The sequence below is a fragment of the Amycolatopsis sp. Poz14 genome, from assembly GCF_006704225.1.
GTDB classification, from domain to species: domain Bacteria; phylum Actinomycetota; class Actinomycetes; order Mycobacteriales; family Pseudonocardiaceae; genus Amycolatopsis; species Amycolatopsis nivea.
The window spans coordinates 2030812-2480945 of sequence record NZ_JACLHD010000001.1; the positions used below are offsets into that span (position 1 = coordinate 2030812).

433 protein-coding genes, 4 pseudogenes and 3 riboswitches (1 of these 440 running past the window's edge) are annotated in these 450134 nt (G+C 69.6%); of the genes and pseudogenes, 223 read left to right on the plus strand and 214 right to left on the minus strand.

Annotated features, from left to right (window positions below):
* Positions 1–51 precede the first annotated feature (51 nt).
* Positions 52–966, minus strand: a complete 915-nt coding sequence (gene rmuC / locus FKO37_RS10020) for a DNA recombination protein RmuC (RefSeq protein ID WP_238604313.1) — start codon at positions 964–966, stop codon at positions 52–54.
* Between the two features lie 229 nt (positions 967–1195).
* Between rmuC and FKO37_RS10025 the strand changes: the two genes are divergently transcribed.
* Both FKO37_RS10025 and FKO37_RS10030 read left to right on the plus strand, forming a co-directional pair.
* Entirely contained in the window at positions 1196–2350 is a 1155-nt protein-coding gene (locus FKO37_RS10025; protein ID WP_238604314.1) for an exonuclease SbcCD subunit D, read from the plus strand.
* The gene (locus FKO37_RS10030) at positions 2347–5310 is read left to right on the plus strand and encodes an AAA family ATPase (protein WP_238604315.1); all 2964 of its coding nucleotides are present in this window, start codon (positions 2347–2349) and stop codon (positions 5308–5310) included. Before FKO37_RS10025 ends, FKO37_RS10030 begins: the two co-directional genes overlap by 4 nt.
* Positions 5311–5764: 454 nt before the next feature.
* On the opposite strand, the gene FKO37_RS10035 is transcribed toward FKO37_RS10030, so the two are convergent.
* Positions 5765–6268 (minus strand): methylated-DNA--[protein]-cysteine S-methyltransferase, encoded by a 504-nt coding sequence (locus FKO37_RS10035; RefSeq protein ID WP_238604316.1) that lies wholly within the window; start codon positions 6266–6268, stop codon positions 5765–5767.
* Between the two features lie 13 nt (positions 6269–6281).
* Positions 6282–7691, minus strand: a complete 1410-nt coding sequence (locus FKO37_RS10040) for a DNA-3-methyladenine glycosylase 2 family protein (protein WP_240014175.1) — start codon at positions 7689–7691, stop codon at positions 6282–6284.
* A gap of 102 nt (positions 7692–7793) precedes the next feature.
* Here FKO37_RS10040 and ychF point away from each other — a divergent pair, with 102 nt between their 5' ends.
* Together ychF and FKO37_RS10050 are read left to right on the plus strand one after the other, a co-directional pair.
* A complete protein-coding gene (gene ychF, locus FKO37_RS10045) occupies positions 7794–8876 on the plus strand; it encodes a redox-regulated ATPase YchF (protein WP_134733440.1) in 1083 nt (360 codons plus the stop codon).
* A gap of 59 nt (positions 8877–8935) precedes the next feature.
* Positions 8936–9508, plus strand: coding sequence for a hypothetical protein (locus FKO37_RS10050; protein ID WP_238604317.1), 573 nt, complete (start codon positions 8936–8938; stop codon positions 9506–9508).
* Between the two features lie 47 nt (positions 9509–9555).
* Here the strand turns inward: FKO37_RS10050 and FKO37_RS10055 are convergent, their stop codons facing one another.
* A complete protein-coding gene (locus tag FKO37_RS10055; RefSeq protein ID WP_238604318.1) occupies positions 9556–10146 on the minus strand; it encodes a cysteine hydrolase family protein in 591 nt (196 codons plus the stop codon).
* 103 nt (positions 10147–10249) lie between these two features.
* On the opposite strand from FKO37_RS10055, the gene FKO37_RS10060 reads away from it, so the two are divergent.
* The gene (locus FKO37_RS10060; protein WP_205673403.1) at positions 10250–11236 is read left to right on the plus strand and encodes a GlxA family transcriptional regulator; all 987 of its coding nucleotides are present in this window, start codon (positions 10250–10252) and stop codon (positions 11234–11236) included.
* 542 nt (positions 11237–11778) lie between these two features.
* Here FKO37_RS10060 and FKO37_RS10065 read toward each other — a convergent pair.
* The gene (locus FKO37_RS10065; RefSeq protein WP_037816653.1) at positions 11779–12069 is read right to left on the minus strand and encodes a 4a-hydroxytetrahydrobiopterin dehydratase; all 291 of its coding nucleotides are present in this window, start codon (positions 12067–12069) and stop codon (positions 11779–11781) included.
* A 24-nt stretch (positions 12070–12093) separates the two neighbouring features.
* Positions 12094–12205, plus strand: a riboswitch (TPP riboswitch).
* Between the two features lie 31 nt (positions 12206–12236).
* On the opposite strand from FKO37_RS10065, the gene FKO37_RS10070 reads away from it, so the two are divergent.
* The 3 genes from FKO37_RS10070 to FKO37_RS10080 are packed head-to-tail and all read left to right on the plus strand — an operon-like array spanning position 12237 to position 15924.
* Positions 12237–13304, plus strand: coding sequence for a thiamine ABC transporter substrate binding subunit (locus tag FKO37_RS10070; RefSeq protein ID WP_238608247.1), 1068 nt, complete (start codon positions 12237–12239; stop codon positions 13302–13304).
* Positions 13280–14917 carry an iron ABC transporter permease gene (locus tag FKO37_RS10075; protein WP_238604319.1) on the plus strand — a complete coding sequence of 546 codons (1638 nt, stop codon included), beginning with the start codon at positions 13280–13282 and terminating at the stop codon, positions 14915–14917. Before FKO37_RS10070 ends, FKO37_RS10075 begins: the two co-directional genes overlap by 25 nt.
* The gene (locus FKO37_RS10080; protein WP_238604320.1) at positions 14917–15924 is read left to right on the plus strand and encodes an ABC transporter ATP-binding protein; all 1008 of its coding nucleotides are present in this window, start codon (positions 14917–14919) and stop codon (positions 15922–15924) included. Before FKO37_RS10075 ends, FKO37_RS10080 begins: the two co-directional genes overlap by 1 nt.
* A 9-nt stretch (positions 15925–15933) precedes the next feature.
* Here FKO37_RS10080 and FKO37_RS10085 read toward each other — a convergent pair whose 3' ends face one another.
* The 3 genes from FKO37_RS10085 to FKO37_RS10095 are packed head-to-tail and all read right to left on the minus strand — an operon-like array spanning position 15934 to position 18898.
* Entirely contained in the window at positions 15934–16812 is an 879-nt protein-coding gene (locus FKO37_RS10085; RefSeq protein WP_134667009.1) for an ABC transporter permease, read from the minus strand.
* Complete coding sequence (locus FKO37_RS10090; RefSeq protein ID WP_134667007.1) at positions 16809–17813, minus strand: ABC transporter ATP-binding protein; 1005 nt, start codon at positions 17811–17813, stop codon at positions 16809–16811. Before FKO37_RS10090 ends, FKO37_RS10085 begins: the two co-directional genes overlap by 4 nt.
* A complete protein-coding gene (locus FKO37_RS10095; protein ID WP_238604321.1) occupies positions 17810–18898 on the minus strand; it encodes an outer membrane lipoprotein carrier protein LolA in 1089 nt (362 codons plus the stop codon). Before FKO37_RS10095 ends, FKO37_RS10090 begins: the two co-directional genes overlap by 4 nt.
* Positions 18899–19043: 145 nt before the next feature.
* Between FKO37_RS10095 and FKO37_RS10100 the strand changes: the two genes are divergently transcribed.
* The 3 genes from FKO37_RS10100 to FKO37_RS10110 are packed head-to-tail and all read left to right on the plus strand — an operon-like array spanning position 19044 to position 21501.
* The gene (locus FKO37_RS10100) at positions 19044–19754 is read left to right on the plus strand and encodes a response regulator transcription factor (protein WP_037816645.1); all 711 of its coding nucleotides are present in this window, start codon (positions 19044–19046) and stop codon (positions 19752–19754) included.
* Complete coding sequence (locus FKO37_RS10105) at positions 19751–21076, plus strand: HAMP domain-containing sensor histidine kinase (RefSeq protein ID WP_037816639.1); 1326 nt, start codon at positions 19751–19753, stop codon at positions 21074–21076. Before FKO37_RS10100 ends, FKO37_RS10105 begins: the two co-directional genes overlap by 4 nt.
* Before the next feature lie 23 nt (positions 21077–21099).
* Positions 21100–21501 (plus strand): (deoxy)nucleoside triphosphate pyrophosphohydrolase, encoded by a 402-nt coding sequence (locus tag FKO37_RS10110; RefSeq protein WP_037816638.1) that lies wholly within the window; start codon positions 21100–21102, stop codon positions 21499–21501.
* A gap of 21 nt (positions 21502–21522) precedes the next feature.
* On the opposite strand, the gene trpS is transcribed toward FKO37_RS10110, so the two are convergent.
* The gene (gene trpS / locus FKO37_RS10115; RefSeq protein WP_037816636.1) at positions 21523–22488 is read right to left on the minus strand and encodes a tryptophan--tRNA ligase; all 966 of its coding nucleotides are present in this window, start codon (positions 22486–22488) and stop codon (positions 21523–21525) included.
* 176 nt (positions 22489–22664) lie between these two features.
* Between trpS and FKO37_RS10120 the strand changes: the two genes are divergently transcribed.
* The gene (locus FKO37_RS10120) at positions 22665–22967 is read left to right on the plus strand and encodes a YciI family protein (protein WP_043828161.1); all 303 of its coding nucleotides are present in this window, start codon (positions 22665–22667) and stop codon (positions 22965–22967) included.
* A gap of 404 nt (positions 22968–23371) precedes the next feature.
* Here the strand turns inward: FKO37_RS10120 and FKO37_RS10125 are convergent, their stop codons facing one another.
* The gene (locus tag FKO37_RS10125; RefSeq protein WP_238604322.1) at positions 23372–23566 is read right to left on the minus strand and encodes a hypothetical protein; all 195 of its coding nucleotides are present in this window, start codon (positions 23564–23566) and stop codon (positions 23372–23374) included.
* Positions 23567–23753: 187 nt separating this feature from the next.
* Between FKO37_RS10125 and typA the strand changes: the two genes are divergently transcribed.
* Positions 23754–25685: a translational GTPase TypA gene (gene typA, locus FKO37_RS10130; RefSeq protein ID WP_037816632.1), complete on the plus strand. Its 1932-nt coding sequence runs from the start codon at positions 23754–23756 to the stop codon at positions 25683–25685.
* A gap of 216 nt (positions 25686–25901) precedes the next feature.
* Positions 25902–27632: an ABC transporter family substrate-binding protein gene (locus FKO37_RS10135; RefSeq protein WP_238604323.1), complete on the plus strand. Its 1731-nt coding sequence runs from the start codon at positions 25902–25904 to the stop codon at positions 27630–27632.
* Positions 27633–27964: 332 nt separating this feature from the next.
* Here FKO37_RS10135 and FKO37_RS10140 read toward each other — a convergent pair whose 3' ends face one another.
* The 5 genes from FKO37_RS10140 to FKO37_RS10160 form a co-directional block, all read right to left on the minus strand.
* On the minus strand, positions 27965–28996 hold the full coding sequence (locus tag FKO37_RS10140) for an ABC transporter ATP-binding protein (RefSeq protein ID WP_037816630.1): 1032 nt from the start codon (positions 28994–28996) through the stop codon (positions 27965–27967).
* Positions 28993–30090: an ABC transporter ATP-binding protein gene (locus FKO37_RS10145; protein WP_037816629.1), complete on the minus strand. Its 1098-nt coding sequence runs from the start codon at positions 30088–30090 to the stop codon at positions 28993–28995. The genes FKO37_RS10140 and FKO37_RS10145 overlap by 4 nt, the downstream gene beginning before the upstream one ends.
* Complete coding sequence (locus FKO37_RS10150) at positions 30087–31046, minus strand: ABC transporter permease (RefSeq protein ID WP_037816628.1); 960 nt, start codon at positions 31044–31046, stop codon at positions 30087–30089. The genes FKO37_RS10145 and FKO37_RS10150 overlap by 4 nt, the downstream gene beginning before the upstream one ends.
* Entirely contained in the window at positions 31039–32019 is a 981-nt protein-coding gene (locus FKO37_RS10155; RefSeq protein ID WP_037816627.1) for an ABC transporter permease, read from the minus strand. Before FKO37_RS10155 ends, FKO37_RS10150 begins: the two co-directional genes overlap by 8 nt.
* 186 nt (positions 32020–32205) lie before the next feature.
* On the minus strand, positions 32206–33954 hold the full coding sequence (locus FKO37_RS10160) for an ABC transporter family substrate-binding protein (protein WP_238604324.1): 1749 nt from the start codon (positions 33952–33954) through the stop codon (positions 32206–32208).
* A gap of 657 nt (positions 33955–34611) precedes the next feature.
* Here FKO37_RS10160 and mshB point away from each other — a divergent pair.
* Genes mshB through FKO37_RS10175 form a run of 3 tightly spaced genes read left to right on the plus strand, consistent with a single transcriptional unit; the run spans position 34612 to position 36621 of the window.
* Positions 34612–35439, plus strand: a complete 828-nt coding sequence (mshB, locus tag FKO37_RS10165) for an N-acetyl-1-D-myo-inositol-2-amino-2-deoxy-alpha-D-glucopyranoside deacetylase (protein WP_238604325.1) — start codon at positions 34612–34614, stop codon at positions 35437–35439.
* A complete protein-coding gene (locus tag FKO37_RS10170) occupies positions 35436–35837 on the plus strand; it encodes a hypothetical protein (protein ID WP_037816862.1) in 402 nt (133 codons plus the stop codon). The genes mshB and FKO37_RS10170 overlap by 4 nt, the downstream gene beginning before the upstream one ends.
* The gene (locus FKO37_RS10175) at positions 35830–36621 is read left to right on the plus strand and encodes a hypothetical protein (protein WP_037816624.1); all 792 of its coding nucleotides are present in this window, start codon (positions 35830–35832) and stop codon (positions 36619–36621) included. Before FKO37_RS10170 ends, FKO37_RS10175 begins: the two co-directional genes overlap by 8 nt.
* 4 nt (positions 36622–36625) lie before the next feature.
* Here FKO37_RS10175 and FKO37_RS10180 read toward each other — a convergent pair whose 3' ends face one another.
* Complete coding sequence (locus FKO37_RS10180) at positions 36626–37384, minus strand: site-2 protease family protein (RefSeq protein ID WP_037816623.1); 759 nt, start codon at positions 37382–37384, stop codon at positions 36626–36628.
* Positions 37385–37607: 223 nt separating this feature from the next.
* Here FKO37_RS10180 and FKO37_RS10185 point away from each other — a divergent pair, with 223 nt between their 5' ends.
* On the plus strand, positions 37608–37931 hold the full coding sequence (locus FKO37_RS10185) for a WhiB family transcriptional regulator (RefSeq protein ID WP_037355639.1): 324 nt from the start codon (positions 37608–37610) through the stop codon (positions 37929–37931).
* Positions 37932–38385: 454 nt separating this feature from the next.
* Positions 38386–41688, plus strand: a complete 3303-nt coding sequence (locus FKO37_RS10190; protein ID WP_238608248.1) for a glycosyltransferase family 2 protein — start codon at positions 38386–38388, stop codon at positions 41686–41688.
* 185 nt (positions 41689–41873) lie between these two features.
* Here the strand turns inward: FKO37_RS10190 and FKO37_RS10195 are convergent, their stop codons facing one another.
* Positions 41874–42338, minus strand: a complete 465-nt coding sequence (locus FKO37_RS10195; protein WP_037816621.1) for a metallopeptidase family protein — start codon at positions 42336–42338, stop codon at positions 41874–41876.
* A 79-nt stretch (positions 42339–42417) separates the two neighbouring features.
* On the opposite strand from FKO37_RS10195, the gene FKO37_RS10200 reads away from it, so the two are divergent.
* From FKO37_RS10200 to FKO37_RS10235, 8 genes are all read left to right on the plus strand, one after another.
* Positions 42418–42771, plus strand: a complete 354-nt coding sequence (locus FKO37_RS10200) for a DUF3499 domain-containing protein (RefSeq protein ID WP_037718335.1) — start codon at positions 42418–42420, stop codon at positions 42769–42771.
* Positions 42772–42846: 75 nt separating this feature from the next.
* Complete coding sequence (locus FKO37_RS10205; RefSeq protein WP_037816618.1) at positions 42847–44202, plus strand: phosphomannomutase/phosphoglucomutase; 1356 nt, start codon at positions 42847–42849, stop codon at positions 44200–44202.
* Positions 44203–44270: 68 nt separating this feature from the next.
* Entirely contained in the window at positions 44271–44489 is a 219-nt protein-coding gene (locus FKO37_RS10210; RefSeq protein ID WP_037816616.1) for a Trm112 family protein, read from the plus strand.
* Positions 44490–44491: 2 nt separating this feature from the next.
* Positions 44492–45577, plus strand: a complete 1086-nt coding sequence (locus tag FKO37_RS10215; protein WP_037816614.1) for a hypothetical protein — start codon at positions 44492–44494, stop codon at positions 45575–45577.
* 81 nt (positions 45578–45658) lie between these two features.
* Positions 45659–46891 (plus strand): mannose-6-phosphate isomerase, class I, encoded by a 1233-nt coding sequence (gene manA, locus FKO37_RS10220; RefSeq protein ID WP_238608249.1) that lies wholly within the window; start codon positions 45659–45661, stop codon positions 46889–46891.
* 94 nt (positions 46892–46985) lie between these two features.
* The gene (locus FKO37_RS10225) at positions 46986–47900 is read left to right on the plus strand and encodes a cation diffusion facilitator family transporter (protein WP_037816609.1); all 915 of its coding nucleotides are present in this window, start codon (positions 46986–46988) and stop codon (positions 47898–47900) included.
* 78 nt (positions 47901–47978) lie between these two features.
* Entirely contained in the window at positions 47979–49523 is a 1545-nt protein-coding gene (locus FKO37_RS10230) for an amino acid permease (RefSeq protein ID WP_037816607.1), read from the plus strand.
* Between the two features lie 279 nt (positions 49524–49802).
* Entirely contained in the window at positions 49803–50519 is a 717-nt protein-coding gene (locus FKO37_RS10235) for an LPXTG cell wall anchor domain-containing protein (protein ID WP_238604326.1), read from the plus strand.
* Between the two features lie 628 nt (positions 50520–51147).
* Here FKO37_RS10235 and FKO37_RS10240 read toward each other — a convergent pair.
* Entirely contained in the window at positions 51148–53385 is a 2238-nt protein-coding gene (locus FKO37_RS10240) for a hypothetical protein (protein ID WP_240014754.1), read from the minus strand.
* 128 nt (positions 53386–53513) lie between these two features.
* On the opposite strand from FKO37_RS10240, the gene ahcY reads away from it, so the two are divergent.
* The 3 genes from ahcY (at position 53514) to FKO37_RS10255 (ending at position 55815) form a co-directional block, all read left to right on the plus strand.
* Complete coding sequence (gene ahcY, locus FKO37_RS10245) at positions 53514–54986, plus strand: adenosylhomocysteinase (protein ID WP_037816606.1); 1473 nt, start codon at positions 53514–53516, stop codon at positions 54984–54986.
* 101 nt (positions 54987–55087) lie between these two features.
* Entirely contained in the window at positions 55088–55375 is a 288-nt protein-coding gene (locus tag FKO37_RS10250) for a toxin-antitoxin system HicB family antitoxin (RefSeq protein ID WP_037816605.1), read from the plus strand.
* Positions 55369–55815 carry a type II toxin-antitoxin system VapC family toxin gene (locus FKO37_RS10255; protein WP_238604328.1) on the plus strand — a complete coding sequence of 149 codons (447 nt, stop codon included), beginning with the start codon at positions 55369–55371 and terminating at the stop codon, positions 55813–55815. The genes FKO37_RS10250 and FKO37_RS10255 overlap by 7 nt, the downstream gene beginning before the upstream one ends.
* On the opposite strand, the gene FKO37_RS10260 is transcribed toward FKO37_RS10255, so the two are convergent.
* Positions 55812–56354 (minus strand): helix-turn-helix domain-containing protein, encoded by a 543-nt coding sequence (locus FKO37_RS10260; protein ID WP_238604329.1) that lies wholly within the window; start codon positions 56352–56354, stop codon positions 55812–55814. The genes FKO37_RS10255 and FKO37_RS10260 overlap by 4 nt on opposite strands.
* 47 nt (positions 56355–56401) lie before the next feature.
* Here FKO37_RS10260 and FKO37_RS10265 point away from each other — a divergent pair, with 47 nt between their 5' ends.
* On the plus strand, positions 56402–56866 hold the full coding sequence (locus tag FKO37_RS10265; protein ID WP_134666981.1) for a YbaK/EbsC family protein: 465 nt from the start codon (positions 56402–56404) through the stop codon (positions 56864–56866).
* A gap of 3 nt (positions 56867–56869) precedes the next feature.
* Here FKO37_RS10265 and FKO37_RS10270 read toward each other — a convergent pair whose 3' ends face one another.
* Positions 56870–57832 (minus strand): hypothetical protein, encoded by a 963-nt coding sequence (locus FKO37_RS10270; protein WP_240014178.1) that lies wholly within the window; start codon positions 57830–57832, stop codon positions 56870–56872.
* Positions 57833–58198: 366 nt separating this feature from the next.
* Between FKO37_RS10270 and FKO37_RS10275 the strand changes: the two genes are divergently transcribed.
* Positions 58199–58447 carry a hypothetical protein gene (locus tag FKO37_RS10275; protein ID WP_205670142.1) on the plus strand — a complete coding sequence of 83 codons (249 nt, stop codon included), beginning with the start codon at positions 58199–58201 and terminating at the stop codon, positions 58445–58447.
* Positions 58448–58473: 26 nt separating this feature from the next.
* Positions 58474–59115, plus strand: a complete 642-nt coding sequence (locus tag FKO37_RS10280; protein WP_037816588.1) for a dTMP kinase — start codon at positions 58474–58476, stop codon at positions 59113–59115.
* Here the strand turns inward: FKO37_RS10280 and FKO37_RS10285 are convergent.
* Positions 59112–59684 (minus strand): TetR/AcrR family transcriptional regulator, encoded by a 573-nt coding sequence (locus FKO37_RS10285; RefSeq protein ID WP_238604330.1) that lies wholly within the window; start codon positions 59682–59684, stop codon positions 59112–59114. The genes FKO37_RS10280 and FKO37_RS10285 overlap by 4 nt on opposite strands.
* 84 nt (positions 59685–59768) lie before the next feature.
* Between FKO37_RS10285 and FKO37_RS10290 the strand changes: the two genes are divergently transcribed.
* Positions 59769–60671, plus strand: a complete 903-nt coding sequence (locus FKO37_RS10290) for an SDR family oxidoreductase (protein ID WP_238604331.1) — start codon at positions 59769–59771, stop codon at positions 60669–60671.
* On the opposite strand, the gene solA is transcribed toward FKO37_RS10290, so the two are convergent.
* From solA to FKO37_RS10305, 3 genes are all read right to left on the minus strand, one after another.
* Positions 60661–61785 (minus strand): N-methyl-L-tryptophan oxidase, encoded by a 1125-nt coding sequence (solA, locus tag FKO37_RS10295; RefSeq protein WP_238604332.1) that lies wholly within the window; start codon positions 61783–61785, stop codon positions 60661–60663. The two genes, FKO37_RS10290 and solA, sit on opposite strands and share 11 nt — an antisense overlap.
* Positions 61782–64019, minus strand: a complete 2238-nt coding sequence (locus FKO37_RS10300) for an FAD-dependent oxidoreductase (protein ID WP_238604333.1) — start codon at positions 64017–64019, stop codon at positions 61782–61784. Before FKO37_RS10300 ends, solA begins: the two co-directional genes overlap by 4 nt.
* Positions 64020–64202: 183 nt before the next feature.
* Positions 64203–64988, minus strand: a complete 786-nt coding sequence (locus FKO37_RS10305; RefSeq protein WP_037816581.1) for an IclR family transcriptional regulator — start codon at positions 64986–64988, stop codon at positions 64203–64205.
* Positions 64989–65161: 173 nt separating this feature from the next.
* On the opposite strand from FKO37_RS10305, the gene mtrA reads away from it, so the two are divergent.
* The 6 genes from mtrA to secA all read left to right on the plus strand — a co-directional run bounded on the left by mtrA (position 65162) and on the right by secA (position 74758).
* Positions 65162–65839, plus strand: a complete 678-nt coding sequence (gene mtrA, locus FKO37_RS10310) for an MtrAB system response regulator MtrA (protein WP_037355684.1) — start codon at positions 65162–65164, stop codon at positions 65837–65839.
* A gap of 7 nt (positions 65840–65846) precedes the next feature.
* Positions 65847–67577 carry an MtrAB system histidine kinase MtrB gene (gene mtrB, locus FKO37_RS10315; RefSeq protein ID WP_037816580.1) on the plus strand — a complete coding sequence of 577 codons (1731 nt, stop codon included), beginning with the start codon at positions 65847–65849 and terminating at the stop codon, positions 67575–67577.
* Positions 67574–69331 carry an LpqB family beta-propeller domain-containing protein gene (locus FKO37_RS10320; protein WP_238604334.1) on the plus strand — a complete coding sequence of 586 codons (1758 nt, stop codon included), beginning with the start codon at positions 67574–67576 and terminating at the stop codon, positions 69329–69331. The genes mtrB and FKO37_RS10320 overlap by 4 nt, the downstream gene beginning before the upstream one ends.
* 191 nt (positions 69332–69522) lie before the next feature.
* Positions 69523–70038, plus strand: coding sequence for a ComF family protein (locus FKO37_RS10325; RefSeq protein WP_238604335.1), 516 nt, complete (start codon positions 69523–69525; stop codon positions 70036–70038).
* Between the two features lie 851 nt (positions 70039–70889).
* Positions 70890–71573, plus strand: coding sequence for a ribosome hibernation-promoting factor, HPF/YfiA family (gene hpf / locus FKO37_RS10330; RefSeq protein WP_037816576.1), 684 nt, complete (start codon positions 70890–70892; stop codon positions 71571–71573).
* Positions 71574–71836: 263 nt separating this feature from the next.
* Positions 71837–74758 carry a preprotein translocase subunit SecA gene (gene secA / locus FKO37_RS10335; RefSeq protein WP_238604336.1) on the plus strand — a complete coding sequence of 974 codons (2922 nt, stop codon included), beginning with the start codon at positions 71837–71839 and terminating at the stop codon, positions 74756–74758.
* 143 nt (positions 74759–74901) lie between these two features.
* On the opposite strand, the gene FKO37_RS10340 is transcribed toward secA, so the two are convergent.
* Positions 74902–75381 carry an Rv3235 family protein gene (locus FKO37_RS10340; protein ID WP_200864330.1) on the minus strand — a complete coding sequence of 160 codons (480 nt, stop codon included), beginning with the start codon at positions 75379–75381 and terminating at the stop codon, positions 74902–74904.
* 311 nt (positions 75382–75692) lie between these two features.
* Here FKO37_RS10340 and FKO37_RS10345 point away from each other — a divergent pair, with 311 nt between their 5' ends.
* A complete protein-coding gene (locus FKO37_RS10345) occupies positions 75693–76076 on the plus strand; it encodes an HAD-IA family hydrolase (protein ID WP_134666961.1) in 384 nt (127 codons plus the stop codon).
* Here the strand turns inward: FKO37_RS10345 and FKO37_RS10350 are convergent.
* Entirely contained in the window at positions 76069–76833 is a 765-nt protein-coding gene (locus FKO37_RS10350) for an RNA methyltransferase (protein WP_238604337.1), read from the minus strand. The two genes, FKO37_RS10345 and FKO37_RS10350, sit on opposite strands and share 8 nt — an antisense overlap.
* A gap of 34 nt (positions 76834–76867) precedes the next feature.
* On the opposite strand from FKO37_RS10350, the gene FKO37_RS10355 reads away from it, so the two are divergent.
* Entirely contained in the window at positions 76868–78265 is a 1398-nt protein-coding gene (locus FKO37_RS10355) for a wax ester/triacylglycerol synthase family O-acyltransferase (RefSeq protein WP_037816566.1), read from the plus strand.
* A complete protein-coding gene (locus FKO37_RS10360; protein ID WP_106961329.1) occupies positions 78262–78753 on the plus strand; it encodes a hypothetical protein in 492 nt (163 codons plus the stop codon). Before FKO37_RS10355 ends, FKO37_RS10360 begins: the two co-directional genes overlap by 4 nt.
* A gap of 59 nt (positions 78754–78812) precedes the next feature.
* Here the strand turns inward: FKO37_RS10360 and FKO37_RS10365 are convergent, their stop codons facing one another.
* From FKO37_RS10365 to rsgA, 4 genes are all read right to left on the minus strand, one after another.
* Positions 78813–79610: a lipoprotein gene (locus FKO37_RS10365; protein ID WP_037816564.1), complete on the minus strand. Its 798-nt coding sequence runs from the start codon at positions 79608–79610 to the stop codon at positions 78813–78815.
* Between the two features lie 152 nt (positions 79611–79762).
* Positions 79763–80659 (minus strand): hypothetical protein, encoded by an 897-nt coding sequence (locus tag FKO37_RS10370; RefSeq protein ID WP_037816559.1) that lies wholly within the window; start codon positions 80657–80659, stop codon positions 79763–79765.
* A gap of 166 nt (positions 80660–80825) precedes the next feature.
* Entirely contained in the window at positions 80826–81617 is a 792-nt protein-coding gene (locus FKO37_RS10375; protein ID WP_134666953.1) for a hypothetical protein, read from the minus strand.
* Between the two features lie 72 nt (positions 81618–81689).
* On the minus strand, positions 81690–82709 hold the full coding sequence (gene rsgA, locus FKO37_RS10380; protein WP_238608250.1) for a ribosome small subunit-dependent GTPase A: 1020 nt from the start codon (positions 82707–82709) through the stop codon (positions 81690–81692).
* Between the two features lie 112 nt (positions 82710–82821).
* Between rsgA and FKO37_RS10385 the strand changes: the two genes are divergently transcribed.
* The 4 genes from FKO37_RS10385 (at position 82822) to FKO37_RS10400 (ending at position 85682) form a co-directional block, all read left to right on the plus strand.
* On the plus strand, positions 82822–83577 hold the full coding sequence (locus FKO37_RS10385) for an SOS response-associated peptidase (protein ID WP_037816555.1): 756 nt from the start codon (positions 82822–82824) through the stop codon (positions 83575–83577).
* The gene (locus FKO37_RS10390) at positions 83574–84182 is read left to right on the plus strand and encodes an alpha/beta family hydrolase (protein WP_134728090.1); all 609 of its coding nucleotides are present in this window, start codon (positions 83574–83576) and stop codon (positions 84180–84182) included. The genes FKO37_RS10385 and FKO37_RS10390 overlap by 4 nt, the downstream gene beginning before the upstream one ends.
* Before the next feature lie 108 nt (positions 84183–84290).
* A complete protein-coding gene (locus FKO37_RS10395) occupies positions 84291–84623 on the plus strand; it encodes a hypothetical protein (protein WP_037816550.1) in 333 nt (110 codons plus the stop codon).
* Positions 84624–84632: 9 nt separating this feature from the next.
* Entirely contained in the window at positions 84633–85682 is a 1050-nt protein-coding gene (locus FKO37_RS10400) for a hypothetical protein (protein WP_037816548.1), read from the plus strand.
* On the opposite strand, the gene FKO37_RS10405 is transcribed toward FKO37_RS10400, so the two are convergent.
* Entirely contained in the window at positions 85683–88424 is a 2742-nt protein-coding gene (locus FKO37_RS10405; RefSeq protein WP_238604338.1) for a BTAD domain-containing putative transcriptional regulator, read from the minus strand.
* Between the two features lie 705 nt (positions 88425–89129).
* Here FKO37_RS10405 and FKO37_RS10410 point away from each other — a divergent pair.
* Positions 89130–89387, plus strand: a pseudogene (locus FKO37_RS10410) (alpha/beta family hydrolase); the annotation flags it as partial.
* A gap of 145 nt (positions 89388–89532) precedes the next feature.
* Here FKO37_RS10410 and FKO37_RS10415 read toward each other — a convergent pair.
* Together FKO37_RS10415 and FKO37_RS10420 are read right to left on the minus strand one after the other, a co-directional pair.
* Positions 89533–90948 (minus strand): carboxylesterase/lipase family protein, encoded by a 1416-nt coding sequence (locus FKO37_RS10415; protein ID WP_238604339.1) that lies wholly within the window; start codon positions 90946–90948, stop codon positions 89533–89535.
* Positions 90945–91841, minus strand: coding sequence for an MBL fold metallo-hydrolase (locus tag FKO37_RS10420; RefSeq protein WP_037816543.1), 897 nt, complete (start codon positions 91839–91841; stop codon positions 90945–90947). Before FKO37_RS10420 ends, FKO37_RS10415 begins: the two co-directional genes overlap by 4 nt.
* Positions 91842–92001: 160 nt before the next feature.
* Here FKO37_RS10420 and FKO37_RS10425 point away from each other — a divergent pair, with 160 nt between their 5' ends.
* On the plus strand, positions 92002–92976 hold the full coding sequence (locus FKO37_RS10425) for an Lrp/AsnC family transcriptional regulator (RefSeq protein ID WP_134666938.1): 975 nt from the start codon (positions 92002–92004) through the stop codon (positions 92974–92976).
* A gap of 26 nt (positions 92977–93002) precedes the next feature.
* Positions 93003–93707, plus strand: coding sequence for a class I SAM-dependent methyltransferase (locus FKO37_RS10430; protein ID WP_238604340.1), 705 nt, complete (start codon positions 93003–93005; stop codon positions 93705–93707).
* Here the strand turns inward: FKO37_RS10430 and ybaK are convergent.
* Positions 93704–94183 (minus strand): Cys-tRNA(Pro) deacylase, encoded by a 480-nt coding sequence (gene ybaK / locus FKO37_RS10435; protein ID WP_037816530.1) that lies wholly within the window; start codon positions 94181–94183, stop codon positions 93704–93706. The two genes, FKO37_RS10430 and ybaK, sit on opposite strands and share 4 nt — an antisense overlap.
* A 189-nt stretch (positions 94184–94372) precedes the next feature.
* Here ybaK and FKO37_RS10440 point away from each other — a divergent pair, with 189 nt between their 5' ends.
* Both FKO37_RS10440 and rsrA read left to right on the plus strand, forming a co-directional pair.
* Positions 94373–94999: a sigma-70 family RNA polymerase sigma factor gene (locus FKO37_RS10440; protein WP_037355674.1), complete on the plus strand. Its 627-nt coding sequence runs from the start codon at positions 94373–94375 to the stop codon at positions 94997–94999.
* Positions 94996–95319, plus strand: coding sequence for a mycothiol system anti-sigma-R factor (gene rsrA, locus FKO37_RS10445; protein ID WP_037816528.1), 324 nt, complete (start codon positions 94996–94998; stop codon positions 95317–95319). Before FKO37_RS10440 ends, rsrA begins: the two co-directional genes overlap by 4 nt.
* A 62-nt stretch (positions 95320–95381) precedes the next feature.
* Here rsrA and FKO37_RS47720 read toward each other — a convergent pair whose 3' ends face one another.
* The gene (locus FKO37_RS47720) at positions 95382–95456 is read right to left on the minus strand and encodes a 50S ribosomal protein bL37 (protein WP_098515123.1); all 75 of its coding nucleotides are present in this window, start codon (positions 95454–95456) and stop codon (positions 95382–95384) included.
* 192 nt (positions 95457–95648) lie between these two features.
* Between FKO37_RS47720 and FKO37_RS10450 the strand changes: the two genes are divergently transcribed.
* Both FKO37_RS10450 and FKO37_RS10455 read left to right on the plus strand, forming a co-directional pair.
* A complete protein-coding gene (locus FKO37_RS10450; protein ID WP_009082952.1) occupies positions 95649–97169 on the plus strand; it encodes a sensor histidine kinase in 1521 nt (506 codons plus the stop codon).
* A gap of 44 nt (positions 97170–97213) precedes the next feature.
* A complete protein-coding gene (locus tag FKO37_RS10455; RefSeq protein WP_238604341.1) occupies positions 97214–98173 on the plus strand; it encodes a GNAT family N-acetyltransferase in 960 nt (319 codons plus the stop codon).
* A gap of 261 nt (positions 98174–98434) precedes the next feature.
* On the opposite strand, the gene FKO37_RS10460 is transcribed toward FKO37_RS10455, so the two are convergent.
* Complete coding sequence (locus tag FKO37_RS10460; RefSeq protein ID WP_009082948.1) at positions 98435–98689, minus strand: WhiB family transcriptional regulator; 255 nt, start codon at positions 98687–98689, stop codon at positions 98435–98437.
* A gap of 271 nt (positions 98690–98960) precedes the next feature.
* Entirely contained in the window at positions 98961–99887 is a 927-nt protein-coding gene (locus tag FKO37_RS10465) for a diacylglycerol kinase family protein (RefSeq protein WP_238604342.1), read from the minus strand.
* Positions 99888–100242: 355 nt separating this feature from the next.
* On the opposite strand from FKO37_RS10465, the gene FKO37_RS10470 reads away from it, so the two are divergent.
* Both FKO37_RS10470 and FKO37_RS10475 read left to right on the plus strand, forming a co-directional pair.
* Positions 100243–100725 carry a hypothetical protein gene (locus FKO37_RS10470; protein ID WP_037816520.1) on the plus strand — a complete coding sequence of 161 codons (483 nt, stop codon included), beginning with the start codon at positions 100243–100245 and terminating at the stop codon, positions 100723–100725.
* A gap of 120 nt (positions 100726–100845) precedes the next feature.
* On the plus strand, positions 100846–102429 hold the full coding sequence (locus tag FKO37_RS10475) for an alpha/beta hydrolase (protein WP_238604343.1): 1584 nt from the start codon (positions 100846–100848) through the stop codon (positions 102427–102429).
* A 51-nt stretch (positions 102430–102480) separates the two neighbouring features.
* Here FKO37_RS10475 and FKO37_RS10480 read toward each other — a convergent pair whose 3' ends face one another.
* Entirely contained in the window at positions 102481–102963 is a 483-nt protein-coding gene (locus tag FKO37_RS10480) for a GNAT family N-acetyltransferase (protein ID WP_037816515.1), read from the minus strand.
* A 1-nt stretch (position 102964) separates the two neighbouring features.
* The gene (locus FKO37_RS10485; RefSeq protein ID WP_037816510.1) at positions 102965–103555 is read right to left on the minus strand and encodes an acid phosphatase; all 591 of its coding nucleotides are present in this window, start codon (positions 103553–103555) and stop codon (positions 102965–102967) included.
* Between the two features lie 86 nt (positions 103556–103641).
* On the opposite strand from FKO37_RS10485, the gene FKO37_RS10490 reads away from it, so the two are divergent.
* Entirely contained in the window at positions 103642–104118 is a 477-nt protein-coding gene (locus FKO37_RS10490) for a hotdog fold domain-containing protein (RefSeq protein ID WP_037816508.1), read from the plus strand.
* A gap of 124 nt (positions 104119–104242) precedes the next feature.
* A complete protein-coding gene (locus tag FKO37_RS10495) occupies positions 104243–105865 on the plus strand; it encodes a GMC oxidoreductase (protein WP_238604344.1) in 1623 nt (540 codons plus the stop codon).
* On the opposite strand, the gene FKO37_RS10500 is transcribed toward FKO37_RS10495, so the two are convergent.
* Positions 105862–106470, minus strand: coding sequence for a dTDP-4-dehydrorhamnose 3,5-epimerase family protein (locus tag FKO37_RS10500; protein ID WP_238604345.1), 609 nt, complete (start codon positions 106468–106470; stop codon positions 105862–105864). The two genes, FKO37_RS10495 and FKO37_RS10500, sit on opposite strands and share 4 nt — an antisense overlap.
* A gap of 373 nt (positions 106471–106843) precedes the next feature.
* On the opposite strand from FKO37_RS10500, the gene FKO37_RS10505 reads away from it, so the two are divergent.
* Both FKO37_RS10505 and FKO37_RS10510 read left to right on the plus strand, forming a co-directional pair.
* Positions 106844–108025, plus strand: a complete 1182-nt coding sequence (locus FKO37_RS10505) for an NADP-dependent malic enzyme (RefSeq protein ID WP_238604346.1) — start codon at positions 106844–106846, stop codon at positions 108023–108025.
* Between the two features lie 107 nt (positions 108026–108132).
* Positions 108133–109008 (plus strand): TIGR03620 family F420-dependent LLM class oxidoreductase, encoded by an 876-nt coding sequence (locus FKO37_RS10510; protein ID WP_051729242.1) that lies wholly within the window; start codon positions 108133–108135, stop codon positions 109006–109008.
* Positions 109009–109329: 321 nt separating this feature from the next.
* On the opposite strand, the gene FKO37_RS10515 is transcribed toward FKO37_RS10510, so the two are convergent.
* Complete coding sequence (locus FKO37_RS10515; protein ID WP_238603485.1) at positions 109330–110163, minus strand: transposase family protein; 834 nt, start codon at positions 110161–110163, stop codon at positions 109330–109332.
* A 571-nt stretch (positions 110164–110734) separates the two neighbouring features.
* Positions 110735–112159, minus strand: a complete 1425-nt coding sequence (locus FKO37_RS10520; protein WP_238604347.1) for a bis-aminopropyl spermidine synthase family protein — start codon at positions 112157–112159, stop codon at positions 110735–110737.
* 97 nt (positions 112160–112256) lie between these two features.
* Between FKO37_RS10520 and FKO37_RS10525 the strand changes: the two genes are divergently transcribed.
* Genes FKO37_RS10525 through FKO37_RS10540 form a run of 4 tightly spaced genes read left to right on the plus strand, consistent with a single transcriptional unit; the run spans position 112257 to position 115628 of the window.
* Positions 112257–113345 carry an ABC transporter ATP-binding protein gene (locus tag FKO37_RS10525; protein WP_037817227.1) on the plus strand — a complete coding sequence of 363 codons (1089 nt, stop codon included), beginning with the start codon at positions 112257–112259 and terminating at the stop codon, positions 113343–113345.
* A complete protein-coding gene (locus tag FKO37_RS10530) occupies positions 113345–114037 on the plus strand; it encodes an ABC transporter permease (RefSeq protein WP_134728109.1) in 693 nt (230 codons plus the stop codon). The genes FKO37_RS10525 and FKO37_RS10530 overlap by 1 nt, the downstream gene beginning before the upstream one ends.
* A complete protein-coding gene (locus tag FKO37_RS10535) occupies positions 114034–114738 on the plus strand; it encodes an ABC transporter permease (RefSeq protein WP_238604348.1) in 705 nt (234 codons plus the stop codon). The genes FKO37_RS10530 and FKO37_RS10535 overlap by 4 nt, the downstream gene beginning before the upstream one ends.
* Positions 114735–115628: an ABC transporter substrate-binding protein gene (locus FKO37_RS10540; protein ID WP_037817221.1), complete on the plus strand. Its 894-nt coding sequence runs from the start codon at positions 114735–114737 to the stop codon at positions 115626–115628. Before FKO37_RS10535 ends, FKO37_RS10540 begins: the two co-directional genes overlap by 4 nt.
* Before the next feature lie 49 nt (positions 115629–115677).
* Here FKO37_RS10540 and FKO37_RS10545 read toward each other — a convergent pair whose 3' ends face one another.
* Positions 115678–116205 (minus strand): GNAT family N-acetyltransferase, encoded by a 528-nt coding sequence (locus tag FKO37_RS10545; RefSeq protein ID WP_037817220.1) that lies wholly within the window; start codon positions 116203–116205, stop codon positions 115678–115680.
* Positions 116206–116275: 70 nt separating this feature from the next.
* Between FKO37_RS10545 and FKO37_RS10550 the strand changes: the two genes are divergently transcribed.
* Complete coding sequence (locus FKO37_RS10550) at positions 116276–116803, plus strand: hypothetical protein (RefSeq protein WP_238604349.1); 528 nt, start codon at positions 116276–116278, stop codon at positions 116801–116803.
* On the opposite strand, the gene FKO37_RS10555 is transcribed toward FKO37_RS10550, so the two are convergent.
* Together FKO37_RS10555 and FKO37_RS10560 are read right to left on the minus strand one after the other, a co-directional pair.
* Positions 116696–117895, minus strand: coding sequence for an MFS transporter (locus FKO37_RS10555; RefSeq protein WP_238604350.1), 1200 nt, complete (start codon positions 117893–117895; stop codon positions 116696–116698). The genes FKO37_RS10550 and FKO37_RS10555 overlap by 108 nt on opposite strands.
* 59 nt (positions 117896–117954) lie before the next feature.
* Positions 117955–119193, minus strand: coding sequence for an FAD-dependent oxidoreductase (locus FKO37_RS10560; protein ID WP_238604351.1), 1239 nt, complete (start codon positions 119191–119193; stop codon positions 117955–117957).
* A gap of 149 nt (positions 119194–119342) precedes the next feature.
* On the opposite strand from FKO37_RS10560, the gene FKO37_RS10565 reads away from it, so the two are divergent.
* On the plus strand, positions 119343–119792 hold the full coding sequence (locus tag FKO37_RS10565; protein ID WP_134728112.1) for a nitroreductase family deazaflavin-dependent oxidoreductase: 450 nt from the start codon (positions 119343–119345) through the stop codon (positions 119790–119792).
* A gap of 139 nt (positions 119793–119931) precedes the next feature.
* On the opposite strand, the gene FKO37_RS10570 is transcribed toward FKO37_RS10565, so the two are convergent.
* Together FKO37_RS10570 and FKO37_RS10575 are read right to left on the minus strand one after the other, a co-directional pair.
* Complete coding sequence (locus FKO37_RS10570; protein ID WP_078870629.1) at positions 119932–123615, minus strand: multifunctional oxoglutarate decarboxylase/oxoglutarate dehydrogenase thiamine pyrophosphate-binding subunit/dihydrolipoyllysine-residue succinyltransferase subunit; 3684 nt, start codon at positions 123613–123615, stop codon at positions 119932–119934.
* A gap of 229 nt (positions 123616–123844) precedes the next feature.
* Positions 123845–125344, minus strand: a complete 1500-nt coding sequence (locus FKO37_RS10575; RefSeq protein WP_238604352.1) for an FAD-dependent monooxygenase — start codon at positions 125342–125344, stop codon at positions 123845–123847.
* A 281-nt stretch (positions 125345–125625) separates the two neighbouring features.
* On the opposite strand from FKO37_RS10575, the gene FKO37_RS10580 reads away from it, so the two are divergent.
* The 8 genes from FKO37_RS10580 (at position 125626) to FKO37_RS10615 (ending at position 135777) form a co-directional block, all read left to right on the plus strand.
* The gene (locus FKO37_RS10580) at positions 125626–126648 is read left to right on the plus strand and encodes a methyltransferase (RefSeq protein ID WP_134728114.1); all 1023 of its coding nucleotides are present in this window, start codon (positions 125626–125628) and stop codon (positions 126646–126648) included.
* The gene (locus FKO37_RS10585; RefSeq protein ID WP_238604353.1) at positions 126645–128195 is read left to right on the plus strand and encodes an FAD-dependent oxidoreductase; all 1551 of its coding nucleotides are present in this window, start codon (positions 126645–126647) and stop codon (positions 128193–128195) included. Before FKO37_RS10580 ends, FKO37_RS10585 begins: the two co-directional genes overlap by 4 nt.
* A 34-nt stretch (positions 128196–128229) precedes the next feature.
* A complete protein-coding gene (locus tag FKO37_RS10590) occupies positions 128230–128985 on the plus strand; it encodes an SDR family NAD(P)-dependent oxidoreductase (RefSeq protein WP_238604354.1) in 756 nt (251 codons plus the stop codon).
* Between the two features lie 122 nt (positions 128986–129107).
* On the plus strand, positions 129108–131195 hold the full coding sequence (locus FKO37_RS10595) for an AfsR/SARP family transcriptional regulator (RefSeq protein ID WP_238604355.1): 2088 nt from the start codon (positions 129108–129110) through the stop codon (positions 131193–131195).
* A gap of 203 nt (positions 131196–131398) precedes the next feature.
* On the plus strand, positions 131399–132652 hold the full coding sequence (locus FKO37_RS10600) for a beta-ketoacyl synthase (RefSeq protein ID WP_037817211.1): 1254 nt from the start codon (positions 131399–131401) through the stop codon (positions 132650–132652).
* Positions 132649–133854 (plus strand): ketosynthase chain-length factor, encoded by a 1206-nt coding sequence (locus tag FKO37_RS10605; protein WP_238604356.1) that lies wholly within the window; start codon positions 132649–132651, stop codon positions 133852–133854. The genes FKO37_RS10600 and FKO37_RS10605 overlap by 4 nt, the downstream gene beginning before the upstream one ends.
* Before the next feature lie 100 nt (positions 133855–133954).
* On the plus strand, positions 133955–134212 hold the full coding sequence (locus tag FKO37_RS10610) for an acyl carrier protein (RefSeq protein WP_037817205.1): 258 nt from the start codon (positions 133955–133957) through the stop codon (positions 134210–134212).
* Between the two features lie 35 nt (positions 134213–134247).
* A complete protein-coding gene (locus FKO37_RS10615; RefSeq protein ID WP_238604357.1) occupies positions 134248–135777 on the plus strand; it encodes an MFS transporter in 1530 nt (509 codons plus the stop codon).
* Between the two features lie 21 nt (positions 135778–135798).
* Here FKO37_RS10615 and FKO37_RS10620 read toward each other — a convergent pair whose 3' ends face one another.
* A complete protein-coding gene (locus FKO37_RS10620; RefSeq protein WP_238604358.1) occupies positions 135799–136821 on the minus strand; it encodes an acetylserotonin O-methyltransferase in 1023 nt (340 codons plus the stop codon).
* Between the two features lie 167 nt (positions 136822–136988).
* Between FKO37_RS10620 and FKO37_RS10625 the strand changes: the two genes are divergently transcribed.
* Positions 136989–137747, plus strand: a complete 759-nt coding sequence (locus tag FKO37_RS10625; protein ID WP_037817202.1) for an SDR family NAD(P)-dependent oxidoreductase — start codon at positions 136989–136991, stop codon at positions 137745–137747.
* A 417-nt stretch (positions 137748–138164) separates the two neighbouring features.
* Here FKO37_RS10625 and FKO37_RS47725 read toward each other — a convergent pair whose 3' ends face one another.
* Positions 138165–138587 carry a nuclear transport factor 2 family protein gene (locus tag FKO37_RS47725; protein ID WP_374204247.1) on the minus strand — a complete coding sequence of 141 codons (423 nt, stop codon included), beginning with the start codon at positions 138585–138587 and terminating at the stop codon, positions 138165–138167.
* The gene (locus FKO37_RS10630) at positions 138584–139045 is read right to left on the minus strand and encodes a nuclear transport factor 2 family protein (RefSeq protein WP_037817196.1); all 462 of its coding nucleotides are present in this window, start codon (positions 139043–139045) and stop codon (positions 138584–138586) included. Before FKO37_RS10630 ends, FKO37_RS47725 begins: the two co-directional genes overlap by 4 nt.
* 159 nt (positions 139046–139204) lie before the next feature.
* On the opposite strand from FKO37_RS10630, the gene FKO37_RS10635 reads away from it, so the two are divergent.
* Genes FKO37_RS10635 through FKO37_RS10660 form a run of 6 tightly spaced genes read left to right on the plus strand, consistent with a single transcriptional unit; the run spans position 139205 to position 145577 of the window.
* Positions 139205–140440, plus strand: a complete 1236-nt coding sequence (locus tag FKO37_RS10635; protein WP_238604359.1) for an FAD-dependent monooxygenase — start codon at positions 139205–139207, stop codon at positions 140438–140440.
* Positions 140437–141222, plus strand: a complete 786-nt coding sequence (gene fabG / locus FKO37_RS10640; RefSeq protein WP_043832838.1) for a 3-oxoacyl-ACP reductase FabG — start codon at positions 140437–140439, stop codon at positions 141220–141222. Before FKO37_RS10635 ends, fabG begins: the two co-directional genes overlap by 4 nt.
* Before the next feature lie 13 nt (positions 141223–141235).
* Positions 141236–142195 carry an aromatase/cyclase gene (locus FKO37_RS10645; RefSeq protein ID WP_238604360.1) on the plus strand — a complete coding sequence of 320 codons (960 nt, stop codon included), beginning with the start codon at positions 141236–141238 and terminating at the stop codon, positions 142193–142195.
* On the plus strand, positions 142188–144041 hold the full coding sequence (locus FKO37_RS10650) for an AMP-binding protein (RefSeq protein WP_238604361.1): 1854 nt from the start codon (positions 142188–142190) through the stop codon (positions 144039–144041). The genes FKO37_RS10645 and FKO37_RS10650 overlap by 8 nt, the downstream gene beginning before the upstream one ends.
* Positions 144038–144787, plus strand: coding sequence for an SDR family oxidoreductase (locus FKO37_RS10655; protein ID WP_037817185.1), 750 nt, complete (start codon positions 144038–144040; stop codon positions 144785–144787). The genes FKO37_RS10650 and FKO37_RS10655 overlap by 4 nt, the downstream gene beginning before the upstream one ends.
* 16 nt (positions 144788–144803) lie before the next feature.
* A complete protein-coding gene (locus tag FKO37_RS10660) occupies positions 144804–145577 on the plus strand; it encodes a cyclase family protein (RefSeq protein WP_037817183.1) in 774 nt (257 codons plus the stop codon).
* Between the two features lie 57 nt (positions 145578–145634).
* On the opposite strand, the gene FKO37_RS10665 is transcribed toward FKO37_RS10660, so the two are convergent.
* Positions 145635–146669, minus strand: a complete 1035-nt coding sequence (locus FKO37_RS10665; RefSeq protein WP_238604362.1) for a ketoacyl-ACP synthase III family protein — start codon at positions 146667–146669, stop codon at positions 145635–145637.
* A gap of 151 nt (positions 146670–146820) precedes the next feature.
* On the opposite strand from FKO37_RS10665, the gene FKO37_RS10670 reads away from it, so the two are divergent.
* The 7 genes from FKO37_RS10670 to FKO37_RS10700 all read left to right on the plus strand — a co-directional run bounded on the left by FKO37_RS10670 (position 146821) and on the right by FKO37_RS10700 (position 151485).
* Entirely contained in the window at positions 146821–147816 is a 996-nt protein-coding gene (locus FKO37_RS10670; protein WP_037817178.1) for an acyltransferase domain-containing protein, read from the plus strand.
* A 328-nt stretch (positions 147817–148144) separates the two neighbouring features.
* Entirely contained in the window at positions 148145–148417 is a 273-nt protein-coding gene (locus FKO37_RS10675; RefSeq protein ID WP_037817176.1) for a hypothetical protein, read from the plus strand.
* A 162-nt stretch (positions 148418–148579) separates the two neighbouring features.
* Complete coding sequence (locus tag FKO37_RS10680) at positions 148580–149170, plus strand: hypothetical protein (RefSeq protein ID WP_134728124.1); 591 nt, start codon at positions 148580–148582, stop codon at positions 149168–149170.
* A 75-nt stretch (positions 149171–149245) separates the two neighbouring features.
* The gene (locus tag FKO37_RS10685) at positions 149246–149587 is read left to right on the plus strand and encodes a PadR family transcriptional regulator (RefSeq protein WP_037817171.1); all 342 of its coding nucleotides are present in this window, start codon (positions 149246–149248) and stop codon (positions 149585–149587) included.
* Complete coding sequence (locus FKO37_RS10690) at positions 149577–149960, plus strand: DUF1048 domain-containing protein (RefSeq protein ID WP_037817170.1); 384 nt, start codon at positions 149577–149579, stop codon at positions 149958–149960. The genes FKO37_RS10685 and FKO37_RS10690 overlap by 11 nt, the downstream gene beginning before the upstream one ends.
* Complete coding sequence (locus FKO37_RS10695) at positions 149957–150727, plus strand: ABC transporter ATP-binding protein (RefSeq protein WP_037817169.1); 771 nt, start codon at positions 149957–149959, stop codon at positions 150725–150727. Before FKO37_RS10690 ends, FKO37_RS10695 begins: the two co-directional genes overlap by 4 nt.
* Positions 150724–151485: an ABC transporter permease gene (locus FKO37_RS10700; protein WP_037817167.1), complete on the plus strand. Its 762-nt coding sequence runs from the start codon at positions 150724–150726 to the stop codon at positions 151483–151485. The genes FKO37_RS10695 and FKO37_RS10700 overlap by 4 nt, the downstream gene beginning before the upstream one ends.
* A gap of 213 nt (positions 151486–151698) precedes the next feature.
* Here the strand turns inward: FKO37_RS10700 and FKO37_RS10705 are convergent, their stop codons facing one another.
* Entirely contained in the window at positions 151699–155415 is a 3717-nt protein-coding gene (locus FKO37_RS10705; protein WP_238608251.1) for an ABC transporter ATP-binding protein, read from the minus strand.
* Between the two features lie 550 nt (positions 155416–155965).
* The gene (gene ald, locus FKO37_RS10710) at positions 155966–157081 is read right to left on the minus strand and encodes an alanine dehydrogenase (RefSeq protein ID WP_037817164.1); all 1116 of its coding nucleotides are present in this window, start codon (positions 157079–157081) and stop codon (positions 155966–155968) included.
* A gap of 191 nt (positions 157082–157272) precedes the next feature.
* Here ald and FKO37_RS10715 point away from each other — a divergent pair, with 191 nt between their 5' ends.
* Both FKO37_RS10715 and FKO37_RS10720 read left to right on the plus strand, forming a co-directional pair.
* Positions 157273–158214, plus strand: a complete 942-nt coding sequence (locus tag FKO37_RS10715) for a zinc-binding dehydrogenase (RefSeq protein WP_238604363.1) — start codon at positions 157273–157275, stop codon at positions 158212–158214.
* Positions 158211–158663: a pyridoxamine 5'-phosphate oxidase family protein gene (locus tag FKO37_RS10720; protein WP_238604364.1), complete on the plus strand. Its 453-nt coding sequence runs from the start codon at positions 158211–158213 to the stop codon at positions 158661–158663. Before FKO37_RS10715 ends, FKO37_RS10720 begins: the two co-directional genes overlap by 4 nt.
* On the opposite strand, the gene FKO37_RS10725 is transcribed toward FKO37_RS10720, so the two are convergent.
* Together FKO37_RS10725 and FKO37_RS10730 are read right to left on the minus strand one after the other, a co-directional pair.
* Positions 158632–160200 carry a CdaR family transcriptional regulator gene (locus FKO37_RS10725; RefSeq protein WP_134668685.1) on the minus strand — a complete coding sequence of 523 codons (1569 nt, stop codon included), beginning with the start codon at positions 160198–160200 and terminating at the stop codon, positions 158632–158634. The two genes, FKO37_RS10720 and FKO37_RS10725, sit on opposite strands and share 32 nt — an antisense overlap.
* Positions 160201–160271: 71 nt before the next feature.
* Entirely contained in the window at positions 160272–160760 is a 489-nt protein-coding gene (locus FKO37_RS10730) for a hypothetical protein (protein ID WP_238604365.1), read from the minus strand.
* A gap of 169 nt (positions 160761–160929) precedes the next feature.
* On the opposite strand from FKO37_RS10730, the gene FKO37_RS10735 reads away from it, so the two are divergent.
* Both FKO37_RS10735 and FKO37_RS10740 read left to right on the plus strand, forming a co-directional pair.
* Positions 160930–162237 (plus strand): bifunctional o-acetylhomoserine/o-acetylserine sulfhydrylase, encoded by a 1308-nt coding sequence (locus tag FKO37_RS10735; protein ID WP_043832817.1) that lies wholly within the window; start codon positions 160930–160932, stop codon positions 162235–162237.
* The gene (locus FKO37_RS10740; protein ID WP_238604366.1) at positions 162234–163361 is read left to right on the plus strand and encodes a homoserine O-acetyltransferase; all 1128 of its coding nucleotides are present in this window, start codon (positions 162234–162236) and stop codon (positions 163359–163361) included. Before FKO37_RS10735 ends, FKO37_RS10740 begins: the two co-directional genes overlap by 4 nt.
* A gap of 60 nt (positions 163362–163421) precedes the next feature.
* On the opposite strand, the gene FKO37_RS10745 is transcribed toward FKO37_RS10740, so the two are convergent.
* A complete protein-coding gene (locus FKO37_RS10745; RefSeq protein WP_134668679.1) occupies positions 163422–164192 on the minus strand; it encodes an SGNH/GDSL hydrolase family protein in 771 nt (256 codons plus the stop codon).
* Between the two features lie 195 nt (positions 164193–164387).
* Between FKO37_RS10745 and FKO37_RS10750 the strand changes: the two genes are divergently transcribed.
* From FKO37_RS10750 to FKO37_RS10785, 8 genes are all read left to right on the plus strand, one after another.
* On the plus strand, positions 164388–164978 hold the full coding sequence (locus FKO37_RS10750; protein ID WP_037817267.1) for a TetR/AcrR family transcriptional regulator: 591 nt from the start codon (positions 164388–164390) through the stop codon (positions 164976–164978).
* 52 nt (positions 164979–165030) lie between these two features.
* Entirely contained in the window at positions 165031–165528 is a 498-nt protein-coding gene (locus FKO37_RS10755) for a hypothetical protein (RefSeq protein WP_106961326.1), read from the plus strand.
* A 690-nt stretch (positions 165529–166218) separates the two neighbouring features.
* Positions 166219–167832 (plus strand): carboxyl transferase domain-containing protein, encoded by a 1614-nt coding sequence (locus tag FKO37_RS10760; protein ID WP_037817151.1) that lies wholly within the window; start codon positions 166219–166221, stop codon positions 167830–167832.
* A gap of 21 nt (positions 167833–167853) precedes the next feature.
* Entirely contained in the window at positions 167854–169839 is a 1986-nt protein-coding gene (locus FKO37_RS10765) for an acetyl-CoA carboxylase biotin carboxylase subunit (protein ID WP_238608252.1), read from the plus strand.
* Positions 169836–170993 carry an acyl-CoA dehydrogenase family protein gene (locus tag FKO37_RS10770; protein ID WP_238604367.1) on the plus strand — a complete coding sequence of 386 codons (1158 nt, stop codon included), beginning with the start codon at positions 169836–169838 and terminating at the stop codon, positions 170991–170993. The genes FKO37_RS10765 and FKO37_RS10770 overlap by 4 nt, the downstream gene beginning before the upstream one ends.
* A 70-nt stretch (positions 170994–171063) precedes the next feature.
* Positions 171064–171573, plus strand: coding sequence for a GNAT family N-acetyltransferase (locus FKO37_RS10775; RefSeq protein ID WP_238604368.1), 510 nt, complete (start codon positions 171064–171066; stop codon positions 171571–171573).
* 60 nt (positions 171574–171633) lie between these two features.
* Positions 171634–172500, plus strand: a complete 867-nt coding sequence (locus FKO37_RS10780) for an SDR family oxidoreductase (protein ID WP_238604369.1) — start codon at positions 171634–171636, stop codon at positions 172498–172500.
* Positions 172501–172603: 103 nt separating this feature from the next.
* Positions 172604–173659 carry an alpha/beta fold hydrolase gene (locus FKO37_RS10785; RefSeq protein ID WP_037817139.1) on the plus strand — a complete coding sequence of 352 codons (1056 nt, stop codon included), beginning with the start codon at positions 172604–172606 and terminating at the stop codon, positions 173657–173659.
* Here the strand turns inward: FKO37_RS10785 and FKO37_RS10790 are convergent.
* A complete protein-coding gene (locus FKO37_RS10790) occupies positions 173652–174047 on the minus strand; it encodes a hypothetical protein (RefSeq protein WP_037817136.1) in 396 nt (131 codons plus the stop codon). The two genes, FKO37_RS10785 and FKO37_RS10790, sit on opposite strands and share 8 nt — an antisense overlap.
* Positions 174048–174155: 108 nt before the next feature.
* Here FKO37_RS10790 and FKO37_RS10795 point away from each other — a divergent pair, with 108 nt between their 5' ends.
* Positions 174156–175103: an alcohol dehydrogenase catalytic domain-containing protein gene (locus tag FKO37_RS10795; protein WP_238604370.1), complete on the plus strand. Its 948-nt coding sequence runs from the start codon at positions 174156–174158 to the stop codon at positions 175101–175103.
* A 10-nt stretch (positions 175104–175113) separates the two neighbouring features.
* On the opposite strand, the gene FKO37_RS10800 is transcribed toward FKO37_RS10795, so the two are convergent.
* Positions 175114–176040, minus strand: coding sequence for an NADP-dependent oxidoreductase (locus FKO37_RS10800; protein WP_238604371.1), 927 nt, complete (start codon positions 176038–176040; stop codon positions 175114–175116).
* A gap of 75 nt (positions 176041–176115) precedes the next feature.
* Between FKO37_RS10800 and FKO37_RS10805 the strand changes: the two genes are divergently transcribed.
* A complete protein-coding gene (locus tag FKO37_RS10805; protein ID WP_037817131.1) occupies positions 176116–176478 on the plus strand; it encodes a helix-turn-helix domain-containing protein in 363 nt (120 codons plus the stop codon).
* Positions 176479–176541: 63 nt separating this feature from the next.
* Here FKO37_RS10805 and FKO37_RS10810 read toward each other — a convergent pair whose 3' ends face one another.
* From FKO37_RS10810 to FKO37_RS10825, 4 genes are all read right to left on the minus strand, one after another.
* On the minus strand, positions 176542–177753 hold the full coding sequence (locus FKO37_RS10810; RefSeq protein WP_238604372.1) for an acyl-CoA dehydrogenase family protein: 1212 nt from the start codon (positions 177751–177753) through the stop codon (positions 176542–176544).
* A gap of 28 nt (positions 177754–177781) precedes the next feature.
* Positions 177782–179077, minus strand: coding sequence for an acyl-CoA dehydrogenase family protein (locus tag FKO37_RS10815; protein ID WP_037817128.1), 1296 nt, complete (start codon positions 179075–179077; stop codon positions 177782–177784).
* A 101-nt stretch (positions 179078–179178) separates the two neighbouring features.
* Complete coding sequence (locus FKO37_RS10820; protein WP_238604373.1) at positions 179179–180357, minus strand: low temperature requirement protein A; 1179 nt, start codon at positions 180355–180357, stop codon at positions 179179–179181.
* Positions 180358–180531: 174 nt separating this feature from the next.
* Complete coding sequence (locus tag FKO37_RS10825) at positions 180532–181713, minus strand: TetR/AcrR family transcriptional regulator (RefSeq protein WP_037817124.1); 1182 nt, start codon at positions 181711–181713, stop codon at positions 180532–180534.
* A gap of 160 nt (positions 181714–181873) precedes the next feature.
* On the opposite strand from FKO37_RS10825, the gene FKO37_RS10830 reads away from it, so the two are divergent.
* Both FKO37_RS10830 and FKO37_RS10835 read left to right on the plus strand, forming a co-directional pair.
* Entirely contained in the window at positions 181874–183085 is a 1212-nt protein-coding gene (locus tag FKO37_RS10830) for an acetyl-CoA C-acetyltransferase (protein WP_037817122.1), read from the plus strand.
* A gap of 8 nt (positions 183086–183093) precedes the next feature.
* Positions 183094–185265, plus strand: coding sequence for a 3-hydroxyacyl-CoA dehydrogenase NAD-binding domain-containing protein (locus FKO37_RS10835; protein ID WP_037817120.1), 2172 nt, complete (start codon positions 183094–183096; stop codon positions 185263–185265).
* 52 nt (positions 185266–185317) lie between these two features.
* Here the strand turns inward: FKO37_RS10835 and FKO37_RS10840 are convergent, their stop codons facing one another.
* The gene (locus tag FKO37_RS10840) at positions 185318–186718 is read right to left on the minus strand and encodes a hypothetical protein (RefSeq protein ID WP_134728137.1); all 1401 of its coding nucleotides are present in this window, start codon (positions 186716–186718) and stop codon (positions 185318–185320) included.
* A gap of 345 nt (positions 186719–187063) precedes the next feature.
* Here FKO37_RS10840 and FKO37_RS10845 point away from each other — a divergent pair, with 345 nt between their 5' ends.
* The 4 genes and pseudogenes from FKO37_RS10845 (at position 187064) to FKO37_RS10860 (ending at position 192119) form a co-directional block, all read left to right on the plus strand.
* A complete protein-coding gene (locus FKO37_RS10845; protein ID WP_238604374.1) occupies positions 187064–189892 on the plus strand; it encodes a hypothetical protein in 2829 nt (942 codons plus the stop codon).
* A 38-nt stretch (positions 189893–189930) separates the two neighbouring features.
* Positions 189931–190383 carry a hypothetical protein gene (locus FKO37_RS10850; RefSeq protein WP_238604375.1) on the plus strand — a complete coding sequence of 151 codons (453 nt, stop codon included), beginning with the start codon at positions 189931–189933 and terminating at the stop codon, positions 190381–190383.
* A 90-nt stretch (positions 190384–190473) separates the two neighbouring features.
* Positions 190474–190584, plus strand: a pseudogene (locus tag FKO37_RS10855) (DUF3761 domain-containing protein); the annotation flags it as partial.
* Between the two features lie 56 nt (positions 190585–190640).
* A complete protein-coding gene (locus FKO37_RS10860; RefSeq protein ID WP_338081055.1) occupies positions 190641–192119 on the plus strand; it encodes an MFS transporter in 1479 nt (492 codons plus the stop codon).
* Here FKO37_RS10860 and FKO37_RS10865 read toward each other — a convergent pair.
* From FKO37_RS10865 to FKO37_RS10880, 4 genes are all read right to left on the minus strand, one after another.
* The gene (locus tag FKO37_RS10865) at positions 192116–193678 is read right to left on the minus strand and encodes an acetolactate synthase large subunit (RefSeq protein ID WP_037817115.1); all 1563 of its coding nucleotides are present in this window, start codon (positions 193676–193678) and stop codon (positions 192116–192118) included. The two genes, FKO37_RS10860 and FKO37_RS10865, sit on opposite strands and share 4 nt — an antisense overlap.
* 5 nt (positions 193679–193683) lie before the next feature.
* On the minus strand, positions 193684–195069 hold the full coding sequence (locus tag FKO37_RS10870) for an FAD-binding oxidoreductase (protein WP_134669775.1): 1386 nt from the start codon (positions 195067–195069) through the stop codon (positions 193684–193686).
* A 780-nt stretch (positions 195070–195849) separates the two neighbouring features.
* Positions 195850–196350 carry a DUF3830 family protein gene (locus tag FKO37_RS10875; protein ID WP_037817111.1) on the minus strand — a complete coding sequence of 167 codons (501 nt, stop codon included), beginning with the start codon at positions 196348–196350 and terminating at the stop codon, positions 195850–195852.
* A 3-nt stretch (positions 196351–196353) separates the two neighbouring features.
* Positions 196354–197610, minus strand: coding sequence for an aspartate aminotransferase family protein (locus FKO37_RS10880; protein WP_037817109.1), 1257 nt, complete (start codon positions 197608–197610; stop codon positions 196354–196356).
* Positions 197611–197703: 93 nt separating this feature from the next.
* Here FKO37_RS10880 and FKO37_RS10885 point away from each other — a divergent pair, with 93 nt between their 5' ends.
* From FKO37_RS10885 to FKO37_RS10900, 4 genes are all read left to right on the plus strand, one after another.
* Positions 197704–199167, plus strand: coding sequence for an NAD-dependent succinate-semialdehyde dehydrogenase (locus tag FKO37_RS10885; protein ID WP_238604376.1), 1464 nt, complete (start codon positions 197704–197706; stop codon positions 199165–199167).
* Positions 199164–200219, plus strand: coding sequence for a tartrate dehydrogenase (locus tag FKO37_RS10890; protein ID WP_238604377.1), 1056 nt, complete (start codon positions 199164–199166; stop codon positions 200217–200219). The genes FKO37_RS10885 and FKO37_RS10890 overlap by 4 nt, the downstream gene beginning before the upstream one ends.
* 70 nt (positions 200220–200289) lie before the next feature.
* The gene (locus FKO37_RS10895) at positions 200290–200757 is read left to right on the plus strand and encodes a DUF4262 domain-containing protein (protein WP_238604378.1); all 468 of its coding nucleotides are present in this window, start codon (positions 200290–200292) and stop codon (positions 200755–200757) included.
* A gap of 53 nt (positions 200758–200810) precedes the next feature.
* Positions 200811–201311 (plus strand): GNAT family N-acetyltransferase, encoded by a 501-nt coding sequence (locus FKO37_RS10900; RefSeq protein ID WP_238604379.1) that lies wholly within the window; start codon positions 200811–200813, stop codon positions 201309–201311.
* Between the two features lie 38 nt (positions 201312–201349).
* Here FKO37_RS10900 and FKO37_RS10905 read toward each other — a convergent pair whose 3' ends face one another.
* From FKO37_RS10905 to FKO37_RS10920, 4 genes are all read right to left on the minus strand, one after another.
* A complete protein-coding gene (locus FKO37_RS10905) occupies positions 201350–201526 on the minus strand; it encodes a hypothetical protein (RefSeq protein WP_238604380.1) in 177 nt (58 codons plus the stop codon).
* Positions 201527–201610: 84 nt separating this feature from the next.
* Positions 201611–202297 (minus strand): GntR family transcriptional regulator, encoded by a 687-nt coding sequence (locus FKO37_RS10910; protein ID WP_037817098.1) that lies wholly within the window; start codon positions 202295–202297, stop codon positions 201611–201613.
* Positions 202298–202300: 3 nt separating this feature from the next.
* A complete protein-coding gene (locus FKO37_RS10915; RefSeq protein WP_043832785.1) occupies positions 202301–203026 on the minus strand; it encodes an aspartate/glutamate racemase family protein in 726 nt (241 codons plus the stop codon).
* A 46-nt stretch (positions 203027–203072) separates the two neighbouring features.
* Positions 203073–203813, minus strand: a complete 741-nt coding sequence (locus FKO37_RS10920) for an Asp/Glu/hydantoin racemase (RefSeq protein ID WP_037817095.1) — start codon at positions 203811–203813, stop codon at positions 203073–203075.
* Positions 203814–203975: 162 nt separating this feature from the next.
* On the opposite strand from FKO37_RS10920, the gene FKO37_RS10925 reads away from it, so the two are divergent.
* The 3 genes from FKO37_RS10925 (at position 203976) to FKO37_RS10935 (ending at position 206834) form a co-directional block, all read left to right on the plus strand.
* A complete protein-coding gene (locus FKO37_RS10925; protein WP_240014781.1) occupies positions 203976–204923 on the plus strand; it encodes a D-2-hydroxyacid dehydrogenase in 948 nt (315 codons plus the stop codon).
* Entirely contained in the window at positions 204905–206287 is a 1383-nt protein-coding gene (locus tag FKO37_RS10930; protein ID WP_238604382.1) for an amidase, read from the plus strand. The genes FKO37_RS10925 and FKO37_RS10930 overlap by 19 nt, the downstream gene beginning before the upstream one ends.
* A 61-nt stretch (positions 206288–206348) precedes the next feature.
* The gene (locus tag FKO37_RS10935) at positions 206349–206834 is read left to right on the plus strand and encodes a MaoC family dehydratase (protein ID WP_037817090.1); all 486 of its coding nucleotides are present in this window, start codon (positions 206349–206351) and stop codon (positions 206832–206834) included.
* Here the strand turns inward: FKO37_RS10935 and FKO37_RS10940 are convergent.
* Positions 206791–208020: an MFS transporter gene (locus tag FKO37_RS10940; RefSeq protein WP_238604383.1), complete on the minus strand. Its 1230-nt coding sequence runs from the start codon at positions 208018–208020 to the stop codon at positions 206791–206793. The genes FKO37_RS10935 and FKO37_RS10940 overlap by 44 nt on opposite strands.
* Before the next feature lie 66 nt (positions 208021–208086).
* Positions 208087–209454: a wax ester/triacylglycerol synthase family O-acyltransferase gene (locus FKO37_RS10945; protein ID WP_037817087.1), complete on the minus strand. Its 1368-nt coding sequence runs from the start codon at positions 209452–209454 to the stop codon at positions 208087–208089.
* A 184-nt stretch (positions 209455–209638) separates the two neighbouring features.
* Between FKO37_RS10945 and FKO37_RS10950 the strand changes: the two genes are divergently transcribed.
* Positions 209639–211285 carry a thiamine pyrophosphate-binding protein gene (locus FKO37_RS10950; protein ID WP_167754036.1) on the plus strand — a complete coding sequence of 549 codons (1647 nt, stop codon included), beginning with the start codon at positions 209639–209641 and terminating at the stop codon, positions 211283–211285.
* Position 211286: 1 nt separating this feature from the next.
* Here the strand turns inward: FKO37_RS10950 and FKO37_RS10955 are convergent, their stop codons facing one another.
* The gene (locus FKO37_RS10955; RefSeq protein WP_134728146.1) at positions 211287–211736 is read right to left on the minus strand and encodes a MarR family winged helix-turn-helix transcriptional regulator; all 450 of its coding nucleotides are present in this window, start codon (positions 211734–211736) and stop codon (positions 211287–211289) included.
* 63 nt (positions 211737–211799) lie between these two features.
* Here FKO37_RS10955 and FKO37_RS10960 point away from each other — a divergent pair, with 63 nt between their 5' ends.
* From FKO37_RS10960 to FKO37_RS10970, 3 genes are read left to right on the plus strand one after another with little or no spacing between them, the layout of a single operon-like run.
* Positions 211800–212168 (plus strand): VOC family protein, encoded by a 369-nt coding sequence (locus tag FKO37_RS10960; protein WP_043832774.1) that lies wholly within the window; start codon positions 211800–211802, stop codon positions 212166–212168.
* Positions 212161–213012 carry an NAD(P)H-binding protein gene (locus FKO37_RS10965; RefSeq protein WP_238604384.1) on the plus strand — a complete coding sequence of 284 codons (852 nt, stop codon included), beginning with the start codon at positions 212161–212163 and terminating at the stop codon, positions 213010–213012. Before FKO37_RS10960 ends, FKO37_RS10965 begins: the two co-directional genes overlap by 8 nt.
* Positions 213009–213437, plus strand: a complete 429-nt coding sequence (locus FKO37_RS10970) for an EVE domain-containing protein (protein ID WP_238604385.1) — start codon at positions 213009–213011, stop codon at positions 213435–213437. The genes FKO37_RS10965 and FKO37_RS10970 overlap by 4 nt, the downstream gene beginning before the upstream one ends.
* Positions 213438–213439: 2 nt before the next feature.
* On the opposite strand, the gene FKO37_RS10975 is transcribed toward FKO37_RS10970, so the two are convergent.
* Entirely contained in the window at positions 213440–214117 is a 678-nt protein-coding gene (locus FKO37_RS10975) for a GntR family transcriptional regulator (protein ID WP_037817079.1), read from the minus strand.
* A gap of 247 nt (positions 214118–214364) precedes the next feature.
* Here FKO37_RS10975 and FKO37_RS10980 point away from each other — a divergent pair, with 247 nt between their 5' ends.
* The 3 genes from FKO37_RS10980 to FKO37_RS10990 all read left to right on the plus strand — a co-directional run bounded on the left by FKO37_RS10980 (position 214365) and on the right by FKO37_RS10990 (position 217332).
* Positions 214365–215693 carry an MFS transporter gene (locus FKO37_RS10980; RefSeq protein ID WP_238604386.1) on the plus strand — a complete coding sequence of 443 codons (1329 nt, stop codon included), beginning with the start codon at positions 214365–214367 and terminating at the stop codon, positions 215691–215693.
* Positions 215694–215706: 13 nt separating this feature from the next.
* Positions 215707–215991 carry a hypothetical protein gene (locus FKO37_RS10985; protein WP_037817077.1) on the plus strand — a complete coding sequence of 95 codons (285 nt, stop codon included), beginning with the start codon at positions 215707–215709 and terminating at the stop codon, positions 215989–215991.
* 69 nt (positions 215992–216060) lie between these two features.
* The gene (locus tag FKO37_RS10990; protein WP_238604387.1) at positions 216061–217332 is read left to right on the plus strand and encodes an aspartate aminotransferase family protein; all 1272 of its coding nucleotides are present in this window, start codon (positions 216061–216063) and stop codon (positions 217330–217332) included.
* A gap of 66 nt (positions 217333–217398) precedes the next feature.
* Here the strand turns inward: FKO37_RS10990 and FKO37_RS10995 are convergent, their stop codons facing one another.
* From FKO37_RS10995 to FKO37_RS11020, 6 genes are all read right to left on the minus strand, one after another.
* On the minus strand, positions 217399–218391 hold the full coding sequence (locus FKO37_RS10995) for a hypothetical protein (RefSeq protein ID WP_374204455.1): 993 nt from the start codon (positions 218389–218391) through the stop codon (positions 217399–217401).
* A gap of 933 nt (positions 218392–219324) precedes the next feature.
* Positions 219325–219522: a hypothetical protein gene (locus tag FKO37_RS11000; protein WP_037715481.1), complete on the minus strand. Its 198-nt coding sequence runs from the start codon at positions 219520–219522 to the stop codon at positions 219325–219327.
* 354 nt (positions 219523–219876) lie between these two features.
* The gene (locus tag FKO37_RS11005; RefSeq protein ID WP_238604389.1) at positions 219877–220395 is read right to left on the minus strand and encodes a GNAT family N-acetyltransferase; all 519 of its coding nucleotides are present in this window, start codon (positions 220393–220395) and stop codon (positions 219877–219879) included.
* 16 nt (positions 220396–220411) lie between these two features.
* A complete protein-coding gene (locus tag FKO37_RS11010) occupies positions 220412–221167 on the minus strand; it encodes an IclR family transcriptional regulator (RefSeq protein ID WP_051729280.1) in 756 nt (251 codons plus the stop codon).
* A gap of 62 nt (positions 221168–221229) precedes the next feature.
* Positions 221230–222675, minus strand: coding sequence for a PH domain-containing protein (locus FKO37_RS11015; protein WP_238604390.1), 1446 nt, complete (start codon positions 222673–222675; stop codon positions 221230–221232).
* Positions 222676–222749: 74 nt separating this feature from the next.
* Positions 222750–223262: a PH domain-containing protein gene (locus FKO37_RS11020; RefSeq protein WP_238604391.1), complete on the minus strand. Its 513-nt coding sequence runs from the start codon at positions 223260–223262 to the stop codon at positions 222750–222752.
* Between the two features lie 174 nt (positions 223263–223436).
* Here FKO37_RS11020 and FKO37_RS11025 point away from each other — a divergent pair, with 174 nt between their 5' ends.
* Entirely contained in the window at positions 223437–224351 is a 915-nt protein-coding gene (locus FKO37_RS11025) for a proteasome assembly chaperone family protein (protein WP_037817066.1), read from the plus strand.
* Positions 224352–224697: 346 nt separating this feature from the next.
* On the opposite strand, the gene FKO37_RS11030 is transcribed toward FKO37_RS11025, so the two are convergent.
* A complete protein-coding gene (locus FKO37_RS11030; RefSeq protein ID WP_238604392.1) occupies positions 224698–225117 on the minus strand; it encodes a MarR family winged helix-turn-helix transcriptional regulator in 420 nt (139 codons plus the stop codon).
* Positions 225118–225200: 83 nt separating this feature from the next.
* Between FKO37_RS11030 and FKO37_RS11035 the strand changes: the two genes are divergently transcribed.
* Both FKO37_RS11035 and FKO37_RS11040 read left to right on the plus strand, forming a co-directional pair.
* On the plus strand, positions 225201–225620 hold the full coding sequence (locus tag FKO37_RS11035) for a PaaI family thioesterase (protein ID WP_238604393.1): 420 nt from the start codon (positions 225201–225203) through the stop codon (positions 225618–225620).
* 46 nt (positions 225621–225666) lie between these two features.
* The gene (locus tag FKO37_RS11040) at positions 225667–226536 is read left to right on the plus strand and encodes a class I SAM-dependent methyltransferase (protein ID WP_238604394.1); all 870 of its coding nucleotides are present in this window, start codon (positions 225667–225669) and stop codon (positions 226534–226536) included.
* Here the strand turns inward: FKO37_RS11040 and FKO37_RS11045 are convergent.
* Entirely contained in the window at positions 226526–227464 is a 939-nt protein-coding gene (locus tag FKO37_RS11045; RefSeq protein WP_238608253.1) for an MCE family protein, read from the minus strand. The genes FKO37_RS11040 and FKO37_RS11045 overlap by 11 nt on opposite strands.
* Before the next feature lie 311 nt (positions 227465–227775).
* On the opposite strand from FKO37_RS11045, the gene FKO37_RS11050 reads away from it, so the two are divergent.
* Together FKO37_RS11050 and FKO37_RS11055 are read left to right on the plus strand one after the other, a co-directional pair.
* Positions 227776–227970 carry a hypothetical protein gene (locus FKO37_RS11050; RefSeq protein WP_037715467.1) on the plus strand — a complete coding sequence of 65 codons (195 nt, stop codon included), beginning with the start codon at positions 227776–227778 and terminating at the stop codon, positions 227968–227970.
* 1065 nt (positions 227971–229035) lie between these two features.
* The gene (locus tag FKO37_RS11055) at positions 229036–229491 is read left to right on the plus strand and encodes a hypothetical protein (protein WP_205670308.1); all 456 of its coding nucleotides are present in this window, start codon (positions 229036–229038) and stop codon (positions 229489–229491) included.
* 10 nt (positions 229492–229501) lie between these two features.
* Here FKO37_RS11055 and FKO37_RS11060 read toward each other — a convergent pair whose 3' ends face one another.
* Positions 229502–230554, minus strand: coding sequence for a reverse transcriptase family protein (locus FKO37_RS11060; RefSeq protein WP_134669818.1), 1053 nt, complete (start codon positions 230552–230554; stop codon positions 229502–229504).
* A 250-nt stretch (positions 230555–230804) separates the two neighbouring features.
* Here FKO37_RS11060 and FKO37_RS11065 point away from each other — a divergent pair, with 250 nt between their 5' ends.
* Positions 230805–231248, plus strand: coding sequence for a MarR family winged helix-turn-helix transcriptional regulator (locus FKO37_RS11065; RefSeq protein WP_235146747.1), 444 nt, complete (start codon positions 230805–230807; stop codon positions 231246–231248).
* A 50-nt stretch (positions 231249–231298) separates the two neighbouring features.
* Positions 231299–232843, plus strand: coding sequence for a chloride channel protein (locus FKO37_RS11070; RefSeq protein ID WP_134669820.1), 1545 nt, complete (start codon positions 231299–231301; stop codon positions 232841–232843).
* Here the strand turns inward: FKO37_RS11070 and FKO37_RS11075 are convergent.
* Complete coding sequence (locus FKO37_RS11075) at positions 232833–234161, minus strand: class I adenylate-forming enzyme family protein (RefSeq protein ID WP_238608254.1); 1329 nt, start codon at positions 234159–234161, stop codon at positions 232833–232835. The two genes, FKO37_RS11070 and FKO37_RS11075, sit on opposite strands and share 11 nt — an antisense overlap.
* Before the next feature lie 58 nt (positions 234162–234219).
* Here FKO37_RS11075 and FKO37_RS11080 point away from each other — a divergent pair, with 58 nt between their 5' ends.
* From FKO37_RS11080 to FKO37_RS11095, 4 genes are all read left to right on the plus strand, one after another.
* Positions 234220–235128: an ABC transporter permease gene (locus FKO37_RS11080; RefSeq protein ID WP_037817049.1), complete on the plus strand. Its 909-nt coding sequence runs from the start codon at positions 234220–234222 to the stop codon at positions 235126–235128.
* Between the two features lie 642 nt (positions 235129–235770).
* Positions 235771–236850 carry a glycoside hydrolase family 3 N-terminal domain-containing protein gene (locus tag FKO37_RS11085; protein WP_134728161.1) on the plus strand — a complete coding sequence of 360 codons (1080 nt, stop codon included), beginning with the start codon at positions 235771–235773 and terminating at the stop codon, positions 236848–236850.
* A 1004-nt stretch (positions 236851–237854) separates the two neighbouring features.
* Entirely contained in the window at positions 237855–238364 is a 510-nt protein-coding gene (locus FKO37_RS11090; RefSeq protein WP_238604395.1) for an isochorismatase family protein, read from the plus strand.
* 129 nt (positions 238365–238493) lie between these two features.
* Positions 238494–239393 (plus strand): hypothetical protein, encoded by a 900-nt coding sequence (locus tag FKO37_RS11095; RefSeq protein ID WP_238604396.1) that lies wholly within the window; start codon positions 238494–238496, stop codon positions 239391–239393.
* Here the strand turns inward: FKO37_RS11095 and FKO37_RS11100 are convergent.
* The 4 genes from FKO37_RS11100 to FKO37_RS11115 form a co-directional block, all read right to left on the minus strand.
* Complete coding sequence (locus FKO37_RS11100; protein ID WP_238604397.1) at positions 239347–240204, minus strand: LysR family transcriptional regulator; 858 nt, start codon at positions 240202–240204, stop codon at positions 239347–239349. The two genes, FKO37_RS11095 and FKO37_RS11100, sit on opposite strands and share 47 nt — an antisense overlap.
* A 568-nt stretch (positions 240205–240772) precedes the next feature.
* Complete coding sequence (locus tag FKO37_RS11105; RefSeq protein WP_238604398.1) at positions 240773–241525, minus strand: SDR family NAD(P)-dependent oxidoreductase; 753 nt, start codon at positions 241523–241525, stop codon at positions 240773–240775.
* Positions 241526–241585: 60 nt separating this feature from the next.
* Positions 241586–241870: a hypothetical protein gene (locus tag FKO37_RS11110; protein ID WP_037817040.1), complete on the minus strand. Its 285-nt coding sequence runs from the start codon at positions 241868–241870 to the stop codon at positions 241586–241588.
* Between the two features lie 201 nt (positions 241871–242071).
* On the minus strand, positions 242072–243313 hold the full coding sequence (locus tag FKO37_RS11115) for a CdaR family transcriptional regulator (protein WP_134728165.1): 1242 nt from the start codon (positions 243311–243313) through the stop codon (positions 242072–242074).
* Between the two features lie 188 nt (positions 243314–243501).
* Between FKO37_RS11115 and FKO37_RS11120 the strand changes: the two genes are divergently transcribed.
* From FKO37_RS11120 to FKO37_RS11130, 3 genes are all read left to right on the plus strand, one after another.
* Positions 243502–244944 (plus strand): class I adenylate-forming enzyme family protein, encoded by a 1443-nt coding sequence (locus FKO37_RS11120; protein WP_238604399.1) that lies wholly within the window; start codon positions 243502–243504, stop codon positions 244942–244944.
* Positions 244945–245018: 74 nt separating this feature from the next.
* Positions 245019–246803 carry a DUF3556 domain-containing protein gene (locus tag FKO37_RS11125; RefSeq protein ID WP_238604400.1) on the plus strand — a complete coding sequence of 595 codons (1785 nt, stop codon included), beginning with the start codon at positions 245019–245021 and terminating at the stop codon, positions 246801–246803.
* Positions 246800–248215, plus strand: coding sequence for an NAD(P)/FAD-dependent oxidoreductase (locus FKO37_RS11130; RefSeq protein WP_134728167.1), 1416 nt, complete (start codon positions 246800–246802; stop codon positions 248213–248215). Before FKO37_RS11125 ends, FKO37_RS11130 begins: the two co-directional genes overlap by 4 nt.
* 4 nt (positions 248216–248219) lie before the next feature.
* Here FKO37_RS11130 and FKO37_RS11135 read toward each other — a convergent pair whose 3' ends face one another.
* Positions 248220–249770 (minus strand): FAD-binding oxidoreductase, encoded by a 1551-nt coding sequence (locus tag FKO37_RS11135; protein WP_037817037.1) that lies wholly within the window; start codon positions 249768–249770, stop codon positions 248220–248222.
* A 68-nt stretch (positions 249771–249838) separates the two neighbouring features.
* Between FKO37_RS11135 and FKO37_RS11140 the strand changes: the two genes are divergently transcribed.
* On the plus strand, positions 249839–250909 hold the full coding sequence (locus tag FKO37_RS11140; RefSeq protein WP_238604401.1) for a DUF6670 family protein: 1071 nt from the start codon (positions 249839–249841) through the stop codon (positions 250907–250909).
* Here FKO37_RS11140 and FKO37_RS11145 read toward each other — a convergent pair.
* Complete coding sequence (locus tag FKO37_RS11145; RefSeq protein ID WP_238604402.1) at positions 250890–251483, minus strand: TetR/AcrR family transcriptional regulator; 594 nt, start codon at positions 251481–251483, stop codon at positions 250890–250892. The genes FKO37_RS11140 and FKO37_RS11145 overlap by 20 nt on opposite strands.
* 628 nt (positions 251484–252111) lie before the next feature.
* On the opposite strand from FKO37_RS11145, the gene FKO37_RS11150 reads away from it, so the two are divergent.
* Positions 252112–253542 carry an APC family permease gene (locus tag FKO37_RS11150; protein ID WP_134728169.1) on the plus strand — a complete coding sequence of 477 codons (1431 nt, stop codon included), beginning with the start codon at positions 252112–252114 and terminating at the stop codon, positions 253540–253542.
* A gap of 13 nt (positions 253543–253555) precedes the next feature.
* Here FKO37_RS11150 and FKO37_RS11155 read toward each other — a convergent pair whose 3' ends face one another.
* Positions 253556–253786: a hypothetical protein gene (locus tag FKO37_RS11155; RefSeq protein ID WP_238604403.1), complete on the minus strand. Its 231-nt coding sequence runs from the start codon at positions 253784–253786 to the stop codon at positions 253556–253558.
* Between the two features lie 171 nt (positions 253787–253957).
* Between FKO37_RS11155 and FKO37_RS11160 the strand changes: the two genes are divergently transcribed.
* The 3 genes from FKO37_RS11160 (at position 253958) to FKO37_RS11170 (ending at position 257452) form a co-directional block, all read left to right on the plus strand.
* Positions 253958–255136 (plus strand): sensor histidine kinase, encoded by a 1179-nt coding sequence (locus FKO37_RS11160; RefSeq protein WP_238604404.1) that lies wholly within the window; start codon positions 253958–253960, stop codon positions 255134–255136.
* Positions 255137–255802, plus strand: a complete 666-nt coding sequence (locus FKO37_RS11165; RefSeq protein WP_037817028.1) for a response regulator transcription factor — start codon at positions 255137–255139, stop codon at positions 255800–255802.
* 183 nt (positions 255803–255985) lie between these two features.
* A complete protein-coding gene (locus tag FKO37_RS11170) occupies positions 255986–257452 on the plus strand; it encodes a catalase (RefSeq protein ID WP_037817026.1) in 1467 nt (488 codons plus the stop codon).
* A 170-nt stretch (positions 257453–257622) separates the two neighbouring features.
* On the opposite strand, the gene FKO37_RS11175 is transcribed toward FKO37_RS11170, so the two are convergent.
* Together FKO37_RS11175 and FKO37_RS11180 are read right to left on the minus strand one after the other, a co-directional pair.
* Positions 257623–258978: an aspartate aminotransferase family protein gene (locus FKO37_RS11175; protein ID WP_037817024.1), complete on the minus strand. Its 1356-nt coding sequence runs from the start codon at positions 258976–258978 to the stop codon at positions 257623–257625.
* Positions 258979–258990: 12 nt separating this feature from the next.
* Positions 258991–260493 (minus strand): CoA-acylating methylmalonate-semialdehyde dehydrogenase, encoded by a 1503-nt coding sequence (locus FKO37_RS11180; protein ID WP_238604405.1) that lies wholly within the window; start codon positions 260491–260493, stop codon positions 258991–258993.
* 122 nt (positions 260494–260615) lie between these two features.
* Between FKO37_RS11180 and FKO37_RS47400 the strand changes: the two genes are divergently transcribed.
* Positions 260616–262169 carry a PucR family transcriptional regulator gene (locus FKO37_RS47400; RefSeq protein ID WP_275295238.1) on the plus strand — a complete coding sequence of 518 codons (1554 nt, stop codon included), beginning with the start codon at positions 260616–260618 and terminating at the stop codon, positions 262167–262169.
* Here the strand turns inward: FKO37_RS47400 and FKO37_RS11205 are convergent.
* The 4 genes from FKO37_RS11205 to FKO37_RS11220 all read right to left on the minus strand — a co-directional run bounded on the left by FKO37_RS11205 (position 262143) and on the right by FKO37_RS11220 (position 265464).
* Positions 262143–262877: a GntR family transcriptional regulator gene (locus tag FKO37_RS11205; protein ID WP_238604406.1), complete on the minus strand. Its 735-nt coding sequence runs from the start codon at positions 262875–262877 to the stop codon at positions 262143–262145. The genes FKO37_RS47400 and FKO37_RS11205 overlap by 27 nt on opposite strands.
* 41 nt (positions 262878–262918) lie before the next feature.
* The gene (gene trpA, locus FKO37_RS11210) at positions 262919–263632 is read right to left on the minus strand and encodes a tryptophan synthase subunit alpha (RefSeq protein ID WP_238604407.1); all 714 of its coding nucleotides are present in this window, start codon (positions 263630–263632) and stop codon (positions 262919–262921) included.
* Positions 263629–264786 carry a tryptophan synthase subunit beta gene (gene trpB / locus FKO37_RS11215; protein WP_238604408.1) on the minus strand — a complete coding sequence of 386 codons (1158 nt, stop codon included), beginning with the start codon at positions 264784–264786 and terminating at the stop codon, positions 263629–263631. Before trpB ends, trpA begins: the two co-directional genes overlap by 4 nt.
* A gap of 69 nt (positions 264787–264855) precedes the next feature.
* The gene (locus FKO37_RS11220; protein WP_238604409.1) at positions 264856–265464 is read right to left on the minus strand and encodes a maleylpyruvate isomerase family mycothiol-dependent enzyme; all 609 of its coding nucleotides are present in this window, start codon (positions 265462–265464) and stop codon (positions 264856–264858) included.
* Between the two features lie 62 nt (positions 265465–265526).
* Here FKO37_RS11220 and FKO37_RS11225 point away from each other — a divergent pair, with 62 nt between their 5' ends.
* Positions 265527–266483 carry a sigma-70 family RNA polymerase sigma factor gene (locus FKO37_RS11225; RefSeq protein ID WP_238604410.1) on the plus strand — a complete coding sequence of 319 codons (957 nt, stop codon included), beginning with the start codon at positions 265527–265529 and terminating at the stop codon, positions 266481–266483.
* Here FKO37_RS11225 and FKO37_RS11230 read toward each other — a convergent pair.
* Positions 266473–267051, minus strand: coding sequence for a helix-turn-helix domain-containing protein (locus FKO37_RS11230; protein WP_238604411.1), 579 nt, complete (start codon positions 267049–267051; stop codon positions 266473–266475). The genes FKO37_RS11225 and FKO37_RS11230 overlap by 11 nt on opposite strands.
* 90 nt (positions 267052–267141) lie before the next feature.
* Between FKO37_RS11230 and FKO37_RS11235 the strand changes: the two genes are divergently transcribed.
* Both FKO37_RS11235 and FKO37_RS47730 read left to right on the plus strand, forming a co-directional pair.
* Entirely contained in the window at positions 267142–267705 is a 564-nt protein-coding gene (locus tag FKO37_RS11235) for a class I SAM-dependent methyltransferase (protein WP_238604412.1), read from the plus strand.
* Positions 267706–267856: 151 nt separating this feature from the next.
* Positions 267857–268048, plus strand: a pseudogene (locus tag FKO37_RS47730) (class I SAM-dependent methyltransferase); the annotation flags it as partial.
* A 30-nt stretch (positions 268049–268078) separates the two neighbouring features.
* On the opposite strand, the gene FKO37_RS11240 reads toward FKO37_RS47730, so the two are convergent.
* Complete coding sequence (locus tag FKO37_RS11240) at positions 268079–269413, minus strand: MFS transporter (protein WP_238604413.1); 1335 nt, start codon at positions 269411–269413, stop codon at positions 268079–268081.
* A gap of 84 nt (positions 269414–269497) precedes the next feature.
* Between FKO37_RS11240 and FKO37_RS11245 the strand changes: the two genes are divergently transcribed.
* From FKO37_RS11245 to FKO37_RS11265, 5 genes are all read left to right on the plus strand, one after another.
* Positions 269498–270310 carry a helix-turn-helix transcriptional regulator gene (locus tag FKO37_RS11245; RefSeq protein ID WP_238604414.1) on the plus strand — a complete coding sequence of 271 codons (813 nt, stop codon included), beginning with the start codon at positions 269498–269500 and terminating at the stop codon, positions 270308–270310.
* A 160-nt stretch (positions 270311–270470) separates the two neighbouring features.
* A complete protein-coding gene (locus FKO37_RS11250; RefSeq protein ID WP_238604415.1) occupies positions 270471–272036 on the plus strand; it encodes an ABC-F family ATP-binding cassette domain-containing protein in 1566 nt (521 codons plus the stop codon).
* Positions 272037–272089: 53 nt separating this feature from the next.
* Positions 272090–272551 (plus strand): GNAT family N-acetyltransferase, encoded by a 462-nt coding sequence (locus tag FKO37_RS11255; protein WP_037817004.1) that lies wholly within the window; start codon positions 272090–272092, stop codon positions 272549–272551.
* Between the two features lie 65 nt (positions 272552–272616).
* Positions 272617–273645 (plus strand): NAD(P)/FAD-dependent oxidoreductase, encoded by a 1029-nt coding sequence (locus tag FKO37_RS11260; protein ID WP_238604416.1) that lies wholly within the window; start codon positions 272617–272619, stop codon positions 273643–273645.
* Between the two features lie 11 nt (positions 273646–273656).
* Positions 273657–274514, plus strand: coding sequence for a sigma factor (locus FKO37_RS11265; RefSeq protein ID WP_238604417.1), 858 nt, complete (start codon positions 273657–273659; stop codon positions 274512–274514).
* Here FKO37_RS11265 and FKO37_RS11270 read toward each other — a convergent pair.
* Positions 274501–275142, minus strand: a complete 642-nt coding sequence (locus tag FKO37_RS11270; RefSeq protein WP_037817003.1) for a TetR/AcrR family transcriptional regulator — start codon at positions 275140–275142, stop codon at positions 274501–274503. The genes FKO37_RS11265 and FKO37_RS11270 overlap by 14 nt on opposite strands.
* A gap of 80 nt (positions 275143–275222) precedes the next feature.
* Here FKO37_RS11270 and FKO37_RS11275 point away from each other — a divergent pair, with 80 nt between their 5' ends.
* The 3 genes from FKO37_RS11275 (at position 275223) to FKO37_RS11285 (ending at position 277858) form a co-directional block, all read left to right on the plus strand.
* Positions 275223–276698, plus strand: a complete 1476-nt coding sequence (locus tag FKO37_RS11275) for an NAD(P)/FAD-dependent oxidoreductase (protein ID WP_238604418.1) — start codon at positions 275223–275225, stop codon at positions 276696–276698.
* 249 nt (positions 276699–276947) lie between these two features.
* Complete coding sequence (locus FKO37_RS11280) at positions 276948–277292, plus strand: hypothetical protein (RefSeq protein WP_238604419.1); 345 nt, start codon at positions 276948–276950, stop codon at positions 277290–277292.
* Entirely contained in the window at positions 277289–277858 is a 570-nt protein-coding gene (locus FKO37_RS11285) for a hypothetical protein (protein ID WP_238604420.1), read from the plus strand. The genes FKO37_RS11280 and FKO37_RS11285 overlap by 4 nt, the downstream gene beginning before the upstream one ends.
* On the opposite strand, the gene FKO37_RS11290 is transcribed toward FKO37_RS11285, so the two are convergent.
* The 3 genes from FKO37_RS11290 to FKO37_RS11300 all read right to left on the minus strand — a co-directional run bounded on the left by FKO37_RS11290 (position 277855) and on the right by FKO37_RS11300 (position 279949).
* Positions 277855–278589 carry an ABC transporter permease gene (locus FKO37_RS11290; RefSeq protein ID WP_238604421.1) on the minus strand — a complete coding sequence of 245 codons (735 nt, stop codon included), beginning with the start codon at positions 278587–278589 and terminating at the stop codon, positions 277855–277857. The genes FKO37_RS11285 and FKO37_RS11290 overlap by 4 nt on opposite strands.
* On the minus strand, positions 278586–279299 hold the full coding sequence (locus FKO37_RS11295) for an ABC transporter ATP-binding protein (protein ID WP_238604422.1): 714 nt from the start codon (positions 279297–279299) through the stop codon (positions 278586–278588). Before FKO37_RS11295 ends, FKO37_RS11290 begins: the two co-directional genes overlap by 4 nt.
* A gap of 74 nt (positions 279300–279373) precedes the next feature.
* Positions 279374–279949: a TetR family transcriptional regulator gene (locus tag FKO37_RS11300; RefSeq protein ID WP_037816986.1), complete on the minus strand. Its 576-nt coding sequence runs from the start codon at positions 279947–279949 to the stop codon at positions 279374–279376.
* A 141-nt stretch (positions 279950–280090) separates the two neighbouring features.
* On the opposite strand from FKO37_RS11300, the gene FKO37_RS11305 reads away from it, so the two are divergent.
* On the plus strand, positions 280091–280714 hold the full coding sequence (locus FKO37_RS11305; RefSeq protein WP_238604423.1) for a response regulator transcription factor: 624 nt from the start codon (positions 280091–280093) through the stop codon (positions 280712–280714).
* 7 nt (positions 280715–280721) lie between these two features.
* Here the strand turns inward: FKO37_RS11305 and FKO37_RS11310 are convergent, their stop codons facing one another.
* From FKO37_RS11310 to FKO37_RS11330, 5 genes are all read right to left on the minus strand, one after another.
* Positions 280722–281360, minus strand: a complete 639-nt coding sequence (locus FKO37_RS11310) for a LuxR C-terminal-related transcriptional regulator (RefSeq protein WP_238604424.1) — start codon at positions 281358–281360, stop codon at positions 280722–280724.
* A gap of 258 nt (positions 281361–281618) precedes the next feature.
* A complete protein-coding gene (locus tag FKO37_RS11315) occupies positions 281619–282824 on the minus strand; it encodes an ABC transporter permease (protein ID WP_238604425.1) in 1206 nt (401 codons plus the stop codon).
* 469 nt (positions 282825–283293) lie between these two features.
* The gene (locus FKO37_RS11320) at positions 283294–283989 is read right to left on the minus strand and encodes an ABC transporter ATP-binding protein (protein WP_238604426.1); all 696 of its coding nucleotides are present in this window, start codon (positions 283987–283989) and stop codon (positions 283294–283296) included.
* Positions 283986–285035, minus strand: a complete 1050-nt coding sequence (locus FKO37_RS11325; protein WP_238604427.1) for a peptidoglycan-binding protein — start codon at positions 285033–285035, stop codon at positions 283986–283988. Before FKO37_RS11325 ends, FKO37_RS11320 begins: the two co-directional genes overlap by 4 nt.
* Positions 285032–285538: a hypothetical protein gene (locus FKO37_RS11330; RefSeq protein ID WP_037816974.1), complete on the minus strand. Its 507-nt coding sequence runs from the start codon at positions 285536–285538 to the stop codon at positions 285032–285034. Before FKO37_RS11330 ends, FKO37_RS11325 begins: the two co-directional genes overlap by 4 nt.
* Positions 285539–285685: 147 nt before the next feature.
* Here FKO37_RS11330 and FKO37_RS11335 point away from each other — a divergent pair, with 147 nt between their 5' ends.
* The 3 genes from FKO37_RS11335 to FKO37_RS11345 all read left to right on the plus strand — a co-directional run bounded on the left by FKO37_RS11335 (position 285686) and on the right by FKO37_RS11345 (position 288255).
* Positions 285686–286891 (plus strand): HAMP domain-containing sensor histidine kinase, encoded by a 1206-nt coding sequence (locus FKO37_RS11335; RefSeq protein WP_238604428.1) that lies wholly within the window; start codon positions 285686–285688, stop codon positions 286889–286891.
* A 42-nt stretch (positions 286892–286933) separates the two neighbouring features.
* Positions 286934–287602 (plus strand): response regulator transcription factor, encoded by a 669-nt coding sequence (locus FKO37_RS11340; RefSeq protein WP_238604429.1) that lies wholly within the window; start codon positions 286934–286936, stop codon positions 287600–287602.
* A 131-nt stretch (positions 287603–287733) separates the two neighbouring features.
* Positions 287734–288255: a hypothetical protein gene (locus FKO37_RS11345; RefSeq protein ID WP_238604430.1), complete on the plus strand. Its 522-nt coding sequence runs from the start codon at positions 287734–287736 to the stop codon at positions 288253–288255.
* On the opposite strand, the gene FKO37_RS11350 is transcribed toward FKO37_RS11345, so the two are convergent.
* Together FKO37_RS11350 and FKO37_RS11355 are read right to left on the minus strand one after the other, a co-directional pair.
* Positions 288252–289826 (minus strand): multicopper oxidase family protein, encoded by a 1575-nt coding sequence (locus FKO37_RS11350; RefSeq protein WP_134728182.1) that lies wholly within the window; start codon positions 289824–289826, stop codon positions 288252–288254. The genes FKO37_RS11345 and FKO37_RS11350 overlap by 4 nt on opposite strands.
* Positions 289823–290212: a hypothetical protein gene (locus tag FKO37_RS11355; protein ID WP_205670168.1), complete on the minus strand. Its 390-nt coding sequence runs from the start codon at positions 290210–290212 to the stop codon at positions 289823–289825. Before FKO37_RS11355 ends, FKO37_RS11350 begins: the two co-directional genes overlap by 4 nt.
* 107 nt (positions 290213–290319) lie before the next feature.
* Here FKO37_RS11355 and FKO37_RS11360 point away from each other — a divergent pair, with 107 nt between their 5' ends.
* Complete coding sequence (locus tag FKO37_RS11360) at positions 290320–291228, plus strand: LysR family transcriptional regulator (RefSeq protein ID WP_037816965.1); 909 nt, start codon at positions 290320–290322, stop codon at positions 291226–291228.
* Here the strand turns inward: FKO37_RS11360 and FKO37_RS11365 are convergent.
* On the minus strand, positions 291180–291713 hold the full coding sequence (locus tag FKO37_RS11365) for an NAD(P)H-dependent oxidoreductase (RefSeq protein WP_205673075.1): 534 nt from the start codon (positions 291711–291713) through the stop codon (positions 291180–291182). The genes FKO37_RS11360 and FKO37_RS11365 overlap by 49 nt on opposite strands.
* Positions 291710–292777 (minus strand): LLM class flavin-dependent oxidoreductase, encoded by a 1068-nt coding sequence (locus FKO37_RS11370; protein ID WP_238604431.1) that lies wholly within the window; start codon positions 292775–292777, stop codon positions 291710–291712. The genes FKO37_RS11365 and FKO37_RS11370 overlap by 4 nt, the downstream gene beginning before the upstream one ends.
* A 131-nt stretch (positions 292778–292908) precedes the next feature.
* Between FKO37_RS11370 and FKO37_RS11375 the strand changes: the two genes are divergently transcribed.
* Together FKO37_RS11375 and FKO37_RS11380 are read left to right on the plus strand one after the other, a co-directional pair.
* On the plus strand, positions 292909–293349 hold the full coding sequence (locus FKO37_RS11375; protein WP_238604432.1) for a MarR family winged helix-turn-helix transcriptional regulator: 441 nt from the start codon (positions 292909–292911) through the stop codon (positions 293347–293349).
* Between the two features lie 107 nt (positions 293350–293456).
* Positions 293457–294392, plus strand: a complete 936-nt coding sequence (locus tag FKO37_RS11380; protein WP_051729262.1) for a helix-turn-helix transcriptional regulator — start codon at positions 293457–293459, stop codon at positions 294390–294392.
* Here the strand turns inward: FKO37_RS11380 and FKO37_RS11385 are convergent.
* From FKO37_RS11385 to FKO37_RS11395, 3 genes are all read right to left on the minus strand, one after another.
* Positions 294379–295161 (minus strand): hypothetical protein, encoded by a 783-nt coding sequence (locus FKO37_RS11385; RefSeq protein WP_238604433.1) that lies wholly within the window; start codon positions 295159–295161, stop codon positions 294379–294381. The two genes, FKO37_RS11380 and FKO37_RS11385, sit on opposite strands and share 14 nt — an antisense overlap.
* A 9-nt stretch (positions 295162–295170) precedes the next feature.
* A complete protein-coding gene (locus FKO37_RS11390) occupies positions 295171–295854 on the minus strand; it encodes a papain-like cysteine protease family protein (RefSeq protein ID WP_238604434.1) in 684 nt (227 codons plus the stop codon).
* A gap of 251 nt (positions 295855–296105) precedes the next feature.
* The gene (locus FKO37_RS11395; protein WP_043832696.1) at positions 296106–296699 is read right to left on the minus strand and encodes a TetR/AcrR family transcriptional regulator; all 594 of its coding nucleotides are present in this window, start codon (positions 296697–296699) and stop codon (positions 296106–296108) included.
* A 78-nt stretch (positions 296700–296777) separates the two neighbouring features.
* Here FKO37_RS11395 and FKO37_RS11400 point away from each other — a divergent pair, with 78 nt between their 5' ends.
* A complete protein-coding gene (locus FKO37_RS11400; protein ID WP_238604435.1) occupies positions 296778–297269 on the plus strand; it encodes a DUF1453 domain-containing protein in 492 nt (163 codons plus the stop codon).
* 6 nt (positions 297270–297275) lie between these two features.
* Here the strand turns inward: FKO37_RS11400 and FKO37_RS11405 are convergent, their stop codons facing one another.
* Together FKO37_RS11405 and FKO37_RS11410 are read right to left on the minus strand one after the other, a co-directional pair.
* Positions 297276–298169 (minus strand): hypothetical protein, encoded by an 894-nt coding sequence (locus FKO37_RS11405; RefSeq protein ID WP_238604436.1) that lies wholly within the window; start codon positions 298167–298169, stop codon positions 297276–297278.
* A gap of 58 nt (positions 298170–298227) precedes the next feature.
* Positions 298228–299436, minus strand: coding sequence for a cytochrome P450 (locus FKO37_RS11410; RefSeq protein WP_238604437.1), 1209 nt, complete (start codon positions 299434–299436; stop codon positions 298228–298230).
* 93 nt (positions 299437–299529) lie between these two features.
* Between FKO37_RS11410 and FKO37_RS11415 the strand changes: the two genes are divergently transcribed.
* A complete protein-coding gene (locus FKO37_RS11415) occupies positions 299530–300327 on the plus strand; it encodes a thymidylate synthase (protein ID WP_238604438.1) in 798 nt (265 codons plus the stop codon).
* Positions 300327–300788, plus strand: coding sequence for a dihydrofolate reductase (locus FKO37_RS11420; protein ID WP_238604439.1), 462 nt, complete (start codon positions 300327–300329; stop codon positions 300786–300788). The genes FKO37_RS11415 and FKO37_RS11420 overlap by 1 nt, the downstream gene beginning before the upstream one ends.
* Here the strand turns inward: FKO37_RS11420 and FKO37_RS11425 are convergent.
* Positions 300785–301687, minus strand: a complete 903-nt coding sequence (locus tag FKO37_RS11425; RefSeq protein ID WP_238604440.1) for an LD-carboxypeptidase — start codon at positions 301685–301687, stop codon at positions 300785–300787. The genes FKO37_RS11420 and FKO37_RS11425 overlap by 4 nt on opposite strands.
* A 91-nt stretch (positions 301688–301778) precedes the next feature.
* Here FKO37_RS11425 and FKO37_RS11430 point away from each other — a divergent pair.
* Positions 301779–302785: pseudogene (locus tag FKO37_RS11430) on the plus strand (aldo/keto reductase).
* Here FKO37_RS11430 and FKO37_RS11435 read toward each other — a convergent pair.
* Positions 302754–303935: a winged helix DNA-binding domain-containing protein gene (locus FKO37_RS11435; RefSeq protein ID WP_238604441.1), complete on the minus strand. Its 1182-nt coding sequence runs from the start codon at positions 303933–303935 to the stop codon at positions 302754–302756. The pseudogene FKO37_RS11430 and the gene FKO37_RS11435 sit on opposite strands and share 32 nt — an antisense overlap.
* 106 nt (positions 303936–304041) lie before the next feature.
* Here FKO37_RS11435 and FKO37_RS11440 point away from each other — a divergent pair, with 106 nt between their 5' ends.
* Positions 304042–304485 carry a VOC family protein gene (locus FKO37_RS11440; RefSeq protein ID WP_238604442.1) on the plus strand — a complete coding sequence of 148 codons (444 nt, stop codon included), beginning with the start codon at positions 304042–304044 and terminating at the stop codon, positions 304483–304485.
* 46 nt (positions 304486–304531) lie between these two features.
* Here the strand turns inward: FKO37_RS11440 and FKO37_RS11445 are convergent, their stop codons facing one another.
* Positions 304532–305962 (minus strand): FAD-binding oxidoreductase, encoded by a 1431-nt coding sequence (locus FKO37_RS11445; protein ID WP_238604443.1) that lies wholly within the window; start codon positions 305960–305962, stop codon positions 304532–304534.
* A gap of 211 nt (positions 305963–306173) precedes the next feature.
* On the opposite strand from FKO37_RS11445, the gene FKO37_RS11450 reads away from it, so the two are divergent.
* Together FKO37_RS11450 and FKO37_RS11455 are read left to right on the plus strand one after the other, a co-directional pair.
* Positions 306174–307511, plus strand: coding sequence for an MFS transporter (locus tag FKO37_RS11450; RefSeq protein WP_238604444.1), 1338 nt, complete (start codon positions 306174–306176; stop codon positions 307509–307511).
* Positions 307508–309088, plus strand: a complete 1581-nt coding sequence (locus FKO37_RS11455; RefSeq protein WP_238604445.1) for a carboxypeptidase-like regulatory domain-containing protein — start codon at positions 307508–307510, stop codon at positions 309086–309088. Before FKO37_RS11450 ends, FKO37_RS11455 begins: the two co-directional genes overlap by 4 nt.
* On the opposite strand, the gene FKO37_RS11460 is transcribed toward FKO37_RS11455, so the two are convergent.
* Genes FKO37_RS11460 through FKO37_RS11475 form a run of 4 tightly spaced genes read right to left on the minus strand, consistent with a single transcriptional unit; the run spans position 309072 to position 312688 of the window.
* Positions 309072–310184 (minus strand): enolase C-terminal domain-like protein, encoded by a 1113-nt coding sequence (locus FKO37_RS11460; RefSeq protein ID WP_308196522.1) that lies wholly within the window; start codon positions 310182–310184, stop codon positions 309072–309074. The genes FKO37_RS11455 and FKO37_RS11460 overlap by 17 nt on opposite strands.
* Complete coding sequence (locus FKO37_RS11465) at positions 310181–311083, minus strand: dihydrodipicolinate synthase family protein (RefSeq protein ID WP_238604447.1); 903 nt, start codon at positions 311081–311083, stop codon at positions 310181–310183. The genes FKO37_RS11460 and FKO37_RS11465 overlap by 4 nt, the downstream gene beginning before the upstream one ends.
* A complete protein-coding gene (locus FKO37_RS11470) occupies positions 311080–311958 on the minus strand; it encodes an amidohydrolase family protein (protein WP_238604448.1) in 879 nt (292 codons plus the stop codon). Before FKO37_RS11470 ends, FKO37_RS11465 begins: the two co-directional genes overlap by 4 nt.
* Positions 311959–311962: 4 nt before the next feature.
* On the minus strand, positions 311963–312688 hold the full coding sequence (locus FKO37_RS11475) for a creatininase family protein (RefSeq protein WP_238604449.1): 726 nt from the start codon (positions 312686–312688) through the stop codon (positions 311963–311965).
* Between the two features lie 1071 nt (positions 312689–313759).
* On the opposite strand from FKO37_RS11475, the gene FKO37_RS11480 reads away from it, so the two are divergent.
* The gene (locus FKO37_RS11480; RefSeq protein WP_238604450.1) at positions 313760–314197 is read left to right on the plus strand and encodes an SUKH-3 domain-containing protein; all 438 of its coding nucleotides are present in this window, start codon (positions 313760–313762) and stop codon (positions 314195–314197) included.
* A gap of 56 nt (positions 314198–314253) precedes the next feature.
* Here the strand turns inward: FKO37_RS11480 and FKO37_RS11485 are convergent, their stop codons facing one another.
* Both FKO37_RS11485 and FKO37_RS11490 read right to left on the minus strand, forming a co-directional pair.
* The gene (locus FKO37_RS11485; RefSeq protein WP_238604451.1) at positions 314254–315036 is read right to left on the minus strand and encodes an IclR family transcriptional regulator; all 783 of its coding nucleotides are present in this window, start codon (positions 315034–315036) and stop codon (positions 314254–314256) included.
* A gap of 55 nt (positions 315037–315091) precedes the next feature.
* Positions 315092–315535 carry a MarR family winged helix-turn-helix transcriptional regulator gene (locus FKO37_RS11490; protein ID WP_238604452.1) on the minus strand — a complete coding sequence of 148 codons (444 nt, stop codon included), beginning with the start codon at positions 315533–315535 and terminating at the stop codon, positions 315092–315094.
* Positions 315536–315614: 79 nt separating this feature from the next.
* Between FKO37_RS11490 and FKO37_RS11495 the strand changes: the two genes are divergently transcribed.
* From FKO37_RS11495 to FKO37_RS11510, 4 genes are all read left to right on the plus strand, one after another.
* Entirely contained in the window at positions 315615–316850 is a 1236-nt protein-coding gene (locus FKO37_RS11495; RefSeq protein ID WP_238604453.1) for an amidohydrolase family protein, read from the plus strand.
* Positions 316847–317404 (plus strand): GNAT family N-acetyltransferase, encoded by a 558-nt coding sequence (locus FKO37_RS11500; protein WP_037816924.1) that lies wholly within the window; start codon positions 316847–316849, stop codon positions 317402–317404. The genes FKO37_RS11495 and FKO37_RS11500 overlap by 4 nt, the downstream gene beginning before the upstream one ends.
* Before the next feature lie 90 nt (positions 317405–317494).
* Positions 317495–318580: a sensor histidine kinase gene (locus FKO37_RS11505; RefSeq protein WP_134667309.1), complete on the plus strand. Its 1086-nt coding sequence runs from the start codon at positions 317495–317497 to the stop codon at positions 318578–318580.
* Entirely contained in the window at positions 318577–319236 is a 660-nt protein-coding gene (locus FKO37_RS11510) for a response regulator transcription factor (protein WP_238604454.1), read from the plus strand. The genes FKO37_RS11505 and FKO37_RS11510 overlap by 4 nt, the downstream gene beginning before the upstream one ends.
* Here FKO37_RS11510 and FKO37_RS11515 read toward each other — a convergent pair.
* Positions 319233–320123 carry an alpha/beta fold hydrolase gene (locus tag FKO37_RS11515; RefSeq protein ID WP_238604455.1) on the minus strand — a complete coding sequence of 297 codons (891 nt, stop codon included), beginning with the start codon at positions 320121–320123 and terminating at the stop codon, positions 319233–319235. The genes FKO37_RS11510 and FKO37_RS11515 overlap by 4 nt on opposite strands.
* A 105-nt stretch (positions 320124–320228) precedes the next feature.
* Here FKO37_RS11515 and FKO37_RS11520 point away from each other — a divergent pair, with 105 nt between their 5' ends.
* The gene (locus tag FKO37_RS11520) at positions 320229–323063 is read left to right on the plus strand and encodes a BTAD domain-containing putative transcriptional regulator (protein WP_238604456.1); all 2835 of its coding nucleotides are present in this window, start codon (positions 320229–320231) and stop codon (positions 323061–323063) included.
* Between the two features lie 46 nt (positions 323064–323109).
* On the opposite strand, the gene FKO37_RS11525 is transcribed toward FKO37_RS11520, so the two are convergent.
* Both FKO37_RS11525 and FKO37_RS11530 read right to left on the minus strand, forming a co-directional pair.
* Positions 323110–323676 (minus strand): YceI family protein, encoded by a 567-nt coding sequence (locus tag FKO37_RS11525; RefSeq protein ID WP_238604457.1) that lies wholly within the window; start codon positions 323674–323676, stop codon positions 323110–323112.
* A 20-nt stretch (positions 323677–323696) separates the two neighbouring features.
* Positions 323697–324026 (minus strand): rhodanese-like domain-containing protein, encoded by a 330-nt coding sequence (locus FKO37_RS11530; protein WP_238604458.1) that lies wholly within the window; start codon positions 324024–324026, stop codon positions 323697–323699.
* Between the two features lie 83 nt (positions 324027–324109).
* Between FKO37_RS11530 and FKO37_RS11535 the strand changes: the two genes are divergently transcribed.
* The 3 genes from FKO37_RS11535 to FKO37_RS11545 all read left to right on the plus strand — a co-directional run bounded on the left by FKO37_RS11535 (position 324110) and on the right by FKO37_RS11545 (position 326673).
* On the plus strand, positions 324110–324565 hold the full coding sequence (locus tag FKO37_RS11535) for a MarR family winged helix-turn-helix transcriptional regulator (protein WP_238604459.1): 456 nt from the start codon (positions 324110–324112) through the stop codon (positions 324563–324565).
* Between the two features lie 212 nt (positions 324566–324777).
* Positions 324778–325521 (plus strand): hypothetical protein, encoded by a 744-nt coding sequence (locus tag FKO37_RS11540; protein WP_081655249.1) that lies wholly within the window; start codon positions 324778–324780, stop codon positions 325519–325521.
* A 228-nt stretch (positions 325522–325749) separates the two neighbouring features.
* Positions 325750–326673 (plus strand): sensor histidine kinase, encoded by a 924-nt coding sequence (locus FKO37_RS11545; protein ID WP_037365766.1) that lies wholly within the window; start codon positions 325750–325752, stop codon positions 326671–326673.
* A gap of 449 nt (positions 326674–327122) precedes the next feature.
* Here FKO37_RS11545 and FKO37_RS11550 read toward each other — a convergent pair whose 3' ends face one another.
* Complete coding sequence (locus tag FKO37_RS11550) at positions 327123–328880, minus strand: CocE/NonD family hydrolase (protein WP_235079424.1); 1758 nt, start codon at positions 328878–328880, stop codon at positions 327123–327125.
* 201 nt (positions 328881–329081) lie between these two features.
* Here FKO37_RS11550 and FKO37_RS11555 point away from each other — a divergent pair, with 201 nt between their 5' ends.
* Positions 329082–330428: a hypothetical protein gene (locus FKO37_RS11555; protein WP_037365768.1), complete on the plus strand. Its 1347-nt coding sequence runs from the start codon at positions 329082–329084 to the stop codon at positions 330426–330428.
* 151 nt (positions 330429–330579) lie between these two features.
* On the opposite strand, the gene FKO37_RS11560 is transcribed toward FKO37_RS11555, so the two are convergent.
* The gene (locus FKO37_RS11560) at positions 330580–332997 is read right to left on the minus strand and encodes a transglycosylase domain-containing protein (RefSeq protein ID WP_143271427.1); all 2418 of its coding nucleotides are present in this window, start codon (positions 332995–332997) and stop codon (positions 330580–330582) included.
* A gap of 220 nt (positions 332998–333217) precedes the next feature.
* On the opposite strand from FKO37_RS11560, the gene FKO37_RS11565 reads away from it, so the two are divergent.
* The 4 genes from FKO37_RS11565 (at position 333218) to FKO37_RS11580 (ending at position 336296) form a co-directional block, all read left to right on the plus strand.
* Positions 333218–334114 carry an alkaline phosphatase family protein gene (locus tag FKO37_RS11565; RefSeq protein ID WP_101437981.1) on the plus strand — a complete coding sequence of 299 codons (897 nt, stop codon included), beginning with the start codon at positions 333218–333220 and terminating at the stop codon, positions 334112–334114.
* 175 nt (positions 334115–334289) lie between these two features.
* Complete coding sequence (locus FKO37_RS11570) at positions 334290–334685, plus strand: BlaI/MecI/CopY family transcriptional regulator (protein ID WP_037365772.1); 396 nt, start codon at positions 334290–334292, stop codon at positions 334683–334685.
* Entirely contained in the window at positions 334682–335581 is a 900-nt protein-coding gene (locus FKO37_RS47530; protein ID WP_037365774.1) for a M48 family metalloprotease, read from the plus strand. The genes FKO37_RS11570 and FKO37_RS47530 overlap by 4 nt, the downstream gene beginning before the upstream one ends.
* 97 nt (positions 335582–335678) lie before the next feature.
* Entirely contained in the window at positions 335679–336296 is a 618-nt protein-coding gene (locus FKO37_RS11580) for a phosphatase PAP2 family protein (protein ID WP_037365777.1), read from the plus strand.
* A gap of 9 nt (positions 336297–336305) precedes the next feature.
* On the opposite strand, the gene cei is transcribed toward FKO37_RS11580, so the two are convergent.
* Entirely contained in the window at positions 336306–336962 is a 657-nt protein-coding gene (gene cei / locus FKO37_RS11585; RefSeq protein WP_051166272.1) for an envelope integrity protein Cei, read from the minus strand.
* Between the two features lie 180 nt (positions 336963–337142).
* Between cei and FKO37_RS11590 the strand changes: the two genes are divergently transcribed.
* The 3 genes from FKO37_RS11590 (at position 337143) to FKO37_RS11600 (ending at position 337979) form a co-directional block, all read left to right on the plus strand.
* Positions 337143–337541, plus strand: coding sequence for a hypothetical protein (locus tag FKO37_RS11590; protein WP_101437982.1), 399 nt, complete (start codon positions 337143–337145; stop codon positions 337539–337541).
* 223 nt (positions 337542–337764) lie between these two features.
* Positions 337765–337884 (plus strand): hypothetical protein, encoded by a 120-nt coding sequence (locus FKO37_RS11595; protein ID WP_235079431.1) that lies wholly within the window; start codon positions 337765–337767, stop codon positions 337882–337884.
* Positions 337836–337979, plus strand: coding sequence for a hypothetical protein (locus FKO37_RS11600; RefSeq protein WP_235079432.1), 144 nt, complete (start codon positions 337836–337838; stop codon positions 337977–337979). The genes FKO37_RS11595 and FKO37_RS11600 overlap by 49 nt, the downstream gene beginning before the upstream one ends.
* Here FKO37_RS11600 and lgt read toward each other — a convergent pair.
* Both lgt and FKO37_RS11610 read right to left on the minus strand, forming a co-directional pair.
* On the minus strand, positions 337976–338818 hold the full coding sequence (gene lgt / locus FKO37_RS11605) for a prolipoprotein diacylglyceryl transferase (protein ID WP_051166273.1): 843 nt from the start codon (positions 338816–338818) through the stop codon (positions 337976–337978). The two genes, FKO37_RS11600 and lgt, sit on opposite strands and share 4 nt — an antisense overlap.
* Positions 338819–339092: 274 nt before the next feature.
* Positions 339093–340205 (minus strand): phosphodiester glycosidase family protein, encoded by a 1113-nt coding sequence (locus tag FKO37_RS11610; protein ID WP_051166274.1) that lies wholly within the window; start codon positions 340203–340205, stop codon positions 339093–339095.
* Positions 340206–340407: 202 nt separating this feature from the next.
* Between FKO37_RS11610 and FKO37_RS11615 the strand changes: the two genes are divergently transcribed.
* From FKO37_RS11615 to FKO37_RS11625, 3 genes are all read left to right on the plus strand, one after another.
* Positions 340408–341835 carry an ATP-binding protein gene (locus FKO37_RS11615; protein WP_051166275.1) on the plus strand — a complete coding sequence of 476 codons (1428 nt, stop codon included), beginning with the start codon at positions 340408–340410 and terminating at the stop codon, positions 341833–341835.
* 16 nt (positions 341836–341851) lie between these two features.
* Entirely contained in the window at positions 341852–342532 is a 681-nt protein-coding gene (locus tag FKO37_RS11620) for a response regulator transcription factor (RefSeq protein ID WP_037365780.1), read from the plus strand.
* Between the two features lie 112 nt (positions 342533–342644).
* Complete coding sequence (locus tag FKO37_RS11625; protein WP_143271428.1) at positions 342645–342935, plus strand: hypothetical protein; 291 nt, start codon at positions 342645–342647, stop codon at positions 342933–342935.
* Positions 342936–343069: 134 nt separating this feature from the next.
* Here FKO37_RS11625 and FKO37_RS11630 read toward each other — a convergent pair whose 3' ends face one another.
* Both FKO37_RS11630 and FKO37_RS11635 read right to left on the minus strand, forming a co-directional pair.
* Entirely contained in the window at positions 343070–343789 is a 720-nt protein-coding gene (locus tag FKO37_RS11630; protein WP_037365785.1) for a type 1 glutamine amidotransferase, read from the minus strand.
* Positions 343779–345044 carry a MurT ligase domain-containing protein gene (locus FKO37_RS11635; RefSeq protein WP_238604460.1) on the minus strand — a complete coding sequence of 422 codons (1266 nt, stop codon included), beginning with the start codon at positions 345042–345044 and terminating at the stop codon, positions 343779–343781. Before FKO37_RS11635 ends, FKO37_RS11630 begins: the two co-directional genes overlap by 11 nt.
* A gap of 135 nt (positions 345045–345179) precedes the next feature.
* Here FKO37_RS11635 and FKO37_RS11640 point away from each other — a divergent pair, with 135 nt between their 5' ends.
* On the plus strand, positions 345180–345893 hold the full coding sequence (locus tag FKO37_RS11640; protein ID WP_037365789.1) for a response regulator transcription factor: 714 nt from the start codon (positions 345180–345182) through the stop codon (positions 345891–345893).
* A 23-nt stretch (positions 345894–345916) separates the two neighbouring features.
* Here the strand turns inward: FKO37_RS11640 and FKO37_RS11645 are convergent, their stop codons facing one another.
* The 5 genes from FKO37_RS11645 to FKO37_RS11665 form a co-directional block, all read right to left on the minus strand.
* Positions 345917–346666: a membrane protein gene (locus FKO37_RS11645; protein ID WP_037365790.1), complete on the minus strand. Its 750-nt coding sequence runs from the start codon at positions 346664–346666 to the stop codon at positions 345917–345919.
* 130 nt (positions 346667–346796) lie between these two features.
* On the minus strand, positions 346797–349457 hold the full coding sequence (locus FKO37_RS11650) for an FtsX-like permease family protein (RefSeq protein ID WP_037365791.1): 2661 nt from the start codon (positions 349455–349457) through the stop codon (positions 346797–346799).
* Positions 349454–350188, minus strand: coding sequence for an ABC transporter ATP-binding protein (locus FKO37_RS11655; RefSeq protein ID WP_051166276.1), 735 nt, complete (start codon positions 350186–350188; stop codon positions 349454–349456). The genes FKO37_RS11650 and FKO37_RS11655 overlap by 4 nt, the downstream gene beginning before the upstream one ends.
* A complete protein-coding gene (locus tag FKO37_RS11660) occupies positions 350185–350847 on the minus strand; it encodes an ABC transporter ATP-binding protein (protein WP_037365793.1) in 663 nt (220 codons plus the stop codon). The genes FKO37_RS11655 and FKO37_RS11660 overlap by 4 nt, the downstream gene beginning before the upstream one ends.
* Entirely contained in the window at positions 350847–351446 is a 600-nt protein-coding gene (locus FKO37_RS11665) for a hypothetical protein (protein ID WP_101437983.1), read from the minus strand. The genes FKO37_RS11660 and FKO37_RS11665 overlap by 1 nt, the downstream gene beginning before the upstream one ends.
* A gap of 235 nt (positions 351447–351681) precedes the next feature.
* Between FKO37_RS11665 and FKO37_RS11670 the strand changes: the two genes are divergently transcribed.
* Positions 351682–353025, plus strand: a complete 1344-nt coding sequence (locus FKO37_RS11670) for a HAMP domain-containing sensor histidine kinase (RefSeq protein ID WP_081655250.1) — start codon at positions 351682–351684, stop codon at positions 353023–353025.
* A gap of 169 nt (positions 353026–353194) precedes the next feature.
* Here FKO37_RS11670 and FKO37_RS11675 read toward each other — a convergent pair whose 3' ends face one another.
* Positions 353195–353545, minus strand: a complete 351-nt coding sequence (locus tag FKO37_RS11675; RefSeq protein ID WP_037365795.1) for a helix-turn-helix transcriptional regulator — start codon at positions 353543–353545, stop codon at positions 353195–353197.
* Positions 353546–353596: 51 nt separating this feature from the next.
* Here FKO37_RS11675 and FKO37_RS11680 point away from each other — a divergent pair, with 51 nt between their 5' ends.
* Positions 353597–354958 carry an MFS transporter gene (locus FKO37_RS11680; protein WP_037365796.1) on the plus strand — a complete coding sequence of 454 codons (1362 nt, stop codon included), beginning with the start codon at positions 353597–353599 and terminating at the stop codon, positions 354956–354958.
* Positions 354959–355078: 120 nt separating this feature from the next.
* Here FKO37_RS11680 and FKO37_RS11685 read toward each other — a convergent pair whose 3' ends face one another.
* The 4 genes from FKO37_RS11685 to FKO37_RS11700 all read right to left on the minus strand — a co-directional run bounded on the left by FKO37_RS11685 (position 355079) and on the right by FKO37_RS11700 (position 359699).
* Complete coding sequence (locus FKO37_RS11685) at positions 355079–356476, minus strand: ABC transporter substrate-binding protein (protein ID WP_037365829.1); 1398 nt, start codon at positions 356474–356476, stop codon at positions 355079–355081.
* A gap of 35 nt (positions 356477–356511) precedes the next feature.
* Entirely contained in the window at positions 356512–357402 is an 891-nt protein-coding gene (locus FKO37_RS11690; RefSeq protein WP_037365799.1) for a carbohydrate ABC transporter permease, read from the minus strand.
* Positions 357399–358247: a carbohydrate ABC transporter permease gene (locus FKO37_RS11695; RefSeq protein ID WP_235079427.1), complete on the minus strand. Its 849-nt coding sequence runs from the start codon at positions 358245–358247 to the stop codon at positions 357399–357401. The genes FKO37_RS11690 and FKO37_RS11695 overlap by 4 nt, the downstream gene beginning before the upstream one ends.
* Before the next feature lie 243 nt (positions 358248–358490).
* Positions 358491–359699: an Ig-like domain-containing protein gene (locus FKO37_RS11700; protein WP_051166278.1), complete on the minus strand. Its 1209-nt coding sequence runs from the start codon at positions 359697–359699 to the stop codon at positions 358491–358493.
* 544 nt (positions 359700–360243) lie between these two features.
* Here FKO37_RS11700 and FKO37_RS11705 point away from each other — a divergent pair.
* Complete coding sequence (locus FKO37_RS11705) at positions 360244–361344, plus strand: prolipoprotein diacylglyceryl transferase (RefSeq protein WP_051166279.1); 1101 nt, start codon at positions 360244–360246, stop codon at positions 361342–361344.
* 13 nt (positions 361345–361357) lie between these two features.
* Here the strand turns inward: FKO37_RS11705 and ctaD are convergent, their stop codons facing one another.
* Both ctaD and FKO37_RS11715 read right to left on the minus strand, forming a co-directional pair.
* Complete coding sequence (ctaD, locus tag FKO37_RS11710) at positions 361358–363121, minus strand: cytochrome c oxidase subunit I (RefSeq protein WP_101437985.1); 1764 nt, start codon at positions 363119–363121, stop codon at positions 361358–361360.
* A gap of 249 nt (positions 363122–363370) precedes the next feature.
* A complete protein-coding gene (locus FKO37_RS11715) occupies positions 363371–364234 on the minus strand; it encodes a class I SAM-dependent methyltransferase (protein WP_037359710.1) in 864 nt (287 codons plus the stop codon).
* 310 nt (positions 364235–364544) lie between these two features.
* Here FKO37_RS11715 and FKO37_RS11720 point away from each other — a divergent pair, with 310 nt between their 5' ends.
* Positions 364545–364748: a heavy-metal-associated domain-containing protein gene (locus FKO37_RS11720; protein ID WP_037359712.1), complete on the plus strand. Its 204-nt coding sequence runs from the start codon at positions 364545–364547 to the stop codon at positions 364746–364748.
* Between the two features lie 194 nt (positions 364749–364942).
* On the opposite strand, the gene FKO37_RS11725 is transcribed toward FKO37_RS11720, so the two are convergent.
* The 5 genes from FKO37_RS11725 to FKO37_RS11745 form a co-directional block, all read right to left on the minus strand.
* The gene (locus FKO37_RS11725; protein ID WP_101437986.1) at positions 364943–365632 is read right to left on the minus strand and encodes a hypothetical protein; all 690 of its coding nucleotides are present in this window, start codon (positions 365630–365632) and stop codon (positions 364943–364945) included.
* Between the two features lie 14 nt (positions 365633–365646).
* Entirely contained in the window at positions 365647–366426 is a 780-nt protein-coding gene (locus FKO37_RS11730) for a cytochrome c biogenesis CcdA family protein (protein WP_037359713.1), read from the minus strand.
* Entirely contained in the window at positions 366423–367037 is a 615-nt protein-coding gene (locus FKO37_RS11735; protein WP_101437987.1) for a TlpA disulfide reductase family protein, read from the minus strand. Before FKO37_RS11735 ends, FKO37_RS11730 begins: the two co-directional genes overlap by 4 nt.
* Before the next feature lie 48 nt (positions 367038–367085).
* Positions 367086–367409: a DUF1707 domain-containing protein gene (locus FKO37_RS11740; protein WP_037359719.1), complete on the minus strand. Its 324-nt coding sequence runs from the start codon at positions 367407–367409 to the stop codon at positions 367086–367088.
* A gap of 106 nt (positions 367410–367515) precedes the next feature.
* Complete coding sequence (locus FKO37_RS11745) at positions 367516–367692, minus strand: hypothetical protein (RefSeq protein ID WP_167442019.1); 177 nt, start codon at positions 367690–367692, stop codon at positions 367516–367518.
* Positions 367693–367812: 120 nt separating this feature from the next.
* On the opposite strand from FKO37_RS11745, the gene FKO37_RS11750 reads away from it, so the two are divergent.
* Positions 367813–368253, plus strand: coding sequence for a DUF2752 domain-containing protein (locus FKO37_RS11750; protein ID WP_158242501.1), 441 nt, complete (start codon positions 367813–367815; stop codon positions 368251–368253).
* On the opposite strand, the gene FKO37_RS11755 is transcribed toward FKO37_RS11750, so the two are convergent.
* A complete protein-coding gene (locus FKO37_RS11755; RefSeq protein ID WP_037359724.1) occupies positions 368246–369205 on the minus strand; it encodes a M56 family metallopeptidase in 960 nt (319 codons plus the stop codon). The two genes, FKO37_RS11750 and FKO37_RS11755, sit on opposite strands and share 8 nt — an antisense overlap.
* Positions 369202–369573, minus strand: coding sequence for a BlaI/MecI/CopY family transcriptional regulator (locus FKO37_RS11760; RefSeq protein WP_081655048.1), 372 nt, complete (start codon positions 369571–369573; stop codon positions 369202–369204). The genes FKO37_RS11755 and FKO37_RS11760 overlap by 4 nt, the downstream gene beginning before the upstream one ends.
* A 210-nt stretch (positions 369574–369783) precedes the next feature.
* Between FKO37_RS11760 and FKO37_RS11765 the strand changes: the two genes are divergently transcribed.
* From FKO37_RS11765 to FKO37_RS11780, 4 genes are read left to right on the plus strand one after another with little or no spacing between them, the layout of a single operon-like run.
* Positions 369784–370668 carry a cytochrome c biogenesis CcdA family protein gene (locus FKO37_RS11765; protein ID WP_037359733.1) on the plus strand — a complete coding sequence of 295 codons (885 nt, stop codon included), beginning with the start codon at positions 369784–369786 and terminating at the stop codon, positions 370666–370668.
* Positions 370652–371284: a peroxiredoxin gene (locus FKO37_RS11770; RefSeq protein ID WP_051165921.1), complete on the plus strand. Its 633-nt coding sequence runs from the start codon at positions 370652–370654 to the stop codon at positions 371282–371284. The genes FKO37_RS11765 and FKO37_RS11770 overlap by 17 nt, the downstream gene beginning before the upstream one ends.
* Positions 371281–371550: a glutaredoxin gene (locus FKO37_RS11775; protein ID WP_037359736.1), complete on the plus strand. Its 270-nt coding sequence runs from the start codon at positions 371281–371283 to the stop codon at positions 371548–371550. The genes FKO37_RS11770 and FKO37_RS11775 overlap by 4 nt, the downstream gene beginning before the upstream one ends.
* Positions 371547–373463, plus strand: a complete 1917-nt coding sequence (locus FKO37_RS11780) for a copper resistance CopC/CopD family protein (RefSeq protein ID WP_081655050.1) — start codon at positions 371547–371549, stop codon at positions 373461–373463. Before FKO37_RS11775 ends, FKO37_RS11780 begins: the two co-directional genes overlap by 4 nt.
* Here the strand turns inward: FKO37_RS11780 and FKO37_RS11785 are convergent.
* Entirely contained in the window at positions 373451–374044 is a 594-nt protein-coding gene (locus FKO37_RS11785) for a TetR/AcrR family transcriptional regulator (protein ID WP_037359738.1), read from the minus strand. The genes FKO37_RS11780 and FKO37_RS11785 overlap by 13 nt on opposite strands.
* Before the next feature lie 97 nt (positions 374045–374141).
* Between FKO37_RS11785 and FKO37_RS11790 the strand changes: the two genes are divergently transcribed.
* Complete coding sequence (locus FKO37_RS11790) at positions 374142–374759, plus strand: class I SAM-dependent methyltransferase (RefSeq protein ID WP_037359740.1); 618 nt, start codon at positions 374142–374144, stop codon at positions 374757–374759.
* A gap of 3 nt (positions 374760–374762) precedes the next feature.
* Positions 374763–375410 carry a DUF2218 domain-containing protein gene (locus FKO37_RS11795; protein ID WP_051165922.1) on the plus strand — a complete coding sequence of 216 codons (648 nt, stop codon included), beginning with the start codon at positions 374763–374765 and terminating at the stop codon, positions 375408–375410.
* On the opposite strand, the gene FKO37_RS11800 is transcribed toward FKO37_RS11795, so the two are convergent.
* From FKO37_RS11800 to FKO37_RS11810, 3 genes are all read right to left on the minus strand, one after another.
* Entirely contained in the window at positions 375339–376295 is a 957-nt protein-coding gene (locus tag FKO37_RS11800; RefSeq protein ID WP_037359743.1) for a M56 family metallopeptidase, read from the minus strand. The two genes, FKO37_RS11795 and FKO37_RS11800, sit on opposite strands and share 72 nt — an antisense overlap.
* Positions 376292–376645: a BlaI/MecI/CopY family transcriptional regulator gene (locus FKO37_RS11805; RefSeq protein ID WP_037359746.1), complete on the minus strand. Its 354-nt coding sequence runs from the start codon at positions 376643–376645 to the stop codon at positions 376292–376294. The genes FKO37_RS11800 and FKO37_RS11805 overlap by 4 nt, the downstream gene beginning before the upstream one ends.
* Before the next feature lie 560 nt (positions 376646–377205).
* Positions 377206–377760, minus strand: a complete 555-nt coding sequence (locus FKO37_RS11810) for a carboxymuconolactone decarboxylase family protein (RefSeq protein WP_037359749.1) — start codon at positions 377758–377760, stop codon at positions 377206–377208.
* Between the two features lie 58 nt (positions 377761–377818).
* On the opposite strand from FKO37_RS11810, the gene FKO37_RS11815 reads away from it, so the two are divergent.
* From FKO37_RS11815 to FKO37_RS11830, 4 genes are read left to right on the plus strand one after another with little or no spacing between them, the layout of a single operon-like run.
* Positions 377819–378127 carry a metal-sensitive transcriptional regulator gene (locus FKO37_RS11815; protein WP_037359752.1) on the plus strand — a complete coding sequence of 103 codons (309 nt, stop codon included), beginning with the start codon at positions 377819–377821 and terminating at the stop codon, positions 378125–378127.
* A gap of 27 nt (positions 378128–378154) precedes the next feature.
* A complete protein-coding gene (locus tag FKO37_RS11820) occupies positions 378155–378361 on the plus strand; it encodes a heavy-metal-associated domain-containing protein (RefSeq protein WP_037359755.1) in 207 nt (68 codons plus the stop codon).
* Positions 378362–378410: 49 nt separating this feature from the next.
* Positions 378411–379319, plus strand: a complete 909-nt coding sequence (locus FKO37_RS11825) for a hypothetical protein (protein ID WP_037359758.1) — start codon at positions 378411–378413, stop codon at positions 379317–379319.
* Positions 379316–381568 carry a cation-translocating P-type ATPase gene (locus tag FKO37_RS11830; RefSeq protein WP_037359760.1) on the plus strand — a complete coding sequence of 751 codons (2253 nt, stop codon included), beginning with the start codon at positions 379316–379318 and terminating at the stop codon, positions 381566–381568. Before FKO37_RS11825 ends, FKO37_RS11830 begins: the two co-directional genes overlap by 4 nt.
* Positions 381569–381684: 116 nt before the next feature.
* On the opposite strand, the gene FKO37_RS11835 is transcribed toward FKO37_RS11830, so the two are convergent.
* The 11 genes from FKO37_RS11835 to FKO37_RS11885 all read right to left on the minus strand — a co-directional run bounded on the left by FKO37_RS11835 (position 381685) and on the right by FKO37_RS11885 (position 390479).
* Positions 381685–381954, minus strand: a complete 270-nt coding sequence (locus tag FKO37_RS11835) for a metal-sensitive transcriptional regulator (RefSeq protein WP_037359763.1) — start codon at positions 381952–381954, stop codon at positions 381685–381687.
* 228 nt (positions 381955–382182) lie between these two features.
* The gene (locus tag FKO37_RS11840; RefSeq protein WP_037359766.1) at positions 382183–382776 is read right to left on the minus strand and encodes a hypothetical protein; all 594 of its coding nucleotides are present in this window, start codon (positions 382774–382776) and stop codon (positions 382183–382185) included.
* Entirely contained in the window at positions 382773–383177 is a 405-nt protein-coding gene (locus FKO37_RS11845) for a DUF302 domain-containing protein (protein ID WP_037359769.1), read from the minus strand. Before FKO37_RS11845 ends, FKO37_RS11840 begins: the two co-directional genes overlap by 4 nt.
* A 587-nt stretch (positions 383178–383764) precedes the next feature.
* Entirely contained in the window at positions 383765–384709 is a 945-nt protein-coding gene (locus FKO37_RS11850; protein ID WP_037359772.1) for a M56 family metallopeptidase, read from the minus strand.
* Positions 384706–385068 (minus strand): BlaI/MecI/CopY family transcriptional regulator, encoded by a 363-nt coding sequence (locus FKO37_RS11855; protein WP_037359775.1) that lies wholly within the window; start codon positions 385066–385068, stop codon positions 384706–384708. Before FKO37_RS11855 ends, FKO37_RS11850 begins: the two co-directional genes overlap by 4 nt.
* Positions 385069–385105: 37 nt before the next feature.
* The gene (locus FKO37_RS11860) at positions 385106–386164 is read right to left on the minus strand and encodes a C40 family peptidase (protein WP_037359777.1); all 1059 of its coding nucleotides are present in this window, start codon (positions 386162–386164) and stop codon (positions 385106–385108) included.
* Between the two features lie 244 nt (positions 386165–386408).
* On the minus strand, positions 386409–387083 hold the full coding sequence (locus FKO37_RS11865; protein ID WP_037359780.1) for a DUF305 domain-containing protein: 675 nt from the start codon (positions 387081–387083) through the stop codon (positions 386409–386411).
* Between the two features lie 65 nt (positions 387084–387148).
* Entirely contained in the window at positions 387149–387562 is a 414-nt protein-coding gene (locus FKO37_RS11870) for a hypothetical protein (protein ID WP_037359783.1), read from the minus strand.
* A gap of 96 nt (positions 387563–387658) precedes the next feature.
* On the minus strand, positions 387659–388903 hold the full coding sequence (locus FKO37_RS11875) for an MFS transporter (protein WP_037359786.1): 1245 nt from the start codon (positions 388901–388903) through the stop codon (positions 387659–387661).
* On the minus strand, positions 388900–390012 hold the full coding sequence (locus FKO37_RS11880; protein WP_037359789.1) for a PLP-dependent cysteine synthase family protein: 1113 nt from the start codon (positions 390010–390012) through the stop codon (positions 388900–388902). The genes FKO37_RS11875 and FKO37_RS11880 overlap by 4 nt, the downstream gene beginning before the upstream one ends.
* 68 nt (positions 390013–390080) lie before the next feature.
* Positions 390081–390479, minus strand: a complete 399-nt coding sequence (locus FKO37_RS11885) for a hypothetical protein (RefSeq protein ID WP_037359793.1) — start codon at positions 390477–390479, stop codon at positions 390081–390083.
* Between the two features lie 330 nt (positions 390480–390809).
* Between FKO37_RS11885 and FKO37_RS11890 the strand changes: the two genes are divergently transcribed.
* On the plus strand, positions 390810–391475 hold the full coding sequence (locus FKO37_RS11890) for a hypothetical protein (RefSeq protein WP_051165923.1): 666 nt from the start codon (positions 390810–390812) through the stop codon (positions 391473–391475).
* A gap of 65 nt (positions 391476–391540) precedes the next feature.
* Positions 391541–391996, plus strand: coding sequence for a hypothetical protein (locus tag FKO37_RS11895; protein ID WP_101437989.1), 456 nt, complete (start codon positions 391541–391543; stop codon positions 391994–391996).
* On the opposite strand, the gene FKO37_RS11900 is transcribed toward FKO37_RS11895, so the two are convergent.
* Together FKO37_RS11900 and FKO37_RS11905 are read right to left on the minus strand one after the other, a co-directional pair.
* On the minus strand, positions 391993–392406 hold the full coding sequence (locus FKO37_RS11900) for a hypothetical protein (RefSeq protein ID WP_037359798.1): 414 nt from the start codon (positions 392404–392406) through the stop codon (positions 391993–391995). The two genes, FKO37_RS11895 and FKO37_RS11900, sit on opposite strands and share 4 nt — an antisense overlap.
* Entirely contained in the window at positions 392400–393071 is a 672-nt protein-coding gene (locus tag FKO37_RS11905) for a hypothetical protein (protein ID WP_037359801.1), read from the minus strand. The genes FKO37_RS11900 and FKO37_RS11905 overlap by 7 nt, the downstream gene beginning before the upstream one ends.
* A gap of 538 nt (positions 393072–393609) precedes the next feature.
* On the opposite strand from FKO37_RS11905, the gene FKO37_RS11910 reads away from it, so the two are divergent.
* Entirely contained in the window at positions 393610–393927 is a 318-nt protein-coding gene (locus FKO37_RS11910) for a hypothetical protein (protein ID WP_200862801.1), read from the plus strand.
* On the opposite strand, the gene FKO37_RS11915 is transcribed toward FKO37_RS11910, so the two are convergent.
* On the minus strand, positions 393887–394432 hold the full coding sequence (locus tag FKO37_RS11915; RefSeq protein ID WP_037359803.1) for a VanZ family protein: 546 nt from the start codon (positions 394430–394432) through the stop codon (positions 393887–393889). The two genes, FKO37_RS11910 and FKO37_RS11915, sit on opposite strands and share 41 nt — an antisense overlap.
* Before the next feature lie 142 nt (positions 394433–394574).
* On the opposite strand from FKO37_RS11915, the gene FKO37_RS11920 reads away from it, so the two are divergent.
* Positions 394575–395051 (plus strand): DUF2231 domain-containing protein, encoded by a 477-nt coding sequence (locus FKO37_RS11920; RefSeq protein WP_158242502.1) that lies wholly within the window; start codon positions 394575–394577, stop codon positions 395049–395051.
* Between the two features lie 866 nt (positions 395052–395917).
* Here FKO37_RS11920 and lspA read toward each other — a convergent pair.
* Genes lspA through FKO37_RS11935 form a run of 3 tightly spaced genes read right to left on the minus strand, consistent with a single transcriptional unit; the run spans position 395918 to position 398798 of the window.
* On the minus strand, positions 395918–396391 hold the full coding sequence (gene lspA / locus FKO37_RS11925) for a signal peptidase II (RefSeq protein WP_101437990.1): 474 nt from the start codon (positions 396389–396391) through the stop codon (positions 395918–395920).
* Positions 396392–396420: 29 nt separating this feature from the next.
* Complete coding sequence (locus FKO37_RS11930) at positions 396421–398385, minus strand: cation-translocating P-type ATPase (protein WP_037359806.1); 1965 nt, start codon at positions 398383–398385, stop codon at positions 396421–396423.
* The gene (locus tag FKO37_RS11935; RefSeq protein WP_037359808.1) at positions 398382–398798 is read right to left on the minus strand and encodes a helix-turn-helix transcriptional regulator; all 417 of its coding nucleotides are present in this window, start codon (positions 398796–398798) and stop codon (positions 398382–398384) included. Before FKO37_RS11935 ends, FKO37_RS11930 begins: the two co-directional genes overlap by 4 nt.
* A 161-nt stretch (positions 398799–398959) precedes the next feature.
* Here FKO37_RS11935 and FKO37_RS11940 point away from each other — a divergent pair, with 161 nt between their 5' ends.
* The 4 genes from FKO37_RS11940 to FKO37_RS11955 all read left to right on the plus strand — a co-directional run bounded on the left by FKO37_RS11940 (position 398960) and on the right by FKO37_RS11955 (position 401778).
* The gene (locus FKO37_RS11940; protein WP_081655065.1) at positions 398960–399328 is read left to right on the plus strand and encodes a zf-TFIIB domain-containing protein; all 369 of its coding nucleotides are present in this window, start codon (positions 398960–398962) and stop codon (positions 399326–399328) included.
* Positions 399315–400301, plus strand: a complete 987-nt coding sequence (locus tag FKO37_RS11945) for a cation diffusion facilitator family transporter (RefSeq protein ID WP_235079083.1) — start codon at positions 399315–399317, stop codon at positions 400299–400301. Before FKO37_RS11940 ends, FKO37_RS11945 begins: the two co-directional genes overlap by 14 nt.
* Before the next feature lie 71 nt (positions 400302–400372).
* A complete protein-coding gene (locus FKO37_RS11950; protein WP_037359811.1) occupies positions 400373–400678 on the plus strand; it encodes a hypothetical protein in 306 nt (101 codons plus the stop codon).
* Positions 400679–400758: 80 nt separating this feature from the next.
* On the plus strand, positions 400759–401778 hold the full coding sequence (locus FKO37_RS11955; protein ID WP_051165925.1) for a cytochrome c oxidase assembly protein: 1020 nt from the start codon (positions 400759–400761) through the stop codon (positions 401776–401778).
* 416 nt (positions 401779–402194) lie between these two features.
* Here the strand turns inward: FKO37_RS11955 and FKO37_RS11960 are convergent, their stop codons facing one another.
* The 8 genes from FKO37_RS11960 to FKO37_RS11995 form a co-directional block, all read right to left on the minus strand.
* On the minus strand, positions 402195–402821 hold the full coding sequence (locus FKO37_RS11960; RefSeq protein WP_037359813.1) for a redoxin family protein: 627 nt from the start codon (positions 402819–402821) through the stop codon (positions 402195–402197).
* Positions 402818–403360, minus strand: coding sequence for a hypothetical protein (locus FKO37_RS11965; protein WP_051165926.1), 543 nt, complete (start codon positions 403358–403360; stop codon positions 402818–402820). Before FKO37_RS11965 ends, FKO37_RS11960 begins: the two co-directional genes overlap by 4 nt.
* The gene (locus FKO37_RS11970) at positions 403357–403824 is read right to left on the minus strand and encodes a cytochrome c-type biogenesis protein (RefSeq protein ID WP_037359815.1); all 468 of its coding nucleotides are present in this window, start codon (positions 403822–403824) and stop codon (positions 403357–403359) included. Before FKO37_RS11970 ends, FKO37_RS11965 begins: the two co-directional genes overlap by 4 nt.
* Entirely contained in the window at positions 403817–405790 is a 1974-nt protein-coding gene (locus FKO37_RS11975) for a heme lyase CcmF/NrfE family subunit (RefSeq protein ID WP_037359816.1), read from the minus strand. Before FKO37_RS11975 ends, FKO37_RS11970 begins: the two co-directional genes overlap by 8 nt.
* Positions 405787–406221: a cytochrome c maturation protein CcmE gene (locus tag FKO37_RS11980; RefSeq protein ID WP_037359818.1), complete on the minus strand. Its 435-nt coding sequence runs from the start codon at positions 406219–406221 to the stop codon at positions 405787–405789. Before FKO37_RS11980 ends, FKO37_RS11975 begins: the two co-directional genes overlap by 4 nt.
* 108 nt (positions 406222–406329) lie before the next feature.
* Entirely contained in the window at positions 406330–407061 is a 732-nt protein-coding gene (gene ccsA, locus FKO37_RS11985; RefSeq protein WP_037359819.1) for a cytochrome c biogenesis protein CcsA, read from the minus strand.
* On the minus strand, positions 407058–407738 hold the full coding sequence (locus FKO37_RS11990; protein ID WP_037359982.1) for a heme exporter protein CcmB: 681 nt from the start codon (positions 407736–407738) through the stop codon (positions 407058–407060). The genes ccsA and FKO37_RS11990 overlap by 4 nt, the downstream gene beginning before the upstream one ends.
* Complete coding sequence (locus tag FKO37_RS11995) at positions 407735–408424, minus strand: ATP-binding cassette domain-containing protein (protein ID WP_051165927.1); 690 nt, start codon at positions 408422–408424, stop codon at positions 407735–407737. The genes FKO37_RS11990 and FKO37_RS11995 overlap by 4 nt, the downstream gene beginning before the upstream one ends.
* 65 nt (positions 408425–408489) lie before the next feature.
* On the opposite strand from FKO37_RS11995, the gene FKO37_RS12000 reads away from it, so the two are divergent.
* Positions 408490–409227 (plus strand): cytochrome c biogenesis CcdA family protein, encoded by a 738-nt coding sequence (locus FKO37_RS12000; RefSeq protein WP_037359821.1) that lies wholly within the window; start codon positions 408490–408492, stop codon positions 409225–409227.
* Here FKO37_RS12000 and FKO37_RS12005 read toward each other — a convergent pair.
* The 12 genes from FKO37_RS12005 to FKO37_RS12060 form a co-directional block, all read right to left on the minus strand.
* Positions 409154–409660 (minus strand): hypothetical protein, encoded by a 507-nt coding sequence (locus tag FKO37_RS12005; RefSeq protein ID WP_051165928.1) that lies wholly within the window; start codon positions 409658–409660, stop codon positions 409154–409156. The genes FKO37_RS12000 and FKO37_RS12005 overlap by 74 nt on opposite strands.
* On the minus strand, positions 409650–411236 hold the full coding sequence (locus FKO37_RS12010; RefSeq protein WP_051165929.1) for a multicopper oxidase family protein: 1587 nt from the start codon (positions 411234–411236) through the stop codon (positions 409650–409652). The genes FKO37_RS12005 and FKO37_RS12010 overlap by 11 nt, the downstream gene beginning before the upstream one ends.
* 152 nt (positions 411237–411388) lie before the next feature.
* Positions 411389–413224 carry a VanW family protein gene (locus FKO37_RS12015; protein ID WP_081655053.1) on the minus strand — a complete coding sequence of 612 codons (1836 nt, stop codon included), beginning with the start codon at positions 413222–413224 and terminating at the stop codon, positions 411389–411391.
* Between the two features lie 41 nt (positions 413225–413265).
* Positions 413266–414675: an NADH-quinone oxidoreductase subunit N gene (locus FKO37_RS12020; protein ID WP_037359823.1), complete on the minus strand. Its 1410-nt coding sequence runs from the start codon at positions 414673–414675 to the stop codon at positions 413266–413268.
* 16 nt (positions 414676–414691) lie between these two features.
* Positions 414692–416170, minus strand: a complete 1479-nt coding sequence (locus FKO37_RS12025) for a NuoM family protein (protein ID WP_101437991.1) — start codon at positions 416168–416170, stop codon at positions 414692–414694.
* A gap of 17 nt (positions 416171–416187) precedes the next feature.
* Entirely contained in the window at positions 416188–418011 is a 1824-nt protein-coding gene (locus tag FKO37_RS12030) for an NADH-quinone oxidoreductase subunit L (RefSeq protein WP_101437992.1), read from the minus strand.
* Between the two features lie 4 nt (positions 418012–418015).
* Complete coding sequence (gene nuoK, locus FKO37_RS12035) at positions 418016–418321, minus strand: NADH-quinone oxidoreductase subunit NuoK (RefSeq protein WP_101437993.1); 306 nt, start codon at positions 418319–418321, stop codon at positions 418016–418018.
* On the minus strand, positions 418318–418881 hold the full coding sequence (locus tag FKO37_RS12040; RefSeq protein ID WP_101437994.1) for an NADH-quinone oxidoreductase subunit J: 564 nt from the start codon (positions 418879–418881) through the stop codon (positions 418318–418320). Before FKO37_RS12040 ends, nuoK begins: the two co-directional genes overlap by 4 nt.
* A gap of 16 nt (positions 418882–418897) precedes the next feature.
* A complete protein-coding gene (locus FKO37_RS12045; RefSeq protein WP_101437995.1) occupies positions 418898–419824 on the minus strand; it encodes a complex I subunit 1 family protein in 927 nt (308 codons plus the stop codon).
* On the minus strand, positions 419817–421028 hold the full coding sequence (locus tag FKO37_RS12050; protein ID WP_101437996.1) for a hypothetical protein: 1212 nt from the start codon (positions 421026–421028) through the stop codon (positions 419817–419819). The genes FKO37_RS12045 and FKO37_RS12050 overlap by 8 nt, the downstream gene beginning before the upstream one ends.
* Positions 421019–421360, minus strand: a complete 342-nt coding sequence (locus FKO37_RS12055) for an NADH-quinone oxidoreductase subunit A (RefSeq protein ID WP_037359835.1) — start codon at positions 421358–421360, stop codon at positions 421019–421021. Before FKO37_RS12055 ends, FKO37_RS12050 begins: the two co-directional genes overlap by 10 nt.
* A 468-nt stretch (positions 421361–421828) precedes the next feature.
* Positions 421829–423763, minus strand: a complete 1935-nt coding sequence (locus FKO37_RS12060; RefSeq protein WP_101441100.1) for a heavy metal translocating P-type ATPase — start codon at positions 423761–423763, stop codon at positions 421829–421831.
* A gap of 193 nt (positions 423764–423956) precedes the next feature.
* Here FKO37_RS12060 and FKO37_RS12065 point away from each other — a divergent pair, with 193 nt between their 5' ends.
* Together FKO37_RS12065 and FKO37_RS12070 are read left to right on the plus strand one after the other, a co-directional pair.
* Complete coding sequence (locus FKO37_RS12065) at positions 423957–424319, plus strand: metalloregulator ArsR/SmtB family transcription factor (RefSeq protein ID WP_101441101.1); 363 nt, start codon at positions 423957–423959, stop codon at positions 424317–424319.
* Between the two features lie 1049 nt (positions 424320–425368).
* The gene (locus tag FKO37_RS12070) at positions 425369–426226 is read left to right on the plus strand and encodes an alpha/beta fold hydrolase (RefSeq protein ID WP_101437997.1); all 858 of its coding nucleotides are present in this window, start codon (positions 425369–425371) and stop codon (positions 426224–426226) included.
* 50 nt (positions 426227–426276) lie between these two features.
* On the opposite strand, the gene FKO37_RS12075 is transcribed toward FKO37_RS12070, so the two are convergent.
* Genes FKO37_RS12075 through FKO37_RS12090 form a run of 4 tightly spaced genes read right to left on the minus strand, consistent with a single transcriptional unit; the run spans position 426277 to position 429755 of the window.
* Positions 426277–427455, minus strand: coding sequence for an aminotransferase class V-fold PLP-dependent enzyme (locus FKO37_RS12075; RefSeq protein ID WP_101437998.1), 1179 nt, complete (start codon positions 427453–427455; stop codon positions 426277–426279).
* Entirely contained in the window at positions 427452–428261 is an 810-nt protein-coding gene (locus FKO37_RS12080) for an amino acid ABC transporter ATP-binding protein (protein ID WP_051165932.1), read from the minus strand. Before FKO37_RS12080 ends, FKO37_RS12075 begins: the two co-directional genes overlap by 4 nt.
* A 2-nt stretch (positions 428262–428263) precedes the next feature.
* Positions 428264–428908: an amino acid ABC transporter permease gene (locus FKO37_RS12085; protein WP_037359837.1), complete on the minus strand. Its 645-nt coding sequence runs from the start codon at positions 428906–428908 to the stop codon at positions 428264–428266.
* Positions 428909–428918: 10 nt separating this feature from the next.
* A complete protein-coding gene (locus tag FKO37_RS12090; protein ID WP_235079085.1) occupies positions 428919–429755 on the minus strand; it encodes a transporter substrate-binding domain-containing protein in 837 nt (278 codons plus the stop codon).
* A 316-nt stretch (positions 429756–430071) separates the two neighbouring features.
* Between FKO37_RS12090 and FKO37_RS12095 the strand changes: the two genes are divergently transcribed.
* From FKO37_RS12095 to FKO37_RS12105, 3 genes are all read left to right on the plus strand, one after another.
* Positions 430072–431301 (plus strand): hypothetical protein, encoded by a 1230-nt coding sequence (locus tag FKO37_RS12095; protein ID WP_051165933.1) that lies wholly within the window; start codon positions 430072–430074, stop codon positions 431299–431301.
* Positions 431302–431464: 163 nt separating this feature from the next.
* Positions 431465–431776, plus strand: a complete 312-nt coding sequence (locus FKO37_RS12100) for a hypothetical protein (RefSeq protein WP_051165934.1) — start codon at positions 431465–431467, stop codon at positions 431774–431776.
* A 404-nt stretch (positions 431777–432180) separates the two neighbouring features.
* The gene (locus FKO37_RS12105) at positions 432181–433314 is read left to right on the plus strand and encodes a site-2 protease family protein (RefSeq protein ID WP_081655054.1); all 1134 of its coding nucleotides are present in this window, start codon (positions 432181–432183) and stop codon (positions 433312–433314) included.
* 45 nt (positions 433315–433359) lie between these two features.
* Here the strand turns inward: FKO37_RS12105 and FKO37_RS12110 are convergent, their stop codons facing one another.
* From FKO37_RS12110 to FKO37_RS12155, 10 genes are all read right to left on the minus strand, one after another.
* Entirely contained in the window at positions 433360–434004 is a 645-nt protein-coding gene (locus FKO37_RS12110) for a PhoU domain-containing protein (RefSeq protein WP_037359841.1), read from the minus strand.
* A gap of 370 nt (positions 434005–434374) precedes the next feature.
* Positions 434375–434656: a hypothetical protein gene (locus tag FKO37_RS12115; RefSeq protein ID WP_037359843.1), complete on the minus strand. Its 282-nt coding sequence runs from the start codon at positions 434654–434656 to the stop codon at positions 434375–434377.
* Entirely contained in the window at positions 434653–435978 is a 1326-nt protein-coding gene (locus FKO37_RS12120) for a hypothetical protein (RefSeq protein ID WP_037359845.1), read from the minus strand. Before FKO37_RS12120 ends, FKO37_RS12115 begins: the two co-directional genes overlap by 4 nt.
* Positions 435975–436415 carry a hypothetical protein gene (locus FKO37_RS12125; protein WP_037359848.1) on the minus strand — a complete coding sequence of 147 codons (441 nt, stop codon included), beginning with the start codon at positions 436413–436415 and terminating at the stop codon, positions 435975–435977. Before FKO37_RS12125 ends, FKO37_RS12120 begins: the two co-directional genes overlap by 4 nt.
* A 3-nt stretch (positions 436416–436418) precedes the next feature.
* On the minus strand, positions 436419–437711 hold the full coding sequence (gene eno, locus FKO37_RS12130) for a phosphopyruvate hydratase (protein WP_200862802.1): 1293 nt from the start codon (positions 437709–437711) through the stop codon (positions 436419–436421).
* Positions 437712–437742: 31 nt separating this feature from the next.
* Complete coding sequence (locus tag FKO37_RS12135) at positions 437743–438213, minus strand: hypothetical protein (RefSeq protein WP_143271430.1); 471 nt, start codon at positions 438211–438213, stop codon at positions 437743–437745.
* Positions 438210–439448 (minus strand): DUF58 domain-containing protein, encoded by a 1239-nt coding sequence (locus tag FKO37_RS12140; protein ID WP_051165935.1) that lies wholly within the window; start codon positions 439446–439448, stop codon positions 438210–438212. Before FKO37_RS12140 ends, FKO37_RS12135 begins: the two co-directional genes overlap by 4 nt.
* Positions 439445–440413: a MoxR family ATPase gene (locus FKO37_RS12145; RefSeq protein WP_037359852.1), complete on the minus strand. Its 969-nt coding sequence runs from the start codon at positions 440411–440413 to the stop codon at positions 439445–439447. Before FKO37_RS12145 ends, FKO37_RS12140 begins: the two co-directional genes overlap by 4 nt.
* Positions 440410–440844 (minus strand): hypothetical protein, encoded by a 435-nt coding sequence (locus FKO37_RS12150; RefSeq protein ID WP_037359854.1) that lies wholly within the window; start codon positions 440842–440844, stop codon positions 440410–440412. The genes FKO37_RS12145 and FKO37_RS12150 overlap by 4 nt, the downstream gene beginning before the upstream one ends.
* Positions 440841–441692, minus strand: a complete 852-nt coding sequence (locus FKO37_RS12155; RefSeq protein WP_037359856.1) for a DUF4129 domain-containing protein — start codon at positions 441690–441692, stop codon at positions 440841–440843. Before FKO37_RS12155 ends, FKO37_RS12150 begins: the two co-directional genes overlap by 4 nt.
* A gap of 136 nt (positions 441693–441828) precedes the next feature.
* Positions 441829–441890: riboswitch (Fluoride riboswitch) on the plus strand.
* A 29-nt stretch (positions 441891–441919) separates the two neighbouring features.
* On the opposite strand from FKO37_RS12155, the gene FKO37_RS12160 reads away from it, so the two are divergent.
* The 6 genes from FKO37_RS12160 to FKO37_RS12185 all read left to right on the plus strand — a co-directional run bounded on the left by FKO37_RS12160 (position 441920) and on the right by FKO37_RS12185 (position 448610).
* The gene (locus FKO37_RS12160) at positions 441920–443446 is read left to right on the plus strand and encodes a DNA mismatch repair protein MutS (protein WP_037359858.1); all 1527 of its coding nucleotides are present in this window, start codon (positions 441920–441922) and stop codon (positions 443444–443446) included.
* Positions 443443–444921, plus strand: coding sequence for a hypothetical protein (locus FKO37_RS12165; RefSeq protein ID WP_037359860.1), 1479 nt, complete (start codon positions 443443–443445; stop codon positions 444919–444921). The genes FKO37_RS12160 and FKO37_RS12165 overlap by 4 nt, the downstream gene beginning before the upstream one ends.
* Positions 444922–444970: 49 nt before the next feature.
* A riboswitch (Fluoride riboswitch) is annotated at positions 444971–445035 on the plus strand.
* A 47-nt stretch (positions 445036–445082) separates the two neighbouring features.
* Positions 445083–445553 carry an NUDIX hydrolase gene (locus FKO37_RS12170; protein ID WP_037359862.1) on the plus strand — a complete coding sequence of 157 codons (471 nt, stop codon included), beginning with the start codon at positions 445083–445085 and terminating at the stop codon, positions 445551–445553.
* Complete coding sequence (locus FKO37_RS12175) at positions 445550–447226, plus strand: dynamin family protein (RefSeq protein WP_158242504.1); 1677 nt, start codon at positions 445550–445552, stop codon at positions 447224–447226. Before FKO37_RS12170 ends, FKO37_RS12175 begins: the two co-directional genes overlap by 4 nt.
* A 99-nt stretch (positions 447227–447325) precedes the next feature.
* A complete protein-coding gene (locus FKO37_RS12180) occupies positions 447326–447745 on the plus strand; it encodes a phosphatase PAP2 family protein (protein WP_158242505.1) in 420 nt (139 codons plus the stop codon).
* Entirely contained in the window at positions 447732–448610 is an 879-nt protein-coding gene (locus tag FKO37_RS12185) for an ABC transporter ATP-binding protein (RefSeq protein ID WP_101438000.1), read from the plus strand. The genes FKO37_RS12180 and FKO37_RS12185 overlap by 14 nt, the downstream gene beginning before the upstream one ends.
* Positions 448611–448628: 18 nt before the next feature.
* Here the strand turns inward: FKO37_RS12185 and FKO37_RS12190 are convergent, their stop codons facing one another.
* The 3 genes from FKO37_RS12190 to FKO37_RS12200 form a co-directional block, all read right to left on the minus strand.
* The gene (locus FKO37_RS12190; protein WP_101438001.1) at positions 448629–449252 is read right to left on the minus strand and encodes a phosphatase PAP2 family protein; all 624 of its coding nucleotides are present in this window, start codon (positions 449250–449252) and stop codon (positions 448629–448631) included.
* Positions 449253–449595: 343 nt separating this feature from the next.
* Positions 449596–449889 (minus strand): DUF3040 domain-containing protein, encoded by a 294-nt coding sequence (locus tag FKO37_RS12195; protein ID WP_101438002.1) that lies wholly within the window; start codon positions 449887–449889, stop codon positions 449596–449598.
* 182 nt (positions 449890–450071) lie between these two features.
* Positions 450072–450134 carry the 3' portion of a hypothetical protein gene (locus FKO37_RS12200; protein WP_101438003.1) on the minus strand. Its footprint extends 156 nt past the window's final position, so only the last 63 of its 219 coding nucleotides appear in the window; its start codon lies off the right edge, out of view — the gene reads right to left on this strand; it ends in the stop codon at positions 450072–450074.

The following is a 450134-nucleotide window of genomic DNA, read 5'->3' on the forward strand; positions in this document are numbered from 1 at the left end:
CGTCGATCATCCGATCGCGAATGTCGAGCCCGCGGCCATCGCGCCGTGACCTCAACCAGCTGCCACCTCGTCTCCCTTCCGAAGCTGCGGCACCGGCGACGGACTGCCCGACGCGTCGGTGAGCGGCGCGACGGTCGCGCGGAACGACTCCAGTGCCTCGAGTTCCCGGCGGCGGGCCGAGACGAAGCGCTGCAGATGCGTGGAGGACAGATTCAGCGCCTCCACCGCATTGCCCGCGGCTCGGTGTGCGGCGGCGGCGCCCGCGCGCACTTGCTCGACGTCCTCGACGAGCGCCCGGTCGCTGGCGGCGAACAGCGCTGCCGACGCGAGCACCCCGAATCCCGTGGGGCCGCACAGGAAGACGCGGCGGTCGATCAGCCAGCGCAGCAGTTCGGGATCGGTGTCGAGCGCGGCGACGACGGCCGCGTCGGATGGGACGAACATGATGGTGCCGTAAATCGCGTCCGCCCAGCGCTGGTAGCCCTTGCCCGCCAGCTCCGCCGCGCGGGAGCGCAGCTGCCGGACGTGGACGCGCAGCGCGTCGAGTCGTTCTTCCGGGTCGTCGGTCTCGACTGCCTCCGCCCAGAGGGCCATGCTCGCTTTCGCGTCGACCGGTACCGCCCGGCCGCCGCCGACATTCAGCACCAGGTCGGGCTTCGCGCTTCCACCGCCGCCCAAATCGGTCTGCAGGGTGAAGTGCAGTCCCTCCCGCAGTCCGAGTGCGCGCGCGGTTTCCACGAGCACCTGTTCGCCGAGTTCGCCGCGGCCGTGGATCGACGCGAACGCCACCTCGTACCGGCGCAGCGCGAGCTGCTGCTGGTCGCCTTTCGCACGCTCCGCCGCCACTAGCCGCGCGGCCGCGTCGGCGCGGCGCATTCCGTCGTTGTACAGCCGCCACAGCGCGACTACCGCGACGCACAGGAGCAGCGCGAGCACGACGGCCGCGGTGGTGATCACCGTCTCCACCCGGTCCTCCTCTCCGTCGGGTCCGGCGGGTGTCCGGACGCGAGACATCATGGCGGACCCCACCGACAAAAACCGGCACCCGCGGTCGCGCTGCGTAGCTGACCTGCGACTTTCCAGATTCGAGGCTGGGCGTGTCCGCGGCGGACCTGATCGGCTTCGTACACACGTTCGAGTGGGGTACCGGCGTGCCTCCCCGATTTCGTCGGGGTCTGCTCCTAACGTGGTCGCCGTGAGAGTCCTCCATACCTCTGATTGGCACGTCGGCCGCACGTTCCACGGTGCCGATCTGCTTACCGAACAGGAGGCCGCCCTCACGCACATCGCCGAACTCGTCGACCGCGAGTCGGTCGACGTCGTGGTGGTGGCCGGTGACATCTACGACCGAGCGGTGCCGTCCGCCGAAGCTGTCCGCGTCGCCACGGCCGCGATGACCCGCATCCGCCGGGCAGGCGCGGAACTCGTGGTCACGCCTGGCAACCACGATTCGGCCGCGCGGCTGGGCGCGTTCGCCGAATTCGCGGCGGCGGGCGGGCTGCACGTCCGCGCGACCGTCGAAGGCATCGCGGAACCCGTTGTTCTGCATGACGAACACGGCGCGGTCGCGTTCTACGGCATCCCGTATCTCGAACCCGAGCCGTCGCGGCACGCGCTGGGCGTGCCGGAGGCGCGCGGCCACACCGGCGTGCTCGGCGAGGCGATGCGGCGTGTGCGGGACGACCTGGCCAGTCGTCCGGAAACACGATCCGTAGTGCTGGCACACGCTTTCGTCACCGGCGGCGAGGCCAGTGAATCGGAACGCACCATCGCGGTGGGCGGAGTCGAGCAGGTTCCCGGCTCGGTGTTCGACGGCGTGGACTACGTCGCGCTAGGGCACCTGCACGGGCCGCAGACGCTCGCGGAACATCTCCGATACTCCGGAAGTCCGCTGGCGTACTCGTTTTCCGAAGCGCGGCAACGGAAATCGGTGTGGTTCGTGGATCTCGACGCCACCGGCCTGGCCGAGGTCCGCAGGCATGAGCTGCCAGTGCCGCGCCCGCTCGCGACGCTCTCCGGCGAGCTCGCCGCGTTGCTCGAGGACCCGGAACACGAGCAATGGCGCGAGCATTTCCTCTCGATCATGGTCACCGACCGAGTGCGCCCGATCGATGCGATGCGGTTGCTGCAGGACCGTTTTCCCTATGCGGTGCACATGGATTGGCGGCCCGACGGCGGGGTCGCCGGCACCGAACTGAAGTACGCCGAGGCGGTGCGCGGGCGCAGCGACATCGAGATCGCGCGCAGCTTCCTCGACGATTGCCGGGGTGCTCCGCCGACCGAACGCGAGGAGCGGCTCGTGCACCTGGCGCTCGAAGCAGCGAACCGGGCGGCGGTGGAGAAGCTGTGAGACTGCATCTGCTGGAGGTGGAAGCCTTCGGCCCCTATTCGGGGCGGGAGGTGGTGGACTTCGACGCCCTTGGCGCCGACGGTCTCTTCCTTCTCCACGGCGACACCGGAGCGGGCAAAACCACGCTGCTCGACGCGATCGCGTTCGCGTTGTTCGGCGTGGTGCCGGGCGCGCGCGGCGACGTCAAGCGGTTGCGGTGCGATCTCGCCGAACCGGATCGGCAAACCGAGGTCGTGCTGGAGCTGACCGTGCAGGGTCAGCGGTTGCGGATCGTGCGCAGCCCGGAGTATCAGCGGCCGAAGAAACGCGGCGACGGATTCACCACGCAGCAGGCCCGGGTTTCGCTGACCTGGGTCGGCGAACCGCCCGCCGGGCTGCCGCCGGACGGCAGCATCCGCATCGATGAGGTGGCGCGCACCGTCGAGCGGCTGCTGGGCATGACCGCAGCGCAGTTCTTCCAGGTTGTGCTGCTGCCGCAAGGAGAATTCGCGAAGTTCCTCCGCAGTGACACCACGGAGCGCGAGAAGCTGCTGGAGCGGCTTTTCGGCACCGAGCGGTTCTCCGACGTCGAACGCTGGTTCGCGGACCTTCGCGCGGAACGCGGCCGTGCGCTGGAAAAGCGGCAGCAGGAGGTCCGTGAGCTGCTCGCCCGCTACGCCCAGGAAGCGCAGCAGGAACCGCCGGAGGAAAAGCAGCCGGAGTGGGTCGAGGCGGTGCTGACCGAGATCGCTGCCCGGGCCGAGGCGGCGGAAACCGAGGCAGCACAAGCACGTTCGGCAGCGAAGTCCGCTGAGGTCGCGCTGCGCGAGGCCGAAGAGGACGCGGAAAAGATCCGCCGGGTGCGCACCGCGCACACCCGGCTGACGCAGATCGCCGAGCAGGCGACCGAACGTGGTGAGTGGACGGAAGAAATCGCGGCGGCTCGGCGCGCTGCCGCGGTGGTTCCGGAGGCCGAGCTGATGGACCGGCGCACGGCCGAGCTCGGTGATGCACAGGTGCTCGTGGCCGATCGGATCCGAGATCTCGCCGACCTCGGTTTCGATGCGGTCGGGCTCGCCGTCACGGACCTGCGCGAGCGCGCGGGCTCGGTTCGCGAGGAGGCGGGTGCTCTCGCTGAGTTGGCTGCGGAAGCCAACCAGCAGAAGAGCGACGAGCAACGTCGTGCGGAGCGACAGAAAGCCGCGGAGAAAGCCGCCGAGCAAGTTGCAGGGCTTGCGGAGCGGTTGGCCGAGTTACCCGGTCGGATTGCTGCTGCGCGTACTGAAGCGACGGTAGCCGGGGAAGCGGCGGCGAAGCTGGATGGCGCGAAATCCCGCGTCGAAGAGCTGACGGTACTCACTCGCGCGGCAGAGGAGTTACCGCCAGCTGAAGCCAGAGTCGAGCGCGGCGAAGCGAAACTGCGCGAAGTGGTCGACGAGCATCAGGCGGCTCGGCAACGTCGGCTGGATCTCCGCGAACGGCGTCTCGACGGCATGGCGGCAGAGCTGGCTGCCGGCTTGGCTGAGGGAACGGCGTGTCCGGTGTGCGGGTCGGCCGACCATCCGGCGCCGGCGAACCACGACGCGCCATTGGTGGACGCGGCCGAAGAACGTGCCGCGGAAGAAGCCGAGCAGAAGGCGTCGGCGTTGCGCCAGCGAGTGGTGTCCGCGTTGGAAGAGGCCAAGGCACGAGTCGTCTTCCTGCGCGAACGGCTGGACGGACGCACTGCGGAGGAGATCGCGACCGCGCTGACCGAAGCCAGGACGGTCGTCGCGGAACTCTCCGGAAAGGCGCAGCGCAAGGATCGGTTGAACGCGAAGGTCGCTGAACTCGAGCGCGGTGCCGAGCAACTGGCCGAACAGCGGCGTCTCGCCGAGCAGACGGTCACCGAGGCGAACGGCGAGATCCGGGCGTTGGACGAACGGATGGCCGAACGCGAGCAGCGGCTGGTCGCGGGCCGGGGAGAGTTCCCGGACGTTCCCGCCCGGCGGCAGCACCTGCTCACGTTCGCCGGCGCGCTCGACTTGGCGGCGGAGGCGCACACCGCGGTGTCGGGAGCGGAGGCCCGGCTCGCGGAGCAACGGGATCTGGTGGAGATCTCGTTGCATGCCAAGGGGTTCTCGACCCTGGAGGAAATGCGCGCCGCCGTCCGGACCGACGAGCAGATCACGAAGCTCGAACAGGGTCTCGCCGAGGCGGAGGCGACTGCTGCCGGTGCGCGGGAGATGCTCGCGCAGCCGGAACTGTTCGGGATCTCGCCGGACGACGCGGTGGAAGTTGCGCCGCTGGCGGAGCGGGCGAAGGAGACGCGGGCTCGGGCGGATACCGCTTTTGCCGCGCAGCAAGCGGTTTCGGCGCAGCATCGCGAACTGGTGAAGCTGGCCGGAAGGTTGAGCAAGGCGCTGTCGGAGCTGGAGCCGTTGGACGAGGAATACGCCGAACTCCGGGCACTGTCCGAAGTGGTCAACGGACGAGGCCAGAACGCGCGGAAGATGTCGCTGCGCTCGTATGTCCTGGCGGCTCGGCTGGAAGAGGTCGCGCTCGCGGCGACCGCGCGGTTGCGGACCATGAGCCAGGGCCGCTACTCGTTCGTGCACTCCGACGCGGCCGGCGCGCGCGGCACGAGGGGCGGCCTCGGCCTCGACGTGCTGGACGACTACTCCGGCGCCGTGCGCCCAGCGAAAACCCTGTCGGGCGGCGAGTCGTTCCTCGCGTCGTTGTCGCTCGCGCTGGGGCTGGCCGATGTGGTGGCAGGCGAAACCGGCGGTGCGCTGCTCGACACCCTCTTCGTGGACGAGGGTTTCGGCACCCTGGACGCCGAAACGCTGGACGTGGTGATGAACATCCTCGACGAACTCCGCGCCGGCGGCCGCGTGGTGGGCCTGGTGTCGCACGTCGAGGAACTCCGCCAGCGCATCCCCACGCGGCTGCGGGTGCGGAAGTCCCGCGCCGGGTCGAGAGTGGAGTTGCAGATGGCTTGACGAGAGCAGGCTCGGTGCCTTGACCACGCTCGCCGCGTCGGCTAACCCGGCCGAGCGGCCTGGCCCGGCGAACCCGGCCGGGCGAACCTGGCCCGGCCGACCAGCGGGCCTGGTCCGGCGCGCACCCGGCCCAGTTGACCGGCGAACTCGATCCGACCGAGCCGATCCAGCCCGGCCGGCGAGCGAGCGCGGCCCGGTCGACCGGCGAACCCGGCCGGGCGAACCGGGCCCGGCCGACCAGCGGGCCTGGCCCGGCGCACACCCGGCCAAATTGACCGGAGAATTCGATCCAACCGCGCCAATCCAGTCCGGCTGAGCAGCGAACCCAGCCGAGCGGCCGACCCAGCCAACCCGGCTCAGCTGGCCACCGAACTCGGCCCGGCGAACTGGGTTCAGCCGACCAGCGAACGCGGCTCAGCGAACTCGACCCGACCGAGCCAACCCGCGCGGGCCGTCAGGCGGCCTCTTCGTGGTGCAACAGCCACCGCTTAGCGGACACTCCCCAGCGGAAGTTGCCGATCGCTCCGCCGGTCCGCACGACGCGGTGGCAAGGCACGAACAGGGCCGCCGCGTTGCGGGCGCACGCGGTTGCTGCGGCGCGGACCGCGGAGGGGTTGCCGGATAGGGCGGCGTACTCCGCGTAGCTCACTGGGCTGCCTGCTGGGACCTTGCGCAGCATCTCCCACGCGTGCTCGCGGAACGGGCCGGAGCGTTGGCGTACTTCGATGTCGGCGACGGCGTCGAGGTCGCCGCCGTGGTAGCTGCGGATTGCGGTCGTCACCGGGCCAAGGTCGCGGCGTTCGGTCAGGGTCGTCGGAGTCAGGGACGGCGAGATGAGGGGCGTCAGCTCGGCGACGTCGGCGGTCCAGCCGGAGGCCAGTACGGCGCCGTCGCCGGTCACTACTGCGGTGAACGGGCCGATGCGGGTGTCCAAAGTGGACCAGAAGGCGGTGGGCACGAGGAAAGTCTCCTTAAACGGTCACGGAACTGAGATACCGGCTGGCGTACGAGCTCCACGGCTGCCAGCCGCGTGCGGACGTCGCCAGGTCGATGCCCAGCTCGGCCGCGCCGCGGCGGACGGCTGGGTCGGCGGTCAACAGGACGTCGGGGGCGCCGAGCAGGCGCATCACGACGTAGTCGGCGGTGGCGGGATCGACGCCGGTCGCGAGCATTTCGGCGCGGAGTCCGTCGGCGTCCCGGCCTACGTGCAGGTCCAGTTCACCGGCGGCGATTGCCGCGGCGACCTTCTTGACCAGCGGTTTCACGTCGGCTTCGGCGATGGCGGACGGGGTCGGGAAAAGGGTCGTCAGGGTGTCCATGGGCGGGTCGGCAGGCGGGACGGGCTCGCCGAGGGCAACGACGTCGGCCACGTCCTCGCCGAGCAGGGTGCGGAGCAGGACTTCTGGGCCGTCGACGGCGCCTGGCACGCGGATGCCTGGCGTGGCGGCGACCAGCGGGGCCAGCGCCTCGTCGGCGGAGAGCACGCGCGAGACGGCTTCCGGGTCGGCGTCCAGGTCCAGCAGGCGTCGTACGCGGCTGACGGCGCTGCTCAGGTCGCGCAGGTCCGAGAGCGCTAGGTCGCACTGCACATAGCCAGCGCGCGGGCTGACCCACACTGACGCCGGGCCGTGCGGGAGGCGCAAGGTGCGGCCGTAACCGTCCTCGGAGACGGCTTCGATGCCTGGCAGCGCCCGCGAGGCGTGGTAGCCCAGCACGCCCGCGGCGTCGAACGGGGCCCGGAACGGCAGGCGAAGGCTGAGCCGCGTCGCACCGCTGGGTTCGTTGCGGTTTCCGCGGCGGAGCGAAGCCGCGCGCAGCTGCGACGGCGTCGTCGCGAACACCTCGCGGATCGTTTCGTTGAACTGCCGGATGCTGGAGAACCCGGCCGCGAACGCGACGTCGGTGAGCGGCAGCTGCGACATCTCGATCAGCAAGCGCGCCGAGTGGGCGCGATGGGCTCGGGCGAGGCGGATCGGGCCCGCGCCCAGTTCGGCGGTCAGCACCCGTCCGAGCTGGCGTTCCGAGTAGCCGAGTTGACGGGCCAAGCCGGGCACGCCTTCGCGCTCGACCAGGCCGTCCGAGATCAGCCGCATCGCGCGGGCGGCCAGGTCGGCGCGTACGTTCCAGTCCGGCGAACCGGGGACCGCGTCCGGCAGGCAGCGGCGGCAAGCGCGGAAACCACCGGCTTGTGCGGCGGCCGAAGTCGGGTAAAAGCGGACGTTTTGCGCCTTCGGCGTGAGCGCCGGGCAGGACGGGCGGCAGTAGATGCCCGTGGTGCGCACCGCCATGATGAACTGGCCATCGAACCGCTGGTCGCGGGCGGTCACCGCGCGGTAGCAGCGCTCGGTGTCGCGCCAGATCGGAATGGTCGAGGTAGCCATGCGGTCGATGATGCCAGCAGGTGAGAGCCCTGACTGGCGGAAAACCGACACGACGTTACCGGGTCGGCGACGGTCCGCGCGCAGCACGTAGACTTACCGGCCGTGAGTCTCACCCTCGGTATCGTCGGCCTGCCCAACGTCGGCAAGTCCACCCTGTTCAACGCGCTGACGCGCAACGACGTGCTCGCCGCGAACTACCCGTTCGCCACGATCGAGCCCAACGTCGGCGTCGTGCCGCTGCCGGACCCGCGGCTGGACAAGCTGGCCGGGATCTTCTCGTCGGAGAAGATCGTGCCCGCCGTGGTGTCCTTTGTAGACATCGCGGGCATCGTGAAGGGCGCGTCCGAGGGCGCGGGGCTCGGCAACAAGTTCCTCGCGAACATCCGCGAGGCCAACGCGATCTGCCAGGTCATCCGCGTGTTCGACGACCCGGACGTGGTGCACGTCGACGGCCGGATCGACCCGATGTCCGACATCGAGACGATCAACACCGAGCTGATCCTCGCCGACCTGCAGACGCTCGAGAAGGCGCTGCCGCGGCTGGAGAAGGAAGCGCGCACCAAGAAGGAAGCGCGGCCGGCGCTCGAAAACGCCCAGAAGGCCAAGGAAATCCTCGATTCCGGGCGCACGCTGTTCCAGGCGCAGAAGGACGTCGACGGCGAGGCGCTGCGCGAGCTGAGCCTGCTCACCACGAAGCCATTCCTGTACGTCTTCAACGCCGACGAAGCCGTGCTCACCGACGAGGCGCGCCGCGAGGAGCTGGCGAAGCTCGTCGCCCCGGCGGACGCGGTGTTCCTGGACGCGAAGGTCGAGGCCGAGCTGCTGGAGCTGGACGACGAGGAGTCCGTGCGCGAGCTGCTGGAGTCCGTCGGCCAGCTGGAGCCAGGCCTGAACGCGCTCGCTCGCGCGGGCTTCCACACGCTCGGCCTGCAGACGTACCTCACGGCCGGTCCGAAGGAATCCCGCGCCTGGACGATCCCGCAGGGCGCGACCGCCCCGCAGGCCGCCGGCGTCATCCACACGGACTTCGAGCGCGGCTTCATCAAGGCGGAGGTCGTGTCGTTCGAGGACCTCGTCGAAGCGGGCTCGATGGCGGCCGCGCGTTCGGCGGGCAAGGTCCGCATGGAGGGCAAGGATTACGTGATGGCGGACGGCGACGTCGTGGAGTTCCGCTTCAACGTCTGACCTGGTTCGTGGCTGAGCACGGGCGCGAAATTGTCGGTCCTGGTTCGTAGGATCGGCCTATGCCCGTGCTCTTCACCCCGTCCTTGCCGGATCGCGCAGACGGAGGCCGTCTTGGTGGTGCGCCGCCCGTTGCGATCGAGGCGCATCCGCTCCTCGCGACCCACCGCTATTTGCTGACCGTCCCGGCAGCTCCCTGGGCGCAGGGCTACGAGGTTTCCGTGGTGCTGCGCAACGGATTCGACATCGGCGACAGCGACGTCCAGTACCCGGACATGGCGATGCGTGCGCTGGTGCACCCGCCCTCGCCGCGCGGGGAGCGGGCCGACCTGGGGTGGCCCGGGCTTCGCTCGGCGGCGCTCTCCGAGATGCCTGACGAGGAAGACTCGATCGCGCTCGTCCAGTTCGGGGACGAGCCGGTGCTGATTCAAGACGAGCCGAGCTACGCCGACGCCGTACGTGCCGACGGGCATCAGTTTCTCTTTCAGGTCAACGAAGAGGGCTGGCCGACCGAGGGCGAGCTCGAGGATGTGATCGAGGAGTATCTCTGGGGCTACGGGTCGGTCTACTTCTACGGCACTCCGGGATCCGACGGAGTGGTGCGGGAGGTGGTCGCGGGGTTCATCGACTTCTGACGGACCGGTCTCGGCAGGATAAGACCCGCCGAGACCGAGGCCGAGGTTCAGTTCAGCTCGGCAACACTCGGCACGACAACGCCGTAAAGATCCCCGATGGTTGCCAGAGCGCTGCTGTGCAGTTGATCCGCGCTGACTTCCCCAGCAGGAGTCGGCAACGGACGGGTGGCGCAGGCGTCGGCGACGACGGTCGGGTGGTTGCCGCGCAGGAACGCGCCTTCGGTGGTGAACGTGACGCACATGTTGGTCATGAACCCGGCGATCACCACGTTCTTGTGCCCGGCTTCGTCAACCCGTGAGCCCAGGTCGGTGTTCACGAAGGAGTTCGGCGCGCCCTTCACGACGACCGGTTCGCCTTCGACCGGGGCGACGTCCGAGTGGATGCTGCCGATCTCGGCTCGGACGTCGTACGGCGTGCCCTCGCCGCTGTCGTGGACGACGTGGATCACCTTCGCGCCGGCGGCGCGGGCTTTGGCGAGCAACTGCCGAGCCGCGGTCAGCGCCGGACGCCAGCCTTCCAGCTCCATCACGCCGCGGGTGTAGGTGTTCTGGTAGTCGACCAGGATCAGTGTCGCGTCGGCCAGCGTTGCCGGGGTCTGGTCGAGACCGTTCAGCTCCCGCAGCGTTTTCCTTGCCATGGTGGGGTTTCCTCTCGTTTCCGTTCCGCACGACCGACGCTAGACTCGGCTACGGATGTCGGCAATGACATGCAAAGCGCAGAAACCGACATGAGGGGCACGAATGAAGAGACTGGTGGTCGTGGTCCTGTTCGACCGGATCGACCTGCTCGACGTGACCGGTCCCGCTGAGGTGTTTTCCTTGCTGCAGCGGGAAATGGACCGTCCGACGGGCTACGAAGTGGTGCTCGCCGCCGAGACGCTGGACCCGGTGACCACCTCGGCGGGGGTGCGCGTCTTGCCCGATGTGACGTTCGCTGAGCTGGGGAGGAAGGCGATCGACACGTTGATCGTGCCCGGGGCCGTGACGACGGGCGGCAAAGGCGAGGTCGTCGCTCAATGCGACCCGGCCGTGGTCGAGCAGGTGCGCAGGCTGGCTGGGCGGACGCGCCGGGTGGCGTCCGTCTGCGTCGGCGCGCACATCCTGGCGGCGGCGGGGCTGCTCGACGGCAAACGCGCCACTACGCACTGGTCGACGGCCCGGCAGCTGGCCGCGGAGCATCCCGAGGTGACGGTCGACGCGGATCCGATCTTCATCCGCGACGGGTCCGTGTGGACGGGCGCCGGGCTGAGCGCCTGCCTCGATCTCGCGCTGGCGCTGGTAGCCGACGATTTCGGTCCGGAATCAGCCTCGCGGGTGGCTCGTCAGCTGGTGATGTTCCTGCGGCGGCCCGGCGGGCAGAGCCAGTTCAGCGTGTCGCTGGAGCCCGCGTCCGCGACCCGGCGGGTCGACGAGCTGCGGCAGTACATCGCGGCCCACCTCGCGGATCCGCTGACGGTGTCCGACCTCGCTGCGCACGCGCATGTGACGGACCGCCAGATCACGCGCGTGTTCAAGGCGGAGCTGGGGATGACCCCTGCCGCCTACGTCGAGCACGCCAGGGTCGAGGCCGCGCGGCATCGCCTGGAGACGACCGACGAGACGTTGTCGCGGATCGCCGGGACGTGCGGGTTCGGCACGGTGTCGACCTTGAACCGGTCTTTCCGGCGGACGCTGAACACGACGCCCAGCGAGTACCGGGAGCGCTTCCGGATCGTCTCGACCGCCTGACCCGCGCCGGGGCAATTTCGGCGAAACGTCCTACTCGCCCCGGTCATCCGGCAAAGAGGCCCCGGTGCGGATCGTTCTCTACGCCGTCTGGGGCGCTTCGGTCGTGCTCGGGCTCATCGGAATCGCCATGTTCTGGGTCATCCGGATGTTCCCGCTGCCGTGAACCGGCCGGGGCTCAGCCGAGCAGGCCGAGCACCACCATCGACAGGAGGACGACAGCGGTCGAGAACACCGCGACCCACGTGCGCTGTGCGGCGGTGAGCTGGGCGGATGTGCTGTTCATGGCGAGTCCTAGCGGGGCGAGTGCCGATGATTCCGCTGGGATAGCGCCTTGATCTAGCTCACTGTTACCGCTTGTGATCAAGGTCACGTCGGTTGCGCGCGGTGTGCCACAGCACGCCTCCCGCGGCGGCCACCATCAGGCCGAACGAACCCATTCCCACTACGAGTGCCTGGACCATGAGGCCTCCTTCCGTCGCGTCTGTCCGGAAGACGCGCGAAGGGGCCGTTCATGTTGCCAGGGTTGCCGACATCACACCTGGTCAGCGGGCCGCCAGTACCTCGTCGATCTGGCGGGCCAGCGCGAAATCGCGTTCGGTCAGGCCGCCGAGGTAGTGGGTGCTGAGGCGGAAGGTCAGGGTGCGCCAGCGGATGTCGATGTCCGGATGGTGGTCGGCTTCCTCGGCCAGTTCGGCCACCCGGTCCACCACCTCGATCGCCGCCGGGAAGGACGGGAGTTCGACCGTCCGCACGATGACGGCGTCCTCGCGTTGCCACTCCGGGACGGTGCCTAGGGCCTCTTCCACCGCTGAGTCGTTCAATAGCTGCGTCATCACTCCATGGTGTCGGCTACGCTGCGGCATTGCCACGGGAGTCCGGTACGCCGGGCTGAGAGGCGGGCCGTCAACCCGCGACCGTTCGCACCTGGATCCGGATCATGCCGGCGTAGGGAGGCCGTATCGCTCTCCCTCATCCGGCGCAGTGCAGGAGGGGAAGAATGATGTCGCGGACCGTCCGCACGGTGGCAGGCCTCGCCGGGGTCTCGATGCTCGCCAGCGCCTGCTCGCTGTCCAGCGGCGACTCGGGCGGGTCGTCCGCGAGCCAGGACCAGCAGACGCCGACCGTCACGCTGGTCACGCACGATTCGTTCGCCGCCCCGCAGGACGTGCTCGACGCCTTCCAGCGCCAGTCCGGGATCAAGCTCAAGATCCTCAAGTCCGGCGACGCCGGCGCGCTCACCAACAAGCTCGTGCTCACCAAGGGCAACCCGATCGGCGACGTCGCGTACGGCGTCGACAACACCTTCGCCTCCCGTGCGCTCAGCGAGGGCGTCTTCCAGCCCTACACCAGCCCGGAGGCCGACCGCGGCCCGCAGCGCTACTCCGTCGACCCGCAGCACCGGCTGGCGGCGGTCGACCTCGGCGACGTCTGCGTGAACATCGACCCGGCGTACTTCGCGAGCAAGGGTCTCCCGGAGCCGAAGAGCTACGACGACCTCGCCGACCCCAAGTACAAGGACCTGACCGTCGCGGAGAGCCCGGCCACCGCGTCGCCGGGGCTGGCCTTCCTGCTCGGCACGGTCGCGAAGTACGGCGAGAACGGCTGGCAGAGCTACTGGCAGAAGCTGAAGGACAACGGCCTCAAGACCGTCAGCGGCTGGGAGGAGGCCTACACCAAGGACTTCTCCGGCTCGTCGGGCAAGGGCCCGCGGCCGATCGTCGTGTCCTACGCCTCGTCGCCCGCCGCCGAGCTCGGCGAGGACGGCAAGCCGCGCACCAAGGCGCTGCTCGACACCTGCTTCCGCCAGGTCGAGTACGCGGGCGTGCTCACCAACGGCAAGCAGATCCCGCAGGCGCAGAAGGTCGTCGACTTCCTCTTGTCGCAGCAGTTCCAGACGACGGTCGCGGCGAACATGTACGTCTACCCGGCGCGCCAGGGCGTCGAACTGCCGGCGGGCTGGGCCACCGCGGCTCCGCTGCCGCAGGCACCGGCCACGATGCCCGCGGACAAGGTGCAGGCTGGCCGGGAGAAGTGGATCGGGGAATGGCGCTCGCTCATGGGCGCGTGATCCCCGCGCGCACTGTCGGGCTCACGCTGCTCGGTCTGCTGCCGGTCGCGTTCCTGGTGGTGTTCTTCGCCTGGCCGGTCGTGGCGATCGTCGGCCGGGGGTTTTCCGCGGGCGGCGTCGACACCGTGCTCGGCGACCCGCAGACGTGGCGGCTCGCCGGGTTCACGCTGGCCAGCGCGGCCGCGTCGACCGTGGTCGCGGTGCTCGCCGGACTGCCGGTGGCGTACCTGCTGGCGCGGGTGCGGCTGCCCGGGGTCGGGCTCGCGCGGACGATCGTGCTGGTCCCGTTCGTGCTGCCGACGGTCGTCGTCGGCTTGGCTTTCCGGGCGATCTGGCCGGACGGCGGCGTGCTGCCGCTTATCCTGGCCAACGCCTTCTTCAACGTCGCCGTCGTCGCGCGCACGGTCGCCGGGCTGTGGGCGCACCTCGATCCGCGAGCGACCGAAGCCGCGCGGGCGCTCGGAGCCTCGCCGTGGCGGGCATTCCGGTCGGTGACGCTGCCCGCGCTCGGCCCGGCCGTCGCGTCCGCCGCTGCGGTGGTGTTTCTGTTCTGCGCCACCAGTTTCGGCGTGGTGCTGATCCTCGGCGGCGGGAGTTACCGGACGCTGGAGACCGAGATCTACCTCCGGACGGTCGATCTGCTCGACCTCTCCGGCGCGGCAGCGTTGTCACTGATCCAGTTCGCCGCCGTGGTCGCCGCGCTGGTGCTCGGGGCGATGGCGCGCCGGAAGCGGGAGAACGCGGTGAAGCTGCGATCCGCGCAGGTCACCGCACGTCGGCCGCGCGGCGGGGAGTGGTGGACGGTCGGTGCCGCTGTGGTGGTGCTCGGCCTGCTGCTGACGCCGATCGTCTCGCTGCTCGTCGAGTCGGTGTCCGGCTCAGACGGATGGAGCCTCGCCGGATACCGGGCGCTGAACACCGTCGGGCAGAACGACGCCTTGCAGGTCTCCGGCTGGATCGCGGCGCAGAATTCGCTCGCCGCGGCCACCGACGCGACGCTGTTGGCGATGGCCGTCGGGCTGGTCGCCAGCGTCGTGCTGGTGGCGCTTCGGCGTTCGCCCGGCGGGCTCGCGCGCGGGATGGGCGAGACCATGGACGTCGCGTTGATGCTCCCGTTGGGCGTGTCCGCGGTGACTGTCGGCTTCGGCTATCTCGTGACGCTCGACGCGCTGCCCGGCGACCTCCGCACGTCGCCGCTGCTCGTGCCGTTCGCGCAAGCGCTGGTGATCATGCCGCTGGTGGTGCGGATGATCCTGCCGGTGCTGCGCGCGGTCGACGTCCGGTTGCGCCAAGCCGCCGCGACGCTCGGCGCGAGTCCGGCGCGGGTGTGGCGGGAGATCGACTTTCCGCTGGTCGCGCGGTCGGTGGTGGCCGCGGCGGGCTTCGGGTACGTCGTCGCGCTCGGCGAGTTCGGCGCGACCAGCTTCCTCGCCCGGCCGGACGCGCCGACGCTCCCGGTGGCCGTCGCGACGCTGATCAGCAGGCCGGGGGAGCTGAACAACCAGATGGCGTACGCCTCGTGCGCCCTGCTCATGGTGGTGACTGTGGTGGCGGTGGCGTTGATCGACCGGTTCGGCTCGGTCCGCGGCCGCAGCACAGTCGGGGAGTTCTGATGGCGTTAACGGTACGGGACCTGACTGTCCACTATGGATCGTTCGCCGCGGTCCGCGACGCGCGGCTGGACATCGCCGACGGCGAGGTGCTCGCGTTGCTCGGACCGTCCGGTTCGGGCAAGTCGACGCTGCTGCGCGCGATCACCGGGTTGGAGCCGGTGTCGTCCGGTTCGGTTTCGTGGGACGGTACCGATCTCGCCGCGGTGCCGGTGCACAAGCGCGAATTCGGTCTGGTGTTCCAGGACGGACAGCTGTTTCCGCACCGCGACGTCGCCGCGAACATCGCGTTCGGCCTGCGGATGCACGGCGTGCCCCGTGAACGGCACGCGGTACGCGTCGAGGAACTGCTCAAGCTCGTCGGCTTGGAAGGTTACGAACGGCGACGGGTGACCGAGTTGTCCGGCGGGCAGGCGCAGCGGGTCGCGTTGGCTCGTGCGTTGGCTCCGGAACCGCGCTTGCTGCTGCTGGACGAGCCACTATCCGGATTGGACGCCGGACTCCGCGAGCAGCTGGCGATCGACCTGGCGGATCTGTTGCGGCGCAGCAAGATCACCGCGCTGCTGGTGACGCACGATCAGGAGGAAGCGTTCACGCTCGCCGATCGCGTGGCGGTGCTCGACGCCGGGGAAATCCGGCAGGAGGGCGCGGTCCGGTCGGTGTGGAACAAGCCGGTGGACGACGACGTGGCGCGCTTTCTCGGCGTCACGACGTTTCTGGACGGCGAAGCGGCCGACGGCGTGGTGCGGACCGCGCTGGGCGCCGTCGAACTCTCCGGGGTGGACGACGGTCCGGTGAGGCTCGGACTGCGCCCGCACGGCTTGAAAGTGTCCGCCGAAGGGGTGCCCGGCGAAGTGACCGCCGCGGTGCACCGACGCGAGCATCTGCGGCTGGTCGTCCGGTGCGGAGAGTCCACTGTGGACGCGATCGCGCCGGCCGGGGCGGACTTCCGGGCGGGCGATCCCGTCCGGCTCGAACCGGATCCGGACGGGATCGCCGTGGTGGGCTGAACCCCCAGGTCAGCCGTCTCGGGTGACGAGGCGTCCGTAGGCCAGCGACAGGCCGACCACGATGTAGCAGGCCGCGCGGACCGCGCCCTCGCCGAACGTCGTCAGCATCATCGGGTCCTGGAGCACCGCCGCCGGGGCGATCGTCCAGTCCTTGGTGAGCAGGAACGGGTGCAGCCACTTCAACGAGCTGAGGAAGCCGAGGATGGTGAAGACGATGTTCATGGCCAGCACCGAGGCGACCACGAGCATCGGGTGCTCGGTCCAGCTCGACACCGCCAGCGCGACCGCGCCGACCGCCCACAGCTGCAGCACGATCCAGCCGCCGACGAGCAGGATCCGCAGCAGCGCTTCGCCGAGCGACAACGTGGTGCCCGACAGCGTGAACAGTGAATCCGTGCCGTTGATGATCAACCCGGTGATCACGCCGGTCACGCACATCGAGAGCACCGCGACCACGGACACCGTCGCCACGCCGAACGCCTTGACCGCCAGCAGCCGTCCCCGGCTCACCGGCGCGATGAGCCAGCCGCGCAGCGTGCCGTGCGCGGCCTCGCCGGCGATCGCGTCCGCACCGGCCATCGCGGAGGCGAGCGGCAGCAGCAGGGTGAGCGTCAGGACCATCGCGGCGATCGGCAGCACGAACGCGTTGTTCACCGCGGACGCCAGCAGCGCGCCGCCGCTGTCGTCCGGCGCGTCGCTCCCGGAGCTCTCGCCGACCAGCGTGAGGCCGATCCCGACCACGATCGGCACCAGCGCCAGCAGCCCCAGCACGGCGAGCGTGCGCGGCCTGCGGAAGATCCAGCGCAGTTCCGCGGCGAACAGCCGGAACAACGGCACCGTGTCGTGCCCGGTCCGGCTCACCGGAACGGCGACCGCAGCGGTAGTCATGCGTCCCCCTCGGATTCGTCGCCAGCCGCCGATTCCCCTTCGGTCAGCCGCGCGAACAGGTCTTCCAGCCCGGTCCGCGCCCGGGTCGCCTCGTGCACCTCGACCCCCGCTTGCACGAGCACCTGCAGCACTCGCGGCGCGGGCGTCGCGGTGAGGTCGACGCGGACGCCGTCCGGGGTCAGCCGGGCCCCGATCCGGTTCTCCCGCAACGTTTCCACCGCGTGCTCGGCGTCCGGGGTGCGCACCAGCAGCGCGGCGTTCCCGGATTCCAGCAGATCGGCCAGTTCGCCCTGGGCGACCACCGTGCCGGACTGCAGCACCGCCACGTGCGTACAGGTCGCTTCGACCTCGGCCAGCAGATGCGAGGACACCACCACGGTCACGCCGTCGGCGTGCAGATCGGCGATGATACGGCGGATCTCCCTGGTACCCGCCGGATCCAGCCCGTTGGTGGGTTCGTCGAGCACGACCATCCGGCGCGGCACCAGCAACGCGCTCGCCAACCCGAGACGCTGTTTCATGCCGAGCGAATAGCCCTTGTAGCGGCGGCGCGCGGCGGCGGAGAGCCCGACCCGGTCCAGCGCGGCGTCGACCGCGCCGGGGATCGCGGACGACGCCAGCCGCGGTTCGGCCGCGGCGAACCGCAGCAGGTTGTCGCGTCCGGACAGGAACGGGTGGAAGCCCGGCCCCTCGACCAGCGCGCCGACGTCCGGCAGCGCGTGTGCGGATTCCTCCGGCATCTTCCGGCCGAGCAGTTCGACCTCGCCCGCGGTCGGGCGGACGAGCCCGAGCAGCATCCGGATCGTGGTCGTCTTGCCCGAACCGTTGGGCCCGAGCATGCCGAGCACGGCGCCCTCGGGAACGTCCAGGTCCACGTGGTCCACCGCGACTGTGCCGCGGTAGACCTTGCGCACCCCTCGGGTGCGCGCGGCCAGCGGGACCGCCGGGGCGGGCGCCTCCTCGGAGACGCCCGCCCCGGTTTCGACCGCGGTGCTGGTCACTTGGCGCCCAGCGCTTCGTAGAGGACCTGCTCCGGGACCGCGCCGGCGGCGAACCGGCCGTCGTCGGTCAGGACCGCGCCGCCCACCTTCGTGGTGAAGAGGTAGCCGCTGCCCCACGGGCCGTTGACCCGCTTGGCGAACCGGCTCAGCATCTTCTGCACGTCAGGACCCTTTTCCTGGCCCTGCGCCTGCTGCTTCGCCTGCATCAGGTCCGCGGGCACCTTGCCGGTGACGACGGTGTCCCAGCCGTCGCCGACGAGCTTGGTGTCCTGCTTGGCCTCGTTCGCCAGCGCCTTGTCGCGCTCGTCGATCTTGGCCTGCTTCTCGGTCACCTTCGCGCCCTTGGGCGGGGTGAAGGCGAACAGGTCGGCCGACTGGCCGGCGAACTCGATCTTGCTGAACGCCAGCTCCAGCGCCGGGGCGGTGGTTCCGTTGCTCAGCACCGAAAGCCGCAGCGGCATCCGGGTCTGCGAGTCGACCGCGACGCGGATCTCGCGCAGCAGCGTGCGTTCGGTCGGCTTCGGCGTGAGGACCAGCTCGTACGCCGGCCGGTCGGCGACCGTGGCCGTGCCGTCGACCGCGACGTTGCTGCTCTCGCGCACCTTGGCCAGCAGCTGCTTGGCCGCGGTGGCCGGGTCGGGGGACTGGCCCTCGACCGGCTGGTGCTTGGTCGCGACGTCCGCCGGGATGGTGGTCTTGGTCGCGCTGTTGGTCTTGGAGTCGTAGTCCCACACGGTGTTGCCGTTGTGGACGATCGTCTCCTGCGTCTGCCCCTTGGTCAGCGACACCTTCGTCTTGCCCGCGCCGTCGCTGAACACCTGCGCCGAGTCGATGCCGAGCGCGCTCGCCCCCGGGACCGCGCCGGTCGCCATTTTCGGCAGGCCGAGGTCGTTGCTCACCGTCACCGTGCCGTCGAACGGCGCGGGCTTCGCGGCGACCACCGACTGGACCAGTTCCTCCGCGCTGACCTGAGGCAGCTTCGGCGCGTCCCCCGCCGAGGCAGGCATCGCCACCACGACCAGTCCGCCCACGCCGAGCGCGGTGCCGACGACGGCCGCGGTGATGGCCTTCTTCTTCGGATCCATCTCGTCTCTCCCTGTGTTCCCGGGCTTTGGCGGGCCCGGCTCCCGGTGCAGACGTTCCCCTGCCGAGGCTGAGATACCCCTGAATGTTCGGCCCGTTCAGCTGAGATGGCACTGAGAGTACGCGCGTCAACTGCGCAGACCGGCCATGATGAGGATCGTGAAACCTCGGGTGCTGGTGGTCGACGACGAACCTGGTGTGCGCAAGGCGCTGCAGCGCGGCCTGCGCGCGGAGGACATGGACGTGGTCACCGCCGCGGACGGGCCGACCGGGCTGCAGCTCGCGCGCACCGGTTCGTTCGACGTCGTGCTGCTGGACATCATGCTGCCCGGCTTGTCCGGCTACCGCGTGCTGGAACGGCTGCGCGCGGAGAACGTGACCACGCCGGTGCTGCTCGTGTCCGCGAAAGACGGCGAGATCGACCAGGCCGACGGCCTCGACCTCGGCGCGGACGGTTACCTCGTGAAGCCGTTCTCGTTCGTCGTGCTGGTCGCGCAGGTGCGGGCGGTGCTGCGTCGTGCCGGGCCGGACGCGTCGCGCGGCGCGCTGAAACTCGGTGCGCTGGAGGTCGACCGGGCGCTGCGGCAGGTGCACTGGAACGGGCAGGACGTGCCGTTGAGCCCGCGCGAATTCGGCTTGCTGGAGGTGCTCGTCGGGCGCGCGGGGACGGTCGTGACGAAGGACGAGCTGCTGCGCGCGGTGTGGGGCGAGGAGCAGGCCGTCACGCGGAATCTCGTTGAGGTGTATGTGGGTTACGTGCGGCGCAAGCTCGACGCGGTCGGCGCGGGTTCGATCCTGCGGACGGTGCGCGGGCACGGCTATCTCGCCTCCGACGACCAGCTTGACGAGGTCAGGTGACCGGCTCGCCGTCGTCGTGGTGGGGCCGCCGGTCGCTGCAGGTCCGGATCACCGTGCTCGCCGCGGCGATCACCCTCGGCTGCCTGCTGGGCCTCGCCGCGCTGGCGGCGAACAAGCTCGACCCGCTGCTCACGGATTCGGTCGACGAGGAGCTGTCGGCCGCGCTCGTTCCGGCGACCAGTGCGGTTTCCGCCGGGACGCCGCTCGCCGCGGCGGACCCGGTGACGGTGCGGGTGCTGGACATCGCCGGGAATCCGGTGGACGGCCAGGCGCGGCCGAAGCTGACCGGCCAGGAGGTCTCGCAGCTCAAGGCGGGGTTGCCGGTGCAGTCGGACGGATCGCGCTGGCGCGGTCAGGTGGTCAGCGCGCCGAACGGCAGCCAGCGGCTGGTCGTCGCCGGGGCCGGGTTGGTCGGGTTCGCCGCCGCGGTGCATTACGGCGGGTTGTGGCTGGTCGTGGTCGCGCTGGTCGGTGCGCTGGTGGCCGCACTGGCGACCTGGCTGGTCGTGCGGCTCGCGCTGCGGCCGGTGGCGCGGATGCGCGGTCTGGTGCGCGCGCTGCCGCCGGGTTCGCGGCTGCCGCTGCCGACGTCGCACGACGAAATGCGCGCGCTGGCCGAGGAATTCAACGCGCTGCTCGAACGCCAGGAGGAGGTCAGCCAGCGGCTGCGCCGGTTCACCGGCGACGCGGCGCACGAGCTGCGGTCACCGGTCGCGTCGATCCGGGTGCAGGCCGAGGTGGCGGTGACGAACCCCGATCCGGAACTGTCGCAGGAGACGCTCTCGGACATCCTCGAGGAGTCGGAACGGCTGTCCGGCCTGCTCGACGGCCTGCTCGCACTCGCTCGTTCCGACGCTGGTGAAGTGCCGCCCGCGGAACCGGTCGAGGTGGTGTCCGAGGTTCGCGCGGCGGTGCGGCGGTTGCCCTCCGGGGCGCCCGACACGCGGGTGAGCAGCGCGGTGGCGCAGGCCTGGGCGTCGGCGGCGCACCAGGAGGTCGAGCTGGTGCTGGACAACCTGCTGCGCAACGCCTGCCGGTACGCGTCCGGGCAGATCGTGGTGTCCGTGCTGGCCTCGCGCTCGAAGGTGCGGGTCGTGGTGGACGACGACGGCCCCGGCATCGCGCCCGAGCACCGGAGCAAGGTGTTCGACCGGTTCTACCGGGTGTCGGACGACCGGGCGCGCTCGTCCGGCGGAACCGGCTTGGGCCTGGCGATGGTTGCCGAAACTGTGCGCCGTCGCGGCGGCAACGTACGGGTCGGCGAATCGCCGGACGGCGGCGCGCGGTTCGAGGTCACCTGGCGGGCGGGCGCGGACCGGTGAATCCGGTGGGGGAGACTGAGCGCATGGACGCGGTCATCGTCGGGGCGGCACTGGTGCGCGACGGCAAGCTTCTTGCCCAGCAACGGGCTTGGCCGCCGCATCACGCCGGCCAGTGGGAACTGCCGGGCGGACGCGTCGAGGAGGGCGAGACCGAGGCCTTCGCGCTGGCCAGGGAATGCCACGAGGAATTGGACGTGGTGGTCACCGTCGGCGACCGGGTCGGCCCGGAAATCCCGCTGCCAGGCGGAAAAGTCCTGCGCGTGTACTCCGCCGCGCTGCTGTCCCCGGGCGACGAGCCGCGCGCGGTCGAACACACCGCACTGCGCTGGGTCGGACACGACGAACTGAACGAACTGGACTGGCTCCCCGCGGACCGGGACCTGCTGCCCGCGCTGAGCGCTCTCGTGAGTGCTGGCTCTCAGTAGAACCAGCACTCACGAGGCCCTTCAAGCAGCCCCGACCATCCGCAGCGCCGCCGACACCCGGTGCGAACTGCGATCGATCGCCCGCTCCGCCCCCGCCTTGCGCACCCGCTCCAGCTCGGCGACGTCGTCCAGCAACGCGCGCGTGCCCTCCCGCACCGGACGCAACTCCTCGATCACCGCGTCCGCGACCGCGTCCTTGAGCACGCCGTACGACGGATACTTCTCGGCCAGCTCGGCCGGATCACCGCCCCCGCACGCAGCCAGGATCTCGAGCAGGTTCGAGATCCCCGGCCGATTCTCCGGGTCGTAAACGGGCACCGAATCACCGTCGGTGCGCGCCTTACGAATCTTGCGCCGCACCTGATCCGGCTCGTCCAGCACGAACACGACCCCGGCGGAATCCTGCGCGGATTTGGACATCTTCCGCGTCGGCTCAGCGAGGTCCTTCACCCGAGCCCCGGCAGGCGGCAACGTCGCCTCCGGAATGACGAACACCTCGCCGTAGGTGGAGTTGAACCGCCGGGCAAGCGTGCGAGCCAACTCGACATGCTGCCGCTGATCCTCGCCGACCGGCACTTCATCCGCCCCCTGCAACAGGATGTCGGCCGCCATCAGCACCGGATAAGTCAGCAAACTGAGCCGCACCCCGGCCTGCCCCTTGGATTTCTCCTTGAACTGGATCATCCGCGCCGCCTCGCCGTACGAGCAAGTGCACTCCAGCACCCACGTCAGCGCCCCGAGCTCGCGGGCAAGATCGGACTGCACGAACACCCGCTCCGGCGCGATCCCGGCGGCCACCAGCACGGCAAGCTGCTCCGTCGCCAACGACCGCAACTTCGCCGGATTGTGCGCGGTAGTCATCGCATGCAGGTCAGAGACGAAATACAGATCGTCCGGCCCGCCTTCCGCAGCCCACCGCCGCAACGCGCCGAGGTGGTTGCCGAGCTGAACGTGACCGGACGGAGTGATGCCGGACAACTGGACCATTGGATTTCCCTCTCCCTTGGATGTTCGCCCCCGGGAGCAGGCACAAAAAAAGCCGCCCACCGGGGCGGCCTTCGCTGGTTTTTCAGCGCAGAGCTTCAGGGCCGCCAACGGGCGGCCACCACTGAGTGCTCTGGAAACGCATGCGACGAGCCTAGCACCGGACTACGGTTCGAACCATGTTCGTCGTCGTGCTCACGTACATCGTTCCGCTAGAGGAAATCGACCGCGCCCTGCCAGCGCACAACGAGTGGCTCACGAAGCAGTACGAAGACGGCCACTTCCTGGCCTCCGGAGGCCAACGCCCCCGCACCGGCGGCGTGCTGATCACCCGCCCCATGGAACGCGCACAGCTGGACGCGATCCTGGCCACCGACCCCTTCGCGATCGGCCAGCTGGCCACCTACGAAATCATCCACTTCCAGCCCACCAGGACGGCCCCCGAGCTGAACCTGGTGAACGAACTCTTGGACAAGAACTAGCGAATTCCGTGAGGGCCACCCTGAGGGAATCTGATTCCGTGAGGGTTCCCCTCACGACCCGCTCGCCCGCCCCGCGCCCGCTCAGGATGCCGCCCCAATGCGGCATTGGGTGCGTCCCACGCACCGAACGCCACATTGGGTGCGTCGCATGCACCCAATGCCACATTGGGGCGCTAGCCCCGCCGCGAAAGAAACCGCCACCGATGCACTCAACTGTCGGTGCACCCACACCACCCCCGCACCCCGATACGAAGCTCTCCTGCGGTCTGGGGTGGCTTGTCAAGGCATCTTTCCCGCCTTGACAAGCCACCCCAGACCGTCAGCACAATCAAGCTTCGGGGTGCCCCACCGCACTCCCCAAAAGCAATGTCGCCGCCAGGCGACGAGCCGAAGACGAACGGGGATCAAGCAGCCTTAGCCACCTGCTTCTTAGCCTTCTTCAACGCCAAAACCGGACACTTCTTACACCGATCCTTAGACCGGCAGCACTTCTTCTTGACCTTCCCGGCCTTCATCAACTTCCGCACCACAGCCCGAGGATCGTCCGCGCCTTTTTTCCCCACCGCGCACTCCTCAAACCGGTCGTCAAGAACACCCATCAGATTAGGTGAGCCTAACCGATCATAGGGCGTGGCGCTCCTCACACCAACCCAACAGGTATCCTGGTTGAAGTCCGCGTGTGGCCAAAGCCGGTCAGCGAGAGCCGGTCGCTGTGTCCGGTGCCCGTCATCCCGTCCGCCGCGCGGTGCCACCCGCCTTTATTCTTCGAAGTTCAGGAGTCTTCGCGTGCCCGCAGCCAGCGCCACCGCGGTCGAAACCGGCCGCGCGTCCGGCAAGACCCGGCCCGACCTGCGCAACGTCGCGATCGTCGCCCACGTCGACCACGGCAAGACGACCCTGGTCGACGCCATGCTCCGCCAGTCCGGCGCCTTCGCCGAACGCGCCGAGCTGGTCGACCGCGTGATGGACTCCGGTGAGCTCGAGCGGGAAAAGGGCATCACCATTCTCGCGAAGAACACCTCGATCCACCGCCAGACCCCCGAGGGCACGGTCACCATCAACGTGATCGACACCCCGGGCCACGCCGACTTCGGCGGCGAGGTCGAGCGCGGCCTCTCCATGGTCGACGGCGTCGTGCTGCTGGTCGACGCGAGCGAGGGCCCGCTCCCGCAGACCCGCTTCGTGCTGCGCAAGACGCTCGAGGCGAAGCTGCCGGTGATCCTGCTGGTCAACAAGGTCGACCGGCCGGACGCGCGGATCTCCGAGGTCGTCGAGGAGACCCACGACCTGCTGCTCGACCTGGCCGGCGACATCGAGGACGCCGACCTCGACGCGATCCTCGACCTCCCGGTCGTCTACGCCTCCGCGCGCGCCGGCAAGGCGTCGCTCGAACAGCCCGAGGACGGCGGCCTCCCCGACAGCGAAAACCTCGACCCGCTGTTCGAGACCCTGCTCCAGCACGTCCCGGCCCCGGCCGCGGACCTGGACGCCCCGCTGCAGGCGCTGGTCACCAACCTCGACGCGTCGAACTTCCTCGGCCGCATCGCGCTGATCCGCATCCACGCCGGCAAGCTCCGCAAGGGCCAGACCGTGGCCTGGATGCGCGAGGACGGCACCGTGCAGAACGTCCGGATCTCCGAGCTGCTCGTCACCGAGGCGCTCACCCGCGTCCCGGCGTCCGAGGCCAGCGCCGGCGAACTGGTCGCGATCGCGGGCATCCCGGACATCACCATCGGCGACACCCTCGCCGACGCGGAGAACCCCGTCGCGCTGCCCCGGATCACCGTCGACGAGCCCGCCATCTCGATGACCATCGGCGTCAACACCTCGCCGCTGGCCGGGCGCAACGGCGGCGACAAGGTCACCGCGCGGCTGGTCAAGGCCCGTCTCGACCAGGAACTGATCGGCAACGTCTCGATCCGCGTCCTGCCGACCGAGCGCCCGGACACCTGGGAGGTGCAGGGCCGCGGCGAGCTGGCGCTGGCCATCCTGGTCGAGCAGATGCGCCGCGAGGGCTTCGAGCTCACCGTCGGCAAGCCGCAGGTGGTCCTGCGCACGATCGACGGCAAGCTGCACGAGCCGTTCGAGCGCCTGTACATCGACTCGCCCGAGGAGCACCTCGGCGCGATCACGCAGCTGCTCGCGTCCCGCAAGGGCCGCATGGAGGACATGAGCGGCAACGGCACCGGCCGGATCAAGCTGGTCTACGTGCTCCCGTCGCGCGGCCTCATCGGCTTCCGCACCGACTTCCTCACCGAAACCCGCGGCACCGGCATCGCGAACCACGTGTTCGAGGGCTACTTCCCGTGGGCGGGCGAGATCCGCACCCGGCACAGCGGCTCCTTGGTCGCCGACCGGTCCGGCCCGATCACCGCGTACGCGATGATCCAGCTCGCCGACCGCGGCACGTTCTTCGTCGAGCCCGGCGCGGAGGTGTACGAGGGCATGGTCGTGGGCGAGAACCCGCGCTTCGAGGACCTCGACATCAACATCACCAAGGAAAAGAAGCTCACCAACATGCGGCAGTCCTCGGCCGACGTGATGGAGACGCTGGCCCGCCCGCGCAAGCTCAGCCTCGAAGAGGCGCTGGAGTTCTGCGCGAGCGACGAATGCGTCGAGGTCGCGCCGGAGGTCGTGCGGGTCCGCAAGGTCACGCTCGACATCAACACCCGCGCCAAGGAGCGCTCGCGGGCCAAGAGCCGCGACAACAACAGCTGAACCTCTCGCAGGTGAAAAAGGGCGCCTCCCGTTCCCGGGAGGCGCCCTTTCGCGTGAACCCCGGCAGCGGTTCGTGCGTCCACTCTTATGGCGGTATCCACTCCGGTGTCACGGAGAGGCGGCCGATGTGGGAATCTCGATGCCGGCCCCCGCCCTGGCGTGGCAGCATGTCCGCTCGGACCACGGAGCGCGGCGGGAACTTTCAGGAGGACGAGCGTGCGATTCGGACGCCGGCTTGCGCCGGTCTTGGCGCTGGCGGGAGTACTGCTCGCCGCGTGTTCGAACACCCCGCCGCCCCCGGTGGTCACGTCGGCCCCGCCGTCGAGCACGACCAGCGCGGCGTCGTTGTCGCAGATCGTGGTCGGCGTGGACGACGTGGTCGGCGGCTACAACCCGCACAGCATCGCGGACTCGTCGACGATCACCACCGCGCTGTCGCAGCTGCTGCTGCCCTCGGTGTTCCGCCAGTCCGACGACGGCACGCGCACGCTCGACAAGACGCTGATGGTCTCCGCCGAGGTCGTCTCGCAGGTGCCGTTCACGGTCAAGTACGTGATCCGCCCGGACGCCTCGTGGTCCGACGGCGCCCCGATCGCCACCGAGGACTTCATCTATCTCGCCAACGCGATGAAGACGAACCCCGGCGTGATCGACCCGGCCGGGTACCGGCTGATCTCGGACATCGAATCCCGCGACGGCGGCAAGGGCGTCGAGGTCACCTTCAGCAAGCCGTATCCGGCCTGGCAGACGCTGTTCGACAACCTGCTGCCGCAACACCTGCTCAAGGACTCTCCCGGCGGCTGGACGAACGCCCTCGCGACGAGCTTCCCCGCGGTAGCCGGACCGTTCGCGATCAAAACGATCGACACCGCTCGCGGCGAAGCGACCCTCCAGCGCAACGACCGGTACTGGGAAAAGCCGGCCGCGGTCGACACGCTGATCCTGCGCCGCTCCGACGCGTCCGGCATCGCGACCGCGCTGCGCAGCGGCAACGACCAGTTCTCCTTGACTCGCACCGATTCCACCGGCCTGCAGCTGCTGAACGACCTGGGCTCGGCGGTCAAACTGCACACGGTGCCGCGTCCGCTGACCGCGTCGGTGCTGCTGCGCCCGGTGAGCGCGACGCTGTCCGACCCCCAAGTCCGCGCGGGCATCGCCGCGCTGCTGGACCGCGGAAAGCTGATCACGACCGGCGCGAAGGGCGGCCCGTCCGCGACGCTCAAAGCGGACGCCCAGGTACTCCCGCCTTCAGCGAAGGGATACGCCCCCACCATTCCGGCCGGCCCGCCCGCCGCACCGGACGCGACCAAGGCCGAGCAGTACTTCACCGCCGCCGGGTACAAGAAGGAAGCCGGCGTGTGGCGCAAGGGAAACAAGACGCTGTCGATCGTCCTGGCGTCGCCCGGCGAACAGGAACCGTACGCGTCGATCGCGAAGGAACTGGCGTCGGAGCTGGTCGCGGGCGGCATCGAGGTCAACCAGATCAAACCGCAGCCGCGTGATCTGTATTCGTCGCTGCTGGCAATGCCGGTGGTGAACGGGAAACAGCAGGCGAGCCCGGACTCGAACAGCACCGTCGGCGTCGACATCGCCGTCGTGGGCCAACCCGTCGGCGGCGACCCGGCGACGGTACTGGCCTCCAGCTACGGCTGCGCCCCCGAACCCGCGCCGGTGGACAAGACGAAGCCCGTGATCCCGGCGAATCCCGCGGGAATGTGCGACCAGAGCTTGCAGGCGACGATCGACTCCGCTCTGACTGGTTCGGCGACGCTCGCCGACTCGCTCAAGACGCTGGAACCGCAGCTGTGGTCCCAAAACGTCGTGATCCCGCTGTTCCAGGAAGCCGAGACTTTGGCGGTGGGCAAGGGGATTTCCGGACTGACACCTGGTCCGCCGATGCAGGGGCCCTTCGGCTCGGCGGTGAACTGGACCCGCGGGGCGACCTGATCCGGTACGCGCTGCTTCGCCTCTCCTCCTGACGTCCTTCACGGACCTCGTCATCGCACGCCAGCCCGCAGCGGCGGGCGGAACCCTCGCGCGAAGTCGCTGCTTGAGGACCGCGCTCGGCCCGGTGCGAACGTCCGTGAGGGCCACCCTGAGGGAATCAGATTCCCTCAGGGTGGCCCTCACGGACGTCAGCGGGAGCGAGGAAGCCATACCGCGCGGCCGACGCTGCGCATCGCCCTAACGAGGTCGCGCGCCACACCCCCCCGGGCTCGGCCGGTCATGCAAAAGGGGCCCCGCACCGTTAAGTGCGAGGCCCCTTCCCACATGCTGCGTCAGATCAACTGCAGACTCTCCGCGAAGTGGCAAGCCACCGGGTGCGCGTGCCCCCGGTCCACCAAAGCGGGCTCCTCCGTCTTGCACTTCTCGCGTCCGGCGTCGTCCAGCTGGTTCGCGAACTTCGGGCACCGGGTGCGGAACCGGCAGCCCGACGGCGGGTTGGCCGGGCTGGGCACGTCGCCGGTGATCACGATCCGCTGCCGGGTCCGCTCCTTGCGCGGGTCCGGCACCGGGATCGCCGAGATCAGCGCCTGCGTGTACGGGTGCGCCGGGGTCTGGAACAGCTCCTCCGACGGCGCGGTCTCGACGATCTTGCCGAGGTACATCACCGCGATCCGGTCCGCCACGTGCCGCACCACCGAGAGGTCGTGGGACACGAACAGGTACGACAAGCCGAGTTCCGCCTGCAGGTCCTTCAGCAGGTTCAGCACGCCGGCCTGGATCGAGACGTCCAGTGCGGACACCGGCTCGTCCAGCACCAGCACCTTCGGCTTCAACGCGAGCGCGCGGGCGATGCCGATGCGCTGCCGCTGGCCGCCGGAGAACTCGTGCGGGAACCGGTTGCCGTGCTCCGGGCGCAGGCCGACGGTCTTCATCAGGTCGCGGACCTGCTGCTTGCCGCCCTTTTCGTACAGCCCGTGGATGCGCAGCGGTTCGGCGATGATCTCGTTCACCGGCAGCCGCGGGTCGACCGAGGCGTACGGGTCCTGGAACACGATCTGCATGCTGCGCCGCAGCCGCTGCAGTTCGCGCTTGCCCATCGTCGCGAGGTCTTTGCCCTCGTAGGTCACCTTGCCGCTGGTGAGCGGCTGCAGTGCCAGCGCCACCCGGGCGGTGGTCGACTTGCCGCAGCCGGATTCGCCGACGAGCGCGAGCGTCTCGTGCGGGTAGATGTCGAACGACACGTCCGACACCGCCTGCACGGCCCCCGAGACGCGGCGGATCAGGCCGCCGCCGCGGATGGGGAAGTGCTTGACCAGGTTCTGCGCGGAGAGGACGGGCGCCTGCCCAGTCGTGGCCTCGCTCATCGGTTCGTCTCCGTGTCGGTCGCGGCGGCCTCCACGGCGACCGGGACGGCTGCCGCGTCGGCCGAGGTGGCGCTGAACAGCTCGGCCGGGTCCTTCCCGACGACCTGCTCGGTGAAGTGGCAGGCCGCGTGCTGGCCGTTGGGTCCCGCCACGAGCGCGGGCTCCTCCTCGTCGCAAATCGGCTGCGACAGCGGGCAGCGCGGGCTGAACGGGCAGCCCGGCGGCATGTTCTGCGTGGCGGGCGGCGAACCGGTGATCGGCGTGAGCCGGTCGGTCTTCACGTCCAGCCGCGGCAGGCTGCCGAGCAGGCCCAGCGTGTACGGCATCCGCGGGTTGTAGAAAATGTCGTCGACCGTGCCGGACTCGACGACCTTGCCCGCGTACATCACGTGCACCCGGTCCGCCTGCCCCGCGATCACGCCGAGGTCGTGCGTGATCAGCACCATCGCCGCGCCGGTTTCCTTCTGCGCGGCCTGCAGCGCCTCGAGGATCTGCGCCTGCACCGTCACGTCGAGCGCGGTGGTCGGCTCGTCCGCGATGATCACGTCCGGGTTGTTGGCCATCGCGATCGCGATCACCACGCGCTGGCGCATGCCGCCGGACAGCTGGTGCGGGTACTCGTCCGCGCGCTGCGCCGGGTTCGGGATGCGGACCAGGTCGAGCAGTTCGATCGCCTGCTTCTTCGCGACGTCCTTGCGCACGTCGTGGTGCGCGGTGATCGCCTCGGCGATCTGGTCGCCCACGGTGTACACCGGGTTCAGCGAGGTCATCGGGTCCTGGAAGACCATCGCGATGCCCTTGCCGCGGACCCGGTTCAGTTCCTTCTCGTTCGACTTCAGCAGGTCCTGCCCGCCGAACCGGATCGAGCCGGACACCTTCGCGGTCTTCGGCAGCAGGCCCATCACCGCGAGCGAGGTGACCGACTTGCCGGAACCCGATTCGCCGACGATGCCGAGCACTTCGCCGCGGCGAAGCTGGTAGTTCACGCCGCGCACGGCGCTGACCACGCCCTCGCTGGTCGGGAACTGCACGGTCAGGTCCTCAACGACGAGGACGGGATCGCCGCCGCGTCCTTGCGAGCCGTTCTCGGTCATGCGCGCACCTTCGTCTGCTGGGGGTCGAACGCGTCCCGCAGGCCGTCCCCGATGAAGTTGATCGTCAGCGCGATCAGGATGATGAAAATGCCCGGGAAGTAGAACAGCCACGGCCGCGTGTCGATCGCGGTCTGCGCGCTGCTCACGAGGAGCCCGAGCGAGGTGTCCGGCGGCTGCACGCCGAAGCCGAGGAACGACAGCGCCGTCTCGAGCAGGATGGCGATCGACACGAGGATCGTCAGGTTGACGATGATCGCGCCGAGCGCGTTGGGCACCAGGTGCCGGAAGATGATCCGGCTGTCGCTCGCGCCGAGCGCCTTCGACGCCTCGACGAACTCCTTCTCGCGCAAGGAAAGCACGACACCGCGCGCCACCCGGGACACATACGCCCAGTAAAGCCCGCCGATGACGACCGCGATCAGCCACCACGTGCCGCCGGACTGGTGGCCGAGCACCGCGGCCACCGCGAGCAGCGGCAGCGTGAGCACGAGGTCGGCGATGCGCATCAGGACCGTGTCGAGCCAGCCGCGGTAATAACCGGCGACCGCGCCCCACACGGTGCCCACGACGGTCGCGAAGATCGCGACGAGGATCGAGATCTGCAGCGAGATCTGCGTCCCGCGCATGACCTGCGCGAGGGTGTCGTGGCCGACCGCGTCGGTGCCGAACGGGTGGTCGCCCGAGGGCGGCGCCGAGTTCTGGTCGGTGATGTCGGCCGCGTTGTACTTCCAGATCGCGGCTCCGACATAGGCGAACAGGATGATCAGCACGAACACGACGAGGCTGATCATCGCGAGCCGGTGCTGCAGGAACCGCCGGAAAACCAGCTGCGCCTGGCTGCGCTCCTTGACCGTGAACTCGCGTTCCGGCGCGCCCTGCGGGGTCTGCGGGTCGTCCGGAGCGAACCGAGCACCGCCCAGGGTGGTGGGCGGGGTGTCGAATACGTCGTTAGGCATAGCGGATCCTCGGGTCGAGCAGGCCGTAGAGCAGATCGGCGACCAAGTTGAGCAGGATGATGAACGTGGCCGCGATGAGAAGCCACGCTTCCACCGCGTACACGTCGCTTCGCTTGATCGCGTCCAGCAGGAAAGCGCCCGCGCCTTGCCATTGGAACACGGTCTCGGTCACCACGGCACCGCCGAGGATCGAGCCGATGTCGAGAGCGGTCACCGTGGTCAGCGGGATCAGCGCGTTGCGCAGCGCGTGCTTGCGCGTGACCGTCCAGCGCGGCAGGCCCTTGGCCCGGGCGAGACGGACGTAATCGCTGTTGAGCACCTCGAGCATGGACGCGCGCTGGTAGCGGCTCCAGGCCGCGTAACTGGTCAGCGCGAGCGAGATCGTCGGCAGGATCAGGTGGCCGAGCACGTCGCCGAACTGGGACCAGAACCCGCCCGCGGCGACCACCGACGAGGAACCGATGGTGTAGAAGACCTGGTCGCCGACCGTCGTGTTGATCGAGATGCCGATCTGCTTCAGCACGAGGGCGAACCAGAACGACGGCATCGACAGGAAGAGGAAGCCGAAGAAGGTCGCGGTGTAGTCGAACTTGGAGTACTGCCGCGACGCGCTGATCACGCCGATCAGCACGGCGAGGATCAGCGCCACCACCATGGCGAGCACGATCAGCCGCAGCGTCACGCCGAACCGGCCGAACACCTCGCTGCCGATGTTCATGGTGGACTGGACCGAGGGCCCGAAATCACCGTGCAGCACGCCGGTGATCCAGTGCCAGTATCGCTCGAGAATCGGCTGGTCGAGATGCAGCCGGATGCGTTCGAGCTCGATGGTGCGAGGGGGCGGCGGCGGGTTTCTCGCGATCAGCGGGGTCAACGGGTTGGCCGAAAGCGACACCATCACGAAGACGACGAACGTCGACACGATGAGGATCGGCACCGAGACGAAAAGCCGGCGCAGTGCGAAGGCAAGCATGGAGGTCTTCCTGCTCTGGACGGTGTTCTGCCGGCGCCCGCCGCTCGTGGTGGCAGGCCTTGGCGACGTAACGGGGCAATCGTGGTGTTCGGGAACTAAAAGGGCAATTGTTCGCGGATACGGTGAAGGGCCGGCTTTGCGGCCGGCCCTTCACCGGTTGTCCTGCGGGAATCTACCGGTCGTTGATCACTTCCGGATGCCCCACTCCGCCATGTTGTACACCGGCCCGTCGAGGGTCGAGTTGTTGCGGATGTTCGCGATCTTGTCCGACGAGGCGATGAAGGTCGGCTTCTGGTACAGCGGAAGCACGTAAGCGTCCTCGGACATGATCTGGTCGGCCTGGTTGAGCAGGTCCGCCGCCTTGGTCTGGTCGGTCTCGGCGTTGGCCTGCGCCATCAGGCTGTCGACCTGCGGGCTGCTGTACTTGCCGTAGTTGTTGCCCTGCCCGGTGCCCCAGTTCTGGATCGCGCCGCCGAACGGGAACGGCGAAGCGACCCACGCGAACACGATGACGTCGTAGTCGCCGCTGGTGGTGGTCTGGCCGAGGTCGTCGGTGGACTGGACCTTCACCTTGACGCCCAGCTGAGCCGCGGTCTGCGCGAACAGCTCGCACTCGTTCTGCCGGATCTGGTTGCCGACGGTGTAGCGGATGCGCAGCTCGGGGATCGGCTTGCCGCTCGGGTCGGACAGCTGGTTGTTGGCCAGCTTGTAGCCCGCGTCGGTCAGGATCTTCTTGGCCTTCTCGATGTCACCGGAGCCCTGGCCGGTCGCGCTCACCGTGTCCTTGTAGCCGGTCTGCTGCGGCACGAAGTTGTGGTTGTTGAGCGGCTCGACCTTGTTGGTGAACTGGCCGACGGTCTTGGCGATCATGTCCTTGCGGTTGACCGCGGTGAACAGCGCCTGGCGCAGCGGCTTCTGGGCCAGCGCCGGGTTCTTCAGGTTGAAGTCGAAGTGCTCCCAGGTCAGGCCGAGGCCGATGAACGAGGAGATGTTCGGCATGTTCTTGACCTGGTTGATCAGGTCGACCTGCGGCTGCGGGTAGATGACCTGCACTTCGTTGTTCTGCAGTGCGGTCGGCTCCTGCGTCGCGTCGGTGATGACGCGGAAGATGACGCTGTTCAGCTTCGGCTTCGCGCCCCAGTACTTGTCGTTCGGGACCTCGGTGACCGACTGGTTGTTGACGAACTTCGAGATCTTCCACGGGCCGCCCGACCAGGTCGGGACAGTCGTGCCGAACCACTTGAAGGACGACGCGAGGCCGGCCGGGGTGTTGGTGTCGCCGTGCTGCTTGGCCAGGTGCGCCGGGTACATCGCGCCGCCGGAGCTCCAGAGCAGCTTCCAGTCGGTGAACGGCTTGTCGAACACGACCGTCACGGTCTTGCCGTTGTCGGAGCCGGTGACGGACTTGACCTGGTCGTAGCCCGCGGTGCTGGCCGCGGCGCAGTCGGGGCAGTCCTTGCCGTTCTGGACCTTGTAGTTGTAGATGAAGTCGTCGGCGGAGAACGCCGTGCCGTCCGACCAGACGGCCTTCGGGTTCAGCTTGTAGACGACCGTCTGCGGGCTGGTGCTGGTGACCTCGGCCGACTCGACGAAGTCCTTGTTCAGGACCGGCTTGAGGTCGGGGGTCGCGTAGAAGGTGTAGGGCAGCAGGCCCTTCGTGACCTCGCCGGTTTCGAAGACGTTGCCCTCGGCCGAGATGACGTTCCAGTTCGGGACGTTCTTCTCGATCGCGTAGGTGACGTCGCCGCCCTGCTGGAGCTGATCGGCCTGTGCCGCGTTGCAGGTGTTCGGGTTCTTGTCGCAGTCGGCGAATGCCTGCCCGGTCTGCACCGCGCTGTTGCCGCCTCCGCCACCACCGCATGCGGAGAGCAGAAGGGCCGCGCCCGCGACGAACGCGCCGAGTTTCGCGGCGCGCGACCTAGTCGTCACTAACATTCATTCTCCTTGCTCGACGCCGTCGCGGGTTTGCGAGGCGGCTCTTCCTGACGCGCAAGCACCGATCGGTATCGCGTTGCTCACCGTAGCCGTGAAACTTAGGCATTGGACAGACGGCAAACCTATCGATCCGGACACTCTCAGTGAGATCGTTGCGGAACAGATATCTCGTGCCCCCTGGTTGCACCGTGGTTTCCGCACTTGATCGACTACGGTCAGTAGTTGATCACGGAAATTCGGAACCGGTTCGAGTGGCAGTTCAGTCCAGCGGACCGATAGGTCCGGCGGACAATAACCGCCCCGTTCCGTACGCGGTACCCCAGCTAATGGAGTAGTCACGCGGCCGCGACGAACCCGAAGTGACAAGAAATTGGTCCGATCTCGTGAAGCGAAAGAACGCGCCCGTCGCCGAACGCGGACACGGCGGCCCGGACGGCGAAAGGTGCTCGTTGGGTGTTCCGAGCATCTTGCGTCCTTGCCCGCGCATTCCGAACCGCGGAACGTTCCGCGGAAGGGAACGCCCACGGTCCGGGACGCTGGTCCGACGTGGTGGGATGCGGATGCATTTTCCCGTGCACGCCGCCGATTTCCGGTCTCGAGCGCCGCGCCGGGGGTCGGCCTCCCGGGCGCGGACGCGACGGTCATTAACCTGAGGGCGTGAAGCGGAAGCTGCTGCTGGTCCACGCGCACCCGGACGACGAAAGCATCGCCACCGGCGGCGTCATCGCCCGCTACGGCGCGGAAGGCGCCGAGGTGTGCGTCGTGACCTGCACGCTCGGCGAAGAGGGCGAAATCGTCCCGCCGCGGCTGGCGCGGCTCGTCGCGGCGGAGGCCGACCAGCTCGGCGGGTACCGGTCCGGGGAGATGGCCGCCGCGGCCGCCGCGCTCGGTCTCGCCCGGCACGAGTACCTCGGCGGCATCGGCCGGTGGCGCGATTCGGGCATGGCGGGCACGCCCGCCGCCGAGCACCCGCGGGCGTTCACCGGCGGGTCGGCGGCGGAGCAGACCGCTCAGCTGCGCGAGCTCATCGACGATTTCGCCCCGCAGGTAGTCGTCACCTACGACTCCTTCGGCGGCTACGGCCATCCCGACCACATCCGGGCGCACGAGATCACCATGGCGGCGGCCCCGGACGCCCCGTCGGTCCAGCGGGTCTTCCACGTGGTCCAGTCCGAGGCCGCGCTCGCCGCCGGGCTCGCCGAACTGCGCGCCGACGGAACATCACCGTTCCGGGTGGCTGCCGACGGTGAGCTTCCGTCCACTCCGGACGGCAAGATCACCACCGTGGTCGACATCTCCGCGCACCGGCAGACCAAGCTGGCGGCACTGCGCGCACATGAAACCCAGCTGACCGTGGTCGACGGCGCGGTCAGCCACTTCGCGCTGACCAACAGCATCGCGCAGCCGATCCCGTCCGCCGAATACTTCGTGCTCGCCCACGGCGACGCGGCCGGCGCCGAGACCGATCTGTTCGGCGGGTGGTGACGGTGTCCGCCCCGCTCACTCGCGACCAGCGGCTGATGCTGGCGCTCCTGGCGTTCGACGCGGTCGTGCTGGCGCTGCTCGAACTGTTCTTCCTCCCGCTGCGAGTCGGCCCGCTCGGCGAGGTGCCGTTGCCGGTCACCGCGGTGGTCGGCGCGGTCACCACGCCGTGGCTCGTGCTGACCGCGGCGAAGCTCGTCCGCCCGGGGCTGTCGTTCGTGCCGCTGCTGGTGTGGGTACTCGTCGTGTTCGGGGTCGGCCTGTTCGGTCCGGGCGGCGACGTCGTGCTCGTCCAGGACTGGCGCGCGCTGCTGCTGCTCGGCGCGAGCGCCCTGCCCGCCGCGTTGGTCCTCGGCGGCGGGCTCGGCCGGGCCGCGGCGAAGGGAGGCGTCCGTGTCTGAGGCCATTTCGGACCGTCAGGTCGTGGCGATCCTGCGTCCGTTCGTCCGGGCCTGCGCGCCGATGATCGACGCGCTGCGCGAGGCCGACCCGTTCGGCATGCAGGCACGCGCCCGGCGCGGCGAGGGCGAATTCGTCGACGCCGGGTTGAAGAAGAAAATGCTCCGCGCCCTGACCTCGGTGAAGGTGCCGGGCACCGCGGGATGGGCGGCGATGGACATCGACCAGCGCGCGAGCTGGTGGGTCAACCGCGTCGGCAGGCTCACCTCGTTGCTGACCTCGATCCCCGGGCTCGGCGGCGCGCTCGCCGACCGGCTGCCGGTGCAGGACACCCTCGGCGCGGCGTCGCAGGGACTGGTGCTGTGCGCGATCGCGGGGGAGTACGGCGTGACCGACGTCGGCAGCCGCGTCCGGCTGATCGCCTCGGTGCTGTTCGAACGCGACATCGACGCCGACCTCGCGTCGGGTGCCAAACACGACAAGTCCGCGAAGTCCGCTGAGGACAGTGAGACCGCGCGGCTCACCGAGGAACTCGACGAATCCCACCGCAAACACGGCAAGGTGACCGCGAAAGCCGTCGCCGGCACGCTCTGGCACCTGGGCAAGTCGCTGTGGGGGATCACCGGCGAACTCGAGAAGCGCCCGCGCGGCCGATGGTTCCACCGGGCGCTCGGGATGCTGCCGGTGGTCGGCGCGGCGGGCGACTACCTCGGCGAGCGCTCCGGACTGAAAAAGGTCTGGAAGCGCGCGCACGCGTGGCTCATGGCCCACCGGGAGTGGGCCTGAGCGGTCAGTGCCAGAAGAGGAACGCCCTCTGCCCGATGTAGGCCGCGGCCGCGTTCCCGCCGAGAGGTTCGTAGATGTGCCCGGCGATCGTCCAGAGCAGATCCGACACCGGCCGGAAAAGGAAGAACAGCGCGAAGAGCACCAGCGGCGCCCACGGCCGCACCCGCGCGCCGAACGCCCGCGCCTGCGGCGAGAGGTACGGCTCCAGCGCACCCCAGCCGTCCAGCCCCGGCACCGGCAGGATGTTGATCAGGAAGGTCATCATCTGCAGCAGCGCGAGGTACGACATCGCGTAGAAGAGGCCGGTCGCCATCGGGATCAGCATCGTCGCCAGGCACAGCGCGGCGCCGACGGCGAGGTTGCTGAGCGGACCGGCCAGCGAGGTCCACGAGGCCGTCGCGCGATTGCGCAGCGCGCCGCGGTTGATCCACACCGCGCCGCCGGGCAGCGGGATGCCGCCGATCAGCAAGAAGATGAGCGGAAGCACGAAGGACAGGACGGGGTCGGCGTAGCGCCGGACGTCCAGCGAGAGGTACCCCTTGTGAGCGATCTCGTGATCACCGCCGCGGAAGGCGACGAAGGCGTGCCCGAACTCGTGGAGCGTCAGCGACGCCATCCAGCCGCCCAGGACGAGCAGCACGACGCCCGCGATGAACATCGGGTCGCGGGAACCGAGAAGAGTCGTGGAATCACCGTATGCAGCCAGGAAACCACCGGCGACGGCGACGGCGAGGATGCCGAGGAAGATCGGGCTCGGACGCACTGCTGATCTCTGCACCCCACCAGTCTTCCGTATGCCCGGTGTGAAGTCTTCGGCGTGTCCCCTTGCGCACCCGGGCACAGAGATCCCCCGAACTCGCTACTCGGCTTGACCTGGCCGCACTACACAGGTGTAATCACAGTGATGTCATTCGCTGTCGGAGGGGGCAGCGGGTGTCGTTTCACCACCGCCAGCCTGGGGAGTGCGTAGGAGCGAGGAGGCGGACGTGCGGTTGGAAGCGGACAACAGGGAATGGGGGCACGTCGTGGGTTGGGGAGAGAACCCGGAGCAGCAGCTCGGGGATCTGACCGACCTTTTCGACGTCCCCGAGGAGCAGGACTGGCAGGAGCGCGCCCTGTGCGCGCAGACCGACCCGGAGGCGTTCTTCCCCGAGAAGGGCGGCTCGACCCGCGAGGCCAAGCGGATTTGCCTTGGCTGCGAGGTCAAGGACGACTGTCTCGAGTATGCGCTGGCGCACGACGAGCGCTTCGGCATCTGGGGCGGACTGTCCGAACGGGAACGTCGCAAGCTGAAGAAACGGGCTGTCTAAACGGGTTTCGGTTCCCCCGGTCCACGCGGACCGGGGGTGCGCCCCGCCGTCGGCACGGCGGTGAGCGAGTGCTGCGGCCGGCGCGCCCGCGGCGGGATGGGAGTCCTCGCCGAGGTGGCTCCGGGCACATTCGCCGGATTCGTGCGGCCGCCTCCAGCGGCGGGCCTGAGGGCAGAAGTACCGTCACGGCGGCCGGAAAATCGGTGCTGTGCCGTGGTTCTCTTTGTGATCTTCGTCTTCCGCCGCGGAAACCCCGGTGTGCCGCGGATCTCGCGGCTGGATCGGGTGCCGGTTCCTCGCTTGAGCGCGCCGGTTCGGCGTTCGCGGACTTTTCTCGTGCTCGGTTCGTCCACGCGGTGGGATCCGCCGGACGCGCGGCGTGGGCCGGTGCCTGCGGGTCCGCGCAGGCCGTAGGGTGACCGCACCCATCGTCCCGTCCGAGCAGGAGCCGTTCTTGCCTCGCACCGTCGTTCCGCCCGCTGTGCGGACGTTGCCCGTTCTGGCCATTGTGGTCTGTCACGACGGCGAAGAGTGGCTGCCGCTGGCGCTTTCCGCGTTGCGGCGCAGCACAGTCCGTCCGCGGCACGTGCTCGCCGTGGACACCGGATCCACCGACCGTACCCCGAAACTGCTCGCCGACGCAGCGCAACCGGGCGCGGCCGCCGAGGAGCCGGTGCTGTCCGGAGTTGTCACTCTGACGAGTGAAACCGGGTTCGCGGAGGCGGTCGCCGCGGGCGTCGCGCACGCGGTGGAACGGTGGGGCGACCCAGGAACGTGGCTGTGGGTGCTGCACGACGACTGCGCCCCCGAACCCGACTGCCTCGACCAGCTCGTGCGCGCCGCGGAGGAAAACCCGTCCGCGAAAGTGCTCGGGCCGCTCGGCACCGACTGGACCGATCCGCGGCTGATCGTCGAGGCGGGGCTGTCCACCGACGCCTCCGGGCACCGCCAGCAGATGGCCGCGCCGGACGGCGAACCCAGCGAGGTCCTCGCCGTCCCGAGCGCCGGATCGTTGGTGCAGCGGGAACTCTGGGACGCGCTCGGCGGCTACGACGAGGACTTCCCGTTGCTGCGCGAGGATCTCGACTTCGGCTGGCGCGCCAACGCGGCGGGCTCGCTCGTGCTGTCGGTGCCCTCCGCGCGCGTCCGGCACGCTCGCGCCGTGTCCACCGGGCAGCGCACCCCGGACGCCGCCGGTCGTCCGCTGGCCGCGCTGAACCGTTCGCACGGCGTACGCGTCTTTCTCGTGAACTGCTCGACCCCGTCGTTCTGGTTCGGGCTCGTCCGGCTGCCGGTCCTGTTGGTGCTGCGCGCGTTCGTGTTCTTCGTGCTGCGGCGCACCACCGAAGCGGGCGCGGAACTGGCCGCGCTCGGATACTTGTGCGGGGGCAAGGGAAATCTCCGCGCGGCCCGGGCGCGGCGGCGCGAGCAGCCGCGACCCGGCACTGTCCGCGGGCTCTTCACGAGCCGGATCGCGAGGCTGCGCAACGCGATCAGCGCCGGCGTGGTTGGACTCGTCCGGCGCGGGGTACAGAGCGATGTAGCACTCGGGACGGTGCCGGAAAGCGTCGAGCAGGAGTCGGCGTGGATTCCGCCGGAGGCGCTCGCCGCGTCCGGCGCGCGTCCGGTCGGTCCGGACGCCTTGCCCGCCGGTGCGCTGCGCGGGCTGAGCACTCGCGGCCGGGGACTGCGCCGGCCGGGCACGGTCGTCGCGGTCACGCTGCCGGAAGCGCCGGTGTCCGAAGAGGACACTGAACCGGCCGAGGAGACCGCGGCTCAGCCGTCGCCTTCGCCCCGTCCGGAACCCGCCGCGCCGGAACCGGATCTGGTGTTCGTGGAGGTCAACCGGCGACGCGTGCTCGCCGCGACCGTCTTCGCGCCGCCGGTGGTGTTGGTCGTTCTGCTCACCGCGCTGGCTTTGGTGCTCAACCGCGGCCGGCTCGGTCTCGACCTGTGGGGCGGCCAACTGCTTCCGGTCGGCGGGCTCGGCGAGATCTGGTCGACGTACCTGTCGCCGTGGCATTCGGTCGCGGGCGGCACCGGTGCGCCCGCTCCCGCGACGCTGCCGGTGCTCGGCACGATCGGCGCGATCTTCGCTCCGATCGGCGGTCCGGCCGCGCTCGTGGCGATCCTGCTCATCGGCGACATCCCGCTTGCCGCGCTGAGTGCGTACGTCGCCACTCGCAAGCTCGCCGTGCGCCGCTGGGTGCGTGCTGCCGTTGCCGCGACGTACGCGTTGCTGCCTGCCGCGACCGCGTCGGTCGCGCAGGGGCGGCTCGATGTGGTTGTGGTGCATCTCGTGCTGCCGCTTGTGGTCGCAGGGATCGTGCGGTTGCTGACCCGGCCGGGCACGCGGTGGTTGCACGTCTCGGCGCTGTCGGCGTTCGGGGTCGCGTTGCTGGGGGCGTTCTCGCCGCTCGCGCACGGGCTGGCGCTGGTGGGTCTGCTGGTCGGGTTCGTGGTGCTGCCCGCGCCGTCCGGGCTGGCTCGGCGGGTGGCGTCGGTCGGGATCGTGGTGCTGTTGCCGCTGGTGCTGCTGCTGCCTTGGCCGACTGTGCTGCTGCGGCATCCGGAACTGCTGCTGCAAGGTCTTGGCGGTCCGGCCGCGCCCGCGTCCGCTACGGATCTTGCCGGGCTTACGCCGGGTGGGCCGGGAGCGTGGCCGATCGGGGTGGTGGTGCTCGCGGCGACGCTGGTCGCGCTCGTGGTGCGGCCGCGGAAGCAGGTCGTTGGCGGGTTGGCGCTGGCGGTGCTGGGGCTGATCGGCGTCGTGCTGGTGCGGCAGGTGCAGTTGACGCCGATGCAGGGCGGGGCGCCCGCGTCCGGGTACGCCGGGGTGCCGTTGCTGGTGGTCGGGGCCGGGTTGTTGTGGGCGGTGCTGGCTACTTGGCAGCGGGGCGGTGCGGCGGTGCCTGCGGTTTGGTTGCCGAAGGTGCTCGCGGTCGCCGGGGTTGTGGTGGTGGCTGCGTTGGGTGTCGGGGCGGTCGCGACCGGGTCCGAGGGGCCGTTGACGTCGGCGGCGCGTCCGCAGCTTGCGCCTGAGGTGGCCGCGGATGTCGCGGCTACGGGGCGTTCGGTGCTGGATGTCAGCGCGGGGCAGGTGCGGCAGACCGGTGGTCGGCTGGCGCTCTTCGGGGACGATGAGCTCGCGCCGGTCAAGGGGACGCCGGAGCGGCTGGCCGACTGGCGGCGGGGGCTGGGGCAGGGGGATGTCGCGGCGCTGAAGCGGGTGTTCGCGGCTGCTGCGGCTTCTGGGGTGCAGTACGTGGTGTTGCCGGTGGGGACGGACGCTCGGGCGTTTGCTGCGGCGGCCAGTGATCTTGCTGCGGTGGCTGCGCCTATGTCGGATGGGCGGCCTACGTTGCGGTTGCTGCCTAAGTCCGGGGAGGTGGCGCTGATCTCGCCGGAGTTGGCCAAGCAGGCCGTGACCGGTGGGGGTGCGCCGGGGACTAATCCCGGGATTTCGCCGGTGGCTGCTCGGTTGCCGGACGTGCGGGTGCGGGCTTCTGAGGGGCCCACTGGGCGGTTGCTCGTGCTGGCGGCTGAGCAGGAGGCTGGGTGGCAGGCGAGTGTCGACGGGAAAGCGGTGCCGATCGTGCCTGCTTGGGGGCATCAGGTCGCCGTGTCGGTGCCTGCGAAGTCTTCGGAGGTGTCGGTGACGTTTCCTGGGACTGAGCGGGGGTTGTTGCTGCTGGTGCAACTGGCGGCGGTGTTGTTTACGGCGTTGACGGCTATTCCGTCTCGGGGGCGGGACTGAGCGGCTCGTCGCCTGGCGGCGACATTGCGCTCGCTATGGGGGCCCGCCACCCCGAAGTTTTATTGTGCTGACGGTTCGGGGGTGCTTGTCAAGGCGGGAAAGATGCCTTGACAAGCACCCCCGAACCGCAGGGAGGCTTCGGATCGGGGTTGGGGGCGGTGTGGGTGGCCTCGATGCGGGGTGCGTTAGTCGCCTTCGATGACGTCTGGTTCTACGCCTAGGTAGCCTGCGACCTGCTCTACCAGGACGTCGTGGACCAGGTCCGCCAGTTCTGACGGGTCTTTGGCGCGTGCTTCCAAAGGACGCCTGTACAGGACGATGCGGGCGCGGGTGGGCAGGCCTGCTCGGTCGACCCCGGCTGGGACCAGCCTTGACAGGGGCACTGCGCCGTCGTGCAGCACTCCGTCTGCGGGGGCTCGGCCGTCCATGCGGACTTCGGGGACGTCGTCTACCGCTACGTCCAGTTTCGTCAGCTCGTGTCGCCAGCGGGCCTCGATGGGCTCCAGGGCGTCCAGCACCAGCGCGTCGAAGCGTTCCGCGCGGCTCGCGGCCGCTGGCAGGGTCGCCGGATAGAGCGTTCCGCGCAGGCCCCGGCCGTGCCGGTCCCGTCGCAGCCGCTGCCGTTGTCGGTAGTCACGAGCCGTCGCCACCGGCCAAGTCTATGCGGTCGCCAGGGGAACGCGCGTGTCGCCGGTACTCGCTTGCGGCGACGCGCTATCGTTTCGGATCGTGCGGAGCGTACGGAAATGTTCGCGAACGGGTTGCCTCGAACCCGCTGTCGCCACGCTCACGTATGCCTACCAGGACTCGACCGCGGTCGTCGGACCGCTGGCCACCGCTTCCGAACCGCACTCCTACGACCTCTGCGAGGCCCACGCGCTGCGGCTGACCGTCCCGAAGGGCTGGGAAGTCGTCCGCCACGAGGGGGCCTTCGCCGCTCCGGAGCAGTCCGCCGACGAGCTGACCGCGCTGGCCGAGGCGGTGCGCGAGGCCGGTCGCTCCGACGTCCCGCCCGCGCAGCCCGAGCCCGAAGGGCCCTCCGGCAGGCGCGGCCATCTGCGCGTCCTCCCGGGGCGCGCCTGAGCCATCCTCCCGACCGGTAGGCTTTCGCCCGCGGCGCGAGTGGCGTCGCCACGGAACTAGCGGCGGGGAGAAGGCGTGCCAGACCTTTCGGGCATCGTGAAGGCCTACGACATTCGCGGCGTGGTCGGCGAACAGCTCGACGCTGCCCTCGTCCGGGACTTCGGGGCCGCGTTCGCGCTGCTCATCAAACCCGAGGCGCCGGCCGTGGTGATCGGCCACGACATGCGCGATTCGTCGCCGGAACTGTCCGCGGCGTTCGCCGACGGGGTGACCTCCCAGGGCCTCGACGTGGTGACGATCGGCCTGGCCAGCACCGACCAGCTCTACTTCGCCTCCGGTTCGCTCAACCTGCCGGGCGCGATGTTCACCGCCAGCCACAACCCCGCGAAGTACAACGGCATCAAGATGTGCCGCGCCGGAGCCTCGCCGGTCGGGCAGGACACCGGCCTCGCGGAGATCCGCGACACCGTCGAGCAGGGAGTTCCCGCCTTCGACGGCCAGCGCGGCACCGTCTCCGAGCGCGACGTCCTCAGCGACTACGCCGCCTACCTGCGCAACCTCGTCGACCTCTCCGGCTCGCGGCCGCTCAAGATCGTGGTCGACGCGGGCAACGGCATGGGCGGGCACACCGTCCCGACGGTCTTCGAGGGGCTGCCGATCGAGGTCGTGCCGATGTACTTCGAGCTCGACGGCACCTTCCCGAACCACGAGGCCAACCCGCTCGACCCGGCCAACATCGTCGACCTGCAGGCCAAGGTGCGCGAGGTCGGCGCGGACGCCGGGCTGGCGTTCGACGGCGACGCGGACCGCTGCTTCGTCGTGGACGAGCGCGGCGAGCCGGTGTCCCCGAGCGCGATCACCGCGCTGGTCGCGGTGCGCGAGCTGGCCAAGGAGCCGGGCGGAACGGTCATCCACAACCTGATCACGTCGAAGGGCGTGCCGGAGATCGTGTCCGAGCACGGCGGCAAGCCGGTGCGGACGCGGGTCGGGCACTCCTTCATCAAGGCCGAGATGGCCCGCACCGGTGCGATTTTTGGCGGCGAGCACTCCGCGCACTACTACTTCCGCGACTTCTGGCGCGCCGACACCGGCATGCTGGCCGCGTTGCACGTGCTGGCCGCGCTCGGCGAGCAGAACGGCCCGCTGTCCGCGCTCACCCAGGACTTCTCGCGCTACGCGGCGTCCGGCGAGATCAACTCGACGGTCAGCGACCAGGTCGCGCGGATGCTCGCGGTGAAGGACGCGTACGCGGGCAAGTCCGGCGTCCAGATCGACGAGCTGGACGGCCTCACCGTGCAGCTGCCCGGCGGCGCGTGGTTCAACCTGCGCCCCTCCAACACCGAACCGCTGCTGCGGCTCAACGTGGAGGCCGCCGACCGGGCCGCGGTCGAGGCGCTCACCGCCGAGGTGCTGGCCATTGTCCGGGCCTGACCGGCTGGCGCCGGATTGTGTCCGGAAGGCGCCCTCAACACCCCAACGACGCGTGGTATGGAGGAACTATGGCCATCACGCTTGACGCACAGCTGCTGGAGATCCTCGCGTGCCCGTCGCCGGATCACGCCCCGCTGCGTCCCGGTACGCCGGACGACGCCGAGGCCGACGCGCTGACCTGCACCGAATGCGGCCGGGTGTACCCGGTCCGCGACGGCATCCCGGTGCTGCTGCTCGACGAGGCGACGCTGCCCGGTTCGGCCGCTGACCACGGCGACAGTGCTTGACCATGCTTGACGATTCCCTGCTCGACGACTCCGCGCGGCTGGCCGATGCCGACCGCGCGGGGTTGCTGCGCGCCGCCGCGATGGCCGGTGCGCAGGTGCGGGCCACCGCCGAGGCGGCGGCCGAACTGGAGCTGAGCGAACGGCTGGACGTCGGGCGTCCGCGTTCGCTGGTGCTCATCGACCGGCCAGGGGTGAGCCGCACGCTCACCCGGCTGCTGGCCGCGTTGCTCACGCCGTCGTGCCCGGTGCCGGTCGTGGTGGCCGAATCTGTGCCGGCCTGGATCGGCGCGCTCGACGTGGTGTTCGCGCACACGGACGACGCGGGCGACCGCGAGCTGGCCGCTTCGCTGGAGCGTGCCGCCCGGTTCGGCGCGTCGGTGGTGCTGTCCGCGCCGGCGGAGGGGCCGGTCGCGGCGTCGGTGGCGGGCAAGGGCGTGCTGCTCGCGCCGCGCGTGCCGGTGCCGCCGGAGCTGGCCTTCCCGCGCGGGCTGGCCGCCGGGCTGCTCACCGCGAACGCGCTCGGCCTGCTGGTCGCGGACGTGCAGGCGCTCGCCGACCAGCTCGACCTCGAAGCGGAGAAGGACTACCTGGCACGCGAGTCGTTCGCCAATCCGGCGAAGGCGCTCGCGCTGCGGGTCGCGGACCGGGTGCCGCTGCTGTGGGGGCTCGACCCGGTCGCGGTGGCGGTCGGCGAGCACGCGGCGCACGCGTTCGCCGCGCACGCCGCGCTGGTGTGCGACGTGGAGGACTACCGGCAGGCGCTGGCCCGCCCGGCGTTGCGCCGGGTCGCGCAGTCCGGCGGGGCGGAGCGGGACATTTTCGCCGACCCGGACGACTCTCCCGGCGGAGTCGCGACCCGGGTGCTGCTGCTGTCGGTGCGGACCGGTCCGGCCACCGAGGCGGCCCGGTACCAGGCCGAGGAGTTCCTGCCGGGCGCGGACCTGATCGCGCCCGCCGAGGAGATCGAGGCGGACGAGATCGTCCGCGCCGCGGTGCTGGCGCTGCGGTTCGAGCTGGCCGCGGTGTACCTGGGGCTGGCGGCGGGCAGCATCGGCGGGGCCGGGAGATACGAACCGGCCTCCGCCTGAGGGAGCAGGGGGAACGCGGGCAGGCGGTTCCGCCGCCGCGTGCGTCGGCCCAGTGCCGACGGGAAGGATTGGGAGTTGACAGTGGAGCTGTTGCGCAACGCCGTACGGCCCTACGCCTGGGGATCGCGAACGGCCATCCCGCAGCTGCAGGGACGTCCGGTGCCGGCGCCGCACCCCGAGGCAGAGCTGTGGATGGGAGCGCACCCAGGGGACCCGTCGCACGTGCTCGGCCCGGACGGCGCCGAGGTGAGCCTGCTCGAACTCGTCGACGCCGATCCGGTCGGCCAGCTCGGCGAGGACTGCGCGCGGCGCTGGGGCAACCGGCTGCCGTTCCTGCTGAAGATCCTCGCCGCGGAAGAACCGCTGTCGATGCAGGCGCACCCGTCGGCCGCGCAGGCCGCGGAGGGGCACGCCCGCGAGGAGAAGCTGGGCATCCCGCGCGACGCCGCGAACCGGAACTACCCGGACCCCACGGCGAAGCCGGAGCTGGTCTGCGCGCTGACGGAGTTCCACGCGCTCGCCGGGTTCCGCGACCCGCACCGCACGGTCAAGCTGCTGAAGGCGATCGAGACGCCCGGACTGGGCAAGTACACCGGCCTGCTGGAAGCCCAGCCGGACCCGGCCGGGCTGCGCGCGCTGTTCACCACCTGGATCACGCTGCCGCAGTCCGCGCTGGACGAATTGCTGCCGGAGGTGCTCGACGCGTGCGTCCGGCACGTCCAGGACCACGGCGAGTTCGCGACCGAATGCCGCACGATCCTGGAACTGGGCGAAACCCACCCGCGCGACGCAGGCGTGCTGGCCGCGCTGCTGCTCAACCGCCTGACCCTGCGTGCGGGCGAGGCGATCTACCTGCCTGCCGGCAACCTGCACCTGTACCTGCACGGCATCGCGGTGGAGATCCTGGCGAACTCGGACAACATCCTGCGCTGCGGCCTCACCCCGAAGCACGTGGACGTGCCGGAGCTGCTGCGCGTGGTCGACTTCGCGTGCGGGGAAATGCCGGTGCAGCACGGAGAATGCGCCGGCCAGCGGATGGCGGTGTACCACACGGACGCCCCGGAATTCGAACTGTCCCGAATGGAATGGGCGGCCGGGGACGACACCGAGATCGAGGTCGATTCGGCCGGGCCGCAGATCCTGCTGTGCACCGAAGGGGACCTCCTAGTGCTCGCCTCGGACGGGGAACAGGCGGAATTGCGGAGGGGGCAGTCGGTCTGGCTGCCCGCCGCGGATCCGGCGGTGCGAGTACGCCCGCTGGGCGGGGAACGGTCGCAGCTGTTCCGGGCTACCGCCGGGGCTTGCGAGCTGTGATCCGACCAGCTGATTGTCAGGCCCAGCGCTTCCCTTCGCCGAGGTTCCTCTAGGCTCCCACCGGGCAATTCGGGCGCGGAGCAGGGAGCGGGAAGTGTCAGCTGGCGGGGGAACCAAGGCGATCATCGCGGCGCTCGCCGCCAACGCCGGGATCGCGGTGGCCAAGTTCGTCGGCTTCCTGGTCACCGGGTCGTCGTCGATGCTGGCGGAGGCGGTGCACTCGCTGGCCGACACGTCGAACCAGGGGTTGCTGCTGCTCGGGCAGAAGACCTCGAAGCGGCGCGCCACCAAGGAACATCCGTTCGGGTTCGGCCGCGATCGGTACTTCTACTCGTTCATCGTCGCGCTCATGCTCTTCACGCTCGGCGCGGCGTTCGCGCTCTACGAGGGCATCCACAAGATCATCGAGCCGCAGCCGCTGGAGACACCGGTCGTCGCGGTGATCATCCTGCTCGTCGCGATCTGCCTCGAGGGCTACAGCTTCTACACCGCGATGGGCGAGTCGCGCAAGATCAAGGGCAATGCGAGCTGGTGGCGGTTCATCCGCCAGGCCAAGGAGCCGGAACTCCCGGTCGTGCTGCTGGAGGACTCCGGCGCGTTGCTCGGTCTGGTGTTCGCGTTGCTCGGCGTCGGGCTTTCGGTGCTGACCGGCAATCCGGTGTTCGACGGCATCGGCACCGTCTTCATCGGGGTGCTGCTCGGCGTCATCGCGGTCATCCTGATCATCGAGATGAAGAGCCTGCTGATCGGCGAGGGCGCGACCGAAACCGATCTCGCGACCATTGTGGACGAACTGGCCGCGGGCAAGGTCGAGCGCGTCATCCACATCCGCACCCAGTACCTCGGCCCGGACGAACTGCTCGTCGCCGCGAAGCTCGCGCTCGTGCCCGGTCTCGACACCGCCGCGATCGCCGGTGCGATCGACGACGCCGAGGCCCGCGTGCGCGCGAAGGTCCCCGTCGCGACGCTGATTTACCTGGAGCCCGACCTCGACCGCGAGACGCGCTGACTGTCCGGGCAGCTGGCGCCCAACTGACAGGCTAGGGTGGCGCCCGGTCCCCACGAAGGTCACCGCAGGAGGTCAACGTTGCCCGGCACTGGGTTGTGGCGCACTAAGTCAATCGAGCAGTCCATTTCGGACACCGATGAACCGGAGACAAAACTCCGCAGGAACCTGAGCGCTTGGGACCTCACGGTCTTCGGCGTCGCGGTGGTCATCGGTGCCGGCATCTTCACGCTCACCGCGCGCACGGCAGGGGACTTCGCTGGTCCCTCGGTGTCCGTCGCGTTCGTGATCGCGGCGATCGCCTGTGCGCTCGCCGCGTTGTGCTACGCCGAATTCGCTTCCACCGTCCCGGTCGCGGGCAGTGCGTACACGTTCTCCTACGCCACCTTCGGCGAGTTCATGGCGTGGATCATCGGCTGGGACCTGATCCTGGAGCTGGCCGTCGGCGCCGCCGCGGTCGCCAAGGGCTGGTCGTCGTACCTGCAGACGGTGCTGGAGTACATCTTCGGCAAGGGCACCAAGACGTCGATCGATCTCGGCGGCGGTTTCGGCATCGACTGGGGCGCGTTCATCGTCGTGGCCGCGCTGGTGACGCTGCTGGTGCTCGGCACGAAGCTGTCGTCGCGGTTCTCGATGGTGATCACCGGCATCAAGGTCGCCGTCGTGCTGTTCGTGGTCATCCTCGGCTTCTTCTACATCAAGTCCAGCAACTACACGCCGTTCGTGCCCGAGGGCAAGCCCGCCGGGTCCGGGTCGAGCGGCGTCGACCAGTCGCTGTTCTCGCTCCTCGCCGGCGGCGGCAGCAGCTCGTTCGGCATCTTCGGCCTGCTGGCCGGCGCGTCGATCGTGTTCTTCGCGTTCATCGGGTTCGACATCGTCGCGACCACCGCGGAGGAGACCCGCAACCCGCAGAAGGCCGTGCCGCGCGGCATTTTCGGCTCGCTGGCGATCGTGACCGTCCTGTACGTCGCGGTGTCGCTGGTGGTCGTCGGCATGGTGCCCTATACCGATCTGTCGACCTCGGCGGGCGACGGCAGCCACAAGACGCTCGCCACCGCGTTCTCCGCGAACGGCGTCGACTGGGCCGCGAACGTCATCTCCGTCGGCGCGCTGGCCGGTCTGACCACCGTCGTCATGGTCCTGATGCTCGGCCAGGTGCGGATCATCTTCGCGATGTCCCGCGACGGCCTCATGCCGCGTTCGCTGGCCAAGACGAGCGACCGCGGGACGCCGAAGCGCGCGACGCTCGTGGTCGGTGCGCTGGTCGCGGCGGGCGCGACGTTCTTCCCGGCGGACAAGCTCGAGGAAATGGTCAACGTCGGCACGCTGTTCGCGTTCATCCTCGTGTCCGCGGGCGTGCTGGTGCTGCGCAAGAGCCGCCCGGACCTGCCGCGCGCGTTCCGCGTGCCGGGCGTGTGGGTCATCGCGCCGCTGGCGATCCTGGCCTGCCTGTGGCTGATGCTGAACCTGACCGTGCTGACCTGGCTGCGGTTCGTCGCCTGGATGGTGATCGGCGTCGTGATCTACTTCGCCTACAGCCGCCGGCATTCGCTGCTGGGGAAGCGGCAGTCGGGCGTCGACCAGGGCGGTGCGGTTTCCGAGCCCGCGCCGCCGGTCGCCGACTGACCTGTTTTCGCTGACGAGCGGCCCGTCGCCCCCTGTGGGCGGCGGGCCGTTTCGCATGGTCGGTCACGGATGCGCAACTCGCGGATCTCGGTTCGGGTGGCTACTCGGGCCCACCAGGGAAGGGGTGCTGAGCGTGCGATACCCTCCGCGTCGTCTTCCCTCTGGCGGGTTAATCACTCTCGGGTAATTCGCACGAACAGTGGTCGGGGTTCCTACGGAGGGTCGCAGTTCTCCGCGTGTGTTATCCCCCGTTCGGATTTTTCCCTGAGGAGTAACTCCATGCCCATCAGCACCAGACTGCGTGCCGGTTTCACGGTCGCCGCGGTGGCCGGACTCGCCCTGCTCGGCACCGCGACCTCGGCGCTCGCCTGCACCACGGACGACGGCCGGGCGAAGCCGGTCGAGGGCAACGCGACCACCTGTGCCCAGGCGAAGGTGCCCGGCGACCTGCTCGGCGCTGGCGACCTCACCGTCACCGGCGGCACGCAGAAGGACAAGTACCTGAACGTCACCGCGGTGGGCGAGGGCGTCACCGTCACCGCGATCGTGGTCAAGGGCGGCCCCGGGTTCAACGTGTACGTGCCGGGTGAGCGCGGCATGTCGGCCACGCCGCCGTGGGAGAAGCTGCGCTCGCCGTACAACCGCGGCGACCAGCTGCCGACGATCAGCCACTGGTTCGCCTGCGGGACCAAGACCACGCCGACCAAGCCGCCGGTCTCGGAGACTCCGACCACGGCTCCGTCGCAGCCTACTTCGGAGGCTCCTAGCACTACGCCTGCGCCGACTACGTCGTCGGTGCCGGGCGGGGTGACTTCTGCTCCTGCTACGACCAGTGCTCCGGCTGTGGTTCCGGCTGGGAACCAGAATGGGACTGGGGGCGGGTTGGCTAACACTGGGTTCGACAATGCCTGGCTGTTTTGGGTTGCTGGGGTGTTGATTGTTGGCGGTGGTGCGTTGCTGGTGCTGCTTAAGGTTCGGCGGCGCGGGACTAACTGAGTCCGTTCGGGGTTTCGGCTCGTCGCCTGGCGGCGACATTGCGCACGGTTGGTGCGGCGGGGCACCCCGAAGCTGATTGTGCTGACGGGCGGCGGGTGTTTGTCAAGGCGGGAAAGATGCCTTGACAAACACCCGCCGCCCGCATTTTTGGCTTCGTATCGGGGTGCGGGAGTGGTGTGGGTGCCTCGATGGGTGGGTGCATCGGTTGCGGGTTGGGGCTGGGTGCCTCGATGGCGGGTGCATCGGCGGCGGTTTGGGGCTGGGTGCGTCGATGGCGGGTGCATCGGCGGGCGGTTTCGTTCGTGGCGGGGCTAGCGCCCCAATGTGGCATTGGGTGCATCTGACGCACCCAATGTGGCGTTCGGTGCGTGGGACGCAACCAATGTGGCATTGGGGTCAGCACCCCGGCGGCCGCGGCTGGCGGGGGTGGGCCGTGAAGGGCTCATTGAGGGAATCCAGGTCCGTGAAGGGGTCCCTCACGGAACTCGCTTGGGTCGTGAGCGGGTCGTGAGGGGAACCCTCAGGGAATCAGGTTCCCTCAGGGTGGCCCTCACGTACGCGAAAAGGTCGTGAGGGGAACCCTGGGGGAATCAGCGGCTGTGAGGGTGGCCTCAGGACAACGGGGGGATTAGCGGGGGCGGGGCAGGTCGCCGAAGAGGGAGCCTTGTTCGCCTAGTGTGCGGGCGCGGCCGTTGGGGCGGCCTAGGCCTGCGGCCATCGCTACGGCGTTGTCCCACTCTGGGTCGGCCAGGTACTCGGTGTGTTTCAGGACTCCGGGGGCCCATCGGCTGCGGCCGTCGGGGGCTCGCAGGGGGTCGGGGACCCAATGGTCGCCGCCGAGGATGAGGACTCCTGCGTCGTCTGGGGTGGTTTCCAGGGCGCCCCATTTGCCGTCCGGGAGGTAGCCCTCGCCCAGCAGGTGGCCGTTGCTTGTTTGGTGGCGCCAGGTCGTTACGCCGCCGCCGAAGATGTCGGTGCCTCGGCACAGTGCGCGCCAGCGGCCGTCCAGTGACGAGAACAAGTCGGCCAGCGAATCTTGCGGCAGGACGGCGGGGAAGGCGCGCTGGTAGCCCCACTGCAAGGGGGAGCCTGCGGTGAGGAGGCCGACTCGGTCGCGTTCGTTCGGGGAGAGTTCGGCGCTGAGTTGAGCTGCCGTGAGCACGGTGAGGATGCTGCCCAGGTTCAGGCCGGACAGGACGACTCGCGTGCCTGGCTCGGTGAGGTGTTCCTTGACTCGTGCCGCCAGTTCGGGGACGACCTTCAGCGCGTAGCAAGGGGGTACGCCGGGGTGGGCGGCGCGCGGCCAGAACGAGACCAGGTCCGCCAGGGCGCCCAGGTGGCGGCTTCGCTGGGGGGAGCGAGCGGCGGAGTAGACCACTCGCAGCAGGCCGGCGGCCAGCGCGCCTAGAGCGAATACGCCGATCGCCGACACGGTGGTGAACCAGCCTGGCTGCAGGTTGAAACCGAACCGCACGACCAGCAGTGCGATCGCGCCGACGCAGAGGCCCAGCGCGACGATCACGGCCAGGTGGTGCAGGTGGCGGCGTTCCCAGGCCGAGCGGGCCCAGGCTCGGGCGGCGTCTTGTTCTTGTTGTTCGTCGTGTTCCATCAGTTCGACGATGGGCGGGATGCCGCGTCGGCGGCGGCGCAGCGGGACGGCGATGGCGTACCCGGCGATGGCGAGCAGAGCCATCAGGCCTAGACCGCCGCCCCACAGGACGGTGACCAGGTCGTACGTCGTCGGCAGGGCCAGTTTCTCCGCGCGGAGAAGTTTTCGGATGGCGATCGCCAGTCCGGCACCGAAACCGCCGCCGAGGAGGCCGGCGAGTGCGAGTACCGGGGCTGCTGCCCAGCCGCCGAGCCACGGGCGGAGCCGGCGTGGGCGGTCGCGCCAGGCGGAGCGGGCCAGCAGTGCCGACGGGATCAGCGCGAGTGCGAACAGCAGGGTGACAACGAGCAGGGCGCCGCCGAGTCCTTCGACGGTGTTGTCGACGCCGGGCAACCGGTTGTCGACGGGGGCGGCCAGCACGGTCGCGAAGATGACCAGCAGCGTCGCGAAGGTGATCAAGCTTCGGCGCGCGATGGTGCCGGTGTCGCTGCCGATCGCGCCTCCGAGCAGAACCGCGAGGACCAGCGCGAGGGTGCAGATCCACGCGATCAACTGCGGGATTTTCGTGGGCACGTGGAACGGTCCGCCCAGCAGAAGCAAGGAGATGCAGGCTAGTGCGGCGACCGCGTGTGTCGCGGACATTCCGGGCGCTTCCGGATCGGCGCGCAACCGCATCGGGACGCCCTGGCGGACGGGAGGACCGGGCGGGCGGACTCGCCAGTTCGTCGACGAGATCCGGTGCAGGGCGTAGACCAGTGCGAGGAGCACGGCGACCCCGACGCCGATCCGCAGCGGTCCCTTGCGCAGTTCGGGGGTCACCCAGGTGAGGCAGGCGCGTCCGGGCGCGAGGCATTGCGTCGCGACGAGGTCCAGCACCGCCGCCGCGACCTGGCTGACCAGCAGCATGGTGAGCAGCACCGCGGCGATGCGCAGCAGCCCGCGGCACAGGCCGCCGAGCCAGCGGCCGCGGTGGACCGGCGGCAGCATCCAGAACGCGACGTTCGCCAGCGAGAACGGGAACAGCAGCGCCCAGGCGGCCTTCGCGACGCCGCCGGACGTCATGCCGCTCCACAGGTAGCCTTCGACGGTGCGCGGGATCGACCGGCCGAGCGCGGGCACCACCGGACCGGGAGCCGGGCGCCGCAGCCGGTCGGCCGGGCGCACCACGCGGCCGAGTTCGTCGCCGGCGACGTCGACGGTCTGGACCGTGTCGAGGAGCGTCTCGCCGCTCGTGCCCACGAGTCCGGACACCCTCATTTCGACGATGCGGGTGTCAGGGCCGGGGAGCGGGGCGGGCACGGTGGTTCTCTCCTCATCCGTTCGAGTCAGGGTCGAGCCGACAACGGTACTGTTCAGGTGCCATCAAACCTTGGAGGAACCGCACTATGACCCCCGAAAGCGTTGTCAAGCGGCACGACACCCGGGGCGGCCTCGAATTCGCCGTCGCCGATCTCGAGGCCGCGGAGTTCGGCCGGAAGGAGATCCGGCTCGCCGAGCACGAGATGCCCGGCCTGATGGCGCTGCGTCGCGAATACGCTGAGGTCTACCCGCTGCGCGGGGCGCGAATCGCCGGGTCGCTGCACATGACCGTGCAGACCGCGGTGCTGATCGAGACGCTGGTGGCGCTCGGCGCGGAGGTGCGCTGGGCCTCGTGCAACATTTTCTCCACCCAGGACCACGCCGCGGCCGCGGTCGTCGTCGGACCGCACGGCACGCCCGAGGAGCCCAAGGGCGTCCCGGTGTTCGCGTGGAAGGGCGAAACGCTCGAGGAATACTGGTGGTGCACTGAGCGGATGCTCACGTGGGAGGGCGAAGGCCCGAACATGATCCTCGACGACGGCGGCGACGCCACCATGCTGGTCCACAAGGGCACCGAGTACGAGAAGGCAGGCGTGGTCCCGCCCGCCGACGACGAGGACCCCGAGGAGTGGAAGGTCTTCCTCGAGCTGCTGCGCGCGTCGGTCGCGGCGGACAAGGGCAAGTGGACCGCCATCGGGCAGAGCGTCAAGGGCGTCACCGAGGAGACCACCACCGGCGTGCTGCGGCTGTACCAGCTGGCGGCCGCGGGCGAACTGCTGTTCCCGGCGATCAACGTCAACGACTCGGTGACGAAGTCGAAGTTCGACAACCGCTACGGCATCCGCCACTCGCTGATCGACGGCATCAACCGCGGCACCGACGTCCTGATCGGCGGCAAGGTCGCGGTGGTCTGCGGTTACGGCGACGTCGGCAAGGGCGCGGCGGAATCGCTGCGCGGCCAGGGCGCCCGCGTGATCATCACCGAGATCGACCCGATCTGCGCACTGCAGGCGATGATGGACGGCTACGAGGTCAAGCGCCTGGAGACGGTGCTGGACGAGGGTGACATTTACGTCACCACCACGGGCAACAAGAACGTGGTGATGGTCGAGCACATGGCGCGGATGAAGCACCAGGCGATCGTCGGCAACATCGGCCACTTCGACAACGAACTCGACATGGCGGGCCTCGCCCGCTACCCGGGCGTGCGGCGCGTGAACATCAAGCCGCAGGTCGACGAGTGGGTGTTCCCGGACGGCAAGAGCATCCTGGTGCTGTCCGAGGGCCGGCTGCTGAACCTGGGCAACGCGACCGGGCACCCGAGCTTCGTGATGTCGAACAGCTTCGCGAACCAGGTCATCGCGCAGGTCGAACTCTTCACCAAGACCGAGGAGTACGACAAGGAGGTCTACCGCCTCCCGAAGAAGCTGGACGAAAAGGTCGCCCGGATTCACCTCGAAGCGCTCGGCGGTGAGCTGACGAAGCTGTCGAAGGAACAGGCGGAATACATCGACGTGGATGTCGAGGGTCCGTTCAAGTCTGAGCACTATCGTTACTGATTGCTGACGCTAAAGCCGCCCTGGAATGCGTTTCGGGGCGGCTTTTGTCTGCATCTGAAAACACGTGATAACTCTAATGGGTTATGTGTTATCATGGTGTGGTGAAGCAATTGATCACTCGCGTCGACGACGAGCTGCACGCTCGGCTGAAGGCCAGGGCCGAGGCTGAGGGGCGCAGCATGAACGACCTGGTCACCGAAGTGCTCAGCAACGCGCTCAACAGGGAAGAGACGCCGGAGGCGTGGAAAGCCCGGCTGCTCGCGGAGGGCAAGCTGATCGCTTTCGAGTCTGAGCGGGAGCCGGTTGGCCTCGACGAACTGGAGCGGCGTTCGGCTGGATGGGGTGCGTCGGTCAGCGAGGCGCTCGACTGGTCGCGGGGTGAATGGTGACTGTCTATTACGCCGATACGAGCGCGGTCGTACGGGTGTTCTTCGCTGATGAGCCCGAGCACGCCGAGTTGCGCGACCTGCTTGCGAGCGGCCGGAACCGGGTTCTCACCAGTGAGCTGACCCGGGTCGAGTTCGCGAGCGCGATGGCGGCGGCCAAGCGGTCCGGGCGCATCCCGGATGCGCGGGAGTTTCTCGATCAGTTCGACGCGATGAGTCGTTCTTCGACGTTGGGCGTGATTCCGTTCCGGCCTGCGCGTGTTTTTCCCGCCGCGCAGCGATTGGTCGTCGAGAACTATTCCCTTCGCACGCTTGATGCGCTTCATCTCGCGGTCGTGATGCGGGAAACCGCCGACCTCACTGGCGGTGAACCCGTCACTGTGGTTACTTGTGACGCGCGGCAGGCTGATGCGGCAAAGGCCAATGGCCTCCTCGTCCGCTAACGCGGATACCGCATCGTCAGCACCGCAGTAGCCGGTCCGCCGATTCCTCGATAAACATGGTCCGTCTCCGCGATAAACGTATGCGTCCCCGCCGCGGAAACCGTCACCGGCGCGTCAACCGGCCCCACTTCAGCCGTCCCGGTCAATACCGTCAAAACCTCCCGCACCCCAGGGCTGTGCGGATGCGACACCTGAACCCGCTCGTGGATCGTCAGCCGGTACACCTCGGTCACGCCGTCCGGATCCTCCCATCGGCCAAGCAGCGTCGCCGCGACGCTGTCGCCATGTGCCTCGGCCACCCCGTCGTCGCCGAAGAGCAAGTCGCTCAACGGGATCGACAGTGCGGTGGCGATGGCGAACAGCGTGTCCAGCGTCGGGTTTCGGCGGCCGTTCTCCAGCTCCGACAGCGTTCCCTTGCCAAGGCCGCTGTCGGCGGCGAGCGTGGTCAGGCCGACGCCCGCGCGGGTGCGGAGCGTTCGGATGCGGGTACCGACCGCCGCGGCGAGGGCGCGGCCGTCCGGGGCGGGTGACGTCGACATTGGGCCTAGTCTAGTGTTCTGTTTACAGAACAGCTGGAGGTGTGCAGATGTCGGCAGTGCAAAACGTGCAGGACGCGCTCGACGAGGCGGGCGTCGAAGGCCGGGCGCGGACTCTCCCGCAGTCCACGCGGACGGCGGCCGAGGCGGCGGACGCGCTGGGCTGTCCGGTCGGCGCGATCGCGAACAGCCTGGTCTTCATGGCCGACGACGCCCCGCTGCTGGTCCTGACCAGTGGCGCGCACCGCGTGGACACCGAGGCGCTCGCCGCGCGGCTCGAGCGCGGCCGGATCCGCCGGGCCAAGCCGGACGAGGTGCGCGCGGCTACCGGGCAGGTGATCGGCGGGGTGTCACCGGTCGGGCATCCGGCTCCGTTGGAGACCGTGGTCGACGAGGCGTTGCGGCAGTACACCGAGGTGTGGGCAGCGGCCGGTACGCCGAACGCTGTCTTCCCGACGACGTTCGACGAACTGGTGCGGATCACTAAGGGCACGCCGCAGCGCGTGGACGGATAAGGCTCAGTTCCATTCCACCGCGATGCCGGCCAGCCCTGGCCCGGTGTCGCGGAAATACCCGCTCGTCACGCCGCCGGTGTCGCACGGCAATTCCTCCGCCTCGACCGGTAGCGCGTCGTCGCGGGCGCGGACCTCCCGGGTGATCCGGGCGGGCATCGCGGTGGGCGCGAACTGCAGTTGCAGCAGATAGCTCGCGCATTGGTCGCGCAGCATCCGGTAGTACCCGGGGAACGTCACGGCGGAATTGTCGTGGATTTCGAAGCAGAAAACGTGGATCTCGCCCTCGGCGAGCTTCCGGTCGAAAAGCAGCTCCGTCGCCATCGTCTCGCGCGCCGGATGCCTGCGGATCCGCCCGACGCGGCAGCCTTCCGCGGTGATCAGCTCGACGTCGTCGATCCGGCAGCCGGGGTCGCCGTTGTAGACCGCCACGTACCGGTCCGGTCCGTGCCGCCGCGCGCGGGTGACCAGCCGGGTCCGGAATTTCACCTGATGTTTCTGTTCGTCGATGGTGATCTGGTCGTGCACCGACAGCATCTCCAGGTCGGAGTTCGACTGCCGGGACGCTGGCGCCGCGCCGAGGTCGCTCATCAGCTGCTCGACGATCGCGCCCATCTCGCCCGAGCGCAGGTCGTGGAACGACGCCGCGGCCTGGTGCCCGCGCGGGCGCGCCGTGCGCGGGCCGATCAGCACCACGAGCGAGTCCGCGGGCAACTGCAGCACCGACTCCAGCGCGCGGACCGCGGGCAGCGCCTTCGGCACCTCGGGCTGGCGCAGCCCGCGCTGCCAGTAGCTCAGCGTCGACTGTCCGATGTGGACGCCGCGGAGCGCGAGATGCGCCCGCAGCCGGGCGAGCGACAGGCCGCGATGCGCGATCGCGAGCCGCAGCGCCTGGTGGAATTCACCGGATCGCAGTGCTTCGCCGAGCTCGGGCGGCAGTTCACCCGCGCCGCGCCGGCCAGGTTCCATGATCAGTGGGCCATCCCCGTCTCGTGCCACCGCTGTCCCTTCAACGCCGCCCGTGCGCTGGGCGTGAATGCCGCGGAACGTTCACGTTAGCAGCGCGCGGTAACGGGTCCGGCCCCCGTTTGGTGTGCTTGGCCACGGAAGGGTAACCGTTCCGTGTTCCACCGCGGACCCGGAACACCCTCGTCGCCGGACAGGCATCTTGCTCGGAGTGATCGACCGGTTCACCGTTGTGACCACCACTGGCCACGTCTAGGCGGGAGGTGCGTCATGGGTCTGGGGAAACCGAATCACGTGGGGAGCACTGCCGGGCGGGTCCGGCGGTCCTCGACCACTTGCCGAAGGCACGTCGGACGCTTGCTGCTCCTCGTGGCGTTCACGGGCCTGGCGTTGCCGGTGTCGGCTCCGGGCGCGGGCGCGGCGCAGCCCGCTGACACCGGCAACGCCCACCTTACGGCCGCACCGCGCAGCGAGGTGGTGCAGCGGGACGGCGGCCAGAGCACGCCGGCGCAGCCGCACGGCGACGACTGGATCCCGCTGCTCTGCCTCGCCGGGCTGCTGGTCGCGGTGCCGGTCGGCTACCTCGGCTACGCCCGCGCCCGCCGAGAGACGGCCTGAGCACGCCACCAAGTATCTTCGACGGCGTGGGGCGACTGGTCGTGATCGAAGGTCTGGACGGCGCGGGAAAGCGGACGCTGTCCGAGGGGCTGACTGCTGCGCTGCAAGAGGCGGGCGCGAGCGTCGGCAGTCTCGCCTTCCCGCGTTACGGCCGCAGCGTGCACGCCGATCTGGTGCGGGAAGCGCTGCACCGCGGGCACGGCGACCTCGCCGACTCGGTGTACGGAATGGCGTTGCTCTACGCCCTCGACCGCAGCGGTGCGGCCGACGAGATCCGCGCGCTGCTCGCGGCCAACGACGTGGTCCTGCTGGATCGTTACGTCGCCTCGAACGCCGCGTACGCCGCCGCGCGCCTGCGCGAGCACGCGGATGGCGCTGTGGTGCAGTGGGTTTGGGACCTCGAGGTCACGCGGTTCGGGCTGCCCCGGCCGGACGCGCACCTGCTGCTGCGGGTGAGCCCGGAGGTCGCCGCCGAGCGGGCAGTCCGCCGGGCGGAGTCGGACGCGGCGCGTGCGCGGGACGCGTTCGAGTCGGACGATTCGCTGCAGCAGCGTTGCGCCGCGGTGTACGACGAACTGGCCGCGGCTTCGTGGCTCGCGCCGTGGCATGTGCTGGACGGCGTGGCGGGCGTTGATCTGCCGATGCTGGCGAAGTCTCTGCTCGCTTAACCGAGCGCCGCGGTCGCTTTGCGCAATTCGCTGAGCACTTCGTCGGCCAGCGCCCCGAACTCCCGCCGGTTCCCTGCCTCGACCCAGCGGTGGAAAGCCGTCCCGAATGCCAGGCAGCCCAGTTCCGCGGCGACGCGTGCGGTCGGCTCGCTGATTCCGCGTGCCGCGAGTGCGTCGTGCATGGCCTGGACCATCTTGGTGCGCTTGAGCAATTCGCGTTCGAGCAGCTCGCTGTTCGCCGCCACGACCGGCTGCCTCGCCCGGGCCTGAGTCAGCCGCTCGCCGGTGAAAACCGCCGCCGCGGCATCCAATGCCCCGCCGACCGCTTCGAACGGCGTCGCGCCCGCTGGCGTCCCGGCAATGCCCTCGGAGAACAGCCGGGTCAGCTCCTCCTGCCCGCCGAACAGCACCTCGCGCTTGTCGGCGAAATGGCGGAAGAAGGTCCGTTTCGTGAGCCCGGCGCGTTCGGCGATTTCGGCGACCGTGGTCTGGTCGTATCCGCGTTCGGTGAACAAGTCGAGCGCGGCCCGCTCCAGGCGTTGGCGTGCGTTCGGTTCCCAGCGGCCCATGCCGTCCAGTCTAGGTGATGACACCGGATGACATCAGGCGTACGGTGATGGCACTAGGTGTCATCAACTGTGGAAGGACAGCCCATGCGGGTTTTCGTCACCGGGGCCAGCGGCCACGTCGGCTCGGCCCTCGTTCCCGAACTGCTCTCCGCCGGACACGAGGTGGTCGGGCTCGCCCGGTCGGACGCCTCCGCCGCGGCGCTCGCCGAACGCGGTGCGCAGGTGCGGCGCGGCGACCTCGACGATCTGGACGGCCTGCGCGAAGCGGTGGCCGAGGCGGACGGCGTCGTGCACTTGGCGTTCAAGCACGACTTGATGGCCAGCGGCGAGTTCGGCGCGGCGGTCGAGGCGGATCTGTCCGCGCTGAAAGCGCTCGGCGAGGCTCTCGCCGGCACCGGCAAGCCACTGGTATCGACCTCCGGAACCCTGATGTTCGCCGGGCTCGGCCGCGCTGGCACCGAGGACGACCGGCTCCCCGGCGGCCCGCGCGTGGACGCGGAGAACTACGTGCTCGGGCTCGCTGACCGCGGTGTCCGGTCGTCAGTCGTGCGGCTGCCGCCGTCGGTGCACAGTTCGCTCGACAAGCACGGCTTCGTCCCGACCATGATCCGCTTCGCTCGCGCGGCCGGGGTTTCGCCGTACGTCGGCGAGGGCGCCAATCGCTGGTCCGCCGGGCACACCCTCGACGCGGCCCGGCTGTACCGGCTGGCCCTGGAGAAGGCTCCTGCCGGCACGATGCTGCACGCCGTCGGCGACGAAGCCATCTCGCTCCGGCAGATCGCCGAGACGATCGGTGCGCGGCTCGGGGTTCCGGTGAAGTCCATCGCGCCGGAGGAAGCCGCGGCGCACTTCTCGTTCCTGGCGCCGATGGTGCAGTCGGATGCGCCGACGTCCGCCGCGCGCACCCGTGAACTCCTCGACTGGAAGCCGGAACACCCTGGCCTGCTTGAAGATCTCGCCGAAGAGCACTACTTCGCTACGGCGTGAACCTCGCCGGATCGAACAGCGCGATCGGGTGCCGCGTCTCGCCGTCCACCACCAGGTCGGCGAGGATTTCCCCGACCACCGGCACGAATTTGAAGCCGTGCCCGGAAAACCCGGACGCCACGACCACACGCGGATGCCGCGGGTGCGGGGCGATCACGAAGTGCTCGTCCGGGGTGTTCGTGTAGAGGCAGGTCGCCGCGCGGCGGAAGGTCGCCGGGAGCGTCGGGATCCGGGAGCCGACGACGTCCGCGACCGCGCGCACCTCGTCGTCGTGGATCCGCCGGTCGATCGTGTCGGCGGTGCACGGCGTGCCGCCAAGGTGCACGGCGACTTTGACGCCTTGCGTGGTGTGCGCGGGAAAACCGTAGAACTGGCCGCCTTCAGCGGTTTCCCAAAGATAGACGGGATGATCGGTGAACGGCCGCACGTCGGCCGGTTCGAACCAGTACTGGACCTGGCGGCGCACCTCGAAATCGACGCCTAGGTCCGCGAGCAGCACGGGTGCCCAAGCGCCGGGGCACAGCACGAGCTGCTCGGCGGTGTAGTAGCTCGAAGCGGTGCCGACGCGCACCCCGGTTTCCGTGGTGGTCCACGTGAATACCTGCTCCTCGTGGTGCAATTCGGCACCGTGGCGCGCGGCGAGTTGCAGGTGTGCGGCGACGCTTCCTTCGGGCGATACGAAACCGGCACCCGGTTCCCACAGCGCCACCTCGTCGTCGGCCGGGGTGATGGTGGGGAACCGGTGCCGGATCTCGGCCGCGTCCAGGATTTCGTGCGGGATGTCGAACTTCTCCGCGGAAAGCGTGCTGCCCGCGATCGTGCGCGACTCTGGCGGTCCGCCCATCACCGCGCCGCAGCGGGTGAACAGCGACCGTCCGGAGTCGCGTTCGAGTTCGTCCCACATCTCGTGCGCGCGCAGCAGCAGCGGTACGTAATCCGGACCTTCGAGGTACGCCTGCCGCGTGATCCGCGAGCCGCCGTGGCTCGAACCGAGGTTGTGCACTGGCGCGAACTGGTCGATCCCGAGCACCTTCTGGCCCCGCTGCGCCAGTCGGTAGGCGGCAGCGCTGCCCATTCCGCCGAGGCCGATCACGATCACGTCGTAGTGCGTCATTCACTGCTCCTCAACGGTTCCGCGGCCACCTTCGCCGCGAGCCGTTTCCCGAAGTACTCGATTTCCACCGGCGTCCGCGGCCTGGCGTCCTCGACGGGAAGCCAGGCGTAGGCGAGGTTTTTGTCGACGGTGTAGCCGTACGCGCCGCTCGTGACGTATCCCGCCGGACGGCCGTCGACGTACACCGGCTCCCGGCCTTGCATCACCGAGCGCGGGTCGTCGACGGTCAAACACGCCAGTTTCCGCCGCACCGTCGAGGGAGAACGGTGGAGAAGCCTGTCCCGGCCGAGGAAGTAGCCCTTGTCCATCCGCACCGCGAACCCGAGCCCCGCCTCGTACGGATCGTGCTCGGTGGTCACGTCGACGCCGCAGTTCCGGTGGCCCTCCTCCATCCGGAGGCTGCGCAGCGCGTCCTCTCCGGCCGCGACGATCCCGTACGGCTGCCCGGCCGACCAGACCGCGTCCCACAGCGCGCGCCCGAGATCCGCGCCGGTGTGCAGCTCCCAGCCGGGTTCGCCCACGTCAGACCCGCGCAGCACGGTCACCGGCACGTCGCCGACGTACGTCTTCCACGCGCGCGAGTCCGATGTGGACAGTTCGGGCAGCACCTGTTCGGCGAGCGGTCCCCACAAGCCGAGGCAACAGGTACCGCCGGTGGTTTCGCGCAGCTGGACCGAGCCGTCGCCGGGCAGATGACGGCGCAGCCAGGCGACGTCCCGATGATGGTGCGCGGCGACGTGAAAACGCTCCGCGCCAAGCCGGGCGACCGTCAGATCGCTGCGGATCCCGCCGTCTTCGCCGAGCAGCAACGTGCTGGTGACCGAACCGGGCGGCCGGTCGAGCTGGTTCGTGGTCATCGTCTGCAGGAACGGCAGCGCGCCGCGGCCGGTGATCTCCAGCCGCCGCCGCGGGGTCAGGTCGAACAACGCCACCCGGCTCCGGGCCGCGACTGCTTCCGCGCTGCTGCCGGACGAGTACCGCTGCGGCCGCGCCCAGCCGTCCACCTCGCGGAACTCCGCGCCCAGCGCGACTTCGCGCTCGTAACAGGGCGTGGTCCGCACCAGTTCCGTCGCCGGTCGCTGATGACCCGCCGCCCTCAGGCTCCGCTCCCGCACCCGGCCGGGCGCGAGCTGCAGCCGATCGAACCGGGCGAGGTCGACGGAGTGCAGGTCAAGGTGCGCTTGCCCCTCGATCAGCCAGCGCGTCAGCTCCCGCGCGACCCCGGCGGTCCACGCGCAGTCCACCGCTTCGGCGACCCAGAACCCGTCGAGCTCCGGATGTTCGCCCAGCAGCGGCAACCCGTCCGGGGTACCCGGGACCAGCTGCCGGACGCCCTCCTCGACCTTCGTGTCGGCGAGCGCGGGCACTAGTCCGAGCGCGGCCGTCCACGATTCCTCAAAGCCCGCCGGAGCGAACTCTGCGTCGGCTTCGACCGGACCGAGCGCGCTGATGCCCAGCCGGTCGACGTGCTCGCGCAGCGACAGCCCAGCTCCGCGCAGGATCGGTTTGTCCGCCTCGGTGAAGTGGTCGTTGTCCCCGGCGAGCTGCGCCAACGGCGTGGTGCGCGCGTGCTCGACGGCGATCGGCACCACCGGCACGGCGAGGTCGACCAGCCGGCCGAACTGCGGTGCGCGTACTCCGGCGCAGGAGATGACCACGTCGGCGCGGAACCGATCGGTCGCGGTCGCCACGGCGGTCACCCGGCCCGCCGTGCGCACGATCTCGACAATCTCTTGCCCAGTAAGGAATTTCGCGCCCCGCTCCTTCGCGCGGCGGGCCTGGGCGAGCGCCGCGCGGATCGGTTTGACCAGCCCGTCGCCGGGAATGTGCAGGCCGCCGAACACTTTCGCGGAGTCGAGCAGCGGGTGCAGTTGCGCGCATTCGCCCGGTTCGCGCAGGTAGCCGCGCACGCCGGACGACGTCGCCCAGCCAAGCCGTTGCCGCAACCGGGAAAGCTGCTCGGGCGTGGTCGCGAGCTCCAGGCTCCCGACCGGCTGGAAACACCAGCCGCCGTCGACGGTCAGCCCGCTGTACTTCTCCGCGGTGTACTTGGCGAACTCGGACGCCGTGCGGTCGGCGTGCGTGCGGAAGAGCAGCCCCGGTCCGGCCGAGGCGAGCGCCGGTTCCGGTTCGAGGACGGTGACGTCGGTCCAGCCGCGTCCGGTCAGCTCGTCGGCGACCGCGCAGCCGAGGAGCCCGGCGCCGAGCACAACCACCCGCGGTCGCACTGCCATCGCGAGGTACCTCCTGCCTGCCGGCCGTCGCGGACGGCCCGGCTCGGGACGAGACAGGCATGCCGGAACGCCCCCGCCGGGGAACGGACGCGTTGCGGATGGAGATCGATGTTCCGTCTGCTGCAACTCACAAATTGCGGGATCGCGGGCGTGCTGTCAAGAGAGCCGCCGCGGCCGCCGGGGTCACGCGGAAAAGTAGCCGAGCTGAGCGGAAAGCTCCCGTGCCGCTTCCGCCATCGGCGCGACGATCTGCCGGATCCGCTGTTTGGACAGCCGGTAGGACGGACCGGACGCGCTCATCGCCGCGACGACCTCGCCGCCGGGGCCGCGCACCGGCACCGCGACCGCGTGCATGCCCAGTTCCAGCTCCTCGAACGAGGCCGCGTAGCCGTCCTCCGCGACGCGGTCCAGTTCGGCCGCCAGCTCGTCCCGGTCGACCGTGGTCCGCGGTGTGTACTGCTCTAATTCGTGCGCGAGCATCCGCTTGCGCTCGGCGTCGTCCATCGCGGCGAGCAGGACCTTGCCGCTGGACGTGGCGTGCAGCGGCGTGCGCTGCCCGGTCCAGTTCTGCGTGGTGATCGCCGCCGACCCGCGCGCCTGGCTGATGTTGATCGCGACGCCGTCGTCGGCGATCGCGATGTTGACCGTCTCGCCTAGTTCCTCGGCGAGCGACTGGCAGGTCTGCCTGCCGAGCTTCGCCAGGTCCATCCGGCCGGTCGCGGCGCCCGCCAGCCGGACGACGCCGAACCCGATCGCGTACTTGCCGCGTTCGCCCAGCTGCTCGACCAGCCCGTGCGCCTCCAGCACGCTCAGCAGCCGGGACGCGGTGGACTTGTGCACGCCCAGCTCGCCCGCGATCTCGGTGATGCCGGTTTCGCCGTTGCGGGCCAGCAGCTCCAGGACCGTGATCGCCCGGTCGACGGACTGCACCGCGCTTCCCGTTGCGTTTCCCGAGTCCTGGTTCCGCATAGCGCAACAGTAACCGTTCGGCTGCGATCTGTTCGGCTGAGCGGGCGAATCCGGCCGCGGCCGGGCGCCCGAGGCGTCCGGATGGCCCAACCGGGTCGGTGATCTTGATCTTTCCGGTGGTCAAACGCGCGGGTCGTGCGCACGGGTGCGGGAGGTAGTGCGAACATGTGGTCATGAAGGCACGTGTCTTGGTGGTCGACGACGACCCGGCGCTGGCGGAGATGCTCACCATCGTCCTGCGCGGCGAAGGGTTCGACACCGCGGTGGTCGCGGACGGTTCGCGCGCGCTTCCCGCGCTGCGGGAGCTGAAACCGGACCTGGTCCTGCTCGACCTCATGCTGCCCGGCATGAACGGCATCGACGTGTGCAAAGCGATCCGCGCCGAGTCCGGCGTGCCGATCGTCATGCTCACCGCGAAGAGCGACACCGTGGACATCGTGCTCGGGCTCGAATCCGGCGCCGACGACTACGTGGTCAAGCCGTTCAAGCCGAAGGAACTCGTCGCCCGCGTGCGCGCCCGGATGCGCCGCACCGAGGCCGAGCCCGCCGAATCGCTCACCATCGGCGATCTCGCGATCGACGTTCCCGGACACGAGGTCACCCGCGACGGCAAGGCGATCCCGCTGACGCCGCTCGAGTTCGACCTGCTCGTGGCGCTGGCCCGCAAGCCGCGCCAGGTGTTCACCCGCGAGGTGCTGCTCGAACAGGTGTGGGGCTACCGGCACGCGGCCGACACCCGGCTGGTGAACGTGCACGTCCAGCGCCTTCGCTCGAAGGTGGAGAAGGATCCGGAGCACCCTGAGGTGGTGCTGACGGTGCGCGGGGTCGGGTACAAGGCCGGCCCGCCGTGATTGTGCGATGACCGGTTTCGCGGGGCGGCTTCGCGCCGCCGCCCGCGCCACGGCTCGGCTTTCGGCCCGGGTCGTGGTTTTCGCACGCCGCCGCGCGGTGGCGTTCAACGAGCTGTGGAAGCACTCGCTGCAGTTCCGCGTCACGATCTCGACGCTGGCGCTGTCCTCGGCGGTGGTGTTCGTGCTGGGCATGGTCCTGCAGAACCAGATCACCGAACGGCTGCTGGACACCAAACGCCGTGCCGCGATCGAGCAGACCCAGGCGCTGGCCGACACCGCCACGCGCGAACTGGTCGGGATCGGCGGCGAGTCCCCGGAGGCGCTGCACACGCGCCTGCAGAACGCGCTCAAGAAGATCTCGACCACGTCCTCGTCGCGCGCGGGTTCCACCGCGGGCACCTTCGAGCCGGTGCTGGCCAGCGTCGGCCGCGGCCAGTCGGACGCCGACCCGGTGTACGTCGGGCCGTTCCCCGCGGTGCCGGAGCGGCTGCGCCAGTTCGTCGAGGCCGACCATCTCGCCCGGCTTGAGCACACCGTCGACGAGAACGGCGTCCGGACCACTTACCTGATCGTCGGCACTCCGCTGTCGACCGCGGCCAGTCCGCTGCAGCTGTACTTGCTGTTCCCGCTCACCAGCGAGCAGACCACCGTGTCGACAGTGCAGAACACGTTGTTCGTCGCCGGGATCGTGCTGCTGCTGTTGCTCGCCGGCATCACGAACCTGGTGGTCCGGCAGGTGGTGCGGCCGGTCCGGCAAGCCGTCGCGGCGGCCGAGCAGTTCGCCGGCGGCGACCTCGACCAGCGGCTCGCCGTCGTGGGCGAGGACGACCTCGCCAAACTCGCGGTGTCCTACAACAGCATGGCGGCCAGCATCCAGAACCAGATCCGCCAGCTCGAGGAATTCGGCGGCCTGCAGCGCCGGTTCACCTCCGACGTGTCGCACGAGCTGCGCACCCCGCTGACCACCGTGCGGATGGCCGCCGACGTGCTGCACGCCTCCCGCGAGCAGTTCCCGCCCGGCCTCGCCCGCTCGACCGAACTGCTGGTCGACGAGCTCGACCGGTTCGAGGCGCTGCTCGGCGACCTGCTGGAGATCAGCAGGCTCGACGCGGGCGTCGAGGAGCTGTCGGCGGAGTACATCGACGTGCGGCCGATCGCGACGCGCGCGGTCGAGCAGGTGCGGGTGCTCGCCGGAACCGCGGGCAGCGCGGTCGAACTGGTGCTGCCGGACGAGGACACCTCCGCCGAGGTGGACGCGCGCCGCATCGAACGGATCCTGCGCAATCTGCTCGCCAACGCCGTCGACCACAGCGAGGGCAAACCCGTGGTGCTCACGGTCGCGGTGAACGAGACCGCGGTCGCGATCACCGTCCGGGACTACGGCGTCGGCCTGCGGGCGGGGGAGGCCGACCTGGTGTTCAACCGGTTCTGGCGCGCCGACCCGTCGCGCAACCGGCGCACCGGCGGCACCGGGCTCGGCCTCGCGATCAGCCAGGAGGACGCGCGGCTGCACGGCGGCGTCCTCGACGCGTGGGGCGAGCCGGGACACGGCGCGTGCTTCCGGCTCGTGGTGCCGCGCAGGCAAGGCGTGCCGATCGCGGACAGCCCGCTGGTGCTGCCGCCGCCGGACGCCGTTTCGGAGATCACGCTGTCGCCGTCGTCGGTCGCCGAACTGCATCCCGCGCCGGAGGCGATCCTCGCCGATCCGGCGCCGGACCGGGAGGAGGTCGGTCAGTGAGGCGAGTGCTCGTCCTTCTCGCCTGCGCACTGGTGCTCGTGAGCTGCGCGAACGTTCCGCAGGAATCGCTGCCGGTCGTGGTGTCGGTCGAAAAGGCGCCCCAGCAGGCCAACAACGCGCCGGAACCGCCGGCCAACGCCGAACCGCTCGACATCGTGCGGCTGTTCATCAAGGCCAACGCCGATCCGCGGTCGGGCAACGCGGCCTCGCGGGCGTTCCTCGACGACAAACAGCGCGGCGCGTGGCGGCCGAACCGCTCGTTCACGATCATCGACAAGACCTTCAGCACGGTCTACGACCCGACGGCCAGCACCGGCACCACCACGACGCCCACGCCGTCGTCGACGGCGCCGGACCCGAACGTCCGCACGGTCACCGTGCGCGGTTCGGTGCTCGGCACGCTGAGCGCGGATTCCGCGTTCATCCCCGGCAGCGGTCCGGCCGAACAGACCTTCCAGGTGCGCAAGCAGGCCGACGGGCAATGGCGGATCTCCAGCCCGCCCCCGCCGGTGCTGCTGGTGACCGACGACGAGTTCGACGGCAACTACAACCCGGTCGTGGTGAGCTTCTACTCGCCCGACTCCGGATCCTTCGCGCCGGACCTGCGCTACGTCCCGGCGAAACCGCAGTCGGGCATGCCGGGCCGGGTGATGGACCTGATCCTCCAGGGCCCGTCCGCCGGGCTCACCGGCGCGGTGAAAAACCTGTTCGGCGACGGGGTGTCGCTCGAAAACAACGTGAAGAACAACGACGACGGCTCGCTGACCGTGCAGTTGAGCGGGCTCACCGGCGTCGGCGCGGACACGCGGTCGCTGATCGCCGCGCAGATCGTGCTGTCGATGCAGACGGTCACGTCCACGCGGATCCGGCTGCTCGCCGACGGCGCGCCGCTCGTGGCGGGCCACGAGTATTGGCGCAGCACCGATTTGCCGTCATACAACGCTTCCTCGTCGCCGAACGGGCTGATGACGGTCGGCGGCCGGGTCCGGTCGCTCAGCGACGGCGCGCCGATCCCGGGCGCGGTGGGCAACGGCGCGTACCCGGTGGTGAGCGCGGCCGAGTCGATCGACGGCAAACGCCTCGCGGTGGTCGAGCAGGACGGCGACCGCGTGCGGCTGCGCATCGGCGATCTCGGCCGCGACCTGCCGACGGTCGACCTCGGCGGCGGTTCGCTGAGCCGCCCGACCTGGCGTCCGGCACAGGCCGGGGCCGGGCCGTCGAACGAGGTGTGGACGGTCGTCGACCATTCGATCATCGCGCGGATGGTCCTCGACCCGAACGGCCACTGGCTGCGCCAGAGCGTCAACGCGAACGACCTGCTGGCGCTGGGGTCGATCGGTGTCCTGCGGCTTTCCCGGGACGGCACCCGCGTGGCCGCGACGGTGAACGGCCAATTGGTCGTGGCGTCGGTGGTGCGCAGCGGCGACACGGTCACCTTGCGCGAGCCGCGGGTGCTGCAGCCCGGCGTGCTCACCGACGTGCTGGACGTGGACTGGGGCTCGACGCCGGACACCCTGGTGGCCGCGACGTCCTCGCCCTCGCAGCCGGTCCAGCGACTGTCGATCGACGGACGGCGGATGGACGCTTACAACAGTTCCAACCTGACCGCGCCGGTGCGGGCGGTCGCGTCCGCCCCGAGCCAGCCGATCGTGGTCGCGGACGCCGGGGGCCTGTGGACGGCGACCGAGCTCGGCGAGGTGTGGCGGCCGCAGGCGCACTCGATGCAGAACGCGGATCCGTTCTATCCGGGGTGATTTCCGGGCTCCGGTGCTCGCGCGGCCGAAAACTGTCGGTGGTCGGGTGCACACTCGGAGTCATGTTGCTGAGACTGCTTTTGAACCTGCTCCTGCCGACCTACTGCGCAGGCTGTGAAACCCGCGGCGCGCCCGTGTGCGCCGGATGCTCCACGACGTGGGGGTCCCCCACTGCGGTATTCCGCGCGCCTTTGGCAGCGCTGGTCCCGGCTTACGCCTTGGCTCGCTACACGGGTGCCGCCAGGCGGATCTTGATCGCCTGCAAGGAACGCCGCCGTCGGGACGTTGCCCCGTTTTTGGGCCGGGTACTGGCGGCTGGGCTGACGGCGTTGCCTTCCGGCGGTCCTCGCGCCAGTCCGTGGTGCCTGGTTCCAGCGCCGAGCCGCCGGATCGCTTCGCGGGTGCGCGGCGGTCCGCACGTCCAGCGAATCGCTACGGAAGCCGCTCGGCTGACGGGAGCGTATGTCGCGCCTGCCCTGGTGCTGAAGGGCGGGCGCGACGCGGTCGGGCTGAGCAGGGCGGAACGGACGGCCAATCTGGAGGGACGGCTGCGATTCGCCGCGGCAGGGCGTCCACCGCCGGGCACGCGGGTCGTGGTGGTGGACGACGTGATCACCACAGGCGTCACGTCCGCCGCATGCGTCACGGCGTTGAAAAACGCGGGCGTGCCGGTGGTGGCGGTGCTGGCCCTGCTGGCGACAGTCTGAAAGGGAGCTTGTCCCACGTTGAAAGGCGGTCTGCCCCACTTCCGGAACCCGGATGTGCCTTGGCCGTGGGCGAATCCGGCACCCGGATGCGCCTTGGCCGTGCGCGGATCGGGAACCCGAGCACCCCTGGCCGCCCGCGAATCCGCCGCGCGCCCTAGTTCGGCGAGCTCGGAAACCGAAATCCGGTGACGCGGAAACCGATCCTCCACTCCGTGTCCGGCCAAAACGGAACGATTCCAAAAACCGTCCGCCCGAAAACGTCCGTCCGCTTTCTCGCCGGGGAGGCAACTCGCGTTCGCATGCCCACTACCGCCAGGTGTCACCTACACGAGTGATGTCAAGAGGGAACCTCCTGTCCTCGTCGCCCGTTGTCGGGGCATGAGGGTCGAGGCCGGAATCACCCCCGCGACGGGGCAGTCCACCGAGGTGGCGGCTGTGCTGCAGGGGCCGGTCACCCTCGGCGTCCGAGGTGCCGCTCTGTTGAGCCGTCCGCGTGAAACTTGGGCACGCGCGCTCGGCCTTCCGAGCGGCGGTTCCGGGCTGCGCACGCATGATTCACTGCGCCCCGTGACGAGTTCCCGGATCGTGACATCCCCCGGCTCGGGGGCTGTTGCGGACGGCGTGATGAAGCTAACGTGCTCCGCTATCAGCAATACCCGCAGGCAGGGAGGTGTGCAGCCCATGTCCCTGGCGCCGGCGGCCCGCTGAGTCCGCGTTCGCGCTACCGCCACGAGACGTCGTGATCCGGTCGCGAATTCTTTATCAGCCCGCCGAACCCGTGCAGTAGCCGTTCAGTACCGGTGCCGTGAGAACACAACAGCTCGCAGTTTCCTCAGCGAGGGAGGTCGTGTATGGACATCGTCGTTAAGGGCCGCAACGTGGAGGTGCCCGAGCATTACCGGGCGCTTGTCAGCGAAAAGCTGGCCCGCCTTGAGCGCTACGACAAGAAGGTCATCCGCTACGACGTGGAGCTCTTCCACGAGCCCAACCGCAGGCAGGCCAAGAGCTGCCAGCGCGTCGAGATCACCGGGAAAGGCCGCGGTCCGGCTGTTCGCGCAGAAGCGAGCGCAGCCGACTTCTACGCAGCGCTCGACTCCGCCGTCACCAAGCTGGAAAACCGGCTCCGGCGGACACACGACCGCAGGCGCGTGCATTACGGACGCAGCCGTCCGGAGTCGGTCGCCGAGGCGACCTCGATGGTCGGCGGATCCGATGCCGTCGCCGGGCCCGCCATGGGCACGGCCGTCCTGGACGCACCCGACGCGACCGAACCCATGGTGAACGGTTTCGCGGCGACGAGTGCGGGCGACATTCCCCGGCAGGGGCGCTGGGAAGACGAGGACCTGGGCCATCAGCCCGGCCGCGTCGTCCGCGAGAAGCAACACGACGCGGATCCCATGACGGTGGACCAGGCTCTCTACGAGATGGAGCTGGTCGGCCACGACTTCTACCTGTTCAACGACTCCGAGGCCGGCCGGCCGAGTGTCGTCTACCGGCGAAAGGGCTTCGACTACGGCGTGATCCGGCTGGGCTGACCCAGCCAGGGGCAAACCGCACCGGCGGCCCGCACGCGAACGCGTGCGGGCCGTCCGCGTGCCCGGAGCGCGACCCGCGGCACGACCTTCGTCGGGACCTGTGCAAACCTTCCGTGACCTTCTGCGACGACGTGCGTGCGCGGACCAGGCCGCGTTCCCTACGATGGGGGAGACGGCGGCGGCGCACACGGGCGCCAGCCGTGGCGATTTACTGCCCGGGAACGGCCTGGGCGCGATCATGATCAGCTAGTGAGGTCGACCGGATGGTGCTGAACCGCCTGCTCCGCGCGGGCGAGGGCAAGATGGTGAAGCGGCTGCGCAACATCGCCGATCACATCAACACCCTCGAAGACGACGTGAAGGACCTGTCGGACGCCGAACTGCGGGCCAAGACCGACGAGTTCCGCGAGCGGTACGGCAAGGGCGAATCCCTGGACGAACTGCTGCCGGAGGCCTTCGCCGTCGCGCGGGAAGCCGCGCACCGGGTGCTCGGCCAGCGGCCGTACGACGTCCAGCTCATGGGCGGGGCCGCGCTGCACCTCGGCCAGGTCGCCGAGATGAAGACCGGCGAGGGCAAGACGCTGACCTGTGTCCTCGCGGCCTACCTGAACGCCATCCCCGGGGACGGCGTGCACGTCGTCACCACCAACGACTACCTCGCCAAGCGCGACGCCGAGTGGATGGGCCGCATCCACCGCTTCCTCGGTCTCGAGGTCGGCGTCATCGTCGCCGAGCAGGACCCGCAGGAACGGCGCAAGCACTACAACGCCGACGTCACCTACGGCACGAACAACGAGTTCGGCTTCGACTACCTGCGCGACAACATGACCTGGTCGCTCGACGAATGCGTGCAGCGCGGGCACAACTTCGCGATCGTCGACGAGGTCGACTCGATCCTCATCGACGAGGCGCGCACCCCGCTGATCATTTCCGGCCCGGCGGACCAGTCGTCGCGGTGGTACGTCGAGTTCGCCCGGCTCGCGCCGCTGATGCAGGGCATCGACACCACCACGATGGGCACGCGCGAGCGGGTCGAGAAGGCCAACCTGATCAACTCGAAGTACCACTACGAGACCGACGTCCGGAAGCGCACCGTCGCGGTCACCGAGAAGGGCGTCCGGTTCGTCGAGGACCAGCTCGGCATCGAGAACCTGTACGAGGCGGCGAACACCCCGCTGGTCGGCTACTTGAACAACGCGTTGAAGGTCAAGGAGCTCTACCACAAGGACAAGGACTACATCGTCCGCGACGGCGAGGTCATGATCGTCGACGAGTTCACCGGGCGCATCCTGGTGGGCCGCCGTTACAACGAGGGCATGCACCAGGCGATCGAGGCCAAGGAAGGCGTCGAGATCAAGGCGGAGAACCAGACGCTCGCCACGATCACGCTGCAGAACTACTTCCGGCTCTACAAGAAGCTGTCCGGCATGACCGGTACCGCCGAGACCGAGGCGGCCGAGTTTCACCAGACCTACAAGCTCGGCGTGGTGCCGATCCCGACGAACCGGCCGATGGTCCGCGCGGACCGCGCCGACCTGATCTACAAGAACGAGCAGGCCAAGTTCGAGGCCGTCGCCGAGGACATCGCCGAACGGCACGAAAAGGGCCAGCCGGTGCTGGTCGGCACCACGAGCGTGGAGAAGTCCGAGCACCTGTCGAAGCTGCTGCTCAAGCTGGGCGTGCCGCACGAGGTGCTGAACGCGAAGTACCACAACAAGGAAGCGCTGATCGTCGCGCGCGCCGGCCGGAAGGGCGCGGTCACCGTCGCCACGAACATGGCGGGCCGCGGTACCGACATCGTGCTCGGCGGCAACCCGGACATCATCGCCGACGAGGTGCTGCGCGAGCGCGGGCTCGACCCGGTCGAGAACTCCGAGGAGTACGAGGCCGCGTGGCCGAAGGTGCTCGAGGAGATCAAGGAAGAGGCGCGCGCCGAGGCCGACGAGGTCCGCGAGGCGGGCGGGCTCTATGTGCTCGGCACCGAACGCCACGAGTCCCGGCGCATCGACAACCAGCTGCGCGGTCGTTCCGGCCGGCAGGGTGACCCCGGCGAATCGCGGTTCTACCTGTCGCTGGGCGACGACCTGATGCGCCGGTTCAACGCGGTGCTGGTCGAGCGCATCATGACGACGATGCGGCTGCCGGACGACGTGCCGATCGAGCACAAGATGGTCTCCAAGGCGATCAAGAGCGCGCAGACCCAGGTCGAGCAGCTCAACATGGAGACCCGCAAGAACGTCCTCAAGTACGACGAGGTCATGAACGAGCAGCGCAAGGTGATCTACGCCGAGCGCCACCGCGTGCTCGAGGGCGAGGACCTGCGCGAGCAGATCGAGCACATGATCGTCGACGTGGTGAAGGCGTACGTCTCGGGCGCGACCTCCCAGGGCTACGCCGAGGACTGGGACCACGAGCAGCTGTGGACCGCGCTGAAGACGCTGTACCCGGTGAGCCTCGACTGGGACGACCTGATCGAGGACGGCGACCTCGACGCGGAATCGCTCAGCCAGGCGCTGGTCGACGACGCGCTCGACGCGTACGCCAAGCGCGAGGCCGAGATCGACGAACTGGTCGGCGAGGAAGGCTCGATGCGCCGCCTCGAGCGCCAGGTCATGCTCACCGTGCTGGACCGCAAGTGGCGCGAGCACCTCTACGAGATGGACTATCTCAAGGAGGGCATCGGCATGCGGGCGCTCGCGCAGCGCGACCCGCTGATCGAGTACCAGCGCGAGGGCTTCGACATGTTCCGCGCGATGCTCGACTCGCTGAAGGAGGAGGCCGTCGGCTTCCTGTTCAACCTTCAGGTCGAGCGCGCCGAGCCGGAAACCGTGCAGCAGCCGGAACCGTCGGCGCTCCCGGGCGGAGTCACGTCCGCGACCGCCGCGGCGGCGGGCGCCTTCGGCAACCAGGGCGAGGACGAGGGCAAGCACGCCCGCCCCGCCCCGCCGCAGCCCCCGGCCACCGACTCCGATTCGGTCCCGTCCGCCTTGCGCGGCAAGGGCCTCGGCGGCGGCGGTGTCCAATCCGGACTGACCATGTCCGGCCCCTCCGAGGGCGGCGGCGTCGAGTCCCATTCGGACAGCGCGAACGACTCGGACGCCGGAGCCGCGGGCGGCACCCGCCGCGAACGCCGGGCCGCCGAGCGGGCGCAGGCGAAGAAGGGCAAGAAGGGCCCGCGTCGCTGACGCGTGCCTAACTCCGTCCACTGTGGACGGTACTGGCTGAGAACGGCAGCACGAGAACCCTCGTGCTGCCGTTCTTTTTTGTCTCCACAGTGGACTCGCTCTAGGCTGTATGTCCTAATCTTCAGGACACGTGTCCCACTGGGTCAGGCCACTGAGGGCCGACCAGCCTGCGCGATCTCGGCGCGCGGTGCGAGCACGTGAAACCGCGTGCACACCCATCCCGTCCGCGTGCGCTCGAACCGGGCCGCCAACGCCAGCACCCGGGGTCCGGAGTGGATGATCGTGCTGGTCTCCAACGCGGTCTCGGCCGGACGGCAGACGCGCAACTCCCCGGCGACGTGATGGCGGATGCCCGGCATCAGCCCTTGACTGCTGAGCCGGGAAAACAACGCCTCGTCCACGAGCGGACGGATCTGCCCGGCCGCCCGCCGCCCGGCGAGGACTTCGAGGATGGCGTTGAGCCGCTGGCTCAGCCGCTGTCCGGTAGGCGGATCGGCAAGCCGCACCAGCCGATGCCCAGCAGGCGGCAGTTCGTGCGGCGACGGCCACCGACCGCGCCGATGCCTGCGCCGCCCCTTGACCTCCGGGACCGCAGCCAGCGGCCGGAGGCTGTGGTTCGTCATTGAGTTCCCTCCCCGAAACATGGACGTCCACCCGCGGATTAGTGCGTCGAGGGGTCGGGGGATGGGACGTTGAGCGCCTGATCCGGCGAAAAGGGCAGATTGGCGCAGACGGGATGAGCCTGATGCGCTAAGGGGGCGCACCGACCGGCACCGACCCGCGACCGGCCGAACGTCCGTGAGGGGAACCCTCACGGAATCTGATTCCCCCAGGGCTCCCCTCACGGACGTTCGCGGGAGCGAAACGCGGGCATGGTTCGAGGACTCGCTGCTGAGAAACCCGACCGCCCGAACAAAACAGTTAGGCTGGCGAAGTGCTGAAAGGCTTGCTCGTCGACTACGCCGGAGTCCTAACCGACCCGGACGCCGCGCTTCTCTACGAATACCTCCGCGACGCCCGCGAGAACGGAACCCGCACCGCGCTCGTCTCGAACGCACCCGGAGCCGCCCCTGGGGTGAAAACCGAGCTGGCCCAATACTTTGACGCGCTCGTCTTCTCCGGCGAGGTCGGTGTCGCCAAGCCGAACCGCGAGATTTATCTTGTCGCGGCTGAGCGGATCGGGCTGGCCGCGCCGCGGTGTGTGTTCGTGGACGACGCCGAGCGGAACGTGCGTGGGGCGGTCGCCGCGGGCATGGTCGGCGTTCATCACCGCAGCATCGCCGAGACTCTCGACGAGCTGGCCGCGTTGTTCAGTTGACCCCGCGTCGCACCAGTTCGAACGACAGCACGGCAGCGGCGGCGGAGACGTTCAGTGATTCGACGTCGCCAGGCATCGGGATGGACAACCACTCAGTCACCAGTTCGGCAACTGCCTCGCCGACGCCTTCGGTTTCGCCGCCCAGCACGAAGGCCGAACGCTGCGGCAGCTCCGCCTCGAACACCGAAGTCGACGCTGAGGCACCGAGTGCGAACAGGCTGTATCCGGCTTCCACCAGCATTTCCGCCGCCTCGCGCGCCGATCCGCAGCGCAATACCGGTGCCCGGAAGGCAACGCCTGCCGAGGATTTCACCACCATCGGATCCAGTGCGGCGACGCCTCGGCGCGGCACGATTACGCCCGACAGCCCGGCGGCCGTCGCGGTGCGCAGGATCATTCCGACGTTGGCCGGTGTGGTGATGCCGTCCAGGAGCAGCAGCCGGGCCGGTGGGCGGCGGTCGTCGAGGGCCGCGGCGAGGGCTCGCATTCGCGGCGCGACGACGTCGGCCAGTACGCCCTGGTCTTGCTTTCCGTTGCCGGCCAGCACTTTCACCCGGTGTGCGCTCGCCCGCTGCACGGGCACCCCGGCGGCTTTCGCGGCGCGCTGGATTTCCGCGGCGGCGGGGCCGCGCGCGGTGTCGGCGAGGATCACCTTGTCCACGCGCAGATCCGGATCGCCCAGCGCCTCCAGCACGGGTTTGCGCCCGTAGACGGTCAGGAAGCGGTCTTTCGGCGAACCCGCCAGCTCATCACCCACACCGGCCAGTCTCGCATTGTGTAAGGATCGGCTCATGCCCGACCGCCTGTCCGCGCTGGACGCCTCGTTCCTGTACGTCGAGGACCAGACGACGCCGATGCACGTCGGGGGTGTGGCGATCTTCGAACGGCCGTCGTCCGGGTTCACCTACGAGCAGGTCCTCGACCTCGTCGCCGCGCGGCTGGCGTTCCTGCCCCGCTACCGCCAGCGCGTGCTCGGCGTGCCGGGGCACCTCGCGCGCCCGGTGTGGGTGGACGACGTCGACTTCGACCTGAACTACCACGTCCGCCGCTCCGCGCTGCCCCAGCCGGGCAGCGACGACCAGCTGTTCGACCTGGTCGCGCGGCTGATGTCGCGCCGGCTCGCGCCGGAACGCCCGCTGTGGGAGGCGTATTTCGTCGAGGGGCTGGCCGGCGACCGGGTCGCGATGGTGACGAAAACGCACCAGTCCGTTGTGGACGGTGTCGGCACGATCGACCTCGGCCAGCTCATCCTCGACGAGACTCCCGAACCGCCCGAGCCGTTCGAGGACATGTGGGCGCCGCGGCGCGAGCCCAGCCGTGCGCAGCTGGTGCTCGACGCGATGAGCGAGACCGTGCAACGGCCCGGCGAGCTGATCGAAAACGTGCGCTCGATCGCCGGTGACGCGGTGACCACGGTGAGCAAGGCCGTCGAGACGCTCGGTGGCGTCGCGGCGACGATCACGCGACCCGCGCCGCCCGGGCCGTTGAACGTCCGGGTCTCCGGCGGCCGGGTGTTCTCGGTCGTGCGCACGCGGCTGGAGGATTTCCGCAAGATCCGCGCGGACCACGGGGGCACGGTCAACGACGTCATCCTCGCCGCGATCACCGGTGCGCTGCGGGAATGGCTGCTGTCGCGCGGGGAGCACCTCACGCCGACCGAGACCGTGCGCGCGCTCGTGCCGATGGCGGTCACCGACGCCGAAACGGCCGAGTTCGCGACGCCCGCGCTGGTCGGCAACGAGGTCGCGGCCTACCTGATCGACCTGCCGGTCGGCGAGCCGAGCGCGGTGCTGCGGCTGCAGCACATCGGCCACGCGATGGCCGAGCACCTGAATTCGGGAAGATCGGTGGCCGCGCGCGGGTTGCTGAAGGTGAGCGGGTTCGCACCGGCGACGCTGCATTCGCTCGGCGCTCGGGCAGGCGGATCGCTGTCCGGGCGGATTTTCAACCTGATGATCACGAATTCGCCGGGGCCGCAGGTGCCGATGTATGCCGGAGAGGCGAGACTGGTGGAGATGTTCCCGGTGATGCCGCTGATGCGCACGCAGGCGCTGGCGATCGGGGTCACCTCCTACCACGGCGGTGTCTACTTCGGACTCAACGGCGACCGCAAGGCCGCGTTCGACGTCGGGCTGCTCGGCGGGATGATCGAAGAAGCACTGGAAGAGCTGAAGGGTGCGCACTGGTGAGGGTTTATCTGCCTGCGACGATCGCGATGCTGCGCGACCTGGAGGCCAATGGCGAGTTCCGCGCTCGCAGCGGCACCGGTTTCGCGCTGACGCCCGCCCTGCGCGAGGCGTACGCGAGCGGTTCCGACGAGGAACTGGAATACGCGGCGTTGCTGGACGCGGCCCGTGCCTCGCTGCGCCTGATCGCCGCTGAGGAAAAGGCCGAACCGCGGCGGGCCGTGGTCTCGGTCGACGTCGACGACGCGACGCTGCGGCCGGACCTGGACGCGGCCGTCGTGCGCCTCGCCGGCCCGGTGCCGAAGTCCCAGATCGCGGCGATCCACGTGGACTCGGCCGAGGCCGAGGAAGCGGTGGCCGCCGCGGCGGCGGTGATCGACGCCGCTGACCTTGGCGACGAGGACGCCGAGTTCACCCTCGGCGACGCCGAAGACCACGAGCTGGCCTGGTACGCGCTGCAGGAGCTGCCCTTCCTGCTTGAACTGCTTTAGCGGTCCGTGAAGGGCTCCTTCCGGGAATCAGATTCCCGGAAGGAGCCCTTCACGGCACGTCAGCCGCCGGTGAGGACGCCGATCTCCGCCGGGGCGGGGGCGTGCACGGTGACCGGGGAGTTCCAGTCCGTGTAGTGAGCCTTGACCGTGGCGACGCCGGTCTGCCCGGTGGCCTGCATGACCGGCGTCAGGTCCAGGACCAGCTGCATTGGCCGGTGCTGCGGGTCCAGCCAGAGGTCGAACGGGACGGTCTTGCCGCGGTCGCCGAGCCGGGTCAGCGCTTCGGCGGGGAGGCCGCCGGGCAGTTCCGAGCCGAGTTTCCCCAGGTCGACGGTCAGGTGATAGTGCTCGGCCGAGGCTCCGTCGAGGGTGGTCTGCTCGCTGGACGCCACGGTTCCCGCCGTGCGGACCTGCGCCAGGGTGCGCGCCGGGTCGTTCTGCTCGGCCAGTTGCGCCAGGCTGCCGCCCAGCACCTGCGAGAGCGGATCGGTGCCGTCCGGCGACACCTTCACCCACGCTTTGTGGTCGCTGACCTGGTCTCGCGCGCTTTCCGGCACCTTCGCGTACAGAGTCTTGTCCACCAGGCGCAGTTCGATCGGCTCGCCGACGTAGTCCGTCGTCATCGAGAGCGACGTTCCGGCGGGGTCGAATTTCGCCTGGCCCTGGCCGTGGGACACGAGGGTGCCGGTGGTGACGTCAGCGGTGAACTTCGCGGTGTGCCCGGCCAAGGTCGCGGCCGAAGCGGCGTCCGCGAGCGCGCGGGCGTCGGTGAAGCGCTGCGGTTCCGGGGTGCTGGAACAACCCGCCGAGGCGATCGCCAGCAGCGCGGCGACACCCGCCACGGCCGTCCTGCGCATCCGAAAACCCTCTCTGACCGGCCGTAAGGTGTCTCAAGCCAAGCACAACGGGCGGGTCCGCCCCGTTCGGGGGAACGCGTGCTACCGGCAGTAGCGCACAAAAAACGGGCCCCGAGCCGGAGCGGCTCGGGGCCCGCGAAGAGCGGCGGGGGTCAGCGCCCCATCTTCTTCATGAGCTCGCCGAAGTCGGTGACCTGGTCGGCGGGCGGCGCGGTCACGTCGACCGGCTTGCCCCAGTCGCTGTACTTGACGTCGATCTTGCCGCCGGCCGCGGCCGCGGCGGGCGAGCCGGTCGAGGCGCCGAGCTGCTTCATCATTTCCGTCTGGTCCATGGTGATCTGCACCGGAAGCTGGTCCTTGTCGATCCAGATTTCGGCCGGGATCTGGATGCTCTTGCCCTCGAGCATCTTCTTCATCTGGGTCTTCACTTCTTCGGGCATGCCCTTGGCGTAGGTCTCCATGGACTTGCTGACGTCCAGCTCCACCTTGTAGTGGTTGACCTTCTCGCCGTTCAGGTCGACCTGGTCGGCCGAGACGATCCGGCCCGCCTTCGAGACCTGGTCGAGGATCTGGGTCGGGTCGCTCTGCTGGGTCGACTGCGACATCATCTTGCTGAACGACTGCGACATCGGGTCGGTGGCGTCCGGCGAGATCTTCAGCCACGGCTTGTCGCTGCCGAACTGCTTGGACTGCGAGGCCGGGACCTTCATGTAGAGGGTCTTGTCGACGTAGCGCATTTCGGTGGGGCCCTGCGGGCTGTCCATCGTCATGGCCATGGCCGAGTTCTCGCCGTCGAAGCGCATCGAGCCTTCGGCCTTCTGGCCCATCATTTCCATCGTCATCTTCGCCGACTTGGCCTTCTCCGTGCCCTGCTTGGCCGCGTCGGCCAGCTTCAGCGCGTCGCTGAACGGCGACGCCAGGCCGGACCCGCCGTCCTTGGACTGCCCGGCCGGGGACGCGGTGCCGTTCTCGGCGCTCGAGCCGCAGCCCGTCAGCACCAGCGCCAGCGCCGCACCGGCGGCGACAGCGAACGTCGTGGTCTTGCGCATGGTTCTCCCCCTAGGAAGGAATCGGTCTTTCACCTGCGTTGCCGCCGGCTGCCTTCGCGGCCGCGTCCTTGCGGTCCGGCGCGCGGGGCGGCTCCGCGAGGTTGCTTCTGAGACGCCGTCCGGCGGGTAAAGGTTCCCTCCGCCGGAGAGGTTCTTCCGGTTTACCTTATCCGCCCAGGTTGTCCACCAGATCCGCGGCCGGGGCCGCGACCTCGACCGGAGTGCCCCAGCGGCGGTACTGGACGGTCAGCACCGAGCCGGTCAGATCGGGGTCGAACCGGGCCATGGGCCGTTCGTCCAGGACGACCTTGACCGGCCGCTGGTAGTCGTCGAGCCACAGATCGAGCGGGATCCGCACCCCCTTCCCGGACAAACGCGTCCGGATCCGGTACTGCGATTCGTCGGAGATGAAGCCGATCAGATGGTCCGCGACGCGCTCGAAATCCAGCCGCACGCGGTAGTGCGTGAGCTTGCGGCCGTCGAGTTCGGCTGGTTCGGACCCGGTCAGTTCTCCGCCTCGGATGAGCTGGTCGACGGTGCGCAGCGGGTCGGTCTGCTCGGCGGTTTGCTCCGCGAGCTTCCAGAACGCCCTGGAGTACAGGTCGGCGGCGAGCGGGAAGACCCGGATCCACCGGCCGCCGGAGTCGGCCTGCGCGGTGGGCGGTTTGACGAACACCGTCTCGCCGGACATGCGCAGTTCGGCCCCGTTGGTCATGCGCAGGTCGACCGCGGTGTGCGGGCCGTTGTAGAGAAGGCCGACCTCGACGTCGGCCGTTCCTTTGCCGCTCTCCTCGGACATGGTCAGCCGCACCGTGCCGGTCTTCCCGAGGCTCTGGCGGACAGCCGCGGCGAGCGACCCGAGATCGGTGAACGGGCCCGCCGTCGATGGCGCGGGCGCGCCGCACCCAGCCAGCGCGAGCGCGGCGCAAACGGCCGCGGCACCAACGCGGAGCCGCATGGATTTCCCCCTGGACTTGGAAGCTGTCGCACTCCGTATCGGCGGCCGACGCCAGGGGTTACGCCGTTCAGGTCACGATTCGGTGCGGATGTCCCCGCCGCCCGAACGCGACACCAGGAGCCTGCGCAGCGACGCCAGCCGTTCCGCTCCGGCGTTTCCGTCGGCGACCACGTCGTCCAGCGCGCAGTCCGGGTCCTCGGGCGGGCCGAGGTGGCCGCAGTTCGGCGGGCATTCCTCGGCGGCCGCGGCGAACTCCTCGAAGGCGTTCACGATGTCGTCCGCGGTCACGTGCGCGAGCCCGAACGACCGGACGCCGGGGGTGTCGACCACCCAGCCGCCGCCCGCCAGCGGCAGCGCCACCGCGGCGACCGAGGTGTGCCGTCCCTTGCCGACCGAGCTGACGTCGCCGGTCGCCAGTTCGGCGGCGGGCACCAGGCGGTTGACCAATGTCGACTTGCCGACTCCGGAGTGCCCGACGAGGGCGGTGATCCGGCCGGCGAGGCGTTCGCGCAGGCCCTCGGGTTCCTCGTCGTGCCGGGTGACGATGGCCGGGACGTCGAGGCCCGCGTAGCCGGCGAGCAGCGAATCCGGGCTGGCGAGGTCGGCTTTCGTCAGGCACAGCACGGGTTCCAGGCCGCCCGCGTAGCACGCGACGAGGCAGCGGTCGATGAATCCGGGCCGGGGAAGGGGATCGGCCAGCGAGGTGACTATCAGCAGCTGCGCGGCGTTGGCGACGACCACGCGTTCGTACGGGTCGGTGTCGTCGGCGGTCCGGCGCAGCACGCTGGTGCGCTCGTCGACGCGGACGATCCGGGCGAGCGTGTCCGGCTTGCCCGACACGTCGCCGACCAGTGCGACCACGTCCCCGACGACCACCGAGACGCGGCCCATTTCGCGGGCCCGCATGGCCATCACGACGCGACCCGGATCGGCGTCGACCGCGCACGTCCAGCGGCCGCGGTCCTTGCCGATCACCATCGCGGTGACCGCGTCGGCGTGCTCGGGCCTGCGCTTGCTGCGTGGCCTGGTGCCCTTGCCGGGACGCACCCGCACGTCGGATTCGTCCAGCCGCCTCCAGTCGCCTCGCCCCAAGCCGCCCACGTCCTCCCGGTCGCCCTTTGCCTGGTCGAATGATCCCATGCCGGTCGCGCCGGGCCCGGTTTGCGTGCGACGATGGCGTTCGAGGCACCCCGAGGAGGTTGGCATGTGCGGCCGTTACGCCGCGACGAAAGACCCGGCGAAGCTGGTCGAGGAGTTCGCCGCGGTCGACCTGACCGAGGGCCGGGCGCGAGTGGACCACAACGTCGCGCCGACCAAGAACGTCGTGACCGTGGTGCAGCGGCACCCCCGCGACGCCGAGGGGCTCGTTCTCGAGGACGAACCGGCGGAGCGCTCGCTGCGGATCATGCGGTGGGGCCTGGTTCCGTTCTGGGCCAAGGATCCTTCGGCGGGTTCGCGGATGATCAACACGCGTGCGGAAACCGCGAAGGAGAAGCCCGCGTTCAAGCGCGCGCTGGCGTCGCGGCGCTGCCTGGTTCCCGCCGACGGCTGGTTCGAGTGGCGGCGCACGGGCAAGGAGAAGGAGCCGTTCTACATGACGGATCCCTCCGGGAAATCGCTCGCCTTCGGCGGAATCTGGGAAAGCTGGCGGCCCAAGGACGACGCGGACGCCGAACCGCTGATCACCTTCTCGATCCTGACGACCGACGCCGCGGGCCAGCTCACCGACGTCCACCACCGGATGCCGCTGATCGTGCCGCACGAGAACTGGGCGGGCTGGCTCGACCCGGACCGGTCCGAAGTGGACGAACTGATGGTGCCGACGCCGCCCTCGGTCGTCGAATCGCTGGAGCTGCGGCCGGTGTCGAGCCTGGTGAACAACGTCCGCAACAACGGCCCGGAACTCTTGCGGCGCACGGAAACCGAACAGTCCGTCGACTCGCTGTTCGACCTGTCATGACCACGCTCGAGATCGACACCGAGCACGGGGTCGCGCGAGCCGAGCTGCATTGCGCGCCCGACGGCGACGCGGTGCTCCTGCTCGGCCACGGCGCGGGCGGCGGCATCGGGGCGAAGGACCTCGTCGCGGTAGCTCGCGCGGCCACCAAGGTCGGAGTGCACGTGGCGCTGGTGGAACAGCCGTACCGCGTGGCAGGGCGGCGCGCGCCCGCTCCGGCGAAGCAACTGGACACGGCGTGGCTCACGGTGGCGGACGAGGTGTCCGCCCGTTTCGACGATTTGCCGCTGATCTTCGGCGGCCGCTCGTCGGGTGCGCGAGTGGCCTGCCGGACGGCTTCGGCCGGGCAGGCGGTCGCGGTGCTGTGCTTGGCGTTCCCGGAGCATCCGCCGGGGAAGCCGGAGAAGTCGCGGCAAGCGGAACTGGACGCGGTCGAGGTGCCCGCGCTGGTGATACAGGGGGAGCGCGATCCGTTCGGCCGTCCGGAACCCGCGCCGCACCACGAGATCGTCGTAGTGGCGGGAGACCACGCCCTGTCGAGCGACCTGGACGCGCTCGCCCGCGCGGCGGCGGAGTGGCTGGTAAGGATCGTCCGGCCGCATTCGTGACGGCGGCGCTCCTTCAGACAGCGATCTGTCAGCGTTCCGAAAGCGGTGTGGTTTTCGCTGTCCGTACGGCCGCACGCGGGGGCGGCCGACGGACGAAGGGGGCAGGTCGTGCCGGACGGGTATTCGGTGGACCTCGAAGGGTTCAAACAATCGCTGACTGATCATCTGGACCCGGCGGTCGAGCATTTCGCCGCCGGCGCCGACGCGGTGCGCCCGCTCCGCGACCTCGACATGGCCGGCCTGCTCGGTGCCGACCAGGCTGGTCTCAACGTGGCCTTCGCGGTGCGGGCGACCGGCGTGCACAAGCTGATCTCGCAGTCCCAGGACCAGCTGCGGGATTCGCTGCGCGGACTGGACGACGCATTGTGGGAGGCGTACCGCGTCTATTCGAGCACCGAGCAGGCGCACACCGACCGGCTGCACGGAATCGGCAAGGGCTGAGGGGGAGCGATGGCCAACGTCGATCCGAGCGTCTTCGCCGGCCTGGCACCGGAATTCCTGGCAGACCGGAAGCTGCTGGCAGACGTCGCCAACTGGGCGGACCTGTGCACCGCGCCACGGGGAGCGCCGGTTCAGCATCCGGAATCCGGAATCAACAACCACGTCCTGGACGATTCGCGGCAGTGGCCAGACCGTTCCAAGATCATGCAGGACAACCGGCCGGCCAACCTGCCGATGCCGGACACGACGATCAACCATTTCTTCTACCACGCCCGGGTGCTGTCACAGCCCCAGCTGGACAAATTCGAGGATCCGCACCGGCTGCTCGGCGATCTGCTGGTGAACCTCACCGTGAACCTGACCAACCAGCCGGGCGACGTGCACGATCCGCAGAGTCCGGCCCGGCAGGCGAGCGGCGGGCAGATGGGCCTGCACGACGCGCTGGACCATCTCTTCGACAACTGGTCGGGGGCGGCAAAGGACAAGTGCCTTGACTACGCCGGGTCGATCTACGATTTCCTGCAGCACGAGCAGGTGATCGTCGCGGAGGCGGCCGATGCGCTGCTGGCGTACTGCAGCGTGCTCGTCGGAGCGCGGAAGAAGCTGGTCAACCTCATGCGCGGGTTCGTCTCGGCGATGCAGAAGCGGGAAGCAGAGGATGTTTCCGAGGACCAGGCCTTCCCGTGGGGGATCGTCGCGGCCGCGGTCGTCGCGGTGGCGAGCGGCGGCTTCGGGCTGGCCGCGCTGCCGGCGGCGGCCGCGACGGCGGAGATCGTCAACGCGGTCGCCCAGCCGGTTTTGGGGTTGGCCGGGAACGTCGCGGACAAGATGCTGAGCAGCGGGGGCACCAACAGCGTGACCTCGGCCGATTACGAGGCCGCCGCCCGGCAGTACTTCCACGACGCCGACGCGATCATCGAGGATGTCCGGAAGGGGATCACGCAGATCGCGCAGTCGTACGGAGACATGGAATCCCGATATCTCCCGCCGCCGGCTCCGCCGCTGACGAAAGCCGAGTTCGACGCGAATCACCGCGAATTGGAGCCGGAAGCGCGCTGATCACCGCGCCGCCGACCCGGCCCGCACGTCGGCCAGCTCCCGGAAATGGCGCCGGTAGTCGACTGCGATGGTCGGGTTGGCGGCGACCAGTCCGTCGAGTTCCCGTTGCAAGGCACGGGCTCGATCGTGCTGACCCAGCAGGTAGCAGGCGCGGGTCAGGTCGCAGAGCACGCCGCCTTCCAGCGCGGTCGAGCCGAGTTCCCTGGCGATCCGCAGGGCTGCCCCGAGGCTGTGTTCGGCCTCGGGGCACCGGCCCATCCCGAGCAGCGCACGGCCGTGTCCGTGCCGGGCTTCGCCGGTTTCCCAACCCGCCCCCACTTCCTCGCAGATCGCCAGCGCTTGTTCGGCGTGCGTCAGCGCTTCCGCCGGCCGGTCCAGGATGAGCAGGATGTCGCTGAGCACTCCGTTCGCGGCCGCGACGTTGATCGGATTGCCGGAGCGAGGCGCCAACTCCAGAGCGCGGTAGCCGGCATCGAGCGCTTCCTCGTTGCGGTCCAGCACGGTGTACGCCGAAGCGAGGTTGAACAAGCACATCATCTCGCCGTCCACTGAGGACAATGCGCGCCAGGCCGAAAGCGCCTGCTCGTATTCCGCGACGGCTCGGTCCGCTTCGCCCATGCCGAGCAGAGCCAGCCCCAGGCCGTTGCGCATCCACGCTTCGCCGACGCGATCGTCCGAGCGCAGGGCTGCGGCGAGGCCGGTTCGATGCGTTCGGACGAACAGGGTGCACTCTCCGCACATCAGGAACACGTGCGCCATCGTCCGGGCGATCTGCCAGGACTGGCGGTCCAGCCCCGTTTCGTACGCCTGCTGGACGGCCCAGATCAGGTTGGTTTGCTGGGACAGCACCCAGTCGGCGGACGCGTCGGCGCTCGAAAACCGTTCGACCGCCGGGCCGTCCGCGCCTTCCGCTTCGGTGTAGGGCCGGGACGCGTCGAAGGCGTTGACCGCGGACGCGGCGTACCAGTCCACCAGGCGGGCGGTCGCGGTTTCGTCTTTCTCGGCGGTCAGGCTGACCGCGTAGTCGCGCAGGAGGTCGTGCAGATCCCAGCGGTCTGGGTGGCGTTGCTCGGCGAGGTGCGCGGCGGTGAGCTGGTGGAGGAGGCGGCGGGCTTCGTGGACGTCCACCGCGGCGAGCGCGGCGGCCGAGCGCGCCGATACGCCGCCGACCGGATGCAGCCCGAGCAGCCGGAACAGCCGGGCGACCGGTGCAGGGAGCGCAGCGTAGGAATAGGCGAAGAGAGCGGCGAGGTTGCTGTCGTCGCCGTCGTCGAGATCGAAACCGCGCAGGACGGCGTCTTCGTCGAATTCCGCGACGACTGCTTCGAGGGAGCGGCCGGCCTGCCGGTTGACCCGCTCGCCGAGGATCCGGATGGCCAGCGGCAGCCCGGCGCACAGTTCGAGCGCGCGCACCCACGCCGCGGATTCGGGCTGGATGTCCGCGAGCGAGGTTCTGAGCAGTTCGCCGCCGTCGCTCGGGGCGAAGCGCTGGACGGTGATCGGGCGCGCTCCGTGCCGGGTGATCAGGCCGCCGAGCCGGCGTCGGCTGGTGACCAGCGTCAGGCAGCCGGCACCGGGCAGCAACGGCTGTACCTGCGCGGTGTCCCACGCGTCGTCGAGCACGAGCAGATACCGGCGGTCGGCGGTGCGGGACCGCCACAGGGCGGCACGTTCCGCCGGGCCTGCCGGGACTTCCTCGCCGGAGACTCCGATCGCCCAGAGCAACCGGGCCAGCAGCGCGTCCGGGCTCGCCGGCCCGCCCGGCGAGAACCCGGCCAGTTCCAGGAAGAGCTGGCCGTCCGGGAAATCGGCGGCGACCTGGTGGGCGAAGCGGACCGCGAGCGCGGACTTGCCGACGCCCGCGGTGCCTTCGAGCAGCACCACGCCGGACGGCACCCCGTGCAGCTCGGCCAATTCGCTGGTACGCGCGGTGAACCCGGCGACGTCAGCGGGCAGCTGCCGAGGCACCGGCGACGGCGTGGCATGCGGCCGGTGGTCGAGCGCCGGGTCGGCGGTGATGATCGCCTGGCGCACCTCGCGCAGGCCGGGGCCGGGCCGCAGCCCCAGTTCCTCGTCGAGGACAGCGCGGATGCGGTCGAACGCTGCCAGCGCGTCCGCCTGGCGTCCGGCGCGGTACAAGGCGATCATCAGCTGCTCGTGCACGCGTTCGCGCAAGGGGTGTTCGGCGGCTGATTCAGTCAGGACCGGGATCAGCTGCCGGTGCTGGCCCAGTGCCAACATTGCGTCCGCGCGGGCTTCCCGCACTGCTTGCGCTTCTTCGCGCAATGCGGGCACCACGTCCCGGCGCAGTACTTCGGATTCCACATTGGACAGTGGCTCGCCGGACCATTCGGCGAGCGCGGTTTCAAACGCGGCGACGGCCTCGGCGTGCGCACCGCGCTCGGCAGCTGCCCGGCCGCGAGCGGCAGCCGAACGAAACCGGGTCAGGTCGACGGCGTTCTCGGGAACGTCCAGGCGGTAGCCGCCCAGCCCGGTCCGCAGCACATCTGCGGTGCTGAGCATGCGGCGCAGGCGGGAGACGTAGGTATGGACGGACGCGCGGGCGTTGCGCGGCCCGTCGCCGTCCCAGAGCCAGCGCGTCAGCTGTGCGACGCCGACTTCCTGCCCGGGATGAGTCAGCAGCCCGGCAAGCACTACCAGCGGACGCTCGCCCTCGGTGGGCAGCGTGATGCCGTCCTCGACCGCCCGCACCGGTCCCAGCACCTGAAACGTCAGTTCCATGCTCTGCAGTATCGCCGGGGAACAGAGCGAAAACAGCCCCTTGGCGATACTCGCGGCAATCCGGATTTCCTTCGTGAACACCCGGCAAGACTGTTGGCCGTGGATGGCTGCAATTCGGACGTTGTCCCAGCTCAGAGCGAGATCTTTCGGGTTGTCCACAGCTGGGCGGGTCGGTGGGCAACTGTGCGGGTTCTGTGTCGCCAGACCGCTTCACCGTCGAGGTCGCCGGTAATGTCGGTCGCGGGAGCACTGGAAGACGATAAGCAGATCAGCGCGGTCGTCGGCGTCGAACGTCCGGCAGGGTGCGCCGAACATACCGAGGTTCGCGACAGCGGCCACGGCCGCCGGAGCGCGAAGCCGTCCGCTCCGGCGGCCGGCGGCAGCTCGATGGCGCGACGGTCATCGCGTGGGCGGCGTCCATCCGGTCGTGCGTGCGTGGTGACGATGGCGGAGGTCGCTTCGCCTGGATTCGGGTGGCTCCGAACACGGCCGAGCTGATGGCCAGGACGTGCTCGGCGTCGAAGAATCAAGTCGCGCGGCCATGATCGACGGCACAGCCGGGCGGTCGCGCTTTCCCGCACCTCGTCGAAGCTGGTGCGGAGCTGCTCGCCCGGTTCCGTGAACAGGTGCGAGAGGCGATCGAGCACCTCGCTTCGCGACTGGCCGGCACTGGTGCGGCGCGCGGAAACCGAGCCGCCCGTCAGGCAGGCGGTCGCCGTGCTGTGCCTGGCTTTTCCGGAGCATCCGCCGGGGAAGCCGAAGTTCCGGCAAGCCGAACTGGACGCGGTCGAGGTGCCCGCGCTGGTGATCCAGGGGAGCGGGACCCGTTCGGGAGGCCTTCGGCGGCTCCGCATCACGAGGTCGTCATGGTGGCGGAGGACCACACGCTGGCGAGCGATTTGGACGCGGTGGCGCGGGCTGCCGGAGGAGCGGCTGAGGCGGGTTGTCCGGCCGCATCTGTGACGACGCTGGCTGTGGATAGTTTGAGAGCTCGTTTCCGCTGTTCAGGGCTCTTTCTGTGGAGTTGTCCACAACCCGGCCAGCCTGTGGGCAACTGGTGCGGAGACCGGTTCCGGGGCGCTTGTGCCGGGTAGGGTGGGCAGCGACGTCAGGTTGTGAGGTGCCAATCTTCGGCGATGCGCATGATCGCGGGCGCGTCCGGGCAGTGGGGCGACCAGCCCGGGGCGCCGTTCGTGACGTAGGCGACCCACGCCGCGTGGGTGCGCGCAGCCAGCGCGGGATCCGGTCGTGCTGTGCCGAGCAGTCCGGATGGTCCGTAGAGGCTGGGCAGCGCGGCGTGGTCGAACACGAACGGCAGTTCGGCGCAATGGCACGCACCCAGCGGGTGGTCCGGGCTGGGCGGGGGCCAGGCGAACTCGTAGACGTGGGTGGGGTTTCCGGCCCTGCTGTGCGCGTCCGCGAGGAGTCGGTTGCTCGCTTGGTACGCCTCGGTCATCAGGCGCGCGGCCAGGTCGCCGGGGGACGCGCCGGGGTGCCGTGCCCGGGCGCGGGCGATCGCTGCGGCGGGGTCTGGGAACCGGCGGGCCGCCGCGGCCTGGAGTCCGGTGTCGTCGAGGTTCGCGGTGTAGAGGTTCGCCTCGTTGGCGTTGGTGCCGATCAGGAGGCTGACCGGGGCCGTGTTCCCGGACGCGGGTTGGGTCGGCAGGGTCTCCTCGTCCAGGACTGGTTTGTACGGGCTGTTGCCCAGTGACGTATCGCGGAATTCGGCGATCGCCGCCCCGGGCATCGCGGCGGGTGCGGCGACCAGTCGCTCGTCGGGAAGCTCGCTCAGCGCGGCTGCGGTGGGTGCCACGCCAAGCGCGTCGGCTGTGGCGCGCGTGATCAGGTCGGCTTTCTCGACCGGGAAAGCGCATTCGCCGCTGCCGCTCTGGCTGATCGCCCGGCGGAACAAGCCCGCAGCCCCGGGGGTGACGAGCAGGGCGGAGACCAGCATGGCCCCGGCAGACTGTCCGGCCACCGTGACGTTGCCCGGGTCGCCGCCGAACGTCGCGATGTTCTCGGCGACCCAGCGCAGTGCCGCGAGCGCGTCGAGCAGGCCGCGGTTGGCTGGGGCGTCCGGGAGCCGCAACCATCCGGCGACCCCGAGGCGGTACTGCACCGTGACCAGGACGACGCCGTCGCGGGCGAAGGTGTCGCCGTCGTAGAGCTCGGTCTGCCCGGTGCCTGCGGTGAACCCGCCGCCGTGGAAGAAGACCAGCACGGGCAGGCCCGCGTTGGCCGGGTCGGGGGTGTGGACCGTGACCGACAGGTAGTCCGCGCCAGGAATCCAGCCGGAACCCAGTACTGGCGTCAGGTCGACCCCGCCGAAATCACGCCGGGCAGCCGGTGCGGTCGGGCCCGGACGGGTGGCGTCGCGCACGCCGTCCCAACGTGGTGCGGGGGCGGGTGCCTGGAACCGCGCGGCACCGGACATCGGTGCGGCGTAAGGAATCGCGCGAAACGTGTGCACCCCGTTCCGCACGGTGCCGCGGACTCGCCCGGCGGCAATGGAAACCACGGTCATGCGTCGGACCCCCATCGATTGACCGCGAACTTCGCACCGTCCCGGACGATTTCCACGGCCGGTCCGGCACCGACGTGCGCCGGGAAAACCAGGGCACGGTCGTCGGCGGCCTGGCCGAGCAACCGGTGCCGGGTGGCCGCGGCGCGCGCCGGGTCCTCGCAGAAGCAACTGCTGAGGCCGGGTTCGGCGAATTGCAGCGGGTGGTGCAGCAGGTCGCCGACGAACAGTGCCCGTTCGGTGCCCGAGCGCACGGTCAGCACGCACGACCCAGGCGTGTGCCCGGGCGCCGGTTCGAGCCGGAGGGCGCCGTCGATGTCGTAGCCGTCCTCCCATAACCGCGCCTGTCCACTGTGGACCACCGGGGCGACGCTGTCGGCGAAGACGTTTTCGTTCGCCCGCGCCAGTTTCGGCCGGTGCGGCCCGGACGGGTCCCAGAAGTCGTGATCGGCGCGCGGCAGCAAGTAGGTCGCGTTCGGGAACGTCGGACGCCATTCGCCGTTGTCGAGCCGGGTGTTCCAGCCGACGTGGTCGGCGTGCAGATGCGTGTTCACGACGAAGTCGACCTCTTCGGGCGCGACGCCCGCCGCGGCCAGCCGGTCGAGGAACCCGGTGTGCAACTGGTGGAACGCCGGGGTGCCGGGCCGGTCCTTGCCGTCGCCGGCCCCGGTGTCGACCAGGATCGTGGTGCCCCCGCTGCGCAGCACCCACGTCTGCACGCAGGTGCGCAGCAGCCCGGACTCGCGGTCCCAGGAGCCCGGCGGAAGCCCGGATTCGTGCGTTCGCCACGTGTCCTGCGCGAGGCCGGGGAACATCGCTTCGGGCGGCCGGGTGGTTCCTTCGTACTCGACGACGCGCGTCGCGGCCACCGAGCCCAAGGCGATCGTGTCGGTCATGCGGTCACTTTCTCCGTCTGAAACAAGCTCGTTAGGCCGTTTTCCTGCACAAGGATTCCATGAAGTGCCGTATTTCGGCAATCGGTAGTGATATTCGCCTGATCCGGTCATAGTCTGGCTTGGGTAGGCTGCGCCTGCCCGAACCTGAAGGAGGCGCCCGGTGGCCGACGACGGCGTGCTGGACGACATCGATCTCGATCTGGTCGCCGCGCTGCAGCACGCGCCCCGCGCGCCCTTTGACGTGCTGGCTCGTGTCCTGGACAGCTCGGCGCGCACGGTCGGGCGGCGCTACGGCCGGATGCTGGACGACGGCCTGCTGCGCGTCATCTGCGAGGTCGACTGGTCGCTGCTCGCCGAGGGGCCGCCCGCGCACGTGTGGCTTGGTGCCGAGCCTGGCCGGGCTCGCGAGGTGGCGGAGGCGCTGGCGCGGCGCGACGACACCACGCATGTCGCGCTCGCCTCGGGTCGCGGTGAGGTTTACGCCGTCGTCCACGGGATGACCCGCGGCGCCACGGCCCGCGCGCTGGTCGACGAGATCCCCGCCGTGCCCGGCATCCGCTCGGTGCGCGCGGAGTCGGTGTTGCGCAGGCTCACCAGTTCCGCGGCGTGGCGGTTGCGCAGGCTGACGAGCGAGCAAGAGGAGGCGCTCGCAACGCACGCCGGGGCGGCGGCGGAGGAATCCGGCACCGAACTCGGCGCGCTCGAACGCGAAGTCGCGGCAGTCCTGCGCGACGACGCGCGGACGCCGTATTCGGATGTCGCTCGCGTGCTCGACATCTCCGAGTCCCGCGCTCGCCGCGTCGCGACCGCGATGTTCGGCTCCGGGCTGCTGCGGCCTCGCGTCGAGATCGAACCAGGCAAGCTCGGCTACCGGGTCGAGGCTGTCCTCGGCATCTCGTGCCCGCCGGCCGTAACGACCCGGGTCGGCGCCGCGATCGCCGCGCACCCGGCGACCCGGTTCCTCGCACTCACCGCGGCATCGTCCACCTTCGTCTGCGACGGCGTCTTCCGCGGCGAAGACGAGCTGGCCGACTTCGTCAGCGGCGGTTTCGTCGGCAGCGAGGATGTCACCGCGGTCGAGTGCACCCTGCAACTGGAGGTCCTGAAGCGCTATTGGCGAGCGCCAGCCGCGTGACCGGAGGCCGTGCCAGGGTGGAGTCCATGACTGCCAACGACTACGACACGTTCGGCGAGGCCTACGCGATCGAAACCGAGCACAGTCTCATCAACGCTTACTACACCCGCCCCGCGATTCTCGACCTCGCCGGTGACGTGGCAGGCCGGAAGATCCTCGACGCGGGCTGCGGGGCCGGACCGCTGGCAGCCTCGCTGCGGGAACGCGGCGCGCAGGTGAGCGGCTTCGATTTCAGCGCCACCATGGTCGAGCTCGCCCGGAAAAGACTCGGCGCGGACGCGGACCTCCGGGTCGCCGACATCAGCCAGCCGCTGCCGTACGCCGACCAGCAGTTCGACGACGTCATCGCGGCCTTGGTGCTGCATTACCTGGAGGACTGGACCGCCCCGCTGGCCGAGCTGCGGCGGATCATCCGGCCCGGCGGACGGTTGATCCTGGCCGTCAACCACCCGGTTCTCTACAAATTCGTCCACCCCGAGGGCAATTACTTCGCCGTCGAACGATGGTCCGAGGAGTACACCTTCAGCGGGCAAAAGGGCGTCCTCGAGTACTGGCACCGTCCGCTGCACGCGATGACCGACGACTTCGCCAAAGCCGGGTTCCGCATCTCAGTGGTCAGCGAGCCGCACCCGGCCGAGGGGGCGAAGGAGAAATTCCCCGAGGAAATGCAGGGCAAGGAAGCTTTCCTCTGCTTCCTGTTCTTCGTCCTCGAAGTACCCGAAGCCGCTTAGCCCGCCGCGATCCCGGCCACGACCGCGCCGGTCAGCCGGACCAGTTCGGCGGGATCCAGTTCCACCTCGAGACCGCGCCGGCCGCCGGAGCAGAACATCGTCGGGTGGTCCAGTGCCGAGCCGTCCAGGACCACGGGCAGGCGGCTCCGGTGGCCGAGCGGCGAGATCCCGCCGAGCACGTATCCGGTGGCCCGCTGGGCCGCGGCCGGGTCGGCCATTTTCGCCTTTTTGCCCCCGGCCGCCGCGGCGAGCGCCTTCAGGTCCAGCTGGCCGGTGACCGGCACCACGCCGACGACCAGTTTCCCGTCCACGTCCGCGACCAGCGTTTTGAACACCCGGCCGGGCTCGAGGCCCAGCGCTTCCACCGCCTCCAGCCCGAACGACTCGGCCCGGGGATCGTGGTCGTAGGTGTGCACGGTGTGCGCCACCTTCTGCTTCTGCAGCAGCGCCGTCGCCGGAGTGCCCTTGCCCGCCATGGCGGCGAGTCTACGAAACAGCTCGGGAATGCCTGGTCGGCACACTCTGTTGAAGAGAGCGTGACCACCACGCTCGCCACCCCCCGCCCCGCAAGGAGCCGTCCCGGGACCGGCTTTCCGAATCCCCGCGTAAACTCGGTGCTGCCGTATGCGCAGACGCGCATCGACGCCGAACGGGAAGGGAACGGTTTGCCGAGCACCCCCAACTCCGCGCCGGAGACGGCGGCCGACGAACTGGAGCTCGCCGAGCGCTTCGAGCGCGACGCGATGCCCCTGCTCGACCAGCTATACGCGGCCGCGATGCGGATGACCCGCAACCCGTCCGACGCCGAGGACCTGGTCCAGGAAACCTACCTGAAGGCGTACGCGGCGTTCGCGTCCTTCAAGGCGGGCACGAACCTCAAGGCGTGGATGTACCGCATCCTCACCAACACCTACATCAACGGCTACCGCAAGCGTCAGCGGCAGCCGGTGCAGCAGCCGACGGACGAGATCAGCGACTGGCAGATCGCCCGTGCGGAAAGCCACACCTCGAGCGGCCTTCGCTCGGCCGAGGTCGAGGCGATGGACAACCTGCCGGACACCGACGTCAAGGCCGCCTTGCAGAAGCTGCCCGAGGAGTTTCGGCTCGCGGTCTACCTCGCCGACGTCGAGGGCTTCGCGTACAAGGAGATCGCCGAGATCATGGACACTCCGATCGGCACCGTGATGTCCAGGCTGCACCGCGGCCGCGCCCAGCTGCGCGACCTGCTGGCCGACGTCGCGCGCGAGCGCGGCTTCATCCGGGGCAACCGCGAGGAGGTGGCGAAACGATGAGCTCGGAAGACGTGCCCGCGGAGAAGATGCCCTGCGAGGACGCGCTCGCGGAGATCTACCTGCTGCTGGACCGCGAGTGCAGTCCGGAGCGGGACGCGGAACTGCGCAGGCACATCGAGGACTGCCCGCCGTGCCTCGAGGAGTACGGCATCGACGAGCAGATCAAGCACCTGCTGGCCCGCAAATGCGGCGGCGACCTCGCCCCGGCGGAGCTGAAGAGCAGGTTGCGCGCCTCCATCCGGCAGACCGTCGCCACGCAGGGCGGCGTCACCGTGGAGCGCACCGAGATCACCGTGGAGCAGCGCACCAGCCGCGACTGACCACACGACAACGGCCCCCGTACCGATCCGGTGCGGGGGCCGTGTCACGTCCGGGCGCGGACTCAGGCGTTGGGCTTCTTGCCGTGGTTGGCGCCGTTCTTCTTGCGGTCGCGACGCTTGCGGGCGCGCTTCGACATGTTCTCTCCTCGGGTGTCCGCTGCATGTCCCGGGGCGGGGTTCGACACACCGGCCGGAACGGGTCAACCGTTCCAGTGTGTCATGCGGCCGCTGAGCTCCTCGGCGGCACCCGCGCCTACGCTCTGGTTGGATGAACTCAGGAGGTGCGCAGGCATGAACGAACACACCGCATTCGAGGGCGGCCGGTAGCCGTGTCGACCCTTTCCGACCTGCTCGCCGAGAACACCGGCCTCCCCGGCGAAGCGGCCGACCACCTGCAGACCGTCGTCGCGGAGTGGCAGCTGCTCGCCGACCTTTCGTTCGCCGACTTCCTGCTCTGGGTCCCGGTTTCCGCCGAGCACCAGCCCGACGGCGGCGATTTCGTGTGCGTCGCGCACGCCCGGCCGACCACCGCGCCCACCGCGCATCCCGAGGACGTCGTCGGCACCCGGTTCACCGTGGACGAGCACCCGCAGCTGGCCAAGGCCATGCGCGAGGTCAAGATCTGCCGCGAGGAAGACCCGCATTGGTACCGCGACCTGCCGATGCGCCGCGAGGCGGTGCCGGTGAGCTTCGGCGGCGAGGTGATCGCCGTGCTGAGCCGCGAGACCAACCTCGCCGCGCCGCGCGTGCCGAGCCCGCTGGAGATCGCGTACCTCGGCAGCGCTGGCGACCTGTGCCAGATGATCGTGGACGGCACCTTCCCGCCCGCCGGCGGCAACCAGACCGACACGCACACCAGCCCGCGCGTCGGCGACGGTCTCGTCCGGCTCGACCAGGCCGGCACGGTCGTGTTCGCCAGCCCCAACGGCCTGTCCGCCTACCACCGGATGGGCCACGAATCCGACCTCGTCGGGCAGCGGCTGGCCCCGCTCACCCGGTCGCTGATCCGCGACCCGTTCGACGCCACCGAGGTGTCGCACCGGATCATCGAGGCCCTCGACGGCAAGCCGTCCACCCGCACCGAGGCCGACTCGAAGCGCGGCGCGGTCGTGCTGTTCCGTGCGCTGCCGCTGCGCCCGGCCGGACAGCCCGCGGGCGCGTTGGTGCTGGTCCGCGACGTCACCGAGGTCAAGCGCCGCGACCGCGCGCTGATGTCGAAGGACGCCACGATCCGCGAGATCCACCACCGGGTGAAGAACAACCTGCAGACCGTCGCCGCGCTGCTGCGGCTGCAGTCGCGGCGCACCACGAGCGAGGAGGCCCGGCTGGCGCTGGGCGAATCGGTGCGGCGGGTGTCGTCGATCGCGATGGTGCACGAGGCGCTGTCGATCTCCGTCGACGAACGCGTGGACCTGGACAAACTGCTCGACAACGTGCTCCCGATGGTCGGCGAGGTCGCCACCGCGGAATCGAAGGTCGGGATGACCCGCAAGGGCTCGTTCGGCGTGGTCGTGGCCGAGATCGCGACGCCGCTGGTGATGGTGCTCGCCGAACTCGTGCAGAACGCGATCGAGCACGCGTTCCCGCAGGGCAGGCCAGGCAAGGTCGAGCTGATCGTGGAGCGGTCGGCGCGCTGGCTGGACATCCTGATCCGCGACAACGGCCGCGGCCTGCCGTCCGGGTTCTCGCTGGAGCGCAGCGACGGGCTCGGGCTGCAGATCGTGCGGACGCTGGTGGAATCGGAGCTGCGCGGGTCGCTTTCGCTGCGCCAGGTCCGCACCGACGAGGCGGGCAACCGGGTGCCGGGCACCGAAGCGGCGCTGCGGATTCCGTTGTCGCGGCGGCTCTAGAAAATCCGGCGACAGCCCGCAGGCGCCGGATTACTGTCCGGCGCATGCCTGCCCTCGAGTGGCGTCCGCTCACGAAAGCGGACGCCCAGTCCTCGGCCGATCTGCTCAACGCCATCGAAACGGCCGACCGGATCGGCGAGAACTACACCGCCGCCGACACGCTCCAGGAGCTGATCGACCCGTTTTCCGATCTCGAACGCGCGAGCCTCGCCGCGTTCGACGGCGACCGGATGGTCGGCTACGTGAAGACCCGGTACAAGCAGCATCCCGAGGAAATCCACCGGGTCTTCCTCGACGGCGGGGTCCATCCGGACTATCGCCGCCAGGGGATCGGCACCCGGCTGGTGGAAGCCGGGATCGCCGGGGCGAAGGCGGTGCACGAGCTGCACCATCCGACGCTGAAGCTCGCCGTCGACATCCACAAGGCCGAGCACATCGCCGGAACGAAAGAACTCTTTGCCGCGCAAGGTTTTTCGCCCGCTCGCTGGTTCCAGCGCATGGAACATCCACTCGGGACGGTCGGCGAAGCGCCGCTCCCGGACGGATTCCAAGCGGAACAGTGGACCCGGGACCTCGACGAGGAGTTCCGGCTCGTCCGCAACGAGTCCTTTGCGGACCACTGGGGCGTGACCCCGGTGAACACGGACGCGTGGCAGAACAAGTTCACCAACCACACTCTCCAGCCCGAGATCAGTTTTCTGCTGCGGGACAAGGCAACCGGCGCTCCGGTGAGTCTCGTGCTGACTCTGTCCTGGGCAGCCGACACCGAAGCGACCGGAATTCGCGACGCGCACTTCATGGTGATCGGCACCATTCCCGGCTACCGGAACCGAGGACTGGCGAGCGCGGGCATCGCGCACGCGTTGCGGGCCGCCGCGGAGCACGGGTACGACCAAGCCAGCCTCACCGTGGACACGGCGAGCGCGGCCGGGGCTCCCGGAGTTTTCGAGCGCGCCGGGTTCACGCCGAAGATGCGTTACGTGCGCTGGGCACGCGAAGCCTGAGTGTCCACATCGGACCCCAGACGCGGTGAAGGGCCGGTACCAGTGAAGCTCGGCGGTACCGGCCCGTTCAACGTTCCGCGGGAGGACTTGGATAGTCCTTGGCGAGGCGGCACCCGGATGCGGGGTGGCCGACCTCGGTTGTTACGCTCGAACCGGGTATATGTCGCCATGTGCGGCACGGGCACGCGAATGCCCGCCGGGCGAAAGTCCGGTCCGAGGTGGTGCTTGCGATTCTGGGTGCTGCAGCTGAGTCGAAAAGACTCAGGCGGTGGTACGCGTGCCGATGTGCGTACGGCGGCGCTTGAGCGCGCGTCGCTCGTCTTCGCTCATTCCGCCCCAGACGCCTGCGTCCTGGCCGCTGGCCAGAGCCCAGGCCAGGCAGTCGGAAGCCGCGGGGCAGCGGTGGCACACGGCCTTCGCCTCGGAGACCTGCAACAGAGCCGGACCGCTGGTTCCCACCGGGAAGAACAGCTCGGGGTCCTCGTCTCGGCAGGCCGCGTCGTGGCGCCAGTCCATGTTCGTGAGCTCCTTCACAGTGACGCGGGAGGGCCGCGCCACAGTAGTGGCGGTCGTGTTTTTGGGTGCTTGTGAATGCTTTCACGAAGCACCGCGTTCGACAAGGGTTTCGACAAGATCGGTGAGTCAGCTCACCCGGCCGAGCTATGCCTCTGACCTGCGGTTTCGTTCTGAAAAGCTCCGCTCGCCGGAAGGCCGGTGCGGTGAACGGAGGGTTTGCGTCGCCGAGCGGCAGAACGCACTTTGCCGCGGGCGATCAGTGGTCGCTCGGCTACCCGACTACGGTGAGTGCATCCGGAACGCTCTGAAACTCGACCCGGGTGCGTTGTCCGACGAGGTCCCCGTCGACCTGGAAGTTGACCGGTTCAGCTGCGTCGATGCGGATCAGAGGCACATCGTCGCGACGGAGCAGACGGCGGCCGTGCTGATCGCTCTCCGTGAGCAGAGCTTGCCGTACATGCGTGAACACGGTGGGCAATCGCAGACCGTTCAACGCGAACAGGCCCAATCCGGTCTCGAACGAGCAGCCGGAGTTGAGGTGGACCGGACGTTCCCCGAGGTAAGTCCACGGATCGGTGTTGGACACGAACGCGGTCACCGCCGCGGCCGGTTCCTCACCGGGGATCCGGACGGTGAGCGCCGGCCGCCCGAGCGGCGGGCGGAAGTAGGAGCGCACCGCGGCCCGCAGATAGAGGCTCGCGCTGGTTTGCTTGCCGCGCCGTTTCGCGACGCGGCCGACGACGTCGGCGTCCCAGCCGAGGCCCGCGTTGAAGGTGAACCAGTGCCCGTCGGCCAGTCCGAGGCCGATCCGCCGGGTCCGTTCGGTCTCCAGTGCGTTGAGCAACTGGTGGGTCGCCTCGACCGGATCGGCGGGAAGGCCGACCGCGCGGGCGAACACGTTGGCCGAGCCGCCCGGCACGACGCCGAGCATCGGGACGGACCCGGAGCGTCCGGGAGCGCCCGCGGTATCGGCGAGGAGACCGTTGACGACCTCATTGACCGTGCCGTCGCCGCCGTGGGCCACGACCAGGTCGAAACCGTCGCGGGCCGCCGAACGGGCCACCGCGAGCGCGTGCCCGCGGTAGTCGGTTTCGACGACGTCGAGCTTCACCTGGCTGGCCAGCGCGTGCGCCAGCACGTCCCGGCCACCCGCGGTGGTCGAGGTGGCCTGGGGGTTCACGACGAGGATGGCGCGCACTACCGCAGGGTAAGTGCTTTCCGCCCGGCGGACGTACCTCCAGCGCCACATGGTGACGCGAAGCTCAGCCGCTCGCGCGCGCCGTCCCGGCTCGGTGACCTGTGGCGACCCTGTGGCGGGCGGTCCTCCTCTGCAGACGGCGAAAACTCCGCGCGTCGTGACAAGTGCACCCGGGCCGACCGCCCGCTCATCGACGACTACCCCGATTTTCTCCGCGGCCGCCGCCCCGGAAAACGGCCGACCGGGTGGCATACGATCAGTAGTGCTCACGCACGGTGACCCGCGCTGGTCGGGTGGCTGTGCCCGGCGAAGCTTCCCGCAAAGTCCCGCCCCAGCAGCTGAAAGGGCCGCGCCCGTGTCGCATCCCGAGAACCCGCCGCCCACCCCGTTCGAGGTCCGCCTCGCGGGCGTCCTGACCGGAGTGCCCGGGATCGGCCTGCTGGTCTTCGGCGTGGTGCTGCTGGTGCACGGGCTGCAGAACCCGCCGATCCCGGGCAACAACGTGTGGGCCGAGTTCGGCACGTACGCGGTGCTGGCGGTGGTCTTCCTCGCCGCCTCGGTCGGACTGCTGCTGGGCCAGACGTGGGCGCGTTCGCCCGGCGTCGTCGTGGCGCTGCTGCTGATCGGGGTCGGCTGGTACCTGCTCGGACCGTCCGGGCAGCCGCTGTGGGGCGTCCCGATCGGCCTGTGCGGGCTGGCGGCGCTGGTGCTGCTGTTCCGCCGCCCGTCGCGGGCGTGGGCGCTCGGAATGCACGACGACGAGACCGAGGAAGAAGCCGCCGAGCGCGGCGGTCTCGCGGGGCGGCGGGCCGAGCGGGAGCGGCACGAACAGGACTGAACGACAGTGACGTCACGTCATGGCGGACAGGTGACGCGGCGGCACTGGTAGCGGCACCCCTCAGCCGATGGAATCGGGACTGCGCAACCGAATTCATCCGAATTCCGAAGAGGGGAACCCATGAGGAGACTGCGTCTCGTCGTGACCAGCACCGCGGTGGCGGGCGGGCTGCTTGCCGGGGCATTGCCCGCGGCCGCGGACGCCGCCGCGATCCCGGCCCGCTACGCCGGGCAGGCGCTGGACTGGCACGCCTGCGCGCCGGGCGAGCTGGCCGACCTGCCACCGGGCACCGACATCTCGGGCCTCGAATGCTCCGCCTACCGCACGCCCCGGGACTGGGACCGTCCGGCCGACGGGCAGTACCTGACCATCGCGATCAGCAGGCTCAAATCCACCGGGGCCACGACGGCGTCGGTGCTCACCAACCCGGGCGGTCCCGGCGGCGCCGGCCGCTGGTTCCCGGCGATGCTGCGCGGCCAGGGCAAACTGCGCGAGCACCAGGAGATCATCGGCATCGACACCCGCGGCACCGGCCGCAGCACCAACGTCACCTGCGGCGGCGCGGCCGACACCGGAGCCGATCTCGACCCGCGCGATCGCGATCCGCGCAATCTGAACCAGATCGTCGACGCGGTCCGGTATGTCGCGACCGCCTGCCATCGGGCCTCGGGCGAGCTGGGGTCGCTGATCAGCACCTTCCAGAACGTCCGGGACCTCGACCTGCTGCGCACCCTGCTCGGCCGCGACCGGATCAACTGGATCGGGTACTCGGCGGGCACCTGGCTCGGCGCGCACTACGCCCAGCAGTTCCCGCAGCACACCGGCCGGTTCGTGCTCGATTCCTCGACCCAGTTCACCGGCTCCTGGCAGCAGTCGTTCGACTTCCAGCCGGCCGGTTACGAACGCCGCTGGCGGCAGGACTTCCTGCCGTGGCTGGCCCGCTACGACGCCAAGTACCACTTCGGCACGACCGGCGAGGCGGCCCGGCAAACCTATGAAAGCGTCCGGTACGCGCTGACCCGCGAGCCGGTCGAGGTGAACGGCACGAAGCTCGGCGCGGTCGCGCTGGACTCCTTCATCGTCGGCGCGCTCAAGGCCAAGAGCCAGTTCCCGACGATCGCGACCGTGCTGGTCCGGGTCAAAACACTGACCGACGCGCGGTCTTCGGCGCAGGTCAAGGACGACGCTCGCGCGGCGCTCGGGAAGACGTTGTCGGAGGCGAAGAACACGAGTCCGATGGGCGGTGCGGTTCAGACCGGTGCGGACGACGCGATGGTGTCGACGTTGATCACGACGCTGTGCAACGACGGGCCGTGGAAGGGCAACCGGCAGTCGCTGATCCGCCGGTCGCAGGAGTACCTCGACCAGGGCGTGACTGTGCACAGTTCGTTGTGGATGGGGCTCCAGGTCTGTGCCTTCTGGCCCGGGCAGCCGCGGCCGATGCCGGTGCTGAACGGGAAAGGCGTGCCGCCGGTGGTGATCGTGCAGTCCGAGCACGACCCGGCCACGCCGATCGAAGGTGCCCGGAAGGCGCACGCCGCGTTCCAGAACTCGCGAATGCTGACCGTCACCGGGGAAGGCGACCACGGGATCTACGGAATTGGCGGGAACAAGGCGGTGGACAAGGTGGTCGACGACTACCTGGTCGACGGGGTGGTGCCGCAGGATCAGAGCCTGCCGGGGCTGCCGTTGCCCACGCCGTAAAAGCTCGTGCGCGCCTAAGCCGGTTCTCACCGGCCTGGGCGCGCACGAGTCTCACGCCTCTTTGGCCAGCACCTGCAACGGTTCGTCAGTCAGCCGGTACACCGACCATTCGTCCTGCGGCAGCGCACCCAGCGCCCGGTAGAACCCGACCGCCGGGTTCCAGTTCAGCACCGACCACTCCAGCCGGTGGTAGCCCTTGTCCACGCATTCCGCGGCCAGCGTCGCCAGCAGCACCTTGCCGAGGCCCGAACCGCGTTGTTCTTCGCGCACATACAGGTCTTCCAGGTAGATCCCGTGCGTGCCGCGCCAGGTCGAGAAGTTCAAGAACCACAAGGTGAATCCGGCGATCTCGCCGTCCACTTCGGCCACGTGGCCGAACAGCGCCGGGGCCTCGCCGAACAGCGCGCCGTGCAACTGCTCGGCGGTGAGATGGCATTCCTGCGGGGCGCGTTCGTACTCGGCCAGTGCGTAGACGAGCTCCACGACGGCGTCGACGTCTTCCGGCCGGATCCGCCGTACGCGGGGGTCGGTCACTTCATCCCTCCAACGCGGGCAGCAGGTTCAGGTGTTCGATCTGCGGTTCGCCGCGCTCGTCGCCGAGCACCGCGAGACCGGCCGGGTCCAGTCCGAAGTGGACACCCGAGGTGCCAGGCAGGCCGAGCCAGCGCGCGACGAGCACGCGGCTGAAGTGCCCGTGCCCGACCAGGACGACGTCGCCGTTCTCGATTTCGCGCCGGGCGCGGTCGAGCACCTTGTCCGCGCGCGCCTGCACGTCGTCCGCGCTTTCGCCGCCGGGGACGGGATGGGTCCAGACGGTCCAGTCCGGAACCGTCTCGCGGATCGTCGGCGTGGTGACGCCTTCGTAGTCGCCGTAGTCCCATTCGGCCAGGTCTTCGGTGACCTCGTCCACGCGCAGGCCGGCGAGTTCCGCCGTGCGCAGCGCGCGGCCGCGCGGGCTGGAAAGCACCAGCCCGGGTCCGCCGAGCAGGGTCCGCAGGGTGCCGCCCGCCGCGCGCGCCTGGTCCTCGCCCGCCGGGGTCAGCGGGATGTCGGTGCGCCCGGTGTGCTTGCCGTTCGACGACCATTCGGTCTGGCCGTGCCGGAGAAGAAAGAGCCGATGTGCCACGCGGCCGAATATAGCCGGGGCGGGTTTGCCCGGCAGGTTCGTCGTGTGTAAGGCTACTGGTGAGTAACTTCACCTGGGAGGTGCCGATGGGTACGCCGTCGACGTACGGGCTGTGGCGCAAACTGGCCGCGAAACCGGGCGGCAAGCAGCTGTTTTCCGCCGCGATGTGCCTCCGGGTGCCCTACTTCGGCACCGTGCTGCCCAGCATCCGGGAGATCCGTCCCGGCCACTGTTCGGTGACCGCGCCGAAGTGGTGGGGTGTCCACAACCACATCCGGACCTTCCACGCGATCGCCGCCTGCAACCTCGCCGAGATCGCGATGGGCATGCTGGCCGAGGCCACCGTCCCGGCCACGCACCGGTGGCTGCCCAAGGGCATGGAAGTGAGGTACGTCGCGAAGGCCGAAACCGGGTTGCGGGCGATCGCCGAATTGCCGGAGATCCCCGAGTTCGGCGACAAGGGATTCGATCTTCCCGTTCCGGTGCGGATCGTGGACGCGCGCGGGACCGAGGTCGTCACCGCGACGATCACGGTGTGGGTCACGCCCCGGAAAGCCGCCTGACCGGCGAAAGCTGGACCTCCCGTTACCCCGGCCGAGTGAAACTTAACACCGTTTACTGGGCAAATGCGAATAGCGTTCGTTTTAGCCTTGCCAGGGTGCTCCGGGCCGCGTCAGCATGCCGGGCATGGCCTCCCTCAACCGTCGCCGATTTCTCGGCCTCGCCGCGCTGAACTCCGCCGCGGCCCTTGGACTGACCAGCATTTCGGCGACGACCGCGCGTGCCGCGACGCCTCCGCCGCTGCCGGACTACTCGCCCGCGGTGGTGATCGGCACCGGGTACGGCGCGGCGGTCACCGCGCTGCGGCTCGGCGAGGCGGGCGTGCCCACGGTGATGCTCGAAATGGGCCAGCTGTGGAACGAACCGGGCCCGGACGGCAAGGTCTTCTGCGACATGCTGAAGCCGGACCGGCGGTCGATGTGGTTCAAGAAGCGCACTGAAGCGCCGCTCGCGTCCTTCCTGTGGCTGGACATCGCGAACCACGACATCGATCCGTACGCCGGGGTGCTGGACCGGGTGAACTACGGCGGGATGTCGGTGTACGTCGGGCGCGGCGTCGGCGGCGGGTCGCTGGTGAACGGCGCGATGGCGGTGCAGCCGAAGCGTTCGTACTTCGAGGAAATCCTGCCGCGGGTGAACGCCGACGAGATGTACGGCAAGTACTACCCGCGCGCCAACGCGGGCCTCGGCGTGAACCACATCGACGAGGACTGGTTCGAGACCTGCAAGTCGTACCAGTTCGCGCGCGTTTCCCGGAAAGCCGCGCAGAAAACCGGGTTGAAGACGACGTTCGTGCCGAGCGTCTACGACTTCGAGTACATGAAGAAGGAAGAGGCGGGCACGGTCGAACGCTCGGCGCTCGCGTCCGAGGTCATCTACGGCAACAACCACGGCAAACGCTCGCTGGACAAGACGTATCTCGCCGCCGCGCTCGGCACCGGGCACGTGACCATCCAGACGCTGCACGAGGTCCGCGAGATCATCCAGCAGCAGGACGGCACGTACACGCTGGTGGTGCGCGAGTCCGACGCGCTCGGCAATGTGCTCGCCACCAAGCACCTCTCCACGAAGTACCTGTTCCTCGGCGCGGGCAGCCTCGGCTCGACCGAACTGCTGGTGCGCGCCCGCGACACCGGACGGCTGCCGCGGCTGTCCGAGGCGGTCGGCCAGGGCTGGGGCACCAACGGCAACGTGATGCTCGGCCGCGCCAACCACGTGTGGGACACGACCGGCAGCCTCGAAGCCGGGATGCCCGCGCTCGGCATCGACGACTGGGACAACCCGACGCATCCGGTGTTCGCCGAGATCGCGCCGGTGCCCGCCGGGCTCGAAACGTGGGCGAGCCTGTACCTGGCGATCACCAAGAACCCCGAACGCGGCCATTTCGCCTACGACGCCGCCAGCGATTCGGCGAAACTGCAGTGGTCGCCGGACCAGGGGCAGCCGTCGATCGACGCGGCGAAATCGTTGTTCGACCGGATCAACAAGGCGAACTCCACGATCTACCGCTACGACCTCTTCGGCGACACGCGGGCGTTCGAGAACCGCTTCACCTACCACCCGCTCGGCGGATTGGTGCTCGGCGAAGCGACCGACGACTACGGCCGGGTGAAGGGGTACCGGAACCTGTATGTGACGGACGGTTCGCTGATTCCGGGCAGCACCGGCGTGAACCCGTTCGTGACGATCACCGCGCTGGCCGAGCGCAATATCGAACGGGTCATCGCCGAGGACGGCGTGCGCGCTTAGCGGTGCGCTGACCGCAGCTTTTCGTAGTACGCCACGCAATCGGCGTACGACGGCAGCAGGCCCTGGTCGAGCGCTTCGGCCAGGGTTGGCGCTGCTTTGTCCTTTTCGGACACAATGGGGGCCAGTCCGGTCGGCCACGGCAGGTCCAGAGCCGGGTCGAGCGGGTTGATGCCGTGCTCGCCCGCCGGGTTGTACGGCTCAGAGCAGAGATAGGCCATCACGGTGTTGTCTTCCAGCGCGATGAAGGCGTGCCCGATGCCTTCCGCCACGTAGACCGCGCGGAACTCGGCCGCATCGAGCCGCACCGCGTCCCATTCGCCGAACGTCGGCGAGCCGACGCGCAGGTCCACCACCACGTCCAGCAGCGACCCGCCCGGGCAGTAGACGTACTTCGCCTGGCCCGGCGGAGTGTCGGCGAAATGCACGCCGCGGATCGAGCCCGCGCGCGAAACGCTGTGGTTCGTCTGCGCGACCCGCAGCGGATGCCCGGTCGCGCGGACCATCGCCTCTTCCTGGAACGGTGCGACGAAGAGTCCGCGTTCGTCGGGGAACACGCGCGGGACGAACTCGAACGCGCCGGAGACCTTGAGCGGGCGGAAGTCCATGGCGGCCACCCTATCGAGTGCGTTTCCCGGACCCGGAACGGAACTGCTTCCGAAACCGGACGGACGTCTTGGGAATCGCGAATCTGTGACATGAGCCGCACCGAGGGGTCGGGGCCGACCGGGGGCCTGTCATGATTGACGGACCGCAGCGTCGGCGGCCATCGCCACACCCCACGGATCGGATGGCCGCGCAGACGCCTCGCCGACAGGCCGGCGCTACCGCGCTGGGCTGCCGTCCGGAGGACGAGTTCCCACTCTCGACGGGCGCTTGCTCGCCCGTCGACCAGGTGGTCCCCCGCTCGCAGTCCCAGGAGTACGTTCGATGACCCAGACCCATCCGCCCGCTTCCCTCGATCCCACGACAGGTTCTCCGATGACCGACCAGGCCAGCAGCGTCGCGGCCGTGACCGACGCCGAGATCTTCACCGGGCACGAGGGCGGCAAGCTCTCCGTGGCGGCGACCCGGCCGATCTCCGACCCGCGCGACCTCTCGATCGCCTACACGCCCGGCGTGGCGAAGGTGAGCCGCGCGATCGCCGAGGACGCGGCCAAGGCGAAGCGGTACACCTGGGCGGACCGGCTCGTGGCAGTGGTCAGCGACGGCACCGCGGTGCTCGGCCTCGGGGACATCGGCGCGAGCGCCTCGCTGCCGGTCATGGAGGGCAAGTCGGTCCTCTTCAAGACCTTCGGCGGGCTGGACTCGATCCCGCTGGTGCTCGACACCACCGACGTCGACGAGATCGTCGAGACCCTGGTGCGGCTGCGCCCGTCGTTCGGCGCGGTCAACCTCGAGGACATTTCCGCGCCGCGCTGCTTCGAGCTGGAGGACAAGCTCAAGGAGGCGCTGGACTGCCCGGTCATGCACGACGACCAGCACGGCACCGCGATCGTCACCCTCGCCGCCCTGCGCGGCGCGAACCTGGTGCTCGACCGCGACATCGCCGGCGAGCGGGTCGTGGTCTCCGGTGCGGGCGCGGCTGGGGTGGCCTGCGCGAAGATCCTGCTCGCGGCAGGCGTCGCGGACGTGACGGTGCTCGACTCGCGCGGCATCGTGCACGCCGGGCGCGACGACCTGAACCCGATCAAGCGGCAGCTGGTCGAGACCACGAACAAGGCCGGGCTCACCGGCGGCCTCGCCGAGGCGCTGCGCGGAGCGGAGGTGTTCCTCGGCCTGTCCGGTGCGACGATCGACCCGTCCCTGCTGTCGACGATGGCGGACGACTCGATCGTGTTCGCGCTGTCCAATCCGGACCCCGAGGTGCACCCGGCGGTCGCCGCACAGCACGCGGCGATCGTCGCGACCGGGCGGAGCGACTTCCCGAACCAGATCAACAACGTGCTGGCGTTCCCCGGCGTGTTCCGCGGCGCCCTCGACGCAGGCGCGCGGTCGATCACGGAGAACATGAAGCTGGCGGCCGCGGAGGCGATCGTGGCGGTGGCTTCGGACGACCTCGGGCCGGATCGGATCGTGCCCAGCCCGCTGGACCCGCGGGTCGCGCCTGAGGTGGCGGCCGCGGTGGTCAAGGCGGCTGAGCAGGACGGCGTGACTGGCTGAGTTTTTTCTTGGGGAAGGGCTCTCCGGCTTTCTGGTGCCGGGGAGCCCTTCTTTGTGGGCTGGTTTTGGACTTGCCAGTCCATTTTTTCGTCGCCACGGTGGTCTTCATGGAGATCGGATTGCGTGGGTACGGCGTGTGGCAGGTCGGGGCGTTGACTACTCCGGCGATGGCTGCCGAGATCGAGCAGTTGGGGTATTCGGCGTTGTGGCTTGGCGGGCCTGGGGTGGATCTGGCCGGGATTGACGAGCTGCTGGCGGCTACCGAGTCGTTGGTGGTGGGGTCGAGCATCGTCAACGTGTGGTCGGGGGATCCGGCAGTGTTGGCTGAGTCGTATCAGCGGGTGGCTTCGCGGTTTCCCGGGCGGTTTGTGCTCGGGATCGGGGCTGGGCATCGGGAGCAGTCGGCGGGGTATGAGCGGCCGATGGACGCGGTTCGGCGGTTTCTTGATGTGCTGGACGCGGGTGGGGTGCCGGTTTCCGGGCGGGTGCTGGCTGCGTTGGGGCCGAGGATGTTGGAGTTGGCTGCGGAGCGGGCTGGCGGGGTGGTGCCTTATTTGGTTCCGCCTCGGCATACTCGGGCGGCTCGGACGGCGTTGGGTGCTGGTGGGTTTTTGGCGCCGGAGCAGAAGGTTGTGGTGGGTTCGGATCTGGTTCGGGCTCGGCGCGTGGCTCGGGGGCGGGTGGAGAATCCTTATTTGGGGTTGGGTAATTACACTCGCAATTTGCGACGGTTGGGGTATTCGGATGAGGATTTGGCTGGGTCTGGGTCTGATCGGTTGATTGACGATCTGGTGGCTTTGGGGGATGTTTCCGCGGTTGCTGCTCGGTTGGGGGAGCATCGGGCGGCTGGGGCGGATCATGTTGTGGTGCAGGTGGTTACGGAGAAGTATCAGCTGCATCCTGGGTTGCCGGGGGTGCGGTTGCAGGTTTATGACGATGAGGTGGTGGGGGTTTATCGGGGGTTGGCTGGGGAGTTGTTTTAGTCGGCTCGTCGCCTGGCGGCGACATTGCGTTCTGGCGTGCGTGGGGCACCCCGAAGCTTGATTGTGCTGACGGTCTGGGGTGGCTTGTCAAGGCGGGAAAGATGCCTTGACAAGCCACCCCAGACCGCAGGAGAGCTTCGTATCGGGGTGCGGGGGTGGTGTGGGTGCACTTCGAGTTGGGTGCATCGGTGGCGGTTTGCTTGAGGTGGGGGCTTGCGCCCCAATGTGGCGTTCGGTGCGTGGGACGCACCCAATGCCACATTGGGGATTTTTCATCCTGGTTTGTGCTGGTCATGGTGGGTTGGCGGGGTGTGGTAGTTGTCAGGCCGGGGTGGGCTGGGCGGTGTCGCGGGTGTGTTGTTCGTGCTGGGTGAGGACGAGCAGGGCGCGGACGAGGGTGGTGGCGTGGCGTGGTGCGATGCGGAGTTTGTCGAGGACGCGCCAGGTTTTGAGGGCGGCGAAGCCGCCCTCGACCGCGCAGCGCATGGCGTTGAACACGGAGTTGGCGGTTTTCTGGGCGTGGGTGAGCGGCCGGTTCGTTTCGGCTTTGTAGGGGGTGAGCACGACCTGTTCGCACGGCCCGTCGCACTGGTCGCAGCGGCGGGTGTCGCGGACGTCTTTGCGCCAGCCCTGGTAGCCCTTGTCCGCGGCGGGGGTCAGGCCGCGGGCGTGGATGCGGTCGCGCAGCCGGTGGCGGCGGGCGGCGGTGATGTCGGCGGTCCTGCCCGGCAGCACGGCCGAGACCCACAGCAGCCGTCCGTGTTCGTCGGTGAGGCCTTGGACGTTGAGGCCGTGGTGTTTGTGCTTGCCGCTGTAATTGCGGCGATTGTCTGTGCCGGTGCGGCGGCGGGTGCGGATCAGGGTCCCGTCGGCCAGCACCACCGCCGCGCCGCGGGCGGCCAGCCGCCGCAGCACCCGGTCCAGCCGCGGCGCCCGGGCCGCGAGCAGGTCGATGGCTTCCAGCAGCCAGCGGCGGATCGTGGCGGCCGACACCGCGTTGGCGCGGGACAGGTCCAGCAGCCGCTGGTCGTGGCGCAGCATCGCCAGCACCAGCACCGCCTGCTCGGCCGGGGACGCCTTGCGCCACCGCGACCCGATCGCCCGGCGGCGGCGGCCGATCAACCCGGCCAGCATCGCGATCGTGGGCGGCGACACCGGCAACACGCTGCGATACGAGGCCAGAACCTGCTGTGAGACAGTGGGACCGGAGCCCCCGGACGTTCTTTCTTGAGTCACGACTTGATCAACATCCGGGGGCTCCGCCACGTTCCGGCCACGGGCAGGCAACCGGCAGGCCCGTTGCCGCACAACCACTCCCGCCACCGTCAACCCCGCCTGACCAGCACCAACAGGATGAAAAATCCCCATTGGGGCGCATCCCGGGGCGGCGGGCGGGGCGGTGTGGTGTGGTCCGTGAAGGGCTCCTCGAGGGAATCTGGGTCTCTGAAGGAGCCCCTCACGGCCCGCCGACGGTCGTGAGGGGAACCCTGAGGGAGTCATAGTCAATGAGGGTGGCCCTCACGACCTATTGCCGGAAGCAGTGATCGCGCGCGAGCCCGGGGCGGCGAGCGAGAAGCGATTGCGCTGGTCAGCGGGCGGATAGCGCAGTCTGGCCGCTGCATTGCCGTCAATCTGGCCGCTAGGTTGACGGCAATCTGGCCGCTACTGGGTCTTCAATCTGGCCGCTCCAGCTGCTTCAACCTGGCCGCCCAGTAGCGGCTGGTGGTCAGCCGGGGAGCAGCTCCGCTAGGCGGTGTCGGGGGACGTCCACCAGGCGTAGGTCTGCCAAATCCTCTGGGACGTTCAGTGCGGCATTTGCCAGCCTCGCGTGGGCGCGGGTCAGCAGTTCGGACGGGTGGTCGACCAGGTCTGCGGCGACGATCGCGTGGCGGTTGTCGGGGGTGCTGCGGAGCAGGCGTAGGCGGTACTTGTCCGCGACCAGTGCGGTCAGGGCTGCTTGCGCGGCTGCGTCCGCGAGGTCGGGGTGGTTGTTCGGCAGCAGCAGCGCCAGGCGTCGGGCGTTCGTGCCCAGCAGGGTGCGCAGTAGCCAGGGGCCGGGGTCGGCGGTGAGGTCCATGGCGACGGCGTCGCCTTCGGGGCCCGAAGTGGCCCAGCCGACGGGGCGCGTTTCCAGGGCTAGGCCGCCTTCGGAGGCGATTTCTCGGGCGGCCGCCAGGAGGCCCGGCTTGGTGCCGGCTGATTCGACTGATTGCGGGCCGTGCGTGTAGATGGCGGAGCTTCCCTTGCGGGCGAACGATTTCTTCGCCTTCGCGGTCGGCTGGCAGACATACAAGTCAGCCGCGCTGCCGATCGCTTGGGCGCCGGTGTAGCGGTTGAAGTCCGGGAGGATCGCCTCGTAGGTCAGGCCCAGGGTGGCGAGGGAGCGCTGCACTTGCGCGCCTAGCGCGGGGTGACGCGGGCTATAGCCGTAGGCCAGGAGGATTCGGCCTTCGGTGGGCTCGCGCAAGGCTTGCACCGCGCGGGCGGCGAAGAGGCCCATGCCTTCCGGCGTGTAGGGCGGGTCGCTGAAGACCAGGTCGGCTTTGCCGGTCAGGGCCGGGGGCAGGCCGACGCGCAGGTCGGCGTGGGCGGTGAAGATGGTGCGTTCGCCGGTGGTGTCCAGGTAGGACAGGACGCGTTCGTCCAGGTCCACTACGGACAGTTCGGCTTCCGGGCACACCGCGCGCACGGCTAGCGACGTCAGATCGTGGTCGCCGAGGAAGAGCACCTTGCTGCGGCGGAGGTCGTAGCGGGAGTTCAGCCACAACGCGCGGCGCAGCACGGTCTCCGGGGTCGCTTGCACGTGGTCCAAGGCCGCGAGCGGGGGCGGGACGGCGGCGATTCGTTCGGCCAGCATGGTGAGCAGGGCCGGTTGGGCGGCGACCGCGGCGTCGAGGGGGTCGGGCAGGGGCGGCAGGGAGTACGACGCGTAGGTGGAGCGTGCGGCCGGGGCGATGCGGATGCCTGCGGGGGAGCGTTCCAGGTCCGGTTCCAGTGCTGCGAGAAGGTCTTCGACGCTTCGGCGCGGGGCGGCGGTGAGCCGCACTAGGTCGGCCAGTTCGTACGAGCCGCTGCGGAGCAGGGTGAGCACTTCGTAGAGCGGGCGGACGGCGGCGCCATGTGCGGCGAGGACGTCGTCTAGGGCGGTCACGGGGTCCGAGGGTAGTCGGCCACGCTGCGGGACAGGCTGCCAAGGCCGCGCGAGTGGGCTACCGTCGGACTCTGCACCAGGACGTGGGGAGAAGTCTGTGACCATCGAATTCCGAGACGTCGTCAAGCGCTATCCGGACGGCACGGTCGCGGTCGACGGCCTCTCGCTCACCGTGGAAGACGGCACGATCACGGTGTTCGTCGGTCCGTCCGGGTGCGGCAAGACGACCTCGCTGCGGATGATCAACCGGATGGTCGAACCCACCTCCGGCGCGGTGCTGCTGGACGGCAAGGACGTCAGCGAAGGCGACCCGGCGGTGCTGCGCCGCGGCATCGGCTACGTGATCCAGCACGCCGGGCTCTTTCCACACCGGACAGTGCTCGACAACATCGCGACCGTGCCGCTGCTGTCCGGATGGGACAAACGCAAGGCGCGCGCCAGGGCGGCCGAGTTGCTCGAGACGGTCGGCCTGCCGACGGAACTCGGGAAGCGGTATCCGGCGCAGCTGTCCGGCGGGCAGCAGCAGCGCGTCGGCGTGGCTCGTGCGCTTGCCGCCGATTCGCCGGTGTTGCTGATGGACGAGCCGTTTTCCGCGGTCGACCCGGTGGTCCGCGAAGGGCTGCAGGACGAGCTGCTGCGGCTGCAATCCCAGCTGGGCAAGACAATCGTGTTCGTCACGCACGACATCGACGAGGCGGTGCGGCTCGGGGACAAGGTCGCGGTGATGCGCGTCGGCGGGAAGCTCGCGCAGTACGGCACGCCGGCCGAGGTGCTGCGGCATCCGGTGGACGACTTCGTCGCGTCGTTCGTCGGCCGGGACCGCGGGTATCGCGGGCTTTCGTTCCTGCCGGCGAGCGGCGTCGAGGTTTCGCCGGCTCGGACGATCGAGCTCGGCAGCAAGATCGACGGCCCGTCGGAGGGCTGGCTGCTCGCGGTGAACGACGAGAAGCAGCCGCGCGGCTGGCTTCCGCCAGGCTCCACAGTGGACGGCCCGTTGGCGGAAACCGACCTCGTGGCAGGCGGATCGCTGTACGTGCAGGGCACGCCGATCCGCGGGGCGCTCGACGCGGCGCTGTCGTCGCCGGCCAGTCTCGGCGTCGTGGTGGACGACGAGAACCGCGTGCTCGGGACGGTGGTCGCGCACCAGGTCTTGGATGTAATCGAGGCCTCCCCGCAGGCGTCCTGATGGGCGACTTCTTCGGCGAACTCGGCCGGTACCTGTCGAGCTCCAACAACCGCGGCGAAATCCTCGCCAATCTGCTCGAGAACATCTATCTCGCGCTGGTGCCGCTGGTCGCGGGCATCGTGCTGGCGATCCTGCTCGGCTGGCTCGGGCATCGCTGGCGGCCCGCGCGCAGTGTGCTGCTGGTGGTGGGGAATCTGCTGTACACGATTCCGTCGCTGGCTCTTTTCGTGGTGATTCCCGGCATTATCGGGACGAAGATTCTCGACAGCGTCAACGTGATCGTCGCGCTGACTATCTACACCACCGCGCTGCTGGTACGTCCGGTGCTCGACGCGCTGGAAGCCGTGCCGCCGCACATCGTCGCGGCTGCCACGGCGATCGGGTATCGCGGGCCGCGCCGGTTCTTCAGCGTCGAACTGCCGCTCGCGGTGCCGGTGCTCGCGGCGGGGGTGCGGGTGGCGTCGGTGAGCAATATCAGCCTGGTGAGCGTCGGTGCGCTGATCGGGACCGGGGCGCTCGGCGTGCTGTTCACCGACGGGTTCCAGCGGGAGTACTTCTCGCCGATCGTGGTCGGGATCGTGCTGACGATGCTGCTCGCGTTGATCGTCGACCTGCTGCTGGTGTTGCTGCGCAATCTGTTGACGCCCTGGGAGAGAGCGGGTCGCGCGCCGGCCGCGGAGGTGGCGGGATGATCGGCGACGTCTTCACCTGGTTCACCACCGCCGCGAACTGGCAGGGCACGGGCGGCATTCTCGCCCGGCTCGCCCAGCACGTCGGCTACATCGCACTGGCCCTGGTCATTGCGTTGGTGATCGCGATCCCGATTGGACTGTTCGTCGGCCACACCGGCCGCGGCGGCGTCGTACTGGTCGGGGTGGGCAACGCGATCCGCGCGCTGCCGACGCTCGGGCTCGTGACGTTCCTGTTCCTGCTCTTCACCGAAAGCACCACCGCGACCATCATCGGCCTGGTGGTGCTGGCGATCCCGCCGGTGCTGGCGGGCACGTACGCCGGCCTGCAGGCGGCCGAGCACGATGTCGTCGACGCCGCGCAAGGCATCGGGATGACTGGCTGGCAACGACTGTGGAAAGTCGAGGTGCCGATCGCGCTTCCGTTGGTACTGGGCGGAATCCGCAACGCGGTCCTGCAGCTGATCGCGACGGCCGCGGTAGCCGCGTACGTCGGTCTCGGCGGCCTCGGCCGGTTCCTGCTCGACGGACTGGCCATTTTGGACTACACCGAGGTCGTCGCGGGCGCGATTCTCACCGCGTTGCTGGCGATCGTGGTCGACCTGCTGCTCGCCGCCGCACAGCGGGCCTTGGTGCCCAAGGGAGTCCGGCTGGCCGCGCAAGCAGCGTCCGGCCGGGCAGCGGCCGCGGGAGGAGCAGCGTGAAACGGTGGGGGATCCTGGTGGCCGGGCTGGCGCTGCTGGCGTCGGCGTGCGGAAACCCGCTGTCCGGCGGCGGTGAGGGCGGCAGTACCGGCGACATCATCATCGGCGCGTCGGATGTCGGGGAAAGTTCCTTGCTGGCCCAGATTTATGCCGGGGCCTTGCGGAATGTCGGCGCGCACAACGTGACGGTGCGACCGCCGGTCGGCAGCCGCGAGGTCGTGGTGAAAGCGTTGCAGGACAAGTCTTTGTCCGTGGTGCCGGATTACTCCGGGAACCTGCTGCGGTATTTCGACAAGAACACTCCGGCGACGACGTCGGAAGATGTTTACGCACAGCTGAAGCAGAAAATCCCGGGCGGGTTCGAGGTTCTCGACCAGTCGCCCGCGCAGGACAAGGATTTGCTCGTGGTGGGCAAGGAACTCGCGGCCACCGGGGTGAAGACCTTTTCTGATCTGGGACCGCGCTGCAAGGACCTGGTGATGGGCGGGCCGGGGCAGTGGAGCAGCCGGTGGAAGGACCGGATCAAGCAGCTGTACGGGTGCGAGTTCAAGGAAATCCGCACGACGGATACCGGCGGGCCGGTGACGGTGGCGGCGTTGAAGTCGGGTGAGGTGCAAGTGGCGGACTTGTTCAGCACGTCGGCGACTATCGCGTCCAATGGGTTCGTGCCGCTGGAGGACGACAAGCACATGTTCCCGGCGCAGAACATCGTGCCGCTGGTGTCGCGGGGGACGTTGAATGCCGCTGAAACGGCTGCGCTGAACCGGGTTTCGGCGGCGTTGACTACGGAGCAGTTGACTGAGCTGAACGTGCAGTACACGGATGAGAAGCGGAACGCTAAGGATATCGCTGAGGAGTTCTTGCGGCGGAACGGGTTGGCGGCCTCGTGAGTGGCGTTGCCGGTTCTAACCGGATTCGCCACTCACGAGCGCTACCGCCTCAGAGCCGGTCGAAAGCCGCCGCGTAGCGGAACGCGCCGCGGTTTTCCGGGGTGTACGCGGCCAGCGGCAGCGCCTGAAAATGCGGGGCCCATTCCGGTACCGGCGGGGTCACGCCGAGCTTTTCGGCCATGACGAAGCCGAAGCGGGAGTAATAGCCTGGGTCGCCCAACAGCACGATCAGGCGGTAGCCGAGTGCGTTGGCGGCGCCGATCGTTGCGTGGACCAAAGCGGAGCCTGCGCCGCCGCGGTGGCGGTCCGGGTGGACGCCTAGCGGGCCGAAGCCGATGGCGGAGTTTGGGTCGTCGCCTAGGCGACCTGGGCTGGAGCAGGCGTGGCCGATGACTTCTCCGTCGCGGACGGCGACTAGCGAGAGGGCGGGGAGCAGATCGCCGTCGGCGGTGAGTTCGGTGACTAGTTTCGCTTCCGGCATTTCGCCGGTGACATCGGGATTGTGGACGCGGAACGCGGCGGTGTGCACAGCATGGATCGCTGGTGCGTCGGCGGCGGTCGACTGGCGGATCTGCATGCGCCCAGTTTCCCTGAGCGGCGGCTGGAGAGGAAATTCATTTTGGCGGGCCGCATTAGAGTGGGGGGTGATGAGCGAGGTGGCGATAGGGGCGGCGCACGGCGATCGGCTGGTGATCGACGTGCTGGGGCGGATGCATGCGGGGGCGGTCGATTTCTGGGACGGCAACTGGCTTTTCAGCCCGGTTGACCTGGTGGTCGGCGGGTTTTCCGCGCGGGTGCCCGCTGGGTTGCGGGCCGAGGAGTTGCGGAGTTTCCGGGAGCAGCTGGCGAAGGCGTATGCCGACTTCGGCGGGGTCGCTCGGCTGACGTCGATGGAGGAGTGGCTCGATCTGACGGTCACCGTCGCCAAATCCGGGAGGGTTGAGGTCGAGGGAACCGCGACCGACGGGCGGGGGAACCGGCTGTCGTTTCGGATCGGCGAGCTTGATCAGTCTGATCTGCCGGCGATCATCGACGGGTTAGCGTCGATCGAGGCGGAGTTTCCGGTGCTAGGCCGTGACGGTTTGGGGAGCGACCCGGGCCGGGCGGTCGTCTCGCATGAAGAGGAGGACCGCGGCTCCCACGAGCGGTCCGGCGGCCAGGGTAAGGAACGCTGAATAAAACGAGCCGGTCGCGTGGAAGACCGGGCCTACGACGGCGGGCACGATGACGCTGCCCAGTTGCCAGAAGGCGTTCACCGCGCCTGCGGCGGAACCGGCTAGGCGGACACCGGTCAACGCGGGGATCATGGCGGCGGTCAGCGGGCTGTAAGCGTACGCGCCGATGCCGAGAATCGGGGCTACCACTAGAAAAGCGCTGTAGCTGCTCAGGGAACCGAAGACCAGCAGAGCGCCGCCGAAGAGGATGAGGACGGCGATGATGGGGATTCGCCTGCCCAGGCCGACTTTGTCGGTGAGCCAGCCGATCAGCGGTTTGATCACCACCGCTGTGCCGGAGAAGATGACCAGGACTACACCAGCCCGTACGGGGTCGATGTGTTCGCCGCGGATCATCAGCGTGTTGGACCACGTGACGAAACCGTAGGTGCCCCACAGGCCGCCGAAACCGGCTAAGCCCAGCAGCAGCAGGTCGCGGTTGCGGAAGAGCGGGCGGGGGTCCGGCAAACCGCGGCGGGTGGACGTGGAGACGTTGCCGTTGCGGATGAAGACCAGGCACAGCAGGCCGAGTACGACGGTGACGCCGCCGAAGAGATGGTACGACACGGGCCAGCCGCTGGTTTTCACGAGCGTGGGCACGACGGCGTTGGCTACGACCGTGCCCAGTGACGTCGCGGTCATGAAGATGCCGCTCGCGAGTCCGTGCTCCTCCGGGCGGAACCAGGTGGTGATCAGCTTGAGTCCGGCGGAGAAGTCGACGCCCGCGAACAGGCCCAGCAGAGCTTGCAGGACCAGGCCCCAGGCGATGGACGTGGTCGAGCCGAACCCCACCATCAGCGCGCCCGCGACAAAGGAGCTGATGCCCAGGATCGCGCGGCTGCCGAGCCAGTCGGAGAGGAAGCCGCCGGCGGTGTTGGAGATGACGTAGCCGATGTAGTAGCAGGTGGCGAAGATCCCGAGCGCGGCCAGCGGGACGCCGAGCGAATCGCTGACCGCCGAGGACGCCGGGCCCCAGGTCGACCGGTCCACCGAGGTCATCGTGAACACAGCCCAGCAGAGCAGCAGGACGACCCAGCGATAGCGGCTCGGCATGGGGGCTCCTTCGACCTGACGGATGATCAGGGAAGGTTCCCGTTACCGGCGGTCGCGGGTCAAGCCAAGGCATCCTGACGGTGCAACTCGGCCCGGATCGCGCGGACGTCGTGGGCTCGGCCGCCGACGTACTGTGCGGCGGCGATGCCCGCGGCGTGGCCGGTCGCGAAGGCGGTGCCCATGACGCGGACGGAGGCGTACGCGTCGTCGTCGGAGCTGGTCAGGCGGCCGGCTGCCCAGAGGTTCGCGGTGTCGGCGGAGCAGATCGCGCCGTAGGGGAGGTCGTACCAGCCTCGGTCGGCGATCGGTTCGTAGCGGGTGACGCCGGGGCCCGCGTGGTCTTCGATCGGCCAGCCGCAGCGGCCGATGGACACGTCGGGGCGTTTGCGGGCGGTCAGGACGTCGCGGCCGGTGAGCTGTTCGCGGCCGACTAGGTGGCGGCCTTCGCGGATGCCTAGTTGGGGACCGGTTTCCTCGAGGCGCGCCGACGACCAGCCGGCGAGGTGTTTGCGCAGGGCGTCCAGGTATTGCCATGCCTGGCGTCGCGCGTCGGCTTCGTCGCGGCTCAGCGAGGCGGCGTCCAGGACGTCGGTTTGTTCGTCCACCAGGAGGGCGATTACGTTGCGGGTCAACGGAAGGTGCACGGCGATGCCGTAATCGCGGGGCAACTGGACGCCGGTTTCCCGTTGGTACGCGGCGACGGCGGCGCGCAAGCCCTCGCGCGAGAGGTCCGCGTCTTCGGACACACCGGAGAACCGGCAGACGAGCGTGCTGGTTTGCCGGTCGCGCAGCGGGGCGACGCGGACGGCGGCTCCGGCGGCGGCCAGGAGCGCGCCGTCGCCGCTGGCGTCGACGAACGCGCCGGCGGTGACCCGCTCCCGGCCGCCGCGGTGGTGCAGTTCGACCTCGGTGACGATGCCGTGCGTCCGCCGCGCGCCGATGAGCTTGGTGTGCAGGAGGACGTCCACGCCGGCGTCGGCGGCCAGCTCGTCGTACACCAGTTTGGTGGTTTCCAGGTCGAGCAAGACGATCTTGTTGCCGGTCCAGCCCATCGTCTTCTCTTCGTAGGCGCCCCGGTGCCGCAGCCGCCGCAGCACCTCCTCGCCGACGCCCGCGACGACCTGCTGGCCGGTCTGGTCGAAGAAACCGCAGAGGGTCAGCACGGAACTGATCGTCGCCGCGCCGCCAAGGTACGGGTACTGCTCGACCAGCAGCACCCGCGCCCCGGTGCGCGCCGCCCCGGCAGCGGAGGCGATACCCCCAGCACCGCCTCCGACTACGACGACGTCGTAGTGCACTCCAGCCCTCCTCGGGTGTTTGGCACCCAGTGAACTGGGTCCGGCCGGGACGTCGCCACTGCCTATCCGGCACCCCGGGCATACCCGGAAGGTATATCTATGAAGATCAGAAAGTATGAAACTCATACAAGTTGGCGTACGCTCGGGGCATGGACACGAAGGCAGCCGGATACCGGCGCAAGGTCAACACGATCAACCGGGTCATCACCGCCCTGCAGCGCGCGGGGCTCGCGTTCGGGCCGATGGAACTGCTCACCGTCCCCGGGCGGCGCAGCGGCGAGCCGCGGACGTTTCCGTTGGCGGTATTGAAAGTCCAGGGCGGGGAGTACCTGATCCAGGCGTTCCCGAAGGCGGCGTGGGTGGCGAACGTCCGCGCGGCGGGGGAGGGCACGCTGTCGCGGGGACGGCGATCGCGACGGGTGCGGTTCGCGGAACTGCCGGTCGCGGAGCGGGGGCCGGTGCTGCGAGAGGTGGTCGCGGACGGGCCGCCGAGCGTGGGGCGGCGCTATGTCACGACGGGACTGGCGGAGTCGCCGACGCCGGACGGGGTGGCGGCTGCTGCGGGGAGGATCGCGGTCTTTCGGGTGGAAACGATCTGAGAACGGCGAAGGCCGGGTGGGCGGAGGCAGTCGGGTCGCAGTCGTGAGTGGCGATGCCGGTTAGAACTCGCCAGGCCCAGGAAACGGCGAAGGCCGCCGCGGGAACGAGTCCCGCGGCGGCCTTCTGCGTAACTGAGGATCAGTCGAACGCCTTGGCGATCAGCGCCTTCTGCTCGACGTCGTGCACCTTCGACGAACCCGCCGACGGGGCGGCCATCGGGCGGCGCGCCACCACGTCGAGGCCGGTGAAGAACTCCGGGAACTTCCGGGGCAGGTTGAGGCCGAAGAACGGCCACGCGCCCTGGTTTTCCGGCTCCTCCTGGACCCACGCGATCTGGCTGGCGTTCGAGTAGCGCTCCACCGCGGCCAGCAGCTTCTTCTTCGGCAGCGGGTAGTACTGCTCGATCCGCACGATCGCGACGTCGTCGGCGCCGCGCTTCTCGCGCTCGGCCACCAGCTCCCAGTAGAGCTTGCCCGAGGTGAGCAGCACCTTGCGGACCTTCGCCGGGTCCTGCGTGGCGTCGTCGATCACCGACATGAAGCGGCTCTGGCCGGTGAAGTCCTCGACCGTCGACGTCGCCGCCTTGTTGCGCAGCATCGACTTCGGAGTGAAGACGATCAGCGGACGCTGGATGCCGTCGAGGGCGTGCCGGCGCAGCAGGTGGAAGTAGTTCGCCGGGGTGGACGGCACCGCGACGGTCATCGACGCTTCCGCGCACAGCGACAGGAACCGCTCGATCCGGCCGGACGTGTGGTCCGGGCCCTGGCCCTCGTGGCCGTGCGGCAGCAGCAGCACGACGTCCGAGCGCTGGCCCCACTTGGCCTCGCCGGAGGAGATGTACTCGTCGATCACGGTCTGCGCGCCGTTGACGAAGTCGCCGAACTGCGCTTCCCACATCACGAGCGCCTCGGAGTTCGCCACCGAGTAGCCGTACTCGAAGCCGACGGCCGCGTACTCCGACAGCGCCGAGTCGTAGATCATCACGCGGCCCTGGCCGTCGGCCAGGTGCTGCAGCGGCGAGTACTCCTGGCCGTTCTTGCGGTCGATGAACACCGAGTGCCGCTGGGTGAACGTGCCGCGCCGGGAGTCCTGGCCGGACAGCCGCACGAGACGGCCTTCCAGCGCCAGCGACCCGAACGCCAGCAGTTCGCCGAACGCCCAGTCGACGCCGCCCTCGCGCGACATCTTGTGCCTGCGCTCCATGACCGGCTTGACCCGCGGGTGCGGGGTGAAGCCCTCGGGCAGGTTGACGAACGCGTCGCCGATCTTCTCGACGACCTCGCGCGACACGGCGGTGGTGACCTTCGCCGGGATCTGCTGCTCGCCCTCGACCGAAGGGCTCGCCTTCGCCGGGTGCTTCTCCAGTTCGCGCACCTCGTTGAAGACGTGCTCGAGCTGGCTGGAGAAGTCGCGCAGCGCGGCCTCGGCCTCTTCGACGGAGATGTCGCCCCGGCCGATCAGCGATTCGGTGTAGATCTTCCGGACCGAACGCTTCGTGTCGATGATGTCGTACATCGCCGGCTGCGTCATCGAGGGGTCGTCGCCCTCGTTGTGGCCGCGGCGGCGGTAGCAGATCAGGTCGATCACGACGTCCTTGTGGAACGCCTGGCGGTAGTCGACCGCCAGCTTCGCGACCCAGTGCGCGGCCTCGGGGTCGTCGCCGTTCACGTGGAAGACCGGCGCGCCGATCATCTTCGCGACGTCCGTGGCGTACTGGCTCGACCGCGAGTGCTCCGGCGCGGTGGTGAAGCCGACCTGGTTGTTGACGACCACGTGCACGGTGCCGCCGGTGCGGTAGCCGCGCAGCAGCGCCAGGTTCAGGGTCTCGGCCACGACGCCCTGGCCCGCGAAGGCCGCGTCGCCGTGCATCAGGACCGGCAGCACGGTGTAGCCCTCGCCGCCCTTGTCGAGGACGTCCTGCTTGGCGCGGACGATGCCCTCGAGGACCGGGTCGACGGTCTCCAGGTGCGACGGGTTGGACGCCAGCGACACCCGGGTCTCCCCGTCGCCGAACATCCGGAAGTACTTGCCCTCGGCGCCGAGGTGGTACTTCACGTCGCCGGAGCCGTGCGCCTGGCCCGGGTCGAGGTTGCCCTCGAACTCCTGGAAGATCTGGCTGATCGGCTTGCCGACGATGTTCGCCAGCACGTTCAGCCGGCCGCGGTGCGGCATGCCGATGACGACCTCGTCGAGCTCGGCCTCGGCGGCCTTGTCGAGCACCGTGTCCAGCAGCGGGACCAGGGTCTCGCCGCCTTCCAGCGAGAACCGCCGCTGGCCGACGTACTTGGTCTGCAGGAAGGTCTCGAACGCCTCGGCGGCGTTGAGCTTCGACAGGATGTACTTCTGCGCGGACGGCTCCGGCTTGCTGTGCCGGACCTCGACGCGCTCCTGGATCCAGCGCCGCTCCTCGGGGTCGAGGATGTGCGTGTACTCCACGCCGACCGTGCGGCAGTAGGAGTCGCGCAGCACGCCGAGGATGTCGCGCAGCTTCATCCGCTCGCGGCTGGAGAAGTCGCCGACGGCGAACTCGCGGTCCAGGTCCCACAGGGTCAGGCCGTGGCTGAGCACGTCGAGGTCGTGGTGGCTGCGCTGGCGGTAGTTCAGCGGGTCGGTGTCGGCCATCAGGTGGCCGCGCATCCGGAACGCCTCGATCAGCTCCATGACGCGCGCGGTCTTGTCGACCGGGCCGTCCGGGATGTCGGCGACCCAGCGGATCGGCTCGTACGGCAGCCGCAGGCTGGTGAAGACGTCGTCGTAGAAGCCGTCCTCGCCGAGCAGCAGTTCGTGAATGCGCTTCAGGAACTCGCCGGACTCCGCGCCCTGGATGATGCGGTGGTCGTACGTCGAGGTCAGCGTCATGATCTTGCTGACCGCGAGGTCGACGAGGGTCTTCTCGCTGGTGCCCTCGAACGACGCCGGGTACTGCATCGCGCCGACGCCGATGATCGCGCCCTGGCCCGCCTGCAGCCGCGGCACCGAGTGGTTCGTGCCGATGCCGCCCGGGTTGGTGAGCGAGATGGTGGTGCCCGCGAAGTCGTCCGCGGTGAGCTTGTTCGTGCGGGCCTTCTTGACGATCTCCTCGTAGGCCTGCCAGAACTGCATGAAGGTCATGTTCTCGGTGGCCTTGATGGAGGCCACGACGAGAGTGCGGGAGTCGTCCTTGCCCTTCATGTCGATGGCAAGCCCGAAGTTGACGTGCTCCGGCGTGATCGCGAACGGCTTCCCGTCGATCAGCTTGTAGTGCCGGTTCATGTTCGGGAAGTCCTTCAGCGCCCGCACCATGGCGTAGCCGATGAGGTGCGTGAAGGAGATCTTGCCGCCGCGGGTGCGCTTGAGGTGGTTGTTGATGACGATGCGGTTGTCCGCCATCAGCTTCGCCGGGACCGCGCGCACGCTGGTCGCGGTGGGCACGGAAAGCGAGGCGTCCATGTTCTTGGCGATCGCCGCCGCGGCGCCGCGCAGCTGCTTGGACTCCGGCTCGGCGTCCTTCGCCGGAGCGGACTTGGCGGGCGCGGAAGCCGCGGGCTTCGCGGCCGGGGCGGGCTTGGCCGGGGCCTTGGCCGCCGGGGCGGGCGCTGCCTTGGCGGCCGGAGCCGCCGGGGCCTTCGCGGCGGGGGCGGCGGGCTTGGCGGCGGGGGCCGCCTTGGCTTCCCCGTTCCCTTCCGCCTGGGTGCCGTTGCCGCCCGGAGTGGGCTTGTAGTCGGCGAAGAAATCGTGCCAGGCGGCGTCTACCGACTGGGGGTCCGCGAGAAACCGCTCGTACATTTCTTCGACGAGCCACTCATTGGCACCGAACTGCGATGCGGGACTGCTGCTGGCCACGGCTGGCTCTCGCCTCTATCCATTCTCGATCCGATATCACAAGCATCTGCTGACCGCCAGGCTAGTCCCCTGCCGGTGGCCCGAAACACGCCACCTGGACGCTCGTGAGACAGGTCATTGTCTGGATCGGTTGAGAGGCCCAGCCTGACAGACAGCAGGGCCCACCGTACGCGTCGCAAGGGCCGAATGCCGTCACCTCGGCCGGTTTGGGGTGATCCCGGACACAGCGTCAGCTCGCCGCGGCGGGCAGCGAACGCACCGGTGCTGGTCCGAACCACGCGCGCAGGGCTTCGCGCAGATCGGCGGGATCGGTGTCCGGGCTTTCGGCGAGCCAGGCGACGTGCCCGTCCGGGCGGAGCAGGAAGGCGGCGGGGACGTCGCTGGTGCACGGGGTGCCGGACACGAGGTCGAGCCGGTCGAGCCACGGCGCGGCGGTGCGGGCGACGGCGGGGCCGTCGGTGAGGTCGACGAGCACGCCGCGGCCGGAGTGCAGGAGCTTCATCGTGGTCGTCGCGGCGCCGTCCGCGACGATCGACCACTCCGGCACTCGTGTCCCGGCCAGCGGGTGGTCCGAGGCGGGGAAGGTCGGGTAGCGCACGTCGAGCGCGGTGATCATCTCCGCGAGGTAGCGGTTGACCTCGTCGAACTCCATCAGCGTCCCGAACAGCTCGCGCAGCGGGCCGATCTCCGGGCGCGGGTCCATCAGGGCGAGCTGGGCCTGGGTGTTGAAGCAGACGCGCGCGCCGACCGGGTGGCGTTCGTCGTGGTAGGTGTCGAGCAGCTCGTCCGGGCTGCCGTTGACGACCGCGGCGAGCTTCCAGCCGAGGTTCACCACGTCCTGGATGCCGGTGTTGAGGCCCTGTCCGCCCGCCGGGAAGTGCACGTGCGCCGCGTCGCCTGCGAGCATGACCCGGCCCTTGCGGTACTGCGCGGCCTGCCGGGTCGCGTCGCCGAAGCGCGAGAGCCACACCGGGTCGCGCATCGGGAGTTCCTGGTCGGTGACCCGCTTGACCGAGGCGGCGAGTTCCTCCAGCTCGACCGGGTCGTCGCGGTGCGCGGTCGGCGGCCGGAACTCGACCGACACGACGCGGTAGAGGTCGCCGCCGAGCGGGACCGTGCCGAACACGCCGCCCTTGCAGCGGGCCAGGTGCGGGCCGTCGGGCACCTGGTCGAGGTGGACGTCGGCGAGCATCGCGTCGATGTTGGAGGCGGTGCCGGGGAAGTCGATGCCGGCCAGTTTGCGGACCAGGCTGCTGCCGCCGTCGCAGCCGACGAGGTAGCGGGAGCGGATCCGGTACTCGCCGTCCGGGCCGGTCACGGTGGCGACCACCGCGTCGGGCCCGTTCTCCAGTTCGGTGAGCCGGTGCCCGCGGCGGATCTCGACGTCCAGTTCCCGCGCGCGCTCTTCGAGGATCGCCTCGGTGCGCGACTGCGGGACCATCAGCGCGTACGTGTGGCGCCCGTTGAGCTTGCTGAGGTCGAGCAGCCGCATGCCGGCGAAGTGCCCCTTCGGCCACACCGGCGCGCCCTCGCTGAAGCGGGGCAGCAGGCCGCGCTGGTCGAACACCTCGACGGTGCGCGAGTGCAGGCCGAGCGCACGCGACTGCCCGCTCGGCTCGGCGAGCCGCTCGAGCACGAGCACCCGGCCGGGCCGCAGCCCGAGTTCGCTCGCGAGCATCAGCCCGACCGGGCCGCCGCCCACGATCACCACGTCGTACTCGACATCCATCCCGGTGCTCCCCATGTGTCCGTGCCTGTGCTCACTCTGTTGTCAGCACGGACAAGCCTGGAGCACCGCGCGGGTCCGCGGCTATACGCGCTGTGCTGGGGATTCAGCGCTAGCCGAGCGGTCTTGGACGGTCTCCGGGACGGCCTGAGCGGGGCGTCGGCGGAGGTCGAGAGCGTGTTGAGGGGCCTTCGAGACCCGGCCGGAAGCATCGCCGCACACGAAGGTTTCCGCGGCTGTCGTGCGCGCGGACCACCAGATAAGGAAGGCAGGTACGACCCGGGATGACTGCCCACACCACCGTGGACGCGCAGGCGATCGGCCGCCTCAACATGCTGTTCACCCAGTCGAAGATCCTGCACAGCGCGGTCGAGCTGGGAGTGTTCGAGTTGCTGGCGGACGCGCCGAGGACGATCGACGAGATCCGCCGGGAACTCGGTCTGCACCAGCGGTTCACCGGCGATTTCGTCCAGGCGCTGGCCGCGCTCGGCCTGCTGGAGCGCGACGGCGAGAAGTTCAGCAACGCGCCGGCGGCCGCGGAGGTGCTGGTGCCGGGCGCGTCCGGCGGCGGCTACCTCGGCGCGCGGGTCCGCACGACGTCGCAGCGGCACTACGCGATGTGGGGCAAGCTGTCCGAGGCGCTGCGCGACGGCGAGCCGAAGGCGGACATCGGCGGGCACGGCGCGTTCGCCAAGCTGTACGAGGATCCGGTGCGCGCCAAGGCTTTCCTGGTGCACATGGACGCGAACAACGCGTTGGTCGCGCCGCAGCTGGCCGAGCACGTGGACTGGTCGGAGTACAAGAGCTTCGTCGACGTCGGCGGCGCGCGCGGCAACGTCGCGGCGCAGTTGTGCCTCGCGCACCCGCATCTGCAGGGCGGCGTGTTCGAGCTGCCGCCGATCGAACCGCACTTCGACGAGCTGATGGCGGAGCTGGGCGTCGCGGACCGGGTCACGTTCCACCCCGGCGACTTCTTCGAGACGCCGCTGCCGGAGACCGACGTCGTCGTGTTCGGCCACGTGCTGCACGACTGGGACCCGCAGCGGCGCGTGGAACTGTTGGTGCGGGCCAAAAACGCGGTGCCGAGCGGGGGCGCGGTCGTGGTGTACGACCAGATCCTCGACGCCGAGAACCCGGATCTGCGCAGCCTGGTCGGCAGCATCAACGTCGGACTGATCACCGACGGCGGTTCCGAGTACACCGTGCCCCAGCTGCGCGAGTGGCTGGCCGAGGCCGGGTTGGAATTCCGCGCCGCCACCACTCTGCCGAAGGGCAACGACACCGTTGTGGTCGCGGTGAAACCGTGAGTGCGCAAGCGCTGGTGGTCGGGGCCGGGCCGGTCGGGCTGACCGCGGCGCACGAACTGGCCCGGCGCGGCGTGCGGGTGCGGATCGTAGACCGGGCCGCCGGTCCGGCGGTGACCAGCCGGGCGCTGGCGACGCATCCGCGTTCGCTGGAGATTTACGACCAGATGGGCGTGCTCGACGACCTGCTGCCGCGCGGGCAGCAGGTGCGCGCGTTCACGATTCACATGCGCGGCAAGCGAATGGTCGGTCTCCGGGCGGACTACTCGCGGCTGCCGACGCGGCTGCCGTTCACGTTGATGGTCGACCAGGTCATCACCGAGGAGGTGCTGCGGACGGCGCTGGCCAAGCAGGGCGTCGAGGTCGAATGGGGCGTTGCGCTGGCCGACTTCACCGACACCGGAGACGGCGTCCAGGTCCGGCTTGAACGCGACGGCGAGATCGAGGAGACCTCGGCGGACTGGCTGGTCGGCTGCGACGGCGGGCACAGCGTGGTGCGCAAGAAGCTGGGGCTGAAGCTCGAAGGCGACTCGTCGGAGACCTGGCTGATCGCCGACGCGCAGGCGGACACCGCGTTGCCGCGCGACAGTATTCATCTCATCCGGACCCCGGGCGGTTCGGTGATGATGGTGCCGTTCCCGGACGAGGGCAAATGGCGGCTGCTCGATACCCGGGACGTCGAGTACTCCGGCTCGGGCGACGACGCGGCGGTCGCGCGGCGGTTCTCGGAGAAGGTGTCCGCGGCGACCGGCGTGCCGACCGTGGTTTCCCCGCCGACGTGGGTTTCGGTGTTCTCCATCCAGCAGCGGATGGTGCCGTCGATGCGGTCCGGCCGCTGTTTGGTGGCCGGCGACGCCGCGCACGTGCACAGCCCGGCGTCCGGTCAGGGCATGAACACCGGTGTGCAGGACGCGTACAACCTCGCGTGGAAGCTGGCGATGGTGATCGACGGGCACGCCGACGAGCAACTGCTCGACAGCTACTCGCGCGAGCGCGTGCCGGTGGGCGCGGAGCTGTTGCGCACCACGAAGAAGGCGACTTTTCTGGTACAGCTGAAAAACCCGTACGTCGCCGCGGTGCTGCCGGTGGCGTTCGGCGTGATGCGCAACGTTTCGGCGCTGCGCGGCAAGCTGGAACGCAAGATCATGGGCGGAATGTCCGCACTGGGCCTTTCGTATGGCGACGGCCCCGCGGCGGCCGGGCCTGGACCGCGACCGGGCGAGCGGCTGTCGGTCGTCGCCGGCGCGGACGCGGAAACCCCGGCGTGGCAGGCGTTGCTGGCGCAGTTGCGCGAACCGGGCTGGACGCTGGTGCTCGGCCCGGACGCGGAGCGAGCCGAACTGCCGTCCGTGGGCGGCTGGCTGGTGCCGCAGGTGGCCGGCCCTGGCGGGGACCTGCCGGACGCCGACGGCGCGTTGCGGCGGTCGCTCGGCCTTTCGGCGACGGGCTGGATCCTGACGCGCCCGGACGGCTACGTGGCCGACCGCGGCGACCGGATGTCCGCCGCTGTCGTGCGCGCCGTGCTGCGGCACGCGCACATTTCTGTCTGACGGCCCCGCGGGGCCGCGAATTCGAGGAGCGAAGGTGGATCTGGGGCTGACCGGCAAGGTCGTGCTGGTGACCGGCGGCAGCGGCGGGATCGGGGCCGAACTCGCGCGCACGTTCGCCGCGGAAGGGGCTCGGGTCGCGGTGACCTACCGGGCCAACCGCGAGGCGGCCGAGGAGGTCGCGCGCGAGTGCGGGCCGGACCGCGGGCTCGCCGTGCACTACGACCTGACCGAACTGGCCAGCGTGGACGCGGCGGTCGAGACCGTGGAGCGGCACTGGGGCCCGGTGGACGTGCTGGTCGCGAATGCGATCAGTCCCGGCGCGCTGCGCAAGCCGGGAAAATTGTTCGAAGAACTACCTACGGAGGATTGCGCTTCGTTCATCAATGTGAATATCGCGCCGGTGTTCCACACAGTGGCGAAGGTGCTGCCCGGTATGCGCGCGAAAAAATGGGGACGGATCGCATTTATTTCGTCGCGCGCGGCGACCGCGGGCAAGCCGGGCCGCGAGGCTTATGGGGCGGTGAAGTCCGCATTGCACGGTTTCGCCACGAGCCTCGCCTGGGACGTCGGCCGCGACGGAGTGCTGGTCAACACCATTCTTCCTGGCCTGACCGTCACTCCCCGTGTTGCGCAACAGGTTCCGGCCGAGATGCTGGAGCGCGAGCGAGCCATCACGCCCAGTGGCCGATTGAGCTGTCCGGGTGATGTCGCACAACTCGCAGTGTTCCTGTGTTCGGCCGCCAACGGCAATACGAACGGACAGTTCGCAGAAGTATCAGGCGGACGTTAAGTTTTTCCCGCCCGGGATCAGGAAGCCGTTTCTCTGCTAGCGTCGCTGGCGTCTCACTGGGGGAAAGCGAAGCTCGCGGGCAGCTGCCTGGCGTGCTCTTTCGGCAGGTATCTGGGGGTCGGATGCAGATCGCAATATTGGGACCGCTGGCCGTACGCGCGGACGGAGTGGGCAAGACGCCGTCCGCGCCGAAGCTCCGCACGGTGCTGGCCATGCTTGCACTGAACGCCAACCGGGCAGTGCACTTCGAGCAGTTCGTCGAGGAGCTGTGGGAGAACAACCCTCCGGCGAGCGCGGCCACGACGTTGCAGACCTACGTCTACCAGCTGCGCAAATCGCTGCGCCTGGCCGGTTCGGCCGAGGAGGGAGCGACAGTACTGCTGACGCGCCCGCACGGTTATGAACTGCAGGTGCCGCGGGCGGACGTGGTCGACGCGGTGCGCTTCTCGGCGCTGCTCGACCAGGCTCGGGACCGGCACGACGCCGGTGATCTCGAAGCCTGTGCCGAGCTGTCCAGACAGGCGCTCGCACTGTGGCGCGGGGCCGCGCTCTCCGATCTCCCGCTCGGCCCGACCCTCGCCGCGCGGGCGACTCAGCTGGAGGAGAGCCGCAAGGCGGCGCTTGACCTGCGGTTCGAGGCCGAACTGGCGCTGGGCAGGCACCGGCGCGTGGTCGACGAGCTCGCCGGGGTGGTCAAGGCGAATCCGACGCACGAGGCGTACTCGGCGAAGCTGATGGTCGCGCTCTACCGCTGCGGCCGCCGGGTCGAGGCGCTCGACGTCTACCATCGGGTGCGCAGCGATTTCATCGCACAGCTGGGCATCGAGCCGTCGGCGACCCTGCGTTCGGTGCACCAGCAGATCCTGGTGGACGATCCCGCGCTCACCCTTCCGGCCCCGCGCGGCGCCAGTGTGAGTGAAGCCACAACTGGTCTAGACAACGGGCAAACCGGGCGGACCACGCAAAACGAGCGCACTGCGGAAGTAGCCGTCCGGAGTATCGACGACAACGACACCGTGACTGAGAGCAGTGTCGTCGAAGTGGTTTCCGTCGTGCGTTCCGATGCGGAGGGTGATCTGGTCCCGCTGCGGCCCGCGGCGCCGGAGGTGCTGGGGCCGAATCACCTTCCCTCCGACGTGCCCGACTTCGTCGGCCGGGACGAGGAGATCCGCGAGCTGGTGCGGCGGTGTTCCGCCGCGCGCACCAAGCTCACCGGCGGCAGCACGGTCGTGGAGATCACCGGCGGGCCGGGGGCGGGCAAGACCGCGCTGCTCGTGCACGTCGCGCACCGGGTCCGCGCGACGTTCCCGGACGGGCAGATCTTCGTGTCGCTGACGCCGGTGCACCGCGGCGAGGAGACGATGGCCGACGTGCTCGCCGGCTGCCTGCGCGCGTGCGGCGTTCCGCTGTCGCCGTCGCCCTCGATGTCCGAACTGGTCAACGTCTACCGCGACTACACCGCCACCCGGCGGCTGCTGGTCGTCGTGGACGACGCCGCCCGGTCTTCCGAAGTGGATCTGTTGCGCCCCAGCGGTTCCGGCAGTTTGCTGCTGGTCGCGAGCAGGCGGCGGCTGTACCTGCGCGGCGTGGTCGCGCCGGTCAACCTGCCGCCGCTGACGGTCAACGAATCGCTGGAGCTGCTCGGCCAGTTCATCGGGCGGCGGCGGATGCTGGAGGACCTCGACTGCGCCAGCGCGCTGGTGCGGATGTGCGGCAGGCTGCCGCTGGCCGTCGCGGCGGTCGGCGGGTACCTGGCCTACCGGCCGGCCTGGTCGTTGCGCCGGATGCACGACCGGCTGTCCCGCGATCCCGGTGCGGTGCTTCGGTTGCCGTGCGGGGAAGGCACGGTCGACGCGAGCGTCCGGGCGAGTTACCGGACGCTGTGTGGTCCGGCGCAGGAAGCGTTCCGGCAGCTGGCGAGCATCGACGAGTTCACCGTGCCGGACGCGGTCAAGCTCCTCGGCCGCCCTGGAGAACTGGTGCGCGAAGTGCTCGAGGACCTCGAATCCGCCGGGCTGGCCGAGGAAATCGGCGAACGCGGCGGTTCGGGACCGCACCGGTACCACGACGCGGAGTCCAATGTAGACGTTCTGCGGCCGTCCACGGCGGACGCGGTCTACTGCGTTCCCCGGCTCCCGTCGTTCGCGGGCCGTTGGCTCGCAAGGGAAGCCGAGCCCGCGGCGCGCGAGGCCGCGGTCGCCACCGGCTGAGAACGAGGCGGGGTCGAATCCGGCTGGAGCGCGTTCGACCCCGCTTCGATCCGTCTTGGACACCCCGGGCCCAGACTCGACATCAGCGACGTCGGGCGCTCGGAGCGCGAAGGGCAGGTGCAGACGGAGTGAGTACGAGTGCGGGGCACCCCGGGGCAGCGGGAGTGCCGGCGCGGCACGGCAGCGGAGGTCCGCGGCGGGCGGTGATCACCGGGATAGGTGTTGTCGCGCCGGGGAAACCGGGGCGCGAACCGTTCTGGGACATGGTGTCGGGCGGGCGGACCGCCACCCGGCCGGTGTCGTTCTTCGACGCCTCCCAGTTCCGCTCGCGGATCGCCGCCGAATGCGATTTCGATCCGGAGGCGGCGGGGCTCGGTCCGCAGCAGGTGCGGCGGATGGACCGGGTGGCCCAGTTCGCGGTGGCGTGCACGCGGGAGGCGCTGGCCGACGCGGGGCTCGCACCGTCCGATGTGGACCCGTACCGGACCGGGGTTTCGATCGGCAGCGCGGTCGGAGCCACGATGAGCCTCGAACGCGAGTACGTCGTGGTGAGCGACGGCGGCCGGAAGTGGGAGGTCGACGCGGACTACGCGGTACCGCATCTGTTCGACCAGTTCGTGCCGAGTTCGATGGCCAAGGAAGTGGCCTGGGAAGCGGGCGCGGAAGGGTCGGTGCAGGTCATCTCGACCGGGTGCACGTCCGGATTGGACTCGGTGGGCCACGCGCGGGACCTGATCGCCGAGGGCAGCGCGGACGTCGTCCTCGCGGGCGGTTCGGACGCGCCGATCTCGCCGATCACCGTGGCGTGCTTCGACGCGATCAAGGCGACCTCGCCGCGCAACGACGAGGCGGCGACGGCGTCGCGTCCGTTCGACAACACCCGCAACGGGTTCGTGCTCGGCGAGGGCGCGGCGGTGTTCGTGGTGGAGGAACTGGGCCGGGCGCTCGCCCGCGGGGCTCGGATCTACGGCGAGATCGCCGGGTTCGCGACACGGTGCAACGCCTACCACATGACAGGTTTGCGGGCGGACGGCGTCGAAATGACCGAGGCGATCCGGCAGGCGATGGGCCAGGCGCGGGTGACGCCGGAAGCGATCGGCTACGTCAACGCGCACGGTTCGGGCACGAAGCAGAACGACCGGCACGAGACGCAGGCGTTCAAGAATTCGCTGGGAGAACACGCTTATCGCGTCCCGGTGAGCTCGATCAAGTCGATGGTCGGGCATTCGCTCGGCGCGATCGGCTCGATCGAAATCGCCGCCAGCCTGCTCGCCATGCGCGACGGGCTGCTGCCGCCGACGGCCAACCTCAACGAACCCGACCCGGAGCTCGACTTGGACTACATTCCTTTGGTGGCACGAGAAGCCGCGGTGGACACGGTGCTGACGGTCGGCAGCGGGTTCGGCGGGTTCCAGAGCGCCATGGTGCTCACCAGCAACGTCGGCGGTCCGGCATGAACGCGGTGATCACCGGGCTCGGCGTGCTCGCGCCGACCGGAAGCGGGGTCAAGCAGTTCTGGGAAGCCACCCTCGAAGGGGCCAGCGGAATCGGCCCGGTGACCCGGTTCGACGCTTCGAGCTACCCCAGCACGCTCGCCGGCGAGGTCGCCGGGTTCAGCGCCAAGGGCATCCTGCCCAGCCGGTTGCTGCCGCAGACCGACCACTCCACGCGGATGTCGCTCGTGGGCGCGGAATGGGCGCTGGCCGACGCCGGGGTCGACCCGGAGGCGCACGACGGGTTCGACCTCGCGGTGATCACCGCCAGTTCGGCGGGCGGCTACGAGTTCGGGCAGCGCGAACTGCAGAACATGTGGAGCAAAGGCGGCAAGTACGTCAGCGCGTACCAGTCGTTCGCGTGGTTCTACGCGGTCAACACCGGGCAGATCTCCATCCGGCACGGCATGCGCGGGCCGGGCGCGGTGGTGGTGTCCGAACAAGCAGGCGGGCTGGACGCGATCGGAAAGGCCCGGCGCGCGGTGCGTTCCGGGACCGCGGTCGCGCTGACCGGCGGCATCGACAGCGCACTGTGCCCGTGGGGCTGGGCGGCGATGCTGACCTCCGGACGGCTCAGCACGAGCAGCGAACCGGCGAAGGCTTATCTGCCGTTCGACCGGTCCGCCGCCGGGTACGTGCCCGGCGAGGGCGGCGCGGTGCTCGTGCTCGAACCGGCGGACTCGGCGCGGGACCGGCAGCCGCCGTACGCCGAGATTGCCGGATACGCGTCCACTTTCGACCCGAAACCGGGCAGCGGGCGTCCGCCGGGACTTCGGCGGGCGATCGAACTCGCCCTGGCGGACGCGGGCATTTCCGCCGCCGAGGTTGACGTCGTTTTTGCCGACGCGGCCGGGGATCTCGTGCTCGACCGTGAAGAAGCCGAGGCGATCAGCGCGGTGTTCGGCGAACGCGGTGTCCCGGTCACCGCGCCAAAAGCCGGGGTCGGCCGGTTGGCCGCGGGCGGTGCCGGGCTGGACGTCGCGTGCGCGGCGCTGGCGATCCGGCACGGCGTGGTTCCGCCGACGCCGAACGTCTCGGATCCGGTGCCGGAGCACGGGATCGACCTGGTCACCGGTGCGGCGAGGGAAACGCCGGTGCGGGCCGCGGTCGTCCTCGCCCGCGGCATCGGCGGGCACAACGCCGCGCTCGTGTTGCGCGGAGTGTGAGGGAAGACTTTTCAAGATCACCCGAACGGCCGAATCGCAAAGCCTTGTCCAGCAAGAAGAACCCACTGACAGCCGCATTCGCGCGGCAGGAGGAGCGATCATGCGCGAGCTGACCTACGAGGATCTGATGGAGATCATCCGCCGTTGCGCCGGAGAGAGCGACGAAATGGCACAAACCACCGACGCGCGCGACATTCCCTTCGCCGAATTGGGCTATGACTCGCTCGCGCTGATGGAGACCGCGAGTATGCTCCAGCGCGACTACGGAGTCGAGCTGCCGGACGAAACGGTGGTCGACATCGACACGCCGCGCGCTCTGGTCGAACTGGTGAACAGCAGGCTCGGTTCCGCGGTGTAAGGGGAATTCCGCCAAAGCCTTCCGAAGGAGGACAGGTGTCCGAGCCTGCCCTGAACCCGCGCCGCTGGGCGATCCTCGCGGTGCTGCTGACGTCCTTTCTGCTCACCGTGCTGGACGCGACGATCGTGACGATCGCCTTCCGCGCGCTCGCCGATCCGGTCGACGGGCTCGGCGCGTCCGCGGACCAGCTGCAGTGGGTGGTCAACGGGTTCACGCTCGTGTACGCCGGCTTGCTGCTGGCATGGGGCGTGCTGGGGGACCGGCTCGGGCACCGGAAGGTGCTCCTGATCGGGCTCGTGGTGTTCGGCGTTTCCAGCGTGCTGGCGGCGTTCGCGCACTCGCCCGGCGAACTGGTGCTGTGGCGCGTCGTGATGGGCGCGGGCGGCGCGGCGATCCCGCCGACCACGCTCGCGACCATCTCGCACGTGTTCGGCGACAAGGAACGCCCGCGCGCCATCGGGTACTGGGTGTCCGCCGCGGGCATCGCGGCCGTGGTGGCCCCGGTGCTCGGCGGCTTCCTCATCCAGTTCGCTTGGTGGGGCTCGATTTTCCTGGTGAACGGCCCGATCGTGCTCGCCGCGATCGTGCTGACCGTGCTGATGGTCCCGGAGTCCACTTCGACCGCGCGCAAGCTCGACGTGCCCGGCGTGGTGCTGTCGGTCGCGTGGAGCACCGCGCTCGTCTACGGGATCATCCAGGCGGGCAACCTGGCCACGATCGCCGATCCGCGGGTGTACGTCCCGCTGGTGCTCGGCGTGGTGCTGCTGGTCGTGTTCGTCCTGGTGGAACTGCGGTCCGCGGCTCCAGCGCTGGATCTGCGGCTCGTGTCGGATCGCCGGGTCGCGGGTGCGACCAGCGCGGTGTCGCTCGCGTTCTTCGTGAACTTCGGCGTGCCGTTCTTCCTGATCTTCTACCTGCAGAGCGTGCTCGGCGTGAGCCCGCTGATGACCGGCTTGGCGATTCTCCCGCTGGCGCTGGCCCTGGCCGTGTTCTCGCCGCGCTCGGCGACGCTGTCGGCGAAGTTCGGCACCAAGAACGTGCTGGTCGGCGGCTTGCTGCTGCTGGCTGTCGGCGTGGCGATTTTCGCGCTGCTGGACCAGAACAGCCCGCTGTGGCCGGTGTTCGTCGCCGACTTCCTGGTCGGTTTGGCGATGGCCAACGTGATGCCGTCCGCGACCACCACGATCATGTCGGCGGTTCCGCGTGAGCGCGCCGGGGTCGGTTCGGCGCTGACGAACATGGGCCGCAGCATCGGCGGCGCGATCGGCATCGCGGTGCTGGGGTCGCTGCTGACTGTCGTGTACCGCAACGGGGTTGAGCCCGCGTTGTCGGTGCTGCCGGAGCAGTCTCGCGCGGCCGCCGGTGATTCGATCGAAGCGACGAAGGCCGCCGCGGCGGGCCTGGGCGGCAACCAGGGCACGGACCTGTTCGCCGCGGGCGCGGACGCGTTCTCGGTCGCGATGCGCACGACGGCCCTCGCTGCCGCCGGTGCCGCGGTGCTGGCGGCGATCGTGGTTCTCGTGGTCGTGCCGGCCCGGGAACGGCGGACGGCTGAGGTTTCCTGACGCGTTCCCGGGCCTGAGCTCTCAGCTTCGGCGGGTGGCGGAGATCAGCGAGAACTCCTGCGGCAGCGGAGTGATCGCGTCCAGCGCGAACCCGGCTTCCTCGAGCAGCCGGGTCACTTCCGCGGTGGAACGGATCCCGCCCCCGCCGAAGAGCACGTACATCAGGGTGTCGTGGGACAGCAGCAGTGCGTTGTCCACGCCCGGTCCGGACACCCGTTCCACCAGCAGCAACCGAGCCCCCGGAGCCGCTGCCGCCGCGCAGTTCGCCAGGATCCGCGCACAGTCCTCGTCCGGCCAGTTCACCAGCACTCGAGCGAGCAGATAGAGGTCGCCGCCTTCGGGAACGGACTCCAGGAAATTCCCGGACGCCACCTCGCAGCGTTCCGTGAGGCCCGCGTCCGCGATGGCCTTTTTCGCGGCCTCAGCGGACTGTTCGGCGTCGTAGACCGTGCCGTGGAGTTGTTCGTGCGCGGCGAGCAGCCGGAGCGCCAGTTCGCCGCTGCCGCCGCCGACGTCGACGAATCGCTGGTGCGCACCGAAGTCGTAGGCGCCAGGCAGCGCGTCGAACAACGCCGTGTTGCCCGCCATCGCGCGGTCGAAAAGCTTTCCGCGTTCGGGGTTTGCGGAGAGGTACTCGAAGAAGCTAGACTGAAATGCGCCTTCAAACGCATTTTGTCCGGTTCGTACGGCGGAGGCGATGTCGGTCCAGGCGCGATGGAATTCGGAGCCCGCGATGAGCGTGTACGGCCGCAGGGAGTCTTCCCGGTCGCTGCGCAACAGCTCGCCGAGTTCGGTGAGGGAGAACGAGCCGTCCTTCTCGTGGAACACGCCCAGCGCGGTCAGGTACTGCAGGAACCGTTGGGTGGCAACAGGATCAGTGCCCGAGTCGGCCGCCACCTGGGCGGCGGTACGAGGCCCGTCGGCGAGCCGGTCGGGCCAGCCGAGCTCGGCGGCCGTGTAGACGGCGCGGGCTTTCCAGTCGCCGATGATGAGATTCATCAGCTCGAGCTGCGGCGTTTTCGCGCGCGCGGAATCGTCGGACATCCGGGTCGTCTCCTCAGCCGTTTCGGGTAGTCGACCGATGCTCGCTGCCGCCGTTCAAAAGGTTCTCGAAGATCTCTGAAGGCGGTGTCGCGGCAACGGTTTCAGCCGATACATTGGCAGAAACGGCTCGCGGAGAAGCCCGGGAGCCCGAAACCGAGGAGCAGCGGGTGGAAGACCAGGTACGCCGCGTCGCGGTGGTAACCGGCGCGGCACGCGGAATCGGCCGCGGCATCGCGGAACGGCTGGCCGCACGAGGCGACCGGGTGGTGATCAACTACCTGACGTCCAAAGAGGCCGCCGAAGAAGCGGTAGAAGCCATCACCGCGGCCGGCGGCGAAGCGATCGCAGTAGGAGCCGACGTCCGCAACGAGGAGGGCGCGCAAGCACTGGTGACCGCGACGGTCGAAGCCTACGGCCGCGTAGACGCACTGGTCTGCAACGCGAACGTCGGACTGGCCCAGGGCTCGGTCGCGGAAATCCCGTGGGAAACGTTCTCCACCAAGGTGAACGACGAGCTGGCAGCAGCCTTCCACCCCACCCGCGCGGTGTGGCAACTGATGAAGGACCAGGGCTACGGCCGCATCGTCTACCTGGCCGCAGAAGCGAGCAAGGGCCCAGTAGGCGCGGACGTGGTAGCGCACGCAGCGGCAAAGTCGGCCCTGATCTCATACGCGAAGTTCGCCGCCCGAGAAGGCGCCCCCAACGGCGTAGTGGCGAACGTAGTCTCCCCAGGCCTGACCCGAACCGACGCCGTAGGCGAGGCCCCGCCAGACTGGTTCTCCGCCTTCGAAAAGCGAATCCCAGCAGGCCGCGCAGCAGAACCAGAAGACGTAGCCGCCCTAGTAGCCTTCTTCACCAGCAAGGACGCAGGCTACATCGCAGGCACAGTAGTTTCCGTAAACGGCGGCTCAGACATGACCCGCTAGCTCCCACTGCCGAGAAGTCCGTGAGGGCCACCTTCATTGACTCTGATTCCCTCAGGGTTCCCCTCACGACCAGCCCGCTAGCCGCCTCCGGCGTGCCCCAATGTGGCATTGGTTGCGTCGGACGCACCGAACGCCACATTGGGTGCATCGCATGCACCCAATGCCACATTGGGGCGCTCGCCTGGCACCCGCGACAAGCACGATCAGCCGAGCCAAGGCAGCCACCCACCAAACCGCACCAACCCACACAACAGCCGGGGGCACCCACACCCCCCGCACCCCGATACGAAGCCAAAAACACGCGCGGAGAGGCTTGTCAAGGTACTCTTTCCAGCCTTGACAAGCCTCTCCGCGCGTAGTCACACTCGGGCTTCGGGGTGCCCCAACGCAACTCTCTTTTCGGCCGAAGGCCGCCCTCTAACGAATATCATCCCGAGAAACCGAACGATATTTAACGAACCAAGCCCCATCAGCCCGAACCAGCTGATCCTCACACAACGTACTGCAGTGAATCCGAGGCTCCCCACCCTTACGCGTAGCAATAATCAACGCATAACACCGAGTACGCAGCTCATCCTCCGAGTCCCCAGGGGAAACCGTCAACATCCCCAGCCAATGCCGCCGCAGCTCATGCACCTCAGCCAGCTGCCGATGCGTAGCCGCCGAAGCCGCCGCAATAGCCGCCCGCCCCTTAACCGGCTCCGGTGCGGCATTAGCCGCGAAAACCCCGTCCTCAGTAAAAGTCTCCGCCCACTCATCAGTACGAGCCTGGTCAAGCAACTGCATCTGCCACGCGTAGTACTGCTGAATCTCCTGATACAACTCGCCCGACACAGTCACGCCTGCTCCTCCGCTCGAGAATCCTGAATATCGTCATGAGTCACCACACGCCGGGCGACCTGCCACCCGTCAGCCCCGCGAACCAGCGTGTCCCGGCAAAACGTCGAACGCCACAACCGGGCTTCGCCCCCGGCGGGAATCTCGGCGACCATCGCGTACAACTGCGTCCGCACCTGATCCGCACTGTCCTCGGTCACCACCAGCATCCCAGTCCAATGCCGATGCTGAACCCCTCGCGAAACAACGTCGGCGGCTAGCTTCCGAGCCACCTTCAGGATCAACTCCCGCCCGGTAGCCGGTGCGGGATTCGCGTTGTTCGCGATCGTGGCGTCCGCGGTGAACGTTTCCGCCCACGGTTCCACGTCGCCGTCGTCCATCAGCTGCATCTGCTTGGCGTAAAAGGCCTGCACCTGGTGGTACAGCTCCATTCCCACCCGCGGGTGCGCGGTTGTCGCCACCGTTTCCTCCTCGTCGGCCGCGTGTCGTCCGACAGTCGCGCGGCCGGCTCAAAGTCCCCTCGTGGACCACTCGCGGGGGACGGCCGACTGTGCGTCGAGCCGTTTTGGACCGGACCGCTGGAGGGTGGCCCGAGGCGGTGCGACAGCGGGAGGGATCGAGTGCGCGAGATCGAAGTGGACGTGTGCGTGTCCGGCGGCGGACCGGCGGGTCTGGTGCTGGCGCTGCTGCTCGCCCGGTCGGGAGTGGACGTCGTCGTCGCGGAGCGCAGCGCGTCGCTGGACCGCGAGTACCGCGGCGAGATCATCCAGCCCGGTGCGCTGCGCACGCTTGACCAGCTCGGCGTCCTCGACGGCATCGGCGGTTACCCGATGCGCAGTTTCCAGCTGGTGCAAGGGGAACGCACGCTGCTGGACATCGACTACACGACGCTTCCCGCGCCGTACGACCATTTGCTCAGCCTGCCGCAGCGGCTCCTGCTGGAGCGGCTGCTCGACGAATGCAAGGCGACGCCGGGCTTCCGTCTGCTCAGCGGCTGCTCGACCCGGGCGTTGCTGGAGGAGAACGGCGCGGTGACCGGGATCCGCTGCGGTTCCGGCGAAGGCGAGACGGAGGTACGCGCTCGCTGGGTGGTCGCCGCGGACGGCCGGTACTCGAAGACCCGTTCGCTCGCCGGGATCGGCTACGACAAGTTCGAGAAGTTCGAGCACGACGTCGTGTGGTTCAAACTGGTCGCCCCGGAACGGCGCACCAGCGCGGTCCGCATCCACCGCACCGCCGCCGATCCGGTGCTGGTGCACGATTCCTACCCGGATCGCGTCCAGATCGGCTGGACGCTGGCGAAGGGCAGCTACAAAACGGTGACCGCCAAGGGCATCGAGCACATCCGGGAGCAGCTGGTCGCCGCGGTCCCGCAGCACGCGGACCTGATCCGCGAGCAAGTGACCGCGCTGTCCGAACTGTCGCCGCTGGACGTGTTTTCCGGCCGTGCGCGGGAATGGGTCCGGCCGGGACTCGTGCTCATCGGCGACGCGGCGCACACGCACAGCCCGATCGGCGCGCAGGGCATCAACCTGGCCATCGCGGACGCCGTCGCGCTGCACCCCGAACTCGTCGCCGCCGTAGCCGCGAAAGACAACCGGCCCGCCGCGCTCGCCGGCTTCGAGGCCGAGCGACGCGCGGCGGTGGACACCGTCTTCACGCTCCAGTCGAGGCAGAACAAGGGAATGCTGTCCTCCGGCCGGATCGTCGACGCGGTGCGGCCGGTGCTCGCGAAGCTGCTGCCGCACACCCCGATCTTCCGCAAGATCCTCAATCTCGTCGCGTTCGGAGCTCGCCCGCGCGACGTGCGCGCGGACCTGTTCCGCACGCCGAGCAACCCAGGAGGGACACGATGACCGAACAGAGCCGGGGCGTAGCGCTGGTCACCGGCGGCACCAGCGGGATCGGGCTCGCGGTGACCCGATCGCTGGCGCAGCAGGGCTACCAGGTGTACTTCTGCGCCCGCACCCAGGGATCCGTCGACGACACGGTGCGCGACCTGCGTGCCGAGGGACTGGACGTGGACGGCAGCACCTGCGACGTCCGGGAGAAGGACGACATCCAGGCGCTGGTCGCGGCCGCGGTCGACCGCTACGGCCCGATCGACGTCCTGGTCAACAACGCCGGCCGAAGCGGCGGCGGGCAGACCGCGGAGATCCCGGACGAGCTGTGGTTCGACGTGATCAACACGAACCTCAACAGCGTGTTCCTGATGACCCGCGAGGTGCTCACCAAGGGCGGCATGCTGGCCAAGGACAAGGGCCGGGTCATCAACATCGCGTCCACCGCCGGCAAACAGGGCGTGGTGCTCGGCGCGCCGTATTCGGCGTCCAAGCACGGCGTCGTCGGCTTCACGAAGGCGCTCGGGTTCGAACTGGGCAAGACCGGCGTCACGGTCAACGCGGTGTGCCCCGGTTACGTGGAAACCCCGATGGCACAGGCGATCCGCGGCCGGTACGCGGCGGCGTGGAACACCACCGAGGAAGCCGTGCTGGAGAAGTTCACCGCGAAGATCCCGCTCGGCCGGTACTCCACTCCGGAGGAGGTGGCGGGCCTCGTCGGCTACCTCGTCACCGACACCGCGGCGTCCATGACCGGGCAGGCGATCAACGTCTGCGGCGGGCTTGGCAACTACTGAGAGGACCGAGCACGTGGCTGCACCACTCCGGATCTACGAGACCGAACACAAGATCGACGTCGCCGCGCCAGCCTCGGCCGTGTACGCGCTGCTCGCCGACGTGACCCGCTGGCCGGTCTGCTTCGGGCCGACGGTCCACGCGCGCCAGCTTGAACGCGACGGCACCACCGAGCGAATCCGGTTGTGGGCCACCGCGAACGACGAGCCCAAGACCTGGACCTCGCGGCGCGACCTCGACGAGGACGGCCTGCGCATCGACTTCCGCCAGGAGGTTTCGCAGCATCCGGTCGCGTCGATGACCGGGGCGTGGAACATCCAGCCCGGCGGACCGGACTCGTGCACCGTCGTCCTGGAGCACGCGTTCAGCGCGGTGCGGGACCTGCCGGAGAACGTCGAGTGGGTGAGCAAGGCGGTCGACCGCAACAGCGAGCACGAGCTGGAGAACCTCCGCGGCATCGCGGAAGGCCTCGCCGAGACCGAAGAACTCACCACGGTTTTCGCGGACAGCGTCGACATCGACGCGGACGCGGCGGCGGTCTACGAGTTCCTCTACCGGTCGGACCTGTGGCCGGAGCGGCTGCCGCACGTCCAGCGGCTCGACCTGACCGAGGAAACCCCGGGTCTGCAGGTCATGGAGATGGACACCAAGACCGCGACCGGCGCCGTGCACACCACGAAGTCGGTGCGCGTGTGCTTCGACGACGAGCACGCCATCGCGTACAAGCAGCAGGTGCTGCCCGCGCTGATGACCGTCCACAACGGACTGTGGACCATCGTGCCGCAACCTGGCGGCGGGGTGCGGGCGACGTCCGAGCACACCGTGGTGATCAAGCGCGACGCGGTGGAGAAGATCCTCGGCGAAGGCAAGACAGTCGAGGACGCCAAGGCGTTCGTGCGCAACGCGCTGGGCACCAACAGCACCGCGACGCTGAACCTCGCCAAGGCCTGGGCGGAGGAACGCGCCGATGGCTGACGGTGTCCTCCCGGTCGCGTCGCTGCTCGACACGCCGCTGCTGCCGGACGCGCTGCACACCCTCGCGGAGAACAGCCCGAACCAGATCGCGGTCCGGCTCGGCGAGACGGCCCTGACGTTCGCTGAGCTCGACCGTGCCGCGTCCGGGTTCGCTGTCTCGCTGGCGGAACGGATCGGGTCGGCTGGTTCGGTCGTCGCGCTGTCCTCGGTGCTGCACCCGGAGTTCGCGATCGCCTACTACGGCACGTTGCGCAGCGGAAACGTCGTGCTGCCGTTGAGCCCGTTGCTGCGGGAAGGCGACCTCGGCCGGGTGCTGACCGAGTCTTCCGCCGCGGCCGCGGTGCTGAACGATTCGATGACCGCGGCGGTCGGTCGTGCTTCCGCGACGCCGGAACACCTGCTGTGCTTCGGGAATGCGGACCGCGCTAATTCGATCGCCGCGCTGGCGGCTGGTCCGGTCGGCGCTTTAACGGAACTGGAGCCGGACGCAGTCGCCTGCATCCACTTCACGAGCGGCACCACCGGGCAGTCGAAGGGCGTGCGGCTCACCCACCGAAACATCGCGGTCAACGCGGTGCAGGTCGCCGAGGCGCACGGGGTGACCGGAACGTCGGTGACGTTCAACCACCTGCCCAGCTATCACCCGATGCACCTGAACTCCGCGCTGATCGCCGGAGCCACCCAGGTGCTCTGCCTGGCACCGGATCCGGTGGCCACGATCGGTCTCGCGGCGGGGGTGACGCACTACTACTCGATGCCGTTCCGCCTGGCCCGGCTCGCCACCGACCCGCGGCTGGCGGGCCTGAAGCTGCCCGGCTGCGAGGTCATCCTGTCCGGTGGTTCGGCGTTGTCCCCGGTGCACGCGGAAACCCTCCGGGTGCAGTTCGGCATCCCGGTCGTGCAGGGCTACGGCCTCGCCGAAACCGCGCCGCTGGTCCTTTCCGACGGCCCGGCGGCACCGCGTCCGGGTTCGGTCGGCCAGGTCGTGCGCGACACCGAGGTGCGCGTTGTCGACTTGACGACCCGGGAGCCGCTGCCGGTCGGCGAGCGCGGTGAAGTCGAGGTGCGCGGCCCGCAGGTGATGCGCGGCTACCTCGGCCGCCCGGACGGCGACGGCGTCGGCGCGGACGGCTGGCTGCCGACCGGCGACGTCGGCTGCCTCGACGAGGACGGATACCTGTTCCTGGTCGACCGCATCAAGGACGTCTTCAAACGCGACAACTGGCTGGTCTCGCCCACCGAAATCGAGGCCGAGCTGCTGCGCCACCCCGGCGTGGCGGACTGCGCGGTGGTCGACCAGCCCGACGAGTTCGCCGGAGCGGTGGCGGCCGCGCTGATCGTCCCGGCCGGCGACGAATGGGTGCCGCGCGCGGGCGAGATCGCCGCGGAGTTCAACGCCGCCCAGCCGTATTACAAGCACCTCGAGCACGTCGAGCTGACCAGGGCGATCCCGCGTTCGCCCAACGGCAAGCTCGTCCGCCGCGAGCTGCGCGAGGCGCTGTCCTCCGTGCGCGGCAGCCAGAATCCCGGAACCGCACTGCTAGGAGCCGATACCGTGGTCACGTTCATCAGCAAGTTCACCGTCAAGGGCGAGCCGGAAGAGTTCGAGAAGGTCTTCACCGAGCACGCGCAGTACATGGCCGAGCAGCCCGGGTTCGTCGCCTACCAGATGGTGCGGTCGCTGCGCGATCCCAAGGTGTATCTGAACATCGGCCAGTGGGTCGACGCGAACGCCCACAAGGCCGTCGTGACCAGCCCGGAATTCCAGGCGCACGTGAAGAAGTTCGTCGAGCTGGTCGACGTCGAGGCGGACCTGTACTCGACGGTCTCCGAGGCGTCGGCGTGAGCGATCTCGGTCTGGCCGGCCGCAGCGTCCTGGTGGTCGGCGCCACCAAGGGGCTGGGGCTGGCCATCGCCCGCAAGTTCTGCGCGAGCGGCGCGCATGTGCTGCTCGACTACGCACACGACGACGAAGCCGCCAAAGCCGCCCTCGCGAGCCTCGAAGGGCTGCCCGGTTCGGCTTCCCTGATCCGCGCCGATCCGTCCACTGAGGACGGTGCGGCACAGCTCGCCGCAGCTGTCTCGGCGGCTGGTCGCGGGCTGGATGTCCTGGTGCACAACGCCGCGTCGTGGCATCCGATGCCCGCTGCCGGAGCGTCGGTTGCCGACCTGCATACCGATGTCGCCACCGCACTGGATCCGTTGCTGCGCCTGGTTCCCGCGCTGCTCGAACACCTTGCGCCAGGCGGTCGAGTGCTCGCGGTCTCCAGCTCCGGTGCGCAGCGGGTCATCCCGCGTTACGTAGCGCTGGGCGTCGCGAAGGCCGCGCTCGAATCGCTGGTGCGCTACCTGGCGGTCGAGCTGGCTCCGCGCGGCATCACGGTCAACGCCGTCACCACCGCGAAGCTGGACAAGGGCGACGAGACCACCCAGCCGGAGATGGTGCAGGTGCTGGCGGCCCGCACGCCCGCCGGGCGGCTGAGCACGCCCGCCGACGTCGCCGATGTCGTCGCGCTGCTGAGCGCGCCGGAAGCGAGCTGGATCCACGGCCAGGTGATCACCGCCGACGGCGGGCTCAGCCTGCGGTCTTGACGTAAGGAGAACTCCGTTGCAGCTGATTGACCTGTCCTCCCCGATCGATCCGGAAGGCTGGGAGCCCGAGCCGCTGTCGCTGGTCACCATGTCTGCCCAGGACGGGGCCAAGCACCTGGTGTCGGAAATGCGCGAGCACTTCGGCATGGACCTCGACCCGGAAGTGCTGCGGGACGCCGAATTCCTCACCAACGACACGGTGTCGCTGACCACGCACACCGGCACGCACATCGACGCGCCGGCGCACTACGGCGACGCCACGTCGTACGGTTCGGCCCCGCGCACGATCGACCAGATGCCGGTCGACTGGTTCCACCGTCCCGCCGTGGTCCTGGACTTCACCGGCCGCGCGCCGGGCGTCATCACCGCGGACGACGTGCGGGCCGAACTGTCCCGAGTGGACTACCAGCCGAAGGAACTGGACATCGTCCTGCTCCACACCGGAGCCGACCAGCACGCGGGCACGCCGAAGTACTTCACCGAGTTCGTCGGCCTCGACCAGTCCGGGCTGGACCTGCTGCTGGACTTCGGGGTCCGCGTGATCGGCACGGACGCGTTCAGCCTCGACGCGCCGTTCACGCACATCATCGAGACCTACCAGCGGACCGGCGACAAGTCGGTGCTGTGGCCGGCGCACATGCGCGGCCGCGACCGGGAGTACTGCCAGATCGAACGCCTGGCGAACCTGGCCGAACTGCCGCGGGCGCACGGTTTCACGCTGTCGTGCTTCCCGGTGAAACTGGCCGGCGCCGGTGCCGGATGGGCTCGCGCGGTCGCTATCGTCGAGTAGCTTCCGCACGAGAAAAGGCCCCGCGACTCCTCCTCTCGCGGGGCCTTTCCTTGTGCCTCAGTCAGCCCATTCGGGTTTCTCCAGCAGTTCGATCACCGCGCTGCTCCAGGAGAATCCCGCGCCGACGCCCATCAGCAGGCAGGTCTGTCCCGGCTGCAAGCCACCGGTGCGCACGAGGTTTTCCAGGCTGACGATGTGGTCGCCCGCGCCGAGGTGGCCGATCTTGCTGTCGAAGTCCCACGTGGTTCGTTCGAGGGGAACGTCCATGTGGCGCAGGTAGTTCGACACCAGCCGCCGCCGCCCGAAGTGCGGCAGCACGAGACGGTCCACATCGGACAGTTCCAGTTCGGCGTCGCTCAGTGCGCGTTTCAACGCCTCGCGCTGTCCGTCGAGAATGGCCGCGAGGGTCTGTGACATTCCGGCCTCGGACACGTATGATCGTTTGTGCGCGTCCAGATCGACCAGTTGCCGATTGCTCATCTCGACCTCACCGAACGCCGCTCCCGCACGGTGCATGCCTTCCAGTTCCGGCCCGCTCACCACCGCCAGGCTGCGCAACCGCGCGAATCCGCCCACGCTGGACAGCACCAGCGCCGTCCCGCCGTCGGCGTACGCCGTGCCCGGATCGCTGTGCCAGCGGTCGAAATCGGGCCCGTCAAAGCGATCCGCCGCGGTGATCAACGCTGCCTGTCGCGCCGGGTCCGCGAAAAGGTAACTGGCCGCGAGGTCGAGTGCGGCCATGCCGCCGTTGGAAACCTGCCGCACCTCGATCGCCGGACAGGTCCCGCCGACCGCTGCCCGCTGCACGTATGCGGCAGGCGACCACAAGTCGTAGCCCTGATGGAACAACGTCGCGTGCAGCAACACCGCGATGTCGCCGCGCGCCACCCCCGATCGCGCCAAGGCGACTCGCGCGGCCCGGGCCGCCATCTCCGGCGGCGCGATCCCTTCGGGCGCGACGAGGACCGATTCCATCTCGCTTTTGCGCGCCGTCTCGGCCGAGCATTGCCCGCTCCGCACCGCTTCGGCGGTCGTCGTCGCCGGTGGCAGCCAGCTCCCGAGCCCGGCGAGGTACAGCCCGTCGAATCTCATGCCGCCACCCTTCCCGCGGGCTCTCGACAGCCTGTGGGAACGGACTCGACCTGGCGGTCCAGCAGGGGTCGAGCAGCCGTCGACCGCCGTGCCGCACGATCCGGTTTGTTTCCGGTGCCACCGGGGTTTCGGGCGGAAGGAGTTTCGGGTGATGACCGAGGTCGCACTGCTGTTCCCGGGCCAAGGCTCGCAGCACGTCCGGATGGCCGCCGGCCTGTACGGGCACGACGACGCCTTCACCGACGCAGTGGACGAAGTCTTCGCCGCGCTGGGCCCCGACGGCCCCGCCATCCGCGCCGACTGGCTGACCGACTCGCCCGCTGTTCCCCTCGACCACGTCACCCGCTCGCAAATCCTGCTGTTCACCGTCGGCCATGCCCTGGGCCGGATGATCCTTTCCTGGGGCGTGCAACCGGCCGCGCTGCTGGGCCACAGCGTCGGCGAGGTAGCCGCCGCGACCCTTGCCGGTGTTTTCGAACTCCCCGCCGCTGCCGAGCTGATGTGGCAGCGGGTGCAGGAACTGGCGTCTGCTCCCGCGGGCGGGATGCTCGCCGTAGCCGCGACCGTCGAGGACGTCGCCCCGGTCCTGACTGATGACGTCGTGATCGGTGCGATCAACGCTCCCCGCCAGCTGATCCTCTCCGGCCCGGAAGCGCCCTTGGCGGAGGCGGCGGAGAAGCTGCGCGCCGATGGGCGGATGTGCCTGCCGGTCCCCGCGACGTCCGCCTTCCACAGCCCCTCCTTGGCGGAAGCCGCCGCCCGATGCCTCCCGTCGGTCGCGGCCGCGCAGCCCTCGCCGCCGAAGATCCCGATGGTGTCGGGCTATACCGGCCGCGTGCTCACCGATGCGGAGGCGACGGACCCTGCTTACTGGGCCTCCCACCCGGTAGAACCGGTGCGGTTCTGGCCCGCCGTCGGCACGCTGCTGGGGCCGGACTCGCCGCTCCGGGTAGAGGGACGACGGGTGCTGGTGGAGACGGGACCGTCGCAGTTGCTGGCCAAGGCGGCGCGTCTCCATCCGACGGTGCGGGCGAAGGAGGCTTCGGTGCTGGCGATGCTGCCCGCGCGAGCTGTCGGCCCGGACGCGGACCTCGCCGCGGTGGCGGCTTGCCGAGAGGCGCTGGAGGCGGCGGGGAGCTGCGGGTGATGGTGGCCGTCGAGCGAAGCGGACGGCTGCGGATCGCGTGACGGTGCCGCTCCGCCCCCGCCCGTGATCGCCCTCGGCGGGCCAGCCCCTTCGTCGGCTCCGGCCACAGTTCGCCGGATGAGCCGCAGCGGGTTTGCGGGCGGCTGGGCAGTCGGTCTCGCACGGCTGCACCACTCACCTGGGCGAGACAGTGCAAGGACGTCCGCCCGTGTTACGGCTGAGTTGAGATTTGCGTAGCGACTCGTTCACTGACCGGTGTTGTGCTGTCGAAAGGCTGCGGCCTCACCCGGCCGCAGCGATTTCCGAGGCGCGAGGCGGTGGTGACGCGATGTGGCTGGTCGAATGTCCGTCGTTCTGGGACCAGGGTTTGATCCGCCCGCTTGTCACCGAACACGGCAAAGTCGTGCTGATGTGCGACTCCTGCACCGCGGTGTGGCGAACCCCGTCCGGCATCGAGGAGTTCGAGCACGTCGAACCGGAAGCGCCGGAGTGGTCCATCGGCTCGGACACGCACGTCCGCCCCGGGACGACCCGCTGGGCTGAGCTCGCCGACGTCACCTCCGCCGGTTGGGGCGACCTCCGCTGGCGCGAACTGCCCTGAAGCTGGGCAGCTGCACGGATTTCCCGCGGCGGCCAGGCTGCCGAGACCACCGCGCGCGCGGATCACTCGCCGCTGAAAGCGCGACCCTGCCGGACACGTCCGCTGTTCGCATGAGCAAATAGCTCCGTGTCGTTTCGGCGGATCCGGGCTTAGGTTCGGGCAGTGGCGAACGAATTGACCATTCCGCTCCTGCCCTGTCCGTCCATCGACGAGATCGCGTCGTTCTACGAGATGCTCGGCTTCGAGATCACCTATCGGCAGACGCGGCCGAACCCGCACGTCGCGCTGCGGCGGGAAGACATCAATCTGCACTTCTTCGGCATGGACGGCTACGACCCGGCCCAGTCGTACAGCACGTGCCTGGTCATCGTCCCGGACATCGGCGAGCTGTTCGAGTCCTTCGCGGCGGGAATGCGTTCCGTGCACGGAAAACTGCTCGTCTCCGGCATCCCGCGGATGACCCGGCCGCGGCTGCGCAACGACCGGTACACCGGGTTCACCGTCGTCGATCCGGGCGGCAATTGGATCCGGATCCACAAGGCGGGCAAAGAACCCGAAGCGCGGACCAAGCTAGCAAAAGCACTGGAAAACGCCGCGCGGCAGGCGGATGCGCGCGGCGACGCTCGCCAGGGTCTGAAGATCCTGGAAGGCGCGTTGAAGCGGGCGACCGGCGACGAGCCGGAGTTCGAGGCGGTGCGGGAGTACCGCGACGAGCTGGTCGAACGGATCAAGGGGGCGGAGCCAAGCGGTTGAGCCCCTCCCCGCCGCCGCTAGTCAGTGTTACTATCTACCGGTACTCAGCAACACTGACTAGCTGAAGGGCGTTCGATGGGCAAGCAGGCGACGGAGATGCTCAAGGGGACCTTGGAGGGCATCGTCCTCGCGATTCTTGCCGGGCGGCCCGCTTACGGGTACGAGATCACCTCGTGGCTGCGCGAGCGGGGATTCACCGATATCGCCGAGGGCACCGTTTACGCGTTGCTCGTGCGGATCGAGCAGCGCGGGCTCGTCGACGTCGAGAAAGTGCCGTCCGAGAAGGGACCGCCGCGCAAGGTTTACACGCTGAACGCTCCGGGGCGGGCGAGCCTCGACGAGTTCTGGCGGAACTGGCGGTTTCTCTCGGACCGGCTCGAACAGCTGCGCAAGGAGGGGATCGATCATGGGGAATGACGGAAAAAGCAGGTATCTGCATTATCTGGAAGTGGTCACCGGTCCGCTGGAGGACAAGAAGCGGTACCGGCGGTACAAGGCGCGCGTCGAGGAGTTGCCGCCGGATTACCGGGCGGCGATCAAGGCGTTGCACCGGTATCTGCAGTACTTCGGGCCGGGGACGGCGGAGAGTCATCTCCGGATGCTGGACGATCTCATCGACCTGTTCGAGCAGAGTGCGGCGAACGGGACGACGGTCCGGGGCATTGTCGGTGACGAGCCGGTCGAGTTCGCGGAGGAGTTTCTCCGGAGTTATCCCGAGGGGAACTGGATTTCCCGCGAACGGACGCGTCTGACCGAATCCATCGACCGCGCGGTCGGCGGTGCGGTATGACGGCGCCGGCGATACGAGTGCGGGGGTTGCGGAAGGCGTACGGAAAGCTGGAAGTGTTGCGCGGCGTCGATTTCGAGGTGGCGCGCGGCAGTATTTTCGCGCTGCTCGGGTCGAACGGCGCGGGCAAGACGACGGTCGTGCGGATTCTGTCGACCTTGCTCAAGGCGGACGCGGGGGAGGCGGAGGTCAACGGGTTCGCGGTGGCGAGCCAGGGTGAGGATGTCCGCGAGTCGATCAGTCTTACCGGGCAGTTCGCGGCCGTCGACGAAATCCTTACTGGACGCGAGAATCTGGTCCTGGTGGCGAAGCTGCGGCACCTCAAGAACGCGGGCGAGATCGCGGACGGGTTGTTGCGGAGATTCGCGTTGACTGAGGCCGGGTCGCGGAAGGTGTCGACGTACTCCGGTGGCATGCGCCGCCGTCTTGACATCGCGATGAGCCTGATCGGGGACCCGCAGGTGATCTTTTTGGACGAGCCGACGACGGGCCTCGATCCGCAGGCGCGCAACGACGTCTGGCGCGCGGTCGAAGAACTCGCGGAGCAGGGCGCGACGGTGCTGCTCACCACGCAGTACCTGGAAGAGGCCGAACACCTCGCCGACCGGATCGCGATCCTGCACGAGGGGCGGGTGCTCGTGAACGGCACGCTGGAAGAGCTCAAGCGGCTGCTTCCGCCGGCGAAGGTCGAGTACGTCGAGAAGCAGCCGACGCTGGAAGACGTCTTCTTTTCCTTGGTCGGCACCGGAAACAAGGGGGACGGGCAATGAGCGGCCACTTCATCGCCGACAGCTCGGTCCTGTTAGGACGGTCGCTGCGGCACATCACCCGCAGCCTGGACACGATCATCACGACGACGATCACGCCGATCGCGATGCTGCTGCTCTTCACCTACGTCCTCGGCGGCGCGATCAACGCCGGCTCGGAGTCGTACGTGACCTACCTGCTGCCCGGCATCCTCCTGATCACCATCGCTTCCGGGATCGCCTACACCGCGTTCCGGCTTTTCCTGGACCTGAAGGGCGGCATCTTCGAACGCTTCCAGTCCATGCCGATCGCGCGCTCGGCGGTGCTGTGGGCGCACGTGCTCACCTCGGTGATCGCGAACCTGATCTCCGTCGCCGTCGTGGTGCTCGTGGCGTTCGCGATGGGATTCCGCACCAGCGCGGGACCACTGGCATGGCTCGCGGTGCTCGGGATTCTGGTGCTGTTCACCCTGGCCCTGACCTGGATCGCGGTGATCCCCGGCCTGACCGCCAAATCCGCGGACGGCGCGAGCGCGTTCTCGTACCCGCTCATCTTCCTGCCGTTCGTCAGCTCGGCCTTCGTACCAACCGCCACCATGCCCGGCCCGGTACGCGCGTTCGCCGAACACCAGCCGGTGACGTCGATCGTCAACACGATCCGCGACTTGTTCGCCGAACGCCCGGTGGGCGGCGGGATCTGGATCGCGCTGGCGTGGTGTGTGGGGATTTTGGTGGTGGCGTATTTCGTTGCCAACGTGATTTATCGGCGCAAGATTTCTTGATCACGCTGGCACGCGTGGTTGCCACCGCGCGGGCGTGGACGGTTCGGCGCGCATTGCCTGGTGCCGGACGGTGGCCGGGTCGCGAGGGTTTTCGGTAAGTGGCGGGTGCGCGGCGCTGCGGCTGTCCATCGTTGCGGGCGGCTCGCTGTGGCGACGCGCAGCACCGGCCACCCGGCCGAGCCTCGGTGCTTTATCGCTGCAAGACCTCCCTGCTCACCCCAAAGCCCACAGTCGTGCGTAGTGGCCTCCTGCGGCGACCAGTTCGGGGTGGGTGCCCTGCTCGACGATGCGGCCGTGGTCGAGCACCACGATCCGGTCGGCCTTCGCGGCGGTTGCCAGGCGGTGCGCGACCACGAAGGTGGTGCGGCGACGGGCCAGGTGTTCGGTGGCGCGGAGGACCGTGGCTTCGGTGGCTGGGTCCAGGGCGGCGGTGGCTTCGTCCAGCAGGAGCACGTCCGGGTTGACCAGTTCGGCTCGGGCCAGTGCGACGAGTTGCCGCTGTCCGGCGGACAGGGAGCGGCCGCGTTCGCCTACTGGTTGCCGGAAACCGGCGGGGAGTGCGGCTACTCCGTCCAAGGCACCGACCGCTCGCACGGCGGCCTCGACTTCCGCGTCAGTGGCTTCGGGGCGGCCGTACCGCACGTTGTCCGCGACGGTGCCGGAGAACAGGTGTGCCTCCTGCGGCACCACGCCCATCCGGGCGCGCAGTGCGGGCAGGTCGTACTCGCGGACGTCGACACCGTCGATCAACACCGCGCCGCCGGTGGCGTCGTAGTAGCGCGCGACGAGCTTCACCGCGGTGGACTTGCCCGCGCCGGTCGCGCCGACCAGTGCGACGGTTTCGCCTGCTGCGACGTCCAGCGTCAGGTTCTCCAGCGCGGGCTTTTCCGCGCCGGTGTACGAGAAATCGACGTCCTTGAACCGCACTTCGCCGGACAGGTGTGCGGGCAGTTCGACCGGGTTCTCGGCAGGCGGCACCGACGTGGGGGTGCGCAGCAGGTCGCCGATGCGGCTCAGGCCGACGCGGGCCTGCTGGTAGCCGTCGAACACCGACGACAGTTGCTGGATCGGCGAGAAGAATTGCTGCAGGTACAGCAAGAATCCGAGCAGCACACCGGCTTCGAGCGTGCCGCCTGCGACGCGGTGGGCGCCGACGACCAGCACCGTGGTGGTTGCCAGATCCGACATCAGCGAAACGAGCGGGAAGTACGTCGCGATGTACCGCTGCGCCCGCAGCCGCGACCGGCGGTAGTCGTCACTGCGCGATGCGAACACCTCCGCCGAACGCTCTTCGCGCGTGTACGCCTGGGCGACGCGCAGACCGCTGACGTTCTCCTGCATGTCCGCGTTGACGACGCTCACCTTCTCGCGCGCCTCGCTGTACGCACGCGAAGCGACCCGCCGGAAGATCAGCGTGGCTACGAGCAGGATCGGCAGCATGGCCAGCGCATAGACGGCGAGCGCGGCATCGGTGACCAGCAGCGCGACTGTGATGCCCACCAAGGTGAGCGCGCTGACGACCGCGGTGGCGAGGCCGGTTTGCAGGAACGTCGACAACGCGTCGACGTCCGTGGTCATCCGGGTCATGATCTTCCCGGACAGCTCGCGCTCGTAGTAGTCCAGCCCGAGCCGTTGCAGGTGTGCGTAGCTCCGCACGCGCAGCGAGTAGAGCACCGTCTCGCCGACGCGGGCGGTGAGCCGGGTTTGCCAGCGCACCACGAACCAGTCGGCTGCCACCACGAGCGCGCCGATCCCGGCCAGCAGCCACACGACGCTCGCCACGCCGGGCAGGACGCCGTGGTCGACCCCGCGCTGATACAGCGCGGGCAGTGCGAGCGAGGCCAGCGCGTCGGCCGCGACCAGCCCGATCACGCCGATGAGCGGCCACCGCACCGGACGCAGGATCCGGGACAGCTTGAAGCCGGGATCCGGGGCCGTGACGTCCACATCGGACAGTCGCGGCCGGTCGGTGGCCGGAGGCAGCCTGCGGACGCCTTCCAGCAGCTCGGGGGTCGGCGGTACGTCGGCACCGCCGCTGCCCGCGAATCCGGTGCCGCCGCCGGGCACGCCGCCGCGGGACTGCGCGGCCTCGGCGAGAGCATCGACCTCGTCGCGCTCGTCCTCCGGCCACAGCACTGCCGTGGTGCCGTCCGAGCCTGGCTCGAGGTTGTCGCAACGGTGCGGTTTTTCAACGTCGTCGCCCGGCCCGGCGACCAGTTCGCGGAACAGCGCGCACCGCGCCAGCAGCTCCTCCTCGGTGCCGACGTCGACCACCCGGCCCTGATCCATCACCGCGATCCGGTCCGCCAACTGCAGCGTCGACCGCCGGTGCGCGATGAGCAACGTGGTGCGTTCGGCGGTGACCGCGCGCAGCGTGTCGTGAATCGCGGCTTCGGTGACGGTGTCGATCGCCGACGTCGCGTCGTCCAGGATCAGCACTCGCGGGTCAGTGAGCAGAGCGCGCGCCAGCCCGAGCCGTTGCCGCTGCCCGCCGGACAGCGTGAGCCCGCGCTCGCCGACCTCGGTGGCATAGCCGTCCGGCAGCGCGCGGATGAACTCGTCCGCCTCCGCCGCGCGGGCGGCCGCGAAGACCTCCTCGTCGCTCGCGTCCGGGCGGCCGTACGCGATGTTGTCCCGCACCGAGGTGGAGAACAGGAACGCTTCCTCGAAGACCACGCCGATCGCCTGCCGCAGGTCCTTCAACGGCACGTCGCGCACATCCAGCCCGCCGACCCGCACCGAACCCGAGTGCACGTCGTAAAACCGGGGCAGCAGCATGGAAATCGTGGACTTGCCGGACCCCGCCGTGCCCACCAGCGCGAGCGTTTCGCCGGGCCGCGCTTCGAGCGTGAGCCCGTCGAGCACCGGGTCGCTGCGGGTGTAACCGAACTTCACGTCGTTCAGCTCGACGCCCAGCGTGCCGGGCGGCAACGGCCGCGCGTCGGGGCTGTCGGCGACCTCCGGCTGCGCGTCGATCAGCTCGTACACCCGCTCCGCGCCCGCCCGCGTGAGCTGCGCCTGCACGACCAGCCCGGACAGGAACCGCGCCGGGCCGATCAACGCCGCGAGATACGTGGCGAACGCGAGGAACGTGCCGAGACTGATCTGCCCGTTCAACGCCAGCACGCCGCCGATCGCCAGCACCGCGACCTGACCCGCGGCAGGCAGTGCCGACGTGGTCGCCGTCGGCAACGCGGACAGCTTCGCCGCACGCAACCGCTCCGCGAACAGCTTCCGTGCCGTGCGCTCCAGTCGCGCGACCTCGCGCGCCTCCTGCCCGAACCCCTTCACCACGCGCACGCCGGTGACGGTTTCCTCGACGTGCTGCGCGACATCCGCCGCGCGCTGCTGCGCCGACCAGGTCGCCGGGAACAACCGCCGCCTGCTCAACGCCACGACGATCCCGACCGCGGGCGCGACCACCAGCGCGATGAGCGTGAGCAGCGGCGACATCCACAACATCGCGCCCAGCGACAGCACCGCGAAAATCACCGACCCCGCCGACAGCGGAACCTGCATCAGCAACCCGGTGACCAGCTGCAGATCCGAAATCGCGCGCGACACCACTTGCCCGGTGCGCAACGCGTCCTGCTTCCCGCCGTCCAGCCGCGAGACCGCGCCGAACACCCGGTTCCGCAGATCGTGCTGCACGTCCAGCGCCAGCCGCCCGCCCACGTACCGGCGCAGGAACGCCGACCCGAACGCGACGACCTGCAACGCCACCAGCCCCACCGCGAGCCCGGCCAGCTGCGCCGTATGCCCGGCCACCGCGTCGTCCACCGCCGACCGCACCAGCAACGGACTCGCCGCCTGCACCCCGACGCTCAGCACCGCCGCCGTCATCGCGAGCACGACAACGCCGCGGTGCTCCCAGCAGGCAGCGGACAACCGGCGCACCCAGCCGACCGGTCGGGGCGCCGTCTCAACGATCGGACGGTCTTGACGCGCAGGCGTCGCAGTGGTGGTCACATCACAAGGTTAGGGAGCGGCACCGACAATTTATTCCCGAGCAAGCCGCCGGCCCGGACCAAACGGGCACAACCGAGGCTCCGCCGGACAGAGGTGACGAACGGCACGCCAGCGGGTTCCGCCGGACCCTGGAAGCCCTGCGGAGCAGGGAAACCCTGGTCCGGGCGGCACAGGTGAAAGGTTGAACGTTCACCTGGTCACGGGGAAGAACCCCGGCCAAATCCACCCCCGAACGAGCGCTCCCGCCCAATGTTCTTTAAGCTAGTACCCGGCGACCCGCTCCCAGTGACCCCCAGGCTGGTTGAGCGGGTCGCCCCTTCTTCCCTTCCTCTGCTCGCGCCTGGCGGCGCTTCGCCCAGGAAGGGGCGTCGTATTACCCGGGGGGCCGAGCCCCCCGGACCCCCACGGTGCGTTCGGTGGCGGTTGGGTGGGGGGTTGGGTGGAACAAAAAAGCGTTGGGGCATAACAAAGCGGCGAGGGCCTTTGGCCCTCGCCGCTTTGTGGTGGCTGGTTACGCCAGGGCGGTTTCCACGGGGGTGTGGGGGAGGCCGTGGGCGGTGGCTACTGGGGCGTTCGTCAGGGCGCCGGCGTGGGTGTTGAGGCCCAGGGCCAGGGCCGGGTCGGCGGAGAGGGCGGCTTTCCAGCCCTTGTCTGCCAGTTGCACGGCGTACGGGAGGGTGACGTTGGTCAGGCCGTAGGTGCTCGTGCGCGGGACCGCGCCTGGCATGTTCGCCACGCAGTAGAAGACCGAGTTGTGGACCGTGTAGGTCGGGTCGTCGTGCGTGGTCGGGCGCGAGTCGGCGAAGCAGCCGCCCTGGTCGATGGCGATGTCCACCAGGACGCTGCCCGGCTTCATGCGGGAGACCAGGTCGTTGGAGACCAGCTTCGGGGCCTTCGCGCCCGGGACCAGGACCGCGCCGATGACCATGTCCGCTTCCAGGACCGACTCTTCCACCGACAGGCGGTTCGAGGTGACGGTGCGGATGCGGCCGCCGAAGTCGTTGTCGATCTGGCGGAGGCGGTCGACGTTCGTGTCCAGGATCTCCACATCGGAACCGAGGCCAAGGGCGACCCGGGCGGCGTTCAGACCCGCCACGCCGCCGCCGATGACGACCACGCGGGCCGGGTGCACGCCGGGGATGCCGCCGGGCAGGACGCCGCGGCCGCCGCTCGGCTTCATCAGGGCGTAGGCGCCGACCTGCGGGGCCAGCCGGCCCGCGACCTCGGACATCGGGGCCAGCAGCGGCAGCGCGCCGTTCGGCTTCTGCACCGTCTCGTAAGCGATCGCGGTGGTGCCCGCGGCCAGCAGCGCGTCGGTCAGCGGACGGTCCGCGGCGATGTGCAGGTAGGTGAACAGCACCAGATCCTTGCGCAGGCGCGGGTACTCCTCGGCGATCGGCTCCTTGACCTTCAGCACGAGTTCGCCCTCGGCCCACGTCTCGTCCGCGGTGGCGAGCACCTTCGCGCCCGCGGCGACGTACTCCTCGTCCGTGATGGACGACCCGGTCCCGGCACCCGTCTCGACGAAGACGTCGTGCCCGCGACCGACCAGTTCGTGCACGCCTGCCGGGGTCAACGCGACCCGGTACTCGTGCTTCTTGATCTCACGGGGAACGGCGATGCGCACTGTCTTGCCTCCTGGCGGCGGTTCTGTCGAAGGTGTTGCCACTCACGGTGATCTACCCGGACGGCGGTGTCATCATCCCGCCGCCACAGTCTTGCGCCGGGTCAGTAGTGCTCCCAGGACAACGCACTTGACCTCGACCGCACTCGAGGTAGTTGGCTGGCACCCGGCGGAGACCTCGAGGAAGGGCTTACATGCGAGCGGTGTGGCTGCGGGAGTTCGGCGGGCCGGCGGTGCTGCAGGCGGGGGAGGCCCCCGATCCGGCTCCCGGGCCGGGACAGGTGCTGATCGAGGTGGCGTTCGCCAACGTCACCTTCGTGGAAACGCAGTTCCGGGCGACGGGGACGGGGCCGTTCGGCAGCACGCTCCCGATGGTGCCCGGCAACGGCGTCGGGGGTGTGATCAGCCGGGCCGGGGAGGGCGTCGACCCGGCTCTGGTCGGAAAACGCGTGGTGACGTCGACCGGCGGCAGCGGCGGTTACGCGCAGCGCGTGGTCGTGGACGCGGCGTTGGTGTTCCCAGTGCCGCACGCGCTAAGCCTCGATGCGGCCGTCGCGCTGCTGGCAGACGGCCGCACGGCGACTGGGCTAGTCCACGCGACCGCGGTGGCGCCGGGGGAACGGGTGCTCGTCGAGGCTGCCGCCGGAGGGGTCGGCAGTCTCTTGGTGCAGCTGGCGAAGGCCGCGGGCGCGGAGGTCGTGGCGGCGGCGCGCGGTGCGGAAAAGCTTGCCCGGGCCCGGGAATTGGGCGCGGACCTGGCGGTCGACTACACCGATCCGCAGTGGACCGCGGAGGCCGGGGAGGTGGACGTGGTGTTCGACGGCGTGGGAGGCGCGGTCGGCACCGCGGCGTTCGGACTGGTGCGGCCCGGCGGGCGGATGGCGATCTACGGTCTGGCAAGCGGTTCCTGGACCGAAGTGTCCGAAGAGGACGCTGCCGCGCGAGGCGTGAAGCTGATCCGGTCGATCGGCGACGCGGCGGAGATGCGCGGCTACACCGAATCGGCACTGGCGGCCGCCGCGTCCGGACAGCTCACGCCGGTGATCGGACAGCGGTTCCCGCTGGAGCGGGCGGCCGACGCGCACGCGGCGATCGAATCGCGGGGCACGATCGGGAAGACGCTGCTGGTCGCGTGACCGGTTTCGACGTCGACAGTTTCCTCGCGCAGCCGCTGACCGCACGGGTCGCCACCGCTGGTCCGACCGTCAGGCCCACCTGGTATCTCTGGGAGGACAGGGCGTTCTGGATCCTCAGCGGCCCGTGGTCGCGGCTGCCCGCTCGGGTGCGCGAGGAGCCGCGGATCGCGGTGACGGTGGACGTCTGCGACCTCGCGACCGGCTTGGTGCGTCAGGTGATCGCGCGCGGACCAGCCGCCCTCGAACCGTTCGACGTGCCGCGCGGACGCCGGAAACTGGTGCGCTACCTGGGCCCGGACGAGTCCGCGTGGGATCCGCGGTTCCGCGCGTACCTGCTGGACGATCCGGCGGAACGCGGCACGGTGTGGGTCCGGATGGAGCCGGAATCGTTGCGCGCCAACGACCTCAGCTACCGGGTCAGCTCCAGCGAAGGGCGATCAGCTGGGTAAGCAAAGCGAGCCGTACGTCAGGATCATCAAGGTTCAGCGGAACAAGCTCCAACAGCCGCTTCATCCGGTACCGCAACGTATTCGGGTGAATGCGCAACCGTTCCGCTGCAGCGCGGGGGTCGCCGGGGTGTCGGAGCCATTCGTAGAGAGTGTCGACGTACCCGGCATTGCTCGCGTCGTCGTGTGCGCGCAGCACGCCGAGCGGGCCGAGTTCCGACACCTGCGCCGCCGCTGCTCCGGCGGCGGCGCGGTGCAGGACCAGGGCGGTCCAGGCCTCGTCGTAAGCCACGACGCGGCCCTCGACCAGCCCGGCTCGCAGCAGGCCCAGTGCCTCGTCCGCCTGGGCGCGTGACGCGGCCAGCGCAGTCGGGTCGCCCGGCGCGCCCGCAGCCGCGCGCGGTAGGCCGCCCCGGCGAGACGCGGGTTGGGCGAGCAGCGCCTCCCGCAGTTCCGGCCAGCCGCCCTCGCCGGGGCGGTCCGGAACCACGACGTACAGCAATCCGCCGAGCTCAGCCGCGACCGGGCGGCGTCCGAAACCCTGTGAGATCCGTTCCAGCAACGCCAGCAACAGCCCTTCGGCGTCCCGGCTGTCGCCACCGCTGACGTCCACGACGACGACCCGGTGCGGCTCGTCGGACAGGTCCAGTTCGGCGACCACTCGACGCGGCGGGACCTGTCCTTCCAAGACCGCGCGCAGCAATTCGGCGGAAGCGCGGCGTTGGGCGTCCGTATGCGCGCGCCGTCGCAGCAGGTGCAGCGCGACCACCGGCGCCGCGTCCGCGAAAGCCGCCGCGCGCTCCTCGGAAACCGGGCCGGGGACGACCGCCCACATCGAGCCCAGCAGTTCGCCGCCCATCCGGATCGGCACAATCAGCCGCGGCAGGGTGCCGTCGCGCTGGGCCGGGACGAAGATCGTCTGCCTGCCGCGGGAAAGCTCGCGGAACACGCCGCGCGAGCGGAACCGGGCGAGTACGTCGTCCGGGATGCGGCGGCCCATGATCGTCGCGACGCGCGCCGGGTCGGTGAGGTCCTGGCGCGCGGAGTACGCGAGCACGCGCGAGTTGGTGTCCTCGATCGTCACCGACGCGTCGACCACCGCGGCCACCGCGTCGGCGAGCCGGAAGAGGTCGCCGGAACCGGGGTCGCCCCCTTCTTCGAGTGCTTCGGATTCGTCGGCGAGCGCGTCCAGCACCGTGCGCAACAGCCAGACCAGCTGAGCCCAGGACGTCGCCGCGTGCACCTGGATCAACGCGATCCCGGCCGACTTCGCCGCGCGCCGCACTGACTGTTTCGCCGCCAGCGGCGGTTTCAACAGCACCGCTGCCGCACCCCGTCCGGCGCTCACCCGGACGAGTGCCGCGGCGTCGGCTTGTTCGATCGTGGCGACGCCCAGCACCAGGTCGCCGGCGGCGATGGCGGACTCCGCGCCCGGTTCGGCGATCACCACGTCGCCGACCGCCGGACAGCCTTCGGGCACGAGAAGCGCGTGGAGCAGCGTGGGACCGACCCGGTCCACGACGCTGCGCACCGAAACCACAGCTACCTCCAGCGCTCCTGACGTTCTTGCTGGAACGGTAGAAGACTGCACCGGTTTCGCCACCCGCGGCACTAGTTAGCGCGAAACACCTTCGGCCACGGCTTGAAGTACGACACCAGCGTCGCGCCGAGCAGCAACGTCAGCCCGACGCTCATCGCCCCGGTGCCCGACACCGCGCTCGCCCCGACGATCTCCCCGCGCGAAGCCTGCTCGCCGTGCTCGACAAAAGACGGGACCACCAGCAGGTTGCCGCCGGCGAAGAGGGCCAGCGTCGCCACCAGTTTCCACAGCACCCAGTGGTAGCGCACCAGCTTCCACTTCGTGCCGAGGCCGAGCACCACACCGGTGGCCAGTGCGAGCAGGCTGGCCGGGAAGTAGAGCGCGCCGGCGAGGATCCCGGCGATGACGTTCGCGCTGCGCGTGGTCACCGGATCGAAGCCGGCGATCGCGAGAACGCTGCAGATCAGCACCGCGAGCTCGGCTCCGATCCAGCCGACCGACGTGACGACGTGGCCGAACAGGAACCACTTCCGGGTCGACGGCCGCATTCTCCAGTCCATGCCCCTGAGCGTGCGCGCTACCGCATCGTCGCGTCGTCCGTCAGCGCTCGGCACTTGTTCCTACGTCCGGGTGCGTAGGACTCTCATCCCGTGAGAGCTGTTGGGCGTTTCGTCCGGCCTGGTTAGCGTCGCGCCAGCCGACCCGATCCCGACCGCTAGGAGCGAGCAGATGCCGGAAGACACCACGAGCTGGTCCTTCGAGACCAAGCAGATCCACGCGGGGGCGGCACCCGATCCGGCCACCGGAGCCCGCGCGACGCCGATCTACCAGACCACGTCGTATGTCTTCCGCGACACGCAGCACGGGGCGGATCTGTTCAGCCTCGCCGAGCCCGGTCACATCTACACGCGCATCAACAACCCGACCCAGGACGTCCTGGAGCAGCGCGTCGCCACCCTCGAAGGCGGCGTCGCCGGTCTCGCGTTCGCCTCCGGTTCGGCGGCGGTCACCGCGGCGATCCTGACCCTGGCCAACGCGGGCGATCACTTCGTCACCAGCCCGTCGCTGTACGGCGGCACCTACAACCTGTTCCACTACACGCTGCCGAAGCTCGGCATCGAGGTCACCTTCATCGACGACCAGGACGACGCCGAGCAGTGGCGGGCCGCGGTCCGGCCGAACACCAAGCTGTTCTTCGCCGAGACGCTGGCGAACCCGAGCAGCGCCGTCCTCGACATCCGCAAGGTCGCCGACGTCGCGCACGAGGCCGGGGTCCCGCTGGTCGTGGACAACACCGTGCCGACGCCGTACCTGGTCCGCCCGATCGAACACGGCGCCGACATCGTCGTGCACTCGGCGACGAAGTACCTCGGCGGCCACGGCACGACCGTCGCCGGCGTGCTGGTCGACGGCGGCACGTTCGACTTCGGCAAGGATCCGGGCCGGTTCCCCGGCTTCAACGAGCCTGACCCGAGCTACCACGGCCTCAAGTACTGGGAGGCGCTCGGCCCGGGCGCGTTCGCGGCCAAGGCGCGCGTGCAGATCCTGCGCGACACCGGCGCGGCGATCGCCCCGCTGAACAGCTTCCTCATCCTGCAGGGCATCGAGACGCTGTCGCTGCGCGTCGAGCGGCATTCCACGAACGCGCAGGCACTCGCCGAATGGCTGGAAGAGCGCGACGAGGTCGAGAAGGTCTACTACGCCGGCCTGCCGTCGAGCCCGTACCACGCGGCGGCGCAGAAGTACCTGCCGCGCGGCGTCGGCGCGGTGCTGTCGTTCGAGCTGCGCGGCGGGGTCGAGGCGGGCCGGAAGTTCGTCGACGGCACCGAACTGCACAGCCAGCTGGTGAACCTCGGCGACGTGCGCAGCCTGATCGTGCACCCGGCTTCGACCACGCACAGCCAGCTCGGCCCCGAGGAGCAGGTCGCCGCGGGCGTCACGCCGGGTCTCGTGCGGCTCGCCGTCGGACTGGAAGGAATCGAGGACCTGAAGGCCGACCTCGAGGCGGGCTTCCGGGCCGCCAAGGCGGCGCTGTGACGGATCCCGGCGCGAGTCTTCCGCCCGTCACCGGCGCGTGGCGGGCGGGCGACCCACCCGGCAGGCGGCAGTGGTTCACCGGTCCCGGCGCGCTCGCGCTGGAGGCCGGTGCGACCCTGCCCGGCTACACCCTCGCGTACGAAACGTGGGGAACGCTCAACTCCGACGCGTCCAACGCGGTCCTCGTCGAGCACGCTCTCACCGGCGACAGCCACGTCGCCGGGCCCGTCGAACCCGGACATCCGAGTCCCGGATGGTGGGACGGACTGATCGGTCCCGGCAAGGCTTTCGACACCGACGAGCTGTTCGTCGTCGCCCCCAACGTGCTCGGCGGCTGCCAGGGGTCGACCGGTCCGTCCTCGCCCGCTCCGGACGGCAAGGCGTGGGGCAGCCGATTCCCGGTTTTGACCGTCCGAGACCAGGTCAAGGCCGAAGCGGAACTCTCGGACGCGCTCGGCATCGAACGCTGGGCCGCCGTCGCGGGCGGTTCGATGGGCGGGATGCGCGCACTCGAATGGGCCGTAAGTCAACCCGATCGGGTCGCCTCCGCGCTCGTTCTCGCCTCGACCGCTCGCGCGTCCGCCGAGCAAATCGCCTGGGCCGCCCCTCAGCTGCACGCGATCCGAGGCGACCGCGCGTGGCACGGCGGCGACTACTACACCGCGGCCGAAGGCCCGTATCGCGGACTGGGCGTGGCCCGGCGGATCGCGCACGTCACCTACCGCTGCGAACCCGAGCTGGAGACGCGTTTCGGGAACCGTCCGCAGCGGGACGAGGATCCGCTGGCCGGCGGCCGGTTCGCGGTCGAGTCCTATCTGGACCATCACGCGGACAAGCTCGCCCACCGGTTCGACGCGGGTTCCTACGTGGTGCTCACCGAATCAATGAACACCCACGACGTCGGCCGTGATCGAGGCGGGGTGGCCGCTGCGCTGGGCCGGGTCACCGCGCGCACCGTGGTCGCTGCGGTGGACAGCGACCGGCTCTACCCGCCGTACCAGTCGCACGAGATCGCGGCGGGAGTCGGCGGCGAGGCCACGGTGCTGACTTCGCCGTACGGCCACGACTCGTTCCTGATCGAGACCGAGCAGATCGCCGCGCTGGTCAAGACTCTGCTGGGCTGAGACGCGGTGAAGGCCGCCTCGAGCGAACCCGAGGCGGCCTTCACCCAGTCTTGCGAACCGTCAGCCGATCGCCGAGGTCAGCGGCGAGTAGTAGCCGCCCCGCTGCCCAGCGGCAGTCGGGTGGTACGACTCGTCCACCGGCCACGTCAAGCTGTGCAGGTAGTCGCTGGCCGCCGAGCAGATGTTGTGCCCGACGAACGCCGACCGGACGTCCACGAACTTCCCGCCCGCGGCGGAAACCCGCGACGACAGCACCGAGGCCAGCGTGTCCGCCCCGGAGTTGATCGCCGACCGCTTCGTGTCGCTCAGCCCGACGTTGCACGAACCCGGCACGGTGTAGAAGCGCGGATACGAGAGCACGACCAGGCTCGCCCCAGGGGCCTTGCTCTTGGCCGCCGAGTACACCTTGTCCAGCAGCCCCGGCAGGGTGTTCTGGACGTAGGTCTTGGCGGTGTTGACCCGGTCCACGCAGGTCTGGTCGCTGCCGAGCGTGCACGTCTTGATCACGTCGGTGAACCCGGCGTCGTTGCCGCCCACGGTGAGCGTGATCAAGGTGGCGTTGGACGGCATCGAGCTGATCTGGTTCAGCACGTCGCCGGTCTTCGCGCCCGAGCAGGCGAGGAAGGTGAAATTGGTGCCGGAGTGGGCGTTGGCCCACAACTGGCCGTACGCGTTGGCACTGCGTTTGCAGCTGCCGGAATCTCCGTAGCTCCCGGCGCCCACTCCGGAGGAGTAGGAGTCGCCGAGCGCGACGTAGTTTTGCGACGCAGCGCTCGCACCGGTGGCGAAGCCGAGCGAGGCAGCGAGAGCGACCCCCAGGGCCGCGCACATCCGAAGGATGCGTCGTGATGGTTGACGGGTGTTTGCAGCCATAGGTCACTCCTGTCGTGACAGCTTGACGCGGTAAAGCTTTACCAGGTGCAATCCCCACGAGACACCCCTGAAATCCGGGTGCGTCCACTTGGCTCAAGCAGGAAGTAGGACCGGAAGTTAGCGCTCGCTAACCACGGGACCTACTATGTGCGGATGCCGGCGAATTCCCTCCCACTGGTGAACGGCGCGAAGCCGAACAGGCGGGAACAGATCCTCTCCGCCGCCGCCGAGCTGTTCGCCCACCACGGTTTCCACGGCGTCGGCATCGACGACATCGGCGCGGCCGTCGGCATCTCCGGTCCCGCGCTGTACCGGCATTTCCGCAGCAAGGACGCGATCCTCGGGGAAATGCTGAACTCGATCAGCCACTTCCTGCTCGAAGGCGGCACCGCGCGCGCCGCGGCGGGCGGCACGCCGGACGAGCTGCTGGCCGCGCTCGTCCGGTTCCACGTCGACTTCGCGCTCGACCATCCGGCGCTCATCACCGTGCAGGAGCGCAATCTCGCGAATCTCACCGACGGTGACCGCAAACAGGTGCGCGCGCTCCAGCGGCAGTACGTCGAGGTGTGGGTGCGGGCGATTCGCGAAGCTGTGCCCGGCCTCGGCGAACGCCAGGCGCGCTCGGCGGCACACGCCGTGTTCGGCTTGATCAACTCGACGCCCTACAACCGCCATCTCGGTGACGGGGCACTCGCCGATCTGCTGTGCCGGCTCGCGCTGGGCGCCCTTTCCGCGGCGGGCTGAGCCCGCGATCCGGGGTATCCCGCCGACCGCCGGTCTGGTGTTTGATAGGCACGTGACCGCGGACCGGAGCGAAGGCGAGCAGCGGCTCGTCGAGAAGGCGCAGCGCGCGCTCGTCGCCATCAGCCTTGGCGAGGACACGGAGGCGCTGGAAGAGGTCACGCCCACGTCGCAGGAGCCGGGCGAACGCGACGAGGAAACCAAAGAGCTCATGCTGCTGCTCTTCGGCGAGTGCAGCGCCATGGTGTCGACCCTCGGCGACGGCGGCACCGCCCCGGTCAAGGTGCAGGTGTTCGACGAAGCGGGCGAAGAGGTTTCGATCGACCAGGCCGACCCGCCGGTCCGCACCGCCGTCCGCACGCTGCTGGCCGAGGTGCACGGCAACACCGCCGCCGCGCGCGAACAGGTCGAGATCGCGCTGGCGAGCGCCGCGCCGAACGAGGTGGACAGCCTCCTGCTGCAGGCACTGCGCTGGACGATCCGGCTGTCGGTCGAATGCCTCGAACGGGATCTGCCGGTGGCGGGCTGGATCTCGGACGCCGTCGCGGGCTGACTGTCTCGTCTCGCCCGTCCGTGTCCGCTGCAACGCCACAGTGGGTTTCCCGAGTGCGGCGTCGTTACGGCGCTGCGCAGGCTCAGGTCGACGGTGCCGCCTGGCCTGGGTCGCGGGTGTGCTGGCCGTGAGGGGAACCCTGAGGGAATCTGATTCCCTCAGGGTGGCCCTCACGGACCTCAAGACGCGGTCATGTCGGGACGAATCGGGCATTCCGGTGGTGGTGGTGTCTCTTGTGGACGGTCCGCGACTGAGGCCGCGCGGCTTGTAATAAGTCCCTGGCAACTGAATCAAATGCCGTGAGGGTTCCCCTCGCGGCATCCACGCCAGCACAACCGCGCTCATCGACCGAGGGCGGCTTCGCGCACCGCGTTCGTGGAGGGTTTTGTTCCTTCGGCAGCGGGTGGGCGTGGTGGCGAGGTCCGTGAAGGGCTCCTTGAGGGAATCTGATTCCCTCAAGGAGCCCTTCACGGACCTCGGAGGGAGGAGTCGCCCAGCGCGCCGCAGCACCCTCGCAAGCACCGCTACCCCGAACCCGCCGCACACCCGCGCTACCGAGAAAGCCTCACTGGGTATCCCACCCGCACCCAATGTCACACCGTGGTGCGGAGGGCTGGGCTGGACAGGGCGGTTAACGAGCACTAACATCTCCGGCGGAGTTAACGACCGCTAACGTCTCGACGGAGAGCCATGGACACGCCGGTACTGCGCAGTTCCGCGGATCCGAACAGCGACACCTTCACCCGCAGCGTCACTTCGCACGGAGAATTGGTCGAGGATCTGCACAAGCGGCTCGCCGCCGCTCGGCTCGGCGGGCCGGAGAAGTCGCGCGCCCGCCATGTGGAACGCGGCAAGCTGCTGCCCCGCGACCGGGTGGACGCGCTGCTGGACCCGGGATCCCCGTTCCTCGAGCTGTCCCCGCTCGCGGCCACCGGGCTGTACGACGACGAGGCCCCGTCGGCGGGCATCATCACCGGGATCGGGCGGGTGTCCGGCCGCGAATGCGTGATCGTCGCCAACGACGCCACGGTCAAGGGCGGCACGTACTACCCGATGACGGTGAAGAAGCACCTGCGGGCGCAGGAAGTCGCCCTGCACAACAACTTGCCGTGCATTTACCTGGTCGACTCGGGCGGCGCGTTCCTCCCGCGCCAGGACGAGGTCTTCCCGGACCGCGAGCACTTCGGCCGGATCTTCTACAACCAGGCCACCATGTCCGCGCGCGGCATCCCGCAGATCGCCGCCGTGCTCGGCTCGTGCACCGCCGGCGGCGCGTACGTCCCGGCGATGAGCGACGAAGCGGTCATCGTGCGCAATCAGGGCACCATTTTCCTCGGCGGCCCGCCGCTGGTGAAGGCCGCGACCGGCGAGGTCGTCACGGCCGAGGAGTTGGGCGGCGGCGACGTGCACTCGCGGCAGTCCGGCGTCACCGACCACCTCGCGGACGACGACGCGCACGCGCTGCGCATCGTCCGCGACATCGTTTCCACGCTCGGCCCGCGCACGCCGCGGCCGTGGGACGTCAAGGCGATCGAGCCGCCCGCCGCGGACGAACGCGAGCTGTACGGCGTGGTGCCGACCGATTCGCGCACCCCGTACGACGTGCGCGAGGTCATCGCCCGCGTCGTCGACGGCAGCCGGTTCGCGGAGTTCAAGAAGGAATACGGCTCGACGCTCGTCACCGGCTTCGCACACATCCACGGCCACCCGGTCGGCATCATCGCGAACAACGGCGTGCTGTTCGCCGAGTCCGCGATGAAGGGCGCGCACTTCATCGAACTGTGCGACCGGCGCTCGATCCCGTTGGTGTTCCTGCAGAACATCACCGGCTTCATGGTCGGCCGCGCGTACGAGGCGGGCGGCATCGCCAAGCACGGCGCGAAAATGGTCACCGCGGTGGCGTGCGCGCGGGTGCCGAAGTTCACCGTGATCATCGGCGGCTCCTTCGGAGCGGGCAACTACTCCATGTGCGGCCGGGCGTATTCGCCGCGGTTCCTGTGGATGTGGCCGAACGCGCGGATTTCCGTGATGGGCGGCGAGCAGGCGGCCTCGGTGCTGTCGACGGTGCGGCGCGACGCGATCGAGGGCCGCGGCGGCGAATGGTCCACAGAGGACGAAGAAACCTTCAAGGACCCGATCCGCGAACAGTACGAGGAACAGGGCAGCCCGTACTACTCCACGGCGCGGTTGTGGGACGACGGCGTGATCGACCCGGCGGACACCCGCACGGTGCTCGGCCTCGCGCTTTCGGCCGCGGCCAACGCGCCCTTGCCCGAGGTCAACTACGGCGTTTTCCGGATGTGATAGGGCATGTTCGAGGGTTCTATATTTAACACTGTTCTGGTCGCCAACCGCGGAGAGATCGCGGTTCGCGTAATCCGGTCGCTGCGTGCGCTCGGGATCCGTTCGGTCGCGGTGTACAGCGACGCGGACGCCGACGCCCGGCACGTCCGCGAGGCCGACACCGCGGTGCGCCTCGGTCCGGCCGAAGCGGCGAAGAGCTACCTGTCGATCCCGGCGATCGTCGCCGCGGCAAAGGAAACCGGCGCGCAGGCGGTGCACCCGGGGTACGGCTTCCTCGCCGAGAACACCGCGTTCGCGCGGGCTTGCGCGGAGGCCGGGCTGGTGTTCATCGGCCCGCCGCCGGAAGCGATCGACAAGATGGGCGACAAGATCCGGGCGAAGGCCACGGTCTCCGCGGCCGGGGTTCCGGTCGTGCCCGGTGCGTCCGATATGGACATTCCGGAGGGCGGGTTCGCCGAAGCCGCCGCCAAAGTCGGCTATCCGCTGCTGCTGAAGCCGTCCGCGGGCGGCGGCGGCAAGGGCATGCGCCTGGTGCACCAAGAGTCCGAATTGGATGCTGCGGTCGAGTCCGCGCGCCGGGAAGCGAAGAGTTCCTTCGGCGACGACACACTGCTGATGGAGCGGTTCGTCACCACGCCGCGGCACATCGAGATCCAGGTGCTGGCCGACACCCACGGCACCGTGCTGCACCTCGGCGAACGCGAGTGCAGCCTGCAGCGGCGGCACCAGAAGATCATCGAGGAAGCGCCGTCGGTGCTGCTCGACGAGGCCACCCGGGCGAAAATGGGCGCGGCGGCCGCGGAAGCCGCGCGGTCGGTCGGCTACGTCGGCGCGGGCACGGTCGAGTTCATCATGTCCGCGCACAATCCGGACGAGTTCTTCTTCATGGAGATGAACACCCGGCTGCAGGTCGAGCACCCGGTGACGGAAATGGTGACCGGCCTCGACCTGGTGTCCTGGCAGGTGCGGGTGGCGGCAGGGGAGCCACTCGGGCTGACGCAGGACGACGTGCGCCTCGACGGGCACGCGGTCGAGGCCCGCGTCTACGCCGAGGATCCCGCGCGCGGGTTCATCCCGACCGGCGGCACGGTGCTCGCCGTGCACGAGCCCTCCGGCGACGGCGTGCGGGTGGACTCGTGGATGTCGGTCGGCGCGGTGGTCGGGTCGAACTACGACCCGATGCTGGCGAAGATCATCGCGCACGGCCCGGACCGTGCGTCGGCGCTGCAGAAACTGGACCGCGCGCTCGCGGACACCGCGTTGCTCGGCCTCGGCACGAACATCGCGTTCCTGCGCGGCCTGCTCGCCGACGAGGACGTCCGCGCCGGACGGCTGGACACCGAACTGGTGGACCGGCGACTGTCCGATTTGGTCTCCTCGGAAGTCCCGGCCGGCTTTTTCGTCGCCGCGGCCATGGACCGGCTGATCTCGCTGCAGCCGAACGGTGCGGTCGTGGACCCGTGGGACATCCCGAGCGGATGGCGGCTCAGCGGCCCCGGCGGGATCACTTTCCGCTTGCGTACCGGGGAAAACCAGGCCGTGGTGCGGGTCGAGGGCACGCCGTCGGACGCTTCGGTGCGGGTGGACGACGCCGAGCCGGTCCGCGTTTCCGCCCGTCGCGAGGGCGATCTGCTCGAGGTGCGCCGGGCGAACGGCGTGGAGCGGTACCGCTGTGCTGACGGTCCACAACGGACAGTTTGGCTGGCGAGGGAAGGCCGTTCGTTCGCCTTCGCCGACCAGGAATTCACGTTGTCCTCGCGCGGCGAGGCGGCGGGCGCCGGTCCGGTGAAGAGCCCGATGCCGGGAACGGTGCTGGTGGTGAAGGCCGCCGAAGGCGACGCGGTGAGTGCGGGGACGCCGCTGCTGGTCGTCGAGGCGATGAAGATGGAGCACACCGTGACCGCGCCGATCGACGGTGTGGTGACTGAGCTTTCGGTGCGGGTCGGCCAGCAGGTCGCGCTCGACGAGACGCTGGCCGTGGTGAGCGCGGCGGAGGAGAAGCAGTGATCGACTTCCGGCTGGACGACGAGTACGAGGCGCTTCGCAAGACGGTCGAGGACTTCGCGCAGGCGGAGGTCGCGCCGGTGATCGGGCCGCTGTACGAGAAGGAAGAATTCCCGTACGAGCTGGTCGCCAAGATGGGCGAGATGGGCCTGTTCGGCCTGCCGTTCCCGGAGGAATTCGGCGGCATGGGCGGGGATTACTTCGCGCTGTGCCTCGCGCTGGAGGAACTGGCGCGGGTCGATTCCTCGGTCGCGATCACGCTGGAGGCCGGGGTTTCGCTCGGCGCGATGCCGATTTACCGCTTCGGCACCCAGGAGCAGAAAGAAACCTGGCTGCCCATGCTGACCACGGCCGAGGCGCTCGGCGGATTCGGCCTCACCGAACCCGGCGGCGGCTCGGACGCCGGGGCCACCCGCACGCGCGCCCGGCTCGACGGCGACGAGTGGGTCATCAACGGCAGCAAGGCGTTCATCACCAACTCCGGCACCGACATCACGAAACTGGTCACCGTCACCGCGGTCACCGACGTGATGGAGAACGGCCGCAAGGAGATCTCGGCGATCATCGTCCCGTCCGGCACGCCGGGCTTCTCGGTGGCCCCGAAGTACTCGAAGGTCGGCTGGAACTGCTCGGACACCCACGAACTGTCCTTTTCGGACGTCCGGGTGCCCGCGGATAACCTGGTCGGCAAGCGCGGGCGCGGCTACGCGCAGTTCCTGTCCATTTTGGACGAGGGGCGGGTGGCGATCGCCGCGCTGAGCGTCGGTCTCGCGCAGGGCTGCGTGGACGAATGCCTGAAGTACGCGAAGGACCGCGTCGCGTTCGGCCACCGGATCGGCGAGTACCAGGCGATCCAGTTCAAGATCGCGGACATGGAGGTCCGTGCGCACACCGCCCGGCTGGCGTACTACCAGGCGGCGTCGAAGATGCTGCGCGGCGAACCGTTCAAGAAGGAAGCGTCGATCGCGAAGCTGGTGGCGTCGAACGCGGCGATGGACAACGCCCGCGACGCGACGCAGATCTTCGGCGGATACGGCTTCATGAACGAATTCCCGGTCAGCCGCTTCTACCGCGACGCGAAGATCCTGGAGATCGGCGAGGGCACCAGCGAGGTCCAGAAGATGCTGATCGCGCGCCACCTCGGGGTCGGCGCCTGAGACCCAGCGCCGCCGGGGCGTCCGGGCGGAGTCCCGGCGGCGCTGCTTCACCTGTCCCTATGGTGGGGATATGGAGTTCACCATCCGGCCTGGGGCCGCCGGAGACGCAGACGTTTTGCTGGGGTTTTTCGACGACGCCGTCGCATGGCTGGTCGCGTGGGGCAGCGCGGGCCAATGGGGCACTCAGCCGTGGAGCACGAACCCAAAACGCGTCGAACGCGTGCACGAGTTCGCAGCCGAGCCCGGGTTCCGGATGGCGGAGATCGACGGACAGCCCGCGGGCGCGTTGATCCTCGGGCAAGCGATGCCGTACACCCCGCGGGTCGACGAGCCTGAACTGTACGTGCGGCTGCTCATCACGTCTCGCCGGTTCACCGGGCACCGGGTCGGCTCGCGGCTGCTGGCGCACGCGATGGACGAGGCGAAACGGCGCGAGATCGACCTCGTGCGCGTCGACTGCTGGGCGGGCGGCGACGGCGATCTGCCGCGCTACTACGAGAGCCAGGGCTTCAAGCCGACCGAGCAGTTCACTGTCGACGGCTGGCTCGGCCAGGTCCTTGAGCAACGGGTTGGGGGATAGCGGCCCGGGCTGATCCGGAGGACGATATTGGCACAGTGTCAATAGACTGAGGAGTCCGCCATGGCGAGGCAGTCGCTCTCCGGAAAGGTCGTTGTCGTCACGGGCGGCGCGCAGGGCATCGGGGCGGCCACCGCCGCCGCGCTGCACCGGCGCGGCTCCCGGCTGGTGCTCGGCGACCTCGATCGGATCCGCGCCGAGAAAACCGCCGGCGAGCTGGGCCCGGACGTGGTCGCGTCGCCGCTGGACGTCACCGACACGGCCGCCTTCACCGCGTTCCTGGACGACGTCGAACGCACCATCGGGCCGATCGACGTGCTGATCAACAACGCCGGCATCATGCCGCTTTCGCCGCTGGACGAGGAGGACGACGCGGCCACGCGGCGGCTGCTGGAGATCAACGTGCACGCGGTCGTGCACGGCACGCGCGAGGCGGTCAAGCGGATGAAGCCGCGCGGTCGCGGGCACATCGTGAACGTGGCGTCGATGGCCGGAAAGTCCGGATTCTCCGGAGCGGCCACGTACTGCGCTACGAAACACGCCGTGGTCGGATTGTCCGAGTCGGTGCGGCTGGAGCTGCGCGGCACCGGTGTCGAGGTGTCGTGCGTGATGCCCGCGGTGGTGCGCACCGAACTCGCGTCCGGGCTGGGCGAGGCGCGGTTCATCAAGTCGGTGGGGCCCGAGGACGTCGCGGCGGCGATCGTCGACGCGCTGGAGCGGCCGAAGTTCGACGTCTTCGTCCCGAAATCGCTCGATCTGACCGGCCGGATCACCCGGCTGTTCCCGCGTGCGTTCGGCGAATGGCTGGTGCGCGCGCTCGGCGGCGACCAGCTGCTCGCGTCGGCCGCGCATTCGCCCGAGCGTGCCGAGTACGAGGGCAGGGCCACCCGGAGCGCGCCGTCGGCCGTCCCGCCTGGTGGGAGCAGCTGAGGCGGACGTGCGCTTGCCGGGTGCTTGCGGGAGTGGCGTGTTGATGCCGTGCCCGCGCGCACGGCAAGATGCCCGGCAGACGACGAGTTCCAGGAGGCGCAGCATGGTTTCCCCACCGGCCCGGTTGGCTGCCGCGGCGGCCAATGTCGTGGGCAAGGTTTTCCAGGGTGGGGTCGCCGATCTGCGGCCGATGCCGCGGGTGCTGATCGACCAGGGGCCCAACCGGTCGGTGTACCGGATGACGCACGGCGCGGCCACGACCTCGGGCCCGCCGGTGCTGCTGGTGCCGCCGCTGGCCGCGCCCGCGCTGTGCTTCGACCTGCGCCGCGGCTGCAGCCTCATCGAGCACCTGGTCGAGGGCGGACGGCCGACCTACCTGGTCGACTACGGCATGGTCGCGTTCTCCGACCGCAGGCTCGGCATCGAGCACTGGATCGACGAGGTGCTGCCGAGGGCGATCCGGAAGGTCAGCGAGGACGCCGGCGGACAGGGCGTGCACCTGGTGTCGTGGTCGCTCGGCGGGATCTTCTCGATGCTGGTCAGCGCGGACCAGCCGGGCCTGCCGATCGAATCGATCACCGCGGTCGGCTCGCCGGTCGATTTCACCGCGATCCCGATCGTCGCGCCGTTCCGCCCGCTCGTGGATCTCACCGGCGGCCATCTGCTCACCCCGGTGTACCGGGTGTTCGGCGGCGCACCGTCCTATTTGGTCACCCGGGTGTTCCGCGCCACCGGGATCTCCAAGGAGATCACGAAACCGCTGGCCATCCTGAAAAACCTCGACGACCGCGACTACCTCGCGCAGATCGAGGCTGTGGACCACTTCATGGACAACATGTACGCCTATCCCGGGCGCACGTTCGGCCAGCTGTACCACCGCCTGTTCCGCACCAACGACCTCGCCGAGGGCACCGTCGACCTGAACGGGCGCAAGATCAGCCTGTCCGACGTGAAGACGCCGATGCTGGTGGTGGCGGGCGAAAACGACACCATCGCGCCGCGGGCGTCAGTGGAACGCGTGGTGCAGCTGCTGGAGAACGCGCCGGAGGTCCGGTTCCGCACCGCGCCCGGCGGGCACCTCGGCGTGCTCACCGGACGTCGCGCCCGCGGCACGACCTGGCGGTACCTGGACGAGTTCCTGGACGACCGGGTCAGCTAGCCGAGGGCTGCGCCGGGAAGAACCACGTCCGCACGTCGCGGGTGAGCAGCGCCCGCAGCGCGAGCCCGGAGAAAATCAGCGGCAGCAGACCGGGCAAGCCCTTGCTGAGCAGCGTGACGACGCTGTTCAGCACCAGGAGGCTTTCGATGACCGCGGCGGTCACGTAGGCCCATTGCTGGCGCTTGGGCAATACGACCGCGCACACCGCGAGCGCGATGGCGGTCGCGTAGGTGATCGCGATGTAGAGCTGGGTGAGGCTGATCAGCTCGATGAGCGAAACCCCGGCCATCCCGGCCAGCAGCAGCGGGCCGATCGCGCTGAGCGCGACCTGGATCCACATGAAGATGCGGGCCTGTTTGAGGTCGGCCGGCGCCACCGGAGCGGTCATGCCGGGCAGATTAGGGCATTTCCGCGGCTTTCCGGGTGAATTGCGGGCGGCGGAGATCAATCCGATATCCACGCGAAGTCGGTGAAAAACCGGCGGTACCGTGAAGCGGTGATCGCTGCATACGTGACGTCGCTCGGCGACAGTTCCGAGATCAAGGTCGGGCAACTCCCGGACCCCGAGCCGGGGCCGCGCGAGGTGCTGGTGAAAGTCTCCGCGGTGACGGTGAACCACGTCGACACCTTCATCCGCTCCGGCGCTTATCCCACCGCTCTTTCGTATCCGTTCGTCATCGGCCGGGACCTGGTGGGCACTGTTGTCTCGTCGCCAGTAGACCGTTTCGCTCCCGGCGACCGAGTGTGGTGCAACAGCCTCGGCCACGACGGTCGGCAAGGGTCCTTCGCCGAGTACTGCGCGGTGCCCGAGGAACGGCTTTATCGCTTGCCGGACGGGGTTTCCGACGACGCCGTCGCGGTCCTGCACACCGCCGCCACCGCGTATCTGGGCCTCTTCGAACACGCCGGCGCCGGGTACGGCGAGACGATCGCGGTCCTCGGCGCGGCGGGCGGCGTCGGCAGCGCGGTCGTCCAACTCGCTTCGACCGCCGGCCTGCGCGTCGTCGCGACCGCCCGCGCCGAGGACGCGGAATGGTGCCGGGAATGCGGTGCCGAAGAGGTTTTCGACTATTCCGATCCTGACCTCTACCGCAAACTCCCCGTGGTGGATCTGCTGTGGGACAACGCCGGAAAACACGACCTGGTCTCGGCGGTGCCACTCCTGTCCCGCGGCGGCCGCATCGTGGCGATGGCCGGAATGGAATCGAAACCGACGCTGCCGATCGGCGAGCTGTACACCCGCGACGCCAGCATCCGCGGTTTCGCCATCAGCAACGCCGGCGTCACCGCGCTGGGTTCCGCTGCCCGCGTCATCAACCGGGGCCTGTCCACCGGAATCCTCCGGCCCCGGATCGGCACTCGCCTGCCCCTGGCGTCGGCCGCGGAAGCACACCGGTTGCAGGAGTCAGGCGAGGCGCGAGGCCGGATCGTGCTGGAGGTCTGATCCCGCGACGTCACACGGTGAGGACGACCTTGCCCCGCAGATGACCGCCTTCGAGCAGCCGATGCGCGTCGGCGATGCGCTCGAACGGGAACGTCTCCTGCACGTGGACCCGCAGCTTGCCCTGCTCGACGAGCGCGACCAGCTCCCGCAGCGCGATCGGATCCGGCTCGACCGCGATGCCGCTGAACCGCATCCCGGCCGCCTCGAACTTCGCGATGAGCGCGGTGTCCTCCTCCGCGACTGCCGTCACCAGGTGCCCGCCTGGCCGGAGCACTCCCAGCGAACGCTCAGCGGCGTCGCCGCCAAGCGTGTCGAGCACAACGTCGATATCTTTCGCAGCTTCAGCGAAATCGACCTTCGTGTAGTCGATGACTTCGTCGGCCCCGAGCCCCTCGACGAACTCCCGCTTGCTCTCGCTGGCAGTGGTAATCACATGCGCGCCAAGGGCTTTAGCGAGCTGGATCGCAACATGCCCGACCCCGCCGCCACCGCCGTGAATCAGAACGCGATCGCCCGCCGTCACGCCGCCAAGGTCGACCAACCCTTGCCACGCCGTCAACCCGACGACCGGCAACGCCGCGGCCTCGACGTGCGAAAGCTCCTTCGGCTTCTTGACGAGATGCAAGGCCGGAGCAGCCACCATCTCGGCGTACGCGTTGGCCGCGCGGGGAAACAACGGCATCCCGAACACTTCGTCGCCAGGCCGGAACCGCCAGCTCAACGCCTCTTCGACCACGCCGCTGACGTCCCACCCGAGCACGAACGGCGGTTCGCCGAGCAACGGAAACTCGCCCTCGCGCAACCGCGCCTCCAACGGATTGAGCCCGATCGCCTTGGCGCGCACGAGGACTTCGGTCGGCAAGGCCCGGGGCTCCGGCGCGTCCACGATCGTGAGCACTTCGGGACCGCCGAGCTTCTGCTGGGTGATGATTCGCATGACTCTCCTGGTTTCTGGAGGGGTACGAAAACCAGGCTAGGAATCCGATAGGTACCTGCGGGTACCTTGGACTCCATGAGCGGTACCCGCGGCATCTTCCTCGCCGATTGCCCAGCGCGCTTGGCCGTCGACTTGATCGCCGACAAGTGGACCGTGGTCGTGCTCGCGGGCCTCAGCGAGGGCCCGGTTCGGCATGGTGACCTGGTCGAGCTGATCGGCGGCATCTCGAGGAAGGTGCTCACCCAGACGCTGCGCCGGCTGGAAGCACACGGGCTCGTTCGCCGCCAGGCGTATGCGGAGGCACCGCCGCGGGTCGAGTACGAGTTGACGTCGCTGGGAGCTACGTTGATCGAGCCGATCCATACGTTGACGGAGTGGGCTCGGGCTAATGGGGACGCGGTTTTGGATGCGCTGGATTCGGCTCAACAGAACAGTTGAGTGACGGCATCGACTGAGAAGACCGCTCGGCCCGCTCCCGGCGAGCGGGCCGAGCGGTCTCGATCACTTCAACTCAGCCGACGACTTCCCCAGCACCCGCCGAGCCACGATCAGCTGTTGAATCTGTTGCGTCCCCTCGAAAATGTCCAGGATCTTCGCATCCCGGGACCATTTCTCCAGCAGCGATTCCTCCGTGTACCCGTACGACCCAGCCAGCTCGACGCACTTCAGCGTCACATCGACCACCGTCCGCCCAGCCTTCGCCTTGGCCATCGAAGCCTGCAGCGAGTTCGGTTGACGGTTATCCGCCATCCACGCCGATTCCAGCGTCAGCAGGTACGCGGCCTCGTAATCCGCCTCCAGTTGCAGGAAAGTCGCGGCCGCGGCGTGCTGGGTCAGGGCCGGGCGGTCGTAGTCGATGAGCACGCCTGCTTCGGTGAGGATGCGGCGGGTTTCGTCGAGTGCCGCACGGGCGACGCCGATTGCCATCGCGGCTACCAGCGGGCGGGTGTTGTCGAAGGTCTGCATGACCCCGGCGAAACCCTTGGCCGTGTCGATTTCCGGCGTGCCCAGGAGGTTTTCCTTCGGCACGCGGCAGTTCTCGAAGCGCAGCACGGCGGTGTCGGACGCACGGATGCCCAGTTTGTGTTCCACGCGCACGACCTCGAAGCCGGGCGTGCCCTTCTCCACCACGAACGACTTGATCGCGGCGCGGCCCTTCGTGCGGTCGAGCGTCGCCCAGACCACGACGGCGTCGGCGCGCTGGCCGGACGTCACGAAGATCTTTTCGCCGTTCAGGACGTAGTCGTCGCCGTCCTCGGTGGCTGTCGTGGTGATGGCGGCCGAGTCCGAACCGCAGCCGGGTTCGGTGATCGCCATCGCGGCCCACAGGCCCTTGAACCGCTCGAGCTGCTCATCGGTCGCCACCGAGCCGATCGCGGCGTTGCCGAGGCCCTGGCGCGGCATGGACAGCAGCAGGCCGACGTCGCCCCAGCACATTTCGATCGTGCCGAGCACCACGTTCAGGTTGGCGCCGTTGCGGTTTCCCTTGGGGCCGTCGTCCTTTTCGGACCGGCGCACGCCCGCCGCGCCCGCGCCGCCCTCGCCGGAGGAATTGAGTCCGTCCAGCAGCGCGGCGAACATGTCCAATTCGGACGGATAGGTGTGCTCGGCGCGGTCGTACTTGCGCGAGATCGGCCGGAACACCTCGGCCGCGGCCTGGTACGCCTGGTTGATCAGCGCGCCGGCCTTCTTCGGAGCTTCCAGGTTGATCATGAGTTGCCTTTCGGAGCAAGAAAAAGGATCAGAGGAGGACGGCGCCTTCCATCACGCCGATCGCCCGCAGGTCGCGGTACCAGCGCTCCACCGGATGCTCCTTCACGAACCCGTGCCCGCCGAGCAGCTGCACGCCGGCGTTGCCGATCTGCATGCCCTTGTCCGTCGCGAGCTTGCGGGCGAGCGCCGCTTCCCGCGCGTATTCCTTGCCCTGCTCGGCCCGGGCGGCCGCGCGCAGCGTGACCAGGCGCAGGCCCTCCAGCTCGATCGCGATGTCCGCCACCGAGAACGCGACCGCCTGCCGGTGGCTGATCGGTTCGCCGAACGCGGTGCGCTCGTTCACGTAAGGCACCACGTAGTCCAGCACGGCCTTGCCGACGCCGGCGGCGAGCGCCGCCCAGCCGAGCCGGGAAAGCCGGACCACCTCGGTGAACACGTCCGCCTTGCCGCCGCCGAGCAGTGCGCCCGCGGGCAGCGAAACCTTCTCCAGGTGCAGCTTCCCGGTGGCGGCGCCGCGCAGGCCCATCGCGGGTTCGGACTCGATCGTCACGCCCGCGTTGGACGATTCCACCAGGAACAGCGCCGGTCCGCGGCCTTCCAGATCGGCCGAGACGATGAACAGTTCGGCCTCCGCCGCACGCGGGACGAGCGACTTCACGCCGTCGAGCTGGTAGCCCTTCGGGGTGCGCTTCGCCTTGGTGGCGGGCTTGAACGGGTCGAACAACGGCGTCCGCTCCAGCAGCGCGAGCGCCGCGGCGGGCACCTGCTCGCCGGTGAACGCGGGCACGTAATCGGCCTGCTGCTGCTCGTCGCCCCACGCGACCAGCGCGGTGCTCACCGCGGACGGAGCCAGCACGGCCACCGCCAGTCCGAGGTCGCCGTGCGCGAGCGCCTCCGCGACCAGCGCGTTCGTCACGACCGAACGCTCAGTGCCCGCGCCGCCCAGCTCTTCCGGAATCCCGACGAGGCTGACGCCCAGCTCGGCCGCGCGGCTCAGCAGGCCCTCCGGCGCGGCGAGCTTCTCGTCGGCGTCCGCGGCGGCCGGACGCAGCTGTTCGGCGGCGAACTCGCTGACCGTCTCGACGATGAGCTTCTGGTCCTCGTCCGGCGTCAGGTCGAACAGCCCGCGGTCGTCCGGCTTCGCCAGCCGCGCCGGTTTGCCCAGCCGCTGGACCGAGGTGAACGACCTGGTCGCCGCCCCCGCCGCGCGGAACCCGCTGCGGGTCCCCGTCTTGACCAGGTTCTGCACCGGCCCGCGCAGCCCGACCCGGTCGATCGCCTTGCTCCCGGCCAACCGGGTGAGCGCGGCCAGGCCGAGGCCCATCGCGTCTCGTTTCCTTGGCGCAGCCATGCAGCATCTCCCTCGCGTTACCTACTCACGAGTAGGTTAGCGCGGCGATGCGGAATCCGCCAGTGCGGCCCGGCTCACCCGACGACCGGCCGCCGGGCCAGCGACGTGCGTTCGAAGGCGATGAGCAGCAGGACCGAGGCCGTGACGATCAGCAGCAGCAAGGTCGCGGGCACGTGTCCCAGCAGCGGGGTGAGGGCGAGCAGCAGCGCCGCGAGCACGAGCCGCTGCCGGTTCCAGCTGCCGAGGTTGCGCCGCCGCAGCGAGCTGAGCGCGACCAGATAAAGCGCGAGCCCGCCGGTCAGCGCCCACAGCGCGACGCCGTGCAGTGCGTCTGCCGGACTGTGGTCCAGGGTCAGGAACGTCTTCTTCAACCCGAGCGCGACGAGCACGATGCCGGCGATGAGCGGCAGGTGCAGGTAGGTGTAGGAGTCGGTGGCGATCTTGGTCCGCGCGAGGCCTTCGGCTTGGGCGAGCCTGCGTTCGGCGACGTTCGCGACCAGATCGAAGTACGTCCACCACATCCCGGCGGCGAGCGCGATCCCGCAGATCGCCGACCCGGCGACGAGCCCGGTGATCGGCACATGCCCGATCCCGATGCCGATCGCCACGACCGATTCGCCCAGTGCGATGATCACGATCAGCCCGAACCGCTCGGCGAAGTGCGCGGGCGAGTGCAGCCGCCAGCCCGCGGGACCGGTCAGATAGACGTTGAGATAGTCCACCGCCAGCGCGACCACCCACAGTGCGGGCTGCCACGGCCCGCCCACGACATCGGCGACGGCCAGCAAAGCCAGGCTCGGGAGCAGTCCGCGCAGCATCTTCAGCAGCACCAGGCGCAGTTCGGCGTCGTGCCGCGCGGCCCCGACGTACGCGACGATGTGCAGCAGCCGCACGACGCCGTAACAGGCGACGAACAGCAACGGCCCGTCGAGTCCGCCCGGTTGGTTGGTGAGCGCCTGCGGCACAGTGAGCGCGACGAGGAACATCACCGCCATCGCGCCGAACATCGCCAGCCGGGCGATGCCGTGGTCGACGTGGATGGTCGTGCCGAGCCACGCGTAGCTGCACCAGCACCACCACAGCACCATCAGCACCAGCAGTCCCTCGCCGACGCCGAGGAGGCTCAGGTGGCCGGCCATCAGTTCGGTCGTCTGCGTGATGGCGTAGACGAAGACCAGATCGAAGAAAAGCTCAAGGGTTGTGACGCGGTGGTCTTCGTCCGCGCGAACCAGATGCAGCAGTCTCGTGGGCACGGCCGATGCTGACACGGATGGGCGACCGATCGGGGCGGTTTCGCTGACAGCGTGCGACCGACCTCGCGAGGTTCTCTTCTCTCAGAAGTTGTGACTTCACCTCTGAAGTACTTCACTAGTGAAGTTGCAACAACTTTTGAGAGAGAACCACTTGCGAAGTGGTCTGCCCGCCCGTCAGTCGAGCCCGAGAACCGCGTGCAGCACCGCCGTCAGCTCCGTCTGCAGATGCGGCCTGTTCTTGATCCGCCCGGTACGGCTGAGGTCGTTCGCGATGGTCAGCGCGGCATGCACCCGGATCTTCGCCTCGCGCGCCGGAAGCTCCGGAAACACCGCGCACAGCAAGGAAACCCACTGGTCGACGTAGTCCCGCTGGACGCGGCGCAGATCGGCCTTGTCCCGCTGCGGCATGGTCGCGCGGTCCGCGGTGAAGGACACCAGCAGTTCCGGCGTGCGCAGCAGAATGTGCACGTACGACGCGGCGAGCCGGCCCAGTGCGGATCGTTCGTCCGGGGCCTGCAGTGCCTGTTCGGCGGCCAGCGCGAGCCGGTCGGCGGCGCGGTGTCCGATCGCGACCATCAGCGCGGCCTTGCTGGGGAAGTGCCGGTACACGCTGGGCCCGGCGATGCCCGCCGCCGCGCCGATGTCCTCCATGCTCACCGTGTGGAAGCCGCGTTCGGCGAAGAGCCCGGTCGCGGCGGTCAGCACCTGCTCGCGGCGGGACGGCGTGCCGAGGCTGCTCGCGACCGGCGGCGCGGGTTCGTCCGGGACCGGCAGTGAGGCGTTGAGCACAGTCTGCGCCAGCTCGACCAGCAGCGGCACGAAGCGTTTGCGCGCCACCGACGTGTGGTGCACCGCGACGCTCCCGAACACCGACAGCGCGGCCCAGCACAGCAGTTCGGCCTCGTCCGCGGACAGCTCGGGACGCAGGGTGAGCAGGGCTTTCGTCCACGCGTCGAGCACGGCGCCGGACCGGCGGCGGATCTCCCGGCGCTGCTCGCGCGGCAGATGCGGACCCTCCCAGCGCCACAGCGCGGCGATCTCCCGGCGCTCGACCGCCTGCGTCGCGAGGCCGGTGAGCAGGGCGTCCAGCTGGGCGAGCGGCGGCGCGGAATCGGCGAGCGCGGCCGCGGTGGCCGACTCCATGTCGTCGATCCCGGCGAGCACGACGTAGGCGAGGATCGCCTGCTTGTCGGCGAAATGCCGGTACAGCGCGGGGCCGGTGACCCCCGCCGCGGCCGCGATGTCGTTGATCCCGACACCGTGGAACCCCCTCGCGCGGAACAGCTCGGCCGCGACGGCAGCGAGCTGGGCCTTGCGGTCGCGAGGGCGCGTGCCGCGGGCGGGATGCGTACTCATGGTGAACTGACCATAGCGCTAATCGAAACTACGGCAACCCATTGACACCATGGGGTTCATCGGGCTTATGTTAATGGCCATTAGCACCTACCGGCCGGTATAGTCGGCCGCGAGATACACCGCAGTGTCCATCCATGCCGCTTCGCGGAGGAGTTGTTCAGTGAGTAGCGAGGCCTACATCTACGAGGCGTTGCGCACGCCCCGGGGCAAGAACAAGGGCGGTGCCCTGCACGGCACCAAGCCGGTCGACCTGGTGGTCGGCCTCATCCAGGAGCTGAAGGTCCGCCACCCGAACCTCGATCCGCAGGCGATCGACGACATCGTGCTCGGCGTCGTGTCCCCGGTGGGCGAGCAGGGCGCGGACATCGCGCGCACCGCCGCGCTTGTCGCGGGCCTGCCGCAGACCGTCGCGGGCGTGCAGCTCAACCGGTTCTGCGCGTCCGGGCTCGAGGCCACGAACGTCGCCGCGCAGAAGGTCCGCTCCGGCTGGGACCAGCTGGTCATCGCGGGCGGCGTGGAGTCGATGTCGCGCGTGCCGATGGGTTCCGACGGCGGCGCGCTGTTCATGGACCCGGCCACCGCGTACGACCACTACATCGCCCCGCAGGGCATCGGCGCGGACCTGATCGCGACGATGGAGGGCTTCTCCCGCGAGGACGTCGACGCCTTCGCGGTCCGCTCGCAGGAGAAGGCCGAGGCGGCCTGGTCCGGCGGCTACTTCGCGAAGTCCGTGGTGCCGGTCAAGGACATGAACGGCGTCACGATCCTCGACCACGACGAGCACCGCCGTCCGGGGTCCACTGTGGAGGGTCTGGCGAAGCTCAAGCCCGCGTTCACCACGATCGGCGAGATGGGCGGCTTCGACGCCGTCGCGCTCCAGAAGTACCACCAGGTCGAGAAGATCGACCACGTGCACACCGGCGGCAACTCGTCCGGCATCGTCGACGGGTCGGCCATCGTGCTGGTCGGTTCCGAGCAGGCGGGCAAGACCTTCGGCCTCACGCCGCGGGCGCGCATCGTCGCCACCGCCTCGATCGGCTCCGAGCCCACGATCATGCTGACCGGTCCGACGCCGGCCACCGAGAAGGTGCTGAAGACCGCGGGCCTGACCCCGGACGACATCGACCTGTGGGAGCTCAACGAGGCGTTCGCGTCCGTCGTGCTCAAGTGGCAGAAGGACCTGAACCTTCCGGACGAGAAGATCAACGTCAACGGCGGCGCGATCGCCATGGGCCACCCGCTCGGCGCCACCGGCGCGATGCTGGTCGGCACCGTGGTCGACGAGCTGGAGCGCCGCGAGGCGCGCCGGGCGCTGGTGACGCTGTGCATCGGCGGCGGCATGGGTGTCGCGACCATCATCGAGCGGGTGTGAGGACCGAGATGACCGAGAGCAAGACCATCCGCTGGGACAAGGATTCCGACGGCATCGTCACGCTGACCCTGGACGACCCGGACCAGTCGGCCAACACGATGAACCAGGCCTTCCGCGAGTCGCTCGCCGCGACCGTGGACCGGCTCGAGGCGGAGAAGGACGACATCACCGGTGTCGTGCTCACCTCGGCGAAGAAGACCTTCTTCGCCGGCGGCGACCTGCGCGACCTGATCCAGGCGAAGCCGGAGCACGCGGCGGAGATCACCGCGTCCAGCGGCGCGATGAAGAGCCAGATGCGCCGGCTCGAGCAGCTCGGCAAGCCGGTCGTCGCGGCCATCAACGGCGCGGCGCTCGGCGGCGGCCTCGAGATCGCGCTCGCGACGCACCACCGCATCGCGGCCGACGTCAAGGGCAGCCAGATCGGCCTGCCCGAGGTCACCCTCGGCCTGCTGCCCGGCGGCGGCGGCGTGGTCCGCACCGTGCGGCTGCTCGGCATCCAGAGCGCGCTGCTGAACGTCCTGCTGCAGGGCCAGCGGATGAAGCCGCGCAAGGCGCTGGAGATCGGCCTGGTGCACGAGGTCGTGGACACCGTCGACGAGCTGGTGCCCGCCGCGAAGGCGTGGATCAAGGCCAACCCCGAGGGCGGCGTGCAGCCGTGGGACGTCAAGGGCTACAAGATCCCGGGCGGCACCCCGTCGAACCCGAGCTTCGCGGCGAACCTGCCCGCGTTCCCGGCGAACCTGCGCAAGCAGCTCAAGGGCGCGCCGATGCCCGCGCCGCGCGCGATCCTCGCCGCCGCGATCGAGGGTTCGCAGGTCGACTTCGACACCGCGATCCAGGTCGAGACGCGCTACTTCGTGAGCCTGGCCATCGGGCAGGTCTCGAAGAACATGACCAAGGCGTTCTTCTTCGACCTGCAGACGATCAACTCCGGCGGTTCGCGTCCGGACGGGTTCGAGAAGTTCACCGCCAAGAAGGTCGGCGTGCTCGGCGCCGGGATGATGGGCGCCGCGATCGCCTACGTGTCCGCGAAGGCGGGCATCGACGTGGTCCTCAAGGACGTCTCGCAGGAGGCGGCTGACAAGGGCAAGGGCTACGCGGTCAAGCTCGAGGAGAAGGCGCTCTCGCGCGGCAAGACCACGCAGGAGAAGTCGGACGCGCTGCTGGCGCGGATCAAGCCGACCGCCGACCCGGCCGACTTCGCCGGCGTCGACTTCGTCATCGAGGCCGTGTTCGAGAGCGTCGAGCTGAAGCACAAGGTGTTCGGCGAGATCGAGAGCATCGTCAACGCGGACGCGGTGCTGGGTTCCAACACCTCGACGCTGCCGATCACCACCCTCGCCGAGGGCGTGCAGCGCACCGAGGACTTCATCGGGATCCACTTCTTCTCGCCGGTGGACAAGATGCCGCTGGTCGAGATCATCTGCGGCGAGAAGACGTCGCCCGCCACGCTGGCGAAGGTCTTCGACTACACGCTGCAGATCCGCAAGACCCCGATCGTCGTCAACGACAGCCGCGGCTTCTTCACCTCGCGGGTCATCGGCACCTTCATCAACGAGGCCGTGGCCGCGCTGGGCGAGGGCGTCGAGCCGGCGTCGATCGAGCAGGCGGGTTCGCAGGCCGGTTACCCGGCGCCGCCGCTGCAGCTGATGGACGAGCTGACCCTGACGCTGCCGCGCAAGATCCGCGCGGAAACCCGTGCCGCGATCGAGGCCGCGGGCGGCACCTGGAACGCGCACGCGTCCGAGGCCGTCATCGACACGATGCTCGACAAGTACGACCGCAAGGGCCGTTCCACCGGAGCGGGCTTCTACGAGTACGACGAGAACGGCAAGCGCACCGGTCTGTGGCCGGGCCTGCGCGAGGCGTTCAACTCGGGTTCGGCGGACGTGCCGTTCGAGGACCTCAAGGAGCGCATGCTCTTCGCCGAGGCGCTGGAAACGGTGAAGTGCTTCGACGAGGGCGTCCTGACCTCGATCGCGGACGCGAACATCGGGTCCATCTTCGGCATCGGTTTCCCGCCCTGGACCGGTGGCGTGATCCAGTACATCAACCAGTACGAGGGCGGCCTGCAGGGCTTCGTGGACCGGGCCCGCGAGCTGGCGGCGCGGTACGGCAGCCACTTCGAGCCGCCGCAGTCGCTGGTGGAGAAGGCCGCCAAGGGCGAGATTTACGAGTAAAATTTTGTGGCTGGCGGGGCTGCTCCAGGGTTTCCCGGAGCAGCCCCGTCGTTTATGCGGTGATGGGCTTGAGCTGGACGGAGTTTTCATCGCTGAGGGCGCGCAAGCCCATGACAGCACCGTCCTCGTCCATTGTCATGATTCCCTGCCAAGCGTCCCGAGCGTTGCCTTCATTCCAGTGCGCGCGGACGTCCCGTACGGTGGCTTCGTAGTCCGGGGCACCGGCACCGTTGCGCAGCACTTCGTAGAGCGGCTTGGGGAGTCCGGAGAACACCTCGACGCGCTTGCCGCGAAAGCGAAAGACATGATCGGTGCCGACGAGCTCCAGCCCGCCCAGACGCGCCTCGACGTCGCAGCGGGCCGGGGGCATGTGGTCTTCGTTGTCCTGCTTGCCCACACGGATGCCTTGCCGCTTGGTGAGCTGTCTTGCCGCGCTGGTCCGGTCTCCGGCGAAAGCCAGCAGCATCGCTGCTGAGGCTCGGACCAAAACCCTGGAAAACCATTCGTACCGGTCCTCCGCGAGATGGAAACCGAGTCGGCTTTCCTTTTCGCCGTTATCGTTCACGGTTTCAATGAACGGGGTGTACAACTCTTCCCGCTGCGGACCGGTGAGATGGGGCAGTGGATGGTTTGGGACGGCAAGGCTTAAATCAGCTTGATGACCGAGGAGGTATACCTCGACTCCGTGCGTGCCGGAGAGCGTGGTCGACGCCGCGATGCTCGGCATGCGCTGGGCTTCGCGTCCGAACGCCAGCCGATGGAACCTCGTCGCCGACCGGTACAACTGCTTGCGTTGGTGGACGGCCGTGTTGTGCAGTCCGCGGAAGTCGGCAGCAACGACCCGAAGCGGAGCGTCGGCTTTCCGGCCGACCAGAAAATAACCTGGTCGATCGGACGCAGGCTTCTGGGTTTGTTCTTTGGGGCGTGGCGCGCGCAGCGCCCAACCGGCGTCCAGAACGAGATCGGCGTCGACCGCTTGGAACCGATAACCTGGGTGCTGCTTGGACAGCGACTCCTGCGCGGCGAGCAACCCGATTGCCACCCCGACATCGGCCGATTGCGCGGTCTTTACGTGCCACCTGGCATCGTTTCCGTCCTCCGACCGCGTCAACTGGCCGTTTTCCGAACGCAGCGTGGCGAGGTAGCGAAGGCAGTTCCAGTGGTGGGCAAGGCCGCGCGAAGGGCTCTGACTGGACAGCGCGGTCGCCCGGCCGTACGCCTGCAGTATCGCCCACGGCGTAGCGCGGAAGCCGTGCGGATGGAGCTGGACCTCTTCCAGCATGGGCACTTTTTCGAAGTCTTTCTCTTCTTCGTTGGCCTTCTTCTCGTCGTCCGCCTGAAGCTGCTTGACCTCCGCTGCCATCGCACGACTAGACGAGACCGCGATCGAAGGCTGCTTGGTCAGCTCGTCGTAGGCAGCCTGGAATTGTGCGCTCTGGTTGTCGTTCTTCATGCCCACCCCTCATCGGCGACCAGGTTCCAGCTCCACCACACATGAACCAGCCTGCTCTGTCTTCCTCCGATCATGGTGATCATGAGATATTGCGAAAGGCGACGATTTGCTAGGAGTTCAGGCGTTGGATCAGTTCGATTGCCTAGTTGCGATGAGCAAATTCTACGTTTTTCGTAGCGATGATAGCGAATTGATCGATCTGTGAACAAGAGCCGGTAGCTCAGTGCAACCTCCCGTCCAGCGAACGGCTGAACCCTGGCCACCCGAACGGCCGCAAGTCGCCCGGAGCAAATCGCAAAACCCTTGGCATGGCGGCATAATTCCGGGACCCCTCCCCTGAGCCGCGTGGTTTACTTCGGCATGGACCAGACGGTGGCAGTCGCGGGGGAGCAGCTCGCGTTCGCTGGTGCGGATCGGCTCGTCAAGCTCATCGGGGCGCTTTACCAACGACCTCGAAGCGGCGACCGGCCGCGGGAATTGCTGGACGACGGGGAATGGCGTCCCGGTTATCACCGGGAGCGCGCCGGGCGGCGCGGGCTGCCCATGGTGTGCCTCGTCGGCGACGCGCGTGCGGGCGTGCTCAAGGAGCTGGCGTCCCGGCTGCAGAACGCGGAACCGGCGGGGACCGTGCGTTCGGTCTATCTGCCCCTCGCCGATCGGCCGGACACCGATTCCGCCGCCGAGGCGACCAAGGAGAGCGTCGACGCCGTGCGCGACCTGCTGTGGCATGTCCGCAACAGCCTTGTCCGCAGCGGCCGCACCCGGGAAAGCCGGTTGCGGTTCCGGCTGTTCACGCTGGTCGATCAGCTCATGGCGAAGCAGTTTCCGGACGGCGACACCGATCCCGAACGCACCCTGTTGCGCGAGCTGCAGGAGAACGGCCTGCTGGTCCGCTTCCGCTCGGCCATCGACAGCGTCAGCCGCGAGCTGGTGCCGCAGCATCCGGCGTGGCGGTTTCCGTTGCTGCTGCTGCGGTTGCTGACGTTCGGCACCTTCCGGCTCGCGGTCACCGGGCGCGTGCCCGGGCTGTCCGGGCGGTACCGGTGGTTCCTGCGCCAGCCGCATCTCGCGCCGGAGATGTCCGGCAGTTTCGTGCGCTTCGCGCTGCGGCTCACCGACGGCGAATGGCAGAAGGAATCGCCCGAGTACGTCGCGCGGCTGCTGGTCAACGCGTTCCTGGAAGACTTGCGCCGCGAGTACCGGCTGCGGCCGTGGCAGTTCTGGCGGCGGCGCCGGATGACCTATCCGGTGCTGCTGCTCGACGAGGTCGGTCCCGCCAACGGCGGTTACCGGCTGCTCCGGCTGATGAACGACGTCCGCAACCAGGTCGGGCTTTTCGACCCGCTGCTGGTGGTGAGCGCGAGCCAGGCTCCGCCGCCGGACGCCGCGCCGAGCGAGGACCGGCCGAAGTACCACGCGACCGATGCCGCCGGCGCGTACCGGGTGTGGCAGAACCGGCTCAGCGCGGACCGGCGCGCCCGCCGCCCGACCGCGTGGTACCTGCCGATCGGGCTCGACGTGCCGCAGACGGAGGCCGAGGAAACCGAGGTGCGCAAGCGAATGCTGGCGCTCGGCGAGCACTACGACCTGTCCGGCGGACGCGGGCGGGCGGCGTGGTGGACGACGCGCTGGATCCGCGCCGGGGTGCCCGCGGTGGTGCTCGCGCTGGTCGCCGCGTTCGCCGTGGTGCGTTATCAGTCCTTTCTGGACAGTCACTGCGGCACGTCGAGCGAGTGGCTGAGCCGGGTGGACGACCAGTGCGTCGGAGTGTCCGACGGCACCTTCACGCTGTTCTCCCCGGTCGACAAGGAGGGGACGATCCAGCAGGTCGAAGCCGTGGTCGCGGACCAGAACCGGCGGGCCGAGGAACTGCACCAGCAGCATCCGGAACGGCCGTACATCACGCTGGTCGACCTGGAGGCGCTGACGTCGTCGAACGGCACCGCCGAGGGACTCACCGCGGAACGCGAATCGCTGGAGGGCTTCGCGGTCGCGCAGTCGCGGCAGCTCGACGCGACCGCGGCGGCCGAACCGATCGTGCGCATGCTGATCGCCAACGGCGGCAAGGGAATGCTCCAGGGCGCGCAGGTCGCGCGCACCCTGCTGGAGATGGCGAAACAGGATCCCAGCATCGTCGGCGTGGTCGGACTCGACATGAGCAGCGAGCCGACCGCCACCACGATCCGCGCACTCGGCGACGCGGGCATCCCGGTGGTCGCGGCGACTCTCACCGCCGATCAGCTCGCGGACCAGAACCCGATCTACTTCCAGGTCGCACCGCAAAACCGCCGGGAAGCCGCGGTGGCCGCGGCCTTTGCCGCCCAGCGCCCTGGTCCGCGCTCGCTTCGCATCTATTACTCCGACGACGACACTGACTTCTACAGTCCCAATCTTCGCGACAATCTGCTGAAAGAGTTCAAGGACAAGGGTTTCGCGGTCGAAGCACGCGCTTTCGTCCCGGACGAAGGGCAAAAAGCGAGGTCCGCGCATCTCCGCTACGGCGACCGGCTAGTAGGCAACGCGGGTGCCGCCGGGCGCGACAGCTGCTCCTACGACGGGTACGCGTTCTTCGCCGGCCGAGGCGTCCCCGATTTCGGAGCGTTCTTGGCTGGTGCCGCGCAATGCGGCAGCACCGCGACGATCATCGGCGACGACGACGTCGCGCGTTTCGTCGCCGACTCCGTTGCGCGAGAAGATCATCGCGCGCTGCCGTACTACTATTTCGCGCTCGCGAACGCGCCGGCCACACCCGCGAAAGGTCTCGCGCGCGACTTCTACTCCACGCTCAACGCCAAGTTCTCCTTTGAACACACCGAAAAAGGCCGCTCGTTCGACGGTCACGCCGCGCTGTCCTACGACGCCGCGCTGGTGATGATCACCGCGACCGCGTACCTGCGGGAGACGTCGTCGAAAATCCCGGTCACCCCAGGTGCGGTGTGGCGGGAGATCGCCGCGATCCACACCTCGCGGCCGGACGCGAACCAGATCAACAAATACATCGAGGGGGTGAGCGGAACCATCGACTACGGCGGCGACATCGGCAGGCACGTCCCGCAGGACAAACCGCTCGCGGTACTGCAGGTCCAAGGCGGAGAAGTCGACCCGGCGCTACAGGGCTTCTGCGGCAAGTCGGTCCTGCGAGCCCCGGACCCGTGGTGTCCCGCGGACGGCTGAGCCCGTGGGCGCGTGAGACGATGCCCGCGGAGGAGCCGATGACTGCCGAAGAGCAATTGCCCGTCCTGGACGAACATCGCGTCACCGTGTCCGCCGACGCCGAGGCCACCTGGCGCGCGGTCAATCAGGTCGCCGAACGCTTCTCCGGCAGGTTGGCCACCGCGTACGCCTGGGCGGTCCGCTGCGCCGATTGGAAGGCAACCGGTCCGCGTCCGCTCGCGGAAGGATCCACCGTGCCCGGCTTCCGAGTCGTGGTCGCCGAACCACCGCACCAGCTCGCACTTGCCGGACGGCACCAGTTTTCCGAGTACCGTCTCACGTTCCGGCTCGAATCCGTCTCCGCCGCAGAGACCGTGGTCCGCGCCGAAAGCCGGGCCCGGTTCCCCGGGATGGCCGGAGCGGGCTACCGCTTGCTCGTGGTCGGAAGCGGCGGACATGTCTTCGGCGTGCGGAGAATGCTGGCGACGATTTCCCGGCTCGCGAAGGATTGACTCGACGGTTGCGTTTCGCGTTCTCCTCGCCGCCGCCGGGCGGCGCGACCGCGCGACCGCCCAGTCCGCGCCGCGAGTGACCGCGCCCAAAGCTGCCTCGCCGCCCGCGCGACAACCCTCTGCAACGACCGCACCTACAGCGACAGCCAGCACCGTTCCGGCACCTGCTCCGGTCACGGCGGCGTCGAACAGTGGCTGTGAATCCCGCAACCCAAGCAGGTATTGGGCCAAACGGACCAGTCCGGTAAGTCGGATCGATCACGAACCGCCCGTTCCGCGCGCCGCGCCCGGTAGCGTGCGAATCCGGTACGGCATACGGAACGGGGGACGTGGTGGCGCGGGCGGGTTCGGGGCCGATCATCGTGGTGCTCGCCTCGTGCGGGCTGGTCGCTTCGTTCATGCAGACGCTGGTCATCCCGTTGATCCCGGCGTTCCCGAGACTGCTCGACACCACGCCGACGGACGCGTCGTGGGTCGTCACCGTCACGCTGCTCGCGGCGGCGGTCTGCACGCCGGTCGCGGGGCGGCTCGGCGATCTCTACGGCAAACGCCGCGTGCTGCTCGTGAGTCTGGCCGTGCTGATCGCCGGATCCGTGGTCTCGGCGCTCACCAGTTCGCTCGCGCTGATGATCGTCGGCCGCGGGTTGCAGGGCTGCGCGATGGGCGTCATTCCGCTCGGCATCAGCATCATGCGCGACGAACTGCCGCCGGAACGCGTGAGCGGCGCGATTTCGCTGATGAGCGCGACGCTCGGCGTCGGCGGCGCGATCGGGTTGCCGGTCGCGGCGATCGTGGCCGAGCACGCCGACTGGCACGTCCTGTTCTGGGGCGCGGCCGGGCTCGGGCTGGGGTGTGCGCTGCTGATCCTGCGGTTCGTTCCGGAATCGCCGGTCCGCACGCCCGCGCCGTTCGATTTCCTCGGCACACTCGGGTTGATCGTCGGTCTCACCAGCCTGTTGCTGCCGATCGTGAAGGGCGGCGAATGGGGCTGGGGGAGTCCGGCGACGCTCGGGTTCGCCGCGACCGCCGTGGTCGTTCTCGCGGCCTGGGGCTGGTACCAGCTGCGCCGGCGTGACCCGCTGGTCGATCTGCGCGTTTCGGCGCGGCGGCCGGTGTTGTTCACGAACCTCGCGTCGGTGCTCGTCGGCTTCGCGATGTACGCGATGTCGTTGTCGTTCCCGCAGTTGCTGCAGGCACCGTCGGCGACCGGCTACGGACTCGGGCTCAGCATGGTCGAAGCCGGTCTGTGCCTCGCGCCGAACGGCCTGGTCATGATGGCGCTGTCCCCGGTCTCCGCGCGGCTGACCAACCGCTACGGCGCGCGCGTCACGCTCATGACCGGTGCGACCGTGATCGCGGTCGGCTACGTCTTCGCGATTTTCCTGATGGCCAACGCGGTCGAGCTGATCATCGCGTCGGTGATCATCGGGGCGGGCGTCGGCATCGCTTACGCCGCGATGCCCGCGCTGATCATGAGCGCGGTACCGGTCACCGAAACCGCGTCCGCGAACGGGCTCAACTCGCTCATGCGGTCTGTCGGCACGTCGACGTCCAGCGCCGTGATGGCCACGATGCTCGCCCATCTGACGATCACCGTCGGCTCGTTCACCGTGCCCTCGCTCGCGGGTTTCCGCGCCACGTTCGCGGTCGCCGCGGTGGCGGCGGTGGCCGGGCTGGCGTTGACCGCGGTGGTGCCGCGGTTCCGTGCCGCCAGCCCGGAACTCGCCGGGGTCTAGAGCAGCGGCGGAACGGCCGCGTCGATCAGGTGCGGGCCCGGTTCGGCGACCGCGCGCCGGAACTGCTCGGCCAGCTCCTCCGCGGTCGTCGCCCGGGTCGCCGGAACGCCCATGCCTTCGGCGATCTTCACGAAATCCAGGTCCGGACGGCCGATGTCCAGCAGGTCCTTCGCGCGCGGTCCGTCGCCGGACGCGCCGACGCGCTGCAGCTCCATCCGCAGGATCGCGTACGCGTTGTTGTTGAGCACCACCGTGGTGACGTCAAGGTTCTCGCGCGCCTGCGTCCACAGCGCGGAGATCGTGTACATCGCGCTGCCGTCGGATTCGAGGTTGATCACCGGCCGTCGCGGAGCCGCGATGGCCGCGCCGACGGCCACCGGCATGCCGTACCCGATCGCGCCGCCGGTCAGGGTCAGCACGTCGTGCCGCGGCGCGCCCGCGGTCGCGGCGGGGAGCATGAGACCGGACGTGTTCGCCTCGTCCACGATGATCGCGTTCTCCGGCAGCAGCGCGCCGATCACGTCGACCCAGTTCTGCACGGTGAGCGGACCGCTCGGCAGCTCCGGCCGACCGGCCTCCTGCAAAACCGGCTCGGTGTCCGCGGCGACCAAGGCGGCGACCGCCTCCAGCGCGGCCGGGACGTCCTGCCCGACGTTCGCGAGGACGTGGACGTCCGCGCCTTCCGGGGTCAGCTCGCTCGGCATGCCGGGGTAGGCGAAGAACGACACCGGCGCCTTCGTGCCGGCGATGATCAGGTGCTTGATCCCGTCCAGCTGGTACTTCGCCTGCTCGGCGAGGTAGCCCAGCCGTTCGATGTTCGGCAAGCCGGCGCCGCGCTCCAGCCGCGCCGGGAACGTCTCGGCGAGCACCTTCACCCCGGTCGCGGCCGCGATCCGGCTGGCCGCGCGCAAACCGGCTTCGCGGCAGGCGGACCCGCCGATCAGCAATGCCACCGGCTCACCGCTGCCGAGCACGTCCGCGATCTTCTGCACGGTCGTCGAGTCGACCGTCTGCGGGACGCGCGGCGGGATCGGCTCGCACGTTTCGCCGCCCTCGCCCCACGACGCGTCGGCGGGAAGGATCAGCGTCGCGACCCGGCCCGGGGCGTCCTGTGCCGCCGCGACCGCCGCCGCGGCGTCCGCGCCGACGTCCTTCGTGTGCCCGGACCGGCGCACCCAGCCCTCGAGCGAGCCCGCGATGGCGTCGATGTCCGACTCCAGCGGGGCGTCGTACTGCTTGTGATAGGTGGCGTGGTCGCCGATCACGTTGACCACCGGCGTGTGCGCGCGCCGCGCGTTGTGCAGGTTCGCCAGGCCGTTCCCGAGCCCGGGACCGAGGTGCAGCAGCGTCGCGGCGGGCTTGCCGGCGACCCGCGCGTACCCGTCCGCGGCACCGGTCACGACGCCCTCGAACAACGCGAGCACCCCGCGCATCTCCGGTACCGAATCGAGCGCGGCGACGAAATGCATTTCCGACGTGCCGGGGTTGGAAAAGCACACGTCGACCCCGCTGTCGACGAGCGTGCGGATAAGGGACTGGGCGCCGTTGAGCGTGCTCACTGTGCTCACTTTCCGGTTTGCGCGAACAGAACGCCGGGGTTCAGGATCCCGGCCGGGTCGAAGCTTTCCTTGACCCGGCGCAGCAGATCGAGCTTCGCCGGGTCTTCGAGTTTGGCGTAGTACTTGGTCTTGGTGCGGCCGAGGCCGTGCTCGCCGGAGATCGCGCCGCCGAGTTCGTACGCGTAACCGAAGATGTCGGTCAGCAGCTGCGAGCGGGTGTCCGGGTCCTTGCAGAAGATCGCCAGGTGGACGTTGCCGTCGCCGGCGTGCCCGCAGCCGATCGCGCCGCCGCCGGCCGCCATCGCCAGCTCGCGGGCTTTGGCCAGGAACTGCGGCATCGCGGTCCGCGGCACCACCACGTCGATCACGTCGTCCGCGCCCGCGGCTTTGGCGTTCCAGAAGGCTTTTTCGCGGGCTTCGATGAGCTTGCGGGCGGCTCCGCCTTCGAGCACGTACGCGTCGATCGCGCCGAGTTCGGTGAGCAGCTCGCCGAGCGCTTCGACGTCCTCGCCGAGCCGGTCGGCCACCCGGTTCTCCAGCGCCACGGCCAGATACGCCTGGGTCCGGTCGCGGATTTCCGCCGGGACGCCCAGTTCGAGCTTGTCGTTGTAGACCATCGCGGCCATCGTCATGTTGTCGATGTACTCGAGGATCTGCGGGGCGAGACCGCTCGCGGCGATCTTCGGCACGGCCGCCATCACCTGCTCGAAATCGTCGAACGGGGCCAGCACCGTCGCGCCGTGCGGCAGCCGGGGCTGCAGCTTCACGATCACCTCGGTCACCAGCGCGAGCGTGCCCTCCGAGCCGATGATCAGCTGGGTGAGGTCGTAGCCGCTGGAGATCTTCGACATCCGGCCGCCGACGCGGATGATCTCGCCCGTCGCGAGCACCGCCTGCAAACCGGAGACGTTGCCGCGGGTGATGCCGTAGCGGATCGCGCGCATCCCGCCGGCGTTGGTGCCGACGGTGCCGCCGACGCTCGCGCTCAGCTCGCCGGGATAAACGGGGTAGGTGAGGCCGTGTTCGGCGGTCTTCGCGTCGAGTTCGGCCAGCGTGACGCCCGGCTGGACGACGGCGACGTGGTTGCCGGTGTCGATCTCGAGCACCGAGTTCATCCGCTCGAACGAGACGAGCAGCCCGCCTTCGACCGGCCGCGCCGCGGCGGACAGCCCGCTGCCGGACCCGCGCGCGGTCACCGGGACGCCCTCGGCGGCGGCGATCTTCACCAGCGCGGAGACCTCTTCGGCGGTGGCGGGTTTCGCGACGTACGCCGGTTTCTGCCCCGGCGTGCTGAGCGCCTCGTCGTGCGCGTAGTCGTCGGAAATCGCGTCACCGGTCAGCAGGTTCCCCGCTCCGACGGCCCCCGCCAGCTGTGCAGCGATCTCGCTCATGCCACTCCCTCGTGCGCGCGTGCTTCGTGGCCGCAGCCTAGCCGTTCTGGTCCGAGGCTGGCCATGAATAGTTTTCACGTTAGCCGACGCGGGCACGAAAAAGGCCACGCCGCGCGCGTGGCCAGGAAGGGGGGAGAACCCAAGCAGGGACCGGCCCGCGCCAACAGGCCGGCCCCTGGGTTAATCCTCGGTGCCGGTCAGACGAGCCAGCCGAGCACGTGCGCCAGGTGCGCGAGCAGACCCGAGATCAGGTCGTGGCCGTGGTGCACGTGCTGGGTGAACATCTGCATTGAGGGGCTCCTTGTTCGGATTGTTCTTCCTTGGTGCTCTCGCGAGGAGCCATCGCAGATTTCCACCGGCCCGCTCGCGGTGTCAAAACGCGGATTTCCCTGTGCTGGCAAGGGATCGGCGGCCGGGGAATCTTCCCATGTTAAACATGTAAGGCTTTCGGGTTTGCCGCCGGGGGTGCACTGTGGACTCTTCGCCACGGTTCGTAGCGAACCTCGGCGTCGATCACCCTGGGTAGCAGACGCGCACTGCGGCAACCGGGCGGCGCGGCCCCTCGAAACGGTGAATGCGAAGCCACGATTGGTGAGTTGCCGAGGTTCACACCGCCGGGTGATCATCAGGGCTGAATCCCTTGTCCGGCCGCGAATCTTGGGCCGCGCTCATGATCGCGGAGGGTTAACCCGGCTTCACTCCGGAGGGACAATCCGGCCCGATCCGGGCAAGCGAAAGGCCGGTCCCTCCGCAGCGGAGGAACCGGCCCTGGAGCGACTGTCAGTCAGCGCGAGCGAACGACAGCGTCTCGCCTTCCACGCCGCGCAGCCACAGATCCTGCGCGGCTTCGGCCATCTCGGACAGGCCCTCCTCGATCGTCGCGAACACGTTGCCGGGCACCCAGCCCGCGTCGCCGTTGATCAGCAGGTTGTTGCGGCCGTAGAAAATCGCGAGATCCGTGGCACCCTGGTCGCTGTGCGCCTCGCTGCCCTCGTCGTAGCCGTACGCCGGATTGCCGATTTCCCACGCCTCGAATCCGAAGTAGACGACGTCGCCCGGAATCGGGGTGATGGTCGGGTTCTCGCGGCCCGGCTTGGGCTCGGCGAAGGGCGGCACGAGCGTGTAGACCTCGTTGCGCGCGTACTTCGCGTGGTAGGCCGAACCGCTCTGCGGCAGCGCGTCCCACACCGCCTTGCAGGTGCGCGGTGCTTCGTCGTCGAGCAGCCGGGCGCGGCAGGTGACGCCGCGCTTGTCGAGGCTGATGGTGATGTAGCGCGCCATGCTTCAGCTCCCCGTGACCGACGTGACGACCTCGCCCCAGATGCGCAGCGCGTCGTCGACTTGTTCCGCGTTGACGACGAGCGGCGGCACCATGCGCACGACGTTCGAGTACGCGCCACAGGTGAGCAACAGCAGTCCGCTCTTGGCAGCTGCCTGCTGCGCGGCCTGCGCGGTGGCCGTGTCCGGTTCGCCGTCCGCTGTCGTGAACTCAGTGCCCACGAGGAGCCCGAGACCGCGTACGTCGCCGATAGCCGGCGTCTTGTCCGCGATGACGCGCGCGCCCTCGAGAAGCTGACGGCCACGCTCCGCGGCGTTCTCGACCAAGCCTTCGTCCTGAATGACGTCGAGCGTCGCGATCGCCGCCGCGCACGACACCGCGTTGCCGCCGTACGTGCCGCCCTGCGACCCCGGGTACGCCTTCGCCATCAACTCTTCCGAAGCGGCAATGCCCGAAAGCGGGAAGCCGCTCGCGAGGCCCTTCGCGATCAGCACGACGTCCGGGTGGACGTCGAAGTGGTCGTGGCCCCAGAACTTGCCGGTGCGGCCGAATCCGGCCTGCACCTCGTCGAGCACCAGCAGGATCCCGTGCCGGTCGGCGCGTTCGCGCAGCCCGGCCATGAACTCGGTGTTGGCCGGGACGTAGCCGCCCTCGCCGAGCACCGGCTCGATGAAGAACGCTGCCGTCTCGTTCGGCGCGGAGACGGTCTGGAAGAGGTAGTCCAGCTCGCGCAAGGCGAACTTCGTCGCGGTCTCCTCGTCCCAGCCGTAGTGGTAGGCGTACGGGAACGGCGCGACGTGCACGCCGGACATCAGCGGCGAGATGCCCGCGCTGAACCGCGTGCCGGAGGTGGTCATGGTCGCGGCGGCGACCGTGCGGCCGTGGAAACCGCCCTGGAACACGATGACGTTCGGCCGCTTCGTCGCCTGCCGGGCCAGCCGCAGCGCGGCCTCCACGGCCTCGCTGCCGGAGTTCGCGTAGAAGAGCGAATCGAGCCCGGACGGCAGCACGTCGCCGAGCTTGCGGGTCAGTTCGAGCAGCGGTTTGTGCATGACTGTCGTGTACTGGCCGTGCACGAGCTTGCCGATCTGCTCGCGCGCGGCTTCGACCACGCGCGGGTGGCAGTGGCCGGTGCTGGTCACCCCGATGCCCGCGGTGAAGTCGAGATGACGTTTCCCGTCCACGTCGTAGAGGTAAACCCCTTCACCGTGGTCGACGACGACGGGCGTTGCCTGCTTGAGCAGCGGGGAAAGCTGGGCCATGCGGCGCCCTCCTGGGTGCGGGTGGAGACGGTTGTCGATTGTTGACAATATCCATAGCATGAGTTCGGGACAACAGGAACAGGAGCGAGCTGGATGAGCGGGATCACCGAGAACGGCGTCGTGAGCGCGGTCGGCAAGGAACTCTTCATCGGCGGCAAGTGGGTCTCCGCGCGCAGCGGCAAGACCTTCGACGTGCAGGACCCCTCCACCGGCGAGGTGCTGTGCCAGGTCGCGGACGCCGGGCCGGAGGACGGCCTCGCGGCGCTCGACGCGGCCGTCGCGGCACAAGCCGACTGGGCCGCGGTCGCCCCTCGGGAGCGCGGCGAGATCCTGCGCCGGGCGTACGACAAGCTCATCGAGCGCCGCGACGAGCTGGCGCTGCTGATGACGCTGGAAATGGGCAAGCCGCTGGCCGAGGCCGCCGGGGAGATCACTTACGCCGCCGAGTTCTTCCGCTGGTTCGCCGAGGAAGCGGTGCGGATCGACGGCGGCTACGCGGTGGCCCCGAACGGCAACGGGCGGTTCCTGATCGCGCGCCAGCCGGTCGGCCCGACGCTGCTCATCACGCCGTGGAACTTCCCGATGGCGATGGGCACGCGCAAGATCGGCCCGGCCGTCGCCGCGGGCTGCACGATGGTCATCAAGCCCGCCGCGCAGACGCCGCTGTCGATGCTCGCGCTCACCCAGATCCTCGCCGACGCCGGACTGCCCGAAGGCGTGCTGAACGTCGTCACCACCAAGGACGCGGGCGGCGTGATGGAGCCGCTGATCCGCGACGGACGCGCGCGCAAGCTGTCCTTCACCGGCTCGACCGGGGTCGGGCGCAAGCTGCTGGAACAGTGCGCGGAGAAGGTGCTGCGCACGTCGATGGAACTGGGCGGCAACGCGCCGTTCGTCGTGTTCGACGACGCGGACCTGAACGCCGCGGTCGAGGGCGCGATGCAGGCGAAGATGCGCAACATCGGCGAGGCGTGCACCGCGGCCAACCGGTTCTACGTGCAGCGCGGCGTGGCCGAGGAGTTCTCCCGCCGGCTCACCGAGCGGATGCAGGCGCTGCCGATGGGCCGCGGCACCGACGAAGGCGTCGTGGTCGGCCCGCTCATCGACGAGGCCGCGGTGAAGAAGGTGACCGAACTGGTCAAGGACGCCACGGACAAGGGCGCGCGGGTGCTCACCGGCGGCTCGCGGGTCGACGGTCCCGGGCACTTCTACCCGGCCACCGTGCTCACGGACGTTCCGGTGGACGCCCGGCTGGCCAGCGAGGAAATCTTCGGCCCGGTCGCGCCGATCACCCCGTTCGACACCGAGGACGAGGCGGTCGAGAAGGCCAACGACACCGAATTCGGCCTGGTGTCCTACCTGTTCACCAGCGACCTGAAGCGCGCGCTGCGGGTGTCGGAACGCCTCGAGGCCGGGATGATCGGCCTCAACCAGGGCATCGTGTCCAACCCGGCGGCCCCGTTCGGCGGCGTCAAGCAGTCCGGTCTCGGCCGCGAGGGCGGCACGGTCGGCATCGAGGAATTCCTGGAGACCAAGTACATCGCGGTGAACCTGTGACCCATCGGATTGCGAGCATCCCCGGCGACGGGATCGGGGTCGACGTCACGATCGAGGCGCGCCGGGTCCTCGACGCCGCCGCGGACAAGTACGGATTCTCCTTGGAATGGACCGAATTCGACTGGAGCTGCGAGCGGTACGCGAAGACCGGCGCGATGATGCCGGAGGACGGGGTCGAGCAGCTGTCGGGGTTCGACGGCATCCTGCTCGGCGCGGTCGGCTTCCCCGGCGTCGCGGACCACGTTTCGTTGTGGGGCCTGCTGATCCCGTTGCGGCGGGCGTTCCAGCAGTACGTCAACCTGCGCCCGGTGCGGCTGCTGCCGGGGACGTCCTCGGTGCTGGCCGGGCGGAAGGTCGACGAGCTGGAAATGGTGATCGTCCGGGAGAACTCCGAGGGCGAGTACTCGGAGATCGGCGGACGGCACAACGCCGGGCGGCCGGACGAGTTCGTGCTGCAGGAATCGGTGTTCACGCGGGTCGGGGTGGAACGGATCATCCGGTACGCCTTCGAACTCGCGCGGACGCGTTCCCAGCACGTCACGTCGGCGACCAAGTCCAACGGGCTGATCCACTCGATGCCGTACTGGGACGAGATTTTCGCGGAAGTCGCGGGCCAGTACCCGGACGTCCGCGCGGAACAGTGCCATGTGGACGCTCTCGCCGCGCGGATGGTGCAGGCTCCCGACCGGCTCGACGTGGTGGTGGCGTCGAACCTGTTCGGCGACATCCTGAGCGACCTCGCGGCCGCGATCACCGGCGGACTGGGCATGGCCCCGTCCGGAAACATCAACCCATCAGGTGAGTTTCCGTCGATGTTCGAGGCGGTCCACGGGAGTGCTCCGGACATCGCCGGACAGGGCATCGCGAACCCGGTCGCACAGATCCTCGCCGCCGCGATGCTGCTCGAGCACCTCGGGGAAACCGTTGCCGCACAAGCGATCCGCGCCTCGGTCGACGAGGTGCTGACCGCGGGCGAAACGCTCACCCCCGACCTCGGCGGAACCGCTACCACAACCGCGCTCGGCACCGCGGTGGCCGCTTCGCTCCGCTGATTTTTCGTCGGTGCCGCGCGGTTGACTCTTCCCTGACCCGCCGACGGGTCCCCGAGGGGAGGAGGAGCCGATGTGCCAGAGGTGCGAGGAACCGGAAAGACCGGAGGAGCAGTACCTGATCGAGGTGCTCGACGAGATCAGGGAGCACGGCTGGTGCGTCCAGGGCGTGCTGGGAACAGGTTCCCGGCCGCCCTGGGCGTACACCGCGGGCCTGACCGTGCAGGGCCTGCCCGAGCTGGTTGTCACGGGATTGCTGCCACACCAGGCGGTACGGCTGCTGAACGCCGCGGCCGAACACTCGCTGCACACCGGCCCGCCGGTGCCCGGGCAGCAGTGGCTGCTGCCCCGGTTGCCGCGAGTGGAAATCGTCCAGCTCAGTGCTCCGGCGGCGCACCTGGACATCGCGGTGTGCTGCTATGGCACGGGAATCGAAGCCAGACAGCTGGTGTACGCCGACTCGGCAGGCTGGTTCCCGTGGTCTCCGCAGTACAACTCCGGCCGCGGCGGACAGCCCGTTCTGGGGGTGCGTCGTGCGTGAGTTTTTCTTGCTGTTGCAGGGTTTTCCGCGCCGGCGGCCGGTAGTGTCGAAGCATGCCGGAACTGCTGGCCCCCACTGTCCGCCTGCACCGCTCGTGGCTGGAAGTACATCGCGAATGGGGCCCCGGCTTGCACGAGGACGGCTTCGGCCTGTCCGCGTCGGATCAGGTCGATTCTCCGGCTGGCTTCGCCGCCTGGGTCGGTTCCTTGGCCGCGGACCGCGCTGTGTACCGCTGGCTGGTCGAGGACGGACAGGTGCTCGGCGGAATCGCCCTGCGCGCTGGACCGGCCTCGTACGTTCGGTGGGCTGGGCACCTCGGCCTCGGCCTCCGTCCGACCGCGCGCGGCCGTGGTCTCGCTTCTTGGGCACTGCGCCAGATGCTGCCCGAAGCCCGGCGGCTGGACCTGCGTTGTGTGCTCTTGGTGTGCGAGGGGGAGAACCTGGCGTCCGCCAAGACGATCGAACGCGCGGGCGGTGTGCTGGAGGAAATCCGTCAGACCGACCACGGACCGGTGCGGCGGTACTGGATCACGCTGGAGTCGTCGGCGAGCTGAGCCGCATCTCCTGGTCGCCACGGCGGAGCGGTGCGGACTCAGCCATTCCGTTGCTGCTGCTCGTGTTGCCCGGCGGCGCTTCCGGCTTCGTGCTGCACCGGTTCGCCCGCGAGGAACGGACCGCCGCGCGGTTCGCCGCCACGGGGGCAAGCGGTCCGGTCAGGTGCGGAGACGACCGCGTCGCCATCCGCCGAGCGCGGATTGCGTGTGCTCATGCGGTAATCGGGCAGCGCGGGGTGAGTGGCGTGCTCCCTGCGGTGCAGGGGAGGAGAAGCGGCCGTCCGGAAAACCCGCCCGCCTCACTCCGGAACCGCGACCCCGCCCTTCAGGGTCCGCCCCGGAAGCAACCGGCTGATCGCGTCCTCCATGTGCGCGTCCAGCAGGTGCAGCGCCGTCTCCTCGTCGTCCGACCGAAGGGCTTCGATGATCCTCGTGTGCTCCTCCAGCCGGTCCTCCACGCCCTGATACGTGCTCTGCAGCAGGGTCAGGCACATCCGCGTCTCGATCAGCAGCGTCCGGGCCATCCGCGCCAGTCGTTTGCTGCCGGAGGCGTTGATCAGCGCCTCGTGGAAGCGCAGGTCAGCCTCCGACAGCGCGGCCGGATCGTCCGCGGCCGCCGCCATGTCGGCCACGTTCTGTTCCAGCATCGCCGCCACTGCCTCGCGGTCCCCGCGGAACGCGCACAGCAGGGCGGCCCGTTCGACCGCCGAGCGGGCGAGGTAGATGTCGAAGACATCCTCCGGTTCGAGGTCGATCACGAACAGGCCCCGGTGGCGTTCGCTGCGCAGCAAACCCTCGGACACGAGGTGCTGCATCGCCTCGCGCAGCGGGCCGCGCGAGACCTGGAAGCGGGCGGCCAGGTCGGTTTCGCCGAGCTGGGTGCCCGGCGGCAGCGCGCCGGTCATGATCGCGTCGCGCAGCTGGCGCGCGATCACGGCGGCGGTCGATTCCCGGCTGACCGGCTCTATGTCCGGCAGTGCGACCACGGGTCAGCCCCTCGTCCGGAACAACGCGCCCAGCGAACGCACCAGCCGGGTCGTGCCGGTCAGGCGCAGGCCTTCCCACACGGTCACCTGGTTGGCGGTCAGCACCGGCTTGCCGAGCTTCGCCTCGATGTCGGTGATCTCGCCGAGCGTGCGCATCGCGGTGTCGGGCACCAGGACCGCGTCGGCGTCCGGGTGGTCGTGGCTCACCGCGAGGTCCACCACGGCCTCGGGGGCGAGCTGGCCTACCTCGGCGGCGGTGTCGATGTCGGCGCTCGACATCGAAAGCACCTCGACGCCTCCCGCGGCGAGGAAGTCCACGAACAGCCGCGCGACGTCGTCGGGGTAGCTCGCGGCCACCGCGACTCGTTGCACGCCAAGGGCTTTCGCCGCGTGCACGAAGGCGAACGACGTGCTCGAGGCCGGCACTCCGGCGGCCTTGGCGAGCTGGTCGGCCTGGTTGCGCGCGCCGTCCCAGCCGTACACGAAGCTGCCGGACGTGCACGCCCACACCACCGCTTCCGGCTGGTGTTTCGCGAGCAGCCGCGCGCCTTCGGCGAGCCGGGCTTCGCTGCCGAGGTCGAGCAGTTCCGGCACGGCGTGCAGGTCGGTGCCGTAGATGTGCGCGACCGGCAGGCTGATGTCGCCGTCGGAGCCGCCGAGAAGCTGTTCCGCGAGCGGGTAGTCGTCCTCGGCCGCGTGGTCGGGGTAGATGAAGCCGATCGTGGTCACGAAACCTCCGGGATGCGCAAATTGTCGACAATATTAGCGGGACCGGTCAAGACACCTCCCGCAGCCACTGGCCGGGTCCCACGATGGGCAGCTGCATCCGGCGCAGGCACGCCCACATCGTCAGCTGGTTGGCGGTCAGCACGGGTTTGCCGAGCGCCTTTTCCAGCGGTTCGATCAGGTCGAACGTCGGGAGGTTGGTGCAGCTGACGAAGATCGCCTCGGCGTCGCGGTGGTCGGCGGCCAGGATCCGCTCGGCGATGGTGCGGTAGCTGACCTTCCAGATGCCGCCGCCCAGCCCGAGGTGGTCGCTGGACACCGTGGTCACGCCGACCTCGCCGAGGAAATCGTGGAGTTTGCCGGTGAGGTCGGCGTCGTAGGGCGTGAGCACCGAGACCCGGTGCAGGTCGAGCTGGTGCAGCACCTCGACCAGCGCCCCGGACGTGGTGACCGCGTCCGGCGCGCCCGCGTCGCAGATCGCCTTGGTGAGGGAGCGTTCGTAGTCGATGCCGTTCACGAAGCTGCCCGAGGTGCACAGGTACGCGACCACCTCCGGCTCCACGTGCAGCACGTCGCGCGTGGCCGCGGCGAGGTGCCTGCTGTCGCTCACCAGCTGCGCCATCTCCATGCTCACCGGAACCGGTTCGTAGGGGGTGCGGGCGAGATGCAGCGACACCTCCATCGGCACCCAGCGCCACAGCTCACGCTCGAGCGCGAGGTCGAACGGCGCGATCACGCCGATGCCGCGCTGGGCGAGCGGGCCCTCGAACGCGAGGAAGTCCAGATCCAAGGTTCAGCCTCCGGAATACGCCTGTGCCGATGCCCGTCCGGTGCTCCGGGGGTGGTCCTCGGATTGTTGACAATCATACGAGCCACTTTTACCGTGTCAATCGTGACCGCTCCGGAAAACCCCGTACTGGCAGTGCTCTGCGGGGCAGACCATCCACCGGACATGGCCGCTATCGAAGACGCGGCGGTAGTTCGTTACACCGACGAGCGCGGCCTTGCCGGTGCGCTGGCCGGGGCCGACGCGCTTTTCGTCTACGACTTCCTGTCCGGGGCCGTCCCCGGCGCCTGGCCCGCCGCGGACCGGTTGCAGTGGCTGCACATCGCGAGCGCCGGCGTCGACCCGGTGCTGTTCCCGGGGCTGCGCGAGAGCGACGTCGTGCTCACGAACTCGCGCGGGGTGTTCGACGACGCCATCGCCGAGTACGTGCTCGGCGTCGTGCTGTCGTTCGCCAAGGACTTCGCGCGTTCGCTCGACCTGCAGCGTTCCGGCACGTGGAAGCACCGCGAGACCGAGCGGATCGCCGGGCGGGAGGTGCTGGTGGTCGGCACCGGACCGATCGGAAGGGCCATCGCGCGGATGCTGCGCGCGGCCGGGATGCGGGTGTCCGGGGCGGGGCGGCGGGCCCGGGTCGGGGATCCGGATTTCGGCGTCGTGCGCGAATCCGCGGGGCTGACGGGGTATCTGCCCGAGTTCGACTACGTCGTCGCGGTCGCGCCGCTCACCGACCAGACCAAGGGCATGTTCGACGCCGCCGCGTTCGCCGCGATGAAACCGTCTGCGCGGTTCGTCAACGTGGGGCGCGGCGAACTGGTGGTCACGTCCGATCTGATCGCGGCGCTGCAGGCGGGGGAGATCGCCGGCGCCGCGCTCGACGTCTTCGAAACCGAGCCGCTGCCCGCCGAGAGTCCACTGTGGACCATGCCGGACGTTCTGCTGTCCCCGCACATGTCGGGGGACTTCCTCGGCTGGCGGCGGACGCTGGTAGAGGTGTTCGCCGGGAACTTCCGGCGCTGGCTCGCCGGGGAACCGCTCTGGAACGTCGTGGACAAACGGCTCGGCTACGTGCCGTCCGAATCGCAGGGAGGCGCCGGATGGGCGACCGGGAATTGACCGCCAGCGAACTCGTCGCCGCCTACGCCACCGGCGAACTGTCGCCGGTCGAGGCGACCAAGAGCGCCCTGCAGAACATCGAGGACCGCGACGGCGAGGTCAACGCCTACTGCCTCGTCGACGCCGAGCGCGCGCTGGAGCAGGCGAAAGCGGCCGAGGCGCGCTGGCGCGACGGGAATCCGATCGGCGCGCTCGACGGCGTCCCGGCGTCGATCAAGGACATCTTCCTCACTCAGGGCTGGCCGACGCTGCGCGGTTCCACCAGCATCCCGGCCGACCAGCCGTGGGAGGTCGACAGCCCGGTGATGGCGCGGATGCGCGAGGCGGGCCTGGTCGTGCTGGGCAAGACCACCACGCCGGAGATCGCCTGGAAGGGCGTCACCGACAGCGCGCTCGCGGGCATCACGCGCAATCCGGTGAACCCGCGGATGACGGCGGGCGGGTCCAGCGGCGGCAGCGCGGCCGCGGTCGCGGCGGCGATGGGCGAATTGTCCGTCGGCACCGACGGCGGCGGCTCGATCCGGATTCCCGCGTCGTTCTGCGGAATCGTCGGCATGAAGCCGACGCACGGCCGGGTCCCGCTGTTCCCGGCGAGCCCGTTCGGGCCGCTCGCGCACGCCGGGCCGATGGCGCGCTGCGTGGACGACACGGCGTTGCTGCTGGACGTCCTCGCGCTGCCGGACCACCGCGATCCGACCGGGCTCGCGCCGCCGATCAGCGCGTACCGCGAGGCAGTGCGGCGCGACGTGCGCGGGCTCATCGCCGCGTACTCGCCGACGCTCGGTTTCGCCGACGTGGACCCGGAAGTCGCGGCGATCGTCCAGTCGGCGGTGCAGTCCCTCGCCGACGCCGGACTGCAGGTGGAGCAGGCCGACCCCGGATTCGCCGACCCGAAGGACGCCTTCGACGTGCTGTGGTCCGCGGGCGCGGCGAAGTCCCTCGAAGCGTTCCCGCCGGGCAGCGAGTCGCGGATCGACCCGGGCCTGCTCCGCGTGTGGGAACAGGGCCGCACCTATTCCGCGGGCGACTACCTCGACGCCACCGCGGAACGCGCCGCGCTCGGCATCCTGATGGGCGAGTTCCACACCCGCTACGACGTGCTGCTCACGCCGACCGTCCCGATCCCGCCGTTCGAGGCCGGCCATGACGTGCCGCCGCGCAGCGGGATGACCGAATGGCCGGAGTGGACGCCGTTCACGTATCCGTTCAACATGACGCAGCAGCCCGCGATCAGCGTCCCGGCCGGGCGCACCGAATCGGGCCTTCCGGTGGGCCTGCAGATCGTCGGTCCCCGGCATTCGGACGACCTGGTGCTGGCGGTGGCGAAGCTGCTCGAGGAGGTCCGGCCCTGGGCCGCGCCGTGACGCCCACTGGGGAGACTCTCGGCACGTTTCGCCGGTGACAAGCTGTGGCAGGCTGTCCCGCATGACCGAGTTCACCGCGCCCATCGACGACCGCTGGTTCGAGGACTACCCCGAGGGATCGGTGTACGAGTTCGGCGACACGACCGTCACCGAGGCGGAGATCATCGAGTTCGCCGAAAAGTACGACCCGCAGAGCTTCCACGTCGATCCGGTGGCGGCGAAGGAGGGCCCGTTCGGCGGGCTGATCGCGAGCGGCTGGCACACGTCGAGCCTGATGATGCGGATGTTCGCCGACCACTACCTGTCGTCGGTCGCGAGCCTCGGCAGCCCCGGCGTCGACGAACTGCGCTGGCCGCGTCCGGTGCGGCCGGGGGACCGGCTGCGGATGCGGGCGACCGTCACCGAGGCGCGGCTGTCGAAGTCGAAGCCCGACCGCGGCCTCGTGCGCACCAAGATGGAACTGTTCAACGGCGACGACGAGCTGGTGTTCAGCGCGAGCGCGGTCAACTTCCTGTCGGTGCGACCGGTGCCGCCTGCCGGTTCGTGAGCTGCCGGATCTCCCGGCTGCACAGCGCGAGCCCGGTGGCGACGACCACTAGCACCCCGCACGTGACGAGCACCGTTTCGCGGCCGAAGTGCTGCACGAGGGGACCCGCCGCGATCTGCCCGAGCGGCATCGCGGCGATCGACCCCAGCATGTCGTAGGAATACACGCGGGCGAGCCGGTCCGGCGGGACGTGTTCCTGCAGCGAAACGTCCCAGGCGACGCTGAACTGCTCCATCGCCAGCCCGGCCACCAGCATCGCGATCAGCGCCGGGACGAGCGACGGCCACCAGCCGAGCGTCAGTGCCGGCAGCGCGTCCATCGTCACCAGAGCCACCCCGATGAACAAGGCGTGCCGCGGTTGCCAATGCGCGGCGACGAGCCCGCCGAGCAGCGCGCCCGCGGTCTGCATCGCCAGCGCCAGTCCCCAGCCGGACCGTCCGAATGTCTCGTCCGCCACCACCGGCCCGATGACCGTGAGCGCGCCGAATCCGGCGGCGTTGACGACGGCGAACTGCGCCACCACCGCCCACACCCAGGTGCGGGACCGGAATTCGTGCCATCCGGCGATCAGGTCGGCGATCGGCCTGCTGCCCGGCGCTCGTTCGGCGCGCGGCAGCCGGACCGCGTGGTAGGCGAGCGCGGCGGCGAAGAACAGCAGCGCGTTGACCGCCAGCGCCCAGCCGGATCCGACCGCCGCCACCGCGACCCCGGCGACTCCCGCCCCGGCGATGCGACCGCCGTTGACCAGCAGCCGCAGCAGCGCGTTCGACGGCGCCAGCAGGTCGCGCGGCACGGTCTGCGGGGTGATCGCCGCCGCGGCGGGCAGCGACATCGCCGAGACCGCGCCGTTGACCACGCTCAGCGAGATCAGGAACGGGACCGAGGAGAATCCACAAAGGACACTCGCGGCGATCAGCGCCTGGCTGAGCCCCGCCGCGATCTCGGTGCCCTGGAGGATCATCGCGCGCGGCAGCCGGTCCGCGAGCACGCCGCCGAAAAGCAGGAGCAGCACGTTCGCGAGCGACCGCGCCCCGACGACCAGCCCGAGATCGACCGCCGACCCGGTGCGGTCGAGCACCGCGAACGCGAGCGCGACCGGAGCGACCGAATTGCCGAAGGTGCCGAGCGTCCGCCCGGCGGCGAGGGCACGGAAACTGCGGTGCCGCAACGGCTCCAGGAGGCTCACCGGCCGAGCCTCCCGCGGCTGTCAATCGAATAACCACGCCGTCTCCGGTGCCATCCAGTGCCCGGGCTACCCCCGCGTCGCGAACTCCAGTTCGGCGAGCGCGGTGTCCAGATGCGTCAGGATCCGCTGCAGATGCGGGACACTGCGCCTGCACCCGGTGACGCCGAAGTCGAGATTGTCCCCGTTGCTGGTCAGCGTGATGTTCAGGGCTTGCCCGTCGAGCAGCACCGACGCCGGGTAGATGCCGTCGAGCGCCGCGCCGTTCCAGTACATCTGCTTGCGCGGGCCGGGCACGTTCGAGATGACCAGGTTGAACGGCGGCCGCGTGTTGCCGACGACCCCGGGGATCGGCGACGCGCCCAGCTGGGCCACGTTGATCCCGGACAACAGCAGCGTCTGCAACGGCGACAGCTGCGAAAACAGCTTCTTGCCGTTCGACATCGACTCCGAGATCGCGGCCAGCCGCTGCGCCGGATCGGTCAGGTCGGTGGCGAGGTTGCACAGCAGTGCGCCGATGTTGTTGCCGGTCGCGTCGCCGGAGTCGCGGCGGCGCAGCGACACCGGGACCATCGCGACCAGCGGCGCGTCCGGCAGCGCGCTCTGTTCGATCAGGTAGTCGCGCAGCGCGCCGGCACACATCGCGAGCACCACGTCGTTGCGGGACACGCCCGCGGCCGTCGCGACCTCGCGCACCCGGTCGAGCGGCCAGGACTGCGCGGCGAACCGGCGCGCGCCGCCGATCGGCACGTTCAGCATCGTCTTCGGCGCCTGCATCGGCAGCGTGAGCCGGTGCTCGCGGAACGCCTCGCGCGCCACCTTCGCCGCGGCCGGCGCGATGCCCGCGACCTGCTCGAACGTCTTGCCCACGAGGGCGAACGGCGACGCGGAGGCACGGCCGTTGCGGTTCGCGGCCGGCTTGTCGCGCGAACCCCACGGAGGCGGGCAGTCCAGGTCAGCGGGGTCGTCCGACAGCGTGCCCTGCAGATGCCGCAGCGCCGAAACGCCGTCCATCAGCGCGTGGTGGATCTTGGAGTACACCGCGAACCGGCCGTCGCGCAGTCCTTCGATGAGGTGCGTTTCCCACAGCGGCCGGTGCCGGTCGAGCAGCGTGCTGTGCCAGCGCGAGGTGAGTTCGAGCAGTTCGCGGATCCGGCCCGGCTGCGGCAGCGCGGAGTGCCGGAAGTGGTAGTCGAGTTCCAGATCGGTGTCGCGCGACCAGCGCACGTGCCCGACGGTGTTCACCGGACGGCTCGGCCGCATCCGGAACACGCCGCGCATGTTGTCCGATTCGAGCAGGGAGCGGCGGAGGTCGCGCAGATAGTCGTCGCCCGCGCCGTCGGGTTTGCGGAACAGCTGGAGCCCGCCTACGTGCATCGGGTGCTCGCGGGTCTCGACCATCAGGAACATCGAGTCGGTCACCGGCATCAACGGCATTCGGCCACCCCTTTCCGCTGCCGCGGGGACCTCGGCGTCCCCGGCACCCGGAGTGTACGCACGAAAAAGGCGGCGCCTCAGATCTCGCGGCCGGACGGGGGACAGCGGGGCCGCGCGGCGATGACAACCCCTGTCCGGTGACGTTGTCTGCAGCTGCTTACGCGAGGCGGATACCATCGCTGGCGTGGCAGGACGGACTGGAGCTCAGCAGCTGGGGGACGCGCTCACGGCTCTCGGGACCGAGGTGGTGTTCGGCCTGCCGGGAGTCCACAACCTGCCGCTGTGGGAGGCGTTGGCGGACACCGGGATCCGGCTCGTCAACGTCCGGCACGAACAGACCGCGGGGTACGCCGCCGACGGTTATGCGCGCAGGACGGGAAAACTCGGCGTCGCGCTCGTGACCACCGGACCCGGCGCGGCGAACACGCTCGGCGCGGTCGGCGAAGCGATGGCGTCCGCGGCTCCGGTGCTGGTGATCGCCACGGACATTCCGTCGACGCTGCGCCGTCCGGGTGTCGTGCGCGGAGTGCTGCACGAAACCTCCGATCAGCAGGCGATGTTCGCCCCGGTGACGAAAGCCGGTTTCACGGTGCACCGCGCGGACCAGATCGCCGCGACGTTGCACCGCGCCGCCCGGCTCGCGCTGATGCCGCAAAGCGGTCCGGTGTATTTGGGCATTCCGACCGATTTCCTCCGCGAGACCACGCCGCCGCGCGAACCGCCCGCGCCGCCCGCCGAACGCGTGCTCGACCTGCCGGATCTGCCGCGCGCGGCGGAGCTGCTGGCGTCCGCGCGCCGTCCGCTGATCTGGGCGGGCGGCGGCGCGTTGCGCTCCGAAGCGGGCGAAGCGATCGGGCATCTCGCTGAACGGCTGGCCGCGCCGGTGGTCACCACCTTCGGCGCGCGCGGCCTGCTTCCGCCCGAACATCCTTGCCTGGCCCCGAATCCGGTGCACGCGCCGGAGGTCGGGCAGCTGTGGGACGAGGCCGACGTGGTGCTCGCGATCGGCACCGATTTCGACGGCCTGATGACGCAGAACTGGCAGATGCCCGCGCCGCCGAAGCTGATCGCGGTCAACGTCGACGCGGGCGACGCGGCGAAGAACTACCGGCCGGACGTCACCCTGGTCGGCGACGCCCGCCGCGTCGTCGAATCCCTGCATCCGGATACGCGGCCCGGCCTGGACGAACTGACCGCGCGGCTGGCCGGGATCGGCCGCCGGGTGCGCAGGCGCATCCGCGACGAGGAACCGCAGGCCGCCGATTTTCTGTCCACTTTGGAGGAAGTGCTCCCGGCGGACGGGACGATCGTCACGGACATGTGCGTCGCCGGATACTGGATCGGCGGCTTCCACCGGGTCCGCGCGCCGCGGCGGCTGGCGTACCCGATGGGCTGGGGCACGCTCGGCTACGGCTTCCCGGCGTCGCTCGGCGCGGGCGCGGCGGCCGAGGCGGCGGGCGGCGGGCGCGTCCTGTGCGTCACCGGCGACGGCGGTTTCCTATACGCGGTAGGGGATTTGGCGACGCTCGCCGAGGAACAGCTGCCGGTGACGGTCGTGGTCGTCGACGACGGCGGTTACGGCATGCTGCGCTTCGACCAGGACCAGGAAGGACTGCCGCACCGCGGGGTCGACTGGGACAGCCCGGATTTCGTCGGACTGGCCCGTTCGTTCGGCGTGCACGCGGACCGGGTGTCCGGCTTCGGCCGCGCGTTCCGCCGTCTGCTGAGCGAATTCGTCGAGTCGGACGAGCCGAACGTGCTGGTGGTGCGTGCGAAACTGAAGCCGCCGCTGAACACTTCGCCGCGCTGGTACCGCAAACCGCGCGGCTGAGCTATCCGCCGTCCCGCAGGGAACTGGCCATGCTCCGCAGGATCCGGAACGCGTCCGACTGCTCGGCCTCGGTCAGCCCGGACAGCATCCTGACCTCGACGGCCCGGACCGCGGCGCTCGCCTTCTCCAGGCTCCGCCGTCCGCGCGGCGTGAGCCGGGCGGGAAGGGCCTTCCCGACGGGCGCTTCCGCGGGCCTGGTCACGTAACCGTCCCGCTCCAGGGCCTGGAGCAGCACGTTCATCGACTGCCGGGTCACGAACGTGCCGCGCGCGAGTTCGGAATTCGACAGGCCCGGCCGCTGCGCCAGCAGTTCGAGGCAGGAGTAGTGCGTCACCGTCATCCCGAGCGGACGCAGCACCTCCTCCATGGCCGCCCGCAACGCGCTCGACGTCTCTTTCAGCAGGTAGCCCAGCGACTTGTCCAGGTCGACCCCGGCCCCGTCTTGACTCATGTCAGGATTCTGACATACAGTGGCTCGTGTCAGGAACCTGACACGAAGAAAAGGAGCAGCACCGTGCCCGCCATCGGCCCCGATTTCCTCTCCCTCCAGGCGCGTGACCTGGACGCTTCCCAGGCGTTCTACGAGCGCTACCTCGGCCTCGTCCGCTCGCCGGCCGGACCGCCGCACGCCGTCGTCTTCGAGACGAAGCCGATCGCGTTCGCCCTCCGCGAGGTCGTTCCCGGCACCGACCTCGCCTCCGTCGCGCAGCCCGGCATCGGCACCGCGATCTGGCTGCTCGCCACCGACGTCCAGGCCATTCACGACGCGCTCGTCGCCGACGGGCACCCCATCGTCTCCGCGCCGATCGACGGTCCCTTCGGCCGCACGTTCACCTTCGCCGACCCCGACGGCTACCACGTCACCCTCCACGACCGTGGCTGAGGCGAGCACCCTCGTTTTCGGGGCTACCGGAGCACTCGGCCAGCACGTCTTGGACGCGCTGGTCGAGCGGGGCAAGAGTCCCGAGACGATCACCGCGGCCGGACGCAACCCGGCTCGTCTCGCGGAACTCGCGTCCGCCGGGTTCCGTGCCGCGTCCGTCGACCTGTCGGATGAGGCTGGCGTCGCGGACCTGGTCGCGCGGCATGCGGACCTCGTGCTGATCTCGGGCCGCGACGAGAATCGCCTCGCGCAGCACGAGTCGGTCATCGAAGCCGCGAAGAACGTCCGGCATCTCTACTACACCAGCGGAGTCCGAGCCGACGACGACCGGCTCGAGATCAACGCGGACCACCGGGCGACCGAGAAGGTCCTGGTCGATTCCGGCGTGCCGTACACGATCCTGCGGAACACTTGGTACATCGAGAACTACGTCCAGTCGCTGGCTGGCCCCCGCTTCACCGGCGTTCTCGCCGCGGCGACCGGTGACGCCGTTGTCGCGGCGGCCAGCCGGAAGGATCTGGCCGAGGCGTTGGCCGTCGTGGTCACCACCGAAGGGCACGACAACGTCACGTACAACCTCTCCGGCGACACGGACTTCACCTACGCCGACATTGCCGACGCGATGTCGGTGGTGCTGGAGCGGGAAGTCGCCTATCAGCCGGTCACTCCCGGGGAATTGCGGGCGCTGCTCCGCAAAACGGGGATGGCCGACGAGTTGGCCGATTTCCTGGTCAGCCTCGACGAAACCATTGCTGCCGGGGTTTTCGCGCGGGTCGGTGACGATCTTTCCCGGCTCCTCGGCAGGCCGACGACCGGTCTGGTCGAAGGGCTGACCGCGAAATGAACGCCTTTGCCCCGCGCTTCTGGATCAACACCGTCAGCCTTGACCACGTGGAAGCCGCCGTCGAGGGCGGCTTCACCCAGGCGGATCACGGTGCGGGCAAACGTCTTCGCCAGCCGCGCCCGGGCGACGAGATGATTTTCTACTCGCCGCGCACGAGCTTGCAGGGCGGCTCGCCGGTCCGGCAGTTCACCGCGTGGGCCACCATCACCGGCGAAAAGCCTTACCAGGCCTACGTCAGCGACGACTTCCGGCCGTGGCGGCTCGCGGCTTCCTTCCACGCTTGCGCGCGGGTGGACGCGAAGCCGCTGGTCGGCCAGTTGTCGTTCGTCACCGACCCCGCGCATTGGGGCCTGCCGTTTCGCCGCGGTCTGTTTCCCGTGCCACAGCAGGATTTCGCGACGATCCTCGCGCAGATGACCGCGTGAAGTCAGCTGTGGTGCGCGTCCGCGTCCCAGCTGAGGAACGCGTCCAGTGTCGCTGACCGGTGCGCCCGCGCGCAGTGCTCGATCCATTCGGCCCCGGAACCGGAGCGGATCAGGTCCAGCAGCTGGTCGTGTTCGGCGACGGAGGCGAGCGCGCGGGCGGGCACGAACGAGAAGGTCGAATCGCGGATCGTGGCGAGCTGCGCCCAGCCCTTTTTGACGAGGTCGACCAGGCTCGGATTGGGGCAGCGGGTGTAGAGCACCTCGTGGAACTCGTGGTTGAGCCGGGTGAACTCGACCGGTTCGAGCTGGCCGAGACCGGCGCGCATCCGGTCGTTGAGCTCGCCCGCCTCGGCGAGGTCGTCGGCCGTCAGATGGGGCGCGGCGAGCGCGGTCGCCGCGCTTTCCACGATCGCGAGCATCTGCATCGTGTGCTCGTAGCCGACCGGATCGATCGCCGCGACGGTCGCGCCGACGTTGCGTTCGAAGTGCACGAGCCCCTCGGCCTGCAACAGCCGCACCGCTTCCCGCACCGGAACCGTGCTCACGTCGAACTCCTTGGCCAGCGAACCCAGGACGAGCCGGTGCCCGGCCGGGTATTCGCCCGCGGTGATCCGGGACTTCAGCACTTGGTACGTGTGCTGGCTCTTGCTCAGCCCCGCCTGCTCGTGCGTGGTGGACATCCCTGTCGCCTCCCCTTCGCCACCCGCCGCGGCGGGGTGTCCAGGCAACCGTAACCGGTCCGTTCGCTCTGCTAAATAATATACCATCTGCCCGCTGTGGCCACTGGCTGGAATCGGCGGGCACGCTGCCAGTTTCGACCACTGTAGACAAAAGGCCTGCTCAGTTACCTGATTGAAGCTTGTCGGGGTGGCGGCTGATTATATACGATCTGGCACGGCCTGAAGCACTGTCAGCAGGGGAGGCGCGATGCCGCGCACGTCCGGGATCAGCAGAGAGCACCGCCGCGTCGTCCTGGCGGCGATGGTCGGCACGACTATCGAATGGTTCGACTTCTTCATCTACGCGATCTGCGCCGGATTGGTGTTCGCGACGCAGTATTTCGCGGTCCTCGGCAAGGACGCGCTGATCGTGTCGTTCGCGACGGTCGGCATCAGCTTCTTCTTCCGCCCGATCGGAGCGGTGATCGCCGGACATCTCGGCGACCGCCTCGGCAGGCGCGCGATGCTGATCCTGACCCTGCTGCTGATGGGGATTTCGACGGTGTTGATCGGCCTGGTGCCGAACACCGCGTCGATCGGGGTGTGGGCACCGATCATCCTGGTGCTGCTGCGCATCGTGCAGGGGCTCTCGGCCGGCGGCGAATGGGGCGGGGCGGCTTTGCTCGCGGTCGAGCACGCGCCTGCCGAGCGGCGCGGGCTGTACGGCGCGTTCCCGCAGATCGGCGTGCCGATCGGGCTGCTGCTGGCCAACGGCGTCCTCGCGCTGGTCACGGCGCTGACCTCGCCGGAGCAGTTCCTGGCGTGGGGCTGGCGGATCCCGTTCCTGCTGAGCGTGGTGCTGATCGTCGCCGGACTGATGATCCGGTCGCGGGTCGCGGAAAGCCCGGTGTTCGAGGAGGTCCGCGAGAAGAAGGCGCGGTCGAGCATGCCGCTGGTGCAGTTGTTCCGGCACCACTGGAAGCTGGTCGTCGCGGGCGCGCTGCTGTTCGCGGCCAACAACGCCGTCGGGTACATGACCACCGGCGGATACGTGCAGTCGTACGCGACGAAGACCCTGCACCTCGGCCGTTCTACCGTGCTGATCGCGGTGATGCTGTCCGCGGTCGCCTGGCTGGTGAGCACGCTGGTCGGCGGCTGGCTCGCGGACCGGATCGGCCGCGTCCGCACTTACCGGATCGGGTTCGTCATCCAGCTGGCGTGGATGTTCCCGTTCTTCGCGCTGATCAACACGGCCAACGTCGGACTGCTCCTGGTGGCGCTGTTCCTGTTCTCGGTCGGGCTCGGGTTCACCTACGGCCCGCAGTCGGCGCTGTACGCGGAGATGTACCCGACGACAGTCCGCTACAGCGGCGCGGCGATCTCGTACGCGATCGGCGCGGTGCTCGGCGGGGCGTTCGCGCCGACCATCGCCGAAAGCCTGCAGACCAGCACCGGCACGGTCTACGCGGTCGGCGGCTACCTCGCCGTGATGACGCTGATCGGCCTGGTCACCAGCTTCTTCGTCAAGGACCGGAAGGGTGCGTCGCTGAGTTCCGCGCCTTCGAACGCACAGGCAACCACCGTCGAAAACGTCTGAGCGGGGGCGCGCGATGCGGACCCAGACCCGAAGCGACTACTGCGCGTGGCTCGACGCGGCCGCCCGGGAAGCGCACGACGCGATCAACCGGATCCACGTCGAGGCTTACGCCGATCTGGTCCGCGCCGCCGAGCTGTACAAGGGCGAGCTGGCCTGCCGGCGTCCGGCGCGGCGGCAGGCGCCTGGTCTGCCCGGCCGGGGGCAGCGCCATCGGAGCCATCGGGCCCACGGGCTGCGGGGTTCCGCGATGGCGCGCGTCGAGGGGTCGCGGTTCGCCGATCCCCGGCCGGGCGGGTAGAAAGGGCGGCGGCGGCCGGTCGCCGCTCCCCGCGGCGCCGGCCGGTTGAGCCGACCCCGAGGAGGAGCAATGCCGGACCAGCAGCCGAACCCGCTGTGGCACCCGTTCGCGGACATGGGCGCGGTCGACGGAAACCGGTTCGTGGTGACCCGCGGCGAGGGGTCCTATGTCTGGGACGACGCGGGCCGCCGCTACTTCGACGCCTCCGCGTCGCTGTGGTACTCGAACCTCGGGCACGGCCGTCCCGAGATCACCCGCGCGGTGACCGAGCAGCTGGAGAAGCTCGACGCGTACAACCTCTTCGGCGGCGTCGCGAACGAACCCGCGCTGAAGCTGGCTTCGCGGCTGTCCGAGCTGGCTCCGGTGCCGGGGTCGAAGGTGTTCCTCGGCTCGGGCGGCGGCGACATGGTGGACACCGCGGTGAAGATCGCGCGGTCCTACTTCGTCCACACCGGACGCCCGGACAAGACCCACGTCATCAGCCGGACCCAGGGCTACCACGGCACGCACGGATTCGGCACCGCCGCGGCCGGGATTCCGGCGAACGCGGAGGGCTGGGGCCCGCCCGCCGCAGATTTCTCGCAGGTGCCGTATGACAACGCGGCGGCGCTGGAGGAGGAGATCCTCCGCGTGGGGCCGGAACGGGTGGCCGCGTTCTTCTGCGAACCGGTCATCGGCGCGGGCGGCGTGCTGCTGCCGCCGGACGGCTACATCGAGGAAGTGGCGGCGATCTGCCGCAAGCACGAGGTGCTGTTCGTCGCGGACTGCGTGATCTGCGCGTGGGGCAGGCTCGGCACCTGGTACGGCATCGACCGCTGGTCGGTGCAGCCGGACCTGGTGACCACGGCGAAGGGCGTGACGAGCGGGACGATCCCGCTCGGCGTGCTGCTGGTCGCGCCGCACGTGGCGGAGCCGTTCTTCACCGGCCGTCCGGGCGCGCCGATCCTGCGCCACGGCGCGACGTACGCCGGGCACCCGGTCGCCTGCGCCGCGGCGAACGCGACGCTGGACATCTACGAGCGCGACGACATCATCCCGCGCGGCAAGGCGCTGGAGAAGCCGCTCGCGGACGCGCTGTCCGGTGCGGTCGGGCACCCGGCGGTGGCGGAGGTGCGGGCCGGGCTGGGATTCCTGGCCGCGGTGGAACTCGCGCCGGACCTGCTGGCCGCGGACCCGGGCGCGCCCGGGAGGCTGCACAAGTTCCTGCTCGAGGAGGGCGTGATCGTGCGCTCGCTCGGCAAGGGGATGGCGGTGTCGCCGCCGCTGGTCGCCGAAGAGGCGGAGCTCGACCTGCTGGCCACGGCCGTCCCGCGGGCCTTGGACCGGTTGCTGAAGGCCTGACGCTCTTACGACACTGCGGCGGCCCCGGGTTTCCCGGTGCCGCCGCAGTTGTCTGTCTATAAAGGACTACTTACAGGAGAGCGTCCCGGTGCGCAGCGCGTGGTTGCCGTCGTTGCCGTCGTCGGACCACACGACCTGCTTGCTTCCGTTCGCGCAGGTCGGCGAGATGGCGAAGCCCTCGTTGTTGTAGTTCGACATCCCGGACGGGCGGTCGTACTGCGCGGTGGCAGCGAACGCGCCCTTGGAGTTGACGTCGAGCGTGCTGGTGCGACCCTTGCAGGTGTTGTCGCATTCGGCCCACAGGTGGCCGGTCGACGGTTCGTACTCGAGATCCATGATCGCCGGGAACCCGCTGTCGATGGTGGCGACGCGCGTGTACTTGCCCCCGGACTGGTCGAGCGCGTACGCGTAGACCTTCCCGTTGTCCTCGAGCCCGACGAAGTACAGGCCGGTCCCGTGGTTCGGATAGCTCGCCGGGTTGTAGGCGGCTTTCGTGTGCTCGTCCCGGAATTTGTGCGCGGTGAGCGCCGAGTCCGGGACCCAGGAGATGGCCTCGAGCCCCTTGTTGGGCTCGACCGACGGCAGGTCCGACGTGAGGTCCCATTCCCCGGTCGCGTTGAGCGACTTGCCCGATCCCGAGGTCGCGTACCGAAGCACGGCGGGCTTGCTCGTGTCGCCGTCGTCGTTGTCGCGCTCGGTGGCGGTGAAGACGCCGTCCGGGGTGAAGACGACCCCTTCGGCGTCCGGGTCGCCGCTGCCGTCGGAGTAGTGCATGGACTTGCCCTCGGACCAGCCGTTGGCCGTGTCGGGCCGCCACTTGGCGCCGTCCTGGACGAGCCGGTACAGGGTGCTGGGGCCGTTCTTCACCGCCCACAACACGGTGGGCGATTCGTACGACACGCCGCTGAGGTTGCTGCCGAAAACCCCGGAGTCGTCGGCGATGGCCACCTTCGACCCGCCAGGCCACGCCGTAGCCTTCGGGGCAGCCGCCGGCGCCGCGTGAGCCGCACCGGCCCCGACCGCGAGCGCGAGGACCGCCAATGCGACGGTGCCCCGGATTTTTCCACGCCGACTGTTTCCACGCAGATGTGTTCCACGCTGGTGCGCAAGCAAGGAGCCGCTCCTTCTGTCCGTCGGGCACGGATCGCAGGACCGTGCCGAGGTGGTCGCTGCTGACAAGCGGCGGTCCCGCAGACGCGGGACTTACAGCAGTGGGTGATCGACAGTGGAGCACACAGCGTGGCCGGTAAGCAACAAACAGCAGGTGACGTTGTCCCGCTGACCGGCACGACGGTGGTGTGTCGGCGGATTACCGTGCTGTCGACGGGCAAACGGCCTCTCGGGGCGGTTTCCGGGCGACGGTTGAGTGGTGATCGGGCGACGGCCGCTTGGCGACGGTCACCGGACAGTTCGGTGACCTTTGCGCGGGGTCGCCGGGACGGCAATTGCCGGGCGTCACCGGGAAGTGCCGCCAGTCGCCGGGAAGTGCCGCCAGTCGCCGGACGGGAATCGCCGAGAGCCGCCGGTGCCAGCCGCCCATCGCTGGGCTGCGATCGCGCGGAGCCGCCGGACGGTGCCGCCGGTCGCTGGACGCCGATCACGGGATGCCAGCGGGGAGGATCGCCGATGGCCGGGCGACGATCGCCGGGGAGCCGTCGGGGAGTGGCACCGGTCGCGGGGCGGCAATCACCGGGAGCCACCGGTGACAGCCGCCCGTTGCCGGGCCGCGATCACCGGAAGCCACCGAGCCTTCGGCGACAGCCGCGCGCTGCCGGGTCGCACTCACCGGGGGTCGTCGAGCCTTCGGCGACAGCCGTCCACTGCCGGGCCGCACTCACCGGGGGCCGTCGAGCTGCCGGTGACAGCCGCCCGCTGCCAGGCCGCAATCCCCGGAAGCCACCGAGCCCTCTGCGAAAGCCGCCCGCTGCCGGGCCGCAACCACCGGGAGCCCACCGAGCCACCGCCGAAAGCCGCCCATCGCCGGGGCCGCAATCACCGAGCCACAGTCCGCCACACCGGCACGTTGACGACCGCCGCGGGCATCCCCGGAGCCCCGCTGTCGCCGGGGACGATCGTGAACCGCCACTTGTCCACTCCGCCGCCCATGATTTCGGCATACCGGCGGGCGCCGTCCGCGTTCGCGAAGCGGACCTGCTGACCACTGGCGAGGTGGGTGATCTTGACCGCCACACTGCCTCCTGGGGATCGATCGACGGACACGTTCTGCCTGGGTGCCGGCCCACGGAGCTTCCCCCTCCGGGGCCGGCCCATCCAGTAGAACACGTGTTCGATTCCCGCGGCAATCCAGGTCCCCCTCCCGAGCGACCCACGCGCGGCTGACGCGAAAAGACCGCCAGCCCGGCAAGAAAAACCCGCGAGACATCGTCGGGTTGGCCGACGAGGCGAGCGGCGGCGAGTGAAGTTCCGGCAGCGGCCGGAGCGAGTCGGAAGCGTCGCGAGCTCGCTTGCTCCAACGCGGGACTGTCCGACTGATCCGGGCGCGGGCGACCCCAACGGAATCAGCCCGAACAGCGCCGAAACCGCTTATCCCACACCAGAAACGCGGGCAGACCGCATCATCGCCACCCGAGGCCACCGGTCCAGCCCCCGTGCGATCTCTGCCCGCCGGATCTCCCGCAGTGCCGGACCCTGCTCCTCGTCGGCCAGCACGCGGAACCCGAGCCGCTCGTAGTAGGGCGCGTTCCACGGCACCTCGGCGAACGTCGTTAGCGTCAGCCCGGACAGCCCGCGCTCCGCGGCCCACGCCCCGACCGTCTCGATCAGCGCCCGCCCCAATCCGCGGCGCGCGTGGCCCGGCAGCAGCGAAACCTGTTCCACATGACCGAAACCGTCGACCTCATCGGCGAGCACGTACGCCGCGATCGTCCCGCCGTCGTCCCAAACCCAGCAGCGGCCCGCGGACTGGAACACCGAGAGCTCGTCGACCGAAGGCGGTGCGTCATCGGCGATCTCGGCCATGCCGACGGCCCGGAACGGTTCTCCCGCAGCACGTTCGAGGTCAGGCAGCGCAGGAAGATCGGCAGGGACAGCGAGACGGATCACCGGCCCGACTTTACGGCTACACGGAGTACTCGGAAATCGCTTTTGCGATCTGCCCGGCGTAACCGCGCAACGCCATGATCGCCCGTTCGCGCTCCGCGTCGCCGATGCGGGTGGCCGGTCCGACGAACGTCAGCACGCTCGGCCGGTGCCGGTCGACGTCGACCGGCACCGAGCAGCACCACACGCCGTCCTCGATCTCGCCCCAGCTCTGCACGTAGCGGTTGGCCAGCGCGTCCTTGAGGTCGTCGCGCACCTCGGCGCCGCGTTCCGCGGAGATCCGGGCGACCTGGCGTTCGCGTTCGCCGTCGGGAAGGAGGGCGAGCAGCATCTTCCCGGTCGCGCCGACGCCGAGCGGGGTCGAATGCCCCGGCTGAAATGTGAACCGCATCGGGCGGTCGCATTCCACCCGGTCGCTGCACACCGCGACGTCGCCGAAGTGCTGGAAAAGCAGCACAGTCTCGCCGAGTTCGCGCACCGCCTCCTCCATGAGCGGCCGCGCCACCCTGGCCAGGTCGTTCGCGAGCCGGGCAGCGCGCGCGAGCGGCATGACGCGGCTGGTGAGGTGGTACCGCCCGGACCGCGACTCCTCGAGCAGCTGCAGCTCTTTCAGCAACTGCACGTAGCGGTAGGTGGTGGCGACCGGGCTGCCGACCACCTCGGCGAGTTCCGCCACGCTGGCCTCCCAGCGCTGTTCGGTGAACGACAACAGCAACTGGAGCACTTTCCGGGAACTGTTGGCGCCGGCCGTGCGACGGAGTCCGGGTTCAGACATCCTGAAACCTCTCCGTAGGAGCACCGAATTCAGTCACGAACGCGTCGGTAAATTACCACAGGTCACGGTTTTTCTGACACAGCAAGAAACGGCGTGAGCAATCCGGGAACGGCGGCGTCGGCGAGCGCGAGCCCGGCGCCCTGCTCCACGTCGAGCACGCGGTAGTGCCCGCGACCGGCGGCGACCGGGGCGATGACGGTGACCAGCCCGGCCCGCCGCTGGAACAGCGACTGCTGCACGACGATCCCGGTGAGCCGGTCACGCCGGACCGCGACCGTGGCCAGCGACCCGGAACGGGTCACCAGATACCGGCCGGTGATCGCGTGGCCGAGCGAGCGGTACCGGTCGAAGCCGGCCAGCACCGCGAACGGCAGCAGCACAAGCGCGGCCTGCCACGGCCATTCCGGCAGGATATCGAGCCGGGCCAGCGCGAACAGCGCGGCCGAAAGCGCCAGCACAGCGAACACAGCGCGGGTGATGCGGCGGGTCAGTGCGCGTCGCGAATGCCGCACGAGGGGGACATTGGCGAAGTCCTCGCCGAGCACCTCGCTCGCGATCTCCCGGGCTTTCCCGGCAGGAGCCGGCGGCAGCAACAGGCCGCCGCCGCGGTCCGCGCCCTTGCCCTCGCGCAGTCCGGCCGCGACCGCGACGCACTTCGCGCCGCCGACCATCCGCAGCGGCAACGGTTCCTTGATCTCGACGCCGCGCAACCGGTCCTCCTCGATCGACACCGACCGCGTCGTGATCAGCCCGCGCCGGATGTGCAGCGTGCCGCCGGGTTCGCGGGTGAGCCGGAAGTTCCAGAACGACAACACGTATCCGCCGACCGACAGCACCGACACCAGCACGAGCAGCCCGGCCGCGGCCAGCACCACGGTGAGCCACACCGGTTGTTCAAGCGCGCGTGCGGTGAGGTCGCGGAGCGGCCCGAAACTCGTCGGATCGAAGTGCAGTTCATGCGCGAAGTGATAGACCGTGCCGAGGATCGCGGCGACCACCGCGAGTCCGGACAACGTGAACGGTGCGTAGCGCACCCAGCGCTTGTCGACCTCGGCGACGAGCGACTCGGGCGGTTGCGCCGCTTCGGTTTCCGCCGGTTTCCGGTGCAGCAACAGGGTCCGCAGCCGCTGCGCTTCGGCGCGGGTGACCGCGTCGAGCACCAGCTGGTCCTTGCCCGGACCTTTTCCGTGATCATGGCGTCCGGTACCGATTCGTACCGCAGACAGCGAGAAAAGCCGATGTTTCGGTTCCGAAAGCACGTCTACGGTACGGATTCGATCGAGCGGAATCGCGCGTTGCTTGCGCAGCAGCAATCCGGTGTGCCATTCGATCTGGGTCGCGGTGACGCGATAGCGCGAGGTGAGGCAGTGCGAAATGCCGACCCCGATCGTCACCGCGGTGGCGACGAGACCGATCCACTGCCAGTAGTTCCCGTGGCCGAGCACCAGCGCGCCGACGAGCACCGGCAGCGACTTCACCAGGTCGAGAACCGGGCGGATCAACAACATTCGGCGATCGAGACGATGCCAGGGCGCGTCGCCGGCGCCTTCGGCCGAGACGGGCGCGGAGGGTGCGGTCGCGTTCACGTCGCGTCCCCGCGCACGGCCTGGGTGGTGCGGGTCAGCTCGTCGGCGAGCGCGACCGCGACGTCGCGGTCGAGTCCGGAGATGCGCAGCGGCCCGGCGGCGGACGCGGTCGTGACGGTGAGCCGGGCCAGCCCGAACAGCTGCTCCAGCGGGCCGCGTTCGACGTCGACCGTCTGGATCCGCGAGATCGGCGCGATCCGCCACTCCTGCTTCAGCCAGCCGGACTGGGTGTAGACGGCCTCGCCGGTGACTTCCCAGCGGTGCACGCGGTACCGCCACTGCGGCATGACGAGCAGATGCAGCGGGGCCAGCACGCAGGAGAGCAGCAGCGTCACCGTGAGCCACGACGGCGGGTCGTCCGCGGTCGCGACCACCACCGCCTGCACCGCGAGCACGAGCAGCCAGCCCGCCCCCGCGGACGCCGCCCAGTGGCCGATCGCCCGGCGGCTCACCCGGTGTTCGGGCGGGCGCAGCCGCAGTTCAAGCGTGGTGGATTCCTCGATGTTCACGTGCTCAGAGTGCCTGAGCGCGGGGGTCGATGCCCACGACAAGTGTCACGATGCCCCGATCCGGGGTGGCTGGTGAGTGCGGGGCGTTACTATTTCGGCCGCGCGCGGGATGGATTCGCAGCCGGGCCGCGTTGTATCGCGTACGTCCGTGCAAGCGAGCAGCAGGAGGATCCGGTGGGACTCGATCCCGAGGAACTGTACGAGGTGGACTCGGACGTCCCCGACCTGGACGGAGCGGTGCTTCTGCACTTCTTCGAGGGCTTCATGGACGCGGGGTCGGCCGGGCGGCTGGTCACTGACCACCTGGCCGGTGAGGTGGAGAACCGGGTCATCGCGCGGTTCGACGTCGACCGGCTCATCGACTACCGGTCGCGCCGCCCGTCGATGATCTACGCGGTCGACCACTGGGAGGAATACGAGGCCCCCGAGCTGGTCGTGCGGCTGCTGCACGACGACGACGGCATCCCGTTCCTGCTGCTGTCCGGCCCCGAGCCGGACCGCGAATGGGAGCTGTTCGCGGCCGCCGTGCGGCAGCTGGTGGAACGCTGGGGCGTGCGGCTCACCGTCGGGTACCACGGGATCCCGATGGGCGCCCCGCACACGCGCCCGCTCGGCGTCACCGCGCACGCGACCCGCGAGCACCTGGTCGGCGAGCACCAGCCGCTGCCGAACCGCATGCAGGTCCCGGGCAGCGCCGCCGCGATGCTCGAGTACCGCTTCGGCGAATGGGGCCACGACGCGATGGGCTTCGCCGCGCACGTGCCGCACTACCTGGCGCAGTCGACCTACCCGGCCGCCGCGCTGACGATCCTCGACTCGATCGGCAAGGCCACCGGCCTGCGCCTGCCCGACGGCGAACTTCGCACCGCCGCCGAGGTGGCCAAGGCGGAAATCGACCGTCAGGTCGCCGAATCCGAGGAATCCGCCGACGTGGTGCGCGCGCTGGAACGTCAGTACGACACGTTCACCGAAGCGTCCGGGCACAGCCTGCTCGCCGAATCGCAGGAACACATGCCGACCGCGGACGAACTGGGCTCGCAGTTCGAACGATTCCTCGCCGAACAGGGCGGGGACGGCTCCGAACGCTGAGCCGCGAGGTAAGCAACGCCTGCGGACCGGACCGTCTGCCAGGCCCACCAGAGCCGGGCCGCCATGATCGTCACACCGGACATGGTGCGGCCCGCACGTTGCCGCGAGGCAGCGGGGGCGCGTGTGGCGGGTGACATCTGGTGAAGCTAGCCGGTGCGTTGGGCGGCCTGGCACCCGGACCGGCCCCTAACGCTGCCCGGCGCGCTTCCGCGACTGTGCGTGAGGGGGCCCCTCAGGGAATCTGATTCCGTCAGGGTTCCCCTCACGCACAGTCGCATCCCGCAGAAGGCGCATCGGCTAGCGGGTTCACCCAGCGTGCGCAGTATGGACGTGGCTTGGGGTCGCGTCAGCCCGGCCAGCCAGCGAGATACCGCAACGCCTCGCTGGTCGGCCCGAACACGTCCCCGAGCAGCGCGTGCAACTCGCGGTTGAACGACTCGATCACCGGCCGCAACCGGGCGATCGTCGCGTTCCCCTCCGCCGTCAGGTCCAGGACCAGCGCCCGGTGCTGTTCCGGATGCGGTTGCCGGACGATCAGCCCCGCGTCGACCAGCCGTCCGGTCATCGCGGTGATCGCCGATTCGCGCTGGCCCAGCTCAGTGGCCAGTTCCCGCTGGGTGAGGCCGGGCTGGTCGTGCACCGCGAGCAGCGCGCCGAGCTGCGCGGTCGTCACGCCGCCCGCGGCGAGGCAGCGGCGGTCGCCCTCGACGCGCAGCCGGTGCGCCGCGCTCTGCAGCAGGAAGAAAAGACGTTCGTCGGCGGCCATGCGGGGATCTTGACAGTGTTCTCTCCGCGCCGCCATCCTCACTTCACTACTGAAGTACTTCACTACTGAAGTGAGGACTGAAAATGGACATAGACTTCGCGCGCGCCGGGCTGGCCGCGCAACCGTTCAGCGTTCTGCTCGGCGCGCGGCTCGAGGAATTCGGCGACGGACGGGCGGTGCTGGAACTGGACGTCCGCGACGAGCTCCGGCAGCAGAACGGCTATCTGCACGGCGGCGTCCTCGCCTACGCCGCCGACAACGCGCTCACCTTCGCCGCCGGAACCGTGCTCGGTCCGCAATTGCTGACGAGCGGCTTTTCCATCGACTACCTCGTTCCCGCGGACGGCGTGCTGCTGCGGGCGGAAGCGACGGTCGTCCAAGAAAGCCGTTCGCGGGCAACGTGCCGCTGTGATCTGTACACAGTGGACGGAGAAGGAAACGCGACGTTATGCGCGGCGGCACAAGGATCCGCGGTGGTCAGGCGGTCGGCGGCTTCCGGGTAGACCGGGCAGTTCGGACGGGTTTCCGGTTGTCCGCTATCGTCCCGGGATGAACCAGGAAAGCCAAGATCGGCTGACGACAAGGACTTTGGGCCCTGCGCTGCGCCGGAAGGCCGGCCTGGTGCTGCGCCGGGCCGCGGCCCGCCTGCACGATCCGCACGCCGAGCAGATCACCGAACTGCGGGCGGAACTGGAACGGACGCGCGAGGACCTGCGGTCGGAGGTCGTCCGGCAGGGCGATCGCCTGCTGGACCGCGTGGTCGAGTTCGAGATCCGCAGCCGTCGTGACATCGTGTACGCCGGCGATCAGGACGCGGCGTTGGAGAGCAACGTCTTCGCGCGCGAAAGCCTGATCGGGGCACAGCATTTCGGCAGCCCGAAGGAAACACTGGAATATGCGCTTTCCCTCGCGCCCACCGGCGGGATGGCGCTGGAGTTCGGCGTCGCGTCCGGAAACACGTTGCGCACCATCGCCGCCGCGCGCGAGGCGACCGAGGTGTACGGCTTCGATTCGTTCGACGGCCTGCCCGAGGCGTGGCTCAACGGCATGCCCGCCGGAGCCTTCGCCCGCGACGATCTGCCCGACGTGCCGGGAGCCGAACTCGTCGTCGGACTGTTCTCCGACAGCCTGCCCGGATTCCTCGAGAAGCACTCCGGTCCGGTCGATTTCGTGCACGTCGACGGCGATCTCTACAGCTCGGCGAAGACGGTGCTGGACAACGTCGGCCCGCGGCTGCGCGTCGGCAGCATTGTGCACTTCGACGAGTTCTTCAACTTCCCCGGCTGGAAACGGCACGAGTACCGGGCGTGGACCGAGCACGTCGAGAAGACCGGCGTCGAGTTCTCTTACGAGGCCTACACGTACAACGACAACCAGGTCACCGTGCGGATCACCGGCGGGCCGGGGCTCATGGACTGAAGCAGCCGTGCTCGTTGACCGGTCCGATCGCGGGAAGGATCAGGCCGCACAGGTAACCGTCGATCCATCGGCCGTTGCCGGTGAGATTCGCGGCGAAGCGGACGAGCGGGGCCAGTTCGCGGATTCCGTCCGCGAGCGAGACGCGGTTTCGTTCGAGCAACGCGGTGAGCTGGTCGAGCTGGGCGAGCACCGGGCCCAGTTCGCGGTCGTTGTCGGCGACGAGTCCGGACACCTCGCTGCTCAACCGGCGGGCTCCGTCGAGCAGTGACTGAATAACCGATTCGCGTTTCTGTACCTCGTCCAGCAGCTGGTTGCCGTCGGTGAGAAGCCGGGTCAGCTGGGTGTCGCGGTCGGCGAGAGTGGCGGAAACCGTGCGTGCCTGAGCCAAAAGGTGAGCCAGTTTCGTATCGCGGGCGGAGAGGGAATCGGACAGCCGCGACAGTCCGGTCAGCGTGGCGCGGACGTCGGCCGGGGTGTGCGCGAACGTGTCGGAAATGGCGCGGAAGCTCTGTGAGAGCTGAGTGGTGTCGATGGCGTCGACGGTCGTGGCCAGCTGCCGGAACGCGGGCAGGACGTCATACGGAACCGTGGTCCGGTCGCGCGGAATCGGAGTGTCCGGATCCAGCGACCCGACGCCGACCGGATCGAGCGCGAGATACTTCTGCCCGAGCAACGTTTTGATCCGGATCGACGCGGATGTCCGGTCCCCGAGCCACGCCCCCGACACCCGGAACGACACCCGGACGGACGCGCCGTCGAGCGAAACCTCCGACACCCGGCCGACTTTCACCCCCGCGACCCGCACGTCGTTGCCGGTCTGGAGCCCCGCGGCCTCGCTGAACTCGGCGGCATACGCGGTGCCGTCGCCGATGATCGGCAGATTCGGCGCCTGGAGCGCGGTGAGGACGCCGAGGACGAGCACAGTCATCCCGACGAGAGCGGTGCGCACGGGGCGCCGGTCGGGATGCACAGCGTGGATAGTGGCTCGCCCGGCCGGGTGAGGCCACTCATGCCACCCGAATGGGCGCTTTCCCGCTGTGTCCACTTAGGACTCTCGGACTTCCCCCCAGCGCACGGCCCGTTTCCGGCACCGCGCCCGGCGGCTCCTGTCGTGTGCCATTCTGGCCTGACTGGCTGACGTGACCGGAGTCATCGGAACATCCGGTGCGGGTCGGCCGTTGAAGGGGTGTGCAGGGAGCGCGGACAACCCGCGCCCACGCCGATCGGGGAGGAGCCACCATGCGAGACCTGACCACCGGATTGCACCCGGCGCCAGACCTCGTGGACGACACGGACGCGGCCCGGCAGGAGGAACGCCGCCGCAAGGCAGCGCTGGCCGTCGCGTCGCGGGCCAAGGACGCGCAGGAATGCGCCCTGCTGCTGGACATGCTGGGGCTGCACGCCCCCGGCGGCAGCCGCACCGAGGTCGCCTGAGGCGCTCCGGTTCCGCCGGGTTGTCCCGAGGTTCCGGGGGAAGACGCCGCTGCCGGTGCGGGCCGGTTGCGGGATGGTTTGATGCGCCAGCCTGGCCCTGGGGAGGGCCGGGCTGGCTGCGGCCGGGTTGTGAGGGGCTGGACGGCCCGGCGTTCGATGCGGGGGTTTCGACACTGGCGGGTGGGGTAACCCCGCCGGGAGTTCGGTCAGCGACGGGCTGACCGGGCGGTTGAGTGTGCCTGGCGACCTTGCGGGGCTGCAGCTTGGCTGAACGAACCTCGGTGCCCGGTGCCCGGTGCCCGGTGCCCGGTGCCCGGTGCCCGGTGCCCGGTGCCCGGTGGGGGTCGCGTCCTTGCCCGAGCAACTCAGTTCTCCGCGGGATCTGGCGGGGGTTGGATCGTGCCTGAGCAAACTCAGGCTTGGCACCGCAAACTTCTTCACGTTGCCAAGCCGCCAATTGCCCCGCCCTAGATTCCCCCGCTCCGCGTGCCGTCCGGCCGCCGTGTGCCGAGCTCCTTCCGCGCGCAAGCCTTCCCTCCCAACGCTTCATCGCTCGCCTGAGAGCAGCCCACCCCGATCCTGCGCCCCCGACTGCGCCAAACGGGTGAAATCGAGCCCGTAAATCAAACCCGAAAACCACGCCGCCCAAGGCAGCCAAGACGCGAACCGCCCGGAGGCCCGCTCCGCTTGCAGGCAACAAGCCCTTGCTGTGAAAGCGTTTCGCAACTACCGCCCCCGCTCGCACACGGGTGTCCACTAAGGCCGGTCGTCCAAAGAATGCGGATTCCGCAGCAACCGACCCCATCTGCACCGGCAACCCAACCCAGGCGGCGAGTCCGATGCGGAAACCGGCCCGCTTCCCGAACTCCCGTCAACCACCCAGAGTCGCCCGATTCCTGAGGCGCAACAAGGATTCCCGGACTTGCGCGGTCGGGTACTGTCGATGCCCCTGGGTGATATTTTGCTCCGAACGGCTGAGTGTCGCCGACGTATCTGTCACCCTGGTGGAGCATCCTGTACCGGGAAGCGGCCTGGGTCGGGACCGGGCGCAGGGGAGGAAACGCTGTGCAGAACCTGTGGGAAGACGAATATCTCATTCGGCAGCAGCGAGCTCTGGCGGAAATGGTGCGCCTGGGGCGGCGGAAGCGCAGTTTTCAGCTGGCGGAACATCTGGCGGCGGAGGGCGGGGTGCATCGGTCGGACGTCCTGGCCGTGACGGCGCTTTTCCTTGCCTGCCAGGCGGTTCGGCGGGGTGACGCGGCGGCCGTGCAAAGGTTTTCGAGCGCGTTTCGCAGTTGTGAGCGAAGCAGCATGGATCTTGCTCGGCAGCTCATGCGTTTGGAAGCGGGCCGGGAACAGGGATGGCTTCCCCGGGTGCATTATGACGAGCTTTTTTCCTACGCTTGGCGAGAAAACCGGCCCGACATTCTGGTCAAAGCCTCGATGATTCAGCCGCGGGATGTTCCGGCGGCCGGATGGTGGGCCGAGATGGAGCGGAATCTCAGCCTGTTATCGGTCTGAACCGGCGTGTTCACGACCAGTCGATCCGGTCGAACAGGCCGCGCAATTTCGTGCCGCGGGTCGCGTTCGTGGCGCTGATCCACGCGATCCGGCCCAGCAGGTGCGCGCGGAAGTCCGGGTGCTCCGCGCGGTTCTGCGGCGCCGGGCCGGTGCGGGCGCAGTTGTGCAGCACGGCCCGCAACTCGTCGTACTCGGCGCGGGCGACAGCCGGCGCGGCGTTCACCACCAACCCGGCGACGCGCTGCTGCCGGTAAGCCGGTTTCACTGACGTCTTATCGTCACGCAGGCGGAAGCCTTCGTCGGTCACGATCCGCCGGACGCCCGGCAGCAGCCGGTGCAGCGGCAGGCTCGCGTCGCCGGAGAAGGCCAGATCGTCGGCGTAGCGGGTGTAGTTCGCGCCCAGCACGGCGGCGAGGCCGGAAAGCCGGCGATCCAGGTGATGGGTGACCGCGTTGGCGACCGAGGGCGACGACGGTGCGCCTTGCGGGAGATGTGTGCCGGCGAGATGGCCCAGCATGGCCGATCGGGCGGGCGCGGAGCGCAGGACGTCGACCGGCGTGCGCGTCGTAAGGATCCCGGCGATGGCGGCCGCGACGGCAGGCGGGTAACCGGCCAGGTCGAGCAGCGACCGCACCCGCGTGGCGGTCACGGTCGGGAAGAAGCCGGCCAGATCCAGCCGCACCACCATGTCCTGTCCGGCGTGCGGACGGGCGCAGGTGTGGATCGAGCGGCCGCGGCGGAAACCGTGCGCGGCCTCGTGGACCGGCAGCGCGTCGAGGACGTGCCTGCGGACCCGGCGCTGCACCTCGGCCAGCCGGGGTTTCGGCTGCTCGATGAGCCGCGCGCCGCCGGTGGACGTGGGGATCCAGCGGTAGCGGTAGTGCCGCAGCACCGGCCTGGACCGCCGGTGCCAGCCGCGTTCGTCGGCGAACCAGGACAGTTCGCCCGGCGTGAGGTCGAGGGCGGCGGCGCATTCGTCGAACGTGGTCCACCGGGCGACCGGCCATCGCCACACCGGCATCGGTTCGAGCAGCGACGCGGAGGCGACTCGTTCTCCGTTCATCCGCGCTGTCTCGCACGCGGAGCGTGCCGCCGCTGCGCGGGGCGCTGTGGGTACGTGTCGTGCTGCTCCCCGGGGTTGCCCCGGAGTGGGTGGTGCTCCACCGGCTCACCTCCGCGTCGCCGAACCCCACCCTAGCCAAGATCACCGACAAAACCGGCGCCCGGGGAGGAACCCCTGGTGACCGAACACACCCTTGACCTGAAGCCTTGTCTATAGCAACTTTTGCACTATGCAAGGTTTGTCGGATGACGTGGCCGATCTCGAGCGGCTGACTCGCGTGCTCGTGGCCGTGGCCTGGGACAGCGCGCACGCCGCCCCGCGTGGCGTGACCTTCCCGCAGGTGCGATTGCTGGTGGTGCTCGACAGCCTGGGACGCGTGCCGTGTTCCCGGCTCGCCGAGGCGATGGGCGTGAACGCGTCGTCGGTCACCCGGCTGGCCGACAAGCTCGAGGCGCACGGGTACGTCGTGCGCGGCGAGGACGAGCACCGTCGCACGGTGGTGACCATGGAGGTCACCGCTGCCGGGCGTGAGGTCGTCGCCGGAGTTGTCGGCCGACGCCAGCGCGCGCTGTCCGAGCTGCTGACGGAAATCCCGGCCGCGCGGAACGAAGCGGTCTCGACCGCGGTCCGCGACCTGGTCCTGGCGGCGGAATCGGCACCGGGCGTGCCCACAGCGGGACCGGGCCGGCTGTGAAGGTTCCAGCGCGGGCCGCGCACCTCGGCGACTTCGCAGTCAATCCTCGAATGCTGTTGATCACCGCGATCGCGCTGCCGGTGGGCGGCGCGGCGGCGGTGGCGGCGTTCGCCCTGCTCAAGCTCATCGGCTTGATCACCAACCTGGTCTTCTACCAACGCGTCGCCACGGATCTCGTCGCGCCGGGCGCGCAGCACCACCCGTGGTGGCTCGTGCTGCTAGCCCCGGTCGTCGGCGGGCTCGTGATCGGCTTGATGGCGCGCTACGGCTCGGAGAAGATCCGCGGGCACGGCATGCCGGAGGCGATCGAGGCGATCCTCACCGGAGGCAGCCGGGTGGCCCCGCGCGTCGCGGTGCTGAAGCCGGTGTCGGCGGCGGTCAGCATCGGCACCGGTGGTCCGTTCGGGGCCGAGGGGCCGATCATCATGACCGGCGGCGCGGTCGGTTCGATCCTCGCGCAGCTGCTGAAGCTGTCCGCGGACGAACGCAAGACGCTGCTGGTCGCCGGTGCCGCGGGCGGGATGGCGGCGACGTTCAACGCGCCGCTCGCGTCCGTCCTGCTGGCGGTGGAGTTGCTGCTCTTCGAGTGGCGGCCGCGCAGTCTGGTTCCGGTGGCTGCCGCGGTGTGCGTCGCGACGGTGTGCCGCGGGTTCCTGCTCGGGACCGGACCGGTCTTCGGGGTCCCGTTCACCGGGGCCAACCCCGGCCCGGCCGCCGACGGTCTCGCGCTCGTCCCCGGCCTGACCGGCGGGTTGCTGGCGATCGGCGCGACCGCGCTCGTCTACTTCGCCGAGGATCTCTTCGGGCGGCTGCCCGTGCACTGGATGTGGTGGCCCGCGATCGGCGGCCTGGTGATCGGCATCGGCGGCCTGATCGAACCGCACGCGCTCGGCGTCGGCTACGACGTGATCGACACGCTGCTCACCGGGCACGCGACCGCGTCGCTGATCGTCGGGATCCTGGTCGTGAAAACGCTGATCTGGGCGCTTTCCCTGGGATCAGGGACTTCCGGCGGCGTGCTGGCTCCGGTGTTCATGATCGGCGCCGCGCTGGGCGCCGCGGAAGGCGGCTTGCTGCCGCATGTCGCGCCCGGGTTCTGGGCGACGTGCGGGCTGGCCGCGGTCGTCGGCGGCGTGATGCGGTCGCCGTTCACCGGCATTGTGTTCACTTTGGAGCTGACCCACGCGTGGAGCTATCTGCTGCCGCTCGTCGTCGCGTCGTTCTCGGCGTATGCACTTTCGGTGTTGCTGCTCAAGCGTTCTGTGCTCACGGAGAAAATCGCGCGGCGTCGGTTGCACCTCACTCGCGAGTACACGACTGATCCACTTGAGACGTTCTTCGTGCATGAAGTGATGACGCACCAACCGGACGTGCAGATGTCGGCTGATGTCGTCGTGTTCGGGGACGACACTCTGCGCGATGTCGCGAACGAGCTGGCGCTCGGGCACACGACGCAGGCGCTGGTGGTCGACCGGCACGATCCGTCGCGGGTACTCGGCAAGGTGACGTTGGCGCAGCTGCTGCATGCCCGGCGACGGGACCTGCACGAGGAACATCACCGGGAACGGTTGCTGGGCCGGTCGGTCAGCGCTTGAGCCGCTGTTTGTCCACTTTGCCCACTGGGGTCAGCGGCAGCTCGCCGCTGAACTCCACAGTGGACGGTACGAAGTGCTCGCCGCCGAGTTCGGCGCGGACCTGGTCGCGCAGTTCGTCAACGGTCGTGTTTTCGGCGACCACCACGGCGTGCAGCAGGGTTCCGTCCGGGCCCGGTGCGGGGACGACCGCGGCGGCTTTCACCTTGGGGTGGCTGAGAAGTGCGTGCTCCACTGTGGTCGAGGAGACCTTCGTGCCGTGCTCGCCGGTGACGATGACGTCGTCGATCCGGTCCTCGAGGTAGAGGTAGCCGTCCTCGTCGAAGCGGCCGAGGTCGCCGGTGCGCAGCCAGCCGTCGCCGATCGGCGGCTGTCCGTGGTAGCCGTCCATCATGGACAGTCCGCGGACGAGCACTTCACCGTCCTCGATCCGGGCCTCCATTCCGGGCACGATGCGGCCGACGGAACCGAGGAGTTTCGGCCGGGCAAGGACTTCGTCCGCGGAGATGCTGGCGATCATCGGCGCTTCGGTGAGCCCGTAGCCCTGTCCGACGACCGGACCGAACACCTTGAGCGCCTCGGCCAACCGGCTCGGCGGCAGCGGTGCAGCACCGAGGGAAAGCTGCTGCACGCTGGATACGTCCGTAGTGGACAGCTGTGGATGGTCGAGTACGGCGGCGAGGCGGGGCGGGGTAAGGGAAAGCGTCGTGATCCGATGACGCTCCACATCGGAAAGAAGCTTCTCGGCGTTGAACTCCCGGTGCAGTACCACGGTGTTGCCGCAGCAGAGCGCGCCCAGAACGGCCGTGTTGCCGGTCATGTGCGTGAGCGGAGCGGTGACGAGCGCGGTTTTGGTGCCGTCCGGTTGGAAGATGTGGGCCACGCCATCGTAGATGCCGCTGTGCCGGATCAGTTTCGGTGTGCCGGTAGTGCCGCCGCTGGGGAAAATCGCCGTGACGCTATTGGGCAAAGTGTCCGGAATAGACGGTTGTGCCGCGGCGAGTGTGTCGAGTTCGACATCGGCGAGCAAGGTCGCTCCGGTCGCCGCGAGCGCCGCAGCCCGCGCCGGACGGCTCGCGGACGCCGCGATCAGCACGACTTCCAGCCCTCGCAGCTGCGCGGCAAGCTGGGTGAGCACCACTTCCGGCCGGTTGGCGGCGTCGATCGCCACCATGCCGCGTACCTCGGCAAGTCCGCTGTACAGCCGCGACAGCAGGTCTGCCGCCGCCTGGTACGTCATGGTGGTGTCGTCGTGGTGGAACAGCACAGTGTCGCCGCCGTCACGAAGTGCGGAAAGGACGCGGGACAGGAAAAAGCTCACCCGGCACACCGTAGTCGCGTGTTGGCCGAGAACGGCGATCGCGGCTAGGTTCGTCGTCATGACCGCTCCGCCCGCGATCGACGCGGACCCGAGAAGCTGGCGTCGAGCCTTCGCTGATCTGCAGGCCGGGTTGCGTGCCCGGGAACTGTGGGCGTTGCTCGCGTGGCAGGACATCAAGCAGCGCTACCGGCGTTCGTCGCTGGGGCCGTTGTGGATCACCGTCGGGATGGCAGTCACCGCGCTCGCGCTGGGCGTGGTGAACTCCGCGTTGTTCGGCACGTCCATCTCGACCCTGCTGCCGAGCATCACCACCGGGCTCATCCTGTGGAACTTCATGAACGGCTGCATCGTTGAAGGCTCGGAAACGTTCATCGCGAACGAAGGGATGATCAAGCAGCTGCCGGCTCCGGTGTCGGTGTACGCGCTGCGCACGGTGTGGCGGCAGGCGTTGTATCTGGCGCACAACCTCGTCGTGTATGTAATGGTGCTGGCGATCTTCTTCGGCAAGCTTTCGCACCCGTATCGTTTGGTGGACAAGGGATACGCGCTGCTGCATCCCGGACTCGGCTGGGGAATGCTGCTCGCCGTGCCCGCACTGGCCCTGGTCGTGCTGAACGGTGCGTGGGTGGTGCTGCTGTTCGGCGTGGTGTCGACGAGGTTCCGCGACATCCCGCCTGTGATCCAGAGCTTCATCACGATGCTCTTCTACGCCACGCCGATCATGTGGTCGATGGACCAGGTCCGGGCGATGAACCAGACCTCGCACGAAGGATTCGGGTCGCTCGCGGTGAATTTGCTGCAGCTCAACCCGGTTTACCACTTCGTCGAGATCGTGCGCGCGCCGCTGGTCGGGCAGCAGCAAAGCTGGACGCACTGGCTGGTCGCCGGTGTGGTGACTGTGGTCGGTTGGTCGTTGGCGATGCTGGTTCTGCGCAATTACCGGGCTCGGGTGGCTTACTGGGTTTGATTGTCCATTGAGGACTGTCAGTGTGGTTCGTTGCGAGGAACGGCCAGGTGCCGGTACTGCTGGCGTCCGCGGGTGCGGGCAGCAGCGAGCCGTTGCACTGTCGCCGGGAGCCGGGAGCCGGGAGCCGGGAGCCGGGAGCCGGGAGCCGGGAGCCGGGAGCCGGGAGCCGGGACGCCCAGCTTCGCTCGGTCCTGGCCAGGCGGGCATGCGAACGACCCGCCGCGCACCCAAGCCCGCCGACTGTCGCTTTGTCCAGGCTCGCCATCTGCCGCTTTGTCGGAGTTCGCCGACTGTCGTTTTGCGCGAGCCCGTCATCTGTCGCTTTGTCGGAGCCCGCCGACTGCCGCTTTGCCCGAGCCCGTCATCTATCGCTTTGCCGGAGCCCGCCAACTATCGCTCTGCCCGAGCTCACCAGCTATCGCTTTGTCTGAGTTCGCCGACTGTCGCTCTGCCGGAGCCCGCCAGCTGTCGCTCTGTCCAAGCTCACCAGCTATCGCGTTGCCCGAGCCCGCCTCCTATCGTATTGCCCGCCATCCTTCCGCCTCACCGCGAACTCGTTCGCCGCGCTAACCCCCATCGGCAGCTGAGCACGCCCGCCCGCCGGGGGTTAGCGTTGTCCTAGGGCTCGCGAACGGAGGTCGCATGAAGCGTCGGAAGGCATTGCTGGCTATGGCCGTGACGGTGCTCGCGATGAGCACGGTCGCCGCCACTCCCTCTGGACTCACGCCGCGGCAACTGGCCGGGCAGCGGGTGATCTACTCCTATCCTGGTCTGACGCCGCCAGCCTCGTTGCTGCAACGAATCCGCGCCGGCGAGGCAGCGGGCGTGATCTTCTTCGGCGAAAACATCTCAAGCTCCCAGCAGATTACCAACGTGGTACGACAATTCCGGGACGCGAACGCGCAAAGCCCGGTGCACCGTCCGTTGCTGCTGATGACCGATCAGGAAGGCGGCAAGGTCCGTCGGCTGCCCGGCGAACCCGTGCTGTCGGAGAAGCAGGTAGCCCAGTCCGCGGATCCGTCTGCCGCAGCCAAAGCCGCGGGTACTGGTGCGGGCCAGAACCTCGCCGGGGTAGGTATGAACGTCAACCTCGCGCCGGTTCTGGATGTCTACCGCCAACCGGGGAATTTCATCGACAAATACGGCCGCTCTTACAGCCAGGACCCTCAGGTGGCCGGCGCACTGGGCCGGGATTTCGTTACGGCACAGCAGTCGACAGGCGTCGCCGCGACGGCCAAGCACTTCCCCGGCCTGGGCGCAGTCCCCGCCGGAAGCAACACGGACGTCGGCCCGGTGACGCTGAACGTGCCCCTGTCCGAACTGCGTGCCAAGGACGAGGCTCCCTACCACCCAGTCGTCGACGCTGGCGTGAAGCTCGTGATGCTCTCGTGGGCTGCGTACCCAGCTCTGGACGCCTCCCGCCCCGCCGGACTCTCGCCGACGGCCGTGCAGGAACTCCGAACCAAGACAAACTTCGCCGGGGTGACCGTGACGGATGCCTTGGAAGCTGGCGCACTGAAGTCCTATGGCGGACCGGGAAACCGCGCCGTGCTGGCAGCGAAGGCGGGGATGGACCTGATCCTGGCCTCGGCCCGAGACGTGAGCCAGGGGGACGATGCCGCTTCCGCGCTGGCTGCCGGGTTGTCAGACGGATCCCTGCCGAGCGCAGATTTCACTGCGGCGGTGGATCGGGTTTCGGCGCTTCGGGATGGGGTGAAGTGAGTCGGCCGCGGGTGGATGTCGCGGGGCGCGGTGAAGCCGTGCGCCAGATCTTCGGCACCACCCCGTAGCCGATCGCCGCGGTCTGCACGACCGTGCCGAGGACGTAGAACCCGGGCGCGCCGTTGCTGAACACGCCCTCCGATGAGATTTTTGGGCGGAGGCCTCGGCGCCGCTGCGAGTTCAGGCGCTCAGCGTCACGAGTCGCGTGTTTTCCATTCCAGCCGACATCCTTGTTGCGTGACGGGTCGCTCTCGATGCCAAACTCCGCGAGAGTTGCTGCCCGACGAGGTTCTTCGCACCCGGAGCGTTGCCTCCTCACGGCCCGTCCGTGTGCTTCGCTGCGAAGCCCGCCGTTATGCGGCAGCTGTTAGCGGAAGCCTCGTTGTTATGCGGCGCTGTTAGCGTCGGTAACGCAGGACCCGTCCGGCACTCCGCGATTATCCAGCAAACAACCCCCGTTCCGGTGACACCCGGCGGTGTGGACATCGCGCTGTCCTCAGGCTGAACGGGCACCCTTGCGTGCGACCCACCCACGACGGGAGGACGAATGCAAGCTTGGTGGCTCCTGGTGGCCGTCGCCGCGGTGTTCGTGGTGCTGGCCGTAGTTTTCCTGCGCCGCGCCGCCCGGCGTCGCTCTGCCGTTCCGCCGCCGAATGCTCCGCGAACCTCCTCGCCAGACGACTCGACGCGCCGCTGGGTCTCGCCGTCGGACGACGTCCCCCGCCGCGCCCGCCACCGATTGGACGAGGCGCACCCCCTGGCGCGCTACCCAGTCGCCCGGCAACGCCCGATGCGGCATCCACGACCGTCGCCCCAGCAGGAATCCGCCCGGGAACGGCGAGACTCGTAGCGCGCACGAATCCGGGGCCAGCTTGACGATGCCGAGGAGCCGCCCTCCAGATCCCTGTGCCGTCGGACCACTGCGAAAGCCTCGTCCTGTGTTCATCCTTGTGGGCGAACGCCGAGGCCCCGTTTTTGTCGGTGCCCGCTGAGATGCTTCCGGCATGGTTCCCGCGCTGCTTCTCATCGACGTCCAGAACAACATGCTTCTCCCTCCCACCCCCGTACCCGATGCCGACCGAATCGTCGCCGCGATCACGCAGGTCCTGGAACGGGCGCGGGCCGCGGGCGCGCAGGTGGTGCACATCCGGAACAACGGCACCGGCGACGATCCCGACGTGCCTGGGACCTCCGGCTGGGAACTAGTGCACGAGGTCCGCCCCGGCGAGCACGTAGTCGACAAACAGACACCCGACTCCTTCGCTGACACACAGTTGGGCTCCCTGCTGCCGGAGTCGACCCCGCTGGTCGTGGTCGGAATGCAGAGCGACTTCTGCGTCCGAGCCACCGCCTTGGCCGCCCTCAACCGAGGTCATGAAGTCACGCTGGTCCAGGATGCCCACGCCACGTACGACGACGAACTCTCCGCCGCCGAGGAGAGCGCCCGCGTGAACGAGGAACTGTCCACGGCAGGCGTGAAGCTGGTCGGAAGCGAGGAGGTGGTCTTTGCCTGACCCGGGTGCCGTCGAGCCGACGGCGACTGTCACGTCGATCAGCCTCCGAGCGGGCGATCGATTTCATCGCTGAATCGCAGCGAAAACAGGTGTTGGACTGGGAGGTCGACACACGCCAATACTCAGCGCATGACGTCTGTGCCTGACGATCCCGCCGAGAACTCCGGCCGAAACGACGACCGGCACCTCGACGGCGACGTGTCGACGGACCGGTCCGCCGACACCGAAACCGGCCTAACCGGTGGGGGAGACGTGGACGTCCGCGGGATCGCACCGGACGACGCTGCCCTCGGCGCGAGAGACGAGCGTAGGTGCGCACCTGAGGACGCCACCCTCGCGGCGGCGGGCGATTGCGTGGCGGCCAGCATCAATGAGGTGGCGCGCGACGAGTCTGCAGTCGGTGTCGGCCCGGTGACGAGCCCCGAGTCCAGGGCTCACCTCGAGTCGGTGGCTGGTGCCGGGCTCGCGGCCGAGGTTGGGTCGGTGGCTGGCGCCGGGTCTGCAGTCGAGATTGAGTCGGCGGCTAGAGCCGGGCTCAGGGCCGAGATCGAATCGGCGGCTGGCCTCGAGCCTGCGGCCGGTGCCGAATCGGTAGCTAGCGCCGGGCTTGCAGCCGACGTCGAATTGGTGGCTAGTGCCGAGCCTGCGTCCGACGGCGACTTGGTGGCCAACGTCGACCCGTCGGCTTGCGGTGAGCCGGTGGCGAGCGACCGCCGGGTGCCCAGCGCCAATCCGATGGTCGGCGTCGAGGCGGCGGTTAGCGCCGGGTCTGCGACTGACGTCGGCTCGGCGGCCAGCATCAACCTGGCAGTCGAGGTCGAGCAGGTCGACGGAGCTACTCGGGATGTTGTCCGGTTGCTGCGGCGGTTTGGCGGGAGGGCGTTCGCGTTGGCGTTCGTTGCCGGGATTACCGGGTTGACGACCGTTGCGCTGGTGTTGGGGCTGGTGGGGTTCGCGTTGGTGCTCGCGCCGGTGCGCGGGGTCAGGCGAGGAGGTGGGCCAGCAGCGCACGTGCCGCCGGGTTGGTGAGGTTTGCCGAGCGGCCGGTCAGGTAGATCGTGCGGGACAGCGTCGGCTGGGTGAGGTGGGCGAACGGCAGTCCGGATCGGGCGGCGACCTGCTCTGGGACCACGGTGACGCCTAGGCCTGCCGCGACCAGGTCGATCAGCAGGGGGACGTTTGTCGCCTCGCAGACCTGATCGCGGCGGACACCGGCCTCGGTGAAGGCTCGGTCGACCAGGGCTTGCAGGCCGCTGCCGGTGAAATCTACGAAAGGTTCGCCGTCCAGCTCCGCGAGCCGGACTCGGCGGCGCGGCGACAGGCGGTGTCCGGGGTGGGTGAGCAGGACTAGGTTCTGCTGCCAGCAGGCGAATTCGGCCAGCTCCTCCGGCAGCGGACCGCCCACATAGGACAGATCCAGTTCGCCGTCGGACACCGCGGCGGTCAGTCCGGGGATGGTGCCTTCCCGGACACGCAGCCGGATTCCCGGGTAGCGGGCGCGGAATTCGCCCAGCTTCGCGGGCAGGTCGATGACGGTCAGGGTCTGGATGGTCCCGATCGACACCCGGCCGCGCGCAAGGCCGGTCACGGCGGCTACCTCGCCTCGGGCGGAGTCGACGTCCGCGGCGATTTGGTGCGCAAGCGGCAGCAGCGCCTCGCCCGCGGGGGTGAGGGTGACCCGGCGCGTGGTGCGGTCGAACAGTTCCGCGCCGAGGTCGGCTTCCAGCTTCCGGATGGACGCGCTGAGCGCGGACTGCACGACGTGCACGTCCTGGGCGGCGCGGGTGAAGTTGCCGTGCCGGACTACCGCCAGGAAGTGTTCGACCTGCCTCAGTTCCACCGGCTTCGCCTCCGTCTCGCCACCCCGGGGGTGGTCCGGTGAACGTACCGCGCGGGCCGGTCGGTGACGGTCGGTTGAGGCAGAGGCGGGGATCACGGCAGCGGATGTCGATGGCGGACAGGGGTGGTGCGAAGGGCTCGGCTGGAGGAACTGGCGCGAGGCGGAGGAAGGGCGGGAGGCGTTGCGGGAGGCGGATGACCGGCGCGAGGCGGAGTAGCAGCGGGAGGAGTTGGCGTGAGGCGGAGGGGCAGCGGGAGGAGTTGGCGTGAGGCGGAGGGGCAGCGGGAGGAGGCTGGTGTCGGAGGGGCGAGGCCAGCGGTGACCTGTGGGCGAATCGGGGGCGCTCCGGACCGGGGGCGATCGGCCGCTGGGATTGGCGCGATGCGGACGATTGGAAGGTCCTGAGCGCCGGTTGGGCGAGGGGCAAGCGGTGGTCAAAGGGCGGGCCGGGGAAGCCCAGGCCGAGCGGGAGTCGGTGCGAGACAGCAGCTAGGCGGCGGCACGATGTCACCTTCACGGCGCTGGGACTCCCGCCGCCTCCGCAGGAGCCCCAGCGTCTAAAAACCGCCTACTGGGCCGTGTAACCCCCGTCGGCCAGGATTTCCACTCCGGTTACATACGAGGATTCCGCCGAGGCCAGGAATAGGATCACGTCAGCGACCTCCTGTACCTCCCCAGTCCGTCCCATCGGCACGCCCTCGACCTGCTTCGCTCGCCACACCGGGTCGGTCGAGCCGCGGGACGTTCGCATTGGGGGCAGCAGACCGGGGGCTACCGCGTTGACTCGGATGCCCTCGGCCGCATAGTGGACGGCTGCGGTGGTGGTCATCGACTTGATCGCGCCTTTCGAGGCGGCGTATCCCAGATGCACGCCGACTTGTCCGATGGACGCAGAGATCGAGGTCAGGTTCACGATTGAACCTCCGCCTCGGCCGGACATCGCCGCGGTGCCGTGTTTGATGCCCAGGAACACTCCGCGGGCGTTGACTTGCAGCAGGCGGTCGTAGAAAGCCGTGCTGGTCAGGTCGGGGTCGAAGGTGCCGCTGATGCCGGCGTTGTTGACCAGTACGTCGAGGCGTCCGTGCTGGGCCAGGACGGCGGCGATGGCGGTGGTCCAGGAAGTTTCGTCGGTGACGTCCAGGCGGCGGTATTCGGCCTGGCCGCCGTTGGCGCGGATCTCTTCGGCCACGGCAGCGCCGTCAGCGTCTTCGACGTCGGTGACGACGACCGTCGCGCCTTCGCGGGCGAAGGTCAGGGCTGCTGCCTTGCCCATGCCGCTCGAAGCGCCGGTGATCAGGGCGATCTTGTCCGCCAATCGCATGTGGGGTGCCTTTCGCTGGTGGGTACCCCAGTCTGCCGTCGCGCCGAGGGGCGGGCCGGATCAGGCCAGTTCGGCGGAGACGACCGACGAGAGGGCCCGCAGCGCGTCCAGCAGGGCGTCGAGTGCGTCGGGGCTGACCAGGACGGTGCTGACCATGCTGCTTTCCCGGACTCCCTCGCGGACGTCGACGGACAGCTCGTGGATCAGCTTCCCGTGCTGGGTCAGCGTCGCGACCAAGGCGGGGATCTGGTCGATGCCGCCGACGAAGTACGTCGCGATCCGGCGGCGGACCAGCATCGCCGGGGCGGAGGTGTACGGGGCGGAGGAAAAGGTGCTCAAGGACATGGCGTACTCCGGGAGGAAGTTCTGGCGAGGGAAAGAAGGGCCAGGTCCCGAAGCAAAAACCGCATACCGGCATCGCGCGCCGGCAGCCTGGTTCAGCCGGCGCGCCGGGTTACGAGTCGCTCGGACGTCATGAGGCGCAGCACGGCGACAGGCTAACACGGCGCCGCGCGAAGGCAAAAGAATCCACAATGGACTGACGGCTCAGCCGGGCTCGTTCCACGGCAGCCGCTTGCGCAGCGAAGTGGCCGCACGCAGGGCGACTTCCACTTCCAGCCGATGCTCGGCGAGCGGTCGGCCGCACAGTTCCTCGGCCTTGCGGACGCGATAGTGAACGGTGTTCTTGTGCAGGTGCAGCCGGGCGGCGGCGTGCGTGTAGCTGCCGTCGGTGTCGAGGAAGACTCGCAGCGTCTCGCGCAGTTGCTCGGTGCCGGGATCGTCGGCGACGAGGTCTCCCAGGACGCGCGCGATCCAGCGGTAGACGTCGTCGGACTGTTCGGTGAGCAGGGCGGCGATCGCGACGTCGTCGAACAGCACCACGTTCTGGCTCTGGTCCTCGTCGGTCTCCGCGACCGCCCGTGCCCGGACCGCCTCGCGCAGGGAGCCGCGGAATCCGGCCAGCCCGTAGCCGGGCGCGCCGAGGGCCAGTCGCAGGCCGCCGCCGATGGTTGTCACGCCCGAGTGGAGGCGTTCGACCTCGATGTCGTCACGTTCCGTGCTGACTGTCCAGCTCCACAGTGTGCGGTCGTCGGCCAGCATGGTCAGGGCTGGACCTCGCCCGCACACCTCCTGGAGCAATCGCGCCGCGGCCTGCAGTTCGCCCGCGCCCTCGGCGGGCAGCCACGCGACGGCCGCGCAGTGCCACTGCCGCATCGGGAAGGCGAGCAACTGCTGCGCGGCGTCCTCGGTCAGCGTGTCCGAATCGAGCACCAGACGGATCTGCGCCGCCCGTGCGGCTCCGGTGCGGCTGCTCCAGCGCCGGCGTTCGGTTTCGAAGATGTCGATCAGGCCCTCGATGACCTGGTCGATGTAGCGGTTGGTGCGCCGCGACAGTTCGGCGAGCACCGCGAGCGCCAGCTGGGTGTCGATGTTCGGCTGCCGTTCCAGCGCCTCGATCGCCCACTGCTCGAACCGGTGCTCGCCGAGCCGGTACGCGCGCAGCAGCGCCTCCAGCGACAGCTCGTGCTGGGCGAACCGGCGCGCGTACTCGGCCGCGGCGGGCGGGACGGTGATCCGGTCGAGCGGGATGGAATGCGACAGCATGTCGAGGATCGCGACCAGATTCGCCGAGGTGCTGGCGATCATGAGCTTGCGGACCGTCTCGTCGTGCCGGAATTCCGGGATCATCTCGACGAACCAGTCGGTGAGTTCGGTGGTGCGGGCGGCGAGGTCGGCGTCGATGGCGTGCGCGATCTCGGCCACGACGGCGTCGACGGCGTCGGACATGGCGGTCAGGGTAACCACCGGACCGCCTCAGCGACAGGCGAGCGGCGTCGTTCACCCCCTCGGTGCAGGCGGTTGTGACCCCGGCACAACGACCGGCGGACCCTTCGGTTCTGCGGCCTATGGCCTGGGTCACGGCCCGTCCTTACCGTCATTTCCCACCTGAGCCGCACTGGGAAAGGACTTCGACGATGCACCTCGCGGCGCTGCCTGAGGAACGGGCCCGGCGAAACCCGAACCGGCCGTGTCTCGCTGACGAACACGGCGAGCTCGGCAACGCCGGTTTCGCGGTGCGAGTGCGCAGCGCGGCTGCCGCGTTGCGGGCTCGCGGGGTCGGCGCCGGCGACGTCGTCGCGGTGCTGCTGCCGAATCGCGTCGAGTTCGCGGTGGTGTTGTTCGCTGCCTGGCGGCTCGGTGCCGCGGTCACGCCGGTGAACCCGGAGCTGACCGACGGCGAAGCCTCGTTCCAGATCGCCGACGCGCGGGCTAAAGTCGTGGTGGGGCACAGTGATTCGGACCTGGTGACGATGCGGGTCGAGGAATTGGCGACCGCCGCGCCTGACGAGGGTCCGGTGGCCGATGACGACCACGCGGTCGCGTTGCTCATCTACACCAGCGGCACCACGGGACAGCCGAAAGGCGTGGTGCTCGACCACCGCAACGTGCGAGTGATGACCGAAATGATCGTCGACGCGCTCGAACTCGGCCCGGCAGACCACAGTTTGCTGATCCTGCCGCTGTTCCACGTCAACGGAATCGTGGTCAGCGTGCTCGCGCCGCTGCTCGCTGGTGGCCGCTCGACGATCACTGCGAGATTCCGCGCCGACGACTTCTTCGACACGATCGAACGCGTCCGTCCGACGTATTTCTCTGCCGTGCCAGCGATTTACGCCCGGCTGGCAGGTCTGCCGGAGACCGTGCGGCCGGACACTTCGTCGCTGCGGCTGGCGGTTTGCGGTGCCGCGCCGATGCCCGCCGAGCTGATCCAGCGCGTCGAGGAACGGTTCGGCGTGGTGGTCGTCGAGGGCTACGGACTGTCCGAGGGAAGTTGTGCTTCGACGCTGAATCCGCTGGCTGGGCCGCGTAAACCGGGCACCGTCGGGCTTCCGTTGCCCGGGCAGGAGGTCGCGCTGATGGACCCGCGGCGACAGCTGGTGACCGACGGTCCCGGCGAGGTCGTGGTCCGCGGTCCAAACGTGATGCGCGGCTACCTCAACCGGCCCGAGGCGACCGCCGCCACGATCGTCGACGGCTGGCTGCACACCGGCGACGTCGGGCGGTTCGACGAGGACGGCTACCTCGTCCTGGTCGACCGCATCAAGGACATGATCATCCGGGGCGGGGAGAACCTCTACCCCAAGGAGATCGAGAACGCACTGCACGCACACCCGGCGGTGCTGGAAGCCGCGGTGGTCGGCGCGCCGCATCCGGTGCTCGGCGAACTGCCGGTGGCGACCGTGACGCTGTACCCGTCCAGGACAGCGAGCGAGGCCGAACTGCTTGCACACTGCCGGGAACGGCTGACCAGGGTCAAGGTGCCGGTGCGGATCGACATCGTGCCCGCGCTGCCGCGGAACCCGGTCGGCAAAATCGACAAACCCGCGCTGCGCCGGGAACTCGCCGCGGCCAGCTGATCCGAATCTGAAAGAAAAATCCGTGCCCGCAGTGGCGGGCCCGGTCGATGCTGCCCGGAGAAAGGCGGAGAACAATGGGGTTCAAGACAGGGGACTTTCCCCCGGTCGATCCGGAAACTTTCCTGCGGAAGCCACTGTTCGAACGAACCAAGGCGCTCGCACTGCACTGGGTCCAGTTCGGATTCGGCTCGCCCAAGATGATTCCGGCGACGTACGTGGTGAAGCTGGTTTTCCTCTACGTGCTGGCCGGAGTCGCGCTGGCGACCGCGACGTCCGGTGTCGGCCCGTTCTGGGAGGTCGCCGCGTGGTGGCACGAACCAGTGGTTTACCAAAAGCTCGTGCTGTGGACGGTATTCCTGGAAACGGTCGGCGTCGCCGGCTCCTGGGGTCCGATCGCGGGCAAGTTCAAGCCGATGACCGGCGGGATCCTGTTCTGGGCACGGCCCGGAACGATCCGGTTGCGGCCGTGGAAGCGCGTGCCGTTCACCGCGGGCGACCGGCGGAACGGCTTCGATGTGCTGCTGTACTTGGCTTTCCTCGTCACGCTGCTGGCCGCGATCGTGCTTCCCGGTGTCCCGGACGCCGCGTTGTCGGCCGCATTGCCCGGCAACACCTCCGGACTCGTGCGTCCGGCATTGCTGATCGCGCCGATCGTGCTGTACGTGCTGAATGGCTTGCGGGACAAGACAATTTTCCTCGCCGCTCGTGGTGAACAGTATCTGCCCGCGTTGGCGTTCTTTGCCTTCCTGCCGTTCGTGAACATGATCATCGCCGCGAAACTGCTGATCTGCACTGTCTGGATCGGCGCGGGCGTCTCGAAGTTCGGCAAGCACTTCACGAATGTGGTGCCGCCGATGGTGTCCAACAGTCCGTGTGTTCCGTTCAAGTGGTTGAAGCGCGCGCATTACCGGAATTTCCCGAACGACATCCGTCCGTCGAAGCTCGCGTCGTTCATGGCGCACGTCGGCGGGACGACGGTGGAAATCATCACGCCGCTGGTTTTGCTGTTCTCCACCAATCACTGGGTCACGCTCGCCGGGGTCGCGCTGATGGTGGTGTTCCACCTCTTCATCACGTCCACGTTCCCGCTGGCGGTGCCGCTGGAGTGGAACATTCTCTTCGGCTACCTCGCGATCTTCCTGTTCCTCGGCTTCCCGGCGAGCGCTGGGTACGGCGTCGGCGACATGACGCCGGGCTGGCTCGCCGTCGTGATCGCGGCCGCGCTGCTGTTCTTCCCGATCCTGGGCAATCTGCGGCCGGACCTGGTGTCGTTCCTGCCGTCTATGCGGCAGTACGCGGGCAACTGGGCGTCGGCGCTGTGGGCGTTCGCGCCGGGGGCCGAGGCGAAGCTGAACACGCTGCCGCACCGGCCGACGAAGAACCAGGTCGACCAGTTGCAGGCGATGGGTTATCCGGCGGAGGTCGCCGAGATCACCATGCAGCAGACGATCGCCTGGCGGTCGATGCACAGCCAGGGCCGCGGGCTGTTCTCGGTGCTGGCGAAGAACCTGCCGGACCTCGAGACGCGGACCGTGCGCGAGGCCGAGTTCGGCTGCAACTCGATCATCGGGTTCAACTTCGGCGACGGGCACCTGCACGACCTCAGCTTCGTCAACGCGGTGCAGAAGCGGGTCGGCTTCGCGCCTGGCGAATGGATCGTGGTGTGGGTCGAGTCGCAGGCCATCCACTCGAAGGTGCAGCATTACCAGGTGATTGACGCGGCGCTGGGCGTGATCGAACGCGGCCACTGGACGGTGGCCGACGCGGTCAACGAACAGCCGTGGCTGCCGAACGGACCGATCCCGCTCACCGTCACCTGGACCGCGAGCCCGGCGACGACGAGCAGCGTGCTGGCATGACTACGGCGGTGGTGGTCGGCAGCGGACCCAATGGGCTCGCCGCGGCGGCTGTGCTGGCTCGCGCCGGGGTCGACGTGACGGTGCTGGAGGCCGCCGACGAGATCGGCGGCGGCACCCGCACCTACGAGGCGATCGTCCCCGGCCTGCGCCACGACCACTGCTCCGCGACGCATCCGATGGCGGTCGGCTCCCCGGTGCTGACCGACCTCGGGCTCGACCGGTACGGCCTGCGCTGGCGGCTGCCGGAAATCGACTGCGTGCATCCGCTCGACGACGGCACCGCCGGTGTCCTGCGACGCTCGGTCTCCGGCACCGCCGCCGGGCTCGGCGCGGACGAACGTCGCTGGTCAGCGCTGTTCTCCTCGCCCGCGCAGAACTACGACGCGCTGAGCGAGGACATCCTCGGGCCACTGTTGCGAGTGCCGAAACATCCGTTGCTGCTGGGTCGGTTCGGTCTGCCGACGGTCGCGCCGGCGACCGTGCTGGCCCGGTACTTCCGCACTCCCCAGGCTCGTGCGCTGTGGCTCGGGGTGGCGGCGCACGCGTTCCGGCCGCTCGACCGTCCGCTGTCGTCGGCGATCGGGCTCGGCATCCTCACCGCTGGTCACCGGCACGGCTGGGCGGTCGCCGAGGGCGGGTCGCGGGCGATCAGCGACGCCTTGGCCGCACTGATCGCCGACTTCGGCGGGAAGATCGAGACTGGCGTGCGGGTGGAGTCGGTTTCGCAGCTGCCGCGGGCGGACGTGGTGGTGTGGGACGTCGGCCCGAGCGCTCTCGCGCAGGTGCTCGGCGACCGGTTGCCGCCGCGGATTCGACGGGCGTACGAGAAGTTTCGCTACGGTCCCGGCGCGTTCAAAGTGGACTTCGCGGTGAAGGGCGGGATTCCGTGGCGGTCACCGGAAGCGCGGGCGTCCGGGACTGTCCACTTGGGAGGATCGGCGACGGAGGTCGTTGCTGGCGAACGTGATGTACACAGTGGACGGATGCCGGAGCGACCGTTCGTTTTGCTGGGACAGCAGTATCTGGCTGATCCGACGCGTTCGGTCGGGGATGTGCATCCGGTGTGGGCGTACGCGCATGTGCCGCATGGATTCACCGGTGACGCTACTGAGGCGATCACTGCGCAGATCGAACGGTTCGCGCCGGGTTTCCGGGAGCGGGTCATTGGTTCGGTGACGACGTCGTCGGCGGAATTCGCTGCGGAGAACCCGAATTTCGTCGGCGGCAACATCCTCACCGGCGCGAAAGACCTGCGGCAGCTGGTTTTCGGCCCGCGGACGACGTTGCAGCCGTATGACGTGGGTGTCCCCGGGCATTTCGTTTGTTCCGCGGCCACGCCGCCGGGACCGGGTGCGCACGGGATGTGCGGCAGCCACGCGGCGGCGCGGGCGTTGCGGTATCTGCGGCGGTGACGGGTCAGCGGAGAAGGACGCCCGGGTTCAGGATCCCGGCTGGGTCGAGGGCGTTTTTCGCCGCGGAGAGGGCGGCGGCGAACGGGTCCGGGCGCTGCCGGTCGTACCACGGGCGGTGGTCGCGGCCGACCGAATGGTGGTGGGTGATCGTGCCGCCGTTGGCCAGGATCGCTTCGGACACCGCGGTTTTCAGCTCGTCCCACTGTGCGACGGTGCTGCTCCAGCGTCCGGTCGCGTAGATGCCGTAGTACGGCGCGGGGCCGTCCGGGTAGACGTGGGTGAACCGGCAGGTCACCACGCCCGCGCCGCAGATCTCGGCGATCGCCGCGTTCGCGGCCGTCGTGATCGCTTCGTGCAGGGTCTCGAACGCGTCCCAGGTGCAGGCGGTCTCGAAGGTCTCCACCACCATCGACCGGCGGGCGAGGGCGTCGCGCTGGTACGGCATGCGCAGGAACGCCGAACGCCACGTCGAACCGGACTCGCCGCGGCGGGCGGTGACGGTGCCGCCGTGGTCGGCGGTGAGTTCGAGGGCGCGGTCCAGCCAGGCGTCCACCGGATGGTCGGCAGACTCGAACGCGAGCAGCAGCAAGCCGTCTGCCTGGACGCCGGTGTTGAGGAACGCTTCGGCGGCGTCAAGGAGACGGCAGTTCGCCGGGTAGAGGCCGGACTGGGCGATCGCCCGGGTCGCTTGCACCGCGTCGGAGTACCGGGCGAAGCTGACTGACGCTTTCGCTTGCCAGCGAGGGCGTTCTTGCAGCCGCATCCAGGCTTCGGTGATCACGCCGAGGGTGCCTTCCGAGCCGAGAAACAACCGATCCGGCGACGGTCCGGCCCCCGATCCGGGCAGCCGCCGCGACTCGCTGACTCCGGCCGGGGTCACGACGCGCAGCGACTCGGCGAGGTCGTCGATGTGCGTGGCCAGGGTGGCGAAGTGACCGCCGGCGCGGGTCGCGAGCCAGCCGCCGAGCGTGGAGTGCGTGAACGACTGGGGGTAGTGCCGCAGCGTCAGCCCGTGCGGGCGGAGCTGGTCCTCGAGCGCCGGTCCGTACACCCCGGCCTGGATTCGCGCGGCGCGGCTCGTCCGGTCGATCTCCACGACCTGGTCGAGGCGGCCGAGGTCCAGCGACACCGCGGGCGCGGGGAACCGCGGTTCGATGCCGCCGACGACGGAACTGCCGCCGCCATACGGGATTAGCGGCGTGCCGTCGGTGGAACACCAGTCCAGGAGATCGAGCACGTCCTGCTCGGATTCCGGACGCGCGACGATGTCCGGCACCGCTTCGACCCGGCCTTCCAGGTTCCGGACGACGTCGCGGAACGCCTTGCCGCGCGCGTGCGACAGCCGGTCGGTCCAGTCGGTCGAGCACAACCGGGCCAGCGCGGTGGGCGGGCGGAGCCGGGACGGCGGCACCGGCAGGTCGTCCGGCGGGGGCGGGGCGTGGTCGGTGAAGTCGTGGGCGGGCAGGAAGGCGGCCGTGCGCGCGACCAGCGCCTCCGCTTCTTCGGCGGTCAGTGCTTCCTCGACGTCGCCCCAACCCCACCAGGACCGTGTCATCCGTCTGCTCCCTTCCGAATTGACCCTTGAGTAACTTACTCTAGGGTAATAGGCATTGAGGAGGAAAGATGAGCGTGCTGACCGCTGCCGCGCCGTTCGTGGTGAACAAGCTGCTTCCTCGCTTCGACCAGCGGATCGAGGAGTCCGCGAAGCCGTTCGACCGGCCCGGTCTGCTGCGGCCGCATCCGGGCTCGCGGACCTGGGCGTGGACGCATTACGGCATTTTCGTGCCGGAGCTGCCGCGGCCGCACCGCTACCTCAACACCATGACTTTGATCGGCAGCACCGGCGCGGTCTGTTTCGACAACGACTACCTCGCGACCTCCGACGCGCGCCGCACCACGACCGTTCTCTCGTCCACTGCCGCGCCTGGGCACCACCACTACCGGGCTTACGACTCGCGCACCGAATGCCGGTTCGCCGAGGACGGTTCGCGGCTGGAGTGGGATTCGGATCTGGCTATCGAAGCGGCGCATCCGTCGTATCAGGTGCACGCGCGGTACGACGGGTTCTCGGCGGATCTGGCGATCACCGCGACGCCGCAGGTCTCGTGGTTCGTGCGCAATCCGGCTTACGATCACTTGAGTCTGCTCGCCACCTTCACCGGGATGATCACTGACGACACCGGTGAGACGGAAATCGGCGGTCTCTGCACTGTGGAGTACGCGCGATCTCTTTCGCCGCAAGCACTTCGGCGTTCGCCGTTGCCGCAGCGGTTCAAGCTGCCGATTGATTTCTTCACCTATCAGATCATCAATCTCGATGACCGGACACAGTTGTTGCTCACCGATGTCCGCGCGGCTGGGGCGACGGCTTGCCGGCTGGCGCATCTGCGCACGCTCGGCGGTGACGCGGCGGTGTTTCGGGAGGTGCGGGTCGAGGTGGAGCATCGGGCTGAGCCGGAGGTTGATCCGCGGGGGCGGGAGATGCGGGTTCCGGAGCGGTTCCGGTGGACGGTGCGGGACGGCGCGGAGGAGGTCGTGGCGGTGGAGGCGGTTGTGGACAGTCCGCTGCGGTACGGCCATGGGCGCGGTTATGTCGGTGCGTACACGTATTCCGGTGCGTTTCGGGGGCGGCCGGTTTCGGGGAGCGGGTACTTCGAGTGGGTGGATTGCGAGGTCAGCCGCGCAGGGAGGTGAGGATGCGGGCGCATCGCTGAGTGGTGGTTTCGGCGGGTTCCTCGGGGTGCTCGAGCCACCAGTTGACGGTGGCGGCGACCGCGCCGTACCAGATGCGGGCGAACAGCGAGGCGTCGGCGGGGTCCGCGAAACCCACTGAGGCCAAGGCTTCCTGGGTTCCTTCGGCGCCGAGTGTGGAGAGTTTGCGGCGGTAGGAGCGGGCTGCTTCGTCCACTGCGGAGCCTGGGGGCAGCGTCGGGTCCCAGAGGACGGCCCAGTCCAGGCGACGGGGTTCCAGGGTGCGGAAGATCGCTTCGAGGGTGCCTAGGGCGCGGGTGAGGCCAGTGCCGGTTTGGGCTTCGGTGACGGCGTCGACCAGCGGGGCTGCGCCTCGGTGGAGGCAGGCCAGGTAGAGGCCGTCTTTGGATTCGAAGTAGCCGTATACCAGGGGTTTGGAGATGTCCGCTCGGCGCGCGATGGCGGCTACTGAGGCGTGGGCGTAGCCCTGGGTGCCGAACTCCTGGACGGCGGCGTCGAGGATCAGCCGCTCCCGTTCGGGGCGCGGCATTCCTTTGCTGCCTGCTGGGGTTGGCACGTTGTTGAGCATAGCTGATGGAGGCTTGGTCTATTGTGGACGGTTGGTTCGCCGGGGGTTCGGCTCGTCGCCTGGCGGCGACATTGCGCTCGTTAGGGGGGCCGCCACCCCGAAGTTTTATTGTGCTGACGGTCGGTGGGTGCTTGTCAAGGCGGGAAAGATGCCTTGACAAGCACCCACCGACCGCAGTTGGGCTTCGGATCGGGGTTGGGGGCGGTGTGGGTGCCTCGACGTTGGGTGCATCGGTGCGGTTTCGTTGGTGGCGGGGCTTGCGCCCCAATGTGGCATTGGGTGCATGTGACGCACCCAATGTGGCGTTCGGTGCGTTGAGCGCACCCAATGCCGCATTGGGGCGCATCCCGGTGGGTGCGGGGCGGGCGAGTGGGTCGTGAGGGGGTCCTTGAGGGAATCTGGGTCCGTGAAGGGGTCCCTCACGTACCGGCCGCTGGTCGTGAGGGGGGCCCTGAGGGAATCAGCGGCTGTGAGGGGGCCCCACGAACCTCACCGGAGTGGGGGTGCGCGGATTGGCAAGACTTCTGCCTGCGATGACAAGGCCCTCAGCCTCTAGCAAGCGACACTGGGTCGCTGCGGGGCAAATGGGCGCCTTGTAGCGGATCGGGAGGCCTGGATGGCACAGCAGTCGACACCGGAGGCTGTCGGAGGGCAGCTGCGCGCTAATGCGCTCGGCACTGGCGGGATTGCGTTTCTCGTGCTCGCTGCGGTCGCGCCGTTGACCGGGATGGTGGTGATCGCGGGGCTCGGGATCGCGCTCGGCAATGGCGGCGGGATGCCTGCATCATTCCTGATCGCGGGGATTGTGTTGCTGTTGTTCGGGGTTGGCTACGCGCGGATGAGCCGGTACGTGTCCAACGCTGGTGGGTTCTACGCGTATCTTACTGCGGCCTTAGGGCGTCCGGCGGGGTTGTCCGGGGCGTTTGTGGCGTTGGCTGGATACAACTGTTTCGTCGCGGGGGCGGTGGGGACCTCTGGTGCGTTGACGGGCGGGGTCGTCAACCGGGTCTTTCATTTGGACTTGCCGTGGGAGTTTTGGGCTGCGTTGTCCGTCGTCGCGGTGTTTTTGCTGAGTCGTCGTGGGGTGGACGTTTCGGCGAAGGTGCTTGCGGTGTCGCTGATTCTTGAGGTCAGCATTCTGGTTGTCTTCGACGTTGCGGTGCTCGTGAAGTCTGGGTATTCGCTCAGTGCGTTGTCGCCTGCGGTCGTCACGTCCGGGTCTATCGGGCTTGGGTTGTTGTTTGCTGCCACGTGTTTCATCGGGTTCGAGGCGACTGCGTTGTTCAGCGAGGAAGCGCGCGATCCGAACAAATCGGTGCCGCGTGCTACTTATATCGCGGTGATCGCTATTGGGGTTTTCGCTGCGATTACCTCGCTTGCGCTGGTCAGCGCGATCGGGGTGGGGAACGCGAAAGCCGTGGCGCAGGATCATCTCGCGGCGGGGGACCTGCTCTTGGCTACCTCGCAGGACGTGCTCGGGACCGTGCTTACCGATGTCATGCAGTTGTTGCTTGTGGTGAGTCTGTTCGCCGCGTTGCTGGCGTTGCACAACTCCGCTAGTCGGTACATCTACGCGCTTGCTCGGGACGGTGTGCTGCCGAAGGTGTTGGGGCGTACGGTTTCTGGTTCGCCGCGTAACGCCAGTGCGGCGCAGATCGGGTTCGCTACGGTCGTCGCGGCGATCTTCGCGGTGCTTGGGCTTGATCCGGTCGCGTTCTTGACGTCGTCGATGACCGGGTTCGGGACGTTGGCGATCCTCGTGTTGCAGGCGATGGCGTCGATCGCGGTGGTGGTGTTCTTCCGGCAGCGGCGGGATCCGCATTGGTGGAGCACGTTTGTCGCGCCGGGGCTTGGCGGGGCTGGGCTGATTGGCGTGATCGTGCTGGCGGTGCTGAATTTTCCGACGATGGCCGGGTCCGACGCGGCGTGGATCGGGTTGTTGCCGTGGTTGTTGCCGATCCTGATCGTCGCGGGGCTGGCGATGGCGGAGTATCTGCGACGCAAGCGTCCGGAGACGTATGCGGCGCTCGGGCCGGAGGTGCATTGAGTCCGCAATGGACTCAGCTTTTCTCCTTGGTGCGGTCGTGCGCCCAGCCGGCGAGGACTACTCCGGCGAGGGTCAGCACTACCAGTGCGGCTAATTGTCCGCCCCAGCCGCCGGGGACCCAATCAAGTGCGCCCCACAATTGGCGTGCGTCGTGGTCGAAGAAACTGCGGATCGCGGCCTGTGCGGATACGACGGTGAGCACCATGCCGACGATCTGCACTGCTGAGTAGCCGCCCTTGCTCATGTGTTCTCCCTGAGTCGTGGTGCTCCCAGTGTGTCGGCCGCGGCTACGGTGCGCATCGGACCTGCGGAGCGAACCGGGGCCGACCAAAGTCGAGGGTTACTACTTTGGTCTAGGGCGCGGGGTGTGCCGAGGGCGGCTGCACGGCGGGGGCGGATCGGCGAAGATGGGCTGGTGATCGTTTCGCAGGTCAAGCTCAAGCCGTGGCAGCAGGGGTGGCGGCTGGCCGTGGCCGCGCTGCTCGGCGTGGTTGCCTGGGTGGCGGTCGCGTCTCATCTGCCCGCGGGGTCCGACGACCCGCGGATCGGGTGGCTGATTTTCGGCGACCCGATCGTCGGGCTCGGCTGTCTGGTCGCGTCGCTGTGGCGGCGGAAGTACCCGCTCTCGATCGCGACCGGGGTGATCATCGTCTCGGCGGTGTCGACGTCCGCCGGGGGAGCCGCGCTGCTGGTGCTCGGGTCGCTCGCCACTCGGCGCCGGCTGTTCGAGACCACCTTCATCGGGCTGGCCTGCGTCGCCACCGCGGCGGTCACCGAAGGGCTCTACCCACGCGGTTCCGACCCGGACCCGTGGTGGTGGTCCATTTCGTTCATCGTGCTGGTCACCGGCATCGTCGTGGCGGTCGGAGCGGCGATCGGGGCGCGGCGCGAGGAGTTGCAGTCGCTGCGGGAACGCGCGGAGAGCGCCGAACGCGAGCAGGTCGCGCGGGCGGCCGAGGCGCGCATTGTCGAGCGGCACCGGATCGCGCGCGAGATGCACGACGTCCTCGCGCACCGGGTGTCGCTGGTCGCGATGCAGGCCGGCGTGCTGGGGCATCGCGCCGATCTGCCGCCTGACCAGGTATCGCTGCTGGCCAGGGGGATCGCCGACGGTGCGCATCAGGCGCTGGAGGAGCTGCGGGAGGTGCTCGGGGTCCTGCGGGCCAGTCCGGGAGGGCTTGAGCCGCCGCAGCCGTCGCTCGCGAATCTGCCCGCGTTGGTCGCTGACGCGCGGGCGCTCGGGGTGCAGGTCAGCTATACCCCGGAGGCGGTCGGGAATCCGCCGGATCTGCTGGCGCGCACGGTGTACCGGATCGTCCAAGAAGGACTGACCAATGCCGGGAAACACGCGCCTGGCGCCGACGTGTGTGTCACCGTGGAGGGCGGGGAGGGCGAGGGGCTGCGCGTGACGGTGCGGGATTCCGGCGCGACCGAGAACGTGGCGCCGCCGCCGTCCGCCGGGTTCGGGTTGCTGGGGCTTGCCGAGCGGGTCGAGCTCGCCGGTGGCGACCTTGACCATCACGCGGACCCGGACGGCGGGTTCGTGCTGACCGCGTGGCTGCCGTGGCCTGCCCGCGGCGAAGGGAGCGAGTGAGTGGACCGGGTGCGGGTCGTGATCGTCGACGACGATCAGCTGGTGCGGATGTCGTTGCGGCTCATGCTCGACGGCGAGGCCGACCTGGAGGTCGCCGGCGAGGCCGCGGACGGCGACGCCGCGATCGCCGAGGTCCGCCGGCTCCGGCCGGACGTCGTGCTGATGGACGTGCGGATGCCCGGCCGCGACGGGCTGAGCGCGACCGAAGCCATCCTCAGCTGGCCGGACCCGCCGCGGATCCTCGTGCTGACCACCTTCGACTCCGACGAGATGGTGCTCGGCGCGCTGCGCGCCGGGGCGCTCGGGTTCGTGCTCAAGGACACCCCGCCGCCGGACATCCTGGCCGCGGTGCGCGCGGTCGCCGACGGGAACCCCGCGCTGTCCCCGGCCGCCACCAGCCGGTTGATCACCGCGGCGATGGGGCCGCAGTCGTCGGGGAGCCGGCGTGCCGCGCGCGAGGCGGCGCGGGCGCGGCTGGCCGCGTTGACCGAACGCGAACGGGACACCGCGCGGGCGATCGCGGAAGGGCTGTCGAATGCCGAGGTGGGCGCGCGGCTGCACATCAGCGTGGCGACGGTGAAGGCGCACACGAGCAGCCTGTTCGCGAAGCTCGGCGTGGTGAACCGGGTGCAGATCGCGCTCGTCGTGCGCGACAGCGAGGAATAACCGGAAATCCGCAGTGCCTGGCACGTATTCCGGAATGAATGCGCAGGATGCGAATCTATTCTCGTAATGAGGAATATTCCTGCGGCAATTTACGCTATTTGTCGGAGTGAATCACCTTCGCGTTTCGGTACCATCTTGGCGGCAAAGTCCTTTTTCGCGGACGAATGCAACGAAAGAGGAGCGATGACTTTCGCTGACAACACCGACCCGTTGACCACCGCGGCGGGCGCGCCGGTCGCCGACAACCAGAACAGCCTCACCGCGGGCGCACGCGGTCCGGTTCTGCTCCAGGACCTCTGGCTGGTGGAAAAGCTCGCGCACTTCGACCGCGAGGTGATCCCGGAGCGGCGGATGCACGCCAAGGGGTCCGGTGCGTTCGGCAAGTTCACCGTCACCCACGACATCAGCCGCTACACCAGGGCCGCGCTGTTCAGCAAGGTCGGCAACGAGGTCGAGACGTTCGTGCGGTTCTCCACCGTCGCCGGGGAACGCGGCGCCGCCGACGCGGAACGCGACATCCGCGGGTTCGCCGTCCGGTTTTACACCTCGCAAGGAAACTGGGACCTGGTCGGCAACAACACGCCGGTCTTCTTCCACCGCGACCCGCTGAAGTTCCCCGACCTGAACCACGCGGTGAAGCGCGATCCGCGGACAAACCTGCGCAACGCGGAGAACAAGTGGGGCTTCTGGACCAATCTTCCCGAGGCGCTGCACCAGATCACCATCGTGATGAGCGACCGCGGCATCCCGAAGACCTACCGGCACATGCACGGGTTCGGCTCGCACACGTTCAGCCTGATCAACGACGCGGGCGAGCGGCACTGGGTGAAGTTCCACTTGCGCACCCAGCAGGGCATCGAAAACCTGACCGACGCCGAGGCGGACGCGCTCATCGGCGAGGACCGCGAATCGCACCAGCGCGATCTGTACGACGCGATCGAACGCGGTGACTATCCTAAGTGGACGCTCTATGTGCAGCTCATGCCGGAGGCGGACGCGGCGACCTATCGGTTCCACCCGTTCGACCTCACGAAGGTCTGGAGCAAAAAGGACTATCCGCTCGTCGAGGTCGGCGAGCTGGAGCTGAACCGCAATCCGGAGAACTACTTCGCCGACGTCGAACAGGCCGCGTTCACCCCGGCCAACCTGGTGCCGGGGATCTCGGTCAGCCCGGACAAGATGTTGCAGGGCAGGCTGTTCTCCTACGGCGACGCCACTCGCTACCGGCTCGGCGTGAACCACCACCAGATCCCGGTCAACTGCCCGCGCGCGGCGGCGCTGGTCAACACCTACCACCGCGACGGCGCGATGCGCGTAGACGGCAACCAGGGCGGAGTGCCGGGCGTGCAGCCGAACTCCTTCGGACGGTGGGCGGAGCAGCCGCAGTACGCCGAGCCCGCGGGACCGGGCGGCGAGGTCGCGGACCGGTTCGACTATCGCGAGGACGACGACAACTACTACGAGCAGCCCGGAAACCTGTTCCGGCTGCTGGACGAGGGCGCGCGGCAGCGATTGTTCGAGAACACGGCGCGGGGAATCAAGGGCGCGCGCAGGGAGACGGTCGAGCGGCATATCGACAATTGCGCCAAGGCGGATCCGGCTTACGGCGCTGGGGTGCGGAAGGCGTGCGAGGAGATCGGGGCGTTGTGACCGGTTGGCACGGCTGAGGCGGCGCAGTTGTCAGGCCGTTGCCTGCTCGCGCCGGTCGAGGCCGGGTTCATGCGCGCCTCCTCGCGGTGCGGACTCTGTCGCCAGGATAAGCGACAGCACGGAAGAAGGCCGGGACCAGACGGTCCCGGCCTCCTCCCTCGCCAGTTGGCTCAGACGAGTTTCTGCGCTTCGAGCAGCGTGTCTCGCAGGATCTGTTCGATCTCGTCGAACTCCGCCTGCCCGGCGATCAGCGGCGGAGCGAACTGGACGACGACGTCGCCCCGGTCGTCCGGGCGGCAGTAGAGGCCGCGGTCGAACAGCGCGCCCGGCAGGAAACCGCGGACGAGGCGTTCCCGTTCGTCGGCGTTGAACGTCTCGCGGGTCGCCTTGTCCTTGACCAGTTCGACGGCCCAGAAGTACCCGTCGCCGCGGACGTCGCCGACGATCGGCAGGTCCAGGAGCTTGTCGAGCGTCGAACGGAACGCGTCCTGGTTGTCCAGTACGCGCTGGTTGAGGCCCTCGCGTTCCATCAGGTCGAGGTTCGCGAGCGCGACCGCGGCCGACACCGGGTGCCCGCCGAAGGTGTACCCGTGCGGGAAGGCGACCTTCGAGGCGAGGAACGGCTCCATCACCCGGTCCGACGCGATCAGCGCGGCGATCGGGCTGTACCCGGAGCTGAGGCCCTTGGCGCAGGTCAGCAGGTCCGGCTGGAGGCCGAACTTCTCGCTGGCGAACGTCGCGCCGTGCCTGCCGAACGCGCAGATCACCTCGTCTGCGACCAGCAGGACGTCGTGCCGGTCGCAGATTTCCCGCACGCGCTCGAAGTACCCGGGCGGCGGCGTGAGGCAGCCGCCGGAGTTCTGCACCGGTTCGAGCACGACCGCGGCGACCGTGTCCGCGCCCTCGAACAGGATCGCTTCCTCGATCCGGTCCGCGGCCCAGCGGCCGAACGCTTCGAGGTCGTCGGCGAACTCCGGATGCCGGTACAGGTTGGTGTTCGGCACGCGGAAACCGCCCGGCGCGAGCGGTTCGAAGTCCTTCTTCATCGCGGGCAGCCCGGTGATCGCGAGCGCGCCGTGCGGGGTGCCGTGGTAGGCCACCGCGCGGCTGATCACCTTGTGCTTGCCGGGTTTTCCGGTCAGCTTGAAGTACTGCTTCGCGACCTTCCACGCGGACTCGACCGCTTCGCCGCCGCCGGTGGTGAAGAAGACGCGGTTGAGGTCGCCCGGCGCGAGGTGCGCGAGCCGTTCGGCCAGTTCCGCCGCGGGTTTCGTGGCATAGCCCCAAATCGGGAAGTACGCCAGCTCGTTCGCCTGCTGCGCGGCGACCTCGACGAGTTCGCGACGGCCGTGTCCGGCCTGCACGACGAAGAGTCCGGCCAGGCCGTCGAGGATCTTGCGGCCGCGGTCGTCCCACACGTGCACGCCCTCGCCGCGGGTGATCACCGGGACCGGCGAGTCCGGGTAATTTCCCATGCGGGAGAAGTGCATCCACAGGTGCCGGGCTGCTGCCGACTGAGTGTCCATTGCAGATCCCTCTCAGACGTTCTGCGGGAAACCGAGGTTGAGCCCGCCCTGCTCCGGGCCGGGCCAGCGGGTGGTGACGACCTTGGCGCGGGTGAAGAAGTGCACGCCCTCGCCGCCGTGCGCGTGGGTGTCGCCGAACAGCGAGTTCTTGCGGCCGCCGAACGAGTGGTAGGCCACTGGGACCGGCACCGGCACGTTCACGCCGACCATGCCCGCTTCGACGTCGGCGGAGAACCGGCGGGCCGCGCCGCCGTCGTTGGTGAAGATCGCCGCGCCGTTGCCGTACGGTCCGGCGTTGATCAGCTCGATCGCGTCGGCGAACGTTTCCACCCGGACGACCGAAAGCACCGGGCCGAAGATTTCGTCGGTGTAGATCGGCATGTCCGGGCGGACGTGGTCGAACACCGTGGGGCCGACGAAGAATCCCTCGCCGTCCGCGTCGAATTCACCTTCGCGGCCGTCCAGGACCAGCGTCGCGCCGGCTTCCGCACCGGCGGCGATGTAGCCGGAGACCCGGTCCTTCGCGGCGGCGGTGACCAGCGGGCCCATGTCGCAGGAGCGGGTGCCGTCGCCGGTCACCAGCGTCTTCGCGCGGTCGGCGATCCGCGGCACCAGCGCGTCGGCGACGTCGCCCACCGCGACCACGACCGAGACCGCCATGCAGCGTTCGCCCGCGGACCCGAAACCGGCGCTGACCGCCTGGTCGGCGACCAGGTCGAGGTCGGCGTCGGGCAGCACCACCATGTGGTTCTTCGCGCCGCCGAGCGCCTGGACGCGCTTGCCGTTCGCGGTGCCGGTCTCGTAGACGTACTGCGCGATCGGCGTCGATCCGACGAACGAAACCGCCTCGATGTCCGGGCTGTGCAGCAGCGCGTCGACGGCGGCTTTGTTGCCGTGCAACACGTTGAACACGCCTTCGGGCAGACCGGCTTCGCGCCACAGTTCGGCGATCCAGTTCGCGGCGGTCGGCACCTTCTCCGACGGCTTCAGCACCACGGTGTTCCCGGCCGCGATCGCGATCGGGAAGAACCACATCGGGACCATGGCGGGGAAGTTGAACGGCGAGATGATCGCGACCGGGCCGAGCGGTTCGCGCAGCGACGTGACGTCGATGTCGGTCGACGCGTTGGCCGTCGCCGCGCCCTTGAGCAGTTGCGGGATCCCGCAGGCGAACTCGACGACCTCCAGGCCGCGCGCGACCTCGCCCGCCGCGTCGGACAGCACCTTGCCGTGCTCGGCGGTGATGATCTCGGCGAGTTCTCCCGACCGCGCGTCGAGCAGTTCGCGGAACCGGAACAGCACCCGGCTGCGCTTGGCCAGCGACGTCTTGCGCCAGGCGGGGAACGCGGCCTTCGCGGCGGCGATCGCGGCCTCGGCGTCCGCGGCCGAGCCGAGCGGCACGCGCGCGGTGACCTTCCCGGTCGCCGGGTTCGTGACGTCCCCGTAGCCGTCCGGCGAGCCTGCTGCCTCGCCGCCGGCGATCCACTGGGACAGCGTCGGCACGGAATCGCTCATCGAGCCACCTTTCTTCCTGGTATTCGCCCTCTGAGGGTCCCTCCCGGACGGGTCTGGGGTAACCGACGGATCGTCACGTTGTTGACCCATGGCTTTACATTTCGTCGGGTTATGCTGCGCGGGTGGACCTGACCCTGCGAGACGTTCTCGAGCTGCCCGTGATGGCCGCCGGGGCGCCGGTCGTGCGCTCGGCCGCGGACGCGGTCGACGTGCCGGTGCGGTCGGTGCACGTGAGCGAGCTGAGCGACGTCGCCGGGACGCTGACCAGCGACGTTCTGGTGCTCTCGATCGGGCGCGCGTTCGCCGAGCCGGGCTTCGACCCGGTGGCGTACGTGCGTTCGCTGCGCGACGCCGGCGCGATCGGGCTGGTCGTGGACCCGTGGGAGCGGCCGAAGGCGCTGCCGAGCGGATTGGTGCAGGCCGCGCGGGCGGCCCGGTTCCCGCTGGTGGAACTGCGGAGCACGATCCGCTTCATCGAGGTGACCGAGATCGTGCACGCGAGGATCGTCAACGCGCACTATGAGAGGTTGCGGCTGGCCGAGCGTGCGCACGAGGCGTTCAGCACGGTCGGTTCGGCGTCGCAGGCGCCGGACGCGGTCCTCGCGCACGCGGCGGACCTGATCGGGCTGCCAGTGGTGCTGGAGGACCGGACGCATCGGGCGCTCGCGTTCGCCGGGGCCGGTTCGGCGGAATCGCTGCTGCGCGACTGGCCAGCCCGGTCGCGCCGGGTGCCGTTTTCCGCGGCGACCGCGGTCGGCGGTCCGGAGGGCTGGATGTGCACGCCGGTGGGGCCGCCGCGCGAACGCTGGGGCCGGCTGGTCGTGCCCGCGCACTCGGCGGAGCAGCCGTCGGCGTGGATGGTGCTCGAACGCGCGGCGGAGGCGCTGACCGTCGGGAAGCTGCTGGAACACTCGCCGCTGTCGGTGGAAATCGAGGCGCAGGGCGATTTGCTGCGGGACCTGCTGCACGGTGCGGACGAGGGTTCGGTCCGCGCGCGGGCCAGGGCGTTGGGGCTGGCCGCGGCGGCGTACTACACGGTGCTGGTGTGCCGTCCGGCTCGGGCCGGGCAGGAGCGGGCGCTGCTGGACGCGGTGCTGACCAGCGACGGGATCGGCGGGGTACTGGCGGAAGGCCGGGTGGCGGCGGTGTTCCCGTGTTCCTCGGTGGCTGCGGAGAAAGCGTTGCTGGAGCGCGTGGTCGCCGGGGTTCCGGCTGGCTTGGCGGCGGCGTTCGGGGCGGCCGGACCGGTGCGCCGGCTCGGTGAGCTACCGGCGGCGCTGCAGGAAGCGGTGCACGTCGCGGATGTCGAATCGCCTGGCACGCCTGGACTTCGGCGGGCTGGCGACTTGGGTGTGCGCGGGTTGTTGTGGTGGTTGCGGGAGCATCCGCGGTTGCACGAGTTCACCGAGGCGCAGCTGCGGCCGTTGCTGACGTTGCCGGAACCGCGGGCCAGCCGGGCGTTCGCGACGTTGCGGGCGTTTGTCGAGTCGGGGTATTCGATGACGGAGTTCGCGAAGGCGTTGAACCTGAGTCGTCCGGCGGCGTATTCGCGGTTGGCGACGATTGAGCGGTTGCTGGGTGTGGATCTGTCTGATTCGGATACTCGGCTTTCGTTGCATTTGGCGGTTTTGGCGCATGGGCGCCGGGGTTCAGCTTCCGGCGCCCCAGCGCAGTGAGAGGCGGTCGGCGGCGCGTTCGGTGCTGATGTGCATCATGCTGCCGAGGATGGTCGCGCGGTCGATGACGACGATCGTGCCGTCCGGGGTGCTCGTGGTGCGCTCGCTGACCAGGACCGGGGTGGTGACCGGTTCGTCGAGAAGGCGGGCGAGCTTGTCGTCGAGGGCGTCCGGGCGGATGGTTTCGGCGGCGCGGTCCACCACGACGTCCAGTTCGGACAGTGCGGTGTAGAGCGACACGGTGGCGAAATCGGTGTCCCGCAAGCGTTCCCCGTGCGGGGGAGCGATCCACGACACCTGGTGGATTGCCCTCCGGCCGCCGAACTCGCGTACTCGTTCCAGTCGCAGGCCGGAATCGGTCGCCCGGGCTTGCAGCCGCGCGGCGATGCGAGTGGGCAACCGGCGTACTGCCTGGCTGACGACCTCGGTGCGCACGACGTAACCCTGATCGCGCAAGTCCTCGGTGAAGCTGCGCAAGGAGCCCAGCTGGTACGAGGCCGGCGTCGGCGCCACGAAGGTGCCTCGGCCGGGTTGTTGCACGATCAGGGCTTCGTCGCTGAGTTCGCGCAGCGCCTGTCGCAGCGTCATGAGCGTGACGCCGTAGGACGCGCTGAGTTCCCGCTGCGGGGGCAGGGCCTCGCCGGGCGCGTACTCCCCGGCGCGGATCTTCGCGGCGAGATCCGCGGCGATCGCTCGGTATCGGGCCATGCGCGTCCGTTCTGGTCCGGTTCTGCGGGGACCAGCGGATTCTAGTCCAGCGCGGCCCGCATGGTCGCGACGTACTCGCCGACCTCCGCCGGACCGGCACCGTCGAGCACCCGCCGCATGATCGCCGCGCCCACGATCACGCCGTCGGCCACGCGGGCGGCCTCGGTGGCGTGTTCCGGTCGCGAGATGCCGAAGCCGACCAGGACCGGCAGGTCGGTGGCGTTCTTCAGCCGGGTGGCGAGGTCGATCGCGGAGGCGGGCAGGTGGTCGCGTTCGCCGGTGGTGCTCATCGACGAGACGGCGTAGACGAAACCTCGGCTGCGCGCGGCGATCTCTTGTGCGCGGTCGGTCCGCGTCGCGGGGGAGACCAGGAGCGCCAGGTCGATTTCCTCCTCGATCGCGGGTACTTCCTCCAGCGGAAGGTCCGGCACGATCAGACCGTCGACTCCGGCCTCTTTCAGTTCGGCGCAGAAACCCTTGCGGACGGCCAAGTTGGCGTAGGTGCTCACGATGACCGGAACGTCCACTGTGGTCTCCGACAGTGCATTGAGGACGCTGCGCGGAGTCGTTCCGTTGGCGAGAGCGACGTTGGACGCCTCCTGAATGGTCACGCCGTCCAGAGTCGGGTCGGAGAACGGGATACCGACCTCGATCGCGTCCGCACCGGCTTCGACCAGCGCCGGAAGGTATTCTGTCCATTGTGGATTAATGCCGCCGGTGATGTACGGCATCAGGATTTTGCGGTCGGTTTTCATGCGCGGGACTCCTCGGCGCGGGCAATGAGCGTGGCGATGTCCTTGTCGCCACGACCGGACAGGGTGAGCAGCACCGTGGAGCCCGCCGGAAGATCCGGCGTGCCAGCGGCTTCGGCCACCCAGGCAAGCGCGTGCGCGGATTCCAGCGCCGGGATGATTCCCTCGGTCCGAGCCAATTGCGCGGCCGCGGCGACCGCTGCTTCGTCGTTGACCGCGAAGTACTGCGCCCGGCCGAGGTCGCGCAGGTGCGCGTGTTCCGGCCCGACACCGGGATAGTCCAGCCCGGCCGCGATCGAATGGGCTTCGAGGATCTGCCCGTGCTCGTCCTGGAGGAACAGCGACCGCGAACCGTGCAGCACCCCGGCCTGGCCGGACGTCGCGCCCGATCCGCCGATCGCTTCCACTCCGACCAGCCGTGCGCTGGTGTCGGCGAATCCGGCGAACGTGCCCGCCGCGTTGGATCCGCCGCCGACGCACGCGACGACGAAATCCGGCACGGTCACGTGCTGTTCGCGGGCTTCGTCGCCGATCACGCGCTGGAATTCCCGCACCATCCGCGGGTACGGATGCGGTCCGACGACCGAGCCGAGACAGTAGTGCGCCTCCTCGGTCGAGCTGACCCAGTGCCGCATCGCCTCGCTGGTCGCGTCCTTGAGCGTGCGGCTGCCGGAGCGGACCGGGACGACCTCCGCGCCGAGGTAGCGCATGCGGAACACGTTGTGCGACTGGCGTTCGACGTCCTGTTCGCCCATGAACACCGTGACCGGCAGGTCGAGCAGCGCGCCCGCGGTGGCCGTCGCGACGCCGTGCATCCCGGCCCCGGTCTCGGCGATCAGCCGCTGTTTGCCCATCCGCTTGGCGAGCAGCGCCTGGCCGACCGCGTTGTTGATCTTGTGCGACCCGGTGTGCGTGAGGTCTTCCCGCTTGAGCGCGACGGTCACGCCGAGTTCCGCGGACAGCCGTTCGGCGGGCGTCACCGGCGTGGGCCTGCCGACGTGCCGGGCGAGCATCGTCTGGAGCTGCTCGCGGAAACCGGGGTCGACCCAGGCCTTCTCGAACGCGTCGGCGACTTCGAGGCAGGCGGGCACCAGTGATTCCGGCACCCAGCGCCCGCCGTACTCCCCGAAGCGTCCTTCCTGGGGTGGGGTGCGCATGAGCGGCTCCTTAGAGTTCTATAACTGTCTCCACTGTTATAGAACTCTTGACGATGGAGCGCAAGCCCGTCAGCGCTGCCGCAGCACCTCGACCCCGTCGCCGTCCAGGTCGTCGAGGAACCGGGAACGGCCGGTCATGGCCATGATCAGGGCGAGGGTCGGGCCCGACACCAGGGGTCCCGAGCCGCCGGAAAAGTCACTGTCGGTTGCTTCGAGGCGGAGGCCGCGGACGCGTCCCTTAGCGAGCACGACGAGGTCGGAGCCGAGGTAGTAGCGGGCCACCGCGGTGAGCGTGTCGATCGGATACTCGCGGCGGATGCCGAGCGGACGGCGGATGTCCTCACCGTGCACGACTGTCTCGCCGAGCATCGCCACGACCGGCAGCGGCGGTTTCGTCGTGCTGGTGATGACCCGGCGGAAGCGGGTCAACGTGTCGGCCGGGCTGTCGCCGAGGTGCTCGGCCAATCGCATCGCGACCTGCCGATCGAAGTCGAACCGGCAGCGGAGCACACCCGCCATCCAGCGCAGCGGCGTGAGCGACGCGCCGGCGGTGAGGTGGGCCAGCACCTCGCGGACGGAGAGCCCCTCGCACAGCGAAGGCGTGCTCCATGCGGCGTCGGACAGATCGTCGGCCAGTGCGGCGCGTTCGGCGTGGATCTGCGGCCAGGTCGCGGTCATTCCAGGTCTCCTCGGTAGTCGTTGCCAGGTGAGACCGGCCGGATGCGGCAGAATCGTCGGTCGTGGGGGAATTTTCTTCAGAAGCCGCGTTCACCCGTGCGGTGGCCCCGTTGCGGGTGGAATTGCGTGCGCACTGTTACCGCATGCTCGGCTCGATCCACGACGCCGACGACGCCGTGCAGGAGGCGTTGCTGCGAGCGTGGCGCGGGCTGCCCGGGTTCGAGGGCCGCAGTGCGCTGCGCACCTGGCTGTACACAGTCGCCACGCGGACCTGCCTGGACCTCATCGAGCAGCGCGGCCGCCGCGCACTGCCGGTCGACCTGGGTCCGGCGAGCGAGCAGGTCGTCCTCGACTCCGCCCCGCGTACCGACGTGGCTTGGCTGGGTCCCTGCCCCGATTTCCCCGCGGCCAGCTACGAACAACGCGAGGCGGTCGAGCTGGCTTTCGTCGCCGCGTGCCGCCATCTGCCGGGCAACCAGCGGGCGGCGCTGCTGCTGTTCGACGTCCTCGGCTTCTCCGCCGCCGAGATCGCCACGATGATGGAAACGTCCGTGACCTCGGTGAACTCCGCCCTGGCCCGCGCCCGCCGGACCATCGCGGCGCACGTTCCCGCCCGGACTCAGCAGCAGATCCTCGGCGACTCCCGCCTTCAAGAGCTGGCGGCCGGGTTCGCGACCGCTCTAGCCGAAGGCGACGTCGACGGTCTGGTGAGCCTGCTGACCGAGGACGTCACCTGGTCGATGCCGCCGCTGCCGCACTGGTACCGCGGCCGCGCCGCCGTGACGGAGTTCGCATTCCAAGTCCCGATGACGCGCTGCCCGAGCTGGCGCTTCCGCCTGACCAGCGCGAACGCCCAACCGGCCGTGGCGTTCTACCTCGGCGGTTCGGCGATTGTCCCGCACGAGGCGTGGTCGATCACCGTGCTGACCCTGCGGGACGATCGGATCTGCGACCTCACGTCCTTTCTCGGCGCGGAGCATTTCCCGGCCTTCGGACTGCCCGCCACGGTCATGCCTTAGGTGCGGCCCGCACGTGCGCGCGCTGCCCCTGTCGTCCGATCAGGCACAGGTACTCCACCGGTTCCGCCGACGCCGCGCCGAACCAATGCGGTAGCCGGGTGTCGAATTCCGCTGCCTCGCCCGGAGAAAGCGTCATGTCGTGCTCGCCGAGCACCAGCCGTAACTGTCCATTGAGGACGTAAGTCCACTCGTAGCCCTCGTGCGTCCTGGGATCGGGTTCCTGCTTTTTCCGTTGTCCGGGCAGGATGAATTTGTACGCCTGGATCCCGCCCGGACGACGCGTCAGCGGCAGGATTGTCATGCCGTCCGCACAGCTGATCGGGCGAAGATGGATGCGCGGGTCGCCGGTTTGCGGGGCGTCGACCAGTTCGTCGAGGGTCACCCCGTGTGCGCGGGCCAGCGGCAGCAGTTGCTCCAGGGTGGGCCGCCGGTTGCCGGATTCCAGTCGCGACAGCGTGCTGGCCGCGATGCCGGTCTGCGCGGCCAGCTCGGCCAGCGTGACGTCCCGCTTCCGGCGCAGCTCGCGCAACCGGGGGCCGACTGCGTCCAGGGCTCGGTCGTCGTCCATTGCCCGAGTTTGACAGATTGGCAAGCTTCCTTGCCAGATGTGCCGGAGGGTTTGCAAGGTGGAACCGGGAACCCCAGGAAAGGAACCGTTGTGCCGCACGCATTCGATCAGTCCTATTGGGACGAGCACTGGCATGGTGCCGCCGGACACGCACAGCTCGAACCGCATCCGCAGCTGGTCGAGGAGGCGGGGAAGCTGCCGCCGGGACGCGCGCTGGACGCTGGCTGCGGGGAAGGGAACGAGGCGCTCTGGCTAGCCGGGCACGGATGGCAGGTGACGGCGGTCGACCTGTCCGAGGAGGTGCTGCGGCACGCGCGCGAACGGTCGAGCGAGGTCGAGTGGGTGTGCGCTGACCTGCTGAAATGGACCCCGGACGGGCAGTTCGACCTGGTCGCCACGCACTACGTGCACGCGGCGGGCCCGCTGTTCGAGCGGCTCGCGGAGTGGGTCGCGCCGGGCGGGACGTTGCTGGTGGTCGGGCATCACCACGGGGAGATGCATCCGCCGGAGTCGACGATCACCGTCCAGGACGTCGGTCTGGATCCTGGGCAGTGGCAGATCACGGTCGCGGAGAACCGGACGCGGAAGGTGCATGGCGGGGAATTGCACGACACGATTCTTTGTGCCCGCAAGGCTTCTTCGCCGAACGCGTAATCGGTGGCGGACGGGGGCGATTCGGTAGTGCACTGGAGTGGTGGCGGCCTATGACGAGATCGCGGACTGGTACGAGGAGGAGTTTCTCCGCGCCCAGCCGGTGAACCCCGGGGCGAGCGCGCTGCGGGATCTTCTCGGCGAAGGCAGCGGGGTGTGCCTGGAAATCGGCTGCGGCACCGGCGTGCACGCGGACCTGGTGCGGGAGCTGGGCTGGATGCCGCTCGGAGTCGACCTGTCCAGCGGGATGCTGCGGCACGCCCGCGCCAGGCTGCCGACCGCCCAGGCCGATGCTGAGCGGTTGCCGATCCGGGACCGCAGCGTCGATGCGGTCGTTTCGGTGCTGGTGCACCGATCGTGCTGGCGGTGCGTGCGTTCATCGGCGCGGCAGCATCCGGAGAACGAGTATCGCGCCGACAGTGAGCACCAGAATCCCTCCGCAGGCCAGCGCGAGTGCGTGCAGTGGCGAGCCGGGCAGAGCGGAGTAGTAAACAGCGCCAATCACCGCGACTCCCAGCGCTCCGCCGATCTGCTGGCCAGTCGCGAGCACGCCGGAGGCCATCCCGGCGTCGGCGCGGGGAACAGCGGCCAGCACGTGGTTCAACAGCGGCGGGACCAGCAAACCCTGCCCTGCGCCGATCAAGGCGAGCGCGGGAGCGAAGGACCAGGGAGTGGTCGACAGCGTGATCAGCACGACGTAGCCGAGCCCGGCAGTCGCAGCCCCGAGGATCGGCGCGAAGGGCACCCGGCTGCCGAGCAGGCTCAACGCGAGGAAGGCGGCGGCGAACGGCAGGTACGTGAGCGCGGCGTCGAGCGGGCTGAGGCCCAGACCGTCTTGCAGGGCAAGGGAAAGCACGAGAAAGAACGAATTGATCCCGGCGTAGGTCAGCAGCACGAGACCCATTCCGAGACTGAATTCGCGCTGCCGCAGCAGCCCGGGGCGAACCAGCGGAGCGGGGACTCGACGTTCGACGGCCGTGAAGACTCCGAGTGCGACGGCACCGCCGGCGAGGCTGCACCAGGACCACAGCGGCCAGCCTGCTTCCCGGCCGGTGATGAGTGGCAGGACGAGCAGGGTGAGCGCGACGGTCAGCACGGCGGTGCCGCGGAGGTCCAGTCGTGCGGTGCCGTTCGGCCGGGTTCGCGGCAGGAAGCGGGCGGCGAGAGCGAGGGTCAACAGTCCGATCGGGACGTTGACCCAGAAGATCGCCCGCCACGGGCTGCCGAAGAGGTTCGCGGTCACGAGGATCCCGCCCAGCAGCTGGCCGGTGACGCCGGACAGTCCGATGACCGCGCCGAGCACGGCGAACGCTTTCGGGCGCTGCGGGCCGGGCACGACGACGTGGATCATCGCGAGGACCTGCGGGAACATCGCCGCGGCACCGAGTCCCTGGACGAACCGCGCGGCGACCAGCCATCCCGCGCCGGGAGCCGCGGCGCACGCGGCCGACGCCCCGGTGAACAGCAGCAGCCCGGCCAGGAACACCGGTTTGCGGCCGCGGAGGTCGCCGAGCCGGGCGAACGTGATGAGTGCCACGGCGTACGCGAGCTGGTAACCGGTGAGCAGCAGCTGGAGCTCGGCGGGCGAGGCACCGAGGTCGGACCGGATGGCGGGGGCGGCGACAAACACGATGAAGGTGTCCAGCACCGCCATGAAAACGCCGGCCAGCAGGATCGCGAGCGCGCGCCAGTGCGGGGAAACGGAGTGCATGGCTTGATCGTCGGCAGCGGGCCGGACGCGGGGGTAGCGGGCGAATATGCTGGTATCGCCACTACCAGGACCGGAAAGGAACGCATGTCGTCTGCATCGCGCCGGCGCGCCCTCGCGGACTTCCTGCGTTCGAGGCGCGATCGGCTCACCCCGGCGGAGGTCGGTCTTCCGGCGGGGCCGCGGCGGCGCGCGCCGGGGTTGCGCCGGGAGGAACTCGCGCAGCTGGCCGGGGTCAGCGTCACCTGGTACACGTGGCTTGAGCAGGCTCGGGACATCACTGTCAGCAGGCAGGTCCTGGCAAGTCTCGCGCGGGAACTGCGGCTTTCCGACACGGAACGGCAGCATCTCTTCGCCCTCGCTGAGGAACCGCCAGACCATCCCGCGGAGTCCTCGCCGCTGATGCTGCAGGGCATGGTCGACGCACTGGATCCGAACCCGGCGTACGTGCTCGACCCGCATTGGGACTTCGTCGCGTGGAACCGCGCCGAGGCCGCGCTGATCGGCGATCCGGCGCTGTTGCCCGACGGCGAGCGGAACCTGCTGTGGCTGGTGTTCACCGTGCCGCGGATCCGCACCCTGCTGGTCGACTGGCCGGGGCAAGCCCGAAATCTCCTCGCGCAGTACCGTGCCGACGCCGCGACCCGGGCCGAGGACGCGCGTTCGGCTGAGCTGGTGCGGGCGCTGCGCGAGGCGAGCCCGGAGTTCGGCGAATGGTGGGCCGCTCACGACGTCGCGCCGTTCAGCGGCAACCGGCGCGTTTTCGACCATCCGCGGGCCGGGGTGCTCGCCTTCGATTACGTGAAACTGTCCACTATGGACGACACTGGCCGGAAGCTGTTCACCTGCTTGCCCGCGGATCCGGACACCGCCGCGAAGCTCCCGTCGCTCGTGGCGTGAAATTCGGATGCGCGCCTTCTCGCGGGCGCCTACCCTGGTGATCGTGATACAGCACCAGCTCTACCTCTGAGGGATCACCGCCTCCACCGGTACCGCGCGCGTTCGCGGCACCGGCCCTCGTCCTTGTTGCTGATCACGTTTCATCGGAGGCATTTCCCTCATGACATCTCCGCTTTCGCCTGCGCTCGTGCGCACGGCGCATGTCCGGCTGTCCGACGTCCACGTCTCCTTCGGCGGCCGCCCGGTGCTCGCCGGGGTCGATCTGGTCGCGGCGGCCGGCGACCGGGTCGCCATCGTCGGCGAGAACGGGCGTGGCAAGACCACCTTGTTGCGCGTGCTCGCCGGGACGCAGCCGGTCGACCGCGGCGAGGTTCGCCGCGCGGCCTCGATCGGTGTTGCCGACCAGCAGATTCCCTTGGGAGACCAGGAAACCGTTGGCGATCTGATCGACCTCGAGCTGGCGGCCGTGCGTAATGCGCTGGCCTGCTTGGAAGCCGCGACGACCGCGCTCGCCGAAGGGCAACCTGGCGCGGACGACGCGTTCGCCGCCGCGCTCTCGGCCGCCGAAACGCTCGACGCGTGGGACGCGGACCGGCGGGTCGAGGTCTCGCTGGCCGCGCTGAACGCGGTCGACGACCGGAGCCGCCCGCTCGGCACGTTGTCGGTCGGGCAGCGGCATCGGGTCCGGCTGGCGTGCCTGCTCGGCGCGGGACATTCCGTGCTGTTGCTGGACGAGCCGACCAACCACCTCGACGCGTCCGGTCTCGCGCACCTCACCGAACGGCTGCGCGCGTACCCGGGCGTGGTCGTGCTGGTGAGCCACGATCGCGCGTTGCTCGCCGACGTCGCCACGTCCGTGCTGGACCTCGACCCGTCGAGCGACGGCCGTCCGCGCGGCTACGGCGGCGGCTATTCGGCGTACGTCGAGGCCCGGCAAGCCGAACGGGCTCGCTGGGAAGCGCTGCACGCCGAGCAACTCGCGGAACGACAGCGGCTCGCGGACGATCTTTCCGCAGCACAGAACCGATTGCGCGACAACTGGCGTCCGGAAAAGGGCCACGGCAAGCACACCCGCGCGACCCGGGCACCCGGTCTGGTTCGCGCCGTGCACCGACGGCAGGAGGAGTTGAACGCGCACGTGGTGGCTGTCCCGCCGCCGCCCGCGCGGTTCGCCATGCCGGAACTGCCGCAGCACCAAGGAACTGTCGCGCTGCGAGCGGCCGGGGTGACCGTCGCCGGACGGCTGGACCATCCGGTCGACCTGACCCTCGGCGGCGCGGACCGGCTCGTCGTCACCGGCCGGAACGGGGCCGGAAAGTCGACGCTGCTGGCGGTGCTGGCCAGGACGCTGGAGCCGACCTCGGGCACGGTCACGCGCGCCCGATCGGTGCGGATCGGCTGGCTGGGCCAGGAATCCGCCCTGCCGGCCCGACGGACCGCTGCTGAGCTCCTGGGCTCGGCCGACCTTGGCTTGCTCAGCGGATACGACCGCCACCGCCCGATCGCCGAACTGTCGACCGGAGCCCGGCGGCGGCTGGATCTGGCGCTGGTGCTGGCCGCGCGCCCGCAGGTATTGCTGCTGGACGAGCCGACGAACCACCTGTCGGCAACACTGGTCGACGAACTGACCGACGCCCTGCACTCGACTCCGGCCGCAGTGGTGGTGGCCACGCACGACCGGCAGTTGTTGCGTGACACGGCTTCCTGGCCGCGGTTGGCGCTCTGACGCGGAGGGCGCGAGGTAACAGCGGTGAAACATCCGCAGGGCAGTCTGGGGCAATGCCTCTGCTGATCGAGCGTGCTGACTTCGCGGACCCGCAGCTTCGGCGGTTCCTGCAGGCACACTTGGACGACCTCGCGCCCACCTCCCCGGCCGAGAGCAGGCATGCCCTCGACCTGGCCGCGCTCCAGCGTCCCCACGTCCGGCTCTGGACGGTCCGGGACGACCGGCACCTCGTCGGCACCGCCGCACTGGCGACGCTGGAGCCGCGGCACGAGGAACTGAAAAGCATGCGGACCGACCCCGCCCGACGCGGGCAAGGCATCGCTCGCACGCTCCTGGACTACCTGCTCCAGGACGCCAAAGACCGCGGCATCGAGCGCGTCTCCCTGGAAACCGGCAGCATGGACTTCTTCGCCCCGGCCCGCGCCTTGTACACGCGAGCGGGCTTCACCCCGTGCGCGCCGTTCGGGAACTACCGAGACGACCCGAACAGCACCTACCTGTCTCGCCGCCTCTGAAGCTGTCACAGATTTTCCGCGACCGGTGTCCATCCGCTGAAACCCCGAAAGCGGAGGAGGACAGCATGACGACGACAGTGCTCGGCGCGGGATACGCCGGGGTCATGGCCGCGAACCGGCTCGCTGGGCGCGGCGAGGAAGTGGTGCTGGTCACGCCGAACGCGTGGTTCGTCGAGCGAATCCGGCTTCATCGCGTGGCCACTGGTCTCCGGGAGAACGCCCGGCTCGACCTGGAGACCGTGCTGAACCCGGCCGTCGAGGTCGTCCAGGACACCGTGACGAAGATCGGTAAAGACAAGATCCAGCTCGCCTCCGGCGAGAACCTGCCCTACGACACCCTCGTCTACGCGGTCGGATCCGGGACCAGCGTCCACAACGGCACCTACCGGATCGTCTCCGAGGAGGAGACCGAACGGCTCCGCGCCGCCCTCGCCGAGGCACCGGACGCGCCGGTCACCATCGTCGGCGCAGGCCTGACCGGCGTCGAGCTGGCTGGGGCGCTGCGCGAAGCTGGACGCGCGGTGAAGCTGGTCTCCACCGCCCCGGACCGCCGCGCGATCCGCGCGCACCTGCGGTTTCTCGCCAAACAAGGCGTCGAGATCGAACTCGGCCGACGAGTCGATCCCGCCGAGCTCGAGGGGCTCGTCGTGGACACCGCCGGGTTCACCGTGCCGAGTCTCGCCGCCGATTCGGGTCTGCCGGTCGACGAATCCGGCCGGTTGCTGGTGGACGAGCAGCTCACCGTCCCCGGGCACCCGAACATCCTCGGCGCGGGCGACGCCGTGCACACCTCCTTCCGAGCCGCGTGCGCGACGGCGCTGCCGATGGGCGCGCACGTCGCCGACGTCATCACCGCGCGCCGCGAAGGACAGCCCGGCAAACCGTTCCGGATGGGCTATGTGCTCCAGTGCACCGACCTCGGCGGCGGACGCGGACGCGTCCAGTTCCTGCACCCGGACGACACCGAGCGCGCGATCGCGATCGACGGGCGGGCAGGCGGGCTCGTCAAGGAGACGATCTGTCGGATGACCGTGCGGTGGCTGAGCCAGGAACGGGATCGCGCGGGCCGGTACTCGTGGCCGGCCGGCGCCTAGACTTGGCCGGCATGGACCACGGCGACGTCTTCACCGCGCATCGGCCGACGATGCTCGCCGCCGCCTTCCACATCACCGGATCGCGGTACGACGCGGAGGACGTCGTGCAGGACGCGTGGGAAACCTGGTCGCGGGTGGACCTCGAGACGGTCCGCGCCCCGCATGCGTTTCTGTCGGTGATGGTCTCGCGGCTGGCGCTCAACGCGGTCCGCGCGCAGCGGCGCCGGCGCGAGAACTATCCCGGTCCTTGGCTGCCGGATCCGGTGGTCGAGGGGGATTCGCCGGAGTGGGAGGTGCTGCATCGCGACGGTCTGGGCCAGGCGCTCGACTTCGTGCTCAGCACGTTGACCCCGGAACAGGCCGCGGCGTTTGTCTTGCGGAAGGTGCTCGACGTCGATTATCCGTCGGTCGCCGAGGTGCTGGAGACAACGCCCGCGGCGGCCCGCCAGCTCGTCTCGCGTGCGCAACGGGCGGTGACGTCGGCGATCGGGGATTCCTTGCCAGATCAGGGAAATCGTGACGCCGAGGCGCTGGCGACGCTCGCCGAGGCAGTGCTGTCCGGCGAGATCGACAAGGTGGCGGCGTTGATCGCACCGGACGCGGTGCTGTACTCGGACGGTGGCGGCAAGGTGCTCGCCGCGCGCAAGCCGTTGTTCGGCCGGGACCGGATCGCGCAGTTCCTCATCGGGATTTCCACGATGGAGGAGGTGACGATCGTGCCCGCGGTCATCAACGGCGGCCCCGGTGCGGTCTTCCTTCAGGACGGCAAGGCGACGACCACAGTCACCGTCCGCGCGGGCGATGCCGGTGTGTCGACGCTGTGTTTCGTGCGCAACCCCGACAAGCTGACCGAGATCACTCTCGCCTAGCCGCGATCCCGTCGTACATCATCCGCCGCACGGCCTCGCTCACCCGGCGCTGCTCCTCGGGGTCCGGGTTGCGCAGCGAAGCGATCGCCGACGCCAGGATCATGCCGTTGATCGCCCGCGCGCTGTTCTCGATGTCGAGATCCGCGCGCAGGTACCCGAGCTCCACGCCGTGCGACAGATACGCCGCGGTCAGCTCCGTGGCCAGCTCGAAAAAGTCGAGTACGCGCGCCGCCATCGCTTTGTCGATACCGGCGGCCTCGAACAGCAGCAGCCGCGGCACGCGCGGGTCCTCGCCGAAGATCTGCGCGAGCGCGTCGCCGATCCGGGCGGTCTGCTCTCGGTAGGCGTCCAAAGTAGACACCGCGTCCGGCGCGTTTTCCGCGGTGAGCGCGGTGACGATGCGGGCGACCAGGTCGTCGATGACGTGGTCGACGATGTCGCGCTTGTTCTGGAAGTAGCGGTAGAAGGTGCCGTGCCCGATGCCGAGCTTCGTGGCGATGTCGGAGATCCCGGTGGCGTGGTAGCCGAGGTCGGCGAAGCAATCGAACGCCGCGTCGATGATCTCGCGGCGCAGTTCCTGCTTCTTGCGCTCGGCTCGGGTGGTGCGGGGGCTCTCCTGGGCTGTCACGCACTGCAGTGTATTGCCAAGTCCGCCGAAGTGACATACCGTTCCGTTACTGACAAGTAGTTCCGGACGAGAGGTCGGACATGGACGCGCAGTACGACGCAGTCATCGTCGGCGCGGGCTTCGGCGGCATGGGGGCGGCCATCCAGCTCCGCCGCCTCGGCTACCGCGACCTGCTGATTCTCGATCGCGAGGACGACCTCGGCGGGACCTGGCACGTGAACCGGTACCCGGGGCTGGCCGTCGACATCCCGTCGTCCACCTACTCCTACTCGTTCGAACCCAATCCGTACTGGTCACGGCTGTTCGCGCCGGGTGCGGAGCTGAAGAAATACGCCGAGCACGTCGCCGACAAGTACGGCCTGCGCGCCTCGATGCGCTTCGGCACCGTCGTGACCGGCGCGACCTGGGACGGCTCCAACTGGCGGGTCAGCATCGAAGGCGGAGAGACGGTCACCGCGAAGTACCTGCTCACCGCCACCGGCTTCCTGTCGCAGCCGAAGATGCCGGACATCGAGGGCATCGACCGGTTCGCGGGCAAGGTCATCCACACCACGAAGTGGGACGACAGCTACGACCTGGCGGGCAAACGCGCCGCGGTGATCGGCACCGGCGCGACGGCCGTCCAGCTCATCCCGGAGATCGCCAAGGTCGCCGCGGAACTGACGGTGTACCAGCGCACACCGATCTGGGTCAGCCCGAAGCCGGACTACGCCGTGCCGAAGCCGCTGCAGCAGGCGTTCGCGAAGCTGCCGCTGGTGCAGCGCGCGGTGCGGCTGGCGGGCAGTTCGGTGCTGGAGCTGATGATGATCTCCGGCGTGGTGCAGTACCGGCAGTTCCGCGGCGCCAACCGGATCGCCGAACGCTGGTGCCGCGCGCATCTGTACCGCCAGGTCCGCGACCCCGAACTGCGTCGCAAGCTGACGCCGGACTACTCCTTCGGCTGCAAACGGCCGACGTTCTCCAACGACTACTTCCCGGCCTTCACCCGCCCGCACGTGCACCTCGAAACCACGAGCATCGAGCGGATCGACGAAACCGGGATCGTCACCGCGGACGGCAAGCGCACCGAGATCGACACGCTCGTGCTGGCCACCGGCTTCAACCTGTGGGACGTGAACTTCCCGGCGATCGAGATCATCGGCCGCGACGGCAAGAACCTCGGGAAGTGGTGGCGCGACAACCGCTTCCAGGCGTACGAGGGCGTGACCGTGCCCGGGTTCCCGAACCTGGTTTCGCTCAACAGCCCGTATTCCTACAGCGGGCTCTCGTACTTCACGACCATCGAATGCCAGATGAAGCACATCGACCGGCTGTTCAAGGGGATGCGCGCCCGGGGCTCGGACGTGTTCGAGGTGACCCAGCGGGCGAACGACGAGTTCCTCGGCCGGATGAAGCACAAGGTCGGGCACTCAGTGTTCGCGCTCGGCCAGTGCGCGACGGCCAACAGCTACTACTTCAACCAGCACGGCGAGGCGACCCTGCTCCGGCCGACCTCAACAATCAGCGCCCACCGCGAGGCGGCGCGGTTCCCGTTGGAGGACTACAGCTTCGCCTGAGCCGAGGGTGATTTGCGTTCGCCAGGGGAACCCGCGGCTCGCGCGCGGCGTCAGTGTGGCGTGAAGACTGAGCAAGACGTCATGGCCCGCCTCCGCGCGTAGGCCGAACCCGTCCTCGGCAAGGGCGCGGCGGCGCGGATTCGTGCGTTCGAGAACGGCGACCTGTACGTCGAGGCGCGCACCGCTTCCACGCTCTGGGCATGGCTGGTCGACTTCCTCCTGGTCACCGGCCTGTCGGCGGCCGCGGCGGTGGCGTACTACTTCAAGTCGAACGCCTTCGACGCCGCCGTCGGGGCGAGCGTGATCGGGGTGGCGGGGCTGATCGTCGTGCCGCTGCTGTACGGCTGGTTTTACGGCAACGGACGCGGCCTCGGCGCGCTCTTCAACGGGATCCGCCTGGTCCGGCTCCGCGACGGCGGCCGGATCGGGCTCGGCAAGGCCGGCTGGGCGATGCTGATCCGCACGCTCGGGTTCGTGATCATCGCGCTCGGGGTGCTGAACGGGGACACCACTGTGGGGAGCGGGGTGCGCACGCACCTCGACATCCGAGAGACCGAGCGGCTCCGCGCGGCCGGTTTCGTCCGGAAGCCGTGAACGGGTATCAGGTTCGCGCGGTCGCGGACACTCCCGAGCAACGGCTGCGCGACTACACGACGCGGCTGCAGGCGATCGTCACCACCCGGCGGGTCTACCGGGTGATGACGGCCAGCCTCGCCGGGCTTTTCGGTTTCAGCGGGATTCTGGTCGGGGTGCTGGCTCATTCCGCGGCCGGAGGATTCAGCCTGGCGGGCGGCGGTGTTTTCTTCGCGGTGCTGTGGCTCGGCGGAGTTCTGATCTGGCGGGGCAGGCCCGCGACCGAACGTGCGTTGAACCCGGGTTCGCGCCCACCTGCTGGTCGTACGCCGGGGAATGTGCGGGGCGCTTTCTTTGCCGCAGCGGGGATGGGCTGTTTAGCCGCTGTCGTATGTGGACTGTCCTTTATGTCCAGAAACCCGCCGGACGCCTTGCTGAAACTGGTGATTATCGGGCTCGGCACCTTCGTGGTCTTCGCCGTTTTGTTCGTGCCGCCGGGATATGTCTACGCGCAGTCCGACCACTACTTCGAGAAATGGCTCAACCGCAACCGCGCGGCTTACGAGGCGGCGGCGAGGCGGCTCTAAGGCGTACGACGGCGTAGCGTCGCCGCTCCAAGACCCAGCGCCAGTACCGCGCACCCGAGCACGACGAGGATGTTGCGGGTCAACGTCGTCGTCCAGTCCGCGGAGTGCGTCACCTGCGTGAGCGCTTCGACGGCGTAGGACAGCGGCATCACGTCGGACAGCCAGTGCAGCACCCAGCCCATCTGGTCGCGCGGCTGGAAAAGCCCGCACAGCAACGTTTGCGGCAGCACGAACAGCGGCATGAACTGCACGGCCTGGAACTCGCTCGTCGCGAACGCGCTCACGAACAGGCCGAGCGCCATGCCGAGCAACGCGTCGAGCACGGTGATCAGCAGCAGCGACCACACCGAACCGGCCACCGACAGTCCCAGCCACCACAGGCTGACCGCAGTCGCGACCGCCACCTGCAGCACCGCGACCAGCCCGAACGCCAGCGCGTACCCGGCGAGCAGGTCGAATTTCCCCAGCGGCAGCGTCATCAGCCGCTCCAGGGTGCCCGCGGTGCGTTCGCGCAGGGTGGTGATCGACGCGATCAGGAACATGATCACGAACGGGAACACGCCGAGCAGCGCGGGCGCGATCCGGCTGAACGTCTCGGCCGAGTTGAAGACGAAGCGCAGCAACACCATCAGCAGCGTCGGCACGAGAACGAGCATCACGACGGTGCGCGGATCGTGCCGCAGCTGGGCGAGGATGCGGCGAGTGGTGGCGAGAGTGATCGAGACAGTCATCGCTGGGCCTTCACCAGGTGCAGGAACGCGCGTTCGAGGTCTTGTTCGCCGGTGGCCGCGCGCAGGGCGTCCGGCGAATCGTCGGCGAGCAGCGCGCCGTCGCGCATCAGCAGCAACCGGGTGCAGCGGGCGGCTTCGTCCATGACGTGGCTGGACACCAGAAGCGTGGTGCCCTCGGCGGCGAGCCGATGGAAAACGTTCCACAAATGCTCGCGCAGCAACGGATCCAGCCCGACGGTCGGTTCGTCGAGCACGAGCAGTTCAGGCGTGCCGAGCAACGCGACGGCAAGGCTGGCCCGGCTGCGCTGGCCGCCGGAAAGTCGCCCGACCAGTGCGTCGGCGTGCGAACCGAGGCCGACCTGATCGATCGCCTCGGGCACCGACCGGGACGGCGCGCCCAGTACGGAGGCGAAGTAACGCAGGGATTCGGTGACCGTGAGGTCGGCGTAGACCGCTGGCGCCTGCGTGGCGTACCCGATCCGCTTGCGCAACCGTCGGCTGCCGGCCGGTTCGCCGAGCACCGTGACGGTGCCGCCGTGGGTCACCTGCACGCCGACGACCGCGCGCATCAACGTGGTCTTCCCGCAGCCGCTCGGCCCGAGCAACCCGGTCACCGAACCGGGCTCGACGCGGAAGCTCACGTCGCGCAGCACCTCCCGGCCACCGCGGACGACCCGCAGGCCGTCGATGACCACCGCGGAATTAATCATGCGATGAATTCTGCGCGCGCGGAATTTCGGTGTCAAGGCCGGGGAGGGCGGAAGCGGGAGGTCCAGAGCGCGGATCAGGCCTGGTCGACGTACTGCTGCACGGCAGGAGCGATCAACCCGACCACGTCCTCGTGCGCGGCCCGCGCGAGCGGCTCGACCTGCACGACGTACCGGACCATCGCGAGCCCGACGAGCTGCGCGGCGATGCCGGTGACCCGCAGCGGCGGGATGTCGAGCGCGTCCGCGATCTTGTCCAGCAGCGCGCCCTGGATGAAGCCGCGCAGCATGTCGGCGGCCTGTTCGGTGGTGGAGACCGAGCGCAGCACGCCGAAGAACGCGTCGCGCGAAGCGGGGGTTTCCCAGAGGGTGAGGAACAGCCGGACGAGACGTTCGCCCACCTCGGAGCGAGGGCCGTCGAGGATCGCGGCGACGACGACGCCGGGGTCGGCCGGGAGGTGCAGCGCGGTCGCGAAAACCTGGTCCTTGCTGCCGAAGAAATGGTGCACGAGCGCGGGATTCACTCCCGCCTCCGCGGCGATCGCGCGGATCGTCGCGCCCTCGTACCCGTTCCGGCCGAACAGGTCCCGCGCGGCGGCCAGAATGGCCTCCCGCGTCTCGGTCTGCCCGGGGCGGCGTCCCGTCCGTGCCATCGGCGTCCTTTCGTCCGCTCCAGTATCGCGGGACCATGGGCGGTACAGCTGGCTGTACCTGATCTGTACCCCGCGCGGGATCGCCGGTCGTCCCGCCGGGGCCTTAGGTTCGGGCGACCGGGAGGGCAGGGGGGAGCGGGGATGAACGGGACGGCGGTGCACGAGACAGCGGTCCGGGTGCTCATTCGAGCCTCGGATCCCCTTACCGACAACGGGATCCGGAGCTGGCTGCAGGCGCGGCCGGAGTTTTCCGTCGTGACTGACGAGGTGGACGTGATCATCGTCGCGGCCGAGCTGCTGTCGGTGGAGGTGACGTCGGCGTTGCGCGGGCTCAAGGCCACTGTGGACGCTCCGGTGGTGCTGCTCGTCGACGAGCCGGCGGCGGGCTCGGCGGTGCTGACCGCGGTGGAGTGCAACGTGGTCGCCCTGCTGAACCGCGAGCGCACGTCGAGCGAGCAGCTGGCCGCCGCGGTGCTGACCGCTTCGCGCGGCGGCGGAATCCTGCCCCCGGCGGCGCTGGGCACGCTGCTCAGCCATTTCCGCCGGCCGATCGAGCCGCGGCCGAAGCACAGTTCCGGCCTGACGCAACGGGAAATCGACGTGCTGCGGCTGCTGGCCGAAGGCCTCGACACGGCGGAAACCGCGGAGAAAATCAACTTCTCCGAACGCGCGGTGAAGAAGGTGATCCACGATCTGTCGCAGCGTCTCGAGTTGCGCAACCGGACGCACGCGGTCGCCTACGCGCTCCGCAACGGCGCGATCTGAGGGGCGTTCAGATGATGCCCGTCCGCAGGGCGTACGCGACCGCGTGCGAGCGGTTCCGCAGATCGAACCGGACCAGCAGCGTGCTGATGATGTTCTTGATCGTCCGCTCCGAATACGCCATCCGGTCGGCGATTTCGACCGTGCCGAAACCGTCCGCGAGCAGGCCGAGGATCTCCACCTCGCGGCTCTGCAGCCGGTGCCGGTCGAGGAAGCCGCGCGGGTACCTGGCCTCGCCCTCGCTGGTGTGGAACTCGTTCGTCAGCCGGGTCGCGCGGACGTCTTCCGGCTCGGCCGCCGGCACGCGGGCGGCCAGCGCTTCGAGGATCTTCTCGCGCGTCGCGGAACCGCGGTACAGCACCGCGGACAGGCCGAATCCGCCGAGCCTGCCCAGTTCGGCCTTCTCGATCCGGTCCGCGACCAGCACCGCGCGCACGTCCGCGACGAACGCGGTCCGCCGGATCCGCGCCAGGTCGGCCAGGGTTTTCTCTCGGACCTCCGGCACGATCACGAGCAGGACGTCCGCGCGCGGGACCTCGCTGGGAGCCATCACGGCGTACCGGGGCGTGCCGCGCAGGTAGGCCGCGGCTCCTTCGCCGCTGATCGGGTCGTTGGCGATGATCGCCACTCGTTCGGGCAATGCGCTCATGTCAGCTCACAGACCAGTCGTTCCGCGCCGCATCCTCCGCTGAGCCGAGGATCCGCGATCCAGCGCGCGAGGTCGATCCCCCGCGCTGCCCGGGCGCGGTAGTGCCTGCGGTACCTCAGCAGCAGTTAAGGACTTAATCGAACGTTAGTGCTTGTAACCTTAGTTGCACGATAGCACTAGACGGGAGTCCAGCGGTGGTAATTGCCCGCACGACCGGGTGGCGTTCACGCGATCCGGTCCTGTGGGCCGACCACTGGGTCAGGCGAGCGCCTGAGCAGGGGGAAGCCGCGCCGCCCGCATCGCCGGATACGCCCCGGCGATCGCGCCGACCGCGGCCGAAACCGCCACCCCGCCGGCGAGCGCGACCGGCGGCAGCACCGTGGGCCAGCCCTGGCTGAGCGCGTACCCGGCGGTCGCGCCGACCCCGAGCACCACCCCGACGAGCCCGCCCAACCCGGACAGCAGCACCGATTCGGCGAGGAACTGTCCGCGGACCTGGCCCCTGGTCGCCCCGAGCGCGCGGCGCAATCCGATCTCGCGTCTGCGCTCCAGCACCGAGATCACCATTGTGTTCGCCACGCCGACGCCGCCGACCAGCAGCGCCACCCCGCCGAGGCCGAGGAACAGCGCGCCGTAGGTGTTCTTGGTCAGCTGCTGCGCGGCGAGCGCGTCGGACGGCCGCTCGACCGCCACCTCGTTCGGCGCGGCCGGGTTGATCGTCGCGGCGAGCACCGAGCGGACCGCGTTGACCTGCGATTCCCGCGCGCGCAGGTACACCGTGCTCGGATGGCCGTCGAAGCCGAAGACCTGCTTGGCGACGTCCCAGCCGATCAGCACCGACCGTTCGACCTCCGGCGCGAGCGGCATCGGCGCGAGAATCCCGACGACGCTGAACCACGCCGAACCGATCAGGACCTGCGGCGGCCGCGTCGGATCGAGGTGGTCGATGCCGAGCCTCGACGCCGCCTCCGACCCGAGCACGACCGCCGGGAAGCGCTGGTTCGCCGGGCCGAGGAACGTCCCAGTCCGGACCTTCCCGCCGAGCACCGGCAGCAGATCCGGCCGCGCGGCGAACACCGAAACGCCCGCCGAATCGTCCTTGCCGACCCGGTCGTTGCGGTACACCTTGGCGTTGACCTTGCCGACCTCCACCGCCCCCTCGACCGGCGCGATCCGCCGCACCATCGGGACCGCCGAGTCGGGCAGCTTCGCCGAACCGCCCATGAGCGTCTGCCCGGCCTCGGCGCGGAGCAGATTGGTGCCCATCGCGGCGAGCTTGTCCTGCAGCGCCTGGTCCGCCGACGCCGGAATGGCCAGCACGGCGACCATCGCCGCGACCCCGATGGCGATGCCGAGCGCGGACAGCATCGCGCGCAGCGGGCGGGTGCGCATTCCGTGCGCGCCAAGGGAAAGCAGATCGGCAGGACCGAGCCGGGTCGGGCTGGGTGGGGCTGGTGCGGTCATTGGGGTGCTCCTGCCGGGTGGGTTGTGCTGGGGCGGGGTCTGCTGTCGGCAGGGGTGTGCGGGGCTTTGGTGCGGGGCGGGTCGGGCTGGTTCGGACTGGGTGCGGTTATTGCGGTGCTCCGGCTGGGGCGGTGGTGGTGTCGGTGGGTGTGCGGCGGGTCGGCGGGGTGGGGCTGTTTCGGGTTGGGTGCGGTTATTGCGGTGCTCCGGCTGGGGCGGTGGTGGTGTCGGTGGGTGTGCGGCGGGTTGGCGGGGTCGGGCTGGTTCGGGCTGGGTGCGGTCGTTACGGCGTTCCAGTCGGGGCGGTGGTGGTGTCGGCGGGTGTGCGGCGGGTCGGCGGGACCGGGCTGCGTCGGGCTGGGTGCGGTCATTGGGATGCCCTTGCCGGGTGCGGTGGTGGGGTGGAGTTTGCGGTCGGCAGCGGCGTGGGGCGGGTCGGCGGCACCGAGCCGATCCGCTCCGGGCGCGCTCATTGCGGCACCGCCAGGTCGGCCGCACCAGTGTCGAGGCGTAATTCCCCGTCGAGGATCTCGATTCGCCGCGGCATTCCGGCCGCGATTTCCCGGTCGTGCGTGATGAGCACGACCGTGGTGCCGCCAGCATTCAGCTCCGCGAGCAAGGACAGCACTGCCGCGCCATTGCCGGTGTCGAGGTTTCCGGTTGGTTCGTCGGCGAGCAGGATCGGCGGCGTGTTCACGACCGCCCGGGCGATCGCGACTCGCTGCCGTTCGCCGCCGGACAGTTCGCCTGGCAGGTGTCCGGCGCGATGTCCGAGCCCGACCCGGTCGAGGGCTTCCAGCGCTCGCGTCCGGCGTTTTCGTTTCGGGACTCCGCTGTACAGCAGGCCGCTGCACACGTTGTTCACCGCGGTCTCGCCGTCGTCCAGGAAGAATTGCTGGAACACGAACCCGATCCACCGCGAGCGCAGCGCGGCGAGTTTGCGGTCGGACAGCTGCGCGACGTCGTGTCCGCGGATCTCGATCCGGCCTTCCGTCGGCCGGTCGAGCGTGCCCATCAGTTGCAGCAGCGTGGATTTTCCCGAACCGGACGGTCCGACGATCGCCGCCATCTCTCCGTCCGAAAAGGACAGTGAGACATTCCGCAATGCGGGCACGTTCCCGCCGTAGGTGCGCGACACCCGATACGCGGCCAGCACGGGGATCATGACGTGGTCACCACCCGCTGGCCCGCGTGCAGACCGGCGGCCTTGACCTCGACCTGCCCGCCCGAAAACAACCCAGTCTCGACGCCGACCAGCCGCCGCTTGCCCTGTTCGTCGACCTCGACCGCGTATCCGCCCTCGGCGAGCGCGACCAGCGCGCCGACCGGCACCACCAGGACGTCCTGGTGGGCCTCCTTGGTGAACCGCACCGATACCGGAACGTCGACGACGTCTCCGGCAGCAGCCGGGTCGTCCACCTGGATCTGGACAGTGACCTTCGCCTTGCCGGTTTCCTTGTCCTCCGCGGCGGTGTCGCCGAGATCGGTGATCGTGCCGGTCAGCGTGCGGCCGTTGAGCGAGACGGACACCTTCGCGCCCTTGACCGCGACGCTCTGCTTGGTCGCGTCCAAATCGGCCTCCACGACGCGGGCCGTGCCGGTGTACTTGAAAACCTCGCCCGCGCCGGGGCCGCCGAGCTGGCCGGTCGCCGACGACACCCGGATCTCGCCGGGGGCCAGCACGACGTCGGCCGGATCGAACGTCCCGGTCTGTGCCAAGCCGAGTGATTTCTGCCAGCGTTTGAGCGCGGTCGCGGTCGCGGAGGTGAACTTCTCGTCCGGGGTGCCGAAACCGCCGTATCCCAGTGCTTTCAGGTTCTCTTCAAGCTCTTTGACGTCCGGTCCTTTGTCCACGCCGTCGTTCAGCACGCGATAGAACGGCAGGGTTCCGTAGAACAGCGGCACCGGCTTGGCGTCCACTGTGTACGCCGTCTTGCCGCGGCCGAGCACGTCGCCTCGACCGGGCAGCCAGGTCACGGTGCCGTTCTTCTTGCCGCTCAGCGCGGATTCCTTGCCGTAGCCGAGTTTCCCGGTCGCGTTCTCCTCTTCCTTCAAGTCCGATTTGGTCACTTCGGCGGTCGCCACCGGCTTCGCCGCCGCGGCTGGTTCGCCGCCGGAGGCGACGTGGGTCAGCACGACCGCCGAGGTCGTGCCGAGCACGACGACCGTCGCTCCCGCGGCGATGAACCAGCGTCCTCGTTTCCCGGTCACTTTCCGGCCATTCCCATTCCGCACGCCTTGAGCGCTTCCTCGAATTTGGTCCCGTCGTCCTTCATCGGCAGCGCCTGTGCGCCGCCGTTCGCGTCCGGATCCGGCATGTCGACGCCATGCTCGCGCATGCATTTGGCGTCCTTCCGGGCCTTGTCCAGTTCCTCCGGCGTGAGCTTCTTCGGCATTCCGCCGCCCGGCAGCAGCTTCTTGCAGGCGTCGAGGGCCGCCATGGTCTTGGGATCGTTGGAGAAATTGATGGTCGGGGCTTCGTTCTCGCCCGGATCCGGTGTGTCGACGCCGTGTTCGCGCATGCATTTCGCGTAGGCGCGCATCGCGTCCCGGTCCGCTGCGGGATCGGCTTTTCCGGCGGCGGCGTCCTGCTGCGGGCTTGCCTTCGGGCTGGAGATCGACGGCACCTGCGGCGCGGTTTCCCCGGACGAACACCCGGTGAGCAGCGCCAGCGCGAGTCCGGCTCCGACAGCCGCCAGACGTGCTTTCCGCATCGGGATTCTCCTTCGCTCGGGCGGGTCGTTCCCGCCGGTGGCCCAGTAGTACCGACGCGGCGATACAGGCTCGTTAAGCGATCTTGTTTATCCTCTCCTTATGCCCGGATAGGACAGACTGTCGGCAGCCACGACCTGGGAGGACCCTTGGCCGAGAAGAGCGCAGGCCCGCGCCGGGGGCCGCTGCGGCTGTCCGTGCGGACCCGGCTCACCGCGCTGTACGGCGGGTTCTTCCTGCTGGCCGGGCTCGTGCTGGTGGTGGTGACCTACACCGTCGTCAGCAACGAACTGCCCGCGCCCGCGCAGTATCTCGGCGACGGAGCCTCGCTGAAGCTGAGCCAGGTCGCCGCCGACGTCGAATCGGTCCCGATGGAGGCGACGACGATCCCGATGCAGACCGTCCCCGCTTCCGCGGAGAAAGTGGCGACTGCGGTGCTCACCGATTACCGCAGTTCGACAATGTCCACTTTGGTCCTCGCGTCGGCGATCGCGCTGGTGGTCACCGCCGCGCTGGCGTTGCTGTTCGGCTGGTTCATGGCCGGACGCGCGCTGCGGCCGTTGCACACGATCACCTCGACCGCGCGGCGGCTCGAAGCCGGGAAGCTCGATCAGCGCATCAACCTCGACGGCCCGCGTGACGAATTGAAGGAACTCGCCGACACTTTCGACAGCATGCTGGACCGTCTCGCCGGTTCGTTCGACAGCCAGAAACGGTTTGTAGCCAACGCGTCCCACGAGTTGCGCACTCCGCTCGCGGTGCAGCGGACGCTGATCGAAGTCGCGTTGGAAAACCCCGACGCCGGACCGGTGCTGACCAAACTGGGCGCGCATTTGCTGCAGACCAACGAACGCAGCGAACGGCTGATCGAAGGATTGTTGGTGCTCGCGCGCAGTGATCGCGGCCTGAGTGCCCGGGCTCCGGTGCGACTGGACAAAGTGGTCCGTTCCGTAGTGAAACTCACTGCCGCGCAGGCGAAAGAGGCTGGCGTGACCATGGAGACCCGACTGCGCGCGCGTACGGTGGTCGGCGATGCCGTGCTGCTCGAACGCCTGGTGCTGAACCTGGTGAGCAACGCGATCAGCTACAACATCCCGGACGGCTGGGTCTCGATCACCATCGGCGCGACACCCGCGCTGAGCGTCCGCAATTCCGGGTCCAATGTGGACGACAACCAGGTCGCGGGCTTGTTCGAACCCTTCCGGCGGGGAAAACCGGATCGCACCGGAGCGGCGGACCATTCCGGACTGGGGCTGTCGATTGTGCGTTCGGTCGCTCGCGCGCACGACGGGGACGTCTCCGCGCGGGCGAATCCGAACGGCGGTTTGACGGTCGAGGTGCGGCTGCCCGCTTGATCCTTATCTCGGCTTTATCGCCGTTCAGGGCATGATGATCGAATGCGGGTACTGATTGTCGAGGACGAGCCGCTCCTCGCGGATTCGATTGCCGAAGGACTGCGCCGCTATTCCATCGCGGTGGACGTCTGCTACGACGGCGGCGAGGCCCTCGAACGCGTCGCCGTGCACGCGTACGACGTCGTCGTCCTGGACCGAGACCTGCCGACCGTGCACGGCGACGAGGTCTGCGCGGCGATCGTCGACGCGGGCGGCGAGACCCGGGTCCTCATGCTCACCTCGGCCGCCGACGTCACCGACCGCATCGAAGGACTGAACCTCGGCGCGGACGACTACCTGACCAAACCGTTCGTCTTCGCGGAGCTGGTCGCCCGGGTGCACGCATTGGCCCGCCGGGCGCGTCCGGCGCTGCCGCCGGTGCTGGAGGCGGCCGGTCTGGTCCTCGATCTGCCCCGGCACCAGGCCTCCCGCGACGGTCGCTTCCTGCCGTTGTCTCCGAAGGAGTTCGCGGTGCTGGAGGTCCTGATGCGAGCCGACGGGACGGTGGTGAGCGCGGAGCAGCTTCTGGAGAAAGCGTGGGACGAGCACGCCGACCCGTTCACCAACACGGTGCGGGTCACGGTGATGACGTTGCGGCGGAAGCTGGGCTCGCCGCCGGTGATCGAGACGGTCGCCGGAGCCGGATACCGGCTGGCCGCCACACTCGCATAGCCCCGCAGCCGGTCCGTGAAGGGCTCCTTGCCGGAATCAGATTCCCTCAATGAGCCCTTCACGGACGGTCCGGGACCGGTCCCCTCCGCACCGGGCTAGGTTTGCCGCCTCGGTGGCGAAGGAGGGGCCTGGTGGCGGAGCGAACGGTCGAGCGGACGAGGCGGTTACCGGCGGGCGCGGCACTCGCGATCGCGTTCGCGGTACTGGTTGCCGTCCGCGAAACGGTGTTCCTGATCTGGCCGTCCGCCACAGTGGACTCCGTCCAGCCGAGCGGCCGCTGGGACACGGTCGACGCGCTGTCGTTGATCGCGATGTACATGCCCGCCGACGACGGCACCCTTTCGGTCAGCATGCTCGGCGGACTCGTCAGCCAGGTCCTCTGCGGAGTGTGCTGCCTGGCCGGCGCGATGCTGCTGGCGCTGCGCAACCCGCTCGGCCGGACGCTCGTGCTGCTCGGCGCGGGCAGCAGACTGCTGGTGGTCGCGGTCGCCATGGTCGTCGCGTTCGTGCCGATCGACGGCAGCCGGGTGCTCGACCCGGGCGGCGCGTCTCTGGTCTCGTTCTTCCTGATCGACGCGGACTGGGTGCTGCCGCTGCTGGTGTGCGCGTTCGCGACCGGCCGACGCGTCAAAACCTGGTTGCGACCGGGCTAAACGGTCTTGAACGTGGCCATCATCCCCATGTCCTCGTGCTCGGCGTTGTGGCAATGGAACATGTACCGCCCGCGGTACCCGTCGAATCGCGCGATCACCTCGACCGCTTCGCCGGGCCGAAGGTCCACAGTGTCCTTCCGGCCCGCGTCGTGCGGCGCGGGATCCTTGCCGCCGCGGGAAAGCACTTGGAAGTGCACCAGATGCAGGTGGATCGGATGGTGCAGGTCCGCGACGAACCGCCAGATCTCGACGTCGCCGAGTTTCGGCTGAGCCGCGATCTTCGTCGGAGTGAAGGCCTCGCCGCCGATCGTCCAGCCGTGCCTGCCGTTGAACTGTCCACTTCGGAACGCGAACTCGCGGGTCACCGTCGCTTGTGCCCGGTCGAGTCGCTCCATTTCGGACAGTTTCGCCGGAATGTGGCTGTCGTCTTTCGCCCGGCGGGTGACGCGGAACCGCATTACCTGTGCGGTGGAACCGGTTCCGAGACGGTTGACCAGCGTCACCTCAGTACCCACCGGATATGCGCCGAAGTCGACCACCATGTCGTACCGTTCGGCAGGCGCGATCGGCAGGTGCTCGTGGCCGCGCGGGGCGTCGAGCAAGCCTTGATCCGACCCGATCTGCGTGAACGCGGGTCCGCTCGGCGGCGGCGGGTTGAGGGCGAGATCGTACCGGCGAGCGTTGGAACCGTTGAGGAATCGCAGGCGATGCCGGGTCGCCGACACTTCCGCGACCGGCCATGGCGCGCCGTTCACCAGCAGTACGTCGCCGAGAACGCCTGCCGCGTAAGCGTCTTCCACTCCCGGCACGGTTCGCAACGAAGGATCCAACGACGGGTATCGCATCGATCCGTCTTCGGCGAACGCGCGGTCGGTGATCATGAGCGGCATCTCTCGCTCGCCGCGCGGCAGTGGCAACGCGTCTTCCTCGGCGTCGCGGACGATGTGCAGTCCAGCGAGTCCGCGGTACACGGCCGGACCGGTGAAATCCATTCGGTGGTCGTGATACCAGAGCATCGCGGCCTTTTGCTGCAACGGATACGTGTACTCGCGGGTGCCGGTGGTGACGACGGCGTCCGGGTCGGCCATCCCCGAATGCCCGTGTCCGGCACCGGCGAGATACCGGCCGTCGGCGGGCAACACGAGGTCAGTGGCGTAACCGTCGGACTCCGGTGGCGTGCGCCCGCCGTGGAGATGCACGACGGTCGGGACCGGAAGTTCGTTGCGGTGCCGGACAATCGTCGTCCGGCCGCTGCGGGATTCGATTGTCGGCCCGGGGAAAGTTCCTTGGTAACCCCAGATCGGAGTGCGCAGTCCAGGCAGAATTTCCGCGGTGCTGGCCCGTTGCACGATTTCGTACCGGTCGACGCCGCCATCGCGGGAGACCGGGTTCAGCACCGGCGGCAGCGGCAACGGCACCTGAAACGGTTGCGGCAGCGGCACTTCGCTGGTCAGCAGCTCGCCGGTGGCCGCGGCCGGCCGCAACAACCGCGGGGTGACGAACCCGGCCGTGAGCACCACTCCGGCACCGCCCGCCAGCCCGAGAAACCGGCGGCGCGACATCCCGCTCATCGCCGGGCCCCAGTCCGCCAGATGCCGAACAGCGTCCCGAGCGCGATCGCGACCAGTGCGACGCCGAGCGGAATGTGCAGGTCAAGGGCACCGGCCTGCCCGGCGAAGTACTGTGCGGTCTCGCCGCCGGCCAGCAGCAGGCTCGCCCAGAACGGCCACTGGACGCCGCCGCGCCACCAATACAGCGCGGCGGGCACGAGCTGCACCAGCGCGACCGTCGACACGATGTTCGCGCCGAGTTCGTGCATCGCCAGCATGCTGTAGTCGCCGATCAAATACCGTCCGGCGAACACCGGCTGACCCAGGATCGCGACGGCGTGCACCGTCACGACGACCCGCATCACCACCAGCAACGTCCGCCCGCGTGTCCGGGCCGCTTCGGCCACCGTTCCCCCTAGTGCGCGTAAGAATTTCCCCGTTCAGACGCTAAGCTGAACTTCTCATGCCGTCCAAGACCAGAATCGCCATGTATTCATGACCTCGGAGCTATGAGATGGACCTGCTGCAACTGCGCTACTTCCAGGCGGTCGCCTACCGCGGCCACCTCAGCCAGGCGGCGGCCGAGCTGCACATCGCGCAGCCGTCGTTGAGCCGGGCGATCGCGCGGCTGGAGGCGGATCTCGGCGTGCCGCTGTTCGAGCGGGCCGGGCGGGGGCTGCGGCTCAACCACTTCGGCACCACGTTCCTGCGCCGCGTCGACCGGGCCCTGCGCGAACTCGACGACGCCCGCCAGGAACTCGTCGATCTGGCCGGTCTGGACCACGGCCGGGTCGCCGTCGCGTCGGAAACCCTGCTCACCCTCACCGGCCTGATGAGCGCCTTCCGCGCGGAGTACCCCGGCGTCGAACTGCGGCTGTACCAATCCTCGGCGGAAACCATGGCGCAGCAGTTGTGCGCGGGCGAGGTCGATCTGTGCTTCGCCTCGCAGCCGCTGCAGCAGCCGGGCCTCCAAGCGCGGGAACTGCTGCGCGAGGAGGTGATTCTCGCCGTGCCGAGCACGCACCGGCTCGCGCGGCGCAAACGCGTGCGGATGGCGGACCTCGCGAACGAGCCCATGGTGACTACGCGCCCCGGCTACTGGCCGCGCACCCTCTCCGACCGCCTCTTCGCCGAAGCCGGGCTGGAACCGAACTACTCCTGCGAGAGCGACGAACCCGGCGCGACCGGTCAGCTGATCGCGAGCGGGCTGGGGATCGGGCTGGTGCCGGAGGTCGCCCGACAGGCCGCCAAGGACGAGGCAGCCGTCGGGCTGGAGCTGGACGCTCCGGATTGCTATCGGACCTTGACCGTGGTGCAGCGTGCGGACGCGTACCTTTCCGCTGCGGCACAACGGTTGACGGAGTTCGCGATGGACTACTTCGGCACGGGAAGGTACCGGCCCGCGGACTCGAGCGCGATCTGAATCCTCCCGTGCACGCGCGGATTCAACAGCACCGTTCCGTCGAAATCCCCGCTGGACGCGAAGATCGCGACCGGCAGTGTGAGGGCCTGGAAGAACCCGAACAACGGCCGCAGCGCGTGCTCCAGCACGAGTGCGTGATGGTCGCCGCCGCCGGTCGCGGCAAGCAGGACGGGTTTGTCGACGAGCGCGTATTGGTCGACCAGATCGAAGAACTGCTTGAACATCCCGGGATACGAACCGCGGAACACCGGCGTCGCCGCGATCAGCAAGTCGGCTTCTTCGGCGCTCCGCAACGCGGCCTCGACCTCGGGCGGCGCGTCCGAGCGTTCGACGGTTTCGCCGAGCCCCAGCCGGTACACGTCGATCCGGGACGCCTCGACGGGGACCAGCTTGCCGAGCGTTTCCAGGATGACGTCCACCAACCCCATCGTCTTGGACGGCCGGCTCGGGCTCCCGTTGACGACCACCACCCGCAGCCCGCTCACGACGCGATCTCCCACCGCACCACCGGGGCGACCTCGGTGCCGAGCCGTTCGATCGCGGCGAGGTGCTCCTTCTGCGGCATCCCGCCGAACCCGAGCTGGATCAACGCCCGGTTCAGCCCGTAGACCTCGTGGTAGGCAAGCAGTTTCTCGATCAGCTCCGCCGGACTGCCCACCAGCAGCGCCGACCCGGGCGACGCCTGCGCTTCGAAGGCGGACCGGGAGATCCGCATCCCGACCCCGCGCTGATGATTGTTCTCCAGCATGCCCTGCGCGAAGTAGGGATACATGGTTTCGCGCGCCTCCTGGCTAGTGCGCCCGACATACCCGTGCACGTTGATGCTGAGCGACGCCGGCTCGTGCCCGGCTTCCCGCGCCGCCTGCTGGTAGAGCGCCGCGGTCTGCTCGTGCTGGGTCAGCGGTCCCAGCAGCGCCGCCATCGCCATCGGCAGCCCGCGCCGGCCGGTGCTGACCGCCGATGCCGCGGACCCGCCGACACCCACCCAGATCGGCAGGCCGTCCGCGCGCGGCGCGATGTCGGCGTCATCGAGCGGTGCCCGGAACTTTCCCTTCCAGGTCAACGGGTTCTGCTCGCGGATGGCCAGCAGGAGGTCGAGCTTTTCGCGGAAGAGATCGGCGTAATCGGCGAGGTCGTAGCCGAAGAGCGGGAAGGATTCGGTGTACGACCCGCGGCCCGCGATGATCTCGGCCCGGCCCGCGGACAGCAGGTCGATCGTCGCGAACTGCTCCCACACCCGCACCGGGTCCTCGGAACTCAGCACGGTCACCGCGCTGGTCAGCCGGATCCGCTCGGTTCGCTCGGCCGCCGCGGCGAGCAGGACCGAGGGCGCGGACCCGACGAAGTCGGTGCGGTGGTGCTCGCCGGCGCCGAAGACGTCCAGTCCGACCTGGTCGGCGAGTTGTGCCTGCTCGATCGTCTCGCGTGCCCGCTGGCGCGGCGAGGGGAGCGACCCGGTGACCGGGTCTTTGGTGAGTTCGGCGAAGGTCAGGATGCCGATTTCGAACGGTCGCGGTCCGGCGGCCGGGGGATTCTGCGGTTCAGCCATCGTCGGTGCTCCTTTCCGGCGCCCGGTCGCACGCCGCGGCCGGGCCTGTCCGGGTTAACCTGTCTGCGCAGACAACTATTTCCGGCGAAGGCCGTGCTCACCCGTTTGCCGGGCCCGGTTACCGTGTCGGCATGGCGAGCGACGGGCTGCGAGACCTGGAACAGGAGGCGTGGAGCGGGTTCCTCTTCACGCACGAGCGGCTGTGGCGCGCGCTGGCGGACGGGCTCGCGCCGCTGAACGTGAGCATGGCGGAGTACAGCGTGCTGGCCCTGCTGGCGGAGGCGGGCGACGCGGGCATGCGGATGACCGACCTCGCTCAGCGCCGCCTGATGTCCACCGGCGGCTTCACCCGGCTGGCCGACCGTCTCGCCGGCCGCGGGCTGATCGAGCGCCGCCAATCGGCGGTGGACGCCCGCAGCTTCGACGCGGTGCTGACCGCGCAGGGCCGCGCGCTGATGCGCAAGGCCCGCCGTCGCCACCACGAGGACCTGCGGACGCTGTTCTTCGACCGGCTGGACGACGAGCAGTTGCGCCTTCTGGCGGCTGTCTGGCGCGATCTCGGGGACCGCTAAGCCCGCGCAAGCGGGGTGATTTGTCCGATTCTCGACCATGGACGGTTGTTGCTCGCTCACGAACTGCTCATGCTGAACAGCTATTCGGCACGAGCAGGGGAAGCCAGATGCAGCAGCAGAGCTTGGCGGTCCGGTGGTCGGCGCGAACAGTCCGGTCCGGCCCGTTTCACCGTGCGTTGTCCGAGGCTGTCGACCGGCGCGGGTTGTCCCTGTCGCGGCTCCGCGCGCATCTCGCCGCGCACGGGGTGTCGGTCGCCGAGTCCACGCTGAGTTACTGGCAGCGCGGTTTGCGCAGCCCGTCCGCGCCCCGGTCGCTCGATGTCGTGCGCGCTCTGGAGTCGGTGCTGAACCTGCCGCCGGACAGCCTCGTGGTGCTGATCGGACCGCACCGCAGCGCGGACGCCGACCGCAGGCCGTCGCTGCCGGAACTCCAGCAGAGCTGGGCGGAGACGTTCGCGCTGCGCGACGAGTTGAGCGGAACGCCCGGCGTCGAGGAGAACGCGGACCTGGACGTCGCGACGGTGGTCGACGTGCTGACGCTCGGTGCGCAAGGCCGGACCGCGGAGATCTCGTCGACCATGGTGGTGCGCGCGCGAAGATCCGGCCCGGACAGCTTCCTGGTGACGCACCAGGACGAGGACGGCAGCGACGTCACGGCGACCGAGATCATCGCGGTCGACGGCTGCCGGGTCGGGCGGGTGCGGCGCAGCGCGCGGTCGGCCGGAATGGTGTTCGAATTGCTCTTCGACCGCGGCCTCGCCGAGGGGGAGACGCACACGTTCGGGTTCACCCTGCGTCCCGCCGCCTCGGTCCGGCCGGGGAATTTCCACCGGGTCGTGCGCTCCCGCATGTCGGCATACCTGCTGCGGCTGCGCTTCGACCCGGCCGCGCTGCCGGCGCGCTGCCTGCGGACCGTCCGGCCGAGGGAGGACCTGGAACTGCTGGTCCGCGAGCCGCTGTTCTGCGGGCCGGGGAACACGGTCAGCGCCTACTTCGAGGAACTCGGCGTGGGCATCGCCGGGGTCGACCTCATTTGGGACTGATCCGCCGCTTCCTCCAGCGCCACCCCAGGAACGCGCCGCCGAGCACCACCGCGGAGCCGAGCACGATCAGCCCGACGACCAGCGAACCGGCCGGTCCGGTGTCGCGCTGGAGGGTCTGCTTGAACCCGAGCCCGCCGCCGCGCTGGTAATCCGAGCCGGGCTGCTTGTCGGCGTACCGGGAGTGCACCTGCTGCTGGTACTCGGCGATCGGCATGAACTGGCCGACCGGCGACTGCGGGAGGCTGGCCTGGAGCAGCACGACGCCGTCGCGGCCGAGGTCGTACCACCCGTTGATCTGCGGTTCGTTCAGCAGCACCGAACCCGGGCGCAGCCGGGCGCTGAGCGCCTCCTCGTCGTTGCCGGACAACACGTTCCCGACCGACCAGCCGGTCGGCGCGGCGTGGTCGGGCGCGGCGCGGAGGGTGGCTTTCGCGCCGGTGGCCGCGGTGGCCGTCACCGCGATCGCCCGCAGCACCCCGGCCGGCGCTCCCGGTTTCGCGGCGACGAAGTCCGGGTTGAGCGTGTAGACCGGGAAACCCTTGTGCTCCAGGGTGATCCGGCCCGGATCGGCGTGCCCGACCTGCCGGAAGTTCGACTTGGCGAAACTGATCGCGCGCGTCGTTTCCGCGGCTTTGACCGCGGCCGCGACGTCCTGCTCCGACGGCGGCGCGACCCACGAGGCCCCGGCGGCCTCGACGGGACCGGCGGACAGGAGCGCCGCGACCGCGATCGCCGCGCCGGCGGCGAACTTCCGGCAGATCTCACCCATGGCGGCTCGTCAGCCCTTCTTGATGTTGACGATGGTGTCGTTCCAGGTGAACTGGGCGTTGCTGCGGTACTGGTTGTAGTCCCAGGTCTGGTACCGCTCGTAGCTCGGCCACGGGTCGCCGACCATCAGCGACTGGTTCGAGCTGTCGTAGCCGTAGATCACCTCGGCGTGCCCGCCGCCGGAGGTCCAGTAGATGCCGGTCAGGTTCAGGATCCCGGAGTTGACCTGGTTCTGGATCGACGAGTAGCTGATCGGCCCGTTCGCGTCCTGCGCGGAGAACCCGGTGCCCTGGAAGCCCTGCACGATCTCGTAGATCTGGCCGCCCTCGTTCGGGCAGTACCCGGCCTGGGTGCCCTTGCCCGCCGCGCAGAACTCGGCCTGCGAGGCGGTGCCGCCCTGCGACTGCTCGATGCTGGAGCCGTCCGCCGCCCAGCACCACTGGTCGTTTTCCTGCACCTGCTGGTTGTATTCGAGCTGCTTCGACACGGGCAGCGCCGCGGCGCGCATGCCGCCGCCGACCGGCTGGACCTCGCGCACCTGGGTGTGCGTGGCGGTCTTGATGAGGCCGTTCGGCTGGTGCGCGTCGTTGGTCGACTGGGCCAGCGCGGTGCCCGGCAGCAACGCCACGGCAAGCGCGGCTGCCCCGGTCGCCGCCGTGATCCGGACTGTCCTCCGGGTGGGTCGGTAATCCATCGAATCTCCTTGTGCCAGACGGGGAAGGGAGCTCGCCGGGATGCCCCGGCCGAGCATCACTGTGTGCTCGCCCACTCCCGCAGAGCAACGGCTCCGGCACGCGGTGTGAGTGTTCACAGCCGGTTCCGCGGGGAAATGACTGGCACCGCCGCGGTTTCGCTCACCGCGGCGACAGGGAATTCGCAATATTCACAGCGCGTTCACAAGCGATGAATCGCGCTCGCGGGGGTTTGTCCACAAGGGACCCGGGGTTACGGCAGGCTTCGCCGCAGCGCGGTGACGAGCAGTTCCGGCGGCGTCGATTCGGGGTGCAGAACCGCCTGCATGGTCAGTCCGTCGAGCAGCGCGGACAGGCGGACCGCTTCGACGGTCAGGTCCAGTTCCCCGGGCAGCCGGCCGAGCGCGACGGCCTCGCGCAGGATTCGCGTGATCAGGTCGCGCAGGTTCTGGTGCTGCGCGTCGGCACTCGCGCGAAACGCCGGACGGGTGCGCGCGGCGACGGTGAACGCCAGCCAGGCCATCGCCTCGTCCCGGCGTTCGTCGTCGAGCGGGAGGAACTCGGCGAGCAGGTCTTCGACCAGCGTCCGGCGACCGGTTTCGGCGGCGAGCAGCCGGTCCGCGCGAACCGCGACGCGCTCGCCGATCCGGCGGCCGAGCTGGTCCATGGTGAAGATCATCATCGCTTCGTGGTCGGCGAAGTAATGCCGGATCGACCCGATCGCGAGGCCCGCTTCCTTGGCCACGTTGCCGAGCGTCGCGCCTTCGACCCCGGAGCGGCGCACTACCCGGACCACGGCTTCGCTGACAGCTTTGCGGCGGTCTTCCGGCACCACGATCTTGGGCATGGTTGCGTTTATAGCACGGTGGTGCCACGATGGATTTGGCATGCAAGTGCTAAAACGCGTCCTGGGGGAGGGTCCGTGATGAGCGGATGGGTACTCGTGAGCTTGGCAGTCGGTGTCGTAGTGATGCTGGTGTTCCGGATGCTCGGGGAGCCGTTGAACTGGCGTGACACCGTCGCGCCGCCGATCGTGCTGATCGCGATCGGCGTCGCGGGTGTCGTCGGGTTCAAGGGTCTGACCAGCGCTGACGTGTGGTGGATTGTCGGCAGCTGCGTGGTCGGTCTCGCCTTCGGAGCGGCGCGCGGCGCGACGATCCGGCTGTATGCGAAGAAGGGCGAACTGTGGCAGCGCTACCGGAAATCGAGCCTCGCGCTGTTCGTGCTCGGCGTTGCCGTCTCGATCGGATTCACTGTGCTGGCAGTGAAATGCGGCATGCACGAACAGGCGAGGCCCTACCAGTTGGCGATCGGGGTCAGCTTCGCCGGAGAAGCGCTGGTGCTCATCCCGCGCGGGCTGGCCTCGGAGGTGCCATTCGCGAGGGACAAAGAACGGCGATGGCTTCCGTCCCGATGAATCCGCTTAGGACAGTTCGGCCTGGCGTCCCTTCAACTCGGCAATGACCTGATCAAACACGGCGCGATGGGCTTCCAATCGCGAGAGCGTCAGGCTGATCGATTCCTGCACTTCTGGCACGTCCTTGGCGGCGATCTCCACGTGGTCCGCTCGCTCAGCAGTAGTTGTCCCGACGGTCAACGGACGATCGGCGCGCGGAAGAAGCCGCCCTTGCGGTTCCCGATCGAGCCAGGACGCCATGTCCCGCATCTCGTCCTCCAGCCGCACCGTCCACGACTGCCGTTGTCGTTCGGTCCGGCCCGGATCGCGGCGTTCCCAGCCCGCGACGACCATGTCCTCGATGGCCGCGGCGGCGGTGCGGCACGCGACTTCCAGGCGGGGCAACGGATCCAGTCCGACTGCCGAGATCTCCTCCAGGATCGGTTCGCCCGCGGTCCACACCCCGTCGACCGTGTGGGTTTCGGCGACGTCGTGCGCGGTGGCGAGCAACGCGCTGATCGCCTCGCGCACCTTCGCGACATCGGCCGGGTCCAGATCCTCGTCGGTCAGCCGATGCGGTGATTCGGTGCGCGGCGGGCGTTCCTTGGCCGGCCAGGAACGCGTCCCGCCGCGCCGCCGGTAGTGCTGCTGCATCGCCTGTTTGGACCGGTTGCCGTACTCCGCCCCCAGCTGTTCCCAGGTCCAGCCGCGGTCGAGGACCGATTCGATCAGCGTGACCTCAGCGCGGTCCAGGTCTTGCCGGACGTCGGGGACCAGGTGCAACGCGCCCGCCGCGTCCTCGGCGCTCAGGTCCTCGCCGGGCGGGCGGCCGGATCTCGCCGCGCGGACCAGTTCGGCGAGGAAGGGGTTCTCGCGTTGCCGGAAGTACCGGGTGGCCATTGCCTGCACGGAGTCCGTCATGGTCGTCAACGTATCGGTTGACGCAGGCGTGCGTCAACCGATACGTTGACGACAGGTGTCACCAGGTCACGGGCAGTTCGTGAACGCCGTAGATGTTCATGCCGGTCCGCAGCGGCACCTCCTCCGGCGGGACGGCGAGGGCGAGCGTCGGGAAGCGGTGCAGCAGCCCGGCGAATCCCGCGCGCATTTCGATCCGGGCGAGCTGCTGTCCGAGGCATTGGTGCACGCCGTGGCCGAACGACACATGCGTGCGCGCATTCCGTTTGACGTCGAGCTCGTCGCCTTCGGGAAAACGCGAAGGATCGCGGTTGGCGGCCAGCATCGAAATGAGGACGGTCGATCCCTTGCTGATCTTTTCGCCGCCGAGTTCGAGGTCTTCGGACGCGTAACGGAACAGAACGTCGACCACCGCCAGATAGCGCAGCAGTTCCTCGACCGCGCCCGGAATCAGATCCGGGTCGGCGCGCAGTGCGGCCATTTGCCCGGGATTTTCCAGCAGCGCGAAAGTGCCGAGCGCCAGCATGTTCGCCGTGGTTTCGTGCCCGGCGAGCAGCAGCAGGAAGCCGATGCCGACCAGTTCCTCGATGCTCAGGTCGTCGTCGCGGGCCAGGTCGGACAGGATGTCGGCCCCGGGGTCCGCGCGCTTGTCGGCCGCCAGCTTTCCGAGGTATGAAGTGAGCGCCGTCCAGGCAGCCATTTTGTCCTCGATGCTCTGGTCCCGGAGCATCATCTGCGTGGAGTTCTTCTGGAACGTCTCCCGGTCGGAATACGGGACGCCCAGCATTTCGCAAATCACCAGCGAAGGAACCGGAAGCGCGAATTCCTGCACCAGATCGGCAGGCCGCGGGCATTCGGCGAGATGATCGAGCTGCCGCTGCGCGATTTCGGCGATGTGCTCCTCGAGCTGTTTCATCCGGTTGACGGTGAACGCGCCGGTGAGCTTCCGGCGCAGCCGGGTGTGGTCCGGCGGGTCCATCGTGATGAACAGGCCGGGCACCTGCGGCGACGGATCGAACTCCTGCTGCGCCTCGGGCATGCTCGGCGTTTCGTAGGGCACGTGCACCGCGCCGAGGTCCTGGCGCGAGCTGAACCGCGGGTCGGCGAGCGCCTGGCGGACCGCGTCGTAGCCGGTGACCAGCCAGCCGTCGTGCCCGTCCGGGAACTTCAGCGGGCTCACCGGCCGGGTCTCCCGCAGCCGGGTGATGGCGGACGGCGGGGCGAACGGGCCTGCGTCGCGTTCGAGCGGCAGGCCGGGCGGGCGGGTCATCTTCGGGTCCCCTCTCGGTGGTGGTGCGACCAGCGTCACCGCGGCGGCTGATATCCCGCTGACACGGCGCTGGCTCGACTACCATCCGCAGACATGCCGGACACGCAGTACGAAGACCTGCTTCAGCACGTGCTCGACACCGGAGCCGCGAAGGGCGACCGCACCGGTACGGGCACGCGGTCGATTTTCGGGCACCAGCTGCGCTACCGGCTGGCCGACGGATTCCCGCTGATCACCACCAAAAAGGTGCACTTCCGGTCCATCGCGTACGAACTGCTGTGGTTCCTGCGCGGCGACTCGAACGTCACTTGGCTGCGTGACCACGGCGTCACGATCTGGGACGAATGGGCGGCCCCGGACGGCGACCTCGGCCCGGTGTACGGCGTGCAGTGGCGGTCCTGGCCGACCCCCGACGGCGGGCACGTCGACCAGATCAGCGATGTCCTGCGTACTCTGCGCGAGAACCCGGACTCCCGGCGGATCATCGTGTCGGCCTGGAACGTCGGCGACATCCCGCAGATGGCGCTGCCGCCATGCCACGCGTTCTTCCAGTTCTACGTCGCCAACGGCGAACTGTCCTGCCAGCTGTACCAGCGCAGCGCGGACCTGTTCCTCGGCGTGCCGTTCAACATCGCGAGCTACGCCCTGCTGACGCACATGATCGCCGACCAGGTCGGTCTGCGCGTCGGCGATTTCATCTGGACCGGCGGCGACTGCCACATCTACGACAACCACGTGGACCAGGTGCGCAAGCAGCTTTCCCGGGACGCGCGGCCGTTCCCGACGCTGAGCCTGAAGCCGGCGGAGAGCCTGTTCGACTACCGCTACGAGGACATCTCGCTGGAGGGCTACGACCCGCACCCCGGCATCAAGGCTCCGGTGGCCGTCTGATGATCGGACTCATCTGGGCGCAGGCGGCGAACCGCGTCATCGGGCGCGACAACGCGTTGCCGTGGCACATCCCGGAGGACATGAAGCACTTCCGCACGGTGACCGCGGGCGCGACGGTGCTCATGGGACGCCGCACGTGGGAGTCGCTGCCCGACCGCGTCCGGCCGTTGCCCGGGCGACGGAACCTCGTGGTCTCCCGCACGCCGCAGGAGGGCGCGGAGACGTTCCCTGACCTGGAGCAAGCGTTTGCGGCCGCTGAAGGCGACGTCTGGGTGATGGGCGGCGCGCGGATTTACCAGGAGTCGCTGCCGTTCGCCGACCGGATCGAGGTGACCGAACTCCGGGAGTCCTTCGAGGGCGACGTCTACGCGCCGGAGATCGGCCGGGAACCGGACACGGTCGGCGAGTGGCAGGAGTCGAAGAACGGGCTGCACTACCGGCACCTCAGCTGGGGCGCTTAACTGACTGCGGGCCCGACGGCGAGCGTGTCCCCGTCGATCTTCGCGACTGGTCCGAGCGGGATCGACAACGGGTCGTCGCCGTGGCCGACATCGATGCCGCCGAGTACCGGGACGTCCAGCGTGCCGAGCCGGTCGCGCAGCACGTCCAGCACGGTCCAGCCGCGGTCGGTGTAGTCCTCGAACCCGGGGAACCGGCCGAGCGCGACCCCGCGCAGACCGCGCAGCGAACCGGACCGCATGAGGTGCGTCAGCTGCCGGTCGACCTGGCCGAGCCCGATCGCGCGCGGGGCTTCGAGGAACAGGATCGCGCCGTCGAGACTGGGCAGTCCGGCTCCGATGAACCCGATGACGGTGCCGAGATGTCCGCCGACCAGGTTCCCGGTGGCGGTGCCGGGGAACGAGACCGCGGCGGTGAGCGCGTCCGGATCCCGGTGCAGCGTCGTGGGCTCGGTCTCGAACAGCAGCCGCCGGGTCGATTCGGCGGAGCGCGCACCGGCGAGGAAACCGTGGATCCCGGCGATCCGGCAGTGCCGCCAGAGCGCGAGGTGCAGGTTGGTGATGTCGCTGAACCCCATGAGCGGCTTGGGATCCGCCCGGACGGCGGCGAAATCGATCCCGTCGGCGATCCGGTACGCCCCGGCCCCGCCGCGGGTCGCGATGACCGCGCGCACGCCGGGATCGCGGTAGGCGGCGTTGAGATCGGCGAGCCGGTCCTCGTCGAGACCGGCGAGGTAACCGTGCCGGTCGAGGGCGTGCTCGCCGACCTCGACGGTGAGGCCCCAGCTTTCCAGCGTCCGCACGGATTCCGCGAGCAGTTCTTCGGTGGGCCAGCTGGCGGGGGAGACGAGCCGGACCCGGTCTCCTCGTCGGAGCAGGGGCGGCCGCACGGCGTCGGTCACCCGAGCACTTTCCCAGACTTCCCGCAGTAGCGGACACCGCCTGGCCGCTTCCCCTGCCACGGTGACCTTGCTCAGGAAAGGAAACCGGCACATGCAAATGCGGCTTTTGGGGCGGACCGGGATCAAGGTCAGCGCCTACTGCCTCGGCACGATGAAGTTCGGGCAGATCGGCAACCCCGATCACGGCGAGTGCGTCCGGATGGTGCACCGGGCGCTCGACGCGGGGATCAATTTCGTGGACACCGCTGACGTTTACGGGCCCGGTGGGGAGTCCGAGGAAATCCTCGGCGCGGCGTTGAAGGGCCGCCGCGACGACGTGGTCGTGGCCACGAAAGTCAACGGCTCGATGGGCCCGGGTCGCGGCGGGAGTTCGCGGCGCTGGATCGTCGCGGAGGTGGAACAGTCGTTGCGGCGCTTGCGAACCGACCACCTCGACCTGTACCAGCTTCATCACCCGACCCGGACACCGATCTGGAAGAAACCCTCTCCGCGCTCACCGATCTGGTGCGCAGCGGCAAGGTGCGCGCAGTCGGGTCCTCGAACTTCCCGGCGTCCGAGATCGTCGAAGCCCAGTGGGTGGCGCAACGCGCGGGGCTGGCCCGGCTGCGGACCGAGCAGCCGACGTATTCGCTGCTCAACCGCGGGATCGAGAGCGAAATCCTGCCGGTGTGCGACCGGTACGGCATGGGGGTCCTGGTGTGGAGCCCGCTCGCGATGGGACTGCTGACCGGCCGCTATCGGCCCGGCGGCGAGCGGCTCCGGGAAGCGCAGCTGCGGTTCGTGCCGCGGCACATGAGCGACGAGCGCAAGCACGCGGCGGTCGAGCAGTTCGCTCAGGTGGCCGACGAAGCCGGGCTTTCGCTGACGCATCTGGCGCTGGCGTTCGCGGTCAACCATCCCGCCGTGACGTCCGCGATCCTCGGCCCCCGGACGTTGCCGCAGCTCGACGACCTGCTGGCGGGTGCCGAGACCCGGCTGGACGACGATGTCCTGGACCGGATCGACGAGATCGTCGCGCCGGGCGCCGACGTGGGTCCGATCGACGTGTCGTACGTTCCGCCGGCGCTTACCGACCCGAAGCTCCGCCGCCGCGGCTAATCCGTCCCTGAACCATCGGCGGCACGTAACCGGTCGCGACCACCTCACCGTCGAACCAGGCGGTGAGTTTCGCGGCTTCCTCTTCCAACGCCGCCGCGGCAGCGAGGGACAACGGTTCGATCGGGACGACCGTCACCGTCCCGTCCGGCTGCTGCGTCCAGGTCCCGACGATCCGCCCGTTCCACCACGCGGTCGGACCGGCGTTGCCCGCGCCGTCGAAAAGGTGCGGGCCGTGGTCGCCGAGGTAGAAGTCGCGGCGGCGCCAGCCCATCGTCGTCGGGTCGAGGGTCGGGAGAAGGGCCGCCCAGTCCTGGTCGAGGCGGACCTCCTCGGCATCGTCGGGGTGCAGCCACGCCGGGGTGTCGTCCTCCAGCAGGGCGGGCGTCGCGCCGACGTCGTCCAGCGCCCGGCGGACCGCGGTTTTCGTCGCGCCGAGCCACCACACCAGGTCGTCCTCGGTCCCCGGCCCGAACGACCACAGCCAGCGCCGCACCAGTTCCTGGTAGCCCTCGCGTTCGTCCAGGACGCCTGGATCCTCGCCGAGCCACTGTTCGACCACCGTCCACACTGGACGCGAGACCTGCCAGCGTCCGGCGTTGTCCCCGCGGACTACCGAACCGCTCGACGCCAGCACGGAAAGCACCCGGGAGCCGACCGGGGCGAGCACCGCAGGCCGTCCCTCGGCGGCGATCCGCGCGTTCAGCAAGGGAATGCGATCACGCAACTGTGCGGTCGTGCCGGGTTCTTCGCGGATCGCCTGCAATGCCTCGGCGCACCGGTCGACGACCCACGCCGGACCGTCGTCGATTCCGGCGAGTTCGGCGTCTTTGGCCAGCCGTGCGGTCATCTGCTTCGCAACTCGGGCCGACGCACTTCCCCTTGCGGCGGCGAGCAAATCGACCGGAAACGCGAAGACGGTCCGGCGCATCGCCAACTGCCGCACCACCGTCCGCTTGCCGAACAGAGCGTCCGAAATGGACTCGCGGTCGGCGCGGGACCGGGCGTACGCGGACAGATAGATGCTGCTGGCCTCAGTCGCGTGCAAGCACGTGACCGCGCGGACGGCGGCCTCCACTCCGGACGCGGCGGTCGCCAACGCGTGCCGCAGCCCGATCCGGTCACGCCGCTCGGCGTCGGTCACCTTTCGCATGGTTTCGATCATGCCGGAAGTAGCGGTCACTGCCTGACCGCTACTGCTGCGAGTCTCGGTTCCAGCGCGGGAACGAGTCCGGCGCGGGAATCGAGGAGTCGAAATCATGGCAGTGCACGCCGTCGCCCACTTGAACTTCCGGGGCGAGGCCAGGGAGGCGCTCGAGTTTTACCGGTCGGTGTTCGGCGGGGAACTCCGGATCGCCACGTACGGCGACTTCGGCATGCCCCAGGACGCACCCGGCGCGGACCGCGTGGTGTTCGGTCAGGTGACGGGCGAGAACGGGTTCCAGGTGATGGCTTACGACGTGCCGGGCGTCGCGACCGCCGCCCCGGTCGGCGAGACCACCCGAGAGAACGGGATGACCATCACCACGGAGAAATTCTTCCTGTCCGTCAGCGGCGATTCCGTCGAGGTCGGCGAGTTCTGGAAGAAGCTGTCCGAGGACGCGACGGTCGTCGAGGCGTTCGGCCCGTCGCAGTGGGCCCCGGCGTTCGGGATGCTCCGGGACCGCTTCGGCGTCACCTGGATTCTGCAGGTCGCCGCGTAGCCCGCCGGTCTGCGGCCGGAGTCCTGCGCCGGCCGCAGACCGGCTTTCACACCGGGCGCGGCGAGAGACCCTGCTCGAACGCGAGCACCCCGCTCGGGTCGTACTTCGCCGCTGCCGCCCGGAGCGCCGGAAGGTTCACCCCGTAGTACGCGGTGGCCCAGTCTTGCTGGTCGTCGTTGATGTAGTTGACGTACGCGCCGCCGGTGGCGATCTCCGCCAGCCGTGCCTGAACGTCGTTCACCTCGTGCTTCGCGGTCTCCCGGTCGACGTCCGGGGCGGCGCTGAGGTAGACCTGCACGTCGCCGAAAACCCCGCGGTGGGCGAACGCGGTGTCGGTGGGCCGCACGTCGGAGACCGCCGCGTCGAGCGGGTTGATCTCCAGCGCGACCTTGGTCTCGCCGGTGACGAGCGCGCTCAGCCGCGCCGGATCGGCCTTCTTCGCCAGCACCCGGGAAGCGGCCATGAACCGGCGACGCTCCAGGCTTCCGGACCAGAAATCCATCGCACCCAGGTAGTCCGTCTCCTGGAAACCGCTGACCGTGCCCTTGACCCCGGCCCGGCGTTCCAGATCGGCGATGAGTTCGCGGGCCTGCTGTTCGCCGCCGAGGAGGCAGCCCGGGACGCCCGCCGCCGGGTTCGGGCCGCCGAGCACCGAGATGTTCGACCAGAATTCCCTTGGCGCGGCGGTGATCCAGTCCTGCCAGGCCCCGTAGACGTCGGTGCCGGAGCCCTCGGGGAAGTTCACCACGAACACGGTGACCCGCGGCGGCGCGGGAACCGTGCGGAAGGTGAACTCCGTGGTGACCCCGAAATTCCCGCCGCCACCGCCGGTGAGCGCCCAGCCGAGGTCCGAGCCCGGGTCGACCGAATGCACCCGGAAGTCGCGCGGCGTCACGACTTTCGCGCCTTCCAGGTGGTCGCAGGTGAGTCCGTACTTCCGCATCAGGACGCCGATCCCGCCGCCGAGCGCGAGCCCGGCGATGCCGACCGAACCGCACGTGCCGCCCGGCAACGCGCGTCCTTCGGCGGCGAGTGCGTGATAGACGTCGAGCAACCGCGTGCCCGCACCCACGACGGCGGTGCCGTTCCGGCGGACCTCGACGCGGTTCATCAGCTTGAGGTCCGCGACCAATCCGTTGCCCGGAGTGGAATAGGCGACGTAACTGTGCCCGCCGCTGCGGACCGCGAACTTGACGCTGTTTTCCGCGGCGAACTCGAGGCACTTCCGGACGTCGTCGGCGTCGGCGCACCGGGCGATCGCCGGCGGATAGCGATCGTCGTAGAGCAGGTTGAACGGCGGGCGGATTTCCGCGTAGCCGGCGTCGTTCCGCTGCAGCAGCGCGCCGCGCAGCCGCCTGCGCAACCTGGCCCAATCCGGCTCCTTTTCCGCTGCGTGGGCAACGGTTCCGGTCCCGGCGACGGCCGCGCCCGCCGCGACCGCGGACAACTGCAAAAGACGACGACGGCTCAACGTCATGGACGACCCCTCCACGGCTCGGCGGCCCGCGCGCACGAGAAGAAACCCGCCGGCCCGCCCCGAGATTCCCCTTGTCCGACGCCGCCAGCATAGACTAATCTTTCCGAAATAGAAGACGCATCTACGGTATTTCGAAAATGCGGGATTCGGGGGCGCTGGGGTCGAGGTCGACCGGCCTTGGTCCACCATCGGATCAGGAGGTGCGGGCGACATGGGCGCAGACCGCTCCGGCTCGGCAGGCTCGGCCCCGGCACGCTCGGCGCGCCGGTCCGCGGTGCTGGCTTCCAGCATCGGCACGCTGCTCGAGTACTACGACTATTACCTGTTCGGCCTGGCCGCCGCCGTCGTGTTCCCGGCCGTGTTCTTCCCGTCCGAGGACCCGCTCACCGGACAGCTGTCGTCGTTCGCCACCTTCGCCGTCGGGTTCGTGCTGCGCCCGGTCGGCGGCATCGTGATCGGGCACATCGCGGACCGGTTCGGCCGCAAGAAGGCCTTGATCCTCACCATCGTGCTGATGGGGATCGCCACGATTCTCATCGGGGCGCTTCCCGGATACCGCCAGATCGGCGTCGCGGCCCCGATTCTGCTGGTGATCCTGCGGCTGCTGCAGGGCTTTTCGACCGGCGGCGAAATGGGCGGCGCGATCTCGCTGGCCGTCGAGCACGCCCCGCCGCGCAAACGCGGTCTCTACGGGGCCCTGCTCCTTTCCGGGGCAGGCGTCGCGCTGCTCATTTCCTCCGGGCTGATGGCGTTGTTCGCGACGCTTCCCGACCGGGATTTCCTTGCCTGGGGCTGGCGGATCCCGTTCCTGCTCAGCTTCGTGCTGCTGGTCGCGGGCTTGATCATCCGGATGCGCGTAGGCGAAACGCCGGACTTCGAACGCGCACGCAAGAAGGACGCCGGCGCGCGCATTCCGCTGGTCGCTGTGCTGCGCCGGCCACGCAATTTGATCTACGGCGTTCTGTTCGGTTTCGCCAACAGCATCGGCGGCTACGTCATCACCACCTACGGCGCGTCGTATGTCAAAAAGGATCTCGGAATGCCCGCGTCCGTGGCGCTCACCGCGACCATGGTCGCCGCCGGCGCGCAGATCGTTCTCGCGCCGACGTGGGGTGCGTTGTCCGACCGGATCGGCCGGAAACCGGTGTTCCTCGGCGGCTGCATCGGGCTGGCCGTGGTGATCTTCCCGGTGTTCTGGTTGTTCGAGACGAAGAACCCGATCCTCGTGGCGGTCGCGATGGTGCTCGGCTTCTCGGTGTTCGTGATGGCGATGTCCGCGCTGTCCCAGACGATTCTGTCCGAACTGTTCGACACTCGCTCGCGTGTCACCGGCGTCAACCTGGGATATCAGCTGACTGCGGTGCTCGGCGGCGGATTCGCGCCGTACCTCAGCGCGTTGCTGGTCGGCGCGACCGGCGCGGTGTGGGGCGTCGGCATCTACGTCATCGCCGGTTGCCTGCTCAGCGCGATCGCGATGCTGCTGTTGCCCGAACGCGCCGGGCAACCGTTGCCGGAACCGGCCGTTGAACCGAAAGCCGCGACAGTATGACCTTGCTGGGATACGTCAGCGACGAACGCTATCTCGCGCTGCCCGATGTCGCGGTCGAGATCAACGCCGGCGATGCGCACTGGACCGCCCGCTCCACCGCGACCGGAGCGATCCACGCCGACGTTCCGCCCGGCAACTACCGCGTCACCCTCGCCAAGGACGGCTACGGCGCCAAACACGTCGACCTCGCGCTCGGAGCCGAACCGCACCAGTTCCGGCTGCTGTCCGACCAGATTTTCGGTTACCTGTGGCCGAAATGGGCCCGCAGCGGCGACGAAGGCGAATTCCGGATCCACAGCCCCGAGCCGTACCGCCTGAGCCTGTGGCGATACGGCGCGGTGGCCGAGGAGACCGCGCTGATCGGCTGGTTCGACGAACACGCGCCGCGCGCCACCGTTCAGGTCACTCCCGATGGCGACTACACGCAAACCGGCGTGCGGTTCAACGAAAAAGGATACGTCGATCCGTCCCACCGCCAGTACGTCACGGCTCCCGACCGCAGCGGCCTGTACTACTTCCACGTCGAAGGCGAATCCGGGGCCCGGTTTTCGTTTCCCTGGGTAGTCGCGCCACGCCAGCCGACCGCGCCGATCGCCGTCGTCGCGTCCACGAACACCTGGAACGCCTACAACAATTTCGGCGGCCGCAGCAATTACATCAACGCCTCCGGTCTCCCGTCCGCGCCAGTTTTGGTGCCCCGCTTGGAAATGCCCCGCTACCTGGAATCAAGCTTCAGCGAACACGCCCTGCCCGACGACGCGTACCCGCCGCTCTCCTTTGAACGCCCGGAACCGCTGAACCAGCTCAGCGCCGACGCCCAGCCGGAGGACCCGATCCGCGGCAGGCAACCGTGTCACCTGGCCGCCGCGGAATGGCGGCTGCTCAGCTGGCTGGAACGCAACGGCTACGAGTACGACCTCTACTCCGACGCGCACCTGCACGACGGCACTCTGCCGTTGGACAGCTACCGCACGTTGGTCCTGAGCACACATCCGGAGTATTGGTCCCGCGAGATGTACTCCGCGGTCTATTCCTGGGTGGATGACCGCGGCGGAAAACTGGCCAACTTCGGCGGCAACGTCGCGGACTGCGAAGTGGTGTTCTCTTCGGACGCACTGCGCTTCCGCACCCAGGCCGTCGAGTCCGGTGCGTATGAGAGCCGGATGCACCGCACGTTCCGGCCGACGTCGGAGCTGTTCGGCGTCGTGTTCACCAGCGCAGGCGCAATGACCGGAGCACCATACGAGGTCGTCGACCCCAGCCACTGGGCTTTCCGCGGCACCGGCTTGGACAAGGGAGATCTGTTCGGCGTCCGAAGCCTGCACGAACGGTGTCCAGGCGGCGCTTCCGGACACGAAACCGACAAGACCGGCCCGCACAGTCCACACGGGACTCACGTACTCGCCCGCGGTCTGAATCCTGGCGACGGCGGTGGTGAAATCGCTTGCTACACCACGGCCAGCGGCGGCGAGGTGTTCTCCGTCGGATCGATCGCCTGGACGTCCGCCGTGCTGGTAGACGACGGCGTCTCCGCAATCACGGCGAATGTCCTCGACCGGTTCACCGGACGCTCCTGAACCCGGCGGCGATATCGTCGGCCACCTCGACGCCGAGGCCGGGCGCGTCGCCGAGCCGCACGGTCTGGCCGTCGCTGTTCAACGGCGTCTTGAGGATGTCGCGCTCGTAGTAATGCGCGCCGATGATGTCAGACGGAATCCGGGCCGACAGCCCAGGTGCGGCACACGCCGCGTGGAGCTGGGCCGCCGCGCCAATGCCAAGCTCCCCATTGGAACCAAGCACGACGTCGAGCCCGAACGCGTTCGCGAGCTGCGCCATCGCCACCACTCGGCCCGGCCCGCCCGCTTTGCCGATGTACAGGCTGACCGCGTCCGCCGCTTCGGCCCGGATCACCGACACGAGGTCTTCCGTGCCGAACACGCTTTCATCGGCCACAATGGACAACCCGCGCCCGCGCAACTCCCGCATCCCAGCCAGATCGCCAGGTGCCACCGGCTGTTCGAGAAACGCCGGACCCTGGTCGCGCATCAACTGAATCGCCCGGGCAGCGTCCCCGAGCCGGTAGCCACCGTTCGCGTCCAGCCCGAGGAACGTGTCTGCTCCGACAAGCTTCCGTGCCTCCGCGAGCCGACGCGCGTCGTCTTCGGGATCGAAGCCAACCTTGAGCTTATAACTGCGAAATCCGGCCGCGAACGCTGCGTGGTAGACGTCATGGAGCCGTCGCCCGCTGCCGCTGAGCGAACATTTCACCGGCACCTCAGTCCTTAATGGACCCCCGAGCGCCACCGCGAGCGGGACTTCAAGCATGCGCGCGTACGCGTCCCACAGCGCCGTCGAAATCCCGGCTTTGGTGAACGGCGCACCGGCCACTGCCTCGTCCATGCGCCGCTCAAGATCAGCGACCGGAACGAGCAGCCGGCCGAGGATCGCCGGGGCAAGTGCCTTCTTGATGAGATACTCCGCCGTGCCAGCGTCCTCGCCGCTCCACTGGAGCGTCGCACTGACTTCGCCCAGCCCGGTCGCACCGTCCGAAGTGGTCACCCGGACCAGCAGGAAGTCGGAACGGTCATGCGTCCCGCGAGCCCCGGCGACGACCAGTTCCGGCCGGACGACCGGACTGATCGCGGTGACCTCGAGGTCGTCGACGGTGTTCACAGAAACTCGCGGAACTCGGCGAGAAACCGGTCGATCATCCGGATGTCCTCAGCGTCGAGCCGATGCGCGGGCGCGCGACAGTACGGACTGCCGAAGAACCCACGGCGTACGGAAATCAGTTTCTCCGCCGCGATAATCCGCTCGGTGTCCAGCATCCAGTAGGAAATGTAGGGCAGCAGCCGCCGATGCAACTCGTCGCCGCCCGCTTCGTCGCCGTCCTCGAACCGCCGCCAGATCTCGACGTAGATCTCGGTGAACGAACACCCCGGCTGCGTCCCGACCGCCCCGCGCCGGATCGCGTCCGGCAACTGCACGCCCGCATACCCCTCGACCGCCGGTATCGGCGGATCCCCGGCGGCCAGCTCGGCGATCAACGGTCCCGGCGGGCTGGATTCGACCTTGACCAGCTGCAGATTGGCATGCTTGGCGGCGATCTTGCGCAGCACATCCGCGTCAAGACTGGTCCCGGTCTCCTCGGGCGCGTACTGCAACACCACCGGAGTCGGCGCGACCGCGTCAAGCACCTCCCGGATGTGCTTGACCAGCGCTTTCCGGGACGGTTGCAGATAATGCGGCGGCAGAAGATTGATCAGGTCCGCCCCCGCGGCCACGACTTCCTTGGCCCGCTGCATCGCCAGCCGCGTCGCATGGTCCTGAACCGCGACAATGGCCAGGACATCCGCCCGCGGGTTCGTCTCCGCCAGCAACACCTCGGTCAGCGTGTGCCGCTCGTCCTCGGCCAACTTGTAGAACTCCGAGGCGAACCCAGGAAACATCACACTGCCGACCCCGGTCCCGAGCACCTGCCGGATAACCCGCCGGAAGCCGGAAACATCGATGTCGCCGTCGTCGGTGAAAGGCACCTCGAGAACGGGAGACACTCCGCGAATAGGCGTCATCGAATCCCCTTCTGAAGGCCGAGCGCGGCGACCGCGTCCGCGTGAATGATTCCCTCGATCAGTTCGGGCGAGATCTTCGGCAACGCGGTGCCCGCGACGATGTCGTTGACCCGCCGGATCCCGGCGATCGCCTCCGCGGTGGTGGCGATCGGAAAGTCCGAACCAAGCAACAGCTTGTGCGGCACGCCCCACTCCTGCGCCGCGAGCAGTGATTCGTAACAGACCCAAGGCCGGAGGTAAATCGAAGACACGTCCGCATACACGTGCGGATGCTTGCGGATGGTCACCACAGTCTCGCGTCCCCAGGGATGGCCCATGTGCGCCATGACGATCTGGAGCTCCGGGAACTGCAGCGCAACCTCGTCGGTGACCAGCGGATACGTGTACCGCAACGGTGCCTGCCGGATCGGCGACGCACCCTGATGAAACAAGATCGGCAACCCATGCCGCTCGCAGTAACCGTAGAACTCCAACGCTTTCGGACCCAGCGGATCGAAATTCTGATAATTGGGCCCGAGCTTCACCCCGACCAGCCCGAGCTCCCGGCACCGATCAGCCTCGTCGAACACGTCGGCCGCAGTGGGATTGACCGACATAAACCCGATCCGCCTCCCGGGGTCAGCCGTCACAAACGCCGCAGTAGCAGTATTGGTATCCTCCGCCCGATACGGCAGCCCAGTCGCCTCTTCCGGCTCCTCAACAGCAATGTTGAACACAATCGACAGATCGGCGACCTCGGTAGCTTTGTCGTAATCCGCCCAAGAATTCGTAGTGACCACAGCCCGGTCGGTCCGCCACCCTTCGTAAACGCGCCGCTCGTCCTCCGGCACCGCGGCCTGGTGGGTGGGAGTATGAGTGTGCACGTCCACGATCATGGCTTCACAACACCTCCGCCAGCTCGACGAACCGATCCGCGAGCCCGCTGGCGATCCTCTCGAACCACCGCCTGCCCCGATCCAAGGCAGCCAATTCAGGCCGGTCGGTATACCCGTCGATACTCAGCCAAACCCGCTCGGAATGAATGTCCACATCAGACACCCTGATTGTTGCGGGCAACTCCCTCGCCGCCGGTTCTTGCACCAGCTCCCCGCGAACCGCCATCATCATCGACGTCTCGAACTCACCAGCATGCCCAGGCACGATGTCCTCCGGCTCAAGGACCCGCCAGTAATCAGTGTGCGCCACCGCAAGCCCGTGCCGAGTCGACGCCGCACCAGCGAACGCATGACAGACGCCGACGTTGCCCCCGTGCCCGTTGACGATGACCAGCCGCCGCCCACCCTGCACCGCGATCGACCGGGCGAGGTCGTCGAGCACATGCAACAAGGTCTGCGGCGACAGCGAAAGTGTCCCGTTGAAGGGCAGATGATGATCGGAAGCCCCGTACGGAATGGTCGGCGCGAGCAACAACGCCCGCCCAGCCCGCGGTGCCGCCAACTCGGCCGCCCGCTCGCACACCGCAGCCGCGAGAAAGCCATCGGTCCCAGTAGGCAAGTGCGGCCCATGCTGCTCGGTCGCGCCGATGGACACCAGAACGAGCGCCTCGGAAAGCACCCCGCGCACCACGGCGCGGTCGGCCTCCGCCCAGCGCAACAGTGCGCCCACGACGTCTCCCCGATACTCCGGTTGGCCTATCTTCCGGTATTTCGTAGAAGTCTTCCTGATTCAGGAAGATAGTCGATCGGGGAGGGAGACGCAATGCCGTTGGCGTGGCGACAAGAAGCGGCCCGGCCGTAGATGCGGCCGGGCCGTGGTGGTGCGGACTTACCGGTCAACAGGATCCCGCAACACGCGCAACGCAGGCTCCGTTCCGTTGGCGGGGCGAGTGATGGCGAAAAGCCGCTCGCTGTCCGACGTCCAGGCGAGTCCTCGTGGGGCGAGGACGCCGTCGCTTGTCGCATCCAAGGTTCCCAGCGGCGCGCTGCCGCCCACCTTGTAGACGTAAACGTCTTCGCGCGGGTTGCGGACACCGCCCGCGAGGTATGTGCCGTCCGGCGACGCGGCGACGGAATTCGGGTACTGCCCGGTGTGATAAGCGCCGGCGCGGGTGAGGTCCTTGCTGTTGAAGGCTTCGACCGCGTCGCGCGATCCGGAGGCGGTGTAGATGGTCTTGCCGTCGGGGAGAGCGTGAGGTCGGCCAGATCGCTGCCGACGACCGCGCCTGACGCACGGGATTCGAGTTTGCCCGCGGTTACGGCATAAACGTAGACCGACGATTGGCTGAGTTCCGCTTGCCCCGCGACAAGCGGACCGGCAACGCCGACCCTCGCACCCATAGTCAGCTTGACCGGAATTGGCAAGGTTGGAAAAGCAGCGGCTGAGGTGCCAGGCGCACTGGAATCGGCGGGCCGCTGCGTCGGAGCTAGTGGGATTAGGGCTCTCCAGGAGTGCGACGCCCCGGGTGACAACGGCGGCAGTGGATCGGACGACTGGTCAGGTATGGATTGGTACAAGTGGAAACCCCAAGGTGTTCGTTCCTCGTGAACTCGCTGAACGGCTGCCGGGAGAGAGTCGCGAACCGTGGCAGGTGCGGAACTGCGGAGAGGTGGCGGCATGCTCGGCTGCAATTTCGCATGGTGCTAAGCTCGAGAATCTGGAAGTTGTATCCGTCCAGACGAACAATGGAATACTGAGACCGCCTTGTGAAAATTGCGCGCGTTGGCTGTATGGAGACAAATGAACGAGCGACCGTCGATCAAATTATTGCGAAAAGCTGGCTGGACCCCCGGTCGCGATGTGGACAACTCGGAGGATTTGCGTTCCTTGGCCGAGGCTGGCCTGGAGGTGTTCCCTGCTGCCGCTAGTTTTCTTCGGGAGTATTCGGGTATTAGCATGCAATGGAAGAGGAGCAGCGGATTTCCAGATGAGATGCGGTTCTCCGCGGCCCGCGTGCTCGAGAGCTTCGACCCAAGGTGGGTTGCGAGCTACGCTGATCGCGCGAAAACAGCCCTGGTCCCGGTCGGGGAGGCCAGTAATGGATATCTGGTCCTTTTGCTCGGAAGGAATGGCCACTGGTTTGGCGGGTTCGATGATGCGTTCGGCGAGCTCGGCGGGGACGTTTTGACGTGCATCGATCGCTTGGTCGCCGAGAATAAGTTCATGCGAGAGCTGTGATGACAGCTAGCTCGGCGCAAGCGACTGGCCTGTGCGGTCAACGCTAACGGGTGCCGTCACACCGCAAACCCCAACCGCCGTGAGACCTCCTGTCCAACCTGCACCACCCCACGCACCGCGGCCTTCCTCTTCTCTCCAACCAACTGCCGCGCAAACCCCGTCACTCCAACGGCCCCCGCCACAGCCCCCTCGGCGTCGAAGAACGGCGCAGCGAGGCAGGCGATCTCAGCTTGCTCCTCCTCGCTCTCAATCGCATACCCATCCGCCCGCACCTTCGCCAGCAACGCCAGAAACCGACCCGCATCCGGAGCCGCAGCCTTGGGCCCAACCCCGCGCGAAAGGCGAGACAGCAACGGCTTCAGCTCAGCCTCCGGAAGATGCGCCGCGATAGCCCGACCCAGGGCGGTCAGATCGAACGGCGCGACCTTCCCCCGATAAGTGTCGAACTGGACGAACCCAGGCGTGGATGCCTTGGCGACATAAACCACCGAAGCGTCCTCCAAGATCCCCACATGCGCGGGCATCCCTAGGCTCTCCGCAAGACGTCGCAGGTCGGCTTGAACGAGGGAAGGCAGGTCGACCTTTCGCACCAGTTCGATGGCCAAACCGTAAAGCCGCAGGGTGGGACGCCAGAAGTGGCTTCGGCCGACAACTCGCCGCACGGCATACCCCCGCTGCTCCAGCGTGTACGCGATCGACGCGCAGGTGGCGAGCGGCACCCCGGCGGTCTTCGCGAGGGCGGTCAGCGTCAGCGGCTCCTCGGCCCGCGCTAGGGCTTCCAGCACGGTCAGCGTCCGGTCCGCGGCCGGCGACGCTGCTTTGCCCGATGCGTCGCTCATCCGGCATCAACCTTTCGGATACCTGTAGTCATCTTCGGAACACGGTAGCGTCCGGTCAGCCGGCTGGCTCGATTCGCGCGATGGTCTCTTCGGCCCATGATCGGATGGTGTCGGCCTGGTCGGGGGTCAATTCGTCGAGGAAATGGCGGCGAATGTTGCTGCCGTGCACCACCAACGCCTCCTGGATGACCGAGCGGCCATGTGCGGTGAGGGCGATTCCGGTGCGCCGTCCGCTGGGGCCGCTGCGGGTCGGGGCGACCAGGTCGCGCGACTCCATCCGCGTCAGCTGGTGCGAGACCCGGCTCTTCTCCCAGCCGAGCGCCTCGACCAGGTCGGCGACGCGCGTTTCGTGGCCGGGCGTGCGCCAGAGGGTCACCAAGACACTGAACTCGGCCTTCGAGATGCCGCAGTCACGCTGCAGTCCGCGATCCAGTTCGCGGGTGAGCAGGCGTTGTGCGTGCACCCAGGCGTTCCACAGCTCCCAGTCGTCGGGGGTCATGAACCGGAAGCGTACCCGGGGAGTTGACTCATCAACTCCAGCGGCTCTAGAGTTGATGTATCAACTTTGGGGAGGGTTCATGCGGACATTGCTCCAGAACGGGACCGTGGTCAGTCTTGACCCGGCGATCGGGGATCTCCCGCGCGGGGACGTGCTCATCGAGGACGGGCGGATCGCGGCGGTCGGGCCCTCGATCCAGGCCGACGCCCAGGTCGTGGACGCCTCGGGCAAGATCGTCCTGCCGGGATTCGTGGACACCCATCGGCACACCTGGCAGACGGCGTTCCGCGGGCTCGGCGCGGACTGGACGTTCGCCGAATACCGCGAGGTCATGCACGAACGGCTCCGGCCCCACTACCTGCCGGAGGACGTGTATCTCGGCAACCTGCTGGGGCGGCTCGAAGCGCTGAACTCGGGCGTGACGACGATGCTCGACTGGTTCCACTGCTCCGACCGGCCGGAGCACGCCGACGCGGCGATCGACGCGCTCCAGGAGGCTCCTGGGAGATCCATCTTTTGCTACAGCGCGATGGACCCAGCCGACACCGTCCGCGTGCGGAAGCGGCTAACCGGCGACGAAATGGCCTTCGGGTTGCGTGGGCCGATGCTGACCACAATGGACACGACGGCCGCCGACGTCGCGTTGGCGCGGGAACTCGGCCTCAGGGTGAGCGTGCACATCCACCGCGCGGCCGGTGACTCGATTCCCGAAATGCGCGAACGAAAACTGCTTGACGACCGGACGACGATAGTTCACGGCAACGGTCTCACCGACGCACAGCTGGCGATCCTCGCGGACGCGGGCTGTTCGGTGACGGTCAGCCCGGACGTCGAGCTGAAGATGGGGATGGGATGGCCGGATACCGGACGGTTGCTGGCGGCTGGGATCCGGCCATCATTGTCCATTGACGACTGTCCGTCTGTAGGGGGCGACATGTTTTCGGCTATGCGTACGGCGTTTGCCGCGCAGCGCGGTCTCGACGGCGGTCTTGTCGCGCGCGACCTGCTCGAGTTCGCCACTGTGGACGGTGCCCGTACCTGCGGGCGTGGTGACCGGGCGGGCAGTATCAGTGTCGGGAAAAACGCGGATCTGGTGCTCATCGACGCGGAGGATCTGTCGGTGTTCCCGGTCAACGACGCGGTGTCCACAGTGGTCACAGCTGCGCATCCAGGCGTGGTCGACAGCGTCTTCGTCGGGGGCAAGGCGGTCAAGCGGGACGGCCGGTTGCTGGGAGTGGATGTGCCGAAGCTCAGGACCAGGCTGCTGGAATCTCGCGACCGGATCGCGGCGGCGGCCGGATTGGTGGTCGGGTGATAGTTCTGGAGACGGATCGGTTGCTGCTGCGGCGGTTCACCGAATCCGACTTAGACAATCTGGTGCAGCTCGACAGCGACCCGCAAGTGATGCGGTTTCTCACCGGCGAGCCGACGCCTCGCGCCGAGATCGAACAAAAGGTGCTGCCCGGAATTCTCGCCGATTACGAACGCGGACCAGCCGGGCGATGGGCGGCGATCGAAAAGGCGACCGGCGAGTTCATCGGCTGGATTTCCTTGCAGCCGCCGGAAGACGGCAGTACGACGGAGCTGGAACTCGGCTACCGGCTGCGGGCGAAGGCCTGGGGTCGCGGGTATGCGACGGAAGGCTCCCGGGCGGCGATCCACAAAGGATTCACCGAGCTCGGCACGCGGCGGGTGTGGGCGCAGACGATGGCGGTGAACACTCCGTCGCGGCGGGTGATGGAGCGGTCCGGGCTGAAGTACGTCCGCACCTTCCACCTGCACTTCGACGATCCATTGCCAGGCACGGAACACGGTGAGGTCGAGTACGCGTTGACCCGCGAAGAATGGGTGGCCAACGGCCGGGGCTGAGCGCGGTGCAGGGGCAACACTCGTGCCCTGCCGTCCATACCGCCGGGTGAGCACGTACGACATCCTTTTCGTCCGGAATACACTCGCCGGGTGATCAACCTCCTGCGGGTCTCGCGGGCTCGGCACGCGGTGTGGTTCCCCCTGCTCGGGCTGGTGTTGTTCGCCGGATCGCTGCTGCCGTCCCTGCAGACGTTCGGCACGCAGTTCGGCGGGCTGCCGTCGCGGCCGTTCGACGCGCTGGCCGTCGGAGCGGTCGCGTTGCAGTCGTTGTCGCTCGCCGGGTGCCGCCGATGGCCGATCGCGGTGCTCGCGCTGGTGTCGGCCGGGTTCGCGATCGACCAGTTGTGCGGTTACCACTCGTTCGCGGGCTCGGCGTTGCCGGTCGCGGTGCTCAACGCCGGCTGGCGGGCGGATCGGGGACGGCGCGCGGCGGCGATCGGGTTCACCGTGGCATATCTGCTGTTCGTGGCCGCGTTTCCGCTGCGTGGCGGCGGGGAATCGGCGGCGGGAGTGGCCGCGTTCTACCTGTCGCTGGTCGTCGTGTGGGGGATCGGGGCGTGGCTGCGCTCCACCCGCGCCGCGGAGGCCGAACGGCGCCGCCGGGTCGCCGAGGAAACGCGCGCGGCGGAGCGGGCGCGGATCGCTCGCGAGCTGCACGACGTCGTGACCCATCACGTGACCGCGATGGTCGTGCAGACCGAATCCGCGCGGTATCTCACCGGCGAGCGGCTCGACCAGACCCTCGCCACGGTCAGCGGCACCGGCCGCCAAGCCATCGCTGAGCTGCGGAATCTGCTCGACGTGCTCAACCCCGGCGCCCAGCCCGCCCTCGGGCTCGACACGCTGGTCGAGCAGACGCGGCGAGCCGGGCAGCCGGTGGAGTTCACCGAGGTAGGCGCGCCCGCGAACTCGGAGGTGGCGTACCGGGTCGTGCAGGAAGCGCTGACCAACGCCCTCAAACACGCGCCCGGCAGCCCGACTTCGGTTGAGGTCCGGCACGGCGAGGAGGACATCACCGTGGAAGTCCGCACCGAGAGCGAGGTCGACCTGGCGGTCGGCGGCAGCGGGCGCGGGCTGGCGGGGCTCCGCGATCGGGTCGGCGACGTCGGGGGAGACTTCGCCGCGGGGCGCGGCGAAAGCGGCGGGTTCTGCGTCCGGGCCCGGATTCCGGCGTGAGCGCGCCGTTGCGGGTCCTCGTCGCCGACGACCAGGTGCTGGTCCGCACTGGGCTGGTGACGATCATCGACGCGCAGCCGGACCTGGAGGTCGCGGGCGAATGCGGCGACGGGCAGGCCGCGGTCGAGCTGGCTCGCGAGCTGAGCCCGGACGTCGTCGTGATGGACGTGCGGATGCCGGTGCTCGACGGCATCACCGCGACCCGTCTGCTGGCCGGCTCCGACGTCGCGGCACCGGTGAAAGTGCTGGTGGTGACCAACTTCAACCTCGACGAGAACGTCTACCAGGCGTTGCGCGCCGGGGCTTCCGGGTTCCTGCTCAAGGACGCTCCGCCGGACCAGCTGCTGCACGGGATCCGGACCGTCGCGTCCGGCGCGGCGCTGCTCGACCCCGAGGTGACGCGCCAGCTCGTCGGCCGGTACGCCACCCGGATCCGCCCCGCTGCCGCGGACCCGGGCGACCTCCCGCTGGCCCCGCGCGAGCTGGAAGTCCTCCGCCTGGTCGCGGAAGGCCTTTCCAACAGCGAAATCGCCGCGGCGCTCGTGCTCAGCCAGGAGACCGTGAAGACTTACGTTTCGCGCATGCTCGCCAAACTCGGCGTCCGCGACCGGGTGCAGGCGGTCGTTTACGCTTATCGGCACGGAGTGGTCGATTAACCCGCGACTCGCGCGGCGACGTCCTCGATTTCCCGCACGGCGACGTCCGGCTGATCCTGGTAAATGTAATGCCCGCTGGTTTTCGCGACGGTCAGTTCGCTGCGGCTGGAAAGCGCGAGCCACTTCACCTGGCCCTCGGTCCACGCCCGTTCCAATCCCGGACCGTACTGCGGCAGTTGCGCGAGATATTCCTTCCCGTGCTTGATCACCTCGACCGGAATGTCCCCGGCGGATTTCACGTCCGCGTCGGCGACGACCAGTTTTTCCGGGCTTTCGCCGTTGAAGACCGCCAGGGTCTGCGCGCGGAGATCGGCCGCGTCCCCGGTGGCGTCGGCGGGGATTTCCTTGGTCAGGTCCGCGCCCTGGGTCGGCGAGGTGGCGTCCATCAGCACCAGGCCCTTGACCTTGTCCTGGTGGTCCGGGGCGTAGCGGGCGGCGATCAGCCCGCCGAGCGAATGCCCGGCCAGCACGACCGGCGAATCCGCGGCGAGCTGGCCGAGGACGCCGGTCAGCACCTTTCCGGTGGTCTCGAACGTCTGCCGGTCGGCGGGCTGATCGCTGCCGCCCGCGCCGAGCCGGTCGTAGGAGCACACCCGGTTCTTCTTGCCCAGCGTTTCCTGCAGACTGGCGAATTTGTCCAGCGCGTCGCCGCCTCCGTGCAGCAGAACGACGACTGGCTTGCCTTTCTCGAGCGTTCCCGAACACGATACGTTCACCGATTTGCCGTCCACGGTGATTTTCTTCGCGCCGGTGAACGCGGCCTGGCTGACCGGTGCGCTGCTCGGTGCCGAATCCGCTTCTGTTTCCTCGTCGCATCCCGCCAGAAGCAGACAGGCCGCGATCACCGCCGCGGTTCCCCCGGCCTTGTGCATCGAATACCCCTTCATGGCGGAAAACGCTACTGATCCGGTCGGGCGAAAACGTCCCCGCGCGGTGGACACCTGCGGGTAGCTCTCCTGGGGGACACCGGCGAGCTGCTTTAAACTCTCGGTATGTCGTCGGGTGCCGTGCGAACCGGCCGGGGAGGGGCGGAGCGCGAGCCCGGGTCCCGGCTGGAGTTCGCGGTGCTCGGGCCGGTCCGCGGCTGGTACGGCGGGCAGCCGCTGGAACTCGGGCCGGTGCTGCGGACGACGATGCTGGTCGCGCTCCTGCTGCGGCCGGACGTCACGGTCAGCCGGGCCGAACTGGTCGACCGGGTGTGGGGCGAGCATCCGCCTGAGAGCGACGGCGTGCCCGGCTACATCTATCAGCTGCGGAAATCCCTGGCCGCGGCCGGTGCGGACGCGAAATCCGTGCTCCGGACCGATCCGGGCGGGTACCGCTTCGCCGGGGCCGGCGTCGGGGTGGACGCGGTGCGGGTCGACGAGATCGCCGCCCAAGCCAAGAAAGCCGCCGCAGCTGGCTCGCTCGCCGCGGCCGCCGACGGGTACGGGCAGGCGCTGGCGTTCTACGAGGGCGTTCCGCTGGCCGGACTGCCCGGCCCTTTCGCCGAACGGGAGCGAAGGCGGTTCGTCGAACGCCGCGTCGGGCTGGTCGAGGGCCGGACGGACGCGTTGATCCGGCTGGGCGACTACGCGTCGGCGATCGGCGAGGTGACGGCGCTGCTCGCCGAGCATCCGGACCGCGAACCGCTGACCGGCCTGCTCATGCGGGCCCTTTACGGGGCCGGCCGGCAGAGCGACGCGCTCGACACCTGGCGCGAGTTCCGCGTCCGGATGCGTGATGAGCTGGGGCTGGAACCCAGCGAAGATCTGCGTCGCGTGCACGAGGCGGTGCTGCGCGGCGATGACGGAGCGCTCGGCGTCGCGGCACGGCCAGCCACGGCACCCAGGATCCGGGACGAGCTTCCGCACGACGTCGGGGAACTGTCCGGCCGCGACGACGAACTCACCCGGCTCGTCGCGCCCGGAAGCGCAGTGTCCGCAGTGGACGGAGTGCCCGGGTCTGGGAAAACGGCGTTGGCGGTGCGCGCGGCCCAACTGCTGCGCGAGGAACATCCTGACGGCTGCCTGTTCGTCGCACTGCACGGGCACAGCACCAGCCGCGCTCCGCTCACGCCGGTGCGGGTGGTGCGCCGATTGCTGCGCTCGGCGGGCGTCAACGAGCAGAACATTCCGGATGACCTGGACGAATTGTCCGCGAACTGGCGCGCCGCCACCGCTCCGCTGCGCCTGGTTCTGGTGCTGGACGACGCGATCAGCGCCGAGCAGGTCCGCCCGCTGCTGCCCGGCGGAACCGGAAACCGGGTGCTGATCACCAGCCGTCGCCGACTGCCCGGTTTGGACGTTGAACGCCGGATTTCCCTGGGCCCCTTGACTTCCGACGCCGCCGCGGGCTTGCTGGGCCGGATCGTCGGCCCGGCGCGGGCGAGCCAGGAACGCGCGGCCGTGCGCGAACTGGCCAGCCTGTGCGGACGTCTTCCGCTCGCCCTGCGCATCGCGGGCGCCCGGCTGCAAAACCGTCCGATGTGGACCTTCCGCGACCTGGCGGACCGGCTCGCCGACGACACTGACCGGCTCGGCGAACTGACCGCGGAGGAACGCAGCGTCGAGGCCGCGTTCCGGCTTTCCTATGACCAGCTTCCGCCTAAAACTCAACGTGCCTTCCGCACCCTGGGCCGCGCGCCCGCGCCTGAATTCGACGAACTCGTCCTCGCCGCGATGCTCGGCTGTCCCCGGCGCGAGGCGGAAAGCGTGCTCGAAGACTTGGTCGACGCGAACCTGGTGCAAGCGCCCGCCGCGGGCCGGTACCGGATGCACGACCTGGTCGCCGTCTACGCGCGCCGCCTCGCCGCGGACGAACCCGACGTCGCGAGCGGACTAGGTGTCTACCTGCACGCCTGCCGCGCCGCGAGCGAATGGGGCGAACCTGGTTTCCCCAGCGGCCCGGCACCCACCGACTCGCCTTTCACGGGACTCGTCGACGCGTCGGCGTGGCTGGACCAGGCGGGCGACCTGGTGGAAGTCGTCTCGTCCGCAGTCGCCGCGGGCCATCCGGACTACGCGTGCTGGATCGCCGAAGGAGCCGTCGACTACCTCGTGCGCCGCATCCGGTACCGGGAATGCGTTGCCCTGCTGGAAGTTGCTCTGTCCGAAGTAGACAACGTGGCGGATCAGCGGATGAGGACGGCACTGCGGTTCGGACTCGGCTGGGCATACCTCGGGCTGGGCGATCCCGTCCAGGCGAGGGAATGGTGCGAGGAAGGCCTGCGGATCAGCCGGGAAAACGGCGACCGGCGAGAAACCGCACGGGGCTTGTGCGGACTGGGAATGGTCACGATGTTCGCCGGACCGCTGGACGAAGCGGAACAAGTGCTGACCGAGGCCCGGACACTGGCCGAGGAAGTGGCGGACAGCTGGTTAGTCGAACGTGCGGTTTCGGGCCTAGGGTATGTGCACTTCAAGCACGGCGAATACGAACGCTCGCTCGTCCGTTTCGCCGAATCGCGAGAAGTCGCGGTCGCAACGGGAAATCCGGCGATGCTTGGCCGGGCATCCAGCCACATCGGCAGCGTCCGCCTGCATCTGGGCCGCCCAGACGCGGCGGAACCCTTGCGCGAGGCAGTCGAATTGGCTGAGCGACTCGACGACCGGTTGTTACTGGTGAGTTCGCTTTCGCGGCTCGGTTCTGCGGAACAGGAATTGGGGAATCTGGATCTCGCACTCTCGTATCATCTGCGGGCACTGAGCGCGTTGACCGATCAGATGTCGCCGTGGGCAGAGATCGAAGTCCGAAACCGGCTTGGGGCTTGCCGCCAGGCGAGAGGCGAGGAGGCAGCGGCGCGGGAACAGTTCGCTCTCGCTGCGGTCCTCACTGAGGCGAACTGAGCGGCCGGGTTGGCGCGGCGGCCAACCCGGCCGGTCCACTGTCCACTCAGGAAGCGCGAATCGCCTCGATCTCAAGGACGAGTTCGATTTCCTTCGAGACCAGCAGGCCTCCCGATTCCAGGACCATGTTCCAGACCAGCCCCCAATCCTCGCGGTTGATTTTGCCGCGAGCGGAGAACACCGCGCGGTCGTTCCCCCACGGATCGCGCGCGTGCCCGAGATACTCCACGGCGAGGGTGACCGGACGCGTAACGCCCTTGATGGTCAGGTCTCCGACCATGGTCGCCTCGGTGCCGGTCACGGTGACCGAGGTCGATTCGAAAGTGGCCCGCGGATGCTGTTCCACGTCAAAGAAATCGCCGGAACGCAGATGGTCGTCCCGGGTCTGATCTCCACTGTCCACAGTGGCCATTTCGATGACCGCGCGCACCGTGGTGTCCTCGATCTTCTCGCCGATTTCCACCGTGGCGTCCACCCCGGTGAACCGGCCGCGGACCTTGGTCAGCAGGAAATGTCTGCCCACGAAACCGACCTCGGCGTGCCCGGGGTCGACGTTCCAGGTCCCCGCGGCGGGAAGTTCCGTTCCGGCGACCACGCGGGTTGCGTCTGTCATGGCGTTTCCGTCCTTTGCTCTCAACGGCCGGATTCGGTCGGCAGTCCGGCCGCGATCCAGTCGGCTTTGCCCTCGTCGTAGTCGAAGACCTGGGTGTATCCGAGTTCCGCCAAATGCTTCGCGAAGGTGGCGGAGTTCTGGCAAGGGGAGTCGGCGCAGTAGACGATCACCGCGGAGTCCTTGTGCGGCAACAAGGTCGGCGCGAGTTGCTCGACGTCGTCGACCGGCAGGTTGAGCGCGCCGGGCAGATGCGCCTTCGCGTAGTAGTCGGCGGGCAGCGCCTCGACGACGATCGCCGATCCCGCGTCGATGTGTTTCTTGACCTCGTCGCGCGTGATGGGTTCGACCATCGGTGCCTCCTCAGGATTTAAGTGCGTACGCACGCACTTTACTCATTAAGTGCGCCCGCACGCAATGACCTACACTGGGAGGCGTGAGCGACCCGAAGATCGGCCTGGACGCGTGGCGGGCGATGCTGCTCGCGCACAGCGCCGCGGTGCGAGCCATCGAAACCGACGTGCAGCGGGGCGGGACCGTGCCCCTGGCCTGGTACGACGTCCTGCTGGAACTGAACGCGGCCGGAAAGAAGGGGCTGCGGATGGCGGAGGTCGCCGAACGCGTGGTGCTCAGCCGGACGCGGGTGAGCAGGCTGGTCGACGAGATGGTCCGTGCCGAGCTGGTGACGAAGCGCCCGGAGCCGGACGACCGCCGGGTCAGCTGGGCGGTGATCACCGACGAGGGCGTCCGCGCGCTGCGCAAGACCGCGCCGGTCTACCTGGAGAGCATCGAGCGGCATTTCTCGGCGCACCTCAGCGATGAGGAAGCCGCGGTGATCGGGAAGGCGTTGCTGCGGGTCGCCGAAAGCGGGAAGCCTGGGCTAGCGAAATAGCGGCCGGGCACCGTGGTGAGGGAGTCCCTGCGGTTCAGGAGCCACCTGACATCGGCCGAGAGAGGCCTGTCGTCAGAAGCCGGAAAAAGAAGTGAAGAAGATGTGCCCTCGGCAGGACTGCCCAAGGATGGGAACGGGGCTGACCAGGAGGTTCTCGCCGGGACGTTGGTGGTGGAGGCCACCTTCGGACTCAGGTCCGCGAGGAGTTCGTCGTGAGTGCCAATTCGCGAACGGTGGCGCAGTTTGTCACGGTCACCATGGGATCAGTCGTTGGACTCACGTTCACGTTCGGCTTCGGGAATGTCTTGACTTTGGCGCTGAAGCTGCAGGTTCCAGTGTTCGTGGCCCCGCTGGTGGCGCCCGCTGTCGACCTGACCGTCCTTGGGTTGCTGGTGGGTACGCGGCATCTGGCGTTGTCGGGCGTTGGCGACGACGTGCTGCGCCCGGCGCGTCGCCTGCTGCTGGCCGCGAGTGTGGTGACTCTGCTGTTGAATGTCGCTGATCCGGTATGTGCTGGTCAATGGGGCAGAGCAGCGTTCGACTCGGTAGGCCCGCTGCTCCTGGTCGGCTGGGCTGAGGCTGGCCCCGGCCTGCTTCGGGCGTTGAGCGCTGCCAGCACCGGTGCCGGATCAGCGTGGTTGCCCGGGTCTTGCGCTGTGGGCCACCGGGATGAAGGCGTGGAGCGGGCGATGTGCGAGCCGTTGGCGCCGGACAGCCGGGAGCGGCTGGGGGCCGCGGCCGGGGGCGCTGGTGATCTTGACGGGGAGTTGGTGGAGCGGGCCCGTCGGGCCGATGCTGAGCACTGGCGACTGCACAGGCGTCCGATTTCTGCGGAGACGTTGCGGAAGGAGCTTCGAGTCGGGGCGACGACATCGCGGGCATTGGTGGCGATGGTTCGTCTGGGGAACGCGTCGGCACTGGGGAAAGGGTATGCGGGCGACGCGCACGGTGCTTAGGTGTCGCCTGCCGGGACCTCACCTCAACCATCGCTAGAGCTCAAAGTGCCGAACCGGGGCCAATTCGGCTTGCCGAAATGACCGGCACGTTCGCTTCGACCGTGCGTCGACCTGGCAGGGAGGGATAGCGTTGGGCATAGTGACCCGAGCTTGCCGGCAGGGTGGCGGCGGTGAGGAAGTGATCGTGATGCGCTCGGAGGAATCGTCGTTGCCCGCGCGGCGTCCGTGATGCGGGCCCGAGCGTTCCTGCATCCGGCGCTGTTCTACCGGGGTGCCGCCGAGTTCTTGGCGGGCGTCGTCCCGTTCGTCCGGGACGGGCTGGCCGCGGACGAGCCAGCAGCGGTCGCCGCGCCGCCGGAGCACGTGGACCTGGTGCGGGCCGAGCTGGGTGCGGACGCGGATCGGGCGCTGCTGGTCGACATGACCGAGGCAGGCCGCAACCCGGGGCGGATCATTCCGGGCGTGCTGCGCGCGTTCGCCGACGCGCATCCGGACGAGCATGTGCGGATCGTCGGGGAGCCGGTCTGGGCGGGCCGGTCGTCGGCGGAGTATCCGGCGTGCGCTCAGCACGAGGCGTTGATCAACCTGGCTTTCCATGGCCGGTGGGCGACCATCCTGTGTCCTTACGACGCCGAAGCGCTGGGCGCGACCGAGCTGGCGGATGCTCTCCGGACGCATCCCTGGCTGATCGAGGGCGCGGGGGAGTGGCGCGAGAGCGGCGATTACGCGCCCGACGCGGTGGTCGCCGACTACAACCGTGAGCTGCCGCCGCCGCTCGGCGCGCGGTCCTTTGCCGTCGCCGAACCCGATCTTGGCGACCTCCGTCTGGTGACGGCAGAGACGGCGCGGCGGCACGGCCTGCCCGAGGACCGGGTCGAGGACGCGGTGATGGCGGTGTCGGAGCTGGCGGTCAACAGCGTGGAGCACGGCAGCGGATCCGCGGTGGTGCGGCTGGGGTTCGCGGACGGCGAACTGGTGTGCCAGGTCCGGGACGAGGGGTGGCTGGCGGATCCGATGGCCGGCCGCCTCCCGGCTCCGCCGGACCAGGTCCGCGGCCGCGGATTGCTGCTGGTGAACCATCTCGCGGACCTGGTGCGGATGCACTCCGACCCGGCCGGGTCGACGGTCGAGGCCCGGTTCGCCGCCGGGTGACCGAGGGTCGCGGGCGGCTGTGCGTGCCTGCCGGAGGACGGCACCCGGACCGGACTGGTGAAGGCTGTGCGGGCGACCGCGGCGGCTGGCGACATCGGGAAAGCGGCCGGGGCGCTGCGCGACGGGGGCTCGCTGACCCTCCGATCGAAACGGTCTTCGTCCTCGGCGTCGACGCCGAGTCCCGGCTGTCGTCTCCCGCGTCGTCCGGGCGAAGGGACGCCCGCTCTCGGATCCGGGTCAGTCACGAGAAGAAACCCGGCCAGGGCCACCGGAATTGATTCTTGTGCTTTTCGGCTGCGGCGGGTTCACCGCTGAATACCGGGGGAGAAGAGGTCTGAAGCCCGGCATGGAACAGACCTGGGGCGGCCGTGAGCGGCGGGCAAGCCGGGTCCGTGGTCGCGGGCGGAGCCGGTCGGTTCTCCCGGACGGCGGGCGAGCGGTCCCCGCGCTCAGCGACCGGTGGTCGGCAGGGTGAGGACCTGACCGGTGTCTCCGGTGCTCACCGTGACAGGCGCCGCGACCAGGCCCGCCCGGTAGTTGAGGTCGCCGCTGGCGAGCATGACGCGGATCGCGTGCCCGGCCGGGAACTGGTGCACGACGGCGGGCAGTGTGATGCGCGCGGACTTGGCCGGATCGGACAGCCGGACCGGGGCGATCAGGTTGTGCACGAGGCTTTCCGTGCCGTCCGGCGCCACGTCGTACAGCTTGGCGAACAGCACGAGCTGGCCGGCTGGACCGAGCGTGCTGCTGACCGCCGTGGTGGGCGCCTGCACCTTCACCTCGAGCTGCGGCTCGCCGACCACTTCGAGTGGCGCGGCCAGTGGGCGGCCGGTCCAGGAAGCGTAAGTCCCAGGGAGATTCTCGTCGGGCGGCAGGTTCGGCGAAAACGCGTCGATTCCGGACGAACTGGTCGGGAATCCGGCCGGGGGTGTGAGGAAGCTTTGTGCCCCGGCCCGGACACCGCTCGGATCGGTGACCAGGTCGCCGCTGCCGGAGAGGAAGAACTTCATGCCCGTGCCCACCGGGTAGGCGGGGGCGCTGCCGTAGGCCGGGGTGGCGATGCCGGTGTAGTCGATCCAGTCGCGGAAATAGGCGAATCCGGGGTATGCGTCCGGCTGGCCGCCGCGCAAGTACTGGTTGAACCAGCTGGTCACGCGGGCGGCTTCGTACTGGGCGGCCGGGTCCGGGCCGGCGAGGTCCAGCTCGCCGGGCGCGGGGGTGGCACCGGAGTGACCCCAGGACTGCCAGATCATCTTCACCGGCGTGCCCTGGGCCCTGAGCGCTCGGTACGTGGCGGCCGCCTCGTTGAGGTTGAACAGCGTGTCGTTCTCGCCCTGCGCCAGCAGGACCGGAACGCGGATCCGGTTGACGTAGGCGGACACCGACGCATGCCGCGTCAGCGCGAGCGTGTCCGGTGTCGGATAGCCCAGCGTCCCGGACGCCGCGAGGTCCGCGCAGATGTCAGTGGTGAAGTTGGGGCAGCCGATCACCCTCGACGGGTCGCTGGTGAAGCCCGTCGCGCTGTCCAAGACCGCGCCCTCGGTGAAGAACAGCAGCGGCCAGGTCAGCTTGGTGACCCCGGGGGTGGCCGAGGTGACGCCAGTGCGGAGATCGGTGTTGTTCGGGGCCAGCGAGTAGGACAGGTCGTTCCAGGTGATCAGCGGGACGAGGGTGTCGATCCTCGGGTCGACCGAAGCGGCCGCGAACTGCACCTCGCCGCCGTAGGAACCGCCGATCATGCCGACCCGGGGATCCGCGGCGTCAGTCCGGCCGGCGTGGTCCACCGGATCGCGCACCACGTAGTCGGCGCCCGCGACCGGCTGCGCGTGTGCCGCATCCGCGTAGGCGATCCCGTCGGCGCCGCCGAGGAAGCTCACCAGCTGGCTCGCGGCCTGCCCGTCCCAATCCGGGTCGTCCAGTGTGATCTTGCAGCCCGAACCGCCGAAGCCGAGGCCGGAATAGGACAATACCGCGTAATCGTGCGCGGCGAAGTATCGCGCGATTCCGGCCTGATCGTCCTTGGACCCGCCGAACCCGTTGGTGGTGAGGATGGACGGCACGCGGTGGCCCGGACCGGCGTCGGCTGGCGTGTACAGGTCGCCGACGATGTCGCAGCGCTGCACCCCGCCGGGCCCGACCAGCACGTCGAAGTGCAGGGTGCGCACGGTGTACGCCCCGGCCCCGGCCCCGGCCGTAGCGTCAGCCACTCCCGAAGGTGCGGTCAACAGCACTGCTGCCGCGATCAGGGCCACTCGGCGCGCACACGACGTCATCAGAAGACCTCCCGAAATGCGGTCCATGCCCGCTGTTAGGCAACGAGCTTCGACAGATTCGGTGACGCACGTCATAGTCGTCGCCGAGTTCCCTCTCCTTTGTCAGGCCGTCTGGCATCGAGGCTGGAGGAAACCATGCGGAACTCCGAGAACCGGCTGTCCAAGACGACGGTGTTCGCCGCGGCGGTCCTCCTGGCAGTGGCGGCACCGGCAGCGGCGAGCCGTCATCGGGCGGAGGCGGCCGGCTCCGCTTTCGCCACCGGTCAGTTGCAGGTGCAGAACGCGGGTGCGAGCGGGTGCGGCGCCAACGCGGCCGGCGAGCCGTCGATCCACGTGTCGAAGGCCGGTCTGGTGGGGCTCAGCTCCGAGAACGGCCTCGGCGGCGGCAGCCAGTACTGGCAGGGCCCGAGCACCGCGGCCGCGTGCGGGCTGACCTACGCGGGCCAGCCCAACGCGATCGGCGGCATCGGCCTGTCGGGCGGGGACACCGACAGCGCTTTCGCACCGGAGAAATCCGCCGCCGGCACCTACCGGATCTACGTCGCGAGCCTGAACCTCGCCTCGGTCAACGTCGCGGTGTCCGACGACAACGGCCGCACTTTCAGCCAAACCCCGGTCCAGGCCGGCTTGCCGCTCGACGACCGGGAATGGATCGCCGCCTACGGCGCCGACACCTCGCTGCTGACCTACCACGACATCCTCACCAACAACATCGATGTACTTCGCTCCGACAACGGCGGCACTCTCTACACGCACGTCGCCCGCGTAATCCCGGACACCGACTACAAAGCAATGAACAACGAACTCGGCAACCTGGCGATCGACCACCGCAATGCCTCTCCGGTGTCCGGCGGCTTCTGGGCCTACCAATCGTTCGTCGCGCCCAGCTCATCCTCCGGCAGCGAGTTCAACGAAGCGTTCCTCGGCGTCTCCGCCGACGGCGGGCACACCTGGACCAGCAAACCGATCCCCTGCACGACGGCCTTCGGCGCAGCCGGGCTGGGCCACAACTTCCCCAACGTCTCGGTCGCACCGAACGGCACCCTGTCCTACGTCGTCTCCAACGACACCGCCGTCTACGTCGCCACCTCGGCCGACCACGGCGACACCTGGAGCTGTTCCGGTCCGGTAAGCACTTCCAAGCGGGCTGTCTTTCCCTGGCACGTCGCCACCAGCGCGGGCACCGACCTCGTCTACTACGGCACCCCCGACGGGCAGACCTGGTACGTCTACTTCGCGCAGAACACCGGCAGCGGCTGGTCGACCACCCAGGTTGTCCCCGTGCACAAGGGTGCCATCTGCGAGGGCGGCGTCAGCTGCACCGGAGGCCGTCAGCTGCTCGACGACTTCGGCGTCGACACCGACCAAAACGGGTTCGCGCACATCGCCTACACCCAGGACAGCCCCGCCCTCGGCGGCTCGGGCAGCGCCACCGGCTACGCCGTGCAGACCGCAGGGACACCGGCGGGCTACCCGAACTGATCGATCGGGGCAGATCGCCGACGCGGACGTCGCAGTGCCGGATCGGTGCGGCGCGCCGCGGCAGCGCGAGGATGCGGGCGTCGAGCAGCGGCTTCGTCACGTAGGCGCCGGCACCGGCAATCCTCCGGCGGGGCCGGGCGAGGCGGTGCTCTTACCCGCCGCTGCCCGGACCCGGACCGTGGTGCCGCCGGCCGGGCGTGGTGGTCGGGCAACTGGGGCCGCACGCAGCGGTGGGTTGCGGGCTCGTCGGCTGGTCGGACGTGGTCGGCGCGGCGGTGGTGGAGGGCGTGGTTGCCGGGGCGGTCGTCGGCGTGTCCGGTGTGGTCTGGTTCGAGGTGGCCGGCGCCGGGTTGCCGGTCGTGGCCGGGGCGGCGGTGCCCGCGGGGGCGGGCGGGAAGTCGCGCGCGGGCTGCCCGGCGAGGTAGGCGTTCATGAAGTCCTGCCAGATGTAACCGGGTTCTTCGCGTCCGTAGACGTCGTAGCCGTGATCGGAGCCGATGCCGTTGTGGTAGTTGCCGTAGATCGGTGCGGGCTGCTGGGTGTTGCCGAACCAGACGGCGGTGACGTTTTGCGGGGTGTAGCCGACCATCCAGGCTTCCGAGTTGTGCCCGGTGTTGTTGAATTGGGCCGTTCCGGTTTTGGCCGCGTTCGGGCGGCCGCCTCGCAAGCCGTCGCCGGACGACGAGGCGACGTCGGTCATCGACGCGGTGACGGTGTGCGCGATCGCGGCGCTGGCGGCGGGGTCGGAGCCGAATGCCGGAACGGCCGCGGTGTCGAACCGGTACAGCTGGCTTCCGGTCCCGTCCGTCACTTTCGTGACGAAGTGCGCCGGGAGGTACTTCCCGTCGTTCGCGAAGGTGGCGTAGCCCTGGGCTTGGTCGATCGGCCGGACCGGGTACTGGCCGATCGAGATCCCGAGCTGGGTGCTGCCGGTTCCGTTGCCGGTGACCGGGTCGTCTTGCTGGAGCGAGTCGAAGGCGGACCCCAGCGAGGAAGTGATGCGTTTCGGGATTCCCGCGTCCCAGGCGGCTTGCCGCACGTTGTTGACTCCGGCCTGCGCGCCCATGCGGTAGAAGACGGTGTTGACGGACTTGGTCATGGCGTCCTTGACGGTGATCCGGCTGGCGCCCTCGCCGTCGGAGTTGTGCACCAATTGCCCGTCGATGGTCTGGTTGTCGCTGCCGTCGTAGACGGTGTTCAGCCCGATGCGGCCCGGGTCGGTGCGCAGGCCGGCGGCGAGGACATAGGGCTTGAACGAGGAACCGGGCTGTTGCGGGGTTCTGGCCAGATCGTAGGAGGTCGAGCCGTCCCCTCCGTAGTACGCCACGATCCCGCCGGTGGACGGGTCGACCGAAACCAGTGCGGCGCCTTCGTGCGGATAGCCGCGGTCGGCTGAGGTGATCTTCGCGACCGCGTGTTCGGCGTCGGTCTGCGCGGGGGGCTGGATCGAGGTGTAGATCTTGGCTCTGGACCGGGACAACGCCTGTTCCGGGAGGCCCTTCTTGGCCAGCTCGTCGAACACCGCGGCGACGATGTACTGGCGGGTGGGGGAAAGGGCCGGGCCGGATCCCGCGCTCGTCTGGGCGATCGGCGCCGGAAAGGCGGCCGAGTCGTATTCCGCCTGGCTGAGCCAGTGGTTGGCGAGCATCCGCCCCAGCACGTAGCGGTAGCGCTGTTGCTCGTAGGCGGGCTTGTCCGCGTAGGACGGCAGCTGGACCATCCCGGCCAGCAGCGCGGCCTGTTCGTTGGTGAGCTTGCTGACGTCTTCCCCGTAGAACGCTTTGGCCGCCGCCTTGATCCCGTACGCGCCGCGTCCGAAGTAGACGGTGTTCAGGTAGGCGGTCAGGATGTCCTGTTTGGAATAGGTGTTCGTCATCTTGTAGGACTCGACCATCTCGGCCATCTTGCGGGCGAGCGTCGGCTGGTCGTTGCCGGTGGCCTTCTTGACGTACTCCTGCCCGATGGTGGAGCCGCCGCCGGTGCCGCCGTTGAGCCGGTTCCAGACCGTGCGCACGATCGCGTTGAGGTCGAAGCCCGAGTTGGTCATGAAGGTCTCGTCCTCGGCGGCCATCTGCGCGTTCTTCATCGACTGCGGGATCTGGTCCCAGGTGGCCAGCTGGCGATTGCCTGCGGTTCCGGTCTTGGTGTACATCACGGAGCCGTCCGCGTAGTACAGGGTGACCGGCTGGTTGAGCGCGGCGGCGAGCGCTGTCGGATCGGGCACCCGCACGAACTGGTACGCGACGACGAAGGCGATGACCGGGCCGAGCAGGCACACGCCGGCCAGGACGTAGAGGCCGCGCCGGATGCGCCGCCAGAGCTTCTTCCGCGGCACTCGCGGCCGGGCGGGCCCGCTCGGCGGCGGCGGGTTGCGTGGGCCGGCCGGCCTGGGCCGGGCGGCCGGCAGCGGGGGCGGGGCGGGCAGCCGATGCGTGAGCAGTTCCGGCTCCGGCTGGTTGCGCGGATCCGCGGGCCGCCCCGGCCCGGCCGACCGCCGGGGCGGGATCGGCCCCGGGTGGCGGCCGCGGGGCCAGTGCGGCGGCTCGCCGGGCGGGTACGGGCGGTTCACGAGCGGTTCTCCGGCACCGCGGCGAAGGCGTCCCCTCGGGCTCGACGTGGTCGTGTTCCCGCTGCCGGGAACGCGAGGAGGTGAGGGCCGGGCGCGGGGAGAGAGGGCATGGGCTCGATTCCTGACGGTCAACGCTTCTACATTATTGTAGAAGTCGTGCTTGTGTGTTCCGCGTGACCGCGAGACGAATGCCAGGTCCGGAGTGCGGCGAGGAGGTCCGGTGTATCGCGGGAAACGGGTGAGCCGGGCGGCGGCGCTGGGCGGTGCGCTGCTTCTGCTGGCCGGGTGCGCCTCGTCCGGACCGACGCCGTACCCGCGGGCGCACCCGTCGGCAGCCGCCGCTGCTCCGGCAAGCCTTCCCCGGCCGGACCACGTCGTCGTGGCGATCTTCGAGAACGAGGGCGAGACCGAGGTCGACGGGGCGGCCGGCGCTCCCTATCTCTCCTCGCTCGCGGCAGCGGGGGCGAGCCTGTCCGATTCGCACGGCATCGCGCATCCCAGCCAGCCGAACTACGTGGCGTTGTTCTCCGGCTCTCCGCAGGGCGTCGCCGACGATTCCTGCCCGCGGGACCTCGGTGCGCGGCCCAACCTGGCGAGCCAGTTGACCGATGCCGGATTCCGGTTCGCCGGGTTCGCGGAAGGCATGCCGCGCGACGGATTCGCCGGGTGTTCCTCGGCTGACGGCGCCTACCGTCGCAAACACAACCCCTTGCCCGATTTCAGCAACGTGCCGCCCAGCGCGAACCGGACCTATCGGCATTTCCCCGCCGATTACTCGACGCTGCCCACGGTGTCGTTCGTGATCCCCGACATGTGCCACGACATGCACGATTGCCCGGTTTCCGCGGGAGACGGCTGGGCGGCCGGGAATCTGTCCGGATACGCCCGGTGGGCGCAGGCGCACAACAGCCTCCTCATCGTGACCTTCGACGAGGACACCGGGACCCCCGCCAATCGGATCCCGACGATCCTGTCCGGGCCGATGGTGCGCACGACGCGCAGCGCCCAGCCGATCGACCACTACAGCGTTCTTCGCACCGTCGAGGACATGTACGGCCTGGCACCGCTCGGAGAGGCCGCTTCCGCCCGGCCGATCACCGGCGTCTGGAAGCGGTGAGCCCCGGGCGTTTCCAGGACCGGGACGAATCCCGGGCGGTGCCCGGAGACGGTCCGCCGTCCGGCGACAGCAGCCGGGCGGCGGCGTCCGGCAGGTACCCTCGTGGTGCTCGCGGCCGGCGAGCCGAGCGGGCGCGCGGGCGGGGCCGTGCCGCGAGAACGGACTGAGGAGGACCATGCCCGGCGGAGACGGATCGCGGGCACGGCGCGCGGCGGGCGCGCTGGAGTCGGAAGTGATGGCCGCGCTGTGGGCTGCTCCGGCGCCGCTGTCCGGTGCGGCGGTGCACGAGGCGGTGGGGACGGATCTCTCGTACAAGACGGTGCTGACCGTGCTGACCAGATTGCACGAGAAGGGCCTGGCCGAACGGGCGGCATCGGGGCGCGGGCACGTGTACTCGCCGCGGCGGGCGCATGCCGAGCTCACTGCCGAACGGATGAACGTGGCGTTGCGCGAGGCCCGGGACCGGGGGGCCGCGTTGCAGAAGTTCGTGACGACCCTCGGGCCCGAGGACGCGGCGGCGCTGCGCGAGATGCTCGACGAGGGCGATCGTCCCCAGGGCGGCCGGCGGTGAGAGTCGACGTGTATCTGGCTTTGCTGCTTCCGGTGCTGGCGGTGCGCGGCCTTCCGCTGGCGGGCAGGCGGCTGGCGCCGCCTGCCGCGGTGCGCCTTCTTTGCGCGGTGGCGACCGCGGTCGGCGCGGGGACTCTGTGGGGATTGGTCATGGTCGCCGGTGCGGGGTTGAGCCATCTCGGGGAGATTCTCGAGCATTCGCCGATCTCGGCGGCCCAGTTGCGCCGGCTGGACCCGGTGCCGCGGATCGCCGGCCTGGTCGCGGCCGTGCTGCTCGCGGCGATCGTGGTCCGGGTGGCCAGTGCGCTGTACCGCCGCGGCCGGGTGCGGCGGGCGATGAACGGCGTCGTCGCCGGCGCGCGCGGCGAGCTGGTGGTGTTCACCGATCCCAGTCCGCACGCCTATGCCGTCGCGGGCGGCATCGGCCGGCCTGGCCGGATCGTGGTCTCCGACGGCATGCTGCGGGCGCTCGACGCCGAGGAGCGCCGCGTGCTGCTGGCCCACGAGCGCGCGCATCTCGCGCACCGGCACCATCGGTATCAGGCGGTCGCGGCCGTCGCGGTCGCGATCAATCCGGTCCTGATCCGCCTGCGCGGCCAAATCGCGTTTCAGCTCGAGCGCTGGGCGGACGAAGATGCCGCGACCGCGGTGGCCGACCGTGAACTCGCCGCGCGGTCGCTGGCCCGGGCGGCGCTGGCCGCCGTCCCGCCCGCCCCGCCCGCGCTCGCGTTCAGCGACCGCGGAGTCGGGGGCCGCGTCCGCGCTCTGCGAAGCGCTCCGACTGTGACGCGCCCGCTGTCGCTGCTGCCCACTGTGGCCGTGCTCGGTGCGGGCGTCGCGGTCCTGGCGGACGCCACCATCGCGTTCCTGCGGGTCGCCGGCGCGGTGCTCGGCTGACTGCCGGTTGCGAGCCTTTCCGCTCGCTCTTCCTACAAGCTGTAGGATCACCGGTCTGTGCCGTATCCGCTTTCCGCCGGAAGGACCAGCCAAGCCCGTGCCGTGGAATCTCGCCCTGTTCTGGGACATCAATCAGCTGGCCGCTCGCACCGGGTGGGCGCATCCGTTCATGGCCGCCTTCGCGTTGTGGGGCGGCCCGGTGATTCTCGTGCTGCTGCTGGCTCTGGGGTGGTGGACGCGCCGCGGCCGTGGCGGCGCCGCCCGCGCGCTGGCGGCGGCGGTGCTGACCGGAGTCGCGACCCTCGTCTCGCTGGGTCTGAACCAGTTTTTCGCCGCGCTGCACCAGGAGGTTCGCCCGTTCCTGGCTCTGCGCGGCGTCACTGTGCTGCTGAGCCATTCGGCGGACAACTCCTTCCCCAGCGATCACGCGGCGCTCGGCGCGGCACTGGCGGTGGGCGTTCTCGTGTTCGCGCGCGGCTGGGGGGTGCTCGCGTGCGCGGTCGCCGTATTCCTTGCCTTCTCGCGGGTGTACGCCGGGATGCACTACCCGCTCGACGTCCTGGCCGGGCTTGCCATCGGTGCGGTCGCCGCGTTGCTGCTCGTGCCGACGCTCGCCGGGCTGCTGGGCAGGCTCGTGCAGCGACGGATGCCGAACGTGCTGCGCCCGCTTCTTCTCGGCGTCGAGGCTCCGGCAGCGGGCGCGGCGGTGGAATGACGGCGGCGGTCAGCACTGCCCGCGGCGGGCCCCGGCCAGCAATGCCGGAGTCACGGCGGGCGGCGCCGCGCCGATGGCCGGACGGCCGCTCGGCGCGGCCGCCAGCAGCTGGAGCGCCCGGCGGGCATCGGGATTCGGGGTCACGTCGCTGAAGTCGCTGCCCAGCGCGAGATCGACGCTGCTGCCGGTCCGGCGATCGCGCACAAGTTGGGCACACGGTACGGCCAGGCTGAGAGTCCTGGCTGCCGCGGTGCCTGCCGGACCGAAGCGGATCTGGCCGAAACACCGCAAGTCGCCGGCCGGGTGCAACGGGTCGTCGGCAGGGGGCGACGCCTGCGGGAAACCGAGCTGGGCGAGTTCGCCCGCGGCGAGTCCGGCGCTTCCGCGCTGGCCGCTGCCGTTGAGCACGGTCACCGGACTGGCGGCGGCGGGCGCGGGAGCGACGCCGTCCAGCGCGTCGTAGGGCAGCGCGGCCAACGTCTGCGGCGCGGTGCCGGCGGCCGGGGGAGGACAGGCGACCAAGGCGGTGGCATCCGCGGCGCGCTGCAGTGTCGTGACCCAGACCGCGATCGCGGCGAGTATGAGGACGCTCAGCGCGGCGATTCCGGCGAAGGGCTTTCGCCGCCGGTAGCGCAGCGGATCGCGTCGTCCCGTCAAGGTCCGCATCGATCCCTTCCCGTCGTCTGGTTCGGCGCGGTCAGCCCGAAGCGGGCAAGCCTCATCCTACAACGTGTAGGATGAGGGCCAGGTCCCGCGACGAGCGCGGTGTCGTTCGCCGCGGGCCGGGCTCCGGCGCGGCGACGAGCGGCCGGGCGTCAGCGGTCCACTGTGGATTGGGGTTGCGCGATGGCACTCGGCTCGCGAAGACGCGCAGGCGCGAAACCGTTGTTCGGCCGCGTGGATCCCTACTGCTGGTTCGCCGTGCTCGGCCTCGTGGCCATCGCCGGGGTCGGGGTCGTCGCCCGCAGCGTAGTGATGACGATCATTTTTCTCGTTCTCGCGGCGGGCCTGGTGACGTTCGACGCGTGGGTCAACCGGCCGGAGCCGACGCGCCGCCCGGGACCGCCGCCGGTCGCGTCTCCGCGGGGGCGCAGGCCGGAAAGCCTTGGGCCGCAAGACCGGAGCCGCGCGGCGCCGCCCCGTCCGGCGGTTCCCAGGCCGCCCCAGCGGTTCGCCGCGCCGCCTCCGCGCGGCGAACGACTCCAGCGTCCGCAGCGTCCCCGTCGGATGCCGGACGGGCGATGAGCGCGGGCCGCGCGCGCGGAGTCAGGGATGCCGTTCGTGTCGCCGGACGGGAATCGGTTTTCGGCGTCCAGGACGGAAATGCTCTCATGGACTACACGAAGTCGGTCATCCGCGACCATCCGTCCGAAGCCGTCGTGGCAAAAGTGCGGCAGCCCTCGCGGCGGAGAGGTTCGGAGTCCTGATCGACGTGGCAGCGACGATCAAGGCGAAACTGGACGAGACCGTGCCCCCTCAGTTGATTCTCGGGGCCTCCAACCCGCAGCTGGCTCGCCGCAGATCGAGCCGCGGATCGGCGTGCCGCTGCCGTGCAATGTCGTGGTCAAAGCGCTCGACCCGGCAGTGATGGTCACGGTGCCCGGCCGTCAGGATCTGCGGCCTGTCACCGACGAAGCCGGGCAACGGTTGCACGCGGCCCTGGCCGCGGTGAGCACCGGTTAAACCGGGGGCGGGCCTTTCGCCGCCCCGGCGCTGTCGTCGCGCGGTCGCGCGGAGCGCCGCCGCCACAGCAGCGCTGCTGTCGCGGCGAGGAAAACGACCAGGGAAGTCCAGTCGTTGAGGCGCAGGCCGAGGAAGTGGTTCGCGTGGTCGACGCGCAGCGCTTCGACCCAGGCGCGTCCGACGGTGTATGCGGCCACGTACAGCGCGAACAGCTTGCCGGTGCGGAGGTCGAAGCGCTTGTCCGCCCAGAGCAACAGCACCGCGACGCCGACGTCCCAGAGGCATTCGTAAAGAAATGTCGGGTGGTACAGCCCGATGCCGGGGGTGTCGGGCGGGCGGTGCGCCGGATCGATGCGCAATGCCCAGGGCAAGGTGGTCGGAGCGCCGTAGAGTTCTTGGTTGAAGTAGTTGCCCCAGCGCCCGATGGCTTGCGCGAGGACCAGCCCGGGAGCGAGGGCGTCGGCGAACTCCAGCAGGCTGATTCCCCGCCGGCGGCAGGCGATCCAGGCGCCGAGGGCGCCGAGCGCTACGGCTCCCCAGATTCCGAGGCCGCCGTCCCAGATGTAGAGCGCCCGGACCGGATCGCGGCCGGGGGCGAAGTACAGTTCCGGGTCGGTGATCAAGTGGTAGAGCCGTCCGCCGACGATGCCGAACGGGACCGCCCAGATCGCGATGTCGAGCACGTCGTCGGGGTTGTGCCCGCGGGCGCGCCAGCGTCGCCGGGCGAGCCAGACGGCGACGACGATCCCGGCGATGATGCACAAAGCGTAGGCGCGGATCGGAACCGGTCCGAGGTGCCAGACGCCTTGCGGCGGGCTGGGCAGGGACGTCGTGACCATTGCGGACGGCCCTCCTCGGAGCTGAATTCTCTCGGTGGGAGAACTATAGATCACGGACCTGGAAGTCTTCTCCGCGGTGCTCGCTGTGTGCACCTGCGGTGCCGGACAAGCGCGTGCGGAGAAAACCTCAGTGATGTTGGACCACGCATGCGTGGTCCAGATCGTTCTTTCGCAGAATGATTCCCGGTCCTTGCGGCGGCACGGTGCCGCAGCGTCGGCTGCGACCGAACGTCAGTTTCCGGTCGGGTGGGCGTCCTCGCGGTCGCGGCGGCTGTCACGCTCCGAGGGACGACAGCGGCGAGACGCCGGCACTGGCCGGTGGTGCTCCGCCCCGGAGGACGATGGCGAAAAAGTCGCGTTGATCGGCGGTCAGGTAGCGGTCCGCCGAGCCGGGCATGGCAGGCAGCAGCTTCCGCGGCGAGCTGCCGGGCCGGTCGGGCCGGTAGGCGTTGAACGCGACCATTCCCGGGTGGATGTCCAGTTCCATGCCGCGCACGATTCCGGCCTGGACCATGGCCCCGGCGAGCGTCCGCAGGGTCAGTTTGTCGCCGGCCACGTAAAGGAGATTCCCGGCCCGGTCGGTGCCGAGCCCGGAACGCCAGGTGTACTGGAACTGGTTGCTGGCGCTGCCCCAGCGGCCGACGGCGTTCGCCCGCAGCCCGGGGACGGCGCTTCCGTTGTCGACGACCAGAGCGAGGTTCTGCCGTACCGCGCGGACGGCGGGGGACATGGTCGCGTCGCGGCCCCATTGCGCGATCGATATCCGGCCGGACCGGTCGATGACGACCGAAGCGGCGCCGTCCTTGAGCGGACGGGCAGTGCGGCCGTCCGCGTAGAACCCGCCCGCGGTGTCTTTGAACTTGAATCCGGCATTGAACGTGGCCAGCAGCGCCGGGCGCACGCCGGACGGCACCCGCGCACCCTCCGGCCAGCCGGAACCGCCCGGCTCCTTGGTGCCCGCGATGAGGGAGGCGCGCACCAGCGACTGGTTGATCCACGCGACGCCGGCGACCACGCTGGCGTGCGCGGGATCCGGCCGGATGAAGGTCGTGTAGTCGGCGACCGGGCCGCCCGCCGTACTCGCTCCCGGGGTCCAGCGTCCTTCTCCGGGCAGCCGGGGGAGTTGTGCCGGGAGATCGGCGGGCCGGGGGCCGGCGCCGAGGCTGGGGAGAGGCGGCGGCGCGGTCGGGAGCGACCCGGCGGGCGGGGGTGCGGCGGAGGGCGGATGCCTGGTGTACCACCAATTCTCGACGGTGTTGACGACGCCGCCGAGCCCGATCTCGCGCAGCCAATCGACAGTGCGGACCGCGAACGACGCCGCACCGGGATAGGTGAGGGCTCGGGTGTAGCTGCCGATCGGGTAGGCGAGCACCGCGACGACCAGCACCAGAATTAGCTTGCGCCGCGGGCGTTTGGGTCTGGGCATCGGTGTGCCGGCAGTGGCCATGACCCGACCGTAGGCCCGGTTGAGCGGGCAATAGGACAGCGTTCGGCAAGCGGAATGCAAAACGCGGCCGCGAAATGGGTGCGCGCTGTGAAAATGCTGAGAATTCGTTCAGCGAATGGTGTGTCGCGGTTATGCTCGGCAGATGAGGCCGAGTGCCTGCATTCGCGAATGCGTGGCGCGGGCCGGTGTTCGACGGTGGAGCAGCATCATCGCTATCGGCATTCTCGCGCTGGGCATGATCACGGCCGGCGTCGCCGTGCTGGCGTTGCTGAACCGCTCGCTCGTGTCGGGCGCCACCGATACCGCGTCGGCCAAAGCCCGGAATGTCGCCGCCGCGCTCGCCGCGGGCGGCCCGGTCGCTGAACCGGCGCTCACGGCGACGCCCGGGGAAACGGCGGCCGTGCAGATTCTCGACGCCGGCGGGCGGGTGGTGCGGTCGAGTGCCGAACTGGCCGGCGAGCCGCCGATCCTGACCGGCCTGCCGCCGGCCGGCGGCGAGGCGGTCGCCACCGTCGCGTTGCCGTTGGGGCAGAACAATGCCGAATACCGGGTGGTGGCGGTCAGCTCCGCCGGCTACACCGTGGTCGCGGCCCAGTCGCTCGAAGGCGCCCGGACGGCCGTCGCGCGCCTGGCGGTATTGCTGGTCGCCGCTGCGGTTCCGTTGCTCGCCTTGGCGTGGCTGGCGGTCCACCTGGCGCTGGGAGCCGCGCTGGGACCGGTGGAGGCGATGCGCCGTACCGTCGCCGAGGTCTCGATGACAGACCTGGCGGTCCGGGTCCCCGTCCCGCGCGCGCAGGATGAGATCCAGCGCCTGGCCAGCACGCTCAATGCGATGCTGGCGCGGCTGGCCTCCGCGCAGGCAGCGCAGCGCCGGTTCGTCGCCGACGCCAGCCATGAGTTGCGTTCCCCGCTGTCGACGATCACGGCGACACTGGATTTGGCGGCGCGGCATCCGGGACGGATCACCATGGCGGAGCTCGTTGACATCAACGGCGCCGAGGCTGCCCGGCTGGGCGAGCTGGTGGACGACCTGCTGGTGCTCGCGCGCACGGACGACGGCAGTGACGCACCGCCCGCCGCCGACGTCGATCTGGACGATGTGGTCCGGGCCGAAGCCATCCGGCTGAAGTCGATCGGCGGGCTCACGATCGAGGCCCGGGTACGGCCGGCGCGGATCCGCGGCAATGCGGCACAGGTCGCGCGCGCTGTCCGCAATCTGACCGAGAATGCCCGCGAGCACGCGGAAAGCACCGTGCGGCTGGTTTGCCGGCGAGAGGGCCGGCTGGCGGTGGTCGAGGTGTCCGACGACGGCGCGGGCGTTCCGGCCGCGGAGCGGTCGCACGTGTTCGGCCGGTTCGTCCGGCTGGACGCGGAACGCGACCGGGGCCATGGGGGAGCAGGGCTCGGGTTGGCGATAGTCGCGGGAATCGCCGCGCGCCACGGCGGTCGCGCCCAGTGCCTCGCACCGCCGCCCGGTCGGCACGGCGCCTTCTTCAGAGTCGAATTCCCGGCCGCCGAGGAGGACCCGGGAGCCGCCGCCGCGCGGGTCGCGGACGAGACACCGGACTGAGCGAGAGGTCGAGACTATGCGTGTTCTGCTCGTGGAGGACGAACCGCGGCTGGCCGAATCCGTGCGCCGCAACCTGGTCGCGGACGGATTCGCGGTGGATGTGGCCGGCACCGGGCCCGACGGGTTGTGGGCGGCCAGGGAGCGTCCGTACGACATCGTGGTGCTGGACATCATGGTGCCCGGGCTGTCCGGCTACCGCGTGCTCGAGACGTTGCGCGCGGAGGGCAACTGGGTGCCGGTGGTCATGCTCACCGCCAAGGACGGCGAATACGACGAGGCGGACGCTTTCGACCTCGGCGCGGACGACTACCTGACCAAGCCGTTCTCCTATGTGGTTCTGCTGGCCCGGCTGCGCGCGCTGCTCCGCCGCGGTGCGCCGGCCCGCCCCAGCGTGCTGCGGGCAGGCGACCTGGTCCTCGATCCGGCGCGGCGTTCGGTGCGGCGAGCGGAGACGGAGATCGCTTTGACCCCAAGGGAATTCAGTCTCCTGGAGTACCTGATGCGCCGGCCGGGCGAGGCGCTGACGAAGCCGGACATCCTCGCCCACGTGTGGGACGCGCAGTACGACGGCGACGACAACGTGGTGGAGGTCTATGTCGGGTACCTCCGCCGGAAAATCGATGTTCCCTTCGGCAGGCAGACCATCGAGACGCTGCGCGGGATCGGCTACCGGCTGATCGACGACTCGCGGATCTGAGTCGCCGACGGTGTTTTCTCAGCTTCGTTCAGCGTGTGGCCAGCGTCCGCGTGCCAGCCTGCGGCAACGGTGCCCGGTAGCGGTCGCCGAAGTCACGACAGCAGGAGGAATCATGACGGGACGAGCACGATTGGCCGCGGGCGCGGCAGCGGCGGCGCTGCTGGCCGCCATGCTGGGCACAGCGGTCGCGTCCGCGGCCCCCAGCGCGCCGGCACCGGCCGCTGCGCCCGTTGCTCAGGTGCAACAGGCTGCGGCAGAGCCGCAGGCGGCGCCGGAGCAGCCGGGCGCGGAGGGGCCCGAAGCGACCGCCGAGCCGCACGGCGGCGCGGCGGAGGCCGACGGCCCGGGCGGGCATCAGGATCCCGCGGGCAATGCGGATCACCAGTTCCAGGGCCAGGAGTAGGCGTTCGGGCATCGCGCTGACCCCGTGCGGAGCGTGCGCACGGGGTCAGCGGCGACGGAGCGGGTGCCTGCCGGTCGACCTGGGCCGGCGGCAGCCGCTGTACGGCGCCGGATCAGGCATCGGCTGCCGTGCCGTCAGCGCCTACGCCGTGGGCGGGACAGCCGCTGCCGCCGGAGTTCGGCCAGGCCGGGCACCTCGAGCGGGCGCAACGGTGTGCCCACGGCCCAGCTCAAGAGCAGGTCGGCCAGCTCCGGGTTGCGCGCGAGCGCGGGTCCGTGCAGGTAGGTGCCGACGACGCGGCCCTGGACGGCTCCGTCGAAGCCGTCGCCGTTCCCGGTGCCGTGCTCGACCCGGCCGAGGGGTTGTGCCGCTGGGCCGAGCGTGGTGTGGCCTTGGTGATTTTCGAAGCCGGTCAACGCTTCCGTGAGCAAAGACGGAACGGGGCGAGTGCGGATCTCCCCGACCGCCCGGTCGCGGGCCGGTGCGGTGACGAGATCGAGCACGCCGATGCCGGTCCGGACCCGCCCGTGTCCGGTCGTGAATTCCCGTCCGAGCACCTGAAGCCCGGCGCACACGGCGAGCAGCGGCGCTCCCCGGCCGACGGCGCGGGCGAAGCCGGGTTGCCGGGCGAGGAAGTCGGCGGCCAGCGACTGCGCGGAGTCTTCGCCGCCGCCGATGACGTACAGGTCGAGCGAGTCGGCGACCTCGTCGTCGACGGTGATCGGGATGACCGCGGCGGGGAATCCCCGCCACTGCAGGCGTCGCTGGAGGATTTCGGCGTTCCCGCAATCCCCGTAGGTGCCCAGCAGATCGGGCAGCAACAGCCCGATGCGGACCGCGGACTCACCGGGCATGCGCCAGCCTCGCCGCCGCGTCGCGGAACGCCGTGTAGTTGCCGACCAGTTCGACCGGCCCGGGCGGGAGCGCCGCGACCGCGGCGAGCGGATCCGGCACGACGCGATGTGCGACTTCCGCGTAGCTCAGCCGGACCGACAGGTCCATGGCCCGGTCGCCCGAAGCGACGATCCGCCGTCCTCGCAATGCGCCGAACGCGACGTCCCACAACCATGACGGGTCTGTCCCGTCGGCTTCGCGCGCGTTGACCGCCAGCACGGCGGGGCTGGCGCCCGGCGCGAGAATCCGCAGCGTTTCCGCCCAGCCGGCCGGGTTCTTGGCCAGCAGCAAGCGAACCCGGCGTTCCCGGTAGCCGACGACGCGGTACCGGCCGTCGACTTGGTCGACCGCGTCGGCGGCGGCCGCGGCGGCGTCCAGCGGCACGCCGAGCGACGCCGCGGCCACGGCGGCGAAGGCGAGGTTGCCGGCGTTGGCCCGTCCGGGCAAGGCGGGAGCCAAGCGGACCCGCAATCCCTTCCGGTGCACGAGTTCGCCGTCGTCCAGGACCCAGGCGGGTTCCGGGCGGGCGAAGCCGCAGAAACACCGCCAGCCGCCAAATGCTTCGCGCACCGCGCTCCCGCAGCGCGGGCAGGACGCGCTGTCGCCTCGCCAGGAGTTGCCTGCCGAAAGCCACACCGGATTCGCGGCAGCCATCGCCGCGGAGGCGGCAAGGGGGTCGTCGCAGTTGGCGATGACCATTGTGGACGGACCGGCGGCGAAGGCGGCGCGCAGGACATTCTCGGTGCGCCGGACCTCGCCGGTCCGGTCGAGCTGGTCGCGGCTGAGGTTCAGCAGGACGACCGCGGCCGGGGTCGTTTCGGCCAGCACGGCGGGGAGGTGGTTTTCGTCGACCTCGAGTGCCGCGTACCGGGCCGTCGGGCTGGCGGCCAGCGCCGCGACCAGGCCGTCGGGCATGTTCGCGCCGCTGGCGTTGCACGCGACTCCGCCGAACGGCCGCAGCGCGGCGGCGAGCAGGCAGGTCGTGGTGGACTTGCCGTTCGTCCCGGTGACCAGCACCACCTCCCGGTCCCGGCACAGATGGGCCAGCGCCGCCGGCTGGAGCGCCAAGCTGACCCGGCCTCCGATGATGCCGCCGCGGCCGAGGCCGGCGGCGCGGGAGGCCCGGGCGGCCGCGTTGCCGGCGGCGACCGCCGCCCTCGTCCGGACCGGGAGGGACGGCCGGGTTCCGCGGCTGGGCCGATTCAGGACCGTCATAGTCGCCACGGTAGGAACGCGCGGGGAGAAAACCGTCAAGGCAGAGGTTAGCGCAACGCAAAACCTGGCTGGTTCACCCGGGAGAGGCCGCCCGTACCGGCCTTCCGGCGGGAATCCGATGGCTAAGCTCGGGGCATGGCGGAGCTGCTGGTGGTCGAGGACGACGACACGATCGGGCGGACCCTGCAGACGAGCCTGCACCAGCACGGCCATCGGGTGGCGTGGCACCGGTCCGCCCGGGCGGCCCTGCGCGAAGCGCGGCTGCACGAGTTCGAACTGGCTTTGCTCGACCTCGGCCTGCCGGACCTGGACGGGGTCGAATTGTGCCGGGAACTGCGAGTCGTCCAGCCGGGCTGCGTGCTGGTGATTCTCACCGCGCGGCAGGAAGAGATGGACGTCGTCGTCGGACTGGAGGCCGGTGCCGACGACTACCTGACGAAGCCGGTCCGGCTCACCGAACTGCACGCCCGGATCCGGGCGCATCTGCGCCGGGGCGCGGCGCCGGCGGACAACCGGGCCGTCCTCGCGGTCGGGCCGCTCCAGGTCGACCGGGCGGCTCGCCGGGCGACCGTGTCCGGACACGAGATTCCGTTGCGGGCCAAGGAATTCGACCTGCTCGCGCGGCTGGCGGCCGAACCCGGGGCGGCGGTCAGCCGCACGACGCTGATGGCCGACGTGTGGGACGCGCACTGGTTCGGCTCCACCAAGACCCTCGACGTCCACGTCGCCGCGCTGCGGCGCAAGCTCGAGGACGCGGCCGGGCCGGCGGAGGCTCCCGCCATCACGACTCTGCGCGGCCACGGCTATCGGCTCGAACAGCCCCAAGCCGACCGCGATCCGGACGGCTGAGCACCCCGCCGGACCCGTCCGCGTCACGCGGCGAGGCCGGCGAGCCGGATCTGCCGTTGCTGCCAGGCGGTGTAGCCGATCAACGCGACCAGGACCGATCCGAGCAGGACCGAGGCTCCGACGGTGCCGTAGCCCATCCCGCCCGCGGAGACCGGTTTGCTGACGAAGTCGCCCGCCGACGCGCCCAGCGGCCGGGTCAGGACGAAAGCGATCCAGAACAGCAGGGTCCGCGAGATCGGGGTCGTCCGCATCGCCAGGAGCGCGAGCAGCAGGACCGCGGTGATCACCAGGGCGGTGCCGCCGAAGCCGAGGCCGGAATCGTCGGCGAGGAAGTCCCCGAGCGACGTGCCGAGCGTGTTGGAGAGCAGGATCGCCGTCCAGTACAGCAATTCGCCCTTGAACGTGGCGATGGTCTGCACGTCGAACGAGTAGCCGGTGGACTTCCAGATCGCGAACACGGCGAGCAGCGCGGTCACCAGGACCAGCGCGCCGGCGGCGTAGCCGAGGCCCGCGGTCCGGTTCATGAAGTCGGACATCGTCGTTCCGGCTGTGCTGGTGGCGAGGATGACCGTCCAGTAGAGCGCCGGGCGGAAGGTCTTCACCGCCAGCTGGGTCGCCAGGCTGGCGACGAAGACCGTGACGAGGATGGCCGAGCTTGCCAGGTAACCGACGCGCAGGGTCTGGGCGAGCAGATCGCCGGCGGTCTCGCCGAGCGTCGTGGCCGCGATCTTCATGATCCAGAAGACCGCGGTGATCGGGGGAAGCTTGTTCATGATCGTCAGTGAAGCGTGCCGCCGGCCGGTTTCGCCGGTGCGTCAGCCCATCCGGTGACGGGTTCGGAGCGAGATTTTGCCGTGGTCTAACGAAATTCCGACACCGCGGGCGGCCGCGCGAGACGGGGCGTCAGAGTTCATGGAGCACCGCGATCGGGGACCGCCGGGCGATTCTGACCGTGACGGCGGCGACCACGGCGAGCGCCGCGACAGCGGTCGCGCCGACCGCGACGAGGTAGCTCCACGGCACCGTGAGTGCGGCCGGAGGCGGATCGAACACCCCGGTCAGCACTTTCACCAGCAGGTGCGAAAGGGCCCAGCCGGCGAGGCCTCCGGCGAGGAGGCCGCCGGCGCCGAGCACGAGCACCTCGCCGAGCACGAACGAGCGCAGCTGGCGAGGAGTCGCGCCGAGTGCGCCGGCGATCGCGAAGGAGCGGCGTCGTTCGGCGAGCCCGAGCGCGAGGACCAGGCCGCCCGCGGCGGCGGCGAGCACGAGCGCGAATCCGAGTTCGACTCGGGTCAGGCCCGCGAGGTCGACCGCGGTCAGGCTGGAGCCGACGGTGGCGCGGGTGTGCGCGATGTCGGTCACGGTCGCGGCCGGACCGAGCCGGTCCTGGAGCCGGCGGGCCACCGCGGTGGTGTTCTGCCCGCCGGTGTCGACCAGGAACGCTCCGACGGCGTCGCTGCCGGTGTGCTGGGCGACATAGGCGGCGTTGGCGACGAAGAAGCTGTCCTTGGGCGCGGTCGGGAATTCCTTCACCACGCCCGCGTAATGGAAGGCCACCGTGGTGAATTGTTTTGTCCGTCCGTCCTGCAGCCGGAGATTGAGCAGATCGCCGGGGCTCAGCTGGAAGTCTTTGACGGTCTCGGCGCTCACGAGGATGGCGTCGGGCTGTGCGGCGAGCCGCTGCATCAGTTCCCGGGCGGTGCCGCCCTGGAAATAGGCGTCCTGCAGAGCGGTCACCGTGGTGATGCTGTCCGGCCGCACGCCGTAGAGGTCTTGCAGATCCGCTCCGACGTAGGCGAAGCGATGCTGGACGGGTTCGACACCGCGCACGCCGGGGGTGGCGGCGATCGGGCCGGCCGCGGATGGCCCGGCCGAAGTTCCAGGCGATTCGGTGACCGTGACGTCGGCGCCGTTGGTCAGCTGCGCGTCGGCCTCGGCCTGGGCCTGGTAGGTCGCGTTGAACGTCGCGGTGGACGCGGCGAACGAGAGCGCCAGCGCCAGCAGCACGATGGCGTGCGCGAGCAGCCGCCGCTGGCGCGCCAGCGAGCCCGCCACGACATTCGCCAGCGAGCCGGCGAAGGGCCGGAGGCCGCGGCCCAGGAGACGGCGGCCGGGGCCGAGCAAGAGCTCTGCCAATCGCCACGCGAGCAGCCCGGAGCCGAGCCAGAACAGCGCGGGCGAAGCGAACGCCCAGTACGACACTGAAATGGCCGGCACGCCTTCCGGCGCCAGCACCAGTTGGTAGCCGGTCCGGCTCGTCAGCCAGAACACGACCGCGGCGGCGGCGAGCAGGAGCACATCGAGGCCGTACCGGCTCCAGGCCGGCCGCTCGCGGCGCGTCAGGGCGGCCCGCCCCGAGGCCACTGTGGTCCCGCGCAGGTCGCGCCAGGCCGGAGCGAGCACCGTCAGTCCGGCGATGGCCAGCCCGGAGAGAACGGCGGCGACGGACCAGCCGGTCGCGTCCGCCCCGCTCGCCCCGAACCGCGCCGATCCGAAAGCCGTCAACCCGATCAAGGCGGCAGCGGCGGCGCCGACGACCGACCCAGCTGCGCCGACGAGGAGGGCCTCCGCCGCGGCCAAGCGCAGCAGTTGCCGGCCGGTCGCGCCACGCGCGCGCAGGAGAGCTTGCTCGCGCCGGCGGCGAGGGGCGCCCGCGGCCACGGCCACGGCCGTCAGGAGGCCCGCGAGGACTGCTCCCGGGAGCCCGAGAAACAGGAACAGCACCCGCGCGTAGGCGGCATCGGAGCGCGCCGCGTCCAGGGCGGCGCCGAGGTTGTTGCCTACGACGGCAGTGCCGGCGGAGCGGGCCTCGACATTGTGTGCCGCGCCCACGACCTGGGTGTAGGCGGTTGCCGGGTCGGCGGGAAGCGAGCGGTTCAGCGCGGCGTGGATCTGGGTGGTCACCAGGTCCGGGCGGGCCGCGGCGAGCGGGTCGAACAAGGCGTGCCACGCGCCGCTGCCGAGGATGAGGACGTTGTCCGGGGGCGCGGAGGGCTGCGCGCCTGCCGGGGCGCCGACCTTCTGGAACAGGGAATCCGCTTGCGGAAGGTCGACGACCTCGGTGACGCGGACGCTGACCGGGGGCAGCCCCGCCCGTCCGAGCTGGATGACATCGCCGGGTTTGGCGTGCAGGTTCGCGGCGGTCTGCTGGGCCAGTGCGACTCCGTGATCGGCTCCGGCCAGAGTGCGCACCGCGCCGGGGAAATCACCGCGGTAGGAGCCGGGCAGCCCGAGCACCACCCCGGGTCCGGTCGTCTGGGCGGTCCCGCCGCCGGATGCCGACATGCCGGTTGTCCGCGCGAATCCCACCGTGTCCGAGCGCAGCACCCCCGGCCCGTTCCGGACGAGGTCGCGGACGGAGGCGGGGTTCGCGCCGGCGCGCACCTCGACCTGCCAGTCCACGGCGACGCCGCGGGCGGCGCGGCCGGTCATCGAACCCTGTGCGGCGGCGAGGAAACTGCCGAGGGACACCAGCAGCGCGACGGCGACCGCGATGCCGCCGGCCGTCGCGCCGAGGCGGACCCCTCGGCGGCGCACCAAGCCGGAAATCCAATGCCGGATCATCGAGTCTCTCCGTTTCGCTCGGCAAGGCCGGGATCGGCCGCGCCGTGGAGCCGGCCGTCGCGCATCGTCCATTCCTGCCCCAGCCGGGCGGCCACGAACGGGTCGTGCGTCGCGACGACCAGCGCGGCGCCCAGTTCGTCGGCCGTGGCGGCCAGGACCGTCATGACCCGTTCGGCGGACTCGTGGTCGAGCTGGCCGGTGGGTTCGTCGGCGACGATCAGCAGCGGGCGGGCGGCCAGCACCCGCGCGACCGCGACCCGCTGCGCCTGCCCGCCGGACAGCTCGTCCGGCAGCTTGCCTCCCAGGTCGTCGATCGCCAGCCGGCCGAGTGCGGACCGGGCACGGCGGAAGGCCTCGTCCTCGGGCTCTCCGGCCAGCAGAAGCGGCAGCGCCACGTTCTCGGTCGCGTCCAGCGCGGGCAGCAGACTGGGACCCTGGAAGACGACTCCGACCTCGGTGGCTCGGTGGTGCAGATCCGGCCACTCGACGGTGCCCGCGGTGGGCCGGTCGATCCCGGCGATCAGGTGCAGCAGAGTGGATTTGCCCGATCCGGACGGCCCGGTGACCGCCAGCCGCAGGCCCGGGCGGATCCGGCAGGTGATGCCGTGCACCGCCACGACGGCGGTCGGCCCCTTTCCGTAGGTACGGGCGACATCCCGGCATTCGGCCAATATCCCCGGTTCGCGGTCGGCGCGGCCGAATCGCGTCGCGGGCGCGGTGTCGCCGGTCATTCGCATACCTTTCCGTCGTCGAGCCGGACCGTCCGGTGCGCGAACGCGCTCACCGCCGGGCTGTGACTGGCGACCACCACCGCCGTCCCGTCGTGTGCTGTCTCGGCCAGCAGTTCGAGGATCCGGTGTTCCGTCGTGCTGTCCAGTTCGCCGGTGGGTTCGTCGGCCAGCACCACGGCCGGCGTGTTGGCCAGGGCGACCGCGAGGCCCGCCCGGGCGAGTTCGCCGCCGGAAAGCTGGCTGGGGTAAGCACGATCCCGATCCGCGATGCCCAATGCGGACAGAAGCGCGCCCGGGTCGCGCGCGGCGCGCCGGCCGGCGAGGCGCTGTGCCACCACCACGTTGCCCGCTACGGTGAGGTGCTCCAGGAGATTGCCGTTCTGGAACAGCATCCCGATCCGGCGGGAGCGCAGCCTGGCCCGCACCGGCTCCGGCTGGTGGCTGATCCGGCTGCCGGCGACGTGCACGCTGCCGCCGTCCGGATCGTCCATGCCGGCCAGGCAGGCGAGCAGAGTGGACTTTCCCGATCCGGAAGGTCCGGTCACCGCGACGATCTCGCCGCTTTCGACGGCGAGGGAAACCCCTTTGAGCGCCAGGGTTTCCTCCTCGCCCGAGCGGTAGAAGCGATACAGCTGGCGCGCGTGCAGCGGCGCTGCCATCACATCCACCGCACCGAGTCGGTGATCGTGCGCCACGGATCGACGTTGTCCGCCCCTTTGGGGCCGCTCAGCGTGAGGACCAGTTCTTCGCCGTTGTTCCAGAATTCGTACCGCTCCACCGAGTCAGCGACCGATTTCCCGGTGACCGGGTCCGGTGGCGAGTCGGCCTGGTAGGTGATCAGGACCGCGTTTCCCGCCTTGCGCGCGACGGTGCTGACGGACCCGGCGACGTAGCCGCGGCTGCCGGTGCGGATGGCGGGCAATTCCTCCGCGGTCGCCGACCCGGTGGTGGGGGCTTGCGGGCGGGCGGTGGTTTCGACGCGGACGCTGTTGAATTTGTCGGTGAACAACGCGGAATTGCCTGCTGTGCTTCGTGCCCAGCCCTCCGGAACCGACACGGTGAATCGGTGGTCTGGCGTGGTGAGCGGGACGTACACCTGGTTGTCGGGAATGTCGCCCGCCGGATTGGCCTCCGGGGCATTCGGGGCGGGCGAAGCACCCGGGGATGCCGGGCTGTTCGCTGAGGAACACGCACCCAGTGCCAGTGCCGCGGCGAGCGACGCGACAACGATTCCGGCGTGACCGGTCGTGCGTTTCATTGCGGTTTCCCTCCCACGGCGACTGGTGCGAGGACGACGCTAGAGAGGGGCGCGAAAGGCCTTCGGCTCGTTTCGGCCAGCGCACGGCAAAATTCCGCGGGCCGCGGCCTCCCGTTTCCCGCCGGAGCGGCCGCCGGTTAGCGGACGGCAAACGAACCGCCTCGCGAACGCACGATGGCCGGAGCGGCTGCACACTGGACGCCGAGGGCGCGCGCCCGCCGCCGAAGGAGCCGTTGTGCGCAAGCGAATCATCCTGTTGACCGTGCTGGCCGGCGTGCTGGCGATCAGCTTGTTCGGCTTGCCGCTCGCGGTCGGCGTCGCCCGCTACTACCTCGACGACGAGCGTGCCGAGCTGGAACGGCTTGCCGACTCGGCGGCCTTGTCCGTCTCGGCGCAGGTGATCCGGCACGATCTGCCCGACCGGCTCCCGGCCGCGGAGGCGAACACCTCGCTGGCTCTCTACAACCCGTCCGGGGACCGGCTGGCCGGAGGCGGACCCGCGCGGCTCGAAGCGGCGGGCTCGGCGATCCGGGCGAACGAAGTGATCGCCGACGACACCGGGACGGACCTGGTCGCCATCGTTCCGATCACCGATGCCGGGACGGTCGTCGGCATGGTGCGCGCCGCGACCCCGCACAGCGAGGTGGATCGGCGCACTGCGCTGACGTGGCTGGGCATGGGCGGCCTGGCGGTGGTGGCGCTGGCCGCCACCTGGCTTGTCGCGCACCGCCTGTCGGTCCGGCTGGCCGCGCCGCTCGAAGAGCTGTCCACCAGCGCTGCGCGGCTCGGCGACGGGGACTTCACCGTGCGGACCCGCCGGTCCCGCATTCCCGAGATCGACCGGGCGGGCATCGCACTGGACACGACCGCTGGGCGCATCGGGGACATCCTCGCCCGTGAGCGGGCGTTCTCCGCGGACGCTTCGCACCAGTTGCGCACCCCGCTCGCCGGTCTGCAGATGCAACTCGAGGTCGCGCTGGAGAGCCCGGACCCGGCGTTGCGCCCGGCTGTCACCGCCGCGCTGGAGACGACCTACCGGCTCGACCGCACCATCCGCGACCTGCTCGCCCTCGCCCGCGATGCCCATCCCGGCACCGAACTCGTCGAGGTGAAGACCGCGCTCGCCGAGTTCCGGCAGGATTGGCACGGTCTGCTGGCCGCGCAAGGCCGGGTCTTGCTGTTGCGAGATCCTCTCGACCTCGCGGAGACCCGCGTCTCGGCTCTCGCGACCCGCCAAGCCATGACCGTGCTGCTGGACAACGCCTCCCGGCACGGCCGGGGCACGGTCACCGTCACCGTCCGAGACATGGGAGAAGCCATCGCTTTCGACGTGACCGACGAAGGACCGGGTCTCGCCTCGGATGCCGATCCTTTCCGGCGGCGGTCCGACTCCGCCGCCGGGCACGGGATCGGCCTCGCTCTCGCCCGCAGCCTGGCGGAAGCCGAAGGGGGCCGGCTGCTGCTGGGACGGCCGGCGCCGCCGACCTTCACCCTGCTGCTGCCGGTGCGGCGCGGCGATGCGACCGGCAGGGAGAACGACGATCGGCAGGCCCACGCCGCGCTCGACCTGGACCGCTGACGCTGGCCTTCGAGCTGTTCGCGTGACAGGCCGAGCCGTCGAGCGTCGGCGGCAGGCCGCACACTCGCACCCCGAGTGCACGGCCGGCCTCGGGTGGCGTTCGAGCGGGCGAAGAAGCGGACGAGGTAGCGGAACCTCGCGTCGGCCGGCGGCACGCACCGCCTCCGGGCTAGTCGTGGTCCGGGATGCTGTGCAGGTGGTGGTCGGCGGCGTTCATGGCCTCGGCCAGGAGGCGTCGCACGTGGCCGCCGCGGGCGCGGTAGAGGGCGCGGCGCCCGTCCCGGCGCAGTTCGACGAGCCCGGCCAGGCGGAGCTTGGCCAGGTGCTGGGAAACCGACGGCCGGGCGATGCCGACTGCCGCGGCCAGCGACGCGACGTCGTATTCGTCGCCGCTGAGCAGCCACAGCATCCGCAGCCGGCCAGGTTCGGCGAGCATCCGCAGCGCGGTAGACGCGGTTTCGACCAGTTCGGCAGGCGGCAGCTGGGTCCATTGGACACCAGGTTCATCATGTGCGTACATGTGCACCTATCATGGGAGGCAGTCCTCGTCGGGTAGTAGGAGTGTGCCGCTGTGTTGTCGTTGTTCGGCCGCCGGGACTATCGGCACCTGTTCGGGGCGCAGCTGGTGGCGTTGTTCGGGACCGGGTTGACCACGGTCGCGCTCGGGCTGCTGGCATATCAACTGGCGGGTGCGGACGCGGGCGCGGTGCTGGGCACCGCGCTGGCGATCAAGATGGTCGCTTACGTGACGGTGGCTCCGGTCGCGGGCGCGTATGCGGACCGGGTCCCGCGGCGGGTGCTGCTGGTCTGCCTGGATCTGGTGCGGGCCCTGGTGGTGCTGGCGCTGCCGTTCGTCGACCAGGTGTGGCAGATCTACGTGCTGATCGTCGTGCTGCAGTCGGCGTCGGCCGCGTTCACTCCGACGTTCCAGGCCGTGCTGCCGGACATCCTGCCCGACGAACGCGATTACACGCGGGCGTTGTCGGCATCGCAGCTGGCCTCGACGATGGAGAGCCTGCTGTCTCCGATGCTGGCCGCGGCCCTGCTGAGCGCGGTGTCGTTCCATTGGCTGTTCACCGGCACGTCGGCGGGGTTCCTGGCGTCCGCTGCTCTGGTCGTGACCACGCGGATCCCGGACGCGGCTCGCAGCGGGCGCGGCGGCGTGTGGGAGCGGACCCTGGCCGGGATGCGGATCTACGCCGCGACGCCGCGGCTGCGGGGCGTGCTCGGGCTGAATCTGGTCGTGGCGGCGGTCGGGGCGATCGTGATGGTCAACACCGTCAACTACGTCCAGGGCGAACTCGGCCGATCGCAGGCCGACGTCGCCTGGCTGCTGGCCGGCAACGGCGTCGGCACGATGGCGGTCGCGCTGCTGGTGCCGAAGTTGCTCCGCCGGGCCGGTGAGCGCGCTGTCATGTTCGCCGGCGCCGCGGGGCTTCTCGCCGCGGTCGCCGGCGCGGTCGCGCTGTCCACGGCGGACGCCGGCGGCTGGCGCTGGCCGGTCGCATTGGTCGTGTGGGCGGTCGTCGGCGCGGGGACCGGGCTGGTCCTGACACCGGCGGGCCGGGTGCTGCGGCGGTCGAGCGCACCGGTTGACCGCCCGGCTGTCTTCGCCGCGCAGTTCTCGCTGTCGCACGCGTGCTGGCTGCTCGCCTACCCGATCGCGGGATGGCTGGCCACCGGCGCGGGGTTCACCGCGGCCTGGATCGTGCTCGCTGCTCTCGCCGCGGTGGGCGCGGTGGCCGCGGCCCGCGTGTGGCCGCGGCGAGATCCTGCGCTGGTCGAGCACACGCACGACGCGAGTACTGACCCCGAGCACCTCGCCGATGCGGTCGAGGGCGAGGACGGGCTGTGGCGGCACCGCCACGCGTTCGTCATCGACGGCCGGCACCGCCGCTGGCCGGTCTCGGCCGGTCGGCCGGATCAGGAGTGAGCGGCGGGACGCGCCGGTGACGGCCGAGGTCGATCATCAGCGCGCCGAGCCGGGCACCCGGCTCGGCGCCCACGGGACCGAAGCCGAGCAGCAGGGACGCGCCGCGGGCCGGGGGAGGGGTCAGCCGCCGAGCTTGGCGTTGTAGTCGGCGATCTGCTTGGCTGCCTTGTTCTCGGCGTCGGTGAGGGCTTGTTTGGCGTCCTGGCCTTGGAGCACCGCGGCCTGGAGGGCTTGTTCGACGTCTTTGCGGATGTCCGGCATCACGCCGACCGAGCAGCCCTGGGTGGCGGGGGTCAGCTTGGTGGCCTCAAGCTGTCGGATCGCTGTCGCGAACTGCGGTTTCTGGGCGACCCACTGCTGGTCGGCCGGTTCCCGCAGGGCGGCTTTGCTGATGGGGAAGTAGCCGGTCGAGGTGTGCCAGGCGACCTGGGTTTGCTTCCCGGCGAGGAACTTCACCAGTTCCCAGGACGCGCGCTCGCGGGCGGCGTCGCCGGAGTTGATCGTCCACAGGGAGGCTCCGCCGATGATGGGGCCGCCGGTGTCGGTGGCGTTGACCTTCGGGAAGAAGCCGGTGGACACGGTGAACGGGTTCTTCGCGGCGGCGGCGCCCTTGGTGAACTGGCCGAGCGAGCCGGTGGACTCCAGTCCGATCGCGACGGTGCCGGAGCTGAACGCGTTGTCCCCGTTGTCGGTGTTGCTGTCCAGTTTCATGGCCAGGCCCTCGTTGACCATCTGCTGCCACCACCGCAGCAGCTTGATGGTGGTGCCGGTGGCCAGGGTCGCCTTGCCGGCGCGGCCGGTGCGGCCGTTCTCGGAGTCGCAGACGGTCTGGTTCGCGATCGCGTTCCATTGCTCGACGAACCAGCCGTAGAGGGTCGCGCCGAAGCCGTATCGCACGGTTTCGCCCGAGGTGGCCTTGATCTTGCGCGCGTCCGCGGTGATCTCGTCGAGTGTCGCGGGCGGCTTGCCGGGGTCGAGGCCGGCTTTCGCGAAGGCCTCCCGGTTGAGGTAGAGCAGCGGCATGGAGGTGTTGAACGGCATCGAGTACAGCTTGTTGTCGACGGTGTAGTAGCCGGCGATGTTCGGCTGGATGTCGGACACGTCGTAGTGGTCGACGTCGATGAACGACTGCATCGGCACGATCGTCTTCGAGTCGATCATGTAGCGGGTGCCGATGTCGTACATCTGCATCAGGTCCGGCCGCTGCTGCGGGGAGGAGTTCTTGTACGCGGCCAGCGCGGTGTCGTACTGGCCCTTGTAGTTCAGGTTGACCTTGATCGTGCCGGCGTGCTGCTGGTTGAACTGGTCGACGAGCTTGCGCAACGTCTCGCCGTTGGTGCCGCTCATCGCGTGCCAGAAGTTGACGGTCACCTCGCCCTTGCCGTTCAGCGCGTCCGCGCCGGGCGCGGTGACCGAGCCGGGCGGGGGGCCGGCGTTGGTCGCCGACGAGCAGCCGGCCACAGCGGTGGCGAGGGCGAGCACGAAGGCCGCGATACCGCGGCGGTTCCGGTTCGGCACGGTGTTTTCCTTTCGTCGGACGGTGGGTGCGGTGGTCATTTCACGGCTCCGGCCAGGAAGCCGCGGACGAGCCAGCGTTGCCCGAAGATCACCAGGAGCAGGGTGGGCACGAGGGTGATGGTGACCCCGGCGAGCACGAGGGCCTGCTGGGTGCCGTTGCCGTTGGCCTTCAGCGCGAACACCGCGGTCTGCAAGGTGTTCATCGAGTTGTTCGACGACGAGATGATCAGCGGCCAGAAGTACATGTTCCAGCCCTGCAGGAACGACCACACGGCGAGCGCGGTCAGCGACGGGCGGACCGAGGGCAGCACGATCGTGAACAGGAACCGCAGGTGCCCGCAGCCGTCGATGCGCGCGGCGTCCGACAGTTCGGCGGGGAACTGCCGAAACGACTGGCGCATCAGGAAGACGCCGAACCCGTTGGCCAGGAAAGGCAGCACCAGGCTCCACTGGCTGTTCTCGATGCCCATGCTGCGGATGAACAGCGCATTGGGCACGACGATCGCTTCGTAGGGCACCATGATGGTGACCATGAACAGCCAGAAGATCGGCTGCCGCAACGGCATCCGGACGAACACCAGCGCGTAGGCGGCCAGGCACGAGGTCACCAGGTGCGCCGCCATGATCACCACTCCGACGAACAACGAGTTGAAGAAGGCGGGCAGCAGCGGAACGACGGTCTCCCGCCAGGCCGCGACGTAGTTGTCGAACCCGTAGCTGCCGCTGAACAGCCCTGGCGGCCGACGCACGAGCTGGCCTTCCGGCAGGAACCCGCCCACCACGGTGAGCAGCACCGGGAACAGCAGCACGACCATGGCCACGAGCAGCCACGCGTAGGTCAGTGCGCTGACCGGGCGCCCGGGCCGGTTGAGCGAACGGCGCCGCCGGGGCGACGTCTTCGCGGGGCGTTCGAGTGCCTGGCTCACCGGTAATGCACCCGCCTTTCCACGACGCCGAACTGGATCGCGGCGAGCACGATGCCGACCACCAGCAGGACGAGGCCCTGCGCGCTGGCGAGGCCGTAGTTGTTGTTCCCGTTCTCGAAGGCGTTGTGGTAGATCGAGAAGACCAGGGTGCTGGTGCTGCCGTTGGGGCCGCCGTCGGTCATGACCTGCACCTGGCCGAGCGCCTGCAGCGAAGTGAGCGTGGTGGTGACCACCACGAAGAACACGCTGGGCGAGATCATCGGCAGGACCACGCTGAAGAAGCTGCGCAGCCCGGTGGCGCCGTCCAGCCGGGCGGCCTCGAGGACGTCTTCGTCGACGCCGGCCAGCCCCGCGCCGAGGACGAGCAGGTTGAATCCGCTCGCGACCCAGACTGTCGCCCACGCGACGGTGAGCAGCGCCCACGGCGATTCGGTGGTCCAGCCCGGCGCGTCCATCCCGAGCAGTTCGAGCAGCCAGTTCACCGGCGACATCGACGGGTCCAGCATGAGCAGCCACACCACGCTCGCCGCCGACGCGGAGTAGGCGAACGGGAGGGTGAACAGCGTCCGGAACACGCGCATGCCGGGCAGCCGCTGGGCCAGCGGCACCGCGAGCGCCATCGGGAGCACGACCCCGGCCGCGACGACGAAGAGCGTGAAGAACAGGGTGTGGAGCAGGACGGTGCCGAATTCCGGGGTGAACAGCTGCGCGAAGTTCTGCCCGCCCACCGACCGCGAAGGGTTTCCGTTGATGTCGGTGCCTCGCGTGGAAAGGAAGAGCGCCTGCACCAAAGGGAAAAAGACAAAAGTGCCCAAACCGGCCAAAGCTGGAATGCAGAACACCATGCCCAGCAGTATTTCCCGCGGCCGATGACGCTTCCGGTTTCGCGGCCGCGGTGCGGAATCGCCGGCGTTTCCGGACCGGGCGGTCGTGCTGGGCACGGTCCGGAAGCCTGGCCTGGCTCGCTGAACGTCGTCGGTCTCGGCCATGCCGGGAATCTTGCCACTGCCGGGCCGGAGAATGACATTGTTGTAATCGGATCGAGCAGGTGCGCGCGTCAGAGCCTCTTGCGGAGAGCCCGCGTTCGTTCAGTGCAGGGCGCTGCCGGCTTGCCATTGCGGCCAGGACGCGGCCCAGTCGCCGTAGGTGTCCCAAATAGGCAGTGCCGAGCCGCCGGAGTTGGTGATCTCGACGACGTCGCCGAGTCCGAAGCGGTCGTAGAACCACTGGGCGTCGGCCGGGGCGAGGTTCACGCAGCCGTGCGACACGTTGCTGTTTCCTTGCTGTCCGACTGACCACGGTGCGGAGTGGACGAACTCGCCGTCGTTGGAGATCCGCTCGTCGAGGGCGACTTGCTCCCGGTAGTAGCCGGGCTGTCCTTTGCAGACGCCGTAGGTGCAGGAATCCATGATGATGCTGGGCTGCTTGTCAGAGACGACGTGCGTGCCCTCGTGCGTCGGGAAGCCCGGCGAGCCGAGGCTCATCGGCATCGTGTTGACCAGCTGTCCGTTGTGGAAGATCTGCAGCTTCTCCGTCTTGCCGTCGGCCTTGGCGATCCAGGAGTCGTGGATCTTCAGCGTCTCGGCGCGATCGGTCTGCCCGTACACCCCGTTGCCGAGGTTCACGCCGTACACCTTGGCGGTCACGGTGACGGTGCTGCCCGGCTGCCAGTAGTTCTGCGGCCGGTAGTGGACTTCCCGCTTGGACAGCCAGTACCAGCCGCCCGGTTGGGGCGGGTTCGCGTTGACTTGCAACGCTTTCTCGGCGGCGGCCCGGTCAGCGACGTCCTGGTCGAACTTCACCACCAAGGGCTGGCCGACGCCGACGTCCGAGACGTTCGGGGCCGGGATGAACGACGGGAACGCCTGGACCCTGGGCTGAAGGGTGCGCACCGAGCCGGTCTGCTCCAGCGGTGTGCCGCCGGGGGTCGTCGCATCGGCCTTCACCTGGTAGGAAGCGCCGTAGGCGAGCGGTTCGGACGCGGTCCAGGTTCGCTTGTCCGGGGTCGTGCGGCCGGACACCTGCTTGCCGGTCGCGGTATTGGTCACCGTGACGCTCGTCAGCGCCGCGTCGGCCGCGCGCACGACGACCGGAGTGGCCGGGCTCACCGGATCTGTGCTGGCCGGCTCGATGGCGATCGACGCCGCTTTGGCCGGCGCGGCCGACGTGCTCGCGGGTGCGGATTGCCGGTCCGGCGCGGAGGTGCAGGCCGCCGCGCCGAGAGCCACCACGGCCAGGAGTGCCGCAATGCGGTGCCGCCGGGCCGTGTACCGCTGCTGTGCAGTGACTCGTGCCACGACTGCTCCCTCGTTCCGAAACCAACCCGGTTTTCGCTACGAAGAAAGATAGTAGTACGGCCTCGGGTGCGCGGTGCCATGGGCTGATGTACTAATTGCAATAGTAGGCAGGTCGAGTCCGGGCGTGCCCGAACGGCAGGGGCCGGGTGTTCCGAGCCGCGGCACGGGAGGTCGGATCTGTCGCGCCGCCTCCGATCGCGCCAATCGCCGACCCGGCGGCTGCCGACGAGTCGCGGTCGCGGGGGCGTCCGATTTTCTGGCGCCTGCTGGCCGACGGTGTGTCGCAGGCTCCGCCAAGCCGCGACTTAACACTAAGTAAAGTAGTACTATCACACATAGTTGATAGCGCGGCAGGGAGCGTGACGTGGGAAAGAAGGCACACAGGAGCGCGGTCGGCGCGGAAACCGGAAGTGCTTCTGCGACGCGGAAGCCGGCCGGAGCCGCGGCCGGCGGCCCGGCCTCGGCAGGGAAGCAGCAGGCGCACGGCGGTGTCCCTCCTGCCCTCGCCGGTCGGCCAAGGCCGCCGTCGAACGTCCGCGCGCCGGTGCCCGCGAGTGCCGCGGCCGAGGAGGAGCTGCAGGTCGAGCAAAACCGAAGGGAATCCCTGGGGTGTCTTGACCGCGTCACGGCCGATACCGGACCACAAGTCGTAGCGGCGACGTACTGGTTCGACGCCGCGCCGGCCGGGGAGCCTTACTCGGTCGACATCCGCTTCACCGGGGTGCGCGACGACGTGCGCGGCAAGCGCACCGCACAGGACCGGTTCGACGTCGTCGAGCGCGTGGCCGGCGTCTTGCCCGGCAGCGGCCGGATCGGGGTCACGTCGCGGGTCGAGGGGCTGAACCCGGGCGCGTGGCGGGTCACCGCCGGGCCGGCGGCGCGGGGCGGCTCGTCCGGCGTGCGGCTGCCGCGGCGGACCAGTGCGGCGAACAGCCGGTTCGGGGTGCTGGCGCAGGGACCGAAGGTCAGCCTGCTCTCCTGGCCGGTGCTCGTCGGGCTCGGCGCCGTGCTGGCGCTTGTCCTGCAGTCGGTGCTGTCCGCGCGCTGGGGGATGAACTTCGGTGTCGTGCTGGCGGTTTCCGCGATCGGCTGCCTGCTCGGTTTCGTCGGCGGCAAGGTCTGGTACCTCGTGCTGCACCGCAAACATCCGCGGGAGCTGCTCGCCTCGGGCGCGTGCATTCAAGGCTTCCTGCTCGTCGCGCTCGGCGTGGTGGTGGGCGGATCGCTGCTGGCGGGGTATCCCGTCGGGACGGTGCTGGACGCCACGGCTCCGGGGATCTTCCTGGGCATGGCGGTGGGCAGGCCCGGGTGTTTCCTCACCGGGTGCTGTGCGGGCAGGCCGACGACGTCGCGGTGGGGCCTGGTCTCGTCCGACCGCCGCCTGATCGTTCGCCGGTTCCCCGTCCAGCTGGTCGAAGCGGCCGCCGCGCTGGTGATCGGCGTGGTGTCGCTGGTGCTCGTTCTCGCTGCGCAGCCGTCGGTGCACGGCGCGATCTTCGCGGGCGCGCTCGCTGCCTACACCTTCGCCCGGCAGCTGCTGTTCCCGTTGCGCAGCGACCCGCACACCGCCACGGGCCGAGCGGTGACGATGGCAGTGTGCGGGCTGGTCTTGATCGGTGCGGTGGCGGCGCAGGTGCTCGCTTAGCGCGCCGCCCCGTTCAACGCTGCTGGCTGGTGTTGTCCTGGTCGTCCCCGGAGGCGACGAGCTTCTGCGACGGGGCCGCGACGTGCTTGGCCTTGCCGAAGAAGCCGATCTCGCCTTCCGCGTGGAGGCGTTCGACCATGTGCGGGTAGTGCAGCTCGAACGCGGGGCGCTCGGAGCGGATGCGGGGCAGTTCGGTGAAGTTGTGCCGCGGCGGCGGGCAGGACGTGGCCCACTCGAGCGAGTTGCCGTAGCCCCACGGGTCGTCGACCGTGACGATCTCGCCGTACCGGTAGCTCTTGAACACGTTCCAGATGAACGGCAGCGTGGACGCGCCGAGGATGTACGCGCCGATCGTGGAGATCGTGTTCAGCGTGGTGAACCCGTCGCTGGCCAGGTAGTCCGCGTAGCGCCGCGGCATGCCTTCCGCGCCCAGCCAGTGCTGGACCAGGAACGTGGTGTGGAAGCCGATGAACGTGGTCCAGAAGTGCCACTTCCCGAGCTTCTCGTCCATCATCCGGCCGGTGATCTTCGGGAACCAGAAGTAGATCCCGGCGAAGGTCGCGAACACGATCGTGCCGTAGAGGACGTAGTGGAAGTGCGCCACCACGAAGTAGCTGTCCGACACCTGGAAATCCAGTGCCGGGGCGGCCAGCAGAACTCCCGAAAGGCCGCCGAAAAGGAAGGTCACCATGAAGCCCATGCAAAAGATCATCGGCGTCTCGAACGTCAGCTGGCCTTTCCACATCGTGCCGATCCAGTTGAAGAACTTCACGCCGGTCGGGACCGCGATGAGGAACGTCATGAAGGAAAAGAAGGGGAGGAGCACGGCTCCGGTGGCGTACATGTGGTGCGCCCACACCGCCACCGACAGGGCGGCGATGGACAGCGTCGCGAAGACGAGCCCCTTGTAGCCGAAGACCGGCTTGCGGCTGAACACGGGAATGATCTCGGAGACGATCCCGAAGAACGGCAGCGCGAGGATATAGACCTCCGGGTGGCCGAAGAACCAGAACAGGTGCTGCCACAGGATCACCCCGCCGTTGGCCGCGTCGAACACGTGGGCGCCGAGCTGACGATCGGCGAGCAGGCCGAACAGGGCCGCGGTGAGGATGGGGAACGCGATCAGGATCAGGATGCTCGTGATCAGGATGTTCCAGGTGAAGATCGGCATCCGGTACATCGTCATGCCCGGCGCGCGCAGGCAGACCACCGTGGTGACCATGTTGACGCCGCCGAGAATCGTGCCAAGGCCGGAGATCAGGAGCCCGGTGATCCACAGGTCGGCGCCGGCTCCCGGCGAGTGGATGGCGTCCGACAGCGGGGTGTAGGCGAACCAGCCGAAGTCGGCCGCGCCTCCGGGGGTGACGAATCCCGACACGACCAGCAGGCTGCCGAACAGGTAGAGCCAGTACGACAGCGCGTTGAGCCGCGGGAACGCCACGTCCGGCGAACCGATCTGCAGCGGCAGGATGAAGTTCGCGAACCCGAACACGCTGGGCGTCGCGTACAGCAGCAGCATGATCGTGCCGTGCATGGTGAACATCTGGTTGTACTGCTCCTGCGACAGGAACTGCTGCCCGGGCTGGGCCAGCTCCGTGCGCATCAGCATCGCCAGCGCGCCGCCGATCATGAAGAAGCCGAACGAGGTGACCAGGTACATCACCCCGATCTGCTTGTGATCCGTCGTCCGGAACAACCGCAGGAGGAGCGACCCGCTGGCCGGCGGAGGGGAGGCCGGCGACGGCCGGATCGCGGCCGGGCTGGGGGTGACGACCATGGACGACTCCGTTCGGCTTGTCCGCGCCGCGCAAGGAACCTCGGCACTGTCTACTATCGCAGATAGTACATTCGCGGCCGATCGGTGCACTCGGAGGTTGTCTCGCACGGCGCGACAAGGTCGGCGACGGGGCGCCGTCGCTGTACTCCGCAAAACGGTGTCGTGAACTTTCGTGCGGCGGACCGCGGTCAGGAGTGCCGGGAAGCAGGTGGACCGCGGCGGCACGGGGTTTGCGCGGGAAGTGTGCTGTCAGTTCGGGTCGGGCGCTCGCCGTGCGGCGACGAGATAGCCGGTGCCGAGCCAGCCGCGGCGGCTCCGGCTCGCGGTGGTCTCCGGATGGCTGCGCCACCGCCGGGTCCATCGCCGGGCGACCTTGTCGAACGGCGGCACCAAGGCGGTGAGGTCGTAGAACACGACGTCCTCGGGGCGCAGTCGCGCGGTGCGCAAGGCCACGCTGAGCCGGCGGGAGGTCAAGGCGCGGATTCCGGATCTGCGCACGCCGTGGCGCCGCTCGGGCCGGATGCCCAGCAGTCGCTCGACTCGGCCCAGCAGGCGTAGTGCCGGCCAGTAGAGGAACCATTCGAAGGCGCGATAAGGGCTCAGCGGGTTGAGCATCGTCACCACGACCAGCCCGCCGGGCCGGGCCACCCGGGCGATCTCGTCCAGCGCGCGGCGCACGTCGACGTACTCGAGGACCCCGGTCGCGAGGACAACGTCGAAGCTCCCGTCCGGGAACGGCAGATCTTCGATGCGTGCCACCGAGAGGCGCAGATCGCGGCGTTGCCCGGTCTGCCGGCCGACGGCATCGATCATGGCCGGGGACCGGTCGCAGGCGGTGATCCGGAAGTCGCCCGGCCGCGCGTCGAGCAGGTGACGGACCAGCATGCCCGGCCCGCAGCCGACATCCAGGAGATCGCCGCCGCGGCATTGTCCGAGCACCTCGTCGACGACATGGAGACGCGAGCGGAAGTACCGGGCAGGCGGGCCCCACCCATCGTGCGAGGCGGCATATCCGGACACCAAGGCGGTATCGGCATAGTGTGCCCCGACGCGATCGTCGCGTGCGTCGTGCCTGGGTTGCCTGGCCTGGCCGCTGGTGCCGCCGAGTGCCATCCTTGCCTCCGTGGTCCGGTTGTCTGGTCGCGAGTGGCCACTACGACGGTTAAGACTATTTGGGATAGTAGATCGTTACAGCGATATCGCTGAATGCCGGGAATGCGCGGATATTCCTTGGTGTCCGCCGGTCGCGGCCGGGCGTCAGCGGAGGCTGGGCGGCAGCGTCGGCTCGATCGTCGACGGTGTCGTGCGTTTCGATTTTGGCTGTCGCGCGGAGATCCTGACGTGTGTACCCTACGGGGGTAATGTAATGCGGTGCGGCGGAACGGTCCGCCGCACCGCATCGGCCAAAGGGAAGGATCCAAGGATGGCGACCACTGTCTTCACGGTGAAGGGCATGACGTGCTCGGGTTGCTCGGCAAAGGTGACGTCTGCGGTTCAGGGCGTCGAGGGCGTGTCGGAGGTCGCCACCGACGTCTCCAGCGGAGAGCTGACCGTGGTGAGCGACGGGCCTGTCGACGCTGCCGTGGTGCGGTCCGCGGTGGCTGAGGCGGGATACGAAGTGGCCTGAGCCGTGGCAACAGGTTCAGGCGGCCGGGTGCGCGTGCGGCAGGGGAGACCCGTGACGGCGTCAGGTTCGAGCCGGATGCGGCAGGCGCTCGCCTCGGACGCTGTCCGCGCTGTGCTGGTCTGCCTGCTGGGCTGTGCGGTGCGCGCACTCAGGAGCAACGTCGAGGGCTCGGCCGCGCGATGCGGTCGCGCGGCTCACTCGCCCGACGGGAAGTCGTAGCGCGACGGCACGTTTTCGCCGGGGCGCGGGCTGCCGTAGAGCACGGCGACCTCGTCGTGGGCGGTGAAGGTGACGGCGGCGGGGTTTCCGTTCTGCTGCTTGCCGTTGACGAACACGCGCACCGTTTTGCCGTTGCCGGCGCGGAGGCCGCCGATGTTGTCCGCGGACAGGCTGAGGTCCCATTCGCTGAACAGTTCGCCGAGGCTGAACCGGCGGGCGACCGGTGATTCGATGTGCACGACGCCGCTGGGGTCGTGCGTGTGCAGCGGGCTGATGCTGGCCCGGTTCTGGTCGATGCCCAGCATCGCCGGCACTTGTGCCGGCCGGCCGTCGACGAGAACGTCGAGATGGGCGTGGATGTGCTCGACGGCGCCTTCTTCGGTGAGCATCGGCAGGCCCGCCGCGCGCGCCGCGGCGGTCGCGTCGGCGGGGGCCGGCCACGGCGGCGAGGTGGCGCGGCCCGCCGCGGTGGTGGCCGGCGGATGGTTCAAGCTGGCAGCCGCCGTGTCGCCCTGGCCGGTTTTGGCCGTGTTCGTCACCGTGACGATGACGACGACCAGCAGTGCGACGACGAGCAGGATGCCGCCGATCAACAAGGGTGTGCTGCGCCCTTGGCCTTTTCGCGCTTGCGTCACGGAATTGCGGGCGGACTTCTTGGCGGTCACGGGTGCTCCTGTGGTCAGAGGGGAACGGAGAATCCGGCGATCGGGCCGCGCAGCCAGGCGATGATCTCGCCCCAGAGGCCGGTGACCAGTGCGATGCCGACGAGGAGGAGAAGCGCGCCGCCGGCCTGCTGGACGCGGCGGATGTGGCGGCGCACCCACGCGGTCGCGTGGACTGCCCAGCGGGCGCCGAGCGCGAGCAGGACGAACGGCAGGCCGAGCCCGACGCAGTAGGCGGTGATCAGCAGCAGGCCGCGGCCGGTGGTCGGCCCGGCTTCGGTTCCGCTGGCGAGCGCGATGACGCCGGCCAGCGTCGGGCCGAGGCACGGCGTCCAGCCCAGGCCGTACACCGCGCCCAGCAGCGGGGCGCCCCAGATTCCGTCGCGCGGCTTGTGCCGGAGCTTCATCCCGCGCTGCAGCGGCGGGAACAGCCCGAGGAAGACCAGGCCCATGGCGATGGTGACGACGCCGCCGAGCCGTTGCAGCATCTCCTCGTTGGCCAGCAACGCATCCGACACTCCGAGCACCGCCATGGTGGTCGCGGCGAACACGACGGTGAACCCCAGGACGAACAGCAGTGCCGCGCCGGCGACCCGCCACCGCCCGGTGGCGGGCGGCAAGTTCCCGTCCGGCCCGGCCGGCGATGGTTCGGTGCCGACGAGGCCGGCGAGATAGCCGAGATACCCGGGCACCAGCGGCAAGCAGCACGGCGACGCGAAGGACACCGCACCGGCGGCCAGGGCGAGGAGCGAGGCCAGGAACAGCGGGCCGGAGACGGCCAGGTCGGTGAGGTTCACGCGCCCGGACCTCCGGACGCGGGTTCGGCGGCCAGCCGCTGGACGACGGGCCGGAGATCGGTGTCCAGCAGAGAAGTGAGGAAGACCGCGGCGACGCGGTGGCGGCGATCGAGCACGATGGTGGACGGCACGACGTTGCGCGGGTATCCCTTCAGCGCCAGCAGCGACCGGCCCGGCGGGTCGTAGATCGACGGGTAGGCGACGTGCCGGTCGCGGACGAAGTCCTGTGGCGCGGTGCGCGGCTCGTCGCGTACGTCGATGCCGAGGAACTGGACGCCGGATGCTTCGGTCTCGTTGTAGACCTGTTGCAGGTGCGGCATTTCCGCACGGCACGGCCCGCACCAGGAGCCCCAGATGTTCAGGACGACCACGTTGCCCGGATATCCGGAGACGCGGAGCTGTTTTCCCGGATCGGCCAGATCGTCCCCGGCCAGTTCCGGGCTGGTGCCGCGGGTCTGCGGCGGGTCGTAGAAGATCGAGGTCCGGCCGCCGGGGGAGACGAACTCGAACGTGCCGCCCCGCGCCACCGCGTCCTTGCCGGCGCTGCACGCGGTGAGCAGCGCCAGTCCGGCGACGGCAAGCGCATGCTTGCGACTGCGCGTTGCGCGCATCGACCCACCTCCTACGTATCTACTCCGTAGGTTAGTAGGTGAGGCGGGTCACGGATGCATCGGGCCCATGTTGCCCATCATCGACCCCATGAGGACGACTGCGAGCACGCCTAACGCGATGAGAACGACAATGGCGACGAGTGCGACGATCAGGACGGTGTTCGGCTTGCGCGCGGTCGAACGAGGCGGCGACGGGCGGGGCAGGTCGCTGGTCAGTGCGGCCAGTTCGCCGGCTGTCTTCGCCTCGTGCGCGCGGGCGGCGCGTTCGGAGAACTCGTCCATGGAGAGGCGGCCCGCGGCGACCTGATGGCTCAGGCGTTCCACGGTCTCCTCTCGGTCTGCGTCAGACGCGCGGATTTTCGGGTCCGCCATTTGTCACGTCCTATCCGGTGATTGCGGCGCAGATGCGGCCGTATGCAGGAAAAGTAGGTCGCGGTGACGGAGCACACGGCAAACAATGCTGCGAGCCAGACCGGCATCAGCGGCCGGTGTGGGCGCGTTCGGCTTTGAGCTGGTCGATTTCCGCTCGCAGCTGCTCGACCTGGTGCGTGCCGTCGTCGCGGTCCTTGTGCTGGCCGCGCGACATCATCCACATCATGAAGCCCATCCCGACCGGGCAAGCCAGTGCTGCGATGCCCAGGAACAGTGACTGCATGAGAACCTCCAGGGCTCGGATCTACGTACTTCGATAGTAGACGATGGTGCGGCCGGGTGCACACCCGTCGATTACGGTGGAATGACAACGGTTTCACGCCTGTCGTGCCATAGTCGGCGGATGGCTACCCGAGTCGAGTGGAGCGTCCGCGACTCGCATCGCCCATGGACGCTCTGCGCTGTCGTGGCGAGTGCCGCGGCGGTCGGCTTGCGCGTAGCGGGGCTTCCGCCAGTCGACGTCCACGGCCCGTTGCACTACCTCGGCGTCATGGACCCGTTGTGCGGCGGGACGCGGGCGGCGTTTCTTCTGCTGTCCGGCGATGCTGCCGGGGCCGCGCGGTACAACCCGATTGTGTTCCCGCTCGCGGCGATCGCGGCCGGTCTGCTGGTTCGCGCGGGAATCGGGGTCGCCTGCCGGCGGTGGCTGGAGATCCGGCTGCCGGCCGGCTGGCGACGAGCGCTGCTGGCCGCGCTCGCGGTGGCGGTCGCGCTTCTGTGGATTCGCCAGCAGGCCGAGGCTGATTTGCTCACGCGCGCTTGGGCGGGCGCAGGGGTCAGCTGAACGACAAGTCGCACACGCCGAGGCCGCTGGCCGCCAGCAGTCCGGTCAGGACGGGACCCGCGGCGGCGGCGAGCGTGACGAGCGTGAGCACGAGGCGGGACTGCCACTGCGCGCGCGGTGCCGCGGGGAGGGTGAGGCGTTCGGCCCGGGCCAGTACGTTCGCGCCGGTGGCGCCCAAGACTCCGGTGGGGAGCGGAGGCTGGCCGGTGAGGGCCAGCAGGCCGTCCAGGAGCGCGTCCGGCCCGTGCCTGCGCACGGCCGCGTCGTCGGCGCACATCTCCAGCGTCCGGGCGACTTCGGCGGCGCCGATCGTGAACAGAGCGGCCCACGGCAGGATCGCCGCCAGGCCGCGGGTGAACGCGAGGATCTGGTGGTGCCGTCCGTCCAGGTGGGCGTGCTCGTGGGCCAGGACGGCGGCGAGGTTCTGCCGGTCGAGGACGTCGAGCGCCGAGCTGGTGACGACGATGGTGCCCGGGCGGCCGGCGACGCAGTAGGCGGCCCGCTCGGTGGCGTCCAGGACGACCGCGTCCACGCCCTCGACCCGGTGGCCGACGATGCGAGCGGCGGAGGCGTGCTCGTGCGTGCGGGCGCGCGCCGTGTGCAGGGCGCGTCCGAGACGGCAGGCCAGCGCGACGAGAGCGGCCGCGGCCGCCGTGGCCAGTGCGATGAGCCCGGCCTGCAGGAATATGCCGTAGCGGCCGGTGGCCACTGCCTGTACGGCGGCGAAACACGTGCTGGCCAGCTGGGCGGGGCGTCCCCAGTCGCCGACGGCCTCGACGGCGAGCGACGCGGCGGCGGCCGCCCACGAGCCCACCACGCTGACCATGACCACCAGCCATGCCAGCACGCTGACCCGGGGAGCGGTTCCGCGGCGGGTCAGCCTGCGCAGGGGGCGGGGCACGAGCACCGCGACGGTGAAGCTGTAGAGCAGGAGGCAGGCGGCGACGCTCATCGGGTGCCTCGCGTCCGCTTCAGCCGCCGCAGCACCTGGCCCAGTTCGGTCGACTCCTGGTCGGTGAGCTGTTCGACCAGGTGTGTGAGCACGGCACCGGGGTCGCCTCCCGCGTCGAGTGCGTCCCGCATCAACCGGGCGCTGTACTCGTCCCGGCTCAAGGTGGCCCAGTAGACGAACGCCTTTCCCCGCCGTTCGCGGGACAGCCAGCCTTTGCCGTGCAGATTGTCCATTGTGGACATAACGGTGGTGTAGGCGATTTCCCGCTCGTGCAGCAGATCCTCGAAGACGGCGCGGACCGTCATCGTTCCGCCGCGGCGCCAGACGCGGTCCATGATCACCGCTTCCAGATCCCCGAATCCGCGCACCCGGCCTCCTCCGCCTTCGTCTCCGGCAATGCCAGGTACTCAGGCTGCGAGGTCTGGTCCCGCCCAGGCACATGACCTGGGCGGCTGCACCCGCAGCGCGCTTGAAGTTCCTGGCATTGGTCTCTCCAGGGTAGCGGGGGCCGCTGCGCGGACCTCACGCCAGCTACGTACTATCTCCGTACGTAGATCGTAGGAGACCGGGAGGCGGCCGTGGGCGAGGTGCTGTTCGGCTCGACGCTGCTCGCGTCGTTCCTCGGCGGCGTAGTAGCGCTGCTCGCGCCCTGCTGCGTGTCGGTCATGCTGCCCGCCTACCTGGCGACCGGGTTCCGGCACCGGGGCGGAGTGGTCCCCGCGACCCTGGTGTTCGGCGCGGGCGTCGCGACGGTCATCCTGCCGATCGGGCTGGGCGCGACGTTCCTGAGCAGCCTGTTGCTCACCCGGCACGTCTGGATCTTCTCGATCGGCGGCGCGCTGATGATCGCCGGCGGGCTCGCGACGCTGGCGGGCTGGAAGCCGCGGCTGCCGATGCCTGGCGGCCGCGCGGTGCGCGAAGGCAGCTTCGGCTCGGCGTACGTGCTCGGTGCCTTCTCCGGTGCGGCCAGCGCCTGCTGCGCGCCGGTGCTGGCCGGGGTGGCGGTGCTGTCCGGCGCGGCCGCGTCGTTCCCGGCGGCGCTGGCGATCGGCGCGTCCTACGTCGCGGGCATGGTGGTGCCGCTGGCGGTCGTGGCGTTGCTGTGGGACAAGCGCCGGGAACACGCGACGCGGCTGCTCACCGACCGCAAGGTGCGCCTGCGGCGTCGAGAGATCGCGCTCGGCACGCTGGTCAGCGGGGCGTTGATGATGCTCATGGGCGTCCTCGCGGCGGTCCTCGCGTTCACCGGGCCGGGCATGAGCGGCGGGTGGCAGGTCGAACTGTCCGCCTGGCTGCAGCACCTGAGCAGCGTCGCGGCCGGCCGGCTGTCCTGGCTTCCCGGATGGGGCCTCGCGGCGCTGCTCGCACTCGGCTTCGCGCTGCTCGTCCGCCGGGTCCTGCGAACGAGATCCGCCGACCGTACTCGACCTTCCGAGGAGAATTCCCGTGAGCAGCAGCGTTAAGACCCGGCGGGCGACGATCATCAGCGTGGCGGCGGCCGCGGTGGTCGCAGTCGTCGTGTTGTTCGTCGTCTACCAGAACTCGCAGAGCAGCAGTTCCGACGCCATCGGCGGCTCCGGGTACCAGCACGTTTCAGGTGCGCCCGGAGCCGGGACGGCGGCACCCGCGTTCACCCTCGCGTCCGACCGCGGCGCCCGGATCAGCCTGGCGGACTTCCGCGGCAAAACCGTGCTGCTGTACTTCCAGGAAGGGCTGTCCTGCCAGCCGTGCTGGGACCAGATCAAAGACCTCGAACAGAACCAGGCCGCGCTCAAGGCGGCGGGCGTCGACAGCGTCGTTTCCATCACCACCGACCCGGCGGAACTCATCGGGCGGAAGGCCTCCGACGAGAAGCTGGCCACTCCGGTGCTGTCCGATCCGGACCTGCGGGTGTCGCGGGCGTACAACGCCAACAAGTACGGCATGATGGGCGAAATGCGCGACGGCCACAGCTTCGTGCTGGTCGGCCCGGACGGCACGATCCGCTGGCGCGCGGACTACGGCGGCGCGCCGGACTACACGATGTTCCTGCCGACCGGGAAAATGCTCACCGACCTGAAGGCGGAGCGCGCCTCGTGACCGACCGGTTCGACATCACCCTGCTGACCCAGGACGACTGCGCCTTCTGCACCGTTGCCCGAGAGGTGCTCGACCGGGTCGGCCGGGAATTCCCGTTGCAGGTCAAAGAGATCCCTCTCGCGACCGACGAAGGCCGCGCACTTGCCACAACGGCGGGCGTCCTGTTCGCGCCGGGAGTCTTGATCGACGGGGAAGCTTTCTCCTACGGTCGGCTGTCGGAGCGGAAACTGCGGCGTGCGCTGGAAAAGCGCCGGATGGACGCATGACCGCCGCTCGCTCCGCACGGCGCGCGGCCGCGCGGGCAGCGGTGCTGCTGGTGCTCTCGTTCGGCACGTTGCTCGCTGCCGTGACCCCGGCCAGCGCGCATCCGACACTGCTGTTCACCGATCCGGCCCCGGACACCGCCGTGCCCACGGCGCCGACTCTGCTCACCTTGGCGTTCAACGAACCCGTGACCGTCGGCCAGCGGGCCGTCACCCTCCTCGACGGCGCAGGCCGGGAGGTCCCGCTCGGTGCGCCGACGCTCGCGCGCGGCGGGCAGAACGTCAGCGCGCGCCCGGCCGGGCCCCTCGCGCCCGGTGCTTACAGCGTGCGCTGGCGGGTCACCGGCTCCGACGGCGACCAGGTCGAGGAGGAATTCCGATTCGCGATCGGCACCGCGGTCACCGGGTCGGGGACGAGCGGCGGCAGCTCGATCTCCTGGCTCGAAGCCGCGCTTCGCTGGTTGCTGTTCGCCGGAGTGGCCGTCGCGCTCGGCGGACTCGTCGGCGAACGATTCGCCGCATCGGCGCGCGCGGAGAATCCGGCGTTGCGCGCGCCGAGGTCTCAGCTGGCGCCCGGGACGCTCGTCGCGCTCGCCGGGGCTGCCGGACTTGTGGCGGTATTGCTCGCCGGAGCCGGGGCGGAGGCGTGGCGCAGCCGGATCGGGCTGTTGCTGCTCGTGGAATCGGCCGGGCTGGTCCTCGCGCTCGTGCTCGGAACTGTCGCGAGTGGACGGTTCCGCCGGGCGAGCGCGCTGCCGCTGCTGGCCGTGGTGGTCGCCGACGGCCTCCGGTCGCACGCGAACCAGGCGATCCCCGGCTGGGGTGCGGCGCTGACCGCCGTGCACTTGGCCGCGGTCGCGGTCTGGGCCGGCACGTTGGTGTACGTGGTGCGGACGGCGTTCGCGTGGCGTACGCGGCGGCCTGCGGTCCGATGGGTGCTGGCCGGATACTTGCGGCTCGCGGGATGGGTGTTCGCCGCGGTGGTCGCGACGGGCGCGCTGAGCGCCGTGGTCCTGATTCCGCTGTCGGACCTCTTCGACACTGCCTACGGCCGGGTCCTGCTGGTCAAGCTCGGTCTCGTCGCGGTCGCCGCCGGAGCCGCGCTGGCCGGCCGGTCCGCGGCGCGCGGGAACCGGCTCGGCGGCGTACGCGCGGTGGCCCGGGTCGAGGCTGTCGTGCTGATCGGCGTGCTCGCGGCGAGCGCGGTCCTGGTCTCCACTCCGCCCGCCGGGTCCCAGCAGTCCGGCCCTCCGCCGGCGAGCGGCCTGGTCGTGCCGCTCGGTGCCCTGGCCGGGCAGATCGGGGTGAGCGCCGCGGCCAGCGACGGCCAGCTCGTCGTGCGCCTGAGCACGCCGCGACGCGGCGACTACTACAGTCCTCAAGCGGCGCAGGACTTCTCGCTCTCCGGCCGGCTCAGCGCCGGCGACTCCGATCTGTCCTTCCGCGGCTGCGGGGAAGGCTGCTTCGTGTCCACTGTGGACTGGAGAGCCGAGGACAACGTCCTGACGCTGAATGCCGGCGCGGCCGGATGGCACGGCGGCGTGGTCAGCCTGATCGTGCCCTGGCCCGCCCGTCCCGGGAACGGCGACCTTTCCCGCGCGGTCGAGAAGCTGCGGTCGGCGGAGAAACTGACGGTCTACGAATCCGTCACGAGCGACACGTCCGCGGCCGCCCCGCCGCCGCAGCGGCTGGACCTGACCGGGTCGTTCTTCGCCGCGCAGGAGCCCTACGCCTCCGGGGTCGCGCCGCTCGCCGCCCGGATCTCCCCGGACGGCCGCCCGGTGCGGCTGGCGCTCGGCTATCCGGCGGCCTCCACCGACGTGGTCCTCGCTCTCGACGGGCAGGGCCGGATCAGCGAGGAAACGCTGTCCGACGACACCCATCTGATCCACCGGCGGTTCGTCTATCCCGGCTGACGCAGCCCGGCGAGGGTGACGGCGACCAGCCGCTCCGCCGCGGCCTTCGACGGCAGGCCGCCGGCGGCGGTGAGCGCGTGGAGGCAGTACGTCGCCAGCTCCGCGGGGTCGACATCGCCGCGGACGTCGCCCGCTGCCGCCGCGTCGGCGAGCAGCTCCCGGAACAGCTCGTGCAGATGCTGCTGGGCGCGGGCGACGTGCTCGTCGGGGTGCAGCAGCGCCGCGAGCTCGGCGCCGTAGGGCTCGTCGTGGTGGTGCTGCACCCGCTCCTGGTGGATGAGGGCGTACGCGAGCAGCACTCGCTCCAGGCGGACCTCCGGCTCCGCCGGTTCGTCCCGGATCGCGACCAGGCGCGCGAAGTGCGCGTCGATCTGCCGCTCGTGCCAGGCGGACAGGATGGCTCCGACGTGGGGGAAGTACTTGTACAGGGTCGCCCGGCCGATGCCCGCCTTCTCGGCGATCTGCGACATCGTCACCGACGCGGCACCGTGCGCGGCGACCAGCGCGGCCGCGGTGTTCAGCGCCGCGTCCCGGACCGCCTGCCGGTGCGCCTCGATCGTGTCGTTCCACAGCTTGGGCACCCCGCGAGAATACACAATGCCAAGGACGAGGCAGAGTGCATTGACAGAGACACTGTGTATCGATAAAACTGGCGGTCTCCTCGAGAAGGGCACGTCGATGACCGGTTCGATTCATCCGCAGTCGCACTCGCCGAGCAGCCCGGACCAGCTCTACGCGTGCAGGCCGCCCTGGGACATCGGCCGGCCGCAGCCGGCGTTTCGCCAGCTCGCCGACGCCGGGGACATCCGGGGCCGGGTCCTCGATGTCGGTTGCGGGACCGGTGAGCACGTGCTGATGGCTGCTTCGCTCGGCCTGGACGCCACGGGGGTCGACCTGGCTGAGACGGCGCTCCGCGCGGCCAAGGAGAAGGCCCGCGCCCGTAGCCTGACGGCCGAGTTCCGCCTCCACGACGCACGCCGTCTCGGCGACCTCGGCCGAACGTTCGACACGGTGCGCGATTGCGGGCTGTTCCACATCTTCGGTGCCGACGACCGCGCCGTCTTCGCCGAGAGTCTTCGCGCCGCGGTGGAACCGGGCGGGCGGTACTTCATGCTGTGCTTCAGCGACCGGGAAACCCGGGGCGACTGGTCGCACGTGCATCGGGTGCGCCGCGACGAGATCGTCGCCGCCTTCGCCGACGGCTGGCGGATCGACGCGATCGAACCGGCCGTCATCGAGATCATTCCCGATCCGGACGGCATTCATGCCTGGCTGTCCGCGCTGACGAGGAGCTGACCGATGCCGGTGTCCGAAGCCCGCATCCGGACCTCGCGTGCGAGCCGGTACCTCGTCCAGCTCTGCCGGCACGCCGAAGCGATGGGCGGGAAGGCGCGTGCACTGCACGGCCGCGGGGTGCGGCCCGAGGTCGGTGCCGTCGAATGGACCGACACGTCCGGGAAGATCGAGTTCAGCTGGGGGCGGTGCACTCTGCGCGCGACCGACGACACGTTGATCGTCCGGCTCGACATCGACGACGAAGACCGGCTGCGCGCGGCCGAAAAAGTCCTTGCCGCCACCCTCGAACGGTTCGGACGGCGGGACGGCCTGCACGTCGGCTGGGACCGCGTCGGCACCGTCGGTCCCGTGTCCGCGAACCCCGGACGCCCGCGGAAACGGCGGACCGCCGTGGCTCTCGCTGTCGCAGTCGTGCTGGCGGTGGCCGCGCACCTGGTGGTCGGCGGGCTCGCGCTGGCGTCCTGGGCATGGACGAGTGTGCTCGCCGACGTCGTGCTGGGCCTGGTCGTCCTGAAGATCGTCGTGGTGGCGGTGCTGTCCCGGCACCGGCTCCGCAACGGCCACGCGCGTCTGCGGGCCCTATACCCCCGACAGCGGGCACGCCGCGACCGCGACGCCGAACAGCAGCGTCGCACCCATCAACACGGGTAGCGAGGTCGCCGCCGTCGCGGCGAAACCGCAGGAAAACGCCTGGCGCAGCCGGCCGGGCGGTGCGATGCCCGCGTCCAGCCGCGCGAGCCGGACGGCCACGCCGTCGCGTGCCATCGCCAGAGACCCGTCCGGCGCACCGTGCCCGGCGACGGCGAGCAATGCCGCGCGCACCGCTTCGGCGCCGTGGCTGCGGACGGCGGCCGCGTCTGCGGTCAGCTCGACCAGTTCGCGGACGGCGCACGGAGCGCGGCGGAACAAGGGAACGAACGGCAGTCCCTGGCCCATCGCCTCGACCCAGCCGATCAGGAGATGGTGCCGGCCGCGGAGATGCGCTTTCTCGTGGGTCAACACGGCGGCCACTTCGCGGGCAGGCAGCTGCCGACGCAGTCCTTCGGTGGCGACGATGACGCCGCGGCCGTGGGCCACGCTGAACGCCAGCGGCCGGTCGTGCTCCAGCCACCAGGTCGCCGGTGCACCGCCTTCGCGGCGTGCCGCGATCCGCAGCAGCCCCAGGTGCTCGCGCCGCGTCCGGGCCCTCCGGCGGGCCATGCGGAGTCCGATCACTGCGAACCGGACAGCGAGAGCAACCAGCAGCAGGGCACCGGCCAGCCCCACGAGTTCCTCGGCCCGCGGAGACGTGCCGTGCGAGATCGCCGCCAGACAGCCGTGGACGGCGGCCACCACGCTCGTCCCGGTGCCGTGGCCGGGAAACAGCAGCAGCGCGATGCCGGACACCGCAGCCGCCAGCACGCCCGCAGTGGCCAGGAGCCACGCGGTGAGCAGGGCGGACGGATCGGTGCGGGTCAGATCAGCGCGGCCGAGCAGCCCGGGAATGGTGCGGCCCGCGAGGAACGCGCCCAGCAGCAACGCGAAGGCGGCCGTCATCGGGGCGGTCGCAGACCCTGCCGGAGCGCCTGGGACTCCTCGGCCGACGCGGAGCGGGCGAAGTGCAGCAGCACCGCCGCCGGGTCGCCGGACTCGTCGAGGACCTCGCGCAGGGACCGCGCGGCGGCGTCCGCGCGGCTGACCGACGGCCGGTAGAGATACGCTTTGCCGACGCGTTCGCGGACCGCCCACTCCTTGCGGTGCAGGTTGTCCAGCACGGTCATCACCGTGGTGTAGGCGAGATCCTTGCCGGTGTCGAGCCGGTCGAGCACGTCGCGCACCTTCACCGGGCCGTCGGCGTCCCACAGGACGTCCATCACCGCCCGCTCCAGCTCACCGAGACCGCGCACCGGACCTCCACGGGCAGCTCGCCACTCACTACTACCAACACTAGTATAGCTGGCCGGTTCCGCGGTCAACGGCCGCCGCCGTGCGGCCGGCGGCGCCCCTGCCGTCACGCGCCCCAATGCCAGGGACTCAGGCCGCGCAGCCCATGCCCGCCGACCGTCCACAAAGGACGTCAGTGCTGTCGGATGCCTGATCTATGACCATGTGGCCGGGTCTTGAGGTCCGTGAGGGGAACCCTGAGGGAATCAGATTCCCTCAGGGTGGCCCTCACGGACGCCTGGCCCCGCCCAGATCCTCCGACCTGGGCAAACCGCACCCGCAGCGCCGCCTTAAGTCCCCAGCATTGGTCACGCGCCCGCCCGAGTCAAAAGACGGGAGAAGTCCGTGAAGGACTCCTTGAGGGAACCAGATTCCCTCAAGGAGTCCTTCACGGACGTCCGCATCGCGCACCGGGCCCGTCCGCGAATCCGGCCGCGACGGGAGCGGTCCAGGCTCTCTTTTCCGCGCCTCCCCGCGGTCTGTGGCCGGGCCTGCTCGTCTTCGGCACCGATGCGGTTTAGTCTTACTGTGGGTAGTAGATGTGCTCCTGCGGCTCTTCGGCCGCAGCCGGTTCGAGTCCGGCGACGAGGTTGAAGGCGCCCGTGAGGTGGTTGAGCGACACCAGTCCGACCACGTCGGCGAGCGTGCGGTCGGTCCAGCCGTGCGCGCGCAGATCGGCGACGTCCTCGTCCGAGATCGAGGCTGGTTCGGCGAGCACGCGCACCGCGTAGGTGAGCAGCGCCGCCTCGCGGGCGTCGGGCGAGGTGGCTTGCCGGGCGAGGGCGATGTCCGCTTCGGACACTCCGGCGGCGCGCGCCGCCTCGGTGTGCGCGGCGAGGCACAGTGCGCAGCCGAGCCATTCCTGGACGGCGAGGGAGATCTTTTCGCTGAGCGCCCGGGGGAGTTTGACCCGTTTGATCGCCCGGGAGAGTTCGAGGTAACCCTGCAGCAGCGCGGGCGAGTGCGCCATCGTCGCGACCATCGCCCCGGGCTCGCCGGTGCGCGCGGTGATCTCGTCGAGCAGTTGCCGGGATTTCTCCGGTGCGGCGGACCTGTCGGGCGGCGTGAGGCGGGTCATGCGGGCTCCTGTCGTCGGGTGCGTTGACTACGGTACCCCCCTAGGGTATAAATGTGCCATGAGCGAGTCACCCGCGGCCGCCGGGCCCCACGGCTACAGCGAAGACAAAGAGGACTATCTCAAGCGGCTGCGCCGGATCGAGGGCCAGATCCGGGGGCTGCAGCGGATGGTCGAGGACGACAAGTACTGCATCGACATCCTGACTCAGGTGTCGGCGGCCACGAAGGCGTTGCAGGCGGTGTCGCTCGGGCTGATGGACGAGCATCTGCACCACTGTGTCGCCGAGGCGATCGCCGAGGGCGGCGCGGCTGCCGATGACAAGATCCGCGAGGCGAGCGACGCCATCGCCCGTCTCGTCCGTTCCTGAAAACCGTTGTCCCAGAAGGAGAATACCGTGAGCGAGCAGACCTACACCGTGACCGGCATGACCTGCGAGCACTGCGTGCGTTCGGTCACCGAGGAGGTCAGCGAGATCGAGGGCGTCACCGATGTCGCTGTCGACCTGCCGACCGGCAAGGTGACTGTGCGCGCAGTCAAGGACATCGACGTCGCGGACGTCCGCGGCGCGGTCGAAGAAGCCGGTTACCAGCTGACCGCCTGAGCGGCGGCTCTCGCGACTGCGGGCCAAGCCCGCGGTGAGGACTGAGGACATGAACACAGCAGCGAAGCTCTCCGCCTACGGTGTGGCGCTTGCTCTGGTCGCCGGCGGCGGCTGGGGCATCGGCACCGCTGTCGGTCCCTTCTCCGGCGCGGCCGGGGTGCACGGCGGCGAGGACGCCGGGCACGGGGACGCTCACAGCGGCACCGTCGCGGAGGCCGCGAACACCGACCAGCCCGGCGGGCTGGCGTCGTCCAGGGGCGGTTACACCCTCACGCCCACCAGCACGACGCTCACCCCCGGCACGACCAGCCCCTTCGCGTTCCGGATCACCGGGCCCGGCGGCGCGGCGGTGACCGCGTTCGACGTCGAGCACGAAAAACGCATGCACTTCATCGTGGTGCGCCGCGATACCACCGGATACCAGCACCTCCACCCGCAGCTCGGCGCGGACGGCGCCTGGACGGTGCCGCTGTCGGTCAAGGAGGCGGGCAGCTATCGGGCATTCGCCGACTTCACCCCGGCCGGCGGGACCGGGACGACGCTCGGCGTGGATCTGGTCGCTCCCGGCGACTTCCGGCCGGTGGCGCATCCCGAATCGAGACTGGCCACTGTGGACGGCTACCAGGTCCGGCTGACCGGAGACCTGGTTCCCGGCCGCGCGTCGAAGGTGACCGCGACGGTCACGCGCAACGGCGCGGAGGTCGTCGACCTGCAGCCCTATCTGGGCGCGTACGGCCATCTGGTGGCGTTGCGGCAGGGCGATCTCGCGTATCTGCACGTCCACCCGGACGGCGCCCCCGGCGACGGGAAGACCGCGGCCGGGCCGGCGGTGACCTTCTTCGCCGAAGTCCCGTCGGCAGGCGGCTACCGGTTGTTCCTGGACTTCCGGCACGGCGGCGCCGTGCACACCGCGGAGTTCACCGTCAGCACCACGGCACAGGGAGGGAACGGGTCATGACCGCCGAAGTGGAGAACCAGCCCGCGACCGGCGAGGTCGAGCTGGCCATCACCGGGATGACGTGCGCGTCGTGCGCGATGCGGATCGAGCGGAAACTGAACAAACTCGACGGGGTCACCGCGACCGTCAATTACGCGACGGAGAAGGCGAAGGTCGTCTACTCCGGCGACGTGGCGCCGGAGCGGCTGGTCGAGCAGGTCGAGGCGGCCGGTTACGGCGCGACCGTGCCCAATGCGGAGAAGGCTGCGAGCGAAGAAGGCGCCGAGGAAGAGGACGCCACCCGCCCGTTGCGGCAGCGGCTGATCGTTTCGACGGTGCTGTCGGTGCCGGTGATCCTGCTCGCGATGGTGCCGGCGTTGCAGTTCACCTATTGGCAGTGGATCTCGCTGGTGCTGGCCGCGCCGGTGATCGTGTGGGGCGCGTTGCCGTTCCACCGTGCCGCGTGGGCGAATCTGCGCCACGGCGCGGCCACCATGGACACGCTGATCTCGATGGGGACCATCGCGGCGTTCCTGTGGTCGCTCTACGCGCTGTTGTTCGGCACCGCCGGGGTGCCGGGCATGACGCACGCGTTCGAGCTGACGGTCCAGCGGATGTCCGGCGACGGCAACATCTACCTCGAGGTCGCGGCCGGGGTGACGACGTTCATTCTCGCCGGCCGCTATTTCGAGGCGAAGTCGAAGCGGCGCGCCGGTGCCGCGCTGCGGGCGCTGCTGGAACTCGGCGCGAAGGACGTCGCGGTGCTGAGGGACGGCCGGGAGCAGCGGATCCCGGTCGAGCAGCTGCGAGTCGGCGACTTGTTCGTCGTGCGGCCGGGGGAGAAGGTCGCCACCGACGGCGTGATCGAGGACGGCAGCTCGGCGGTCGACGCGAGCATGCTGACCGGCGAGAGCGTCCCGGTCGAGGTGGGTCCTGGCGACCCGGTGGTCGGGGCCACGGTGAACGCCGGGGGACGGCTGGTCGTGCGGGCCACCCGGATCGGCTCGGACACCCAGCTCGCCCAGATGGCGAAGCTGGTCGAGGACGCGCAAACCGGCAAGGCGCAGGTGCAGCGGCTGGCGGACCGGGTCTCGGCGGTGTTCGTGCCGATCGTGATCGCGCTCGCCGCCGGGACCTTGGCCTTCTGGCTCGGCGCCGGGGACACCGCTTCGGCGGCGTTCACCGCGGCGGTGGCGGTGCTGATCATCGCCTGCCCGTGCGCGCTGGGCCTGGCGACGCCGACCGCGCTGCTGGTCGGCACCGGCCGCGGCGCGCAGCTCGGGATCCTGATCAAGGGCCCGGAGGTGCTGGAGTCGACGCGGCGGGTGGACACCGTGGTGCTGGACAAGACCGGCACGGTCACCAGCGGGCAGATGGCGCTGGTCGAGGTGCACACCGCGGACGGCGTCGAACCTGACGACGTGCTGCGGCTGGCCGGCGCCCTGGAGGACGCTTCCGAGCATCCGATCGCGAAGGCGATCGCCCGGGGCGCCCGGGAGAAGGTCGGCGAGCTGCCCGCGGTCGAGGACTTCGCCAACGTGGAAGGCCTTGGCGTGCAAGGCGTCGTGGCCGGGGCGGCGGTGCTCGTCGGCCGCACGGCGCTGCTGGCGGAGTGGAGCCAGCACCTGCCCGCCGACCTGGTTTCGGCCAAGGCCGAGGCCGAGCGGCACGGCCGGACCGCGGTCGCGGTCGGATGGGACGGGAAGGCCAGGGCGGTGCTGGTCGTCGCGGACACGGTCAAGCCCACCTCGGCCGAGGCGATCGCCCGCTTGCGGGAGCTCGGCCTGACCCCGGTGCTGCTCACCGGCGACAACGAGGCGGTCGCCCGCTCGGTGGCCGCGGAGGTCGACATCGAGGAGGTCATCGCCGAGGTTCTGCCGAAGGACAAGGTCGACGTCGTCCGGCGGCTGCAGGGCGAGGGCAAGGTCGTGGCGATGGTCGGAGACGGCGTGAACGACGCCGCGGCACTGGCTCAGGCCGACCTGGGCCTGGCCATGGGCACCGGCACCGACGCCGCGATCGAGGCGGCCGACCTCACGCTGGTCCGCGGCGACCTGCGGGCTGCGGTCGACGCGATCCGGTTGTCGCGGCGCACGTTGCAGACGATCAAGGGCAACCTGTTCTGGGCCTTCGCCTACAACGTGGCGGCGCTGCCGCTGGCCGCGGCGGGACTGCTGAACCCGATGATCGCGGGCGCGGCGATGGCGTTCAGCTCGGTGTTCGTGGTGAGCAACAGCCTCCGCCTGCGCGGATTCCGGGCGGTCGGCTGAGCGCAGCGCCCCGGGACTCGCTCCCGTAGTTGTCCGTGAAGGACTCCTTGAGGGAATCAGATTCCCTCAAGGAGTCCTTCACGGACTTTTCGCGACGGGGGCCGCAGCGGACGGCGTCAGGCGAGGGTGAGGAACAGTTTCTCGAGCTGTTCCGCGGTCATCTCGGCCTCGTCGCCGTTGCCGTCGGCGGTGACGCAGTGGCGCAGGCCGCTGGCGATGATTTTGAAGCCGGCCCGGTCGAGGGCACGGGAGACGGCGGCGAGCTGGGTGACGACGTCCTTGCAGTCGCGGCCGTCGTCGATCATCGCGATGACGCCGGCGAGCTGGCCCTGCGCGCGGCGGAGCCGGTTGCGCACTTGGGTGACGGTGTCCTGGTCGCCGATCATGGGGTCCCCTCCCTGGCTGGTTTCACGAAGGCTCACAATACCCCGGCGGGTATATTCCTGGTCAGGAGCCGCGCTTGCGCCACGGCCACGAACGCGGCGGGCGCGGTGGCGAAGGGTGGCCGGGACACCACTGCGCGGCCGGCACGGCGGCTTTGACCTGGCCGACGTGCCGGCCGCAGCCGGCCCAGGTGGTTTTGCCGCAGGTGCGGCACGAGACGGGACGGCACATCAGACCGGTTGTCCCGCCGGCATGGCCGGGGCGCCGCGCCGCGGACGGCGGAGTTCGGCGAATCCGGGGACAGCCGAGGCAGTGCGCAGGGCGTCGAGCAGGGCCTGCCCTTCTGCCGGGGCGGGCAGTTCGGTCAGCACCGGGCCGAAGAAAGCCCGGCCGCCGATCGCGGTGATCGGGCTGCCCGCGGTGTCGCCGAGGGCGTCTTGGCTCGCCTGGTGCGCGGCTCGCACCGCCGGGTCCAGATCGGCGCAATCCGCTTTGGCCGCAAGGTCTTCCGGCAAGCCGACAGCGGTCAGCGCGGTGCGGAGCAGCGCGTTGTCCACCGGCAGCCGCTGCTCGTGGATCCGGCGGCCGAGCGCGACGTGGAACCGGGCGGCGGCGGACCGGTCCTCGATCGCCGCGAGGACGCGGCCGGCGCGCAGCGAATCCTCGATCCGCCGGCGATGCGCCTCGGCCACCTCGGTTCCTTCGTTGAGCACCGCGAGACTCATCGGCCGCATCGGGAACTCCGTCCGCGTGCCGTCGAGCCAGCGGTACGCCAGCCAGGCGAACGGGCAGACCGGATCCCCGTAGAGCACCACGTCGTTCATGCCAGCTCCCGGTCCACGGCGTTCAACGCGGATTCCAGCAGTTCGGCGGCCTCCCCGGCGACTTCGGAGACTCCGGCCGCCGGCGCGACTTCGGCCATGACCGCGGGATTGATCGCCTCGACGACCGTCTCGCCGGCGCCGTTCTCGCGGACGACCACGTTGCAGGGCAGCAGCAATCCGATCTCCCGGGTCGCCTCCAGCGCCCGGTGGGCGAGCGCGGGATTGCAGGCGCCGAGGATGGTGTAGCGCTCCATCCGCTCATCCAGCTTCTCGCGCAGGGTCGCTTGCACGTCGATCTCGGTCAGCACCCCGAACCCCGCTGCGGCCAGCGCGGCCCGCGTCCGCGCCATCACTTCGTCGAAGCCCGCGCCTCGGTAGGTGCGGGACAAACCCAGTTTCACGATTGCTCCTTCCGTTCGGCAGATACCCGGTGGGGTATTGGGCATGCCCCCTAGGGTATCAGTCGACCCGGTGTGGCGCCGAGCGCGAGCACGGTGAGCTGTGTTCAGGCTCGGCGATCGCGGCACGCTGGGACGGCAGGAACCGACGTGGGCAGAGGCCAAGCAGGGGAAGGACTGCCGCTGTCGCGCGGGAGACGTTCGGGCGATCAGGAGCAATGCCAGGAACTTACTAATCCGGCCAAAAGTAGGCCGACCCCGACCGCGGCACGTAACCGTTGCTACGAAAGCCATTCGGCCGTGGCTGTGGTCGGATTAGTAATGATCGGCACAGTAAGGCTGTGCTGCGGACGCGCTTCCGGCGTGTTCCCAGGCTCAGCTGGCTCGATCCGGTCGAGCGCACGTCGCTGTGGGCCCCGGACCCGGGACCACAACCTGGCCTCATGGTGGCAAAGCGGGCATTCCGGCACTGTTGGCGTCCTTTGTGGACTGTCAGTAGGCCGAGATCTCGGAGCCTTAAGTTCCTGGCATGGGCGATCAGGAGCGGAGCGGCGAAGCGGATCGTCCCCGGGACGCGGCAGCAGCCTTGGTCACGAGCAGGACACCAGGCCGGTGAGCACCACCAGTGCGCCCGCGACCAGTGCCGGGGCCAGCAACGCGGTGAGCCCGCCGGTCACGGCGGCGAGGCGGGCGGCCGCCCGGTTGGTGCGGGCCGGTCGTTCCCGGAGCCGGTCGAGCCGGATGGCGGTGTCGCCGCCGGCCATGGCGAGCGCTCGCCATGGCCCGCCGCCGGCGCGGATCGAAAGCAGCGCGGAGCACAACGGCCCGGTGCCGCACTGGGCAGCCGCGGCGTGGTCGGCCGACAGTTCGACGAGCAGCCGCACGGCGGCGGGCAGTTCCCGCATCAGCGGGACGAACCGCACAGTGCGGCCGAGAATGTCCGCGCACGCGGTAAGCAGGTGATGATGGCCGCGGACATGGGCCCGCTCGTGGGCCAGGACGGCGTCGAGTTCCGGTACCGAAAGCCGGGCGGCGAGCCCTTCGCTGGCGACGATCATCGCGCGCCGCCCGCCGAGGCTGTAGGCGACCGGCTCGTCGTGCGGCAGCCACAGCGTCGGCACGGACCGGGAGCCGGCCGAGCCGCACAACCGCAGGGCGGCCAGGTGGCGGCGGTACTGGCGATTGCGGCTCCGGCGCCGCCCGGCCGAGGCCACCGCCAGCCGGACGGCTCCGGCGAGGGCGAAGGCTCCCGCGCTCGCGCCGACGACCGGGTCCAGCAGCGGCACTTCGCCGTGGCTGAGCGCGGCCCAGCAGTCGTGCAGCGCCCGCAGCACCGCGTCGGCCGGGCCGTGCCCGGGCAGCACGAGCAGCAGCACTCCCGCGACAGCGCCCGCCAGGACCCCGGCGGCGCTCAGCAGCCACCAGGCGATCGCGGTGCCGGGAGAGATCCGGCCTGCGGCCAGCCTGCTCAGCGGGCGTGGCGACCACCAGCCCACGAACACGGCCCCGAGCAGGAGCGCCGCCGCGACGATCACCGCTTCCGCGACTTCCGGCGCAGCGCCCGGCGGAGGATGTCCGACTCCTCCTCGGACGCCGTCTGGACGAAGTGCAGCAGGACCGATTCCCGGTCCTCGGTGGAGTCCAGCAGATCGCGCACCGTCTGCGCGGTCGCCTCCTCGCGGGAGGCGGTCGCCTGGTAGTGGTACGCGCGGTTCCGCATCTCGCGCTCGACCCAGCCCTTGCGGTGCAGGTTGTCCAGCACCGTCATCACCGTGGTGTACGCGAGATCGCGGTGCTGGTTGAGCTCGTCGAGCACTTCCCGGACCCGCATGGGTTCCGCCGCGTTCCAGAGCACGTCCATCACCGACGCCTCGAGCTCGCCCAGTTTCAGCATGGCACCTCCGGGGATCAGGATACTTGCTCCGCCGGGATCACCCGACGATGCGCCGTGCTCCCATCAGGTGCCCGTCCCCGCGGATCGGCCGCACGTCGACCAGCTGGCCCTCGGTGGGCGCGTCGACCATCTTGCCGTTGCCGACGTACATGCCCACGTGATGGATCGCGCCGGCGCTGCCGGAACCGTCGTCGTAGAACAGCAGATCGCCCGCGACGAGCTGGTCCAGCGGCACGGCTTTGCCTGAGGTGAACTGCTGCCGGCTCGTCCGGGGCAAGGTGATCCCGGCTTGTTTGTACGCCCACGAGGTCAGCCCGGAGCAGTCGAACTGGCTCGGGCCGGTGGCGCCCCACTGGTATTCGGAACCGCGTTTGGACAGCGCCGCCTGCAGCGCGTCGTTCGCCGCGCCTGGAGGACCGAGATAGGAACCGCTGTCCTGCACCTGTCCCAGCTTCGTGCGGGCGGCCGAGGGCAGCTGCGCCAGCGCCTTGCGCACCTCGCCGATCTGCTTGTCGAGATCCGTCTTGCGTCCCTGGACTTCTTCCAGCGCGGTGGCGGCGTCGTTCGCGGCCAGCTGCGCCGATTTCTGCGCCTTCTCCGCGGCGGCCTTCGCGTTGTTCGCGGAGGCGACCGCGCGCTGCAGGCCGGTCAGTGTTTCGTTCTTCCGCTCCGCGAGCAGGGAGAGGATGGAGGCGCGATCGAGGAACTCCTGCCGGTTGCTGCTGTCGAGAAGCAGGGCTGTGTTGCTCAATTGGCCGCCTTCGAGCGCGGCGTTCGCGACCTGGTTCGCTTGCGGACGGAGCCGGTCGATCGCCGCCTGCGCGCCGACGACCTCGCCGTTGGCCTTGGCCACGGCCGCGTCGGCCGCGGCACGGTCGTTCTGCCGGGCGGTGAGCGACTCCTGTGCGCCCAGGAGGTCCTCGTCGGCCTTGGCCGCTTGTGCGCCGAGTTCCTGGTAGCGCTGCATCGGATCCTGGCTGCCGCCCGGGGGCGGCGCGGCCTGCGCCGCCGCGGGCAGGGTGGCCAATCCCAGGACGACGAGTGCGGCGGTGGCGGCTATCGGATGTCGGAAGGCACGACGCCGTTGCGGTGTCACGGGTGCTGAATCTCCTGTCGTGGGGACCTGCGTTCGGGGTGGACCGCCCCGCCGGCCCGCGGTCACATTAAGGTAACGCGCGGATCTTGTCCACTATCGCATCTAGTACTAGCGAAGCAGTTGTCGGAATCCGGTGAACAGGAAGGAAAACGTTCGTGCGGGAACGCACGAACCCGGGAGTAGACCCGGAGAACGGCAAAGCGGTGCGCCGGGGCCACGGCGGCCGTGGCCCCGGCGGCCCGGGTCAGCCCTGCGAGAGCAGCCCCTGCATTTCGGTGATCTCGGCCTGCTGGCCGTCGATGATCTTCTGCGCGAGCGCCTTGGCGTCGGCGTTGCCGCCCTTGGCCAGTTCCGTCTTGGCCATGTCGACCGCGCCCTGGTGGTGCTTGATCATCATGCCGAGCCACATCTTGTCGAACTCGGCGCCCTTCATCGTGTCGAGCTTGGCCATGTCCGCGTCGGACATCATGCCCGGCATCGACCCGCCCGGCATCGGCATCGAGGACGACGAGCCCATCCCCGGCATCGACGACATCCCCGGCATGTTGTGGTCGCTCATGCCCGGCATGGCCGAAGCGGAGGAAGAAGCGGCGCCCCACGCGGTGAGCCAGCCTTGCATCTGCTGGATCTCCGGGTCCTGAGCTTTGTCGATCCGGCCGGCGAGGTCGACGACCTTCGGGTTGGTGCTGCGCGAGGACACCATCTTCGCCATGTCCAGTGCCTGCTTGTGGTGCGGGATCATCTGCTGGGCGAAAGCGACGTCGTCGTTGTTGTGGCCCGCGGCCTGCTGGTTCGACGCGGGCGCGGGGGCGGACGACGAGCCCATCTGCATGCCGGACGGCTGATCGCCGCTGTTGCAGGCGCTGAGCGCGAGGGCCGACGCCACCGCGATGCCGCTGATCACCAGAGTTTTGCGCACGACAAATCCTTCTCTCGAAAAGTGATTGCTGAAATGACCGGTGGGGACCAGGCAGGCCCGGCCGGTCAGGTCCGCAGCACGCAGAGAGAAGCAAGGACCAGGCGGCCGCGTCTGTCCGGCGGCCGCCCGGGGACGGGCGAGCCGCGCGGACCGGCGGGGACCGGGAGCTTCGCGGCGGAATGCCTGCGGAAAGCCAGCAGCGCGAGCACCAGTGCGCCGACCGCGTACAGCACGGCGAGACAGAGGTGCAGCATCGTGTGCGCGCCGCCCGGCGTGCCGGGGTGTTCCTCGCCCGAGCCGGTGGGGGCCGCGTCTGCCATCGCGATGGGCGCGTCCGCCATCGCGGCGGGCACGGCGGCCGGGGCCATCGCGTGCGCGGAACCGCCGGGGAGGCTGATGTGGTGCATGGCGGCGATGCACAGCGCCAGCGCACCCAGCAGAAGGATCTGCCGGATGCCGCCGAGCCGGTTCGCCGCCATGCCCCCACCGTACTCAGGCACCGGGCCGCCGACGCTGCCGAGCCCGTCCGAGTGCTATGTCACCCAGTACGAGCGGGGGTAGTCGGCGGCCCGTGTTCAGGCCGCCGGGGCGAGCCGGTTCGCCGCGCCGAGGCTCCGGATCGCCCACGCGCAGGCTGCCCCGAGCAGGGCCAGGATCAACCACGGCGCGGCGGGCACCCCGGCGTCCCGGGCCAGGTCCAGCACGGTCCCGGTGAAGAGGTTGCCGAGCAGGATCCCGACTCCCACCACCGTGTTGTACAGCCCGTAGTGGGTGGCGACGAGCCGATTGCCCGACAGCGCGACGATGGTGTCCATTTCGAACGGGAACACCACCAGCGTGCCCAAAGCCAGCAGCGCCGCGGAGAGGATCAGCGGGACCCAGGTCAGGACTGCGGGGCCGCCGGCGGCACCGGCGGTCAGCGCGGGCGGCAGGAACGCCGCGGCCATCAGCAGCAGGCCGGTGGCGAGGCAGCGGCCCGGGCTCCACCGTTCGCGGCACCAGGCGGTGATCCGGAGCTGCCCGGCGATCGCGAGGGCGCCGGACAGTCCGAAAAGGATCGCGACCAAGGCGGTGCCGGAGAAACCGGGGCCGGCGATCCGGCGCGCCTCGAGCGGCAGCGCGAGGTACACCTGGAACGACAGCACGTACGAGCCGATCATGGCGAGCGAGAACAGCACGAACGAGCGGTTCCGGAACACCCCGGCCCAGTCTTGCCGGATCGAGCGCGGCTGCGCGGGACGCTCGGCCGAGTGCGCCGGCAGCGCGCGGATCTGCAGGACCGTGAGCACCGCGAACACCGCGGCCGCGGTCAGGCAGGTCACCTTGAACGCCACGCTGGTCAAGACGAGCCCGACGACCGGGCCCAGCAGGATGCCGGTCTGGTAGAAGACGTTGAACAGCGCGAACGCCTCGACCCGCCGCTCGCCCGCGTCCGCCGCCAGGTAGGCGCGCACGGCCGGGTTGAACAGCGCACCGGCGAACCCGGTGGCGGCCGAGGCGATGATCAGCGCCGGGACCGAATCGACCAGGCCCAGCAGGGCGAACCCGCCGGTGCGCAGCGCGCAGCCGGCGATGATGAGCGGCTTGTAGCCCAGCCGGTCGGCCAGCGTGCCGCCGATCAGGAACATGCCCTGCTGGGAGAAGTTGCGCACGCCCATCACCAGCCCGACGACCCAGCCGGCCAGCGCGAGGTCCGCCGACAGGTGCGAGGCCAGATACGGCATCAGCATGTAGAAGCCGAGGTTGATGGTGAGCTGGTTGAGCATGAGCAGCCGGGAAGGCCGGTCGAAGGACCGGTACCGGGTGATGAGCGAGGTCACCGGACCACCGCCAGGGTCGGGTCGACGACGTGCGTGCACCGGGTCCAGCGCTGCACGACCCGGTCGGCGGGAGCGCCGATGCGGTCGGGTTCCGCGGCGGGCGGCGCGTCGAGGAGACCGTGCTGCCGGCAGTAGTCGTCGTTGTAGACGGTGTCGAAGTACCGGTTCGGTCCGTCCGGGAAGACGGCGGCGATCCGGGCGTCGGCGGGTTCGGTGCGGGCCAGCCATCCGGCGACGTGCGCGACCGCGCCTACGCTCCAGCCGCCGGTGGCGTGGTGGGACGCGGCGAGCCGGCGGCAGGTCCAGGCCGCTTCCGCGGGGGAGACCCAGTGGACCTCGTCGAACCCCGCGTAGTCGACGTTGCGCGGGTAGATGCTGGAGCCGAGCCCGCGCATGAGCCGGGGTGCCGCGGGCTGGCCGAAGATGGTCGAGCCCACCGTGTCCACGCCGACGACCTTCAGGTGCGGGAAGTATTCCCGCAGCACCCGCGAGACCCCGGCGGAGTGGCCGCCGGTGCCGACCGAGCAGACGAGCACGTCGACCCGGCCGAGCTGGGCGACCAGTTCCAGGGCGAGCGGCGCGTAGGCCGCGACGTTGTCCGGGTTGTGGTACTGGTCCGGGCAGTAGGCTCCCGGCCGCTCGGCGAGCAGCCGGCGCACCCGTTCGCGGCGGGCTTCCTGCCAGCCGCCGGTCGGGTGCGGTTCGGTCACGAGCTCGACCCGGGCGCCGTAGGCGGACAGCATCCGGTGCACGATCGGCTCCAGGCCTGGATCGGTCACCACCGTCACAGGGTGGCCGTGCACGATGCCTGCCAGTGCGAGCCCGAGGCCCAGCGTGCCGCTCGTCGATTCGACGATCGGGGCTCCGGGGGCCAGTTCGCCGCGGGCACGGGCCTGCTCGACCATGTGCAGTGCGGGCCGGTCTTTCATGCCGCCGGGGTTGAATCCTTCGAGCTTGGCCCAGAAGCCGCGTCCCGCGGAGGCGAAGGGCTGATCGACCCAGAGCACCGGGGTGTTGCCGACCGCGCGGGCCGGGCTGTGGCACCGCGCGGCGGCGGTGAGCAGTTGAGGGGGAGAATTCGTTGCGGCAGGGGGCAAGACGGTTTCCATCGAGTCTCTTTTCGCGTGAGTGCCGCGGGCGCGGCGGAACGGGGTGACGGCAGGGGTTCCGGCGCCCGTCAGATCCGCGAGACGCAGAGCTCGATCAGAAGTGCCGAGCCGGGGGATCCCCGGGGCGGCGGCCGTGCGGCCCATGGGCGCGACAGCGGGCGCGCCCCGGGCACCAGGCAGGCCGCGGCTGCCGTGGTGAGCACGGCCAGCCACAGGAAGTCGTTGGCGCTGCGAAGGAATCGGCAGAGCGTGTCGCTGCCGTCGTGGCCGTGGTGCCCTGATCCGCATCCCGGGTCGCTCGGCACCGCCGCGGTGTCGTTCGCGGCCGCGGCGTGCACGACGGCGGACCCGGCGTGGCCGGTCTCGCAGCAGGGTTGCGCGTGCAGGACCAGGAAACCGAACAGCACAGCGAAGACGGCCAGGGCGCGCCAGCCGGCGCGACGCTTCGTGGCGGAATGACACCTCACAGTCAGCGGACCGTATCAGCGATGATCTTGTGCTCGCCACGTTCTGCGGCTGCGATCACCTTGCCATGACTGCGGATTCACTCGTTTGATATGACTACTACGTACGGTAGTTGAAATCCGCGTGACGGGAATCCGACGAACGGCCGGAGCCGGTCGGGTCAGCGGCTGTCCGCCGACCGGCGCACGCGGCTACTACTCTACTAAGTAGAGAAGTAGAAATCGGCCCCCTTGCGACTTTCGTAGCTGTGCCACCGGATCACGCCGGGCTACTTTCATGCGCACTGTCCGCACTCCCGGACGGGTCCCCACGGAAATCGCAAGGAGTTTGCCATGCGCAAATGGCGGCTGCTTTTCCTCACGTCGTTCGCGGTCGCGGCTCTCGCGGCCACTACGGCGGAGGCGTCGGCAAGCAACAGCTGGAACGGATACCACTGGGCTCGCTCGTCCACCTCCAGCACGGTGCGCCTGACCGTGCTCGACAGCGTCACGTCGAGCTGGGACGCCAACCTCAGCAAGGCCAATGCCGACTGGAACCGGTCACCGGTGTTCGAGAACACCCTTTCCACGAGCGACAGCAGCGCGACGACCCGGCGCAGCTGCCCCGCGGCGGCCGGGAAAGTCCGGGTGTGCAACTACACCTACGGCAGCACCGGCTGGCTCGGCGTCGCCGAAATCGATTTGTCGAGCGGCACCCACATCGCGTGGGGAACCACGAAGGTCAACGATTCCTATTCGATGGGGACTTACGCCAAACAGCACGTGATTTGCCAGGAGGTGGGCCACGACTTCGGCCTGGACCACCAGTTCACCAACGCGGGTTCGTGCATGGACTACGCCGGGCAGAGCGACCCGGCCTACGTTTCCCCCAATTCGCACGACTACAGCGAACTGCTCTCGATTTACAACCACGGAGACGGTTCGGCCGCGGCCTCGAACGGCTCGCAGTCGAAGATCGTCGCCGGGGGCGTCGTGACCTCGATCTTCTGGAAGGACTGACCGTCGCGCACCGGCCGGCCCGGCACCTCCGGGGCGGCCGGTGTCCCCTTGTGCGAGGAGATTCCATGAAACCAGCGGTGCCGACAGCTTTTCTGGGAATGCTCGCGGTCGTGGCGGGCGGCTGCAGCTCGGCGGCTCCCCGGGGCGACTCCATTCCTTCGCATCAGCCGTCCGCGGTCAAGGTCCCGTCCGGGACGGTCGACATCGTCGTGGCGGAGCCGGCCAGCCGTGCGGGCCGCGCCGTCCGCTATTTCCGGCTTGAAGACGGCCAGGGAAAAGCGGTGCTGGAGCGTGAATTCCGGACCGCTCCGGCGGAGTTGTCCGCGCCGTTGGCGGTCGGCCGCTACCGGGTGGTCACTTGGACCAGGGACTGCACCGGCGCCTGCCGGGATGCCGTGGACGCGAACCTCGGCCGGGCAGCCGGCATTTGCGGAACCCGTATTACCGTCCCGAATGAAGCGGTGACACGGGTTTCCGTCAGTGCACCGTCCGGTGTGGACTGTTCGATGCGGACAGGCTAGGGCGTCGCGGGTGTGCGGCCGGACTGGCCGAGCAGGACCACGAGCACCGAAACCAGCGCGGATACGGCCACGACTCCGCCGACCAGTTCGGCCGACCAGCGAATACCGTAGGACAGTTGCACCGCCGCCAGCACCCCGGACCACAACAGGACCGGGACGATTCCCGCAGCCGCCAGTGATTGTGCGCGGCGCGACGCTCCCGCTCGTCGTACGCCGTAGAGAGCGGCATCGGCTGCGAGCCCGGCGACAGCGGCGGCGAGAACGACCCGCCCGCCGGTGAAGCCGAAGTCGACGAGCGTGGACGCGAGAACCGCGTGCGCGGTCAGGAACACCGTGGTGGCGCCGAACGGCAGCTTCCACGTCCGGGCGAGGTAGGCCAGCGGCGCGACGACTACGAGGGAGGTCAGCACGTAGCTGCCCAGTCCGGCCTCTGCCCTGGTCTCCGCCGCGATGTGGGCCGGGTGCCCTCGGGGAAGTGCCCGACCGTGTAGACCGGGGCATCGCTGAAGAATCCGGACAGGAAGCTCAACGCGAACGCCGCGACCGCCGACAATGCCAGCAGCGCCAGCACTGTCGCCGCCAGCGACGGTTCGCCTTTCACCCGAGCCGACAGGACCGGCCCCGCCAACAGGAACCCGGCACCGGCGAACAACAGCAGATGCGACGGGCTCAGCAACGCGTCGATCCCGGCCTCGATGCCGAACACCTCGTGCCACGCGAGATCGGCCGCGCCTCCCGCGGCGAAGATCCCGGCGCCCACGAGCGGCCAGCCGTATCCCGCCGGAGGGGCGAGGACCGCCCGCCAGGGCGGCGCCGTTCCGCGCCGCCGCCAGCCCATCGCCAGCAACCAGAGGCCGAGCAGGAGCAGGCCGCCGTAGAGCAGTCCGTGCCACGGCGTGAAGAACGAATCCGGCAGGCCCAGCCAGTGCGCCCGCCCGTCGAGGAACACCGCGACGACGAGCCACAGGCCCAGCAGCGCGGCTCCGATGTCCTCCCAGCGGGCGCTGAACGCGCGACCGGCAGGGGCGAGGCCGGACCGGCTCGCGGTCGTTGCTGCTTCCCGATGCGTGACCATCACGTCCTCCTATACCGGGCAGGGGTATCGAATAACCTGAAGATATACCCCGTGGGGGTATTAGGCAAGCGTGAGGTGCGCTGCCGCGGCGAGCGGGGGACATCGGTACGGCGCGGACGATCTGTCCGGGTGGCGGTCATCCTGTGTGCCAAAGAGGCTGGGCTCGGCCTGCTGTGGCAGCGCGCGGAAATTCGGCGCCGGATGGTCGGTTCGCGGGCGTCACTGGACCTGATCGAGTGCGCTTTGGGCTGCGATCACGAGGATTTCATGCGGCGCGCCCGTTTTCGTGCGGTCGCGGCAGGCGGTCCTGGGATCGAGGCGGGCACGGACGCGGGCCTCGGAGGAACGAGGCCCGCGTCCGCGTTACGCGCCGGCCGAGGGGGAGGGTCCGGCGCGGCCGCGAGACAGCATGCGGGAAGCTCGCGACATAACCGACATACTAGGAAACTTAGTAATTGATGGCAAGGCGGGATTCCGGAAGGCTCCTCGCGTACTACGATCTCGCTTAGTAGAGGTGGCTGGTGCGAGGAGTTGTGACATGCCGAAGGTGTCGACGAGAGGGCGCGACCGCCGCGCGAGGCAGCGCGCGCTCGAGGCCGGGGTCCGCCGCGCGGCGGTCAAGCCCGAGAAGGCCGGCTACACCGGCGCGTACCGGAAATGGCTCGTCGTGCGGGTCGCGGGTTTCGTGCTGATGGGGGTCGGGGTCGTGATGGCGATCGTCCACATCGGAGCGCACCTGGGGAAGTTCTCCTTGCTGCCGACGGTGGGCTTGCAGGACCTGCTGATCGGCTGGCCGATGGCGGGCGTGCTGTTCCTCATCGGCGGGGTGTTCGCGGGCCGGCGGTTTCGCGCCTGACCGTCCTGCGCCGCAGGAGCACCGCGCCGAGCAGGGCTCCGGCGAGCGCGCCCGCGACATTGGCGAGCACGTCGGCGAGGCTGCACCACCGGCCGGGGATCTGCGATTGGGCCAGTTCGATCGCGGGCGGCAGCGTGAGGGCGAGCACGACTGCGGGTACGGTGCGGCCGACGGTGAGCACTGCCGAGGCGGTCAGCGGCAGGAGAAGGAGCAGGTTGAGCACGTTGCCGGCGATCCCGCCGCCAGAGTTCAGCACCGTGCCCACGAGGTCGGGGAAGTCCTCGGGCAGGCAGGCGTGCAGGCCGTTGGTGTGCCGCTCGCTGCCGGGTGGCAGAGTGAGCGCGAGAACCGCGGACAACAGCACGACGGTGATCAGGATGCCGCGCGCGGGCCACTCGGTCCGCTTGGCCAGCGGCCGGGCCGCGGAGAGGCCGACGAGTGCGCCGAGGGCCAGTACGGCAATGGTCCAGGCGGACACGGGCACGACGGCGCCGAATACCAGCACGGCTGCTCCTCGCTGCAGTCCGGCGGGGAAGCCGGGCGGGACACGGGAGCCGACATAATACTAAGTGAAATAGTATCAACGGGGTGAGTTCATTGCGTCTACCATGCTGCGGAACGGATCCGGTGCGGTCCTGGGAACCGGCGTGACCGAGACAGCGGAGGAAGCCGCTCCGGTCCGGACGAGGTCGCGGGTGCGGCTGCACCCGGTGCTGGTGGCCGTCCCGATCGGATGCTGGTTCGCGAGCACGGTGCTGGACCTGGCGGCGCGCTCGCACGATCCACGGGAATTCACCACCGCGGCAACGTGGCTGGTCGGGATCGGGCTGCTCGGCGCAGCGGTCGCCGGGTTCGCGGGATTTGTCGACGGGTTGCCGATCCGCTCGGGCACTGCCGCCTACCGGCGCCTGCTGGTGCACCTGAGCCTGGCGATGGCGCTCATCCTGGCGTACCTGGTCGAGTACGTGCTCCGGCTGGGCGCTCCGCCCGACCGGGCGATCCCGGCGGGCGTGCTGGTTTACGCGCTCGCCAACGCGGCGGCGCTCGTGGCGACCGTGGTGTGGGGCGCGCTGGTCGCGCACCGGCTCGGGACTGCGCTGCCGGATGGTGGCGGCGAAGGCTGACACGGATCGGACCGCCAGACGGCATCGGTAGTTCGTGGGTGAGCACCCGGACGTGAAGCGCGAGGCGGCGAGGTGCGGGCGGTTGCCGAGGCGGCGATCCGTGCAGCAGCAGAGGCAGGACAACCCGGCCGACCTGATCAACGTCGCGTGGAGGAGCTGGTGCGGCCTGCTGAGGGTCGCCGGGGCACGTGACGCCGGACGCGATGGCAGCCGTGCTCCGCACGGATGTCAACCCGCGGTTCACTACGATGGTCGCGGCCCGGGCTGACGGGCCGAGTGTGCCTGCCTGGATCGCGGCCCGGTGGCGGACCCGGCCGCGCGGCGTAGCGAGTTCGATCGGACGAAGACCTGGGCGCAGGCGACCACGCTGGGCAAGTTCCAAGGCACGACTGGCGGATTTGCAGGCACCGCACGCGATCGGCCCGGCCGGGCTGTGGTTGGAGGGGCGTGCTGCCGGGGAATGTCGTGCGCTTCGCCGGTGAGGCAAGGATGGCTGCGTCGACATGTGCGAGACCGGCGACTCGAAGTGGGTGACGTTGCTGATCAGCCCGCTGCACAGTAGCGGATCGAGGAGAGTCGCGGTGATTGCCATGTTCTGAAGCACATGGCTGGGACTGTGCGAGCGAGCAGCGGAACGGCTGGCGGCGCTTCAGGACGAGCGGCGGAAGCTGAGTGGCTGGGCGGCGCAGCTGTCTGCGGCGTTCGAGCGGTGTCGGCCTACCACGGCAACAACTAACTGCCCTCGCTGGAGGGGATCTGCCGCTCGCGCCGCCGGTCGCTGTTCACCCTGGTCGACGTTCGATCTTGAGGGTCGAGGTCGAGTTCACGAATTTGGTGGGCTGTGATCCGATCTTGATCTCGCGGGATCACGGTGCCGAGTCCCTCGTGGTGCCATCGGTGGCGCGGAGACTGGCCAGAACCAGCACAGCGCCGCCGACGGTGATGAAGACATCGGCGAGGTTGAATGTGGGGAACCAGCCGGTGTGCAGGTAGTCGGTCACGACCCCGTCGGCGGCCCGGTCGGCGAGGTTGGCGATCGCCCCGGCCAGCACCGCGGCCAGCCCCAGCCGTACAGCCAGGTTCGCCGTGCGTGCTTTGCGCCAGGCGAACACCGCGAGCCCGGCGACGATCAACCCGGTGACACCGAGCACCACCCAACCGGGCAGGGTGTCGCCGAGGCTGAACGCCACCCCGGAGTTGAACGTCAGCCGCAGCTGAATCACCCCGAGATCGGCCGACGTCCCGTCAGCCAAGGCCCCGCTCGCCCAGGCTTTCAGGCCGAGGTCGAGCGCGGCCAGCAGCGCGGCGGTGGCCGCCAGCGCGACCCGTGCTCGGGTCACTCTGGCCGTGCGAGTGGGTTGACCGGTCGTCACGAGGACACCCCGACCGCGGCGGACATCGACGCCGTCTGCCTGCGACCTCCTGTGATCTGCAGGGACTTGGTGCGGCCGGCGCGGACGCCGTTGGCGATGACGACGACCTCGGCCAACTCATGCACCAGTACCACCGCGGCCAAGCCGACCACGCCGAACAACGCCAGCGGGATCAACACGGTGATCAACCCGAGGGACAGGCCGACGTTCTGCAGCATGATCCGCCGGGCGCGGCGGGCGTGGGTGAACGCCTGCGGCAGGTGCCGCAGGTCCTCGCCCATGAGCGCGACGTCAGCGGTCTCGATCGCCACGTCGGTGCCCATCGCGCCCATCGCGATGCCCAGATCGGCGGTGGCCAGGGCCGGCGCGTCGTTGACGCCGTCGCCCACCATCGCGGTGGAGCGCTGGCTGCGCAGCTGTTCGATCAGGCGAGCCTTGTCCTCCGGGCGGAGTTCGGCGTGCACGTTTTCGATCCCGACGTCCTTCGCCAGTGCGGTGGCGGTGGCGTGGTTGTCGCCGGTGAGCATCGCGACGTGGTAGCCGTCCCGGCGAAGCTGCGCCACCACCTCGACGGCTTCCGGGCGAAGCTCGTCGCGGACCGCGATCGCGCCGACGACCTGGCCGTCCTGCTCGACCAGCACCGCGGTCGCGCCGGCCTGCTGCATCCGCGCCACGTCCGTCGCCAGTGAGCTGGGTTCGAGCCAGCCGGGACGCCCCAGCCGAACGGTGCGCCCGTCCAGACGGCCGGTGAGACCCGCCCCGGTGACCGCCTCCACGGCCGAGGCCGGGGTGACCTCGTCGACCGCGGCAAGGATCGCCCTCGCGAGAGGATGTTCGCTGCGGGCCTCCAATGCTGCTGCCAGGTGCAGGACCTGCTCGCGGCTCGCGCCATGGGTGGTGGCGACGTCGATGACGGCGGGCCGGTTCGCGGTGAGGGTGCCGGTCTTGTCCAACGCGACTCCGCGGACCGCACCGAGCGCTTCGAGGGCGGCACCGCCCTTGACCAGCACGCCGAGCTTGCTGGCCGCGCCGACCGCGGCCACGACCGCGACGGGCACGGAGATCGCCAGCGCGCACGGGGAGGCGGCGACGAGCACGACCAGGGCACGCTCGATCCAGGTGACCGGGTCGCCGAGCAGGCTGCCGACCGCAGCGATCAGCGCGGCGGCGATCATGATGCCCGGCACCAACGGTTTCGCGATGCGGTCCGCGAGGCGTTGGGAGGCGCCCTTACGGGCCTGTTCGGCTTCCACGATCCGCACGATCCGCGCCAGGGAGTTGTCCTCCGCGGTGGTGGTGACCTCGACTTCGAGCACGCCGGTGCCGTTGATCGATCCAGCGAACACCTCGCTGCCGGGACCTGCCTCGACCGGCACCGATTCGCCGGTGATCGCCGAGACGTCCAAGGCAGTACGGCCGTCGCGGATGATGCCGTCGGTGGCGATTCGCTCACCGGGCTTGACCAGCATGCTGTCGCCGACCCGCAGCTCGGCCGGCGACACCATGACCTCCGTGCCGTCGCGCAAGACGGTGGCCTGCTCGGGAACCAGGGACAGCAGGGCACGCAGGCCGCGACGGGTGCGGGCCAGCGAGTACTCCTCCAGGCCCTCACTGATGGAGAACAGGAAAGCCAGCATCGAGGCCTCGCCGACCTCGCCGAGAATGACCGCGCCGACCGCGGCGATCGTCATCAGCGTGCCGACCCCGATCTTGCCCTTCACCAGCCGCTTCAGCGTGGACGGGACGAAGGTGTAGGCACCGGCCAGCAACGCCGCCACCTCCAGCACCAGCTCCACCGGCCGCGCCGCGCCGGCCCAGCCGGCGATCAGCGCGGCGAGCAGGAACGCTCCAGAGCTCGCCGCGAACTGCAGTTCCTTGACTTGCCACAGCCGCTCCGGCTCGTGCTCCTCGGCCTCCACGCTCACAGGTTCTTCGTGGCCGCAGCCGCACGCGTCACTCATCGAGCACTCTCCTTGCTATCCCGAATCACGCTGTCCGGGGTTGCGTCGGCCGCGGCGTCGGTGCCGTAGTTCGGGCACAGCGCCACCGCGTTGCCGGTCGCGGCCAGCAGCGTCTCCGCCGACGCCAGCAGGTCCATCAACTCCGGCCGGGCGAGGCTGTAGAACACCTGCCGGCCCTGCGGGCGGCCCACCACCAGCGCGCAATCACGCAGGCAGGCCACGTGCGCCGAGACCGTGGACTGCGCCATCCCCAGCGCGGCCACCAGGTCTGCGACCCGCGCCTCCCCATGAGCGAGGCGTTGCACGATCGCCAGCCGGGTGGCGTCGGAGAGACTGTGGAACAGCGCCACCGCCGGGTCCAAGCCCGCGCCCACGCTCGACGCGAGGCATCCATCCCTGCTTATCATCGCCACAAGACGATGATAGCAGCAATTGGCGATTCAAACGACAACGACTGCGTCAGAGGACGTGCCCGGACTCGCTCGGACCCCAGTAATCCATTTATGCGCATATCACTATACTTGAGGCAGGATAGGCAGCGGACGTGAGCGATGACGACGCGAGAGGTGCAGCGATGAGTAGCGCGACAGGCGAGCAGCCGACAGGCGGCGGGGCGGGGTTGTTGTGCCCGAAATGTGTGTCCCAGATGCTGCCGGTGAACCGGTTCGGGGTGGAGATCGACCAGTGCACCGGTTGCGGCGGGGTATTCCTCGACCGCGGCGAGATGGAACAGCTGGCCACGGCGGAGGCCAGGTTCTACGCCGCCGCCCAGCCCACCCCGCCGTCGCAGCCTGCGCCGCCGCAGTACGCGGCACCGGCTCAGCCGTACTACCCGCCACCCGCCTACGGCGAGCGCCGCCATGGCGGCGGGTTCCTGGGTGAGCTGTTCGGGCAGCACGAGTACCGTCCGCAGCACGGAGGGCACCACGGTGGCCACCACTGAACACCAGGCCCAACGTGCCGGGCAGGCGGAGGGGACCGGCGAGACCGGACACGGACACGGGCACGGGGTGTCGGCGAACGCGGACCGGAAGTGGCTCGGTCTCGCGCTCGGGCTGATCGTGGCGTTCATGACGGCCGAGGTGGTGGTCGGGCTGATCGCCGGATCGCTGGCGCTGATCTCCGACGCCGGGCACATGCTCACCGACGCCGCGTCGATCGTGCTCGCGCTCATCGCGATCCGGCTGGCGGCCCGGCCCGCGCGCGGCAACTACACCTACGGCCTCAAACGCGCCGAGATCCTCTCCGCCCAGGCCAACGGCATCACCCTGCTGTTGCTGACCGCGTGGTTCGTCTACGAGGGCGTACGCCGGCTCATCGACCCCCCACCGGTGGAGGGGCTGCTGGTGTTCATCACCGCACTGGTGGGCATCGCGGTCAACGTGGCCGCGTCCTGGTGCATCAGCCGCGCCAACCGGTCCAGCCTGAACGTCGAGGGTGCGTTCCAGCACATCCTCAACGACCTCTACGCGTTCATCGCGACCGCGGTCGCCGGTGGCGTGATCCTCTGGACCGGCTTCGCCCGCGCGGACGCCATCGCCGCGTTGATCGTCGCGGCGCTGATGGCCAAGGCGGGCTGGGGCCTGGTCAAGGAATCCGGGCGGATCTTCCTCGAAGCCGCCCCCGCGCACCTGGACCCCGAGGCGATCGGCGGCGAGTTGGCCGCCGTGCCCGACGTAGTGCAGATTCACGACCTGCACATCTGGCAGATCACCTCCGGCGACACCGCGCTGTCCGCGCACATCCTCGTCAAACCGGGCGCCGACTGCCACGCCATCCGCCAGGGCGTCGAGGAGATCATGCGCGCACGCCACCACCTGGAACACACCACCCTGCAGGTCGACCACACCACACCCGAGGCCGACGACGAGCACTGCGACCACCCGCACGGCCGGACCTACCGACCCCAGCCATGAACCCCGGCCCAGGTCAGCTCAACGTTTCCACGCGGGCCTGGGCCGGCCGCGCCCGCACGGAGGAACCCACCATGACGACCACGCTACTGGCCGCCGGCTCAGGCACGGCCGGAGTCTGGACCCTGATCGCCATCGTCGTCGCCCTCGCCGCCGCGCTCACCGGAATCGGCATCGCCCAAGCCCGCGACCCCGAACGCCGCCGCATCGCCGCCCAGGCGGGCGAAGCCGGCGCCACCACGACCGGCATGCCCTCCGGAGTCGAGGATCCTGACGGTGCCGCGGCAGGCGACGACGCGGCCGACGACCGCCCGGATGACGGCCTTCCCGAGAGCAGAACGAGAGGCTCCGAGGACGGGGCCGCGCCGAATTCCCCGTAACCGCCCGACGGTGACAGCGGCCTGAGCGAGCATCCGCGTGGCCGTGACCCGAGACCGACAGGACCCGTGACGCAGCCATCATGCCGACCGTTTCCTTGCCACCCTTGACCTGGACCACCGCGCTCACCGCATGGTCCTGGCATCCCGCACCGATCGCGGCGATGCTGGCCTTCGGTCTCTGGTACGCCCTGCGCGTGCGGAAGCTCCGCCGAGCCGGTGGCACCTGGCCCGCAAGCCGCATCGTGTGGTGCTACAGCGGGCTCGGCAGTTACGCCCTCGTCACCGTGACCTCGATCGGGGCCTATCAGAACGTTCTCTTCAGCGTCCGCGCCATCCAAGTCGTCACGCTGCTGATGATCACACCGCAATTCCTCGCCCACGCCCTGCCCGCCCGACTCGCCCGCGACACCGCAACCCCGGCAACCAGGGCACGGTGCAGCCGCATCCTGCACTCGGCCGCCATGCGGGCCGTCACCCATCCGCTGATCGGCGTGCTAGTGCTGCTCGGCGTACCCATCGCGCTCTACGGCAGCGGCTGGTACGAAGCCGGGCTGCGCAGCCACTGGACCAGCGAACTCACCCAAGCCGCGCTACTGATCGCCGGGGCACACTACTTCTGGACCCGCCTGCAACGCGATCCCGTGCCCAAGCTGTACCCGCACGTCGTCTCGGTCGGACTGACCTTCGCCGAAGTCGCCCTCGACGTCATCGTCCCCATCGCCCTGCTCATGTCCGGCAGCCTCGTCGCCGCCGACTACTATCTCGCACTCAACGGCGCAGGAGGGCTTCCCCCCGACACCGACCAGACAACCGGTGCGGCCGTCCTGTGGGGCCTCGGCGACCTCGCCCTCGTACCCTTCCTCATCCTGTCCATGCAGCAACTGCGACGCCGCGACAAGGAACACGCCGCCGAGATCGACGCACAACTCGACCAATACCAACGAGCCGAACAACGCAGACAAAACCCCACAGCAACAGCCGCTGAAACGGCCGGCACTGCTGCGGAACTACCTGCCACGATGCGCCCCTGGTGGGAAGACGACCCGAACGTCGCGGCACACTTCCGATGGACACAGCAAAAACCGCCCCAGGACGGCTAATTCCGGTGCCTCTGCCCGCCATCGCAAGCGGCTTCGCTCACCGGCGGTGCTGGACATCAGCGACCAACCGGTTGTGCCGTCGACAAGAAGACCACGGTGCCGCCTACCGGTGCGCCGGGCTCCATCTGCCCGCAAGGGGGCCAGCCGTCCGGCACGGCGGCCCGGGTCTGGACAAGCGGTACCAGCAGAACACCCACCGCCGATGCGGCGAGCCCAGATGAATCGTGGCCGTGCACTCGATGCGCAGCCGGACGGCGCATCGTCGACGCGAGCGCTGTGACTTCTTCGGCTCGATCGCCGCTGACAGCGAGGGCGAGCTGGAGCAGTTAGGACCCACCGGATGCCGACCGGTGCGCGACGCTCCTGATCAGCGCCGGAGCCTCACCACGGCCTCATTCTGGCATGGCTGACGGAGGTCAGCGGCCCTGGCCGGGAGCGGGCTGGACGGAGCCGCCGGTGCGGGACTGCGGTTTCCGCCCGGCGACGATGTCGTCGAGGGCGGACTTCAGCAGCGGCGGGTCCACCGGGCCGGTGATCTTGGCGACGATGGTTCCGGAGCGGTCGAGGAAGAACGTTTCCGGGATGCCGTAGATCCCGAATTCCATGGCCGCGCGGGAGCCGGGGTCGGTGACGTACTGGTAGCTCTTGCCGCGGCCGAGTTCGTTGAGGAATCCGACCGCGGACTTGGGCTGGTCCTGGTAGCTGATGCCGACGAAGGTCACGCCCGCCGTGCGGTAGGCGTCCGCGGCGGCGGTCAGGGTGGGCTGTTCCTCGCGGCACGGCACGCACCATGAGGCCCAGAAGTTGACCACGACGACCTGGCCGCGCAGCGAACGCAGCGCGAGGCCGCCGTCTCGTTCGAGGTAGGGCAGGGTGAGCTCGGGTGCGGGCTTGCCGATCAGCGGGGTGTCGACCAGGTTCGGGTCGTCGCCGATCCGGGTGCTGATGAGCACGCCGACGGCGACCGCGGCGACGGCGACGGCGAGCGCGGTCCAGCGGAGCCATCGCATGGTGCCGCGGCGGGCGTCGGCGCCGGCTGTCATCGTCCCTCCTTGGCCAGTTCGCGCCGCGCGGTGGCGATCATGGCGTCGACGTCCTGGCGGGTCTGGGCGGGCAGCCCGGGTCGTTGCCGGAGCTGGTCGAGGGTGCGCAGCGCGGCGGCCGGGTTGTTTTGAGCGAAGAGCTGCAGGTTCGCCTGCATCCACAGCGCGGTGTCGGCGGCGCCGGTTCCCGAAGGAAGCGGCGCAGCGGGGGCGCTGGACTGCATGACCTCGTTCCCGGTCACGAAACCGTTCTGGGGACGCTGTTGCACGGCGGCGGGGAGGACGACGACCGCAGCGATCCCGGCCGCGACGAGCGTGCCGAGGTAGGCGATGGTCCTCGTCCGTGCCTCGCGGGTGCGGCGTCGCCGGGAGACGGGCTTGGCGGGTTCGTCGAGGCGGTTGATCGCGTCGGCGGCGGCCTGCTCGTACTCGGCGCGCAGGCGTCGTGCGGCGTCCGGCGGGATTTCCCCGGCGTCGACTTGCGCTTCGAGCGCGAGGATGTCGCGCAGGGCCTGGTCGCGTTCTTCGGCGGCGGTCACAGAGTCTCTCCGGTGCCTTGTTCGCGGGCGTGGCGCAGCGCCAGTTCGACACGCGCGCGTTCGTCGCCGGCCAGTTCCGGGACGTCGGGTCGTTTCCGCAAGAGCCCGGCCAGCAAGAGCGCTCCGGCGGCGATGCCGGCCAGCGGCAGCAGCCACACCCACAGCGTGCGGCCGCTCACTGGCGGATCAAGCAGCACCCAGTCGCCGTAGCGGGCCCGGAAGAAGCCGAGGACCTGCTGATCGCTGCGGCCGGCGGCGACCTGATCCTGCACCGCCTGCCGCATGGCAGTGGCCGTCTCGGACGGCGATTCGGCGATCGACACGCTCTTGCACACCGGGCAGCGCAGTCGCTGGTCGAGGTCGTGCGCCCGGTCCGCGGTCCCGTTCCCGCCGCTGAGGAGCAGCCCGGCGGTGAGGCCGAGCAGGACGAGGATTCCGGCGAGCGCGAGCAGGCTTTTACGCATGGCTCACCGTCTCCTCGGCGGGTTCGGCAGTCGGGGAACCGCGTCGGCGCCGTTCGCTGAGGGCCCACGCGCCGCCCGCGGCCATGAGGAACCCTCCTGTCCACAGCCAGGACATGAGCGGGTAGCGGTAGAGGTTCACCGTCACGGTGCCGGGGGCGATCTGCGCCAGCGCGACGTAGACGTCGCGGCCCGCGGTGCTCCACACGTCCGGGGTGCCGACGGCCTGGGGCTGGTTGGCGAAGGTCTCCAGTTTGGGCTGGGCCGTCCAGGCGAGCTGTCCGTTGTCGCGGAATTCCAGATGCGCGTCGCGCTGGGTGCGGTCGGGTTCGGTGTGTTGCTCGCTCTTGGTGAACATGACGGTGTAGCCGGCGAATTCGGCCGGGTGCTCGGGGGTGAGGGTGACCGTCGCACGGGTCGCGGTGGCTCCGGCCACGGAGATGGCGAGGGCGACGACCGCGACGCCGATGTGCGCGAGCTGCCCGCCCCAATAGGCGCGCTGCCCGGACACCAGCCGCCACAAGCCGGACGGGCGCCGGTTCGGCGCGGTGGCGAACAGATGCCGGATGCTCGCGGAGACGATGGTCGCCGCGAGGAAGGCGACCGCGACGACGCCGACGGAGCGGATTCCCGCCACCGCGAACGCGGCGGCGGCGATGCTGCCGATCAGCATCGGGAAGGCCAGCCGGGTCCAGAGCACGCGCGCGGTCGCCCAGCGGTAGGGGGTGAACGGCCCGGCGCCCATCGCCAGCAGCAGCGCGAACGACAGGGGCACGGCCATCCGGTCGAAGAACGGGCGGCCGACCGAGACCTGGCCTCCGGTGAACGCCTCGACGAAGATCGGGTACACGGTCCCGAGCAGCACGACGAAGGCGAAAAGGCACAGCACCAGGTTGTTGACCAGGAAGAGCCCCTCGCGGCTGGCGAGCCGCAGCGACCCGGTGCGGGAGGCGACGTGTTCGCCGCGCAGCGCGAACAGCGTGAACCCGCCGGCCAGGACGACCACGAAGAAGCCGAGCAAAGCGGGTCCGACCCCGGACTGGGTGAAGGAGTGCACCGACGCCACCACCGAGGACCGGGTGAGGAAGGTGCCCAGGATCGTCAGCGCGAAGGTCGCCAGCGCGAGCACGAAGTTCCACGCCTGCAGGGTTCCGCGCTTCACCTGCACGACGGCGGAGTGGACGAACGCGGTCGCCGCCAGCCAGGGGATCAGCGCCGCGTTCTCGACCGGGTCCCACGCCCAGTAGCCGCCCCAGCCGAGCACCTGGTAGGACCACCACGCGCCGACGATCAGGCCCGCGGTGAGGAACGTCCAGGCGACGAGGTTCGCCCGCCGGGTGCGGACCAGCCAGTCGGTGCCGCCGCGGCGGATGAGCAGCGCCGACATGGCGTAGGCGAACGACACCGTGAACCCGACGAAGCCGAGGTACAGCAGCGGGGGATGGATCGCCACCATGATGTCGTTGCGCAGCAACGGGTTCGGGCCCGGGCCGTCGGCGGGCGGGTTCGCCACGATCCGGAACGGGTTGGCGACGGTGGTCACCAGCCCGAAGAAAAAGGCCGCCACGAGGCCCATGACGCCGAGCGCGCCGGTGCCCAGCCGGTCGCCGGGGTCGGTCACCTTGCGGCGGGCGACGAAGACGTACCCGGCCAGCAGCAGCGTCCACAGGACGATGCTGCCGCCGAGAGCCGACCACGCGCTGGTGATGGTGAACAGCAGCGGCGTGGCACGCGAGTGCGTCTCGGCGACGTAGGACATGGCGAAGTCGTCGGTCAGCAACGCCGTTTCGAGCGCGGCCATCGACAGCACCGCTCCGCCGAGCATCACGAACGAGGCCAGCCGCAACTGTCCGATTCGGACGGAGCCGGGCCGGCGCTGCGCGCGGAATCCGTACCAGGCCAGCACGAGCGACGCGGCGAGGCCGAGGAATGCGCCGCCCCAGCCCGCGGCGGGAAGCACGGCGGTCACCGGGAATCACCTCCAGACGGGGCCGGGGCCGGTGTCGCGGGCGGCCGGTAGTTCTCGTCGTGTTTGACGATCATCGTGTCGGAGTCGAATTGGCCGTCCCGCCAGGAACCTTCGACGATCACCCCGATGCCGGGCTGGAACAGTTGCGCGAGCGGGCCGTTGTGCAGGACGGGGACTGCCGGGCTGCCGGGCTTCACGTCGGAGGACACGACGAACCGCAGCCCTTCCGGGGTGTGGGCGACGCTGCCCGGCCGCACGAACCCGCCGAGCTGGAACCGGCGGCCGTCGGGGTAGTCGGCGTGTTTCGCGATCGCCTCGGCCGGCGTGAGGTAGTAGACGAGGTTGCCGTTGAGGTTCCCGAACATCAGCACCCCGACCAGGACGGCGACGATCCCGATGCCGGCGACGGCGAGCAGGCGGTACCGCTTCACCGCTCCTCCCGTTCCCGCCGGATCGCCTCTGCCCGAAGGCGCAGCCGCAGCGTGTACCCGGCGAGCGTGCCGAAAGCGATGGCGAAGCCGATCGTCACCCAGGCCCATTCAGGCATCCCGCATCCGTCCTTCCAGGTGCGGCGCGGTGACGGCGCCGCCCGCGACTTCGGTGTCCTCGGCCGCTTGTGCGGCAGCGAGTTCGTCCTCCAGCGCGGTGAGCCGGAGCCGGGCGCGCAGCAGCATTCCCGCGAACACGGTGAACGCGACCACGTTGAGCAGCAGCACGGCGAGCATCCGGTGGTCGATCGTCGGATCGCCCGGCTTCAGCACTGTCGGCGGCTGGTGCAGCGCCCGCCACCACACCACCGACATGTGCACGACCGGCACCTGCACGACGGCGACCACGCCGAGCACCGCCGAGCGGCGCGCGCGGGCGACCGGATCGAGCGTCGCCCGGCGCAGGGCCAGATAGCCGAGGTAAACGAAGAACATCAGCGCGGTGGTGACCAGGCGGGGGTCCCAGGTCCACCACACGCCCCACACCGGTTTGCCCCACCAGGAGCCGAGCACGATCGTCAGGCCGGTGAACAGCACCCCGAGTTCCGCGCTCGCCGCGGCGAGCCGGTCGAAGCGGGCGCCGCGGCGCCACAGCCACAGCGCGCTGGCGAGCCCGGTGAGGCCGAAACAGAGGTAGGCGACCCACGCGGTGGGCACGTGCACGTACATCAGCCGCTGGTAGTCGCCTTGGAACCGGTCCGGCGGCGCGAGGACCGCGCCGGCGAGACCGGCCGCGAGCAGGACGAGCGCGGCGGCGGGAAGCCGCCTGCCGAACAGGTTCATGACGATTCCTCCAACGCGTTCGCGCCGAGCAGCAGAGCGAGCCAGCCGATTCCGGTGACGGTGACCAGCAGCAGCAACCACAGCCACGGGACCTGCCCGTAGCCGCCTTCCTCGACCAGTTCGGTCGCACCCAGCAGAAGCGGCAGCGCCAGCGGGCAGACCAGCAGCGGCCCGAGCGTGCTGCGGCCTGCCATGCCGTGCACCAACGCGCCGGCGAGAGTGCCGAGAGCCGCGAGCCCGGCAGCAGTCAGCGGAAGCGCTGCCGCCAGCCACGCCCACCCGGCGAGATCAGGCTGGTACAGCGCGATCATCACCGGCAGCAGCAGCGTCTCGAACGCGAGCAGGACGACCGCCGTCGCGGCGGCGCGCCCGCCGAGCCGGGCCGCGGCCGGCATTCCGGTCATCCGGAGCATGGCCAGGTGGCCGGGCGAGTCGGTCGCGGTCTGGCGCAGCGCGACCAGCACGCCGAAGAGCAGCACCACGACCCAGTACATGCCCGTGCCCAGCTGGCTGAGCAGCGGGCGGTCCGCACCGACCGCCATCGGCGTCAGCAGCAGCGCGACGGCGCCGAACGGCGTGATGATCCAGAGCGCTTCGCCCGCGCGCGCCTCGATCCGCAACTCGGCGCCGGCGATGGTCCGTGCCTGGCGGAGCGGAGCGGGGGACAGGACGGTCATCGCCACTCGCTTTCCGGGGCGGGTTCGCGGTGCAGCGCGACGAGACCGCCGTCGAGGAGTTCCCCGACCCGGTCGGCCAGCGCCCAGACCCGCGGCGCGTCGTGCGCGACCACGACCGCGGCCCCGCCGCGCGCCCGGACCCGCTGGACGACCAGGTCGACCAGTCCGAACGACGACCGGTCGAGCCCGGCGTGCGGTTCGTCGAGCAACAGCAGCGCCGGTTCGGTCAGCACCACCCTGGCGAGATCGGCACGGCGGAGCATGCCCTGCGAGCAGTGCTCGGCGCGCCGTCCGGCAGCCCGGCGCAGCCCGACGACGTCGAGCGCGTCCGGCACCGCAGCGGCGTCCCGCCCGGTCAGCGCGGCCACATGGCGGAGATTCTCCTCGAGCGTCAGCCGGGGATGCAACGAGGAATCGTGTCCTGCCAAGGCGATCGACGGCCGTGCAGCACGGACTTCGTCGGTGCCGAGCCGGGCGCCGAGCACTTTTCCGGTGCCGGCCGTGGGACGCAGCAGGGTGGCCAGCACGCGCAGGAGAGTGCTTTTCCCCGCGCCGTTCGGGCCGAGCACGCCGTAGACCTCACCCGCACCGACCGCGAGGTCGAGCGCGCGCAGCACCGGCGTGCGGCCCAACCGCACACCGAGCCCGGTCACCGCGATCACTGGCTCGCCCTGCTCTACTATCATCGATCGTAGAGTACAAGCCCTGGCCTGAGACCAGGTCCCGGCCCCCGACGGCAGGTTTTTCGCTCGTGGATCTGTATGCCTCGCTGTCCCTGGCGATCGCCGCCGGGGTCATTTCGTTCACTTCGCCGTGCGCGCTGCCGCTGCTGCCGGGCTACGTGTCCTACGTCTCCGGGCTCGGCCGCGCCCCGGAGGGGAACCCGACGGCGATGCGCGCCAAGCCGCGGGTGGGCCTGGCGTCCGCGTTGTTCATCGCAGGGTTCACGATCGTGTTCGTCGCGCTCGGCGTCACGGCGTCGGCGTTCGGGCTGCTTTTGGCGCAGCATCGGCAAATTCTGACGATTGCGGGCGGTGTGCTCGTCATCGGCATGGGGCTGGCGTCGCTCGGAGTCGTCCGGATTCCGTTGCTGCAGCGGGAAGCCCGGTTCGACCTGCACCGCGTGCGCAGCGGCCCCGCGGGCGCGGTGGTGCTCGGCGCGGCGTTCGGGCTCGGCTGGACGCCGTGTGTCGGGCCGGTGCTGGCCTCGATCCTCGCGACCGCCGCCAGCAGTGCCACCCTGGGCACCGGCGCGCTGCTGCTGGCGGCCTACTCGCTCGGGCTGGGCGTGCCGTTCGTGTTGGTCGCGATCGGCGTCGCGCGGGGGCAGCGCAGCCTGGCGTGGCTGCGCGCGCACACGCGGAAAGTCGAGATCGCCGGCGGGGTCCTGCTGATCGCGATGGGCGTCGTGATGCTCACCGGAGGCTGGACGCAGCTGATGGGCCGGATGCTGGCGGCGTTCGCCCGGCTGGGCTGGCCTCCGTTGTGATCTCCGGCGGGCACGTATCCGCGGTGCACGCCCGTCGCCGCCACCGCAGCACGACCGCGGCGGCCAATGCGGCCAGCGAGAACGCCGCGAGCAGGGGCTGAACGGGCGCCCAGATGCCGAGCGCGCCGGAGATGCCGAGCAATCCGACCACGATCTTGTTGCACACGGGGCAGCCGACGGCGAACACCGCCGCGGTGACCGAACCGGCCACGCCGGCGCGTCCGCGCGCATCCGCGCTGGGCCGGGGAATCGCGACCCACAATCCGGTGAGGACCGCGGTCAGGACGAGCACCGGGTACTCCCACCACCGCACCGGCGTCATCCGGGTGAACAGCGGGGTGTCGATCACGTCGGTCGGCACCCCGACGGCGAGTGCGCTCACCGCCGCGGCCGCGGCCGCGAGCGTCCAGCGGCGTCCGTTGTCATTCCACATAGGACACCACGGTCATCATTCCGGCCTCGCCGTGGTAGACGTTGTGGCAGTGGGTCAGCCACTGGCCCGGGTTGTCCGCGTCGAAGTCCACCTCGACGGTGCGCCGGGGCAGGACCAGGACGGTGTCCTTGCGCGGGCCGGCCGCTTTCGGCGTGCGTACCTGGAAAGTGTGGCCGTGCAGGTGCATCGGGTGGTACATGTCCGTTTCGTTCACGAACCGCAGGCGTACCCGCTGTCCCTTGCGGACCGGGAGCCCGTCGTTCGGGTTGTACGGTTTCCCGTTGATCGTCCAGTCGTACTTCGCGCCCGGCCCGGCCAGTTTGAGATCGTGGGTGACGTCGGGGGTCTTGTCCTTCAACGAGACCTGGGGTGCTGCGGAGAAATCGGCCACGGTCAGGACTTTCGCGGTCTTCAGCTGCTCGGCGGCCGCGTCGTTCACCGCGGACGCGGTGCTGCCGCCGGCGTGCACCAGCACCTGGGCGTACCCACCCTTGCCCTCGGCGAGAGCAAGGATCGGGACGCCGCTGGAGGGAACGGTGATCACCGCGTCGACCCGTTCGCCCATGCCCAGCAGCACCGTCGCCGCGTTGCCGGGCGCGCTGGCCGGGAAGCCGTCGGTGTGGGTGATCCGCATCGGAACGCCGGGCACGCCGACGCGGAACGCGGTGTCGCCGGCCGCGTTGATCAGCCGGAGCCGGATCCGCTGCCCGGGTTTGGCCTTGACACTGGTCGGCGCGACCGAGCGGGTGCCGTTGGCCAGGAAGTAGGGGTAGGTCACGTCGCCGGCGTCCCCGCCGAGGGTGGCCGACTGCGGCATGCCGCCCATGCCGGACATCGGCGGCATGCCGGAGCCGCTGCCCATTCCTGGCATGTCCGGCATCGAGGACGACTGCCCGCCGCCCATGACCATGCCGTTCTTCTTGAGGTTGGCGAGCACGGCGTCCGGGTCGGTGCCGGTGCCGTCGATCCAGTCGTCGAGGACGACGACCAGCTCCGTGTCGTAGTCGCGGCCGTCCGCCGGGTCCTCGATGACGAGCGGTCCGTACAGGCCCCGGTCGAGCTGGGTGCCGACGTGCGGGTGGAACCAGAACGTGCCGGCCTCCGGCGCGGCGAACTCGTAGGTGAAGTCCTTCCCGGCCGCGATCGCCGGCTGGGTGAGGTCGGGCACGCCGTCCATGTCGTTGCGCAGCGCCAGTCCGTGCCAGTGGATGGTGGTCGGCTGGGGTAGCCGGTTGTTCACCTTCGCGCGCAGCACCTCGCCTCGTTTGAGGCGGATTTCCTGGCCGGGCAGCTGCCCGAAGCTCCAGGTTGCGACCTTGGCCTGCCCGAGGTCGAGTTCGCCTGCCTGTGCGGTCAGCTCGACCTGGCGCACCGGCGCGTTCGCGGCGCGCCGGGCCGCCTCGGCGCGCCCGACCAGCGGCGAGGACGGGCCGATCTTGGCCGGTGCCGCGGCAGATCCGCCGGACGAGCAGGCGGCCAGCCCGAAGGCGGCGGTCGCGCCCGCGCCGAGCACGAGGAAGCCGCGCCGGTTCAGCTGGCGGTTCGGGGCGGTCGGCGAAGGGTCGGCAGGCGTCATGGGGTCCCGATTCCGTTGTCGTTGCGTGGCGAGCGCGTCCGTGAGGGGAACCCTCACGGACTCTGAGTCCCGCGGGGTTCCCTTCACGCCCGCGCCGCGTCCTCCCGGAGCGGGTCCGGGCCTACTAGATTCGATAGTACATATCGGGCGGGTCAGCCGCTTCCGGCGCAGACGACGGTGGGCTCGGGGTTGTAGCGCACGTTGCGGGTGTGCCGGCTGAGCTCCTTGCCGCCGAGGTCGCGGATGACGCGGGTGTCGGAGGCGGTGAAGCCGGGCTTGCCCTGGACCGGTTTGCACGAGGCGTCGGATTTCGTGACGGTGGGCGGGTTCACGAAGTCGTGTTTCGGGCCGGGGACCGATTCGACGTTCACGTGTTTGGTGCCCCACAGCTTGACGGTGATCGAGGAGTTCGTCCAGATCGTCTGGATCGCCACGCCGGTGGCGGAGTCGTTGGCGAACTTCAGGTCGATCACGCTGCTGCCGTCCGGGTTCTGGAACACCGTCGCCTCGCGCGCCGCGGGGTAGCGGCTGATGTAGAAGCTGTGTTCCTTGTGCCCGGCGTCGGTCATGCCGGCGAAGTACGCCGCGTTGTAGGTCGTGGTGGCGAATTGCGAGATGCCGCCGCCGACTTCGCGGGCGGGCACGCCTTCTTCGATCACGCCGGCTTCGACGTAGCCCTGCGGTGTGCCGCGCGGGCCGGTGTAGCCGTTGAGACTGAAGGTTTCGCCGGGCTTGACGATCGCGCCGTTCACCTTCTGGGCGACGACGCGGATGTTCACGCCGGAATCTTGCGCGAACCCGGTGGTCGTGAACTCTCCGATGACTTCCTTGATGCCGAGGCTCTTGACCGCGCCGCTGGTGACCTTCGCCGGTACGTCGGTGTATTTCGCTTGCACCGCCCGGTCTCCCGGGCCGGTGATCGCCTTCAGGAGGCCGGCCAGGGTCTGGTCCCAGTCGATCTGCCGCCCGTCGGTCGACGGCGTGACGACGGGAGAGCCGCTGGAGAAGTCCATCCGGGCGTCCTGGCCCTGCTTCTCGGTGGCTGCCAGTTTGTCGGCGACCGCGCCGAGTTTGTCCTTGTCGAGGCTGGGCACCAGATTTCCGTTGTCGCCGGCCCGGAACCGCAGGGCCGCCGCGATGCGCGCCGGGGTCACGGCGGCGTCGCGGCCGTCGCCTCGCACGGTCGCGGGAGCCGACACCGCGGGTTTGGCGATCTCGTCGACCGCTCGCCGGACTTCGTCGGCCGGGACCTTGGGCTGGAGCGTCCGGATCGGCAGCTTGACGTCCGCGGCGTTCGCCCACTCCGTCACGAGCGCCTGGCGGGCCGCCGTTTCGTCCAGTTCCTGCCCGGCTTCGGGCTGTACGGGCACCGGGGCGACGCCGTCGAAACGCACGTCGCCTTCCGTCATCGGGCGGTCGACGGCCGGGCGGAGGCCGGCGATGACGGCGTTGAGCGCCTGGTCGTCGCCGCTGGACATCACGCGGAATTCGCGGCCCCCGAACAGTGAGCCGAGAAGACCCCACGGGGTCGGGGACTGGGTTCCCGCCTGCGCCACCGTCGCGGCGTAGTCGACCTGGATCTTCGCGGACGCCGGCACGAACCGGGCCGTGCGGTCGCCCGCGCTGACCTGGACGGGCTGGGCAAGGCGCGGTGTCAGCGCCGCGGTCAGCTTGGCCTGGGCCTCTGCCGGGGACAGCCCGCCGACCGCCACGCCGGCGACGGTGGTGCCGCCGGGCACCTCGCCGATCGTCGCGATCGCGCCGATCACGTACGCCACGGCCAGTGCTCCCGCCGCGGCGGCGAGCGCGATGGTCAGCGGGCGCCGCCACCACGGGCGCGCGGCGCCGCTCCCGCCGCCGGGGTCCTGGTCGTCCGGATCCGTCGACGGCCAGCTCGCGTTGTCGGTCGCTGGATGCAAGAAAACCCCCGGGTAGCCGTGGTTTTGCCGCGTGCGGCGGTGCAGGGAGCCCAGGCTACTATCGTCCATAGTTGCCCGGTCGGGCGGGCCAGCGGCGGGGGATCCGGTCCTCACATCGACGCCAGGTCCCCGCGCAGGGCGGCGAGCGCGAGCCCGGCGAGGGGGCCGAGCACGAGGGATCCGGCCGCGGTGACGTACGCGGTCGCGGCCGCCCAGCCGCCGGGAACGGCCGGGTCCGGCTCGTCGCTCCGGCGGACGGCGGGGGTGATCCAGCGCAGGTAGTAGAACAGGCTCGCCACGGTGTTGACGGCTGCGACGACGACCAGCCAGGCGTAGCCGCCGTCGAGCGCCGCGGCGAAGATCGTCAGCTTGCCGGTGAAGACCGCGGTGGGCGGAGTGCCGACCAGCCCGAGCAGGCACACCACCAGGCTGACGGCGAGCCAGGGCTGGTGCCGCAGGAGCCCGCGATACTCGTCGATCGTCCGCCGCCCCGGCAGCGCGCAAACGACCGCGAAGGCGCCGAGGTTGGTGACCGCGTAAGCGCCGAGGTAGAGCAGCATGCTCGGCAGGGCCAGCTCGTTGCGTCCGGCCACGGCGACGGCCATCAGGAGGTAGCCGACCTGGCTGATGGTGGAGTAGCCGAGCAGGCGGCGGACGTCGCGCTGGAAGAACGCGGCGAGGTTGCCAAGCGTCATGGTGGCGGCGGCGACGATGGCGATCAGCAGGGCCCAGTCGAGGTGCGAGCCGGTCATCGCGGCGGCCAGGCGGTACGCCGCGACGACGCCGCCGATTTTGGGGACGGTGGTGAGGAACGCGGCGGCGGGCGGGCGGGTGCCTTCGGTGACATCGGGGATCCAGAAGTGCGCCGGGACCGCGCCCATCTTGAACAGCAGCCCGGCGAGCACGCCGACGAAGCCGACGGCGACGGCGGCCGCCGGGGCAGTGCCGAGCGCCTTCTGCAAGTCGGCGTAGGCGCTAGAGCCGCCGACTCCGAACAAGACGGTGGCTCCGGCCAGCATGATGATCCCGAGCAGCGCGCCGAGCAGGTAGAACTTGAGCGCTCCCTCGGTGCCGGCGTCGTCTTTGGCGAACCCGGCGACCGCGTACAGCGGGATGCTCGCGAGCAGGTACGCGGCGACCAGGAGCAACAGATCGTTCGCGCCGGTGAGGACGATCGTGCCCAGCGCCGCGAGCAGGATCAGGACGTACCACTCGCTCTCGCGCGGCGCGGACCGGAACTCTCGCGCGCTCACGCCGAGGGTGAGCAGCACGGCGACCAGGACGATGACGCGTCCGGCGTTGGTGCCGACGTCGATCGCGTAGCTGCCGCCGAAGACCGTGCGGACCGGATCGCCCCAAACCGCCACGGTCGCGGCCAGCCCGGCCGCGCAGGCGAGCGCGGCGAGGAGGCGGACCGGCCATTGCCGCCGGCGCGGCAGGTAGGAGCCCAGCAACAGCCCCGCGACCGAGGCGACCGCGAGGATGATCTCCGGCAGCAGCGCGAGCGGGTCTTCGTTCATCGTCTCCACGGCGCGGTCACCGGGCCAGGAGGTTCAGGACCGACCGCGACGCGGGTTCGATCAGGTCGAGCAGGAACCGCGGGAAGACCCCGATCACGACGGCGAGCACCAGCAGCGGCGCGATCGAGACGCCCTCGGCGACGGTGAGGTCCGCGGCCGGCGTGCCGGGCTTGCCGAGGAACACTTTCTGGAACGCGCGCAGGAACAGCGCGGCGGTCACCAGGATGCCGAGGAACGCCAGCACGGTCGCGACCGGGGCGGCGCCGAGGGAACCGGTGAAGATCTGGAACTCCGCGATGAAGCCGGAGAAACCCGGCAGTCCCAGGGAAGCGAAGGCGGCCGCGGCAGTCAGGCCCGCGAACCGGGGTGCGCTCGCGGCCAGCCCGCCGAACCGGTCGAGGTCGTAGGTGCCGCCGCGTTCGTAGAGGACTCCGGCGAGGAGGAACAGCGCGCCGGTGATCAGGCCGTGGCTCACCATCTGCGTGACCGCGCCGGTCACGGCCAGCTCGCGGGCTTCGCTCGCCGAGCCCGCGGCCATCCCGGCCGCGCCGATCGCCAGGATGATGTATCCCATGTGGTTGACCGAGGTGTAGGCGATCATCCGCTTGAAGTCCCGCTGGCCCAGCGCGACCAACGCTCCATAAAGGACACTCACCACCCCGGCCACGACGAACACGACCGCGTAGCGGCGCCACGTGCCGGGCAGGATCGGCATGGCGATCCGGATGAAGCCGTAGGTCCCCATCTTCAGCAGCACCCCGGCCAGGATCGCCGAACCGGCGGCAGGCGCTTCGGTGTGCGCGGGCGGAAGCCAGGTGTGGAACGGCACGGTCGGGGTCTTGATCGCGAACCCGACGCCGAGCGCCAGCAGCACCAGGCCCGCGGCCCAGCCGCCGCCGGCCAGCGGGTTCTGGCGGGTCAGTTCGACGATGTCGAAGGTGTGCGGCGCGGCCGTGACATAGAGCGCGATGAAACCGACGAGCAGCGCGAGCGACCCGAGGAAGGTGTAGAGGAAGAACTTGAGCGCGGCCCGCGCGGCGTCGCGATGGCCCCAGCCGGCGATCACGAAGTACATGCCCACAATGGACAGATCGAAGAAAACGAAGAACAGGATCAGGTCGAGCGCCACGAACAGCCCGAGGCTCACCGTCTCCAGGAACAGGAACAACGCGGCGAACGACCGTACTTGCTTCTCTTGCCGCAGCGAATAAATCGCGCAGGCGAGGAAAAGCCCGGCGGTCAAGACCACGAGCGGCAGGCTGAGGCCGTCCACCCCGAGGTGGTAGCCCGAGCTGATGCTGGGAATCCACCGCAGGTTCACTTCGTAGGCATAGCCGTCGCCGGCGGGACGAGCCGCCCACAGGACAATCGTCAGCAGGAAATCGGCCGCCGCGACGGCGAGCCACCACCAGCGCACGAACCGGTCGCCGGCGCGCGGGATCGCGAACGGGACCACCGCGGCCGCCAAGGGCAGGAACACCACGACGCTGAGCACGCGTCACCTCACGTTCGTCACAGGAAGATCACCAGAATGGCCAGGACGCCCAGAGCGATCGCGGCTTGGGCGTAGTAGTGGTGCAGCTGCCCGGTCTGCGGCCGGCGCGCGAGCCGCCCGAGCGCTTGCGCGCCGCCGGACACGCCGCGGACGACGGCCTCGATCGACACCTCGACGCGCAGATCGGCCAGCCGGGCCAGCGCCGCGCCGGTCGCCGCGGCCGCGCGCACGCCGCCGTCCACGACCCGGTCGTCGAAGCGGGCGAGACTACGCGCCAGCCAGTCGGCCGGCACGACGAAAGCCCGGTGCGCCAAGCGTTCCAGCCGCAACCAGTCGGCCAGCGCTCCGTTCTCGGGCAGCGTTCGGGCACGGGTCCAGGCCGCGGCCCCCGCGACACCGGCGACGGCGATGACGCCGGACGCGGCCAGCTGCGCCCAGCCCGGTTCGACGGGCTCCGCGGCGCCGAGGAGTTCGGCGAACCGCCGCGACAGGCCGGGCACACCGCCGATCCCGAGCAGCGCGGCGGCGGCCGCGAGGACGGGCAACGGCGCGAGCAGCAGCGCGGGCAGGCGATCGCCCGGCGCGGTGCCGGCGGGAGCCCAGAGGATGGTCAGGATCCGTCCGACGTAGGCGCCGCTGACCAGTGCGGCGGCAAGGCCGGCGACGTACAGCGCCGGGGAGTGCGCGAGCGCGGACGCGAGCACCGCGTCCTTGGTCACCCAGATCGACAGCGGCGGCACCCCGGCCAGCGTCAGCGCGCCGATGCTGAAAACCGCGCCCAGCAACGGATACCGCCGTGCCGCGCCGCGCAGCCGATGCAGATCCTTCGTCCCCAGCCCGAAGAGCCAGGCCCCGGCGCCGAGGAACAGCAGGCTCTTCGTCGCCGCGTGCGCGACCAGCTGGCCGGTCCCGGCTGCCTGGCCCCCGGCTCCGGCGGCGAGCACCATGAACCCGATCTGCGAACACGTCGAGGCCGCCAGCACCTGCTTGAGGTCCCGTTGCACCACCGCCACCACGCCGAGGACGAGCGCCGTCACCACCCCGGCCCAGGCCGCCGTGTCCGCGGCCCAGCCCGTCGCCCCCAGCAACGGCTCGACCCGGATCAGCAGGTACGCCCCGGCGGCGACCATCGTGGCCGAGTGCAGCAGTGCCGAGACCGGGCTCGGGCCGTCCATCGCGCGGGAAAGCCAGAAGCTGAACGGCAGCTGCGCGGACTTCCCCAGCGCGGCCAGCACCAGTCCGGCCGCGACGGCGTCGCGCCAGCCGCCCGCCGCGCCGGGAAGCCCGGCGAGGGCGAGCCCCGGGACCCCGCCCGCCAGCGCCGCCCCTGCCGCGAGATACAGGCCGAGATCGCCCGACCTCGTGGCGAGGAACGCGATCGCCCCGGATTCCACCCGGCGGTTCTCCTGCCACCAGAAGCCGATCAGGGCGTACGAACAGGCCCCCATGACCTCCCAGGCCATCAACAGGACGACGAGGTCGCGCGCGGTGACGGTGACCAGCATGGCCCCGGCGAACACCAGCATCAGCCCGTGAAAACGCGCCCGTGATTCCTCGGCGCCGAACTCGCCGGCCGCGAACACCAGCACCGCCGCCAGAACCGCGGCGACAGTGATCACCATGACCGCGGACAGCCCGTCCACCGCCAGCCCGATCGGCAGGTTCGCGAGCAGCGGAACGGTCACGGCGGGCCGGGCGACCGCGGCGGCGACCGCCAGCGCGAGCGTCGCCACGGCGATGCCCATGCCGACCGCGGGCGCGATCCGGTCGCCGCTGCGGCGCGAAAGCAGCAGCACCGCACCGGCGACGAGGGGAAGACCGATCAACAGCCACAGCGTCATCGGATCAGCCCTTGAGGTCGGCGGCGGAGTCGGTCAGGTCGACGTCACGACGCCGGAAGATCGCCGTGACGACGGCGAAGCCGACCGCCATGTCCACCGCCATCAGCGTCACCGCGACGAGCACGACGACCTGGCCGTCGGGCCGATCGGGGGAGACGAAGTACCAGAAGGCGGCTCCGGCGACGATCACCGCGTTCGCCATCAGCTCCAGGCCCATCATGATCATCACGATGGACTGCTGCGACAACGCGCCGTACAGGCCGACGCTGAACAACGCCGCGGCCAGCAAGAGAAAAGCCTGCAGGGTCACCGGTTCAGCCCTCCCCGCACCGGATCGTCCGGACGTTTCGCGTCCAGACGGTCGCCGTAGCGGTCGTACCGGCCGCGGTGGGTCGCCAGGACGACGGTGGCGACCATCGTGGCGAACAGGCACAGCCCGAGCACCATCATGACGAGCATCTTCGACCCCATCAGCGCCTCGCCCAGCGCCCGTGTCGGGTCGGCCGGGCGCGGCCGGGCGGATGCCGGCCACGGAACCAGGAAAATCCCGGCGGCCAGCGCGGCGAACACCGCGCCGGAGATCGCGAGCGAGCCCTTCTGGTTGTGCACCATCGTCATCGGCATCAACCCGGCCGGGTTCATCATGTACATGATCATGAAGACGACCATCACGACCATCTCCATGATCATCATCAGCACGACCAGGATCCCGAGGTAGGCCAGGTTCAGCAGCAGGAGCGTGCCCGCCGCGAAGACGAACGACGCCAGCAGAGCGAAGGTCGCCCGCGCCATCGAGTCGACCCGGAACACCGCGACTCCCGTCGCGACCGCCGCGACGGCGCAGGCCCAGAACGCGACTTGTGTCCACATGCGACTGCTCCCTTCCTCAGCGAACGAGCACAACGACAGCGACGACCAGCGCCTGCACCAGCGTCACCGGGATCAGCACGACCCAGGCGATCTCCTGGTAGCGCTCCATCCGCACGGTCGGCAGCCGGCGTTTCAGCCACACCAGCACGGCCAGCACCGCGAGGGTCTTGACCACCGACCACAACCACGGCGGCAGCAGCGGCCCGGCGCCGCCGCCGAGGAACAGCGGCACCGCGAACGCCGCCCCGGACACCAGCAGCAGCCAGCGTCCGCCGAGGAACACCAGACGGTCCACTCCGGACAGTTCGGCCGCCGCTCCGCCGGACGCGTCGGAGCCGACCGGGTGATCGAACGGGCCCCAGAACGCCATCGCCGGAACCGACAGCAGGTACCCGGCGAATGCGGCGGGCATCCACACCGCGAACCACAGTGAACTCTGCGCGGCCACCACATCCGGCACCCGCAGCGAACCCGCGCCCAGCGCCGCGGTGATCAACGCGAACATGTGCGGCAGCTCGTAGGCCAGCCCCTGCGCGATGAACCGGTAGCTCCCGACCAGGCCGTACGCCGAGTTGGCGCCCCAGCCGACCAGCCAGACGGCCGCCCAGGCCACCACCTCCATGGCGTTGAACCAGACGATGCCGATCGAGAAGTCCGCGACCGGCCGCTGGCCGAATGGGGTGACCAGCGACGCGAGCACGGCGGCGGCCAGGAGCGCGACCGCTCCGCTCTGTCCTAAGAGGACATCTGCGGCCAGTGTGCGCCGCCGCTGCTGCACCAGGAATCCGGCGAGGTCGCGCAGCGGGAGGGTCAGCGCCTGTCGTGCCGGTGCTCCCGCGGTCCGGGCGGTGAGCACGGCGTCCGTCGACGCGGTCGCCGCGGCGAGGGCCGCCAGCACGAGCGGCAGGAGCAATCCTGCCCACCAGGGCAGTTCGTCACGCATGGGTCACCCGCGTCCGCTCGAGATCGGGATCGAGCCCGGCGACGATCAACCGCGCCGCCGCGAGTTCGGCACCGGCGAGCAGATCGGGCAGCAGAGCGAGAATTTCGTCCGGGTCCTCGACGGTGGCCGGTGCGGTGCCGGTCGCCTCGTCGAGCCAGCGGTACAGGCGATCGGCGGTGTCGCCGGCCAGCGCTCCGCGGTCGAGCCGCCCCAGCCCGGACAACGACCAGCGCAGCGTCCTCGACCGCCGGACGCGGCGGGCCCACCGGGCCAGCTGGCCGCCGACGTCGCGTCCGGCGAGCAGATCGTCGCGCAACCGGCAGGCGGCGACGGCGGCGTCCTCCCAGCCCGCGACGGACAGCAGCCGCGCGCAGCTGTCGAGCCGTCGCGCGGCGATCCGGGTGCTTTCGAGCGGGAGCGTGTCCCAGAACGGCTCCATGCCGTGCGGGTGGCCGCGCACCGCTTCGACTTCGGCCTCTTGGATCACGTCGCCTTGCAGCGTTGTCCGCACCAGCAGCCCGGCCGGCCACGCGGGCAGCACCGGGCCGAGCGGCACGGTGAGCCGGTCGAGTTTCAGGCCGTCGCGGTCGTCGGCGCGGTCCGCCATCGGGATGCCGCCGGGCATGGACATCCCGCCCATGTCGTGTCCGTGGTGCCCGCTGTGCCCCATGTCGTGGGACTGGTGCTCGCTGTGGCCCATGTCGTGGCCTTGGTGCCCGCCATCGTCCGAGTCGTGGGCTTGGTGGCCGTGCTTGCTCATGTCGTGCCCGCCGTGCCCCATGCCGGGCTCAGCGTCGCCGCCGTGGTGCATCTCGTGGCCGTGCATTCCGTGGTTGTCGGCCGGAGGATGCTGACTGCGGGCTGCTTCGTGGCGGTCCAGGTCGGCATCCGGCGGCAGCACCCCGGAGCGGAGCTGCTGTTCCGCCTCGGTCAGCTTGGCGTCCGCCTCGGCGGGATCGGCGATGTCGGCTCGGGACCGGGGTTCCGGGACGACGCGCCACACGGCTTCGAGGAACGGCTCCATCGCCGGATCCTGCGGTCCGGCGACGATCAGCAGGTTCGCTTCGGCCGGGTTCAGCGCGGGACGCCAGCCGCGCCGGCGGACCCGCTGTTCCGCGGCGAGCCGGGCGGCAGTTCCCCCGACCGTGCTGACGAGCAGCGGCCGCACCGAAATCCGTTGGAGCAGCCAGGCGGTCAGGTCCATCGGAACACGCCTTCCCGCCGCGCGTACCAGACTCCGGCGAAGAGCACGGCGAGGAACGCGAACATCTCCACGACCGCCGTGGTCCCGACTTCCTTGACGACCAGCGTCCACGGGTACATGAAGACCATCTCCATGTCGAAGGCGAGGAACACCATGGTGATCGGGTACCAGCGGACGTGGAAACGGGACACCGCGTGCTCGGCCGGGGAACCGCCGGAGAGGAACGGCAGGACGTCCCGTGCGGTCGGCGCGAGCCGGACCAGCCGCGCGAAGGCGTAGCCGCCGGCGGCCAGCAGGACAACCGCGGCAAGGGCCGCGAGCGCACCCAGCACTCCGCCTCCTCGGTCTGCATCGGTCTACTACGGAGCTTAGAGGGCCGGACCGGGACCGGCAGTTCGACGCTCCTATACGGGTACGGGGTAATGCTATAGGGGCGCTCGCGGGCTGTCGATCTGGGATCGGCTTCGGTGCAGAGGGCGGGTTGGAGCGGTGTTTCGTACGGGTGGGCCGTGGCATGGAAACGCCAGGCGGCCGGTGAGCGGGCGACCTCGGCAGGTTTCCTGTGTTCCGGTTCCGGGGCGCGTGATCTGGCGGGGTGGCTCGGACAGACGAGCAGGTGGGGCCGCTCGACTGTCCTCTTCGGACGCTGCGGCCGGCGGGATGTCGTTGGCCTGGAACTGTGGCGATTCGTCGACCTCGCGCGGCGGGCCCGGACGGCTGGTGCCCCGGCCATCTCCGGGAGAACACACCGCGGCGGCCGAAATCCGCTGCTGGCAAGAAAGTCGCGACGATCGGCAGCGTCAGGTTCCGGACGTCGCGGCTTCCCGATCTCCGCCGGCGGCCGGTGCGGACTCGCGGACGGCGCGGCGCCAGGCCGCCGCGCGCAGGAGGCGGAGGCCGTTGAGGCCGACGATGACCGTGGAGCCTTCGTGTCCGGCGACGCCGAGCGGGAGCGGGAGGGTGCCGATCAGGTCCCAGAGGACCAGGGCGGTGATGAAGGTCGCGGCGATGACGAGGTTGGCGGTGACGACGCGGCGGGCTCGGCGCGACAGCGCGATGACGGCGGGGACCGTGGCGAGGTCGTCGCGGATGATCACGGCGTCGGCGGTCTGCAGGGTCAGGTCGGATCCCGCTCCGCCCATCGCGATTCCGGTGTGGGCGGCGGCGAGCGCGGGGGCGTCGTTGATGCCGTCGCCGATCACGGTGACGCGCTGGCCGTCGGCTGCCAGTTCGCGCACGGCGATGACCTTGTCGTCGGGCAGCAGCCCGGCGCGCACGTCGGCGATCCCGACCTGGCCGGCCAGTTTCCGGGCTGTGGCATGGTTGTCTCCGGTCAACAGGACCGGGGCGGCGCCGGTGAGCCGGGTGACTGCCGCGACGGTGCCGGCGGCTTCGGGGCGCAGCTGGTCGGTGATCGCCAGTACCGCGATCGGCTGGTGCTCGCACCGCACGACCACGGCGGTGCTGCCGCGCTGCTGCAGGGCGTCGACCGCGGAGGCGGCGGTGGCGAGGCCGGCCGTGCCGTCTCCCTCCGGCAGGAGGGCGCCAGGCGAGCCGACTTGGATGAACCGGTCCTCTACCCGCGCGGAGACGCCGCGCCCGGGCTGGGCGCTGAATTCGTCGACGGCGGGCAGTTCGAGGCCGCGGGCTCGGGCTGCCCGCACGACAGCGGCGGCGAGCGGGTGCTCGCTGGGGTGCTCGGCCGCTGCGGCCAGCCGCAGGACGTCGTCTTCGGTGAAGCGCGTACCGGGCAGGACGCGGATCTCGGCCAGCTCCGGGACGCCGCGGGTGAGAGTGCCGGTCTTGTCGAAGGCGACGCGGGTGGTCGCGCCGAGCTGCTCCATCACGACGGCGGACTTGGCGAGCACGCCGTGGCGCCCGGCGTTGGCGATCGCGGCCAGCAGCGGCGGCATCGTCGCGAGGACCACCGCGCAGGGCGAGGCGACGATCATGAACGTCATCGCGCGCAACAGCGAGTCCTGCAGCGGGTCGCCCCACAGCAGCGGGAGCACGAACAGGGCGATGGTCGCGGCGACCATGCCGAGCGAGTAGCGCTGCTCGACTTTTTCGATGAACAGCTGGGTTTTCGCCTTGGTCCGGCTGGCCTGCTCGACCAGGGAAGCGATGCGGGCGACGACGGAGTCTTCGGCGCGGCGGTCCACGCGCACCCGCAGCGACCCGGTGCCGTTGAGGGTGCCGGCGAACACCTCGTCGCCGGTCGTCTTGTCCACCGGCAGCGGTTCGCCGGTGATGGTCGCCTGGTCGACTTCGCTGGCCCCGCCCACGACCGCGCCGTCGGCGGCGATGCGCTCGCCGGGCCGCACCAGCACGACGTCGCCGACCTCCAGATCGGCCGCCCGCACCGTGTGCTCGGCGCCGTCGGGGCCGAGGCGGGTCGCGGTTTCGGGCGCGAGGTCGAGCAGGCCGCGGACCGCGTCCTCGGTGCGGGCGGTGGCCAGTGCCTCCAGCGCGCCGGAGGTGGCGAAGATGACGATCAGCAGGCCGCCGTCCATCACCTGCCCGATCGCCGCGGCCCCGATCGCGGCGGCGACCATCAGCAGGTCGACGTCCAGGGTCTTCTCGCGCAGCGCCTGCAGCCCGGCCCATCCGGGTTCCCATCCGCCGGTGATGTAGCAGGCCAGGTACAGCGCCCACCACGCCCACGCCGGACCGCCGGCCAGCTGCACGGCCAGCCCGGCCAGGAACAGCGCCAGCGCGGCCGCGGCCCAGCGCATCTCCGCCAGCGCGAACAGCCGGGTCCGCCGTGCGGGGACAGCCTCGGCAGACGCCGCGACAGCTGAAGCGCCGGCTGCGACGGTGGGCGACGAGACCACGAGGAACCTCCAAGACGAGCGGGCTGACCGGATCACGATAACAGAACACATGAAGATGTCTTCATGCGTTATGGGGTGAGTTATGCTGCACCGCATGGGACACGGGGTGCAGGGGCGCGACCGCCCGGCAGCGCGGCTCGACGCCGAGTCGGCCGCGCACGTCGCCACCACCCTGCAGGCGCTGGCCACCCCGAGCCGGTTGCTGATCCTGACCGAACTGCGGCACGAACCCCGGCCGGTCACCGCGCTCGCGGAGGCGATCGGCATGGAACAGTCCGCGGTGTCGCATCAGTTGCGGCTGCTGCGCAATCTCGGCCTGGTCACCGGCACCCGGACCGGCCGCAGCATTGTCTACAGCCTCTACGACAACCACGTCGCCCAGCTGCTGGACGAAGCCGTCTACCACAGCGAGCACTTGCGTCTCGGGTTGAGCGACGCTCCCCGCACCGCGGGCTGACCGTCCTCGGAACCCGGGGTGGTGCACCGAGTCCGCGGAAGCGCCCTGCCGGAACTCGACGCCGGTCCGCCGGGGCGGAGCCGCTGTGCCCCCGCCGATCGGTTCCGGCCGGCCGCGCGGGGAGGGACTCTGATTCCCCATGCCAGGAACTTGAGGTGAAGCTGTGGGTGCGGTTGAGGCGTGTCTGTCCTAGGTCGCAGAGCTGGCTGGACTCGGTGGCTCGGCAGAGGGAGGGCCAGCGCCCCAATGTGGCATTGGGTGCATGCGACGCACCCAATGTGGCATTGGGTGCGCGGCGGGAACGGTCAGAAGGGCATCAATCGGTCATTCCGGCGGCGTCGGCTTCTCTTGTGGACGGTCAGCAGGCCGTGTCGACGCGGCTTAAGTTCCTGGCATTGACTCTGAGTCCCTCAGGGTTCCCCTCGCGGACCTGCGAAAACAGTCATGCGGGCATCGATAGAGCATTTCGGCGATCCCGACGTCCTTTATGGACGGTCAGCGGGCCGAGGCCACGAAGGTTAAGTCCCTGGCATTGCGTGCCGGCCTGCCGGGAGACCGGCGAGGTCGGCAACGAGGCCGCTGAGCATGACGCCGCACCCGCCTCGCGCCGGGTCACCGCCGCGCTCGCACAGGCGACCCTCGAAACGGCTGCTGCGGCGCCTTGGCCCCGCCGCACTGCCGTCCACATCTCAGGAAGATCGAAAGGACCGGATCCCGCCTCGGGCAAGTTCGTACATCGGCAACCTGCTGCGGCGCTTGCGTCGCCGCGAGCCGAGGCGAAAGGCACATCGCGATGTTCGGTCGCTCGCCCGAGCTGCCGAAGAGTGCGGTCGGTCAGCGGGTACGTTGCCGCGGAAGAGTTTTGCCCCGTCCGGCGGGGTCGGCGATGGGCCGCACCTGATCCTCAGGCGTGCTTTCGGCCGAGATCATCCGGCAATGCGGAGCGCGGCAGAAGGCATCGATCTCGACCGGCGAGCCTGCCGGGCTGTCGACCCGGGATCAACCTTGGGGTGGAGGCGAGCGAGCGTGCTCGTTCGTACGGTTGCGCCATGGCACCGACGCAAGACAGCTTCCCGGCGCGAACCGTGGAGCTGGAAGACGGCAGGCGGCTCGCGTTCGAGGAGCGGGGCAACCGCGACGGATTCCCGGTGTTCCGGTTCCACGGCACGCCCGGGTCGAGGCGGGAACAGTTTCCCGGCGAAGAGGCGACTGCCGGACTCGGCGTCCGGCTGATCACCTTCGACCGGCCTGGCTATGGCCGCTCCGACCCGCGCCCGGGCCGGACGCTGCTCGACGTCGCGTGCGATGCCGCGCGGCTGGCCGATGCTCTCGGCGTAGACGCGTTCGCCGTGACCGGGATGTCCGGCGGTGCACCCTTCGCGCTCGCGACGGCATGGTCCTGTCCGGACCGAGTGACTGCGGTGGCGCTCACGTGCGGGATCGGACCGCTCGACCGGCCGGGCGCGTTCGAGGGGATGCACGCGCCGAACGCGCGCGAATTCTCGTGCGCGGCACAGGAACCGGAGCGATTGGAGAGCCTTCTCTCCGGCGGGAGCCTTGCGGCGGACTTGCCGGCGGACGAGGTGCGGGCATTCGGCGGGATCGACGGGCTCGGCGAAGCCCTGGCACCGGGCTTGGCCGAGGCTGCCCGGCAGGGCTGGGCCGGAGTGATTGCGGACGACCTGGCATTCGTGCGGCCGTGGGGATTCGACCTGGCCGCGATCGCCGTCCCGGTGTCGTTGTGGCACGGCGACCGCGATTCGCTGGTCCCGTTCCACCACGCCGAACATCTCGCGGCTCGGATCCCTGGCGCGGCGCTGCACCGCTGCCGCGGCGAAGGGCACCTCGCGATGTTCGGCCGCCAGGAGGAAGCCCTGGCGAGCCTGCTCCCGCAGCGGATTCGGTGAGGTGGAGGCGCTTCCGCCGCATCGGAGCGACTCCGCGAGGCCGGCCGAGTTCATCCGGCAGCGTGGAGCACGCGGCAGAAGGCGTCGATCTCCTCGACGGTGTTGTAGTAGTGCAGCGAGGCGCGCACGACCTCGGCCAGGCCGCGATGCTCCATGTCCCAGCGAGTCGACGGTGCGCGGGACACGCTCACGTTGATCGAGTGTTGTGCCAGCGCCGTTTTCACCGCGTCGCCGGTCATGGCGTCGACGGTGAAGGAGACGATTCCGCACTGCTCGGCGCCGACGTCGCGCACGCGGACACCCGGCAGTTCGTCCAGTCGGGGGCGAAGGTCGGCGGCAAGCCGGCTGACGCGCTCCCAGATGGCGTCGAGATCCCAGCCGAGCGCGTAGTCGACCGCAGCGCCGAAGCCGATTTTCGCCGCGACGTTGAATTCCCAGGATTCGAACCGGCGTGCGTCCTCGCGCATCTCGTAGCGGTCGCGCGCTACCCACTTGGCGGCGTGCAGGTCCAGCATGGGCGGTGTCAGCTCGGCCAGCCGTTCGCGGCGGACGTAGAGGATCCCGGTCCCGCGCGGCCCGCGCAGGTACTTGCGCCCGGTCAGCGACAGCAGGTCGCAGCCGATCGCGTCGACGTCGAGCGGGATCTGGCCGGCCGACTGGCAGGCGTCGAGCAGGAACAGCACGCCGGCCTCGCGGGCCGCGCGGCCGACTTCCGCCGCCGGGTTGACCAGGCCGCCGTTGGTGGGCACGTGGGTCAGCGAGACCAGCCGGACCCGGTCGTCGAGCATCTCGCGCAGCCGCGGCACCGAAATCTGGCCGGATTCGTCGTTGGGCACTACCGCCACCTCGATGCCGTGGCGCTCGGCGGCCTGCAGGTAGGCGATGAAGTTGCTCGCGTACTCGGCTTCGCTGGTGAGGACGCGGTCGCCGGGCCGGAACGGAATCGCGAAGAACGCCAAGTCCCAGGCCCGGGTGGCGCTGTCGAGGAACGCGATCTCGTCCGGTGCGCAGCCGAGCAGGCGCGCCGCCGACGGGTAGACGCCTTCCAGGGCGTCGTTCGCGGCGGCAGCGGCCTCGTATCCGCCGATGCTCGCTTCGAGATTGAGATGCCCGATGACGCTGTCCAGCACCGGACGCGGCATCAAGGCGGCTCCGGCGTTGTTGAAGTGCACGACCGTCTCGCAGCCGGGCGTTTCCTTGCGTGCGGTGTCGACGTCGAACGGGGTCATACCGCCTCCTCGCCGCGTCGGGGGAGGGGCGCGGCTGCCGTCGCGCCCGTGTGATCCACCAGTCGCAGGAACGAGCGTGCCCGTTCCTGGGTCGGCCGGGTGAAGAAGGCTTCCGGCGCCGCTTCTTCGACGATGACGCCGCCGTCCATGAACACGATGCGGTCGGCGATTTCGCGGGCGAAGTGGGTCTCGTGCGTGACGATCACCATGGTCATGCCTTCTCCGGCCAGCTCCCTGATGACTTCCAGCACCTCGGCGTGCAGTTCGGGGTCCAGTGCCGAGGTGGGTTCGTCGAAGAGCACTGCCCGCGGTTCCATCGCCAGCGCCCGGGCGATGGCGACTCGCTGCTTCTGACCGCCCGAGAGGCGGGATGGGTATTCGTCGCGTTTTCCGGACAGCCCGACCCTGTCCAGCAGCCGCTCGCCGAGGGCGATCGCCTCGGACATCGGCAGCTGACGGACCTGGCGCGGCCCCTCGATGACGTTGCCCAGGGCGGTCATGTGCGGGAACAGGTTGAACTGCTGGAAGACCATGCCGGTTCGCCGGCGGGCTTGCCGCGCCAGCCGCCGTCCGGCGCGGTCGCGCGGCGAACCGCAGTCGAAAGCGCAGTCGCAGACGCGCAGATGCCCGGAATCGGGCTCCTCCAACAGGTTCATGCACCGCACCAGGGTCGTCTTGCCCGATCCGGACGGTCCCATGAGGACCACGACCTCGCCGGCCCGGACGGTCAGGTCCACGCCGCGGAGCACCTCGAGGTCGGCGAAGCGCTTGTGGATGCCGCGAAGTTCGATCATCGGCTGGGTCATCTTCAGTACGCCCTTCCCATCCGCTTTTCGAGCACGCTCTGCCCGAGCGACAGCAACGTGTTGATCAGCCAGTACATCAGCCCGGCGAGCAGGAATGCCTCCATGTAACGGAAACTGGCGTTTCCCACGCTTTCCGCGACCCGGGTCAGCTCGACCACGGTCACCACCGACGCCAGCGAGGTGTCCTTCATGAGTGCGATGAAGCGGCTGCCGACCGCCGGCGTCGCGATCCGGATCGCCTGCGGGAACACGATCCTGCGGAAAGTGCGCCAGTACGGCATGCCGATCGAGGAGGCGGCTTCCCACTGTCCTTTGTCGACACCGAGGATTCCGCCGCGGAAGTTCTCGCTGAGGTAGGCGGCGGAGAACAGCGTCAGAGCCAGGATCGCTGACGGGATCGGCTCCAGCTGGACGCCCAGCTGCGGCAGTCCGAAGTAGAGCACCATGATCTGGATCAGCAGCGGGGTGCCGCGGAACACCGAGACGTAGCCGATCGCGACGGCCCGCAGCACCCGGATCGACGAGATCCGCGCCAGTGCGATCAGCGCACCGAGCGCCGAGCCGAGGGCGAACGACACCACGCCGAGCAGCACGGTGACGCCGAGTCCTTTGGCCAGCATGGGAAACGCGTTGGCGAGCAGGTCCATGACGTCCTCCCTAGTTCGCCGGCGCGGTCTTGAGTTCGGCCGCCATGTCCAGGCCGCCGAGCCACTGCTTCGAGATGCGGGTCAGGGTGCCGTCGGCGATCATCGCGGCGATCGCCTTGTCGGCTTCCTGTTTGAGCGCGGGCGAATCCTTGCGGAAGGACATGCCGTTGACCTCGCTCTCCAGCAGCGGTCCCACCGGCTTCACGGCGAGGCCGTTCTTGCTGGCCAGGTAACTGCCCTGGAAGCGTGAAACCAGCATCGCGTCGGCGTTCCCGCGGGAAAGATCGGTCAGGCCGAGTGTCGCGTTCTCGTACGTTTTCACCTGCACGTCCGGGATCTTGTCCTGTGCGAAGCTTTGCTGCGTCGTGCCTGCCGACACCGCGACCGTCTTGCCCTTGAGGTCGGTCAGCGAGGCGATCTTCGGATTCGACGCCTGAACGAAGACCGAGATTCCGTTCACCTCGTAGGGCCGGGAGAAGTCGACCTGTTGCTTGCGGGCCGCGGTGATGGTCTGGCCGGAGATCACCATGTCGTACCGGCCCGCCTTGATGCCTTCGATGAACGTCTGGAAACTCGCCTGGACGAATTCGACCTTCCCGACGCCCATCCGGCGCGCCAGTTCGTTGGCGACATCCACGTCGTAGCCGATCGGAGTGCCCGACGGGCCAACGAAATTCCACGGTGGATTCGCTTGTGTCAGCGCGACGCGCAAGGTGCCGCTGTCGCGCACCTTCTGCAGCACGTCTCCGGAGGCTGCGCTCGAACAACCGAGCACCGTCCCGGCCGAGACGATCAGAACCGAGGACAGGACGACCCTTCGCGACAGCTGCATCCGTACCTTGCGCATGGCGGCTCCCTTGGGGACAGAGGAATCTGGCGGCCATCGGACACCCGTCGCGGCAGCCGCTTCGGTCGTGATGCGCATCACTCGAACGAGTGGACTGTATGCCCCCCTAGGGTATGGGTCAACGGGGGTTCACCCGGCTGTCGGACTGGAAACCGAACCGTAACGACCTGAGCGTAAGGTCGCGGCGGGCGAGCCGAGGGCCGTCAACCTACTGCCGGCTGCCTGCGCGAACAAGGCGACGACGCGTGCGCGCGCTTCCTCGCTCCTAACTCAAGTAGTAGATTGACGGTCTGTCCGGAGTGGAAGGTGGACGCTCATGCCGGAGCAGCAAGCGGTGCGGCCGACGCTGATGACCCGGCTCGCGGCTGTGCTGCGGGGAGAGGTCTCGGCCGAGACGGTGGAGGCGTACCGGCGAGCCGGTGCGGGCGCGTACGAGGACTTGCTGACGGCGGAGAAACTCCGGGACCGCCTTGCCGGCCGCGGGGCCACGCTGTGGCAAGCGCGCCCAGGCGAGCTGAGCCAGCTGCTGTGCACCTGGAACGCATTCGCCTTGCAGACCCTCGGCGACCAGTTCGTCGAGGCGGACTACACGGCGGTTCCCCGGACCGTCGGATACCTTCCGCCGGTGACGGCGGAGCAGGCGGCCGCGTTCCTCGGCGAGGTCGAGCAGTGGTCGTCGCGCGCACGACGGGCCGCGCGCGACCCCGGTTTCGACGTCGCCGCCGAGGTGAGCCTGCCCGCCTCGCTTCCCGCCTGGGTCGAGGCCGAACCGTGTCCGCGTGCGCATCTGGCCGCCATGCTCGCCGCGGTGCGGACGATGCGCGACCATGTTCAGGCAGCGCAGGCCGACTTCGCCCGCACCGGAATCCCCGCGGGCAAGAACGCCCTCGCGGCCACCGTCGACGGGATGGTGGCGGAAGCCGAGGGCACTGCGTCCTACGCGGAGTCGCTGTGGTCCCCGAACGCTGACGCGGCCGTTCATCAGCGGGTCGAGAACTCGGTCAAGTGCGCGATCGAGCGCTACTACCTCATCGGGCAGCTGCTCGCGATGCCGGCTCTGCTGGATCGCCCCGACGTCCAGGTCGCGATGGTGTCGGGACCGGCCTTGCCGGTTCCCGGACAGGCGGGCTTCGACCCGTGGTGCCTCACCGACCCGGCAAGCCGGGCGAGCTGGAAGCGCGACCCGGCCGCGCGCCGGGCAATCGATCACCTGTGGCGCTGCGACCCGGACCCCGCGGCGACGCTGACGATCCAGGCGCAGATCGATGCGGCGCTGCGGGCGGAGGCGATCGCGGCCGGGACCACGGCCAGCGGCGCGGCGATCGGCAACTACTACTGCTGCCCCTGGTCGGCGATCTACCTCGTGCGCGCCCCGGTCGTGATCGCCGGCCGCCGGCTGCGTCCGGGGGACCAGTTCACGCTGGACGTTTCGGCGGAGGAGATCGCCGAGGGCGGCCCGTTCAAGCGGGCGCTGCTCGTGGGGCCGTTCCATCCCACGAACGACATCGACTACTGCGATCCGGCGTCGGGCGGCCGCCATGGCTAGGCGCGGCGCGACGTGTCGGCGGGGCGGTCTCCGGGCAGCCGCGGCTGGCGGAATCCTGGCGCTCGGCGCGGCCGGATGCGGCGGGAGCGGTGCCGGATCGCCCGGCAGCCCAGCTTCGCCGGCTCGGTCGTCGAGCGCTGCGCCGCCGGGGACGCGGGTCGCGGTGGAGCTGACCGAGTTCGCGATCCGGCTGCCGCAGCGAACGTGGGCACCCGGCACCTACACCTTCGTCGCGAGCAACAGCGGAACGACAGTCCACGCGCTGGAACTCGCCGGACCCGGCGGTGCCGATCAGAAGACCGGCACCTTGCGCGGCGGCGAGTCGGGGAGCTTCACCGTCACGCTCCAGCCAGGGCGCTATGAGCTTTCCTGCCCGGTCGGCAACCACAAGGAACTCGGCATGGACACGACGATCGAGGTGGGCTCCGCCGCACCCGGTACGTCGCCCGCTCAGCCCAGCGGCGGCGGCGACTGAACAGCGGGGGCAGGCCTGCCCGCAGGACTGTGGTGGGAGAATGATCCCCAGCTGGCCGAACGGTTCAGGCGGCAGTGATTTTCGGCAGCGCTGCTCTCCTTCGCGCGCCGGACAGCCGATCACAGCAGGAGATCGCGTTCGTGTTTTCAGTCCGCCGGTCTGTGCTCCGGACGGTCCGGGCGCAAGCCCCGGAGGAGGTCGACGACGGGCCCCAGCTCGTCGGTCTCGCGGCGGCACGCGATGCAGACTCGCAAGTGCCGCCGGAATCGCTCGTGCTCCGCGGGTCTCAGATTCTTCAGGAGATATGCGGCTGCTTCGTCGGTCATCGGGCAGGAGAGCGGCATCGCGCCTCCTCTCCGGCTCGGGAACTCAATTAGTACTAACCTATATAGTAATATGACTCCATGCGACGTCATCAGCGCGGTCCAGGCGCCGTTTCGCGGTGGGGCCGGCGCGGCGGAGACTGGGGGTGCGGCCGGATCGGCCGGGTTCCGGTCCGGATGAGCCCGTGGATGGCGCTGCTGGCCGCGTTGATGGTCTACGTGTTCGCACCGTGGGTAGGGAGGTGGGCGCCCGGCCTCGGGATCGCGCGGTACGCGGTGGCGTTGGTGTTTCCAGCGGTGCTGGTGTTGTCCGTGCTGGTGCACGAGTTCGGCCATGTGGCGGCGGGGCGGGCGCTCGGGATGCCGGCGAAGCGAATCACGATCGACCTGCTGGGCGGTGCGACCGAATTCGACCGGGACCCGCGCACGCCCGGAGGCGAGGCGCTGCTGGCGGCCGGCGGGCCCGCGGCGTCGGTTCTGGTGGCGGGTCTGGCCGCCCTGGCTGAAGATCTGGTGCCGCTGACGGGTCTGGCGGAGGTGCTCACCCATGTCTTCGCTGTTCTCAACGTGGCGTTGGCCCTGTTCAACCTGCTGCCGGGGCTGCCGCTGGACGGCGGGCACCTCCTGCGAGCCGGTGCGTGGCGGGTCTTCGGAGACCGCCGGCGCGCGACGAGGATCGCCGGCTGGTTCGGGCGTCTGCTCGCGGTGCTGATCGTCGTGGTTCCGCTCGTGCGGCTCCTGGGCGGTGCCTCGACGGGGATCATGTTCGCCGCCGTCTTCGTCTTCGCCGGGGTGATGATCTGGGCAGGCGCGTCGGAGGCGCTGAGCGAAGCCGTCCTCCCGGTGCCGGATGCCGGCAGCCTGTGCCGGCCGGTCCTTCCGGTCGCCGAGCATCTGTCCGTTGCCGAGTCGCTGATGGTGGCCGAGCAGTACGGCGTGCGGGAGCTGGTGGTCCTCGACGTCGAGGACCGGGCCTGGGGAGTCGTGAGCCGGTCGGCGCTGCTTGCGGTGCCGCCGGCGCAGCGCCCGGCCGTGCCTGTCGTGGCTGTTGCCCGGACGGTCGGAGAGGACGCGATCGTCCCGGCTGGTCTCCGCGGACGGGAACTCGCCGAACGCGTGCGCAGCGGTGCCGAGCTTGTGGTCGTCGATCGGGCCGGTGTACCGAAGGGCCTGCTCGCGGAGGGTGATCTGGATCCGCGGGCGGCTCGCTCCTGAGGCCGGACGGGTCGTTCGTTGAGCAGTCTGCGTCTCGTCAGCCGGCTATGCGGGGAACTCGCCCGTGGCGGCGAAGTCCAGTCGCTTGGCGACGGAGACGGCCTGGTCGGCGAAGCGTTCGTGGAAGCGGGCCAGCAGTGCCAGGCTGGTGGCCGTGCGCACCCCGTACGGCCAGCCGGGGCCGGTGATCGTGGTGAGCACCCGGGAATGCAGGGCATCGACAGCGTGGTCGGTCTCGTCGAGTTCGGCGAAGCCGTCGACGCCCGGCTGGCCGATCAGTTCGCCCAGCCGGTCGGCCATGCCGGCGGCGATCTCGCCCAGCCGGGCGAACGTGTCCTCAAGGTCGGCGGGCACGGCGTGGTCGGGATGGCTGAAGCGTGCGGTGTCGGCGATGTGGGCAGCCAGGTCGCCCATGCGCTCGATCTTCTCCGCCGAGTAGACCGCGGCGAGGATGCTTCGCAGGTCGCTGGCGACCGGAGCCTGCAACGCCAGCAGACTCTGCGCGTGATCCTCGCAGCCGCCGCGAGCCTGATCCAGCGCGGCGTCTCCGGCGATCACCCGCTCGGCCAGGTCGAGGTCGGCCATCAGCAACGCCCGGCTCGCCTGCCGCATCGCCTGAGCGGCCATCGCGCACATCGCGACCAGCTGCTCGCGCAGCTGGACCAGCTCGCCGTGGAAGGTCACCCGCATGAACAACGAGCCTAACGCTGTACCTGGACCTCGGCATCCGCACACTGGCACCCTTCCGGATCCGGCGAGCACGTCCGGCGACATCGCCGCCCGGCGAGCACGCCCAGCCCTTCGCCCGGTGCCGAGCATTCCGGCCACGGCAGGCGCTGGGCGGGTAGCGCTTTCGCGCTGTACGCCTGGACGTCACGGCAGAACTGCGGCACCAAACGCGGGCAGGATCCGCCCCCTCCGCGGAAGTGACGTTTCCGCGGGCATGTTCGGCCGCCGAGTTCCTGGTGCGGCTGGGCGGCGTTCGATCAGTTCGGCGGAGGCTGCGCGTTCATCGTGGTCTCGCTCGCTGGGTTGCTGGTCCGCGTGCGGGATTTCGGCGTCAGGAGCGCAGGACGTCCATGAGGACGTCTTCGGCATGGAGATAGCGCAGCGAGTCGACCCACAGCCGGTAATAGCCGGGGCGACCGCGGACGGCCGCGGTGTAGGCGGCGATGTCGGCTTCGGTGAGGGCGAGCAGTGCTTCGGGGAGTTCCTCGGCGGTGAGGTCGGCGATCTCCGCCCAGGCCTGCGCGGAGATTCCGTTGCCGAAGCCGTGTGGCGGCAGCCAGAACATCGGACCCCGGCCGGCGTAGCCGGGGTCGGGGGTGTGCGGGGCGCTCATGGCGTGTCCTGGTCGTCGAATTCGGCGGGGGCGAGGCCGAGGCAGGCATCGCCGCGGAGGAAGGGGATCGCGCGGGGCCAGGACGTTTCGGCTGGGGTCGCTGGTTCGTGGCGGGTGTGCCAGGCGTGTTTGCGCTGGGTTTCCTCAAGCTCCCAGCCCAGCAGCGTCAGGCGGCTGCGCAGGACGTCTTTGGCGAGGTCCGATGCGGCGAGTGCGGCATGGTCACGGCACAGTCCGTGGCCGCGGGTCCAGCGTTCGCGGACGGTGTGGTGCAGGGAGGCCGCGTCGAGCAGTGCGAGTTCGCGACGTTCGGCGAGGTCGCCCGCGGCGCAGGCAGTACACGAGGGTTGGTTGTCACGGAAGTTCCGGAGGGCCTCGGCGACGAATCGTTCCGGACGTCGAAATGCGGCAGCGGCCCTGTCCCGGCGACGTTCGAGCAGGTGCGGCCAGGCTGCGCGAAGGCGGGCGAAAAACCCGGGGAGCGGCGAAGCGTCGAGGCGGTCGGCGAGCTGGGCAAGGCGGGCGTGTTCGGCCTGGTGCATCGTCGCCCAGATCGTGCAGGCGCTGTCGTGGTCGAGAAGGGTGGCGTCTGCGAGGTGCGTCGGGCAAAGCCAGGGCTCGCCGGGGTCGAGGCGGGCGACGTCTTGGCCGAGAAGCCAGGTGGCGTAACGCAGTTCGCCGCGGCTGCGGGCGCGGCATACGGGGCAGCAGGGAAGGTCGAGGGCGTGGGTTGCTCTGTCTGTTGTGGACTGTTCGGTGAGTCGTTTGTCGTCCTCGGCGAAGAGTTCGGCCGCGGCGGTGAGGTGCGGAGCCCGGATGAGGAGGTCGGGATCGGAGGGAGGCGTGTATGGCTGGTCCCGGGCGATGGCGGCGAGTGTGGTCGCGAACGGCCACGGAGCTGTGTTCAGGACGTCGAGCAGGTGGTGGGTGCACAGCCGGCGGATTCCGTTGATGACCTCGGGGTCGTCGAGCCATCGGACGAGGGCGCCGAGACGGCGGTCGACGGCGGCGGTCATTTTGTCGCAGGGATCGCAGTGGCAGCCGGTCACGCCGCCGAGAGCGGAGGCGATCAGATCTCCCAGGAGCGAGGGAAGGACCCGGATGCCTTCGGAGGTGGTGGTCAACAGACGCAGGTGGCGTGCGCAGAAGCCGCCAGCGGCCGCGATCCGGCGGCGGTAGCCGGGATCTCGGTGGGTTTCCATGACGTACCAGGTGTGCCAGTGGTGTTCGGCGGCGTCTTTGTCGCGGCACAGGAGGCAGCCGTCGTCGGCCAGGGCGCGAATGAGGCGGTGGCGTTCATCATCGTCTCGTGGGGTGTTCACGGCTCGCTCCGGAGACGTTCTGCCACTTGGTCGCGGAGAGCCTGCAGTCGCGCGGCGGGTGGGCCGACGCCGTCGAGTCGGCGGCGCATGGCTTCGCGGCGCGGGTCTTGGTTGAGGGAGAAGGCCAGCTGCACGGCGGTGCGCATGAGCCATTGGTGGTACTGCAGCAGCCGGCCGATTTCGTCTGCCAGCGGGGCGCGTTCGCGGTCCACGGGGATGCTGTTCAGTTCTTCGCGGAGCCGGTGGTAGGTGCTGACGAGTTCGCTGCCGGCGTGGCCGATGGCGCCGGGCACGTCACCAGCGGCGCCGCAGGCTCGTACGGCGGTCTCGGTCTCCGGTGCTACTGCCGCGGCGCGGTCGAGCACCGACGACAACCGCGCCAGCTGCTCTCTGGCGGAGAGCGCGGGGCGGCGGAAGCGGTGCAGGAAGCCGGGCACGGTTCATCCCAGGCGGACGGTGAACGCGGTTTCCGGGATGCCGTAAGGGAGTTCGGGCGCGTCGGCGGCGATCTCCAGCAGGCGGTTGTATTTCGCGACGCGTTCGCCGCGGGCCGGGGCACCGGCCTTGAGCTGTCCGCAGCCGGTGCCGACGGCGAGGTCGGCGATGAAGTCGTCGGTCGTTTCCCCGGATCGGTGCGAGATCATCTGGCCGTAGCGGTGTTCGCGGCAGATCTCGATCGCTTCGAGGGTTTCGGTGACGGTGCCGACCTGGTTGAGCTTGATCAAGGCGGCGTTGGCGACGCCGAGGCCGGCGCCGCGGGCGATGCGGGCCGGGTTGGTGACGAAGTTGTCGTCGCCGACCAGCTGGATGCGGTCGCCGAGTTCCGCGGTGAGTTCGCGCCACCCGGCGAGGTCGTCCTCGGCCATGCCGTCTTCGATGCTCCAGATCGGGAAGTCGCGCACCATTTCGACGTAGCGCTGCACGAGATCCGACGAGCTGTGCCGGCGGCCGTTGACCAGGTACGTGCCGTCGGCTTGGCGGAACTGCGACGCGGCCGGGTCCAGCGCGATGGCGATGCCGTCTTGGCCGGCCGGGTAGCCGGCGTCCTCGATCGCGCGGAGCAGCAGCTGCAGCGCGTCTTCGGGCCGGGTGACGTCCGGAGCGAAGCCGCCCTCGTCGCCGAGACCGACGGTGTATCCGCGTTCGGTCAGCAGCGCCTGGAGCGCGGCGTAGACCTCCGCGCCGGTGCGGATCGCCTCGGGCAGGCTGGCCGCGGCGAGCGGGGCGATCATGAATTCCTGGAAGTCGAGGCCGGTGCGGGCGTGCGCGCCGCCGTTGAGGACGTTGAAGTGCGGCACCGGCAGCCGCGGCCGCCCGCCCGGGACGTGCAGCCAGGACCACAGCGGAACCTTCTCGGCGTCCGCGAGCAGACGGGCGACCGCCATGGACACGCCGACGATCGCGTTCGCGCCGAGGCGGCTGCGGTCGGCAGTGCCGTCCAGCTCGACCATTGCCAGGTCGATCTCGGCGAGACCGGTCCAGTGGCGGGCGATCAGGAGGTGCCGCACCTCGGTGTTGACCGACTCGACGGCGCCGAGGACTCCCGCGCCGCCGTAGCGGGCCGGGTCGCCGTCGCGACGTTCGCAGGCTTCGTTCCGGCCGGTCGAGGCACCGGAAGGCACAGTCGCGGTGGCGTGCCGCGACCCGCTGGAGACGGCGACGGCCAGAGTGGGACGGCCGCGGGAGTCCAGGATTTCGCGGGCGCGGAGGTCGGTGATCTGCATGGTGGTCATGACGTTCTCCGTAAGGGTCGGGACGCGTGGTTTATTGCGGTGGGGCAAGGGGGCGCACGGCGAGCAGGTACGCCCCGCCGAGTGCGAGAACGCCTGCTGCGGCAAGCCAGGGCGAGCCGGTGGTCCACATGTCGCCGACGAGGGCTGCGGCGATGCCGGCGAGCCCGCCGAGCAGCAGGCGGCTGCGGTGGCGCAGCCAGCCTGGCAGGTCGGCATGGCCTGCGAGGGTGCGGCGGGCTTCGCCGGCGAGCAGGAACGTGAGGGCCAGGAACCCGGTTGCGCAGGCTGCGGGCGGCGACGGCGTCCCCACGGCAACGGCGAAGGCAGCGGTCACGACCGCGAGCGGGGCGGCCCATGAGCCCGGCCAGCGGGCGGTGACGAGGACGAACAGCAGCGTGACGGCTGCGCTGGCCACGACGACGGGCGAGACCTGGAGAGTGGAGGCGGCCATGGGGACGCCGGTGCCGAGCATAGGAATCGGTCCGCGGGCGAGTGTGTTCATCGGGTCCTCCCGATCAGCGGGCGAAGGCTGAGCGGTCCGAGGACGTCGTCGAGCTGCTGGCGCTCGTTCCACTGGACGACGGGGATCCCGAGGCCGGTCAGGCGGGTTTCGACCCGGCGTCGGTCGAGGCGCCACAGCCGTACTGCGAGGCGGTCGGTCTCGGCGTCTCGGCCGATGGGCGGTTCGGTGCGCAGCGTGTCGACCACGACGATCGCGCACCCCCTGCGGTGCAGGTCCTGCACGGCGTTGAGCGCGCGGTGGTCGAGCAGCGGCGAGAACACGATCACGGCGGCGCGTGGCGGCAGCGCGGGCCGCGGGATCCGGGAGAGGTCCGGCTCGACGACGGCATCGTCGAGACGGGCCTCGACCACAGTGTCGGCGACGCGGTAGAACTGCCGCGCGCTGGCATCCGGGCCGATCCAGCGCAGGATCCCGCCGAGCGCGACGACGCCGGCCCGGTCGCCCCGGTGCAGGGCCGTCCGCACGACGGCGGTCGCGCCGTGCACGCCGAGGTCCAATGTGGACCCGCCGGACTGCGGGACGGCGGAGAAGGTGTCGATCACAGCGATGATCTCGGCGGCCTGCTCGGCGAGCCGATCGGTGATGTACAGCTGTCCTCGCCGTGCGGTGGCGGTCCAGTTGACGTGGCGCAGCAGATCTCCCGGCTGGTAGGGCCGGACGGCGGCGAATTCGATGCCGCTGCCCCTGCGTCGTCCGATGTGGACTCCGGCGCGGTCGGGAAGATCAGCGGGGCGCGGCAGGCTGTCGAGCGTCGTGGTACGGGGGTAGGCGCGTATTTCGCCGGCGTCCGCGATCACCACGGCTTCGAGCAATCCTGAATGGGCGTAGGCGGCCACTCGCGGTTGTACGGACCAGCGCCCCCAACGGAGCAGTCGCAGCGCGAACGTGCGTCCGTCCTCAGTGGACGCAGCGATGCGAGGCGTGGGCAGCGACACGGAGATCTCGTCGGCCGCGCCGCGTGCGTGGACGTCGACGGTCAGCGGAACTGTGTCGTGTTCAAGGCAGCGGGGCTCCGGCAGCGCGGTATCGACGGTGAGCGACTCGGCGGGCGTCCGGCGTCGGCGGCCGACGGCGAGAGCGCCCAGCAGAGGTGCGGCGAACCCGATCAGGTCCGCCCGGCCGAGCAGCATCCCGGTCAGCATCGCGAGTCCGGCACAGGTCGCGAGTGTCACTGCGAGCGGGGTCGGATGCCAGTGCACCGGATACGCGCTCATGTCGGCCGCCCGGCGCGCGGGACGGGGACGTCGTCGAGAATCCGGGCGAGCACGTCTTCGCCGCGCACCTGACGGACCCACAGTTCGGGCCGCAGGCTGAGCCGGTGCGCCCAGCACGCGGGCACGAGATCCTTGACGTCTTCGGGCACGACATAGTCCCGGCCGGCCAGCAGCGCCTTCGCGCGGGCCAGCTGCACAAGCTCCAGGCAGGCCCGGGGGCTGGCGCCGACCACCACCTGGGTGTGCTCGCGGGTCGCCGCCGCGAGCCGCACGACGTAGGCCAGGACGTCCGGGTCGACCTCGGCCTGTTCCACCGATTCGCGCAGGGCGGTCAGCTCGCCGGAAGCCAGGATCTGGTGCAGCGCGGCCGGAGCGGAGCCGCGGTCGAGGCGGCGGCGGAGCATGTCCTGTTCGCGTTCGGCGGGCAGGTAGCCGATGCGGACGCGCAGGGCGAACCGGTCGAGCTGCGCTTCGGGCAAGGGATAGGTGCCCTCGTATTCGATCGGGTTGTCGGTGGCGAGCACGACGAACGGGTCCGGCAGCGGGTGCGTGCGCCCGTCGACGGTGACCTGCCCTTCGGCCATCGCTTCCAGCAGCGCGGCCTGGGTTTTCGGCGGGGTGCGGTTGATTTCGTCGGCAAGCAGCAGGTTGGCGAACACCGGCCCGGGCCGGAACACCAGCCGCCGGTCGGCCTGGTCGTAGACGACGGCGCCGGTGACGTCGGAGGGCAACAGGTCCGGGGTGAACTGGATGCGGGCGAAGCCGAGGCCGAGCACGGTCGCGAACGATCGGGCGATCAGTGTCTTGCCGAGGCCGGGCAGGTCTTCGATGAGCACGTGCCCGCGCGCGAGCGCGCCGAGCAGGATCAGCTCCAGGACGGCGCGTTTGCCGACGACGGCGCGTTCGACCTCGTCCAGGACGGCGGTCGAGCGGGCTCCGGTCATGGCGGCGTCGGTGAGCGTCATCGGAGGGCCTCCAAGCGGTCGAGGATCGCGGCGAGGGTCTGGTGCGACGGTCCTGGGGCGTCGCGGTCGCCGGACCGCGCGCGGCTCGGGTCGACCAGCGGCCAGAGGTCTTCGCCGAGGAGGCGCCTTCCGTCCGGGTCCGGTCCCAGCAGGCGCACGAGGACCGGGCGCAGGTCGCAGTCCCAGGCGTGCCGGGAGGTGCCGGACCAGGCCACGGCGGCGGCGAGCTTGGCATAGCCGGGGAAGTCCGGCCGCCGAGCCTCGCGGGCCGGTGCGGCCGCGGTCTGCGAGGGGCGCAGAGCTGCCCGGACGTTGACTATCGCCAGCACGGTGATCAGCACTGCGGTGACGAAGAGGCCTGCGACCGAGGCGATCGCATAGCCGACGGCGAGCAGGACCGCCGCGGCGACGCTGAACAGGACGGTGATCATGGTCGCCTGCCGAGGTCGTGGAGGAGTTCGTCCAGGGCCTGGCGCGCGGTGTCCTGGTGCGCGCCGGTGATCGGGTGGCTGCTGAAGCGTGCTTCGGCGAACACGTCGACCAGCCGCTGTGCCGGTCCTGCGCGCACGAGTCCGCCGTCTGCGGCGCGGGCGAGCACCGCCGACGGGGTGTCGGAGAGCCGGGGTGCCGCCGCGGACTGTGCGAGTGCGCGCTCCATCGCCGCGAACGACCGCAGGATCGCCCCTCGCGGCCCGCCGGTGACCGCCGCGACGATTTCGCCGCGGCCCGCTGCCGCAGCCTCCGCCAGACCACCTGACGCCTCGATCGGACGCGGCGCCCGGCGGTGCCATCGGAGAAGCAGCAGGAGCAGGGCTGCCAGCAGCACGACCGGCAACAGCCAGGACGGCCCGCCGCCGGGGGAAGCCACCGAGGGCGCGGCTGCTGGCGGAGGGGGCACGAACCGGACTGGAGGCTGCGTCGGCGGGGTGGCTCGCGACGCCACGACAGCCAGGACCACGAGCGGTGCGGCGACGACGGCCAGGGTGATCAGCACTGCCCACCGCCGGCCCCATTTCGTGCCCAGCGGCTCGTGGACGGCCTCGAAGTCGTCGTCCTCAGGCCTCCGGCGACGGCGCAGCGCCGCGAAGAACGCGAGCACCGGAAGAACCGCGGCGAGGACGAGGATCGAGGTGAGGACAGCCAGCGTCGTGCCCCCGACGTGCGCGAACGGCCCCGCGAACGACCAGCGGGCGTTTCCGCGGGCACGCACTCCGGCCACGCCGAGCGCCAGCAGGACGCCGACGGTGATCAGCGCGGTGGCTTCACCCCGGTGTCGCATTCGCACACCTCTCCCTGACGTGTTCGTCAGGGACCGTTAGCGGCGTGCCGCGGTTGTGGTGAGCCCCATCACCTGCCTGCGATTGTGCCACGGCCGGACGCCGGACGCGATCAGCCGGAGGGCTGGCTCGGGTATGCTCGGGTGAGGCGATGAAGCTCGCCGCAACCGCCGCCCCCGGCTGATGGCTTCTACCAGTGCCGAGCTGGTGTGGAAGCGGGTGGTGCGGCATGGCGCGTTCTCCGAGCGTCCTGTTCCCGGGTGGCGAAACCGTCGGCAGACCGGCCGAGCCCGCGTTCTTCGGCGATCTGAATCTCGGCCAGGCGGTGTCCGCGGTGACTGCCGGGCGGGCCGAGTACGACCTGGGCCTGTTCTTCTCCGCGCCGCTGCACGAGGCGCCTGCCGTCGAGTATCGGCACGAAGTGTTCCGCGACCTCCAGCGCGACGACGTGCGCGAGGTGGTCGAGGAGTTCGCCGAGCGGATGCGGCGCATGCGCGAGCGCCTGGCGCTGGCCGGAAAGATCCACTATCCCCGGCAGAAGCAGCGGTGGTTCCTCGACGCGGTGGATGTCTACTGTGGAGCGGTCGCGGCGCTGCGGGAAGGGCTGGACCGCGTCGAGATCCGGTCCCGCGGCCTGCGGTCGATCCACGAGCACGTCGCCGGATACCTTGCGGCGCAACCTTTTCACGCATTGCTTGCCGACACGCGTGATCTCCAGGAGCAGCTCGCGCGGATCAAGTACCGCGTGCACGTCCAGGGCGCGCGAGTCAAGGTCAGCCGGTTCGACGACGACGCGGACTACAGCAGCGAGGTCGAGAAGACGTTCGCGAAGTTCAAACAGGGCGCGGTGAAGGACTACTTCGTCCGGTTTTCCGAGCCGCCGGAGATGAACCACATCGAGGCGCAGGTTCTCGACTGCGCGGCCCGGCTGTACCCGGGCGCGTTCCGCGCTCTCGCGGACTACTGCGAACGGCATCGTGACTACCTGGCGGCCGCGATCGGCCGGTTCGATCGCGAGGTGCAGTTCTACCTCGCCTACCTGGCGCACATCCGGCGGCTGTCGGCGACCGGTCTGCGGTTCTGCTATCCGGAGATTTCGGCGACCTCGCACGACATTTACGCCGAGGACGCCTTCGACCTCGCTCTCGCCACCAAGCTCGTCCCGGACAGCCCGTTGGTGTGCAACGACTTCCGACTGTCGGGTGCCGAACGGGTGCTGGTGGTGACCGGGCCGAACCAGGGCGGCAAGACGACGTTCGCGCGCATGTTCGGCCAGCTCGCGCACCTGGCCGCGCTCGGATGCCCGGTGCCCGCGGCGCGAGCCAGGCTGTTCCTCCCGGACCGGGTGTTCACGCATTTCGAACGCGAGGAGAATCCGATCACCCTGCGCGGCAAGCTCGACGACGAGCTGGTGCGGATCCGGGACATCCTGCGCGACGCGACGAGCGACAGCGTGCTCGTGCTGAACGAGAGCTTCGCGTCCACCACCCTGCACGACGCCCGGTTCATCGGCACCGACGTGCTGCGCCGCATCATCGACTTGGGCGCGCTGACGGTGTATGTGACCTTTGTGGACGATCTCGCGTCGCTGGGCGAGGCGACGGTCAGCATGGTCGGCGGGGTCGTTCCGGACGATCCGGCCGAACGCACTTACCGGCTTGAACGGCGGGCGGCCGACGGGCTCGCTTACGCCGCGGCGATCGCCGAGAAATACGGACTAGCCTACGACACCCTGCGAAGGCGGATCGGGCGATGAAAGTCTTCCTGCTGCACCGAGACCAGGACGCCGATCTCGACGCCCCGCCGCCGCCGGACGACCTCGTCCAGGATCTGGAACTGGAGACCCTGTTCGACGCCATGGCCGCCGGCGACGACTTCCTGCGCGACCTCGTGCCCCGAATCATGTTCGCGAGCCTGACCGACCCGGACGCGATCCGGTATCGCCAGCAGGTTCTCGCCGACTGCGTCGCCCATCCCGGGGTCGTGCGCGACCTCTACGCCATCGCGGTCGACGCGCGCCAGGTCGAGCGGAAGGTGTGGTTCGGGATCCTTTCCCGCGACTCGCCCGAGCACATCCTGAACCGGTCGGTGAAAACGCTCGAATTCCTCGTGGACAACCTCAAACAGCTGCGGCAGCAAGCGATTGAGCGCGGCGGCGAATTTCGCTCGCCGGGATTCGCCCGGTTCTTCGCGATGCTGCGGGAGGAACTCGACGACGACTACTTCGCCGTGGCCGAGAACCACTTGGAGGAACTCGAATTCCCCCGCGGCGTGCTGATGAGCGCGGAGCTGGGACAGGGGAACCGCGGCGTGCGGTTCGGCCTGCACCGGATGCCGAAACGAAGCTGGATCGAGCGGATCACCACGAGCGCCCCGCCCAGCTACGGGTTCGTCGTGCCGGCGCGGGACGAGGCCGGTGCCCGGGCCCTCGGCGACCTGCAAGGGCGCGGGGTGAACGTCGTGGCCAACGCGCTGGCCCAATCGGCTGATCACGTGAAGAGCTTCTTCCGCGTGCTGCGCGCCGAACTCGCCTTCTGCCTCGGCTGCCTGAACCTGCACGAACGCCTGCGCGCGAAAGGGAAACCGGTCTGCTTTCCCGCTCCGGAACCGAGCGGAGAGCCGGTGCTGACCGCGCGCGGACTGTACGACGTGTGCCTCGCCCTGCGGTCCGATGAACAGGTGGTGGGCAACGACGTCGACGCCGACGGCAAGACGCTGGTCCTCGTCACCGGCGCGAACCAGGGCGGCAAATCCACGTTCCTGCGCAGCTGCGGCACCGCGCAGCTGATGCTGCAGGCCGGGATGTTCACGGCGGCGGAAGCCTTGCGGGCGAACACGTGCACGGGCCTGTTCACCCATTTCAAACGCGAGGAGGACGACACGATGACCCGGGGCAAGCTGGACGAGGAGCTGGCCCGGATGAGCGAGATCGCCGACCGGATCCGGCCCGGCGGCCTGCTGCTGTGCAACGAATCGTTCGCCTCCACCAACGAGGCCGAAGGATCCGAACTCGCTCGCCAGGTGGTCCGCGCGCTCACCGAAACAGGCGTCAAAGTCCTGTTCGTGACCCACCTCTACGACCTCGGCCACAGCCTGTGCGAGCAGCACCGCGACGACATGCTGTTCCTGCGCGCGGAGCGCGAGCGGACGTTCACCCTGACCGAAGGCGAACCGCTGCCGACCAGCTACGGCGCGGACTCCTATCGCCGCGTCTTCGCCGGTCACCGCTAGGCACCGCGCGTGCTCGGCTGCTACCGTGGATCAGTCCGTGGTGCTCGGCACCGCGACCGGCGATGGGGCTCGCCGTGATTCGCGCCGTCCGGCGCTGATGGCTTCTACCCGCGACCGCGTCCGCGCAGCATTCTGCCGGGCGACCGGACGAGGAGGAAGCCATGGGGCTGGACGCCAAACCCGTCAACCTGCGCTGCACCGGCCTGATCCTGCGCGACGCCCACGTCCTGCTGTGCCAGCGGATCACCGACTGGGTGCTGCCCGGCGGCACGCAACAGGACGGGGAGTCCGTCGGCGCGTGCGTGCGCCGCGAAGTGCGCGAGGAGACCGGTCTCGCGGTCACGCCGACGGGCGTCGCGTTCGTGCTGGAGGCAACGAATTCGCGTTACGGCCAGCACCTGGTCGAGATCGTGCTGCACGCCGAGACCGACGACCCGGACGCCGAGCCGCACGGGGTCGAGGACGGCCTGGTGCCGCGGTTCGTGCGGCTGGAACACGTGCTGTCGCTGGAGCTGCGGCCTCCGATCGGCGGGTATCTGCGCGGCTTCCATGCGGGTGGCGCGCAGCGGACTGCCGCCTACCTGGGCAACGTGTGGCGCCCGGCGCCGGCCGAGGCGAGGCGATCGTCGTGACTGCCGCGCTGGCGAACCTGGCCGACCTGGTCCGGCGGTATCTCCCGGTCGAACGGGCGCGAGTGGTGGACGACGCGGTGTCCCGTGCCTTGTCCGGGCAGGTCCGGGTGCTCGTGCTCGGCGAGGCCAAGCGCGGCAAGAGCACCTTGGTGAACACGCTGTTCGCCCGCGACTTGCTGCCGACCGGCGCACTGCCGGTGACGTCGGTCGCGACCACCGTCACCGTCGCGTCCACTGTGGATGCCGAGGTCCGCTACCGCGACGGCCGCAGCCGTCCGATCGGGCTGGACGAGGTCGCCGAGCTGGTCAGCGAACGCGGCAACCCCGGCAACGTCCGGCAGGTGGACACCGTGCGGATCTCAGCGCCGTCGGCCTGTCTCCCAGCAGGCACCGAAGTGGTCGACTCGCCCGGCACCGGATCTGTACATCAGGCCAACACCGAGGAAGCCGCGCGGGCGCGCGACAGCGTGGACCTCGCCGTGCTCGTGGTGGCCGCCGATCCGCCTGTCTCGCAGGCTGAGCTGACGCTGGCCGCAGAGGTGATGACGACCGCGGCGGCCGCGGCGGTGCTGGTCAACAAAACCGACCTGGTGCGGCCCGGCGATTTGGCCGAGATCGTCGCGTTCACCCGGGCCGCGGTCGCCGGACCGCTCGGCTCGGACGTCCCGGTGCTGCCGGTCTCGTTGCGCACCGGCGCGCCGACGGAATTGGTCGCGTGGCTCGGGGAACGGATCGCACGCTGCGGCGAAGCGGACGTCGTGTCCTCGACCGCGCGTGCGCTGCGCCGGGAAACGACCGCGGTACTGGACGGCCTGCGGATCGAGTACGAGCTGATCCGACGGTCCACTGAGGACAGTGCGGGTGCGGTGCGCGCCCTGCGGGCGATACTCGACAACGCCCGGGTCGCGGAAACGGCCGCCGTGGACCATCTGCACGGTGCGGCGCGGCGGGCGCGGGCAGACTTGGATGCCGCACACGAGCGTGCGGTCGGCGCGGCGCGTGCGGCCACGCGGGAAGTGCTGGGGGCCGCGTTGCCGGAACAGCCCGCGCGCCCCGAGACCGCAGCAGATCTCGTCCGGCACCGGATCGGCGACCTGGCGGCCGGGCGCTGCGCGGAGTGGTTCAACCGCTTGGGCGCGGAGTTGGAGACGGCCATGCACGCCGGCGCCCGGCAGGCGTTGTCCGGTCTGACTGCGGATCTCGCGCGGTCACGGCAGGCCGCGGCCGAGGTGCTCGGAATCCGGCTGGACGAGGTGCCGATGCCGGAAACCGCTGCCGCGCCACGGTTGCCGGTACTCGAACTCGGCCCGGAGGTCGTTTGGCGGGAACTGGTCACCACGGCACTCGCACACCGCCTGCCGGCAGCGATCCGCCGCAAGCGGTTGCACCGTCACCTGGTCGACTGGGCGGCGAATGCCGTGCCCCGGCCGTTCGGGCGCGCCCGCTCTGCGCTGCAGGACTGGTTGCAGGACAACGCATGCGGGACCGAACGCGCGCTCGCGGAGATCTGGCGGGCCCAGCTCGCCGCACTCGAACGCGGACTCGCCGAAGCCGCGCGCCGGGAGAGTGCCGGTCCGGACGTCCAGCTCGACGAACTCGGCGAGCAGATCAGCGTGCTCGACCAGGCCGTACGCGAGCTTGACACCACCGTCCTCAGCGCCGCGGCACGGTGAGCCGCCATGATCGGATGTGCGCGCTGGCGGCAGACGGAACTCCAGGTCCTGGAATGGGTCCACGGGCAGACACCGCGGTCCGCGGTGCGGTGCGCTCAGATGGTGACCACGCTCGGGGAGACTCCGGTCGCCTGGGCCGCGGTCGGCGCCTCGTGCCTCCTGACGCGATCCGGCGGGCGGGCCGCGCCGATCGTCACGCTCGCGGTCGCGGCTGCACTGCGACGCGGCCTGGCCGATCTGATCGACCGGCCGCGTCCGCCGGAACGGTTGTGGCGCACGGAATGGTCCGGCCCGAGTTTTCCTTCCAGGCACACGACTCTCGGCACGCTGGGTGCGGGTCTGGTCGCCGTGAACCTGTTGCGCCGGCCGGGAATCGTCGCGGTGCCGGTCGCGGCGGCCGTCGGGATCAGCCGGATCGTGCTCGGCGTGCACTGGCCCACCGACGTGCTGGCCGGCTGGGCATTCGCGGCGGCGGCACTGGCGCTCTCGGGCGGGAGGCGCCGGAATGGCCGGCGTTGAGCTGTGCCACGCCTTCGTGGAGTTCCCGATCTTCGACGCGAAGTCCCGCTCGCTGAAGAAACGCGTGCTCACCTCCGCCGGCGGGACGATCCGGACCGGGGCGAAAGTGCCGATCGTGACGGCGTTGCGGGACATCACCGTCTCGCTGGCCGAGGGCGACCGCGTCGGGCTGGTCGGGCACAACGGCGCGGGCAAGTCCACCCTGCTGCGGCTGGTGGCCGGGATCTACGAACCCACCCGCGGATCCGCGCGGCGCACCGGCCGGGTGGCGCCGGTGTTCGACCTCGGCCTCGGCATGGACCCGGAAATCTCCGGACTGGAGAACATCGTCGTGCGCGGCATGTTCCTCGGCATGACCCGCCGCCGGATGCGGGCCCGGATCGACGAGATCGCCGACTTCACCGAACTCGGCGACTACCTGCGGATGCCGCTGCGCACCTACTCCACCGGCATGCGGGTGCGGCTGGCGCTGGGCGTGGTGACGTCGATCGACCCGGAGATCCTGCTGCTGGACGAAGGCATCAGCGCGGTCGACGCGGACTTTCTCGAACGCGCCCGGGCACGGCTGCACGACCTGGTCGCGCGCTGCGGGCTGCTGGTGTTCGCCTCGCACACCGAGGAGTTCCTGCTCGACCTCTGCGATTCGGCGCTGTGGCTGGACTCCGGGCGCATCGTGCGAGCCGGCCCCGCGACAGACGTGGTGCGCGCCTACACGGGTAGCTCAGGCCGGGCGGACGCTGAACCCCAGCAGCGCCGGGCCGCCGACGATCCGATCGCCGCCGACCGTGTCCTTCAGCTTGTGCATCCCCGTGTCGTCGCCCCGGACCGGGAAACTCCGGGAGAAGTGCTGCACGAGGATCTGTGACCAGCCGATAGGAATCGGTCAGCTGACCGCCAGGAGCGGCCGGAGGCGTCCGGTGCGCAGGGTCTCGACATACCCGGAGGCCACCCGGCGCAGGACGACGCTGGCGGCGAGGGCGACGAGGAGACCGACGACGAACGAGCCGGCGACGTCGTGCGGGTAGTGCGCGCCGACGTAGACGCGGGAGGCTCCTTCCGCGAGGGCGAACAAGGCGGCGATGGCGCAGAGCCGGCGGCTGACCAGATACAGGGCCGCGACGGTGGCGGCGGCGACGGTGGAGTGGCCGCTGGGGAAGGCGTAGTCGTCGAGTGCGGGGCAGGCTTCGACGATGAAGGCGTTCGGCAGGGAACGGCAGGGCCGCAGTTCGGCGACGCCGGACTTGACGACCTCGGCGACGACGAAGGCGACCAGAACGCAGACGGGGGCGACGAGGGCGGCGGTCATCGTGGCCGCGTCCGCGCGCCGGGCCTGCCACCAGCCCACGATCATCAGCACGGCGAAGACCCCCAGTCCGTACTGGGTCCAGGCTTCGGCCGGAGCGTTGAGCCAGGCGGTGTGCCGCGCGAAGTCGGTCACCGAGGTGAACCACGAGCCGTCGACGGTCGAGCCGTCGAAGGCGAGCCGGAAGGGGGAACTGGGAGCCATGGCAGGTGGTCTTTCTGGGCAGTGGCGAGCGGTGGGCTGGTGCTTGCGACGGGGGGCGGACTCCTCCGTCTTCATCTACATGGTTGTAGATTCTCGTCATCGTAGCGGGATGGGGTCCGGGCGGTCGCCTGCCGGCAGGCGCGCGGCCTCGGCAGGCGGCATCGCTCCTGGTTGAGGTGCGAGATCGCGGCCGGCGACCGGTCCCGGACGATCGCCTGAGCGATGTCGATCATGCTCACGTGCTGCCGTCCTCGCAGGTCGCCGGTTCAGGGAAGCGGTCAGGCTAGCGTGCGGCGGCAGGGGCACCGATCTTGGGGATGCTAACTGTCGTTATTTTCCAGACCTAACTGTTGCCTTGCTTCCAGCCGCAGGTGAAGTGCCGGATGAGCGTCGCCGGGACCAAGGCGGTGAGCAGAGCGCCCACCACGATCGGCCCGGGGGAGCCCATGCCGATCCCGACGACCGTGATCACCAGCTCGGTGGCCAGCAGGGTGAGCAGACCCGCGGCGGCAGCGGCGAGCGTGGACAGGCGCACCGGGTGAAACGCAGCGAAGCGCCGGGCCAGCCGCGGGTTTTCCCGGACAAGCTCGTGCTCGATCTCGTCGAGCTGCTGTTGTTCGTGATCGCGCAGTGCCATGGCCGGCTACACGTCGTAGCAGAGGGGCGCAAAACCGCGGAGCATGACCAGAGTTGCCACCCGTGGCCTCCCTGCCTGTGTGATCGCAGCGATCGTCGGACCAGGCAGGGGCTGTTGGCGGCGCACGGCCGCGGTTGGGTCCGGCGAGCCCCACCGCCGGGCGCTGATGCGCGTGGCGGAGTCTACTGCGTTTCGACGGGCGGGAGAGTCGGCGGCGCGAAGCCGTACTCGCGGGCGTGCCGGGC

Coding starts and splice junctions, on each gene's coding strand:
- FKO37_RS10955 (WP_134728146.1), bottom strand. CDS start 211,736: ATGAGTCAAGACGGGGCCGGGGTCGACCTGGACAAGTCGCTGGGCTAC.
- FKO37_RS10905 (WP_238604380.1), bottom strand. CDS start 201,526: ATGAGCACACGCAATCCGCGCTCGGCGGATGGCGACGCGGTCGTCTCC.
- FKO37_RS10060 (WP_205673403.1), top strand. CDS start 10,250: ATGAAGAGACTGGTGGTCGTGGTCCTGTTCGACCGGATCGACCTGCTC.
- FKO37_RS11340 (WP_238604429.1), top strand. CDS start 286,934: ATGCGGGTACTGATTGTCGAGGACGAGCCGCTCCTCGCGGATTCGATT.
- solA (WP_238604332.1), bottom strand. CDS start 61,785: ATGACGCACTACGACGTGATCGTGATCGGCCTCGGCGGAATGGGCAGC.
- FKO37_RS11910 (WP_200862801.1), top strand. CDS start 393,610: ATGCCGAAGGTGTCGACGAGAGGGCGCGACCGCCGCGCGAGGCAGCGC.
- trpA (WP_238604407.1), bottom strand. CDS start 263,632: ATGAAAACCGACCGCAAAATCCTGATGCCGTACATCACCGGCGGCATT.
- FKO37_RS12140 (WP_051165935.1), bottom strand. CDS start 439,448: ATGAGCGCGTATCCGGTGCACTGGCATCCGACCCCGCTCGCAGTGACA.
- FKO37_RS10800 (WP_238604371.1), bottom strand. CDS start 176,040: ATGCGAATCATCACCCAGCAGAAGCTCGGCGGTCCCGAAGTGCTCACG.
- FKO37_RS11015 (WP_238604390.1), bottom strand. CDS start 222,675: ATGTTGTTGATCCGCCCGGTTCTCGACCTGGTGAAGTCGCTGCCGGTG.
- FKO37_RS11955 (WP_051165925.1), top strand. CDS start 400,759: ATGCCGACCGTTTCCTTGCCACCCTTGACCTGGACCACCGCGCTCACC.
- FKO37_RS11395 (WP_043832696.1), bottom strand. CDS start 296,699: ATGCCCAAGATCGTGGTGCCGGAAGACCGCCGCAAAGCTGTCAGCGAA.
- FKO37_RS11630 (WP_037365785.1), bottom strand. CDS start 343,789: ATGCCCGGTGAGTCCGCGGTCCGCATCGGGCTGTTGCTGCCCGATCTG.
- FKO37_RS10100 (WP_037816645.1), top strand. CDS start 19,044: ATGATGAGGATCGTGAAACCTCGGGTGCTGGTGGTCGACGACGAACCT.
- FKO37_RS12185 (WP_101438000.1), top strand. CDS start 447,732: ATGGCCGGCGTTGAGCTGTGCCACGCCTTCGTGGAGTTCCCGATCTTC.
- FKO37_RS10375 (WP_134666953.1), bottom strand. CDS start 81,617: ATGCGGCTCCGCGTTGGTGCCGCGGCCGTTTGCGCCGCGCTCGCGCTG.
- FKO37_RS10400 (WP_037816548.1), top strand. CDS start 84,633: ATGGCCAACGTCGATCCGAGCGTCTTCGCCGGCCTGGCACCGGAATTC.
- FKO37_RS11590 (WP_101437982.1), top strand. CDS start 337,143: ATGGCACTCGGCTCGCGAAGACGCGCAGGCGCGAAACCGTTGTTCGGC.
- FKO37_RS10650 (WP_238604361.1), top strand. CDS start 142,188: ATGGCTGACGGTGTCCTCCCGGTCGCGTCGCTGCTCGACACGCCGCTG.
- FKO37_RS10545 (WP_037817220.1), bottom strand. CDS start 116,205: ATGCAGATCCGCCAGTCGACCGCCGCCGACGCACCAGCGATCCATGCT.
- FKO37_RS11895 (WP_101437989.1), top strand. CDS start 391,541: ATGAAACCAGCGGTGCCGACAGCTTTTCTGGGAATGCTCGCGGTCGTG.
- FKO37_RS10155 (WP_037816627.1), bottom strand. CDS start 32,019: ATGCTTGCCTTCGCACTGCGCCGGCTTTTCGTCTCGGTGCCGATCCTC.
- FKO37_RS11825 (WP_037359758.1), top strand. CDS start 378,411: ATGAACACAGCAGCGAAGCTCTCCGCCTACGGTGTGGCGCTTGCTCTG.
- FKO37_RS10760 (WP_037817151.1), top strand. CDS start 166,219: ATGGACACGCCGGTACTGCGCAGTTCCGCGGATCCGAACAGCGACACC.
- FKO37_RS11675 (WP_037365795.1), bottom strand. CDS start 353,545: ATGTACGCACATGATGAACCTGGTGTCCAATGGACCCAGCTGCCGCCT.
- FKO37_RS11420 (WP_238604439.1), top strand. CDS start 300,327: ATGATCGGACTCATCTGGGCGCAGGCGGCGAACCGCGTCATCGGGCGC.
- FKO37_RS11525 (WP_238604457.1), bottom strand. CDS start 323,676: ATGACAGACGCAACCCGCGTGGTCGCCGGAACGGAACTTCCCGCCGCG.
- FKO37_RS10970 (WP_238604385.1), top strand. CDS start 213,009: ATGAACGCCTTTGCCCCGCGCTTCTGGATCAACACCGTCAGCCTTGAC.
- FKO37_RS11360 (WP_037816965.1), top strand. CDS start 290,320: ATGGACCTGCTGCAACTGCGCTACTTCCAGGCGGTCGCCTACCGCGGC.
- FKO37_RS10580 (WP_134728114.1), top strand. CDS start 125,626: ATGACTGCCCACACCACCGTGGACGCGCAGGCGATCGGCCGCCTCAAC.
- FKO37_RS11045 (WP_238608253.1), bottom strand. CDS start 227,464: ATGACTGTGCTCGTCCTCGGCGTCCTCACCGCGCTCCAGGCGCCGAAT.
- FKO37_RS10685 (WP_037817171.1), top strand. CDS start 149,246: ATGGGCAAGCAGGCGACGGAGATGCTCAAGGGGACCTTGGAGGGCATC.
- FKO37_RS10235 (WP_238604326.1), top strand. CDS start 49,803: ATGCCCATCAGCACCAGACTGCGTGCCGGTTTCACGGTCGCCGCGGTG.
- FKO37_RS11655 (WP_051166276.1), bottom strand. CDS start 350,188: ATGACCGGCGACACCGCGCCCGCGACGCGATTCGGCCGCGCCGACCGC.
- FKO37_RS10665 (WP_238604362.1), bottom strand. CDS start 146,669: ATGAGATTCGACGGGCTGTACCTCGCCGGGCTCGGGAGCTGGCTGCCA.
- FKO37_RS12145 (WP_037359852.1), bottom strand. CDS start 440,413: ATGACGCTCACCGACGCCGCCATGACCGGAGCCCGCTCGACCGCCGTC.
- FKO37_RS10075 (WP_238604319.1), top strand. CDS start 13,280: ATGGCGCTCGCTCATGGGCGCGTGATCCCCGCGCGCACTGTCGGGCTC.
- FKO37_RS11545 (WP_037365766.1), top strand. CDS start 325,750: ATGCGGGCCCGAGCGTTCCTGCATCCGGCGCTGTTCTACCGGGGTGCC.
- FKO37_RS10670 (WP_037817178.1), top strand. CDS start 146,821: ATGACCGAGGTCGCACTGCTGTTCCCGGGCCAAGGCTCGCAGCACGTC.
- mtrA (WP_037355684.1), top strand. CDS start 65,162: ATGAAGGCACGTGTCTTGGTGGTCGACGACGACCCGGCGCTGGCGGAG.
- FKO37_RS10140 (WP_037816630.1), bottom strand. CDS start 28,996: ATGAGCGAGGCCACGACTGGGCAGGCGCCCGTCCTCTCCGCGCAGAAC.
- FKO37_RS10620 (WP_238604358.1), bottom strand. CDS start 136,821: ATGTCCGACGATTCCGCGCGCGCGAAAACGCCGCAGCTCGAGCTGATG.
- FKO37_RS11570 (WP_037365772.1), top strand. CDS start 334,290: ATGCCCGGCGGAGACGGATCGCGGGCACGGCGCGCGGCGGGCGCGCTG.
- FKO37_RS10125 (WP_238604322.1), bottom strand. CDS start 23,566: ATGGGTGTTCTTGACGACCGGTTTGAGGAGTGCGCGGTGGGGAAAAAA.
- FKO37_RS10120 (WP_043828161.1), top strand. CDS start 22,665: ATGTTCGTCGTCGTGCTCACGTACATCGTTCCGCTAGAGGAAATCGAC.
- FKO37_RS11990 (WP_037359982.1), bottom strand. CDS start 407,738: ATGACCGTCCTGTCCCCCGCTCCGCTCCGCCAGGCACGGACCATCGCC.
- trpS (WP_037816636.1), bottom strand. CDS start 22,488: ATGGTCCAGTTGTCCGGCATCACTCCGTCCGGTCACGTTCAGCTCGGC.
- FKO37_RS10490 (WP_037816508.1), top strand. CDS start 103,642: ATGGGTACGCCGTCGACGTACGGGCTGTGGCGCAAACTGGCCGCGAAA.
- FKO37_RS11465 (WP_238604447.1), bottom strand. CDS start 311,083: ATGACGCCTATTCGCGGAGTGTCTCCCGTTCTCGAGGTGCCTTTCACC.
- FKO37_RS11125 (WP_238604400.1), top strand. CDS start 245,019: ATGGGGTTCAAGACAGGGGACTTTCCCCCGGTCGATCCGGAAACTTTC.
- FKO37_RS12150 (WP_037359854.1), bottom strand. CDS start 440,844: ATGATCACCGTCCTGTTCAGCGTCGCCGCGGCGGTCCTGCTCGCCGTC.
- FKO37_RS11250 (WP_238604415.1), top strand. CDS start 270,471: ATGACATCTCCGCTTTCGCCTGCGCTCGTGCGCACGGCGCATGTCCGG.
- FKO37_RS10565 (WP_134728112.1), top strand. CDS start 119,343: ATGGACACGAAGGCAGCCGGATACCGGCGCAAGGTCAACACGATCAAC.
- FKO37_RS11255 (WP_037817004.1), top strand. CDS start 272,090: ATGCCTCTGCTGATCGAGCGTGCTGACTTCGCGGACCCGCAGCTTCGG.
- FKO37_RS11650 (WP_037365791.1), bottom strand. CDS start 349,457: ATGATCCGGCATTGGATTTCCGGCTTGGTGCGCCGCCGAGGGGTCCGC.
- FKO37_RS11930 (WP_037359806.1), bottom strand. CDS start 398,385: ATGAGTGACGCGTGCGGCTGCGGCCACGAAGAACCTGTGAGCGTGGAG.
- FKO37_RS10980 (WP_238604386.1), top strand. CDS start 214,365: ATGCCGCGCACGTCCGGGATCAGCAGAGAGCACCGCCGCGTCGTCCTG.
- FKO37_RS10455 (WP_238604341.1), top strand. CDS start 97,214: ATGCCTGCCCTCGAGTGGCGTCCGCTCACGAAAGCGGACGCCCAGTCC.
- FKO37_RS11140 (WP_238604401.1), top strand. CDS start 249,839: ATGAGCGTGCTGACCGCTGCCGCGCCGTTCGTGGTGAACAAGCTGCTT.
- FKO37_RS10150 (WP_037816628.1), bottom strand. CDS start 31,046: ATGCCTAACGACGTATTCGACACCCCGCCCACCACCCTGGGCGGTGCT.
- FKO37_RS10530 (WP_134728109.1), top strand. CDS start 113,345: ATGGGCGACTTCTTCGGCGAACTCGGCCGGTACCTGTCGAGCTCCAAC.
- FKO37_RS12155 (WP_037359856.1), bottom strand. CDS start 441,692: ATGCGACACCGGGGTGAAGCCACCGCGCTGATCACCGTCGGCGTCCTG.
- FKO37_RS10945 (WP_037817087.1), bottom strand. CDS start 209,454: ATGCCGTTGATGCCGGTGACCGACTCGATGTTCCTGATGGTCGAGACC.
- FKO37_RS10885 (WP_238604376.1), top strand. CDS start 197,704: ATGAGCGGGATCACCGAGAACGGCGTCGTGAGCGCGGTCGGCAAGGAA.
- FKO37_RS11515 (WP_238604455.1), bottom strand. CDS start 320,123: ATGAAGGGGTATTCGATGCACAAGGCCGGGGGAACCGCGGCGGTGATC.
- FKO37_RS10550 (WP_238604349.1), top strand. CDS start 116,276: ATGAGCGAGGTGGCGATAGGGGCGGCGCACGGCGATCGGCTGGTGATC.
- FKO37_RS10370 (WP_037816559.1), bottom strand. CDS start 80,659: ATGCGCAAGACCACGACGTTCGCTGTCGCCGCCGGTGCGGCGCTGGCG.
- FKO37_RS11300 (WP_037816986.1), bottom strand. CDS start 279,949: ATGGCACGGACGGGACGCCGCCCCGGGCAGACCGAGACGCGGGAGGCC.
- FKO37_RS12060 (WP_101441100.1), bottom strand. CDS start 423,763: ATGCGCTGGGCCGCGGCCGCGCTGGCGCTGTTCCTGGCCGGGCTGGCC.
- FKO37_RS11445 (WP_238604443.1), bottom strand. CDS start 305,962: ATGACGTTGAGCCGTCGTCGTCTTTTGCAGTTGTCCGCGGTCGCGGCG.
- FKO37_RS10065 (WP_037816653.1), bottom strand. CDS start 12,069: ATGACGCAGCTATTGAACGACTCAGCGGTGGAAGAGGCCCTAGGCACC.
- FKO37_RS11905 (WP_037359801.1), bottom strand. CDS start 393,071: ATGGTCACGCATCGGGAAGCAGCAACGACCGCGAGCCGGTCCGGCCTC.
- FKO37_RS10990 (WP_238604387.1), top strand. CDS start 216,061: ATGCCGGACCAGCAGCCGAACCCGCTGTGGCACCCGTTCGCGGACATG.
- FKO37_RS11490 (WP_238604452.1), bottom strand. CDS start 315,535: ATGACCCCCGACGACTGGGAGCTGTGGAACGCCTGGGTGCACGCACAA.
- FKO37_RS11405 (WP_238604436.1), bottom strand. CDS start 298,169: ATGACGGACTCCGTGCAGGCAATGGCCACCCGGTACTTCCGGCAACGC.
- FKO37_RS10420 (WP_037816543.1), bottom strand. CDS start 91,841: ATGACCGACACGATCGCCTTGGGCTCGGTGGCCGCGACGCGCGTCGTC.
- FKO37_RS11115 (WP_134728165.1), bottom strand. CDS start 243,313: ATGTCCGACGCCGTCGACGCCGTCGTGGCCGAGATCGCGCACGCCATC.
- FKO37_RS11400 (WP_238604435.1), top strand. CDS start 296,778: ATGAGCGGATGGGTACTCGTGAGCTTGGCAGTCGGTGTCGTAGTGATG.
- FKO37_RS12045 (WP_101437995.1), bottom strand. CDS start 419,824: ATGCGTGACGAACTGCCCTGGTGGGCAGGATTGCTCCTGCCGCTCGTG.
- FKO37_RS12090 (WP_235079085.1), bottom strand. CDS start 429,755: ATGCGCAAGGTACGGATGCAGCTGTCGCGAAGGGTCGTCCTGTCCTCG.
- FKO37_RS12190 (WP_101438001.1), bottom strand. CDS start 449,252: ATGGCTCCCAGTTCCCCCTTCCGGCTCGCCTTCGACGGCTCGACCGTC.
- FKO37_RS10875 (WP_037817111.1), bottom strand. CDS start 196,350: ATGGCGCGCTACATCACCATCAGCCTCGACAAGCGCGGCGTCACCTGC.
- FKO37_RS10880 (WP_037817109.1), bottom strand. CDS start 197,610: ATGGCCCAGCTTTCCCCGCTGCTCAAGCAGGCAACGCCCGTCGTCGTC.
- FKO37_RS11520 (WP_238604456.1), top strand. CDS start 320,229: ATGTCGTCGGGTGCCGTGCGAACCGGCCGGGGAGGGGCGGAGCGCGAG.
- FKO37_RS11440 (WP_238604442.1), top strand. CDS start 304,042: ATGGCAGTGCACGCCGTCGCCCACTTGAACTTCCGGGGCGAGGCCAGG.
- FKO37_RS11090 (WP_238604395.1), top strand. CDS start 237,855: ATGGTTCCCGCGCTGCTTCTCATCGACGTCCAGAACAACATGCTTCTC.
- FKO37_RS10985 (WP_037817077.1), top strand. CDS start 215,707: ATGCGGACCCAGACCCGAAGCGACTACTGCGCGTGGCTCGACGCGGCC.
- FKO37_RS10215 (WP_037816614.1), top strand. CDS start 44,492: ATGCTTGACGATTCCCTGCTCGACGACTCCGCGCGGCTGGCCGATGCC.
- FKO37_RS11960 (WP_037359813.1), bottom strand. CDS start 402,821: ATGACAGCCGGCGCCGACGCCCGCCGCGGCACCATGCGATGGCTCCGC.
- FKO37_RS11640 (WP_037365789.1), top strand. CDS start 345,180: ATGGCGGAGCTGCTGGTGGTCGAGGACGACGACACGATCGGGCGGACC.
- FKO37_RS11230 (WP_238604411.1), bottom strand. CDS start 267,051: ATGGACGACGACCGAGCCCTGGACGCAGTCGGCCCCCGGTTGCGCGAG.
- FKO37_RS10750 (WP_037817267.1), top strand. CDS start 164,388: ATGCCGGCGAATTCCCTCCCACTGGTGAACGGCGCGAAGCCGAACAGG.
- FKO37_RS11625 (WP_143271428.1), top strand. CDS start 342,645: ATGACGGGACGAGCACGATTGGCCGCGGGCGCGGCAGCGGCGGCGCTG.
- FKO37_RS11080 (WP_037817049.1), top strand. CDS start 234,220: ATGACCGCTCCGCCCGCGATCGACGCGGACCCGAGAAGCTGGCGTCGA.
- FKO37_RS10405 (WP_238604338.1), bottom strand. CDS start 88,424: ATGGAACTGACGTTTCAGGTGCTGGGACCGGTGCGGGCGGTCGAGGAC.
- FKO37_RS12010 (WP_051165929.1), bottom strand. CDS start 411,236: ATGACGCCTGCCGACCCTTCGCCGACCGCCCCGAACCGCCAGCTGAAC.
- FKO37_RS12180 (WP_158242505.1), top strand. CDS start 447,326: ATGGTGACCACGCTCGGGGAGACTCCGGTCGCCTGGGCCGCGGTCGGC.
- FKO37_RS10535 (WP_238604348.1), top strand. CDS start 114,034: ATGATCGGCGACGTCTTCACCTGGTTCACCACCGCCGCGAACTGGCAG.
- FKO37_RS11880 (WP_037359789.1), bottom strand. CDS start 390,012: ATGGAAACCGTCTTGCCCCCTGCCGCAACGAATTCTCCCCCTCAACTG.
- FKO37_RS11085 (WP_134728161.1), top strand. CDS start 235,771: ATGAAGCGTCGGAAGGCATTGCTGGCTATGGCCGTGACGGTGCTCGCG.
- FKO37_RS12095 (WP_051165933.1), top strand. CDS start 430,072: ATGCCGGAGCAGCAAGCGGTGCGGCCGACGCTGATGACCCGGCTCGCG.
- FKO37_RS10270 (WP_240014178.1), bottom strand. CDS start 57,832: ATGGAACCTGGCCGGCGCGGCGCGGGTGAACTGCCGCCCGAGCTCGGC.
- FKO37_RS12075 (WP_101437998.1), bottom strand. CDS start 427,455: ATGACCCCGTTCGACGTCGACACCGCACGCAAGGAAACGCCCGGCTGC.
- FKO37_RS11940 (WP_081655065.1), top strand. CDS start 398,960: ATGAGTAGCGCGACAGGCGAGCAGCCGACAGGCGGCGGGGCGGGGTTG.
- FKO37_RS11495 (WP_238604453.1), top strand. CDS start 315,615: ATGCGGACATTGCTCCAGAACGGGACCGTGGTCAGTCTTGACCCGGCG.
- FKO37_RS11735 (WP_101437987.1), bottom strand. CDS start 367,037: ATGCGCGCAACGCGCAGTCGCAAGCATGCGCTTGCCGTCGCCGGACTG.
- FKO37_RS10055 (WP_238604318.1), bottom strand. CDS start 10,146: ATGGCAAGGAAAACGCTGCGGGAGCTGAACGGTCTCGACCAGACCCCG.
- FKO37_RS11480 (WP_238604450.1), top strand. CDS start 313,760: ATGAACGAGCGACCGTCGATCAAATTATTGCGAAAAGCTGGCTGGACC.
- FKO37_RS11835 (WP_037359763.1), bottom strand. CDS start 381,954: ATGATCGGCGACCAGGACACCGTCACCCAAGTGCGCAACCGGCTCCGC.
- FKO37_RS11105 (WP_238604398.1), bottom strand. CDS start 241,525: ATGCGATTGGCGGACAAGATCGCCCTGATCACCGGCGCTTCGAGCGGC.
- FKO37_RS11175 (WP_037817024.1), bottom strand. CDS start 258,978: ATGGACACTCAGTCGGCAGCAGCCCGGCACCTGTGGATGCACTTCTCC.
- FKO37_RS10895 (WP_238604378.1), top strand. CDS start 200,290: ATGTGCCAGAGGTGCGAGGAACCGGAAAGACCGGAGGAGCAGTACCTG.
- FKO37_RS10145 (WP_037816629.1), bottom strand. CDS start 30,090: ATGACCGAGAACGGCTCGCAAGGACGCGGCGGCGATCCCGTCCTCGTC.
- eno (WP_200862802.1), bottom strand. CDS start 437,711: ATGACCACCATGCAGATCACCGACCTCCGCGCCCGCGAAATCCTGGAC.
- FKO37_RS10610 (WP_037817205.1), top strand. CDS start 133,955: ATGCGCGAGCTGACCTACGAGGATCTGATGGAGATCATCCGCCGTTGC.
- FKO37_RS12040 (WP_101437994.1), bottom strand. CDS start 418,881: ATGTGGACACAAGTCGCGTTCTGGGCCTGCGCCGTCGCGGCGGTCGCG.
- FKO37_RS12080 (WP_051165932.1), bottom strand. CDS start 428,261: ATGACCCAGCCGATGATCGAACTTCGCGGCATCCACAAGCGCTTCGCC.
- FKO37_RS11620 (WP_037365780.1), top strand. CDS start 341,852: ATGCGTGTTCTGCTCGTGGAGGACGAACCGCGGCTGGCCGAATCCGTG.
- FKO37_RS10510 (WP_051729242.1), top strand. CDS start 108,133: ATGGAGATCGGATTGCGTGGGTACGGCGTGTGGCAGGTCGGGGCGTTG.
- FKO37_RS10735 (WP_043832817.1), top strand. CDS start 160,930: ATGCCGGAAGACACCACGAGCTGGTCCTTCGAGACCAAGCAGATCCAC.
- FKO37_RS10110 (WP_037816638.1), top strand. CDS start 21,100: ATGGACGCGGTCATCGTCGGGGCGGCACTGGTGCGCGACGGCAAGCTT.
- FKO37_RS10595 (WP_238604355.1), top strand. CDS start 129,108: ATGCAGATCGCAATATTGGGACCGCTGGCCGTACGCGCGGACGGAGTG.
- FKO37_RS10930 (WP_238604382.1), top strand. CDS start 204,905: ATGGGCGACCGGGAATTGACCGCCAGCGAACTCGTCGCCGCCTACGCC.
- FKO37_RS11120 (WP_238604399.1), top strand. CDS start 243,502: ATGCACCTCGCGGCGCTGCCTGAGGAACGGGCCCGGCGAAACCCGAAC.
- FKO37_RS11275 (WP_238604418.1), top strand. CDS start 275,223: ATGGACGCGCAGTACGACGCAGTCATCGTCGGCGCGGGCTTCGGCGGC.
- FKO37_RS11385 (WP_238604433.1), bottom strand. CDS start 295,161: ATGGGTGAGATCTGCCGGAAGTTCGCCGCCGGCGCGGCGATCGCGGTC.
- FKO37_RS10925 (WP_240014781.1), top strand. CDS start 203,976: ATGGCCGCTATCGAAGACGCGGCGGTAGTTCGTTACACCGACGAGCGC.
- FKO37_RS10290 (WP_238604331.1), top strand. CDS start 59,769: ATGCGGGTTTTCGTCACCGGGGCCAGCGGCCACGTCGGCTCGGCCCTC.
- FKO37_RS11855 (WP_037359775.1), bottom strand. CDS start 385,068: ATGCTGAAACTGGGCGAGCTCGAGGCGTCGGTGATGGACGTGCTCTGG.
- FKO37_RS10605 (WP_238604356.1), top strand. CDS start 132,649: ATGAACGCGGTGATCACCGGGCTCGGCGTGCTCGCGCCGACCGGAAGC.
- FKO37_RS10070 (WP_238608247.1), top strand. CDS start 12,237: ATGTCGCGGACCGTCCGCACGGTGGCAGGCCTCGCCGGGGTCTCGATG.
- mtrB (WP_037816580.1), top strand. CDS start 65,847: ATGACCGGTTTCGCGGGGCGGCTTCGCGCCGCCGCCCGCGCCACGGCT.
- FKO37_RS10810 (WP_238604372.1), bottom strand. CDS start 177,753: ATGATCAACCTGGAAGCTCCGAAGAAGGCCGGCGCGCTGATCAACCAG.
- FKO37_RS12085 (WP_037359837.1), bottom strand. CDS start 428,908: ATGGACCTGCTCGCCAACGCGTTTCCCATGCTGGCCAAAGGACTCGGC.
- FKO37_RS11750 (WP_158242501.1), top strand. CDS start 367,813: ATGGCTACCCGAGTCGAGTGGAGCGTCCGCGACTCGCATCGCCCATGG.
- FKO37_RS11790 (WP_037359740.1), top strand. CDS start 374,142: ATGACCGGTTCGATTCATCCGCAGTCGCACTCGCCGAGCAGCCCGGAC.
- cei (WP_051166272.1), bottom strand. CDS start 336,962: ATGCGGACCTTGACGGGACGACGCGATCCGCTGCGCTACCGGCGGCGA.
- FKO37_RS11035 (WP_238604393.1), top strand. CDS start 225,201: ATGGACATAGACTTCGCGCGCGCCGGGCTGGCCGCGCAACCGTTCAGC.
- FKO37_RS11435 (WP_238604441.1), bottom strand. CDS start 303,935: ATGCGAAAGGTGACCGACGCCGAGCGGCGTGACCGGATCGGGCTGCGG.
- FKO37_RS11830 (WP_037359760.1), top strand. CDS start 379,316: ATGACCGCCGAAGTGGAGAACCAGCCCGCGACCGGCGAGGTCGAGCTG.
- FKO37_RS10695 (WP_037817169.1), top strand. CDS start 149,957: ATGACGGCGCCGGCGATACGAGTGCGGGGGTTGCGGAAGGCGTACGGA.
- FKO37_RS10160 (WP_238604324.1), bottom strand. CDS start 33,954: ATGTTAGTGACGACTAGGTCGCGCGCCGCGAAACTCGGCGCGTTCGTC.
- FKO37_RS11695 (WP_235079427.1), bottom strand. CDS start 358,247: ATGGTGTTCTGCATTCCAGCTTTGGCCGGTTTGGGCACTTTTGTCTTT.
- FKO37_RS11870 (WP_037359783.1), bottom strand. CDS start 387,562: ATGGCGGCGAACCGGCTCGGCGGCATCCGGCAGATCCTTCTGCTGGGT.
- FKO37_RS10575 (WP_238604352.1), bottom strand. CDS start 125,344: ATGGATGTCGAGTACGACGTGGTGATCGTGGGCGGCGGCCCGGTCGGG.
- FKO37_RS11040 (WP_238604394.1), top strand. CDS start 225,667: ATGAACCAGGAAAGCCAAGATCGGCTGACGACAAGGACTTTGGGCCCT.
- secA (WP_238604336.1), top strand. CDS start 71,837: ATGGTGCTGAACCGCCTGCTCCGCGCGGGCGAGGGCAAGATGGTGAAG.
- FKO37_RS11455 (WP_238604445.1), top strand. CDS start 307,508: ATGACCTTGCTGGGATACGTCAGCGACGAACGCTATCTCGCGCTGCCC.
- ahcY (WP_037816606.1), top strand. CDS start 53,514: ATGACCCCCGAAAGCGTTGTCAAGCGGCACGACACCCGGGGCGGCCTC.
- FKO37_RS11485 (WP_238604451.1), bottom strand. CDS start 315,036: ATGAGCGACGCATCGGGCAAAGCAGCGTCGCCGGCCGCGGACCGGACG.
- FKO37_RS11370 (WP_238604431.1), bottom strand. CDS start 292,777: ATGGCTGAACCGCAGAATCCCCCGGCCGCCGGACCGCGACCGTTCGAA.
- FKO37_RS11755 (WP_037359724.1), bottom strand. CDS start 369,205: ATGAGCGTCGCCGCCTGCCTCCTGCTCTACAGCTTCACCGTCGCGGTG.
- rsrA (WP_037816528.1), top strand. CDS start 94,996: ATGAGCTCGGAAGACGTGCCCGCGGAGAAGATGCCCTGCGAGGACGCG.
- FKO37_RS11050 (WP_037715467.1), top strand. CDS start 227,776: ATGCGAGACCTGACCACCGGATTGCACCCGGCGCCAGACCTCGTGGAC.
- FKO37_RS11555 (WP_037365768.1), top strand. CDS start 329,082: ATGCGGAACTCCGAGAACCGGCTGTCCAAGACGACGGTGTTCGCCGCG.
- FKO37_RS10870 (WP_134669775.1), bottom strand. CDS start 195,069: ATGAGCGAGATCGCTGCACAGCTGGCGGGGGCCGTCGGAGCGGGGAAC.
- FKO37_RS10815 (WP_037817128.1), bottom strand. CDS start 179,077: ATGGGCCTCGGCCTGGCCGCGCTCACCCGGTTGGCCGGGAGCAAGGCG.
- FKO37_RS11030 (WP_238604392.1), bottom strand. CDS start 225,117: ATGGCCGCCGACGAACGTCTTTTCTTCCTGCTGCAGAGCGCGGCGCAC.
- FKO37_RS11095 (WP_238604396.1), top strand. CDS start 238,494: ATGACGTCTGTGCCTGACGATCCCGCCGAGAACTCCGGCCGAAACGAC.
- FKO37_RS11390 (WP_238604434.1), bottom strand. CDS start 295,854: ATGGATTACCGACCCACCCGGAGGACAGTCCGGATCACGGCGGCGACC.
- FKO37_RS11720 (WP_037359712.1), top strand. CDS start 364,545: ATGGCGACCACTGTCTTCACGGTGAAGGGCATGACGTGCTCGGGTTGC.
- FKO37_RS10080 (WP_238604320.1), top strand. CDS start 14,917: ATGGCGTTAACGGTACGGGACCTGACTGTCCACTATGGATCGTTCGCC.
- hpf (WP_037816576.1), top strand. CDS start 70,890: ATGGACATCGTCGTTAAGGGCCGCAACGTGGAGGTGCCCGAGCATTAC.
- FKO37_RS10240 (WP_240014754.1), bottom strand. CDS start 53,385: ATGAGGGTGTCCGGACTCGTGGGCACGAGCGGCGAGACGCTCCTCGAC.
- FKO37_RS10365 (WP_037816564.1), bottom strand. CDS start 79,610: ATGCGCAGGACGGCCGTGGCGGGTGTCGCCGCGCTGCTGGCGATCGCC.
- FKO37_RS10095 (WP_238604321.1), bottom strand. CDS start 18,898: ATGGATCCGAAGAAGAAGGCCATCACCGCGGCCGTCGTCGGCACCGCG.
- FKO37_RS11970 (WP_037359815.1), bottom strand. CDS start 403,824: ATGCGTAAAAGCCTGCTCGCGCTCGCCGGAATCCTCGTCCTGCTCGGC.
- FKO37_RS11780 (WP_081655050.1), top strand. CDS start 371,547: ATGACCGCCGCTCGCTCCGCACGGCGCGCGGCCGCGCGGGCAGCGGTG.
- FKO37_RS10385 (WP_037816555.1), top strand. CDS start 82,822: ATGTGCGGCCGTTACGCCGCGACGAAAGACCCGGCGAAGCTGGTCGAG.
- FKO37_RS12135 (WP_143271430.1), bottom strand. CDS start 438,213: ATGAACACACTCGCCCGCGGACCGATTCCTATGCTCGGCACCGGCGTC.
- FKO37_RS11130 (WP_134728167.1), top strand. CDS start 246,800: ATGACTACGGCGGTGGTGGTCGGCAGCGGACCCAATGGGCTCGCCGCG.
- FKO37_RS11330 (WP_037816974.1), bottom strand. CDS start 285,538: ATGCGGAAAGCACGTCTGGCGGCTGTCGGAGCCGGACTCGCGCTGGCG.
- FKO37_RS11745 (WP_167442019.1), bottom strand. CDS start 367,692: ATGCAGTCACTGTTCCTGGGCATCGCAGCACTGGCTTGCCCGGTCGGG.
- FKO37_RS11305 (WP_238604423.1), top strand. CDS start 280,091: ATGAACGGGACGGCGGTGCACGAGACAGCGGTCCGGGTGCTCATTCGA.
- FKO37_RS11320 (WP_238604426.1), bottom strand. CDS start 283,989: ATGATCCCCGTGCTGGCCGCGTATCGGGTGTCGCGCACCTACGGCGGG.
- FKO37_RS11205 (WP_238604406.1), bottom strand. CDS start 262,877: ATGGCCCGATACCGAGCGATCGCCGCGGATCTCGCCGCGAAGATCCGC.
- FKO37_RS10840 (WP_134728137.1), bottom strand. CDS start 186,718: ATGAAGAACGACAACCAGAGCGCACAATTCCAGGCTGCCTACGACGAG.
- FKO37_RS11135 (WP_037817037.1), bottom strand. CDS start 249,770: ATGACACGGTCCTGGTGGGGTTGGGGCGACGTCGAGGAAGCACTGACC.
- FKO37_RS11240 (WP_238604413.1), bottom strand. CDS start 269,413: ATGCACTCCGTTTCCCCGCACTGGCGCGCGCTCGCGATCCTGCTGGCC.
- FKO37_RS10285 (WP_238604330.1), bottom strand. CDS start 59,684: ATGGGCCGCTGGGAACCGAACGCACGCCAACGCCTGGAGCGGGCCGCG.
- FKO37_RS12170 (WP_037359862.1), top strand. CDS start 445,083: ATGGGGCTGGACGCCAAACCCGTCAACCTGCGCTGCACCGGCCTGATC.
- FKO37_RS11950 (WP_037359811.1), top strand. CDS start 400,373: ATGACGACCACGCTACTGGCCGCCGGCTCAGGCACGGCCGGAGTCTGG.
- FKO37_RS10850 (WP_238604375.1), top strand. CDS start 189,931: ATGACTGCCGAAGAGCAATTGCCCGTCCTGGACGAACATCGCGTCACC.
- FKO37_RS12115 (WP_037359843.1), bottom strand. CDS start 434,656: ATGAGCGCCCCGCACACCCCCGACCCCGGCTACGCCGGCCGGGGTCCG.
- FKO37_RS10340 (WP_200864330.1), bottom strand. CDS start 75,381: ATGACGAACCACAGCCTCCGGCCGCTGGCTGCGGTCCCGGAGGTCAAG.
- FKO37_RS10085 (WP_134667009.1), bottom strand. CDS start 16,812: ATGACTACCGCTGCGGTCGCCGTTCCGGTGAGCCGGACCGGGCACGAC.
- FKO37_RS11415 (WP_238604438.1), top strand. CDS start 299,530: ATGCCGGACACGCAGTACGAAGACCTGCTTCAGCACGTGCTCGACACC.
- FKO37_RS11635 (WP_238604460.1), bottom strand. CDS start 345,044: ATGACGGTCCTGAATCGGCCCAGCCGCGGAACCCGGCCGTCCCTCCCG.
- FKO37_RS12070 (WP_101437997.1), top strand. CDS start 425,369: ATGGCACCGACGCAAGACAGCTTCCCGGCGCGAACCGTGGAGCTGGAA.
- FKO37_RS11010 (WP_051729280.1), bottom strand. CDS start 221,167: ATGTCTGAACCCGGACTCCGTCGCACGGCCGGCGCCAACAGTTCCCGG.
- FKO37_RS10355 (WP_037816566.1), top strand. CDS start 76,868: ATGCCCGACCGCCTGTCCGCGCTGGACGCCTCGTTCCTGTACGTCGAG.
- FKO37_RS11665 (WP_101437983.1), bottom strand. CDS start 351,446: ATGAAACGCACGACCGGTCACGCCGGAATCGTTGTCGCGTCGCTCGCC.
- FKO37_RS10265 (WP_134666981.1), top strand. CDS start 56,402: ATGTCGGCAGTGCAAAACGTGCAGGACGCGCTCGACGAGGCGGGCGTC.
- FKO37_RS11615 (WP_051166275.1), top strand. CDS start 340,408: ATGAGGCCGAGTGCCTGCATTCGCGAATGCGTGGCGCGGGCCGGTGTT.
- FKO37_RS11290 (WP_238604421.1), bottom strand. CDS start 278,589: ATGACTGTCTCGATCACTCTCGCCACCACTCGCCGCATCCTCGCCCAG.
- FKO37_RS10715 (WP_238604363.1), top strand. CDS start 157,273: ATGCGAGCGGTGTGGCTGCGGGAGTTCGGCGGGCCGGCGGTGCTGCAG.
- FKO37_RS11265 (WP_238604417.1), top strand. CDS start 273,657: ATGGACCACGGCGACGTCTTCACCGCGCATCGGCCGACGATGCTCGCC.
- ctaD (WP_101437985.1), bottom strand. CDS start 363,121: ATGGTCGTCACCCCCAGCCCGGCCGCGATCCGGCCGTCGCCGGCCTCC.
- FKO37_RS11295 (WP_238604422.1), bottom strand. CDS start 279,299: ATGATTAATTCCGCGGTGGTCATCGACGGCCTGCGGGTCGTCCGCGGT.
- FKO37_RS11260 (WP_238604416.1), top strand. CDS start 272,617: ATGACGACGACAGTGCTCGGCGCGGGATACGCCGGGGTCATGGCCGCG.
- FKO37_RS11220 (WP_238604409.1), bottom strand. CDS start 265,464: ATGACCGCGACCTGGCCGCAGATCCACGCCGAACGCGCCGCACTGGCC.
- FKO37_RS10260 (WP_238604329.1), bottom strand. CDS start 56,354: ATGTCGACGTCACCCGCCCCGGACGGCCGCGCCCTCGCCGCGGCGGTC.
- ybaK (WP_037816530.1), bottom strand. CDS start 94,183: ATGGCGGGCAAGGGCACTCCGGCGACGGCGCTGCTGCAGAAGCAGAAG.
- FKO37_RS12065 (WP_101441101.1), top strand. CDS start 423,957: ATGGGACACGGGGTGCAGGGGCGCGACCGCCCGGCAGCGCGGCTCGAC.
- FKO37_RS12005 (WP_051165928.1), bottom strand. CDS start 409,660: ATGTGGAATGACAACGGACGCCGCTGGACGCTCGCGGCCGCGGCCGCG.
- FKO37_RS11795 (WP_051165922.1), top strand. CDS start 374,763: ATGCCGGTGTCCGAAGCCCGCATCCGGACCTCGCGTGCGAGCCGGTAC.
- FKO37_RS11530 (WP_238604458.1), bottom strand. CDS start 324,026: ATGGTCGAACCCATCACGCGCGACGAGGTCAAGAAACACATCGACGCG.
- FKO37_RS10775 (WP_238604368.1), top strand. CDS start 171,064: ATGGAGTTCACCATCCGGCCTGGGGCCGCCGGAGACGCAGACGTTTTG.
- FKO37_RS11815 (WP_037359752.1), top strand. CDS start 377,819: ATGAGCGAGTCACCCGCGGCCGCCGGGCCCCACGGCTACAGCGAAGAC.
- FKO37_RS11660 (WP_037365793.1), bottom strand. CDS start 350,847: ATGGCAGCGCCGCTGCACGCGCGCCAGCTGTATCGCTTCTACCGCTCG.
- FKO37_RS11740 (WP_037359719.1), bottom strand. CDS start 367,409: ATGGCGGACCCGAAAATCCGCGCGTCTGACGCAGACCGAGAGGAGACC.
- FKO37_RS11380 (WP_051729262.1), top strand. CDS start 293,457: ATGCAGCAGCAGAGCTTGGCGGTCCGGTGGTCGGCGCGAACAGTCCGG.
- FKO37_RS11170 (WP_037817026.1), top strand. CDS start 255,986: ATGACTTTCGCTGACAACACCGACCCGTTGACCACCGCGGCGGGCGCG.
- FKO37_RS11315 (WP_238604425.1), bottom strand. CDS start 282,824: ATGACCGCACCAGCCCCACCCAGCCCGACCCGGCTCGGTCCTGCCGAT.
- FKO37_RS10475 (WP_238604343.1), top strand. CDS start 100,846: ATGAGGAGACTGCGTCTCGTCGTGACCAGCACCGCGGTGGCGGGCGGG.
- FKO37_RS11470 (WP_238604448.1), bottom strand. CDS start 311,958: ATGATCGTGGACGTGCACACTCATACTCCCACCCACCAGGCCGCGGTG.
- FKO37_RS10825 (WP_037817124.1), bottom strand. CDS start 181,713: ATGAGTACGCATCCCGCCCGCGGCACGCGCCCTCGCGACCGCAAGGCC.
- FKO37_RS12105 (WP_081655054.1), top strand. CDS start 432,181: ATGCGACGTCATCAGCGCGGTCCAGGCGCCGTTTCGCGGTGGGGCCGG.
- FKO37_RS11310 (WP_238604424.1), bottom strand. CDS start 281,360: ATGAGCGCATTGCCCGAACGAGTGGCGATCATCGCCAACGACCCGATC.
- FKO37_RS12110 (WP_037359841.1), bottom strand. CDS start 434,004: ATGCGGGTGACCTTCCACGGCGAGCTGGTCCAGCTGCGCGAGCAGCTG.
- FKO37_RS11810 (WP_037359749.1), bottom strand. CDS start 377,760: ATGACCCGCCTCACGCCGCCCGACAGGTCCGCCGCACCGGAGAAATCC.
- FKO37_RS10505 (WP_238604346.1), top strand. CDS start 106,844: ATGACCGACCAGGCCAGCAGCGTCGCGGCCGTGACCGACGCCGAGATC.
- FKO37_RS10460 (WP_009082948.1), bottom strand. CDS start 98,689: ATGGACTGGCGCCACGACGCGGCCTGCCGAGACGAGGACCCCGAGCTG.
- FKO37_RS10835 (WP_037817120.1), top strand. CDS start 183,094: ATGACCGAGAGCAAGACCATCCGCTGGGACAAGGATTCCGACGGCATC.
- FKO37_RS11150 (WP_134728169.1), top strand. CDS start 252,112: ATGGCACAGCAGTCGACACCGGAGGCTGTCGGAGGGCAGCTGCGCGCT.
- FKO37_RS11110 (WP_037817040.1), bottom strand. CDS start 241,870: ATGTCCTTGAGCACCTTTTCCTCCGCCCCGTACACCTCCGCCCCGGCG.
- ccsA (WP_037359819.1), bottom strand. CDS start 407,061: ATGAACCTGTTCGGCAGGCGGCTTCCCGCCGCCGCGCTCGTCCTGCTC.
- FKO37_RS11800 (WP_037359743.1), bottom strand. CDS start 376,295: ATGACGGCCGCCTTCGCGTTGCTGCTGGGCGCGTTCCTCGCGGGCCGC.
- FKO37_RS10730 (WP_238604365.1), bottom strand. CDS start 160,760: ATGGACTGGAGAATGCGGCCGTCGACCCGGAAGTGGTTCCTGTTCGGC.
- FKO37_RS11645 (WP_037365790.1), bottom strand. CDS start 346,666: ATGAACAAGCTTCCCCCGATCACCGCGGTCTTCTGGATCATGAAGATC.
- FKO37_RS11410 (WP_238604437.1), bottom strand. CDS start 299,436: ATGACCCGCCCGCCCGGCCTGCCGCTCGAACGCGACGCAGGCCCGTTC.
- FKO37_RS11245 (WP_238604414.1), top strand. CDS start 269,498: ATGTCGTCTGCATCGCGCCGGCGCGCCCTCGCGGACTTCCTGCGTTCG.
- FKO37_RS11375 (WP_238604432.1), top strand. CDS start 292,909: ATGGCGAGCGACGGGCTGCGAGACCTGGAACAGGAGGCGTGGAGCGGG.
- FKO37_RS12160 (WP_037359858.1), top strand. CDS start 441,920: ATGGCGCGTTCTCCGAGCGTCCTGTTCCCGGGTGGCGAAACCGTCGGC.
- FKO37_RS10700 (WP_037817167.1), top strand. CDS start 150,724: ATGAGCGGCCACTTCATCGCCGACAGCTCGGTCCTGTTAGGACGGTCG.
- FKO37_RS11155 (WP_238604403.1), bottom strand. CDS start 253,786: ATGAGCAAGGGCGGCTACTCAGCAGTGCAGATCGTCGGCATGGTGCTC.
- fabG (WP_043832838.1), top strand. CDS start 140,437: ATGACCGAACAGAGCCGGGGCGTAGCGCTGGTCACCGGCGGCACCAGC.
- FKO37_RS11070 (WP_134669820.1), top strand. CDS start 231,299: ATGCTGTTGATCACCGCGATCGCGCTGCCGGTGGGCGGCGCGGCGGCG.
- FKO37_RS10935 (WP_037817090.1), top strand. CDS start 206,349: ATGACCGAGTTCACCGCGCCCATCGACGACCGCTGGTTCGAGGACTAC.
- FKO37_RS10500 (WP_238604345.1), bottom strand. CDS start 106,470: ATGGACTTCCGCCCGCTCAAGGTCTCCGGCGCGTTCGAGTTCGTCCCG.
- FKO37_RS10790 (WP_037817136.1), bottom strand. CDS start 174,047: ATGACCGCTCCGGTGGCGCCGGCCGACCTCAAACAGGCCCGCATCTTC.
- FKO37_RS12020 (WP_037359823.1), bottom strand. CDS start 414,675: ATGAACGAAGACCCGCTCGCGCTGCTGCCGGAGATCATCCTCGCGGTC.
- FKO37_RS12030 (WP_101437992.1), bottom strand. CDS start 418,011: ATGACGCTGTGGCTGTTGATCGGTCTTCCCCTCGTCGCCGGTGCGGTG.
- FKO37_RS10900 (WP_238604379.1), top strand. CDS start 200,811: ATGCCGGAACTGCTGGCCCCCACTGTCCGCCTGCACCGCTCGTGGCTG.
- FKO37_RS10040 (WP_240014175.1), bottom strand. CDS start 7,691: ATGGCTACCTCGACCATTCCGATCTGGCGCGACACCGAGCGCTGCTAC.
- FKO37_RS11350 (WP_134728182.1), bottom strand. CDS start 289,826: ATGAGCGGGATGTCGCGCCGCCGGTTTCTCGGGCTGGCGGGCGGTGCC.
- FKO37_RS10785 (WP_037817139.1), top strand. CDS start 172,604: ATGGTTTCCCCACCGGCCCGGTTGGCTGCCGCGGCGGCCAATGTCGTG.
- FKO37_RS10415 (WP_238604339.1), bottom strand. CDS start 90,948: ATGACCGTGGTTTCCATTGCCGCCGGGCGAGTCCGCGGCACCGTGCGG.
- FKO37_RS11060 (WP_134669818.1), bottom strand. CDS start 230,554: ATGAACGGAGAACGAGTCGCCTCCGCGTCGCTGCTCGAACCGATGCCG.
- FKO37_RS10780 (WP_238604369.1), top strand. CDS start 171,634: ATGGCGAGGCAGTCGCTCTCCGGAAAGGTCGTTGTCGTCACGGGCGGC.
- FKO37_RS10390 (WP_134728090.1), top strand. CDS start 83,574: ATGACCACGCTCGAGATCGACACCGAGCACGGGGTCGCGCGAGCCGAG.
- FKO37_RS10050 (WP_238604317.1), top strand. CDS start 8,936: ATGCCCGTGCTCTTCACCCCGTCCTTGCCGGATCGCGCAGACGGAGGC.
- FKO37_RS10430 (WP_238604340.1), top strand. CDS start 93,003: ATGACTGCCAACGACTACGACACGTTCGGCGAGGCCTACGCGATCGAA.
- FKO37_RS10690 (WP_037817170.1), top strand. CDS start 149,577: ATGGGGAATGACGGAAAAAGCAGGTATCTGCATTATCTGGAAGTGGTC.
- FKO37_RS10305 (WP_037816581.1), bottom strand. CDS start 64,988: ATGCGGAACCAGGACTCGGGAAACGCAACGGGAAGCGCGGTGCAGTCC.
- FKO37_RS10745 (WP_134668679.1), bottom strand. CDS start 164,192: ATGTGCGCGGCCCTGGGGGTCGCTCTCGCTGCCTCGCTCGGCTTCGCC.
- FKO37_RS10255 (WP_238604328.1), top strand. CDS start 55,369: ATGGTGACTGTCTATTACGCCGATACGAGCGCGGTCGTACGGGTGTTC.
- FKO37_RS10805 (WP_037817131.1), top strand. CDS start 176,116: ATGAGCGGTACCCGCGGCATCTTCCTCGCCGATTGCCCAGCGCGCTTG.
- FKO37_RS10210 (WP_037816616.1), top strand. CDS start 44,271: ATGGCCATCACGCTTGACGCACAGCTGCTGGAGATCCTCGCGTGCCCG.
- FKO37_RS10975 (WP_037817079.1), bottom strand. CDS start 214,117: ATGTCCACCACGCACGAGCAGGCGGGGCTGAGCAAGAGCCAGCACACG.
- lgt (WP_051166273.1), bottom strand. CDS start 338,818: ATGGTCACGACGTCCCTGCCCAGCCCGCCGCAAGGCGTCTGGCACCTC.
- FKO37_RS10555 (WP_238604350.1), bottom strand. CDS start 117,895: ATGCCGAGCCGCTATCGCTGGGTCGTCCTGCTGCTCTGCTGGGCTGTG.
- FKO37_RS11890 (WP_051165923.1), top strand. CDS start 390,810: ATGCGCAAATGGCGGCTGCTTTTCCTCACGTCGTTCGCGGTCGCGGCT.
- trpB (WP_238604408.1), bottom strand. CDS start 264,786: ATGCGCACCCCACCCCAGGAAGGACGCTTCGGGGAGTACGGCGGGCGC.
- FKO37_RS11180 (WP_238604405.1), bottom strand. CDS start 260,493: ATGAGCGATTCCGTGCCGACGCTGTCCCAGTGGATCGCCGGCGGCGAG.
- FKO37_RS10495 (WP_238604344.1), top strand. CDS start 104,243: ATGGCCTCCCTCAACCGTCGCCGATTTCTCGGCCTCGCCGCGCTGAAC.
- FKO37_RS12015 (WP_081655053.1), bottom strand. CDS start 413,224: ATGGACGATAGTAGCCTGGGCTCCCTGCACCGCCGCACGCGGCAAAAC.
- FKO37_RS11450 (WP_238604444.1), top strand. CDS start 306,174: ATGGGCGCAGACCGCTCCGGCTCGGCAGGCTCGGCCCCGGCACGCTCG.
- FKO37_RS12050 (WP_101437996.1), bottom strand. CDS start 421,028: ATGGACCTGACCGCCTGGCTGCTCCAACGGATTTCGGTGCGGCCGCTG.
- FKO37_RS11715 (WP_037359710.1), bottom strand. CDS start 364,234: ATGGCACTCGGCGGCACCAGCGGCCAGGCCAGGCAACCCAGGCACGAC.
- FKO37_RS10675 (WP_037817176.1), top strand. CDS start 148,145: ATGTGGCTGGTCGAATGTCCGTCGTTCTGGGACCAGGGTTTGATCCGC.
- FKO37_RS12165 (WP_037359860.1), top strand. CDS start 443,443: ATGAAAGTCTTCCTGCTGCACCGAGACCAGGACGCCGATCTCGACGCC.
- FKO37_RS12195 (WP_101438002.1), bottom strand. CDS start 449,889: ATGGCACTGCGCGATCACGAACAACAGCAGCTCGACGAGATCGAGCAC.
- FKO37_RS11995 (WP_051165927.1), bottom strand. CDS start 408,424: ATGATAGTAGAGCAGGGCGAGCCAGTGATCGCGGTGACCGGGCTCGGT.
- FKO37_RS11840 (WP_037359766.1), bottom strand. CDS start 382,776: ATGAACGACGTGGTGCTCTACGGGGATCCGGTCTGCCCGTTCGCCTGG.
- FKO37_RS10300 (WP_238604333.1), bottom strand. CDS start 64,019: ATGGCAGTGCGACCGCGGGTGGTTGTGCTCGGCGCCGGGCTCCTCGGC.